Source organism: Pseudomonas sp. S09G 359 (assembly GCF_002843605.1).
Classification (GTDB): Bacteria; Pseudomonadota; Gammaproteobacteria; order Pseudomonadales; family Pseudomonadaceae; genus Aquipseudomonas.
In genome coordinates this window covers 983675-1445047 of the sequence record NZ_CP025263.1, presented here as the reverse complement: position 1 = coordinate 1445047, position 461373 = coordinate 983675, and the positions used below count along the sequence as shown (strand labels likewise).

Here is a 461373-nt window from a genome sequence, read left to right as displayed (position 1 = left end):
GTTCGCGCAACTGGGGCTTTCCCGCCAGCTATCACCGTCGCGCAGCAATGGCCTGAATGCCGTCCTGCAGCGCATGCAAGACCTATGTGGGAGGGGGCTTGCCCCCGATGGCGTTGGATCAGCAACAAATTAGCTGACTGATACACCGCTATCGGGGGCAAGCCCCCTTCCACATTTGGATCTATGTTCGGCAGTGAGATCTAGGTGGGCTTGACCCGCTCGGAAGGCCTGCGCACCCCGGCCACAATCTTGTCCACCGCCTTGGTCGCCGCGACCATGCCGAACGTCGCGGTCACCATCATCACCGCGCCAAACCCACCGGCGCAGTCCAGCTTCACGCCATCGCCGACAAAACTCTTCTGCAAACAGATGCTGCCGTCCGGCTTGGGATAGCGCAGCTGTTCGGTAGAAAACACGCACGGCACGCTGTAATGGCGGGTCACGGTGCGGGAGAAGCCGTAGTCACGGCGCAAGGTGGAGCGCACCTTCGAGGCCAGCGGGTCGTTGAAGGTGCGGTTCAGGTCGCAGACCTGGATCAGCGTCGGGTCAATCTGCCCGCCGGCGCCGCCGGTGGTGATGATCTGGATCTTGCGGCGCTTGCACCAGGCAATCAGCGCGGCCTTGGCGTTGACGGCGTCGATGCAGTCGATCACGCAGTCAATATCGGGCGTGATGTATTGCGCCATGGTGTCGCGGGTCACGAAATCGGCCACGGCATGCACCGTACACTCCGGGTTGATGCCGCGCAGGCGTTCAGCCATCACTTCGACCTTGGGCTTGCCCACCGTGCTGTCCAGGGCGTGCAGTTGGCGGTTACTGTTGCTGACGCAGACATCGTCCAGGTCAAACAGCGAAATCTCGCCCACCCCACAGCGGGCAATGGCTTCCGCCGCCCACGACCCTACGCCGCCGACGCCGACGATCGCCACATGGGCCGCTTTCAAGCGTTCCAGCCCCTCAATGCCATACAAGCGGGCGACGCCTGCAAACCGCGGATCTTCTGTGCTCATGACCATTACCCCAAAAACCGGCGCGCATTATGGACTACGCGACGACAAGTTCGAAGCTTCCAGCTACAAGTAAAGAACTTAGATGGTCTTTCGCTGACTAACGTCCGGTTTTTCTCTGTCTGCTATACGCTCAGGGAAGGGCCGGTGTAGGATGCGCGCCGTTCGGCGCAGGCCGACACCTCTGTTCGTTCCACACCCTTTGGAACCCGAAATAGCCATGTCATCGCGTAAATTTGGACTCAACCTGGTAGTGGTGCTGGCAATTGCCGCGCTGTTCACCGGCTTCTGGGCGCTGATCAACCGCCCGGTCACTACCCCTAACTGGCCTGAACAGATCTCCGGGTTCTCCTACTCGCCGTTCCAGCAAGGCCAGTTCCCACAGAAAGACCAGTACCCCTCGGACGAGCAGATGCGTCAGGACCTGGCGATCATGAGTAAGTTGACGGACAACATCCGTACCTACTCGGTCGACGGCACCTTGGGCGATATCCCCAAGCTGGCGGAAGAGTTCGGCCTGCGCGTGACCCTGGGGATCTGGATCAGCCCGGACCTGGAGCGCAACGAACGTGAAATCCAGCGCGCCATCGAGATTGCCAACAGCTCGCGCAGTGTCGTGCGGGTGGTGGTAGGCAACGAAGCGTTGTTCCGTGAAGAGATCACGCCAGAGGCACTGATCGTGCTGCTGGACCGGGTGCGCGCCGCTGTGAAAGTGCCAGTGACCACGTCCGAGCAATGGCACATCTGGGAAAAGAACCCGCAACTGGCCAAGCACGTCGACCTGATCGCCGCGCACATCCTGCCGTTCTGGGAATATATCCCGGTGGACAAGGCCGGCCAATACGTACTCGACCGTGCTCGGGACCTGAAGAAACTCTTCCCGAAAAAGCCCCTGCTGCTGTCGGAAGTGGGCTGGCCAAGTAACGGACGCATGCGTGGCGGTAACGAAACCTCGCCCGCCGACCAGGCCATTTACCTGCGCACGCTGGTCAACAAGCTCAACCGCCAGGGCTACAACTACTTCGTGATCGAGGCTTTCGATCAGCCGTGGAAAGTCAGCGACGAAGGCTCGGCCGGCGCCTATTGGGGCGTGTACAACGCTGCGCGTCAGCAGAAATTCAACTTCGAAGGCCCGGTCGTCGCGATCCCGCAATGGCGCGTGCTGGCGATTGGCTCGGTGGTGCTGGCACTGCTGTCCCTGACCCTGCTGATGATCGACGGTTCGGCCCTGCGCCAGCGTGGCCGTACCTTCCTGACCTTTATCGCGTTTCTCTGCGGCTCGGTATTGGTGTGGATCGGCTACGACTACAGCCAGCAATACAGCACCTGGTTCAGCGTAACCGTGGGTATCTTGCTGGCTCTCGGCGCCCTGGGCGTGTTTATCGTGTTGCTGACCGAGGCCCACGAACTGGCCGAAGCGGTCTGGACCCACAAGCGTCGGCGTGAATTCCTGCCGGTTGAGGGGGACTCGGACTACCGCCCGAAAGTGTCGATCCATGTGCCGTGCTACAACGAGCCGCCAGAGATGGTCAAACAGACCCTCGACGCCCTGGCCGCCCTCGATTATCCGGACTACGAAGTCCTGATCATCGACAACAACACCAAAGACCCTGCGGTGTGGGAGCCGGTGCGCGACTACTGCGAAACCCTCGGCCCGCGCTTCAAGTTCTTCCACGTGTCGCCCCTGGCCGGTTTCAAGGGCGGCGCGCTGAACTACCTGATCCCGCATACCGCCAAGGATGCCGAAGTGATCGCGGTGATCGACTCGGACTACTGCGTGTCGCCGAACTGGCTCAAGCACATGGTGCCGCACTTCGCCGACCCGAAAATCGCCGTGGTGCAGTCGCCGCAGGATTATCGCGACCAGAACGAAAGCACCTTCAAGAAGCTCTGCTACGCCGAATACAAAGGCTTCTTCCATATTGGCATGGTCACCCGCAACGACCGCGATGCGATCATCCAGCACGGCACCATGACCATGACCCGCCGTTCGGTGCTCGAGGAGCTGGGCTGGGCCGACTGGTGCATCTGTGAAGACGCAGAATTGGGCCTACGGGTATTCGAGAAAGGCCTGTCGGCCGCGTATTACCACGACAGCTACGGCAAGGGCTTGATGCCGGATACCTTTATCGACTTCAAGAAACAGCGCTTCCGCTGGGCCTACGGTGCCATCCAGATCATCAAGCGCCACACCGCCAGCCTGCTGCGCGGCAAGGACACCGAGCTGACCCGTGGCCAGCGCTACCACTTCCTCGCGGGCTGGTTGCCGTGGGTGGCGGACGGCATGAACATCTTCTTCACCGTCGGTGCGTTGTTGTGGTCGGCGGCGATGATCATCGTGCCGACGCGGGTCGACCCGCCGTTGCTGATCTTCGCGATCCCGCCGTTGGCACTGTTTGTGTTCAAGGTGGGCAAGATCATCTTCCTGTACCGTCGCGCGGTGGGCGTGAACCTCAAGGATGCGTTCTGCGCAGCCCTGGCTGGCCTGGCGTTGTCCCACACCATCGCCAAGGCGGTGCTGTATGGCTTCTTCACCACCAGTATTCCGTTCTTTCGTACACCGAAAAACGCGGATAACCACGGCTTCTGGGTAGCAATTTCCGAAGCCCGTGAAGAGATGTTCATCATGCTGCTGTTGTGGGGCGCAGCGCTGGGGATCTACCTGGTGCAGGGCCTGCCAAGCAATGACATGCGCTTCTGGGTGGTGATGCTGCTGGTGCAATCGCTGCCGTATGTGGCGGCGTTGATCATGGCGTTCCTGTCGTCGCTGCCCAAACCAGCGCCGGCGCCGGAACCCGCGCCAGTGGCGTAAATCTTGCGCAATGCACTAAACGGCGGCCTCTGGCCGCCGTTTTGCTATAAGATAACGGCCGTTTTACAAGACTTGTGGGAGCGGGCTTGCTCGCGAAAGCGGTGTGTCAGTCACCTAATAAGTTGACTGAACCACCGCTTTCGCGAGCAAGCCCGCTCCCACATAGAGCCATCTTCCACACTGAATCTGCGCCCATCACACGCTTTCCGGAGTTCACCCCATGACGGCCCATGCCGACCTCTCGCCCACCCTTCAACTTGCCATCGACCTGATCCGTCGCCCCTCGGTCACGCCGATCGACGCCGACTGCCAGAAGCTGATGATGCAGCGCCTGGGCGACGCCGGTTTTGCGCTGGAGCCGATGCGCATCGAAGACGTTGACAACTTCTGGGCCACCCACGGCAAGCACGATGGCCCGGTGCTGTGCTTCGCCGGCCACACCGACGTGGTGCCGACCGGCCCGGTACAGGCCTGGCAAAATGACCCGTTCGACGCCTTGATCGACGAACACGGCATGCTCTGCGGGCGTGGCGCGGCGGACATGAAAGGCAGCCTGGCCGCCATGTTGGTGGCCTCCGAGCGTTTCGTCGCTGACTACCCCGACCACAAGGGTTCGGTGGCCTTCCTGATCACCAGCGATGAAGAGGGCCCGGCGCACCACGGCACCAAGGCTGTGATCGAACGCCTGGCGGCGCGCAAGGAGCGCCTGGACTGGTGCATCGTCGGCGAGCCGTCGAGCACCACCCTGGTGGGCGACGTGGTCAAGAACGGCCGTCGCGGCTCCCTCGGCGCCACCCTGACCGTACGCGGCGTGCAGGGCCACGTCGCCTACCCGCACCTGGCAAAGAACCCGATCCACCTGGCCGCACCGGCGCTGGCCGAACTGGCCGCCGAGCATTGGGACGACGGCAACACCTTCTTCCCGCCGACCAGCTTCCAGATCTCCAACCTCAATTCCGGCACCGGCGCCACCAATGTGATCCCGGGCGACCTGACGGCGGTGTTCAACTTCCGCTTCTCCACCGAGTCCACCGTTGAAGGCCTGCAACAGCGGGTTGCAGCGATCCTGGATAAACATGGCCTGGACTGGCACGTGGAGTGGGCGCTGTCGGGCCTGCCGTTCCTCACCGAGCCGGGCGCACTGCTCGATGCGGTGTCCGCCAGCATCAAGGCGATCACCGGTCGCGAGACCAAGGCGTCCACCAGCGGCGGCACCTCCGACGGGCGTTTCATCGCGACCCTCGGTACCCAGGTCGTGGAGCTGGGCCCGGTCAACGCGACGATCCACCAGGTCAATGAGCGCATCCTGGCCAGTGACCTCGATGTGCTGACCGAAATCTATTACCAGACCCTGATCAAGTTGCTCGCCTGATGCTCGCCTGCCCCCTTTGCAGCGCCCCGCTCAACGCGGTGGACAATGGCGTGGCGTGCCCGGCCGGGCACCGTTTCGACCGCGCGCGCCAGGGTTACCTGAACCTGTTGCCGGTGCAGCACAAAAACAGCCGCGACCCTGGCGATAACCTCGCCATGGTCGAGGCGCGCCGTGACTTCCTCAATGCCGGGCACTACGCCCCAGTGGCCAAGCGCCTGGCCGAACTGGCCGCCGAGCGTGCGCCCCAACGCTGGGTGGACATCGGCTGTGGCGAGGGTTACTACACCGCGCAAATCGCCGACGCCCTGCCCCACGCCGACGGCTACGCCCTGGATATCTCCAAGGAGGCCGTCAAGCGTGCGTGCAAGCGCAACCCGGCCGTCACCTGGTTGATCGCCAGCATGGCTCGCGTGCCGCTGGCGTCAGGCAGCTGCCAGTTTCTCGCCAGCGTGTTCAGCCCCTTGGATTGGGAAGAAGCCAAGCGCCTGCTCAGCCCCGGCGGCGGCCTGATGAAGGTCGGTCCTACCAGTGGCCACCTGATGGAGTTGCGCGAGCGTTTGTATGATGAAGTGCGCGAGTACACCGACGACAAGCATTTGGCCCTGGTGCCGGACGGCATGAGCCTGGCGCATAGCGAAACCCTGGAATTCACCCTGAGCCTGGCCGCAGCCCAAGACCGCGCCAACCTGCTGGCCATGACGCCCCACGGCTGGCGCGCCAGTGCCGAGCGCCGCGCCGAAGTGATCGAGGCCGCCGCGCCGCTGCAGGTCACTGTGTCGATGCGCTACGATTATTTCGTGCTTCAATAACCGACTTTTTCCGCGAATGGATTTTCGAATCCCGCAACGAGGAACATCCATGCGCCAACCTGATATCGAGATCTACCTCAAGGACGCCGACGTCGACTACAAGGCCATCGCGGCCTGGCTGGGCGCCGCCCTGGGCCCGTGCACCGACTGGGTCCAGAAAGGCCAGACCTACAAGTGCAAGGCCGGCAACGTGCCCGTGACCTGGCTGCCCAAAGCCGTCGGCAAGTGGAACAGCCTGTTCCTGGAAAGCGACCAGACGCCGTGGGACGACGACATCGCCTGTGCCCGCGCTGCGTTTGCTGCGCTGAACGTTGAAGTGCGCTGCGCGCCGGGGACCTGGGTCGAGGAAGAAGGTGAAGAAAGCGCCGACACCTGGATTCGCATCAGCGCAGACGGTGAAGAGCAGATCACCTGGAAAACTGCATAACCCTTAGATTGTGAACCCAATCAAAATGTGGGAGCGGGCTTGCTCGCGAATGCGGTGGATCAGTCAACAGATGTATCAACTGACAGACCGTATTCGCGAGCAAGGCCGCTCCCACATGGGTTCAGCGGTGTAAGAAAACCCGCTTCAAAGACCCACCACATCCTCCGCCTGCAAGCCCTTCTCGCCGGTCACCACGGCGTATTCCACCTGCTGGCCCTCGGCCAACGAGCGGTGGCCGTCACCGCGAATGGCGCGGTAGTGCACAAACACATCCTTGCCGTCTTCACGCTGAATAAAGCCATAGCCTTTTGCATCGTTGAACCACTTCACATTGCCGGTTTCGCGCGTTGCCATCTGTTCACTCCCACATGCGTTTTATTAATACGTTTATTGTTAAGTCGTCGCAGTTGAACTGCCGAGTATAAGACAGGCTCAAAAACGATCAACTCAAGTTTACATCGCCGCTTTTTTGCCGATTTTCGGCGAATACGGCACACTACCCGCCCGAGCGCCTGCTCGGTTTTTTCCACTTGAAGCAGCTCGCCTATGACCCGCTCCCCGTTCCGCCGTCTGGTGTTTGGCACCTTGCGCCGACTGTTGTACCTCTGGGTTCGCTCGGAGACGATCAACCAGTCGTCCCTCACCCTTAACCTGGACCGCAGCCGGCCGGTGTTCTACGTCCTGCAATCGCCCTCCCTCAGCGAATTGGCCGTGGTCGATGCCGAGTGCACCAAGGCCGGCCTGCCGCGCCCGGTGCTACCGGTAGCGGTGGGCCCGCTGATGGAACCGGCGGCGTTCTTCTACCTCACGCCCGAGCCCGACTGGCTCGGCCGCCAGGACAAGCGCGGTGCGCCGCCGACCCTGACCCGCCTGGTCAACACCCTGACCGAACACGCCGAAGAGAATGCACAAATCATTCCGGTCAGCGTGTTCTGGGGGCAAACCCCGGCAAGCGAGTCCAGCCCATGGAAACTGCTGTTTGCTGACAGCTGGGCTGTCACCGGGCGTCTGCGCCGGTTGCTGAGCATCCTGATCCTGGGGCGCAAGACCCGCGTGCAATTCTCTGCGCCTATCAACCTGCGTGAATTGATCGAGCACAATAAAGGCCACGAACGCACCGTGCGCATGGCCCAACGCATTCTGCGTGTGCACTTTCGTAACCTGAAAACCGCCGTGATCGGCCCCGACCTCTCGCACCGGCGCAACCTGGTGAAGGGCCTGGTGAACATGCCGCTGGTGCGCCAGGCCATCCTCGACGAGGCCGAGCGCGAAAAAATCAGCCCGGAAAAAGCCAAGGCCCAGGCCCTGCGCTACGGCAACGAGATCGCCTCGGACTACACCTACACCGCGATCCGCTTCCTGGAAGTGGTGCTGAGCTGGTTCTGGAACAAGATCTACGACGGCATCAAGGTCAATAACATCGAAGGTGTGCAAAAGGTTGCCCAGGGTTACGAGGTGATCTACGTGCCCTGCCACCGTAGCCATATCGACTACCTGCTGCTGTCTTACCTGCTGTTCAAGAATGGCCTGACTCCGCCGCACATCGCCGCCGGCATCAACCTGAACATGCCGGTGATCGGCAGCCTGCTGCGCCGTGGCGGTGCGTTTTTCATGCGCCGCACCTTCAAGGGCAACCCGCTGTACACCTCGGTGTTCAACGAATACCTGCACACCCTGTTCACCAAAGGTTTCCCGGTGGAGTACTTCGTCGAAGGCGGGCGCTCGCGTACCGGGCGCATGCTGCAGCCGAAGACCGGGATGCTCGCGATTACCCTGCGCAGCTTCCTGCGCTCCTCGCGCATGCCGATCGTGTTCGTGCCGGTGTATATCGGCTATGAGCGTGTGCTCGAAGGCCGCACCTACCTCGGCGAATTGCGCGGCGCGAGCAAGAAGAAGGAGTCGATCTTCGACATTTTCAAAGTGGTCGGCGCGCTCAAGCAGCGTTTTGGCCAGGTCGCAGTCAACTTCGGCGAGCCGATCAAGCTGGCCGAATTCCTCGACAGCGAGCAACCCGACTGGCGCACCCAGGAGCTGGGGCCGAACTACAAACCGGCCTGGCTCAACGAAACCACCAACCGCCTCGGCGAGCAGGTGGCGCGCCATTTGAACGAAGCAGCGGCGGTAAACCCGGTGAACCTGGTGGCGCTGGCGTTGCTGTCGACCACCCGCCTGGCCCTGGACGAACAGGCCATGGCCCGCCAGCTGGACCTGTACCTGGCGCTGCTGCGCCGCGTGCCGTACTCGCCGCACACCACCTTGCCGGAAGGCGATGGCCTGGCGCTGATCAAGCACGTCAAGGACATGGACCTGCTCTCGGAGCAGAGTGATGCCCTGGGCAAGATTGTCTACCTGGACGAGCAGAACGCCGTCCTGATGACCTACTACCGCAACAACGTGCTGCACATCTTTGCCCTGCCGGCGCTGCTCGCGAGTTTCTTCCAGAGCAGTTCGCGCATGAGCCGCGAGCAGATCCTGCGCTACACCCAAGCGCTGTACCCGTACCTGCAATCGGAGCTGTTTATCCGCTGGTCGCTGGAGGAGCTGAACACGGTCATCGACCAGTGGCTGGAGGCCTTTGTCGAACAGGGCCTGCTACGTTTCGAGAACCATGTGTACCTGCGCCCGGCCCCGAGTTCGCGGCACTTTGTGCTGCTGACGCTGCTGTCCAAGAGCATCGCCCAGACCCTGCAACGCTTCTACATGGCGATCTCGCTGCTGCTCAACAGCGGCCAAAACAGCATCAGCGCCGAAGAGCTGGAAGACCTGTGCACGATCATGGCCCAGCGCCTGTCGATCCTGCATGGCCTCAACGCCCCGGAATTCTTCGACAAGAGCCTTTTCCGACATTTTATCCAGACATTGCTGGAGCAAGATGTGCTGCGCCGCGATGAAGCCGGCAAGTTGAGCTACCACGACCTGCTCGGCGAGTTGGCCGAAGGCGCGGCCAAACGTGTGTTGCCGGCGGATATTCGCCTGTCGATCCGCCAGGTGGCCCTGCACCGTGTGGATGGCGCGGCCGAAGCACCAGCCGCCCCAGAGCCGGTCAACACTGAAGAAAGCCGCTAGATTGAATAAGGCGCCGGGTGGTTTCCGGCGCCGTTTATAAGGAGCTGTAGCATGAAAAAGATCATCCTCCTGGGCCTGACCGCCCTGCTCGGAGCCTGCCAATCCATGAACCCCGCCCCCAAGGCCAGCCTCGACGGCGAAGTGTTCTACCTGCAACGTAGCGCCCTGCCGCCGACGGCCACCTTGAGTGTCAGCCTGCAGGACGTGTCGTTGATGGACGCCCCGGCGGTGACCCTCGCCGAACAGAAAGGCCCGGTCAAAGGCCAGGTACCGCTGCCGTTTCACCTGAGCTACGACCCGGCCCAGGTCAAGCCGGGCCATAGTTATTCGGTGAGTGCTCGCATCGAACTGGATGGCAAGCTACTGTTTATTACCACCGAACGGCACACTGTGCAGCTCAACGGCCAGGATCCACAGCCACTGCGTCTGCGCGTCGATGCTGTCGCACACTGATACTTTCTAGAACATAAGGAAGCGCCCATGCTCCGTAATTCCCTTCGCTTCACTGCCCTGTGTGCCGGCCTGCTGCTCGGTGCCAACGCCATGGCCCTGGACCTTGGCAGCCTGTCCCAGGGCGACGCCAGCGGCGGCCTCAAGGACGCCCTGACCCAAGGCGCGCAGATCGCCGTGAAACAACTGGGCGTACCCGGTGGTTTCAGCAACAACCCCGAGGTGAAGATCGGCCTGCCGGGCAAGCTGGGCAAAGTCGCCGACAAGCTGAAAATGTTCGGCATGGGCGATCAAGTCACCCAGCTCGAAACCAGCATGAACAAGGCGGCTGAAAGCGCGGTGACCCAGGCTCAGCCGATCCTGGTCAATGCGGTGAAGAACATGAGCGTGACTGACGCCAAGGGCATCCTCAGCGGTGGCCAGGACTCGGCGACGCAATACCTGAACAAAAGCAGCCGCGAAGAGATCCGCGCCAAATTCCTGCCTATCGTCAAGGCCGCCACCGACAAAGTCGGCGTCGCCCAGCAGTACAACGCCTTGGCCGGCAAGGCCGCAGCCTTTGGCGCGGTGGACGCCAAGAGCGCCAACGTCGAGAACTACGTGACCGAGCAAGCACTGGACGGTTTGTTCAAGATGATCGCGCAGCAGGAAGAGACCATTCGCAAGAACCCGGCGGCGGCAGCCACCAGCCTGGCGAAGAAGGTTTTCGGCGCCCTGTAGGCAACTGCTGGTCCACCTTTGCCAGACAAAAAAACGCCCCGGATATTCGGGGCGTTTGCGTGTAGGGCGTTTATCGAGGATCAGTATTTAATGCTCGCCTCGATGTGGATTGTCCTTCCACAAGGCTGAGCAGGCTCTGGTTTACAGGGTTTAGCCGGCTCGGGCTTGCAGGGTTTAGTCGGCTTTGGTTTGCAGTGATGACCGCCGTGGGAATTGCCCCCCTTCAAACCCAACCCAAACAGCGGTAAAGGCAGCAACAGAACAGGCATCAAGATCATGGTGAATTCCTCGCGTTTCGGTCATTCCCACTTCTGCTCCCAGCAGAAGCAGGTACCTGCCAATCAGGTAACGCTGAGTGGCAAGCACCGAAGAAAGGTTCCGTAGGCGGTGTTCTCAGTGCAGCAGCGAATCCGCCAGCCTTCCCATCATCAGCGTTGCAAAGCAGCAGATAGCCACGGAGGTCACCCGGTTGATCTTCAGGGGCGTCAGCCAGGACTTTTGAATCCCTTCGAATTGGCTGCCCAGCAGCACCCAGGCGGCTCCAACGGGGATGACCACCAATGCGAGCGTCGCCATAAACCCGGCGTAACCGGCTGAAGTGGTAAATGTGTTCACGGGCGCAATAAACGAGACGATCAATAATCCCTTGGGATTCATCACGGTCAGCCAGAAAAAATACACGCCGGAGAAACGGTCCTTGCCCGCGCCAATGGCGTCGCCCTTGCGCTGCCACAGCTGGTAGGACACGTACAGCAAGTAGCAGGCCGCCGCCAGTTGCGTGGCCTTCAAGGCCCACGGCGAATAGCTCGCCAGGTACACCAACGCCACGCCCCACGCCGAAACCTGCAGCAAGTAAGCCAGGCACTCGACAAACGCGAGCTTCCACGAAGCCCGGAACCCGAGCAACACCCCGGCGCGAAACAGCAGGGTGTTGGTCGGGCCAGGGGCAAGTAACAACAACATCAGGGCTGAAACGGTGGCCAACATGGTTACGCGACGTCCTTCCTCACTCGGAACCACGCAGCATACAGGGCCGGCAGGAACAATAGGGTCAATGCCGTCGCGACAATCAACCCGCCCATGATCGCCACCGCCATCGGCCCGAAGAACACGCTGCGTGACAGCGGGATCATCGCCAGTACCGCCGCAAGGGCTGTCAGCACAATCGGCCGGAAGCGCCGGACGGTGGCCTCGATGATCGCCTGCCACGGTGCCAGGCCGGCCTTGATATCCTGTTCGATCTGGTCCACCAGAATCACCGAGTTACGCATGATCATGCCCGACAAGGCGATGGTGCCCAGCATGGCCACAAAGCCAAAGGGCTGGCGGAATACCAGCAGGAACAGCGTCACACCGATCAGGCCCAGCGGGGCAGTCAGAAACACCATCGCCGTGCGTGAGAAACTGCGCAGTTGCAGCATCAGCAAAGTCAGCACCACCACGATAAACAGCGGCACGCCGGCCTTCACTGAGTTTTGCCCGCGGGCGGAGTCTTCGACGGTGCCGCCCACGTCCAGCAGGTAGCCATCCGGCAGTTCGGCGCGTACGCCTTCAAGCGTCGGCAGGATCTGCTGGACCAGGGTCGCCGGTTGTTCCTTGCCGTAGATGTCGGCGCGCACGGTCACCGTCGGCAGGCGGTTGCGGTGCCAGATGATGCCCTCTTCGAAACCGTATTCCAGGGTGGCGATCTGTGAAAGGGCCACGCTTTTGCCGTTGTCGGTCGGCACCGCCAGGCTTGGCAGCAGCGACAACTCGGTGCGTTCATGGACAGTGCCGCGCAGGAGGATTTCGATCAACTCATTGTCCTCCCGGTATTGGCTGACGCTGGAGCCGGTCAGGGAACTCTGCAGGAATTTCGACAGGTTGGCGGTGCTCACGCCCAGGGCGCGGGCGCGGTCCTGGTCGATGTTCAGGTACACGATTTTGCTCGGTTCCTCCCAGTCCAGGTGCACGTTGACCACGTGGGTATTTTCGCGAACCTTGGCCGCGACTTTGCGTGCCAGGGCGCGGACTTCTTCGATGTGCTCGCCGGTCACGCGGAACTGCACCGGGTAGCCCACGGGCGGGCCGTTTTCCAGGCGCGTGACCCGTGAACGCAGGTCGGGGAATTGTTCGTTGAGGGTTTCGATCAGCCAGGTGCGCAGGCTTTCGCGCTCCTCGATGGTTTTGGCCAGCACCACGAATTGCGCGAAGCTGGCGGCCGGCAATTGTTGGTCCAGCGGCAGGTAGAAGCGTGGCGAACCGGTGCCGACGTAGGCCACATAGTTGTCGATGCCGGCGTGTTCCTTGAGCAAGGCTTCCAGGCGCTTGACCTGATCGGCGGTGTTGCTCAGGGACGCGCCTTCGGCCAGCTTCAGGTCGACCATCAGCTCCAGGCGCCCGGAGGCCGGGAAGAATTGCTGCGGAACAAAGCGGAACAATGCCACCGAACCGATAAACAGCAGCAAGGTAAGCACAATCACGGTTTTACGCCGACGCACGCACCACTCCACCAAACGCCTTACACGTTGGTAGAACGGCGTGCCGTAAGGGTCAGGGCCATCAGTGCCGTGTTTGGCTGCATGAATCTTCGCCAGGTCAGGTAGGAGTTTTTCCCCCAGGTACGGCACAAACACCACCGCTGCGACCCAAGAAGCCAGCAACGCGATGGTCACCACCTGGAAGATCGAACGGGTGTATTCGCCAGTACTCGATTGCGCGGTAGCAATCGGCAGGAAGCCCGCGGCCGTGATCAACGTGCCGGTGAGCATCGGGAAGGCGGTGCTGGTCCAGGCGAAACTCGCAGCCTTGAGCCGGTCGTACCCCTGCTCCATTTTAATCGCCATCATTTCCACGGCGATGATCGCGTCATCCACCAACAGGCCCAGGGCCAATACCAGCGCGCCGAGGGAGATCTTGTGCAGGCCGATCCCGAGGTAATACATGGTGGCAAAGGTCATCGCCAGCACCAGCGGAATCGCCAGGGCGACCACCATGCCGGTGCGCACACCCAGGGAGAAGAAGCTCACCAGCAAGACGATGGCCAGTGCCTCTGCCAACACTTGGACGAATTCTCCGACGCTGGTTTTTACCGCTGCCGGTTGGTCCGACACCTTGCGCAGTTCCATGCCCGCCGGAAGGTTCTTCTGCAAGCGTGCGAATTCGCCCTCAAGCGCCTTGCCCAACACCAGGATATCGCCGCCGTCGCGCATGGCCACGGCCAGGCCGATGGCGTCGGCGCCCATATAACGCATGCGGGGTGCGGGTGGGTCGTTGAAGCCGCGGTGGATGTCGGCCACGTCGCCGATGCGGAAGGTGCGATCACCGACACGAATCGGGAAGTTGCGGATCTCTTCCACCGTCTGGAAGTTGCCCGACACGCGCAATTGCACGCGCTCACTCGGGGTTTCAAAGAAGCCCGCGGTAGACACCGCGTTCTGCTCCTGCAACGCCTGCTGCACGGCGGCCAAAGGCAGGCCGAGGGTGGCGAGCTTGAGGTTGGAGAGTTCGATCCAGATCTTTTCGTCTTGTAGGCCAAGCAACTCCACCTTGCCCACATCCGGCACCCGTTGCAGCTGGATCTGGATACGGTCGGCGTAGTCCTTGAGCACCGCATAGTCGAAGCCGTCGCCGGTCAGGGCGTAGATGTTGCCGAAGGTGGTGCCGAACTCATCGTTGAAAAACGGCCCTTGGATATCCGGCGGCAAGGTCTGGCGGATGTCGCTGATCTTCTTGCGCACCTGATACCACAGCTCGGGGATCTGCGCAGAGTGCATGGAATCGCGGGCTATAAAGGTGACCTGGGACTCACCCGGGCGCGAGAACGAGACAATGCGTTCGTACTCGCCGGTTTCCATGAGTTTTTTCTCGATGCGCTCGGTGACCTGCCGCGAGACTTCCTGGGCCGTGGCCCCAGGCCAGTTGGTCTTGATCACCATGGCCTTGAAGGTGAATGGCGGATCTTCGCTTTGCCCCAACTTGGTGTAGGACAAGGTGCCGACTACCGCCAGCAGGATCATCAGGAACAGTACGATCTGGCGATTACGCAACGCCCATTCGGAAAGATTGAAACCCATCGGGGACTACTCCTTGGCCGCCAGATTCACTACACGGTTGGAGCGATCCACCGGGCGCACTTGCTGGCCCTCATGGAGCACATGCACACCGGCGGCAATCACCCAATCGGTAGGGCTCAAGCCTTCCAGCACCGGTACGGTCTTTTCCCCGAAGGCGCCGATACGCACCGGCGTACGTTTGAGGGTGTTGTCCGGCTGTACGCGCCAGACGTAGGACGCGCCGTTCTCCGCGCTGAGGGCCGACAGCGGCACCGACAGCGGAATTACGCCGTCAGCCTGTATGAATACGCGGGCGCTCTGGCCAAGTTCGGCCGGGACCTTACCGCCGGTGAAGGCAACGCGGGCGGCAAAGGTGCGTGACTTGGGGTCGGCTGCCGGGGACAACTCACGAATGCGCCCGGCAAAGCGCTGGTCCGGTTGGCTCCACAACTCGACGGCGACCGGCTGGCCGATCTTGAAGCGGCCAAAGCCTTGCTCCGGCAGGCTGATCAGTACTTCGCGCTCGCCATCGGTGGCCAGGGTGAACACGGTTTGCCCGGCGGACACCACCTGCCCGACTTCCACCGCACGCTTGGCCACCACACCATCCTGCGGCGCGCGCAGCACGGCGTAGCCGGCCTGGTTGCTGGACACGTCGAACTCGGCCTTGATCTGCTTGAGGCGAGCTTCACCTGCTCGGTAGAGGTTTTCGGAATTGTCGTACTGGGAACGGCTGACCATCTGACGATCCATCAGGGTCTTGTAGCGATCACGCTCGGCGCGCACCAGGCTCAGGTTGGCCTCGGCGGCGGCTACTTGCGCACGGGTGGCCTCCAGTTGCAGGCGTACATCCTGGGGGTCCAGTTCGGCCAGTGGCTGGTTGGCCTTGACGCGCTCGCCCTCCTCCACCAGCCGCTTGCTGACTTTACCGCCGATGCGAAAAGCCAGGTCCGGCTCGTAACGCGCCCGCACTTCGCCAGGGAAACTGTCCATCGCCTGCGCCGAGGGTTGCGGCTGCACCACCATGGCCGGGCGGATGGTAGTCTGGGCAGCTTCTTCATGACCGCAAGCGGACAAGAGAAAGACCAGGCTGACAGGCAAAGCAAGGGGCAGGAACGAACTGCGCATGCTGTAGGACCTTTCGCAAATGTAGCTAGGAATAATTATACTGGCCAGTATGGTATTAATACCAAACTCGCCAGTCCAGTATTAAAGGTGAAAATGTCCGACAATCCTGTAAACACCAATAGCCCCGGGCGCCCCAAGGACATGGCAAAACGCCAGGCTATTCTTGAAGCAGCGAAAGTTCTGTTTTTGAGCAATGGCTACGCCAGTACCAGCATGGATGCCGTGGCGCTTGAGGCCGGCGTGTCGAAACTGACCGTCTACAGCCACTTCACTGACAAGGAAACCTTGTTCACGGCCGCCGTGGTGGCCACGTGTGAAGAGCAATTACCGGTGATGTACTTCGAGCTGCCCACGGGCATGCCCGTGGAGACTGTGTTGTTGAACATCGCGCGGGGGTTCCACCGCCTGATCAACAGCGAAGAATCGGTAAACCTGCATCGCCTGATGATGACCACCGGCAACCAGGACGTGAAACTTTCGCAGATCTTCTTCGAGGCTGGCCCGATGCGCATGCTGCAAGGCATGGAACGCCTGCTCGGCAAGATCGACCAGAGCGGCGCGCTGAGTATCGACAAGCCGTTCACGGCAGCGGAACACTTCTTCTGCCTGCTCAAAGGCACGGCGAATTTTTGCCTGTTGTATGGCTGCGGCGGGCAACTGAGCGAGGAAGCCGCCGAGGCCCATGTGCAGGAAGTCGTGGGGTTGTTTATGCGGGCCTATCGACCTTAGCGATAGAACTGCTGCGAGCAGCCTCACTTTAGCTAACAAGCTTACTGTGGCGATCGAGCTTACTGTGGCTAGCAAGCTTACTTGGGCTAGCAAGCTTACTGTGGCGAGCGGGCTTGCCCGCGTTGGGGCGCGCAGCGGCCCCAGTAAGTACACCGCGTTTACTCAGGCAGACCGGACCGTATGGTTTTGGGGCCGCTCCGCAGCCCAACGCGGGCAAGCCCGCTCGCCACAAGAGCCGCTCACCAAGCCAGCAATTCGCCCTTAAGGCTTGAAGTGGTTAGCCAGCTTACTTTAGCTGGCAAGCTTACTGTGGCTAGCAAGATTACTGTGGCTAGCAAGATTACTGTGGCGAGCGGGCTTGCCCGCGTTGGGGCGCGCAGCGGCCCCAGTAAGTACACCGCGTTTACTCAGGCAGACCGGGCCGTATGGTTTTGGGGCCGCTTCGCATCCCAACGCGGGCAAGCCCGCTCGCCACAACAGCCGCTCACCAAGCCAGCAATTCGCCCTTAAGGCTTGAAGTGGTTAGCCAGCTTACTTTGGCTAGCAAGCTTACTGTGGTGAGCGGGCTTGCCCGCGTTGGGCCGCGCAGCGGCCCCAATAAGAACACCGCGTTTACTCAGGTAGACCGGGCCGTATGGTTTTGGGGCCGCTTCGCAGCCCAACGCGGGCAAGCCCGCTCGCCACAACAGCCGCTCACCAAGCGAGCAATTCGCCCTTTAAGGTTTGAGGGCTTTTTTAGGGTAGATGTCATACCGGCTGGATTTGCCATCCAGCGCATGGCTAGGCTTGGGCCCATCAATGCAGGGCGCCTTGCGCGGGCGCTTCACCACGACCCGGTGGCTGGCCAGAGCCAGGGCTGCAGCGAGCAAGGCCGGTGCGTCCGGGTCATCGCCCACCAGGGGGCGGAACAGGCGCATTTCCTTCTTCACCAAGGCGGTTTTCTCACGATGGGGGAACATCGGGTCGAGGTAGATCACCTGGGGCGGCTCGCCTTCCCAATTGAGCATCACGTCGATGGAATTGCCCTTGAGCAGCTTCATGCGCGCCACGATCGGCGCCACTTCAAAATCCTCCGCCGCACGCGCCAGGCCGTCTTCCAACAAGGCACCGATCAGCGGCTGGCGCTCGACCAGGCTCATCTCGCAGCCCAGGCTGGCGAGTACGAACGCGTCCTTGCCCAGGCCGGCCGTGGCGTCGAGCACGCGCGGGCGCACGCCTTGGGCAATGCCCACAGCCTTGGCGATCATTTGCCCACTGCCACCGCCGTATAAACGCCGGTGCGCTGCGCCGCCTTCGACAAAATCAACCCGAACCGGCCCCGGTGCGTCAGGCCCAAGCTGTTGCAGCTGTAGGCCATGCTCGCCGACTTGCAGGGAAAAGTCCGCTTCCGCTAGCTGCAAAGGCAAGCCAAGCAGCGCCGCCCACTGCTCGGCGCGGGCCTTGAAACCGTCGGCCAAGGCCTCGACCTGGATGCGGCTGGCCGCTGGTTGTTCGCTCATCAATCACTACGCTCAAAAATATTAAGGATCGGCAAACAGCGGCCGATAAAAATAACAGTCAGGTATTTTGCCAGAGCTGAGCGTCGACCGAGAAAAATGTCAGACATTCTTCCCCTAACCATCGGTGTACTGCCGACCCACAACCACTACGGCCTGCGCAATACCCAAGCGCTGGCCGGGGTGAGCCATGTGTGGCAGGACTTCTTCGCCCGGGCGCTGGCCGAGCAGCTCGGCGAAACGCCGGACGCGCTCGCCGCCAAGGCGCCTGCGCCGGCAGACCCGACGGTAGAGCCGAGTGAAGGCGCTGACCTGTTGTCGCAGATCCTCACCCAGCGTGAATGCGACGTAACAGACACCGAGATCGCCCCGCCTGAGCCGCTGTTCCTGCCGATTGCCGAGTTTGAAACCGAGCTGCTGCCACCCGCCGCAACGCCGTTCCCGGTAGAAGAAATCATCGCCCAGCAGCGCCAGCAGAATTTCGAAAGCGGCTGGGTCCGCCCTATCGTGCTGACCGCCGGCCAGCCTGTGCCAGAGCCAGGCCCGGCGCCGGAACCACGCCCGCTGCACCTGCCGATTGCCGAGTTCGAACTGGACCTGCTGCCACCGGCCGCCACGCCGTACCCGACCGAAGAGCTGGTGGCGCAACAGAAGGCCCTGGATTTCGACTATTACTGGGCACGCCCGCTGATCGCCAACAACCTGCGCATCGCCGCCTAACGACACACCCACCAACGCCCCATGTCCAGATGAAAGTGGTTGCGATGCGCCGCGTTGTAGTCCGGGCTCAACACCACATTGAAATCATCGCAGGCGCCCTCGCGCACCCGACGCAGGAACCGCGCGCTATCGCCCTGCCCCGGCCAATCCTTGAGCACACTGATAGTGCGCCCGTCCGCCAGGCGAAAACCGGCGATGTCCAAGGCGTTCGCCGAGGCATGCTGGCTGAGTCGCCCCTCGGCACGGTTGTAGATATTGCGACAGGCAAAGCTGCCCAAGTGATCGACCCGCGTCACCGCCTGGCCAAACACCGCCTGGGCTGCAGGCTGCAGGCTATGGCGCTCGAACAGGGCAAACGCGACGGCCAGCGGGCAACTCGCAAGAAAGCTGCTGCTCAACCCCACCTGCGCGCCCTGCACGCGCAACACATTGCGCAACGGGCACGCCGCATCAGCCGCTGTATCGGCTTGATGGCTGACACGCAAACCAGCGGTTTCCAGCACCTGGTCGCACAGCGCCGGATCATCCTGTAAGCGCCCGAGCTTGAAACGCGTCAACAGGTTCGGGCTGGCGCGTACATCCAGCGGCGCCCAGGGGTTCCACTCGGCCGGCAACGGCACCCAACCGCGCCACCCCCCCACGGCGCAAGCGCCGCCGAGCAACAACAGCACACCGGTCACTTTGAAAAAACGCACTGTTTAGTCCTTGAAGAACTGGTTGGCCTGGCTGAACGGCATCTTGCGTTCAGTGAAGGTAAACGTACCCAGCTCATACACCTCCTGCGCCGCCCGGTAGAACTCGCCATACGCCGCCAACGCCATGGCCGAGCCGACGCTGATACGCCGCACGCCCATCGCGCTCAACTGCGCCACGCTGAGGTTCAAACCGCCGGACATCAACACATTCACCGGCTTGGGCGCGACGGCCTTGACCACCGCGAGTACTTCCTCGGCACTGCGCAACCCGGGCGCGTAGAGCACGTCGGCACCGGCTTCGGCGTAGGCCTGCAGGCGGCGGATGGTGTCGGGCAAATCCAGGCGGCCATGCAGGAGGTTTTCCGCGCGGGCTGTCAGCGTAAAGGCGAAAGGCAGGCTGCGGGCGGCAGCAACGGCGGCTTCCACGCGCGCAACCGACAGGTCAAAGGGATAGATCGGGTCGACCGCAATACCGCTGGCATCTTCGATGGAGCCACCGACGATACCGCAGGCAGCGGCGCGCAGGATGGTTTGCGCGCAGCCTTCGGGGGTATCGCTGAAACCGTTTTCCAAGTCGGCGGCCACCGGCAACGCGGTCGCCCGGACAATCGAACCGGCATTGGCCAACGTGTCTTCCAGCGACAGCGCCCCCTCGGCATCCGGCCGCCCCAGGCTGAACGCATAACCCGCACTGGTGGTCGCCAGGGCTTCAAAACCGAGGCTGGCGAGCATGATCGCCGAACCTGCATCCCACGGGTTGGGCATCACAAACGCGCGATCACGCTCGTGCAAGGCCCTGAAGGTTTCGGCGCGAAGGGTTTGGGCATCCATGACTGACTCCAGGCGGGCAAAGGAGCCTTAGAGTAACCCCAGTTGCTCCGCTGCGGGTTGCCGATGCAGGGTCGGCAAGGGCGGCAGGCCGGGCAGACGCGCCATCAGCTTGGCGTGGAAACGCAGGGCCAGTTGTGCGGCGAGGCGGTTGTCGGAGGTGTGCAGGAACACATACGGCGTACGTCCCTCTTCGATCCAGACAGCGATTTTTTCCACCCATGGGATCAGGAACGGGTCGTTGGCTTCCAGCTCCGGGTGGCCGATAAAACGCACCTGCGGAAACTGCGTCAATGCTGCGGGGCGCGTCGGCACTTTGGGCTTTTTCGATTGCGCATGCAGCACGGCAGCCGAGGTGGAGGTGCAACTGAACAGCGCGCGCGGGTCGAGGCAGATACGTTCGACGCCGCGGTCGCGCAGCAAACGGTTGAGCATGCGCTCGGCATCACCCTTGGCGAAGAATTCCGGGTGGCGCACCTCCACCGCCAGGGGCCGCTCCAGCCCATCGATAAAACCGGCCAGTTCGCCCAGGCGTTGCGGCGAAAAGCTCGCCGAGAGCTGCAGCCATAACGGCGAAACCCGCTCGCCGAGCGGGCTCATCAGCCCTACGAAACTTTCCGCTGCGGGCAGTTGCTCACGCAAGTCGCCGCCGTGGCTGATATCACCAGGGAATTTGGCCGTGAAGCGAAAATCCTCGGGCATGATTTCAGCCCAGCGCTGCACCGTGGCGGCCGAGGGTCGGGCATAGAACGTGGTGTTGCCTTCAACGGCGTTGAAGACTTGGGAATATAGGGCGAGGTAGTCGCTGGAACGCGCATCGGCGGGGTACAGGTACTCGCGCCAGGCGTTTTCACTCCAGGACGGGCAGCCGATGAAGTAAGGCAACCGCATCAGATGTGGATATCGAGGCCCAGCACTTCCATATCCCATTCGACAAAGCCGGCGGTGGTCAGGTAGCTGGCCAGGGCGGTGGCGACGCTTTTGCTCATGGAGCGCGGGAAGACCATGTCTTGCTGACGGGCGGGAACACCGCTGATGCGTGCTTGAGCGCTGGGTTGCGCATCGGCTTGGACTTCTATGAAGTCCGGCGAATCCTCGACGGAATCGTCCACCGTGGCGTTTGCCTTACGCGGCTTGCGCTTGATTGGGTAGGACTGTGAGGAAAAGCCATCAATACGCATAGGCGCGAACTCGCTATCAGTAATGGCATTTTAGTGGCGCAATCCGTAGCGCGCAAATGCTCTGGTGATAACTAGAACACATAATTTGAAAAAGGTTTAAAACCGGGGGCAAATTCTGACGATTGGCGTAGTTCGCGGCGTGTTTGATATCAATTGGCTTCTAGTCCTAGGGGGGCTGCTTCGCAGCCCAACGCGGGCAAGCCCGCTCGCCACAGCAAGCCCGCTCGCCACAGCAAGCCCGCTCGCCACAGTAAGCCTGCTCGGCACAACTAGCCTGCTTGCCACAGAAATCTCGCTCGCCGCGTTTAGAGGCCGCGTTCGGCTTTGGTTTGTGCGACTTTATCGCGCAGATACACCGGTGCAGCCTGGTCGGCAGGGATCGCCTCGCCGCGCTCGAACGCGAAGCGCGCCAGGGTCAGCAAATCTTCCGCATGGGGCAGCATTGCCGCGTCCTGGCCCACGGGTGACACGCCGATACGCTCGCCATAGCCCCACCCGGTGCCGGCGCCGAACCAGTCACCGCTGGCGCCTTCCGGCAACCCCGAGGCTTCTGGCGGCTGCACGGCTTCGACGCCAACCAGGCGCATTTCGCCGGCCGTTTCGCGGTAGCAACCCCAATAGACTTCATCCATGCGCGCATCAATCGCCGCCGCTACCTGTGTAGCTCCATGCTCACGCAACGCGCGCTGGGCCAGCACCGCCAGGTTGGAGACCGGCAATACCGGACGCTCCAACGCAAACGCCAGGCCCTGGACCACACCGATGGCGATACGCACACCGGTAAACGCACCCGGGCCACGGCCGAAGGCGATGGCATCGACGGCAGCCAGGGTGGTGCCGGCGTCTTCCAGGAGCTGCTTGATCATCGGCAACAGCTTCTGCGCATGCAGGCGCGGGATCACCTCGTAGTGGCTGGTTACCTTGCCATCGTGCAGCAAAGCAACGGAGCAAGCTTCAGTCGCGGTGTCCAGGGCCAGCAGGGTGCTCATCGGTGTGGGTGTCCAAGTCGGAAAAAAGTGCGCCAGTATAAACAACAACGGCCCGCAAGCGGGCCGTTAGCGTGAAGCAGAGGGCTGGATCAGCTCAGTGCTTGCAACACCTTCGCGGTGATGGCTTCTACAGAGCCAACGCCAGGGATGTGGCTGTACTTCGGCTTGCCCTGGGCAGCGGACAGCTTCTGGTAGAAATCCACCAGCGGCTTGGTCTGGGAATGGTAGACCGACAGGCGATGGCGCACGGTTTCTTCCGTGTCGTCCTTGCGCTGTACCAGTTCTTCACCGGTGATGTCGTCTTTGCCTTCAACCTTCGGCGGGTTGTAGACCACGTGGTACACGCGGCCCGAGCCTTCGTGAACGCGGCGGCCAGCAATACGCTGAACGATTTCTTCGTCTTCAACGGCGATTTCGACCACGGCGTCCAGCTCTACACCGGCAGTCACCAGGGCTTCAGCCTGGGGAATGGTGCGTGGGAAGCCGTCGAACAGGAAACCGTTGGCGCAGTCAGGCTGCGCGATACGGTCCTGGACCAGGGCGATGATCAGGTCATCGGACACCAGGCCACCGGCATCCATGATGCTTTTGGCTTGAACGCCCAGCTCGGTGCCTGCTTTTACCGCAGCGCGCAGCATGTCACCGGTGGAGATTTGTGGAATGCCGAACTTTTCAGTGATGAACTTTGCCTGAGTACCTTTACCGGCCCCGGGAGCTCCCAGCAGAATGACGCGCATCGATGTGCTCCTCAATTTTTTATAGAGATGACGCTCGGATTCGCCGCGTGGGGCCAATCTCGTAAAAATATGGCTTTTTGAATATGGATCAAGGCCGCACAAACGGCCAAAGGCTGATCAAGATACACAGCAGGCCCCCCGCACACAAGCCACCGAAAGTCGCAGGAACCCGCGCCGCGCATGCTCCATTGGTAGGGTGTGCCTGGGTGCAACCCGGCCGCACAAACGTCGGCCGCCCTGTGCGGGGCGGCCGCCGTGGTTTATCTGCAAGCCTTTGAGAACACGCAAAAAATCTTAGCCGGTGTTACGTAAACCGGCCGCAATACCGGCCACGGACACCAGCAACGCCTGCTCCAGAGGGCTGCCCTGTGCCGCGTCCTGCTGGCGTGAACGCGCCAGCAACTCGGCCTGCAACCGGTGCAAGGGGTCGAGGTAGGTGTTGCGCAGGCGGATGAACTCCAGGGTGTCCGGGCTGTGGGCCAGCAGTTGCGACTGGCCGGTCAGGCCAAGCACCACACTGCATGCCTGCGACAATAGGTCGCGTAAGTGCGCGCCCAATGGCAACAGGTCCGGCTGCACCAGGCGCTCGTCATAGAGCCGGGCGATATCGGCATCCGCCTTGGCCAGCACCATTTCCAGCATGTCGATGCGCGTACGGAAAAACGGCCACTGTTCGCGCATCTGCCCCAACAGTTCGCCTTCTCCGCGCTCCAGGGCCTTGCTCAGTGCCGCTTCCCAGCCGAGCCAGGCAGGCAGCATCAGGCGGGTCTGGGTCCAGCCGAAGATCCACGGGATGGCGCGCAAACTTTCAATCCCGCCCGCACGGCGCTTGGCCGGGCGACTGCCCAGGGGCAAGCGGCCGAGCTCCTGCTCCGGCGTGGATTGGCGGAAATATTCGACGAACTGCGGATTTTCCCGCACCACCGCGCGGTAAGCACTGACACCATCTGCCGCCAATTCATCCATCAAATGGCGCCAGGCCGGTTCCGGAGGGGGCGGCGGCAACAGCGTCGCCTCCAGCACGGCGGCCAGGTAGAGGTTGAGGTTCTGCTCGGCGATGTCCGGCAAGCCGAATTTGAAACGAATCATTTCGCCCTGCTCGGTGGTGCGGAACCGCCCCGCCACCGAACCCGGAGGCTGCGACAGGATCGCCGCGTGGGCCGGGCCGCCGCCACGCCCGACGGTGCCGCCGCGACCATGGAACAACAGCAGTTCCACCTGCTGCTCGCGGCAGATATCCACCAGCCGTTCCTGCGCGCGGTACTGCGCCCAGGCGGCGGCGGTGGTGCCGGCGTCCTTGGCCGAGTCCGAGTAGCCGATCATCACTTCCTGCGGGCCCTGCAAGCGAGTGCGGTAGCCCGGCAACAGCAGCAATTGTTCGATGACCGGGCCGGCGTTGTCCAGGTCGGCCAGGGTTTCGAACAACGGCACCACGCGCATCGGCCGTTGTACGCCCGACTCTTTAAGCAGCAGTTGCACCGCGAGCACATCCGACGCGGCGCCAGCCATCGAGATGACATACGAGCCAAGCGACGCAGCGGGCGCAGCAGCGACTTCCTTACAGGTGTTGAGTACTTCGGCGGTATCCGCCGATGGTTTGAAATAGCCGGGCAGCAAGGGGCGACGGTTGGCCAGTTCCTTCATCAGGAAGCTGATGCGCGTGTCTTCGTCCCAGTCCTCGTAACGACCCAGGCCCAGGTAGTCGGTGATTTCAGTCATGGCTGCGGAATGGCGACTGGAATCCTGGCGCACGTCCAGGCGCACCAGGAACAGGCCAAAAGTCACCGCGCGGCGCAGGCAATCGAGCAGCGGGCCATCGGCGATCACGCCCATGCCGCATTCGTGCAGCGACTGGTAGCACAGCTCCAGCGGGTCCAGCAGGTCGCGGTTGTTCTGCAGCACCGCCGCCGGCGCCGGGGTGCTGGCCGTCAACGAGGTGTGCGCCCATTGGCGCGTGGCACGCAGGCGCTCGCGCAGTTGCTTGAGCAACGCACGGTAGGGTTCAACGCTGTCACCCACTTGGGCCTGCAACGCCGCGCTGGCTTGCTGCATCGACAGTTCGGAGGCCAGGTGATCGATATCGCGCAGGTACAGGTCGGCCGCCATCCAGCGTGCCAGCAACAGCACCTCGCGGGTGACCGGCGCGGTGACGTTCGGATTGCCGTCGCGGTCGCCGCCCATCCACGAGGCAAAGCGAATCGGCGCCGCCTCCAGGGGCAGGCGCAGGCCGGTGGCAGCATGCAAGGCCTGGTCGGCCTTGCGCAGGTAATTGGGGATGGCGTGCCACAACGAATGTTCGATTACCGCAAAGCCCCATTTGGCCTCGTCCACCGGGGTGGGCCGGGTGCGGCGGATTTCTTCGGTGTGCCAGGCTTCTGCAATCAGCCGTTGCAGGCGCTGGCGGATCTGCTCGCGCTCGGCCGTGGTGAGGTCGCGGTGATCCTGCAGCGCCAGTTGCGCAGCAATCGCATCGTATTTCTGGATCAGGGTGCGGCGTGCCACTTCGGTGGGGTGCGCGGTGAGGACCAGCTCGATCTCCAGGCGCCCCAGCTGGCGGGCCAGGGATTCATTGCTGTGGCCTTCGCTTTGCAGGCGGGCGAGCAACTCCGGCAACACACGCGATTCGAACGGCGCCGGTTGCGATTCATCGCGCCGGTGAATCAACTGGTATTGCTCGGCGATATTGGCCAGGTTGAGGAACTGGTTGAAGGCCCGGGCCACGGGCAACAGTTCGTCTTCCTTCAGCTGGTTGAGGCTGGCGCTCAGCTCATCACCCACCGCTTTTTCCGAGTCGGCGCCGCGCCGGTCAGCCTTGGCGCCTTTGCGGATTTGCTCGATCTTGTCGAGGAAATCATCGCCGTACTGCTCTCGAATGGTGTTGCCCAACAGCTCACCCAGCAGGTGAACATCCTCACGCAAGCGTGCATCGATATCACTCATCAGCCACTCTCCAGCCAGAAATCCGGGACGCGCAGGTCTGCCAGAGTGCCGCCAGCATCGTTTTATGACAAGACTTTAAACCTTGTGAGTTGCAGCTAGTCTCAACCTTAGCCGCTGCGTTTATCCACGCAGGCGGCTGGTCACTCATCACCGCCCGCTACCGTGGGTTTTATTGAGGTTGCCATGAAAATTCGAGAACTGGCCCAGCATTGGGAAGAAAACGCCAAGGGTCGCCTGACCAAAACCGAATATGCGATCCATTTGGACGTAGAAGCCGCCGCAAGGCTGGCGGCCATCGCCGAAATGTACCCCAAGCGCCACGCCGAAGAGCTGCTCGGCGAGCTGATCGGCGCTGCCCTTGAAGAGCTGGAAGCCAGCTTTCCCTACATCAAGGGCAAGCAGGTAATCGCGACCGACGAAGAGGGCGACCCGCTCTACGAAGAAAGCGAGCACGCAATAGGAAAAACTCAATATCTCTTGAAAGCCGCGTAGAACATGGCTTAGCGATCATTTCAGAGAACCATGAGTGGTAAAGACAGTCTTAGATTTACGACATATGTAGCCACGCCGGAGACTCCCCATGGACACCTTCAAAACGATGCTCAGCAACTGGGAAAACAAAGCTCACGAAACCTCGAAGCTTGTTGAGATCACCCTGACCATTCGCCATCAAGACCTAGTGAAAATCAAGGCGTTTGCGGAAGCCTATGGACTGGATCAAAGCATCATCACGGAAGGTCTGATTCACTCTGCTATAAAAGAAGCGGAAACAGCCATGCCCTACGTCAAAGGGACTGAGGTGATCAGAGTGGAGGAAGGTGAAGAGATTTTTGCCGACGCTGGTAAGACACCCGCCTACGTCGAAGCTGAACAAGCAATTTCAAAGACCCTACGGGGATAGGGTCTTAGATACGAAACACTAGCCTCGCAAGGGGCTATTCAACCTTACCTTGGCGAGAGAGTATTTCCTTTTCAATCTGTGCGTAAAGCTTTTCGTAACCTTGAAATTTACTCATTCTGGCTTTATTGAGCGGAGAGCCTTCGCACATTTTCATTAGGCAACGGTACATCTTGAAAAAAATATCATGATAACCATCCTGAATATCATTATCAGGAGAACTAACCTGACCGCATTTCAAGCACATCCGCACAAGGTTTGTGAAATTATAATCATCTAAGCTTGAAAAATATTCTAAGAATTCAGCTTCTGTTTTTTTGGCAACGCTATTTCTAACATCAGTATTTTCAAAACCAGAAACGTTATAAGCGTAATTTATCAAATCAGGCAGACTCTTTTCTATTACCAGACCATCAAAAAACTCTTCAAGCTTCTGTTGAATATAGGGATTCGCAGGCCAGCGAAACACATCGCTTTTTTCACGTATATCACTTGGTGCAACAACCTCAATAAAATACTTATCTATGTCGCTGTTTATTTTATCGATCCGCCCGACATCGTAATAAATAGAAGCAACCGAATCTAAATCATTTATTGAAAAATTGACCAAAGACACATCTATAGCTAAATCGAATGCGGCAAAAACCTCATCATCATTTTTTGAAAAAGAAGCGTGGAAGACATTCCAAGCTTTCTGTAACAAAGCAATATCTTCATCATGCTTAATTTTGACTTCCAACGCGACGACTAAATCTCGCATTGACTGATCGTCAGCATAACCTTTTCTAACTAAATTTATGATCGCAACGTCGAATTCATCAGTGGAACTGAATCCATAATCTTGCAAATATTCAATCTTAAGGTCTATTTCTGCGAGTAATTTTATTTCTTCTGGGGATCGATCATCATCAGGCATACGATACCCAGATAAGCTACCTTGGTAAGTCAACAGGAAGTCGATATCTACGCCTGCCGAATTCCCGCCATAGATTGAAAGAACTGCAAGAGGCAACGTCCTATAAGCCTGCCGCTGCACAAGCTCATTACAACCATTCAGCCGCTCATGCAGAAGACCTGCGAAATAATCAATTTTCTTGAGCAAACGAACATTGTTTATTTTCAGCTTAATGGCGTTTTTCGAAACTATCTTACGTGCCTCACCGGATGGGCTAAAAACCAAAGAGGCTGATTCTTGCACCGAAGGACTAAAAACAATCTCATAATCAAAAACTTTTTCACTGTATGTGAAAAACTCATCATCCGGTTTGAGTGACCCTTCATTCAAAATTAAGATGACCGAGCAATTCTTTTTCTCGATCAAATTTGAAACCAATCCTAATACATCCCGTGCAGATAAAGAATTACCACGACGCTCAAAATCGTCAATGCAAATGATTGTTTCTGTAACAAGAGAGTATTGAATCGAATCAATAACTCCGCCAAAGCTTCCGACAAAGGGAATTTTTGCTTCCCGCCCATAGCCGAAAATCTTTCTTAAACCTACAACGCCATCACTGAAATCCAACTTCTTGATATTTTCAACAACAGAGTTTTTGGTAGTGACATCACCGGCACTTTTGCTGGAAACGGTATTCTCAAAAACTGAACGCTTTAAGTCAGCTAACGAATTTATTCCGAAAAGTGAAACGTAAGAATAGTTCACACGAGCAAAATTAGACCGATTCTTTGCAATTACAGAATTCCAGAGATAGGTTTTACCCGTGCCCCACTCCCCTTTCAAAACAATTGCAGAACCCATTCTCTTAACAGCGAAATCATGCAGTGCCTTTTCAACTTGAATGACAGACATCAGTTTATCCCTTTAGCTTTATCATCATCCTTTATGAAATCAGGATATTTTTGTGGTTGCAGAATAAAAATATATTTAACAAATTTGAGATTGAGAGCTTCGTCCAACGCCTTCTGAAAATTGGAAATGGAATGAAGGGGCGATTCATCAACAAGCAAAGATCGCCAATGTATATTATTTTCAGCATCAGACTTTTTCAGCTTCAACAAAGTCTCTATTGCTCTATGTGCGACATTGCCAACATCAGAACGCACAGTAAAACCTTGCCTGATAGTTTCATCATCAATCTCAGTATTTTCATCTAGCTCGCAGGTATTTAATATCGAGAGCGTCCTAGGCGAAAACGTGTAATTTTTATCTCCATTGTAATCCTGCAAATAGACATCTTCTATTTTAGTTTTCCAAGTCTCTGTATCATCACTTTCATGAATTTCATCTTTTCGCAATTTCAGGTGCAGCCCCACGCCATCACCTAATTGGTAATGCATATCACCGGCTAGCAAACTCATCAAACTATTCGACAAAGCTGAAAAGAAATTCACACGATAGTTTTTGTTAAATCTCTCAAATAGAGAAATATCGAAAAGGGTCCAAATGCTGTGACGTTTCCAAGCAAACAATATCGGGATACCCAACAACTCACTATACTTGATTAGCCTTTCCCGATCTTTCGCTCTAAGAGTAAGGTTTTCATCCTGCTTGGTTTTTACTTCGATCAAAACTCTGTATTGATTATTATCAGTGTTGAAAACGGCCAACAAATCAGGAACCTGAAAGGTTTCTTTAGAAGATTTCGGAATTTGTTGTTGATCCAATTTGTGGACAAGTGAACATTTACCGAGCCAGCTACAGATGACGGCAAATTCGTCTTCTGCGGGTAAACCGAGATCTAGACGCAGAACCCGCTGAACCACTTGATCAGCATTTTCCCAACCACACTGTTCAAGTGCCTCATGAAGAATTCGACTCCGATCCATCAGCATAAGCTCATCCATGTATTTCATCCTCATCACTGCAAATCAGCGGAATTTCATCGGGTGCAATGGAAATCACCGAATCACTAGAATGGTTTGCTCTTCCAATACACCATAGAGATTTCCAGTCTTCTTTTCTAATGCTCGAGAAGAAAACCAGATCGAAACACGATACTTTTTTTGACATTCTTGGCAATTTAATAACATTACCAAAAAAATCTATTATAGGAGATTTAGCAATCACAACCTCAGTTTGTTCTTCTGAACAGAAAACCTTGATTGCTCTGCTTTCTATTTCATCTATACGGGCAGTGAAAATACTTTCTCCATAATCAAGCTTGCGAATCACATCACCTTTGAATAGCTGGGCGTAGAGTTCTATGTATCGTTCATCCGGCAGCGTTAAGTCTAAAGTTTTCAATCTTAGCTGTTCAGGGATTTTCGAGGCGATGACTTTGGAGCACTCAGCAACCTCAACGATCTTTTTCAACCTATTGAAAAGCTCAGTGTAGTCACCATACGTTCCATCCCAAAGCCGCATAGGTTCACCATTCAGAACAATTTCGACTGAAATTCTGGACTTTGGATATTTTTTAACAAAGTCATAGGCTCGCTTGATACGGTGATAATGCCTAAAATTGTTGATGGGCTGACCCAACCATCCAGCAACGTCGAATGTATAAGTTGCATCTACCTTATATCGATCATGAATAAAATAACGAAAAGTAAAGAATCCGTTTAACGCAGAACCTGCAATATCGAACTGTTTAGACCCCTTACCCATGAATGATTCAGTTGAAGCCAGCTCAAATTCGGCTTCATCACTCACAAAGTAGATACTAGTTTCAAGTCGTCGTTTACCGGGCGTGAGGGTAAGGGTTCCACCTACAATGACATCATTAAGATGTTCGAATAGTTTTGAACCTACGAATTTGAAATCATTTGTAGGTATGTGAATCGGCTCCCCCACTTCAGTCATTTTTTGCCATGCCTGATCAGCAGAAGCATTGGCTTCGTCATCATTAAAAACTATCTGAATTTCTGGTGCAGGATCAGTGATCGGAATCAGCTCATGAAAGACAGAACCGCTTGTAGCAGTGACTACAACCTTAAAATTTGGATCAATGCTATTTATTGATTGTTCATAACCTTCAACGACCGCCGAGACGTCGAAATTTCCCGGACTACCTGCCTTCGTAATCAGGGATATGGTTGCTTCGATAATCCCCGCACGAATTTTGTTTTCAGCCTCAAATGGTGCCATCGGAATCACACCAACCAGCGAAGAAACGTAGGATTGATGAACGGCCTTCATCTCTTTCAAATGAGCGACAGTGTGAAACGTCTCTTCGTTGTCGATCAGCTTGGAGCACGAATAGCACATCCAAATACCGTTATCGAAATGTCGTCTTTGGGCTTTTGTCTGAGTTGGGTCATACCGTTTGGCACCCGGCCCGCTCGCAGCAGCACAAATATGTGCAGCGACACCGATACTATTTTTCCTGTCACCCGCATCCGTTGAGCCAATCGTGAAGACACGACAACGGGAACAGAGGTTCGCGGCCCTCACAAGCAACTGAATCTTTGTCGTTTCAGAAAAGTCGTCACGGGTGCTCACGCCGGCCCCTTCTTCAACAACCTTTGGTGCTTTGTTCTTCCGTGGTGCCATCGTGCGTAACTCGCCATCGTGTGAGCGGAATCCTGTACAGGCGTTTTAACATCGAACGCTTGGGCACACCAAGAAATGGTGCTGGGATCGACACCCGGAAACGACCACAACCCAAGACAGTATTGGGCTACGCTGAGCTGTGCTGGCTTACCTCGACCGCAAAATTTTCCTTCGTAGTCCCGCTTTCCGAAGACGTCGGCCCTACCCCGCGCTTCCTCACGCTGTCACGTCGTTATCTGCATGATTTGTCGGCGAGCGCCGACGAACCGAAGCATTGATAAACATTCAAAAACCCTAGCAATCCCTTTGTATTCCGGGCCTTTCAGGGGCCCGACGTACCGCTGTGCAACGCAAAAGTTCCAACCTTTAAACGCTGACCATTCAGTCAGATATTTTTTTAGGCAAATCGCCATCTTCTCTGAACTATTCAAAAAAGCCTCCGGTCACAGCCAGTAAGCCATCACTTGGAACGGTCGTTTGAACAGGTGCCACGCGCTGAACCGCCAGGCCCGACGCCGCTCACCCTGTGCGATGGATTTTGATGTTTTTCAGGAGTAATCCAATGGAGTTGAAGACGATGAAGACCAGCACTGCCAAATCCTCGTTTAACCACCTGCGCGGGCTTAAATTGGCCGCGCTGGCAATCGGCACCAGCTTCGTTTTGGCTGGCTGCGCCGGCAACCCTCCGACCGAGCAATATGCCGTGACCCAATCGGCAGTGAACAGCGCGGTCAGCGCCGGGGGCACCGAGTACGCCGCCGTGGAAATGAAGTCGGCCCAGGACAAGCTCAAGCAAGCCGAGATTGCCATGCACGACAAGAACTACGACGAAGCCCGTCGCCTGGCCGAACAAGCCGAGTGGGACGCTCGCGTCGCTGAGCGTAAATCCCAGGCTGCCAAGGCCGAACAGGCTGTGAAGGATTCCCAGAAGGCCGTTGACGAGCTGCGTCAGGAAGGCATGCGCCCGGCTGCTATCCAGCAGAAATAAGCCGCGCCCCTTGACTGAATCGCACTTGATATCGAATTGAAAGGACGACACGACTATGCGTAAACAATTGATGATCCCTGCCCTGCTGGCAATGAGCGTTGCGCTGGCAGCCTGCTCTACCCCGCCGAACGCGAACCTTGAAAATGCACGGACCAACTACTCGTCCCTGCAAACCAACCCGCAAGCCACCAAGCTGGCGGCGCTGGAAACCAAGGACGCCAGCGATTGGCTGGACAAGGCCGACAAAGCCTACCGTGACAAGGAAGACGAAAAGAAAGTCGATCAGTTGGCCTACCTGACCAACCAGCGCGTTGAAGTGGCCAAAGACACCATCGTGCTGCGCGAATCCGAAGCCAAGCTGAAAAACGCTGGCGACGAGCGCGCTCGTGCACTGCTGCAAGCGCGTGATGCGCAGATCAAGCAACTGCAAGACAGCCTGAATGCCAAGCAAACCGATCGCGGTACGCTGGTGACCTTCGGTGACGTGCTGTTCGCCACCAACAAGTCCGACCTGAAATCCAGCGGCCTGGTGAACATCACCAAGCTGGCGCAGTTCCTGCGTGACAACCCGGACCGTAAAGTGATCGTCGAAGGCTACACCGACAGCACCGGTTCCGACTCTTACAACCAGAGCCTGTCGGAGCGCCGTGCGGCTTCCGTACAGCGTGCACTGGCACAGCAAGGCGTGGATATCTCGCGCATCGTGACCCAGGGCTATGGCAAGGAATACCCGGTTGCCGATAACGGCAGCGTATCGGGCCGCGCCATGAACCGCCGCGTTGAAGTGACCATCTCCAACGACAACCAACCGGTCAAGCCGCGTTCTTCCGTTGCTAACTGATTGATTAAAGAATGAAAAAACCCACCTTACGGTGGGTTTTTTAATGATTAGACTTCAATCTTTCGCGTGTCCATTTTGGGCATCATGGCCTCCAGGCCCTCGCGGCCCGCTATTTTCTTTTCAAGCGTCTCTGCATCCATTTGGCCTTCGGAGCCGCCATCCGCCCCACCGTTACCCGCCGACAGCATGTCCATCAACAGTTTGAGTGGGTCGGCTTTCCCCTGCTTTCCTGCACCCTGTGCGCCTTCCTCACCTTGTGCCGCGCCTTGACCCAGCTTCGCAAAGCCTTGGGCCATCTCCATCATTTTCTCGAGCGCGCCTATTCCACCAGTTCCACCGATCATAATTACACTCCAGATTCGCACTACATAAGTTAGCTATCAGCAACGCTGACAACCCAGTCAGTGGCTTCTTACGGGATACGGTTCCAACTATTTCCTGAGTCCGACCGGTGGATGAGCGGGGAACTACTGCTGCAACTGCGGTGTTTCCTGGCCCAGGCAGCGCACCGCCTGCTTCTTGTTGTTCACCAATACACCGCTGAGGCCTTTCTGCTCGGTGTCGAACATCACCAGCACGCCATCCACGCATTGCGCGACTTGGGCGGCCGGAGTCAGGGAGATTTTGTAGTCCTCGCCGGGCACGGTCTTGAGCAGGGTGAAATCACTGAGCAGCAGCGCATCTTCGGGTTTGGCGAAGTGCAGGTAGCCGTAGTACCACAAGCAACCGACGGTACCGATGATGGTGCCGATCCCGGTGAGGATCAGCGGGATCATGTTGCGTTCTTCGCTCATTGCGGGCTCTCTGAATCAACTTTAGAAGTGGGGTAATTCGGGATTTCACCCAGGCGGCGCAGGCCGTTGAAGTGCTGGGGATCGTCCAGATAACGCAGCATCACGGTTTGCCAGGTCTTGTCGGCAAAGGTCTGCACATGCCCCCCGCGAGTCAACTGCAGCACCCGGGGCGGCGGCGCGGCCTGGTACAGGCGGATGCCGTTGGCCACGGGCACGATCGGGTCATCGAGGCTGTGGAACAGCAGCTTCGGCACACCGGTCAGCCGGGGCATGGCATTGATCGCACTGTCGGCATCCGGCACCAGCCAGGACAACGGCACCTGGAACGGCCATGTTAACCAAGAGGTGCTCAGCGCAAATTGTCCTACGTCACGGTAACTGGCGGGCACACCGTCCAATACCAGCGCCTTGAGCTGGGACTGCCGCTGCGGGTGGGCCGCCAGGTAATGCACCGCCAGCGCGCCGCCCAGGCTCTGGCCGAGCACGATCAACGGTTGGCCCTGGGTTTCGGCGGCCTTGTCGATCCAATTGAACGCCGCATCCACATCCTGATAGACCGCCGGTAACGACGGCTTGCCTTCAGACAGGCCATAACCGCGATAGTCCAGCAGCAGCACTTGATAACCTTGCTCCGGCAACCACCAACTGCCGCCCAGGTGCCACGCCAGGTTGCCGCCGTTACCGTGCAAGTGCAGCACAGTGCCTTTGAGCGGCACGCCTGCTTTTGCCGGCAGCCACCAGGCGTGAAGTTTTACCCCGTCGGCGGTGGTCAGGGTGACGTCGCGGTAGGCCAGGTGGGCTTTTTCAGGCGTGAACGGCAGGCCGGGTTCGGGGTAGAACAGCAAGGAGCTGCAGCCGTTCAACGTGAGTAGCAGGCAAAGAATGGCGAGGATTCTCATCCGTTGAAGCCTCATGAATGGTTTGGAAATCGATCTTACAGGCTAGTGGAGATCAAATGTGGGAGCGGGCTTGCTCGCGAATGCGGTGGGTCAGCGGACACATTGGTTACTGACACACCGCATTCGCGAGCAAGCCCGCTCCCACATTTTTGATCCGGTTCCGCCAGGACAATCCATTTAAAGGATATTCGAGTAATCCGCCTCGATCCGGTCCAGGCTCAGGTGGTTGAGGAAGTTGGAGAAACACATCCACGCCGCCAGTGCATTCATGTCGCGGAACTGCTCGGGCAGGTACTTGGGCGGTACCACCAGGCCTTCATCCACCAGTTGGCGCAAGGTGCGCATGTCTTCCAGGGTGGTCTTGCCGCAGAACAGCAGCGGCACCTGCTCCAGTTTGCCTTTGCGTACCGCCAGCTGGATGTAGTTGTAGACCATGATAAAGCCCTTGAGGTAGGACAGGTCCTTGGTGAAGGGCAGACCGTTCGGCACCGAGCCACGGAAAACGCGGCTGGCGTTGCCGTAGCTTTCGGCCACTTCAAAGCCTTGCTCACGGAAGAATTCGAACACCTGCAGGAAGTCGGCGCCCTCTTCCACCATATGGATGGCGCGGGTGCGATTGGTCAACTTGCGCAAGCGGCTCGGGTAGGAGGCGAAGGTGATGATCTCCATCAAGATCGCCAGGCCTTCCTGGGTCACGGTTGACGACGGTGGGCCCTTGGACAGGAAGGTGCAGATCGGCTGGTTCTGGCCATTGAGGGTGGTGCCGACGTGCACCAGGCCTTCATGCACTTCGAGGGCACGCACGTCGCGGTTGTTGAACATCGCATCGGCGCGGATCTTGATGTAGTCGGCGCCCGCCGCCGCGTCGGCGACAATGCCGTCGGACTCGAACACCCGGATGGTTTCTTCGGCCTCGCCAAACACTTTGTTCAGGCGGGTTTGCAGCAGGGCCACGGCGTCCTTGGCGGTGAGGGTCTTGGCTTCATCCTTGAGGTCGCCACGGCCGTCGATATTGTTCAGGTAGTCGGAGAGCATCAGGCCCAGGTCAGCCAGGGTCGGGTCGCCAGCGTGGAACGCATCCGAGGCGGCGCCGTACAGCTCCTGGGAGATCAGGCCGAAGTCCTCGGTGCCGCGCGCTTCAAGCATGCGCACCACCATGCGGTATTCCCGGCACATGCGGCGCATGATCTGCCCCACCGGGCTGAACTGGCCGAGGCGGCGAGTGATGTCGCGCTCGATGTTCTGGAATTCCAGCTTCACCGCGCTGGAGTCGAACGACAGCGGGCGGTTCAGGTAATAGTCGCGGTCCACCTTGGGCATTTCCTTGCCCTTGGCCTTGAGGAATCCCTGGCGAATGTTCTCGTCCCATTTCACGGCGTCGAGGACGCGAATCGGTGTTTGCGCCAGCACAATGCGATCAGACAAGGTGCGTATCGTCTGCTGGTAATCGTCCACCCGGTGCTTCCTCTTTAAACGTTATTTGCCCGCGCGCTGGTAGCGCACGGCTTCAACGAACACATCGGCATTGGCCGGGTCATCCAGGTAGGCAAACACCTGGCTCATGGGGCTGTCCACCAGTACGCCATCGCCCTCGACAGTGGCCACGGTATGGCCCTGCAATGCCTTCTGGCCAATGGCTTGATGGACCTGCTCCAGGTCGAGGTTGTAGACCACCAGTTCGTGCTTTTCATCAAACTCAAAACCGGCAAGGATGAAATGCCCGCCAAGCTTGGCCGGCAACGGTGCCGACAAATACCAGCGGCTGCCATGCCGCGACACCGTAAACAGGTACTCATCGCGCTGGCCCGGCTCTGCTGTAGGGTAGCTCACGGCTTTGTATTGGTGGGTGCCCGCCCGGGTAACCTGCAGGTTCAGCGGCTCGCCCCAGGCGTTCTTGCTGGCCCATTTGCCGAGCAATTCATCCGGCGCCACTTCGCGCGCCGGCAGCGGCTCCTTGAAAGTCACCAGGCAACCGCTCAGCAGCAGGAACGACAAGGCGATCAGCGCGACGCGCCAGGTTTTCATCGGACATCCCCCGGTGTCAGACCGAGGCCAACACCAAATGCATGTAACGCTTGAGGATTTCAAGCATTTCGTCAGCGGTCAGCGGCTCTGCGCCGCGCAACAGGCCCTGATATTCCATCCGACCGATTATCGCCGTCAACACTTTGGCATCCTGTTGTGGCTCGCGGGAGCCCAATACCTGGAAAAACTGCCCTGTGCCCTGCAACAGGATCTGCTGGTGGGAGCGCACCAGTTCGGCCAGGCGCGGGTTGAGCAAAGCCTCTTGGCGAAAGGCCTGTTCGGCCATCAGGTAGTCGCGACGGTTGGTCAGTTGGCGCTGCACGTAATCGGCGGTGAGGCGCGCAATATCATCCGCCAGTTGCGAGCGCGACGCCGCGCTGCCGTCGCCGTAGGCAACCATTTCGCGCAGCAGACCTTCGTTGCGTACCCACAGCTTGCCCATGAAGGCTGCGCTGCGCTCCACGTATTGGGCGAAGGTATCGGTGAGCAGGTCATCGATGTCCTTGAAATAGTAGGTGGTGGCCGACAACGGCACCCCTGCCTCCGCCGCCACCGCCCGATGCCGCACGGCACGCACGCCGTCACGCACCACAATGCGCATGGCGGCATCGAGAATGTCCTGCCTGCGTTGCTCGCTGCCCCGACGACTGGCCTTGCGGCCCTGGTACTGGACGCTTTCAGCCACGGCAGCAGCAATGCCGGCGGCGCCTTCTTGAGCCATTACGCGGTTCACCACACACATCCTTGAATAGATCAAAACCTGGCGCTATTTGCTTGACGCTTAAAAACGCCACATAAAAAAGCCGCCTTATAAAAGGCGGCTTCGGATTTCGCTACGCTTACGCTTGTGGCCGCATGTGCGGGAACAAGATCACATCGCGGATCGACGGCGAGTTAGTCAACAGCATCACCAGGCGGTCGATGCCGATACCTTCACCGGCAGTTGGCGGCATGCCGTATTCCAGGGCGCGTACGAAGTCGGCGTCGTAGTGCATGGCTTCGTCGTCGCCGGCGTCCTTGTCGGCCACCTGGGCCATGAAGCGCTCGGCCTGGTCTTCCGCGTCGTTAAGCTCGGAGTAGGCGTTGGCGATTTCGCGGCCACCGATGAACAGCTCGAAACGGTCGGTGACGTTCGGGTTGTCATCGTTGCGACGTGCCAGCGGCGACACTTCGAACGGGTACTGGGTAATGAAGTGCGGCTGCTCCAGCTTGTGCTCCACCAGCTCTTCGAAAATCATCACCTGCAGTTTGCCCAGGCCTTCGAAGCCCAGCACCTTGGCGCCGGCTTTCTTGGCGATCGCACGGGCCTTGTCGATGTCGTTGAGGTCGTCGGCGGTCAGCTCGGGGTTGTACTTGAGGATCGAGTCGAACACCGACAGGCGCACGAACGGCTCGCCGAAGTGGAACACTTTGTCGCCGTACGGCACGTCGGTGCTGCCCAGGACCAGCTGCGCCAATTCGCGGAACAGTTCTTCGGTGAGGTCCATGTTGTCTTCGTAGTCGGCGTAGGCCTGGTAGAACTCCAACATGGTGAATTCTGGGTTGTGACGGGTCGAGACGCCTTCGTTACGGAAGTTGCGGTTGATCTCGAACACCTTCTCAAAGCCACCCACTACCAGGCGCTTCAGATAAAGCTCTGGCGCGATACGCAGGAACATTTCCAGGTCCAGCGCGTTGTGGTGGGTTTCGAACGGCTTGGCTGCAGCACCACCGGGGATGGTTTGCAGCATCGGGGTTTCCACTTCGAGGAAATCACGCGCCATCAGGAAGCTACGGATGTGGGCGATAACCTGCGAACGCACGCGGAAGGTCTGGCGCACCTCTTCGTTGACGATCAGGTCAACGTAGCGCTGACGATAGCGCTGCTCGGTGTCGGTCAGGCCGTGGTGCTTGTCCGGCAGCGGGCGCAGCGACTTGGTCAGCAGGCGCACGTTTGTCATCTCGACGTACAGGTCGCCCTTGCCGGAACGGGCCAGGGTGCCTTCGGCGGCGATGATGTCGCCCATGTCCCAGGTTTTCACCGAGGCCAGGGTTTCTTCAGGCAGGGTTTTGCGGTTGACGTAGACCTGGATACGCCCGGTCATGTCCTGGATCACCATGAACGAGCCACGGTTGAGCATGATGCGACCTGCCACCTTGACCGGGATCGCAGCTTCTGCCAGCTCTTCCTTGGTCTTGTCCGCGTATTGCTTCTGCAGATCTTCGCAGTAGTTTTCGCGACGGAAGTCGTTGGGGAAGGCGTTGCCCTTGGCGCGCTCGGCAGCAAGCTTTTCCTTGCGCAGGGCGATCAGGGAGTTTTCTTCCTGTTGCAGGGCCTGGTCGAGTTGTTGGTCGCTCATGTCTTTAAATTTTCCATCAGGTTCGTTGTCCCCGGCTTAGGCCGGGGATCGCCTATCGTCTTTTTACAGGCCGGATTTCAGGCTGGCTTCCAGGTATTCGTCGATATCACCGTCGAGCACCTTGTCGCAGTCGCTGCGTTCGATGTTAGTGCGCAGATCCTTGATCCGCGAGGCATCGAGCACGTACGAGCGGATCTGGTGACCCCAGCCGATATCCGACTTGGTGTCTTCCAGCGCCTGGGACGCGGCGTTGCGTTTCTGCATTTCCTGCTCGTACAACTTGGCCCGCAGCATTTTCATGGCGGTGTCCTTGTTGGCGTGCTGGGAACGTTCGTTCTGGCAGCTGACCACGGTGTTGGTCGGTACGTGGGTGATACGTACGGCCGAGTCGGTGGTGTTTACGTGCTGACCACCGGCACCGGAAGAACGGTACGTGTCGATGCGCAGGTCAGCCGGGTTGATCTCGATTTCCACCTTGTCGTCGATCTCTGGCGAGACGAACACCGCCGAAAACGAGGTGTGGCGACGGTTGCCGGAGTCGAACGGGCTCTTGCGCACCAGGCGGTGTACGCCGATTTCGGTACGCAGCCAGCCAAAGGCGTATTCACCCTTGATGTGCACGGTCGCGCCTTTGATACCGGCGACTTCACCGGCCGACAGCTCCATGATGGTCGCGTCGAAACCGCGTTTGTCGGCCCAGCGCAGGTACATGCGCAGCAGGATGTTGGCCCAGTCCTGGGCTTCGGTACCGCCGGAGCCGGCCTGGATGTCCAGGTAGGCGTTGTTCGGGTCCATTTCGTGGCTGAACATGCGACGGAATTCGAGTTTGGCGAGGTTTTCCTCGAGACGGGCCAGCTCGGCGACGACATCGCCCACTGCGCCTTCGTCGTTTTCTTCGACGGCCATGTCCAGCAGGTCACGGCAATCGGCCAGACCGGTGTTCAATTCATCGAGGGTATCGACGATTTGTGCCAGCGCAGAGCGCTCGCGGCCCAACTCTTGGGCGTATTCAGGTTTGTTCCAGACAGCCGGATCTTCAAGCTCGCGATTGACTTCGGTCAGACGCTCATGCTTTTGATCGTAGTCAAAGATACCCCCGAATAGTTTCGGAGCGCTCGGACAGGTCCTTGATGGTGTTAAGGATCGGGTTGATTTCCATGGCGGGCAGCACTCGTTGGCGAACTTTTGAAAGCCGACGAGTATAACGGCAAATGGGGGGGAGCGGCAGCCCGCTTGGCGAAAAGCAGGGTGATACCTATCTGATATATGGAGATCAAATGTGGGAGGGCCCCTCCCACATTTGGACCTGCAGCGGCCTCAGGCTATTCGATACCGACCTGATTACGCCCATTATGCTTGGCCGTATACAAGCCCTTATCCGCCGCCAAAATCAACTGCCGACAATCCGTCCCCTGCTGCGGCGTCATGGTCGACAAGCCGATACTGATGGTCAGGCTGGCACCCTCAGCCGGCGCAATATGCGGGATTTTCAACGCGGCAACAGCCATGCGCAGCTTCTCGGCCACCAGCCGTGCACCGCCGGGCGACGTGTTGGGCAGCACCAAGGCAAATTCCTCTCCCCCATAGCGCGCCGGCAAATCCGAAGGCCGGCTGCTGGCATCGCGAATAGTGGCCGCCACCTTGCGCAACGCCTCATCCCCTTCAACATGCCCAAAGCTATCGTTGTAGGTCTTGAAAAAATCCACATCGATCATCAACAACGACAACTGCGTCTGGTCCCGCATGGCGCGACGCCATTCCAGCTCGAGGTACTCATCAAAGTGCCGGCGATTGGACAGCCCCGTCAAACCGTCGGAGTTCATCAAGCGCTGCAGCACCAGATTAGTGTCGAGCAATTGCTGCTGGCTGACCCGCAACGCACGATACGCCGCATCCCGCTGTAACAAGGTCATATACGAGCGCGAGTGGTAGCGAATACGTGCCACCAACTCGATATTGTCCGGCAGCTTGACCAGGTAATCGTTGGCCCCAGCCGAAAACGCCGCGCTCTTGATCAGCGGGTCTTCCTTGGTCGACAGCACAATGATCGGAATATTCGCCGTGGCCGGATGGTTGCGGTATTCACGCACCAACGTAAGCCCGTCGAGGCCGGGCATCACCAGATCCTGCAGGATCACCGTAGGCTTGATACGGATAGCCTGGGCAATGGCCTGGTGCGGGTCGGCGCAGAAATGGAAGTCGATGTTTTCTTCATGGGCCAGGCCGCGCCGCACGGCTTCGCCGATCATGGCCTGGTCGTCGACCAGCAACACCATGGCGGCATTTTCGTCGGTCTTGATGTCGTCGATCTGTAAATCATTCATCTGCAGTCACCTGAATTACTACCTGCAAGCCAGCACTGCCGAGGGCATCGATCATTTCGAGAATACCTCCAGCAACCGGGGCGCAATTCTATCCAGTGGGCGAATTTCAACAGCAGCATCAATCGCCGCCGCCGCTTTGGGCATGCCATACACCGCCGAGCTTTGCTGATCCTGGGCGATGGTCAAATAACCTTGTTCACGCAGCAACTTGAGGCCCTGGGCCCCGTCGCGCCCCATGCCGGTCAGCAATACGCCGACGGCATCGCCATTCCAGTGGCTGGCCACGCTTTCAAAAAACACGTCGATCGAAGGCCGGTAAATCTCGTTCACCGGCTCTGCGGTATAGGCTAGCGTGCCATCCTTCAATAGACGAATGTGGTGGTTGGTGCCGGCCAGCAGCACCACACCGCTTTGCGGCGGCTCGCCCTCGCGAGCCAGGCGCACCGGCAGGCCGGAGGCGCTGCTCAGCCATTCGGCCATGCCGGCGGCGAATACCTGGTCCACATGCTGCACCAGCACAATGGCGGCGGAAAAGTCCCGGGGCAAGCCCTTGAGCAGGATTTCCAGGGCAGCCGGGCCGCCCGCCGAGGAGCCGATAGCCACCAGGCTCTGGCGTTTGCCGGTGTTGCGCCCAGGCGCGGTTTCGGCGCGCACGCGGCTGCCGCGCTGACCGATCAGCCAGCCGATATTGAGGATCTTACGCAACAGCGGCGCCGCCGCGTCCTTGGGGTTGCCCACGCCCAGTGCCGGGGTGTCCACCACATCCAGCGCGCCATGGCCCATGGCTTCGAACACCCGGCTCATATTGGCCTGACGGTCGACGGTCACCAGCAGGATCGCGCACGGGGTCTCGGCCATGATCTGGCGAGTGGCCTCCACGCCGTCCATCACCGGCATGATCAGGTCCATCAGGATCAGGTCCGGGGTCAGTTCGGCGCAGCGCTGCACCGCTTCCAGGCCATTGCCGGCCACCCATACCACCTGGTGCGCGGGCTCCAGGCTCAAGGCGCGGCGCAAGGCCTCCACCGCCAGGGGCATGTCATTGACGATCGCAATCCTCATGCCCGTGCGCCTCCGATCAGCTCCATCACGGCGTCCAGCAGGGCGTCGTCATGGAAACTGGCTTTGGCTAAATAATAGTCGGCGCCGGCGTCCAGTCCACGACGTCGGTCTTCTTCGCGATCCTTGTAGGACACCACCATCACCGGCAACGATTGCAGGCGAGTATCACGGCGCAAGAGTGTGACCAATTCAATACCGTCCATGCGGGGCATATCAATATCTGTGATCAACAGGTCAAAGTCTTCGGAGCGCAAAGCGTTCCAACCGTCCATGCCATCGACCGCCACAGCCACTTCATAACCACGATTAAGTAACAATTTGCGCTGCAGCTCCCGCACGGTAAGCGAGTCGTCCACCACCAGCACCCGCTTGCGCGGCGCCTCGGTGGCTTGCTGGCTGCGCCGGGCGATGCGTTCCAGGCGGCCGGTGTTGAGCAGCTTGTCCACCGAACGCAGCATGTCTTCCACATCAACGATCAATACCACCGAGCCATCGTCGAGCAAGGCGCCGGCGGAAATATCCTGGACCTTGCCGAGGCGATCATCCAGCGGCAACACCACCAGCGTGCGTTCGCCGATAAAGCGCTCCACGGCGATCCCGTACACAGCATCGCGCTCGCGGATCACCACGACTTTCAAGGTTTCCTGGCTGCTCTGCCCCGCCGGGCGCTGCAACAGCTGGCTGGCGGCGACCAGGCCGACATGCCGGCCCTCGTGCCAGAAATGCTGGCGACCTTCCAGTTGCACGATGTCGTCGGGCGCCAGGTCGCACATGCGTTCGATATGCGCCAGCGGGAACGCATAGGCTTCCTCGCCGACTTCCACCACCAGGCTGCGTACCACCGACAGGGTGAGCGGCACTTCCAGGTGAAACCGGCTGCCCTGCCCCGCCGTCTGTTCCAGCACCACCGCGCCACGCAGTTGGCGGACCATATGCTGCACCGCATCCAGGCCGACGCCGCGCCCGGACACTTCGGTGACCTTGTCGCGCAGGCTGAAACCCGGCAGGAACAGGAACGTCAGCAGCTCTTCTTCGCTCAGGCGCAGGGCGGTGTCCAGCGGCGACAGGTGCCGGTCGACGATGGTGCCGCGCAGGCGCTCCAGGTCGACACCATTGCCGTCATCGCTCAATTCCAGTACCAGCAACCCGGCCTGGTGGGACGCGCGCAGGCGGATCAGGCCTTCTGCGGGTTTGCCCGCCAGCACGCGTTGCTCGGGCATTTCTATGCCGTGGTCGACGGCATTGCGGAGTAAATGGGTCAGCGGCGCTTCGAGTTTTTCCAGCACGTCGCGGTCGACCTGGGTCTTTTCGCCCTCGATCTCCAGGCGCACCTGCTTGCCGAGGCTGCGGCCGAGGTCGCGCACCATGCGCACCTGCCCGGCCAGCACGTCGGCAAACGGGCGCATGCGGCAGGCCAGCGCGGTGTCATAAAGCACCTGGGCCCGCTGCCCGGCCTGCCAGCCGAACTCATCCAGCTCGGCGTGTTTTTCCGCCAGCAGGGCCTGGGCTTCGGCCAGCAGGCGGCGCGTATCGGCCAGGGCTTCCTGGGCCTCGAGGTTCAGGTCCAGGGTCTTGAGTTGGCCGTCCAATGTGTCCAGGGCCCGCACGCTCTGGCTTTGAATGCGCTTGAGGCGTTGCAGGCTGGCCAGGTACGGCTTGAGCCGCTGGGTTTCCACCAGGGATTTGCTCGACAGGTCGAGCAGGCTGTTCAAGCGCTCGGCGGTCACCCGCAACACGCGTTCGCCGCCTTCGGTCATACGTTTGTTCTGGCGCGGTGGGTCGCTGGCCACCGGCGGCGCGGGCTCGGGTTCCGGCGGCAGTTCTTCGACGACCGGCGCCGGGGACGCTGCGGGCGGCGGCGGCGCGACTTTGGCGGTGAGCTGCGACGGGTCGAGCAGGCGCTCCATCAACGCCACATAGGCCTCGATATCCGCCGGCCCCACGTCATTGCCCGGCGTGGCGATGCGCATCAGCAGGTCGGTACCTTGCAGCAGCGCGTCGATATGCTCGGGTTGCAGGTACAGGCGGCCCTCCTGGGCGCTGACCAGGCAATCCTCCATCACATGGGACACGCTGACCCCGGCGTCCACGCCGACAATGCGCGCCGCGCCCTTGAGCGAGTGGGCCGCGCGCATGCAGGCCTCCAACTGGTCGGCCTGGGTCGGGTTGCGTTCCAGGGCCAGCAGGCCCGCGCTCAGCACCTGGGTCTGCGCATCGGCTTCCAGGCTGAACAGCTCCAGCAGCGAGGCATCGCGCATCTGGTCGGGGGTCATGTGAGGCTCCGGGTCACGGCGGACAACAATTGCGCCTCGTCCAGCCAACGCAGGCTGCGGCCTTTCCACTGCAATACGCCCTGGGTGTAGCGCGCGCTGGCCTGGGTGCCGGAGGCCGACGCGGCCTTGAGGGTGCGCTCATCGATGGCGTGGATGCCGTCCACTTCGTCCACCGGCACCACCACCGGGCCATCCTGCGCGGCGATAATCAGCATGCGCGGCATGATCCGCCCGCCCGTCGCGCCATTGTTGCTGGCGTCCAGGCCCAGCAGCTCCACCAGCGACAGGCACGCCACCAGTGCGCCGCGGACATTGGCCACGCCGAGCAAGGCCCGCGAGCGTTGGTGCGGCAGCGAGTGAATCGGCTGCAACGGCGCCACTTCCACCAGGCAACGGGTGGCGATGCCGAGCCATTCTTCGCCGAGGCGAAACATCAGCAAGGAGCGCGTGACCACGTCTTCGCTGATTTCGGCGGCGGCCTGCGGGCGACGCTCGTCCTGCTGCAGGGCGTAACGGTCCAGCAGGCGCGTGGCGGCGGCGGAATATACCGAGCAGTTGCGGCAGTGGATATGGTCTGCCAGCAGCGGGCAGGACTTGTCACCATGGATGCCGATGCGGTTCCAGCAATCGTCGATGGCTTGGGTGTCGGCCAGGGTCAGGTCCAGGCCGGTGGTGTCGAGCGCGTCGGGGCTACTCATCGTTTGTGCTCACTGTCAGCTCGCTCGCTACGCGCGGCCCGCGCCTGCAAGCGGCGCGCCCCCGCGCTGTCGCCCTGGGCCTCAAGCAATGCGGCCAGGTGCATCAAGGCCTGCGCATGCTGGGGTTCCAGGTACAAGGCTTTGCGGTAATAGCCCTGGGCTTCCAGGGCGCTGCCGGCCACATCGCTGAGCAGCCCCAGCCAGTAAAACACCTGGGCGGCCGGCGGGTGGTTGTTCAGATACTGCTCGCACGCGGCCCGGGCCTCGGCGCTCTTGCCTTCATTGGCCAGTGTCGCGATGCGGCTGAGCAAAGTCTCGGCATCGGACGCTGGCGCCTTGATCGGCACCACTTGCGCGCTGGCCGTGCTGAACGGCCGCGGCTTGAGCGCAATCGGCGCGGCGCTGCGCTGGGGCACCACCGGCATCGGCACGAACACCGGCTCCGGCGGCAGCGGCTCCGCATGCCGACTGAAGGCAAACGACTGCGGCACGCCAATCGAACGCATGCCATGACGCCCCAGCAGGCTGCCCTCGGCGGGGCCGATAAACAGCACGCCGTCCACGTGGGTCAGGCCCTTGAGTACGTCGAACACCTGCTTCTGGGTCGGCTGGTCGAAGTAGATCAGCAGGTTGCGGCAGAACACGAAATCGTAGGCCGCCTCATTGGCCAACAGGCGCGGATCGAGCAGGTTGCCGACTTGCAGGCGAACCTGCTCACGCACGCGTTCGGCGATGTGGAACCCGTCGCCGTACTCGACAAAGTGGCGATCACGAAAGGCCAGATCGCCGCCGCGAAACGAGTTTTTGCCATACACCCCGCGCCGCGCGCGCTCCACCGACAGCGGGCTGACGTCCATGCCCTGCACCTTGAACTGGTGCGGCGCGAGGCCAGCATCCAACAGTGCCATGGCAATCGAATACGGTTCTTCACCGGTAGAACACGGCAGGCTGAGGATGCGCAGCGCACGCATCTGTTTGATCTCGGCCAGGCGCGCAATGGCCAGGCGGGCCAGGGTCGCGAAGGATTCGGGGTAACGGAAAAACCAGGTTTCAGGCACGATCACCGCTTCGATCAGCGCCTGCTGCTCATCCTGGGAGCTTTGCAGGTGCTGCCAGTAAGCATCCGCCGTCGGCGCCTGGATGGCCTGGCTGCGCTGGCGCAATGCGCGCTCGATGATCGCTTCGCCGACCGAGGCAACGTCCAGGCCGATGCGTTCTTTTAAGAAAGCAAAAAAGCGCGGGTCGTTGCTCATAGGCTCAGCTCGGCAGAAAACAACAAGGCGCGCACGTCATCGGTGAGCAAGTCATTCACGCCGATCCACTGCATCAGGCCCAGGGCATCCTCACGCACCAGCCCCAGGTAGGGCGCCGCGCGGTTGTCGAGGCCATAGGGTTTGAACTCGCCCAGCTCACAGCGCAGGGTGTCGGTGGCCTGTTCCAGGATCAGCCCCAGCCAGCGCGCTTCGAGCCACGCCTGCGGTTGGTAATTGACCAGTACCAACCGCGTGCTGGTGCGGGCCTGGGCCGGTGTGCCGAAAGTCAGCGCACTCAAGTCGATGACCGGCACCAGCGCGCCGCGATGGGCGAAGATCCCCGCCACCCACAACGGCGCCTGGGCGATCGGTTTGAGCGGCAGGCGCGGCAGCACCTCGGCCACTTCCGTGGCCTTGAGGGCAAAGCGTTCCTGGCCAATATGAAACACCAGGAACAACGCCTTTTTCGCTGCCGGGACGGCGCCGCGTTTAGCCGCGAGGTCGCTCATCAGACTTTGAAACGCGACACGCCGCTGCGCAGACCGACCGCAACCTGGCTCAGTTCATCAATGGCAAAGCTGGCCTGGCGCAGGGACTCCACGGTCTGGCTGCTGGCGTCGCCCAGTTGCACCAACGCGTGGTTGATCTGCTCGGCCCCGGTGGCCTGGGCCTGCATGCCTTCGTTGACCATCAACACCCGTGGCGCCAGCGCCTGCACCTGATGGATGATCTGCGACAGTTGCTCGCCCACTTGCTGCACTTCGAACATGCCCCGGCGGACTTCCTCGGAGAACTTGTCCATGCCCATCACACCGGCTGACACCGCCGACTGGATCTCGCGCACCATCTGCTCGATGTCGTAGGTGGCCACGGCGGTCTGGTCGGCCAGGCGCCGCACTTCGGTGGCGACCACGGCAAAGCCGCGCCCGTATTCACCGGCCTTCTCAGCCTCGATGGCGGCGTTAAGGGACAGCAGGTTGGTCTGGTCGGCGACCTTGACGATGGTCACCACCACCTGGTTGATGTTGCCGGCCTTCTCATTAAGGATCGCCAACTTGGCGTTGACCAGATCGGCGGCGCCCATCACCGAATGCATGGTTTCTTCCATGCGCGCCAGGCCTTGCTGGCCGGAACCGGCGGCCACCGACGCCTGGTCGGCGGCGGTGGACACCTCGGTCATGGTGCGCACCAGGTCTTTGGAGGTGGCGGCGATTTCCCGCGAGGTGGCGCCGATCTCGGTGGTCGTCGCGGCGGTTTCAGTGGCGGTGGCCTGTTGTTGCTTGGAGGTGGCGGCAATCTCGGTGACCGACGTGGTCACCTGCACCGACGAACGCTGGGCCTGGGATACCAGGGCGGTGAGTTCGGTCATCATGTCGTTGAAGCCGGTTTCCACCGCGTTGAATTCGTCCTTGCGCTCCAGGTTCAGGCGCTTGCTGAGGTCGCCGGTGCGCATGGTTTCGAGGATCTCAACGATGCGCTGCATCGGCGCCATGATTGCGCGCATCAGCAGCAAGCCGCACAGGCCGGCCGCGAAGATGGCAACCGCCAGCGACACGAACATGCTGATTTTGGCGGCAGACACCGCGTCATCGATGGCGTTGGTTGCACGATCGGCGACGTTCTTGTTTTCGGTAATGATGTCGTTGAGTTTCATGCGGCCTGCGGTCCAGGACGGCGTCAACTGCGAGTCGAATTCTTTGCGCGCCCCTGCCAGGTCGCCGCGTTGCAGGCTATCCAGTACAGTCGTCAAACTCTTGTTGTAGGCCTGGTGCAGGGCTTCGAATTTGTCGAACTCGGCGCGATCATTACTGCCGGCGATGGTGGTTTCGTAGTTGGCCATCTGCTGCAGGATGCGCGCTTCGAAGGATTTGAACTCGGCCCGGTCGGCATCGCTGAGCTTCTTGTCTTCACGCAGGCCAAGCAATTCGAGGGTTTGCAGGTAACTGTCGACCCACGCGCTGCGGATCATCGAGCTGAGATATACCCCCGGCACCGCGTCATCACGTACGGCGACCTCGCTGGTTTCGATCTTCAGCAACCGTGAATAAGAGACCACAACCATTAACAGCATGATGGCGATAATGACCGCAAAGCTTGCCAAGATCCGTTGGCGCAAGGTCCAGTTCTTCACAGTAATTCCTCGAAGGGCCATTCAAATGGGGGGAGTATAGCTGAGCAGAAGCCCTCATTAATCAACGGGTTTTGATGTAGCGCTCACAGAATGCAAAATGTTCAATGTGGGAGGGGGCTTGCCCCCGATGGCGGTGTGTCAGCTTGAGGTAGGCTGACTGACACACCCTCATCGGGGGCAAACCCCCTCCCACATTTGGATTTGCATAAACCCCGTGATTACTGGTTCAGGCGCACTTGCTTTTCCAGCTCGGCTTTCAGGCCAGGCTCCAGCTTGAGCTGGCGCGCCAACTCGTCCAGATAGGCCTTCTCCATAAAATTCTCCTCATCCACCAGCATCACGCTGGCGATGTACATTTCGGCAGCCATTTCCGGCGTGGCCGCCGCGCGTGCCACGTCGGCCGGGTCCAGGGGTTTGTTGAGTTCGGCGTGCAGCCAGGTTTGCAACTCCCGGTCGTTATCCAGCTTGGTGAACTCACCCTCGATCAACGCGCGCTCGCGCTCATCCACATGCCCGTCAGCTTTGGCGGCGGCCACCAGAGCCTTGAGGATGCCTTGGCTATGCTGTTCGACCTGGGCCGGCGGCAGGCGGTCGATGGTCTGCGGCTCGCCTTGTGGCGCACCGGCCTGGTTGGCCTGCCAGTTGCCGTAGGCCTTGTAGGCGATGACGCCCAGGGCGGCCAGCCCGCCGTAGGTCAGGGCCTTGCCGCCGAATTTGCGCGCCTTTTTGTTACCCAGCAGCAAGCCCATGGCGCCGGCCGCCAGGGCGCCACCGCCCGCACCGCCGAGCAGGCTGCCCAGGCCGCCGCCGCCGAGCAGGCCGCCAAGGGCGCCCTTTTCCTCCGGTTTACGCTGGCCGCCAGCTTTGTTTTGCAGCATGTCCTGGCCAGATTTGAGCAATTGATCAAGCAATCCACGGGTATTCATTCGTAGCCTCCAGACCCTGGGTTCATAGGACCAATAGGCCCCCAGCGTAAAACTAAGTGCCAAAAAGCCCCGATCTAGAGTGCTTCCAGATGTAACTCCGCTGCCCTTCGCTTAAATCGATATACACTCGAACAAATCTATAAAAACACCCCACTGGTAATTCCAGAATGATGACCTTGCGTCAAATCCGGCATTTCATCGCCGTGGCCGAGACCGGCTCGATCTCCGCCGCCGCGCAGACCGCGTTCATTTCCCAGTCCACCCTGACCCTGGCGATCCAGCAACTGGAGCAGGAAATCGGCGTCAACCTGTTCAATCGCCACGCCAAGGGCATGACCCTGACCCACCAGGGCCACCAGTTCCTGCGCCAGGCGCACCTGATCCTCGCCACCGTCGACAACGCCAAGCGCAGCTTGCAACAGAGCACCGACCAGGTGGCCGGGCAGTTGATCATCGGCGTGACCAGCCTGGTGGCCGGCTATTACCTGGCGGATCTGCTCACCCGCTTCCAGCGCGCCTACCCCAATGTGGAAATCCGCGTAATGGAGGATGAGCGCCCGTATATCGAACACTTGCTGGTCAGCGGCGAGATCGATGTGGGCGTGCTGATCCTGTCCAACCTCGAAGACCGCCACGCCCTGCAAACCGAAGTGCTCACCCACTCGCCTCACCGCCTGTGGCTGCCGGCACAACACCCGCTGCTGGAGCACGACAGCATCAACCTGGCCGACGTGGCGCGCGAGCCGTTGATCCAGCTGAACGTCGACGAAATGGGCCACAACGCCCAGCGCATGTGGGCCGGCGCCGGGCTACAACCGCGCGTCACGTTACGTACAGCGTCGACGGAAGCCGTGCGTAGCCTGGTGGCGGCGGGCCTCGGCGTGTCGATCCAGCCGGACATGACCTACCGCCCCTGGTCCCTGGAGGGCGACATTATTGAAGCGCGGCCGATTGCCGACCTCAGCCAGACCCTCGACGTGGGCCTGGCCTGGCGCCGTGGCACCGCGCGCCCGGCGCTGGTCGACCCGTTCCTGACGGTGGCGCGGGAACAGCCGCATCCGCGCAAGCCATCTATTTAATCGAATGCTGCATTCAGTATTTAGTATTTGTTGACCTCGCGCCTGACCTCTAGTCTCTGTCTATCCATAAGAGAAGGTCGGGCGCCTTGTAAGAGAACGCCCATGGCCACACAAGAAAAGAGATCGCGAAAAATGTCCGGCGCGCCCACCCCGCTGCTCACTGCGTTGCTGATCGACGGCGAACTGGTCCAGGGCCAGGGGTTTGCCGAGCCGATCCTCAACCCAGCCACCGGTGAAGTGCTCACCCAGATCGCCGAAGCCAGCACCGAACAGGTCGAAAGCGCCATCCTCGCCGCCCACCGCGCGTTTGCCGGCTGGTCGCGCACCACCCCACAGCAACGCTCGAACATTCTGCTGGGCATCGCCGATGCCATCGAAAAGCAAGCCGACTACCTGGCCCGCCTGGAATCGCTGAACTGCGGCAAGCCGCTGCACCTGGCGCGCCAGGATGACTTGAGCGCCACCGTCGATGTGTTCCGCTTCTTCGCCGGGGCCGTGCGCTGCCAGACCGGGCAGCTCAGCGGTGAATACCTGCCGGGCTACACCAGCATGGTGCGCCGCGACCCAATAGGTGTGGTGGCCTCGATCGCACCCTGGAATTACCCGTTGATGATGGCCGCATGGAAGATCGCCCCCGCCCTGGCCGCCGGTAATACCCTGGTGTTCAAGCCGTCGGAACATACGCCGCTGTCGATCCTGGCCTTGGCCCCAGCGCTGAAAGACTTGTTACCGCGCGGGGTAATCAACATCCTGTGTGGCGGCGGCGAAGGCGTCGGTAGCCACTTGGTCAGCCATGCCAAGGTGCGCATGGTGTCGCTGACGGGCGATATCGTCACCGGGCAGAAAATCCTCCAGGCCGCCGCCAAAACCTTGAAACGCACGCACCTGGAACTGGGCGGCAAGGCGCCGGTGATCGTCTGCAACGACGCCGACCTGCAAGCCGTGGTCGACGGCGTGCGCGCCTATGGCTACTACAACGCTGGCCAGGATTGCACCGCCGCCTGCCGCATTTATGCCCAGGCCGGCATCCACGATAAATTGGTCGCCGAGCTGGGCGCGGCAGTCAGCAGCCTGCGCTTTGCCGGCAAGCGCGATGCCGATAACGAACTCGGCCCGCTCATCAGCACACGTCAGCGCGACCGTGTGGCCAGTTTTGTCGAACGCGCCCTCGGCCAGCCGCATATCGAAAGGGTCACCGGCGCCGCCGTGCATTCCGGTGCGGGCTTCTATTACCAGCCGACCCTGCTGGCCGGCTGTAAACAGAACGATGAAATCGTGCAGCGCGAGGTGTTTGGCCCGGTCGTCACGGTGACCCGCTTCGATGAGCTGGAACAGGCGGTGGACTGGGCCAACGACTCCGAATACGGCCTGGCCTCCTCCGTGTGGACGCAAAACCTGGACAAGGCCATGCAAGTGGCGGCGCGCCTGCAATACGGCTGCACCTGGATCAATAGCCATTTCATGCTGGTCAGCGAAATGCCCCACGGCGGCTTGAAACGCTCGGGGTATGGGAAAGATCTGTCCAGCGATTCACTACAAGACTACAGCGTGGTGCGACACATCATGGCGCGCCACGGCCAGCATCTTTAAAACAACAACTAAGCTCATGCGTCACGGCTTCACACACTGCCCCGACCATAATTAAAGAAGAGGGAACCCCCATGTCTGCGCACAAGACCGCATTGCTCAGTGCATTGACCACCGCGCTGCTGGCCAGCGTCAGTATCCAGGCCGCCGAACCGCTCAAGGCGGTGGGCGCTGGTGAAGGCCAGCTGGATATCGTCGCCTGGCCCGGTTATATCGAACGTGGCGAAAGCGATAAGGCCTACGACTGGGTCAGCGGTTTCGAGAAGGAAACCGGCTGCAAGGTCAATGTGAAAACCGCCGCCACTTCTGACGAAATGGTCAGCCTGATGGCCAAGGGCGGCTATGACCTGGTGACCGCCTCCGGCGATGCGTCGCTGCGGTTGATCGTCGGCAAGCGTGTGCAGCCGATCAACACGTCGTTGATCCCCAACTGGAAAAACATCGACCCGCGCCTGAAAGACGCGCCGTGGTATGTGGTCGGCCAGCAAACCTACGGCACCCCGTACCAATGGGGCCCGAACGTATTGATGTACAACACCAATGTGTTCAAGACCGCGCCCACCAGCTGGAACGTGCTGTTCGACGCGCAGAACCTGCCCGACGGCAAGCCGAACAAAGGCCGCGTGCAAGCCTATGACGGCCCGATCTACATCGCCGATGCGGCGCTGTACCTCAAGAGCACCAAGCCGGAACTGGGCATCCAGAGCCCGTACGAGCTGACCGAAACCCAATACAAGGCGGTGCTTGAACTGTTGCGCGCCCAGCAACCGTTGATCCACCGCTACTGGCACGACACCACCGTGCAAATGAGTGACTTCAAGAACGAAGGCGTGGTGGCGTCCAGCGCGTGGCCGTATCAGGTCAACGGCCTGGTCAACGAGAAGCAGCCGATTGCGTCGACAATCCCGAAAGAAGGTGCCACCGGCTGGGCCGACACCACCATGTTGCACAGCGAGGCCAAGCACCCCAACTGCGCCTACAAGTGGATGGACTGGTCGCTGCAGCCGAAAGTCCAGGGCGATGTCGCCGCCTGGTTCGGCTCGCTGCCGGCGGTGCCTGCGGCCTGTAAGGAAAGCGAACTGCTCGGCGCCGAAGGCTGCAAGACCAACGGGTTCGACCAGTTCGAGAAGATCGCCTTCTGGAAAACCCCGCAGGCTGAAGGCGGCAAGTTCGTGCCTTACAGCCGCTGGACCCAGGATTACATCGCGATCATGGGTGGCAGGTAAGTCTCTCAGACTATGTAGAACCCTGTGGGAGGGGGCTTGCCCCCGATAGCGGTACATCAGACACACATGCGTTGCCTGACACACCGTCATCGGGGGCAAGCCCCCTCCCACATTGACCGCATTCACAGATGTTTTGATTTTTCAGAAGTCCAGGCCGGGCCGCTGCGACGACCCGCGCCTTTTTGGAGCACCGCACCATGACGCTTGCAGTCCAATTCACCCACGTTTCCCGTCAGTTCGGCGAAGTGAAAGCCGTTGACCGGGTTTCCATCGATATCCAGGACGGCGAGTTCTTTTCCATGCTCGGCCCTTCCGGTTCGGGCAAAACCACCTGCCTGCGCCTGATCGCCGGGTTCGAGCAACCGAGCGCGGGCTCGATCCGTATTCATGGCGAGGAAGCCGCCGGCTTGCCGCCGTATCAGCGTGACGTGAACACCGTGTTCCAGGATTACGCGCTGTTCCCCCATATGAATGTGCGCGACAACGTGGCCTATGGCCTCAAGGTCAAGGGCGTGGCCAAGGCCGAACGCCTCAATCGCGCCGAAGAGGCATTGGCCATGGTCGCCCTCGGCGGTTACGGCGACCGTAAGCCGGTACAGCTCTCCGGCGGCCAGCGCCAACGCGTGGCCCTGGCCCGCGCGCTGGTGAACCGCCCACGCGTACTGCTGCTGGATGAGCCCCTCGGCGCCCTCGACCTCAAACTGCGCGAGCAGATGCAAAGCGAGCTGAAAAAGCTGCAACGCCAGCTCGGCATCACCTTTATCTTCGTGACCCACGACCAGACCGAAGCGCTGTCGATGTCCGACCGCGTGGCGGTGTTCAACAAGGGCCGCATCGAACAGGTGGACACACCCCGCAACCTGTACATGAAGCCCGCCACCGCGTTCGTCGCCGAATTCGTCGGCACCTCCAACGTGATTCGCGGCGAACTGGCCCAACGCCTCAGCGGCAGCGCGCAACCGTTCTCGATCCGCCCGGAACACGTGCGTTTCGCCGAAGGCCCACTGGGCGCCGATCAAGTCGAAGTGACCGGTGTGCTGCATGACATCCAGTACCAGGGCAGCGCCACCCGCTATGAACTCAAACTGGACAACGGCCAGGCGCTGAACATCAGCCAGGCCAACAACCAGTGGCTGGATATCAGCAGCGGCCACGCGGTGGGCCAGCCGATCACCGCACGCTGGGCGCGCGAGGCCATGACCGCCCTCACCGACAGCGCAGGCGAGGTGTGACATGAGCCTGGCCCTTTCCCAACCGCCGATGCGCAGGTTTTCCAACCTGCTGTACCGCAAGCCCAACCTGTACCTGGCGATGCTGCTGATACCGCCGCTGATCTGGTTCGGCGCGATCTACCTCGGTTCGTTGCTGACCCTGCTGTGGCAAGGTTTCTATACCTTTGACGACTTCACCATGGCGGTCACGCCGGACCTGACCCTGGCCAACTTCGCCGCGCTGTTCCAGCCGTCGAACTTCGACATCATCCTGCGCACCCTGAGCATGGCGATCGTGGTGTCGATCGCCAGTGCTGTGGTGGCCTTCCCCATCGCCTACTACATGGCGCGTTACACCACCGGCAAGACCAAGGCGTTTTTCTATATCGCGGTGATGATGCCGATGTGGGCCAGCTATATCGTCAAGGCCTACGCCTGGACCTTGCTGCTGGCCAAGGGCGGCGTGGCGCAGTGGTTCGTGCAGCACCTGGGCCTGGAGCCGGTGTTGCAGTTCGTGCTGGGCATTCCTGGCGTGGGTGGCAGCACCTTGAGCACCTCGCACCTGGGGCGCTTTATGGTCTTCGTTTACATCTGGCTGCCGTTCATGATCCTGCCGATCCAGGCATCGCTGGAGCGTTTGCCGCCGTCGTTGCTGCAAGCCTCCGCCGACCTGGGCGCCAAGCCGCACCAGACCTTCATGCAGGTGATTCTGCCGCTGTCGGTGCCGGGGATTGCCGCCGGTTCGATCTTCACTTTCTCGCTGACCCTGGGCGATTTCATCGTGCCGCAACTGGTGGGCCCGCCGGGCTACTTCGTCGGCGGCATGGTCTACGCGCAGCAAGGCGCCATCGGCAATATGCCCATGGCCGCGGCGTTCACCCTGGTGCCGATCGTGCTGATCGCGGTTTACCTGTCCATCGTCAAACGCCTGGGGGCCTTCGATGCACTCTGAAAAAGCCAGTTTGAGTTTGAAGATCGCAGCGTGGGGTGGACTGGTTTTTCTCCATTTCCCGATCCTGATCATCTTCCTTTACGCCTTCAACACCGAAGAAGCCGCGTTCAGCTTCCCGCCCCAGGGCTTTACCCTGAAGTGGTTCAGCGTGGCCTTCGCCCGGCCAGACGTACTGGAAGCGATCAAGCTGTCGCTGCAGATCGCCGCCATCGCCACCCTGATCGCCATGGTGCTCGGCACCTTGGCCTCGGCGGCCCTGTATCGCCGCGAGTTCTTTGGCAAGCAAGGCGTGTCGCTGATGTTGATCCTGCCGATTGCACTGCCGGGGATCATCACCGGTATCGCGCTGCTGGCGACCTTCAAGACCCTGGGCATCGAGCCGGGGATGTTCACCATCATCGTCGGCCACGCGACCTTCTGCGTGGTGATCGTCTACAACAACGTGATCGCGCGTTTGCGCCGCACTTCCCACAGCCTGATCGAAGCCTCGATGGACCTGGGCGCCGACGGCTGGCAGACCTTCCGCTACATCATCATGCCCAACCTCGGCTCGGCGCTGCTGGCCGGCGGCATGCTGGCGTTTGCGCTGTCGTTTGACGAAATCATCGTCACCACCTTCACCGCCGGCCACGAACGCACCTTGCCGCTGTGGCTGCTCAACCAACTCAGCCGCCCACGCGATGTGCCCGTGACCAACGTGGTGGCGATGCTGGTGATGCTGGTGACGATGTTCCCGATTCTCGGTGCCTATTACCTGACCCGCGGCGGTGAAAGCGTGGCCGGGAGTGGCGGTAAATAACTGACAACACATAGCCACTGTTGAAACACGGTCAATGTGGGAGCTGGCTTGCCTGCGATAGCGGTATCGACTGAACCACCGCTATCGCAGGCAAGCCAGCTCCCACAGTTGAGCCGGTTTCTCCAGAGATAGAACTGTCGTTTTGAGGAGGACTGAACCATGCAAACCAAACTCTTGATCAATGGCCAACTGGTCGAAGGCGAAGGCCCGGCCCAGGCCGTATTCAACCCGGCGCTCGGCCGCGTACTGGTGGAAATCAAGGAGGCCAGTGAGGCCCAGGTCGACGCCGCGGTGCGCGCCGCCGACGCGGCCTTTGAAAGCTGGTCGCAAACCGCGCCCAAGGATCGCTCGCTGTTGCTGCTGAAACTCGCTGATGTGATCGAGGCCCACGGCGAAGAGCTGGCCAAGCTGGAATCCGACAACTGCGGCAAGCCCTACAGCGCCGCGCTGAACGATGAGATCCCGGCGATTGCCGACGTGTTCCGCTTCTTCGCCGGCGCCAGCCGCTGCATGAGCGGTTCGGCCGGCGGTGAATACCTGCCCGGCCACACCTCGATGATCCGCCGCGATCCCGTCGGCGTGATCGCCTCCATCGCGCCGTGGAACTACCCGCTGATGATGGTCGCCTGGAAAATCGCCCCAGCCCTGGCCGCCGGTAATACCGTGGTGCTCAAGCCGTCGGAACAAACCCCGCTGACCGCCTTGCGCATGGTCGAACTGGCATCGGAGATTTTCCCAGCCGGCGTGCTTAACCTGGTCTTCGGCCGTGGGCCAACCGTGGGCAGCCCGTTGGTGAACCACCCGAAAGTGCGCATGGTGTCGCTGACCGGCTCCATCGCCACCGGTGCGAATATCATCGCCAGCACCGCCGACAGCGTGAAGCGCATGCACATGGAACTGGGCGGCAAGGCGCCGGTGATCATCTTCAACGACGCGGATATCGATGCCGCCGTCGAAGGCATTCGTACCTTCGGCTTCTATAACGCCGGTCAGGACTGCACCGCGGCCTGCCGTATCTACGCCCAGGCGGATATCTACGATGCGTTTGTCGAGAAGCTCGGTGCGGCGGTCGCCAGCATCAAGTACGGCCTGCAGGATGACCCGTCCACCGAGTTGGGCCCGCTGATCACCGCGCAACACCGCGACCGCGTGGCCGGGTTTGTCGAACGTGCCGTGGCACAGCCGCATATCCGCCTGGTGACGGGCGGCAAGGCAGTGGAAGGTAATGGTTTCTTCTTTGAGCCGACCGTATTGGCCGACGCGCAACAGGACGACGAAATCGTCCGCCGCGAGGTCTTCGGGCCGGTGGTGTCGGTGACCAAGTTCAACGACGAGGCACAAGTACTCGGCTGGGCCAATGATTCGGACTACGGCCTGGCGTCGTCCGTGTGGACTGCCGATGTAGGACGCGCCCATCGTCTGGCCGCACGCCTGCAGTACGGCTGCACTTGGGTGAACACGCACTTTATGCTCGTCAGCGAAATGCCCCACGGCGGTCAGAAACTGTCGGGCTATGGCAAGGATATGTCCATGTACGGGTTGGAGGACTACACCACCGTTCGGCATGTGATGTTCAAGCACTGACCCGTAACCCTTTGTGGGAGCGGGCTTGCTCCCACAAGGGATCTCCCTATAACAATAATTTCGTAGGTTCCCATGGACATCACCCGCCGCGACTTCCTCAACGGCGTCGCCATCACTATTGCCGCTGGCATGACCCCGCTGCAAATCCTCCAGGCCGCGCCCAACGGCCGCTACTACCCCCCCGCCCTCACCGGCCTGCGCGGCAGCCATGTCGGCTCGTTCGAAGTGGCGCACCAGATGGGGTGGGAGAAAAAGGTCTTCGACACCGAGAAACTGCCGATCAGCGAGGACTATGACCTGGTGGTGGTCGGCGGCGGCCTGAGCGGTTTGTCGGCGGCATGGTTCTACCGCGAGAAGCACCCGCAGGCGAAAATCCTGATCCTGGAAAACCACGACGACTTCGGCGGCCACGCCAAGCGCAATGAGTTCCAGGCCGGTGGCCGCATGATCATCGGCTATGGCGGCAGCGAGGCCTTCCAGTCACCAAACCATCTGTACAGCAAGGAAGTGAACGGCCTGCTGAAAAAACTCGGGGTCAATATCAAGCGCTTCGAAACGGCGTTCGACCGCCAGTTCTACCCAGGCCTGGGGCTGTCGCGCGGGGTGTTTTTCGACAAGGAAAACTTCGGCGAAGACAAACTGGTGACCGGTGACCCAACGCCGATGGTGGCCGACGACATCGCGCCAGACCAGTTACATGCGCGTTCCATCAGCGACTTTATCAATGACTTCCCGCTGCCACCGGCAGACCGCCAGGCCCTGATCGACCTGCACACCGCACCCAAGGACTACCTGCCGGGCAAGACCGCCGAAGAAAAGGCCGACTACCTGGCGGCCACCAGCTACCGCGATTTCCTGCTGAAAAACGTAGGTTTGTCGCAAGGTGCAGTGAAATACTTCCAGAGCCGTACCAACGACTTCATGGCCTTGAGCATTGATGCGGTGGCGTCGTCCGACGCCTATAGCGTGGGTTTCCCGGGCTTCGGCGGGATGAACCTGGCGCCGATCAGCGAAGAAGCTGCCGCGGAAATGGAAGAACCCTACATCTATCACTTTCCGGATGGCAACGCGTCACTCGCCCGCCTGCTGGTGCGCAGCCTGGTCCCGGGCGTGGCGCCAGGGCACAGCATGGACGATGTCGTGCTGGCGGCCTTCGACTACGCCAAGCTCGACCAGCCCAAGGCCCCGGTGCGGGTGCGCTTGAACAGCACGGCAGTCAGCGTGCGCAACGTGGGCGATGGCGTGCATATCGGCTACAGCCGGGGTGGGCAACTCGCACAGGTGCGTGGCAAACGCTGCATCCTGGCCTGCTACAACATGATGATCCCCTACCTGCTCAAAGACCTGCCGGCGCCCCAGGCCCATGCCTTGAGCCAGAATGTGAAGTTCCCGCTGGTGTACACCAAGGTGGTGATTCGCAACTGGCAGTCGTTCCAGAAGCTGGGGGTGCATGAGATTTATGCGGCCACCCAGCCTTACAGTCGCATCAAGCTGGACTACCCGGTGAGCATGGGCGGCTACGACCACCCGCGCGACCCGACGCAGCCGATTGGCCTGCATATGGTCTACGTCCCCACCAGCCCCAACAGCGGTATGAATGCCCGCGACCAGGCGCGCGCCGGGCGCGGCAAGTTGTATGGGCAGACCTTTGAGCAACTCGAGGCGCAGCTGCGTGATCAGCTGCAACGCATGCTCGGCCCGGGGGGGTTCAACCACCAGACCGACATCCTCGGGATCACGGTGAACCGCTGGTCCCATGGTTATGCGTATTTTTCCAACAGCCTGTTTGATGATGCCGATGAAAGCGAAGCGCTGATGAACCTGGCGCGCAAGCCGGTGGGGCATGTGAGTATCGCCAACTCGGATGCGGCGTGGAGTGCGTATGCGCATGCGGCTATTGATGAGGCGTATCGGGCAGTGGGTGAAGTAGCCTGAAATACGGTTTAACAGGCAATAAAAAACAAATGTGGGAGGGGCGGTGCGACGATTCGACTTGCCCCCGATGGCAGTGGGCCAGTCACTTAATGTGTTGGCTGACACACCGCTATCGGGGGCAAGTCGAATCGTCGCACCGCCCCTCCCACATTTTGATCTTCACAATATTTGAGTAGGGTGTTCATCCACAGAGCCGGAAACGTCTTGTTTCATATGCAACGCCATCACCCCGCTATCAATCATTTTTCCTACAGCATCGAACCGCTTAAGCTATCCGGCGTCTGTTTAATGTCCGTTGCGTTTGGCCGAAGGCATGTCCGAACCGTAATTTCTGATCCAGCACGTGCCAGGAACGGCGCGGGATTTGCTCACGACAGGTTGTCTCTATGCACCGCAGGAATTTGCTCAAAGCGTCCATGGCCATTGCGGCTTACACCGGTTTATCGGCCAGCGGCCTGCTCGCCGCGCAAGCCTGGGCCGGGAACCGTGCCGCCGATGGCAAGGCCGTGGCGTTCGATTTTGAAACGCTGAAGGCCCAGGCCAAGCAGCTCGCCGGCACCGCGTATAAAGACACCAAACAGGTGCTGCCACCGACGCTGGCTACCATGACCCCGCAGAATTTCAACGCCATCGGCTACGACGGCAAGCATTCGCTGTGGAAAGAATTGAACGGCCAGCTGGACGTGCAGTTCTTCCACGTCGGCATGGGTTTCAAGACGCCGGTGCGCATGCACAGCGTCGACCCACAGACCCGTGAAGCCCGCGAAGTGCATTTCCGCCCTTCACTGTTCAACTATGAAAAAACCACGGTCGACACCAAACAGTTGACCGGCGACCTGGGTTTCTCCGGCTTCAAGCTGTTCAAGGCGCCGGAACTGGACCGCCACGACGTGCTGTCGTTTCTCGGCGCCAGCTACTTCCGCGCGGTGGATTCCACCGGCCAGTACGGCCTTTCCGCACGTGGCCTGGCGATTGATACCTACGCCAAAAAGCGCGAGGAGTTCCCCGACTTTACGCAGTTCTGGTTCGAAACCCCGGACAAGAACGCTACCCGCTTTGTGGTCTACGCCCTGCTCGACTCGCCGAGCGCCACCGGTGCCTACCGCTTCGATATCGACTGCCAGGCCAACCAGGTGGTGATGGCCATCGACGCGCATATCAACGCGCGCACCACCATCGAGCAACTGGGCATCGCGCCGATGACCAGCATGTTCAGTTGCGGCACTCACGAGCGCCGCATGTGCGACACCATCCACCCGCAGATCCACGATTCGGACCGCCTGGCGATGTGGCGTGGTAACGGCGAGTGGATCTGCCGCCCGCTGAACAACCCGGCCAAGCTGCAGTTCAACGCATTTGCCGACACCGACCCGAAAGGCTTCGGCCTGGTGCAGACCGACCATGAGTTCGCCAGCTACCAGGACACCGTGGACTGGTACAGCAAACGCCCAAGCCTGTGGGTAGAACCGACCACCGCCTGGGGCGAAGGCTCGATCGACCTGCTGGAAATCCCCACCACCGGCGAAACCCTGGACAACATCGTGGCCTTCTGGACGCCGAAAAAACCTGTGGCCGCCGGCGACTCGCTCAACTATGGCTACAAGCTGTACTGGAGCGCCCTGCCACCGGTGAGCACGCCGTTGGCGCAGGTCGACGCGACCCGTTCCGGCATGGGTGGTTTTATCGAGGGCTGGGCACCGGGCGAGCATTACCCTGAGGTGTGGGCGCGCCGCTTTGCCGTGGACTTCAAAGGCGGCGGCCTGGATCGCCTGCCGGCCGGCACTGGGATCGAGCCGGTGGTGACCTGCTCCCACGGCGAAGTGAAAGACTTCAGTGTGCTGGTGCTCGACAACATCAAGGGCTACCGCATCCTGTTCGACTGGTACCCGACCAGCGACAGCGTGGAGCCGGTGGAACTGCGGCTGTTTATCCGCACCCAGGACCGCACCTTGAGTGAAACCTGGCTGTACCAGTACTTCCCGCCGGCGCCGGAGCTGCGTAAGTACACCTGATATCCTGACCCAAAGCAGGCTGTGTGGGAGTTGGCTTGCCTGCGATAGCATCACCTTGGTGTGACTGACACACCGAGGTGCCTGCATCGCGGGCAAGCCAGCTCCCACATTCTAAAACCGCGACACACTCTTCATCGCTCCAATCAGATAACGCATCGCCACCTGGTCACTCTCGGTCAGGGCGCGATACTGCGCGAGCAATTCGGCCTCGTCCGAACTCAACCGGCGGCCACGCAAGAACCCCCTGCGTGCCAGAAAAGACGCCACCACACCCGCAACGCAATCAGACTTGGCCATGGACTGCTTCTCCTGATTCAGATCAAAACTCCTGGCGCCCATCACCTGCATCCCGCGAAGGTCCTGACTCCCTGGGCCAGGAATCAGACTTACCCTAAGCGTAGAAACAATCTCACCACGCGTGGGATTTTTTAGAGTATTCACTTAAAAAACTGCTTGGGTAACAAATACCTACAGCCCTATCCCACAGCCTCAGACAAGAAAAAACCCACCGGATCAGGGTGGGTTTTGATAGGACGCGCGCGAGGTCAGTCCCGCAGGTCCGACTCATGAATCGGTTGATCGCGATGGGTCGCCCGTTGGTACTGCGCCGGCCAGGTGGCCTTGCGCCCGCCCAGGTCATCGTCGGCGTGCAGCGGCCAGTACGGGTCGCGCAACAGCTCACGCGCGAGGAAGATGATATCGGCCTGGCAGGTGCGCAGGATGTGCTCAGCCTGGGCCGGTTCGGTGATCATGCCTACAGTGCCGGTGGCAATGCCTGACTCCTTGCGCACCCGCTCAGCGAAGCGCGTCTGGTAGCCGGGGCCGGTGGGGATTTCGGCGTTGGCGGCAGTGCCACCCGAAGACACGTCGATCAGGTCCACGCCCAGGGCCTTGAGGCGGCGGGCCAGCTCCACGGTTTCATCGGGGTTCCAGCCATCTTCCACCCAGTCGGTGGCCGACACCCGCACAAACAGCGGCAGCTCCTGGGGCCAGACTTCACGCACCGCCTCGGTCACTTGCAACACCAGGCGGATGCGGTTTTCAAAGGAGCCGCCGTACCTGTCCTGGCGTTGATTGCTGATGGGCGAAAGGAATTGATGCAGCAGGTAACCGTGGGCCGCATGGATTTCCACCACTTCAAAACCGGCGGTCAACGCGCGCTTGGCAGCGGCAACGAAGTCGGCGACCACCTGCTGGATCTGCGCCTCGTCCAGCGGTTTGGGTTGGGTGTGCTGCGGGTCAAAGGCAATCGGCGACGGCCCTACCGGCACCCAGCCGCCATCTGCCGGCTTGACACTGCCGTGCTTGCCGATCCACGGCCGATGGGTGCTGGCCTTGCGCCCGGCGTGGGCCAGCTGGATGCCGGCCACTGCGCCCTGGGCGGCAATGAAGCGGGTGATGCGTTGCAGCGGTTCGATCTGAGCGTCGTTCCACAGGCCGAGGTCTTCGGCGGTGATGCGGCCGTCGGCCGTCACGGCCGTGGCTTCAGTAAAAATCAGACCGGCGCCGCCGACAGCGCGGCTGCCAAGGTGGACCAGATGCCAGTCATTGGCCAGGCCATCGACACTCGAGTATTGGCACATCGGCGACACGGCAATGCGGTTGAGCAGGGTCAATTGGCGCAGGGTATAGGGTTCGAGCAGCTGACTCATGGCGCACCTCTTCTGGGTTCTGTGGGCACTATTCAAACAGTGCTTAGAGCCTAGTCGACAACAGTGGATTGCACAGGGTTCAGACGCAAAGCGGGAGCCGATTGCCGGCTCCCGTGCTGCAAAGGCTTACATTTCGACCTGGGTGCCCAGCTCGATCACCCGGTTTACCGGGAGCTTGAAGAAGCGCAGGTTGCCGTTGGCGTTCTTCAACATGAACGCAAACAGCGCTTCGCGCCAACGCGCCATGCCCTTGATGCGCGAGGCAATCACGGTTTCGCGGCTGAGGAAGTAGGTGGTGCGCATCGGGCTGAAATCCAAGTCATCCAGATGGCACAGCTTCAAGGCTTCCGGCACATCCGGTTCATCGGTAAAGCCGAAGTGCAGGATCACGCGGAAGAACCCTTCACCGTAGGCATCCACCTCGAAGCGCCGTGCGGCGGGTACACGCGGGATGTCTTCATAGACCACCGTCAGCAGCACCACTTGCTCGTGCAATACCTGGTTATGCAGCAGGTTGTGCAACAGCGCATGCGGCACGGCGTCGGGCCGTGCGGTGAGGAACACCGCGGTGCCCTGCACTCGATGGGGCGGCTGCACACGGATACTGCCGATAAAGATCGGCAACGGCAGGCCGCCTTCGTCGAGGCGCTCCACCAGCAATTGCTTGCCGCGCTTCCAGGTGGTCATCAGCACAAACAGCACGATCCCGGCCAGCACCGGGAAGGCGCCGCCCTGGATGATCTTCGGTACGTTGGCGGCAAAGTACAGGCCGTCCACCAACAAGCAGCAGACCAACACCGGCACGGCCAGCACCGGTGGCCATTTCCACAGCAGCAACATTACCGCCGACACCAGGATGGTGGTCATCAGCATGGTGCCGGTCACTGCCACGCCGTAGGCCGAGGCCAATGCGTTGGAGGACTCGAAGCCCAATACCAGCAGGATCACGCCGACCATCAGCGACCAGTTCACCGCACCGATATAGATCTGGCCCTGCTCGGCGCTGGAAGTGTGCTGGATATGCATGCGCGGGATGTAGCCCAGCTGGATCGCCTGGCGCGTCAACGAGAACGCGCCGGAAATCACCGCCTGGGACGCAATCACCGTGGCCAGGGTGGACAACACCACCAGCGGGATCAGTGCCCAGCTCGGCGCCAGCAGGTAGAACGGGTTGCGCGCGGCTTCCGGGTCACCCAGGAGCATGGCGCCCTGGCCAAAATAGTTGAGCACCAGCGCTGGCAACACCAGGATGAACCAGGCGCGGGCGATGGGTTTGCGGCCGAAGTGGCCCATGTCGGCGTACAGTGCTTCGGCGCCGGTCAGTGCCAGCACCACCGCGCCGAGGATGGCCACGCCAATACCTGGGTGAGCTTCGAAGAAACGCACACCCCACATTGGATTCAACGCGTTGAGCACTTCAGGGTGCAGGGTGATGCCGTACACACCGAGACCGCCGAGTACCAGGAACCACGTCACCATCACCGGCCCGAACAACTTGCCGATGCGGTCGGTGCCGTGTTTCTGGATCAGGAACAGCGCCACCAGCACCACCAGCGCGATGGGCACCACCCATTTTTCCAGGCCGTCGAACGCCAGTTCCAGGCCTTCAATGGCCGACAAGACGGAAATCGCCGGGGTGATCATGCTGTCGCCGTAGAACAGCGCCGCGCCGCATAGGCCACAGACCACCAGGAAACTGCGCAACTTCTTGCGCTCCCCTGCCGCCCGTCGCGCCAATGCAGTGAGGGCCATGATGCCGCCTTCGCCCTGGTTGTCAGCGCGCAGCACGAACAACATGTACTTGATCGACACGACCCAGATCAGCGACCAGAAGATCAGCGCCAGAATCCCCAATACGCCGTCATGGTTGACCTGCACCCCATAACCGCCGTTGAACACCTCTTTAAGGGTGTAGAGCGGGCTGGTACCGATATCGCCATAAACCACCCCGACCGCCGCTACCAGCATGCCGATCGGCTTGGCGTTTGACTGTTCGGCACCTGCTGCCTGACTACTCGCGTGACCCATCAACCACTCCTGCCCTTTGACCTGCGGTCTTTTATAAACAACGCGTCTAAGCTGACCCTAGCATGCGCTGTTTTACTTCTCGTAACAGACGTTTTATTGACCCAGGAGTTTTACCTGTGTGCAACGGCGCGAAGCATAGCGCAGCACTCGTCGCATTTCGCTGCTGAAGTGATTTAGGCGTCGTTTTAGCAAGTGCGTAATAAATGAGACGGCATTTTGGAGCCTTTTTGCCTGCATTGATCGCATTACGGACAACCGTATATTTTGGCCCGGCTCAGTATCGCTACCTCAGAGGTGTAGGCGGGAACTCCGTGGCCGGCTTACCCGATCAATAAATCGTGCCCCCTCACGGCGCGAGCAGTCGATATAAAAACTCAATCATCGACCTGTCTCTTTTAAGGTACATTCCTCATGTACGAAGTGAAACACATGCTGTCTGCCAATGGCGTGGATATCTACCAAGCTTGGCTGGACACCGTGCAAGACACGCGCTCAAAAGCAAGAATCACAACCCGAGTGGACCGAGCGTCCCTGGGGCACTTTGGCCTCACCGAGCCGGTGGGTGAAGGGGTGCATGAGATGAAGCTCGATTTTGGGCCGGGGTTTCGCGTGTATTACGCAATTCAGGACCGAACAGTTGTTTTCCTGTTGGGCGGTGGCTCAAAGGCCAGACAACAGAACGACATCGATCAGGCCAAGGTTCTCTGGAAATCTTACAAGGTGCAGCAAAAATGACTATCCGTACTCGCTCTCATGAAGATAGCGTTCTTGAAATGCTCCGAGATGACGAAGCTTTCGCCCTCGAATACCTCTCTGTCGCGCTTGAAGAAATCGATGAAGCGGGTGGTGAGGACGCGTTTCTTGTCGCTGTCCGTCGAGTGGCGGAAGCGCGTGGCGGAATGCTCCGCTTGTCGCATAACACGGGGCTCAATAGAGCCAATCTCTACAGATCCATCGCCGTCGGCGGCGACCCAAAGCTCTCCACCCTCTTGAAAGTGCTTCAAGCGTTAGGCGTGGGCATGTCTAAAGTTGTATCGCACCGCGCAGAGCAAGACGTCCGGGCTTAAGAGCGTGGTAACGGTCGCGTGAATGACTCAATACAGCACTCGTCGCATTTCCCTGCATAAAGCTGGTCAAGTGCGCTGCCCGTCGCTAGAATTGCGCACTTTTTGATCAGAGGCACACCAAGTGCCCGTCCGCTGCCCTGTCGTGTCCGACTGGTGGCGTCATTCAATACCGAGGTTAGACATGTCCACCACCATCGCAAAGGCCAACCCCAAGGTTGGCTTTGTTTCCCTGGGTTGCCCGAAGGCTCTGGTCGACTCCGAGCGCATCCTCACGCAACTGCGTATGGAAGGCTATGACGTTGTGTCCACTTACCAGGACGCTGACGTGGTGGTGGTCAACACCTGCGGCTTCATCGACTCGGCCAAGGCGGAGTCGCTGGAAGTGATCGGCGAAGCCATCAAGGAAAACGGCAAGGTTATCGTGACCGGCTGCATGGGCGTGGAAGAAGGCAATATCCGCAACGTGCACCCAAGCGTGCTGGCCGTGACCGGCCCGCAGCAGTACGAGCAGGTGGTCAACGCCGTGCACGACGTGGTGCCGCCGCGTCAGGACCACAACCCGCTGATCGACCTGGTGCCGCCGCAAGGCATCAAGCTGACCCCGCGCCACTATGCGTACCTGAAGATTTCCGAAGGCTGCAACCACAGCTGCAGCTTCTGCATCATCCCGTCGATGCGTGGCAAGCTGGTCAGCCGCCCGGTCGGTGACGTGCTCGACGAGGCCCAGCGCCTGGTCAAATCCGGCGTGAAAGAGCTGTTGGTGATCTCCCAGGACACCAGCGCCTACGGCGTCGACGTGAAATACCGCACCGGTTTCTGGAACGGCGCGCCGGTAAAAACCCGCATGACCGAACTCTGCGAAGCCCTCAGCAGCCTGGGTGTGTGGGTGCGCCTGCACTACGTTTACCCGTACCCGCACGTGGACGAGCTGATCCCGTTGATGGCCGCCGGCAAGATCCTGCCGTACCTGGACATCCCGTTCCAGCACGCCAGCCCTAAAGTGCTCAAGGCCATGAAACGCCCGGCCTTCGAAGACAAGACCCTGGCGCGCATCAAGAACTGGCGCGAGATCTGCCCGGAGCTGATCATCCGCTCCACCTTCATCGTCGGCTTCCCTGGCGAAACCGAAGAAGACTTCCAGTACCTGCTGGACTGGCTGACCGAAGCGCAGCTGGATCGCGTGGGTTGCTTCCAGTACTCGCCAGTGGAAGGTGCGCCGGCCAACCTGCTGGACCTGGCCGTGGTGCCGGACGACGTCAAGCAGGACCGTTGGGAGCGTTTCATGGCGCACCAACAGGCCATCAGCTCGGCGCGCCTGCAACTGCGCATCGGCAAGGAAATCGAAGTGCTGATCGACGAAGTCGACGAGCAAGGCGCGGTTGGCCGCTGCTTCTTCGACGCGCCGGAAATCGACGGTAACGTGTTTATCGACGATGCCAGCGGTTTGAAGCCAGGCGACAAGGTCTGGTGCACCGTGACCGACGCCGACGAATACGACTTGTGGGCTGAAAAGCGCGACTGATCGGTGTAAATATTTGAAAAAGCCCCGCTTCTGGACAAGATGCGGGGCTTTTTTAGGTCTATCGTTTTGCTCATCGACGCCAATCATCGGCAAGGGGCAGCGGGCATGCGTCAGCATTCAGTCATCCACACACCTAAAACCAGCGACTACGCCGAACTGGCGCAAATCTGGGAGGCTTCGGTACGGGCCACGCATGATTTTCTACCGGACAGTTACATTGTGCTGCTGAAGAATCTGGTGCTGACCCGCTACCTGGATGCCGTGATGCTGATCTGCACCAAGGATGCGCGCCAACGCATCACCGGCTTTGCCGGGGTGGCGGCGGGCAAGGTCGAGATGCTGTTCATCGACCCGCACCACCGGGGCCAGGGCCTGGGCCGGCAGTTGCTACGGTATGCGATCGAACACATGAACGCCGACGCGCTGGACGTCAACGAACAGAATCCGCAGGCGCTGGGCTTTTATTTCAAGCAAGGCTTCGAGGTGATCGGGCGCACCGAGCATGATGGCCTGGGCCAGCCGTACCCGTTATTGCATCTGCGGGTGCGCCAACAGCATCTGCGCAGTGGCTGACACACACCGAACAAATGTGGCGCTTGCTCGCGAAGTCGGTGTGTCAGCCACCTGATGGGCTGCCTGGTCTATCGCTTTCGCGAGCAAGTCCGCTCCCACATTTTGAACCGTGTACCTACCGATAAAGCTACGGCACTGAAATGGAGCCGGGATTAACCGGCTCCAGGCAGGTACAATAGCGGCCCCCTTTTGTTACGGCCCTTGTCATGACTGACCCCATACGCCTCTCCAAACGCCTTATCGAACTGGTCGGTTGCTCCCGTCGGGAGGCTGAGCTGTTTATCGAAGGCGGCTGGGTCTCGGTGGACGGTGAAGTGATCGACGAGCCGCAGTTCAAGGTCACCAGCGAAAAAGTCGAACTGGACCCGGAAGCCAAGGCTACCGTGCCAGAGCCGGTGACCATCCTGCTGCATGCGCCAGTCGGCGTGGATGCCGAGACGGCCATGGCCTCGATCAGTGCCGAGACCCTGTCCGAAGAACACCGCTTCAGCAAGCGCCCGCTCAAAGGCCATTTCCTGCGCCTGACCGCCAGCGCCGACCTGCAAGCCAAGGCCAGCGGCCTGTTGGTGTTTACCCAGGACTGGAAAATCCTGCGCAAGTTGACCGCCGATGCCGCCAAGATCGAGCAGGAATACGTGGTGGAGGTTGAAGGCGACATGGTTGCCCACGGCCTGAACCGTCTGAACCACGGCCTGACCTACAAGGGCAAAGAGCTGCCGGCGGTAAAAGCCAGCTGGCAGAACGAAAACCGCCTGCGCTTTGCGATGAAAAACCCGCAGCCAGGCGTAATCGCACTGTTCTGCGAAGCCGTTGGCTTGAAAGTCATCGCCATCCGCCGCATCCGCATCGGCGGCGTGTCCATCGGCAAAGTGCCGGTTGGCCAGTGGCGTTACCTGTCCGGCAAAGAGAAGTTCTAAGCCGTTCCCCCTTTTCTCGACACCGCCTGATTGGCGGTGTCCTCAGTTGAATACCAGGATTGCCCACCATGATTCACAACGACGTACTGCGCAGCGTGCGCTACATGCTCGACATCAGCGACAACAAGATGGTCGAGATCATCAAGCTCGGCGGCATGGACGTCACCAAGGACGACCTGCTGACTTACCTCAAGAAAGACGAGGAAGAAGGCTTTGTGTTCTGCCCGGACGAGGTAATGGCGCACTTCCTCGACGGCCTGGTGATCTTCAAGCGCGGCAAGGATGAAAGCCGCCCGCCGCAGCCGATCGAAACCCCGGTGACCAACAACATCATCCTGAAAAAGCTGCGCGTGGCCTTCGAACTGAAAGAAGACGACATGCACGCCATCCTCAAGGCGGCCGAGTTCCCGGTGTCCAAGCCTGAGCTGAGCGCGCTGTTCCGCAAGTTCGGCCACACCAACTACCGCACCTGTGGCGACCAGTTGCTGCGCAACTTCCTCAAGGGCCTGACCCTGCGGGTTCGTGCGTAAGCCATGAGCTACAACGTCTCCCCCGTCGGCTTCGTGCGCTCCTGCTTCAAGGAGAAGTTCGCCATCCCACGCCAACCGCAACTGGCGCCTGCCGCCCGCGGCGTGCTGGAGTTGGTGGCACCGTTCGACGGGGGTGAGGCCGTGCAGGGCCTGGAGCAGGTCAGCCATGTGTGGTTGCTGTTTCTGTTCCACCAGGCCCTGGAAGACAAGCCGCGCCTCAAAGTGCGCCCGCCGCGCCTGGGCGGCAACACGTCCATGGGCGTGTTCGCCACCCGCGCCACCCATCGGCCCAACGGCATCGGCCAGTCAGTGGTGAAGCTGGACAAGGTCGAGCCGGGCCGTCTGTGGATATCCGGGATTGACCTGCTCGATGGCACGCCGGTGTTGGATATCAAGCCGTATGTGCCCTACGCCGACATTATCGACACGGCCACCAACAGCATCGCCAGTGGCGCGCCGCAGCTGATTCCGGTGCAGTGGCTGAAGACCGCGCTGCAACAGGCACAAGGCCATGCTCAGCGGCTTGGCGAGCCCCTGGTGGAGTTGATTGATCAGTGCCTGGCACAGGACCCACGGCCGGCGTATCAGACGCCGGGCCCGGAGCGGGAATATGGTGCGCAGTTCTGGGATGTGGATGTGCGTTGGCACTATCCCGAGGCTGGGGTGATTTGTGTGCTGGAAGTACTCCCAGCCAACTGAAGAAACCGGAAGCAAAATGTGGGAGGGGGCTTGCGCCCGATAGCGGTGTGTCAGTCAGGGATGTATCAACTGACACTCGCTCATCGGGGGCAAGCCCCCTCCCACATTTGGATCTTCTTTGTTGCTTGGTCAGCACATGGGCTGACCGGATTACTTCTCGACGAACGCGCGCTCGATCAAGTAATCACCCGGCTCACGCATACGTGGCGAAACTTTCAGGCCGAAGCTGTTCAACACTTCGCTGGTCTCGTCCAACATGCTTGGGCTGCCGCACAGCATGGCGCGGTCGTCCTCGGGGTTGATCGGTGGCAGGCCGATGTCACTGAACAGCTTGCCGCTGCGCATCAGGTCGGTCAGGCGGCCTTCGTTTTCGAACGGCTCGCGGGTCACGGTCGGGTAGTAGATCAACTTGTCACGCAGGGCCTCGCCGAAGAATTCGTTCTGCGGCAGGTGCTCGGTGATGAATTCGCGGTAGGCGACTTCGTTGACGTAACGCACGCCGTGGCACAGGATGACTTTTTCGAAACGCTCGTAGGTTTCCGGGTCCTGGATCACGCTCATAAACGGCGCCAGGCCAGTACCGGTGCTGAGCAGGTACAGGTGTTTGCCCGGCTTCAAATCGTCAAGCACCAGGGTGCCTGTCGGTTTTTTGCTGATGATGATCTCGTCGCCTTCCTTCAAGTGCTGCAACTGGGAAGTCAGCGGGCCATCGGGCACCTTGATGCTGAAGAACTCCAGATGCTCTTCCCAGTTCGGGCTGGCAATCGAGTAAGCGCGCATGAGCGGGCGGCCGTTAGGCTGTTGCAGGCCGATCATCACGAACTGACCGTTCTCGAAGCGCAGGCCCGGATCGCGGGTGCACTTGAAGCTGAACAGAGTGTCGTTCCAGTGATGAACACTGAGGACACGCTCGTGGTTCATGTTGCTCATGTACGGGGGACTCCTGGAAATGGGTCTGCGCCAAGATGAGATGCGCAATTGCACAGCATTCTAATGGCGGCGACAATATCTGTTAACTGGATTATTAAGATAAGGGTTATCGGTTATATAGATATGCGATTTACTCTACGTCAACTGCAAGTCTTCGTCGCCGTCGCCCAGCAGGAAAGCGTCTCACGCGCTGCTGGCCTTCTGGCCTTATCTCAATCCGCCGCCAGCACCTCGATCACCGAGCTGGAGCGTCAATCCAGCTGCCAATTATTCGATCGCGCCGGTAAACGCCTGAGTCTCAACGCTCTCGGTCACCAGCTGCTGCCACAGGCCGTAGCCTTGCTGGACCAGGCCAAGGAGATCGAAGACCTGCTGAACGGCAAGTCCGGCTTCGGCTCCCTGGCGGTCGGCGCCACGCTGACTATCGGCAATTACCTGGCCACCCTGCTGATCGGCAGCTTCATGCAGCAGCACCCCGAGAGCCAGGTAAAGCTGCACGTGCAGAACACGGCCAATATCGTGCACCAGGTTGCGCATTACGAAATTGACCTGGGTCTAATCGAAGGCGACTGCAGCCACCCGGACATCGAGGTGCAAACCTGGGTCGAGGACGAATTGGTGGTGTTCTGCGCGCCGCAGCATCATCTGGCCAAACGCGGCGTGGCGACGCTGGAAGAGCTGACCCACGAAGCGTGGATCCTGCGGGAACAAGGCTCGGGCACGCGCCTGACGTTTGACCAGGCCATGCGCCATCACCGCAGCACACTGAATATCCGCCTGGAGCTGGAACACACCGAGGCGATCAAGCGCGCGGTGGAGTCGGGGTTGGGTATTGGCTGCATCTCGCGGCTGGCGCTGCGCGACGCGTTCCGCCGTGGCAGCCTGGTACCGGTGGAAACCCCGGACCTGGACCTGGCCCGGCAGTTCTATTTCATCTGGCATAAACAGAAGTACCAGACCTCGGCCATGCGCGAGTTCCTGGAACTGTGCCGCGCCTTTACCGCCGGGGTTCAGCGCAGCGACGAGATCGTGCTGCCGAGCATCGCCTGAGGCTTAAACCAGGATGACGGCCCAAACCAGGGTAATCATGGTCAGTGCCACGAACTGCGCGGCGCTGCCCATGTCCTTGGCGTTTTTCGACAGGGGGTGGCGGTCCAGGGAGATGCGGTCGATGGCGGCTTCAACCGCCGAGTTGAGCAATTCAACGATCAGCGCCAACAGGCATACCGCGATCAGCAGCGCGCGCTCGACCCGGCTGACATTGAGGAAAAAGCTCAGCGGGATCAGGATAACGTTGAGCAACACCAGCTGACGGAAAGCCGCCTCACCCGTGAACGCCGCGCGCAGGCCATCCAGGGAGTAACCCCCTGCATTGAAAATACGTTTGATACCGGTTTGACCCTTGAAAGGCGACATAGACGTAGGCAACTGACCTGAAGGAGTGGGAAAACTAGTTCACGCAAAGTCAAAAAAGCGTGAATTGTTAACAACTTAATGCTGCGAAATTGACTCAAGTTGTTGCAAGAGCAGCGCCGCCTGGGTGCGTGTGCGCACGCCCAGCTTGCGAAAAATCGCAGTGACGTGGGCTTTGATGGTCGCTTCCGACACGCTTAGCTCATAGGCAATCTGCTTGTTCAACAAACCCTCGCACACCATGGTCAGCACCCGGAACTGCTGGGGCGTCAGGCTGGCCAGGCCATCACGGGCGGCCTTGGCTTCGTCGGACACGTTGATTTCTTCAAACGCCTGCGGTGGCCAGGACACGTCGCCATCGAGCACCGTGCGCACCGCCTTCTGGATATCTTCTATCGCGCTGGACTTGGGAATGAAGCCGCTTGCGCCAAACTCCTTGGAGCGCACCACCACATCGGCTTCTTCCTGGGCCGACACCATTACCACCGGGATCTGCGGGTATTGCCCGCGCAATAGCACTAGCCCCGAGAAACCATAGGCGCCGGGCATGTTCAGGTCGAGCAGCACCAGGTCCCAGTCGGATTTTTCGGTGAGGCGGGCTTCCAGCTCGGCAATGCTGGCCACTTCGACCAGGCGTACATCCGGACCGAGGCCCAGGGTCACGGCCTGATGCAGCGCGCTGCGAAACAGCGGGTGGTCATCGGCTATCAGGATTTCGTATGTGGCCATTGATTAAATGATCCTGTTTTTAGGGGGGCCCCTGATCGGCGCCCAGCATGCCCAGCGTAGCCTGGGGGGTCAAGCGCTACGCCCGTGGGCATTTTAGCGGGTTGCAGGTGTACGGTGCCATCATGCAAACGTCGTCTGGTTATACCCCTGGGATATAGGGCGCAAGCCGTGTATGGGCACTGTCCGCAGGGTCCAACGGCAACAGGAACTTGGCCGCCAGGTAATGGGTGCTGAAAACGTCGAGGTAGGCGTCCAGTACTTCACTGGCAATGCCATCGTCGGCCAGTTCCAGGCACAGCGCCGCCACTTCGGCGGTGCAGAAATGGTCATCACGCTTGGAGCGGCGCAGTTTGTAACGCGAGAGCTGCTCCGGAGCCAGGCTCAATACCGGCAGATGCTCCAGATACGGGCTTTTGCGGAACATCTTGCGCGCTTCGCTCCAGGTGCCGTCCAGCAGAATGAACAGCGGGCGCTTGCCCGCCTGCACCTTGACCTCACTGACCACCCGCTCAGGCGCCACGAATTCGCCGGGGAACACGATATAGGGCTGCCATTGTGGGTCAGCCAGCAAGGTGAGCAAATCCGGGTCGACCTCGGTGCGCGCCCAGGCGAATGCGCTGGTGTCGGCGACCACATCAGCGATCAGCCAGCCAGTGTTGCTGGGCTTCATGGGCTCAACGTCAGCCATCAGCAGGCACATGGCCGACTTGGTCTCGACCTTGGGGCGCCAGGCACACAGGCAGTACTCGGGGATGACCCGGCAACCGGGGCAACGTTCGGCGCGGGAACCTCGATTGACGAAAGGTTTTATGGCGCGCGCCAGACGCTGGGTACGCAGGCGGGAGACGGCGTGGCTCATCGGGTGCGCCGCAAGGCGGGGTAAATCGACACGGAAGAAACTCGTGGCAGGCTGAAGTAGCCGTAGTTTACCAGCGATACGCCTGGCTGTAGTGGCAAGCGCTCACCTATAATCGCGCGCCACTGAACGCACAGCCCAGTGGCTGGTCTATGCACCAGTAACCGAATCAGGAGAGTTTCATGTTGCGTTCCACGCTGCGTCTTGCCGCCCCATCCATCGCCCTTGCGCTGGTATTGCCCGTGGCCGCTCAGGCGGCGTCTCTGCTGGAGGCGCAAATGAACCGGAAGCTGCAAAGCGTCGCAGCGGAAAGCAACAAGGACCTGCCCCGGGAAATCGATGAAAAAACCCTGGAAGTGGCCTATACCGTTGAAGGCATGCAACTGATCGACCACCTGAGCGTCATGCCTGATCGCGCCGAACAGATGCGCGCCAACCCCAAGGCGGTGTATTTCCAGCTGGGGCAAAGCGTGTGCTTGAACAAGGGGTATCGCGAGTTGATGGCCAAAGGCGCGGTAATGCGCTACGAAATCACCGAGAACAAGACCAATCGCCCTGTAGCCTCGGTGAAATTCGTGGAAGCGGACTGCCCTGCACCGGCTGCGGCGAAGAAGAAAAAGTAAGCGCAGCTTGACCTTCGCGCGCTGCCGTCCGGTGGCGCGCACTCCCCCGCTTCAACTCCCCGCAGGCAGCTAAACTCCCCACTGAGTGACTAATAAGCGGTTGCCAGACAAGGGTTTTTCGGCCCATGATCAAGCCATCCCATCTGTCCACGCTCAGTAGTTTTCACTGCTGTTCTGTAACAATTTCAGGGCAAAAGAGGCATGCCCTCCTGCGGCATGCAACGACACATGCAGTGTCGTGGCCCCGACGATCTCTGTCGGCTACCCAGGCCCTGTGAAGAAGGAGAAGTTGAATGCCTGATGAATCGAATGACCTCCTGCTGCGTGATTTTCAAGAAAAAGGAATCGACCTCACGCAACAGGTCGAAGCTCAACTCCAACTGATCGCCCCCAGCAGCCCGAATATCCCCCTGTATCGCGACATGATTCTTACCGTGCTGCGCATGGCCCAGGACGACCGTGACCGCTGGAACGCGAAAATCACCCTGCGCGCCATCCGCGAACTGGACCACGCTTTCCGCGTGCTGGAACAGTTCAAGGGCCGACGCAAAGTCACGGTATTTGGCTCGGCACGCACGCCGGTGGAAAGCCCGCTGTATGCCTTGGCCCGCGAGGTCGGTGCACTATTGGCACAATCGGACCTGATGGTGATCACCGGCGGCGGCGGCGGCATCATGGCGGCTGCCCATGAAGGCGCAGGCCTGGAACACAGCTTGGGTTTCAACATCACCCTGCCATTTGAACAGCATGCCAACCCGACCATTGATGGCACCGAGAACCTGCTGTCCTTCCACTTCTTCTTCACCCGCAAGCTGTTCTTCGTCAAGGAAGCCGACGCGCTGGTGTTATGCCCCGGCGGTTTCGGTACCCTGGATGAAGCCCTGGAAGTATTAACCCTGATCCAGACCGGAAAGAGTCCGCTGGTACCGGTAGTGTTGCTCGACGCACCCGGCGGCGGTTTCTGGCAAGGCGCACTGGACTTTATCCGCAGCCAGCTGGAAGCCAACCGCTATATCCTGCCCACCGACCTCAAGCTGGTGCGGTTGGTGTACAGCGCTGAAGAGGCGGTGGAAGAGATCAATCAGTTTTATGCCAACTTCCATTCCACGCGCTGGCTGAAACGCGAGTTTGTGGTGCGCATGAACCACCCGCTCAGTGATCGTGCCCTGGCGCATTTGCAGCAAGAGTTCGCCAGCCTGCGATTGAGTGGGGAGTTCCAGCAACTTGCCTATACGGGTGAGGAGCATGATGAGCCAAGGTTCAGCCATTTGACGCGGTTGGTGTTCAACTTCAATGGGCGCGATCAGGGGCGACTGCGAGAATTGGTGGACTACATCAACTTGCCGGAGAACTGGGCCCAGGCTCAGGGGAAGGCGCAGCAGCGGGCGGCACCGGAGCCGGCGTGATTTTTTGAGGGCAAAAAAAAAGACCCACTATTTTCATAGTGGGTCTTTTTGGTGGGGGGCTGGTGGGAGTTTGGTGGGAGCCTGGTGGGAATTTGGGGCTGCTTCGCAGCCCAACGGGAGCAAGCTCCCTCGCCACAACAAGCTCTTTTGCCATAAGCTCTTTTGCCATAAGCTCTTTTGCCACAGCACGCTCTTTTGCCACAGCTGTCCCATGACGCCGTGTTGTTCTGCGATTCAGTCGTCCATATCTTTACCGCTCAATAGGCGGCTAATCATGTCCATCGAAAACCCGCGATAGCTCAAAAACCGACCTTGCTTCGCACGCTCCCGGGCATCAATTGGCAGATGGCCAGAGAACTTGCGTCGCCAGGTCTGTTCCAGCTGCGACTGCCAGCTGATACCGCACTCACGCAGGGCAAGGTCGATATCCGCACGTTGCAGGCCACGCTGACTCAGCTCTTCACGAATCCGCGCGGGTCCATATCCGGAACGGGCGCGGTAGGACACAAAACTTTCGAGGTAACGGGCTTCCGACAACAGCCCTTCTTCCGTCAAACGGTCAAGGGCAGTTTCGATCATCTCGGGCTCTGCGCCACGCTGACGCAGTTTACGCGTCAGCTCGACTCGACCATGCTCGCGGCGAGCGAGCAGGTCCATCGCAGTGCGCCGAACGGCGACGAGTGTATCGAGTACAACAGTCATCGTTTGCTTCAGATGTCAGTGTCGGCTTCTTCTACTTCTTCAACCGGCTCGCGGTTGGCGGCAGCTTTCACGTCTGGCGCTGCGGTCAGCAGCTTGTCGCGAATCTGCTTCTCAAGCGTGGCAGCGATATCCGGGTTGTCCGCCAGGAACTTGGCCGAGTTGGCCTTGCCTTGGCCGATCTTGCTGCCGTTGTAGGCATACCAGGCACCGGATTTCTCGACGAAGCCGTGCAGCACGCCCAGGTCGATCATCTCGCCGTTCAGGTAGATACCCTTGCCGTAGAGAATCTGGAACTCAGCCTGACGGAAAGGCGGGGCCACTTTGTTCTTAACGACTTTAACGCGGGTTTCGCTACCGACAACCTCGTCACCTTCCTTCACCGCACCGGTACGACGGATATCCAGACGGACCGAAGCGTAGAACTTGAGTGCGTTACCACCGGTGGTGGTTTCCGGGCTACCGAACATCACGCCGATCTTCATACGGATCTGGTTGATGAAGATCACCAGGCAGTTCGCATTCTTGATGTTACCGGTGATTTTACGCAGCGCCTGGGACATCAGACGGGCTTGCAGGCCCACGTGCATGTCACCCATTTCGCCTTCGATTTCAGCCTTTGGAACCAGGGCGGCCACGGAGTCGACCACGATCACGTCGATGGCGTTGGAGCGCACCAGCATGTCGGTGATTTCCAGGGCTTGCTCACCGGTGTCCGGCTGCGAAACCAGCAGGTCGTCAACGTTGACGCCCAGCTTGCCGGCGTACTCAGGGTCCAGGGCGTGCTCGGCGTCGACGAACGCGCAGGTGGCGCCCATTTTTTGTGCCTGGGCAATCACCGACAGGGTCAGGGTGGTTTTACCGGAAGATTCAGGACCGTAGATTTCAACGATACGGCCTTTAGGCAGGCCGCCAATGCCGAGTGCGATGTCCAGACCCAGAGAGCCAGTAGAAATAGCCGGGATCGCCTGACGGTCGTGATCGCCCATACGCATTACGGCACCCTTGCCGAATTGACGTTCGATCTGACCCAGGGCCGCAGCCAAGGCTTTCTTCTTGTTGTCGTCCATTAAAGTCCTCACGTAATCAATAAGGCCGGGGCGGCCAACACCTGTATAAGTAGACAGTATTGTTCCACAAAGATCGCAGATCGCCTACCCCTGATTTTCTATTTCTGCTGCAGCTCGTCGCAACAAGCCCTCTAGCGCGGCCTTTACCGTTTGTCGGCGGACCTCATCACGGTTGCCGGTGAAGTGCGCAAGCTCAGCCGTAACCTCGTCGCCCACCCCAAAGGCTAGCCACACAGTGCCCACCGGTTTGTCCGGCGAACCGCCATCAGGGCCCGCCACGCCACTGACCGCCACGGCAAAGCGCGCCAGGCTTTTTTCCTGCGCACCGCGCACCATGGCCTCGACCACTTCCTGGCTGACCGCGCCTACTTTTGGAAACAAGGTTTCCGGCACATTCAACTGGCGGGTCTTCTGGCGATTGGAATAAGTGACATACCCCGCCTCGAACCAGGCCGAGCTTCCCGGAATCCGCGTGATGGCTTCGGCAATACCGCCGCCGGTACAGGACTCGGCGGTGGTGACGTGGGCGTTGAGTACCTGTAAACGGCGGCCCAGATCAGCGGCAAGTTGAGTGATTTCCTTCACGGTCGTCTCCAGACGTGGGCAGGGGTTCGCCTACCCTACAGGAGCAAAACGCACACGCAAGCGCCAGACTGGATCAAGATGCTAACGGGCGACGGCGCGCACATAGGCCTGGCACGCACGCAGTGCGATCAGTCCGTCGTCGCCGGCATCGGTGATGCTGATAATTCGCTGAGCATGCGCCGGGTCAAGTCGGGCTCGCGGGGCTGCATGAACCACGCCGCCGGCGGCGGCGGCGGCAGGCATTGGGGCGGGGTCGGTGGCGTCGAGAAGGACTGACAACCGCACATCGGCAGTAGCCAGGCGGTCACGCAGAGCAGCCTGGTGACGTTGGGCATCGTTCAACTCCCGAGTGTGTTGTTGATCGCTGGCACTGAGCTGTTGCTCCAGGGCCAGCCGCTTGTCGTGTTCTAACTGATGTTGCCGCAGGGCCGCCTGGCTTTGCAGGCTCAGCGCCTGCGCCTGCACGGCCGATTGCCGCTCAAGCTGCGCACCATAGCGCCAGGCTTGCACCTGCCAGGTCACGGCCATGAGCAGGCAAACGCCGATCAGCTGGCACGCCCCTAAGAAACGCATAACGCCGCCTTCGCCCGCGCCCACAAGCGCAAGCGCTCTTCCAGCCCATAGAGCCCGCCGTTGATACGCCGCGTGATGGTGGTGAACTGGTCGTTGTCGGCCAGCTCATTGAGGCCATTGCTTTGCCAGAACCAGGCCGCGGATTCACAAGCCCACTGTGGCTGTTCCAGCAATCCCGGCTGTCGCAACAAACGCTCATCGCCAAACAAGGCTTGGCTGCATGCCAGGTAGTTGCGGCGGCCGGTAATCTGGATCAGCCCCCTGCCCCGGTACCGCTGGCCGTCGCCGTCCGCTTCGGGGGTGTTGCCCAGGCGCGCGGCCAGGGTACCGGTGTCGTATTTGCTCAGGTATTGATCGCTGCCGAGTTCGCGGACGTAGCGCAGCTCGCCGGATTCATGCGCGATTTGGGCAAGGCAGGCGGCGGCGCGCTTGGGGCTGTTGATCGCGTATTGAACAAAAGCCGCGTTGAGTGCGGGCAAAAAAATGCCCGCACTCAGGCGGGCTCCGGGCATCACGTGCAGCAGTTGGGGCAGCGTTATCACCATGGGTTTTACTCTTGAAACTATCTAAATCGACAGGCCTTGCGCAGTAATCGTGCTGCGATAGCCCGTCACCGGATCGCCGACATGCACCACCTGCGTCATCGACCATCGCCCCTGCATGTAGGACGGCCAGGTCTCATCGAGAAGCAGCAGCCCTTCGGCCGTCAGCAGCGGGTTGCCCGGACAGTCGATGTTCATTTTCATACCTTCACGCCCCACACGACGCAGCTCACTCTGCGCGACGGCTCGGGCCTCGGCTTCGTTCTGGTAGCGTTGGCGCAGGGCTTTGAAGGGGGCAACGCCGACCTGAACGACACGCTGCTTGCCAGCGGCGGCATCCCACCACGCGACGCGGCTGCCCATGTAGGTCGCGCGGGATTTTTCATCAAGGCTGGCGGTGATGAAAGCTTGCTCACCGGGACGGTTGTCCTGGGTCACGGATAACGTCACCTCCGGCAATAGTTTGCCGGACAGCGAGTGGGTCTTCCCCGCTTCGGCCAGCACATACAGCTCGTTATACGGCTTAGTGACCGCGTTGTAGCGCGCGGCAAGGCGGGTGATGAAGGCCATGTCGCTTTCGTTGGACTGGTCGATATGCGCGATCTCAATACCGTCCAGCGCCGGCGCCACACGTGGCGAGAAACCGTGACGACTGACCAGTTGGCGAAACAATGCCCCCAAGGTTGTAGGCCCATAGCTGTCGGATCGGCGCTGACGATAGCCGCTGGCGTCCACCGTGCTGAACGGCGCAGCAGTGGCCACAATCATCAAGCGCGAGGGAAACAGCACGGGGGTTCGCTGGCTGACGACAAACTCGCCCTTTTCGACTAACCCTGATTCCAGATATCCGACGCGCAAACCGATCTTGCCACTCAGGCTGGGCAAGCCCTCCAGCCCTTCGATATTGAGGGTCAGCTCCAGCCGGTCGGCTTGAATGCCCGCAGCATCGGTGTGGCTCCAGCGCAGCAGGCGTTGATTGAGCAGCGCCGCATTGGCCCCGTAAAACTCCACGATGGGCGTAAATCCCTGTGCCATGCCGCCTCCTTAATCCCAGGCCAAAACGGGTGTCACAGCACTAGGCCGCGATTGCATTTCGGGCACGACCACCCACACACCGGCCGGCAGCACCGGGCCATATTCGGCAAGCGTTGGGTTCAAGCGCCAAAGGGTTTCTTCCGCCACGTCATCGCAACGGCCCAACTCGCGGTAGAGCAGCAGGTTGACCGAATCACCAGCAATACTTCGCACTCTACGCATTAGTGAACTCCTCCAGTTCCAGGGTCCAGTTCATGACCATGGCAGTGCCGTCGTCGATCACGTTGCTTTGCGTTTCCACCACCGAGTTGATCCGCCACAGCCCCCAGTTGCGGCCGATTCCATCGACCAGCGGCAGCGGCGCGCGGGCATTTTGCAGCGCGCGCAATTGATCCAGTTGTTGCATGCCAGTGCCGTACATGGCCTTACCGGTGAACGTGAGTTTTTCCAGCTTCTGCCCGCTCTGCCGTGATTGCGGCTTGCTGGCGATAATCGTCAGGTCGCTCCAACCGCCGTCGCTGTTACGCACCAACGAGGAATAGGCAAACCCTCGGGACAAGCCAAAAATAAAGTCGCCCAAGACCATTTGTTGTCGCATCAATCACCTCCTGGAGGATCGGCCAGTGCCGCGTTACGTCGGGACCCCAGCACGTCGGTAACCATCGGCATGCACTGGAATTTCAGGGCCTGGATCACTTGGTTGACCACTTGTTGTGAGTCCGCTGGGTTGACGCCGCTGATCTGGATGCTTGGGGCCAGGGTGACCTGGACGCTGTCGGTGCGCGCTATTGAGCTCTTTGCCTACTGCGCCAGGCTCGGGCAGGCGATCACTTGAGCCGAACAGTTTGTCTCCCAGCCAGGCGCCAGCCTCGCTGCCCAGCAAGCCGCCGATTGCGCCACCGACAGCAGTGCCGACGCCGGGGAGCACCAGCGTGCCGATGGCGGCACCGGCATAGGCGCCTGCCCACGCACCGCCAGCGGTGCTCAGGCCGGAGCCGATGGCGTTGGCGTCGCCATTGCGCACGCCCTGAATGAGGTCCACGGCAGTGTCTGCATATTTCAACGGCCCGAGACGGCGTGCACCGGTTGACTCCAGCTTGGCCAGTGCTCCGTTCAATGCGCTGACTGGAACGCCCGGCAAGTTCGGTGCTGGCGCAAGGGACCTTGCACCAGCAAAGGATTGAACGCCTTGCGCAGGCGCTCCCGGACCACCCGCTGCGTTACCGGCGCTATCGGAACCAGGACCAGGCGGTGTACCTCCACTGCCGTTTTCTCTGTAAGTTTTAAACTTCTTGCCAACCCGGTCGAAGACCCAATCAACCGTTTTTTCTGCGAGCTTGCTCTTAAGCGCATCCAAGAGTTCGCCGACAACCGCCTTGGTCCCACTCATCAGAACGCCGTCAGCGGGCGTCTTAACTTCATCTTTCAGGACGCTTGTGGTGACATCCGCCGTCTTGGGCGAAAGAGAATCGCCGTTAATGAACAACGTGCTATTAAGCGTCTCCAGCGTCTCGCGCAGCCGCACTTGCTCCTGGGCCAAGGCGTTGATATCCACACTGAGCGTGAGCAACGCAGAGCGCAGCGCCAACTGCGGCTGCGGCTGCGATGCAGACTCCAGGCTTAGCGGTGCCGCCGCACTCGCGGAAAACGGCGCCAGCACATTGCCCAGGTCCGCCTCGCCGACCATCCAACGGTAGTCTTCCTGGACTTGCCTGATCCCATATTTAGTCTCTTGCATCCCGCTCTACTCCTGTTTAACGCCAAGGCGAGTGATCGCGATGTCGTAGCGGCGCAATGCTTTTGCGGCGTCCCAGTCGAGGATCTCCGCTTCATTTACCGAGTAAACCAGCGGCACCACATCGAGGATCACTTCGATGTCGCGTTGCGAAAGAAGGCCGCCGGTTGATTTAAAAAATCGTCGATACGCTCCTGCAGCGCGGTCCAGTCGGGCACGGTCAGGCCGGCGAGATCGGGGATCATCAGGCCGGTGCAATGGGCGGTGATGAACTCGGCGCGCTCTTTGTTGGTGGCGAGTTTTTTCATCACTTTGGTGGCGCGCAGGGCAGGCATTTCCAGGGGCAGTTCGGTGAAGGTACGGCCAGCAGCGTCGAGGGGCAGCAGCAGTTGCACAGGCTGGTCATGGGTGAGTGGCTGCGGTTCGCCGAGGAAGAACGAGGCAGGACGCGTCGACATCTCATGTACGTATTGGGCGATGGTTACGTAGTCCGGGCGCTTGAGTTGGTCGAGTTCTTTTTCCGACAGGCCGGTGGCGAGTTTCGCCAGTTCAAAGAACTGGTCGTCCTCGTCCTCACCGGCCCGGGCCAGCGCGTCTGTTTGCGCGGCGTAGTACAGCGGTTTGAGTTGCACCTGCTCGATTGCAACGCCGGTGTCGGCGCTGATCGGGGACAGCAGGCGGTGCAGGGGTGGCATCCAGGCCATGGGGCTATTCCTTGGTTAAACGTTGTTGAAAAATTCCCAGCAGCTCAGGGCGAGCACGATCAATGTGCCAGCCGGCTTACCCGCAACCTATGTGGCAGCTGGCTTACCCACAACCTATGTGGCAGCTGGCTTACCCACAACCTATGTGGCAGCTGGCTTACCCGCAACCTATGTGGCGAGCGGGCTTGCCCGCGTTGGGCTGCGAAGCAGCCCTGCAACTATCACCGCGGTTAAACCTGACACGCTGCCGTTGGCCTTACTTGGGGCTGCTGCGCAGCCCAACGCGGGCAAGCCCGCTCGCCACAACAGCACTATGCGCACTGTTGCAGGTACCGAGGCTTCGCTTAAGGCATCAGCACCGCGCGGCGGGCATCGCCGAGGATGTCGACGCCGTTGAGCACGAACTTCTGGGTGCGCACGTCGATGTCGATTACCGGGATGCCATTTTCCAGGCGGTTGTAGGTGCGGCAGGACAGTTCCAGGGTGGTGGTGGCCTTGTCGCCCATCTTCAGCTTGGCTTCCGCCAGGGATTTAAGCTTGCCGCCCACGGTGTGGTAGGTGAAGTAGGTTTTGCCGTCCTGATCCTGGCCGGCTTCGCGCACGTTGAGCAGGATGTCGTCGCCCAGGCGCACGCCCAGGGCCAGCATGATTTCCGGGCCGGCGCCTTGCAGCACCAGTGTGGCGCCGAGCACTTTGCCGCTCTTGGCCATTTCTTCGGCGATAAAGCGCCCGCCGGACATGGCTTCCATGTCGAACTCGATCTTCGGTGGCGTGAACTCCTCCACAGTGGCGGACAACGGCAGGCCTTGAAGGGTGGCCGCGATGGCCTGTCTGACTCGGTTGGTAAACATTAGAGAACGTCCTCCAGGAACTGCTCGATGATTTCGTCACGGGCGTTGAGTTGATAAATCATGTGTTCGTTTGGCGCGTAGCGGCCGTAGTCGATGACGATGAACCAGGTGCCGTTCTTGTACTTCTCGACACTGTTCAATTCCGGGTGCAGGTACACACTGCCGCCGGGGATGGTTTCGTCGGCCACCAGGGTTTGCAGCCAGTCGTTGATGCGCTTGACCTCCTGGTCCATGAAGGACTTGGTGAGGTTCTTGGCCATGGCTTTCTGGCCGGCCTTGACCAGCTTGCGGCTGATGGCATCTTCCAGGCCGACATAGCTGATGAACTTGCCGGTGATGGAACGGTTACCCAGCAGCGAAAAACCGCCAAGGATGGTGCGGGCGTAGTAGCTCACGCCATAGCGGTTGAGCAGGTCGCCTTCGGTGGAGGTGTCGAGGATGTTGTACTCGACCACGCGGGAAACGTCCTCGGCGAACGTCACCTGGTTACCCGGGCTTTCCCATTGCTTGACCTTGGCCAAGGCCGCGATAGCCAGCGACGAGGGCGCCAGGAACACGTTTTTCTTCGCCGCCTTGGAGTACACCGACGGCATGTTGTGTACCAGCAGGCAGCGGTCGAAGCCGAGGTCGGCACCGCCCAGTTCGCCGCTGTAGGTCACTTGATCGGCGACGGTTGCGTCTTTGCCATCCAGCACCACGCGGGCCTTGATGCGCTTGCCGAAGGAAGCAAACTCACCGGCCACCGCCTTGACGCCAGTGAAGCCCGGCGCGCCGATAATGGTCAGGTCTTCCGGCACACTGGCCAGTGCCGCCAGGCCCAGCTTGCGGCCGGTCACCGGCTCGTCGCCGCCGATCACATTGTTGAGCGTGTCAGCGGGAGTCGCGCCCTCCTCCACGATCACCACGTAGACGGGCACTTTCACCACTTTGAGGATCTGGTACACGGCCTGGAACAGCGTGCCGGTCTCGGCGCCGGTGGGGTCCAGCAGCGCCTGCGTGGTGAAGCTGTTGATGCGAAACGGCGCGTTTTTCGGAATCGACGCATGCGCATTCGGCGCAGTGCCGACCAGGCCGATCACATTGTCACCCAGGCCACCCATGGCCTCAGGGGATTCAGTGGCATTCACGGTGATGCCGTTGTGCTCGAAGTTCAAAACCTCAGCCATGGTTAGTCAGCCTTCTTGGTGGTGGCCTTTTTGGCCGGGGTGGAGTTGAGGACGCTGGTGAGTTCCAGGCGGCCAGCAGTGCGCAGGGCGGATGCTTCGACGTCCAGCAGCTCCAGTTGCTGGCCGGCGACAGACCAATGGCCGGCGCCGGTGGGGAATGGGATGAGGACGGTGTAGGTTTGGCGGTTTGCCATGTAGGTAATCTCCGGGCGAAAAAAAACCGCTCAAGGCGGCGGGTGTTCAGATCGAAAAAGACAACGCCCCGTCAGTGCGGGGCGCTTGTCGGGCGATGTTGGCTAACGCACAGAGTCAGGCGACTGGGGCCAATCGATGTTGGCTGGGAAGCCCGTTTGCTGCTCGATGCGATTGAGGTCGATGCGGTAATTTTTCCAGAGAGTCAAACGGGCAACTTCATCATCGGTAGCCCGATCAACGTCTACCGCGTCTTGCAGAGGGGCAATGCGCAAAGCGGCTGTCCCCAGCAAGCTATCGCGAGTGGAGTAAGCCATCACGGCCTGGTCCGGCATCCTTGGGGTAACGAAGTTCAGATAGCGCGCATCATCATCCGCAACCTCAGTCAGCCCCTGAACGCCTGTCTGAGGATCTTGAGCGCCGGCAAATGCAGAAACCACGATGTCGTCGATGATTTGTAGATATTTCATATTTTGTACCCTGAAATTGCGACCCGATAAGTGGCCGTGCCGCTACCAGCGATAGACGTGCTGACCGCAAATTGTCTGCTTGTGTTCAGCGACAACCCAGTAAAAGGGCAAGCAGCAGTGCCGGTGGGCACTACCCCGGCGGTCAGAATTGACAGACCCGCCAAGCCCGGCGCATCGCCCTCTGTCAGCAACAACCCCAACTGCGAGGCTGCTGTGCAAGTGGCTTCCAGGGTTCCGTTCATCGAGACGGCGTTAAAAGGAACCATCGCGCCTGCGCTCACCAGAATGTTCGTAACAATGGCGTTTGTCGTGTACACGTAAAAACTACCGACACGTACCTCTCTATCGCGCACCGTAACAGGACTGATTTGGGACGTTACGGTGGTTGGAACTACCGTCAACAGGCAGGAGGCCGTATACCCAGTGGGCATATGCACCCCGCCGTAAACTTCGCTGGCTTTGCCGCCGGTTGCGTTTACAGCGAGCAGGCCGGAGGCATTGGCCGTTGGGTTATAGATAGCGTAGATACCGACAAATCCGTTCACAGGCGCGGCGCCGGTATCCATGCCGCCAACACCGACAGTAGCGACGTTGATTGTCTTGTTGAAGTTGGACAGTTTGTAGCTTTTACCGCCAAGTGCCGTCATCAGGATCAATTCGTCGGCTGTATATGTCGAGGGCGTAGCTTGAGTACCGACAAACATCTTCCCATTCCGGGTAGTTCCGACAGCAGGGCCGTTGACCGAAAGCTCTTGAAGTTGTGTAGCCAGCGCTGATATATCAATGTTTCCCTGATTGACAGGGGCATTCCATGCCTTGATACACCACATGACTACTAGATTTCGAGGTCGATTCGATAATCCGTTAAGCGAAAATCGGAGGTCTACGTCCGAAGCGCTGCTGGCATCACCCGTATTGAGCCAAGCTGTCTGATTACCATCGCCCGGCACAGTTACATTAAAAGGTGCAATCGTTCCGCTGCTATTCGAAAGTCGCCCTTCAATACCCATGACTGTTCCGCCACCAGATTGATAAGTTCCGATTGCCCGGCCAGCATCAATCCCGCGTCCATGATCCCAACCTCGAAAAAACTCTCCTCGAGACTCCGGCAACCGCGTATACCCCGCCGCATCCCCCGCCAAATTGAATTTCTTCGCCAGATAAGCAGCCAAATCCGGATAAACATCATCCTTGAACAAACTGTTATCCACCTCCAAATATCCAGGCGGAACCGACCCCAACGGAAACGGCACCATCACTCCAACCGGCAACGCCGACGCCTTGGCAATCAACCCCTCAATCTCAGCCTTGGAATACGTCCCCTTCCCGAGGTAATCCATCACCCAAGCCCGCGTCGCCTTCACCACCGTGTCATCAATCAACAACGTCACAATCGCGGCATTACTCGTCTCAAAGATCGAACGGATATAAAACTCTTTCCCCGACCCCGACGTCGCCAACACCGGCTTATACGACTCCGGGTACTTAACAACGGCATACAAAATCCCGGTATCCGTCCACAGCCCGGCCTCGCGGACATACCATCCGCCCACCTCCGAGGGAATGGTGACTTCGGCCATCAGCCAGTTGGCGTTTTTCTCATCCTGAAACAGAGCATTCAACGGCCCGCGCCAGACTTCTCGTTTCAGCGCTTTTGCGCTGGCATCAGGGTTGTAGACGGCGCCATTGCCGTCGCCGACGGAAATCTGCGCCAGTTTGATCGGTACGCCGGCTGCCTTGCAGGCGGTTTCGTAGGCGATCCCCGCGTCGGTGAGCAGGGTGTAATAGTCAGCCATTTAGTGCTCCTGTGGATAAAGGGTGGTGGTTTCGACGGTGTAGAGCGCGGCGGCCATAAAGGCGCGGCCCGCAGCCTCGACACCCGCCAGCACGCGGGGGTAAATCGTGGTGAGTTCGCCGCACAACGTAGCGGCGCCAATGCTGTGACGGCCGGAAGCGCTCAGGCCTACGGAGATCGACAGGATGTCGCGCTCGCTTTTGGCGTCGGCCAGGCGCCGGTCGAGTCGGGCGTCGATGGTTTCGCTGTAGGGCAATTCGGTCCAGGCGCGTACGGCAAAGCTGTAGGGCACGCCCGGCGGTTTTTGCTCGTACCACGCGCGCACTTCGGGGCTCAGTTGCAGGCCCTTGGCCGCGTTTTCCAGGGCTTGTCGGGTGCCGGCCTGGCGGGCGGTGGGCCACGCGAGTTTGACGGTCAGGCGCTTCTCGCCCTCGGGGGCCGTGGTGCTCCATTCGTTCACCGCGCGGTCCGCTGCCAGGTAGGGCAAGAACGCCGCCGGCGTCAGATCCGGGTCCATCAGTTGAGGGAAAGGTGGCGTAACCCTTTCCAGCAAATAGCCAAAACCCAGGTCCAAGGCCTTTTCCAGGGGTGAGCTGTTGGCGGGTAACAGGCTCGCTTTGGGTTCACTCATAGCGTGCGCACCTCCACCTCGACGCCCGTACAATACGGGGCCTGGAACGCGCTGCTGATGATCGGCTCCAGCGGTTCGAGGATCTGCAGTTGCGCGGCGCCGGCGCTGTGGATCGCGTAGTCGATCCAGCTCGGGTCCACGCGCCCTTCCAGGCGATGGCAAGAGTCAGCGTAGGTTTGCAGCAGGTGTTGCGCCGCCACTTGGGTCAGGCCGGAGTCCGGGCCAGCATTGATCCTGGCCACCACGCGAATTTTGTAAGGCTGAATTTGCGCACCTTGGACGGTGACAAGATCCGTCTCCGGTCGTACATCGGGCCGTGCGAAATGTCGCCGCACGCCGTCAAGCAAGTCTGCGGACGCGCTGCCATCGCCGTCCCTGGACAGCACGGTCACCATCACCTCGCCGGGGGCGGTGCGCCGTCCGTTGCCGTCCTTGACCTGGGCCGCATAGCCGTCCGGGTCAAAGGTATAGCTGACGGTCACCACGCCCGCGGTGGCGCTTTGCACCTTGACCGCCGGCCGCTCGCCAAGGGTGAACACCTCGCGGCGATACTGCATGCGCGAGCCCGCCGCCGGCGCATGGGGCGCCAGGTAGTAACGCAGGCGCGCATCATCGTCACTCTCCAACACCGGCGGCACCGGCGGGAAGGCGGCCGGGTCGCCGGGGTCCAGCACCTGGCGCTCCAGGCCCATATCCGCCAGGCGTGCATCCAGGTTGCTGCCGGTGGCCCACCACGCCAGCATCTGCTTGATGCGCGCGTTGTATTTGCGCTCGTGGGTTTGCAGGCGCACGCAAAAGGCTTCCAGGGCCAGGGTCAGCAGCTCGCTTTCATTGTCGAGGCTGGCCTTGAGTTTTACCGCGTTTTGCGGCGCGCGGGTGGCGACGTAATCGACCACAAACGCCTTGAATTCGGCCAGCAACGGCTCGAACGCATCCACCGCGATAATCGCCGGCTCCGCCAGTTGGTTCTGGCCAGGGATCAGCATGCTCATGTCGAGACCTCGAAGGATTGTTGGCGGTTTTTCCAGGTGCCGGCAAAACGCAGCAACAAACCTGCGCCCTGACGGGTGGCGACGATGACCTCGGGCTGGAAGTCAGTGATGCCGTTCTGGGCGTTGTAGAACGCCTGGGCGGCGTGGCTTTGGGCGAGGATCAAGAGGTCGTCGCCAAGGTTCTGGCCGAGCAGTTGCGCGATCTTCGAGCCGTACAACGGGCGCTTCTGGCGAGTGCCCACGGGAGTGGTCAGCGCTCGGGTGGCGCGCTGTACGAATTGCAGCCAGTCATCCACGGCTGCCCCGCTGTTCCTATCGATTCCGATCATGGCAAATCCTTATGCGCTGCTGATCACGCGGCCCTGGTGATCCACCACCGGGCCGCTCAAATGCACACCGGCGGCATCCAGCGACAGGCCGGTGGCGCCGAGTTGCAGGGTGATGCTCTGGGCGCTCATCGTCAGGCTGGCGGCGCCAACCTTGACGGCGACCTGTTCACGCGAGGCGCTGACAGTGGTCGGGCCGTTGACCCAGTTGAAGAGGTGGCTGGCGTCGTCGTAGTCGCTCTGGGTGCCGTCCTGATGGCGACGTCGGGTCAGCGAAGCCTGGCTGGAAACCGCTGGAAAGAGACTACTGTTAAGACCGAACAAGGCCACAGACTGCGCGCCCCCTTCCCCACCGCCATAGTTAAGCAACAGGCATTGCTCGCCCACTGACGGAATGCGGGTTTCGGTTTGTGCACCGGCGCTGGGGTTGAAAAACCGAATGGCCGGGCTGAGCAAATCACCGTGGCTGACCTTGCAGGTATTGCTGGCAGCATCGACCTCCTGGCACACGCCAATCCGGCAGAAGCTTTCAGCGCGTCGATAAAGATCCTCGAGCTGGGCCTCCATTTCCGCCAGACGCTCAACGATCGGCCCCAGCTGCATGCGTAGCAATGCGTCGAACATGGACTACTCCTGCAGAGGGCGATATTGGCCTGGATCGTCGATGTTCGAGACTTCCCAGGTGCGGGCAAACAACGGTGTGCCTGTAGGATCTTCGAGCAGCAGCGGGCCGAGATACAGGTTTTGGCTGAAGGACACCGTCCAGGTGTCGTAGTCCGTTTCGGCGCTGGTGAGGGTTGAAGGCGCGGCGACGATGGACGTCGGCAGATCACACTGGTCGGGCGGCAGGCCCCAGCGGTTATCCAGGGCCAGGTCCATCAACTGGCTGGCCAGGTCACAGGCATCAAAGGGTGCTGACCCGCTGGCGACCATAGCCCGCAGTGACACCGACAACGCATGTGCCTTGCGCCCTTCAAGGGAGCGAGTACCGGGGCCGTTGCGCTCCACGCTGATCAGCACACCGGTTTTATCCCCGGCGCCGCTGAAATCCTGATGAGTGCCTACACGCAATTGTGGGAAGGCGCCCTTCAGCGCCTCCCCTATTGCCTTGGGCAGTTCGGAAGGTTTTTCGATAAGTGTCATTGAGTTGCGTCCTTGCAGCGATTACGGCTGATCCTGGCGAGAGGTCGGGGCCTCGTTGACCCCGATGCGCTTGGCCGCCCAACGTTCATAAAGGCCGATGGCCACATCCGCGCCGGCCATGGCGGTGAGGCAGCCGATGGCACCCGCGGTCCAAATCGACATCCCGGCGGCGTAGCACAGCATCAACGCCGAAACCCCGCAGACCATGCACGCTCCAGACCGCAAGGCCAGGCGCCGTACCAGCGACCAGCCACGCGCGCCCTCCTTGTCGGCGCGCCACATTTCGCCGGATACACCGCCGATCAAGGCCAGTGCGATCACCAGCCAGATAGGCATTTCCGCTAACGCTTGCTGCTCGTTTGTCATGTCACGCCTCCTGGCTGAGCATTACCGGCAACGTGCCGGTGTGTTAGATAAATCCATTCATCGGTTGGCATTCCAAAAAGCCCGGTTACCCAGGCTTTTCAGTAATGATTTCCTCGATCTTTCGGCGCTACTGGCGCGGTACGGATCTTTCCTAAGATGTTTTTCCGACCACGATCCCTGTCTGCCGGATAACTGCTTCTGGTGCTTTACGCTGCACACCCGGGTCAGTTGCCAACCCTCTGAACCGTTAAGGCCGGTTCATCGCTGCCTGTTCTTGCAACGCGTTAAAACTAAAGAGCGTCGGCTTCCTTGCCGGTGTTGCCTGGCATCCCTGCCATCGCTTCGATGGCGTCCTTGCCGGTGTTGCGTGCCTTCCTTGTCTTCCTTGGCAGCATCCTTGCCGCCTCCACCACCTTATTGGCTGGCTTGAGATGGAGAATATGCATGTATGCATATACAGTCAATGCATAAATGCATTTATTTTCACCGCCAGCATGCGCCAGTGCATTTCTCTCCTTATGGATCAGGGGTTTGGGGATTTTCTACGGGCGAAAAAAAGCCCGCGCATTGGCGGGCTTTTTCTTACGCAGGGAGGTTAACGGGCGTACATGCCCCACCAGAACACATGGCCCAGGATGCTGATCTGCTCATCCTGGATATCCTGGAAGCTGTAGTCTTCATCCGGGTGTTCATCACGATTGAAACTGCGCAGGCGAATCCCGGAAGGCAGGCGGTAGAGCTGTTTAACCCGCAGTTGGCCATTGTGATTGATGGCATACAAGTCACCATCCACGATGTCGCCAATCCCGCTCTTGCCGGCGTTGACCCCAACCGTCGCGCCATCACGCAGCACTGGCAACATACTGTTGCCGCGCACCGTCACACACTTGGCCTGGTCGAACTGCACACCGTTATGCCGCAAGCTGCGCTTGCCGAACCGAAGGCTGGCCTTCTCGCTTTCCTCGATGACGAATCTTCCTGATCCAGCAGCCAATTCAACCTCGCGCAGAAAGGGGATCGACACCTCGTCATCATTAACGGGCGTGTCGTCGTCCCACAGGCTTATGTCCTTGAGTTCCGAATGCATCGGGTCGCGCCCGTCATCGCGCGAAACGCCCACTGCCGCGCGCCCGCGCAGCTGGTCGGTGCTCACGCGAAAGTACTCGGCGATACGGGAAATGTGCTTGTCCGACGGATCGACAATCTTGCCGCTAAGGATCCGGGACAGCGTGGATTGAGGCACGCCGGTACGCCGGTGAAGCTCCGTGGGGGAGATCCGGTCGCGGTCCAGCAGTTCTCTTAAGACGGTTGAAACGTTGCGTTTTTGCATAACGGGAATAATGACTGGCGATTTTGGGCTTGGCAAATGCTGATTTGCATGTTTTATGCATAAACAATGATTTATTAGGTGAAGTTTCGGCTACTTCCGTAGTTTGCAGCGCGTGATAGCCTCTCAAACACCGCTGAAACCGATGGGGATGGTTGATGGAGCAGGCCGCATTTCTCGATTCAGGCAGGATGACACTTGCCGAGAATGACATTTCAGAAGAAGCACTGCGCTTCGCACGTTCAAATAAAAAGTCTATTGCCAGACGCCTGACAGACAGAGCTATCTATCCGCCGGAAGAGTCGCCAGTTTCCGTATTCATGGCAGGATCGCCTGGCGCAGGAAAAACAGAGGCTTCAATTGCCCTTGTGAATCTTTTCGCTGACGTTTCCATTCTGAGAATCGATCCTGATGAACTTCGCAATGAGTTTGCCGCCTATCAGGGGGCAAATTCGTGGCTGTTTCAACGAGGCGTATCGATTCTGGTCGAGAAAATAATCGACCACGCCTTGGACCAGCGACAGTCCTTTCTTCTCGATGGAACGCTTTCGAATCTCAAGGTCGCCAGTAGAAATATCGAGCGCTCACTGAAAAAGGGAAGATTCGTACAGATCTTGTACGTGTATCAAAACCCCATGCTTGCTTGGGATTTTGTGAAGGCCCGTGAGGAGGCCGAAGGCAGAAGAATTCGTAAAGAACATTTCATCGAGCAGTATTTTGCAGCACGTGACGTAGTCAACGCGCTTAAGCTAGAGTATGGGGGCGACGTTCACGTAGATTTACTGATCAAGCATATCGATAATTCTGGACGGCTTTACAAAGCGGGTGTCGATAAGATTGACTACCATATACCTGAGCAGCATACACGGGCCGATCTAGAGGCCAGGCTCGGGCCACCATCAGGAGCGCATTGATGATTTCGATCAAGCTGGGCTTGTCCAAAGGTGTAAAAAGCTCCTTCGCGGACTTTATTCGTGACGCAAAATCTGAGCAAAAAAAGCGCGTCTACAGCGAAGTTCTCACTGAGGCTACCAAGCAACAGAATCTCGTGATGATGAAGGCAGAGACGAAAAGAGCCTGACTCCCAGAAATTCATTAAAAGCCCGGCCTAGCGCCGGGCTTTTTACTGGCCAAATTTCCCTCCTCAAAAATAGCCTTTCGCCCGGCAACATTCAGCAAGCGGCGAAAGGAAAACGGGCGCGGCGCATAACTTCGATCATTTAAGAGAAAGAGCGAGCAACCACTAACCTGTGGCGAGGGAGCTTGCTCCCGTTGGGCTGCGAAGCGGCCCTGAAAATGGGACTGCTGCGCAGTCCAACGGGAGCAAGCTCCCTCGCCACAGGTGTAGTGCTCGTCCTTAGGAGTGGTGGGCGTTGGGCGCTGCGCCCTTTTCAGGTTTTACCTAGCCGTTTGTGACCTGCGAACCCCCGACCTCGCGTGTTAACCTTGCCGCCATCGCAAAAACTGCTGGGCCAAGCGCGCCCTTTGCCCCATCACTTTCAACGAATTTGCCTACTATCCAATGAGTAAAAACACGTCCGATCTGTCCTCCCACACGCCAATGATGCAGCAGTACTGGCGCCTGAAAAATCAGCATCCTGATCAGTTGATGTTCTATCGCATGGGCGACTTCTACGAGATCTTCTATGAAGATGCGAAGAAAGCCGCCAAGTTGCTGGATATCACCCTGACCGCGCGTGGGCAGTCGGCGGGGCAGTCGATTCCGATGTGTGGGATTCCTTACCATTCGTTGGAAGGCTACCTGGTCAAGCTGGTGAAACTGGGCGAGTCGGTGGTGATCTGCGAGCAGATCGGCGACCCGGCCACCAGCAAGGGGCCGGTGGAACGTCAGGTGGTGCGCATTATCACGCCGGGGACGGTGAGTGATGAGGCGCTGCTGGATGAGCGCCGCGATAACCTGATCGCTGCGGTGTTGGGTGATGAACGTTTGTTCGGGCTGTCGGTGCTGGATATCACCAGCGGCAATTTCAGCGTGTTGGAGATCAAGGGCTGGGAGAACCTGCTGGCCGAGCTTGAGCGCATCAACCCCGTGGAGTTGTTGATCCCGGATGATTGGCCAAAGGACTTGCCGGCAGAAAAGCGCCGTGGGACCAAGCGGCGTGCGCCGTGGGATTTCGAGCGCGACTCGGCGCTGAAAAGCCTGTGCCAACAATTCTCGGTGCAAGACCTCAAGGGCTTCGGCTGCGAAACCCTGACCCTGGCCATCGGTGCTGCCGGTTGTTTGCTCAGCTATGCCAAGGAAACCCAGCGCACCGCCCTGCCGCATTTGCGCAGCCTGCGCCATGAGCGCCTGGACGATACGGTGGTGCTCGATGGCGCCAGCCGTCGCAACCTGGAACTGGACACCAACCTGGCCGGCGGGCGTGACAACACCCTGCAATCGGTGGTCGACCGTTGCCAGACTGCGATGGGCAGCCGCTTGCTGACCCGTTGGCTGAACCGCCCGCTGCGTGACCTGAGCGTGCTGCAAGCGCGCCAGACGTCTATTACCTGCCTGCTGGACGCTTATCGCTTTGAAAAGCTGCAACCGCAGCTCAAGGAAATCGGCGATATCGAGCGCATCCTGGCGCGGATCGGCCTACGTAATGCCCGCCCCCGCGACCTGGCGCGCCTGCGCGATGCCCTCGGCGCCCTGCCGCAATTGCAAGTGGCGATGACCGAGCTGGACACGCCGCACCTGCAACAGCTTGCCAAAACAGCCGGCACCTACCCGGAACTGGCCGCGCTGCTGGAAAAAGCCATTATCGACAACCCGCCCGCGATCATCCGTGACGGCGGCGTGCTCAAGACCGGTTACGACAGTGAACTGGACGAGCTCCAGGCCCTGAGCGAAAACGCCGGGCAGTTCCTGATCGACCTGGAAGCGCGTGAAAAAGCCCGCACCGGCCTGGCCAACCTGAAAGTCGGCTACAACCGTGTGCACGGCTACTTTATCGAGTTGCCGAGCAAGCAAGCCGAGTCGGCGCCTATTGACTACCAGCGCCGTCAGACCCTTAAAGGTGCCGAGCGCTTCATCACCCCGGAGCTCAAAGAGTTCGAAGACAAGGCGCTGTCGGCCAAAAGCCGCGCCCTGGCGCGGGAAAAAATGCTCTATGAGGCCCTGCTCGAAGATTTGATCAGCCAACTGGCGCCGCTGCAGGACACCGCTGCCGCCCTGGCGGAGCTGGATGTACTGAGCAACCTCGCCGAACGCGCGCTGAACCTGGACCTGAACTGCCCGCGTTTTGTCAGCGAGCCGTGCATGCGTATCGTGCAAGGTCGCCACCCGGTGGTGGAGCAAGTGTTGACCACACCGTTTGTCGCCAATGACCTGTCGCTGGACGACGATACCCGCATGTTAGTGATCACCGGTCCGAACATGGGCGGTAAATCCACCTACATGCGCCAGACGGCGTTGATCGTACTGCTGGCGCACATCGGCAGCTTCGTACCGGCGGCCAGCTGCGAATTATCCTTGGTGGACCGCATTTTCACCCGGATCGGTTCCAGCGATGACCTGGCCGGCGGCCGTTCGACCTTTATGGTGGAAATGAGCGAAACCGCCAACATCCTGCACAACGCCACCGAGCGCAGCCTGGTGCTGATGGACGAAGTGGGTCGCGGTACCAGCACCTTCGACGGGCTGTCCCTGGCCTGGGCGGCGGCCGAGCGCCTGGCGCACTTGCGCGCCTATACGCTGTTTGCCACCCACTATTTCGAGCTCACCGTACTGCCGGAAAGCGAGCCGCTGGTGGCCAACGTGCACCTCAATGCCACGGAGCACAACGAGCGCATCGTATTCCTGCACCACGTGCTGCCCGGCCCGGCCAGCCAGAGTTACGGCCTGGCCGTGGCGCAATTGGCCGGTGTACCGAACGACGTGATCACCCGCGCCCGCGAACACCTCAGCCGCCTGGAAACCACGGCCCTGCCCCACGAAACCGTGGTCGCCAGCCCCGCCAAAGCGTCCAGCAAAGCGGCGGCGCCGCACCAGAGCGATATGTTCGCCAGCCTGCCCCATCCAGTGCTGGACGAGCTGGCAAAACTTGACCTGGACGGCTTGACCCCGCGTAAAGCGTTAGAAATGTTATATGCACTGCAAGTTCGGATATAACGCACAGGCGTGCAAGCTGGTAGACTCTCGCGCGGTTTGGGATGCTGCAGGCTCTTAGCCTGGCCTGCAGACTATCGCTCCCGAACCTCGCGAGCCCTGCCACAAAGGGTTTCGCTGCCGCCGCCTGAGGAGAGAATTAGAAATGACCTTCGTCGTTACCGACAACTGCATCAAGTGCAAGTACACCGACTGCGTCGAAGTGTGTCCGGTGGACTGCTTCTACGAAGGCCCGAACTTCCTGGTCATCCACCCGGACGAGTGCATTGACTGCGCCCTGTGTGAACCAGAATGCCCGGCCGTCGCTATTTTCTCCGAGGACGAAGTCCCGGCAGAGATGCAGGAATTTATTCAGTTGAACGTCGAGCTGGCGGAGATCTGGCCGAATATCACTGAACGCAAAGACCCGATGCCAGACGCTAAAGAGTGGGATGGTAAAAAGGGCAAGATCGCCGACCTGGAACGCTGACAGCCTCCGTCGTCCCTGAAAAGGCCCCTTGCGGGCCTTTTTGCGTTTCTGCGGCTTGGGTTTTACTTTTCTGCAGGCAAAAAAAAGGGGCGGTATGACCCGCCCACATTTTTTCCCTAGTCCCTGTATTCCTTTTCATCATCCTGATGAATCGCATCCTGCGACGTTCCTTCAAACCATCGATCCTTGATGGCTGTGCCAATCCGTGGACACAGGGCTGATGTTAAAGAGTTCCAAAGGAAGTTCAACGGGATCCAACCGGTGGGCTGACAGGCAGGAGCACTTGAACAAATATAAATAATTGTTATTTTTCAACAAGATAGAAAACTCTCTCGCAGATTCGAGACGTCCAAACCCGGCAAAAAAACCAAACACTTACGAAAAAGTAAGCGAATGCTTACACGCGCAATTGAGAAAAAGTGTCATTGCGAACCGTTGACCGATCTGCGCGCAAGAAAAAGCCCCGACAGTGTCGAGGCTTCTTTTCCTTCAGCGAGATCAGTCGTCGCTGACCGTAATCGTCGGCATCGCCGGCGCAGCCGCCTCCTGCAGGACGATCCGGGCGCCAACATGACGGGCCAATTCCTGATAGATCATGGCGATCTGGCCATCGGGCTCGGCCGCCACCGTGGGCTTGCCGCCATCCGCCTGCTCACGAATATCCATCGACAGCGGCAACGACGCCAGCACCTCGACGCCATACTGGGTTGCCAGCTTCGCGCCACCGCCTTCACCGAACAGATGCTCGGCATGGCCACAGTTGGTGCAGATATGCACCGCCATGTTTTCCACCACACCCAGCACCGGGATGTTGACCTTGCGGAACATTTCCACACCTTTCCTCGCATCCAGCAGCGCCAGGTCCTGGGGCGTGGTCACGATCACCGAACCGGCCACCGGGACTTTCTGTGCCAGGGTCAGCTGGATATCGCCGGTGCCCGGTGGCATATCGATCACCAGGTAATCCAAGTCGCCCCACGCGGTCTGGGTGACCAGTTGCAGCAAGGCGCCGGAAACCATCGGCCCACGCCAGACCATCGGCGTGTTGTCGTCGGTGAGGAAGGCCATCGACATCACTTCCACGCCCAGCGACTCGATGGGCACGAACCACTTCTGGTCCTTGACCTTCGGCCGCGTGCCTTCGGCAATGCCGAACATCACGCCTTGGCTGGGGCCGTAGATATCCGCGTCGAGAATACCCACCCGCGCACCTTCACGGGCCAGCGCCAGGGCCAAGTTGGCGGCGGTGGTGGATTTACCCACCCCGCCTTTGCCGGACGCCACGGCCACCACGTTCTTGACATTGGCCAGGCCGGGGATCTGTGCCTGGGCCTTGTGCGGCGCGATCACGCATTGAATGTCGACCTTGGCCGAACGCACGCCGTCGAGACCTTCGATGGCCATTTGCAGCATCTGCGCCCAACCGCTCTTGAACAAGCCGGCGGCATAGCCCAGTTGCATCTGGACCGAGACTTGGTCGCCCTGGACCTCGATGGCGCGTACACAGCCGGCACTGACCGGGTCCTGGTTCAAATAGGGGTCGGTGTACTGGCGAAGAACGGCTTCCACCGCTGCGCGATTGACGGCGCTCATGGGCTACTCCCGAAAAAAAGACTGACTGAAACAGGCGGCTATCCTAACCGTTCCGGCAGCGTTGCGGCATGCTTTCGCAGATTCGGAAAATGCTGAAACAGCTGCACGGGGTGAAATATATTTCCCGGCGCTTTATAGTGGCCGACCTCCGTTTCATCAAGTAGCCGAGCCCCATGTCCGAGCCACGCAAGATCCTCGTCACCAGCGCCCTGCCCTATGCCAATGGTTCTATCCATCTTGGCCATATGCTTGAGTACATCCAGACCGATATGTGGGTGCGCTTCCAGAAGCATCGCGGCAATCAATGCATTTATGTCTGCGCGGACGACGCCCACGGTTCGGCCATCATGCTGCGCGCCGAAAAGGAAGGCATCACCCCGGAACAACTGATCGCCAATGTGCAGGCTGAACACAGCGCCGACTTTGCCGAGTTCCTGGTGGATTTCGACAATTTCCACTCGACCCACTCCGAAGAAAACCGCGAGCTGTCGAGCCAGATCTACCTGCGGTTGAAGGATGCCGGGCACATCGACCAGCGTTCGATCACCCAGTATTTCGACCCGGAAAAGAAAATGTTCCTGGCCGACCGCTTCATCAAGGGCACTTGCCCGAAATGCGGCACCGAAGACCAGTACGGCGACAACTGCGAAAAATGCGGTGCAACCTATGCACCGACTGACTTGAAGGACCCGAAGTCGGCGATCTCCGGCGCCACCCCGGTGCTCAAGGACTCCCAGCACTTCTTCTTCAAGCTCCCGGATTTCCAGCAGATGCTGCAAACCTGGACCCGCAGCGGCACCCTGCAAGACGCCGTGGCCAACAAGATCGCCGAGTGGCTGGATGCCGGCTTGCAACAGTGGGATATCTCCCGCGACGCGCCGTACTTCGGCTTCGAGATCCCGGGCGAGCCGGGCAAGTACTTCTATGTATGGCTGGACGCGCCGATCGGCTACATGGCCAGCTTCAAGAACCTGTGTGACCGTACGCCGGAGCTGGACTTCGACGCGTTCTGGAACAAGGATTCCACCGCCGAGCTGTACCATTTCATCGGCAAGGACATCGTCAACTTCCACGCGCTGTTCTGGCCGGCGATGCTCGAAGGTTCGGGCTACCGCAAGCCGACCGGCATTGCTGTACACGGCTACCTGACCGTCAACGGCCAGAAGATGTCCAAGTCCCGTGGCACCTTTATCAAGGCGCGCACTTACCTTGACCACCTGTCGCCGGAATACCTGCGCTACTACTACGCCTCCAAACTGGGCCGTGGTGTCGATGACCTGGACCTGAACCTGGAAGACTTCGTACAGAAGGTCAACTCGGACCTCGTGGGCAAAGTCGTCAACATTGCCAGCCGTTGCGCTGGGTTCATCCACAAGGGCAACGCCGGCGTGCTGGTGGCCGAGAATGCCGCGCCGGAACTGACCGAGGCCTTCCTGGCCGCCGCGCCAAGCATTGCCGACGCCTATGAAGCGCGCGACTTCTCGCGCGCCATGCGCGAGATCATGGGCCTGGCCGACCGCGCCAACGCCTGGATCGCCGACAGGGCGCCGTGGTCGCTGAACAAACAGGAAGGCAAGCAGGCGGAAGTCCAGGCGATCTGCGCCACCGGCGTCAACCTGTTCCGCCAACTGGTGATCTTCCTCAAGCCGGTGCTGCCGTTGCTGGCCGCCGATGCCGAAGCGTTCCTCAACGTTGCGCCGCTGACCTGGAACGACCACGCCACCTTGCTCAGCAACCATCAGTTGAACGAGTTCAAGCCACTGATGACCCGTATCGATCCAGTCAAAGTCCAGGCCATGACCGACGCTTCGAAAGAAGACCTGGTCGCCAGCCAGACCGACACCGGCGAATCGGCACCGGCCGGCAACGGCGAGCTGGCCAAGGACCCGATCTCTGCGGAAATCGATTTCGACGCCTTTGCTGCCGTGGACCTGCGTGTTGCGCTGATCGTCAAGGCCGAAGCCGTTGAGGGCGCAGACAAGCTGCTGCGCCTGACCCTGGACCTCGGTGGCGAACAACGCAATGTGTTCTCCGGGATCAAGAGCGCGTATCCGGACCCGTCCAAGCTCGATGGTCGCCTGACCATGATGATTGCCAACCTCAAGCCGCGGAAAATGAAATTCGGTATTTCCGAAGGCATGGTCATGGCGGCCGGCCCTGGCGGCGAAGAAATCTACCTGTTGAGCCCTGACAGCGGCGCCAAGCCAGGCCAACGTATCAAGTAAGCGACAGGCCGGGGTGAACCGGCTGGTTATGCCAAGCGGGCCTGTTGTGGCGAATGGGCTTGTTGTGCCTAGCCAGTTTGTTTGTGACAAATGGGCTTGGTCTGCCTAGCCAATTTGTTTGTGGCAAATGGGCTTGGTGTGGCTAGCCAGTTTGTTTGTGGCAAATGGGCTTGGTCTGCCTAGCCAATTTGTTTTTGGCAAATGGGCTTGTTGTGCCTAGCCAATTTGTTTGTGACAAATGGGTTTGGTCTGCCTAGCCAATTTGTTTGTGGCAAATGAGCTTGGTCTGCCTAGCCAATTTTTTTGTGGCAAATGGGCTTGGTCTGCCTAGCCAGTTTGTTTGTGGCAAATTGGCTTGGTGTGGCTAGCCAGTTTGTTTGTGGTAAATGGGTTTGTTGTGGCGAGCGGGCTTGCCCGCGTTGGGGCGCGCAGCGCCCCCAAGCCAGACACCCCGCGCTAACTGTAAAAACTGCGGCGGGCCTTTGGGGCCGCTGCGCAGCCCAACGCGGGCAAGCCCGCTCGCCACACTAAGCTGGCAAAGCTGGCAAAGCTGGCAAAGCTGGCAACAAGCTGGAAAAAAGCTGGCAAATAGCTGGTAAAAAACCGGCAAAAAGCTGACTCATTACCGCAGACCGGGGCATTGCAAAAACCCCGCCCCTCACAAAATACTGTTCGCTTAGCCGGCATACCCATGACCGATATGCTCTTCACCCTCCTCAGCGCGGCCCTCATCAGCAACCTCGTGTTGCAGATGCCGCTGGCGGTCGAACCGATGTTGGCCCCGCTTGCGCGTCAACAGGTGCACGCCCTGGGGCTTGCCACCACGCTGCTGATGCTAGTGAGCGGGACGCTGGGCTATCTGCTGGACCACTATTTATTGCAACCGCTGGCGCTGACTGCCCTGCGGCTGTTCGTATTTCTACCGCTCACCGCCCTGCTGATCAGCCCTGTGCTTGGCCTGCTGGCCCGCCTGCGACCGGCCCAACATTGGGACGGCTTATGGCTCTTGCTGCTGGGCAACGCAGGGGTACTGGGCATGGTGCTGCTGGGTACCCAGGAGAATCAAAGTTTGACCCACATGGCCGCACTGAGCCTTGGCAGCGGCCTGGGCTTCTGGCTGGTATTGAGCCTATTCAACGACCTGCGCCAGCGCATCGCCGACAACGATATCCCCCTGCCCTTTCGGGGCATGCCGGTGGAACTGATCAGCGCCGGGTTGATGGCGGTGGCTTTCCTCGGTTTCAACGCAATGATCAAAGCATGAGCCTGATTCAACGTATCGACGCGCTGCTGCCGCAGACCCAATGCGGCAAGTGCGGGCACCCGGGCTGCAAGCCTTACGCCGAAGGCATTGCCCAAGGCGAGGCCATCAACAAATGCCCGCCGGGTGGGCAGGAAACCATCGCCGGGCTCGCGCACTTGTTGAACTTGCCGGTGCTGGCGCTGGACACCAGCCGGGGCGAGGCGCCGGCACAGGTTGCCTATATCCGCGAGGCCGAGTGCATCGGTTGCACCAAATGCATCCAGGCCTGCCCGGTGGATGCGATTGTCGGTGCCGCCAAGTTGATGCACACGGTGATCGTCGACGAATGCACCGGTTGCGACCTGTGCGTCGCGCCCTGCCCGGTCGATTGCATTGAGATGCGCCCATCGGCCACGGCTCTACCGATTGTCGGCGGCCTGGCGGCCAATGATGACCAGCGCCGTGAGCGTGGCCTCAAGCGCGACCACGCACGACGGCGCTTTGAACAACGCAACGCGCGCCTGCAACGGGAAGAAGCACACAAACTTGCCGAGCGCCTGGCGCGGGCCAAGCGCGCGCCCTCCGTAGAGGCAGCACCATTGGATAGCCATCAGGCGGCACTGGATGCGGCGATCAAGAAAGCCAAAATCGGTGTGGCGATGAGCCGCGCGCAGTTGCACAAATCCTTGAAGGCGTTCGGCCACCCACCGACCTTTGAGCAACAGTCGCAACTGATTGTCCTGCAACAACAGTTCGAGGCGGCGGAGCAAGCACTTGGCGCGTTGGAGCAGAACAACGCCGGCGCCGCCGCGCCGCCCGCAAGCACGCCCGCCGACCTCAAGCGCGCCAAGATTCAATTGGCCATGCGTCGCGCCGAACTGAAAAAAGCCCAGGATCAGCACGCCGACCCGCAACACATCGCCGAGGCGCAAGGCCGGCTTGAAGCAGCGCAGCGCCAGGTGGACGCCCATGCCGGCAGCTGATCCGCAACGGGCGTTGCGACGGGTATTGCTGGCAACGCTGCCGGGAATAGTGGCGATGCTGTGGTTTTACGGCTGGGGCGTGTTGATCAATCTACTGCTGGCCGGGGGCTGTGCATTCCTGGTAGACGCCGCAGTCCATCGCCTGCGCGGGCAGCGTGTGAGTGACCCGAGCAGCCTGGTCAGCGCAACATTGCTGGCTCTGGCACTGCCGCCCTATTGCCCATGGTGGCTGTGCGTGGCGGCGGTTGCCGGAGGACTGCTGCTGGGCAAGCATTTGTATGGTGGCAATCGCAACCCGTTCAACCCGGCAATGGTCGGCTACGCCTTGATGCTGGTGGCCTTTCCCCAGCCCATGAGCCACTGGCCTGCCGTCCATGGCCCGGACCTGCTGACTGGCGTGCAGCAGATATTCGGCCTGCACCACGACGCCCCCGACGCCTGGGCCCAGGCCACCGTGCTCGACGCCCTGCGCATGAATAAAAGCCTGACCACCGATGAGCTGTTTGCGCGCAGCGCCGCCTTTGGCGCCTGGGGTGGCAAGGGCAGCGAGTGGGTAAGCCTGGCGTATCTGGCAGGCGGGCTGGTGTTGCTGCAACAACGGGTGATCAGTTGGCATGCCCCGGTGGGCATGCTGGCGGGCGTTTTTATCAGCAGCCTGCTGTTCTGGAATGGCTCGGGCTCCGACTCCCATGGCTCGCCGCTGTTTCACCTATTGAGCGGCGCAACCCTGCTCGGCGCATTCTTTATCGTCACCGAGCCCGTGTCCGGCCCCAGCCGCCCAAGCGCGCGGCTGCTGTTTGGGGCGGGCGTGGGCGTGCTGACATATCTGATTCGTACGTGGGGCGGTTACCCGGACGGCGTAGCCTTTGCCGTGCTGCTGATGAATTTGGCGGTGCCCACCCTGGAGCGCCTGACCGCGCCGAAACCGCCGGCGGTGAGTGCATGAAGGCTGGTAAAGGCTGGGCACTGGTCGCGCTGATAGCCATCGCAGGCGTCACGTTGACCCTCGGCCTTCAACACCTCACCGTCGACTACGCCGCACGCCAGGCGCAGGCACAACAGCGCCTGGCCCTGCTCGACCTGCTACCCGGCGCCAGCTACGACAACTCGCCCCTGGACCAGCCCCTGGCAATTCGTACGCAGCCCCTGGCGAACAGCCAATTGCACGCTGGCTACCTCGCGACATTGTCCGGCCAACCCATTGCTGTACTGCTGCGAGTGCAAGCCAGCGGCTACGTCGGGCCAATCGAGCTGCTGATCGCCATCGACCGTAGCGGTAAGTTGCTGGGCGTCAAAACCCTGGAACAGTCGGAAACCCCGAGCCTGGGCGGCCGTATCGCCGAGCCCGGCAACCCCTGGATCGCCGCGCTCAAAGGGCGCTCAGGTGAATTCGATCACATGGCAGGCGCCACCATCACATCCCGCGCGGTGATCAACGCGGTTCAGGATGCATTGCGCTATTTCGATGAGCATCACTCGTCACTGCTGGAGCCCGCGCCCCATGAGTAGACCGTCTGGCCTGGCCAACTCGCTGATGCTCGTACCGCTGCTAGGGGTTACGGATACGCTGCCAGGGGCGTTGGGGTTCTTCTGCCTCTCTGCGTTGATCGTGGCGCTGTACGCAGCGGTGATGCTCACTGTGCGTGCGCGCCTGGGCGCCCCCGCGCGATTGACCGCCAGCCTGATACTGGCGGCTGCCTTGGTCAGCAGCGCGCAAGTGCTGCTGCAGGCGTTCGCCCTGCCTTTGTCTCTGCAATGGGGCGTCTACCTCGCGCTGATCAGCGTGCAGTGCGTGGTGCTGGAATATTCGGGCTTTTTCAATGCCGGCCAGGGCAAGGCCCAATTGCGCCTGTTCGGCCTGTTTGGCGCCTTGCTGATGATCATGGGGTTGTTACGCGCCACTACCGTCACCACATTGATGCCGGCCGGGTTTATCCTGCTTGGGCTATTGCTCACAGGGTTCCAAGCCTGGACCCATTATTCGAAATCACGCTGACCGCCTGCAAGGAACCCACCGCCCCATGAACGCCGCAAAACGCCTGGAAATTTTCCGCAGGCTTCACGAAGACAATCCGGAACCCAAGACCGAACTGGCCTACACCACGCCGTTCGAGTTGCTGATTGCGGTGATTCTCTCGGCCCAATCCACGGACGTTGGCGTCAACAAGGCCACCGCAAAGCTGTACCCCGTGGCGAACACGCCAGAGGCGATCTACGCGCTGGGTGTCGAAGGGTTGTCGGAGTACATAAAGACCATTGGGCTGTACAACAGCAAGGCCAAGAACGTCATTGAAACCTGCCGCCTGCTGGTCGAATTGCATGGCAGCGAAGTGCCGCAAACCCGCGAAGCCCTGGAAGCGCTGCCGGGGGTCGGTCGTAAAACTGCCAACGTGGTGCTCAACACCGCGTTCCGGCAACTGACCATGGCGGTAGATACGCATATTTTTCGCGTCAGCAACCGCACTGGCATTGCACGCGGAAAGAACGTGGTGGAGGTGGAAAAACAGCTGATGAAGTTTGTGCCCAAACCGTACCTGCTCGACTCCCACCACTGGCTGATCCTTCACGGACGCTACGTTTGCCAGGCCCGTAAGCCGCGCTGCGGCAGCTGTCGCATCGAGGACCTGTGCGAATACAAGGAAAAAACCTCTGACGATTGAGGGATCATTGGTTTTTTTGATCAGGCGATTGAAAAAATCTTTTTTACCCAACCATGGATTATCGTTATAAGGAGCGCCAACGGCAGTCTTAGCCCGGAGTTAACCTTATGAGCACTGGCAAAGAACAACTGGAAGTGGAAGACGACCTCGTTGAGTCGGATGAGGATGGGGCAGAAGCACCTGTGGCAGAGGTAGCCAAGACCAATTTGAGCAAACGCCGTACCATCGACAATCTTCTGGAAGAGCGACGCTTGCAAAAACAGCTGGCCGACTACGACTTCGACCTCTGATAACGCCTGTAACGGCCGGAAGCCTCCTTTACGGAGGCTTTTTTCTGCCGGTACAGGATCTACCCCCTGCCTCTAGACCAAGCCGTTGCGTTGGGCCAATTCAATCAGGTCCACCAGCGAACGCGCATTGAGCTTGAGCAGCAGGCGCGTCTTGTAGGTGCTGACGGTTTTGTTACTGAGGAACATGCCATCGGCGATCTCCTTGTTGGTTTTGCCACGCGCCAACTGTTGCAGCACCATCATCTCCCGACCCGAAAGGCGCTCGACCATATCGGACTCGCTGGCATTGCCCATGGTGGAGCGCACGGAGTTCAGGGCCTGGTTCGGAAAGTAGCTATAGCCGGAGAGCACCGCTTTTATGGCACTCAGCAACTCGGTCAGGTCCTGTTGCTTGCACACATAGCCCGCGGCGCCCGCCTGCATGCATCGCATGGAGAAATGGCCCGGTGCCTGTGACGTAAGCACCAGCACCTTGAAGGGCACTGGCAGCTTGACGGAGGACAGCCGGCAGATAACTTCCAGGCCATCGAGCTTGGGAATCCCAATATCCAGTATGACAATGTCCGGCATATGCTCCCGCGCAAGTTGCAACGCATCGACACCGTTATCGGTCTCGGCAACGACCTCATAACCATGGCGTTCCATTAGCATACGCACAGCAAGACGAATGACGGGATGATCATCCACGATCAGCACTTTATTCATGAGAAAGTCCAATTTCGCTGTTCGAATTATTCAGAGCAAACACAATAGCCTAGTCGTTTCCTAGTTGGCATAGCATTCCACCCCAAGTAACAGCAAGCAGAGACGCAACCCACAACCAGATAGGAATTAGCCTACAAAAAAACGCAAACTTAGATGTATCTAGTTTTATGCAGCCTTTCAGACCTTTCCGGGGTTGCACATATCTTGAGTGAAATATCCACTGGATAAGAGGGTGTGGGTTAACGTAGCGCACATAAGCTTCAGGAAATGTCCCTTGCTTTCGGTGTTCACGGGCACGGGGCAGCAACCGCGCCCGGACTATTTCAGTTCCATTCGACATGTGCGTTTACACTCCATATTTCCTACAGAAATTTCAACTTTTATATCCATTCAGCACTTCTTTGTGTGAATGTTCTGTAGGACATAGTTCCTGTTCGGGTGTAAATAATTCATTAGTCTTCGTAAACACCATAAGTTCGGCACAGCAAAGTTCTTGAATATCAGGCCGCCCCACCCTTTAAACATTTATAAACGCGAAGCCAGTCCTGCTTAATATGCCGGCAAAAAAAATGGCCCCTTGAACAAGGGGCCATTTTTTCACAGCAGCTGGAACACTCAGAACAACTTGCGGCCCTTGTTGGCTGCAATGCGCATGCGCAGTGCGTTCAACTTGATAAAGCCGGCTGCGTCCGCCTGGTTGTACGCGCCGCCATCTTCTTCGAAGGTGGCGATGTTGGCGTCGAACAACGACTCATCGGACTTGCGACCGGTCACGATCACGTTGCCCTTGTACAGTTTCAGACGTACAACGCCGTTCACGTGGACCTGGGAAGCGTCGATCATCTGTTGCAGCATCAGGCGCTCAGGGCTCCACCAGTAGCCGGTGTAGATCAGGCTGGCGTACTTGGGCATCAACTCGTCTTTGAGGTGAGCCACTTCGCGGTCCAGGGTGATGGACTCGATAGCACGGTGAGCGCGCAGCATGATGGTGCCGCCTGGGGTTTCGTAGCAGCCACGGGACTTCATGCCCACGTAACGGTTCTCAACGATGTCGAGACGGCCGATACCGTGTTCGCCGCCGATACGGTTCAGGGTCGCCAGCACGGTGGCCGGGGTCATTTCGACGCCGTCCAGTGCCACGATGTCGCCGTTGCGGTAAGTCAGTTCCAGGTACTGCGGTTTGTCTGGAGCGTTCTCCGGGGAGACGGTCCATTTCCACATGTCTTCTTCGTGCTCGGTCCAGGTGTCTTCCAGCACGCCGCCTTCATAAGAGATGTGCAGCAGGTTGGCGTCCATCGAGTACGGGGACTTCTTCTTGCCATGACGCTCGATCGGGATCGCGTGCTTTTCAGCGTAATCCATCAGCTTTTCACGGGACAGCAGGTCCCACTCACGCCAAGGAGCGATCACTTTCACGCCTGGCTTGAGGGCGTAGGCACCCAGTTCGAAACGTACCTGGTCGTTGCCTTTGCCGGTGGCGCCATGGGAAATGGCGTCAGCGCCGGTTTCGTTGGCGATTTCGATCAGGCGTTTTGCGATCAGCGGACGTGCGATGGAAGTACCCAGCAGGTACTCGCCTTCGTAGACGGTGTTGGCGCGAAACATCGGGAAAACGAAATCGCGGACGAACTCTTCGCGCAGGTCGTCAATGTAGATCTCTTTCACGCCCATGGCTTGCGCCTTGGCACGTGCAGGTTCGACCTCTTCGCCCTGACCCAGGTCAGCGGTGAAGGTCACCACTTCACAGTTATAAGTATCCTGCAGCCACTTGAGGATCACCGAAGTGTCCAGGCCGCCGGAATACGCGAGAACGACCTTGTTTACGTCGGCCATGCCATCACTCCACGGGGTTGTACGGAAAGCCGTCGATTCTACCGACCAAAACCGTGAATTTACAGGGGCGCGACAGCAAATGAAGATAAAGCGACAGATTATGTCGAGCGGGCGACCGATGGTCGCACCTTAGGACTGCACCTACGAGGTGTGCGCAGGGTTACTCGGCCCAGTCGCCTGAGGAGCCGGTTTCTCGGGAGCTGCCACGCGTTCAAGCTGAATGTTCACGCGACGGTTGCGGGCGCGATTGGCCGCATTGGTATTCTGCGCCAATGGATAGCTTTCACCATGAAACCGCATCGTGATCTGCGATTCCTGGATACCGTTGGCCTTGAAGTAGTCCATCACCGCCAGCGCACGGCGGCGCGAGACATCGCGGTTGGTCAGGCGGTTACCGCTGTTATCCGAATGGCCGTTCAACTCGACATGGTTAACCGTGGGGTCGGCTTTCATGAACGCGAGAATCACGTCCAGCTTCTTCTTGGCGGCCGCGTCCAGCTCGATGCCACCACCAGGGAAACCGACTTCAGTCTGTTTGACCTGGTCGTAATTCATCGGCAGCAGCTTGGTGGTGCACAGTTGATAGTCGTTATACGCCTTGTTGAATTTCACCGGCAGCAGGCGAATTTCCGAGTAGCCGCCTTCACGCCCGTAGTGCCGCACGGTGGGGCTACGCCCTTCCAGCAGGCCCGTGAACAAGCGCCCGGCCTGGGCCTGGGAGCTATTGAAGAGCACATCGCCACTGCCGGCACGCACGGCGCCGAGGTTGATATCACCTCGCCCCGGTTGCCATGGTGCAGCCGCCGCCAGCAAGGTGGCCGAGCCCGCGCCGAGCGAGCCGTTGTAGGCTTTCAGACGAAAAGTTGCCTGCTCACCGGCCCGGCGCACGAACTCACCCGAGCCGAAATCAGTGATCGGCTGGGTCAGGCGGCACTCGAACTGGTCGCCTTCCACCTTCCACTCAATATTCTCCAGACGTGTCTGGAACGTGAGGGCCATCGCAGGCAGGCTGGCGAACACACTGAGCAGGGCTAGATAATGCTGGCGCACGGGAGGCTCCACTGGTTTCTACAACACTTCAAAGCGTCATACATCGATAAGGCATACGAAAGGCTATCGGATGCGTCCGGCAAAACTTGATAGCGAGTGCCTGCAAGAGTCTTTTCCGGTAGCATTCCCACCAGATTGACCCGCCTGGAATCCCCAATGTCCGACCGCCTGACCCTGCTGCGTCCCGACGACTGGCATATTCATCTTCGCGATGGTGCTGCGTTACCCCAAACCGTGGCCGATGTAGCGCGCACGTTTGGCCGCGCCATTATCATGCCCAACCTGGTACCTCCGGTGCGTAATGCCGCTGAAGCCGACGCCTATCGCCAGCGCATCCTCGCTGCACGACCGGCCGGCAGCCGCTTCGAACCGTTGATGGTGCTCTACCTCACCGACCGCACCCAACCTGAAGAAATTCGTCAGGCCAAGGCCAGCGGCTTCGTGCACGCCGCCAAGCTGTACCCGGCGGGCGCGACCACCAACTCCGATTCCGGCGTGACCAGTATCGACAAGATCCTGCCGGCCATCGAAGCCATGGCTGAAGTCGGCATGCCCCTGCTGATCCACGGTGAAGTCACCCGTGGCGATGTGGACGTGTTCGATCGCGAGAAGATCTTCATCGACGAGCACATGCGCCGCGTGGTCGAGCTGTTCCCGACGCTCAAGGTGGTGTTCGAACACATCACCACGGCCGATGCCGTGCAGTTCGTCACCGAGGCCTCGGCCAACGTGGGCGCGACCATCACCGCGCACCACCTGCTCTACAACCGCAACCACATGCTGGTGGGCGGGATTCGGCCGCACTTCTATTGCCTGCCGATCCTCAAGCGCAACACCCACCAGGTGGCCTTGCTGGACGCCGCCACCAGTGGCAGCCCGAAGTTCTTCCTCGGTACCGACTCGGCGCCCCACGCCCAGCACGCCAAGGAAGCCGCATGTGGCTGTGCCGGTTGCTACACCGCGTATGCCGCCATCGAGCTGTACGCCGAAGCGTTCGAGCAGCGCAACGCCCTGGACAAACTAGAGGGCTTCGCCAGCCTCAATGGCCCGCGTTTCTACGGCCTGCCGGCGAATACCGACCGCATTACCCTGGTTCGTGAAGACTGGACCGCCCCCGCCAGCCTGCCGTTTGGCGAGCTGACTGTTATCCCGCTGCGCGCCGGTGAAACACTGCGCTGGCGCCTGCTGGAGGAAAGCAAGTGAGTGAAGACCATTACGACGACGACCAGGAACACGGCGGTGGTGGCGGTTCGCGCCATCCGATGGCCGAACGTTTCCGCGGCTACCTGCCTGTCGTTATCGACGTAGAAACCGGTGGTTTCAATTGCGCCACCGACGCACTGCTGGAAATTGCCGCGACGACTATCGGCATGGACGAACAGGGTTTTGTGTATCCAGAACACACCCACTTCTTCCGCGTCGAGCCATTCGAGGGCGCGAATATCGAAGCGGCAGCCCTGGAGTTCACCGGGATCAAGCTTGATCACCCTCTGCGCATGGCCGTGAGTGAAGAAGCCGCGCTGACCGATATCTTTCGTGGCGTGCGCAAGGCGTTGAAGGCCAATGGCTGCAAACGCGCGATCCTGGTGGGCCACAACAGCAGCTTCGACCTGGGCTTCCTCAATGCCGCCGTGACGCGGCTGGACATGAAGCGCAACCCGTTCCACCCGTTCTCCAGCTTCGACACCGCCACCCTCGCCGGCCTGGCTTATGGCCAGACCGTACTGGCGAAGGCGTGCCAGGCCGCCGGTATCGACTTTGACGGGCGTGAAGCCCACTCGGCGCGCTACGACACCGAGAAGACCGCCGAGCTGTTCTGCGGCATCGTCAACCGCTGGAAGCAGATGGGCGGCTGGGAAGACTTCAACGACTGATACTGGCCCGAACGAGCGGGCTTCTGTGGCTACAGCGGGCCTCTGTTGCCAGCGGGCTTGTTGTGGCGAGCGGGCCTCTGTGGCGAGCGGGTTTGCTGTGGCGAGCGGGCTTGCCCGCGTTGGGCTGCGCAGCGGCCCCAGCAAGATCGCCACGGTTTAACTGTTAATCCGCGGTGTCTGGTTTTGGGGCTGCTTCGCCGCCCAACGCGGGCAAGCCCGCTCGCCACAACAAGCCCGCTCGCCACAGAAGCGACCTCGCCACAGAGTCAAACGCAGCGCATAAAAAAACCGGCCCTCACAGGCCGGTTTTTTTTGTACCTGGAACTCGGCTTACAGCTTGCCGGCGTTCTCGGTCAGGTATGCAGCAACGCCTTCTGGCGAAGCGTTCATGCCTTTGTCGCCTTTTTTCCAGTTGGCAGGGCAGACTTCGCCGTGCTCTTCGTGGAATTGCAGAGCGTCGACCAGGCGGATCAGCTCTTCCATGTTACGGCCCAGCGGCAGGTCGTTGATGATCTGGGAGCGGACAACGCCCTTGTCGTCGATCAGGAACGCGCCACGGAAAGCCACGCCGCCTTCGGACTCAACGTCGTAGGCCTTGGCGATGTCGTGCTTCATGTCGGCAGCCATGGTGTATTTGACTTTGCCGATGCCGCCATCATTGATGGCAGTGTTGCGCCAGGCGTTGTGGGTGAAATGGGAGTCGATGGAAACGGCTACCACTTCAACGTTACGCGCCTTGAAGTCGTCCATGCGGTGGTCCAGAGCAATCAGCTCCGACGGGCAGACGAAGGTGAAGTCCAGCGGGTAGAAGAACACCAGGCCGTATTTGCCTTTGATGGCTTCAGACAGTTTGAAGCTGTCTACGATTTCGCCATTGCCAAGGACGGCAGGTACGTCGAAATCCGGGGCTTGTTTGCCGACGAGTACGCTCATTGGGTATCTCCTGATGTAAGGGTGACGATTGAAGTAAAAGGACCGGCCTCGAGTCTGCCGCGCTTAAGCGACAGCCCTGTGACGCAGTCACGCTTCGTGAAGACCGACCATCATACACTGAAAAAACCGTTCGTCAGTGGGAGGGCTACAGCTGCGAATACCCTACGAATCTACTTTGACAATCATTCTCGTTAACATTAAGATCCATCGCACTTAAGCCTTAAACCCGCGATGGTTCTCCCTTATGTATGTGTGCCTCTGTACTGGCGTCACCGACGGACAAATCCGCGAAGCAATCTATGAAGGTTGCTGCAGCTACAAGGAAGTGCGCGAAACCACCGGCGTTGCCAGCCAGTGTGGAAAATGTGCATGCCTCGCCAAGCAAGTGGTACGGGAAACCCTGACGCAGCTGCAGACAGCCCAGGCCGCGCTCCCCTATTCAGCAGAATTTACACACGCTTAAATAGCGTGTTTTAAAGAACCGGACTTAGTGTCCGGTTTTTTTATGCCCGTAATTCAATTAGTTAGCGCCAAGACGCGGAACACAAACATTCTTATTCCGATTAATTTTCATTTATTATTCAATAACTTAGGTTTGACACTAGGGAATTCGCCGCTCAAACTCTGCCTTATACACAGCTATTACAGGGCAGGACCCCAGTCATGAAAGGCGACATCTCAGTCATCCAGCAACTCAACAAAATCCTTGCCAATGAACTGGTCGCGATCAATCAGTACTTTCTGCATGCACGCATGTACGACGATTGGGGCCTGGAAAAGCTCGGCAAGCGTGAATACAAAGAATCCATCAAAGCCATGAAGGACGCCGACGCGCTGATCAAGCGCATTCTGTTCCTGGAAGGCCTGCCGAACGTACAGGACCTGGGCAAGCTGAACATCGGCGAGCACACCCAGGAAATGATCAGCAGCGACCTGGGCTTTGAACGCAAGAGCCACAGCGACCTCAAGGCCGCCATTGCCCACTGCGAAACCAAGGGCGACTTCGGCAGCCGTGAGCTGTTGGAAGACATCCTGGAAGATCAGGAAGAGCACATCGACTGGCTGGAAACCCAGCTGGGCCTGATCGACAAGGTCAGCCTGGAGAACTACCTGCAATCGCAAATGGGTGAATAACCCTTAGGCGCCAGGTACAAAAAAGCCCCGCTCTCGTAGAGAAGCGGGGCTTTTTATTGCAAGCGAATTACGCGTCAGTCTTGGCTGCCGCGTTTGCCGCTGCGTCTTTGATCAACGCCTGCAACGAGCCATCAGCGGCCATTTCAGTGATGATGTCGCTACCGCCGACCAGCTCACCGGCCACCCACAGTTGTGGGAAAGTAGGCCAGTTGGCGTACTTCGGCAGGTTGGCGCGGATTTCCGGGTTTTGCAGGATATCCACGTAAGCGAATTTCTCGCCGCACGCCATGATGGCCTGGGAAGCTTTCGCGGAGAAACCGCACTGAGGAGCGTTCGGGGCGCCCTTCATGTAAAGCAGAATGGTGTTGTTGGCAATCTGCTCTTTGATCGTTTCGATGATATCCATGGAACACCTCGGCTGGAACTTTGCGACTCACAGGTCGGCACGGTGGCGCATTGTAACGCAAAATTCCAGCGCGGTGCTCGGGGCTTATGCGGCAGCAACCTGCACCGGCACGCCATTGAGCGCGGCGTTTCCAGACAATTCGTCCAATTGCCGCTCGTCGGTCAAGTCATTCGCACTCGCCCCCGGCTGCCCGCTGGCAATCGTCATCTGTACACCCGGGCGACCATGGCCCCAACCATGGGGCAGGCTCACCACGCCGGGCATCATGTCCAGGCTGGCCAACACTTCCACCTCGATCATGCCGATGCGCGAACTCACCCGCACGCGCTGGCCATCACTCAACTGTCGGCGGGCCAGGTCGTCAGGATGCATCAGCAATTGGTGCCGGGGCTTGCCCTTTACCAGGCGGTGATAGTTATGCATCCAGGAATTATTGCTACGCACATGGCGACGACCGATCAGCAACAGTTCGTCGGCCACCGGCACCGGCTGCGCGGCAAACCGCGCCAGGTCCGCGAGAATTACTGCGGGCGCCGCCTGCACGTTGCCATCCGCGGTTTTCAAGCGCGCGGCCAGGTTGGGTTTGAGCGGCCCCAGGTCCACGCCATGCGGGTGATCCGCCAGCATCGCCACCGACAGCTTGTGCGTGGACGCCTCACCATAGGTGCCGGCGCGCAAGCCAAAATCGATCATCTGCGCAGGCGGCATGGTCGGCTTGAGCGTAGCGCCCGTCTGCACGGCAAAGGCCTTGGCCAAGCCCACGAAAATCTCCCAGTCATGCAGCGCGCCCGCAGGCTTGGGCAGGATTGCGCGGTTGAAGCGGGTCACGTTGCGCACCGCGAACATGTTGAACGTGGTGTCGTAGTGGTCGTTTTCCAACGCCGAGGTGGACGGCAGGATCAGGTCGGCGTAACGCGTGGTCTCGTTGATGTACAGGTCGATGCTGACCATGAACTCCAGCCCATCCAGCGCCTGTTCCAGCTGGCGACCATTGGGCGTCGACAATACCGGGTTGCCCGCCACTGTTACCAAGGCACGGATCTGCCCTTCGCCCTCGGTGAGCATTTCTTCGGCCAACGCCGACACCGGCAGCTCGCCACCGTACTCCGGCCGCCCGGAAACCCGGCTCTGCCAGCGATTGAAATGCCCGCCGCCGGTGGACGCTACCAAGTCCACCGCCGGTGTAGTGCACAACGCGCCACCGACGCGATCGAGGTTACCGGTGACCAGGTTGATCAGCTGCACCAGCCAGTGGCACAGCGTGCCGAACGCCTGGGTCGATACGCCCATGCGCCCATAACACACGGCCTTGTCGGCGGCGGCGAAGTCCCGCGCCAGTTGGCGGATCTGCTCGGCAGGCACTGCACACTGGCGGCTCATGGCCTCGGCAGTAAACCCGGAAATGGCGCGACGCACGTCCTCCAGGCCCACGACCGGCAAATGACTGTTGCGGGTCAGGTTCTCACTGAACAAGGTGTTGAGCAGCCCGAACAGCAGCGCCGCATCGCCGCCAGGCCTTACGAACAGATGCTGGTCAGCCATCGCCGCCGTCTCGCTGCGCCGTGGGTCGACCACCACCACGCGGCCACCCCGGGCCTGGATGGCCTTGAGGCGCTTCTCCACATCGGGCACGGTCATGATGCTGCCGTTGGACGCCAACGGGTTGCCGCCCAGGATCAGCATGAAGTCGGTGTGATCGATGTCCGGGATGGGCAGCAGCAGCCCGTGGCCGTACATCAGGTGGCTGGTGAGGTGATGGGGCAACTGGTCCACCGACGTCGCGGAAAACCGGTTGCGCGTCTTGAGCTGGCCGAGAAAGTAGTTGCTGTGGGTCATCAGCCCATAGTTGTGCACGCTGGGGTTGCCCTGATACACCGCCACCGCGTTTTGCCCGTGCCGCGCTTGAATGCCCGCCAGGCGTTCGGCTACCAGTGCAAAGGCTTCATCCCACGCGATCGGCTGCCACTCGCTGCCCACGCGCAGCATGGGCTGGTGCAGGCGGTCCGGATCATTCTGTATATCCTGCAACGCCACGGCCTTGGGGCAGATATGCCCGCGACTGAAGGTGTCCAACGCATCGCCCTTGATCGAGGTGATCGCCAGGCTGCCGTCGTCAGCTCGAGTGGTTTCCAGGGTCAGGCCGCAGATGGCTTCACACAGATGGCAGGCACGGTGGTGGAGAGTCTTGGTCATGGCCAGTCTCTTTATAGGGGCTTTGTTATAAGGGCTCAGTTAGCCTCACTATGGGCCGAGGCCACGGCGGGCACCAGCAACGTTCGTCCCGTGAATCGACGTGCATCAGGCCAGGCCATGGCCAAGCGTGAGCAAATGTTTCAGAAACCCCGCGCGCACCCGCTGAAACCGACACAGCCTGGCCTGGCCCCGCCGCCGCGCATTGCAAAAGGTTGCGACGCCAGTGTACAAATGGCCCGCTGCAGTCAGGAAATTGTCTTCAAAAGCGCTCTGGCGCCCTTCTTGAACACCCCTAAAAACGTAGCCCCTATTGGTAAGACGCGACATTTAATGTCAATATCGCGCCTTCCCCTATTTCGTCGCCCCGTGCGGCTTTCGCCGCAGGTCTCGCCCGTTGTCACAATAAACAAGGCTTTGAGTATCTGCGGTCTGTTGCAAAAAGGTAGTTAATGATGAGCGCAAGGCACTTTCTCTCCCTGATGGATTGCACGCCCGAAGAGCTGGTCAGCGTGATCCGTCGAGGCATTGAGCTTAAAGACCTGCGTAACCGCGGCGTACTGTTCGAGCCCTTGAAAAACCGCGTGCTCGGGATGATTTTCGAGAAGTCGTCGACCCGCACCCGCGTGTCCTTCGAAGCCGGCATGATCCAGTTGGGTGGCCAAGCCATCTTCCTGTCCTCGCGCGACACCCAACTGGGCCGTGGCGAGCCGATTGCCGACGCCGCCCGCGTGATGTCACGCATGCTCGATGCGGTGATGATCCGCACCTTCGCCCACAGCACGGTGACCGAATTTTCCGCCAACTCCCGGGTACCGGTGATCAACGGGCTGTCCGATGACCTGCACCCCTGCCAGCTGCTGGCCGACATGCAAACCTTCCTCGAACATCGTGGCTCGATCCAGGGCAAGACCGTGGCCTGGATCGGCGACGGCAACAACATGTGCAACAGCTATATAGAAGCGGCGATCCAGTTCGACTTCCAACTGCGCGTTGCCTGCCCTGAGGGCTATGAGCCTGACGCGCGTTTCCTCGAACAAGCCGGCGACCGCGTGACCCTGGTACGCGACCCGCGTGACGCTGTGATCGGCGCGCATCTGGTCAGCACCGACGTCTGGACCTCCATGGGCCAGGAAGACGAAACCGCCCAGCGCCTGGCCCTGTTCGCGCCTTACCAGGTCACGCGCGCCCTGCTCGACCTGGCCGCGCCGGACGTGTTGTTCATGCATTGCCTGCCGGCCCACCGCGGCGAAGAAATCAGCCTCGACCTGCTCGACGACGAGCGTTCGGTAGCCTGGGACCAGGCAGAGAACCGTCTGCACGCACAGAAAGCCCTGCTCGAGTTCCTTGTTCCGCCTTCGTACCACCACGCATGAGCCAGCCATTACTGCTGAACCTGCGCAACCTGGCATGCGGCTATCAAGACCAACGGGTGGTGCAGAACCTCAACCTGCACCTCAATGCGGGCGACATCGGTTGCCTGCTGGGCTCCTCGGGTTGCGGCAAAACCACCACCCTGCGGGCGATTGCCGGGTTCGAGCCGGTGCACGAAGGCGAGATCAGCCTGGCCGGTGAAGTCATCTCCAGCGCCGGGTTCACCCTGGCACCGGAGAAACGTCGCATCGGCATGGTGTTCCAGGACTACGCGCTGTTTCCCCACCTCAGCGTGGCCGACAACATCGCGTTTGGCATCCGCAAGCATCCGCACAAGGAACGTGTGGTTGCCGAGCTGCTGGAACTGGTCAACCTGAAGAACCTGGGCAAGCGCTTCCCCCACGAACTGTCCGGCGGCCAGCAACAGCGCGTCGCCCTGGCCCGCGCGCTGGCGCCGGAGCCCCAATTGCTGCTGCTGGATGAGCCGTTCTCCAACCTCGACGGCGAATTGCGCCGCAAGCTTAGCCATGAGGTGCGCGACATCCTCAAGGCCCGTGGCACCAGCGCGATTCTGGTCACCCATGACCAGGAAGAAGCATTCGCCGTGAGCGATCAGGTCGGTGTGTTCAAGGAAGGCCGGCTGGAGCAGTGGGACACGCCCTACAACCTCTACCACGAACCGCAGACGCCTTATGTGGCCAGCTTTATCGGCCAGGGCTATTTTATCCGCGGGCAATTGAGTTCGCCCGAATCGGTGAATACCGAGCTGGGCGACCTGCGCGGCAATCGTGCCTACACCTGGCCTACCGGTGGCGCGGTGGATGTGCTGCTGCGCCCGGATGACATCGTGTACGCGCCGGATAGCGCCCTGAAAGCGCGGATCGTCGGCAAGACCTTCCTCGGCGCCTCGACCCTGTACCGCCTGCAACTGCCCACCGGTGCACAGCTGGAGTCGATTTTCCCCAGCCATGCCGACCATCAGGTGGGCGCGGATGTGGGCATTCGTGTGGCCGCCGAGCACTTGGTGCTATTCCAGGCCTCCGGCAGCACCGCCGCGCAGATTCCTCAGGCCGAATCCGGTGTACGGCGTTACAGCCCGCCCAACTGAAGAAACTCGATCAACAATGTGGGAGGGGGCTTGCCCCCGATGAGGGAGCGTCAGTTAATAAATCTGTGACTGACCCACCGCTATCGGGGGCAAGCCCCCTCCCACATTAGGTCTCATGCACTCCAAAATCGAGGTCAGGCGCGGCCAATCGGTGTGCAGATTCATCAGGCCGAATCCGGCGTGCGGCGCTACGGCCCGGCAACTGAAGAAACCGGATCAAAAATGTGGGAGGGGGCTTGCCCCCGATAAGGGAGTGTCAGTTAATAAATCTGTGACTGACCCACCGCTATCGGGGGCAAGCCCCCTCCCACATTAGGTCTCATGCACTCCAAAATCGAGATCAGGCGCGGCCAATCGGTGCGAATTTGGCCTGGGTATGCTCCGCCAGCACCGCCGCCGGTAGTTCTACTTCCAGGCCCCTCCTCCCGGCACTGACAAAAATCGTCGCGAACGGCTGCGCCGTCACATCGATAAACGTGCGCAAACGCTTCTTCTGCCCCAGCGGGCTGATACCGCCCAGCAGATAACCCGTGGAACGCTGCGCCGCAGCCGGGTCGGCCATTTCGGTTTTTTTCACACCCGCCGCTTGAGCCAGCGCCTTCAAATCCAGACTTCCGACGACCGGCACCACCGCCACCAATAATTCGCCCTTTTCGCTGCAGGCCAGCAAGGTCTTGAACACCTGCGCCGGATTGAGGCCCAATTTTTCTGCGGCCTCCAGCCCATACGAGGCCGCCTTGGGGTCGTGTTCGTAACTGTGCACGCGATGTTCGGCACGAACTTTTTTCAACAAATCCAAAGCGGGGGTCATAACGTCTCCGGGCGTGGCAAACAGATGGCCAATTCTAGGCCAAGCCCATGCAAAACGCTCTAGTGCGCAGCATCCCGAGGTGCAGGTTTAGTGGAGTAAGCTTGATCATTCACCAGACCAATAGTTGCAAAGTGACTGACGGTTCACTTTCGACCTTTGACAGCCGTGATTCTTGTCTATATTTTTTCGTTTCCGAATACTGTGGGAATAGGACTACAGTGTTTGAGCAGTAAGCCGTTGCGGAGATGGGGATCCCCGTTACGGTGAAAATCGCGCATGGCCCGTTGAGGCCAATCGCCAGACAAGAACAACAATTGAGGTTTTCCATGACAACTGCTCTTCAACAGCCTTCACTTTCGAGCCAATGCATGGCCGAATTCCTGGGGACTGCGCTGCTGATCTTCTTTGGTACCGGATGTGTTGCTGCGCTCAAGGTCGCGGGTGCCAGCTTTGGCTTGTGGGAAATCAGCATCATCTGGGGCGTCGGCGTGAGCATGGCGATCTACCTGAGCGCCGGTATTTCCGGGGCCCACCTCAACCCGGCGGTGAGTATCGCCCTGTGCATCTTTGCCGACTTCGAAAAGCGCAAACTGCCCTTCTATATCCTCGCCCAGATCGCCGGCGCCTTCTGCTCGGCGGCCTTGGTGTACACGCTCTACAGCAATCTGTTTTTCGATTACGAACAAACCCACCATATGGTCCGCGGCTCCCAAGCCAGCCTGGAATTGGCGTCGGTGTTCTCCACCTACCCCCATGCGCTGCTGAGCACCGCCCAAGCATTCCTGGTGGAAATGGTCATCACCGCCATCCTGATGGGCGTGATCATGGCCCTCACCGATGACAACAATGGCCTGCCACGCGGCCCACTCGCCCCGTTGCTGATCGGCCTGTTGATTGCGGTGATCGGCAGCGCCATGGGCCCGCTGACAGGCTTCGCCATGAACCCGGCGCGGGATTTCGGCCCCAAGCTGATGACCTTTTTCGCTGGCTGGGGTGAAATGGCCTTTACTGGCGGTCGCGATATTCCCTACTTCCTGGTTCCGATTTTCGCGCCGATTGTCGGAGCATGCCTCGGCGCTGCGGCCTATCGCGGGCTGATTGCCCGCCATCTGCCAAGCGCTGCACCTGCCACCACGGATGAAACACCTGACACGGCTGTCAACGGTAAAACGCGTATTTCGTGATAGCGCCAGCCTGGTCCCTGCCCTTTACGGCCCAGGCTGATTTCTGACTTCCTTATTTCGTCCAAGGCAATCGACATGACCGACATTCAGAATAAGAACTACATCATTGCCCTTGATCAGGGCACCACCAGTTCCCGCGCGATCATCTTTGATCGTGACGCCAACGTGGTCTGCACCGCCCAGCGTGAATTCACTCAGCACTACCCGCAGGCGGGCTGGGTCGAACACGACCCGATGGAAATCTTCGCCACCCAGAGCGCGGTGATGGTCGAGGCCCTGGCGCAAGCCGGCCTGCACCATGACCAGGTCGCCGCCATTGGTATCACCAACCAGCGTGAAACCACCGTGGTATGGGATAAAGTCACCGGCCGCCCGATCTACAACGCGATCGTCTGGCAATGCCGCCGCAGCACCGAGATCTGCCAGCAGCTCAAGCGCGACGGCCATGAGCAATACATCAACGACGCCACTGGCCTGGTCACCGACCCATACTTCTCCGGCACCAAGCTCAAGTGGATCCTCGACAACGTCGAAGGCAGCCGCGAGCGTGCGCGCAACGGCGAGCTGCTGTTCGGCACCATCGACAGCTGGCTGATCTGGAAATTTACCGGCGGCAAGACCCACGTTACCGACTACACCAACGCCTCGCGCACCATGCTCTTCAACATCCACACCCTGGAGTGGGATGCGAAGATGCTGGAGATTCTCGACGTGCCGCGCGAAATGCTGCCGGAAGTGAAGTCGTCTTCGGAAATCTACGGCCGTACCAAAAGCGGCATCGCCATCGGCGGTATCGCCGGTGACCAGCAAGCGGCGCTGTTCGGCCAGATGTGCGTCGAAGCCGGCCAGGCCAAGAACACCTACGGCACCGGCTGCTTCCTGCTGATGAACACCGGCGACAAAGCGGTGAAATCCAAGCACGGCATGCTGACCACCATCGCCTGCGGCCCGCGTGGCGAAGTGGCCTACGCCCTGGAAGGCGCTGTGTTCAACGGCGGCTCCACCGTGCAGTGGCTGCGTGACGAGCTGAAAATCATCGCCGACGCCACCGACACCGAATACTTCGCCGGCAAGGTCAAGGACAGCAACGGTGTGTACCTGGTCCCCGCCTTCACCGGCCTGGGCGCGCCCTACTGGGACCCGTACGCCCGTGGCGCGCTGTTCGGTCTGACCCGTGGCGTACGCGTGGATCACATTATTCGTGCAGCCCTGGAGTCGATTGCCTACCAGACACGCGACGTGCTCGACGCCATGCAGCAGGATTCCGGCGAACGCCTCAAGGCCCTGCGTGTGGACGGCGGCGCGGTGGCGAACAACTTCCTGATGCAATTCCAGGCCGATATCCTCGGCACCCAGGTCGAGCGCCCGCAAATGCGCGAAACCACCGCACTCGGTGCGGCCTACCTGGCCGGCCTGGCCTGCGGGTTCTGGGGCAGCCTGGACGAATTGCGCGGCAAGGCGGTGATCGAGCGCGAATTCGAACCGCAACTGGATGAAGCCGCCAAAGAGAAGCTCTACGCCGGCTGGCAAAAAGCGGTCAGCCGCACCCGTGACTGGGAGCCCCACGAAGGCGCTGAATAAGCCAACCTCGGGTTGTAACTGGCAGGGAGTAGATTCCTGCGTCATCATGGGCCACTTTTGTATGGCAGCCCAAAGGACGCCCCATGAATCTGCCTCCCCGCCAGCAACAAATCCTCGAACTGGTCCGCGAACGCGGCTACGTCAGTATCGAGGAAATGGCGCAGCTATTCGTCGTTACCCCGCAAACCATCCGCCGCGATATCAACCAGCTGGCGGACGCCAATCTGCTGCGCCGCTACCACGGCGGCGCGGCCTATGATTCCAGTGTCGAAAACACTGAGTACGCCATGCGTGCCGACCAGATGCGCGACGAGAAACAGCGCATCGGCGAAGCCATCGCCGCACAAATCCCCGATCACGCCTCGCTGTTCATCAATATCGGTACCACCACCGAATCGATTGCGCGCGCGCTGCTCAACCACAACCATCTGAAAATCATCACCAACAACCTCAACGTGGCCACCATGCTCAGCGCCAAGGACGACTTCGACGTGCTGCTGACCGGCGGCAACGTGCGCCGTGACGGCGGGGTGGTGGGCCAGGCGAGTGTCGATTTCATCAACCAGTTCAAGGTCGACTTTGCGCTGGTAGGTATCAGCGGCATCGACGAAGACGGCAGCCTGCTCGACTTCGACTACCAGGAAGTGCGGGTTTCCCAGGCGATCATCGCCAATGCGCGCCAGGTGATCCTGGCGGCCGACTCGAGCAAATTCGGGCGCAACGCCATGATTCGTTTGGGGCCGATCAGTTTGGTGGATTGCTTGGTGACCGATCAGCAGCCGGTGCCGGCGTTGGTGCAGTTGTTGAATGAGCATAAGGTTCGGCTGGAAGTCGTGTAGCGCCAGTTCTGGCCCCATCGGGGGCAAGCCCCCTCCCACACTTGACTGCATTCCCATGCTGGAATTCGGTCGAATGTGGGAGGGGGCTTGCCCCCGATGGCGATCTGTCTGACACGCTCCCCCTCAACCCCATGTTCACAATTCTTCCTTTGCCCCCCCTTCGATGAGTATTTTCAATCGAAGTCGGCTGGCTGCGCGCGCATTTATCAGCTACCATTTTCGCAAATGAACATTAATGTTCGAATTCCAATACGAAAAAGATCGCGAGGCCAGCCGATGAACCCTTCTACCTTGCCTGCCCCACCGCTTGCCGAAGTCTATGACGTTGCCGTAATCGGTGGCGGGATCAATGGCGTCGGTATTGCAGCAGACGCAGCCGGGCGCGGTTTGTCGGTATTCCTTTGCGAAAAGGACGACCTGGCCAGCCACACCTCGTCCGCCAGCAGCAAACTGATCCACGGCGGCCTGCGATACCTCGAACATTACGAGTTCCGCCTGGTGCGTGAAGCCCTCGCCGAACGTGAAGTGCTGCTGGCCAAGGCCCCGCACATCGTCAAGCAAATGCGCTTTGTGTTGCCGCATCGCCCGCACCTGCGCCCGGCGTGGATGATTCGTGCCGGCCTGTTCCTGTATGACCACCTGGGCAAGCGCGAAAAGCTCGCCGGCTCGAAAAGCCTCAAGTTCGGCGCCGACAGCCCGCTGAAAAGCGAAATCACCAAAGGCTTCGAATACTCCGATTGCTGGGTAGACGACGCCCGCCTGGTAGTACTCAACGCCATGGCCGCGCGTGAAAAAGGCGCGCACATCCACACCCAGACCCGTTGCATCAGCGCGCACCGCAGTAACGGCATGTGGGAAATGAACATGGAACGCGCCGACGGCAGCCTGTTCTCGATCCGTGCTCGGGCCCTGGTCAACGCGGCCGGCCCGTGGGTCGCCAAGTTCATCAAGGACGACCTCAAGCTGACCTCGCCCTACGGCATCCGCCTGATCCAGGGCAGCCACTTGATCGTGCCAAGGCTGTACGAAGGCGCACACGCGCACATCCTGCAGAACGAAGACCAGCGCATCGTTTTCACTATTCCGTACCTGAATCACCTGACCATCATCGGTACCACCGACCGCGAATACACCGGCGATCCGGCTAAAGTTGCGATCACCGAAGGTGAAACCGACTACATGCTCAAGGTGGTCAACGCGCACTTCAAGAAGCAACTGAGCCGCGACGACATCGTGCACACCTACTCCGGTGTACGCCCGCTGTGCAACGACGAATCGGATAACCCGTCGGCGATCACCCGTGACTACACCTTGGCGCTGTCCGGCGCCAATGGTGAGGCACCGATACTGTCAGTGTTCGGCGGCAAGCTGACCACCTACCGCAAGCTGGCCGAGTCGGCGATGGCGCAGCTGGCGCCGTATTTCACACAGATGCGCCCGAGCTGGACCGCCACCGCCAGCCTGCCAGGCGGCGAAGACATGACCACGCCGGAAGCCCTGGCCGACGCCATTCGCAACAAATTCGACTGGGTGCCGAGCGAAATCGCGCGCCGCTGGTCCACCACCTACGGCAGCCGCACCTGGCGCCTGCTGGAAGGTGTGCAATCGCTGGCCGACCTGGGCGACCACTTGGGCGGTGGCCTGTACACCCGCGAGGTCGACTACCTGTGCGCCGAAGAATGGGCGACCCAAGCCCAGGACGTGCTGTGGCGCCGCACCAAGCTCGGCCTGTTCACCACCCCGGAAGAACAGGCCGGCGTGCAGCATTACCTGTCCAAGGTTGAGCAGAACCGCAGCAAGATCCAGGCGGCCTGACGCACCCGCTGTAAAAAAGCCCCTGCGCCGAAAGGTCCAGGGGCTTTTTCATGCCTGCCGGGCATTCGGTTTTCCGAACAGCACAACCCACACCATTCGGTTTGCCGGACCCAGGCGTTATATATTTATCGTCATACAAAGTTAATTTACATATAAATCAGCAGGTTAGACTTTTACTTCGAGCCTGGCACGACTCATGCTCTACACTCCTAGACGATTGCCTGGGACGCCTCAGGAGCCGTCACGGGCATTCGCTGTACAAGAGAGCCGTATAGCCGGCTTCATAAAAAAAACAAATGTCGAGGAAGTATTGATGCGCATCGTTCCCCATATTTTGGGCGCAGCTATCGCTGCTGCTCTGATCAGCACTCCAGTATTCGCCGCCGAACTCACCGGCACACTGAAGAAAATCAACGACTCCGGCACCATCACCCTCGGGCACCGCGACAGCTCCATTCCGTTTTCCTACATCGCGGATGGTTCGGGCAAACCAGTGGGCTACTCCCACGACATTCAAGTGGCCATCGTTGAAGCCCTGAAAAAAGACCTGAACAAACCCGATCTGCAGGCCAAGTACAACCTGGTCACCTCGCAGACCCGTATTCCATTGGTTCAGAACGGCACCGTCGACATCGAGTGCGGTTCCACCACCAACAACGCCGAACGCGCCCAGCAAGTTGACTTCACCATCAACATGTTCGAAATCGGCACCCGCCTGCTGGTCAAGAAAGACAAGGATGGCAAGCCGTCCTACAACGATTTCGCTGACCTGAAAGGCAAGAACGTCGTGACCACCGCCGGCACCACGTCCGAGCGCATCATTAAGGCGATGAACGCCGACAAGCAGATGGGCATGAACGTCATCTCCGCCAAAGACCACGGCGAATCCTTCCAGATGCTGGAAAGCGGCCGCGCTGTCGCGTTCATGATGGACGACGCCCTGCTGGCCGGTGAAGAAGCCAAGGCCAAGAAGCCGGATGACTGGGTCATTACCGGTACTCCACAGTCCTTCGAAGCCTACGCGTGCATGGTGCGTAAAGACGACCCGGCCTTCAAGAAAGCCGTGGATGACGCGATCGTCGGCCTGTACAAGTCCGGTGAGATCAACAAGATCTACGCCAAGTGGTTCGAAAGCCCGATCCCACCAAAAGGCCTGAACCTCAACTTCCCGATGAGCGAAAAGGTCAAGGAACTGATCAAGAACCCGACCGACAAGCCGGCTCCGGAAGTAAAGATCTAAATCCTGACTAACCTTATCTCCTGAGGGAGCCAACCCTCCCTCAGGCGTCTGTTACTACCTGCTGGCTTTACTTTGGAACACTCGACCTGGCGGTTTTCGAGCCGATCGTGTGTGCCTGGCGTTCACCGTCAGGCGGGAATGGATTTTCCCCAAGCGGGTGCTTGTACATCGATCGATCTCGAGGGGAGACCCTAATGAATTACAACTGGGACTGGGGCGTGTTCTTCAAGTCCACCGGCGTGGGCAGCGAGACTTATCTCGACTGGTACATCGCCGGCCTGGGCTGGACCATCGCCATCGCCGTCGTGGCATGGATCATCGCCTTGCTGCTGGGCTCCATACTGGGGGTCATGCGCACTGTGCCAAACCGTCTCGTAGCGGGCATCGCGACCTGCTACGTGGAACTGTTTCGTAACGTGCCGCTGCTGGTTCAGCTGTTCATCTGGTACTTCCTGATACCCGACCTGCTGCCGCAGAACCTGCAGGACTGGTACAAGCAGGACCTCAACCCGACCACCTCGGCCTACCTGAGCGTTGTCGTGTGCCTGGGCCTGTTCACTGCCGCCCGTGTGTGTGAGCAAGTGCGTACCGGTATCCAGGCGCTGCCACGTGGCCAAGAGGCTGCCGCGCGCGCCATGGGCTTCAAGCTGCCGCAGATCTACTGGAACGTGCTGCTGCCCCAGGCCTACCGCATCATCATTCCGCCGCTTACCTCGGAATTCCTCAACGTGTTCAAGAACTCCTCCGTGGCGTCCTTGATCGGCTTGATGGAACTGCTGGCGCAAACCAAGCAGACCGCCGAGTTCTCGGCCAACCTGTTTGAAGCCTTCACCCTGGCCACGCTGATCTACTTCACCCTGAACATGAGCCTGATGCTGCTGATGCGCGTGGTCGAGAAGAAAGTCGCAGTGCCCGGCCTGATCTCCGTGGGGGGTAAATAATGGAACTCGATTTCAGCGGCATCATCCCCGCTATCCCGGGCCTGTGGAACGGCATGATCATGACCTTGAAGCTGATGGTCATGGGCGTGGTCGGCGGTATCGCCCTGGGCACGGTCCTGGCGCTGATGCGCCTGTCGTCCAACAAACTGCTGTCGCGCCTGGCCGGCGCCTACGTGAACTACTTCCGCTCGATCCCGCTGCTGTTGGTGATCACCTGGTTCTACCTGGCGGTGCCGTTCGTGTTGCGCTGGATCACCGGCGAAGACACGCCGATCGGTGCGTTCACCTCCTGCGTCGTGGCCTTCATGATGTTCGAAGCCGCGTACTTCTGTGAGATCGTGCGGGCCGGCGTGCAGTCGATCCCCAAGGGCCAGATGGGTGCGGCACAGGCGATGGGCATGACCTATGGCCAGACCATGCGCCTGATCATCCTGCCCCAGGCGTTCCGCAAGATGACCCCGTTGCTGTTGCAACAGTCGATCATCCTGTTCCAGGACACCTCGTTGGTCTACACCGTGGGCCTGGTGGACTTCCTCAACTCCGCCCGCTCCAACGGCGACATCATCGGCCGCTCCAATGAGTTCCTGATTTTCGCCGGTGTCGTCTACTTCATCATCAGCTTTTCCGCCTCGCTGCTGGTCAAGCGTCTGCAAAAAAGGTTTGCCGTATGATCTCTATCAAGAACATCAACAAGTGGTATGGCGACTTCCAGGTGCTGACCGATTGCAGCACTGATGTCAAAAAGGGTGAAGTGATCGTGGTGTGCGGGCCGTCGGGCTCGGGCAAATCCACCTTGATCAAGTGCGTGAACGCGCTGGAACCGTTCCAGAAAGGCGACATCGTGGTCGACGGCACCTCCATCGCCGACCCGAAGACCAACCTGCCGAAACTGCGCTCGCGCGTGGGCATGGTGTTCCAGCACTTCGAACTGTTCCCGCACCTGACCATCACCGAAAACCTGACCATCGCGCAGATCAAGGTGCTCGGCCGCAGCAAGGAAGAAGCCACCAAAAAAGGCCTGCAGCTGCTTGAGCGCGTCGGCCTGTCGGCACACGCCCACAAGCACCCGGGCCAACTCTCCGGCGGCCAACAGCAACGTGTGGCGATTGCCCGCGCCCTGGCCATGGACCCGATCGTCATGCTGTTCGACGAACCGACTTCGGCCCTGGACCCGGAAATGGTCAACGAAGTACTCGACGTGATGGTGCAACTGGCCCACGAAGGCATGACCATGATGTGCGTGACCCACGAAATGGGCTTCGCACGCAAAGTCGCCGACCGTGTGATCTTCATGGACGCCGGCAAGATCATCGAAGACTGCCCGAAAGAAGAGTTCTTCGGCGACATCAGCGCCCGCTCCGAACGCGCGCAGCACTTCCTTGAGAAAATCCTGCAGCACTAAGCACTACACAGCTTCCACTGCTGCAACAGGCCCCATGTGGGAGCGGGCTTGCTCGCGAATGCGCCAGGTCAGTCGACCTATTCAGTGACTGACCCACCGCATTCGCGAGCAAGCCCGCTCCCACAATGGACCGAGCAGGCCGGCAAGCTCTGGTTGACCCAAGGCATCTGTGATGAAATGCGACCCCAACCAATTTCGCGCCGCACCGCCATCACTTGCCGTGAAACCTCGCCTGATTCGCCAACTGTTCCTGCCGCCGTTGATCATCGCCCTGATGATCGGCCTGGGTTATATCGGCTTCTGGGTCAGTGAGTACTATGGCATCCGCACCCTCAGCGACACTGGCGAGCGCCAGCTGGAGCTGCACGCGCGGACGGTCGAAAGTGAGCTGAGCAAATACACCTACCTGCCCAGCCTGCTAGAGCTGGAAACCAGCGTCTCGACGCTGCTGGCCGACCCCAGCCAGGAAACCCGCAAAGCCGTCAACGACTACCTCGAAGGCCTGAACCGACGCAGTCGCAGTCGGGCCATCTACGTGATGGACACCACCGGCCGCGTGCTGGCCACCAGTAACTGGCGCGATGCCGACAGTTACCAAGGTGAAGACCTGTCCTTTCGTGCCTATTTCCAGAATGCCGTACGCGGCCAGCCCGGGCGTTTCTACGGTATCGGCAGCACCAATGGCGAGCCCGGCTACTACCTGGCCCACGGCCTGGAGGAACACGGCAAGATCATCGGCGTGGCCGTGGTCAAGGTGCGCCTCGAAGCCTTGGAAGAACGCTGGCAGCGCGCGCGCCTCGAAGCTTTTGTGAGCGACGAGAACGGCATCATCATCTTGTCCAGCGACCCAGCCCGCCGCCTCAAGGCCGTGCGCCCACTGAGCGACGAGACCAAGGACCGCCTGGCCCACAGCCTGCAATATTACTGGGCGACGTTGAACGAGCTGGAGCCCCTGGCCCGCGAACGTCTCAACGAAGGCAGCGAGAAACTGACCTTCCCCGCCAACAGCGAAGTGGTCAACGACGAGCACGAGGTCAGCTACCTCGCGCAAACCCGGCCGCTCAATGACACACCGTGGAATTTCACCCTGCTCACGCCGCTCAACGACCTGCGCCGCGCGGCAATCAACCAGGGCATCCTGGTGGCCGTGGCGTTTGGCCTGGTGGCGTTCTTGCTGATTGCCTGGAACGAACGGCGCAAGGTCATCGCCACCCGCCTCGCCGCGCGCGAAGCCTTGCAGGAAGCCAACAGCCAGCTGGAGCGACGGATTGCCGAACGCACCGCCGACCTGCGCGCCAGCAATGAACGTCTCAAGGGTCAGATCCGCGAACGCCGCCAGGCCGAAGAAACCCTGCGCCGCGCCCAGGATGAACTGGTGCAGGCCGGCAAGCTGGCGGCCATCGGCCAGATGTCCACCAGCATCGCCCACGAATTGAACCAACCCCTGGCCGCGCTGCGTACGTTGTCGGGCAACACCGTGCGCTTCCTCGAGCGCGGTGCGCTGGATACGGCCAGCACCAACCTCAAGACCATCAACGAACTGATCGACCGCATGGGCCGCATCACCGCCAGCCTGCGCTCCTTTGCCCGGCGCGGCGATGACCAGGGCGAAGCCAGCCTCGGCAAGGCCGTGGATGCCGCGTTCCAGGTACTCGGCGCGCGCCTGGACGGCCTGCCGCTGAGCGTGCACCGCGAATTCAGCCCGGCGCAGTTGCAGATCGACCAGACGCGCCTGGAGCAGATCCTGGTCAACCTGATCGGCAACGCCCTCGACGCCATGCAGGCGCAACCGGCCCCGGAGCTGTGGCTGGAAGGCAGCGGCGTCGACGGCAAATATCGCCTGCTGGTACGCGACAACGGCCACGGCATCGACGCCGAGGCCCGCAAGCATTTATTCGAACCGTTCTTCACCACCAAACCCGGTGAGCAAGGCCTGGGCCTGGGCCTGACCCTGTCCGCCAGCCTCGCGGCGGCCACCGGCGGCAACCTCGCCGTGGAACACCCGGCCAGTGGTGGTACGGCCTTTGTCTTGAGCCTGCCGCTGGTTGGCACTCAAAAAGCTGAGTCGACATGATGAATACAGACCCTAACGACCTCACCGTGCTGATTGTCGAAGATGACCCCCATGTCCTGCTCGGCTGCCAGCAGGCCCTGGCGCTGGAAGACATCCCCAGCGTGGGCGTGGGCAGTGCCGAAGAAGCCTTGAAGCGTATCGGCGAAAATTTCGCCGGCATCGTCATCAGCGATATCCGCCTGCCGGGCATCGACGGCCTGGAACTGCTTACTCGTCTCAAGGCCCTGGATAAAAGCCTGCCGGTGGTGTTGATCACCGGGCACGGCGATATCTCCATGGCCGTCGGCGCGATGCGCAACGGCGCCTATGACTTCATGGAGAAACCCTTCTCCCCGGAGCGCCTGGTCGACGTCGCCCGCCGCGCCCTGGAGCAGCGCGGGCTGGCGCGGGAAGTCTGGTCGCTGCGCCGGCAACTGGCCGAGCGTGATTCGTTGGAAGGCCGCATCATCGGCCGCTCGCCGGCCATGCAGAACCTGCGCGAGCTGATCGCCAACGTCGCCGACACCTCGGCCAACGTGTTGATCGAAGGCGAAACCGGCACCGGCAAGGAATTGGTTGCGCGCTGCCTGCATGATTTCAGCCGGCGCCACTCCCACCAGTTTGTCGCGTTGAACTGTGGCGGCCTGCCGGAAAACCTCTTCGAAAGCGAGATTTTCGGCCACGAAGCCAACGCGTTCACCGGTGCCGGCAAGCGCCGCATCGGCAAGATCGAACACGCCCACGAAGGCACGCTGTTCCTCGACGAAGTGGAAAGCATGCCGATCAACCTGCAGATCAAGTTGCTGCGGGTGCTGCAGGAACGCACCCTGGAACGCCTGGGTTCGAACCAGAGCGTGGCCGTGGATTGCCGGGTGATCGCCGCCACCAAGTCCGACCTCGACGAACTGAGCCGCGCCAACCAGTTCCGCAGCGACCTGTACTACCGCCTCAACGTGGTGACCCTGGAACTGCCCCCCCTGCGCGAGCGCCGTGAAGACATCCTGCAACTGTTCGAACACTTCCTGCAGCAATCATCCCTGCGCTTTGACCGCACCGCGCCGGAGCTGGACAACCAGACCGTCTCCAGCCTGATGAGCCACGACTGGCCCGGCAATGTGCGCGAGCTGCGCAACGTCGCCGAACGCTTCGCCCTCGGCCTGCCGGCCTTCAAGAAAAGCGGCGCCAGCAGCGGCAGCCACGGCCTAGCCTTTACCGAGGCGGTGGAAGCCTTTGAACGCAACCTGCTGGTGGACGCGCTGCAACGCAGCGGCGGCAACCTGACCCAGGCCAGCCAGGAACTGGGGATGGCCAAGACCACCCTGTTCGACAAGGTCAAGAAATACGGGTTGAGCCACTGATGGATCTATTCTTGAAGGCCGCGCTCGGCGCGGCGGTGGTGTTGATCCTGGCCGCCCTGGCCAAAACCAGGAACTACTACATCGCCGGGCTGGTGCCGCTGTTTCCGACCTTTGCCCTGATCGCCCACTACATCGTCGGCAAGGGCCGCTCGGTGGACGATTTGAAGACCACTATCCTGTTCGGGATGTGGTCGATCATTCCGTACTTTGTGTACCTGGCAACCTTGTACGTGATGGTTGACCGCCTGCGCCTGGAAGCCTCGCTCGCCGTGGCGGCCGTGGCGTGGCTGATGGCGGCGACGGTATTGGTCAGCGTGTGGGTACGCGTTCACGCCTGACCCCTGGCCCGCCCCTTGCATTCACCCTGCAAAGCCCATTCGGCTGCGGTTCATGAGTGATGAACCGAGTATCTGAACGGGCGCTGCCATGGGTGAAACACTTCCTTGAACATTCTTGACCTCGACCACAGCCTCACCGGCCAGGCCCCGATTGCCAAGCGCCTGGCCAGCGGCCAGGCCACCCGCCTGGACCTGCTGGACCTGGGCCCCAAATTGCGCCTCTGGTCCACCGAAAAAACCTACAAACACTTTGCCGAACGCCTGGCCACGCGGCCCCGGCCCATCAGTGCGCGGCCGGAGATTTTCTTCGTTGGCTCCGGCGATTATCACCACCTGACGCCCGCGTTCCTCGCCGACCTGAAAGAGCCGATCAGCCTGATCCACTTCGACAACCACCCCGACTGGGTGCGCTTTGCGCCCAAACGCCACTGTGGTTCGTGGGTCAACCGGGCGTTGAAAATGCCGGCAATCAAACGCATCGTCACCCTCGGCCCCTGCAGCGATGACCTGCATAACCCGCAACTGCGCGGCGGCAACCTCGCGGCCCTCAAGCGCGGGCAATTGCAGTTGTTTCCGTGGCAGCATCCGCCGTCGAAAGTCTGGGGCCGGGTCGGTGACGGCGCCGGCCACCAGCAGCAGGAAAACCACTTGCACTGGCGCAACCTGGCGGACTTGGACTGGGTGGCCTTCCTTGAGCAGATGATCAACGGTCTGCCCACCGACGCGATCTGGATCACCATCGACAAAGACGTGCTGGCCAGCGAAGACGCCGCCACCAACTGGGACCAGGGCGGCATGCGCCTGACCCACTTGCTGCAAGCCCTACGCGCCCTGGCGGCGCGCAAGCGGATCATCGGGATCGACGTGTGTGGCGAGTTCGCCACGCCGGCCTTCAGCAATGCGTTCAAGCGCTGGGAGGCCAAGTCCGACCAGCCGCCACCCGAGCGTTGGAGCGCGACGGACTTGCAGCGCAACGCCGCCACCAATGAAGCCTTGATCAACCTGTTTGAGGAGCTGTTCCCGTGACCCTGACCGTGGTGTTGCTGGTGGCGTTTTCCATCCTGCTCGATGTGATCGGCCAACTGTGTTTCAAGCTCGGCCTCGACCGTTTACCGGAGCTGGAAGGCGGCTTTCGCCTGAATGCCTTCTGGGGCCAGGTGTTCAATGCGCCCTTGCTGTGGGCCGGGATCGGTGCCTACGTGATTGAGTTTTTCGTCTGGCTCGAAGCGCTGTCCCGCGCGCCGTTGAGCCTGTTGTTTCCGGCCGCCGCCCTGGCCTATTGCGGCGTGGTGCTGGCGGGCAAGGTGGTGCTGGGCGAAACCGTCAGCCGCCGCCGTTGGCTGGGCACGCTGGTGATTACGTTCGGCGTGATGTTGGTTGCAATCGCAGGGAGCCAGGCATGAGTACGCAAACGATGAATAGCGGTTGGTTGCATGGGCGCCTGGGCACTGTGGTGCTGTGGGCCTTGCTGATCTGCACCGAGAGCGCCGGGCAGTTGTTTACCAAGGTGGCCGGCGACCAGTTGGGGCAAATGGATTTCAATTGGTTGTGGCTGACCGAGGTGGCGCGTAACCCGGGGATTCTGGCGGCGATTGCCTGTTATATCGGCGCGTTTTTTGTGTGGATGCTGATCCTGCGGCGCAGCAGCCTGTCGCTGGCCTTTCCCTTGAGTTCGTTGGTGTTCGTGGTGGTGCTGCTGGGGTCGTGGCTGGGGCTGGGGGAACATATCAGCCCGCTGCACTGGGTGGGGGTGGCGGTGATTATTGGCGGGATTGCGCTGTTGGCCGAAGGCGAAGAAAACTGATATTGAGCATGAAATGCAGATCAAAGGTGGGAGGGGGCTTGCCCCCGATGGCGGTGGGTCAGTTAAGTATTTATCAACTGATACTCCCTCATCGGGGGCAAGCCCCCTCCCACCTTTGATCTCCACACATCATTTGATCTCGGCACATCATTTTGATCTGCACACATCATTTGATCTCCATGCATCAGGTCAATCAGTCAAAGGTGTAGCTGATCGCCGTCTGCACCTGGCCCTGGTTCACGTCGCCGGTCTGTTTGACGATGCTGCTGTCGGCCGCCGAACCCACCAGGTGCACCCAGCTGGCGCTGGTCAGCAGTGACCAGTTGGGCGCCAGGGGGAACTGGAAGCTCTGGCTCAGCGTGACGTTCTGGAACCCGCCGCTGGCGTTGTACGGCTTGAAGCCGGTGGCCGCCGCCTCGTTGTCGTCCACGCCGAAGTAGGTCTGGGTCTGGCGTGCATCGGCGAAATTAGCCGCCAGGCCACTGCTGCCGATAATGCCGCCACCCAGCGGATAACCGAGTTCGCCACCGACCTTGCCCAGCGCGCCACTTTGCGAGTGGCCGCCGCCCACGGCCTGGCCCAGCCGCGCGTAGACGCGCCAGAAGTCGGCCGGCGCGTATTGGATAAACCCGCCCACTTCAGCCATGTCCGAGACATTGCGCAGCCCTTGCAGCGAGCCGTTGGAGGTGCGCCCCTGCAAGTAATTGATATAGGGGCCGGCGGTAAAACCGTTGGTATTCAGCGCGCTCCAGGTCAGGCCGTCATCGGTGCTCAGGCTGACATTGCCCCAGTCCAGGTCCAGATACGGCACGGGGCGTGTCTCGTAGCGGCTGCCGGTCGGGTCATGGGGCTGGTAGCTGACGCCCGCGCCGACATCACCGGTGATCGGGCCTGCCAGGACGCTGCTGGAAAAGCCCCACAGCCCCAGTAAACAGGCGACTACAGCAGAAGTTGGCTTGAGCATGGAACGGTTTCCTTGTCTGGACATACGCGCATGAACGCGCGAAGGGCCCGGCAAGCGCAAGCACTCATCTTGTTTGTAGCAAGCTACAAAAATTGTAGCTCCTACGACACAAACCCAGGCGCGGCCCCAGCCCTGCTGGGCTTTGGCCAGTTGGCACAGTCCCTGCTCTACCCCACTTGCAAGCGCACAGAGCGCGCTCCTCTTAGGGTAAACGCAATGATCCACTGGCATATCGTGTGTGACTTCGACGGGACCATCACTCCCACCGATGTCATCGACAACGTCCTCCAACGCTTCGCCGGCCCCGAGTGGGAAACCATCGAACAGGAATGGCTGGATGGGCATATCGGTTCACGCGAATGCCTGAGCCGCCAACTGGCGCTGATCAAGGCGACGCCGAGCGAACTGCTGGCGTATTTCGACAGCGTCGAGATCGACCCGGACTTCCCCGACTTCGTCGATCACGTGATCGGCCTGGGCGCCTCCCTCGAAGTGGTCAGCGACGGCATCGAGCAAGGCATTGCGCGGATCCTCTCGCGTAACTACGTGACGCTGCTGCCGATCCTCGCCAACCGCCTGCGCCAGGTCGACCAGAACAGCTGGCGCATCGACTTCCCGTACTCCAGCGATGCCTGCCGTGCCGCGTCGGGCAACTGCAAATGCAAATCCACGCCGCGCAACAAGCGCGTGCTGGTGATCGGCGACGGCAAGTCCGACATGTGCGTGGCCTCCACCGCCGACTTCGTGTTCGCCAAAGGCAGCCTCGCCGAGTACTGCGTCGCCAACCACATTCCCCATGCGCGCTTCGACACGTTTGCCGAAGTGCCTGCGCTGCTGGCGCTGCTGCCCCAAGGCATCGCCGCCAACGCTACCGCCTTTACTGCTGCCGACAATCAGGAACTCTTCCATCATGTCTGATATCCGTATCGCTACCGCCGAAGACCAGATCCTTCTGGATAAAGAAGCCAAATACTGCTCCTACGGCGACACCGTTCACTACATTGAGCCGCCGCGTATTTTCAGCCGTTGCGAAGGTTCCTACGTGTGGGACACCGAAGACCAGGCCTACCTCGACCTGCAGATGTGGTACTCGGCCGTCAACTTCGGTTACGCCAACCCGCGCCTGAACAATGCGCTGAAACAACAGATCGACACCCTGCCGCAAATCGCCAGCCAGTACCTGCACAAAGGCAAGATCGAGCTGTCGGAAATGATCGCGGTCGATGCCAAGCAGAAGTTCGGCCTCGACGGCCGCGTGCACTTCAACGTCGGCGGTTCGCAGTCCATCGAAGACTCGCTGAAAGTGGTGCGTAACGCCACCAACGGCAAAAGCCTGATGTTCGCCTTCGAAGGCGGCTACCACGGGCGTACCCTCGGCGCCTCGTCGATCACCTCCAGCTACCGCTACCGCCGTCGCTACGGCCACTTCGGCGAGCGTGCGCAGTTCATCCCGTTCCCGTATCACTTCCGTGGCCCTAAAGGCATGACCAAAGAAGAATACGGCAGCCACTGCGTGCAGCAATTCGCGCGTTTGTTCGAGACTGAATACAACGGCGTGTGGGACCCGAAAGTCGGCCAGAGCGAATACGCCGCGTTCTACGTCGAGCCGATCCAGGGCACCGGCGGCTACGTGATCCCGCCGATGAACTTCTACCGCGAACTCAAGCACGTGCTGGACCAGCACGGCATTCTGATGGTCTCCGACGAGATCCAGATGGGCTTCTACCGCACCGGTAAACTCTGGTCGATCGAGCACTTCGACGTGCAACCGGACGTGATCGTGTTCGGCAAGGCACTGACCAACGGCCTCAACCCACTGGGCGGCATCTGGGCCCGTGAAGAGTTGATCAACCCGAAAATCTTCCCGCCAGGCTCCACCCACTCCACCTTCGCCTCCAACCCGTTGGGCACTGCGGTAGGCCTGGAAATGTTCAAGATGACCAACGAAGTCGACTACGGCGCGATGGTCATGGCCAAGGGCAAATACTTCCTCGAAGGCCTGCAAGACCTGCAAAAACGCTTCCCGATCATCGGCGACGTCGACGGCCTGGGCCTGGCCCTGCGCTGCGAAATCTGCGGCCCGGATGGCTTCACGCCAGACAAGGCGACGCTGGACTACATGGTCGAAGAAGGCATGAAGGGCGACATGGTGGTGGACGGCCAGAAACTCGGCTTGATCCTCGACGTGGGCGGTTACTACAAGAACGTGATCACCCTGGCGCCGTCCCTGGAAATCAGCTACCCGGAAATCGACCTGGGCTTGAAGCTGCTTGAGCAGTTGCTGGTTCGAGCGACTAAACGGTGAATGCCGCTGAGATCGACCTCGGTGAAGGTGCTGCCGGCTTCGTTCTCGGTGACGGTCCGGTCGGGGTCCTGTTGATCCACGGCCTGACCGGCACCCCGACGGAATTGCGCCAGGTCGCCAAGGGCCTGGCCAAGGCGGGCAACTGCACGGTGTACGTGCCGACCCTGGCCGGGCACTGCGGCGACAACAGCGACTTGCAGGCCACCGGCTGGCGCGACTGGTACGAAGGTGTGCGCAAAACCTTCGTGCAGGTGCGCCAGCGGCACGCCCAGGTGTTTGTCGGTGGTTTGTCCATGGGGGCGGTGATGTCGATGTACGTGGCCGCCGAACACCCCGGGCAAGTTGCCGGGCTGCTGATGTATTCCACCACCTTGAAGTACGACGGCTGGAGCATCAACAAACTCGCATTCCTCACGCCGTTGCTGATGAAAATCCCCTTCGGCGTGCACATTTGCAGCTTTGAAGAAAAACCGCCCTACGGCATCAAGAACGAACGCCTGCGGGCCATCGTCGAGCGGCAGATGAAGGAAGGTGAAAGCAGCCAGGCCGGTTTGCTGACCATGGAGGGCATCACCGTGCGCGAGTTGCACCGGCTGAACGCGGTGGTCAAGAAACGCATGCCCGAGGTCAAGGTGCCGGCGCTGGTGTTGCACTCCATCGAGGACGACATCACCAGCCGCTGGAACGCCGACTACGTGGAACGCCACCTCGGCGGGCCGGTGACCAAGATCCTGCTGGACAACTGCTACCACATGATCACGGTGGACCTGCAATACCGCCGGGTGATCGAGTTGAGTGCCGAGTTTGTGGAACTGAATACCCGACTCGCAAACGCCGCCTGATTTATTGGCGAACGGGCTTCTGTAGGAAGTGGGCTTGCGTGGCGAGCGGGCTTGCCCGCGTTGGGCTGCGAAGCGGCCCTAATAAGATCACTCCTAACTTTCAGATAGATAGGCGGTGAATGGTTTTAGGGCTGCTTCGCAGCCCAACGCGGGCAAGCCCGCTCGCCACACAAGCCCGGGTGCCACAAAAGCCCGCTTGCCACAAAAGCCCGGGGGCATATAAGCCCGGGGGCCACAACAAACCTGCTGCCAGTTAGATTTGCTCACGACTAAGGGAACTCTGTGATCACCACCCAAGCCTTCCCGACCATCCGGGGCATCCAGCGTAGCGCCTGGAACGACTGCTTTCCCGGTGCCCTGGAGGACTGGGATTATTACGTCGCCGTGGAAAACGCCGCTATCGAGGACTTCCAGTGGCGCTACCTGGCGGTTTACCAAGATGGAACGCTGGTAGCCGTGGCTGCCGCGTTCATCACTCATTATCGCCTCGACACCACGGTGTCGGGCGCCGGCAAGCGCTTGACCGAGCGTGTGGAGCGGCTGTGGCCGGGGCTTTTGCAACTGGGGTTGTATGCCCTCGGGTCCCCGGTGGCCGAACGCTGCGACGCCGGTTTCGCCAGTGGCGTGCCGCAGGTGAGCCGTGCGCTGTTGCTCAAGCACCTGCTACACGCCGCGCGCCAGGATGCCGATGACTTCGGCATCGGCCTGGTGGCGGTCAAGGATGCGCCGAGCAACGACCCGCATTGGCTCGAGAGTTGTCGGGCGGCGGGTTTCCAAAGCATGCCGAGCCTGCCCACGGGGGTGTTACCGCTGCCCTACGGTTCGGTGGACGCCTACCTGGGTTCGCTGGGCAAATCCACGCGTAAGGACCTGCGCCGCAAACTGCGCGCACCGGGGCCGCGGGTGGAGTGGCGGCGCAATATCGACGACGTGCTCGCGGACGTCATGCGTCTGTACGAGGCCACCCTCACGCGCGCCGAGTTGCAGTTCGAGCGGCTGCCCGCCGGCTACTTCACCGGGGTGCTCGAACGGCTTGATAAGCGCGCGGTCTGTGTTCTTTACTGGGTGGACGAGCAACTGGTGGCGTTCAACCTGGTCCTGGTGGATGAACACCGGTTGGTGGATAAATTCTTCGGGCATGACCTCGAATTCACCCGCGACTACAACCTGTATTTCCGCAGCTGGCTGACCAATGTCGACTACTGTATCCAGCACAATATTGCGCTGTACGAGTGCGGTCAGGCCGGGTATGCCAGTAAGCTGCGCCTGGGCTGCGAGTTCCGCGGTAACAGTGTGTTTTTCCGCCACCGCAACCGGCTGGTCAACGGCCTGCTCAAGCTTGTAAAACTGTTTATTCGACCGGATCGTTCCGACTCTGCCATGGCTGCTGCGATAAGCGAAACCTGATGATCACCAAGACCCGCCAGAAAGCCCGCCCGTTTGCCATTTCGCGCTGGAGCGTCCAGCGCAAGCTGGTGCTGGCGTTCTGGTTGGTCAGCGTGATTCCCACCATGATCGCCGCCGAGCTGGCCGCCACCACGCTGTCGCAGATCTTCGACAGCAACGTGCGCATCTGGCTGCAGGAGTCGACCAAGATCGTCAAGGACGAGATCGGCGACATCCTTCACGACAACGCGCGCATGGCCAAACTGTTCCTGCGCTACACCAGCCCGCCCTCGAACAAGCAAGCCGCCAGGCATGATCGGCTGACCGCCGACATTGCCGATGCCACCGATATCGACGTGGTAGCGCTGATCCGCGTGAGCGATCAAAAGGTGGTGTTCAGCACCGCCGCCGACGACATCGTCAAGCAGATCAGCCTGGCCAGCAACACCGTGCTGCAGACCGTGCAGGTAGCCGGGGTAAGTACCGGCATTGTCGTGTCCACCTTCGAAACCACCCAGGATGGCGTCGACTACCTGCTGCTGGTGGCGACCTACCTGGACAGCAGCTTCCTGACCAGCGTAGCCGACGTGCATTCCCTCGACCTGCGCCTGTACCTGGCCAACCCCGAAGGCTTCTCGGAAATCTTCTCGACCCAGCGCTTTGAGGATCACCCCTCGCGCATCCCCAAAAACGTCGAAACCGCGATGCGCAGCACCAAGCAGCCGAGCGAGCAGTTCACCAACAACTACAGCGGCTTGTACTGGCCGATCTTCAATGATGCCGGCGACCTGCAAGGCGTGATTTTCAGCGGCCTGCTGCGCCATACCAGCCTGGTGGGGCTGGTGAACCAGAGCAATCTGTTCGTGCTGATTTTCTTGCTCAGTTCGGCGCTGTCCCTGGCGGCGGGGGTCTTGGTGTCGCGGCGCCTGACCAAACCGCTGCGGGATCTGTCCCAAGGCGTGAACGCGGTGATTTCGGGCAACTACGAGCATCGCGTGCAGGTCACCGGCGGCGACGAACTGGCGCAACTGAGCAGCACCTTCAACCATATGACCGAGCGCCTGGGCGAGCTGCATCACCTCGAAGCCCAGTTGCGCCGGCGTGACCGCCTGCATGCCCTGGGCGAAGTCGCCATGGGCCTGGCCCACGAGATCCGCAACCCGCTCGGCATCATCAAGACGGCCACCCAACTGCTGCACCGCCGCGCCGACCTGCCGGAGGCCGACAAGCGCCACCTGGAATACGTGATCAGCGAAGTCAGCCGCATCAACGACCTGATCACCGAGTTCCTCGATTTCGCCAAGCCCAACCCGCCGTTGCGCGTGATGCAACCGGCGCGCCCACTGGTGGAGGAGATCCTGGGTTTCTGCGCACCGGAACTGGCCAGCCACAACATCGACGCGCAGATTGACGACCAGGCGCCCGGCGCGACCCTCTACGCCGATGCCAAGCAACTCAAGCAGGCGTGCCTCAACCTGATTCTCAACGCCATCGACGCCATGCCCGAAGGCGGCCGCCTGACCCTGGGCATTCGCAGCGAAGGTGGCACTACGGTTATCAGCATCGGCGACAGCGGCCAGGGCATCCCGGTGGAGATGATCGAGCGTATCTTCACGCCATTCGTCACCACCAAGGCTTCGGGCACAGGCCTGGGCCTGGCCAAAGTCTATTCGATCATGGAAAGTCACGACGGCAGCATCGAATGTGCCAGCGAGAAAGATGCCGGCGCCACTTTCAGCCTGTACATTCCGGCGATTGGCGAAGACGACGAGGACAGTCATGACGCATAATATTCTGGTAGTCGACGACGAACCCAAGCTCTGCGACCTGCTGGCATCGGCACTGGGCCAGAACGGCATCCAGGTCTTCATTGCCGGCAACGGCCTGCACGCGCTCAAGGTGCTGGAGCAGGAAGACATCGACCTGGTGATCAGCGACTGGCGCATGCCAGGCATGGACGGCCCCGCCCTGTTGGCCGAGATCAAGCTGCGCCACGCCCAGGTACCGGTGATTGTGATGACCGCCTACAGCACGGTGAAAAACGCCGTGCAGTCGATGCGCAACGGCGCCTATGACTACATCGCCAAGCCGTTCGATATCGACGAGCTGGACATCACCGTGGCCAAAGCCCTGCAATTTCGCGACATCATGCGCGACAACGCGCGCATGCGCGCCGAGCTGGCCGAACATGCGCAGTTCGACAGCCTGGTAGGCGACAGCCCGGCGTTTCGCAGCGTGCTGCAAGCTGTGGATTCGGTACGCGACAGCAGCGCCACCATCCTGCTCACCGGCGAAAGCGGCACCGGCAAGGAAATGGTCGCGCGCGCCATCCACAAGCACGGCAGCCGCGCGGATAAACCCTTTGTGGCGGTCAACTGCGCGGCCATCCCCGAAGGCCTGCTGGAAAGCGAAATGTTCGGCCATCGCAAGGGCGCCTTTACCGGCGCCGTCGCCGACCGCGTCGGGCGCTTTCAACAGGCCGACAAGGGCACGCTGTTTCTCGACGAAGTCGGCGATATGCCGTTGGCGCTGCAGGCCAAGATTCTGCGCGCACTGCAGGAACGGGTGATCGAACCGGTGGGCGACCCCCGCGGGCGCAAGGTGGATGTGCGGGTGATCGCCGCCACCAACAAGAACCTGCTGGAAGCGGTGGCCAACAAGGAGTTTCGCGAGGACCTGTATTACCGCCTCAACGTGTTCCCGATCCCGCTGCCGGCCCTGCGCGAGCGCGTGGAAGACATCGCGCCCCTGGCTCGGCATTTCGCCCAGACCCTCAGCGCCACCGCCGGCAAACGCATCACCGGCTTCAGCCCCGAGGCGTTGCAGGCCATGGCGGCGTACCACTGGCCGGGCAATATCCGTGAGCTGCAAAACTGTGTGGAGCGCGCGACTATCGTCGCGGCAAAACCGGTGATCGAGGACATCGACCTGCCGGCTTATCTGTTTGCCTCAAAGCCCAGCGAGGGCGGAGTGACGGCGATCCTCAACGACGGGCCGGGCATTCCCCAGGACCTCGACGCAGCGCTGGCGGAGGTGGAGAAAGCCTACATTCTGGCGGCATTGCACGAGAGCAACGGCGTGCAGGCAGCGGCCGCGCAGAAAATCGGGATTTCCGAGCGGAGCTTCTGGTATCGCTTGAAGAAGCTGGGGATTCAGGTGGACAAGATCGTCCGCTGAGCTACACAGCGGTTGTGGCAAACCCGCTTATGTGACAAGCAAGCTTTTGTGGCGAGCGGGCTTGCCCGCGTTGGGCTGCGCAGCAGCCCCAGAAGGATTAACCGCAGTGTGTCAGGATTAACCGCGGCGCAGGTTTTGGGGCGGCTTCGCCCCCCAACGCGGGCAAGCCCGCTTGCCACAACAAGCCCGCTCGCGGCAAGGGACTGCTTTTCACAAGGGCTGCTCAGCCCTTGCTCTCGCGGATAATCTGGCGAATCGCGCCCACAAACGCCTCGGCGGGCTGGCCGCCGCTGACCGCGTACTGGTCGTTGAACACGATGGTCGGCACCGAGGTCACCCCGCGGGAAATCCACAACTGCTCTTGCTCACGCACGTCAGCGGCGTATTCATCACTGGCGAGAATTTCGGCCGCGCGCTGGATATCCAGGCCGACGCTTTCGGCGATGATCGCCAGGGTGGCGTGGTCGGAAGGGTCCTGCGCATCGCTGAAATACGCCTTGAACAGCGCTTCCTTGAGGTTGTACTGCAAGCCTTCAAGCCCGGCCCAATGCAGCAGGCGGTGGGCGTCGAAGGTGTTGTAGATACGGCTCTGGCCATCGGTACGGAAGGCAAAACCCAAGTCCGCGCCCATGTCGCGGATGCGCGCACGGTTGGCCTGGGATTCTTCGGCCGTGGAGCCGTATTTTTCGGTGATGTGCTCGACGATGTTCTGCCCTTCGGCTGGCATGTTCGGGTTCAGCTCGAACGGCTGGAAGTGGATCTCGGCCTGTACCTCGGTGCCGAGCTGGTCGAGGGCTTCGGTCAGGCCGCGCAGGCCGATGATGCACCAGGGGCAGGACACGTCGCTGACGAAATCGATTTTCAGGGGAGTACTCATGGTAGGCAACCTCGCTGGCAGTGAATGCGCCACAAAGGTTGCACGATACACCAATGTCACAACACCTTCGAAGGCTCGCCCAGGTCAATCTGCGCCCAATGTGCAGCATCTTCACGATGGGCCTGCAGGTACGGCAACACCGCCGTCAGCAGCGGCGCCTTGAACGCTTCCTGGAAACGATGGGCCATGCCGGGGATCAGCTTGAGCTGGCTGCCTTGGATATGCGCGGCCAGGTGCACGCCGTGCATCACCGGCAACAACGGGTCGGCGGTGCCGTGCACCACCAGGGTCGGCACGCGCAACTGGTTGAGCAACGGCACACGGCTTGGCTCGGCGAGGATCGCCATGATCTGGCGTTTCACCCCGTCCGGGTTGAAGGCACGGTCGTAGGACAGCGCCGCCTGGTGCAGCAATGCGTCACGGTCATCCTTGACATTCGGGCTGCCCAACGCCGCCAGCAAATCGGCCTGTTGCTCCAGCGCCACTTCACGATTGGGCGCGCTGCGCCGCGACAACAATTGCACCAGCGCCGCACTCGGCGCCGGCAAGCCTTCGGCGCCGGAGCTGGTCATGATCAGCGTAAGGCTTTCTACCCGTTGCGGCGCCATGGCGGCCAGGTGCTGGGCGATCATGCCGCCCATGCTTGCGCCCAGCACGTGGAATTGCCGAATCTGCAACGCGTCCATCAAGCCCAGGGCGTCATCGGCCATATCCGTCAGGGTATAGGGGGCCGACACCGGCAAACCGAGCTTGTAGCGCAGCACTTCGAAAGTCAGGTTGGCGCTCGCCGGGGCCTGGCGCCAACTGGACAGGCCGACATCGCGGTTGTCATAGCGGATCACCCGGAAACCCTGCTGACACAAGGCGACCACCACCTCGTCGGGCCAATGGATCAACTGCCCGCCCAGGCCCATCACCAGCAGCAAGGCGGGGTCGGACGCACGGCCGATACTCTGGTAGGCGATGCTCACCTGAGCCAGGTCGACCGTTTGGGTCGGGACATTGACATCACATCGAGAAGCCGCAAAAGACGGCAGGCCGAACAGTAGAGCGGCCAGTAAAAGCAACACGCGCATGAAAAACACCGAAACGCAGAACCCCAGTAGAGCGCGAGTCTGATGAAGTTTGTGCAAGCGCGCTGCCACAGTTGCGTGACAGTTTGATGAAGAGTGCCCAGCGGTCACAGTCGACACGCACCACAACATGAGGCAAACTCACGTCATTAAGAATCATCACAAATTGTATTCATGGAGAGCCCGTGCTCGAAATCCGCCACCTCAAGACCCTGCACGCCCTGCGCGAAGCGGACAGCCTGGTCGAAGCCGCCGAGCGCCTGCACCTGACCCAATCGGCACTGTCCCACCAGTTCAAGGAGCTGGAGGAGCGCCTGGGCATGCCGCTGTTCGTGCGCAAGACCAAGCCGTTGCGCTTCACCAGCGCCGGGCTGCGCCTGCTGCAACTGGCGGACGCCACCCTGCCGCTGCTGCGTGGCGCCGAACGCGATATCGCGCGCCTGGCTGGCGGCACTGCCGGGCGGTTGCACATGGCGATCGAGTGCCACAGTTGCTTCCAGTGGCTGATGCCGACCATCGACCAGTTCCGCGACGCCTGGCCGGAAGTCGAGCTGGACCTGGCCTCCGGGTTTGCCTTCGCGCCGCTGCCGGCCCTGGCCCGTGGCGACCTGGACCTGGTGGTAACGTCCGACCCGCAGGAGTTGCCGGGCATCACTTATGTGCCGCTGTTCACCTACGAAGCCATGCTGGCCGTGGCCAACCAGCACGCGCTGGCGAACAAGTCCTACGTCGTGCCGGAAGACCTGCTGACGGAAACCCTGATCACCTACCCGGTGGAGCGTGACCGCCTGGACATCTTCACCCGCTTCCTCGAGCCGGCCGACGTAGAACCGGCCCAGGTGCGCACCTCAGAGCTGACGGTGATGATGATGCAACTGGTGGCCAGCGGCCGTGGCGTATGCGGCATGCCCCATTGGGCACTGCATGAATACAGCTCGCGCGGTTACGTGAAGGCCAAGCGCCTGGGCGAGAAAGGCCTGTTTGCGACGCTGTATGCGGGCATTCGCGCCGACATGCTGGATGCGCCGTACATGCGCGACTTTTTGCTGACGGCCAAGGACACCTCGTTTTCGACGCTGGATGGGGTCAGTGCAGTGCGTTAAGCGCCGCAGGTGAACATGTGGGAGGGGCGGTGCGACGGTTCGACTTGCCCCCGATGGCGGTGGTTCAGTCAGCACCTGCGTTGACTGACACAACGCCTTCGCGAGCAAGCCCGCTCCCACATGGGACATCACACGACTCTCAGTTCGCGCCACATGTGGATCTTGTCGAAGTAGTCTTCGCCCACCCGCACCGCCAGCGGCTCCAGGCCGTACTGGATGAACCCGCAGCGCTGGTACAGCGCAAGGGCGGCGGCGTTGCCGGCGGTGACGGTCAGCTGGATCACCTTGAGGCGCGGGTGCCGGCGCGCTTCGTCGAGGGCTGCCTCGACCAGTTGCCGGCCCAGGCCCTGCTGCTGATGGGCGCCGCTCACGTACATGCCAAACAGGGTCACCTTGTGCCGCGCCTTCTCGCGCGGCTCGAACGCCAGGCCGACAATGCCGGCCAGTTCCGCGTCGACATAGACGCCGAGCAAGCAATCCAACGCGCTTTCCAGGCGCTTTTCCCACCAGCTCATCGGCATCGCCGCACGCTCCGCCACGCTGGAGGTAAACGCCTGGGGATAGGCGCCGTAAGCCTCCAGCATCAATGCCCGATACGCCTCGGCATCAGCGGCGCCCAGCCTGCGAATGCTCATGCGCTGCGGCGCTGTTCGAGCATCAGGCGTACCGCCAGGGCGGCGAGTACACAGCCCATGAAATAACGCTGCACCGACAGCCAGGTCGGGTTGTGCATGAACCAGGCGGCGATGGAGGCGGCGAACAACGAGATCAGCATATTCACCAGGAAGCTCACGCTGATCTGGGTGAAGCCGAGCATCAAGCTCTGGGTAAATACCGAGCCGTGTTCAGGGGTGATGAACTGCGGGAACACCGAGAGATAGAACACGGCGATTTTCGGATTCAGCGCGCTGGTCAGGAAGCCCATGGTCACCAGCTTGCGCGTGGAGTCCGGCGGCAGTTGCTGGGCTTCGAACGGCGAGCGCGCACCGGGCTTTACCGCCTGCCAGGCCAGCCACAGCAGGTACAGCGCGCCGGCCCATTTCAGCACTTCGTAGGCCATCGGCACCGCCAGGAACACTGCCGTCAGGCCGACCGCCGCCGCGAACAGGTGCACAAAGAACCCCGCAACCACGCCGAGCAACGACACCATACCGGCCTTGCGCCCCTGGCAGATCGAACGCGAGATCAGGTAGATCATGTTCGGGCCGGGGGTGAGTACCATCAGCAGCGACGCGGCGGCAAAAATCAGCAATTCGTTGAGCGGGATCACGGTTCAGTCCTTCGTACCTGCGTCAGGCCGGAGTGGCCTGGGAAGAGCGATAAAACGGCAGGATCAGGTCACGTGTCAAGGGCGCCAACAGCAAGCCGCCATCACCGGCCGGGTCGATCCAGCGCACTTCTTCAATCTCGGCGGCGGGGGTGACCGCTACATCGATCTGTACCTGAAACAGCTCGGCTTCCACGGTGAAACCCGGCTCGTTCACGGCGGGTGCGGAAAACTTGCCAAGGTAGACCGCCTCGTTCGGCTCGATACGCAGGTTCAACTCCTCGAACAGCTCACGGGCCAGGGCCTGCACAGGCTGTTCGCCGGCGTCGATCTTGCCGCCGGGTTGCATGAACGCCTGGGTGCCGCGCTTGCGCACCAACAGGGTCTGGCCGTCATTGCCGATCAGGAGGGCGGCGGCGATGCGGATGGTCAAAGTCATGAACAGATCTTCCTTGAAGGCAAAGACGCAAGGATCACAGAAAGCACCTTAATCGCAAAGCACTGCCTCATCAGGTTCTTTGATAAACACCGAATACTTGGCCCCTTCCATCGCCTCGAACGCAATCAACTTATCCACCAGCGGCAGGTTCAAGACCTTGCCGGCGTTGAGCAGCAGCATGCCGTTATCCGCATTGAGATTACGTGCCAGCACCATGCCCTCGGTCAGTTCGCGGGTAGTCAACACCTTCACGCTCGGGTCACCCAACGTCACGTCACTGAGGAACGCCGCGCACGCCTGCACAAAATCTTCAACCATATCCGGGTCGTAGAGCCTGCCGGCGTATTTGCGGATGTAGAGCAGCGCTTCATCGCTGTTCATCTGGCGCTCAAGGATCAAACCCTTTTGCAGCTCGATGAAGTCCACGGCCAGCTTCAATAAGCGGGCCCCCGAGGGGATCAAATCGCCCTTGAGGTGATCCGGAAAGCCACTGCCGTCCCAGCGCTCCTGGTGATGGCGGATCAGGCGTGCGGCGTCCTTCATCGGCTCCAGGGTCATCAGCAACGATTCGCTCTGGGTCGGGTAATCCCGATAGCGCTCGCGGTCAGTGCTGTGCAGCAGGTCCGAGGGCGCAGCCATCATGCTGTCGCTCCAGCTCAACTTGCCGATGTTATACAGCGCGGCGGCCATGGTCAGGTCGCGGGCGCTGGCTTCGTCCATCACCTGAGCCTTGCAATACACGCGTATCAGCTCAATCAACTGGCGGTTGGTCTGCTTTTGCTTGGGCAACCGCAAGTTGGCCAGCAGCGAAAACACTTCGGTGCCGGTCACGTAGCTGCGCTTAAGTTCATCGTAGGCCAGGTCGAGCATATCGGCGGTTTGCTGCAGCTCGCTGGTGCGGGCAATCACGCGTTTTTCCAGGGTGGCGTTGAGGGCCTTCAACTGGTCGTTCTGCGCGTGGGTCAACTGCTCAAGGCGCAGCCGTTCGCGCTCGGAATGCTGGTGCTCCAGTGACTGACGCAACGTCAGGAGCATTTCTTCATCGTTCCAGGGTTTGCTGATGTAGCGGTGAATCTGACCTTCGTTGATCGCCTTGATCATCATGCCCATGTCGGCATAGCCGGTCAGCAGGATGCGGGTGGTGGCCGGATACAGGCGGTGGGTCTCGGCGAGCAGCATCGCGCCGTCCATCGTCGGCATGCGCGCGTCGGTCATCACCAGGTCAATGGGTTGGGCCGCCATGATTTCCAGGGCCTGGGCCCCACTGCCGGCCAGCAGCACTGCATAGGGTTGGCCACGCAGCAGGCGGCGCAGGCTGTTGAGGATCGATTCTTCGTCGTCGACCAGCAAAATCGTAGGGGTGTAGGCGGACGTCGTAGCACTTTGTTCATCCATGGCAACACCTCCTGGCAATGACACACAATTGCTTCATTGCGACCCGGTGCAATCCATCGCTGTACTTGCTACAGCATTGAGCGCTAGATGAACACCGGGGTAACTGGCGTTGATTTGACGCCAACTGGCCGACTTATTCAAGGGAGCCGACTATGCTTGTGGCATTAAGCTGGTGACCGCTCCTGTTTATCGAAGCATTCAAGGTAAGGAAGCCGTATGCGCCAGAAATCGCCGTTGCGCACCCCGCAGAATCAGCTATGACGCCGCGCTCGGAGCGGGCCAATCGACGCATTCTGATCGTCGATGACACGGCCTCGATCCACGCAGATTTTCGCAAGATACTGTGCGCCGACGCCAACGGCGGCCAGTCCCTGGACAGCATCGAAGAAACCCTGTTCGGCAGCGCCCCGGCAGTGCGTCAGACCTTCGTGCTCGACTCCGCCTATCAGGGCGAGGAAGCCCTGGAACTGGTGACCAAAGCCCTGGCCGACGACGCCCCGTATGCCCTGGTATTCATCGACATGCGCATGCCGCCGGGCTGGGACGGCCTGGAGACTATCGAGCATCTGTGGAAGGTCGACCCGCACCTGCAAATCGCCCTCTGCACCGCCTATTCTGACTACTCCTTCGAAGCCATCGAAGCGCGCCTGCAATACGACGACCAACTGCTGATCCTGAAGAAGCCGTTCGACGACCTGGAAATCCGCCAGATGGCCACCGCCCTGACCTGGAAATGGCAATTGGCACAGGACGCGGCGCGCAAATTGATCGGGCTGGAGCGCACGATTGAGGAACGCGTGCAGGAGCTGCTCAAGGTCTCGCACCTGCTGCAATATGACGCCCTGACCGAACTGCCCAACAGCACACTGCTGGGCGACCGCCTGACGCAAGCCATTGCCGTCTGCCGGCGCCATGGCACCCAGTTGGCCGTGATGTTTATCGGCCTGGACCGCTTCAAGCGCATCAACAACGCCTTGGGCCACCCGGTCGGCGATGAAATGCTCAAGCAGGTCAGCCAGAGCCTGGTGGCCACGGTGCGCGAGTCAGACGCCGTGTTTCGCTACGGCTCCGATGAGTTCGTGCTGATCCTCAACGACATCAAGCACCCGCAGCAAACCCAGTACCTTGCCGAAAAGCTCCTCGCCGCCGTGAGTACCACCCGCTATGTGGCCGGCCACGACCTGAGCGTTACCGCCAGCCTGGGCATCAGTGTCTACCCCAATGACAGCAACAGTGCTGTGGAGCTGATCAAAAAAGCCGAAACCGCCATGCGTACCATCAAAGACCATGGCCCCAACGATTTCAGTTTTTTCATCGACGAAATGAACCTGCGCGCGCAACAACAGCAAAGCCTGGAAAGCGCCATCCGACTGGCCCTGCAGCGCAATGAATTTATCCTGCACTACCAACCCAAGCTGGACCTGAACAGCGGGCAGATCGTCGGCGCCGAAGCGTTGATTCGCTGGCATCAGCCCGATCATGGCTGGATCTACCCGTCGGCCTTCATTCCCGTGGCAGAAGACAGCGGCCTGATTGTGCCGTTGAGCCAATGGGTGTTGCGCCAGGCCTGCACGCAAGCACGCGCCTGGCAGGCCGCCGGCCTGCCCCCCATCTGCATCTCGGTGAATATCTCGGCGCTGGATTTTCGCCAGCGTGACTTTGTCGCCAACCTGGCAGTGACCCTTGAGCACACGGGCCTGGCGCCGCGCTTGCTGGAGCTGGAAATCACCGAGAGCGTGCTGATGCAAAACGTCGAAGACACGCTGACCACCCTGCGCGGCATCAAGACTCTGGGCGTGCGGCTGTCCATCGATGATTTCGGCACGGGCTATTCCAGCCTCAGCTACTTGCGACGCTTCCCGATTGATGTGCTGAAGATCGATCAGTCGTTCATTCGCAGCTTGAGCAACAACACCCAGGACGCCCAGTTGATCAGCGCAATCATCAGCCTGGGTAAAAGCCTGGAGTTGAACATTATCGCCGAAGGCGTGGAGACGCTTGAACAGTTGGCGTTCCTCAAGGCCCACCAGTGTGAGGAGGGCCAGGGTTTCCTGTTCAGCAAAGCCGTTGCGGCCGATGATTTCGCCCGGTTGCTGCAAGCCGGGCAACCCAGCCTGATGCCCACCCCCTGACCCTTTTGCCCCAAGGAGCGACCGCTTGAGCAGCACGACGCCACGTTCTCCTAACCTGTCGCCTCGGGCATTGGGCATGGCCGTCGCCCTGGGGTACGGCGCCTGCCTGCCCACTGCGGCCGCGCCGCTGGATGAGCCGCTCAAGCCGCTGCCGCCAGTGCCGACGCTGGATGCGGCCACCGTGGAGCTGGGGCGCCAGTTGTTCAACGAGACACGACTTTCAGTCAATAACACCAAGTCCTGTGCCAGTTGCCATCAGCTGGAAACGGGCGGTGCGGATAAGCGGCCGTTTTCCCTGGGTTTCGATGGCACCCCCGTCGGGCTCAACACGCCGACGGTGTTCAATGCCAGCCTGAACTTCAAACAATTCTGGAACGCCCGGGTCGACACCCTGCAAGCGCAGGTTGAGCAGGTGGTCACCGGCCCGATGGAAATGGGCAATACCTGGCAGGCCGTGACCCAGACCTTGCAGGCACTGCCCAACTACCAGGCTGCGTTCCAGCAGATCTATGCCGACGGCGTGACGGCGGCCAACGTGCAAAACGCCCTCGCCACTTATGAGCGCACCCTGCTCACCCCCAATTCGCGCTTCGACCAGTACCTGCAAGGCAACACCGGCATCCTCACCACCCAAGAGAAATATGGCTACCAGCGGTTCAAGGACTATGGCTGCATCGCCTGCCATCAGGGCGCCAATATCGGCGGCAACATGTACCAGAAATTCGGCGTGATGGGCGACTACTTCAAGGCCCGTGGCAACCCTACCGAAGCCGACCTGGGCCGCTACCTGCTGACCCAGGACGAAGAAGACCGCAACGTGTTCAAGGTGCCGAGCCTGCGCAATGTTGCGGTGACCGCCCCGTACTTTCACGATGCCTCGGCCAACACCCTCGAGGAGGCTGTCGACGTCATGTTCAAGTACCAGCTGGGGCGAATCCCTTCGGCTGAGGACAAGACACTGATCATCCAATTCCTCAAGACGCTGACCGGTGAATGGGCGGGCAAGCCGCTATGAAATCCTCCCGCCTCGCCAGCCTGCTTACGCTTAGTGGCATCGCCCTGGTACTGGCCTCGGTGCTGGTGTTCCTGTACCTCAAGTCGCTCGGCGACCAGTCCACCACCTACACCGAGTCCCGCGACCTGATCCGCCAGATCAAGCAACTCAATTCCCAATGGGACGTCGAAGTGCTCAAGGCCAGGATCGCCCTCACCCACAACTATGACCCCCTGGTGGCCCCGCTCGAACAGATGCACGCGCTATGGACCACGCTGGAAAGCCGCGAAGGGCTACACCGCCACGATCACCCGGCCGATTGGCAGGCCACGCAGGAGGCTTATCGCCAGTCGATCCAGGAAAAAGCGCGGCTGGTGGAGCGGTTCAAGTCCCACAATGCGGTGCTGCGCAACTCCCTGGCCTTTTTGCCGACCGCCGAGGACGACATACAGGCGCATTTCCTGCGCCTGGAAGACACCGACAAACTGCAACTGCAAGACATCGCCACCGACACGTACGACTTGCTGCTCAGCGCTCTGGAGTTTGCTCAGGTGACGAGCGACGACAAGGCCGCGGACATCCTCGTGGGCCTGAACAAGCTGGCGATCAACAAGGAAAGCCTGCCTGAGGCGTTTCAGGTACCGGTGGAGATTCTCAGCAATCACATTTCGCTGATTCTGCGCGAACAACCGCTGGTCAACGACCTGCTGGATCGTATCGCCGCGATCCCCTTGTCCGATCAGCTGGACGCCATGACCACCCAGCTCAACCAGGACCAGACCGCTGCCGACCTGGTCGATCAGAAGTACCACCGCTACCTGCTGGTGTTTTCCACACTGTTGGTGGTGCTGCTGATGTACCTGGCGGTACGCCTGTTGCGCAGTTTTGCCGAGATCAACCGGGTCAACCGCGCCTTGCAAGGGGTGAATGAGAGCCTGGAACAGCGCGTCGAAGCGCGCACACAGGAACTCAAGGATGCCCAGAGCGAACTGCTCGACAGCGCCCGCCAGGCCGGCATGGCGGAGATCGCCACCAACGTGCTGCACAATGTCGGCAACGTACTCAACAGCGTGAACATCTCCGCCGAACTGGTGGCACGCAAGCTGCGCTCCAGCAAGGCGCTGGGGCTGGGCAAGGCGATGCAATTGATCAACGAGCACCCTGACGACCTGGGGGCTTACCTGCGCGAAGACGAAAAAGGCAAACTGCTGCCGGGCTACCTCAACCAACTGGTGAGCGCGATTGCCACCGAGCAACAGGGCCTGACCGAAGAACTGGCACAGTTGAGCAAAAGCGTGGACCACATCAAAGACATCGTCTCTACCCAGCAATCCTACGCCGGCGTTTCCAGCCTGTTGGAGCCCGTGCAGATCAGTGCCTTGATGGAGGATGCCCTGCGCATGAACTCCGGGGCGCTTAATCGCCACCATGTGACGGTGGTCAAGGAGTACGCCCAGGTACCGCAGCTGATGGCGGACAAACACCGGTTGTTGCTGATCATGGTCAACCTGATCAGCAACGCCAAGTACGCCATGTCGAACCTGAGCGACCGCCCGCGGCAGATCACCTTGTCGATCAAGACCGTAGAGGGCAGCCTCCTGCAAATCAGCGTCAAGGACGAAGGCGAAGGCATACCCGCTGAAAACATGACGCGAATCTTCACCCACGGCTTCACCACCCGCAAGGAAGGCCATGGTTTCGGCCTGCACAGCTGTGCCCTGGCCGCGATTGAAATGAATGGCCGTCTCACCGCCCATAGTGATGGGCCGGGCAAGGGCGCCGTGTTCACCTTGCAAATACCCCTCAACGATGCAGCAGGCCCAGCATGAACCAACCTTCGAACCGGCGCGTGCTGCTGATCGACGATACGCCGTCGATCCACGAAGACTTCCGCAAAATCCTCACGCCGCCCCTGGAGCAGAACCAGGCCCTGGACGAGATGGAGGCAGCGCTGTTCGGTACCCGCGACACGCCACAGGGGCAGGCGTTCGAACTGGACTCGGCTTACGGCGGCCAGGAGGGGCTGAAGTTGCTCGAGGTGGCCATGGCCGAACACCGACCGTATGCCTTGGCCTTCGTCGACATGCGCATGCCCCAGGGCTGGGACGGCGCCCAGACCATCGAAGAACTCTGGAAGGTCGACCCGAACCTGCAAGTGGTGGTGTGTACGGCGTACTCGGATTATTCCTGGGAGGAGCTGCTGTTTCGCCTGCATGCCCATGATCGACTGCTGATCCTGAAAAAGCCGTTCGACAATATTGAAGTGCAGCAGATGGCCAATACCCTGGCCGCCAAATGGGATATGGCGCGGCGTGCGTCGTTGCAAACCAGCCACCTGGAACACTTGGTGGAACAGCGCACCCTGGCACTCACCCAGGCCGGCCAGGCGCTGCAGCTGGAAATCGACGAACGCAAACAACTGGAAAGCCAGCTGGTGCAATCAGAAAAACTCGCCTCCCTGGGCCAACTGGCGGCCGGCGTAGCCCACGAAATCAATAACCCGGTGGGGTTTATTTCTTCGAACCTTGGCACGCTGGGCGGCTACTTCAACCAGTTGCAGGAAATGCTCGACGCCTATCGGCAAGCAGAAACCGCACTGGGCGGTGATCATTTCGAAGCCTTGCGGCAGCGCCTGGACCTGGATTTCCTCAAGGAAGATATCCCCACGTTGCTGCGTGAATCCAGGGATGGCATTGGCCGCGTAGCGCAGATCGTCAAGGATCTGAAAGACTTTTCCCGGGTGGATAACGACCAGACCTGGCAATGGGCAAACCTGCAGCAGGGCATCGACTCGACCTTGAACATCGTCGCCAGTGAACTCAAGTACAAGGCCGATGTGATCAAGCACTACACGCCGCTGCCGGACATCGAATGCCTGGCATCGCAGCTCAATCAAGTGGTGATGAACCTGGTGATCAACGCCGCGCAAGCCATGGGGCCGGAACGCGGCACCATCACGATCAGCAACGGGGTAGAAGGCGAGAACATTTGGCTGGAAGTCACAGACAACGGCTGCGGGATTGCCCCGGACAGCGTGCAGAAAATCTTCGATCCATTCTTCACCACCAAGCCGGTGGGTGAAGGGACGGGGTTGGGGTTGTCCCTCTCCTACGGCATCGTCAAAAAACACCGTGGCGCGATCACCGTCGGCAGCGAATTGGGCAAAGGCACCACGTTCAGAGTGGTGCTGCCCATTCGCCAAACACTGTAGCCGTCCTCACGCCTCGGCTTTTTTCGGGCTCGAGCCAAACGCTGCAAACCGTTTGTTGAACCCGGCGATACGGCCTTCGGCCTGGGTCTTGCGCTGTTGCCCGGTGTAGATCGGGTGTGAGGCGCTGGACACGTCCAGGGGAATGTAAGGGTAGGTGTTGCCGTCGCTGTGTTTATGGGTGCGGTCGCTGTCGGCGGTGGAGCCGATCAGGAAGAACACGTCGGCGGCGGTGTCGTGGAACAGCACGGTGCGGTAGTCGGGATGGATACCAGCTTTCATAAGGCCTCCGGGGCGTATGGGTGCATTTCAAGTGTTATACAGTAACACAAATCATGCGCCCAAACGAGAACCGATTGCAATAAGAATAGGCCCGTAGCTTCTATGCAGCTTCCTGGAAGTCCATTTCCGGCGGTTGTTGCGAGAAGCCGCGCGTGAGGAACCCGAGGTAAACCAGGCCGATCGCCAGCCACACCAGGCCGAGGTAGATGGCCAGGTGATCGAGGCTGACCATCAGCCACAAATCCGCCGCCAGGCCGATGGCCGGGAAGACCAGGAACAGGATCAACTCACGCACGCCACGCTGCTTGGCGCCGATCCAGTAGTGAAAGATCACCGACAGGTTCACCAGGCTGAACGCCAGGAACGCGCCGAAGTTGATGAACGAGGTGGAGGTGGTCACGTCCAGCTTCAACGCCAGCAAGGCCACCGCCGCACACAGCAGGATGCTGTTGACCGGCGTACCAAAGCGCGCATGCAAGGTGCCGAAAAACGACTTGGGCAACACCCCGTCGCGGCCCATCGCAAACAGCAGCCGCGAGCCGCTGGCCTGGGCCGACAGCCCCGAGGCGAACTGGCCGACGATCAGGCCGATCAGGAAGATCGACACAAACAGGTCACCGCCGATATTGCGCGCAATTTCATACGCCGCGGAATCCACATTGGCGAACTCGAACGACGGGTGGGCGATCTGCACAAAGTAGGACACGCCGACAAAGATCAACCCGCCGATCAAGGTGATCAACATGATCGCCCGTGGGATGGTACGGCGTGGGTCGCGGGTTTCTTCGGTCAGGGTGCTGACGGCGTCAAAGCCGAGGAACGAATAGCAGGCGATGGCGGCGCCGCTCATGATCAGCGGCATGTGCATCTGGCCGTTGAAGAAGGGGGCAATGGTCCACAGCGGCTTGCTCGCGTCGCCGCCTATGTAGTGGATACACAGCACCACAAACGCGATCAACACCAGCGCTTGCACCAGCATCAACAGCGCGTTGATGCCGTTGGCCAGCTTGAGGCCGACGATATTGATCGCGCTGGTGACGCCGATAAACGCCAGCACCCAGACCCACTGCGGCACCGCAGGGAATGCCGAGTTGAGGTACGCCGCGCCGATCAGCCAGATGGCCATGGGCAGGAACAGGTAGTCGAGCAACACCGCCCAACCGGCAATAAACCCCAGCTTGGGGCTGATGGCCTTGCGCACATAGCTGTAGGCCGAGCCCGCAACGGGGAAAGCCGAGGCCATGCGCCCGTAGCTCATGGCGGTAAAGAACATCGCCACCAGGGCCGCCAGGTAAGCGGCGGGGACCATGCCGGCGGTGGATTGCGCCAGGATGCCGAAGGTGCCGAGCACAATGATCGGCGTCATATAGGCGATGCCAAACAGCACCACCGACCCTAATGACAGGGTGCGTTGCAAACGAGCCATGAGCGATTCTCCGCGCAATTATTAGATTTATGGCAGAACTGAAGTCGGTGCAGCAGATGTCGTTTTTCTTATGTTCAAAACACTTCTGTGGCTTGAAATGCTTCTGTGGTCGGTGGGCTTCTGTGGCGAGCGGGCTTGCTGTGGCGAGCGGGCTTGCCCGCGTTGGGCTGCGAAGCAGCCCCAATCAATACAGTCACCGCGTTTCTCCAGACAAAACGGGGTGGCAGGTTTCAGGGCCGCTTCGCGCCCCAACGCGGGCAAGCCCGCTCGCCACAACAAGCCTCATCACCACAACAAACTTGCTAGCCACAACAAGCCTCATCACCACAACAAACTGCTGGCCACAACAAGCCTCCTGGCCGCAAAGCGTCAGTTTCAAGCTTTGGGGATCAGCAGCTCGCGCGTCCCGTCGCTGTGCTCAATCACCTCGCCCGGCAATTTCAAACGCTGGTCGTCCAGGTAGCGGTAGTCCTTGCGGGCCGCTGCCAACTGGTCGAGATCCAGCTCGACCGTGTATTGCCCTGCGTCGCGCCCGGCTTCGAACAGCAACGTGCCGAACGGGTCCACCAAGGCGCTGCCGCCGGCAAACAGCAGGCCGCCATCGCCCTCTTCCACGCGGTTGACCATCAGCGCAAACGCCTGGTTTTCCTGGGCCCGGGCCATGATCGCGGTGCGGTGTGTGGGGCCGTAGGGGTCCATGTTGCCGTTGGTGACGATCAGTAGTTCAGTGCCCAATTGCGCCAAAGCGCGGGCGGTTTCCGGGAACTCGATGTCGTAGCAGATCAACAGGCCCACGCGCACGCCGTTCCACACGCAGGTGGCGTAGCGATCGCCCGGGGTGAACACGCCACGATCCGAGGCCCACAAGTGGGTCTTGCGATAACGCAGGGCGATGCCTTCGGGGGTGATCAGCAAGGTGGTGTTGTAGAAGCGGCCGCCATCGTTCTCGGCCATGCCGATCACCACTGCGATATTGCGCGCACGCGCGGCCTGGATAACGGCCTGCACGGTCGGGCCGTCCAGCGGCTCGGCGATGTCAGCGACTGTCTCGGCCGACGGGAAGCCCATCAGATGGGTTTCCGGGAATACGATCAACTGCGTGTCGGCCGCCGTTGCAGCAATCGCCGCCAACGCCCGCTCAAGGTTGTAAGCTGTGCCGTTATCGCGGCCTGCCAACTGGGCAAATTCGACCTTCATGGGACATCCTGTGGTTTTATCTGTGGCGCAGTATGCGCAGCCGCACCCGCCGGGGAAATCACGCCGCCGGGGTAACCCTATGGGGGTAGACGAATGACCGTTTCGCTGCAAGATATCGCCTGGCACCGTTCGGTGGGGCAAATGATAGACGCCCTCGACCAGGCCAACTTCTGGACCCAACTGGTGCGGCTATTGGACCAATACGTGGCGTTCGACAGTTGGGTGGTGTTGCTCTTCAGCAGCGCACACCGCCCGCTGGTGTTCGCCGAATGCCCCGGCGCCGACGGCACGCCGGACCAACTGTTCCAGGACTACCTCAACGGCCTCTACCTGCTCGACCCCTTCTACATCGCCAGCCGCGAGCACTCGCGCACCGGCCTGTTGCGCCTGGCGGACGTCGCGCCAGAGCATTTTGAACTCACCGAGTACTACCAGCGTTACTTCCGCCTGAACGTGGTGGCAGATGAAATCCAATTTAATTGCCATCTGCCGGATGGGCGTACGCTATGCCTGTCCCTGGGCTCGAAGCAGCGTTTTGACCCGCAGCAGATCGCCCTGCTGTCGCTGATCCAGCCCTGGGTATTGAGCTTGCTACGCCAGCGCCTGCCCCATGAACTGAACCAGGTCAGCGCCCCGCAACCGCCGATCCAGAATGACGACTGGGGCGCACACCTCACCGCCCGCGAGTTGGATGTGGGCCGCTTGATGCTCAGCGGTTGCTCCAGCAAGGAAATCGCTCGTAAGCTGGAAATCTCTGTTGAAACCGTGAAAGTCCATAAAAAACACATGTACAGCAAACTAGGGATCAAATCCCAGTCGGAGCTGTTCTCGATCTTTCTTCAGGCGCAAAACGCCTAGCCGATGAGTCCGAACCAAGGAAAACCGTATGAGCCTGTCGTTACTAAGCCGTTACGCCTTCTTTGCCGTGTGCGTCATTTTCACCCTCGCCAGCCTGCCGTTTATCCAACATGAATGGCTGTGGCCGATCACCCTGGTCACCGGCGTATTAAGCCTGATCGGCCTGTTCGACCTGCTGCAAAGCCCCCACGCGGTACGCCGCAACTACCCGATCCTGGGCAATATCCGCTACCTGGTGGAGGCCATCCGCCCGGAAATCCGCCAGTATTTGCTTGAATCCGACAGCGACGCCCTGCCCTTTTCCCGTTCGCAGCGTTCCCTGGTGTATTCACGCGCCAAGAATGAAACCGCCGACAAACCCTTCGGCACGCTGATCGACGTGTACCAGTCGGGCTTCGAATTTATCGGCCACTCCATGCGCCCCGCGCCGCTCAGCGACCCCAGCGCGTTTCGCGTGATGGTCGGCGGCCCACAGTGCACGCAGCCGTATTCGGCCTCGGTGTTCAATATCTCGGCGATGAGCTTTGGCTCGCTGAGTGCCAATGCGATCCGCGCCCTTAACCAGGGCGCCAAGCTCGGCAACTTTGCCCACGACACCGGCGAAGGCAGCATCAGCCCCTACCACCGCGAAAACGGCGGCGACCTGACCTGGGAACTGGGCAGTGGCTACTTTGGCTGCCGCACCAGCGACGGCCGGTTCGACCCGGAACGCTTCGCCGTGCAGGCGCAGAACCCGCAAGTGCGCATGATCGAAATCAAGATGAGCCAGGGCGCCAAGCCGGGCCATGGCGGCATCCTGCCCAAACACAAAGTGACGAAGGAGATCGCCGAAACCCGCGGTATTTTGATGGGCGAAGACTGCGTCTCGCCGTCACGCCACAGTGCGTTTTCCACCCCCATCGAATTGATGCAGTTCATCGCGCAACTGCGGGAGCTGTCCGGCGGCAAACCGGTGGGTTTCAAGTTCTGCCTGGGCCACCCGTGGGAGTTCATGGGCATCGCCAAGGCCATGCTCGAAACCGGCATCCTCCCGGACTTTATCGTGGTCGACGGCAAGGAAGGCGGCACCGGCGCCGCGCCCGTTGAGTTCACCGACCATATCGGTGTGCCGTTGCGCGAAGGCCTGCTGTTTGTGCACAACACCCTGGTGGGCCTGAACCTGCGCGACAAGATCAAACTCGGCGCCAGCGGCAAGATCGTCAGCGCCTTCGATATCGCCAGTGTCCTGGCCATCGGCGCCGATTGGGCCAACTCGGCGCGGGGTTTTATGTTTGCCATCGGCTGCATCCAGTCGCAAAGCTGCCATACCAATAAATGCCCCACCGGCGTCGCCACCCAGGACCCACTACGCCAGCGCGCCCTGGTGGTCCCGGACAAAGCCCAACGGGTGTTCAACTTTCACCGCAACACCCTCAAGGCCCTGGCCGAGATGCTCGCGGCGGCGGGCCTGGATCACCCCTCGCAGCTGTCGGCCAAGCATTTGGTACGGCGCATGTCGGCGACCGAAATCAAATTGTTCTCGCAGTTGCATGTGTTCCTGAAGCCTGGGGAGTTGCTCACCGGCGAGGTCAATGGCGAGTTCTATTCGCGCATGTGGCAGATGGCACGCGCGGACAGCTTTGAGCCACATGAAACCGCAGCCGCCTAAAAGGACCCGTTCATGCTGAAAGTCATCGCCGAAGACTTTATCCAACCCGAGCACCTGGAAACCGTGCGCCCCTGGTACGCCGAACTGGTGGAAAAAACCCGCCTGGAACCGCTGTGTATCGCCTACGATCTGTTTGTCGATCAAAAGGACCCGGGGCACTTCATTTTTATCGAGCAATGGCCCGATCAGGCCGCGCTGGATGCACACTGCCAGACGGAACACTTCACCCGGCTGGTGCCGCAGATCAACGCATACCAGGCCAAACCTTGCCGGGTGCTGTTGATGGATGCGTTCTGAAAATACCCACACCGCGCTGAACCGGACCACCGACGGCATTGATCAAACAAGGAGATTCACATGCCGTTACTGGACTTCGCCGACATCGCAGCGCAACTGCCCGCCACTTGGAAATCCACCTGCCTGGGCCAGGTCGGCCCGGCGCGGGTCAAGGTGCTGCGTATGGATGAGCAGGCGTACGCAGAAGAAACCCATGACTACAACGAAGGGCTGCTGGTGATCAGCGGATGCTTGCGCCTGAGCATCGGCGGCAGTGAAATCCGCGTGGAGGCGGGCCAGATGTACCTTGTGCAAGCCGGCGTCGCACACGCTGTGCTCGCCGGCAGCCAGGGTACGCTGGTGATCATTGACGTCTAGAGACATTCAGTAATACCCAACCTTTGCAATTGCCCACAAATACCGCCAACCTGCGCCCGCCCGACGTGCGGCGTACGACTACTTGCCCGTGCGCCTGTCATTACTAAACCTTTTGTTCAAGAGCCCGCTGCCATGCTGAACGGACGCGACCCGCGCATCGATTTTTTTCGGGGCCTGGCGTTGATCTTCATTTTCTGGGATCACGTCCCCCACAACCCCCTAGGCCAGATCACCCTGCGCAACATCGGTTTCAGCGATGCGGCGGAGGTGTTTGTGTTCCTCGCCGGCTACGCTGCGGTGCTGGCCTACGGCAAGATTTTGCAACGCGACGGCTACTGGATTGCCTCGCTGAAGATCCTGCGGCGTGCCTGGGTGTTGTACGTGGTGCATATCTTCCTGCTGGCGCTGTTGATGGGCATCGTGTTCTTCGCCAACAGCCATGTGGAAACCCGCGACCTGGTTGAAGAGATGGGCCTGACGCACTTCGTCACCCACCCGCAACAGGCTCTCACAGATGAACTGCTGCTGCGCTTCAAACCCAACCTGATGGACCCGTTGCCGCTGTATATCGTGCTGCTCGCGGGCTTGCCGCTGGTGCTGCCGCTGATACTGCGCAAGACCTGGGCAGTGGTGGCCATGTCGGCCACGGTATATTTTCTGGCGCCGTGGATGGGCTGGAACCTGCGGGCGATTGCCGATGGCGTGTGGTACTTCAACCCGGTGACCTGGCAGTTCCTGTTTGTACTCGGTGGTGCGGCGGCGATTCATGCCGGGCGCGCCCGCCCCGCCGAACAGCGGCCGCTGGTGCGCCAGCCGTTGTTCATGACGGCGGCGGTGTACACGCTACTGGCGGGCGTGCTGACGATCTCATGGCGCTGGCCCGAGGTGCATGACGCACTGATGCCGGCGTGGCTCAGCGAGCTGCTCTACCCTATCAGCAAGACCGACCTGTCGCCGCTGCGCCTGCTGCACTTCCTCGCCCTCGCCTATGTCACCGCCAAGCTGTTGCCTGGACGTGGCTGGACCGAAAATTGGCTGGCACAGCACACCTGCCGCATGGGCCGTTATTCATTGGAAGTGTTTTGCCTGGGCGTGGTACTCGCGCCCTTGGCTGACATGGTCAACGCGATGGCCGGCGATGCCCTGCTGATGCAACTGCTGACCGCCATGGTCGGCGCTGCGTTGATGGTGATGCTGGCGGTGTGGCTGGAATTCAACAAACGCCTGGATCAGTCCCTCAAGCTGGCCGCGCAGGCCCGCTGAGGTGGATGGCCCGCTGCATGCGGCGGGCCATCCCAGGCATCAGGCGGACTGCGCCGGTACCCGGTTGACATCATTGGGTTGCAGCTTGAAGGCGTAGAACAACACCGTCAGCAGCACCAGAAATACCGGGCCTACATACAGCGCGATGCGGGTGTCGGGAAAGTACGCCATCAGGCCCACCACCAGCACCAGGAACGCCAGCGCCAGGTAAGAGCTGACCGGGTACAGCCACATGCGGTACTTGAGGGCTTTCTGCTCGGTCGGGCTCAGGCTCTTACGGAACTTGAGCTGGGCCAGCAGGATCATCAGCCAGGTCCAGATAGCGCCGAAAGTGGCGATCGACGTCACCCAGACGAAGACTTTTTCCGGCACCAGATAGTTGAGTAGCACGCCCAGCAGCAGCGCGAAGATCGACAGCAACAGCGCCTTGCGTGGCACGCCATTGCTTGACGTGGTGCCAAAGGTCGCCGGGGCCTGGCCGTTCTGTGCCAGGCTGTAGAGCATGCGTCCGGTGCTGAAAATACCGCCGTTGCACGACGACAACGCCGCCGTGATCACCACAAAGTTGATGATGCCAGCGGCAGTCTTGATGCCCAGGCGCTCGAACGTCATCACGAAAGGGCTGCCCTGGGTGCCGATTTCATTCCACGGGTAAATCGACAGAATCACGAACAACGCGCCCACGTAGAACAACAGAATGCGCCAGAACACCGAGCCGATGGCACTCGGGATGGTCTTCTGTGGGTTCATCGCTTCACCGGCGGTGAGGCCGATCATCTCCACCCCCAGGTAGGCGAACATCACCATCTGCAGGGACATCAACACGCCCTGCACGCCATTGGGCATAAAGCCGCCGTGGACCCACAGGTTGGAAATCCCCAACGCCACGCCGTCATTGCCGAAGCCGAACGCGATGATGCCGACGCCGCCGATCACCATGGCAATGATGGTGACGATCTTGATCAGCGCGAACCAGAATTCGAATTCACCGAACGCCTTGACCGCGATCAGGTTGATGGTGCCCATGCTGATCAGTGCCGCCAGGGCCCAGATCCAGCGCGGCGTATCGGGGAACCACACGCCCATGTACACCGCCACGGCGGTGATTTCCGCCACGCAGGTCACCAGCCACAGGAACCAATAATTCCAGCCGGTGAGAAAGCCCGCCAACGGGCCGAGGTAATCCTGGGCATAGCGGCTGAACGAGCCGGCGACCGGGTTGTGCACGGCCATTTCGCCGAGGGCGCGCATGATTACCAGGATCGCCAGGCCGCCGATAATGTACGCCAGCATGATCGCCGGGCCGGCCATTTCAATAGCCTTGGCCGAGCCTAAGAACAGGCCGACACCGATACAGGCACCAAGGGCCATCAAGCGAATATGCCGTTCGCCGAGTTCGCGTTTCAGCGGGCCGCCTTGTGCGGTTTCGCCATGGGGCAGGTGATTGCCAGAGGGCATAGGGATACAACTCCATCTTGTTATTGGGTATGAGCCACCGAGCGAGCCTGGCCCGAACCGATAGGTGCAGGCCGCTTCAAAACCGCGCCGGTTTCGTGGACCGACGCGTCCGGCAAGGCAAGCCTGCAGGATCAGCGGGCGGGGAGTATTGCACGGTAATGGTGCATCGTCACAGATGGACGATAGGCGTAGGTGGCGAGCAGGCTTGTTGTGGTTTGCCGGCTTGTTGTGGTGAGCCGGCTTGTTGTGGCGAGCGGGCTTGTTGTGGCGAGCGGGCTTGCCCGCGTTGGGGCGCGAAGCGGCCCCAGAAAGGTTTACTCAGTGTGTCAGGCAAAACCGGTGGCAATTAAAGAGGGGGCCGCTACGCAGCCCAACGCGGGCAAGCCCGCTCGCCACAACAAGCCGGCTCTCCACAACAAGCCTGCTCACCCCACCAGCCGGCTGGCCAGAACAAGCCTGCTCACCACATGAGCCCGCTCGCCACAATCAGCAGATAAACCCTCGTGCAGTTACATCCGGATATTGATCTGCAGCGCACAGCCCCCGCCCGCTGCTAGCGTGAGTCTGTCACGCCACCCATTCCAACAGGAGCAACGGATTGCCTCCCCAACCCAACTCTCATCTTCTACGCTGCGGCAGGTTCTCTGCTGTGGGCCACGCTTACCTCGTTACGGCGGTCGTTCACCAACGGAAACCACTCTTTGCAGACTTCCACATCGGCAGGCTGCTGGTCGCGGAATTCAAGCGAACTCATGACCTGGGATGGGTCAACTCGCTGGCATGGGTGGTGATGCCCGACCATTTCCACTGGCTGTTTGAACTGCACAACGGGACCCTGCCCGAGGTCATGGGGCGAACAAAATCACGCAGCACCCTGACCATCAATAGAGCCCTGCGAACCAGCGGCGCTTTCTGGCAAAGGGGTTACCACGACCGGGCCGTTCGAGCCGAAGAAGACCTGCGCAAGATCGCCCGCTACATCATCGCCAACCCCTTGCGGGCCGGTTTGGTGGAACACATCGGCGATTACCCGCTATGGGATGCCGCCTGGGTCCGGGACGACTGCGTGCTTTGAGACGAGCTTGCGTGCCAAATGAGCTCCCGTGGCGAGCAGGCTTGTTGTGGCGAGCGGGCTTGCCCGCGTTGGGGCGCGAAGCGGCCCCAGAAAGGTTTACTCGGTGTGTCAGGCAAAACCGGTGGCAATAACGAGGGGGCCGCTGCGCAGCCCAACGCGGGCAAGCCCGCTCGCCACAACAAGCCCGCTTGGCAAACAAGCCCGCTCACCACTCAAACCCACGCTTTCAATAAACTCTCCCTGACCGCCTGCCACCGTCTAAGCTTCAACCAAGTCCGATCAATCTACGTAAATGGATCAATCGACTATGGGCGCGTTATGGCAAACCGGTTCAACCCAGGCTGCAGTCCCGACTGGCAGCCCGGATGAGCCGCCGTTGCCACAACGCCCACGCCCGCGACGACTGGGGTGGCGGCTGTTCTGGCTGGTACTGCTGGTCGCGCTGGTCGCCCTGGGGTTTGCCGTCGTGCGCGAAACCCACACCTCCCGATGGCAGGCGCGAACCTTTTCCGGGCTGGCCGCCAGCCTTACGTACCAGATGCAACCGGGCCCCAGCGATGCGCGGGTCTACCCCGGTGCCGGGCCGTTCGACAAGCGCCTGGGCTACAGCGCGCTGGGCGAGTTGCTGCCACGCTTGATCAAGCGCGATTACCTGATCCAGGCACAAGCGCGCTTCTCCCCCGACCTGATGGCGTATGCCGAGCGTGGCCTGTTTGTGCCCTACGCGGAAAAAATCCAGGCGGGTCTGAGCATCACCGACTGCCGCGCCACGCCGCTGTACCAGTTCACCTACCCCCAGCAGTTCTACCCAAGCTTCGCGGCGATCCCGCCGCTGGTGGTCAATAGCCTGCTGTTTATCGAAGACCGCGACCTGCTTGACCCCAAGCAACCGCAACTCAACCCGGCGGTGGATTGGCCACGGTTTACCAAGGCCGCATGGTCGCAGGTGGCCAAGCTGTTGCACCTGCCCGGCCAGAGCGCGGGCGGCAGCACACTTGCCACGCAGTTGGAAAAATACCGCCACTCGCCCGATGGCCTGACCGTGTCCGGTGGCGAAAAAGTCCGCCAGATGATTTCCGCCAGCGTGCGCGCCTACCAGGACGGCCCGCAAACCCTCGCCGCCCGCCAGGACATCGTGCGCGATTACCTCAACAGCGTGCCCCTGTCGGCAGTGCCCGGCCACGGTGAAGTGCACGGCATGGCCGAGGGGTTGCGCGTGTGGTACGGCGCCGACTTCGACCACACCAACGCGCTGCTCGCCGGCACCGACCCTGCGCAGTTGCCGCAGCGAGGCCTGGCCCTGCGCGAGGTGTTGTCGCTGATGATCGCCCAACGCCGGCCCTCGCACTATTTGTCCAAAGGGCACGCCGAACTGGCCAGCCTGACCGACAGCCACATCCGCCTGCTCGCGCAAAACGGCGTGATCGACCCGCCCCTGGCCGCCGCCGCCCTCGCCAGCCGGGTCACCTACCGCGACTGGCAGCAGCAACCCACGGTCCAGCCAATCGAAACAAACAAGGGCATCAGCGTTGCCCGCAGCCGCCTCGCCGCCTTGCTCAACCGGCCGCTGTACGACCTCGACCGCCTCGACCTGTCGGCCACCAGCACCTTGCAAAGCGACCTGCAGGCCCAAGCCTCCGCCTACCTCAAACACCTGGCCGACCCCGCCTTTGCCGGGCAAATCGGCCTGCTCGGCGAACGCCTGTTGACCCCAGCCAGCACGGCGCAAGTGCGCTACAGCTTCACCCTCTACGAAATGACCGCCGACGGCGCCCGCGTGCGCGTGCAAACCGACAGCACCGACCAGCCCTTCGACATTAACGAAGGCAGCAAGCTGGAACTGGGCTCCACCGCCAAGCTGCGGGTGCTCACCACCTACCTGCAGATCATCAGCGAACTGCACGACCGCTACGGCGCCCAAACCACCCCCGAGTTGAAAAAAGTCCAGGTCGACGACCAGGACCGCCTGACCCGCTGGGCCTTGGATTACCTGATGCAAAACAGCGACCGCAGCCTGCCGTCCATGCTCGACGCGGCCCTCAACCGGCAATACTCCGCCAGCCCCGGCGAGAGCTTCTTTACCGGTGGCGGCCTGCACCACTTCCATAACTTTCGCAACGAAGACAACGGCCGCAACCCGACCCTACGCGAGGCCCTGCGCGAATCGATCAACCTGCCGTTCATTCGCCTGATGCGCGACCTGGTGCGCTACAGCACTTACCAGGCACCGAACAACAGCGCGCAATTGCTCAAGGACGACAGCGACCCGCGCCGCCAGGAATACCTGGCCAAGTTCGCCGACCGCGAAGGCACCACCTTCCTGCTCAAGTTCTGGAAAAAATACCGCAACAAAGACACTCAAGCGCGGCTCGACACCTTCCTCGACAGCATGCACCCCACCGCCCAACGCCTGGCAGCCGTGCATCGCTACCTGTTGCCCAACGCCAATCAGGCCAGTTTCAACAGCTTCGTGCGCGCCCACTTGAGCAGCGTAAAAAGCCGCGAAAAACTCACCGACGAGCGCCTGGCCAAGCTCTACCAGAACTACGGCCCCGGCGCGTATGACTTGCCCGACCAAGGCTATATCGCCAAGGTGCACCCGCTGGACCTGTGGCTGATGGGTTACCTGCTGAACACCCCCAATGCGACGTTTACCCAGGCCACCGCCGCCAGCGAACACGAGCGCCAGGAGGTCTACAGCTGGCTGTTCAAGAGCCGCCATCAAAGCGCCCGCGACAGCCGCATCCGCACCATGCTGGAGATCGAAGCGTTCCTGGATATCCACCAGCGCTGGAAGAAAGTCGGCTACCCCTTCGACCACCTGGTACCGTCCCTGGCCACGGCCATCGGCAGCTCAGGCGACCGCCCTGCCGCCCTGGCCGAGCTGGTGGGGATCATCCTCAACGATGGCGTGCGCCAGCCCACGCTGCGCATCGACAGCCTGCGCTTTGCTGTCGACACGCCGTATGAAACCCGGTTGATCAACGACCCCAATCGCGGCAAACGGGTGATGCCTTCCGAAGTGGCGACCGCCCTGCGCGAAGCCCTGTCGCAGGTGGTGGACGCCGGCACCGCACGCCGCGTGTCCGGCAGTTTCAAACTGGCCGACGGCACGCCGTTGGCCATGGGCGGCAAGACCGGCACCGGCGACAACCGTATCGAAGCCATCGGCGCCGGTGGGCGGGTTCTCAGCTCCAAGGCGATCAACCGCACGGCGACCTTTGTGTTCTATATCGGCGAACATCATTTCGGCACGCTGACCGCGTTTGTGCCGGGGGCTTCGGCCCAGGGTTTCAAGTTCACCTCGGCCTTGCCGGTACAGGTGCTCAAGGGCATGGCGCCGATTCTTACGCCGTATTTGCAACCGGGCAACAGCACCCTGTGCCAGGCACTTCCCACCAGCGCCGCACGCTGAAAACAGGGTGTTAGCTATGCGCTTTATAGGCGCATTTTTCTGCTGTTTCAGTGCGGGTTTCCAGCCATTATTCGAACTTATCCAAAGCCTCGTCCCTGAATAGACTGAGTGGCAACTCTTGTTTTATTCAGGTTCTCCCATGCCAGATCCTCTTCCCCCGACGCCCGCCGATGACTTCAAAGGCGTGCATTATCAACACCTCAACAGTACGCTGCCGCGGTGGATAAAAAATGCATCCGTGGACCGCGTGCAAGCACTTAAAGACACTCCGCGCCGGACCGCTCGTCCTTATCCACAGGCCCCGAACCACCCGCAGCTCAAGGCCGCCGTCGCCGCCCAATGGCACAGCCAGAACAGCCTCGACCAGAAATTTCGCGACCTCAACGACGTCCAGGCCTTTGCCGAACCCTTACTCAAAAGCGCGCTGGTCAACTATGGCGACATCGACCTGAGGTCGACCTTCATCCGCCTGTACACCACGGCCGACCTGGCCTGGTGGGTACGTGACAGCACCGGGGGCGTGACCAGCCGCACGGTGTCCCTGCTGGATGCAGCCCTGCACAACTTTGCCGCCGCCGACAGCTTCGTCGACCATGCCTTCCTGTCGGCCGAAGACCCGCGTGGGCAACGCGACACCCTGACCCTGCGCCACCGCAGCACGGGGGCCGTGCTGACCGCCGAGCACTTCAAGGCTATCTGCCGCGCACTGGACATCGGCGCCCGCTACCAGGTACAGCTCAAAGAAGCATTGGGTTTCAACAACCGCGCCTCGGCGCGCACCCTGCGCCACGAAGTGATTACCAGCCAGAAAACCGCCCTCAGCGTCGCCGCGCACCTGGGCTTGGCCAAGGGTGATATCCAGCCAGACGCCCACACCGCGATGTTGCAACTGATCGCAGACCAAGCCGCGCACCTCGATGGTCGCCGCATCAAACCCTACACCCTGAGCCTGATGGACATTGCCTTGACCGGAATCGTGGTGTTCTGCCCCTCGCCCGACTCGCCCACCCCTCTTGGCCGCCTGTTGGCCTATGTGCCCGAAGACCCGGAGCACCCGCTCAAGGAATATCGGTCGCCTGCCGCGTTCATGCAGGAACTCACCCGCCAGTTACGGAACACCCAGGGCTATCAGCGGTTTTTCAGCCAGTTTGTGGCGCAGGCGGACCGCGGTTATTTCTTTGCCGGCCTGAAGGCCCGCCTCAGCCAGGTGCGCTGGCACCAGAAAGCCGCCACAGACCCGGGACCGACCTGGAAAGACACCCCGGTGGACACGCCCAACCTGCAGTTTCGCCTGCAAGACATCGACGACGACTACCAGAACCGCTCCAGCGTCAGCAGCGAAAACGACCTGTGGAACTACCAGTACCGGCGCAAGCTGAACAAGGTACTCAATGATGCCCAGGAGCTTGCGGTCTCCACCGCCCTGGCCGACCGGCATGCGCGCTGGGCGTGGTGGGACAACCTGGAAAAAATCCTCTCGGACATCCTCAATGCAGCGCTGCTGGTGGCCACGCCGTTTGTGCCGGTGCTGGGCGAACTGGTGCTCGTCTACAGCGCTTACCAGTTGGCCGATGATGTGTTTGAAGGCCTTGTCGACTGGTCCGAGGGCCAAGCGCTGGAGGCCACGGAGCACCTGCTCGGCGTGGTGGATAACGTGCTGCAATTGGCCCTGTTCGGCGCCGGCAGTGCTTTGGGTGCGGTTGCGCAACTCAAACTTTCAGCCTTTGTCGAAGGGCTCAAGCCGGTGCACATGCCCAACGGCACAACACGCCTGTGGAACCCGGACCTGGCGCCCTATGCGCAGAAAAACCTCACATTGCCCCGGCAGGCAACTATCGATACTCGCGGGCTGCATCACCATGAGGGCAAAGCGATTCTGGCGCTGGACAACCGCCATTACGAAGTGAAGACAGTGGACGACGACAGCCACAGGATCCCACATCCAGATCGCCCGGATGCCTACGCGCCCAAGGTGGTTTTCAACGGCCATGGCGCGTTCGTCCACGAGGCGGAACAACCGCGCAGTTGGGACAGCACCACGCTGATGCGCCGCCTGGGCCCGCGCACCCAGGCCTTCAGCGATATCGAGTTGCAACAGATGCGCCGCATCAGCGCCACCGACGACGACCAGTTGCGCGGCGTGTATGTGTATAACCAACCGCCCCCGCTGTTGTTTGAAGCCACCCTCAAGCGCTACGAGGCCCGGCAGGCGGCAACCACCGCAGTCGACACGCTGCGCAGCGGTGTGCCGCTGCCGACGGACCCGTCATCGGCCTGGTTCGAACAGACCGTCACCGAGCTGCCGGGCTGGCCCGAACATTGCGCCCTGCAAGTGTTCACCCGCGCCGACTTGAGCGGCGATTCACGCACCTACAGCAAGCCCGGCGCCACGCCGACCGCGACCCTGAAAGTCAGCCTCGGCGAGGTAATGTCCGGCCAGTTGCCGGCGCGGGTGCTGGGCTTTCTCGACGACAACGCCGTGGGTACATTGCTCGGCCGCAACCTCCCCGAAACCGAACGGCTGCAAGCAGTGCGCGACCTGCTCGCCGAGTATGTGAAGACCCAAACCGAGGACATCGGCGAGTACATTCATCAGATCAAGAACCAATCCAGCGACCCGTCTGTACGCCGGCTTCACCAACAATTGCCCGGCCTCGACGCAGGCCTCGCCCACGCCGTGATCAAGACGGCCAACCGGCTCGAAAATCAAGCCATAGGCGACAATCAACTGCCGCTACGGCTGCTCAACCAGGCACAGGAGCTGAATTTCGTGGACGATGCCAACCAGGCTTATGCGGGGTTTTATGCCGCCTGGCCAGTCACCGCCGGCACCGAACGCCTGGTGCTCAATACGCTGAAACTGCACAGCGATGCCTTCGCCGATTTGCACCTGGAAATCCGCGATCAGACATTGGACGGCCCATTGCGCGGTGAAGTCGGCCCGGCGGCTGCGTCGCGGCGACGGATTCTGGTACGCAAAAATTCCCAGGGCTATGAAGTGTTCGATCAAACCCAACAGCGCCTCAACGGGCTCAATGACCTGTATGAATCGCTGTTGCACGCGGTGCCAGTGCCGGGCCAGAAGCCCGGCCAGGGCGCCGAGCTGAAACGCTGGCTGATGGAAAAACTGGAATCCCTGGCCGAGCGCCGCCGGGTCCTTGCGCAACGGCCAATTCGCACCACGGCCGACACCCAGACCAGCCAATTGCTGCAAGGACCAGGCGCCAGCAGGCCGGCATTCTTGCCACCGACCCCGGAAGCGGCACATCACCGACAGGTGCTGGAACTGCTGTTTCCGTCAATGGACGAGGAGCGTTTGAATCACTTCGTCGAGAACATTGGCGCCGGGCAGATGCGTACTGTGGTGAACCGGCTGAGGATCGAGAAGCAACAGTTGCAGAAAACCCTCGAAAGTTGGAAGCGCACAGCCAACGGCCACCCCAAAGGCAGCCCGGCTTATCGCCAGGAGAGCGCCAGCCGGCATCATGTCGCGGATGTGCTCTATCGCTGCTGGGAAGACCGCATGACCACGCACCGCGACCCGTGGGGCCATGTCCAAGGCGGTGCGGAACTGGACCTCAGGGGTATTCTGCTACCCAATACCCTGCCTGAACTGACTGCAGGCTTTGAGCACGTCACCAGCCTGACCATGGCCGATAACCGGTTTGGTGCGGTGCACGAGCACTTTCTCAAGGCGTTCCCTTCCCTGCGCTCCCTCGACCTGGGCTACAACGACCTGCCATGGGTGCCCGAGGCCGTTGGCGAAATGCGCAGGCTGCGTTACCTCAACCTGCGCGATAACCATATACAGTTGGGCGGCCAAAGCCTTCAGCGCCTGGCCAAACTGCATCGCCTGGAAAACCTGCAACTGCAAAGCAACCCACTGGGGGCCACGCCGGATATCTCGCGCATGCCCAACTTGCGCGACCTGCTGCTGAACCAGACACAGACCACCACGTGGCCAAACGGTCTGTTTTCGCACCCGCGCAACCGCAGCTTTGTGCTCGACCTGCGTGGCAATCCGATCACCCAAGTGCCCGAGCTTACGCCCGGCACCCCTCAGGCCGAAATCATCGCCCGTGCGCGCCTGGACCGCAACGCCTTGAGCCTCGACCAGCGCGAGCGTTACGAAGCTTACCGTGTAGCAGCCGGGCTGGACCCCAACCGTACCTATGAGCCCAAGGGCGACAGCGACTATTGGCTCGACGCGATGGACCCGCAACTGCGTGAACAGCGCAAGACTTTGTGGAATGCCGTGGAGCAGGAGCATGGCTCACAGGGGTTGTTCGAGGTGCTCAAGTCGCTGGAGCGCGAGGAGTCGGTGCAAACCGAAGAAGACCGCCAGCGCCTGGCGGCCAATCGCCCCGAACTGGCCAAGCGCGTGTGGCAACTGATCCTCGCCGCCAGTGTCGACAACACCTTGCGCGAAACCCTGTTCAGGATGTCGAGCTTCCCAGGCCTGTGTGCCGATGGTGGTGCGCAGATTTTCAATGACATGGGCATTGAAGTGCTCGCCACCGAAGCACAGCGGTACTCACTGACTGACGAAGAACGGGCCGGCAAACTTGTGACCTTGGCCAAGGGTCGTGCGCACATGAAGCTCTTGGCCGAAGTGATTCAAGAAGACGTGGCCCGGCGACTCAGGCCGGTTGCCGAGGGTGGGCTGGGCCAGCGCCTGCGTTCCGATGTACGGGCGGGGGTGCCGGGGGAAGTCGACGAAGTGGAAATCTACCTGGCCTATCAGACATCCCTGGCAGAGAAATTGGATTTGCCGTGGTTGTCCGACCATATGCTTTACCGCCTGACCGCAGACGTACCTCAACCCCGCATCGATGAGGCTTACGTGAACGTGCTGGAAATGGCCGAAGGCGACGGCCTGGTCAATCAGATGCTGCTCGAACACTACTGGGAACAGTACCTGCGCGACAGCCACGACCGCGAGTATCGCGACAACGAGCTGCACTTCAGCGAGCAGCTGTTAAAGGTCGACCAACTGCAGGAAACGCAGGCCAAGTGGGCCCGCTCACAAGGTCTGGAGCCGGAGCAAAAAGAAGCGCTGAGGCACTCGCTCAAAGGCCTCGCCGATGCACTGGAGGTGCCTGAAAGTGTGGTGTTCTCCGGCAACGAAATGAGCGACGACGGCTACAACCGGCTGCTCAATGACCTCGGCTACAGCGAGAAACAATGGATGCGCCGTTTAACCCGCGAAGCCCTGGCCAACGCGGCCGGGCTGAGTAACCGCAGGGTCATCGAGTCCACCCACCTCTAATGCCATAAACAACGCCCTGTGTGGCGAGCGGGCTTGCCCGCGTTGGGGCGCGAAGCGGCCCCGGAATCCGGATGCGCTGGGTCAGGCAGAACCGGTACGCAAGCAGAGGGGCTGCTGCGCAGCCCAACGCGGGCAAGCCCGCTCGCCACGGATGTTCCGCCCACCACAAATCGCCGAATACTGAGCAACCCCTTTGTGGTGGACACCACAAATCGCCAAACACTGAGCAACGCTTTTGTGGCGAGCGGGCTTGCCCGCGTTGGGGCGCGAAGCGGCCCCGGAAAGTTGGATGCGCTGGGTCAGGCAGAACCGGCACGCAAGCAGAGGGGCTGCTGCGCAGCCCAACGCGGGCAAGCCCGCTCGCCACGGATGTTCCGGCCACCACAAATCGCTAAATACTGAGCAACCCCTTTGTGGTGGACACCACAAATCGCCAAACACTGAGCAACGCTTTTGTGGCGAGCGGGCTTGCCCGCGTTGGGGCGCGAAGCGGCCCCGAAAAGTTGGATGCGCTGGGTCAGGCAGAACCAGTACGCAAGCAGAGGGGCTGCTGCGCAGCCCAACGCGGGCAAGCCCGCTCGCCACGGATGTTCCGCCACCACAAATCGCTAAATACTGAGGAACGGCTTTGTGGTGAGCGGGCTTGCCACGGTTACAGTGGTGTCAGGGCACGCCCATCACTAGCACACCACTGCCGCTGATGGGGCCGGCGACAGGCAGGGACCCTGCCCGCCGCACCAGCGCAAACGTCACATCATCGCCCCCCGAGTTGTTGATGATCTGGGATAGGAACGAGCCGTTTACCCGCACCGCAGTGCCCCCACGGACGAGTGCTGTTCCTACATCCGGATTGCTCATCGTCAGCAAGTTCGAGTTGAACGACGAGGGCGTGCCCTGGTAGGTAATGGTCACCGGCGAGGTCACACTCCCCGGGCCCGGGCATGAGTAGTTCAGCCTGCGGTTGCTGCGCACGGTGGTGGTCAGTGGGTCGGCGCCGATGGCCCGCTGATGCACGTCGCCGAAGTTGATTTCGAGCGGGTTGTTATTGTTGATGGTGCAGGTTGAGGGGGAAATGGTGAAGTTGTTGTTGGCGATGTAAACGAGGCTGAGGCTCGTCGAGAGGGAATCATAATTGTTTGTCTGATCGAGGCGTAAGGTGCCAAGGGTATCGCCGGTTCGAATATCAATCGGCGTCACCGGGTTGTTGCGCTGTAAAATATAAGGTGTTACTTCGATCGGCATAGGGGCGAAGCCACTATCCGTCATGGTCGCAATCCGAATACCCGAAGGGATCGGAATATCCCGATACGTCCCATTGATTCGCAAGCCAGCGCTTTGGTTGGTGAATTTTGGGCCCGGTGTCCAGGCCGGGCCGACCCTTGTTCCGGTTGCCCAATAATCTTGCCGCCCATACCCGGGGTAGCCATCAGGCTCGAATCGGCAACTCAGCCTCACGCCTTCAAGGAGGATACGCGGCGTATTCACTTCCGGTCGGACATTCACCGGGACCTGCAGGTTTAACGTCGTGCCAGCGCCTATCCTTTGCCACGGCCCGCCGTTGACACTGCAATCCGCTGCTCTGGCGGTCGTTGTCATGCCTATCAGGACGAGAAGCCCAATGGCCAGATTTAGTCGTTTCATTTTGTTCTCTCATTGCTCCTCTACCCAGACACTGTCCAGCAGAGATTTGGAGTAGGTATGAGGCGATGTTTAGCCTCATAAATGACGGCTTACGGCTACGGATAATCCAGCGTAAAAATCGAGGTCACTCTATAAGCACCCTCTTCGATGGTCTGATCCCGAATGGCATTCGGCTCCCCCTGCACAAAGGCTTTGAGCTCGATCACGTTGTTGCCAGGGGTCAAACGCTGTTCGTCGCTGGCAATGTTCACGGGCACCAGCTTGCTACTCGGCGTCTCTATACCGAGCCCGATACCGCTGGCACCACTGCCGCCGTCCAGTGCGAACAAACCGGGTAACGCGCTGTTTTCCCTACCGGCGAAGGTGATGGAAACCGACTCGCTGATCGTGGTGTTGCAGTCGTCCAGGTGCAGCCTGAACCCCTTACCCACGGTGCGCGTGTTGATGTAGAGGTGCTTGCTGGTAACGTCCCAGAGTTCCACCGTAAGGGCCTCATCGCCGGGGCGGATGCTGCAGGCCTGTTCGACCAGGTTGCCCATGAACCGCAGGTTGTCCGCCGCCTGCGCGGTAGGCGCCAGGCCAACGCTCAGCAGCATTGCCAGCCCGGCACATGACCAGCCCTTATGAACCTTTTCATGTCGCATACACTGACTCCTACTGGTATTCGGCCAACAGCGTGGCCACCGCGGTAAACCGTGCCGGGGCCAGAACCGCGCCTGGCCGTTTGACGGGGACGACTTCCAATGTCGGGGGTGCAGTGATGGTGATATCCAATGGCGTATTGAGTAGAAACGGCACGTTGTTTTGCAGCAGTTGAATCCCTAAGTCCGGCGCGCTGGTCTGCAGCGCCGCGCCATCAAACGTGGTGGCGGTGCCGTTGATGCTCAACTTGAGCAACCACGGCAGTGGAGATGTGCCGCAGTTGATGGTGTAGCCCACCGCCCTGCGGTATTTCACGCCATCGACGCGCTTGGTGCCGACATCGCCAAAATCGACTTCAATGTTGCGTCCAGAATCAATCGTGCAGGGTGGCGGCTCGTTCAGGGTTCCGCTGAACGTCAGGTTGGCCGACGCCCCGCTGCACAAGCCGATTGAACACAAGGCGAGCAGGGCTCGCTGCGGCCAGAAATTCATTGATCATTCCTCATCATTGGTACTCGATCACAAGGGTCGCGGAGGCATCGAATGTCCCGCCCGTCAGCGTGCTGCCCGCGCGCTTGACCGGCACTGCCTGCACGGCTGGAAAATTGGGATGAGTGAACCTGACGGGCGTATTCAGCGGCCAGTCAGCGCCATTGACGAACAGCTTTACCCCAAGGTCGGTCTTGCGGGTGGAGAGCACGCCGCTGTCGAACGAAGCCCCTGTGCCCTGCAACTCCAAGGTCATCGCATTGCTGTAGACGGGGGGGCTGCAGCTGACCGTATAGGGCACATCGCGGCGATAGGTGACGCCGTCGATGCGCGTGGTATGCAGGTTATTGCCGAACGGTACATTGAGCGTGCTGCCGCCGTTGATCACACAGGGTGGCGGCGCAATGATGACTGCGCGGATCGTCAGGTTCACATTGGCCTGCGCGCCCTGGCTGACCGCCCATAGCAGCCCACCAACGATTAAAATGGCCCGTGAGCCGGTTAACTTAGCCATTGCTGTGCCCTTACTCATAATTGAGCCTGAAATCCACCACGGCCCGAAATGCCCCGCTGGTCAATGGCGCGGAGGTACGCGTGGGCTGGACATTCCAGGTTTGCGTGTTGCTACCCAAGGGCAGAAACAACGGCTCGCCCCGTGAGCCCAGCTGTACATCCCGCCCCTCGGGATCGGTCAATCGCAGGCCCATCCCGGTGATGCCCTGCACTTTGACCAGGCGTGGATCATCGGCATCGGCGGGTGCGACAAACGTCACCGACAGCACCGGCTGATGGGCACTCCAAGTCAGGTTCCCGGTACGTTCACTGGTGATCTTGCCGGCGGTGCGCTGGCAATCCTGAAAGCGCAGTTGAATCGGCCTGGAGGTGGCTTGATCACCTGGCCGTTGCAGCTGGCCGGCCGAAATGGCCCCCAGGTCAATGGTTTGGTTGGCCGATGTCATCTCCAGGCCGCACGGCATTTCATGCATGGCTCCGCGTATATTCAGCATCCCCATCATGCCCTCGACATCCTGGGCGTGCGCGCGCCCCATCAGGGCCAATAACAGGCAGCCCAGGATCTTCACGTTGTCTAACTTCATGACGTTCTCCGGCCGCAGGCCCTACGGGTTTGGCATTGAGGCTTGCACATTCACCTTGCAGGTCTCGCCACTGCAGGTGAAGGCCAGCAGCGGGCGGCCGCCGTAATCATTGACGTAGGCCAGGTAGGGGGTGGTACCGAGCACCTTGGCCGTCAGCCCCAAGGCCTGTGAGCCTTTGGGCGCAACCATGAGGGGCTCGAAGCCTTCCAGGGTCTTGCCGTCCTTGCTGCTGCGCGCATCCACCAAGGTCACGTAGTACGGCGTCGGGTTATTGACCTGGTAACTGTCGCCTTGCCGGGTCAATGTCAGCTTTTCCTGCCAGGGGGTGGACAGGTCTTGCTGGGTCGGCGTAATGGCTTGCGGCCGATAGAACAATTTGATTCGGGTTTGCAGCGCGATCTGCAAGGTGTTGGCCTTGTCGCTGCGCGGCGGAATTTCCCGCAGGTTGAAGTAGAAGACCGTTTCCCGGTCCTGCGGCAACGCCTTGGCCGCCGGCAGTGCCTGCACTTTCACCTGGCTTTGCTTGCCAGGCTCCAAGCGTTGAACCGGCGGCAGCACGATCAAGGGCGAGGTGATTTTCTTGCCCGCTTCGTCCTCGATCCAACCCTGGGCCAAATAGGGCAACTGGGTGTTGTTATTGGTGATGTTCACGCTGGTGGCATCTTTGCTGCCATCAAAAATCACACGGGTTCGGTCCAGCGCCACTGCGGCGTTGACGCTCTGGCTCAGCAAGCCGAGGATCAGCAATGCGAAGACCTGGGGGGTGAGGCGTATGTTCAGCATCATGAGGATGTGTTCTCCATATCGTTACGCTGCCCGGTCAGCCCTGCTGGCTCGGGTAAAGATTGATCGGTGGCAACCATTGGCTGGCAGCGCAGTTGCAGGGCGTCGGTCAAGCCGTCAGCAGGCAATACGGCAGGCAGCGTGAGAACGCAGCGCTCGGTTCCGCCCCAGCTGACGACCATCTGGTCGCCGGGCTGAATGCCGCTCAGGTAGACATCCCCGCCATCGTTCACTACCCCGGTGTCCTGCTGCTTCAGGTTCTTCACCGTCGCGCCGAAAGGAGGCGAGCTGCCGTCGGGCAGGCGCAGTACCGCCATGGCTTTCTTGCCGGAAATTACTTCCAGCGAGCGATAGCCGATGGCGCCTTCGGTAAGCGTCAGTTGGGTTACGGACTGGGTGGCTTCGACATCACTTGGCAGACGCTCCAGGTCCACACTCGCCGCCGTACGCTGATAACTGCCGATGTCGGAGATGACCGCTTTGCCAAAGGCGTTACTGCGAGTCGGCGTGCCATACCCGCGCACCGGCACATCGGGCACTCCGCCGGTATCGACCATCAACCGCGTCCCGCCTGTACTGGTGGTACGGTGCAGCGCCGCACCATAGGGCGTGAGCGTGCCGCCGCCGCGCACAGTCGCACCCAAGGTCCGGTTGTTGCCTTCCTGGGCGCTGGCGCTGAGGTCAATATCAACCTGGTCACCGATATGGCTCAGGTAGCCACTGGCAGAGGTGTTGCTGGCACTCAGCTGGTAGCTGTTGTGTGCGTCGATTCGATCATTGAAGCGCGTTGAAAAGATGTTTTTGCCGGCGGTTCTACTGGCATCCATCGACAGGGTGCCGGAGGGGCCCAACGGCAAACTGACCGTCAGCGCCATGCCGTTATCCTTATAGTGGTACTCCTGGGTGCGGTAGACATTCAGGGACATATTCAGGTTTTTGACGGTGCCGATATTGAAGTAGCGTGAGGCCGACACGTTCCAGCGCTGGGTCTCTGGCCGGTTCCAATAGGTCTGCTTGTTGTAACTGGCGTAGACAGTGGCGCCGAGGTCACGAAACTGCTTGTTCACCGTTACCGTATAGAGCGCCTTGTTGCCGCCGATGGGGTTCCAGTGTGCGACGTACTCCCCGTTCGGGTCGTACACGCCGGGGCCCCCAAGTTCACCATTCAGCCCGTAGTGCTTGGCATCCAGGTACTGGCTCATGCTCAGGAAGTTTTTCTCGGAGAAGCGGTAGCCGGCGAACGTGACCTGGCTGTCGTATTGTTCAAAGTTCTTGGAATACTGAACGCGATAGGATTTACCCGAGAGCGTCTCGTTCCAGAGGTTCACATGGGACTGGGTAACGTCCAGCGAGATAGCACCGAACGCCAACAGATCCCGCCCTGCACCCACAGACAATGCACGGTAGTTGTTATCCGTAATCGCGCCGCCCAACAGCGACCAACCGTTACTGATCCCCCAGGAAAACTCGCCGGTTGCAAAAACGGCACCGTCAGAGTCGTACTGCAGATTCGACGGCCGCCCGGCAGACAGCTTGTAGCGAACCTGACCAGGACGCGTCAGGTAAGGAACGCCTGCGGTGTAGATCTGGAATTTGTGTTCCGTACCGTCCTGTTCTTCTACCCGCACATCCAGCATGCCGGACACGGCGTCGTTCAGGTCCTGGATACGAAACGGCCCTGCCGCCACCAGCGTTTCATACAGCACACGCCCCTGTTGGCTGATGATGACTTTGGCATTGGTCCTGGCCACGCCGACCACTTCCGGCGCATACCCACGCAAGTTGGGAGGCAGCTGGCTTTCGTCCGACTTGAGCGCGGCACCGGTAAAACGGAAGCTGTCGAACAGGTCCGAATACAGGTAGTCCTCACCCACCACCAGGCGTGCTTTCAGCTCAGGAATGGCGCGATACGCGTAGTAACGACTCCACTCCAGTTTTTGCCGGTTGTTGGTCGACTCGCGGTTTTTATCCACACGCCCCTGCCAATCCGCCCGCAGGCGCCAGGCACCGGCATTGGCCCCCAACGTGCCGTTGCCGGAAAGGTCGTTGCGGGTCCCGTCATCCTTGCGGTAGCTGGACTGGGCCGTCATGTTGTAGTCAACCAACAGCCCCGGCACCCCTTCATCCCAGCGCGAAGGTGGGTCCCAGTTAATGGCGCTGTATTCCAGGTAGGCCTGGGGAAGACTGATGCTCAACGTGGAAGTGGCCAGATCGGCATTCACCTCCATGCCGGGCAAGGCTTGAGGGTCCAGGCACTGCCCGCCTTTCCACCATTGCAGTTTTTCAGTGCTGGCTTTTTTCAGACCCAACTGGTCCACAAGTTCCGGGGTTAAACAGGCCTGACTGCCCTTGGGGTCATTATCGGGAGCATAGAACGCCACTGACTGTTCAGAGATTGCCTGAGTGTTAATCTGCACCACCATTGAGTAGTTGCCAGGCAAGATAAACCCACTGCGTGCAAACCGAGACAAATCAATATTGGAGCGATCAACCAGATCGAGAACGTCGGTATTGAATTCAATATCCTCGGCTCCCAGTGCCGTTCCTGCCAGTGATATAAACCCGACAAACAGGCTTGGGCGAAGCGTATTTATGACTTTCGACGCATTCCACATGCAAGCAACCCATCATTCTTCAAAAGTATTCCAACTTGAACCGCACTGCGGCAGTGTGATCACCGGCCAACAGCGGCACTCCGTTGCCCACTAAGCGAATCGTGTAGTTGAGCGTCATATCCCCCTCAACCAACGGGTACAGGCCCATTGGCTTTCCAGGCGCACACTCTTCTCCGGCGGCATCCTCGATATGGAAGGCGACCCCCTGTGAGCCACCAAAGGCGGCAAATGAGTGCCCGTCTCTATCGGTAGCGCCGTCGAACGTCACGCGCACATGCTCCCAATCAGGCAGGCTTGCACCGGGGCGCAATGGGTCAGGACGGCTCAGCGAGCAATTGACCAGGCGCAACTGGAAAGGCTGTATCTGCCCCTCCCCGTCCCGCAAAAGCCGGCCGATGGGTTCTGAAGCCATTTCGATGGTTTGATCGACAGAGGTCGATTCCAGCCCACAGGCCGAATCAATGACCGTGCCTCCCAGCGTGACGACCCCATCACCTTGAGGCTCCGCCTGCGCGAATGCCCAAGGGCTGATGAACATCGTCAATGAAGAGGCGACAGCGAGACTTATGCATGTTTTCACCTGAACCTCCCGCCAGTTTCCCCCCCGCCACTCACGTCGCGGGGGGAAAAACTTACTGATAAGCCAAGGTGAAGTTGGTGACGGCGCTGAACTCACCAGGAACGATTTCGCCGGTCGCCTGGCCTTGCACGTAAGCACCAAACTCCAGGGTGTTGTTACCGGTGGCAATAACCTGAGGTGCAGTAGGTGTACCCAGTACGACGGGGCGGCCGCCGTGGGTCATCATGACGCCCACGCCACCAGCGCCACCGACGGTGCCGATTGCACCCGGAACGGAGCCCGACGGCGCGCCGGTGAAGGTCGTGGTCACGGTGTTATCAGTGAGGCCGGACAAGTCGCAGCCTTCAAGTTCGATACGTACCGGGCGGGATTCAGAGCGGCCGCCGGTTTCCAGTTGGTGCTTGGCAATTGCGCCAAGGTGAACCGACTGGTCTACGGATTCAGGCTTGATGGAGCAAGCACCCGAGTGGACCGACCCCAAAAACGTAACCGTTCCATCTGCCGCATTGGCAACAGAGATCGAACCCGCCAGCAGGCCGATAGTTAACAGCGCAGTTTTCACTTTAGATTTCATTAGCAGACGCTCACATATTATTAAAATCACAACGGACTCCTGAACGCAGGTATGCGCAGGACTTGTTAAGCGTCTAAACGGGTTCCGAGAACATTGAAGTGTTGAAGCTTTTCCAACTACTTGCATTGCAATGTGCGGTTTCGTTCGACGCCGGGCAATTATCCGTGGCGATTCCTAATAAGAAAGCCGGCCAATTCGCTTAGTTGCGTAGCTCTGTTACACCACGACACATAGGAAAATTATGGCACTTTGCCAAAACTTTAAAATTAACTGTAAGAAAAGTACTACATGGCAATTAATGAGAATTGTTTATTGCCGGAGAGGTCCGTAAGAATAAGATTACATACTCTAAAAAACAACCGTAATTACTGAACCCTATCAACTAACAAGTTGAAGAATGTGTCGAGGAGGTTTGCGCCGTTTTGTGGCCCGCGTCACGAAACCCAACGGATGACCGTTCGTCTGGTGAGATTGCATCACTCCTAAGATATATCTTAAGTTGTATCTAAACCAAACGAGAGCACAGAGAAATGAGAGACCATCATTCCCACCGTAACCCCGGTGATGACCGCGACGGCTTCGAAAAACGCCCTGGCCGCGAGCGCGGTGGCCGAGGCCCGCGGGTCTTCGCCCCGGGTGACCTGAAACTGCTGCTGCCGGCGCTGATCGCCGAGCAGCCCTGCCACGGCTACGACCTGATCCGCCAGATCGAAGCCCTGTTCGACGGTGCCTACAGCCCCAGCCCTGGGGTGATCTACCCGACCCTGACCTTCCTCGAAGAGAGCGACTTGATCAGCGGCGACGCCGAAGGCGGCAAAAAACGCTACACAATCACCGACGCCGGTCGTCTCTTCTTAAGCGAACAGGCAGTGGCCCTCGAAGGCATTCGCCTGCGCATGGATGTGAGCAAGCGTTCGTTACGCGGCCATGATCGTCCTGCGGAAATCCACGAGGCGGTGCACAACCTGCGCCACGCCTTGCATTCGCATCACGGGCGCTGGAGCCCGGAAGAAATCACACGTGTCGCCGCGCTGCTGAACGGCACCGCCCAAGCCATTGCCGACGGGAAAACTCAATGAATACTCAAGCCATCCACCGCGTTACCCACGAAATCAAACGCCGCCGCCTGGAAGTGTTGCGCGTGGTCGACATCACCCCGCGCATGCGCCGCATCACCGTGGGCGGCCCTGAGCTGGCAGGGTTTGTCAGCCTGGGCAGCGACGATCACATCAAGTTGCTGTTCCCGCAGAACGCTGCCGAAGTGGCCGCGCTGGAGAGCCCGACGTTCAATATCAAGGACGCCGAGAAGCTCGCCATGCGCGACTACACCCCACGTCGCTTCGACCTGGCGGTTGGCGAACTGGACATCGACTTCGTGCTGCACGGCGACGGCCCTGCGTCCACCTGGGCCGATCAGGTTCAAGTCGGCCAGCGCCTGTATATCGGCGGGCCACGGGGCTCGTTGATCGTGCCGGATATCTTCGACAGCTACCTGCTGATCGGCGATGAAACCGCGCTGCCCGCCATTGGCCGCCGCCTGGAAGAATTGCCGGCCGGGCGCAAGGTATTGGCGGTAATTGAAATTGCGAATGCGGCGGAACAACAGACGCTGGAAAGTGCCGCCGATGTCGAAGTGATCTGGGTCGTGCGCGGCCAGGATGACCTGCTGGAAACAGTGCGCAACCTGACCCTGCCGGGCGGTTCGCTGTACAGCTTTGTGGCGACCGAAGCCAAGCTGTCACGCCAGGTGCGGCGAGTGCTGCTGGACACACACCAGATCAATGAAGATACCCTCAAGGCCGTGGGCTACTGGCGCGCCGAAGGCAGCGAAGAAAGCTAGGCGCGAGCAAGCTTGTGGGGCAAGCGGGCTTGTGGGCAAGCAGGCTTGTGTGGCAAGCAGGCTTGTGGGCAAGCAGGCTTGTGTGGCAAGCAGGCTTGTGGGCAAGCAGGCTTGTGTGGCAAGCAGGCTTGTGGGCAAGCAGGCTTGTGGGCAAGCAGGCTTGTGTGGCAAGCAGGCTTGTGGGCAAGCAGGCTTGTGTGGCGAGCGGGCTTGTGGGCAAGCAGGCTTGAGTGGCAAGCAGGCTTGTGTGGCGAGCGGGCTTGCCCGCGTTGGGCGGCGCAGCCGCCCCAAAACCGGACACCCCGGTGTACCTGAAACACCGCGGTGATTTGACTGGGGCCGCTTCGCGCCCCAACGCGGGCAAGCCCGCTCGCCACAACCACACCACCACACCACCACCACCAAAACCCGTCAACGTTGCGTTGAAAATAGTTTATCCAGCCCCACCACCGCCAACGCCACCAGCACAAACCCCACCAGAATCCCCCCGGCATTCATAAACACCTGTGGATAACCCAAGGTACCAACGTCGATGAACGGGTACTGGTACTGCCCAAGCAAATCCCCGCGCAGCAGCGCATAGGCGAAGTACACAAGCGGGTAAATTACCCACACGCCAATGTGTTTAAGCCGTAAATCGCCCTTAGGCACGCAACGCCACCAATACACCACGAACAGCAGCGGCATCACGTCGTGCAGCAGTTCGTCGGCAATAAACTGGAAACCCTCGGGCTGCCATAAATGCCGCAGCAACAAGTTGTAGGCAAGGCCCACCACCACGATGCTCACCGCGATACCACTGCTGACACCCGGCGTGAGAAAAAACCGCTTCGCTGCCGAATCGCGCTTCACCCACGCATAGCTCAACACCACGGCCGCCAGGGTGTTGGTCAACACGGTGAAGAAACTGAAAAAGTTGATCAGCCCGCCCAGCAGGCTGGCACCGGTTTCCCAGCGCGAATGGAAAATCAGGTATTGCTGAATCGCCAACCCCACCCAACCGGCCAGCGCCGCTGCCGCTACAAACCGCTTCATCAGCTCAATCCAGCGGGCGTTTAGTGCGCATCAGTTTCACGTACAGCCCTTCGACTTTCTCCCGCGCCCACGGCGTTTTACGCAGGAACGTAAGGCTCGACTTGATGCTCGGGTCGCTCTTGAAGCAGCGCAAATCAATACGCTCAGCCAGGCCGGCCCATTCGTAATGTTCCACCAGGGTGGTGAGCACGTGCTGCAGGGTCACGCCGTGGAGTGGGTCGTTACTTGTCGCGGTCATGCCGGGCCTTTTGCAATCAGAGGAATACAGCCGCGCACCTTAGCCGACGGGGCCTGACGGTGGAAGCGCCGCATTCAATATAGCCCCTGTAAGAAAGTTCCCCTTCCCGGCGAAAAAAGAGATGTTATATTATAACTATAACGTTTTCAGCCTTCTCTCTTTTGTCGTTTGCCAAGGAATGTCCGATGTCCCTTTCCCCTCTGTGGCGCCTGACCCCGCTTGCCGCCGCCGTGTTGATCAGCTCCCAGGCCCACGCCCTGGAACTGCAGCCCCAAGTCATCACCGGTAACCCGCTGGGCAGCGAGCAACTCGCCTCGCCGACCACCGTGTTGGAAGGCGATGAGCTGACCCTGCAACAAAAAGGCAGCCTCGGCGAAACCCTGAACAAGCAGCCAGGTGTGTCGTCGTCGTACTTTGGCCCGGGCGCCAGCCGGCCGATCATCCGTGGCCAGGACGGCGACCGCATTCGCATCCTGCGCAATGGCGTAGGCGCCCTGGACGCGTCGTCGCTGTCCTACGACCACGCGGTGCCGTTGGACCCGGTCAACGTCGAGCGCATTGAAATCGTACGCGGCCCGGCCGCCCTGCTGTACGGCGGCAGTGCCATCGGTGGCGTGGTCAACACCTTCGACAACCGCATCCCCACCGAAGCCATCGAAGGCATCCACGGTGCCGGTGAGTTGCGCTACGGCGGTGCCGACACCACCCGCAGCAGCGCGGGCAAACTGGAAGCCGGCAATGGCACTTTCGCCCTGCACCTGGATGCCAACGCCCGGGAGTTCAATGACCTGAAAATCCCCGGCCAGGCCCGCAGCCGCCACGCGCCGGAAACCGATGACGCACCCGGCAAAAATGGCCGCCTGGGCAACAGCGACGGGCGCCAGGACGGTGGCGCAGTGGGCGGTTCCTACACCTGGGATGACGGTTATGCCGGCCTGTCCTACAGCAGCTACGACGCCAACTACGGTTCGCCTGCCGAGCAGGATGTGCGCATCCGCATGAAGCAGGATCACTACGCGTTCGCGTCCGAAATCCGCAACCTGCAAGGCCCGTTTACCTCGGTGAAACTCGACGCGGGCTACACCGACTACGAGCACCGCGAAATCGAAGGCGGCGAAACCGGCACCATTTTCAAGAACAAAGGCTACGAGGCCCGTGTTGAGGCGCGCCACCAGCCCATCGGCCCGTTCGATGGCGTAGTCGGCGCACAAGTGACGCGCAACGAGTTCTCGGCGCTGGGCGAAGAAGCCTTCGTGCCGCAAACCGACACCAACGCCGGCGCGCTGTTTATCCTCGAAGAAATGCAGGCCACCGAGCGCCTCAAGCTCAGCCTCGGTGGGCGCCTGGAACACACCAGCGTGGACCCCGACGCCAAGGGCAACGAACGCTTTGCCGGTGCCGACAAGAGCAATGACTTCACCGCCGGCAGCCTGTCGTCGGGCGCGGTGTACACCCTTACGCCAATCTGGTCGGTGGCCGCGACGCTCGGCTACACCGAACGCGCACCCACGTTCTACGAGCTGTACGCCAACGGTGCCCACGTGGCCACCGGTACCTACGAGCTGGGCGATGCCAACCTGAAGAAAGAAAAAGCCGTGTCCAGCGACCTGGCCCTGCGCTTTGACAATGACACCCACAAGGGCAGCTTCGGCGTGTTCTACAGCCACTTCTCCAACTACATCGGCTTGTTGGGCACCGGTCGTACGTTGAACGACGAAGGCGAAGAAGACGCCGCGGGCATTCCCGAGTACGAATATTCGGGCGTGCGTGCACGTTTCGCCGGCTTTGAGGCCCAGGATCACATCAAACTTGGCGAAAGCGCCTACGGCAAGTTTGCGCTGGAACTGTCGGGCGACTACACCCGCGCCACCAACCTGGACACCGGCGAAGCCTTGCCGCGCATTGCGCCGCTGCGCCTGAACAGCGGCTTGCTGTGGGAACTCGACCGCTGGCAGGCGCGCATCGACGTCGAACACGCCGCCGGCCAGGGCCGTGTACCGGATAACGAGAGCGGCACCGATGGCTACACCACGTTGGGGGCAAGCGCGGGGTACCACTTCAACATGGGCGGCAGCCAGTGGCTGGCGTTCGTGAACGGCGAAAACCTGACTAACCAGACCGTGCGTTATGCCAGCTCGATCCTGCGCGACATCGCGCCGGCACCGGGCAGAAGCGTGCAAGTAGGCCTGCGCACCACCTTCTAAAAAATACCGCAATTCCCCCCGTGGAGAAGGGCTTGGAGAGGGGTTTGGAGAGGGGCTTGGAGAAGGACTTGGAGAAGAGCTTGGAGAAGGGCTTATTGTGGCGAGCGGGCTTGCCCGCGTTGGGCGGCGAAGCCGCCCCAAAACCTGCCACCGCGGTGTACCTGAAACACCGCGGTGATTTGAGTGGGGCCGCTTCGCGCCCCAACGCGGGCAAGCCCGCTCGCCACAACAAGCTCCACTTTCCACAACCAGCCCACTTCCTACAGCAAGCTCACTTACCACAACACGCTCACTTCCTACAGGAAGCTCACGCCCTACAAAAACTGGGCTGCGACCGCTTTTTGGCAGCGACACTTCGTCACTGTTACCAAATCTGAAATGATGCATCTTGCGTTTTAGGCTTTCTCTCAGCCGCCACTCGCTTTATCCTTCGCAACAACCTGAAACGCTTCACTCCCCGGTCGACCCCATCTTGCTGATGACTCCCACCTGCAAAGACAGCGCTGTCTTACGCCCGGCCGTGTAAAAACCGAATTAACGCTGAACCAAGCCCGCGCCGAATCGTCATCTACAGTGAAGCACGGGGTTACAAAATTCCTACGTCACGGAGAAACACACTATGAGCACTGATGGTGCTTCGAGCCCAAGCCGCCTGCTGCCCAGGCTGCTAGGCGTCTTGCTGCTGATCATGGGCCTGGCCTTGCTGGCCGGCGGCATCAAGCTGAGCCTGCTCGGCGGGTCGCTGTACTACCTGCTGGCCGGTATCGGCATCACCTTGACCGGCCTGCTGCTGCTGGCCACCCGCCGCGCCGCGCTGGGCCTGTACGCACTGGTGCTGTTCGCCAGTACTGTGTGGGCTCTTTGGGAAGTCGGCCTGGACTGGTGGCAGTTGGTGCCGCGCCTGGCGCTGCTGTTCGCCTTGGGCATCGTCATGCTGCTCCCGTGGTTTCGCCGTCCGTTGCTGCGTGGCCAACCTGCCCCGCTGGGCACCGGCGCGCTGAGCATCGCCGTGGTATTGGCCGGCGCCGCTGCCGTTGCCAGCCAATTCACCAACCCGGGTGAGATCAAAGGCCAACTGGACCGCGACGCGGTGCCAGGCATGGCCAGTGCCGCGCCGGCCCAGGCCGATGGCGACTGGAATTCCTACGGCCGTTCGGCCTATGGCGATCGCTATTCGCCACTGGCGCAGATCACCCCGGAAAACGCCCACAAGCTGGTTCCGGCGTGGACCTACCGTACCGGCGACATCCCTGGCCCGAACGATCCAGGTGAGACCACCGCAGAAAACACCCCGCTGAAAGTCAACGGCATGCTCTACGTGTGCACGCCGCACAGCCAGGTGATTGCGCTGGACCCGGACACCGGCAAGGAAATCTGGCGCTTCGATCCGAAGATCAGCAGCCAGGGCGCGCAGAACTTCAAGGGTTGGGCGCACATGACCTGCCGTGGCGTGTCGTATCACGATGACGCCGCCTACGCTTCCGAGCAGAGCCCTACCGGCAGCGCCAGCCCGGCTGCCGCGCCGACTGCCTGCCCGAAACGCATCTTCGTACCCACCGCCGACACCCGTCTGATCGCCCTCAACGCCGACACCGGCAAGATGTGCGAAGATTTCGGTGACAAAGGCCAGGTCGACCTGCGTGCCAATATCGGCAGCTTCGCCCCAGGCGGTTACTACTCCACCTCGCCACCTGCCGTGACCAAGAACCTGGTCGTGATCGGCGGCCACGTCACCGACAACGTTTCCACCGACGAGCCTAGCGGCGTGATCCGCGCGTTCGACGTGCACACCGGCAAGCTGGTGTGGAACTGGGACAGCGGCAACCCGGACGACACCACCCCGTTGGCCGAAGGCAAGACCTACACCCGCAACTCGCCGAACATGTGGTCCATGTTCGCCGTGGATGAAAAACTCGGCATGCTCTACCTGCCGATGGGCAACCAGATGCCCGACCAATACGGCGGCGACCGTACCGAAGATTCGGAAAAATACAGCGCCGGCCTGACTGCCCTGGACATCGACAGCGGCCACGTAAAGTGGACCTTCCAGTTCACTCACCATGACCTGTGGGACATGGACGTGGGCGGCCAGCCTTCGCTGATCGACATCAAGACCGAAGCCGGCGTTAAGCAGGCAGTAATGGCGTCGACCAAGCAAGGCAGCATCTATGTGCTCGACCGCGCTACCGGCCAACCGGTGGTGCCGATCCACGAAGTGGCGGTACCGCAAGGCGCCGTTGCCGGTGACCACACCGCGCCGACTCAACCGAAGTCCGACCTGAACTTCATGCCGCCGCCGCTCAAAGAGCGTGACATGTGGGGCGTGACTCCGTTCGACCAACTGCTGTGCCGCATCGATTTCAAATCCATGCGCTACGACGGCGCGTTCACCCCGCCATCGCTGCAAGGTTCGATCGTTTACCCAGGTAACTTCGGCGTGTTCGACTGGGGTGGTATTTCTGTCGACCCGGTCCGCCAGATCGCTTTCGTGAACCCGAGCTACATGGCGTTCAAATCCAAGCTGATCCCGGCTGCCGACATCGCCAAGCAAGGCCCACGTGTCAGCGAAACCGAAGGCGTGCAGCCGAACAAAGGCGCGCCGTACGGCGTGATCCTCGAAGCCATGCTGTCGCCAATGGGCCTGCCGTGCCAGGCACCGGCGTGGGGTTATGTGGCCGCGGTCGACCTGACCACCCACAAAACCATCTGGATGCACAAGAACGGCACCGTGCGTGACAGCTCGCCGGTTCCGATCCCTCTGAGCATGGGCGTACCTAGCCTGGGCGGCACCTTCACCACCGCCGGTGGCGTGTCCTTCCTCAGCGGTACCCTCGACCAGTACCTGCGTGCCTACGACGTGAAAAACGGCAAGCAGTTGTGGGAAGGCCGCCTGCCTGCAGGCGCGCAAACCACACCGATGACCTACACCGGCAAGGACGGCAAGCAATATGTGCTGGTCATGGCGGGTGGTCATGGTTCCCTGGGTACCAAGCAGGGTGACTATGTGATGGCGTTTAAACTGCCGGATTAAGCAACACCGGCGGTAAGAAAAAGGCGGCTACCTGCTGAAGGTAGCCGCCTTTTTTATATCCAAATGGAGATCAAATTGTGGGAGGGGGCTTGCCCCCGATGAGGGAGTGTCAGTAAGTGCATCTGCAGCTGACCCACTGCTATCGGGGGCAAGCCCCCTCCCACATTTGAACTTCAGTGTTCGTGAGGTCAGTGTTCGATCACTTCACCGCGCATCACCGCCAGCCTGGCAATCAACCGATTTTGCACCGGCACTGCAATCCCTTCGCTGTCCATCGACTTGATCAAATCCTCCACCAACGCATTAAAATCACTGCGGCTCACATTCTGGCCTTTGTGGCTCTCGGCCATGCTGTCGCCGGTGTAGGTGCACGGCCCGCCCGCTTCCACGCAGAACTGTTCGATCAGCTTATTGCGCAGGCGCTGGATGTCGATGCGTCGGAAGCGTTCGACAATGCGTTCATCCCGCGCAATGTTAAGCAACATGCCTTCGACAATCCGTGTAATGCCGGGCATGGCGCCAAGGTCGCGATACAGGCTGTCGTCCTTGGGCGGTTGCTGGGCGCAGGCACTCAGCAGCAGGGCAAACGCCAGTGGTAAAAAGCGCATCAGAAACTCCCCTGCACAGACAGGTAGGTGCCGTTCTGGTTATCCAGCGTGGCGATTTCGCCTAGGCGTGCGTAGGCCAACACAAACGACACATGCTTGTTGGGAAAGTAGCCGACAAACACATCGGCCCAATCGCTTTCGCCAGCAAAGGACAGGTTGTCGGGCTTCTCGCGGTACTCCACGCCCACGGCCCAGCGCGGGTTGAACAGCACCGCCACCGAGCCTTCCTTGAGCAGGCTGCGGCTATCACGGCGGTCGCCGCCAAAGCCGAGCAAGCCGGTTTCGTTGGCGCGGCTGTAGCGCAGGCTGCCGTTGACCAGCACGTTGTAGCCAAACGCGGCGCCCATGAACAAACGGCTGGCGGCCAAGTAGCCTTCGACGTCGCTGTCGCGCTTGGCGCCGACCAGCTTGGGGATGTCGAAGTTGGTCTGGTGCTTGTACTCCAGGCCCAATGACACCTGGGGCAAGCGGTCGTAGATCACATCACCAAACAGCCGCACCTTGAGGCCCAGTACGTCCTGGCCGAGGTTGTCCTCAGGCAGGTTGAGCTTGTGCACCAGCGTGCCGAGGTCGAAGCGTTGGCGAGCGAAAGACAGCTCGACCCGGTTGTCATAGGCCAGCGCCAGCCCGGCCACATCGAGGCGGTAGTCCGGCAGGTTGACCGTGGTGGCGAACGCCGTGGCACCCCACTCGTGTTGCTCACCATACCCGGCCAGCACCGCCCACGGCGTGATGCCGCCGCCCGCCGTGCCCTCGATGCTGCTGGCGCCGCCGGTGGCGATCAGGCGACCGTTATCGGCCAGACTCGTTTGCACAGTCAGGGCGGCCAGGCAGCCGATCAATAAATGACGCACGTCTAACACTCAATGAACCAAAGAAGTTTGCGCACTGAGGGGCAACGCCACCCAGGCTTCGAAAGCCTCGGCCCCCAGGGGCCGGCTGATCAGGTACCCCTGGGCCGTGTCGCACTGCCAGCGCTCCAGCAAGCGCAGGCTGTGGGCGTATTCGACGCCCTCGGCGACCACCTTGAGGCCCAGGTTGTGGCTCATCTCGATGGTGGAACGCACGATCACTGCGTCCTCACTGGTTTCATCGAGGTTGCGCACGAAGGATTGGTCGATCTTCAATTCCTGCACCGGCAAGCGCTTGAGGTGGGCCAGCGACGAATAGCCCGTGCCGAAGTCATCCACCGACAGGCTGATGCCACAGTCGCGCAGCAGGTGCAGGACCTTGAGGGCTTTTTCCGGTTCGCGCATCACCGCGCTCTCGGTGATCTCGAATACCAATTGCTCCGCCGGCAAGCCATAGCGACGCAACAGCGCCGAGACCCGATGGGCGAGCTCATCGCCGAGCAAATCGTCGGCCGAGATGTTCAGCGACAGTTGCAGGCACAGGCCGCGCCCGTTCCATTCGCACAACTGGCGAATGCCCTCCTCGATCACCCATTGGGTCAGCAACTGGATGCTGCCGCTGCGCTCGGCCAGGGGGATGAATTCCGCCGGCGAGACCATGCCGAACTGCGGGTGCTGCCAGCGCAACAAGGCTTCGGCCTGGCGCACGTGCCCCTGGCGAATATCCAGTTTGGGCTGGTAGTGCAGCAGCAGTTGACCCTGGCCGGGCGCGTGGCGCAGGTCGCGGATCAAGGTGATTTGCCGGCGGTGCGCGAGGTCACGGCCCTGCTCGTAGATGTGCAGGCGGCCGGGCATTTGCGCGGCGTCCTTCATCGCAATCGCCGCGCGCTCCAGCAGGGTGTGGGGGCTTTCGCCATCGGCCGGGTAAGCGGCGATGCCCAGGCGGCAGTCCAGCGCAAAGTCATGGCCGTTGATGCGCTGGGGGCGCAGCAACAGCTGCTGCAGTTTGTCGGCCAGGCCCACGGCCTCTTGACTGCCCGCGCCTTCGAGCAACAGCAGGAACTCATCGGCAATCAGGTGCGCCAGGGTATCGCCGGGGCGCAGGATGGCTTGCAGGCGCTGGCTGACGGTCAACAATAACTGGTCCGCGGCGTCCGGCCCGGCCGTCTCGCTGGCGGCGCGCAGGTTATCAATGCCCAGGTAAATCAACGCCATCGGCCGTTGCAGCGCAATCGAGCTGCCCAGGCGCTCCATGGCCAGCGCGCGGTTCGGCAGGCCGGTGAGGCGATCGTGCAGCGCGTTGTGTGCCAATTGGTGTTCACGCTCGGCGATCCCGCTTTGCATCGAGTTGACCGCATGGGCCAGGCGCCCCAGTTCATCGCTGCGCTTGAGCACCACCGGGGTCTGGTAGTCGCCCTGGCCGATGCGCTCGGCCGCCAGCGCCAGCGCCTGCACCGGTCGCGACACGGTACGCGCCAGCAGCAACGCGCCGATCAACGAAGCAACCAGCGCGATCAAAGCGATGCCGAGGATCTTTTCATCCAGCGGCACAAAAGCCTGCATCGCCGCATCCAGCGGGCTTTGCAGCAACGCCAGGACTTTGCCGTTCTCATCGCTGGCCAGCACCAGCGACTGGCTGAGGAAACTGTGTTCAAGGTGATCGGTGGTGGACACGCCACGGCGCGTCGAGTCGCCCTGCATCAGTTCGATGATGCTGTCGCGCAGCAGCGGTGGCTGGGTGCTGACCAACTCGCCGGGCTGGCCGTGATCTATCGCCAGGAAGGACACTTCCAGGTTACTCAACGAGCGCAATTCATCGGCAAACGCGCCGTCCATGCTGAAGCCCATCACCACCCGCGCAATCGGCAACGGCGCCAGCACCGAGGTCTCCACCAGCAAGTGCGGCTTGCCCTGCATGGGCACGATCAGCGTGGCCTGCCGATTGCGCCGCGCCTCGCGCAGCGCCTGGTCGTAGCGGAACGTCGAGCCTTCGGGCACTTCGTCGAGGGTGCTGGCCAAGACTTTGCCGTCCATGCCCAACAGGATCATGTCGCTGGCATTGATGCGCTTGCCGTGGTTGAGCAGCACCGAGCGCATCGTCGCCGAATCGCCACTGGCCACGGCATCGCGAAAGCCGAAGTCAGCGGCCAGCAGCTGAACGCCATCGGCCAGGCGCCGGCCACGCACTTCGAGCAGGCGTTCGAATACCCGCGTGCCGACCGCCAACTGCGCATGGGCCTGGCCCTGCACCGCCGATTGGGTCGCGACCTTGACGCTGAAATACAGTGCGCCGATCACCACCAGCGACAGCAGGATCAGAACGCAGGCGACCCGCGCCTGGAAGCTACTGCGCAGTTTCACGGGCAGCTCGGTTGAAGGCATCGCCAAACGCGCTTGGCGTAGGCGGCAGGTCTGCGGGGGCCGGCTCCAGGCTCAGCGTGACGCGGTGGGCAAGGCCCGCCGCCGGGACGTGCAAGGTGCCGCCATCCAACGGCTGCATATCCGCCAATTGCGGGTGCCACAGGGTGGCGTGGTAATCACCGGGCGGCAGCTGTTCCAGGCGCACCCGGCCCTGGGCGTCGCTGACGCCGAAATGAGCGTCATCGGTAACGTAGATATAGCCGAGCATCCAGTCATGGATATTGCAGCCCAGCACCACTACGCCGGGTTTGTCGAACAACAGCGGGGCGGCGGGTGTGCCTTCATACAGGCGCAATTCGAAGCGTTTGGCACTGGAAAAGGAATACACCTGATGGCGGATGTTGTCGCTGTTGGGGAAGCGCACTTGCGTGCCGGTATGCACGACCAGCACATGGGGAGCGAAGCGTTGGCCGCGCTGGTCCATCTCAGCCTTGAGCACACCTGCTGGCGCGCCGGCCGGGCCTTGCAGGGTCACGACCGCATCCGCCACCGGGCTGCCATCGGCCTGCTGCAGCAAGACCTCAAGCGTGGCCGCCGAGACAGGCCCGGCCACCATCAGCAACAACACCACACGCGAAACAAGATGAATAATCGGGGCCATGGAAGATCCGCAAAAAATAAAAAAGAGCGGCCAGCCTTGGCGCAACGATAGCGGTCATGATGCCGCAAGCAAGGCAATATGCCATCACAGAATACGCAGAGATTTGTGACCGTTGGTCGGTAAAAACCTATGCAATCGGTCAAGCTCTGTAGAGGTTATCGACCACATGGAGAGAATCTGTAGGCCATCGGAGGGGGGTTTTAGACAGGCATGGGTTCGCGGCGCATCCACATTTCAAACGCCATGGCGTTCAACGGCCGGCTAATCAGGTAGCCCTGGGCGGTGTCGCAATTCCACTGCTTGAGCAACTTGAGGCTGGGCTCGAACTCGACCCCTTCGGCCACAACCTTGAGCCCAAGGTTGTGGCTCATCTCGATGGTGGAACGCACGATCACCGCGTCGCCGCTGGTGCTGTTGAGGTTACGCACGAAGGACTGGTCGATCTTCAACTCCTGTACCGGCAGGCGCTGCAATTGCGCCAGCGAAGAATAGCCAGTGCCGAAATCATCCACCGACAGGCTGATACCGCAACCGCGCAGTTGCTCCAGCACGCTGAGGGCCTGCTGCGGGTTATGCATGATCGCGCTTTCGGTGATCTCGAAAATCAGCTGCTGGGCCTGCACGCCATACTGCGTGAGCAAGGTGGTGACGCGAATCGCCAGGTCGTCATCGGCCAGGTCGTCCACCGAGATATTCACCGACAACTGAATATGCATGCCACGTTGCCCCCACTCGCCGATCTGGCGGATGGCTTCTTCTATCACCCAGAGTGTCAGCCCGCCCATGCTGCCGGTGCGCTCGGCCAAGGGGATAAATTCGGCGGGCGACACCAGCCCGAGCGTGGGGTGTTGCCAGCGCAACAGGGCTTCGGCCTGGAGCACATGGCCGTGCTTGAGGTCGAGCTTGGGCTGGTAACACAGGTACAACTCGCCTTCTGCAGCGGCCCGGCGCAAGTCGCGGATCAGGGTGATCTGGCGCTGGTGGGCGAGGTCGCGGTCCTGCTGGTAGATCTGCAGATGGCCGGGAAGCGACGCCGCATCATGCCGGGCGATGGCCGCGCGGCTGATCAACTCTTCCACCTGCTGGCCGTCGGCGGGATACGCGGCGATGCCGATGCTCACTTCGTGGCGCAGTTCGTCGTTGCCGATGCGCTGGGGTTCAGTGAGCAGTGCATAGAGGCGGTCGGCGCGTGCCACTGCGCGGTCAATCTCGGTATTTTCCAGCAACAGCAGGAACTCGCTGCCGGTGATGCGGGCTGCGGTGTCGCTGGCCAGCAGGCTCATGGACAGGCAGCGGCTGGCTTCGCGCATCATCTCCTCGACGCCCTCGGGGCCGAAACCTTCGTTGATCGCCCGGTAGTTCTCGATCCCCAGGTACAGCAACACCACCGGCCGTCGCGCACTGATCGCGCTGCCCAGGCGCTCCATGGCCAAGGCGCGGTTGGGCAGGCCGGTGAGCGGATCATGCAAGGCGTTATGCGCCAATTGCCGCTCGCGCACCGCGATGCCGCTTTGCATGGCGTTGAAGGCGCGGGCCAGCAAGCCGAACTCGTCGTGGCTGCGCACCCGCACCGGCGTGCGGTAATCACCAGCGCCGATACGCCCGGCGGCCTCCACCAGCGCATTCAACGGCCGCGATACGCGACGCGCCAGGAACAGCGCGCCGCCCAACGACACCACCAGCACGGCCAGGGCAATCCCGAGGAACTGCCGGTCCAGTGGCGCAAAGGATTCCAGGGCGTGGTCCAGCGGGCTCTGCAGCAACACCCGCACTTCATCGCCATCGCCGGTGTTGGCCAGTGATAGCACCTGGCTGAGCACGCGTTCACCGTAAAACTGGTCGATCTGTGGCTCGGGGTTGCGGTGCCCCTCGCGCAGCAAGCTGAGGGTAGCGGCCTGATAGGCATCAGGCTGGGTGCTGGACAACGGACCGGGCGTGCCGTTTTGCACGCTGAGGAACGACACCTCCAGGTTGCTCATGGAGCGCAGTTCATTGGCGAACAGCTTGTCCATGGGAAAGCCCATCACCACCCGCGCGATGGGCAATGGGTCGAGCACTTCGTCCTGCACCAGCAGGTAGGGGCGACCGTCCATGGCCACGATCAGCATCTGCAAACCGCTGCGCCGCGCGTGGCGCAGGGCGTCGTCATATGGGAAGGACTGGCCGCGAGTGAGGATGGGCAAGGTGCTGACCATGACCTTGCCATCCAGGCCCAGCACAAACACTTCACTGGCGCGGATGCCGGTGCCATGTCGGCGCAGGGCGGCCAGAATGGGCACGGTCTGGCCGTTGGCCACGGCCTGTTTGAATGGGCCGTCGACAGTCAGCCAGTCGAGGCCGTATTGCAGGCGGCGGCCACGCAGGTCGAGCAGGCGTTCGAACACTTGGCTACCGGTTTTGAGTTGGACTTGGGCCTGGTTTTCCACAGCACGGGAGGTGGCGGCCTTGACGGCAAAATAAGTCGCGGCGACGACCACCAGCAGTAATAGCGCTAAGACCCCGGCAATGCGGGTTTGAAACGTGTGGCGCCAGCTCATTGCAGTGCCCTCTGGCAGCGTTCGCCTTTCTCTGCCACTACGTCCCTTTGTCATATGCTTTCCTGGCAACTGCTGACTTTGTGTCAAAAAAATATCCATTTTAATGGAGTATTTGAGTTAAGCAGATTAGCTGGGAGTTGGGGGGAGCGCACCCAAGAAATACGGGGATTTTGGTGACGGTTTATTGGCGACAGAGGCTTGGCTTGGCTTTTTTTTTGGGGGGGGGGTGGTGTACATATCCGTTATTTGGATAACGGCGGGTTATGGTTCCGCTCTTACAGCGGCTCACTTTTGAAGAGCGCAAAAGTAAGCAAAACGCTCTTGCCCCACCACTCGGCACCTCGCCTAGGCTCGGTGTGCCCGAAAACAGGTACTACTCCGCGGGCCGCCGCGACGGGGCGTCCCTGCCCCGTCGCGGCTAAACCGGCGTCCTGCCGGTTTACCCGCTCCGTACTACCTGTTTTCGGCCAGCGTGGTTAACGGGGCGCCTGAGGTCAAGATCACAAGCCAGAGCAAAAGCAAGATCAAAAGCAGGCTGATATCTACCTGATGTATGAAGATCAAATGTGGGAGGGGGCTTGCCCCCGATGAGGGTGGGTCAGTTACAGATGCACTCACTGACACACCCTCATCGGGGGCAAGCCCCCTCCCACATTTTTGACCCAGCACGACACAAAAATCGGGTCGGATCTAAGGCCGCCGCGCATTGCTTTGGATTTTGAATAAGCCGCCGTTATCGCAGCAACGGCTATGTACTCAATCAAACACACCGAGCCCGCATAAAATCCCCCCACCTACGCACCAGGTAGTTGTGCTCATCCATCACCGAATTCCACACGGCAATGTGCCCCATGCGCTGTTCGTAGGAACCGCCATCGCGCACCTCGCCCACATCGATCAGCGGCAGCCCATCACTGCCCAACAACTCCTCCCGAGCAGGCTTCCCGGCATACCAGTAATCCCACTCCGCGCTGCTGAGGTGATCGCGACTACGCGCCGGGTTCCCGATGTAGTAACCCTGGCGTGCCATGACCGCGCCAGGCCAACCCGACAGCCACCAATTGAGATAGGCATACGCCGCATCCAACACCGGCCCCTGAGCATGGCGCGACAAGGACAACCCACCAAACCAGGCACGATAGCCTTCGCGAGGCACCGCCAGACGATACTTCACCCCAGCCCGATGCAAGCGCATCAAGGTCGGCGACCACAAACTCTGGATATCAATGCTCGGGCTAAGCATCAGTTGCGCCGCTTCTTCGTCATCCGACCAGAACGCCGCAAAATGCCCTTCCTTCTGTTTGCGCACCAGGATATCGGCCAGCACATCGATCTCCTCGATGCTCATATTGCCGATGTCCTTGAAGCTCGCCAGCCCTGCCCCCTGCACGGCCAGCGCGGCATCCAGGGCGCCGATGGCGGCGTCGCTCTGCAGCGCCGTGCGCGCACGCCAGGCCGGGTCGAGTAACCAGCCCCAGCTTTCATTGCCGTGGCAAAAACCCTCGGGCAAGCGCTCAGGCCGGTAGGCGAAGCTGTCAGCGTTGTGGGTCAGGGGCAACATGCTGATGCGCTCGGTGACCGTGCTGCCCAGGCTGCCATCGTGCTGCACGAACAGCCGCTCGCTGGGCACGCTGCCGCTGCCCAGGCGGTCATCGGGCGACAGGCGCCCGCGCTTGGGCAGGTCATTGATCTCGTGCCACAGCGCAATGCGCCGCGTGTCGATGGGCTGGATCGCCCGCGCCGGCCACACGAAGTCGACGTTGTGAAACCACTGGTCGTACAGGTCGTAGCTGTCGGGCTGCATCACCGCGATGCGCTGGGCCTGTTCGACGTCATGCACCTGGTACACCAGGCGAATGCCCAGTTCCTGCTCGGCGCGCACGCGCAGGCATTCCAGCAAGGTCACCGAGGTGCCGAGGACGCGTAAGGTGATCATGCCGCGAACCGCCGGGAGAACACGTGAAAGGAGCGGCGCAGTTGCTCGGCGTCGAGACCACGCAGGATAAACACCAGGCGCGATTGGCGGTCGGTGCCTGGCCAAGCAGGCAAGTGCACCGGGGCATGCAGGCAATGCTGCACACCATGAATGACGATGGGGGCGTTACTGGCGTTCACGTTGAGCAGCCCTTTGACACGAAGGATTCGTTCGCCGTGGCATCTTAACAGCATCGACAACCACACCCCGAAACCCACCCAGTCCAGCGGCTGGTCGAACGTCAGGCTGCACACCTGCGCGGCGCCATGGGTGACGCTGGTGGCTTGATGCAGTTGCCAGCGGCTGACTTCCACCGCCGGTTCGGCGCTGCGCAGGCCTTCGCCGAGCAGCAGCTGGTCGCCGCTGTGGATATCTTGAGTGGCGAAAATGGGCGTACCGGCGTTCAGCCCGTGCAGGTGCGCGCGTAACTCAGTGCAATCGCCCTCAATATCAGTCTTGCTCAGCAGCAGGCGATCCGCAGCGGCCACCTGCGCCAGCCATTCCGGGTGCAGGCGTTCCTGCTGGGCGGCGTGGCTGGCGTCGACCAGGGTGATCACCAGGCCGATATGGAAACGCCCACGCAGTTGTACGTCGTTGTTCAAGGTCGCAAGGATCGGCGCCGGGTCGGCCAGGCCGGTGGTCTCCAGGATCACCCGCTTGAACGCGGGGATTTCACCACGCTCGCGGCGTTGCAGCAGGCCGAGCAGCGCGTCTTTCAGCTCGCCACGGATCGAGCAACAGATGCAGCCGCTGGGCAGCAACACAGTGTTCGGCCCCACTTCTTCGACCAGCAGATGGTCGATGCCGACATCCCCGAATTCGTTGATCAGCAACGCCGTGTCGCCGAGGCTTTCGCCTTGCAGCAGGCGCTTGAGCAAGGTGGTTTTGCCACTGCCGAGGAAGCCGGTGATGACATTAAGGGCGATGCTCATGGGGCTGACTCCAAGTGATCCAACAGATGCGGATCGAGAGGGTCCAACGGCCGACCCAACATGCTTTCAGCCGCCTGCCAGAGTTGATCCAGGCCGCTCGCCAGCTCTTGCTTGCCGGTAGCACCCAGGAGCAAATACGACGCGCCCTGGAAGTCTTCGACCTTGAGCCGGAACACCGCCAGCACCTGGTTGATGGCGGCGATACGGCGCAGGCGCTCGCGGCGCCGGGGCAGTTCATCGCCCAGGGGGTCGCTCCAGTGCAGGTCTTCGCCGAGCAATCCACAGAGTCCGCACATGGCTACACCTCACTCATGGCATGACATCGCCGGAGTTCGGGCCCAGGGTCTGGCCAACAAACAGATTGCCGCCCGGCTCACTGGCCAGCAGCACGGCGGTGGGCGCCACTTCATCCGCCAGGCCGAAGCGGCCCAGGGGCAGCTCCTTGGCCTTGGCGCGCTTCCAGTCGTCGCTGATGCCACCCACCAGCGGCGTCTCGATCGGCCCCGGCGCAATGGCGTTGACCAGCACATTGTCCTTGGCCACTTCCAGTGCGAGGGACTTGGTAAAGCCGATCACCCCGGCCTTGGCGGCGGCGTAGTGAGTGAGTTCCGCGCCGCCCTTGATACCCAGTTGCGAGGCGACGTTGATGATCCGCCCCCAACGTTGCGCCAGCATGTGCGGCAAGGCACGCTGGCTGGCGACGAATACGCTGGTGAGGTCGACGCGCAGCATGTCGTTCCACATCTCGATGCTCAGGTCGACGCAACGCGCCTGGGTGAGCATGCCGGCGTTGTTGACCAGGATGTCTATGCCGCCGAAGTGTTCGACGCAACGGTCGACACTGGCCTGGGCGCCTTCGACGGTGCCGACATCGGCCAGGCACTCGACCACCTCGGCACCGAGGTTGCGGCAGGTGATCGCGGTTTCGGCAAGGCTCGCAGCGTTGCGGTCGGCCAGCACCAGGCGAGCGCCTTCGGCAGCGTAGGCCCGGGCGATGGCGGCACCGATGCCGCTGCCGGCACCGGTGATGACGGCGCGGCGGTTGGTGAGTTGAGGCATAGTAAACTCCTTAAATAAGCAAACTGCGGATGCAGTCCAATGTGGGAGCGGGCTTGCTCGCGAATGCGTCGTGTCAGTCGGCGCATATGGAACTGATCCACCGCATTCGCGAGCAAGCCCGCTCCCACATTTGGGCAGAGTTCGGCTTAAAGCTGACGTTAATCCGGCCAGCGCACAGTCAGGCCGCCATCGATGATGATGCTTTGGCCGGTCAGATAACTCGACGCCTCACTGGTCAAGAACTGCACCAGCGACGCCACTTCATCCGCGCGCCCTACCCGCCCCAGCGGAATCGCGCGCGCGGCTTTCGCCAAGCCCTCCGGCCCCAGCGAGTTCTTTGCATCCAACGACTGTGGCGTCTCGATCAGCCCGGGGATCACCGCATTGCAGCGAATGCCCTTGGCCGCCAGCTCCACCGCCAGCGACCGGCACAAGCCCGGCACACCGGCCTTGGCCGCCGCGTAATGGCTGTGTTCCTGCCAGCCATACACGCCGCCGGCAATCGACGAAATCGCCACCAGCGCGCCGCCCTCGCCCATGTGCCTGGCCGCCGCACGGAAGGTGCGCATCACCCCCGTCAGGTCGACATTGAGCATCTCGTCCCACAGCGCATCGGTCATTTCCAGCAAAGGCGCACGACGCAGCAGGCCGGCGTTGGCCACGGCGTAGTCCAAGCGGCCGAAATGCGCCACGCCAGCGTCCGCCAGTGCGTCCACCGACGCCGTATCGCCCACATCCAAAGGCAGCATCAGGCATTCGCCGCCGGCTTCTTCCACCAGTGCAACGGTGGTGTGCGGGTCATGGGGATCGGCCGGGTAATACCCGCCGACCACCGCCACGCCGACGCGCGCGTATGCCACGGCGAGGGCTTGGCCGATGCCGCTGGCGGCACCGGTAATCAAGGCAACTTTACGGCTCATCAAACACTCCTTACTGAACGGTTTCCGGGCGCACGTGGCGGGCGGCAAACATCAGCACGCCGGACAAAAAGCACGGCACGGCGCCAAACCACAGTGCGGCGGTCTGCCAGTCGCTGCCGGCGGACAACACCTGGGTGGCGCCAAAACCTGCGACCACCGCACCAATCGGGCCCATGGCATGGATGATCGCGCCACCGGTGGCGCGGATGCTGGTAGGAAAACTTTCACTGATAAAGAACAGCGCCGCCGAGTACGGCCCGATCAGGAAGAACAGGCCCAGGCTGTACAGCCCGACCACCATCGCCATATTGCTCGGGCCAAACAGCATCCCGGCAAACGCCAGCCCGCCGAGCATCCAGCCCAGGCCGATGACATTGCGGCGGCCGATCTTGTCGCCCATCCAGCCGTGGCTGAGGTAGCCGCAGTAGCCCACCAGGTTCGACAGCACGAGGATGATCAGCGAGTTTTCGAACGAGATGTGGTGCACGCTGACGATCACCGAAGTGCCCAACACACTGAACACCTGGATCGCCGCCCAGTTGAGCAACAGCGCGGCGCCGATCACCAGCGTGGCGCGGCGGGCCGGGCCACGGAAGGCAGCTTTGAGGCCGGCCTTGCTGTGTTCGTCGTAATCCACGCCGTAGGTCACGGCGACGTTTTGCGCCTCTTTCACCGCGCCGCTTTTACGCAGCTCGCTGATACGCTGGTGGATCTGGAACTGCGGGCTCTCCTTGAGCTTGCGCGCCATGATCGCGATCACCACCGCCGGGATCGCGGCGAAGATAAAGCAGCCCTGCCAGCCAATGACCGGCAGCAGCAACGCAGTCAACCCGGCGGCGATCAACGCGCCGACCGGCCAGCCGCCCTGCACCAGGCTGTAGATAAAGCCGCGACGCTTGGTCAGCCGCGGGTCTTCCGACGCACCATAGAGCTCGGTCAAGTAGGTAGCATTGACCGTTTCTTCGGCATACCCGAGGCCGCCCAACGAACGGATCAGAATCAGCGGCGACTTGCCCCACGCCCCGCCAATCGCGGTCAGTGCCGAGCACAGCGCGGAACCGGCCACGGTGAAAATAATCCCTTTGCGACGCCCCAGTTTGTCGACGATCGGGCCGATGGCCAAGGCGACGACGGCGGTACCTACCGCCACCCAGGTCGCGATTTCAGCTTGCTCCACTTCACCCCAGCCAAAGTGCCGGCCGATCTCCGGCAACAGGGTGCCGAACAGGATGAAGTCATACACCGCAAACACCCAGGCGAAAAACGCGATCCAGGTGGCAAAGCGCACCTCTTGGGACGTCAGTTGCCGGGGTTTCCAGCCAGTCAGGTCAAGCTTGTTGTAGATGGACATAAATCGCGCCTCGGGGGTGGGTGAGTGTCAGGTACGCGGTTGGCGGCGGATAAAGTCGTCGGCGATTTCGTCGAAGGTGACGAAGCGCACGCCGGCATGGCTCTGGATGTGTTCGATCAGGCGTTCCAGCATCAGCAGCACTTGCGGGCGGCCGGAGACGTCGGGGTGGATGGTCATGGTGAACACCGCGTGTTCGTGTTCGCGGTAGACCCAGTCGAACTGGTCGCGCCACATTTCTTCAAGGTGACGCGGGTTGACGAAGCCGTGGCTGTTGGGCGCCTTTTTGATGAACATCATCGGCGGCAGGTCGTCGAGGTACCAGTTGGCCGGGATCTCCACCAGATCGGTTTCTTCGCCGCGCACCAGGGGTTTCATCCAGGTGTCGGGGTGCTGGCTGTAGTCGATCTTGGTCCAGCTGTCGCCCTTGCGTACGTAGTAGGGGTGGAAGTCGTTGTGCATCAGGCTGTGGTCGTACTTGATGCCTTTTTTCAGCAGCAGCTCGTTGGTGACCTTGCTGAATTCCCACCATGGCGCGACGTAACCGGTTGGGCGTTTGCCGGTGACCTGGGTGATCAGCTCGATGGATTTATCCAGGACGATTTCTTCCTGCTCCGCCGTCATCGCAATCGGGTTTTCATGGCTGTAGCCATGCACGCCGATTTCGTGGCCGGCGTCGGCTACGGCCTTCATTTGCTCGGGGAAGGTTTCCATCGAGTGGCCGGGGATAAACCAGGTGGTGCGCAGGCCGTAGCGTTCGAACAATTTGAGCAGGCGCGGCGCGCCGATTTCACCGGCGAACAGGCCACGGGAAATGTCATCGGGCGAGTCTTCGCCGCCGTAGGAACCGAGCCAGCCGGCGACGGCGTCAACGTCGACGCCAAATGCACAGAGGATGTCTTTAGCCATGGTGTGTCTCCTTAAATGTGAAGTACGGATTCGACGGACAGGGCCGCGCGCAACAGGCGTGCGTCTTCGCCCGTCGGGGCGCTGAGCAGCAGCCCGGTCGGCAGGCCCAGGGCGTCACGGCCGCTGGGCAGGCTGACGCCGGGCATGTCGAGCAAGCTGCCAGGCATGGTCAGTCGCAGGGTGGCGAGGTTGGTGCTGGCAAAGAGGTCGGCGTCGGCTTCCAGCGCGGCCAGCGCCGGGGCGACGTGGGCGACCGTCGGGGTGATCAGGAGGGCGCCGTCGAGGTCGTCGATCAGTTGTTGCTGCAAGCGACGGCGCGCGTCGGTGAGGTACAGCAATTGGCTGGCCGGCAGATTGCGCGCGGCTTCCAGGCGACGGCGTACGCGCGGGTCGAGCTGCTGCGCGTCAGGGCTGTCGAGCAAGGCTTGGTGCAGGGCAAAGGCTTCGAATGAGCCGAGCCAGCCGTGATGCTTGATCAGGTCCAGGGTGGCCTGGAAGGTCGCGCAGGGGCGCAGTTCGACCAATGCACCGGCGGCCTTCAGTTGGTCCACCGCGCGCAGCAGGTTATTGCGCACGGCGGGTTCGAGGTCTTCCAGCGCGCCTTGCTCCAGCACCAAACGCTGGCCCTTGAGGCTGCGGGCGATATGGCTTTGGCGACGGCCGTGGAGCAGGTCGTCGATGGCCAGCGTATCGCGCACGCTGTGGGTCAGCGGGCCGAGGCTGTCGAGGCTGTGCGCCAGCGGGAACACACCGTCGCGGCTGTAGCGTCGGCTGCTGCTGCGATAACCCACCAGGCCGTTGAGGGCGGCGGGAATGCGAATGGAGCCGGCGGTGTCGGTGCCCATGGCAATCGGCACAATGCCAGCGGCGACGGCCACGGCCGAACCGGACGACGACCCTCCGGGGATACGCGGTTGATCAGTGCCGTGAGGGTTGTGCGGCGTGCCGAAATGCGGGTTCAGGCCCAGCCCGGAATACGCCAGCTCGCTGAGGTTGGTCTTGCCAACGCTGACCATCCCGGCGCGGCACAGCAGGCCCACACTCGGTGCGTCCAGCAAGGCGGCGGGCGCGTTGCGACGGTAGGCGGCGCCGGCGGTGGTGATGCTGCCGGCCACGTCGTACAGGTCTTTCCACGCCAGCGGCACACCGTCGAATACGCTCAACGGTTGCTCGGCACGCCAGCGCCCGGCGCTCGCTTCGGCTTCGCGACGGGCGCGCTCGGCCGTCAAGGAGATAAATACGCTGGCCGAACGGCTCGCCTGCTCGAGTGCGTGTTCGAGGGCTTGCACCGGGTCGCTGCGGCCGCTGGCGAAAGCCTCGGCCATTGAGGTGGCGTCTGAGGTGGCGTCTGACATCGGATCAAACCTCTAAAACGTACATATTAATAAAATGTACATTTTACAAAGGCAGATTTCGTGCCAGTCTCTGTCTGTGGTTTTTAAGCTAACCCGGGTTTATCCCCCATAGCTGCGGGATAGATGGTTTTGCACAGGGCCAAAAAAACCGGCGACACACTGGGAATGGACCGCCAATGAAATAATGTATCTTTTATTAATAAGTACATTTTGGTGCAGAAAAGTAACATTCCCACACCCACGGCCCCAAAAAAGTGCCACCGACGTGGCGCAGAGTGACAGGTGCATCTATGAGAGAATCCCCGGCCACCGACCTCTTGACCTCAGAGAACGCAATGAAAGCAGTGTCCGCCTCGGCCTCCCGTTACGCGATGATTCATCAGGTATTGCGTGATGCGATCGTCAACGGCACCGCCCGTCATGGGCTGGTGTTGCTTGAGGCACCGCTGGCCGAATTGTTCGGTACCAGCCGCGTGCCGGTGCGCAAGGCGCTGGACCTGCTGCATGCAGAAGGCTTGATCTGCCGCTTCAATGGCCGTGGTTACCTGATCAACCCCGAAGGCCTGGCCATGGAGCCACTGCGCCTGCCCCTGAGCCATGCACACCTGGGCCTCAACGGTGACGACGAGCTGGTGGACACGCGGCCGCTGGGAGAGCGGATCGTCGAGGAAATCGGCGCGGCGCTGTCCACCTGCATTGCCTTCGGCCATTACCGTCTGGACGAGCAAACCGCCGCCGACCACTACGGCGTCAGCCGCGCGGTGGTACGTGAAGCACTGATGCGCCTGCGCGACCGTGGCCTGGTGGAAAAAGAGCCCTACTCCCAGTGGCTGGCCGGGCCCCTGACCGCGCGCGAAGTGACCGAAGACTACGAACTGCGCGCCTGCCTGGAACCCGAAGCCCTGCGCCAAAGCGCACCCGCCCTCGACCGCGAGCAACTCGAAGCCATGTTGCAGCGCGTGCTGGACGCCCAGGACAACCCCCAGTGCAGCCTGGAAGCCATCGAACAGATCGAAGAAGACTTGCACCAGCACTGCCTGGCCGGCCTGCAAAACCGCAAGATTGCCGCGCTGATCCGCCAGGGCCAGAGCCCGATGATCATCAGCCGGATCTTTCATCGTTTACTGGGGATCGGCGCCGATCCCGCCATGCTCGCCGAACATCGCCTGATCCTGGAATTGTTGCTGCACGGTGCCTTTGATGCCGCTGCGCTGAACCTGCGGGAGCATTTGCAGCGGGCGCGGCAGCGGATGTTGCAGCGCCTCAAGGTGCTCTCCGTACTGCCAGAACAGCCCTTACCCGCCTACCTCCACAAAATCAGCTGACCTCATGCGGTGAAATATGTGGGAGCGGGCTTGCTCGCGAATGCGGTGGGTCAGTCAGCGATGTATTGGCTGACCCATCGCATTCGCGAGCAAGCCCGCTCCCACACTGATAATTTTATGCAATATGTTGCTAACTGCATGCCGCCATTGAAACCACCGCTGCCCCGCCCCATCTAACCTCCATACTTCCTTATGCAGGTGCCCCATGAGCGACCAGCAAGAATTCCCTGATTACGACCTCAACGACTACGCCGACCCCGAAAACGCTGAAACCCCGTCGTCCAACACCGGCCTGGCCCTGCCTGGGCAAAACCTGCCGGACAAGGTCTACATCATTCCAATCCACAATCGGCCGTTCTTCCCGGCGCAAGTGCTGCCGGTGATCGTCAATGAAGAACCGTGGGCCGAAACCCTGGAGCTGGTGAGCAAATCCGACCACCACTCCCTGGCCCTGTTCTTCATGGACACCCCGCCAGAAGACCCACGGCATTTCGACACCTCCAGCCTGCCGCTGTACGGCACCCTGGTGAAGGTGCACCACGCCAGCCGCGAGAACGGCAAACTGCAATTCGTCGCCCAGGGCCTGACCCGCGTACGCATCAAGACCTGGCTCAAGCACCATCGCCCGCCGTACCTGGTGGAAGTCGAATACCCGCACCAGCCGACCCAGCCGACCGACGAGGTCAAGGCCTACGGCATGGCGCTGATCAATGCGATCAAGGAACTGCTGCCGCTCAACCCGCTGTACAGCGAAGAGTTGAAGAACTATCTCAACCGTTTCAGCCCCAACGACCCGTCGCCGCTCACCGACTTCGCCGCTGCACTGACTTCGGCCACCGGTAACGAGTTGCAGGAAGTGCTGGACTGCGTGCCCATGCTCAAGCGCATGGAAAAAGTGCTGCCGATGCTGCGCAAAGAGGTCGAAGTAGCGCGGCTGCAAAAAGAACTCTCCGCCGAGGTGAACCGCAAGATCGGCGAGCACCAGCGTGAGTTCTTCCTCAAGGAACAGCTCAAGGTCATCCAGCAAGAGCTGGGCCTGACCAAGGACGACCGCAGCGCCGACGTCGAGCAATTCGAGCAGCGCCTGCAGGGCAAAGTGCTGCCGGCCCAGGCGAAAAAACGCATTGATGAAGAACTGAACAAACTGTCGATCCTGGAAACCGGCTCGCCGGAATATGCGGTCACACGCAACTACTTGGATTGGGCGACCTCGGTGCCGTGGGGCGTGTTTGGAGAAGACAAACTCGACCTGAAACACGCGCGCAAGGTGCTGGACAAGCACCATGCGGGCCTGGACGACATCAAGAGCCGTATCCTCGAATTCCTCGCCGTAGGCGCCTATAAAGGCGAAGTCGCCGGCTCCATCGTGCTGCTGGTGGGCCCACCGGGCGTGGGCAAGACCAGCGTCGGTAAATCCATCGCCGAATCCCTGGGCCGGCCGTTCTACCGTTTCAGCGTCGGCGGCATGCGCGACGAGGCCGAGATCAAGGGCCATCGCCGCACCTACATCGGCGCCCTGCCGGGCAAGCTGGTACAGGCGCTTAAAGATGTAGAAGTGATGAACCCGGTGATCATGCTCGACGAGATCGACAAGATGGGCCAGAGCTTCCAGGGCGACCCGGCGTCGGCCTTGCTCGAAACCCTCGACCCGGAGCAGAACGTCGAATTCCTCGACCACTACCTGGACCTGCGCCTGGACCTGTCCAAGGTGCTGTTCGTGTGCACCGCCAACACCTTGGACTCCATCCCCGGCCCGTTGCTGGACCGTATGGAAGTGATTCGCCTGTCGGGCTACATCACCGAAGAAAAAGTCGCCATCGCCAAGCGCCACCTGTGGCCAAAACAGCTGGAAAAAGCCGGCGTGGCGAAAACCAGCCTGACCATCAGCGACGGCGCCCTGCGCGCACTGATCGACGGTTACGCGCGGGAAGCCGGGGTGCGCCAGTTGGAGAAACAGCTGGGCAAGCTGGTGCGCAAGGCGGTGGTCAAGCTGCTGGATGAGCCGGACTCGGTGATCAAGCTCGGCACCAAAGACCTGGAAAGCTCCCTGGGCATGCCGGTGTTCCGCAACGAACAAGTGCTGTCCGGCACCGGTGTGATCACCGGCCTGGCCTGGACCAGCATGGGCGGCGCCACCTTGCCGATCGAGGCGACGCGCATCCACACGCTTAACCGCGGGTTCAAGCTCACCGGGCAGTTGGGTGAAGTGATGAAGGAATCCGCCGAAATTGCCTACAGCTACATCAGCTCCAACCTGAAGTCGTTTGGCGGTGACCCGAAGTTCTTCGACGAAGCCTTCGTGCACTTGCACGTGCCGGAAGGTGCCACGCCGAAAGACGGCCCGAGCGCCGGCGTGACCATGGCCAGTGCGTTGCTGTCGCTGGCCCGCAACCAGCCGCCGAAAAAAGGCGTGGCGATGACCGGCGAGCTGACGCTGACCGGGCATGTGCTGCCGATTGGCGGCGTGCGCGAGAAGGTGATTGCGGCGCGGCGTCAGAAGATTCATGAGTTGATCTTGCCGGAGCCGAACCGTGGCAGCTTTGAAGAGTTGCCGGATTACCTCAAGGAAGGCATGACGGTGCACTTTGCCAAGCGGTTTGCGGATGTGGCGAAGGTGTTGTTCTGACAGTTGTGTAGTGCCTGAGCTGGCCTCATCGGGGGCAAGTCGAATCGTCGCACCGCCCCTCCCACACTTGAAAGTATTCACAGTTCAAAATGTGGGAGGGGGCTTGCCCCCGATGAGGCCAGACCTGCCAACACAAACCCCCGCCTTGTCACACCTTGTCTCATCTTCGGTTATGCTCGCCCTTCGTCGCCAAACAACGGAGCCCCCATGACCGCTGCCCGCCTGCTTCTCCCCTTGAGCCTTGCCCTACTGGCCGCCTGCGCCAGTGCACCGAAGCAAAACATCAGCGTGGAAGACCAGAGCAGCTGCCCGCTCCAGCTTAAATCCGGGCAAAACCTGATCCTCACCCTGCCCAGCAACCCCACCACCGGTTACCGCTGGGCCATTCAGGATTCCGCCGGCGGCGTGCTACGCGCGCTGAGCCCCGAGGTCTACAGCAGCTCCGAATCCGGTGTCATCGGTGGCGGTGGCCAATCCACTTGGCGCTTCCAGGCCTTCGCGGCCGGCCAGGGTCGCTTGCGCCTGACCTCCCAGCAACCTTGGGAGCCGGAAGCCGAACCCGCCGAAACCTTCGACTGCGCCATTACGGTGAACTGATATGCCATGGCTGATTCTCGCGTTGATGGGCGCCGGCACCTTTATCTACGGGCTGACCACCCACGCCACCTTGTTGTGCCTGCTGGTCAAGCCCCTGCCGGTACTGGCGCTGCTGGGCTGGCTGCATGACGCGCCGCCCACCGACTATCGACGCTGGATCAGCCTGGGGCTGATTTTTTCCCTGGTCGGCGACGTGTTGCTCGCGTGGCCCGGCGACCTGTTTATCTTTGGCCTCGGCGCCTTTCTGTTGGCGCACCTGGCCTACCTCAAGGCGTATTTCAGTGACTGCCGGCGTTTCGCGCTGCTGCCATTGTTACTGGCCCTGGGCGTGGGCGCGGTGCTGCTGAGCATCCTGATCGCCCACGGCCTCGGCGACCTGCTGATTCCGGTGGTGGTTTACGCCCTGGTGATCAGCGCCATGCTCTGGCGCGCCCTGGCCCGCCTGGGCAGCGACGTGCCGACACGCTCGGCATGGCTGGCGGCGGCAGGCGCGGCGTCGTTTGTAGTGTCTGACACGCTGATCGGGATCAATCGATTTGTGCTGGCGTTCGATGCCGCGCCGTATGTGTTGATCGTCACTTACTGGCTGGGGCAGTGGGGCATCACCGCATCAGCATTCAGTCAGACAACCCGCGCACCCGAGGGCCAATTTGGCTAAAATACCGGCCTTTCCCCCCTCGTCGCCGGAACAACCGTGAGCAAAGAACCCGATCGCCTATTCGCCCAGCCCCTGCCCCAGGTGCCGGACTTCGCCTTTAACGAGGACGTGGTGCGGGTTTTCCCGGACATGATCAAGCGCTCGGTGCCGGGCTACCCGACCATCGTCGAAAACCTCGGCGTGCTGGCAGCCCAATTTGCCCAACCGAACAGCGTGCTATACGACCTGGGCTCGTCCCTTGGCGCCGTGACCCAGGCCTTGCGCCGCCATGTACGCACCGACGGCTGCAACGTCATCGCGGTGGACAACTCGGCAGCCATGGTCGAGCGTTGCCGCGAATACCTCAACGGCCAGGACTCGATGTTCCAGGAGTTGCTGCCGGTCGAGGTGATCGAGGGCGATATCCTCGCGCTGCAGTTCCAGCCGGCCTCGGTGGTGGCGCTGAATTTCACCCTGCAATTCATCGCCCCTGAGGAGCGCCTGGCGTTGCTCGCGCGCATCCGTCAGGCGCTGTTGCCGGGCGGGGCGTTGATCCTCTCGGAAAAGCTGCGCTTCAATGACCTTGAAGAACACGCGCTGCTCACCGACCTGCATATCGCGTTCAAACGCGCCAACGGCTACAGCGAACTGGAAATCGCCCAGAAGCGCAGCGCCATCGAAAACGTCATGAAGCCCGACAGCCTCGAAGAACACCGCGAACGCCTGCTGGCGGCCGGGTTCTCGAAAGTCGTGCCGTGGTTCCAGTGTCTTAACTTTGCCTCGTTGATTGCCTTGCCATGATTGATCTGTCCCCCCTCGCCCGCCACTTGGTCGGCACTCCCCTGGCTGTGTGGGCCCAAGGCCTGCAAGCGCAACTCGACAGCAAGATGGAAAAGGGTCATGGCGACCTGGAGCGTTGGCAGGGCGCGCTGGATGCGCTGCCGAAGATCCAGCCCAGCGCAGTCGATTTGCTCAATGGCTTGACCCTCGACACCGATTGCGACGACGCCACGCGCGCGCACATGCACACCGCGCTGATGGGCCTGAGCCCATGGCGCAAAGGCCCGTTCCACCTGTTCGGCGTGCACGTGGACACCGAATGGCGCTCGGACTGGAAGTGGTCGCGGGTGGCACCGCACCTGGATCTCAAAGGCAAACGCATCCTCGATGTCGGTTGCGGCAACGGCTATTACATGTGGCGCATGCTCGGCGCCGGGGCTGACAGCGTGATTGGCGTGGACCCGAACTGGCTGTTCTTCTGCCAGTTCCAGGCGGTGCAGCGTTACCTGTCTGAGCCTAAGGCCTGGCACCTGCCGTTCCCGTTCGAAGACCTGCCGGCCAACCTGGAAGGTTTCGACACGGTATTTTCCATGGGCGTGTTCTACCACCGCCGCTCCCCCATCGAGCACCTGCTGGCACTCAAAGACACACTGGTCAAAGGCGGCGAGTTGGTCCTGGAAACCCTGGTGGTAGAAGGCGACCAGCAGCAAGTACTGGTGCCGGAAGACCGCTACGCGCAGATGCGCAACGTATGGTTCCTGCCGTCGGTGCCGGCGCTGATGCTATGGCTGCGGCGTGCCGGGTTCAGTGATGTGCGGTGTGTGGATGTGAGCGTGACCACGGTCGAGGAACAGCGCGGGACGGAGTGGATGAAGTACCAGTCGCTGAGTGATTTCCTCGACCCGGATGATCACAGCAAGACCATTGAAGGGCTGCCGGCGCCGATGCGGGCGGTCATCATCGCCAAGAAGTAGTAACCCCTGATCCCCTTGAATAAATGGAGATCAAAAATGTGGGAGCGGGCTTGCTCGCGAAAGCGGTGTATCAGTCACATATGTGTCAACTGACCCACCGTATTCGCGAGCAAGCCCGCTCCCACATTGGTTTCTCGGTGTTGGTCAGATTGTAGGCTTGGCCCGACGCGCCTTGAAGAACTCACTCAGAACAGCCCCACACTCCTCCGCCAGCACCCCGCCTTCAAACAACACCCGATGGTTCAGAAACCCTTGGGTAAAAAACTGCCCCTGGCTCTGCACAATCCCGGCCTTGGGTTCCAGCGCGCCATACACCACCCGCGCCACCCGTGAGTGCACGATCAGGCCGGCGCACATGCTGCACGGTTCCAGGGTCACGTACAGGGTGCTGCCCACCAGGCGGTAGTTGCTGATGGCTTGCGCAGCGGCGCGGATGGCGACCATTTCGGCATGGGCGCTGGGGTCGTTGCCGCTGATGGGGCAGTTGAAGCCGCGGCCGATGATTTCACCGTTTTGCACCAGCACCGCGCCCACCGGCACTTCGCCGAGTGCCGCGCCCTGGGCGGCGAGGGCCAGGGCTTCGCGCATGAAGTCCTGGTCGCGGCTGCGGTCGATAATCGCCACGGGGCGAACCTGGCGCATCACGCCACCTCGATTGCGGCCATCAGGCCGGTTTCCATATGGTCGATCACGTGGCAGTGGAACATCCACACCCCCGGGTTATCCGCCACCAGGGCCACGCGGGCGCGTTCGTTCTTGCCCAGCAGGTAGGTGTCGGTGAAATACGGGATCACCTTGTGGCGGTTCGAGGCGATCACCTTGAAGCTCATGCCGTGCAAGTGGATCGGGTGCTGGTACTGGGTCATGTTCTTCAATTCGAAAATGTAGCTCTTGCCCTTTTCCAGCTTGGCAATCGGGCGGTCGGCGCAGGTCTTGTCGGTGATGTCCCACGCCTTGCCGTTGATTTGCCACAGGCTCGGCGGCTTGCCGTCATCCACCGACACGGTACCGACCCACTCGAAATTGAAGTTGAGTTTCTCGGCATTGGCCAGGTCCGGCTCGGCAATCGGGTTGGCCGGCAGCGCGGGCGGCCACGCGGTCGGCGCGTCAGTATTGGCGACTGAACGGAAGGTGCCCAGGCGCACCGGGCCGTTGCGGATCGACAGCTCTTCGCCGGCCGGCGGTGCCTTGATCGCCAGGCAGATGCGCATCCCCGGGCCCAACCAGTATTCCTTGCCCAACGGGCGCGGCTCGATGGGGTTGCCATCCAGCGCGTAGATCTGCGCCTCGACGTCAGGGATGTTGAGGCGATAAGTCAGGGTGTTGTCGAGGTTGAGCAGGCGCACGCGGGTGATTTGCCCGGCCGGCAGGTCGATCACCGCCTGGGACACGCCATTGATCGTCGACAGGCGCCCGGCCGTGCCGCCCCGCGCGGCCTCGCGCGGGATGCTGAAGGCAACGAATGCGCCCTCTTCGTCCACGTGCCAGCTTTTCAGGCTCAAGGTGCGCTCGTGCTTGAAACCGGTGGGCTCGCGCTCTTCGATGATCAGCGGGCCGACCAGGCCACGGCCGAGCTCCTCGCTGCTGTTCACATGGGGGTGATACCAGTAGCTGCCAGCGTCCGGCACGCGGAATTTATAGTCGAAGTATTCACCGGGCAACACCGGCAATTGCGAGACGTAGGGCACACCGTCCATTTCCAGCGGTAGGCGAATGCCGTGCCAGTGGATGGTGGTGGCGACCGGCAGGTGGTTGATAAAACGCACCCGCAGCCATTCGCCCTGGCGCACGCGCAATTCGGTGCCCGGCGCCGAAGGGCCGAACGCCCACGCCTCGGTCTTGTGGCCGGGCACCAGTTCCACGTCGAGCGGCGCGGCGATCAGTTCGTAATCGTGCCCCGCCTCGGCCTCGGCGACTTTCCCCAGCCAGTAGCGATAGCCGCCACCGGCACCGACGCCCACTACGGCCAGGCCTGCGAGGCCACCCAGGATTTGTCGACGGGAAAAGGATCGGGACACAACAACCTCACGTATCTGCCGCAGGCCAAGGCCCGCAAAGGGCAGATACGATACACCTGCATCGGCTAAACAGTAAGGCTTCGCATTGCCGCATGGCTAAAACGCGGGTGAATACACCACAGATCAAAAGATGGAAATAGACCTGTGTGGGAGCGGGCTTGCTCGCGAATGCAGTGGGCCAGCAATACATGAGTCGACTGACACACCGTATTCGCGAGCAAGCCCGCTCCCACACAAGCCCGCTCCCACAGCGGTTCTGCAGTGTTATGTCAGTGCTTGGCAGCTGCCAGGATCAGGGCCTTCATTTCGGCCACGGCGCCTTTGAAACCGACGAACAGTGCATGGGCCACCAGTGCGTGGCCGATGTTCAGCTCGTTGATGCCCTTGATCGCGGCCACGGCTTCGACGTTGTGGTAGTGCAGGCCATGGCCGGCGTTGACGATTAGACCTTCATTCAGGCCGCACTTTACGCCCTCGACGATGCGCTGCAGTTCGTCAGCCACTTCGGTCGGCGTGGTGGCGTCGGCGTAACGACCGGTGTGCAGTTCGATGGCCGGCGCACCGACACGGCGCGAGGCTTCGATCTGGCGCTCGTCGGCGTCGATGAACAGCGACACTTCGCTGCCGATCTTCGACAGGCGCTCCACGGCAGCCTTGATCCGCGCTTCCTGGCCGGCCACGTCGAGGCCGCCTTCGGTGGTCAGTTCCTGGCGGGTTTCCGGCACCAGGCAGATATGCGCCGGGCGGATGCGCTCGGCGAACGCCATCATTTCCTCGGTGACGCCCATCTCGAAGTTCATGCGGGTTTGCAGCACGTCCTTGAGCAGCAGCACATCGCGCTCCTGGATGTGCCGACGGTCTTCGCGCAGGTGCACGGTGATGCCGTCGGCGCCCGCTTCTTCGGCGTCCAGCGCGGCCTTGACCGGGTCAGGGTAACGGGTGCCCCGGGCCTGGCGCAGGGTGGCGACGTGGTCGATGTTGACGCCAAGAAGAATGCGATTGCTGGTGGTCACGAAAGCGCTCCTGAAAAGGGAAAGAATCGGTGCACAGCATACACGGGGATGTCAGGGCTTTCGAAACAACTCGCGACTGACCAATGGCCTTCCGCCCAAGTGCACGGCCAGCGCCTGGCGCATCAAACGCTTGGCGGCGGACAAGGCGCCGGGGGCGGTCCAATCCGCTTCACTCATGGCCAGCAGCTCGGTGCCCTGGAACAGACCCGGTTGCAGCAGGTACACCCGCTCCAGGCCGGCGTCGACTTGCAGGCGGTACATGCCGTCGGCGGCGATGGGCTCGCCGTGCAGGTCGTTGCTCAATTCGAAGCCGTAGCCCAGGTCGTCCAGCAGGCGCCATTCGAACGCGCGCAACAACGGCTCCAGAGGGCGACCTTCGGCCAGGGCCAACAGGGTCGCGGCATAGTGATCGAATACCGCTGGGTGCGGGTCTTCGGCGGGCAACAGGCGAATCAGCAGTTCATTGAGGTAAAGACCGCTGAACAGCGCCTCGCCATTGAGCCAGGCCGAAGTGCCGACGCTTTCCAGGCGGCCGACGTTTTTCAGCTCGCCCTTGCCCCGAAACTCCACGTCCAAGGCCACGAACGGCCGCGCCAACGTGCCCGCCTTGCCCCGCGCACTGCGCAACACCGCGCGCAGGCGGCCTTGGGGCGTGAGGAAGTCCACCAGCGCGCTGGTCTCGCGGTAGGCGCGGCTGTGCAGGACGTAGGCGAGTTGGCTGGGGGGTTGGGATTGGGACATGGGGTTCTCGCTGACGGAACACGGTCTTGAAAACTTCGACTATCCAATGTGGGAGCGGGCTTGCTCGCGAATGCGGTGTGTCAGCCAACACATCGGGTGACTGATCCACTGCATTCGCGAGCAAGCCCGCTCCCACATTTTGTCCTGTGGTGTTACTGAAAACCGATTACAGGTCGCCGTAACCGAGGGAGCGCAACGCACGCTCATCATCGGACCAGCCACCCTTCACCTTCACCCACAGGTTGAGCATGATCTTGGAGTCGAACAGCAACTCCATGTCCTTGCGCGCTTCGGTGCCGATGCGCTTGATGCGCTCGCCCTTGTCGCCAATGATGATTTTTTTCTGGCCGTCACGTTCGACGAGGATCAGCGCGTGAATATGCAGGGTCTTGCCCTGTTGCTTGAACTCTTCGATTTCGACGGTGATCTGGTACGGCAGCTCGGCGCCCATCTGGCGCATGATTTTCTCGCGCACCAGTTCGGCGGCAAGGAAACGGCTGCTGCGGTCGGTGATCTGGTCTTCCGGGAAGAAGTGCTCGTTCTCCGGCAGGTGCTCGGCGATCACGCGCTCCAGGGCATCGAGGTTGTGGCCGTGCTGCGCCGAGATCGGGATGATCTGGGCGTTCGGCAGTTGTTCCTGCAGCCAGCTCAGGTGCGGCATCAATTCGGCTTTGTCTTCGATGCGGTCGGTCTTGTTCAACGCGACGATCAGCGGGCCGGTGACGTACTGCACACGCTCCAGGACCATCTGGTCTTCGTCGGTCCACTTGGTGCGGTCGACCACGAAGATCACCACGTCGACGTCTTTCAACGCCGCCGAAGCGGTCTTGTTCATGTAGCGGTTAAGGGCTTTCTCGCCGCCTTTGTGCATGCCCGGGGTGTCAACGTAGACCGCTTGCACGCTGCCTTCGGTCTTGATACCCAGCATGTTGTGGCGGGTGGTCTGCGGCTTACGCGAGGTGATCGCGAGTTTCTGCCCGAGGATGTGGTTGAGCAGCGTGGACTTGCCCACGTTCGGGCGGCCAACGATGGCAACATAGCCACAGCGTGTTGCGGTTGAATCAGTCATGGCCATTCTCCACGCCCAGGGCAATCAGTGCTGCAGCGGCCGCTACCTGTTCGGCAATACGACGGCTCACACCCTGACCTCGGCTTTTTTCATTCAGTAAGGTGATTTCACATTCCACGAAGAATACGCGGCAATGCGGCTCACCCTGGATATCCACCACTTCGTAGCGTGGCAGTTCGCACCCGCGCGACTGCAGGTATTCCTGCAGGCGGGTCTTGGGATCTTTATTGGTGTCGACCAGCGTGAGGCTTTCGATCTCCGAAGCCAGCCAGGCGACCACGCGCTCCTTGGCCGTCTCCATACCCGCGTCGAGGTAGATCGCACCGATCAGCGCCTCAAGGGCATCGGCGAGGATCGACTCGCGACGGAAACCGCCGCTTTTCAATTCACCGGAACCCAGGCGCAGGTACTCGCCCAGGCCGAAACCACGGGCCAGCACAGCCAGGGTCTCGCCTTTCACCAGGCGTGCACGCAGGCGCGACAGCTGGCCTTCGCGCGCTTGCGGGAAGCGCTCGAACAACGCCTCACCGGCGGCGAAATTGAGAATGGCATCACCGAGGAATTCCAGGCGCTCGTTGTTACGCCCTGCAAAGCTGCGGTGTGTGAGGGCAAGGACCATCAATTCCTGATCCTTGAAGGTGTAGCCGAGCTGGCGCTCTAAACGACTTAGCGAAACGGTCACGGTTTATCCATACCTAGTTGCTGCATATCTAGTGGGTGGCACCGGCGGCCATCGACGATTGACGCAGTGTTCAAATTCAAATCCTGATGATTACAGCCTGGCGCCGGAATTGTCCGAGCCCCAGAAAAGCATTCGGCGCTGTGTGAACAGCGCCGCTTGTATTACTTGATCAGCCCGACCCGCGAGAAGTTCGGCAGGTGGCTGAGTTTGGGTTCCGGCCAGCTCATCCAGACCGCAAAGGCCTTGCCGACGATATTCTGGTCGGGAACCATGCCCAGCAACTCCTTGGGAATAGTGGGGTCATCCCAGTAGCGGCTGTCATTGGAGTTGTCGCGGTTGTCGCCCATCATGAAGTAGTGCCCGGCCGGCACTTTCCATTCGCCGTCAGGCTGGGCACGGTAGCGGCTCATTTCCTTGCGGATTTCGTGCTCTACCGCGCCGAGTTTTTCCTGATACAGCTCAGCGCTGCCGAGGCTGTTCGGTTCGGAACCGATCAGTTTCTCGGCCACCGACTCACCGTTGATGAACAGGCGCTTGTCGCTGGTGTAGCGGATCACGTCGCCCGGCAGGCCAACCACACGCTTGATGTAGTTGACGTTCGGGTCGCTCGGGTAGCGGAACACCATCACGTCGCCACGCTGCGGGTCACCGACCTCGATAACCTTCTTGTCGATCACCGGCAGGCGGATCCCGTAGGAAAACTTGTTCACCAGGATGAAGTCGCCCACATCCAGGGTAGGCTTCATCGACCCGGAAGGAATCTGAAACGGTTCCACCAGGAACGAACGCAGCACCAGCACGATGAACAACACCGGGAAGAACGACTTGCCGTATTCAACCAGCAAAGGCTCTTTGTTCAGCTTCTCGATCACCACACCGTCGGGCTGGCTGACGCTGCCCTGATAGGACGCGATAGCCGCCCGCCGACGCGGGGCGAAGAACACCAGATCGAGCAACGCCAGGAGACCGCAAACGGCAACGGCGATGACCAGCAACAGCGGGAAATTTAGCGACATAGGACCTAACTATCCAACCTGAGCACCGCAAGGAAGGCTTCTTGTGGAATTTCCACGTTACCCACTTGCTTCATGCGTTTTTTACCGGCCTTTTGCTTCTCAAGCAGTTTGCGCTTACGGCTTACGTCGCCGCCGTAGCATTTGGCCAGTACGTTCTTTCTGAGAGCCTTGACGGAGGTCCGCGCAATGATCTGCCCGCCAATGGCGGCCTGGATCGCGACGTCGAACATCTGGCGCGGAATCAGTTCTTTCATCTTCTCGGTCAACTGGCGACCTTTGTAGTGCGCGTTGTCCTTGTGCACGATGAGTGCCAGGGCATCGACCTTGTCGCCGTTGATCAGCACATCCAGTTTCACCAGATTAGCCGATTGGTAACGATCGAAATGGTAATCCAGCGAAGCATAGCCGCGGCTGGTGGATTTGAGACGGTCGAAGAAGTCCAGGACCACTTCGTTCATCGGCAAATCGTAGGTCACTTGCACTTGGGTACCGAGGAACAGCATGTCGTGCTGGACGCCACGCTTTTCGATACACAGGGTAATGACATTGCCCAGGTGTTCCTGCGGTACCAGGATATTGGCCCGCACGATCGGCTCGCGCATGTCTTCGATGGAGGACAGGTCTGGAAGCTTGGACGGGTTGTCGACGTAAATCGTTTCACCGGTTTTCAGCGCCAGCTCAAAAATAACCGTCGGCGCGGTGGTGATCAGGTCCAGGTCGTATTCGCGCTCGAGGCGCTCCTGGATGATCTCCATGTGCAGCATGCCCAGGAACCCGCAACGGAAGCCGAAGCCCAGGGCGTCGGAGCTTTCCGGGGTGTACTGCAACGACGAGTCGTTGAGGGTCAGCTTCTGCAGCGCTTCGCGGAAGTCTTCGAAGTCGTCGGAGCTGACCGGGAACAGGCCGGCGTACACCTGCGGCTGGATGCGTTTGAAGCCGGGCAGCACGTCGACATCAGGGGTCGAACTCAAGGTCAGGGTGTCACCCACCGGCGCCCCGTGAATATCCTTGATGCCGGCGATGATGAAGCCCACTTCACCGGCCTTGAGGTCGGTGGTGGCGGTGTGTTTCGGGTTGAATACACCGACGCTGTCCACCAGGTGGATCTTGCCGGTGGATTTGACCAGGATCTTGTCGCCCTTCTTCACCCGGCCGTGGCGCACACGTACCAGGGACACAACGCCCAGGTAGTTGTCGAACCAGGAGTCGATGATCAACGCTTGCAGCGGATCTTCGTAGTTGCCGGTCGGCGCAGGAATGGTCTTGACCAGGCGCTCGAGCACTTCGTCGACGCCCAGGCCGGTCTTGGCGCTGCACTCGACGGCGTCGGTGGCGTCAATGCCGATGATTTTTTCGATTTCTTCTTTAACGCGGTCTGGGTCGGCCTGCGGCAGGTCGATCTTGTTCAATACCGGCATGACCTCAAGGCCCTGCTCGATCGCGGTGTAGCAGTTGGCCACGGATTGGGCTTCGACGCCCTGGCCCGCATCAACCACCAGCAAGGCGCCTTCACAGGCCGCCAACGACCGGCTGACTTCGTAGGTGAAGTCGACGTGCCCGGGGGTGTCAATGAAGTTCAGCTGGTACTTGATACCGTCTTTGGCGGTGTAATACAGAGTAACGCTGTGGGCCTTGATGGTGATCCCGCGCTCGCGTTCGAGGTCCATGGAATCCAGTACCTGGGCTTCCATTTCACGCTCGGCAAGGCCGCCGCACATCTGGATGAATCGATCGGCCAGCGTCGACTTACCATGGTCAATGTGGGCGATGATGGAGAAATTGCGGATATGACTCAAATCACTCACGGATCAACACTCAAAAAGGCTGCAGGCAGATTGCCCGCTGAAAAATAGCCGGGAATTGTACCTGATGCTCAGGCCAGACGTCATCTTTGCTGACCAGAACAAAAATGCCCCACTCATCTGAGCGGGGCATTTTTTGTGCATAAGCGCGGTATCAACCGGCTCGGCGCAACAGCCAGAACCCGGCCAGGGCGCAGATAGCGGTCGGCACCAGCACCGCAAACAGCGGCGAGAACCCGAACACCAGGCTCGACGGGCCGAGCAGGTCCTGGGCGATACGGAAGGTAAAGCCCACCAGCACGCCAGTAAACACACGCTGGCCAAGGGTAACGGAGCGCAACGGGCCGAAGATGAACGAAATTGCCATCAACACCAGCGCGGCGGTGACGACCGGCTGCAACACCTTGACCCAAAACGCCAGCCAGTAGCGGCCGTTATTCAGGCCCTGGTCCTTGAGGTAGTGGATATAGCCCCACAACCCGGAGATCGGCAGGCTTTCCGGGATCATCACCACCGTATTGAGCAATTGCGGCTTGAGGGCGATATCCCACTCTTCGCTCGGCACATTGATCACTTCGGTGCTGGCCTTGGTGCCTTGGCCGATGTTGCGGAAGTACGTCGTGGTGATGTCGCTCAGTTGCCATTTTTCGCCGCTGTACTGCGCGCGTTTGGCGAAACTGGACGACAGCAAGTGACGTTCCTTGTCGAACGTATAGCGCGTCACACCAATCAGCAGGCCGCCCGGTTGCACGGCGTTGATGTGGATGAATTCATCCCCCTGGCGGTGCCACAGGCCGTGCTTGGAGCTTTGCGCATCGCCCGAGCCCTGGGCCAGGGCGCGATTGGCCTGGGCCGTGGTTTCAGCCGGCGGGGCGACGTACTCGCCGATCAGCACGCTGCACAGCATCAGCAGCAACATCGGCTTCATCACCGCCCAGACGATACGACCGATGGACACGCCGGCGGCGCGCATGATGGTCAGCTCGCTGTTGCTGGCCAGGCTGCCCAGGCCGATCAGACAGCCGATCAATGCGGCCATCGGCATCATGTCGTAGAGGCGACGCGGCGCGGTGAGGGCCACGTAGCTGAGCACGTCCCACACGGTGTAGGTGTCGCTGACGTTGCCGACTTCATCGATGAAGGCGAACAACGACGCCAGGCCGAGGATGATGCCCAATACCGCCAGAATGGCGATCAGTACGCTGCTACCAATGTAGCGATCGAGCTTAGCCACGAGCCAACTCCTTCTGGCCACGACGGCTCATCATTTTCAAGCGTATAGGTTCCCAATACAGCAGCCCGAGGCCAATCACCAGGAAGATCCCGTGCACCCACCACAGGCCCAGGGTCGGCGACAGCTTGCCTTTCTCCAGCGAGCCACGGGCGGAAATCAGGATGGTCAGGTAAGCCATGTACAGCAGGATCGCCGGCAACAGCTTGAGGAAACGGCCCTGGCGCGGGTTGACGCGCGACAGTGGCACCGCCATCAAGGTCACGATGAACACCAGCAACGGCAGGGAAATACGCCATTGCAGCTCGGCAATCGAACGCAGCTCCTTGCTGCCGAACAAGTCGGTGGTCGGGATCGCATCGCGGTCGGTGACTTCGTCGCTGATGTCCGGGCGAGCCAGCATCACGCCATAGGTGTCGTACTTAATCGCACGGTAATCGGCCATGCCTGGGCTGCCGTCGTAGCGATAGCCGTTTTCCAGGATCAGGTAGCGGCTGCCGTCGGGGCGCACTTCCTGGCGACCCGAGTCGGCCACCAGCACCGAAATGCCACGGTCTTTCTTGTCCTGCCCCAAGCGTTTCTCGGAGATGAACACTCCGCCCAGGTTGGCGCGGTCGTCGGTCAGGGTTTCAGTGTAAGTCACCCGCGAACCGTCATTGAGCGCCTGGAAGCGGCCGGGTTCGAGGGTGTCGAACTCAGTCATGGCGTCCTGCTTGTTCAGCACCAGCTGGAACTGCATGGCGCCCTGCGGGGCCAGGCTCAAGCTCAGCCAGGCCACGATCAGCGCGATGCCGGCGGCCGGGATCATGGTCATGCCCAGCAGACGCTGCTGGCTCATGCCGGTGGCCGAGAGCACGGTCATTTCGCTTTCGAGGTACAGGCGGCCGTAGGCCAGCAGGATGCCGAGGAACAGGCCCAGCGGCAGGATCAGCTGCAGGAAGCCCGGCAGGCGAAAGCCCATGATCAGGAACAGCGAGCCTGGGTCGAGGGCGCCCGAGGCAGCCTGGGCCAGGTATTTGACGAAACGACCACTCATGATGATGACCAACAGCACCGCACTTACGGCACTCAGGGTCAACAGAACTTCGCGGGATAGATAACGGAAGACAATCAAACCAGACACTCCAGGGTTGTCAGGCTAAGGCGGCCAAACAAGCAAGCATACCGAGTCAGCCCGTTTGCAGCGGGCCGGCTAAAAAGATGGCGCATTATCCTGTGATTGACCGCGCCTGTCACGGAGCACGCTCATGCGCGTGCACAAAGCTGGCGGCAAGGGTTGTCAGGCTCCGCCGGCGAGGTTCAAACTGCGGGCTTTGTCGCGGGCGGTTTACACAGCTGCCCAGCTTTAAAGCCTGCGTACAGACGCCAGGCTCTCTGACCTTTATAAGGGACCCGAAAATGGAATTGGTTGTAAAAAGCGTTAGCCCCGAAACGTTGAAAACCGCCACCCTCGTGGTCGCCATCGGCGAAGGCCGCAAGCTCGGCGTCGCCGCCAAGCAGCTCGATGAACTCAGCGGCGGCGCCATCAGCGCCGTACTCAAGCGCGGCGACCTGGCCGGCAAAGTCGGCCAGAGCCTGCTGCTGCAAAGCCTGCCCAACCTCAAGGCCGACCGCGTATTGCTGGTGGGCGTGGGCAAGGACGCCGAGCTCGGCGACCGCCCATTCCGCAAAATCATCAGCGCCATCCTCACCACCCTCAAGGGCCTGGGCGGCAGCGATGCGGCACTGGCACTCGACGAAATCGTGGTTAAAGGCCGTGACAGCTACGGCAAGACCCGTCTGCTGGCTGAAACCCTGGTAGACGGCGGCTATATCTTCGACCAGTTCAAGAGCCAGAAAGCCGAACCGCGCGCCCTGAAGAAAATCACCCTGCTGACCATCAAGGCCGCCCAGGCTGAAGTCCAGCGCGCCGCGACCCACGCCCAGGCCATCGCCAACGGCATGTCGTTCACCCGCGACCTGGGCAACCTGCCGCCGAACATCTGCCACCCAACCTACCTGGGCGAACAGGCCAAGGCGCTGGGCAAAGAGTTCAAGGGTTTGAAAGTCGAAGTCCTCGACGAGAAGAAGATCAAGGAACTGGGCATGGGCTCGTTCTATGCCGTGGGCCAGGGCAGCGACCAGCCGCCACGCCTGATCGTGATGCAATACAACGGCGGCAAAAAAACCGAAAAACCTTACGCCCTGGTGGGCAAAGGCATCACCTTCGACACCGGCGGTATCAGCCTCAAGCCGGGCGCGGGCATGGATGAGATGAAGTACGACATGGGCGGCGCCGCCAGCGTATTCGGCACCCTGCGTGCCGTGCTGGAGCTGAAACTGCCAATCAACCTGGTGTGCATCCTGGCCTGCGCCGAGAACATGCCGAGCGGCGGCGCAACCCGTCCGGGCGATATCGTCACCACCCTGAGCGGCCAGACCGTCGAAATTCTCAACACCGACGCCGAAGGCCGCCTGGTGCTGTGCGACGCACTGACCTACGCCGAGCGCTTCAAGCCGCAAGCCGTGATCGACATCGCCACCCTCACCGGTGCCTGCATCGTGGCCCTGGGTTCCCACACGTCGGGCCTGCTGGGCAACAGCGACGAGCTGATCGAGCAACTGCTCAGCGCCGGCAAGGCGGCCGACGACCGCGCCTGGCAATTGCCGCTGTTCGATGAGTACCAAGAGCAGCTGGACAGCCCGTTCGCCGACATCGCCAACATCGGCGGGCCAAAAGCCGGCACCATTACCGCTGCCTGCTTCCTGTCGCGCTTCGCCAAGAACTTCAACTGGGCGCACCTGGACATCGCCGGCACGGCCTGGACCAGCGGCGGCAAGGACAAGGGCGCCACTGGCCGTCCGGTGCCTCTGCTGACCCAGTACCTGCTGGATCGCGCCAAAGCCTGAAACTGAAGATGCCGGGGCGGTGATGAACGCGCCGCCCCGGCCTCAGGAACCGCAATGACCCAAGTCGACTTCTATATATTGCCCAGCGCCGATCCTTCGGCACGCCTGGACTTTGCCTGCAAACTCAGCGAAAAAGCCTGGCGCATGGGCCACCGCATCTACCTGCATTGCAGCGACGCGGCCCAACGCGACGAGCTTGATGCACGCCTGTGGCGCTTCAAGGGCGAAAGCTTCGTGCCCCACGGCCCCGCCGAATCCGAACCCGACGGCCTGGTGGTGCTGGGTTTGGGCGACAGCTGCGGCGATCACCATGACCTGCTGGTCAACCTGGACCTGAAAGTACCGCCCTTCGCCAAGGCATTTGCCCGTGTGGCGGAGGTGGTGGTGGAAGACCCGGCTATTCGTCAGGCCGCGCGGGAGAGTTTCCGCTTCTACCGCGAACAGGGCTATCCTTTGCAAGATCACCGGCTACAACGACTTTGAGTACATGATGGACACTCCCAACCCTATAAAAAAAGACGACCACCTGCTGGATGACCTCGAGTCGATCCGTCAGCTGCTGGGTGATGATGACTTGCAACCGCCGCTGCTGACCGAATCCGTGGAGGATGACGTACAGATCCCCATGCTGTTCGACGCGGTGGACAACAAGCCTGCTGCCAAAGCGCCGGCCGCCCCGGCGCCCGTCGCCGAAAAAACCCAGGACGCCCTGCTGCTGCACCTGGACAACGAACTGCGCGCCGCTGCGCAATTGATCATGCAAGACGTGATCGACGACTTCGCCCCGCATATCGAAACCGAGATCAAGCGTCGGCTGGATGCGCGGATGGAGCGGTTGCTCAGCCAATACCAATCCTGAGCCACACACAGATCCCCTGTGGGAGCGGGCTTGCTCGCGAATGCGGTGGTTCAGTCAATCCATCCGGTGACTGTTACACTGCATTCGCGAGCAAGCCCGCTCCCACATTTGCTCAACGCCAACCTTAAGCCCGTCTTCAACTCGCCCTCCACGCCCTCCCCCGTTATACTTGCCGGCTTTCCTGAATAAATGCCAACTAGGGTCCCGCCGCGCATGGATAAGACCTACCAGCCGCACGCTATTGAAACTTCCTGGTACAACACCTGGGAGTCCGAGAACTATTTCGCTCCGCAAGGTGCGGGCGAGTCCTACACCATCATGATTCCGCCACCGAACGTCACTGGCAGCCTGCACATGGGCCATGGCTTCAACAATGCGATCATGGATGCGTTGATCCGTTTCCGCCGCATGCAGGGCCGTAACACCCTGTGGCAACCGGGTACCGACCACGCCGGTATCGCCACGCAGATGCTGGTGGAACGCCAGTTGGAAGCCACCGGCCAGAACCGTCACGACCTGGGCCGCGAAAAATTCCTGGAAAAGATCTGGGAATGGAAAGACCAGTCCGGCGGCAATATCAGCCGTCAGATCCGTCGCCTGGGCTCGTCCGTAGACTGGAGCCGCGAGCGCTTCACCATGGACGACGGCCTGTCGGAATCGGTGAAAGAAGCCTTCGTACGCCTGCACGAAGACGGCCTGATCTACCGCGGCAAGCGCCTGGTCAACTGGGACACCAAGTTGCACACGGCAATTTCCGACCTCGAAGTGGAAAACCACGACGAGAAAGGCTTCCTGTGGAACCTCAAGTACCCGCTGGCCGACGGCGCCAAGACCGCCGAAGGTAACGACTACCTGATCGTCGCCACCACTCGTCCGGAAACCATGCTCGGCGACGCCGCCGTGGCCGTTAACCCGAACGATGAACGCTACCAGGCGCTGATCGGCAAGTTTGTCGAGCTGCCACTGGTTGGCCGCCGCATCCCGATCATTGCGGACGACTACTGCGACCCTGAATTCGGCACCGGCTGCGTGAAGATCACCCCGGCCCACGATTTCAACGACTATGAAGTCGGCAAGCGCCACAACCTGCCGCTGCTGAACATCTTCGACAAAAACGCTGCCGTGCTGCCGGCCTGCCAGGTGTTCAACCTGGACGGCACGCTGAACGAGAGCATCGACGGCAAGATCCCGGCCGAATACGCCGGCCTCGACCGTTTCGAAGCACGCAAGCAGATCGTGGCTGCCTTCGACGCCGCCGGCCTGCTGGTGAGCGTCGACGACCACGGTCTCAAAGTACCGAAAGGCGACCGCTCCGGCACCATCATCGAGCCGTGGCTGACCGACCAGTGGTACGTCTCCACCAAGCCGCTGGCTGAACCGGCGATTGCTGCCGTAGAAGACGGCCGCATCCAGTTCGTGCCCAAGCAGTACGAAAACATGTACTTCTCGTGGATGCGCGACATCCAGGATTGGTGCATCAGCCGTCAACTGTGGTGGGGCCACCGCATTCCGGCCTGGTACGACGAGTCGGGCAAGGTCTACGTGGGCCGCGACGAAGCCGAAGTACGCGCCAAGCACAACCTGGGCGCGGACATCGCGCTGCAGCAAGACAACGACGTACTCGACACCTGGTTCAGTTCGGGCCTGTGGACCTTCTCTACCCTGGGGTGGCCGCAGCAGACCGAGTTCCTGAAGAAATTCCACTCCACCGACGTGCTGGTCACCGGCTTCGATATCATTTTCTTCTGGGTTGCCCGGATGATCATGCTCACCATGCACTTGGTGAAAAACGAAGACGGCACCCCGCAGGTACCGTTCAAGACCGTGTACGTGCATGGCCTGGTGCGTGATGGCCAGGGCCAGAAGATGTCCAAGTCCAAGGGCAACGTCCTCGACCCGCTGGACATCATCGACGGCATCGACCTGGAAACCCTGGTGCAGAAACGCACCTCGGGCCTGATGCAGCCGAAACTGGCGAAGAAGATCGAGAAGCAGACCCGCGACGAGTTCGCCGACGGTATCGCCAGCTATGGCACCGACGCCCTGCGTTTCACCTTCTGCTCGCTGGCGTCCACCGGTCGCGACATCAAGTTCGACATGGGCCGCGTCGAAGGCTATCGCAACTTCTGCAACAAGATCTGGAACGCCGCGCGCTACGTGCTGGATAAAGGCGAAGATTGTGGCCAGAACGGCGAAGCCGTCGAACTGAGCCTGGCGGATCGCTGGATCATCTCGCAGCTGCAACGTACCGAAGCCGAAGTGACCCGCCAACTCGACCAGTTCCGCTTCGACCTGGCCGCCCAGGCCTTGTACGAGTTCATCTGGAACCAGTATTGCGACTGGTACCTGGAACTCTCCAAGCCTGTGCTGTGGGACGAAAACTCGCCGATCGAACGCCAGCGCGGCACCCGTCGCACCCTGGTGCGCGTGCTCGAAGTGGCGCTGCGCCTGGCGCACCCGTTCATGCCGTTCATCACCGAAGAAATCTGGCAGCGCATCGCGCCGCTGGCCGGTATCGAAGGCAAGACCATCATGCTGCAGCCTTGGCCGGTGGCCAATGAAGCGCGCATCGATGAGGCCGCTGAAAGCGATATCGAATGGCTCAAGACCCTGATGATGGGCACACGTAACATCCGTGCCGAAATGAACATCGGGCCGGGCAAGCCACTGGCGGTGTTCGTGAAAAACGCCAGCGCCGAAGACCAGCGCCGTCTCACCGAGAATGATGCGCTGCTCAAGAAGCTGGCGAAGCTGGAGTCGATCACGGTATTGGCGGCTGACGCCGAAGCACCGCTGTCCGCCACCGCTCTGGTTGGCGAGATGGAAGTGCTGGTGCCCATGGCCGGCCTGATCGACAAGGGCGCGGAACTGGCCCGTCTCGACAAGGAAATCGCACGCCTGCAAGGCGAAGTGCAGCGGGTGGGCGGCAAGCTGTCCAACGCGGCGTTCGTCGACAAGGCGCCTGCGGAAGTGATCGAGAAAGAACGCGCCAAGTTGGCCGAGGCTGAACAGGCCTTGGGCAAGCTGGCGGAGCAACATGCGCGGATTTCCAGCCTGTAAGGTGGATTCCAGTGTAGGAAAGAGGCCTTAGGGCCTCTTTTTTTTGGACTTGAAAACCCAATCAATGTGGGAGCGGGCTTGCTCGCGAATACGGTGCATCAGAAACACATTCAGTGACTGACGCAGCGCATTCGCGAGCAAGCCCGCTCCCACATTTAACCGAGGTGAACTTCGGAATGTGTGACAATACCCGCCACTTTTGAAACAACCCCAGAATCGACGCAGCCTATGACAGCCCCCAGCACGCCAAAACCGCCACGCAAGAAGCCTAAAACCGCAACCACGGCCAAACCCGTGGTACCGCGCAAAGAGGCCACCCTGCATCCGCGCAACCGCCACACAGGCCGTTACGACTTCCCGGCGCTGATCAAGACCACGCCGGAACTGGCGCAATTCGTGATCATCAACCCGTACGGCAAGGAAAGCATCGACTTCGCCAGCCCGGATGCGGTGCGGGTGTTCAACCGGGCGTTGCTCAAATCCTTCTATGGCATACAGCACTGGGACATCCCGCAGGATTACCTGTGCCCGCCGGTGCCGGGGCGTGCCGACTACGTGCACTTCCTCGCCGACCTGCTGGCCAGCGTCAACGACGGCAAGATCCCGCGCGGGTCGATCGTCAAGGTGCTGGACATCGGCATGGGCGCCAACTGCGTCTACCCGCTGATTGGCTACATGGAGTATCGCTGGAACTTCCTCGGTTCCGAGGTCGACCCTATCGCCGTGGCCGCCGCCAAGGCCATCGTGCAGTCCAATGACCTGAGCAAGGTCATCCAGTTGCGCCAGCAGCCAAACCCCAAGCACATCCTGCTGGGCCTGCTGGAGCCGGGCGAGCGCTTTGACCTGACCATGTGCAACCCGCCGTTCCACGCGTCCATGGACGAAGCCACCAAGGGCAGCGAGCGCAAGTGGCGCGCCCTCGGCAAGGCCGACCCCAAGCGCAAGCTGCCGGTGCTGAACTTCGGTGGCCAATCGGCCGAGCTGTGGTGTGAAGGCGGTGAAGCGCGGTTTGTGACGCAGCTGATTGCAGAAAGCGCGAACTTTGCCCACAAGGTGTTGTGGTTCAGCACCCTGGTGTCAAAAGCGTCGAACTTGCCCGCGATCGAGACAGCCCTGAAAAAAGCCGGCGTGCTGGAAAGCCAGGTGGTGGAAATGTCCCAGGGCCAGAAGCAAAGCCGTTTCGTCGCCTGGACCTTCCAGACCAAGAACGAACAGCAGATCTGGCGCCAGCGCTGGGTGCGCGACTAACCCTGTGGCAAGGGAGCTTGCTCCCTTGCCACACAAAGCCCTGCACAAATCGCAGGCAACAAAAAACCGTGCCCGGATCGCTCCGGAGCACGGTTTTTTTTGCTGCGTCTTACTTGTTAACAGCGTCGGTCAGGCCTTTGGCCACAACCAGCTTGATAACTTTCTTGGCAGCGATTTCGATGGCAGCGCCAGTCGAAGGGTTACGGCCAGTACGGGCAGGACGCTCGGTCACTTTCAGTTTGCCAACGCCTGGCAGAGTGATTTCGCCGCCGTTTTCCAGCTGGTCAGCAACAACTTGGCTCAGTTGGTCCAGCAGAGCGCGCACGGTAGTTTTCGGTGCGTCTACTGCTTCAGCCAGGTCAGCGATCAGTTGGTCTTTAGTAATAGCCATTGTGGTGTTCCTTCCCTATCAAATTCATATGGATTGCAGAGTGCAGTGTCAGCCGTCGAGCCCGACCATCATGGCCTGGCACCCCCGGCTATAACCACGGAGATCGGGGTTATAGATGCTTGAAACGGGGATTGGTTCGACCTGACAGATGCTGAATGCACGCTTAACGCCGAGACTTGGCGTAAGACGGGGCAAAACTAGCACAGAGACGGGGAAATATCCGCTTCTACCTACCCATTTGGTCAGCTTTATCGCTCTAAACCGTGAAAAAAAGGAATATGCCCCGTCGGAGAGCGCCCAAAATGACCTTCGGCGCGTGTCTTGGCCAATGGGTGCGGTACACTGGGCGACTTTTTGGGGAGGCCAACCGCTCCCCTTCAACCAGCCGAGAAGCCTATGCCGATCCGTCATTGCATCGTCCACCTGATCGACAAAAAACCCGACGGCACACCCGCAGTTCTGCATGCGCGCGACACCGAGCTTGCCGAGTCGGCCGCCATCGAGAACATGCTTGCCGACCTCAACGAGAGCTACAACGCCAAACAAGGCAAGGCCTGGGGTTTCTTCCATGCCGAGTCCGGCGCGCACCCGTTCAGCGGCTGGTTGAAGGACTATTTCGACGGCGGCCAGGATTTCACCAGCTTCAGCCGCACGGCGGTCGAACACCTGCAGAAGCTGATGGAAGAGTCCAACCTCTCCACCGGCGGCCACGTGCTGTTCGCCCACTACCAGCAAGGCATGACCGACTACCTGGCCATCGCCCTGCTGCACCACAGTGAAGGCGTGGCGGTGACCGATGATCTGGACGTGACCCCCTCGCGTCACCTGGACCTGGGCCAACTGCACCTGGCGGCACGCATCAACGTGTCCGAGTGGCAGAACAACAAGCAGTCCAAGCAGTACATCTCGTTCATCAAGGGCAAGAACGGCAAGAAGGTTTCGGAGTACTTCCGCGACTTTATCGGCTGCCAGGAAGGCGTCGACGGCCCGGGCGAAACCCGCACCCTGCTCAAGGCCTTCAGTGACTTCGTTGAAAGCGAAGACCTGCCGGACGAATCCGCGCGCGAAAAAACCAAGACCCTGGTCGACTACGCCAGCAGCCAGGCCAAGCTCGGCGAGCCCATGGGCCTGGAAGAACTGTCGGGGCTGATCGATGAAGAGCGGCCAAAAGCTTTCTACGACCACATCCGCAACAAGGACTACGGCCTGTCGCCGGAAATCCCGGCGGATAAGCGCACCCTCAACCAGTTCCGCCGCTTCACCGGGCGCGCCGAGGGCCTGTCCATCAGCTTTGAAGCGCACCTGCTGGGCGACAAGATCGAGTACGACGAAGCCGCCGGCACGTTGATCATCAAGGGCCTGCCCACCCAATTGACCGACCAGCTCAAGCGCCGTAACTGATGCTCGGCGGGGTCCTCAAGAAAGTCCTGCTGGTACTGCTGGTGGTGGTGGTCATCCAGAACTGGGGCAAGATCGAGCGAGTGTTCAACCCGTCCCAGGTGGCGCCGATAGAAGTGCGCGCGGCGGCGCGGGTGGTGCTGTATTCCACCGAATGGTGCGGCTACTGCAAGCAGATCCGGCGTTTTCTTGATCAGAAAGCCATCCCCTACCAGGCGTTTGATATCGAGAAGGACGCCCAGGCGCGCAAGGCGTACGAAGCGTTGGGTGGCGGCGGGATTCCGTTTGTGGACGTGAATGGCACGTTGATTCGCGACTACAACCCCGAGCAGATCATGGCAGCGCTGACGAAGTAATCAGCGCACCACGATCACCCGCCCCAGCACGCTGTGCTGTTCAAACCCCAGCACCGCCTGCAAGGCATTCAGCACGGCCTGCGGGTCTTTGCTCGGAAAGCTGCCGCTGACACGCCGGGCACCCATCGTTTCATTGAGCAACAGGATGCGGCCCGGGTAGTAACGGCGCAGGTCCTCGACCACCTCCGCCAGCGGCGCCTTGTAGTAGTTGAGCCAGCCGTCGCGCCAGGCCAGGCGCGATTCGCTGTCGACGGCGTGCATCGGGTCAGCCACACCGTCGGCGTAGGCCACTTCCTGGCCCGCTGTAAGAATTTGCTGTGTGCCCTGCCTGGACGGCGTAACGCCGACCCGCCCCGACAACACCGTCACCTGGGCCCCTGCCGGTTGCAGGCGTACTTCAAACTGGGTGCCCAGCACCCGTGCTTCGCCACTGCCCGCTTCCACCACGAAGGACTCGCCGGTGTGGGTCACGCTGAAAAAGCCTGCACCACGGCGCAGCTGGATGTGCCGCTCGCCATGACTGAAATCCACCGCGATGGCGCTGTCGGCATCCAGAGTGACCCGAGACTGATCGGCCAGCGTCACGGTTTTCACCTCGCCCGGCGCGGTCACGTAGTCTGCACCGAGGTCGTCGACCCAGCGCGAGGGCTGCCAGCCGGCGCCCATGGAGACCATCAACAGCAGGCACGCGGCCATGGCCAAGGCGCCGGACCAGCGCAAGGTCCTCGAGCGCTTCGTGGTGTTCATCGCATTCATGTAACCCTGCAAGGCCAGGGCGTCTTCGTCGGCCAGCGTGCGCGCCGGAACCTCGCTCAACTCCCACAGCACCTGGGCCTGGGCATAGGCCTCGACGTGCGCAGGGTCGGCGCGCAGCCAGTGGCTGAAGGTCGCTTGGTCGCCGCTGCTGGGCTGGTCGTGCAGCAGGCTCAGCCAGGCCAGTGCTGCTTGTTCCTGGTCGGGCGTGGGGGTGAGGTTCACGGTGCTTTCCCTGGCGTGCGTGGGGGCGATGGTTCACGAAGGCTGGCTTTGCAGGCTTCGAGGGCACGCATCATATGTTTTTCCACGGCACTTTGGGACAGCCCCATGGCCTTGGCGATTTGCGCGTACTTGCGCCCGTGGATGCGGTTGAGCAGGAAAATCTGCCGGGTACGCTCGGGCAAGCTGCGCAGAGCCGCCTCGACATGGCGCAGGTCATTGCCCGCTTCGAGCGCCGCCTGGGGTTCGGAGCCCTGGTGATCGTGCTGCTCGGGCAACCAGCCTTCACTGCTGCGCACCCGTGCGCCTTCGCTGCGCAGGTGGTCGATGGCGATATTGCCGGCGCAGCGCAACAGGTAGGTACTGAGTTCTTCGACCTGCACCAGCGGCCGGCGCCAAAAGCGCAGGAACAGGTCCTGCACCAGGTCGGCCGCTGTGGCCCGGCAGCCTACGCGTCGGCTGACCAGGGCTTCCATCTGCGAACGCTGGGACAAAAACACTTGCAGAAAATGCGCGCGCCCGCCCGCTGCTTCAGCCTGCGGGCTGTCGTCGGTGTCTGGCGGGGTGCTGATCATCATGTCAGGGGCTCAGAGAGTGGCGAAGGCCGCAACGGGGCTGGCCAGCAGGCCGACGCCCGCCAGGATCAAGGCCAGCCTTGGCCGATACGGCAACAACAGCACCAACAGCAGTGCACTGAGCATCAACACCGCGCACCATTCGACCAAGCCCTGGGCCCAACCGGCAATGCTCACGGCGGGCCAGATCGACACGCTCAGCAGTAACCAACCCAGCACGCGCAGCCCCAAGCGCCGACGCGGCGAGGGTTTGCTGTGCAGCAGTTCGCCGTGGTGGCGGTCGGTGGACAGGCACAAGGCAGTGAACCCGGCGTAACACATCAGCAGCGCGAGGAGCATTCAGTGCGCCTCCGACTTGAGCGTCAGGCTACGCGCGCGCTCGGCCTTGGGTTGCGGCGCAGCGCGGTGGTGCATCTTCCAGGCCGCCCAGCCGAGGAACACGCCACTGGCCAGGCAAGTCAGGTCGAAACCGGCCATGGCCCAGTCGCCGGTGACCAGTGAGACGCCCAAGTGGCTGGAGGTGGTCAGCGCGTTGAGCAGTGGGATCGCAGCAAACAACAGCGCGCCAACGCTCAGTTGCTCGACCCAACCCTGGCGACCACGCCGCAACATCGCGTGCAGCAGGCTGAGGCCCCAGGCAATAAAGAAGGTTTGCACTTCCCAATCGGAGCGCTCGGCGAAGCTCACCGGCAATAAGCGATTGGCCCAGAAGAACCCTGCAATCGCGATCATCAGCCCGGACATGCTGGCGACGTTGAGCACTTCCACCAGTCGCAGCTCAAACGGCATCACCCCTGTTTTCGCGTGCTTGAGCTGACGCTTGCCGAGCCAGATCACCAGCCCGGTGCCGATCATCGCGGTGCCCGCCAGGCCACAGATAAAGTACAGCCAGCGCAGCACCGGGCCAGCAAAATGGCCCATGTGCAAACCATAGAAACTGCCGCCGATAACCGCTGGCAGCGACTGCTCGGCACTCACGCGCAGCAATTCACCAGTGCTGCCGTTGAACGACACGGTGCTGCCGAAATCATGCACAACCCTGTCGGAACCGGCGCGGAACACATTCACCGACGCGTTCACATCGCTCGGATTATTCACCGCCACCCGCCCCACATGCCCCCCCGCCCAGTGCGCGCGAGCCTGCTCGTACATCGGCACCAGCGGCAGCAGCTTGCCTGGCTGCCCCACTGCCGGCGCGTTGTTGGTCGCCGGGAACACATCATTGAAGAACGCGCGGGTGTCGTTGCCATAGGAGGCCAGGATCGGCGCCGGCATGACCATTGTCATGAAAATCACCAGGCTGCTGTAGGTGATCATCAAGTGGAAAGGCAGTACCAGCACGCCGACCGCGTTATGCCCATCGAGCCAGGAACGCTGGCCCTTGCGCGGGCGGAAGGTGAAGAAGTCTTTGAAGATTTTCTTGTGGGTGATGATGCCGGTGATCAACGCCACGAACATCACCATGGCGGCGAGGGTGCTCAGCCAGCGTCCCCACGGGTAAGGCATTTGCAACTGGTAGTGGAAGCGATAGAAAAATTCGCCGCCCATGCTTTCGCGGGCCTGCACCGCCTGGCCGCTGACCGGGTCGACGGTTTTCTGGATGAAGTTGCCGCGCTTGCCCGGGTCGAGCTTGTCTTGCCACATCACCGACAAGCCTGGGTCACGGCTGTCTGGCAGGGTGATGAACCAGCGCGCGGCCGTCGGCGCCACTTGCTGCAGGTAGGTTTGCGCAATCGTCAGGCTGCGCGCGTCGTCCAAGGGCCGGGCCTGCACCTCAGGCTGCATCCAGTGGCTGATTTCATCCTTGAAATACGCCAAGGTGCCCGTCAGGAAAATCGCAAACAGCAGCCAGCCAAAGATCAACCCCGCCCAGGTATGCAACCAGGCCATGGCCTGACGAAAGCCCTCTTTCATGTGCGTACCATCCAGAAACCCACACCCGCCAGGGTGGCAAACGCGGCACTGGGCAACATCACACCAAACCAGGCGCGCCATGCCGTTCGGCAGGCAAAGCACCAGATCACGGCCAGCAGGTAGAACACAAATGAACTCATCATGCCGGTGATCACCGCATCGGCGCGGGACGTGGGCATCCATAGGGCCAGGCACACGGCGGCGAGGGACGCCATCAGATAACCACCGACCACAGCCGCCAATACGCGCGAAGTCACGGCGAGGCGATAGGAGGCAGGCAGTGAGGTTTTGCTTTTCATGCGGGAAGCGCCAGGGTCGTCAGCGCGCAATATTAATGATAAATATTCTCATAAGCAAAACAGAACGGATGAATCACCTGCCCTGCCTCATTGCCGAAGCCCTTCACGCGCCCTACAATGCGAACAATTCTTGTTCTCTAAAGCGCATCGAAGCTTGCGGAGTGTCTGCGTTGAGCCCGTCCAACACCGTCGAAGTTCTGTACAACGACCATCACCTCTGGCTCACCGGCTGGTTGCGACGCAAGCTCGGCTGCCCGGACAGCGCCGCCGACCTGGCACAGGACACCTTTATCCGCGTGCTCACCGCGCGGGAAGCACCGACGCTGATCGAACCTCGCGCCTTCCTCACCACCGTGGCCAAGCGCGTGCTGTTCAACTTCTACCGCCGCCAGGACCTGGAGCGCGCCTACCTCGACGCGTTGGCGCAAATGCCCGAACACGTGGCGCCCTCGGAAGAAGACCGCGCAATCATCCTGCAAACCCTGACGGAGCTGGACCAACTGCTCGACGGCCTGCCCGTGCAGGTCAAGCGCGCCTTCCTGCTGGCCCAGCTCGACGGCCTGACCTACGCACAAATCGGCGCCGAACTGGGCATCTCCATCGCCACCGTCAAACGCCACCTGAATAAAGCCGCCCTGCGCTGCTACTTTGCCCTATGAATTTCTCCACCCAAGTCGCCGAACAAGCCGTGCATTGGCTGATGGAAATGCAGCAAGGCGCGCTCAACCCGCGCCAACAGGCGGCCTGGCAGCACTGGCTGAATGCCCACAGTGAGCATCAGCGCGCGTGGGACCATATCCAGCGCGTCAACCAGCGCCTGCGTGGCATGCCCTCGCCCCTGGCACACGCGGCATTGAATGCGCCGACCTCCAGCAGCCGGCGCCAGGCGCTCAAGCTGCTGTTGATCCTCGGCGCCGGTTCGGCCGCTGCGTGGAGCCTGCGCCAGCAACATATCCTGCCGCCATTGAGCGCCGACTACCGCAGCCCGGTCGGCCAGCGGCGCAAGGTGCAATTGGCCGACGGCAGCCAGTTGCACCTCAATACCGGCAGCGCGGTGGATGTGCATTTCGACGGGCAGCAACGCCTGATCCGCCTGCTCGAAGGCGAAATCCTGCTGACCGGCATCGCCAGCACTACGCCGCTGCGGGTGCTGACCAGCCAAGGCCTGCTCACCAGCCAGGCCGCGCGTATGAATGTGCGCCAGTTCAACGACCACACCCAACTGGCGGTGTTCGACGGGCACGTCGACGTGATGCCCAACACCTACAGCGGCCTGCCGTTGACGGTTGAAGCCGCACGCCAGGTGAATGTCACCCGTAAGGGTTGGGACACCCCGCGCCCTACCGACGCCAACAGCGGCGCCTGGGCCGACGGCATGCTGGTGGCCGCGCATATGCGCCTGGAGGACTTCCTTGCCGAGGTCGGCCGCTATCGTCGTGGCCAGGTCAACTGCGACCCGCAAGTGGCCAACCTGCTGATTTCCGGCAGCTACCCGCTGGACGACAGCGAGCGCATTCTCGACCTGCTGGAAGTCAGTTTGCCGGTCAAGGTGCGGCGCTTCACGCGCTACTGGGTGACGGTCCAGGCCCGCGTCTGAATTTTTTCAAAATAATGTGAGCCGTTTTCCACACCTCGCGTGACAGAGAAGGAAAGCCACCTTGATCCTTCCTTCTCAGGACCGCTCTTCATGCCCCAGCAACCGACCCTAATCGCTCGCACCTTGCGCCAACTGCTCCTGGGCGCCAGCCTCAGTTTCACGCTGTTGCCTGCGGTGATGGCGGCCGACGCCAAGCCGTACCACATCGCCCCAAGTTCACTGGAAGCGGCCCTGAACCAGTTCGGCCGTGAAGCCGGCGTGCTGATCTCCTTCGGCTCCGAAGTAACGGCGGGCATGCAGAGCCGTGGTTTGTCGGGCAATTACAGCGCCGCCGAAGGCCTGCAAAAGCTGCTGGAAGGCACCGGCCTGCAAGCCCGCGCCGAAGGTGACAACGCCTTCAGCCTGCAACCGGCGAATGCACCGGCGAGCGTCGAGCTGGCGACGTCCAGCGTGGTCGGCGACTGGCTCGGCGATGCGGCCCAGGCCAATGTGTTCGAACACCCCGGCGCGCGTGACGTGATCCGCCGCGAAGAGTTCGAACGCCAGGGCGCGACCCAGGCCAAGGACGTGCTCAACCGCATCCCCGGCGTCAACGCCCCGGACAACAACGGTACCGGCAGCCACGACATGGCGCTGAACTTCGGCATCCGCGGCCTCAACCCGCGCCTGGCGTCGCGCTCCACCGTATTGATGGACGGCATCCCGGTGCCCTTCGCCCCCTATGGCCAGCCGCAACTGTCTTTCGCGCCGATCAGCATGGGCAACATGGACGCGGTAGACGTGGTGCGCGGCGGCGGCGCCGTGCGCTATGGCCCGCAAAACGTCGGCGGCGTGGTCAACTTCGTGACCCGCGCGATCCCGGATGCGCCCACCGTCAAAGGCGGCTTGCAGACCGAAACCAGCCCGTCCTCCAGCCATGACGGGTTCAAGACCACCGGCAACCTGCTGGCCGGCGGCACCGCCGACAACGGCCTGGGCGGCGCGATTTTGTACTCCGGCACCCGTGGCGGCGACTGGCGCGAAAACAGCAACACGCGCATCGACGACCTGATTCTCAAAGGCAAATACCAGCTCGACGACGCCAACAGCTTCAACGCCATGGCGCAGTACTACGAAGGCCAGGCGGATATGCCCGGCGGCCTGAACGTCAAGGACTACAAGGCCGACCCGTACCAGTCCACCCGCCCCTACGACAAGTTCTGGGGCCGCCGCACCATGTTCAACGTCGGCTATCGCTACGAGCAGGACCGCCGCGAATTCACCGTCAACAGCTTCTTCACCAAGACCCTGCGCAGCGGCTACCTGGACCAGGGCACCTTCCTCTCGCTGTCGCCGCGCGAGTATTGGGTGCGCGGCCTCGAAACCCGTTTCGCCCAAGGCTTTGACCTTGGCCCGACCAGCCATGAAGTGGGCGTTGGCTACCGCTATATCAACGAAGCCGGGCATGAGCTGCGCTACCGCACGCCGATTTCGGCCAACAACCAGCAGATCCCCAACACCGACAGCCGCAACGACCGCGACACCCGCGGTGGCACCGAAGCCAATGCGTTCTTCATCGATGACCGGATTGATATCGGCAAGTGGACCATTACCCCCGGCGTGCGCTACGAGATGGTCAAGTCGCAGCAGACCGACCACGTCAACAATCTCAACTACAAAGGCGACTACAACACCGCCCTGCCGGCGCTGAACGTGCTGTATCACCTCACCGACAGCTGGAACCTCTACGCCAACACCGAAGGTTCGTTCGGCAGCGTGCAGTACAGCCAGATGGCCAAGCGCGTGCCCAAGGGCGAAGTGCAACCGGAAAAGGCCCGTACCTGGGAACTGGGCACCCGCTACGACGACGGCACCTTGCGTGCAGAGATCGGCGCGTTCCTGATCAACTTCGACAACCAGTATGAAAGCAACCAGACCGACGACTCGGTGATCGCCCGCGGCGAAACCCGCCACCAGGGGATCGAGACCAGCGTCAACTATGCCCTCGACGGCTTGAGCCCGGCATTGGCCGGCTTCGATGTTTACGCCACCTACGCCTATGTGGACGCCACCATCCGCGAGGACGGCCCGAACAAAGGCAACCGTGTGCCCTTCTCGTCCAAGCACAAAGGCACCCTGGGCGTTGGTTACACCGAAGGCCGCTGGAAACTCAACCTGGACAGCAGCTTCCAGAGCAGCCAGTTCGCCGACAACGCCAACACCGAGGCCGAGACTGCCAACGGTGCCAACGGGCGCATCCCCGGCTACATGTTATTCAGCAGCCGCGCAGGCTACGACTTCGGCCCGCAGCTGTCGGACCTGAATGTGGCGGTGGGCGTGAAGAACATTTTCAACACCCAGTACTTCACCCGCTCGTTCGATGACAACAACAAAGGCAAATATGTCGGCGAGCCGCGCACGGTCTACGTGCAAACCTCCATCGCGTTCTAACTGCCCGCCAGGCAACTGGGGGTAGCCGCCACCAGCGCGTCGATGGCGCAGCGGGTCTTGGCCGGCATGTGCGGCGCCGTCGGCCAGATCACATGGATCGGCGCAGGTTGCTCGCGATACCCGGGCAACACCGCCTCCAGTTGGCCGCGCAGCACATAGTGGGCAATCAACCAACTCGGCAACCAGGCCAGGCCGACGCCCGCGATAGCGGCGTCGGCCACGGCCTGGAGGTCGTCCATCCACAACGGTGAGGCCACGCGGGCACGGTGCGGGGTGTTGCTGCGGTAGGCAATGCCACGCTGACCGGCGAGGTCTTCGATGGACTCAATCCGGCCCACACGTTGCAAATACGCCGGAGCTGCCGCCAACCCCACAGACTGCTCGCCCAGGCGTCGTGCGCTCAGGCGGTCAGTGTCGGGCAGCGGGCCGATCCGTACGGCCACATCGAAACCTTCCTGGGCCAGGTCGACCAGGCGATCGCAGAACGAAATCTCGATCTCCAGTTCTGCATATCGATCCATCAGCCCCCACAGCGCGGGCGCCGCATAGTGGTGACCAAACGCCAGTGGCAGGCTGACCTTCAACCGCCCGCGCGGCTGCTGCCGGCCGCTTTCCAATACCGATTCGGCGGCCTCCAGTTCTGCCAGCGCACGCAGGCAATGCTCGTAATACGCCTGCCCGTCTGCGGTCAGCCGCTGGCGCCGCGTGGAGCGTTGCAACAGGCAGGTGCCGAGCCGCGCCTCCAACCGCGCCAGGCCCTTGCCCACGGCGGAACGCGTGAGGTTCAGGCGTTCAGCGGCCTCGGTCAGGCTGCCGCTTTCCACGATTTGTAAAAACAGTTCAACGCCATCAAAACGCGGAGTGGCCATGGCTCGATTGTCGCCCTTGATTCCCGGATAGGCAGAAAACTTATCACGAATAAAGAACCAGATTCCCCTGAAAATACACCGATACCCATCGACAGGAGAATCCCATGCCACCCGCCGCCACCTTATCGGCCGCCAACCCTGCACGCCCCGCCAGAAATGGCCTGGCCCTCACCGCCGTGTGCCTCGTGGCGCTGATGTTCGGCCTGGAAATTTCCAGCGTACCGATCATCCTGCCCACCCTTGAACAGCAACTGGGCACAGGCTTTTCGGACGCCCAATGGATCATGAACGCCTACACCCTGGCCTGCACCAGTGTGCTGATGGCAGCGGGCACCTTGGCGGACCGCTTTGGTCGCCGGCGCATGCTGGTGGTGTGCTTGTGGGTATTTGGCCTGGCCTCGCTGGCCTGTGGCTTGGCCGACTCGGCCTGGGCGCTGATCGCGGCGCGGTTTGTCCAGGGCATCGGCGGCGGGGCGATGATGATTTGCCAGTTCGCGATTCTGTCGCACCTGTTCCGCGAACCGGCCGCACGGGCGCGGGCATTTGCCATATGGGGCGTGATTGCGGGCGTGGGCCTGGGTTTCGGACCGATGGTTGGCGCGCTGATCCTGGCCGTTGCCGACTGGCGCTGGGTGTTTCTTGTGCATGTACCGCTGACCCTGTTCACCCTGGTGCTGCTGCGCGTCAGCGTGCAGGAATCCCGCGACCCGGCGGCGCATCGTCTGGATATCGCCGGCATGCTGACGTTGACGCTGTCGGTGTTTGCGCTGGTCTACTTCATCACCCAGGGCACCGAGAACGGCTTTGCGCCGGGCTGGGCGGGCCTGGCGCTGGCCGCGTTGCTGGTGTTCATCTTTATTGAGCGGCGCAGTGCCCAGCCGATGTTCGATTTTTCGGTGTTTCGCATCAGGCGCTTCAACGGCGCGCTGATGGGCTCGATCGGCATGAACTTCAGCTTCTGGCCGTTCATGATCTACCTGCCACTGTATTTCCAGGCTGGCCTGGGCTACGACACCCTCACTACCGGCAGCGCCCTGCTCGCCTATACCTTGCCGACGTTGTTGGTGCCGCCACTGGCCGAACGCCTGGCCCTGCGTTATGGCGCCGAGCGCATCATCCCCCTCGGGCTGGGGCTGATGGGCGCGGGCTTTTTGCTGATGGCCGTCGCCAATCAGGCCACGCAGCCGATGATTGCGCTGGTACTGGCCAGTTGCGTGATCGCCGGCACAGGCCTGGCGCTGACCAATTCGCCCACCACCAACACCACCACGGGTGCCGTGTCAGCCGACCGCGCGGGCATGGCCTCGGGTATTGACCTGAGTGCACGGCTGATCACCCTGGCCGTCAACATTGCCCTGATGGGCCTGGTGCTGTTGCTGGGCATCAACCATCAACTGGCCGCCATGTTACCCGCGAGCACGGCGCTGGATTGGCCGGCCATCAGCCAGGACATTGCCGCCGGCAAGCTGGATTCGCCGGTGCTGGCCTTCAACGATGCCCAGGCGGCACTGCGTCATGGCGCCGGTTGGGCGATGCTCTTTGCAGGGTTGGGAGCGGGTGGGCTGGCGGTGTTGAGCGGGTATTTTTTCCGACGCCGCTAAACGAAAACGGGCCTGCATATGCAGGCCCGTTTGTAGGGGGTTAAAAAACGCTTAGCCGTTGATGACAGCGTTTTCGTTTTCCAGGAATTCCTCTTCCAGCGCGTCTTCATTCACTTTGTTGATTGGCTGGTTTTTCGCGGCAGCGCGGGGCTTGCCTTGCAGTCGGCCAAACAGATGTTCCAGCGCATGGTCCAGCTTGGTGGCTGCACCGTCGATCGCCTGTTCCAGGGTATCGCCCTTGGCGGATACCGACAGCGGTTGATGGCCTTTTGGCCGCGCTTCCAGGCGGCAACTCAAATCATGCGGGCCGGGCTTGTCGCCGTTCTCGTCCCGCAGGTAGACCTCAACACGGGTCAGGTCTTCTTCATAACGTTCGAGCGTGCTCTCAATGGTAGTACGTACCCACTCCTCCAGTCGGATGCTGCTTTCAATATGGTTATCGCTATTGACTTGGATTTGCATAGTTCTTCCCTTATTTCAGCTAGCTCGCGAGAGGTCACAACTGCGACACCAGGGTGGTGAAACCATGACCTCTTGATTACACAATTGAGCAGCTGGAGGAACATTTCAACCCCTTTGCAAAGATAAATCCCACATTACAAATTAACCCTGACTACAAGCAAAAACGCTGGTAGGGTGGGGAGTTAGTTACATCTTCTTAAGCCCAGCAAACCTCACAATTGCCCCTCTCCCAACGGGTGCAATCCGCGAAAAATCTCTGCTTCCTCCACCAGCCAGTCATGCACCGCCCGCACGCCCGGATGGCTCAGCGCGCCTGGCGCATACAGCAGCACGTAGCGTTTGTGGTTGGGCACAGCGAGGCCGAACGGCACGATCAAGGTGCCGCGCTCGAGCTCATCGTTAAGCAAGGTGCGCCGCGCAATGGCCACGCCCATACCGGCGATGGCGGCTTCGATGGTCAGGTGGTTGCGATTGAAGGTATGGCCGCGCCGCACGTCGGCGTCGTGGTAGCCGATGGCATTCAGGTAAAACTCCCACTCCGCGTACTCATAACTCCCACGCCACGCGGTGATGTCGTGCAGCAGCGGAAAGTGCACCAGGTCGGCCGGGCCATGCAACGGCGGCCGGCCACGCAACAGGCTAGGGGCGCACACCGGGAAAATCTGCTCGTCCAACAAGGCTGTGGATAACAGGCCAGGGTAGCTGCCGTCGTTCAAGTCGATGGCCAAATCGAAATCCCCCTCGTGCAGGGCGATGCTGCTGTCCTCCGCCACCATGCGCAGTTGGATATCCGGAAAGCGTTGCTGCAACCGCGGTAAACGTGGGGTCAGCCACTTGCCGAGGAAGGACGGAATCGAGCGCAGGCGCAAGGTGCCGCTGATCATTCCCGCATCCAGGCGCTGCAACTCCGCATCGATACTGCCGTAGGCCTCCCCCACCGTGGTCGCCAGCCGTTGGCCCTCAGCGCTGAGTTCAACGCCGCGCGCCCGGCGATGGAACAGCCGGAAGCCCAGGCGCTCCTCCAATTGGCGAATCTGCTGGCTCACCGCCCCCGGCGTGATGTGCAGTTCTTCGGCGCAACGGGTAAACGACAAATGCCGCGCCGCGCAGAAGAAAACGTGCAACCAGACGTAGGTCTGGCCATGGAGGTGCCGGCTCATAGGGTTTAGTCCTGCTAAAGGGTGTCTTAGGATAATTCGTTGGTCAGTGCCGATCCAGAGGCTCAGTATCGCGCCAATTGCGCTCGTCCTACAAAACATGGCAGCGATTTATCTTCCATTGCTTGTAAGGCTTTAGCATGGCTATCAGTGTTTTCGATCTATTCAAGGTGGGCATCGGCCCGTCCAGCTCCCATACCGTCGGCCCCATGCGGGCAGCGGCGACCTTTGCCCAGGCCCTGACCGAGCAACAATTGCTCAGCGACACCCGCCGCGTCGAAGTGCGCTTGTACGGCTCGCTGTCCGCTACCGGCGTGGGCCACGCCACCGACCGTGCCACCGTCATGGGCCTGATGGGCGAATGGCCGGACACGGTTGACCCCACCTCGATCAACCCCCGCATCCAGCAACTGCGCGAGAGCGGCCGGCTGTTACTGGCCGGCAAACAGGAGATTGCTTTCAACTGGCACACCGACCTCCTGCTGCTTGACGAGAGCCTGCCCTACCACCCCAACGCCATGTCCCTGCATGCCTATGGCGACAACGGCCTGCTCAGCGAACAGACGTACTACTCGGTGGGCGGCGGTTTCATCATCGAAGCGGCTGAGGCCGCCTCGGGTGTTGCGCCTGCCAGCGATGTTGAATTGCCCTACGACTTTTCCAGCGCCGTCGAACTGCTGGCCCTGTGCAAAAAGCACGGCCTGCGGGTTTCGGAACTGATGATGGCCAACGAACGCGCATGGCGCAGCGACGAGCAGATCCGCAGCGGCCTGCTGCATATCTGGTCGGTGATGCGCGAATGCGTCGAGCAAGGCCTGCGCGATGAAGGCATCTTGCCTGGCGGCCTGGATGTGCCGCGCCGCGCAGCGAAACTGCACCGCAGCCTGCTGGAAATCGGCAAACCGAATGTCATCACCTCAACCTTGTCGGCGATGGAATGGGTCAACCTGTTCGCCCTCGCCGTCAACGAAGAAAACGCCGCCGGCGGGCGCATGGTCACCGCGCCCACCAACGGCGCGGCAGGAATCATCCCGGCGGTGCTGCATTACTACATGAAGTTCAACGCCGACGCGTCCGACGACGATGTAGTCAATTTCTTCTTGGCCGCCGCTGCCGTCGGCATTCTGTGTAAGAAAAACGCCTCGATCTCCGGTGCCGAGGTCGGCTGCCAGGGCGAAGTCGGTTCGGCCTGCGCCATGGCCGCCGCCGGCCTGGCCGATATCCTCGGCGCCACGCCCGAACAACTGGAAAACGCCGCCGAAATCGGCCTGGAGCACAACCTCGGCCTGACCTGCGACCCCGTCGGCGGCCTGGTGCAGGTGCCATGTATCGAGCGCAACGCCATCGCGGCGGTCAAGGCAATCAACGCCACGCAAATGGCCCTGCGCGGTGACGGCAAACACTTCATCTCCCTCGACCGGGTGATCCGCACCATGCGCGATACCGGCGCCGACATGCATGACAAATACAAAGAAACTTCACGGGGCGGCCTGGCCGTGAGCTGGGTGGAGTGCTGAGGAGCATTCCCTGACCGTCCCAACGTGAGCCCGCGCAAAAATAATAACGAGGCAATAACGATGACCGATGTACGTACACCTGCTGCCGACAATCCTGCTGTAGCAACAACCGTGACCACCGGCTGGACCAAACACGACACCACCTGGATGTTGGGCCTTTACGGCACCGCCATCGGTGCCGGCACCCTGTTCCTGCCGATCAATGCCGGCGTCGGCGGCTTCTGGCCGCTGATCGTGCTGGCACTGCTGGCCTTGCCGATGACCTTCTTTGCACACCGTGGGCTGACGCGTTTTGTGCTGTCAGGCAAATCCGGCGATATCACTGAAGTGGTCGAAGAGCACTTCGGTATCGGCGCGGGCAAGCTGATCACCCTGCTGTATTTTTTCGCGATCTTCCCGATCCTGCTGGTGTACAGCGTCGCGCTGACCAACACCCTGGGCAGCTTCATGGAACACCAACTGCACATCGCGCCACCGCCCCGGGCGATTCTGTCGCTGGTGCTGATCCTCGGCCTGATGGCCATCGTGCGTTGCGGCCAGGGCGTTATCGTCAAGGCCATGAGCATGCTGGTGTACCCGTTCGTCGCCGCCCTGTTGTTGCTGGCCTTGAGCCTGATCCCCAACTGGAACGGCGCGTTCTTCGCCTCGGCCAGTGAGGGCATGCCGTTGCCGGTGTTCTTCAAGACCTTGTGGCTGGCGATCCCGGTGATGGTGTTCTCGTTCAACCATTCGCCGATCATCTCCGCGTTTGCCGTCGACCAGAAACGCGTGTACGGCCCGCTGGCCGAGCGCAAAAGCAGCGGCATCCTCGCCACTGCCCACGCCATGATGGTGCTGACGGTGATGTTCTTCTGCTTCAGCTGCGTACTGGCCTTGTCGCCCGCTGACCTGGCAGCCGCCAAGGCACAGAACATTTCGATCCTGTCGTACCTGGCCAACCACTTCCAGACCCCGGTAATAGCCTACGCGGCACCGTTGATCGCACTGGTGGCGATTACCAAATCCTTCCTCGGCCACTACATCGGTGCCAGCGAAGGTTTCCAGGGCCTGATCGTCAAATCCCTGCGCGGGCGCAACCGCTCTATGTCAGCCAAATGGCTGGAGCGCAGCACCGCAGTGTTCATGATCCTCACCTGCTGGGCGGTGGCCACGTTCAATCCGAGCATCCTGGGCATGATCGAAACCATGGGCGGGCCGATCATCGCGTGCCTGCTGTTCCTGATGCCGATGTACGCGATCCGTCGCGTGCCATCTTTGCGCCAGTATTCGGGCCAGGTGTCGAACGTGTTTGTGGTGGTGATCGGCTTGATTGCGCTGTCTGCGATCGTTTTCTCGGTATTGCCCTGAAATAGCTCACCGCCCCAAGCACACCCTGGAACAAATGTGGGAGGGGGCTTGCCCCCGATGGCGGTGTATCAGCTGAACATTCATTGGCTGATACACCGCTATCGGGGGCAAGCCCCCTCCCACATTGGATAGTCACTGCCAGAGGGATGGCTGTACGGCACGGCCCTTGCTGTACAGCCCTTGAGGAGAACGGATTTTGTGAAACCTCAGCGACGGAGTGGCCGGTGGTCAGGCAACGCGAACTAATCCCGATACCGGTCGTCAATGACTGCATGTTCTTATCAGGCGGTAACGCACCATGGACAATCCTTTTCAGATCATCACCGACACTTTCACCCCCAAATATCGGGTCAACCTGAGTATCCAACGGCTGGACGGCAGCATCATGCTCACCCTCTCCGATGAGGCGGGCGTGGTGGCCAAACGTATGATCAGCGCCGAACAACGCAATGACCCGCAGCGCCTGAAACGCCTGGTGCAAAGCATCCAGTTTGGCATTGCCATCGAGCAGGGCCACAGCGCCATGGAGATCCTGGCGGTGATGACGGACGGGGACAGTCACAAACTATTGCAGCGACCGCCCACCCGCACCCTGCCCTTCAGCGTCGGGCTTTAAAGCTCGCCCTTCTCGGTTTCCAGGCTCGCCTCGCCTTTGCGACGCGGGCCTTCGACCTTCACCGACGGGAACGCCGACGACGCGTAGCGCACCACCAGAATCGCAAAGGCCAACAGCAGAATCCCACCGCACAGGTAGATGATTCCCACGTCTGGCGGGTTATGGTGTGACACGTTGGAGATCAACAGGCGCGTCAGCGCGGTGATCGCCACGTAGATCAGGAAGCGCACCGGCATGTGGTTGGTCTTGAAATAAATCCCGACCATGGCACCCAATTCCAGGTAGATGAACAGCAGCAAGATGTCATCGATCTTGATATGCCCGTTCTCCAGCATCCCCAGAAATTCCATCACCGCAGCCCACGCGGTTACCGCACCAATGGCGAACAGCGCCAGGTAGTGAAACGACTCGACAAACAGATTGCCCAGCGACTCGGCCAGCCCGTGGACTTGCTGGCGCAGCTTTTCGGCCCAGTTGATTTTCATGCGGGTATTTCCTTAGGTCGACTCGACCGGATAATGCGGGTTGGACGTGACGGTTGTTCTGCATGCAGAAAAAAGGCCAGAGGCTGGGGAGTGAGATGGTGGCCGGGTGACATGAGACACAGATTGGCTGTTGTGGCGAGCGAGCTTGGATGATTTGTGTTGTAGCAACCCCCCATTTTCCAACTACATTAAAAACCTGCTATCCAAACCCTCGCGTTTGGCATATGCTTTTAGCTGTATATCGATACAGTAGTAGCAAAAGACAACTATCGTGAAGGCATGTGAGGTGGTGAATGGCCGTCGAAGTGGTATACCGCAGCAGCCGAGATCTGGAGCGTTTGTTCATGGATAAAGCCGAAGCTGACCGTCATGACAAGATGCTTGAACTCGCTGAGTTGCTGGCAGAAGTGTTGCAAAAAGCCGTGCCGTCCCTGAGCGAGCAGCAGGTGGAGGAAGCCGGGATCTACATGGCGAAGAACCGCGATGTGTTTGCCAAGGCGTTCAAGAGCCAGCCGGACGCGTTGTCCGAGTTGCTCAACGCAGCGGCGGAATAAAGCCCGAATTGAACAGGCCCTGAATCATTGGTTCAGGGCCTTTTTAATGCCTGGGTCATTTGTACAGCAGGCGCTCGGCCAGCTCGTCTGCCACCCGTGCAGGGGAGCGTTTTTCGGCTTGGGCGTGGGCAAAGATTTCGGTGAGGCGCGTGCCGATGTTCGACAGGTGCGCGGTGATGGTCGGCAGCTCGGCACCGGCGTGCTTGAGGGCCACGTAGATCAGGCCACCGGAGTTGATCACGTAGTCCGGGGCGTAGAGGATGCCGCGCCCTTCCAGTTGGTCGGCCACTTGCAGGTTGGTCAATTGCGCGCTGGCGGAACCGGCGACGGCGGCGCAGCGCAGTTGGCCGACGCTCTGGCGATTGAATACGGAGCCGACCCCGCACGGCGCGAGGATATCGCACGGGGTGCTGAGCAGGGCGTCGTTGGCGATGGGGTGCGCGCCGAGTTGCTCCATGGCCAGTTGCACCTTGCCGTGGTCGATATCGCTCACCAACAGTTCGGCGCCGGCGGCGTGCAGTTGTTCGGCCAGGGCGTAGCCGACGTTGCCCAGGCCCTGCACGGCCACACGCAAGCCTTCGAGATTGTCACTGCCCAGCCGCGCCATCGCGGTGGTGCGGATGCCGGCGAATACACCCATGGCCGCGTGCGGCGAGGGGTCGCCAGCGGCCGTGGTACTGGTGACGAAACGGGTGTGCTGGGCGATGCAATCCATGTCGGCCACCGAGGTGCCGCTGTCGGTGGCGGTGATGTAGCGGCCATCCAATTGCTCGATGCAGCGGCCGAAGGCTTCAAACAACGCCGCACGGTTTTCCACATGGGCGGGGCGCAGGATCACCGCCGTGCCGCCGCCCACCGGCAGCCCGGCCAGCGCCGCCTTGTAGCTCATGCCTTGGGCCAGGCGCGCGGCATCAGCCACGGCACTTTCGTCGTCGGGGTAGGCGAGGTAGCGACAACCACCCAAGGCGGGGCCAAGGCGGCTGTTGTGGATGGCTATGACCGCCTTCAACCCGGTCACCGGGTCGATGCTCAGGTGCAGGGATTCAAGGCGGTGGCTGTGCATGAGAGCAAACATCGTCGAGCTCCCGGATCACTTCTTGTAGTCGCCAAGTATAGGCGTGCGGCAGAAAACTGCCGGACTGCGCTGGAATAAGCCGTACGGTTTGCCAGGCTCTACGACATAAGCGGATGGGATATTTCTAATGCCACTGGACGAAAATTCCCAGCAAGGCTAAAACGGGGGCATATGCCGGAGAACGCAATGAACCCCCGCAAAGCCTTTTTCGCCTGCCTGGAACGTTCCCCCCCTGCGCTGTTTGAAGCCGCGCTATGGATTGCTGCCGAGCATGACCCGGCGGTGCAGCCGCAGTTGATCCTGCAGGAGCTGACGTTACTGCAACAGCAAGTGAGCCTGGGCATGCCCATGCTCCCGGCGGATGAGCTGGGCCAGCCGCTGCTGCGGCGCATGAACGACTTGGGCTTTGCCCAGGATGACTTCACCCCCCTGCGCCCCGCCGCCGCCTTGCTCGACAAGGTCTTGCAACGCAAGCGCGGGCAACCCCTGGCCATGGGGCTGATTGCCATGGAGCTGGCGCGACGCCTGAATATCCCGATGGTCGGCGTCAACTTCCCGGGCCACTTCCTGCTGCGGGTGCCCGGCGCCGATCACCTGTTGGACCCCTGCGGCGGTCGACGCCTGTACCCCAACGACTGCCGCGAACTGCTGCAACGCCAATACGGCCCCAACCTCAAGTTGCAGGCCGAACACCTGCACAGCGCCGAACCCCGCGCGATCTTGCAGCGCCTGTCGCGCAACCTGCGCCAGTTGCACCTGGCCAATGACAACCCGCTGGCCGCCCTGATCGACGCCGAGCGCGTGCTAGAACTGGGCAATGCGAATGCCGCCGACTACCTCGCCCGCGCCAGCCTGTACCAACGCCTCGACTGCCCGAACGCCGAGCGCTTCGACCTCGAACACGCGCTGCTGCTCAGCGAAGACCCGATCCAGCGCCTGCGCCTGACCGAACGGCTGGGGCACCTGCCGCCCAATTCAGTGGTGCACTGAAGCCTGCTCCCCCCTGAAGCGAGCAGGCTTATTGTGGCGAGCGGGCTTGTTGTGGCGAGCGGGCTTGCCCGCGTTGGGCTGCGCAGCAGCCCCCATAAAAGCACCGCGTTTTTTCCTGCAAGAACGCAATGTCAGGTTTTAGGGCCGCTTCGCAGCCCAACGCGGGCAAGCCCGCTCGCCACGGGAAGCCTTCGCTGCACAAAGACGTAATGTGGGAGGGGCGGTGATCTAGGGTGTGTCAGGGGTATCCGGTTGGTTGGCGGGGTGCGCCTGGATGAACGCCGGGTGCTGCGCGGCCAACGCCGCTACCCGTCCGATGCGCGGGTAGGTCGCCAATGGCACTTTGAACCGCTCGGCCGCATACAGCTGTGGAATCAGAAACGCATCCGCCAACCCCGGCTGTTCGCCAAAGCAAAACCCCGTATCGCCAATCAACTGCTCCACAGCGCCCAGCCCCTGGGTGACCCAATGCCCGATCCACTCCAGCAACTGCGCCTCGTCATGCCCCCATTGGCGCAGCAGGTTCTGGGTACTGGAGTTGTGCAGCGGGTGAATATCGCAGCCGATGATCGACGCCACTGCACGCTCATGGGCGCGGGTCGCCAGGTCTTTGGAGAGCAGCGGCGCCTGTGGATAACATTCCTCCAGGTACTCGATGATCGCCGGCGACTGAATCAACAGCTCGCCGTCATCGGTGCGCAAGGCCGGCACGCGGCCTTGGGGGTTGATCGCCAGGTACGCCGGCTGGCGGTTGGCACCGCCCGTCGGCACCAGCAGGTTCACCGGCACCGCCGTAAAATCCAGGCCCTTGAGGGCCAGGGCGATACGCACCCGGTACGACGAAGTGGAACGGTAGTAGGTATAGAGCTCCATCACCCTGCCCTCTTAACGTGCCGCGACCACAGTACCGCGGCATTCGCCGAAGCCGATGGAGGCAAAACCTTCACGGTTGCAACGGGCGCGCAGGATGATTTCGTCGCCGTCTTCAAGGAATCTACGCACCTCGCCGGAAGGCAGTTCGACCACCTTTTTACCGCCTTCAGTCATCTCCAGCAGGCTGCCCAATTGCCCGGCTTCAGGCCCGGACAAGGTGCCGGAACCAAACAGATCGCCGGCCTGCAGCTGGCAACCGTTGACGCTGTGATGCGCCACCAACTGCGCGACGGTCCAGTACATATGCAGGCTGTTGCTCAGGGCCAGGCGATGGGCCGGCAGGTTCTGTTCACGCATGGCGGCAGTGGTCAGCAGCACTTCGAGTTCAATATCCAGGGCACCGGCGGCCTGGTCACGTTTATCCAGCAGGTACGGCAGCGGTTGCGGGTCGCCTTCAGGGCGTGCCGGCTGCGCCTTGCGGAAGGGTTCCAGGGCTTCGGCCGTGACCACCCAAGGGGAAATGGTAGTGATGAAACTCTTCGACAAAAACGGCCCCAATGGCTGGTATTCCCAGGCCTGGATATCCCGCGCCGACCAGTCGTTGAGCAGGCAGAAACCGGCGATATGCTCGGCCGCATCGCCAATCGCGATCGAGTCGCCCATGGCGTTGCCCTGGCCGATCCAGATGCCCAGCTCCAGCTCGTAGTCCAGTCGCGCGCACGGGCCGAAGCTTGGCTCGGCCTGGCCGGCCGGCAGGGTCTGGCCTTTGGGGCGACGCACATCGGTACCGGAGGGGCGAATGGTCGACGCGCGGCCGTGATAGCCGATGGGTACGTATTTGTAGTTGGGCAGCAACGGCGCATCGGGGCGGAACAGTTTGCCGACGTTCTGCGCGTGTTCGATGCCGACGTAGAAGTCGGTGTAGTCATTGATTCTGGCCGGCACGTGCATCTGGCAATCGGCGGCGTGGTGCAGCACTTCGGCCTCACGGGCCTGCAGTGGGCTGCCTTCGCCGAGCAATTCCAGCAGGCGTTCACGCAGGGCCACGCGCGGGCCACGGCCCAGTTCGAAGAAGGCGTTCAACTGGCCGCCAGCGGTGGCATCGACAGCACGGCGCGCCTCGCCGTCAAAGGCATCCAGGGCGGCGTGCAGATCAAGGATGCAGTCGCCAATCGCCACGCCACTGCGCGGGGCCGAGCCATTGATGCTGAACACCCCCAACGGCAGGTTTTGCAGCGGGAAATCCGCGTGACCGTTGGCGGAGGCCACCCAGCTGCGAGTAGAAGTTGGCTGCGTCATGGGTTATCTCCGGTTCGGGTTGAAGGTGTTGGGCAGCGAGGCCCAGCACGCGTCGTAAGTGGGTTGCAGTTGCGGGCAGTCCAGGGCGAACTGGGTCGGGCGCAGCACTTGGCTGGTCTCGAACATGAAGGCCATGGTGTTATCGATCTTGTGCGGCGCCAGTTCCGCATTGATGGCCTTGGTGCAGGTTTCACCGTCCGGGCCGTGGGCACTCATGCAGCTGTGCAGCGACGCGCCGCCGGGCAGGAAGCCCTCGGCCTTGGCGTCGTAGGCGCCCTGGATCAGGCCCATGTATTCGTTCATCAGGTTGCGGTGGAACCACGGCGGACGGAAGGTGTTCTCGGCCACCATCCAGCGTGGCGGAAAGATCACGAAGTCGAGGTTGGCCAGGCCGTGCACGCTGGTGGGCGAGGTCAATACGGTGAAGATCGACGGGTCGGGGTGATCGAAACTCACCGTGCCGATGGTGTTGAAGCGGCGCAGGTCGTATTTGTACGGCACGTTATTGCCGTGCCAGGCCACTACGTTCAGCGGCGAGTGGTCCAGCTCGCAGGCCCAGAGTTCGCCAAGGAACTTCTGCACCAGGGTTGTAGGCGTTTTCAAGTCTTCGTAGTGGGCAACCGGAGTGAGGAAGTCACGCGGGTTGGCCAGGCCATTGCTGCCGATAGGCCCCAGATCCGGCAGGCGCAGCGGCGCGCCGTGGTTTTCGGCGATGTAGCCACGCGCTTGGCCATCCAAGAGTTCGACGCGGAATTTAAGGCCACGCGGCAGTACGGCGATTTCCAGCGGTTCGACCTCCAGCACGCCCAATTCAGTGGCGATGCGCAGCCGGCCCTGTTCGGGGACGATCAACAGTTCGCCGTCAGCATTGAAGAACACTCGCTCCATGGAGCGGTTGGCGCGGTAGGTATGGATGCTGATGCCCGAGGGCTTTTCCGAGCCAGAGTTGGCGACCATTCCTACAAGCCCGTCGACAAAATCGGTCGGCTCGCTGGGAATATCCAACGGGTTCCAGCGCAGGCGATTCGGCGTCACCGCGCCCAGGGGCCCACCGGCCAGTTGCCGTTCCAACTTGACGAACGCAGGGTGGTTGGCCGACGGCTGAATCCGGTACAGCCAGGTGCGGCGGGCTTCGCTGCGCGCCATGGTAAAGGCCGTGCCGGAGAACAGTTCGGTGTACAGCCCATAGGGCGCTTTTTGCGGGGCGTTCTGGCCGACGGGCAGTGCGCCGGGCAAAGCTTCGCTGGCGAATTCATTGCCGAAGCCCGACAGGTATTCGAGGTTCATGGATCATCCTCTACGCGGAAGTTGTTTTTATCGTAATCCAGTTACGCATAACGTAATTTGATCACCAGCCACCGTCAAGCTATAAAGACGCCCATTCATCTCTCGGATTCTCGCCCCTCCATGGAAAAGCCCCGCGACACCGGTAAACAGAAAGTCCGCTCGGCCGAAGTGGGCACCGACATCCTCAAGGCCCTGGCCGAACTGTCGCCGGCCACCTCGCTCTCGCGTCTGGCCGAGCATGTGCAGATGCCGGCAAGCAAGGTGCACCGCTACCTGCAAGCATTGATCGCCTCGGGGTTTGCCGAACAGAACACCGCCACCAACCATTACGGCCTGGGCCGCGAGGCTTTGCGCGTGGGCTTGGCCGCGCTGGGCAGCATCGACGTGCTGAAAGTCGGCGCCCTGCCCCTGGCGGAACTGCGCGACGAGTTGAATGAAACCTGCTTCCTGGCGGTATGGGGCAACCAGGGCGCGACGGTGGTGCAGATCGAGCCGGCAGTGCGCGCCGTCACTGTGGTGACGCAACTGGGCTCGGTCCTGCCGCTGCTCAGCTCGTCCACCGGGCTGGTGTTCAGCGCGTTCCTGCCGTCACGGGAAACCGTGGAACTGCGCGAGCGCGAAATCCAGGCGGGTACTGCCCACGCCCTGGCCGACGACCAGGCCTACGCCAGCACCTGCGCGCAGATCCGCCAGCGCGGCCTGCACTTTGTGCATGGCCTGCTGATGCCGGGAGTGGATGCGTTGTCGGCGCCGGTGTTCAATGCGGTCGGGCAAGTAGCAGCGGTGATGACCGTGGTCGGCCCTACCTCATTATTCCACGCCGACGAAGATGGCCCGGCGGCCCAGCGCTTGCTGGCGGCGACCCGGGCCGTTAGCTGGCGCATGGGCTATCAGCCCTGAGCTAGTCGCGCCATTGGCTCAGGGCCAGCGCCACGCGGTTTTCCAACGCGCGGATCGGCGTAGCATCGCTGACGTAGTTATTGCTGATCATCGAGAACACCAGGCGCCGTCCCTCGGCGTCGGTGATGTAGCCGCTCAATGACGACACGCCGGCCATGGAGCCGGTCTTGGCATGCAGGTTATTTTCCGCAGCAGTCCCACGCAGACGATAGCGCAGGCTGCCCCCGGTCATGCGGTCCGGGTTGCCGGCAATCGGCAAGGCGCTGTACCAGGCATCGAACCAGGGTTGTTTCGCGGTCGCCAGCAGCAGGTCGGTGAGGTTCTGCGACGACACCAGGTTACGCCGCGACAACCCCGAACCGTCCACCTGGCTGAGCGTCGTCGGGTCCAGCCCCTGGCGTTGCATAAAGCCCGCCACCGCCGCCACACCCGCTGCCGCCGTACCGGCATTCGCCGTCTTGCGTCCCATGGCCTTGAGCAAGGCTTCGGACATGTTGTTGTTCGAGAGCTTGAGCAGCGGCGTGATCAACTCCTGCAACGGCGCCGATTGATGTTGCGCCACGACCGTGGCACCGGCCGGGCTTGCAGCGCCGATCACCCGCCGCCCCAGCACCCGGATGCCCTGCTGCGCCAGCGCCTGCTCGAACAGATTGGCGACCAGTTGCGTCGGCTCCCAAACACTCACCCATTGCCGGCTTTGCTTGCCCGGTGCCAGCGCGCCGGTAAGTAGCAGCAGGTTGGTGCCGTGCTGGCGGGTGATCGCGTAGCTGTTGCCGGGGCCGCTGACCGCGCGGTTGCTCAGTTGCACGTAGTCGGTGGGCGGGCTCACCAGCACCGTCACCGGCTGGCCGACTGCGGTGGGGGCCTTGGCGGTGACCAGTAAAGTGCCGGCATCAAAATCGGTATTGGGTGACACCGTCAGCGCCGAAATCTGCGCGCCGTAGTAGGTACTTTCGTCGTCCTGTGCCCAGTCCACGCCCAGCCGCTCGGCGTCGAACCAGCTGTCGTCGAATACCAGATCGCCCTGCACCTGGCGCACGCCCTGGCTCGCCAGCTGAGCGGCCAAGGCCTGATAATCGGCGAACTGCGTGGTCGGGTCGCCCAGGCCGCGCAGGTACAGGTTGCCGGTTAGACGCTCGCCCTGACGGGTGCCATTGCTCAGCAGCTGGGTAGAAAACCGGTACTGCGGCCCTAGCACATCCATGGCTGCCGCCGTGGTCAGCAGCTTGAGGTTGGAGGCCGGAATCAGCCGGGTGCGGGGGTTATGTTGGTACAGAGTGCTGCCACTGCGGGCGTCGCGCACCATCAGGGAGACGGTGGCGCCGTTGAGGGCCGGGTCGGCCAGGAGGTGGTCCAGGGTGGCCGGGGTGGACGTCGACGAAACACTCGCGCATCCCCCCAGCAAAAAGCTCCAGCACAGCAGGTGTAACCATCGTCCAAAGTGCATCAGCATCGTGATCCGCAAAGCCATCAATGCCGGCAACTCTAACCGCTCACTCTAATTGTGGCGAGCGGGCTTGCTGTGGCGAGCGGGCTTGCCCGCGTTGGAGTGCGAAGCACTCCCAATCCAGGCACCTCGGTGTACCTGCAAAAATCTGGCTGGCAGGTTTTGGGGCCGCTTCGCAGCCCAACGCGGGCAAGCCCGCTCGCCACAAGAGCCGTGTTCGCCAGGGATTCTTTAAGTGATATTAGAACTCCAGGGTGCTCGACACCGACACCTGCCGTGCATTGCCGATGGATACGAACAACCGGCTGGCCGCTGAGGTGTGCATCGTGACCTGCAATGCCATCAATACCGGCAACGCTAATAGCTCACTCTACATGTGGCGAGCGGGCTTGCCCGCGTTGGAGTGCGAAGCACTCCCAATCCAGGCACCTCGGTGTACCTGAAAAATCTGGCTGGCAGGTTTTGGGGCCGCTTCGCAGCCCAACGCGGGCAAGCCCGCTCGCCACAAGAGCCGTGTTCGCCAGGGGTTCTTGCAGTGATATTAGAACTCCAGGGTGCCCGACACCGACACCTGCCGTGCATCGCCGATGGACACAAACAACCGGCTGGCCGCTGAGGTGTGCATCGTGATCCGCAATGCCATCAATACCGGCAACGCTAATAGCTCACTCTACATGTGGCGAGCGGGCTTGCTGTGGCGAGCGGGCTTGCCCGCGCTGGAGTGCGAAGCACTCCCAATCCAGGCACCTCGGTGCACCTGAAAAATCTGGCTGGCAGGTTTTGGGGCCGCTTCGCAGCCCAACGCGGGCAAGCCCGCTCGCCACAAGAGCCGTGTTCACCAGGGGTTCTTGCAGTGATATTAGAACTCCAGGGTGCTCGATACCGACACCTGACGTGCATCGCCGATGGATACGAACAACCGGCTGGCCGCTGAGGTGTAGTAGGTGCGGTCGAACATGTTCTTCACATTGACCTGGAACTTGACCTTCTGCCCGTCGATCTTGGTGTCGTAGGTAGCGAACGCGTCCGCCACGGTGTAGCCCGGCAAGGTGAAATCGTTGGCAGCGTCGCCGGCACGTTCGCCGACATAGCGCGCGCCGGTGCCCACGCGCAGTTGGTCACCACCGAAAATGCTGCCGAAGTCGTAGGCCACCGACAGCGAGCCGGTGTGCTTGGCCACGTTCTGCAAGCGGTTGCCTTCCAGCGTCGGGTCTTGGTCTTTCACGTCTTCGGCGTCGGTGTAGGCGTAGCTGCCGATCAGGCTCCATTGGTCGGTCAACTGGCCAGTAGCGTCCAATTCCAGGCCACGGGAGCGGACTTGGCCGGCCAGACTATAGATGGTGCTTCCAGCCACTTCCGACGACACCAATACATTGCGCTTGTCGATATTGAACAGCGCCGCACTAGCAGTAATGCGCCCAGGAATATCGAGTTTGGCACCCAGTTCCCAGGACTTGGACCTCTCGGGCGTGAGGTCGCCGGTCAAGGTGCTGCCATCGGCCAGGGCGGCGATGGTGGAGTTGGGTTTGAACGACTCGGTGTAGCTGCCGTAGAACGACAGCTCATCGGTGTAGCGATACACCAGGCCGGCACGCGGCACCCAGGCCTGGCCATTGCCGTCGGTATTGGCCTTGAACGGCACGCCCTTGCCGGCGTATTGGTCGTACATCTGGTAGCGCGCGCCCGCCACGAAAATCCACTGGTCGGTCAGGTGGATCGCGTCCTGGAAGAACAGCGAGTCGCTGCGCAGCAGGTCGGTCTGGGCACTGTCGGCGGCGCTGACGGTAGTGCCTGCCACTTCGTTGCCGTAGACCGGGTTGTTGTAGTTGAAAGTGCTGCGTGAATTCTGGCGAATCAGGTCGGCGCGGTAGATCTTGCGGTATTCGTCATCCACGCCAAACACCAGATCGTTCTGCAGGCCGAACACGTTGACCTTGCCTTCAAGGCTCGCAGTGGTGAAACGGTCGGTGGTGATCGCGCCTTTGGTGCCGTCCATGCGCCGGGTCAGGGTGCCATTGGCGTTTACGGCGCTGACGCGCACCTGGCTGGCGTCGTAGGTTTCGCGGTTCCAGCTGTAGCCGAAATGGACTTTCCAGTCGTCGTTCAAATCATGGTCGGCTTCAAAGCGATACAGGTCCGAGCGACCTTCCATATTGTTGAACGGCTCATCCAGCCGTCGCGTCGCCGGGATATCCAAGGGGTGGTTAGTCTTGGGGTCGATGGCGGTGCCACGGTCGAACGGCGAGAGAAATTCGCGGTGTTCGTAGGCAAACAGCAACTTGGTGGTGTCGCCATACCAGGCCAGGGACGGCGCCACCAGCGTCTCGCGGTGGGTACCGAAGTTGCGCCAGTAGTCTTCATCTTCATGGTCGACGATCAGGCGATAGGCCAAGCCCGAGTCACCAATCGGGCCGGTGGTGTCGAGGCTGCCGCCGCTGCCGTTCTTGCCGTCGCCAAAGGTGGAGCCGCGTACCGTCAGGGCGGTGGATTGCACCAGTTCAGGCTTTTTGCTGACGATATTGACCACACCGCCCGGGTCCTGGATGCCGTAGAGCAGCGACGACGGGCCCTTGAGCACTTCGACCCGCTCGGCCGTGGCGTTCAACGCCCGGCCCTGCACCACCGGCATGCCGTCGCGCATGATCGAACCGTTACGGTTGTCGCCAAAACCGCGCAGCATCACCGCGTCCTGGGTACTGGCCAGGGTGTTGGCCTGGGTGATGCCGCTGATATTGCCGAGGGCATCATCCAGGTTGCGCGGGAGCTGGTCGCGCAGCACTTGGGCGGGCACCACATTGACGGTTTGCGGGGTTTCCAGCAGCAGGCCGTGGGAACGCATCACCGAACTGGTGGGCGGTGGCTGGTAGCTGGTGGTGTCCTGGGTCTGGCCCACGCCGCTGATGGTGGTGGCGCCGAGGTTGACCGCGCCGTCGGTGGGCACGGGCTCCAGGGCCAGGGTGCGGGCATCGATCTGGCGGAAGGTGAAGCCCGACTTGCTCAGCAGGCGTTGCAGGGCCTGGGTCGCGCTCATTTGCCCGCTGACCGCCGGGGCACTCAGGCCGTAGGGCGCTTCATCGGTGTAGATCACGCTGATACCGGTGACCCGGCTGAAATCGCTCAAGGCCTGGGGCAGCGGTTTGGCTGCCAGGGCAAAGGTGAACTGGGCGCTTTGCTGCTCCTGCGCCTGCGCCACGGCCAGGGGCAGCAATGCCAGCCCTGAAACCGCCAATACCGAGGCTCCCAACCACTGTTTAACCAAACCGCCCGCCGTCGACTTCATGCTGTGAGAACCCGTGTAGAAAACGCTGTTAATGCGAATAGATCGCAGTTTCAAGCACTACACGGATGGGCGGGGGATTTACCTCACATTTGTTTGCAAATATTTTTATTTATTGCGCCTGAATGCGAAAACCCATGCGTGGGAAATGCACGTGCACGGTGCCAGCACGTTCGTCGGTACGGCGTAGGATCAGTTCTTCGCGGCCAGCGAACAGCAGTTCGCCGGCTACTGGGTCAGTACCGTAGTCCGTCGCCGAAATCGTCACCTGCTGGCCTGCCTTGAAGCCATTCAAGTCCTCGAATACTTCCTCCGGCAACGCCGCCGGCGCCGCGTTACGCGCCACCTCCAGGGCCTGCTCGGCGCTCATTTGGGTGGAGGTGCCGTGGCCGAAACTCAATACCCGGTCCAGCCAAGCGGCGACGGCAGGGTAGCCATCCACCAATGGCGACGTCACGCTGGAGCCTTTGAGGAACCACAGCGGATGGGCCAGGGCAAAGTCGGCAATCGAAGGCTCGCCGAACAGAAAATCCCCCGCCTGGTGGCGTAATTGCTGATCGATGCGGCTGACGATCGCCGGCCATTGGTGCTTGGCCTGGTCCAACTGCACCCGGGCCGCCGTGCCGCCGCTGAACAATTTGCTGCGGTCGGCCACCAGCACCTCAAGCATTTGCGGCGGCACCTTGGCAAATTTCACGGCCAGGGATTCGGGCTGAAACACCAGCGCCACGGCATGGGAAAACACCAGCGAATCCGCCCAGGCGGCAAAACCCTGGGTCACCAGTTCCAGGCCTTGGGGGAACAGCGCCGGTGCGGATTTTTCCTGCTCCAGGCGCCGCGCGATCAACGCGGTGTCGCAGTAGATATCCGCGCCCACTTGCAGCACTGGGGTTTTGCGATAGCCGCCGGTCAGGGCCGTCAGATCGGGCTTGGGCATCACTGGCGAGATATGCACCGAGTGCCAGGACAAGCCCTTGAAGCCCAGTAACAGGCGGGCTTTTTCAGCGAATGGGGACTGCGGGTAGTGGTGCAGGATCAACTCGGACATGCCAGGCTCCGCTGGAGAAGTGAGCCGCCAGCTTAGCCTGCAATAACGCAAATGGGGTCGATGGGAACCCATCAGTCAAATCAATGAGCCACTCGCCGCCAGACATTCCTTGGCGCTTTTTTTCAGCTTTTTGATCAAGCGCTCCTGGCGCAGCGCCTCGCCTTTGCTCGCGCACTGCTCGGTGTACACCAGCGCCACGGCCGGGCTGGACAGGAAAAACCGCGCGCCCTTGCCGCTCTGGTGCGAGGCAAAACGGCGCACCGGGTCATTGCTGATGCCGCAATACAGCGCGCCGTTGGCGGCACGCACCAGGTAGACGAACCAGGGTTTGGGTTCAGTGGGAGTCGTCACGGATCAATTCGGCAAACCAGAAGAACGCCAAGTTTATCAACGACTGGCCTGGAATGCCTTCAAGCCTTTGAGTGCCTGGGCACGCACGGCGTTTTTCAAGGCCGGCGACCAGCCCAGCAGCAGGCCCTTGAGGCCCAGGGCCTGGCGCGACCAGCGCCACAGGTCGAAATGATCGTGGTGCTCGCAGATCTTGCCGTCGCGAAACACAAACCGCGCGCCGATATCGTTGACCACGGTGTTGCCGGTCGCGCTGAACAGGTACGTGGCCACCCAATGTGCGCTGCCGGTGGTGTCATCACTGCGCACATGGTCGAAGGTCAGCGAGAAGTCCTTGGCCCGGGTAGTCAGCATGCGCCACATGTCCCCGGCATCGCGCCCACGCAATTCACCGAACGCCGGGTCGCTGAACAGCACATCCTCGGTGTAGCAGGCCGCCATGGCTTCGGCATCCAGGCGCTGGAAAGCACTGTAGAACTCGGTGATCAAGGCGTTATGGGCGTCGCTCATGGGCAGTTTCCGCAAAAGAGTGGAGAGGCTGGATACGATAATCCTCAAGTGCCGAGAAGACTATCGGCATTAATGACAGGAATATCCATGCAAGCCTGCGGCTATGGCACCATCCCACAACTTCGCGCATAGGCGAACAGATCCACATCCGTGGAAATGCACAGGCGGTTCATCGCGGTGCTTTTCTGCTTGCTGATGGTGGAAACACTGCGATTGACCTGGGCGGCGATCTCGCTGACGGTCATACCGCTGGCGAGCAGGCGCACCACCTCACGCTCGCGGCTGGACAACTGGGGTTGTTGGGATTGATCACGGGTCCCGGCCTCGACCATCTGCGCACGCAGCCCCTCGCTGACGAACGTCTTGCCTTGGGTGACAGCCCTGATCGCCAACGGCAACTCCTTGGATGAGGCGCTCTTGGCGATGATCGCCCGCGCGCCTTGGGCAAAGGAGGCGCGTAAGGTGACGATATTGGCGAACATCGTCACCAGAATCACCGGTAAATCCGGGTATTGGCGTCGCAGCAACCCCAACAGCACATAACCGTCGGCCTGCTGCCCGCCCGGCATGGTGAAGTCGGTCACCAGTAGATCGCACGGCGTGTTACCCAACAGCACGAGCAACTCATCGGGCCCCTCGGCCTCACCCACCACCTTGCACGTACCGCCCGCCTCGATCACCACCCGCTGGCCAATGCGCACAATGGGGTGATCGTCAGCAATAATTACGCGAAACATAAAAAACCACGAATGATGGCAAATTGATCAAGAAAAATAGCGCTGTCCACCGTCGCCAACAACCGCCCAAACAAGAGCGTTTTTCACTTGGCCCCGCACCCGTTAGCGCTTGAGTTTTCGCCTACAAAATAAAAGGACATGACCTACATATTAAAGCTACGCACAGCGTGGACATGACCTACAAAACCGGCCAAATCCTTCATAAATCTGTCAAATACCGCAGATACACCGTCAGCCCTTGCTCGAATTTCTGCAGTGCCCGCTCGTTGCGCACAATGCCGTGCTGACGCACGTCCTCGATCAAAAGCGCCGCGCTCGGGTCCGGCTCGGTGCCGGCAAGAAACGCCAGGCTGCCCAGCAAGCGATGCAAACACTCAACGGTGGCTTGTTGATCCAGGGTGTTACAGGCATGCAGCAGGCCGGCATAGTCCACATTGGCCTCATGCAAGAGGCTGCGCAGCAGGCGGTTTACCACCTGCTCATCGCCAAAGGTTTCGATCAGTTCGGCACGGGTTGGCCAGCGTGCCGGCACCACGGCCACAAACGGGCTGGCGGCGTAGCCTGACGGCCCCGGTAGCCAGTGCTCCAGGACTTCACGCAGGCGCTGGGCCGACAACGGTTTGAGCAGCCAGGCGTCCATGCCGGCCTCAAGGCCGCGCTGCAGATCGTCGGGCGTCAGGTGGGCGGTCAAGGCAATGATCGGGACTCGCTGGCGGCCTTCGACGCGCTCGCGAAGGCGCATCTGCCGAGCCATGTCGTAGCCATCCAGCACCGGCATCCGACAATCGCTGATCACCAGGTCGAAACGTCGGAGCCCACTGGCCAATAAGGCTTTATGCCCGTCAGCGACCACTTCGTGGCCAAGCCCGAACTTTTGCAGGAACCAGCCCATCAATGCGCCGTAGGTGGCGTGGTCGTCAGCGACCAGTACGCTCAGGTTGCACCAGTGCGCAGGAGGGCTGCCCCAGGGTGATGGTTGAGCAGGACCCCTTGGCCTCATGGCCACCTCGATATCTATTCAGGCGATGAAGTTCTTTTTGGTGGCCATTTCGACACACTCAAAAACAACGCAATATCGACATTAGATATCCACATAAGTGGTGTTGTTACGATACAACAACTACGAAAACGCAGGTTTTCCTACACTGTAAAAAACCAATTCCGACACCAGCGGAATGTCGTATTTGTTGTATTTCCCCTCCCCTGCCCCGGCGCTAAATTGCGCCCCAGCCCAAAAGGGCAACCCGCCAATTCAGCTGGCGGCCAACTATCCGAACTGACCCTATGCCCAACCGCACCTGTTAACGCGCTGCGGCGACGCGCACCCGTCAGTTGACCCAACACCGAGACTACACATCATGAACAAGCACCTTATCGCCGTTGCCAGCGCCCTGCTGATCACGGGCACCGCGCCGGCGTTCGCCGCCAGCACCGTGGACCTGACCGTCAAGGGCATCATCACCCCGAATGCCTGCACCCCTGGCCTGTCCAGCGGCGGGGTCATCGACCACGGCAAGATGTCGGCCAAGGACCTCAACACCGACAGGGTTACGCCATTGCCGGCCGTCAGCCTGCAAATGACCGTGACCTGCGATGCGCCCGTGCTGTTCGCCATCAAGGCAACGGATAACCGTCTGGGCTCGGGGTCAGGCAGCCGCTTCGGCCTGGGGTTGATCAATGGCACGCAGAAATTGGGTTTCTACAGTTTGAGCATGGGCTCATCTGCCAACCCTCCGTTGGCCGACGGCGAAGTCGTGCAGTCCGTCGCCTCATTCGACAACGGCACCACCTGGGAGAAATACGACTCCTTCGAGCACGGCCTCATGCTCTCCGTGGCCACCCTGGCAGACGTCAGCACACCTCGCCCCACCCAAGAGCTGGTCACCGAGGTCAATTACAACGGCTACATCAACCGCACCGACGGCCTCGACCTGAGCAACGAAGTCAATATCGACGGCTCGGCCACCCTTGAAGTGCTGTACCTGTAACCCTCTCATACGCCATCGACTCTGCAACCAAAGGTGCCGCTTGCCTATGAATTTTTCACCCGCTGTTTTTCTCGCCGCTGTACTGCTGGCCCCCACCGCGCTGGCCGCCAGCAACACCGACTTCGCCGTCATCGGCATCATCACGCCCAATGCCTGTGATCCCAAGCTCTCCGGCGGTGGTGTAGTGGATTACGGAAAGATGACGGCCAAGGAGCTCAGTGCAGACCTGCCGACCTCTCTGACGCCGCAAACCATGCAATTGGAAATCCTCTGTGACGCGCCGACGTTCCTCGCGATGAGCACCTTCGATAACCGCGCGGGTACTTCGGCGATCAACCAGAACTGGCATGGCCTGGGCATGACAGCCAATAACGAAAAACTCGGCAGCGCAGGTTTCGGGCTGTTCAACCCGGTCGCCGACGGCGTCGCCGCGAAGATCATCGTATCGAGCGATGGCGGCGCCACTTGGAGGCCGTCGGTTTCCCTCGGCCCGCACCTGCAAACCGCCATCGCCGTCGGTACCGGCCTCACGCCGATTGCCGTGACGCGCTTCACCGCCGAGTTGCGCCTGTTCACCATGATTGATGGCACCGACCGCCTGACCGTGCTGGACGAAGTGCCACTGGACGGCAACGCCACCGTACAACTCAAGTACCTGTAACCCCTTTTTCATCAGCCCCACTCGAAAGGAAACGTGTGCCCCATGAAACTCACGCTCAATGCCCTGGCCACCGCGCTACTGATCAGCACCAGCGCCTCTGCCCTGGCGGCGTCAACCGTCGACCTGACCGTCAAAGGCATCATCACCCCGAATGCCTGCACCCCTAGCCTGTCCGGCGCCGGGATGGTCGACTACGGCAAGATTTCTGCCAAGGATTTGAACCTCACCACTGTTACGCCTCTGCCGACCGCGACGCTGCAATTAAGCATCAGTTGCGAGGGGAGCACGCTGTTCGCGCTCAAAGGCAGTGATAACCGCGCGGGGTCTAACACTTCAGGCTCCTACGGTCTGGGGCTGATCAACGGCACGCAAAAACTCGGCAGCTATGACGTGGTCCTGATGAACGCAGTCGCCGACTCCGTAGCTGTCACCGTGTTGGAGTCGATGGACAACGGCACGACCTGGTTCGAGTCGGGCGATGCGGTACTGACGCCCAGCTCGCTGGGGGCATTCGGCAATCAATCTGCCGGTATCTGGTCGCCGGTACCCATCCAGCAAATGACCACCGACATGCTGGTCTACGGGCGTATCGCCCGCGCCGACAGCCTCGACCTGAGCGATGAACACCCCATCGACGGCTCGGCCACGTTCGAAGTGAAGTACCTGTAAACCCGTCGCCTCGCCGTGCGCGGCGAGGCGCCTTATTTGTACCGAACACATTGAAGACCGAATGATGAACAGAACCCTACGCCTGTGCGCGGCGCTGTTATTGCTCAACACCGGCTCTAGCGTGTTTGCCCGCAGCGCGACTGAAATGACCCTTTCTGGCCTGGTCACCCCCAGCTCCTGCACCATCGCGCTGTCCGGCAGCGGGGTGATCGACCACGGCACCATCCCCGTTCATACATTGAACCAGGAAGCGCCCACCCCCTTGCCCAGCCAGTGGCTGGAGGTGGAGATCATCTGCAGCGGCCCCATGCTGTTTGCCCTGATCGGCCTGGACAGCCGCGAGGATTCGTCCACCGCACCGGAGACCACCTACGGCCTGGGCACAAACCCCAACGTGCCCACCGAACATTTGGGCTCCGTGGGCCTGGCGTTCGAAACCGCGCAAGGGGACGGCCAAATCATGCAGTCCCTTGCGTCCAAACCCCAAAGCGGCGGCTGGTCTCCTCAACCGGCCATCCACCCCAGGACCCTGATGGGCTTCGCCCGCCCCGGCCGGCCGTTTCCCGAGCCCATCGTCATGTTGAACACCCGTATCCGTGCGCAAACCACCATCAACCCGGCGAACCGCCTGACCCTCAGGCAAGACGTTCCCCTCGACGGTTCATTGGTGCTGGACCTGCGTTACCTCTAAGCCCGTGATCATTTCAGGAAGTGCATCATGAAGACCTTTCCAACCTTGCTGGCCCTGGGCTGGCTACTGAGCAGCCACGTGTTCGCCGACGGCATGGTGCCCGACACCTCGGTGGTGATCGTCAACGAGGCCGATGGCGAAGCCTCGGTGTCGGTCACCAACACTGACGGCAAGCTGGCGCTGCTGCACGTCACCCTCGAAAACATCCCGGAAGACACCGAGTCACTGCTGTTTGTCACTCCGCCCCTGTCCCGGGTGGAAGCGGACAAAAGCCAGCTGGTGCGCTTCATTCTGCAGAACCGCACGCCGCTGCAAACCCAGCGCCTGAAACGCGTGATCTTCGAAGGCATGCCCAAGGACCGCGACGCCCAGCAGGCCGGGCATGCGCGCGTCGGCGTGACCGTGCGGCAAAACCTGCCAGTGATCATTCACCCCAAGGGCCTGGCGCCAAACCGCACGCCCTGGACCGGGCTCACCTGGGCGCTCAAAGACGGCCACCTGAACATCGCCAACCCCACGCCTTACGTGGTGCGTCTGGCGCAAGAGCTGCAACTGCTGCCCGGCAAACAAGGCCTGGTGCTACCACGAACCTACGTACTACCCGGTGAAACCTTGCGGCTCAGCGCGCCCCACGCCGCCACGGCCGTACGCCTGCAACCGGCCACCGTGTACGGCTTTGCCGTCGCCGCCTATGAAGCACCGATAACCGCAGCTAACGCTGAATAACGAAGTGACAGCCCTGTGACTGTCACCGGGAAGCCCGCCAACCGTTGCGGTCTTCCATAACTTGAGTGCCTTACGTGAACACAGTAACCACTGACCCGGCCGGCGAAGCCGTGCCCGACTGTCCTTTGCGCCCCGCCCTGTTCAGGGCCGCGCTGCCACTGACCATGGCCCTGCTGTCGGCCGAGGCATTGGCCGACACCTTTGACTCGAAAACCCTGCACCAGCGCGGCATCGACCCGGAGCTGGCCTACCTGCTGCTGGACGCACCGCGCTATACCAGCGGGCACCACGCCGTGAGCCTGACGGTGAACGGCCAGCGCCGTGGCCGCCTCGATGCACGCTTCGACGGCCAGGGCGCGCTGTGCTTTGACCGGCCGCTACTGGACGCCGCCGACCTGGTGGTACCCGCGCCACTGGGCGACAGCGGCTGCCATGACTTCCTCGGCGAGTACCCGCAAACCGTGGTGGAGCAAGACCCCGCCAGCCTGAGCGTGAGCCTGATCGTGCCCACCGAAGCCCTGCGCCCACGTCAACGCGAGCTGTCCGGTTATGAAACCGGTGGCTTCGCCGGCCTGCTCAACTACGACCTCACCGGTTTGTACAACCGCTATGGCGACGACGCCAGCCGCTTCGGCTCGGCCAATACCGAGGTGGGCTTCAACGCCGGCGACTGGATCGTGCGCAGCCGCCAGGTGCAGACCTGGCAGGATTCCCGCTCGCGCACCACACACCTGGAAGCCTATGCCCAGCGTACGTTCGCCGAGCAGCAAGCGGTGTTGCAGGCCGGGCAGATCAGCCTCTACAACCCGGTGCTGTCCTCGGCACAGATCACCGGTATGCAGGTGTTCACCGAACAGGCGCTGCAGGACCAGGAACAAGGCTCGACCATCAACGGCATCGCCAACAGCCCGGCCCAGGTTGAAGTGCGCCAGAACGGCGCGCTGATTCACTCCACGGTGGTGCCGGCCGGGCCGTTCTCGCTGACCGATGTACGGCGCCTGAACACGCGTGCCGACGTTGAAGTCACCGTCAAGGAAAGCAGCGGCGAAGAACGGCGTTTCACCGTGCCGGCGGCCATGCTCGGCATTGGCCTGCCGGCCGCGGGTTACTCGGTGGGGGCCGGGCGGGTGCGCAATATCGGCAATACCCAGGGCGACGATCCGTGGGTTGTAAGTGCCGGTTGGAGTGGTGCGCTGAACCCGCGACTGAGCGTGGGCGCCGGCGGGCTGGTCGCTGAGGATTACCGCGCGACCGGCGCCAGCCTGGGCCTGTTGCCATGGCCCGACGGGCAGGTGCAGCTGTCGACCCAAATTGCCGATGCCCAACGCCAACACGAGCGCGGGGTGCAAACCGACCTCACGCTGTCGCAACGCCTGGGCCAGCAGTGGTCGATCACCGCCGGCGCGTCCCACCGCACCATGGGCTACCGGGAACTGGAGGACACCACCTACTACGATTCGCGCGACGACGAAGGCCGGCGTACCCGCTATCGCGACCAGCAGAGCCTGTCACTGGGCTGGGCCCATCCATGGCTGGGCGCGGTCAACGCCGGGGTGTCGCGCACCACTACTTTCAACGGCGAAAACAGCAGCCGCGCCCTCGCGTCATGGGGCACCAGCGTGCGTGGCGTCTCGCTCTCGGCCAGCGCCGAGTGGCAGGTCAGCGGCCGCCAGAATGACGAGAACGCGGTGTACCTGAACCTCAGCGTGCCCCTCGGCGAAAACCGCCGTGGCCGCGCCTGGGTGCGTAATTCCGGTGGCGAGCACCGTATCGGCCTGGGGGTGAACGAGCAGATCAACGATCAACTCAGTTACCGGGTCAGCGCCGAGCATGACAGCCGCGACCAGCAAGTGGAGTCCACCCTGGGCGTGTCCTACTTGCCGCGTTACGCGCAACTGGACCTCAACTACAGCCGCTCCGACGCCGAACGCTCCAGCTACCAGGGCGGCGCGCGCGGCGCGGTGGTGGCCCACAGCGGTGGGGTGACGTTCTCGCCGTACCCGGTGCGCGACACCTTCGCGCTGGTGTCGGTGGGCGATATGGCCGGGGTCAAGCTCACCACGCCAAGCGGCCCGGTGTGGACCGACGCCCTCGGCCAGGCGGTGGTGCCGCAGGTGTCTGCCTACGGGCGCAGTGCCGTGGAAGTGCAAACCCAGTCGCTGCCACGCAATGCCGATATCAGCAACGGCCTCGCCGTGATCACCGCCGGGCGCGGCGCGGTGGACCGCGTGGAATTCGGCGTGGCCCTGACCCGTCGCGCCTTGCTCACCGTCACCACCGACCATGGCGCGCCGCTGCCCCGCGGCGCCACTGTTAGCACCGCCGACGGCGAGTTCGTGACCCTGGTGCAGGAAGGCAGCCAGGTGTTCCTGCCGAACGTGATGGACCCGCGCCGCTTGTGGGTCAAGGCCGAGGGCATGCGCCGTTGTGAACTGCAGGTCGACCTTGCGCAGGACGCCGACCCGCAAGTGTATTTCGAAACCGCCCCGGCGCGCTGTGTGACGCCATGAGGAACACTCTGATGAAGCGATTTTTACTGCTGGGCGTGGCCCTGGCCGCCGTCGTCCAGGGCCAGGCGCACGCCGATGACTGCCAGCTCAACCTGAGCCAGGCGCGCCTGGATTTCGGCGTGATGAACCGCGCAGTGCAGCGCAACCCCAGCGCTGAAATCCTGCTGGGCGAGCGCCGCCTGAGCCTCAACCTCAACTGCCCGACGCCCACCGACCTGCACGTGTTTTACCGGGCCTTGGCGGCCACCGCCGAACGTTACCGCTTTAACGAGCGCGGCAGCTACCGGGTGCAGATCAGCGATGCGGTGCTCGACGGCCAGGCCGTGGAATTGGGCCTGGTCACCGGGCAAGGCCAGGCGCCCACTGCCCGCGGCCAGGCACTCGACTGGCGGCCCGAGCATGCCATCGTGCCGTTGCGCGATGGCCTGCCCACCACTGGCAGCAGCTTTTCCGCACAGTTGCAGGTGAGCGCCTGGGCCCAGGCCGACGCCACGCAAGTGCGCGACGCCGTGACCTGGGAAGCCACCGGGTTGATCGACGCCGTGAACACGGGCCGCGCCCGGGAGTTGTCACTGCAAGCCGGCTTCGCTCCGGCGGCCTGCGAGGCCAGCCTGTCCAACGGCGGCATCGTCGATTTTGGTCGGATGTGGGCCAAGAGCCTGAGCGCCGACAAGGAAACCGGGCTGGCCTCGCGCAACCTGATGCTGAGCATCGGCTGCGACGGCCCCACCCGTTTTGCCTTGCGCATGCAAGACAACCGCAAAGGCTCGGCCACCGGCGGCACCGACGAAACCGCCTACGGCCTGGGGGTGGACGACGGCCGCAATAAAATCGGTCGCTATTACCTTTATTTCGACCCCTTCGACCTGCGCGCCGATGCCCTGCCCCATGTGTATCGCACCGACTCCACCACCGGCGGCGTGGCCTGGAGCAGTTCCAGCGGCTACCCGATTCCCATCGGCAGTAACAGCTTGTTGGGCTTCACCGAAACACCCGGCAGCCATGCCGGCCCCATCGCAATCCAGAACCTCAGCGGGCAGATCAGCGTGCGCGCCATTCTGTCGCCCATGAACAGCCTGGATCTGCGCACAGACGTCGTGCTCGATGGGTCGGGCACGATTGAAATTATCTACCTCTGAACAAGGAGTATGGTCATGAACCTGCGCCAGCTTTCCCTCGCAACGCTTGCCCTATTGGGCCTCAGCGCCGGCGCCATGGCGGCGTCCAGCACCGACCTCGCTATCACCGGACTGCTCACCCCCACAGCCTGCACGCCTGCGCTGTCGAGCAGCGGGTTGGTCGACTACGGCAAGATTTCCCAACAGGACTTGAACGCCGATCGCGGCACACGCCTGCCGGTGCGCAACCTCAGCATAACCATCAACTGCGAGGCCCCGAGCCGTTACGCGCTGCGCATGGCCGATAACCGCGACGGCACCGCGCACGTCAACAGCGAGATCTATTACGGGCTAGGGCTGGACCGCGCAGGCAACAAGCTCGGTGTGTATTCGCTGAGCTTTGACCCCAAACAGACCGTGGCCGATGCCTTGCCGGTGACCTATGGCACCGAGTCAACCACCGGCGGCGTCGCCTGGCGCATCTCCAACACCAACGCCATCGACATCGGTTCCAGGAGTTTTCTGGGCTTCACCGACGTAGCGGGCAGCACTGCCGGGCCTTCGGCCATCCAGAACTTGACCAGCACCCTCACGCTGCAAACCGTGATCAACGCCAAGCAGAACCTGGACCTGACGGTGGACACCCCCATCGACGGCTCGGCCACGCTTGAAGTGCTTTACCTATAACCCTTCAACAAATGAGCCAGCCATGAGTAAGTTTACAACCCCCCTGTTCGCCGCCCTGATACTGGTCGGCGCGAGCCAGGCTATCGCGGCGTCCAGCGTCGACCTGAACATCACCGGCGTGATTACTCCCAGTGCCTGCGAGCCCAACCTGTCCAATGGCGGCGTGTACGACCTGGGCAAGATTGCCGCCAAGGACCTGAACGTCGACCAGCCAACCCGGTTGCCGACACATCGCCTGCAACTGACGATCACCTGTGCTGCCCCGACCTTGCTGGCCCTTGCGCCCAGTGATAACCGTGCAGGTTCCGCCTACACCGGGAATTCAGTTCGCTTCGGTCTGGGGCTTATCGACGGTGGCACACAGCTCGGTTATATGAGCCTGAGACTTGAGTCGATTCTGGACAATGGCACACGCGTGTATCCCATCGGTTCAGACACCTCAGCGACCTGGGCCCCGACGGATTTGCTGTCGCATATGTTCCTCACGTCGTTCGCCGCCACCCCAAAAATACTGACCCCGACACCGATCCAACAGGTGATCGCAGACCTGAGCATCACCCCCAACATCGCCCCGGCCAATACGTTGCCATTGACCCAAGAGGTGCCTATCGATGGCTCCATGACCCTGACAATGAGGTACTTGTAGCGCTAGACCTTTTCACTGCTGACGTCCACATACAGCGCGCGCCCTGCGCCCAACCCCGCGATGATCGCGCCCAGGCCGATCACCGCGAAGATCCAGCCCACCGCGCCCCAGCCGCCGGTCCAGTCATGCACCAGGCCCACCGCGAACGGGCCCATGGACGCCAGGGTGTAGCCGATGCCTTGGGCCATGCTCGACAGGTTGGCCGCCACATGGGAATCGCGCGAGCGCAGCACGATCAAGGTCAGTGCCAGGCTGAACGTACCGCCCTGGCCCAGGCCGAGCAGGATCGCCCACCCCCACAGCCCGTCCAACGGTGCGTAAAGGCAACCGAACAGGCCGCCGAGGGTCAGCAGCATCACCACCACAATCGCCAGGCGCTGGTCCTTGCCCCGAGTGGCCAGCCAGGGCGCGGCCAGGGAACTGGCCAACTGCACGATGATCGAGCCAGACAGCGCCAACCCGGCTTCGGTGGCGCTCAGGCCACGGCCGATCAGGATCGACGGCAGCCAGCCAAACACGATGTACGCCAAGGACGATTGCAGGCCCATGTACAAGGTCACTTGCCAGGCCAGCGGGTCACGCAGCAGGCCCTTAACCCGGTAAGCGACCTGGTGGGCCCCGTGTTTCTGGCCGACCTGCGGCAGCCAGAACAACGCCGCGACCAGTGCCGGCAGCACCCAGAAGCCCAGGCCGACGGGCCAACTGTCAGCAAAGTAATGACTCAACGGCACCGAGGCCCCCGCCGCCAACGCCGCGCCCAGGCACAGGGCCATGGTGTACACGCCGGTCATGGTGCCGGCCTGTTTGGCGAAATCACGCTTGACGATACCCGGCAGCAACACGCCGATGATGCCGATACTCGCACCGGCGATCAGGCTGCCGGCGAACAATCCCACTTCACCAAAAGAGCTGCGCAGAATGATGCCGGCGGCCAGCGTCAGCAAAATCCCCAACACCACCCGCTCGGCGCCAAAACGCCGGGCCAGGATGGGCGCCATGGGCGCAAACAGGCCCAGGCACAGCACCGGTAAGGTGGTCAGCAGGCCGGCCTTGGCCGCCGACAACCCGAGGCTGCTGGAGACGTCTGCCAGCAACGGCGCCATGCTCGACAGCGCCGGGCGCAGGTTCAACGCCACCAGGATCAGGCCCAGCAGCAACAGCCACGGGCGCTTCACCGCCGGGTGGCTATGTTGCACCACGTCGTCGTCGGCTTCGGCGTCGATCAGCAGTTCTTCGAGTTCGGGTGTGCGCTTGGCTTCAAGGTTCATTGATCAACTGCCGGCAGAGGGATTTGGCGCGTTCCGGGTCCTGGTGTTCCACGGCTTCGAGCAGGGCGACATGCAGGTCGAATACGGCCTGGCGACGCGGTGAGATGCTCAGGGTCTGGCGCAACTGGGCGGCGACGATGGCGGAGAAATAGTGGTACAGCTCGCTCAACGCCGGATTGCGTGCGGCATCCACCAGCCGTTTGTGGAACACCAGGTCGGCGCTGATATAGGCCTCCAGGTCACCGTGGTAGAGCTCGGCGCTGGCCTTGAGGGCTTGGCGCAGCCCGTTGAGGTCTTCCTCGGTACGACGCAGCGCGGCCAGGCCGATGGCCTCCACTTCCAGAATCTGCCGGGTTTCCTGCGCCTGCTCCAGTGAGCAATGCGACAACGCCCGCATCGCGCCCAGCGGGTCGGTCATTGAGCGCAGGTAACTGCCGTCACCCTGGCGGATTTCGATCAACCCCGAGAATGCCAACACCCGCATGGCCTCGCGCACGGTATTGCGGCTGATGCCCAGCTCGGCGCACAACTCGGGCTCGGTGGGCAGGCGTTCGCCAACCGCCCATTTGCCTTCGGTAATACGCCAGCGCAACTGCTCCAGGGCCTGGTCGACCAGCGAGCGTTTGATCAGGGGGGCGATGTCTGTCATGGATTTTTCACTTTCGTCCAATCATAGGATGAATTTTCCCACAGCCTATTCGGAGTTGCCTACAAGGGCAAGGCACTAGGGTTCTTAGGCAGGGAAAGGAGCAGTATTTTCGATTGGTAAAATTACCCTTAGAGGGTAATTATTGGACTCAGGTGTCTTATGGAAAAGTACACACCTCATTACGATTTGGCGGTGATAAAGGCGGATGTGAGACGGCTTGGTGCCAAGGCTTTCACACGTGCGGCAAAGAAAACCGCAGAGGCTCTCGACCTTGATCTCGCTGAGATGCAAGCGGTCGTTTTCGAATTGCAAAACAGGATGTTGTACAAGTCGATGACCACCTATGCCGATCACCGGGTCTGGCATGACGTCTACCACACCCATTCACACGGTCTGGAGATTTACATCAAGGTCACTTACTGCTCAGGTAGTAACCCACCGGTGATCTCCTTCAAAGGGATGAACCCATGAAAACGCAACAGTGCTGTATCTGTGGCGCCCCCGACGCCATGACACGCTTTGAAGGCCGCAGCGAAACCATGTGCATAAAAGGCATGGAGCGGCGCATTGATGATCTATCGGGCTGGGAATGCCAGGTCTGTGAAGACGGCATGTATGACCCCGACAGCTGCGACCGCCATGCCAAGGCAAGTGATGATCTGCTCCACGCCGCCCGAGGGATGATGGGCGCCGAACTCAAGCGTATCCGCCGCATGCTGCACCTCACGCAAAAAGAAACCGTGCAATTGCTCTCCGGTGGCGGGCACAACGCATTCTCACGCTACGAACGCGGCGAAATAACACCGCCCAAACCGGTGATGGTGTTGCTGCGTCTGCTGGATCGTTACCCCCACTTGCTCACCGACGTCAAAGAACTGGCCGAAGGTGCAGACCTGCGGAACGCCTTCAGCTACACCACCAACAACGAAACGCAAAAAGCCCTGAAAGCCTCCTAGACAGGCAAAAATAAACCCGGCACCAGGCCGGGTTTATTGTTTCAAACATCGATCAGTGCAGAATCTGGCTCAAGAACAACTTGGTCCGATCATTTTGCGGGTTGTCGAAGAAGTCATTCGGCGCCGCCTGCTCAACGATCTCGCCCTTGTCCATGAAGATCACACGGTTGGCCACGGTGCGCGCAAAGCCCATTTCGTGGGTCACGCACAACATGGTCATGCCGTCTTCGGCCAGGCCGATCATGGTGTCGAGTACTTCCTTGACCATTTCCGGGTCCAGCGCCGAGGTCGGTTCGTCGAACAGCATGATTTTCGGCTTCATGCACAGCGCGCGGGCAATCGCCACACGCTGTTGCTGGCCGCCGGACAGTTGCCCCGGAAACTTGTGGGCCTGTTCCGGAATACGCACGCGCTCCAGGTAGTGCATGGCGATTTCTTCGGCCTTGCGCTTGGGCATCTTGCGTACCCACATCGGCGCCAACGTGCAGTTCTGCAGGATGGTCAGGTGCGGGAACAGGTTGAAGTGCTGGAACACCATGCCGACTTCACGGCGGATCGCTTCGATCTGCTTGAGGTCGTTGGTCAGTTCCACGCCATCGACCACGATGCGGCCTTGCTGGTGCTCTTCCAGACGGTTGAGGCAGCGGATGGTGGTGGACTTGCCTGAACCCGACGGGCCGCACAGCACGATACGCTCGCCCTGCTTGACGTTGAGGTTGATGTCTTTCAACACGTGGAACTGGCCGTACCACTTGTTGACGCCCTGCATCTGGATAATGCCTTCAGGGCTCACAGGCTGTTTGATCGCTTCGCTCATAACATCAACTCCTAACGCTTGTGGCCTGTGTCGAGCTTGTGTTCCAAATGAATGGAATAGCGCGACATACCAAAACAGAAAATCCAGAACACCAGGGCCGCGAATACATAGCCTTCAGTGGCCATGCCCAGCCATTTGGGGTCGGCGGCAGCTTGCTTGACGCTGTTGAGCAGGTCGAACAGGCCGATGATGATCACCAGGCTGGTGTCCTTGAACAGCGCAATAAACGTATTGACGATGCCCGGGATCACCAGCTTCAGGGCTTGCGGCAGAATCACCAGGCCCATGCTGCGCCAGTAACCCAGGCCCATCGCTGCGGCCGCTTCGTACTGGCCCTTGGGAATTGCCTGCAAGCCACCGCGCACCACTTCCGCCACATAGGCCGACTGGAACAGGATCACGCCGATCAACGCCCGCAGCAACTTGTCGATGCCCATGCCTTCCGGCAGGAACAACGGCAGCATCACCGAAGACATGAACAGCACGGTGATCAACGGCACGCCGCGCCAGAATTCGATGAAGGTCACGCAGACCACACGAATCGCCGGCATGTTCGAACGCCGCCCCAGCGCCAGCAGGATGCCCAGCGGCAAGGCGCCGGCGATGCCGACGGTGGCGATCACCAGGGTCAGCATCAGGCCGCCCCATTGGCTGGTGGCCACGTTGGCCAGGCCGAACACCCCGCCATGCAGCAGGCAGAAGGCGATGATCGGGTACAGCACCAGGAAGCTCAGGCCGTAGATCGCCTTGCGCTTGAAGCGCGAGATGAACAACGGCGCCACGCCAACGATGGCCAGCCATACGGTCAGGTCCACGCGCCAGCGCAAGTCGGCGGGGTAGTAGCCGTACATGAACTGCCCGAAGCGCTGTTGGATAAACACCCAGCAGGCGCCCTCTTTGGTGCAATCGGCGCGGGTGGTCCCGACCCAGTTGGCGTCGAGGATGGCCCAGTGCAGGATCGGCGGCACCACCAGATAAACCAGGTAGAACGCCAGCAACGTCAACAGGGTATTGAGCCAACTGGAAAACAGGTTGGCGCGCATCCATGCCACCGGGCCGAAGACTTTGCTCGGCGGCGGCATATCAGGTTTGAAAGTATGCGAACTCATGTGCGTTTCCTCACCGCTCGATCAGCGCAATGCGCTTGTTGTACCAGTTCATCAGCAGGGAAATGCTGATGCTGATCGCCAGGTACACGCTCATGGTGATGGCAATGACTTCGATGGCCTGGCCGGTCTGGTTGAGCACCGTGCCGGCAAACAGCGAAACCATTTCCGGGTAACCGATACCGGCGGCCAACGACGAGTTCTTCGCCAGGTTCAGGTATTGGCTGGTCAGCGGCGGAATGATCACTCGCAGGGCCTGCGGGATGATGACCTTGCGCAGCGTCGGCCCAGGGCGCAGGCCCAGGGAGCGTGCAGCTTCGGTCTGGCCGTGGCTGACGGACTTGATGCCCGAACGCACGATCTCGGCGATAAACGCTGCCGTGTACACGGTAAGCGCCAGCGTCAACGCCAGCAGTTCAGGGATCAATACCCAGCCGCCGACAAAGTTGAAGCCTTGCAGCTTGGGCATTTCCCAGTGCAGCGGCGCGCCGAAAACCAGGGCACACAGCGTCGGGATCACGATGAACAGCGCCAGGCCCGCCCAGAACTTATGGAACGGTACGCCGGTGGCTTCAAAGCGCTTGTTGGCCCAACGTGCCATCAGCACGATGGCCACGATGGCGACGACGATGCTGACCACAAACGGCCAGAACCCATCAGCCGCCAGCGCGGCCGGCATGTTCAGGCCCCGGCTGCTGACAAAGAAGGTATCGCCGAAGTTATGGCTGTTACGCGGCCCCGGCATGGTCAGGAACACCGCGAAATACCAGAACAGGATCTGCAACAGCGGCGGAATGTTGCGGAACACTTCCACATACACGGTCGCCAGCTTGTTGATCATCCAGTTCGGCGACAGCCGCGCCACGCCGATGACAAACCCGAGCAGCGTCGCGAGGATCACGCCGATAAAGGTCACCAGCAAGGTGTTGAGCAAACCGATGACAAAGACCCGGGCATAGCTGTCCGATTCGGTGTAGTCGATCAAATGCTGCGCGATGCCGAAGCCGGCACTGCGTTCAAGAAAGTCGAAACCCGAGGTAATGCCCCGGTGTTGAAGGTTGGTCTGGGTATTGTTGAAGAGGTACCAGCCCAGCGAGACCACCGCCACAATCGTGATGATCTGGAAGAGCCACGCACGCACTTTGGGATCGCTGAAGCTGAGCTTCTGCTTTGGTGCGCCGATTTGATTTTGCATGAAGTGCCCCGGTAGTAATGGAACAGAACATCACCCGGCGGTTGGCCCACCGGGTGATTGAACCATCAGCGATCAGCGCACAGGTGGTGCGTATTGAATGCCGCCGGCGTTCCACAGCGCGTTCAGGCCACGGTCGATTTCCAGTGGGGTGCTCTTGCCCAGGTTGCGCTCGAACACTTCACCGTAGTTACCGACTTGCTTGACGATCTGTACAACCCAGTCTTTCTTAACTTTCAGGTCTTTGCCGTATTCGCCATCAGCACCCAACAGACGGGCTACGTCAGGGTTCTTGGTGGACTTGGCTTCAGCTTCCACGTTTTTGGAGGTGATGCCGGCTTCTTCAGCGTTGAGCATGGCGTAGCCAACCCAGCGCACGATGGCCAGCCACTCGTCGTCGCCGTTACGCACGACCGGGCCCAGCGGCTCCTTGGAAATGGTTTCCGGCAGAACCACGTAGTCTTTCGGCGCGGCCAACTTGCTGCGCTGGGCGAACAGTTGGGACTTGTCGGAAGTCAGCACGTCGCAACGACCGGATTCCAGCGACTTGGCGCTTTCATCGGAGGTGTCGAAGGTGATCGGGGTGTATTTCAGGCCGTTGCCGCGGAAGTAGTCGGAAACGTTCAGCTCGGTGGTGGTACCGGCCTGGATGCAGATGGTTGCACCGTCCAGTTCCTTGGCACTTTTAACGCCCAGCTTGTTGTTTACCAGGAAGCCGATGCCGTCGTAGTAAGTGATGAAGCCCGGGAATTTCAGGCCCATGCCGGCGTCGCGGGAGCTGGTCATGGTGGTGTTACGGGACAGGATGTCGACTTCGCCCGATTGCAGCGCGGTGAAACGCTCCTTGGCGTTCAACTGGCTGAATTTGACCTTGGTTGCATCACCGAACACAGCAGCAGCTACAGCGCGGCAAACGTCAGCGTCGATCCCCAGGATCTTGCCGCTGGCATCCGGTACCGAGAAACCCGGCAGACCGTCACTCACGCCGCATTGCACAAAGCCTTTCTTCTGTACAGCGTCCAGGGTGGCGCCGGCTTGGGCGAAACCGCTGACACCCAGTACAGCCGCCGCGCAAACGATGGCCAGGGTGGATTTCAATACCTTCATTCAAACCTCCAGTTTTGCTCTTGTTGTGTCGGAGCTCGAACCCCACCGCACCCTTTTGAGGCGACCTTGACCCGTGTTGGCTTTTTTTGGGGTCAAACGGTTCGGGGCTGTCGCTATAAGTCCAGTTGCTATCCCACAAGCGGCAGTCACTGATAGTGTTACCGCCGTAAGAGAGACCTGACATCGCTGAATGCATAGCAAGCGCCGTACCAGAGTCACGGCTGAGTCGTTTCAGCCCATGGTCAAGCGCAAAAGATTCAACCTTGCGACATCTACTTAACAGATCCACTCGTTACGCACCGTTCCGACGCACCCATTCGGAGCGCACGCACATATATGGAGCAGACATGACCGAACCCTTGATTCTTCAGCCCGCCAAGCCCGCAGACGCCTGCGTAATCTGGTTGCATGGCCTGGGTGCCGATCGCTACGACTTCCTGCCCGTGGCCGAAGCCCTGCAGGAAAACTTGTTGACCACCCGTTTCGTTTTGCCCCAGGCGCCGACCCGCCCGGTGACCATCAACGGTGGTTACGAGATGCCAAGCTGGTACGACATCAAGGCCATGAGCCCGGCCCGCTCGATCAGCCTGCAAGAGCTGGAAGAATCGTCAGCAATGGTCACCGATCTGATCGAAACGCAAAAAAGGACCGGAATAGACGCCTCGCGGATTTTCCTTGCAGGCTTTTCCCAGGGCGGCGCCGTGGTCTTCCACACCGCGTTCCTGAACTGGCAGGGCCCATTGGGTGGCGTGATTGCCCTCTCGACCTACGCGCCGACCTTCAGTGACGAGCTGGAACTGTCGGCCAGCCAGCAACGCATTCCCACCCTCTGCCTGCATGGCCAGTACGACGATGTGGTGCAAAACGCCATGGGCCGTAGCGCCTACGAGCATTTGAAGAGCCGTGGTGTCACCGTGACATGGCAGGAATACCCAATGGGCCACGAAGTGTTACCCGAGGAGATACGTGATATCGGCGCCTGGTTGACCGCTCGCCTGGGCTGAAAACCAGCGTTTATGTAGCCGTATGACAGACGCACTACGCCGCGCCCGATTCTTGCATTACACTGGCCGGCGTATATTCCTTAACCAATTAATGAGATCACCGTGCTCAAAGCACTTAAGAAGATGTTCGGCAAAAGCGAGGCTGAGCCGCTCGCGCCTGTTCCCAGTGCTCCTGTCCCCACGCCCGGCAGCCGCAACGACGGTAAACAGCCCGGCCGGACCGCACCTGTCACCCCGGCGCAGACGCCAACGGTGACCCGCCCCGAGCCGGTGAACGCCGAAGAGGCTGCACCCGCACCGGCCCCCAAGCCTCGCCGCGAACGCGCACCAAAGCCGCCGGTGATCCCATGGAAACTCGAAGACTTCGTCGTCGAGCCCCAGGAAGGCAAAACCCGCTTCCACGATTTCAAACTGGCCCCGGAACTGATGCACGCCATCCAGGACCTGGGTTTCCCGTATTGCACGCCGATCCAGGCGCAGGTGCTGGGTTTCACCCTTGCCGGCAAAGACGCCATCGGCCGCGCCCAGACCGGCACCGGCAAGACCGCCGCGTTCCTGATCTCGATCATTACCCAGCTGCTGCAGACGCCGCCGCCCAAAGAGCGCTACATGGGTGAACCACGCGCACTGATCATCGCCCCGACCCGGGAGCTGGTGGTACAGATCGCCAAGGACGCCGCCGACCTGACCAAGTACACCGGCCTCAACGTCATGACGTTCGTGGGCGGCATGGACTTCGACAAGCAGCTCAAGCACCTCGAAGCCCGTCATTGCGACATCCTGGTGGCCACCCCTGGCCGCCTGCTGGACTTCAACCAGCGCGGCGACGTGCACCTGGACATGGTCGAAGTGATGGTGCTGGACGAAGCCGACCGCATGCTCGACATGGGTTTCATCCCACAAGTGCGTCAGATCATTCGCCAGACCCCGCCGAAAGCCGAGCGCCAGACCCTGCTGTTCTCCGCGACCTTCACCGAAGACGTGATGAACCTCGCCAAGCAGTGGACCACTGACCCGTCCATCGTCGAGATCGAAGCGCTCAACGTCGCCAGCGAAAACGTCGAGCAACACATCTACGCCGTGGCCGGTGCCGACAAGTACAAGCTGCTCTACAACCTGGTCAACGACAACGGTTGGGAGCGCGTGATGGTGTTCGCCAACCGCAAGGACGAAGTGCGCCGGATCGAGGAGCGCCTGGTGCGCGATGGCGTGAATGCCGCGCAACTGTCGGGCGATGTGCCACAGCACAAACGCATCAAGACCCTGGAAGGCTTCCGCGAAGGCAAGATCCGCGTGCTGGTGGCCACCGACGTGGCCGGGCGTGGGATTCACATCGACGGTATCAGCCACGTGATCAACTTCACCTTGCCGGAAGTGCCGGACGACTACGTGCACCGCATTGGCCGTACTGGCCGTGCAGGGGCCGCCGGTGTGTCGATCAGTTTTGCGGGCGAGGATGACTCGTATCAGTTGCCGTCGATCGAGACGCTGCTGGGGCGCAAGATCAGTTGCGAAACCCCGCCGACGCATCTATTGCGGGCTGTAGAACGCAAACGCCCTCAAGCCTGAAACGCGGTTAAAAATGTGGGAGGGGGCTTGCCCCCGATGGCGGTGGCACATTCAACATCTCTGTTGACTGATCCACAGCTATCAGGGGCAAGCCCCCTCCCACATTTGCTTCTGTGTTTAGCGTGCTACTTCCAGCGATCCGCAGCGGCGTGGTCGCTATCCCGCCCCTCCACCCAGCGCGCGCCTTGCGATGTGTTTTCCTTCTTCCAGAACGGCGCGCGGGTTTTCAGGTAGTCCATCACAAACGCACAGGCATCGAACGCGGCCTGGCGATGGGCGCTGGCTACCGCAACGAAGACGATCGGCTCGCCCGGCTCCAGCGCGCCGACACGGTGCAGCACTTCCAGCTTGAGCAATGGCCAGCGTTGCTCGGCCTCGACGGCGATCTTGCCGAGGGCCTTTTCAGTCATGCCGGGGTAGTGTTCCAGGAACATCCCCGACACGTCGCGGCCGTCATTGAAGTCGCGCACGTAGCCGACAAAACTCACCACCGCGCCCACGCCCACATTGGCCGCGTGCATGGCGTTCAGCTCCGCGCCCGGATCAAACGCCTCGGCCTGCACCCGAATGGCCATGCTCAGCCTCCGGTCACAGGCGGGAAAAACGCCACTTCATCACCGGCCTGCACAGGCTCGTCCAGCGAGCACAGCTCTTCGTTGCGCGCACACATCAGGCTGGCTTCGTTGAGCACTGCAAACTCCGGGTCACCGGCCAGCGCCAGGCGCACCGCATCGACGGTAGCGAAATCGCCTTCCATCTCCAGCGAATCGAAACCCACCGCTTCGGCGTAGCGTGCAAAAAACAGTACGTTGATGCTCATTGTTCATCCGCCTTGAAATGCCCGCTTTTGCCGCCGAGCTTTTCCAGCAGGCGAATACGTTCGATGGTCATGCCGCGATCCACGGCCTTGCACATATCGTAAAGGGTCAGCGCAGCGACACTGGCCGCGGTCAGCGCTTCCATCTCCACGCCGGTCTGGCCGCTGAGTTTGCAGCGCGCCACGATGTGCACGGCGTCCACGCCGTCGGCGCTCAGTTCAACCTTGACGCCAGTGAGCATCAGCGGGTGGCACAGCGGAATCAAATCACTGGTTTTCTTGGCCGCCTGGATCCCGGCAATGCGGGCCACGGCAAACACGTCGCCCTTGGGGTGGGCGCCGTCGACAATCATTTGCAGGGTCTCGGGCAGCATGCGCACGCGCGCTTCGGCCACCGCCTCACGGAACGTCACGGACTTGTCGGTGACGTCGACCATATGGGCGCGACCTTGGGAATCGAGATGAGTCAGCACAGGGATACTCCTGATCAGGAGCCCCGATTGTAAACCATGTGGGAGGGGGCGAGCCCCTCCCACATCAACCGCGTTTACAGGTGGGATTCGGCGTATTCGGCCAGAATCGAACGAGGTACCCCTTGCAGCGCAATGTGCACGCCGTTCGGGAAGTCTTTGAAGCGTTCCGTCAGGTACGTCAGCCCGGAGCTGGTCGCGGACAGGTAAGGGGTGTCGATCTGTGCCAGGTTGCCCAGGCACACCACTTTGGAGCCGGCGCCGGCACGCGTGATGATGGTTTTCATCTGGTGCGGCGTAAGGTTCTGGCACTCATCGATCAAAATCAGGCTCTGCTGGAAGCTGCGACCTCGGATGTAGTTGAGGGATTTGAACTGCAACGGCACTTTGCTGAGGATGTAGTCGACGCTGCCATGGGTGTTTTCGTCATCCATGTGCAAGGCTTCGAGGTTGTCGGTGATCGCCCCCAGCCACGGCTCCATTTTTTCCGCCTCGGTGCCGGGCAGGAAACCGATTTCCTGGTCCAGGCCCTGCACGCTGCGGGTGGCGATGATGCGGCGATAGCGTTTGGTCACCATGGTCTGCTCGATGGCGGCAGCCAGGGCGAGAATGGTTTTACCCGAACCTGCGGCGCCGGTCAGGTTGACCAGGTGGATGTCCGGGTCGAGCAGCGCATACAGCGCCAGGCTCTGGTAGATATCACGCGGTTTCAGGCCCCAGGCTTCCTGGTGCAACAGGGGTTCCTGATGCAGGTCGAGGATCAGCAGCTTGTCGACCTGGATCTCTTTGATCCAGCCCACAAAACCCTGTTCGTCGACGATGAATTCATTGATATGCACGGCCGGCAGGTTGTCGATCAGCTGTACCTGGTGCCAGGTGCGGCCGTGGTCCTGACGGGTTTCGACCTTGCTGACGCGGTCCCAGAACGAGCCGGTCATCATGTGATAACCACGGGACAGCATCGACACGTCGTCGACCAGTTGGTCGGTACTGTAGTCCTCGGCAGCGATCCCACACGCTCGGGCCTTGAGGCGCATATTGATGTCTTTGGTCACCAGCACCACACGCAGGTCCTTGTCGCGGGCGTGCAGGTCGATCAGTTGGTTGATGATTTTGTTGTCGTTGAGGTTTTCCGGCAGCAGGCTGTTGGGCTCCCTGCGCTTGCTCATCAGAATCGACAGCAAGCCCTTGGGCCCGCTTTTGCCACGCTGGATCGGTACGCCGACTTCGACATCCTCGGGCGAGGCTTCACCCAGGGTCTTGTCGATCAGGCGGATGGCCTGGCGGCATTCGGCGGCAACGCTGTGGTGGCCGCTTTTGAGTTTGTCGAGCTCCTCAAGCACGATCATCGGGATGGCGACGTGGTGTTCTTCGAAGTTAAGCAGCGCGTTTGGATCGTGGATCAGTACGTTGGTATCAAGCACATAAAGGATTGGCTGGTCGGAAGAAGGGTTACGTCCATGATCATCCATACTCGGTCACCTTTGTGGGAGCCAGTCGACGCAATACCTGGGCGGTGCTGCGCCTCGATTCGACCACCGACTGCACCTGAGTGACGTCAAGCGCAGTGCCCACATGAGGAGTCTTGGAAGACGCCACCTGTGTTGCAGGTTTCGGCGATCTGACTTCGTAATACCGCAAAACCCATGACAGGAAAAAGCACTTTGACGCTTTTTTGAAGTTTATTTTTCAGGATGACGAATAGCACTAGCCGAGTGCCAGGTACCCCGTTAAAGTCGGAAGTCCGCCTGCATCGAAATGTCGCAAAAAATCACCCCGATTTTGCCTTGAACCCAACAGGGCCGGGCACTTCAGCGAAACGCCTCGCGGCAGTCCTGCCAACCCAAGCCACTCTGCGCCGTTGCCTGCAATAACATCGGCAGTGCTACCCGCGCTTTGTCCTGGGTGTCGTGAAACACAATCACCCCTTTGCGCCACAACAGCATCAGCGTCAGCACCCGTTGCGCCGACTCATCGGCCTTGAGCTTGCCCGGTTCGTCCTGGGAGTCGATGTCCCACAACGCCACCTGCAAGCCTTGCGCTTGGAAAAAGCCTTGGCTGTCGGCACGACGTTGGCCGTAAGGGGGACGAAACAGCGGCACATAGTTTTCCGGCATCAGGTTCTGCGCCAGCGATGCGCTGCGGGTGATGGAGCTTTGCCAATCCACCCAATGGCTGTGGGAGCGGTACTGCCAGCCCTGGGTGCCCACGCACTGATCCTGGTACAGCGCCTGCACATCGGCGACCGAGCTGCGCTCCACGCGGGTTTGCAGGCTGCTGCCGAGGGCAAAGAACGTCGCGTTCATCTTCTGCTTGCGCAGGTAGTCGGTGAGCCAGTCGGTGTTGCCGCTGACCGGCGCCGGGCCGCCGTCGAAGGTCAACAGGAACAGCCGGTCGTTGAATTCATCGCCATTGCGCTCGTGGTCGCCAAAGCGTGCGACTTCGCTGCTGATCTGCGGGAACAACGCGGCCTTGCGCAGCAACTCATCCAGGTAGCGTTCATGGAATTGATGGCTGGGGGCGGCCCAGCCTATATAGAAGGAGTCTTCGCTGACCTGGAACTTGCCGGCCTGCTCGCGCAAATCGTCCATGTTTTCCACCAGGTAGCAGAATGAGGCATCGACCTCACAGCTCTGCTGGGCGAAGGTGTAGTTTTCCAGCAGGCGCTGCCAGAGCTGGCGGCGCAAGTCGTCGATGGCGGCCAGGTTGATGATTTTCAAGCCCAGGCGCTGCTTGAGCGCGGCCTCGTCCTGACTCTCAGTGGCCAGGAGGCTGTGGGCGAACATCAGGATTTCGGCGCGGGAGGCCACGTCGAACAGCGCCGGGCTGCCGAGCTTTTCGGGCCAGGTGGTGCGGTCCAGGCTGGCGACGTCCACCGGGGCGGCCTGGGTGGTCAGGCATAGCAGGCAGGCTGATAATAAAAGCGCTATACGCACGCAGGGGCTTCCTTTGCAGAGTTGGCGGGCACTATAGCCGATGATCGGGTGTATATCCGTTGCTGCGGTAACGGCGGCTTATGGTTCCGCCCTTACGGCGGGTCACTTTTGGAAAAGAGCCCCAAAAGTAACCAAAAGGGCTCTTGCCCCAACACTCGGCACCTCGCTTAGGCTCGGTGTGCCCTCACTCCGGCTTGAATCCGTGGGCCGCCGCCATGGGCCATCCTTGGCCCATCGCGGCTAACCCGGCGTCCTGCCGGGTTACCCACGGATTCAAGCCTGCGTTCGGCCAGCGTGTTTAACGGGGCGCCTAAGATCAAGATCAAGATCACGATCAAAAGCGCAGATCAAAAGACCGCTGACTTCGTCAGCGCAAAGGATGTAAGGGCCACAGCAAAAACAAAGCAAAGCAAAAACGCTTTTGATCTAACCACTCAGGTCGGCTACTAGGCCGCCGTGCCCTGCTTTTGATCTGCTTTGGCTTTTGATTTTGATCTGAAATCGCCCCGTCAACCACGCTGGCCGGAATTCGACAGTGATTTGGGGGGTAAACCGGCAGGGATGCCGGTTTAGCCGCCCCGCGCCATGGATGGCGCGTGGCGGCGGCCCCCCAAATCACTGTCGGATTACGGGCACACCGAGCCTAAGCGAGGTGCCGAGTGGTGGGGCGAGGACCTTTTGGTTACTTTTGGGTCCTTCCAAAAGTGACCCGCTGTAAGAGCGGAACCATAAGCAGCCGTTACCGCAGAAACGGATATGTACTCCACCCCCTATCACCACCATAGGTGGAGTCAAACGCCCCAACCCCCTAGAATCCCCCCCACGATTCCAGGAGCCAACCTCATGCTGATGGTGATTTCCCCCGCCAAAACCCTCGATTTCGAGTCAAAACCGGCAACCCCGCGCTTCACCCAGCCGCAATACCTCGACCACTCCCAGGAGCTGATCGAACAATTACGCGAACTGACCCCAGCGCAAATCAGCGAGTTGATGCACGTCTCCGATAAAATCGGCGGCCTTAACGCCGCGCGCTTCGGCAGCTGGACCCCCGACTTCACCCCCGCCAACGCCAAGCCGGCACTGCTGGCGTTCAAGGGTGACGTCTACACCGGCCTCAACGCCGAAACCTTCAGCGACGCCGACTTCAGCTACGCCCAGGACCACCTGCGCATGCTCTCAGGCCTGTACGGCCTGCTGCGCCCCCTGGACCTGATGATGCCGTATCGCCTGGAGATGGGCACCAAACTGGCCAACGCCCGTGGCAAGGACCTGTACGCGTTCTGGGGCACCCGCATCAGCGAGTGGCTCAACGAGGCCCTGGCCGAGCAAGGCGACGACGTGCTGCTCAACCTCGCCTCCAACGAATATTTCTCGGCGGTCAAACGCCCAGCCCTGAACGCACGGATCATCAACACCGAGTTCAAGGACCTGAAGAACGGCCAGTACAAAATCATCAGCTTCTACGCGAAAAAGGCCCGAGGCATGATGAGCCGCTTCGTGATCGAAGAACGCATCAACGACCCGGCCAAGCTCAAGCAGTTCGATGTGCAGGGTTATCGCTTCAATGCAGAGCAGTCCAAACCCGACAACCTGGTGTTTCTGCGCGATCACGCACCGGAATAAGGCCCTGCTCCGCTCTCACAGACACTAGAGATCAAATGCGGGAGGGGGCAAGCCCCTCCCACATTTTCATCTGCATTTCACACCAACAATCGTCATTATTTTGGCGTCAAAAAACATCCTTACACCTATCTAACATTTCTTTCACTCGACATTCGTCGTTTTTTTTCGTAGTGGCACCACTTTTTTTAATCAGTAGTGGCACAAAACTATCCCTGCGCGCCAACTCCCTGCAACTACTGGCCCAAATAGCAAGTGCTATCAATATAGTACTAGTGCCATCTTGCCTAATATTTCAAGAAATTTCCAAGAACAGGATGAGCGGCCAGGAACTTCACCTGAAAGCGCCGCTCATACCACCGGTAACGAAATTCTCTGTTCCTGTAAGAGATGACTTACATAACGACCCAAGGAAGTAGCGAAGTTGCCCCATCAACTTTGACTCATGGGTCACATCATCAACTGATATGAGTTGAGGGCGGCGATAAGGACTAATTGCTATCCCCTATAGGCCAAGGCAGCGCTTACCCAAATGTGTCGGTGCTAACGCTCAAGATATTGATAAATAAGGGCTCACAGCCTTTATCAAGACTCTACGGCGCCGGCGTCAGGCCCTTCCCCCAGGAAGGCTGGCTGCATTTGAGGGCAAGCCCCAATAACAAGGCCACGTTGCGCACAACTTGAGTGCAATAGTTAGTCACTCACTATTTAACATGCCAATACGCGGTAAGTCGGCGTCTATTCGCCTAACTTCCGTGGCATTTGTGACGCTTGCAAACATGAACTCCAGCCATCTAATGGCGTGATTTTAATATCGTCTTCAGTGACAAAGAGGTAAATGCGATGCGCATCAGCATATTTGGTTTGGGTTACGTTGGCGCAGTCTGTGCCGGTTGCCTGTCTGCCCGTGGCCACGAAGTGGTCGGCGTAGACATTTCCAAGGATAAGATCGACCTGATCAATGCAGGCAAATCGCCAATCGTTGAACCGGGTCTGGGCGAGCTGTTGAGCCAGGGTATCGAAACCGGCCGGCTGCGTGGCACCACCAACTTCGCCGACGCCATCCGCGATACCGACCTGTCGATGATCTGCGTCGGCACGCCGAGCAAGAAAAACGGCGACCTGGAACTCGATTACATTGAAGCCGTGTGCCGCGAGATCGGTTTTGTGCTGCGTGACAAAACCACCCGCCACACCGTCGTCGTTCGCAGCACCGTGTTGCCGGGTACCGTGGCCAACGTGGTGATCCCGATCCTCGAAGACTGCTCCGGCAAGAAAGCCGGCGTCGACTTCGGCGTCGCGGTCAACCCGGAATTCCTGCGTGAATCCACCGCCATCGCTGACTACGACCTGCCACCGATGACCGTCATCGGCGAGTTCGACAAAGCCTCCGGCGACGTCCTGCAATCCCTGTACGAAGAACTCGACGCACCGATCATCCGCAAGGACATCGCCGTTGCCGAAATGATCAAGTACACCTGCAACGTGTGGCACGCCACCAAGGTCACTTTCGCCAATGAGATCGGCAACATCGCCAAGGCCGTCGGCGTCGATGGTCGTGAAGTGATGGAAGTGGTCTGCCAGGACAAGACCCTCAACCTGTCCCAGTACTACATGCGCCCAGGCTTCGCGTTCGGCGGCTCGTGCCTGCCTAAAGACGTGCGCGCCCTGACCTACCGCGCCAGTTCCCTGGACGTGGAAGCGCCGCTGCTCAACTCGCTGATGCGCAGCAACGAATCCCAAGTGCAAAACGCCTTCGACATCGTTTCCAGCCACGACAAACGCAAAGTCGCCCTGCTGGGCCTGAGCTTCAAGGCCGGTACCGACGACCTGCGCGAAAGCCCGCTGGTGGAGCTGGCGGAAATGCTGATCGGCAAGGGCTTCGACCTGAGCATCTACGACAGCAACGTCGAGTACGCCCGTGTCCACGGCGCGAACAAGGACTACATCGAGGGGAAAATCCCGCACGTGTCGTCCCTGCTCAACTCCGATTTCGACGCAGTGATCAACAACTCCGACGTGATCATCCTGGGCAACCGCGATGAGAAATTCCGTGCCCTGGCGCAGAACGCACCGCACGGCAAGCAAGTCATCGACCTGGTGGGCTTCATGTCCAAGGCCACCTGTGCGACTGGCCGTACCGAAGGCATTTGCTGGTAACAGCAACGGCAAGTTTCGCGCTGCACGTGTCCTGATCCCCAGCACGTGCAGCGCGGAGCCTTCTTCACCTTCGGATGACGCTTATGTCCAAGTTAAAACACGTACTACTGCAATCCGCCGGTTGGCTGTTCTTCCTCAGCCTGCTGATGGGTCTCGCCCTGCTGTTGCCGGCGAGTACGTTCGACTCCGAGTCGAAGAATTTTATTTTCCTGATTGGCGCCGTCGGTATCTGGCGCTACTCGATGGGTGCTACGCATTTCTTTCGCGGCATGCTGTTCCTGTACGTGGTCTACCCGCACCTGCGCCGCAAAGTGCGCAAGCTGGGCAAGGCCGCCGACCCGTCCCATGTGTTCCTGATGGTCACCAGTTTTCGTATCGACGCGCTGACCACCGCGCAGGTCTACAGCTCGGTGATCCGTGAAGCGATCGAATGTGGTTTCCCGACCACGGTGGTCTGCTCGCTGGTGGAAATGTCCGATGAGCTGCTGGTGAAGAGCCTGTGGGAACGCATGAACCCGCCGGAGCACGTGAAGCTCGACTTCGTGCGCATCGCCGGTACCGGCAAACGTGACGGCCTGGCCTTTGGCTTTCGCGCCATCTCCCGCCACCTGCCGGATGACCGTGCGGTAGTGGCGGTGATCGACGGCGACACCGTGCTCGCCGAAGGCGTCGTGCGCAAGACCGTGCCGTGGTTCCAACTGTTCGGCAATGTCGGCGGCCTGACCACCAACGAGTTCTGCGAAGTGCGCGGCGGCTACATCATGAGCGAATGGCACAAGCTGCGCTTCGCCCAACGCCACATCAACATGTGCTCCATGGCCCTGTCCAAGCGCGTGCTGACCATGACCGGTCGCATGTCGGTGTTCCGTGCCAGCGTCGTCACCGACCCGGGCTTTATCGCCGACGTGGAAAGCGACTCGCTGCAACACTGGCGCCTGGGCCGCTTCAAGTTCCTGACCGGCGATGACAAGTCCAGCTGGTTCAGCCTGATGCGCCTGGGCTACGACACCTTCTACGTGCCGGACGCCGCGATCAACACCGTGGAACACCCGCCGGAAAAGAGCTTTATCAAGGCCAGCCGCAAGCTGATGTTCCGCTGGTACGGCAACAACCTGCGCCAGAACTCCCGCGCCCTCGGGCTGGGCGTACGCCGCCTGGGCCTGTTCACCAGCGTGGTGCTGTTCGACCAGCGTGTGTCGATGTGGACCTCCCTGCTCGGCCTGACCGTGGCGATCATCGCCACCTTCAAGTACGGCGGCGCATTCATCCTCGCGTACCTGCTGTGGATCGGCATCACCCGCCTGATTCTCACCCTGCTGCTGTCGTGCTCCGGCCACAAGATCGGCCCGGCGTACCCGGTGATTCTCTATTACAACCAGATCATGGGCGCACTGGTGAAGATCTACGTGTTCTTCCGCCTTGATCAACAGTCCTGGACCCGCCAGGACACCAAACTGACCCGCGATTTGGCCAGCTTTCAACGTTGGTTCAACACCTGGTCGTCTCGGACCATGACCTTCTCCGCCGGCAGCATCTTCGTTGCCGTGTTGCTGATGATGGTCTGACCCTGCCAAGCCTGAATTAACTTAAGGAATTGCCCTGATGAACAGCCAAGTAAACGCCAATGTTGTCCACGAATCCGAAGCCCAGCGCCAACATGCCCGGGTCAAAATCCCGGCCAAGCTGCGCTTCTTCAACACCGACCGCACCCAGACCGAAGCACGGGTGATCGACCTGTCCGCCGGCGGCCTGGCGTTCACCGCCACCCAGCCGCTGACCGTGGGTGAAGTGCACAAGGGCCGCCTGCAATTCGTCATCGATAACCTCGGCCTGGCGATGGACGTTGAGCTGCAGATCCGCTCCTACGACCGCCAGAGCGGCCGCACCGGTTGCCAGTTCCAGAACCTGGAACAACAGGATATTTCCACCCTGCGCCACCTGATCACCTCGCACTTGTCCGGTGACATCGTGACCATGGGCGACGTACTCGCCACCCTGCAACGCGACAACTTCACCAAGGCGCGCAAGGTCAAGGACGGCGGCAGCGGCATGACCGCGTTCGGTCGCATGCGCGCCGTGGTGTTCAGCGCAGGGATCTTCATCGTCGGCCTCGCCGCGTTCGGTTTTGTCTTCAAGTCGGTGTATGGCATGTACTTCGTCAGCCACGCCCAGGCGGGCCTGGTCAGCGTACCCGGCATGAACGTGACCATGCCGCGCGACGGCACCGTGCAAAGCCTGCTCAAAGGTGATGCGGTGGCCGCCAAAGGCGCGCCATTGGCCACCTTCAGCACCAGCATGCTGGATGTACTCAAGGGCCACCTGGACGAAGACCAGTTGCAACCGGCCAAGGTTGAAGAACTGTTCGGCAAGCAAATGACCGGCACCCTGACTTCCCCATGCGATTGCGTGGTGGCGCAACAGATGGTTGCCGACGGCCAATACGCCAGCAAAGGCGATGTGATTTTCCAACTGGTGCCACGTGGCAGCCAGGCCAATGTGGAAGCACGCTTCACCTATCGCCAGTTCGCCGACGTGCGCCCAGGTACCCCGGTGAGCTTCCAGGTGGCCGACGAAGAACAACTGCGCACCGGCACCATCGTCAGCAGCACCAGCCTGAACAGCGCCGACCTGTCTTCCGACATCCGCGTCCAGATCAAGCCGGATGCACCGCTGGACAGCGCCTTCGCCGGCCGCCCGGTGGAAGTCACCAGCGACCGTGGCCCGTCCCTGAACTGGCTGATCGATAAAGCCATGGCTCACGGTCTGTAAGCGAGGACATGCCTGTGATGACTCCTACTCCAAATACACCGCTATCCCTGTGGGAGCGGGCTTGCTCGCGAAAGCAGTGTGTCAGCCAACACATGCAGCAACTGGTACGCCCTCTTCGCGAGCAAGCCCGCTCCCACATGGGTCCTGTAGCGCTGCTGGCTGTTGCTGTCAGCCTCGCCGGTTGCGCTGGCCTGCCCGACCAGCGCCTGGCCAACGAAGCCCTCAAGCGCGGCGACACCGTGACCGCCCAGCAGAATTACCAGCAGCTGGCAGACCTGGGCTACAGCGAGGCCCAAGTGGGCCTGGCCGATATCCAGGTGGGTACCCGTGACCCCGAGCAAATCAAGCAGGCCGAAGCCACTTACCGCGCGGCCGCCGACACCTCGCCGCGCGCCCAGGCGCGCCTGGGTCGCCTGCTGGTGGCCAAGCCAGGCAGCACCGAAGCCGAGCACCATGAAGCCGAAGGCCTGCTGAAAAAAGCCTTTGCCAATGGCGAAGGCAACACCCTGATCCCGCTGGCAATGCTGTACCTGCAATACCCGCACAGCTTCCCGAACGTGAACGCCCAGCAGCAGATCAGCAAATGGCAGGCCGCCGGTTACCCGGAAGCCGGCCTGGCCCAGGTGCTGCTGTATCGCACCCAGGACACCTACGACCAACATCTGGATGACGTGGAGCGCATCTGCAAGGCCGCGCTGAATACCACCGACATCTGCTACGTCGAATTGGCCACGGTCTACCAGAAACAAGCCGCGCCGGAAAAACAGGCCGAGCTGCTCAAGCAGATGGAAGCCGGCTACAGCCGTGGCACCGTCACCGCCCAGCGCGTCGACAGTGTGGCGCGTGTGCTCGGCGATGCCAGCCTCGGTACGCCGGACGAAAAAACCGCCCAGGCCCTGCTGGAAAAAATCGCCCCGGCCTACCCTGCTTCCTGGGTCAGCCTGGCGCAACTGCTCTACGACTTCCCGGAACTGGGCGACGTCGACCAGATGATGAAGTACCTGGACAACGGCCGCGCTGCCGACCAGCCGCGCGCTGAATTGCTGCTGGGCAAGCTCTACTACGAAGGCAAGTGGGTGCCGGCGGATGCCAAGGCGGCCGAAGCGCACTTCGAAAAAGCCGTGGGCAAGGAAGTCGCCGCCGATTACTACCTCGGCCAGATCTACCGCCGTGGCTACCTGGGCAAGGTCTACCCGCAAAAGGCCCTTGACCACCTGCTGACCGCTGCGCGCAACGGCCAGAACAGCGCCGACTTCGCCATCGCCCAATTGTTTTCCCAAGGCAAGGGCACCAAGCCCGACCCATTGAACGCTTACGTCTTCAGCCAGTTGGCCAAAGCCCAGGACACGCCGGAGGCCACTGACCTGGCCACCCAGCTCGAAGCGCCCTTGACGCCAGAGCAACGCGCCCAAGGCCAACGCCTGGTGCAACAGGAACTGGCCGCACGCGGCACCCTGGCCCAGAGCACGTTGCAACTGCACGCCCTGGATGAAGAAGACGAAGGTGAGGAATCCCTATGAAGCTCAACCCATTCGTCAAGGCCGGTATCGGCCTGACCTTCGCCCTGCTGTGGTCGTGCCCGACCCTGGCCGCGCTGACCGAAGCCAAGAACTTCGGCCTGGAAGTCAAAGCCACCGCCCAGTCCGAAGATGACCGCGACCTCGGCACGCAAAAAGGCGGCGACGTCAACGGTATCGGCCTCGACCTGCGCCCGTGGATCTACGGCGAAAGCGGCGCGTGGAGCGCCTACGCCATGGGCCAGGCGGTGGTGTCCAGCGACATTATCGAGACCGACACCCTGCAACAGTCGGCCGATGACGAAAACCAGCAGACCACCAACAATGATCGCAAGGCCAAGAAAAACTACCTGGCCATGCGTGAGTTCTGGGTCGGCTACAGCGGCTTTACGCCCTACCCTGGCGAGATCCTCAAGCTCGGCCGCCAACGCCTGCGCAATTACGACGGCCAATGGCGCGACACCAATATCGAAGCGCTGAACTGGACCTTCGACACCACCCTGCTCAAGGCCAATGTCGGCGTTGCCGAGCGTTTCAGCGAATACCGCACCGACCTCAAGGAACTGTCGCCCAAGGATAAGGACCGCCAGCACCTCTACGCCGACGCCGCCTACCAGTGGACGCCCGGCCAGTGGATCGGCCTGCGTGCGCACCACACCCATGACGACGGCAAGCTCGACTACCCTGAACCGGGCGTCGCCACCGATTCGCTGGACAAGCGTGAGAACGGCGACCTGACCTGGCTCGGCATCGAAGCCAACAGCGACGCCTACAACTGGCGCAACACCAACACCGTCAACTATTGGGCAAGCATCACCGGCATGCAGGGCGACCGTGACACGGTCAACGCCCTGACCGCCGACGGCAGCCGCCCTGCCCAGGCCAAACGCAGCGATGACGTGAATGGCTGGGCCACCGACCTGGGTATCCGCCTGCGCCTTGACCCGCAGTGGCAAGTGGGCGCGGCCTACTCCCGCGCCAGCGCCGAGTACGAACAGAACGGCCTGCAAAGCAACCGTTCGAACTGGACCGGCACCCAATCCCGCGTGCACCGCTTCGGCGAAGCCTTTCGTGGCGAGATGAACAATATGCAGTCCATGAGCCTGTTCGGTTCCTGGCAGCTGCGCGAGGACTACGACGCTAGCCTCGTGTACCACAAGTTCTGGCGCGTCGACGGCAACAAGCCGGTGGGCAGCAACGGTATCGATGCCGTGCAGAACAACACCGACGACGTGACCGGCGCAATCCTGTCGAGCACCTCCCTGCCCCTTGAAGACGGTAAGAAGGACCTCGGTCAGGAGATGGACCTGGTGGTCACCAAGTACTTCAAGAAAGGCCTGCTGCCGGCCGCGCTGAGCCAGTCGATCGACGAACCGTCGGCCCTGGTGCGCTTCCGTGCCGGCGTATTCAAGCCGGGTGATGCCTATGGCAGCCAGGTCGACTCATACATGCATCGCGCCTTTGTCGACGTGATCTGGAAGTTCTGATGGGAGCCTGCGCAATGAATCCTCAAGCCCTCAAAGGCTCGGCCATGCTGGCGGCAGCGATACTGCTGGCCAGCGGCGCTGCCATGGCCGATGTCGCGCCGCAGGCTAAAGCGCCGACCATCGCCAAAGAACTGCAACAGGCCAAGACCTACACCATTTCCAGCCCGCCTACCGCGCCGCTGGAAATGGCCAAGCCTGCCCTGCCGGACCTGTCGGGCTACACCGCCGCAGCCATGGAAAAGAAAATCGTCAGAACCAAGCCGGGCAAAATCAGCATTCGCCGCATGATGCAGGAAGACGCCCTCAAGGACTTTATCGGCGGCGACAACAAGATGGCCGAATGGGTGGTGCGCCAACATGGCATTCCCCAGGCGATCTTCGTCGACGACGGCTACATGAACCTCAAGGACCTGCTCGGCAAAGTGCCCAAGCAGTACCTCAGCGAAACCTCGCCGGGCGTGTTCCTGGCCAAGTTGCCGATCGTGGTCGGGCGCAAGGGCATCCTCGAAATCGACAAGAAGACCCAGGAGCTGCGCCTGTCCCAGCAAGCCGGTTCGTTCCTGATCAACGACGGCCAGCTGTTTGTGCACGACACCAAAATTACCGGCTGGGATGAGAAGGCCAACGGCCCGGCGCTGTTCAAGTCGCCCAAGGAGTTCCGCCCGTTCCTGCTGGCCTGGGGCGGCACCGAAACCTACATTTCCAACAGCAAGATGGCCAGCTTCGGCTACGCCAACAGTAAGTCGTACGGGGTGAGTATTTCCCAGTACACGCCGAACATGGCCAAGGTCCTCAAACGCCCTGAGCCGACCGGCTGGATCATCGATTCCGAGTTCTCGGACATGTGGTACGGCTTCTACTGCTACGAAACCACGGGCTTCGTGATCAAGGGCAATACCTACAAAGACAACATCGTCTACGGCATTGACCCCCATGACCGTTCCCACGGCCTGATCATCGCGGACAACACCGTATACGGCACCAAGAAGAAGCACGGCATCATCATTTCCCGCGAAGTGAACGACAGCTTCATCTTCAACAACCGCAGCTACGACAACAAGCTCTCGGGCCTGGTGATCGACCGTAACAGCGTGAACAACCTGATCGCCGACAACGAGATCTACCGCAACCACACCGACGGCATCACCCTCTATGAGAGCGGCGACAACCTGCTGTGGGGCAACAAGGTGATCAGCAACCGTCGCCACGGCATCCGTGTGCGCAACAGCGTGAACATCAAGCTGTACGAAAACACCTCGATGGCCAACGGCCTGACCGGCGTGTACGGCCACATCAAGGATCTGACCGACACCGACCGCGACATCGCCCTCGATCCGTTTGACGCCAAGGTCTCGCTGATCGTGGTCGGCGGTGAGCTGGCGGGTAACGGCAGCGGGCCGCTGTCCATCGACTCGCCGCTGAGCATCGAGCTGTACCGCGTGTCGATGCTGGCGCCGACCAAATCCAGTGGCATCAGCTTCTCCGGCGTTCTTGGTGATCGCCAGGAAGAGATTCTCGACCTGCTGGTGCGCCAGCAGAAAGCCGTGCTGATCGACCCTGTCGAACGCCAGACCGAAATGCAGGACTGAGGATGACCCTTATGCACCCACACATGATCAAACTGCTGAGCCTCTCGGGTCTGACCCTCGGCCTGCTCGCGGCCAGCCAGGGCGTACGTGCCGATGAAATCAAGGCACCAAGCTTCACCGCCGAACCGTGCTGCAGCCTGTGCCCCGCCGCCCATGACGCGAAGAACTACACCACGCGCTACCAGCAGAACTTCACCACCCTGGTGCAAGCCCAGGGCGACTGGCTGTTCCGTACCCAGGAAGACCTGCGCACCGAATTCGACACCAGCCCCGCCGGCTACAAACGCATGCAACAGCTGCACGATGCGTTCAAGGCCAAAGGCGTGGAATTGGTCGTGGTCTACCAGCCAACCCGTGGCCTGGTGAACCGCAACAAGCTCAACCCAGCGGAAAAAGCCTCGTTCGATTTCGACAAGGCGCTGGGCAACTACAAGACCATGCTCGGCCGCTTTGCCAAGATGGGCTATGTGGTGCCGGACCTGTCGCCGCTGACCAATGAGCAACTGCCGGATGAATTGCCGGCCCACGACTTCTACTTCCGCGGCGACCAGCACTGGACCCCGTACGGCGCCCAGCGCACGGCGAAAATCGTCGGTGCCAAAGTGCGGGCGATGCCCGAGTTTGCCGGCATCCCCCAGCGTGAGTTCGAGACCAAACGCTCCGGGCGCATGGGCAAGACCGGCACCCTGCACAACATGGCCGGGCAACTCTGCGGCACCAGCTACGCGATCCAGTACATGGACCAGTTCACCACCGAGCCTAAGGGCGAAGCCGGTGACGGCGACCTGTTCGGCGATTCGGGCAACCCGCAGATCACCCTGGTGGGCACCAGCCACAGCGGCAAGAACTACAACTTCGCCGGCTTCCTGGAACAGGAAATCGGTGCCGACATCCTCAACGTCGCCTTCCCCGGCGGTGGCCTGGAAGGCTCGATGATCCAGTACCTGGGCAGCGACGAATTCCAGAAAACCCCGCCGAAAATCCTCATCTGGGAATTCTCGCCGCTGTACCGCCTCGACCAGGAGACCATCTACCGCCAGATGATGTCGCTGCTCGACAACGGCTGCGAAGGCAAGACCGCGCAGATGACCGCGAGCACTACATTGAAGCCCGGCAAGAACGAATTGCTGGTTAACAGTTCGAACAAAGACCTGCGCAACGCCAACCACCAGGTTGATATCCGCTTCGCCGACCCGTCGGTGAAAACCCTGCAAGCCACCCTCTGGTACATGAACGGGCGCCACGAGGACATCAAGATCGAGAAACCCGAAACATCCGATACAGACGGGCGTTTCGCCTTTGAACTGCGCACCGATGAAGACTGGGCCTCGCAAAACTTGCTGGCCGTGGAAGTGCAGGGCCCCGAAGCGGGCGCTGCCGCGCAGAAAGTCGAAGCGAAAATTTGCACACGCAACGTATTCCCTGCCGGCGGTCAACAGACTGCTTCAACGGGGCAATGAGGTTACTTATGCAGAAGTTATTGATTCCATCGTTGCTGGGCCTGGCGATCTTCGCCGGTGCAGCCAACGCCGCCGCGCCACTGCGTCCGCCCCAGGGCTACTTTGCCCCGATCGAAGCGTTCAAGACCGGCGACTTCAAGAATGACTGCGACGCCATGCCGGCGCCGTACACCGGCTCGCTGCAATTTCGCAGCAAGTACGAAGGTTCGGACAAAGCCCGTTCGACGCTGAATGTGCAATCCGAAAAAGCCTTCCGCGACAGCACCGCCGATATCACCAAGCTGGAAAAAGACACCAGCAAGCGCGTGATGCAGTTCATGCGCGACGGTCGTCCGGAGCAATTGGAATGCACGCTCAACTGGCTCGCTACATGGGCTAGGGCAAATGCGTTGATGTCCAAGGACTTCAACCACACCGGCAAGTCCATGCGCAAATGGGCGCTGGGCAGCATGGCGTCGGCCTATGTGCGCCTGAAGTTCTCCGATTCGCACCCGCTGGCCAACCACCAGCAGGAATCGCAACTGATCGAAGCCTGGTTCAACAAACTGGCCGACCAGGTGGTAAGCGACTGGGACAACCTGCCGCTGGAAAAAACCAACAACCACTCGTACTGGGCCGCCTGGTCGGTGATGGCTACCTCCGTCGCCACCAACCGTCGCGACCTGTTTGATTGGGCCGTGAAGGAATACAAGGTCGGCGCGAATCAAGTCGACGACCAGGGCTTCCTGCCGAACGAATTGAAGCGCCAGCAACGCGCGTTGTCGTACCACAACTACGCCCTGCCGCCGCTGTCGATGATCGCCAGTTTTGCCCTGGTCAACGGTGTCGACCTGCGCCAGGAAAACAACGGCGCGCTCAAACGCCTGGGCGACAAAGTGCTGGCCGGCGTGAAAGACCCGGAAATCTTCGAACAGAAGAACGGCAAGGAACAGGACATGAAGGACTTGAAGCAGGACATGAAATTCGCCTGGCTCGAACCCTTCTGCACCCTCTACACCTGCGCCCCGGATGTGATCGAGCGCAAGCACGGGATGCAGCCGTTCAAGACCTTCCGGCTGGGCGGGGACCTGACCAAGGTCTACGACCCGACGCATGAAAAAGGCAACAAAGGTTCCTGAAAAACGACTGACGAAACAGGGTCCCAATGTGGGAGCGGGCTAGCTCGCGAAGGCGGTGTGTCAGTCAACACATCCGTTACAGAACTACCGCTTTCGGGAGCAAGCCCCCTCCCACATTTTGAGCCGGTTTCAGCAGTAGAAATGTTGTACCGCCCTCCTCCGAAATCGTGGGGGGGTTTGGGGGGGCTCTGGCCCTTGACTGTCTGTTAAACATGGAGAGATCGGGATGGTTTTCTCGTCCAATGTGTTCCTGTTTCTGTTCTTGCCGATCTTTCTCGGCTTGTACTACTTAAGCGGGCAACGCTATCGCAATCTGCTGCTGCTGATTGCCAGCTACGTGTTCTACGCCTGGTGGCGAGTGGACTTCCTGGCGCTGTTCGCCGCGGTCACGCTGTGGAACTACTGGATCGGCCTCAAGGTCGGTGCAGCCGGCGTGCGTACCAAGCCGGCCCAACGCTGGCTGCTATTGGGCGTGGCGGTCGACCTGTGCATCCTCGGCTACTTCAAGTACGCCAACTTCGGCGTCGACAGCATCAACGTGATGATGAAGTCCGCGGGCCTGGAGCCGTTCATCCTCACCCACGTGCTGCTGCCGATCGGGATCTCGTTCTACATCTTCGAGTCCATCAGCTACATCATCGACGTGTATCGCGGTGATACCCCTGCGACCCGCAACCTGATCGACTTTGCGGCGTTCGTGGCGATCTTCCCGCACCTGATTGCCGGCCCGGTGTTGCGTTTTCGTGACCTGGCCGACCAGTTCAACAACCGCACCCACACCCTGGATAAATTCTCCGAGGGCTGCACGCGGTTCATGCAGGGTTTCATCAAGAAGGTGTTTATCGCCGACACCCTCGCGGTGGTGGCCGACCATTGCTTCGCTCTGCAAAACCCGACCACCGGCGATGCTTGGCTCGGCGCATTGGCCTACACCGCGCAGTTGTATTTCGACTTCTCCGGCTACAGCGACATGGCCATCGGCCTGGGCTTGATGATGGGTTTCCGCTTCATGGAAAACTTCAAGCAGCCGTACATCAGCCAGTCGATCACCGAGTTCTGGCGGCGCTGGCACATCAGCCTGTCCACCTGGCTGCGTGACTACCTGTACATCACCCTGGGCGGCAACCGTAAAGGCACGCTGACCACCTACCGCAACCTGTTCCTGACCATGCTGCTCGGTGGCCTGTGGCACGGCGCGAACATCACCTACATCGTCTGGGGTGCCTGGCACGGCATGTGGCTGGCGATCGAGAAAGCCATCGGCCTCAACACCTCGCCGCGCAGCTTCAACCCGGTGCGTTGGGCCTTCACCTTCCTGCTGGTGGTGATGGGCTGGGTGATCTTCCGTGCCGAAAACCTGCACGTCGCCGGCCGTATGTACGGCGCCATGTTCAGCTTTGGCGAGTGGTCGCTGTCGGAACTCAACCGCGCCAACCTCACCGGCCTGCAAGTGGCGACCCTGGTGGTGGCGTACGCAACCCTGGCGTTCTTTGGCCTGCGCGACTTCTACACCAACCGCCCTGCGGAAAAAACCAAGGCGACCGACCCGAGCCTGATCAAGGCCGTACCGGGCGACAACCCCGGCAGCATCCACCAGCCAGGCTTCACGGTTGGCCAGGACGCGGCCGTGCAACCGGCCTACTGGACCGCTGACTGGCCACGCTACGCCATGCGCGCTGCGGTGCTGCTGCTGTTCGTGGCGTCGATTCTGAAACTGTCGGCGCAGAGTTTCTCGCCGTTCCTTTACTTCCAATTCTGAGGGAGCCGACCATGACCCGTTCATTACGCGTGCTCTATATCAGCCTGTTCATGGTGGTGCTGCTGGCCCTGGGCGCCTGGTCGCTGCGCAGCTTCATGGGCTTCAGCACCAATGCCGATGCCACCGTGCTGAATGGCCGCTGGACCAAAGCCGTCGAGACCCATTACGACGACGAGTTCCCGATCAAGCGCCTGGGCACCAACCTGTGGGCGGCGCTGGATTACAAGCTGTTCAATGAAGGCCGCCCTGGCGTAGTGCTGGGCCGCGATCACTGGTTGTACAGCGACGAGGAGTTCAACCCCGCCGTCAACGAAGACCAGAACCTGCAAGGCAACTACGCGCTGGTCGAAGGCGTGCGCCAGAAGCTCAAGGCCCAAGGCATCCAGTTGGTGATGGCGATCGTGCCGGCCAAGGTGCGCCTGTACCCGGAACACCTGGGTGAAGTGAAACCAGCGAGCATCCACGCCAACCTGTACCAGGACTTCCACGCTCGTGTGGCGGCCGACAAGATCATTGCCCCGGACCTGCTTGGCCCGCTGCAACAGGCCAAGTTGGGCGGCAAGCAAGTGTTCCTGCGCACCGACACCCACTGGACCCCGGATGGCGCCGAAGTTGCGGCCAAGCAGTTGGCCAACACCATTGCCGCCAAGACGCCGCTCCACGGCGAGCCACAGCGCTTTATTACCGAGGCCGAAAAAACCGAGCCGCATAAAGGCGACCTGCGTTTGTTCCTGCCGCTGGACCCGCTGTTTGAAAACCTGATGCCGCCTAAAGAGCCGTTGGAAAAACGCGTTACGCACCTGGCCGAAGCCGGTGGTGACGACGCGCTGTTCACCGACAGCGAAACCCCAGTGGCCCTGGTCGGCACCAGCTACAGCGCCAACCCCAACTGGAACTTCGTCGGCGCCCTCAAACAAGCCCTGGGCAGCGACGTCATCAACTACTCCGAGGATGGTCACGGCCCGATCCTGCCGATGCTCAGCTACCTGAAAAGTGATGACTTCAAGAATAGCCCGCCACAGGTGCTGATCTGGGAGTTTCCTGAACGTTATCTGCCCGTAAACAACGAAATCGGTGACGCCGACCCGCAGTGGGTTGCGCAGCTTAAACAAGCCGGTTCGCGCCAACAAAACATGGCAATCAACACCCCAGTTAAAAATCAAAAATCCGAGACGCCCGACCGGGCGCAAAACTGAAAGAGAGGTAACTCACATGACTTTCACTACAACTCCTCGTCGTCTCGCTAAAACCCTGGCCATCGCTGCCGGCCTTAGCATCGTATCGATGTCCGCCTTCGCCGGTGGCGACGCCGCGCTCTACGGCCCAACCGCGCCAAAAGGCTCCAGCTTCGTGCGTGTCTACAACGCCAGCAACCAGGAAGTCAGCGCCACCGTCGGTGCCACCAACCTCAGCGACGTTGCGCCACTGGCCAGCAGTGACTTCAGCTTCATGCCAGGCGGTGATTACAGCGCCAAGATTGGCAGCCAGACCGTACCGGTCAAGCTTGCCGCCGACCACTACTACACCCTGGTCAACAACAGCAGCGGCCAACCGCAGTTGATCGAAGAGCCGCCGTTCAAGAACAAGCAGAAATCCCTGGTACGCGTGCAGAACCTCAGCGACAAGGCCCTGACCCTGAAAACCGCCGACGGCAAGACCGACGTGGTCAAGTCGGTGGCCGCCAAAGGCCGTGGCGAGCGTGAAATCAACCCGGTGAAGGTGAGCCTGGCGTTGTATGACGGTGACAAGAAAGTCGGCGATGTGAAGCCGGTTGCGTTGGAACGTGGTGAAGCGGCGGTGCTGTATGTCACCGGCTCGGGTTCGAGCTTGTCGCCAGTCTGGGTGAAACGCCCGGTGTCGACCCGCTGATTAGCTTTTGAAATTGACGCTCCCCCTGTAGGAGCCGGGCTTGCCCGCGATGCTAACGACTCGGTCTGTCAGCTACACCGAGGTGATGCCTTCGCGAGCAAGCCCGCTCCCACAGGCTCTGACCCAAATTGATTCAAGGAGAAACACATGATCCCAGTAATCCTTTCCGGTGGTAGCGGCTCACGTCTTTGGCCGCTTTCCCGTAAACAGTTCCCGAAACAATTCCTGGCCCTGACCGGCGAGCACACGCTGTTCCAGCAAACCCTGGAGCGCCTGGTGTTCGAAGGCATGGACACCCCGATCGTGGTCTGCAACAAGGAACACCGCTTCATCGTCAACGAGCAACTGAGCGCGCGTAAGCTCGAATGCCAGCGCGTCCTGATGGAACCGTTCGGCCGCAACACCGCGCCGGCCGTGGCCCTGACCGCGATGATGCTGGTCAACGAAGGCCGTGATGAGTTGATGCTGGTGCTGCCCGCCGACCACGTGATCGACGACCAGAAAGCCCTGCAACGCGCCCTGGCCCTGGCCACCGTGGCCGCCGAGCGTGGCGAGATGGTGCTGTTCGGCGTACCGGCAACCCGCCCGGAAACCGGCTACGGCTACATCAAGTCCACCAACGATTCGCTGCTGCCGGAAGGCGTGAGCCGCGTTGAGCAGTTCGTGGAAAAACCCAACGAAAAACGCGCCGTCGAGTTCGTCAAAAGCGGCGGTTATTTCTGGAACAGCGGCATGTTCCTGTTCCGCGCCAGCCGCTTCCTCGAAGAGCTGAAAAAACACGATCCGGACATCTACGACACTTGCCTGCTGACCCTGGAACGCAGCGAGCAGGACGCCGACACCGTGACCTTCGACGAAGCCACCTTTGCCTGCTGCCCGGACAACTCCATCGACTACGCGGTGATGGAAAAAACCCAACGCGCCTGCGTGGTGCCGCTGAGTGCCGGCTGGAGCGACGTGGGTTGCTGGGCGTCGCTGTGGGCGGTCAACGATAAAGACGTCAACGGTAACGTCAGCAAAGGCGACGTGGTGATCCAGGACAGCCGCAACTGCATGATCCACGGCAACGGCAAGCTGGTCTCGGTGATCGGCCTGGACAACATCGTGGTGGTGGAAACCAAGGACGCGATGATGATTGCCCACAAGGACAAGGTCCAGGGCGTCAAGCAGATGGTCAACACCCTCAACGACCAGGGCCGCAGCGAAACCCAGAACCACTGCGAAGTCTATCGCCCGTGGGGCTCGTACGACTCGGTGGACATGGGTGGGCGCTTCCAGGTCAAGCACATCTCGGTCAAGCCGGGCGCGTGCCTGTCGCTGCAGATGCACCACCACCGCGCGGAGCATTGGATCGTGGTCAGCGGCACCGCCGAAGTCACCTGTGACGAAAACGTGTTCCTGCTCTGCGAGAACCAGTCCACCTACATCCCGATCGCCTCGGTGCACCGCCTGCGTAACCCGGGCAAGATCCCGTTGGAGATCATCGAAGTGCAATCGGGCAGCTACCTGGGCGAAGACGATATCGAGCGGTTCGAAGATATCTACGGTCGCTCGACGCCGGTTGAACGTGGCGTGTCGGTGAAAACTATCGCGCAGTAAAACAGTCGTACAAGAAGCCCTCATCCAGCCCATTGTGTCCCCTATCCGCAGTGGGTTGGGTGGGGGCTTTTTGTTGGGGCCTATGGTGACTGTGAAGGCCTCATCGGGAGCAAGCCCCCTCCCACACTGGAGTTGTGAACACACTCAAATGTGGGAGGGGGCTTTTTCTTGGGGCCTATGGTGACTGTGAAGGCCTCATCGGGGGCAAGCCCCCTCCCACACAGGAGTTGTGAACACACTCAAATGTGGGAGGGGGCTTTTTCTTGGGGCCTGTGGTGGCTGTGAAGGCCTCATCGGGGGCAAGCCCCCTCCCACATTTTGATTTGTGAACACAGTCAAAGGTGGGAGGGGGCTTGCCCCCGATGAGGCCCGCCCGGCCACCACAGCACTCAAGCTACCCAATCCCACCTACGCTTACGTTAGGATACTCGTTCCCTACTCGAGGCGGTCTCCATGTTCTTCGGCGTTCTACTGATCATCACCTGGCTGATCCTGCTGCTGCGCTACCCCGCCAAAGCCCTGCCGGTTTCGCTGGCCGCCGCCGTGGGCCTTGGTTTTGTGGCCGTTTGGGTAGTCTGGCTGGACAATCGCGAAGCCTCACAACTGGCCCGCCTGGAATTGCGCATCAGCTACGCACCGCAGGAGTGCCCGGCCGACCGCCCGCTGAAACTGACCCTGAACAACGGCAACGACGTGCCCCTCACCGAGCTGCGCTGGCGCGTCGCCGCCTACGCGCCGGGCGACACGGTCAACCTGGCCGACAACGTCTACGCCGCCCCGCGCTATCGCGGCCCCGGCGAACTGCAGGCCGCCGCTACCTGGGAAGATTGCCTGCCGACCCCGCCCCTGCGCCCCGGGTACCGCCCGCAGACCCTGGAATTTCGCGCCGAGCACCTGCAAGGCAGTTTCTCGGACTGACAAAGGACTGATCCATGCCCAACGTACTGATCACCGGTTGCTCCAGCGGCATCGGCCGCGCCTTGGCCGACGCCTTCAAAGCGGCCGGTTATGAGGTATGGGCCAGCGCCCGGGGGGAAGCCGACGTGGCCGCCCTCACTGCCGCTGGCTTCAACGCGGTACAGCTTGATGTGAACGATGGCGCCGCCTTGCAACACCTGGCCGAACAATGGGGCGAGCTGGATGTGCTGATCAACAATGCCGGCTACGGCGCCATGGGCCCGTTGCTCGACGGCGGCACCGAGGCCATGCAGCGCCAATTCGAAACCAATGTGTTCTCGATTGTCGGCGTCACCCAGGCGCTGTTTCCGGCCCTGCGCCGTGGTAAAGGGCTGGTGGTGAACATCGGCAGCGTTTCCGGGGTATTGGTCACGCCGTTTGCCGGCGCCTACTGCGCCTCCAAAGCTGCCGTGCATGCCTTGAGCGATGCCCTGCGCATGGAGCTGGCGCCGTTTGGCGTGCGGGTGATGGAAGTGCAACCGGGAGCTATCGATACCAGCTTCGCAAAAAACGCCGGGGCCCAGGCCGAATTGCTGATCAACGAAAAATCGCCGTGGTGGCCGCTGCGCGAGGCCATCCGCGCGCGCAGCCAAGCCTCCCAGGACAAGCCGACACCGGCCAGGCAATTTGCCGCCCAGGTGCTGCACGCCGCACAGCAACCGACACCGCCGCGGTTATTGCGCGCCGGCAATGGCAGTCGAGCGCTGCCGTTAATGGCGGCCTTGCTGCCCAAAGGCTTATTGGAAAAAGTGTTGAAGAAACGCTTTGGTTTGCACGGGAGTTTATAAATGATCGACTACAGCGACTTCTTCGACGAAGTCATCCAGACCCATGTCGAGATTGAACAGTGGTTTGCCGGCGTTGCCCCCGAGGGCACACTGCAAAACCTGCTCGCGCGCTTCTCCCCCGAGTTCAGCATGGTCGCCCCTGCCACCGGCACGCGGGTCAATGCGGCCGGGGTCAATGCGCTGTTTACCCGCCTGGGCGGCATGCGCCCGGGGTTGAAGATCACCCTGAGTGAAATGGCCGGAATCGATCGACATGCGCGAGGGGCTACGGTGACCTACCGTGAGCATCAGATCGATGACAGCGGCACGCGGACCGATCGCCGCGCCACGGTGGTGTTCGAGAAGCAGGCCAGCGGCGCGCTGTTGTGGCGCCACTTGCATGAAACCTTCATCAAGGCTTAACACGGTCAAAATGTGGGAGGGGGCTTGCCCCCGATAGCGGTGGGTCAGTGACTGATGCAGTCGCTGACACTCCCTCATCGGGGGCAAGCCCCCTGCCCCATTTCAGTTCAGTGTTGGGTTGACGATCACCGTGCAGGTGATCCCCGCTGCCAGCAGCACGCCCTCCGGTACTTCATCAATGTGAATCCGCACCGGCACGCGCTGGGCCAGGCGTACCCAGTTGAAGGTCGGGTTCACATCGGCGATCAACTCGCGGCTCTCCGGGTTGTCGCGGTCGTAGATGCCGCGCGAGATGCTTTCCACGTGGCCTTTGAGGGTCTCGCCGCTCATGAGCTGCATATCGGCTGTGTCGCCGACTTTCACGTGGGGCAACTTGGTTTCTTCGAAGAAGCCATAGACCCAGAATGAATGCATATCCACCACGGCCATCTTGGCTTCGCCGATGCGCGCGTAGTCGCCACGGTGCACGTTGAGGTTGGTGACGTAGCCGTCCACCGCCGCCAGCACTTGGGTGCGTTTCAGGTTGAGTTCAGCCGCTTCCAGTTGCGCCTGTGCGTGCTGGTAGTCGGCCAGGGCCGAATCGGCGATGTTGCTCGCGTCGTCGCGGTTTTCCTTGGAGATCACCAGGGCATCGAGGTCGGCACGGCGGTGGGCGTTGACCTTACGCATCTCCCAAGTGGCTTTGCGCGACGCAACCAGAGACTGCGCTTGCTTGACCGCGATGCGGTAGTGCTCGGGGTCGATCTGCATCAGCAGGTCGCCCTTCTTCACCAATTGGTTGTCGCGCACCGGCACGTCGACGACTTCACCGGTCACGTCGGCGGCCACGTTGATGATATCGGCGCGCACCCGACCGTCGCGGGTCCATGGGGTTTCCATGTAGTGCACCCACAACGTGCGGCCGATCCAGATGGCCAACGCCAGTACCAGCAAGGTCGCGAGCAGGCTGAAAAACTTTTTCATCGGGGCATTCTCAACGGTAGACGGTCAGCGCCAGGGCGCCGAACAGGCAAACGAACAGGCTCAGGCGCAGCAACGCCGGGTGCCAGAAAAAACGGTACAGGTCGAACCCGGCCAGAAAGCGATCCAGCGCCCAGGCCAGCCCCGCAGCGATCAAAAACATCAGGGTCATGGTTGGCATATAAATGCCGTGGAACGCGATTTCACGAGGCATGCGGGGCTCCTTTGAGGGCCGCCAGTGGCGATTGCGGGTCCAGCAACGAGGTGCGGATAAAGTGCAGGTAGCTCTTCACCCGGCGCAGCGCCGAGGTGTCGAAGTGCGGGGCGAAGGGTTCGTCGGTGGCCTGCACGCGGCTGATCGCGTGGTCGACGGCGATCAAGCCACGCTCCAGGTTGCTCGCGCTGGGTTGCAGGAACAGCCGCACCAGCGAACGCCCCATCACGCGGATCGCCTGGCGCCACGGCTGGGACTCGGCATACGCCGGGTGCACCGGCAAAATCGCCTGTTCCTTACGCAGCTCGATGATCGCGTGGCCGACTTCCAGCACCACAAACATCCAGCGCAGCAAGTCGCGTTGCACCTGCGGCTGGCCAACCGCAAGGCCGTAGGCCTGGTGCAGCAGGTCGCGGGTGCGGCTTTCGAAACTCGACGCCAGGCCCTTGAGCTTGCCGCTGATCGCATACACCACTTGCTCGCGCAGGTCCTGCTCCAGGCGGCGCCACAACCAGCGGCTGTTGGGCGGCAGGATGATCGCCCCCGCCGCCGCGCACACCAGCATGCCGATAACCATGGCGATGTAGTCGTTAATAAATGTGTAGGGGTTGTAGACCGTGAGGTTGTCCGGCACCGAGCCGGTGCTGAAAAAGATCAGCAAGCCCAGGCCCACTCCGGCGTATTGCGGGCGTGAAGCGAGGAACGCGCCGAGCACGATCACCGGCGCGAGCATCACGCAGAGCAGTGGGAAACCGTCGATCCACGGGAAGATGAAAAACATTTCCACGAAGCCCACCAACGCGCCGATCAAAGTGCCGCAAGCCATCTGGAACGCCATACGCTTGGGGTTGGGCGTGGCGGCGGACAGGCCGACCGTCGCGGCGGCGATCAGGGTCATGGTGGCGCCGCTGGGCCAGGCGGTGGCCACCCAGTAACTGCCCAGCGCAATCAGGATGAACGACGCGCGAATGCCCGAGGCGGCGCAGGCCAGCCAGTTGGTCTTGGGGATAAAGGTTTCGTCCCACTGTTCGCGTGCATGGCTGTGGTCGGCCAGAGAGGCGTGGGTCTGCGCGTAGTTGTGCAGGTCGTCGACAAAGCGGTAAAGCAACTCGTAGGCCGTGTGGAAATCCAGCTGCTCGGCTTCGCTTGGGTTGCCCTCCTGGAAGCTCGCGCGCAGGCTGCGCACCTTGGCGGGCAGGGCGTCCTTGTAGGCACTCAATTGGTTGACCAGGCGCGCGGCGTCGGGGCTGGTAAGGGCGCGGCCAGAGAAACCATCCAGCACTTCAGCGAGGTCTTGCAGGCCGGGCTTGATGGCGACCACCACATGGTCAGCCGCATCGGTGCGCAAGCGTTCGAGCAACTGGTGCAAGGCGTTGAAGCGCGTGGTGACGCTCATGAACTCGCTGTTGAGGCGACTGAGCCGGCCGTTGCGCCGGCGCATATGCGGGTCTTCGAACACGGTGACGCTGCGCAGCCCTTCCAGGCCCACGGCTTCGGCGATAAAGCGCACGTTGCTGGCTTCAAACCCCTCACGCTGGCTGCGCCCACGCAGGCCATCGGTGACGAACAGCGCGAACACGCCAAACCGCTGGTACAGCGCATTGCGCATCGCGGCGCTGCTGGTTTGCGGCAGGATCGCGGCGCTGACCAGGGTGGAACACAAAATCCCCAGGGAGATTTCCAGTACTCGCCACACCGCCGCCATAAACGCGCCGTCCGGGTGGGCCAGCGCCGGCAGGCCGACCATCGCCGCCGTGTAGCCGGCCAGCACAAACCCATAGGCGCGAAAGTTGCGATTGCGCGTGGCGCCGGCAGTGCAGATGCCGACCCAAATCGCCAGCGCGCCAAGGAACAACTCGGTGTTCTGCGCAAACAACGCGATCAGCAACACCATTACCGCCGACCCCGCCAGGGTGCCGAGGAAGCGATAGAAGCTCTTGGCGAACACTTGGCCGCTCTGCGGTTGCATCACGATAAACACAGTGATCATCGCCGTGCGCGGTTGCGGCAACTCCAGGCGCATCGCCAGCCAAAGGGTAAGGAATGCGGCGATCAGCACTTTGAAGATATACACCCAGGTCACGCCATCGCTGCGTGCCCAGTCGAAAAAACCACGGCGCCACTCAAGGGAATGCAGCCAGCGCAGCGGTGCAGGCAAGGGAGTCATCGAATCCTACTCAGTGATCGAACACGGCCAGCGCCGCCGGGGTCTTGCTCGGGAGGGTCTTGGCGTGTTGCGGTGCGTCTTTGCCGGCGTCGAGGCCGCCGCCCAGGGCGGTGACCAGTTCGGCATGGGCACTCAGGCGTGCGGCCTGTACCTGTTGCTCGACTTGTTGCTGGCGGAACAGCAAGGTCTGGGCGTTCAGCACGTTGAGGTAATCGGTGAGGCCGCGCTGGTAGGCGATCATCGCGATGTCATAGGTTTTCCGCGCCGAGGCCACCGACTGCGCGGCAAAACCCGCTTGCTTGTCCATGGACTCGCGGCGGATCAACTGGTCGCTGATGCCCTTGAGCGCGTTGACCAGGGTCTGGTTGTACTTGGCCACGGCGATGTCATAGTCGGCGCTGGCCTCACCCAGCTCGGCGCGCAAGCGTCCGCCGTCGAAGATCGGCAAGGTGATCGCCGGGCCGACGTTGTAGTTGAATTTCTTGCCGGCGAGAAACTCCAGCATGCCGCCGCCGGTGGCCATATAGCCAAGGCTGCCGACCAGGTCGACGTTGGGATAGAACCCGGCATGGGCCACATCGATGCCACGGGCCTGGGCCGCCACTTGCCAGCGGCTGGCAACCACGTCCGGGCGCTGGCCGAGCAATTGCGCGGGCAGGCTGGACGGCAGTTTCAGCGGCGCGGCCAGGGATAATGTCGGGCGTTGCAATTGCGCGCCCGCCCCAGGGCCTTTGCCCGCTAAAGCAGCAAGCTGGTTGCGGCTCAGGGCGATTTCTTCGTCCAGGGCATCCAGTTGGCGATGGGTTTCCGGCAGCGGGGTCTCGGCCTGGCTCACGTCGAAGTGCGTACCGATCCCGGCGTTCAGGCGCTTGTTGGCCAGGTCGAGAATCTGCTGTTGCTGGGCCAGGGTCGCCGCGACGATATCGCGGTTGGCGTACTGCAACGACAGCTGGATATAGGCGCGCACCACGTTGTTCTGCAGCTCAAGCTGGGCCTGTCGCGCTTCGGCAGCGCTCATGTGCGCCAGGTCGACGGCCCGCTCGCTGGCATTACTTTCGCGGCCCCACAGGTCGAGGGCATAGCTCAGGCCCAGGGACGAGTTGTTGTCCCAGGTGGTGGCACCGCTCAATTCGCCCGGGCCGTAGAACTGATCCTTGGGCCAGTTGTGGCGTTTGAGGGTGGTGTCGCTGTTGATCTGCAACGACTCCGCCGACTCGGCAATCCCGGCCATCGCGCGGGCTTCACGCACTCGCGCGGCGGCGATGGCCATGCTCGGGCTGCTTTGGGTGGCGAGGTCGACCCAACGGTTGAGCTGCGGGTCGCCATAGGCCTGCCACCATTGCGCGGTGGGCCAGTGGGCGTCCTGGGTGGCGCTCTGGATCGCTTCGTCGGTGGCCAGGGTATTGGCGTTGAGGGCCTGGCCTTGGGGGGCGATTCCTCCGGTTCCGATGCAGCCGCTGATTGCTAACGTTAAAGCGCAGACACTGAGAGCCTTCAGCTCTCGGTTGATGAGAGTTTTCAGCTCTCTGCTGATGCGACGCGGCACTGCTGCGAATTCCTGAGATGGTGATGCACGGTAGGTGGCGCAATTCTAGGCGGCGGCATGAATGGCGATAAGCTGGCATTCCTGTGAATCTTTGTTACCGTTCAAGCGATAATCCGTTGGTAGGGATCACTGGACGGCGTAACTTTCTGTCACAATTTGTTATCTCCCCTGAGAACACTCCATGGACACTTTGCAAAACATGCGCGCCTTCAGTTGCGTGGCCGAAGCTGGCAGCTTCACCGCCGCCGCCGTGCAACTGGACACCACCACTGCCAACGTCTCGCGCGCGGTCTCCAACCTGGAGGCCCATCTGCAAACCCGTTTGCTCAACCGCACCACCCGACGCATTGCCCTCACCGAGGCGGGTAAACGCTACCTGCTGCGCTGTGAGCAGATCCTGGCTTACGTCGAAGAGGCCGAGGCCGAAGCCAGTGACGCCCACGCGCGCCCCGCCGGGCAGTTGAAAGTGCACACCATGACCGGCATCGGCCAGCATTTCGTCATCGACGCCATCGCCCGCTACCGCCGCACCCATCCAGACGTCACCTTCGACCTGACCCTGGCCAACCGCGTGCCGGACCTGCTCGACGAGGGCTACGACGTGTCCATCGTGCTGGCCAGTGAACTGCCGGACTCGGGGTTTGTGTCGCAGCGGCTGGGCATCACTTACAGCATTGCGTGTGCATCGCCGGATTACGTGAAAGCCAAGGGGTGTGCGCAACGGCCGCATGACTTGCTCAACCATGCGTGTTTGCGCCTGGTGAGCCCGGTGATCCAGTTGGACAAGTGGACGTTCAATGGGCCGGAAGGCCAGGAAAGTGTGGCGATTAATACGTCGCCGTTCCTGGTGAATTCGGCGGATGCGATGAAGACCGCGATCACCAGTGGCATGGGCGTCGGCTTGCTGCCGGTGTACGCTGCCATCGAAGGCCTGCGCAACGGCACCCTGGTGCGGGTGATGCCCAACTACCGTTCCCAGGAGCTGAACCTGTACGCCATCTACCCATCGCGCCAGTATCTGGATGCGAAGATCAAGACCTGGGTGGAATATTTGCGCGGCTCGTTGCCGGAGATTCTGGCGGCGCATCAGGCGGAACTGGTGGCGTATGAGTTGAGTGGCAGCCTCAGTGGGGCTCGCCTGGCGAACTGATTTCCAACAGGCAATATGGATCAAATGTGGGAGGGGGCTTGCCCCCGATAGCGGTGTGTCAGTCGCCAGAGGTACTGGCTGATCCACTGCCATCGGGGGCAAGCCCCCTCCCACATTGGTTCAGCGGTGCCCTGACAATTGCCGGCAGGAATGTTAGCGTGCTTACCATTCTCCCGTCGTCGCCGAGCCCGCCTGCCATGAAAAAGACCGTCCTCGCCTTCAGCCGCGTCACCCCGGCAATGATCGAACGCCTGCAACAGGATTTCGACGTGATCGCGCCCAACCCCAAGCTGGGCGACATCAACGCGCAGTTCAATGAAGCCCTGCCCCACGCCCACGGCCTCATCGGCGTAGGCCGCAAGCTTGGCCGCGAACAGTTGCAAGGTGCGAGCAAGCTGGAGGTGGTCTCCAGCGTCTCAGTGGGCTACGACAACTACGACGTAGCGTACTTCAACGAGCGCGGCATCATGCTCACCAATACCCCCGACGTCCTCACCGAAAGCACCGCCGACCTGGCCTTCGCCCTGCTGATGAGCAGCGCGCGCCGCGTGGCGGAGCTGGACGCCTGGACCAAGGCCGGCCAGTGGAAAGCCAGCGTCGGCGCGCCGTTGTTCGGTTGCGATGTGCATCGCAAAACCCTGGGTATCGTCGGCATGGGCAATATCGGCGCGGCCGTGGCCCGGCGTGGGCGCCTGGGGTTCAACATGCCAATTCTCTACAGCGGCAACAGCCGCAAGGTTGAACTTGAGCAAGAGCTGGGGGCACAGTTCCGCAGCTTGGACCAACTGCTGGCCGAGGCGGATTTCGTGTGTCTGGTAGTACCGCTCAGCGACAAGACCCGCCACCTGATCAGCACGCGCGAACTGGGGCTGATGAAGTCCAGCGCAATCCTGATCAATATTTCCCGGGGCCCGGTGGTCGATGAGCCAGCCCTGATCGAAGCCCTGCAAACCCAGAAAATCCGTGGTGCCGGGCTGGATGTGTATGAGCAGGAGCCGCTGGCCGAGTCGCCGCTGTTCCAACTGAGCAATGCCGTGACCCTGCCGCATATCGGCTCGGCGACGCATGAAACCCGTGAAGCCATGGCCAACCGTGCCCTGGAGAACCTGCGCAGTGCCTTGCTCGGCCAGCGTCCACAGGACCTGGTAAACCCGCAGGTGTGGAAAGGCTGATCATCATCCCCTGTGGGAGAGGGCTTGCGCTCTCCCACATTGACTCAGCTCGATACAAAATCAGTTAAAGCCTGGACCCGCCAAGTCGATAACCTTCCATAGATCGTCATCCCTGATTCACAGAAGGTTTTTATGTCCACCACCAAAGCCCGCGCAGACTCACTCTCGCTTCTGCTCTTTACCTTGCGTAGCGGCAAGCTGATGGCGATCAACCTGCTGAAAGTCAGCGAAATCATCCCCTGCCCGCCGCTGACCAAGCTGCCGGAGTCCCACCCCCACGTCAAAGGCATCGCCACCCTGCGCGGTAATTCGCTGGCGGTGATCGACCTGAGCCGTGCCCTGGGCGAAATGCCCTTGGCCGACCCGGACGGCGGCTGCCTGATCGTCACCGACGTGAGCCGCTCCAAGCAAGGCCTGCACGTGCAGGCGGTGAGCAAGATCGTGCATTGCCTGACCACCGATATTCGCCCACCGCCTTACGGCTCCGGCGGCAACCGCGCCTTCATCACCGGGGTTACCCAGGTGGAAGGTGGCCTGGTGCAGGTGCTGGATATCGAAAAAGTCATCCACGGCATCGCGCCGGCGCCGATTGAAGCCGCGCCCACCGACCTGACCATGGAAGAGGCCGAGGTGCTGGGCAATGCGCGGATTCTGGTGGTAGACGACAGCCAGGTGGCCCTGCAGCAGTCGGTGCACACCCTGCGTAACCTCGGCCTGACCTGCCACACCGCGCGCAGTGCCAAGGAAGCCATTGATGTGCTGCTGGAGCTGCAAGGCACGGTGGAGCAGATCAACGTGGTGGTGTCCGACATCGAAATGTCGGAAATGGACGGCTATGCCCTCACCCGCACCCTGCGTGAAACCCCAGATTTCCAGCAGCTTTACGTGTTGTTGCACACCTCGCTGGACAGTGCGATGAACAGCGAAAAAGCCCGCCTGGCGGGCGCCGACGCGGTGCTGACCAAGTTCTCATCCCCAGAGCTGACCAAGTGCCTGGTGGTGGCCGCCCAGACCGTCGCGCAAAAGGGTCTGTAATTGGTGACAGAGTATTACCAACTGCTGCGTCGCAACCTCACGGGCAGCCTGCCCGCCCCGCAATGGCCGGCGGGAACGGTGTTGGATCATTACCGTGACGACCTCGCCCCGGCGGTTCACGCGATATTGCGCATGACCCAGGACCAGGGCGGGGGCCGCGTCCCCGCCCTGGACACCTGGCAGCAGCAGTTCATCACCGATGCCGAATTCGACCCCACGCTGTGCCTGGTGGCCAGCAACGCCGAGGGTATTCTCGGCGTGGCCCAATGCTGGACCAGCGCTTTTATCAAGAACCTCTCCATCCACCCCTGCGCCCAGGGCCAGGGGCTGGGCCGAGCGCTGTTACTGCATACCTTTCATGTGTTCAAGCAGCGCGGCGAGCCCTATGTCGACCTGAAGGTGCGCGAAAGCAACCTGCGCGCCCGGCAACTGTATGAAAGTGCCGGCATGGCCTTTGTGCTGCGCGATGTAGTCCCGCAGGGCTGACAGGCGCTGGCGCATAACTTGCTTCCAGAGAGCCTGAACGGTGGAAAGAGGTAAAAACCCGTCACCGTTCTTGCGTGCCCTCTGACCTTGCCTGGTGACAGATCCGCCATGAACACCCATTTTTCCTGCGTCGGCTGCGGCAAATGCTGCACCGATCATCACGTGCCCCTGACCCTCGCCGAAGCCCGTATGTGGGCGGCGGACGGCGGTAACGTCATCGTGCTGATCGAAGGTTTCCTTGGCAATGGCCTGGGCCTGCCCCAACAGCAACGTGAACATGCCGAACGGCGTTCGGTGGTGGTGCCCAGCGGCAACACCGAGGCATTCGTGGCCATCACCTTTGCCGCCTACAACGTCGGGCGCTGCCGGAATCTTGACGAAGACAACCTGTGCCGCATCTATGAACGCCGCCCGTTGGTGTGCCGGATTTATCCGATGGAGATCAACCCGCATATCCCCCTGAACCCTGCGGCCAAGGATTGCCCGCCGGAATCCTGGGAACAGGGGCCGGCGCTGATCGTCGGTGGCGAGTTGGCAGACCCGGAGCTGGCGGCGTTGATCCAGCGTTCGCGCCAGGCCGACCGTGACGACGTGCAGACCAAAGAGGCGGTGTGCGCCTTGCTTGGCATTCGCACCACAGCACTCAAGGGCGATGGGTTTACCGCGTACTTGCCGGACATGGCGGCGTTTGCCCAGGCCATCGAGCGGGCGGTGGACCGACCCGCCGTGGCCAATGAATGGGTGTTCCACGTGTCCGGCCTGGACATCGCCGCACAGCTGCTGGACGCCGGGGCGCAGATTGCCACCGAGGTGCCGGCCAACTATGCGTTCATCTCCTTGCGCGCCGCTTAGGCGCGCAGGCGCTGACGGCTGCCACGTTGGCTCAGAGGCTGGCCATGCACTCGACTTCGATCCGTGCATCGGCTAACAGCTTGGCGCCAATGGTGGTACGGGTGGGCAGGCGGTCCGCCGGGAACGCACTGGCATAGACTTGGTTCATTGCCGCAAAGTCCTTGAGGTCGGCAAGAATCACCGTGCATTTGGCGACCCGGTCCATCCCGATAGCGTTTGCCTTGAGAATGCCGCGCAGGGTCTCGACGATCTGCGCGGTTTCGGCGCGAATGCCTCCGGGCACCAGCTCACCGTTTGCATCCAGGCCCAACAAACCGGAGATGTAGAGGGTTTGGCCGACTTGCACGGTTTCCGAAAATGGCAAACCCGCCGCGGCTGCTGGCGTATGGACCATCTTCACCGGCTCAGACGGAGCGGCGCCCAGATAAGGCTCGGTAATGGCCGCGTACTTGCCGTTGTCTTTCAAGCGTTGCAAGGCCTCGTTCAGCGCGGCGGTCAAGTCAGGGTTGGTCTTGCGCGTCGCAATGGCGACGCCACCGCCCAACATCTCATCGACAATCGCGGGCCCGGCAAACGTAAATGCCACGCCCTCAGGCGTGCTCAATAAGGCTTCACTGATCTCGAGGGTGTTTTGCAAGGTCGCATCAATTTCCCCAGCCTGAAAACTGCGGATCAACTCGGTATTCAGGCCGAAGCTACGCACCGTCACCCCCTCGGGAGCCCAGCGTGCCTTGGCAAAGGCTTCCCGGCTGGTGCCTGCAAGCACGCCCACGCGCTCGCCTTTAAGCGATTGTGGGTTGGGCAGTAAATTCACGCCCCTGGGCACGACCAGTTGGCTTTGCAGGGCATAGAGGTCTTGGGTGAAATCAACGGTTTCGCGCCGCGCCGGTGTGGCGGTCATTGGCATGATTGCGTCGAAACTTCCGGCCTGGAGCGCAGCAATATTGGTCGCATAGGGTTGTTCGACCCACACGCAACGCGCGTGCAGCTCGGCACACAGGGCGTTACCCAACTCGATATCCAGGCCTACAAGTTCGCCTTGCGCATTGCGGTATTCAAAGGGCGGGACATCCGCCTCCACCCCGAAGCGAATCTCACCCCACGATTCCTCGGGCGCGGGCGCAATAGCACAGCCCGTTCCTGTGAATAAAATCGAAGAAAACGTTGCCAGCGCCAACAGTCGTCTTGTGGTAGCCATAAACCCGTCCTGTGCCAAAGTAGTGTGGAACATGCGGGCTGCATCATTTACGGCCCGAACGCGCCAAACGTTCTAACAAGCACTCACCGGTCCTCAACTACGACTCGCCTGTTTGTATCGTAGGATTAGTCCCAAAATTAGCGTGGACGGTTTTCTGCCCCTACCGCCGCCCCCAGAATGCCTGCGCCAACTGACGTAGATCCTCGGCCAATGCCGCCACACTCCCAGAGCTGCGCTGGCTAATGGAGATGCGCACCGATAGAGCCAATACCGATCCAGCTCATGTTTCGCGCAATTAATTAGCCATCACGGTGTGTCCAGGTGGTAGGGCGCCAGGATCCGTTGGTATTCACCGTTTTGCATCAGTTCTTCAAGGGCACGGTTGAGGTCTTTGCGTAGCGCCGTGTCGGATTTTCGCAACGCAATCGCCGTACCATCGCCCAGCAACTCGGCCGAAACGGCGGGGCCCAGGAAGTCGAAATCCTGGCCATGCTCGGTGTCGAGCAGCGCCCGGCGAATTTCCAGGGTGCCCTGCAGGGTCGCATCGATATCGCCGGCCACCAGGCTGCGCACCAGCTCGTCGTTGAGCCAGAAACTCTTGATGATCACGCCTTTGGGCGCCCACATGGAGCGGGCAAACGCTTCGCGATTGCTGCCCAGCAACACCCCCACCCGCTTGCCTTTCAGCGAGCCCATGATCGGCATCAGGCCGGAGGATCTACGCGCGACCAAGCGTGTGGTGAACGGGTAAAGGTGATCGGTGAAGTTCACCCGTCGTCGCCGCTCGGAGGTCGGGGCCATGCCCATGATAGCGTCGAATTGCCAGGCTTCAAGGGCGGGGAAGTTTTCCACCAGCACCTGATCGACCCAGGTACACCGTACATTCAGCTGTTGGCACAGGGCGTTTCCCAGCTCGATATGCAAGCCGACCAACTGCCCTTGCGGGTTGCGGCTCTGGAAGGGGGGGAATTGCGCGGCAACGGCGAAGCGGATTTCGCGTCGCGGTAGATCGGCGGCTGCCACGGCATCCGCTGAAAGCAGCAGGGCAAGCGCTACACAGAGGTGTATCAGGGCCACGGGAAGCGTCCTTTTCCGGAAAGACCAGCCTCACTAAACCCAGCCTCGGTAAAAACCATCGAGGTTGGGCAGAGGGAGTGCAAGCTTTCAAGAAAGGGCCGTAGGCCTTCAATCAGAAAGATAAACAGGTCGTGTAGGAAAAAGCCAACACGACTCGCAACTCTTTACTCTTAGCGTTTACCCATGGAGCGACGGGTGCCCGGTGGGGCCATGCCCGGGGACTTGGTGTGACCGTTCTTGGCGCCGTTCTTGTACCAAGGCTGCGCGGCGTTCTTGGCCCCGGCCAGCTCACCCGGTTTGAAGGGAAACTTGAACGCCGGGATCTCGGCTTTTTCAACGCCTTCGGCGCCGGCCGGATCGACGAGGTCGGCCGCGTCAACAGGGGGTTGTGTCGGGGAAGTCATGGAAGCTCCGGAACGTGCAGAAAATGACGCGGGGCCGGCTTGCGGGCCACGCTGGTGCGCAGTATACCTGCCCGCCTCGGATCTTTAACCACCGCTTGTACGAATGGTCGACCTTTGCTGACAGCGCTGTCAGTTAGCAGTCACCTTGCTGACCGGGTTGGCAGGCTATAAAGACCCCACACTCCTCCAACCTTTGCCCTGGCGCCTCACCCATGCACATTCAACGCAAAACCGCCCTGATCGTGGGCGTCCTCGTGGTGCTGGCCGTTGCAGCCTGGGCCTTGACGCGCCCGGCCAAGACCAAACTGGCGGCGCCCAGCGCGATTCCGGTACGGGTGGTGAGCGTGGCACAGCAGGACATTCCACGGTTTGTCAGCGGGATCGGCTCGGTGTTGTCGTTGCACAGTGTGGTGATTCGCCCGCAAGTCGACGGCATTCTCACCAAGTTGCTGGTCAAGGAAGGTCAACTGGTCAAGGCCGGCGACCTGCTGGCCACCATCGATGACCGCTCGATCCGCGCCAGCCTCGACCAGGCCAAGGCCCAACTGGGCGAGAGCCAGGCGCAGCTGCAGGTAGCGTTGGTCAACCTCAAGCGCTACAAGGAGCTGAGCATCGACGATGGTGTGTCCAAGCAAACCTATGACCAGCAACAAGCCCTGGTCAACCAGCTCAAGGCCACCGCCCAAGGTAACCAAGCGGCCATCGATTCGGCACAAGTGCAGCTTTCCTACACCCAAATTCGCTCCCCGGTGAGCGGCCGCGTCGGTATTCGCACCGTAGATGAAGGCAACTTCCTGCGCACCGCCGACACCCAGGGCCTGTTCTCCGTGACCCAGATCGACCCGATTGCCGTCGAGTTTTCCCTGCCGCAACAGATGCTGCCCACCCTGCAAGGCCTGATCGCAGCACCGACCCAGGCCAGCGTCGACGCCTATATGGGCGCCGACACCGACGGCCAGACCGGCGACTTGCTCGGCGAAGGCCACCTGAGCCTGATCGACAACCAGATCAGCTCCACCACCGGTACCCTGCGCGCCAAGGCCGAGTTCAATAACGCCTCGCAGCGCCTGTGGCCGGGGCAACTGGTGACCATCAAGATCCAGACCGCCCTCGATAAAAATGCCCTGGTGGTGCCGCCGACCGTGGTGCAACGCGGCCTGGACTCGCACTTCGTGTACCGGGTCAACGGTGACAAGGTCGACGTGGTACCGGTGCAAGTGACTTACCAGGACAGCGACCTGAACATTATCAAAGGCGTGCAGGCCGGCGACGTGCTGGTCAGTGACGGCCAGTCGCGGCTCAAGGCCGGCTCCCAGGTAGAGGTGCTCAAGGAGCCGCCGCAAGTGATCCAGACCGTCGATGCCAAGGTGCAGCCATGAGCCGTTCGCCATCGGCCTGGTGCGTCGACCACCCGGTCGCAACCCTGCTGCTGACGTTTGCCCTGGTACTGCTCGGGATGATTGCCTTCCCGCGCCTGGCCATCGCCCCACTGCCGGAAGCCGAATTTCCGACCATCCAGGTGACCGCTACCCTGCCCGGCGCCAGCCCGGACACCATGGCCTCATCCGTGGCCACGCCGCTGGAGGTGCAATTCAGTGCCATCCCCGGCATGACCCAGATGACCTCCAGCAGTGCCTTGGGCTCCAGCCTGTTGACCCTGCAATTCACCCTCAACAAGAGCATCGACACTGCCGCGCAAGAAGTGCAGGCCGCGATCAACACCGCCTCCGGCAAGTTGCCCAGCGATATGCCGAGCCTGCCGACCTGGAAAAAGGTCAACCCGGCGGATAGCCCGGTGCTGATCCTCAGCGTCAGTTCCAACAGCATGCCCAGCACCGAGCTGAGTGACTATGTGGAAACCCTGCTGGCCCGGCAGATCAGCCAGATCGACGGCGTTGGCCAAATCAACATCACCGGCCAGCAACGCCCGGCGATCCGCGTGCAGGCCTCGCCGGACAAACTCGCGGCAATTGGCCTGACCCTGGCCGACATCCGCCTGGCCATCCAGCAATCAAGCCTGAACCTGGCCAAGGGTGCGATCTACGGCGAGAACAGCGTGTCGACCTTGTCGACCAACGACCAACTGTTTCATCCCGAGGACTACGCGCAGTTGATCGTGTCCTACAAGGACGGTGCGCCAGTTCAACTGCGGGATATCGCCAAAGTTATCAATGGTTCGGAAAACGCCTACGTGCAGGCCTGGTCTGGCGACACGCCTGGGGTCAACCTGGTGATTTCGCGCCAGCCCGGCGCAAATATCGTCGAGACAGTAGACCGCATTCAAGCCGAGCTACCGCGCCTGCAAGCCATGCTGCCGGCCTCGGTGCAGGTCAGCGTGCTGACCGACCGCACCAAGACCATCCGCGCCTCGCTGCATGAAGTGGAAGTGACCCTGCTGATCGCCATCCTGTTGGTGGTGGCGGTAATGGCGCTGTTCCTGCGCCAGCTGTCGGCGACGCTGATTGTGTCCAGCGTGCTCGGCGTATCGCTGGTGGCCAGTTTTGCGCTGATGTACCTGATGGGCTTCAGCCTGAACAACCTGACCCTGGTGGCCATCGTGATCGCCGTGGGCTTTGTGGTGGACGATGCGATCGTGGTGGTGGAAAACATCCATCGCCATCTTGAAGCCGGGTTGGACAAACGCGAAGCGGCGATCAAGGGCGCCGGCGAGATTGGCTTTACCGTGGTGTCCATCAGCTTTTCCCTGGTGGCGGCGTTTATCCCGCTGCTGTTCATGGGCGGCGTGGTCGGGCGGTTGTTCAAGGAGTTTGCCCTGACGGCGACCTCGACCATTCTGATTTCGGTGGTGGTTTCCCTCACGCTGGCACCGACCCTGGCCGCGCTGTTCATGCGCGCGCCCACCCACGCGGCCCACGACAAACCCGGTTTCAGCGAACGCCTGCTGGCCGGTTATGCGCGCAACCTGCGCCGTGCCCTGGCCCATCAACGCACGATGGCCGCGATCTTTATCGTGACGTTGGCCCTGGCTGTGGTCGGCTACGTGTTTATCCCCAAGGGCTTCTTTCCGGTGCAGGACACCGGTTTTGTCCTCGGCACCAGCGAGGCGGCGGCGGATGTGTCGTACCCGGACATGGTGGCCAAGCACAAGGCCCTGGCCGAAATCGTCAAGGATGACCCGGCGGTGCAGGCGTTTTCCCACTCGGTGGGCGTGACGGGCAGCAACCAGACCATCGCCAACGGCCGCTTCTGGATCGCCCTGAAAGACCGCGGTGACCGCGATGTGTCCGCCAGCCAGTTCATCGACCGCATCCGTCCGAAACTGGCGAAAGTGCCGGGCATCGTGCTGTACCTGCGCGCAGGGCAGGACATCAACTTAAGCTCCGGCCCCAGCCGCGCCCAGTACCAATATGTGCTCAAGAGCAACGACGGCCCGACGCTCAATACCTGGACCCAACGCCTCACCGAAAAACTGCGCGCCAACCCGGCGTTCCGTGACCTGTCCAACGACCTGCAACTGGGCGGCAGCATTACCCACATCAGCATCGACCGCCAGGCCGCCGCGCGCTTCGGCCTGACCGCCACCGATGTCGACCAGGCGCTGTACGACGCCTTCGGCCAGCGCCAGATCAACGAGTTCCAGACCGAGATCAACCAGTACCAGGTGGTCCTGGAGCTGGACACCCAGCAACGCGGCAAGGCCGAGAGCCTGAACTACTTCTACCTGCGCTCGCCGCTGACCAACGAGATGGTGCCGTTGTCGGCGCTGGCCAAGGTCGACCCGCCCACCGTGGGGCCGTTGTCCATCAGCCATGACGGCATGTTCCCGGCTGCCAACCTGTCGTTCAACCTGGCGCCCGGCGTGGCGCTGGGTGATGCGGTGATCATGCTCAACCAGGCCAAGAATGAAATCGGCATGCCGACCACCATCATCGGCAACTTCCAGGGTGCGGCGCAGGCGTTCCAGAGTTCGCTGGCCAGCCAGCCGTGGCTGATCCTCGCGGCGCTGGTGGCGGTCTACATCATCCTCGGTGTGCTGTATGAGAGTTTCGTGCACCCGCTGACGATTATTTCCACCTTGCCCTCGGCGGGGTTGGGCGCGCTGATCATGCTGTCGCTGATGGGCCAGGATTTTTCCATCATGGCGCTGATCGGGCTGGTGCTGCTGATCGGTATTGTGAAGAAAAACGGCATCCTGATGATCGACTTCGCCCTGGAGGCGCAGCGCGTCAGGGGCATGTCGCCCGAGGATGCGATTTACGAGGCCTGCGTCACGCGGTTCCGGCCGATCATCATGACCACCCTCGCCGCCTTGCTCGGCGCTGTACCGCTGATGCTCGGTGCCGGCCCCGGCGCCGAAATGCGCCAGCCGCTGGGCATTGCGGTGGTCGGCGGGCTGCTGGTGAGCCAGGCGCTGACGCTGTTCACCACGCCGGTCATATACTTGTACCTTGAGCGATTTTTCCACCGGCCCAAACCAGCTGCCGAGCTGGCCAACACACACTGAGGCCCGCCCTTGGAGCAAAAAGGCTCATGCGCGTACTGATTATCGAAGATGAAGAAAAAACCGCGGACTACCTGCACCGCGGTCTGACGGAACAAGGCTACACCGTCGACGTGGCCCGCGAAGGTGTCGAGGGTTTGCACCTGGCGCTGGAGAACGATTACGCAGTAATCGTGCTCGACGTGATGCTGCCCGGCCTCGACGGTTTTGGCGTGTTGCGTGCCCTGCGTGCGCGCAAGCAGACGCCGGTGATCATGCTCACCGCCCGCGAGCGCGTGGAAGACCGCATCCGTGGCCTGCGCGAAGGCGCCGACGATTACCTGGGCAAACCGTTTTCGTTCCTCGAACTGGTGGCGCGCCTGCAGGCATTGACCCGTCGCAGCGGCGGCCATGAGCCGGTGCAAGTGACCGTGGCTGACCTGTGGATCGACCTGATCAGCCGCAAGGCCAGCCGCAACGGCCTGCGCCTGGACCTGACCGCCAAGGAGTTCTCGCTGCTCAGCGTGTTGGCACGGCGCCAGGGTGAAATCCTGTCCAAGACTGCCATTGCGGAAATGGTCTGGGACATCAATTTCGACAGCGACGCCAACGTGGTCGAAGTCGCGATCAAGCGCCTGCGCGCCAAGCTCGACGGGCCGTTCGAGCAAAAGCTGCTGCACACCATTCGCGGCATGGGCTACGTGCTGGAAAACCGCCAGCAGGAGAACACCCGTGGTGGCTAACTCCATCGCCCTGCGCCTGAGCGGCATGTTCACCCTGGTCGCGCTGCTGATCTTTTTGTTGATCGGCGGCGCGCTGTACCAGCAGGTGGACCGTGGCCTGGGCCTGTTGCCGGGGGCCGAGCTGGATGCGCGCTACAGCGTGCTCGAATCTTCGGTGAATCGCTTTGGTACGCCGGACCACTGGGTGAAGATCCAGGCCAAGCTCAAGCTGCTGGGCGAGGAAGACAAACGCATCCGCTTTTGGGTGGTGAGCAGCGATCCTACCTATGAGTACGGCAACCCCGACCCACAGATCCGTGAGTTTGCCGCCGGGCCCACGGGCAAGCGCGACCTGCACCTGGCAGGCCACGATCACCCGTTCAAGGCGCTGGTGAGCCAGTTTGCGGCCAAGGATCAACGCCCGCCGCTGCGCTTCATCATCGCCATCGACACCGAGAATTTCTACGCGACCCAGCACCAACTGCTGATGGCCCTGATCGGCCTGGCGTTTGTCGGCGTGGTACTGGCGGCGCTGTTGGGGTTCTGGGTCTCACGTATCGGCCTGAAACCCCTGATCACACTTTCGGACGAGGCGCAGAAGCTCGCACCGCCCAAGCTTTCCGGGCGCCTGCAACTGTCGCCATTGCCGCCGGAGCTGAGCCAGTTCGTCAACTCCTTCAACTCCACCCTCGACCGTGTCGAGCAGGCCTACTCGCGCCTGGAGTCGTTCAATGCGGATGTGGCCCATGAGTTGCGTTCGCCACTGACCAACCTGATCGGCCAGACCCAAGTGGCCCTCACGCGCGGGCGATCGGCCGAGCATTACCTGGAGGTGTTGGAGTCAAATCTGGAAGAGCTGGAGCGTTTGCGTTCGATCATCAATGACATGCTGTTTCTTGCCAGTGCCGACCAGGGGAGCAAGGCCACCAAGCTGATCGAAAGCTCCCTGGCCGACGAAGTGGCGACCACCCTCGACTACCTCGACTTCATTCTCGAAGACGCCCAGGTCAAGGTGCGAGTGCGTGGGGATGCCCAGGTGCAGATCGAGAAAGCGCACCTGCGCCGTGCGCTGATCAACTTGCTGAGTAATGCGGTGCAGCACACTGCGCCAGGGCAGGTGATCGAGGTGAACATTGATATGCTGGAACATCAGGTGGCCATTGGGGTGACCAACCCGGGTGATGAGATCGCCAGCGAGCATCTGCCACGGCTGTTTGAGCGGTTTTATCGGGTGGATGCTTCGCGCAGTAACAGCGGGGCGAATCATGGGTTGGGGTTGGCGATCGTCAAGGCGATTGCGTTGATGCATGGGGGGGATGTGTTTGTGCGCAGTGACAAGGGGGGGAATACGTTTGGTATCACTCTGCCGGTTTAAGGGGGGATTGGGTACATATCCGTTGTTTTGGTGATGGCTGAAATGGGTTCCGCTCTTACAGCGGGTCACTTTTGGAAAAGAGCCCCAAAAGTAACCAAAAGGGCTCTTGCCCCAACACTCGGCACCTCGCCTAGGCTCGGTGTGCCCTCACTCCGGCTTGAATCCGTGGGCCGCCGCCATGGGCCATCCTTGGCCCATCGCGGCTAACCCGGCGTCCTGCCGGGTTACCCACGGATTCAAGCCTGCGTTCGGCCAGCGTGTTTAACGGGGCGCCTAAGATCAAGATCACGATCAAAAGCGCAGATCAAAAGACCGCTGACTTCGTCAGCGCAAAGGATGTAAGGGCCACAGCAAAAACAAAGCAAAGCAACAGCGCTTTTGATCTAACCACTCAGGTCGGCTACTAGGCCGCCGTGCTCTGCTCTTGATCTGCTTTTGATTTTGATCTGAAATCGCCCCGTCAACCACGCTGGCCGGAATTCGACAGTGATTTGGGGGGTAAACCGGCAGGGATGCCGGTTTAGCCGCCCCGCGCCATGGATGGCGCGTGGCGGCGGCCCCCCACATCACTGTCGGATTACGGGCATGCCGAGCCTAGGCGAGGCACCGAGTGGTGGGGCGAGGACCTTTTGGTTACTTTTGGGTCCTTCCAAAAGTGACCCGCTGTAAGAGCGGAACCATAAGCAGCCGTTACCGCAGCAACGGATATGCCCCCAATCCCCCCACCCCGACTATTGCGATTTGGGCAACAGTCATTATCTTGTTACACTCTGTACCCCACCGCTCACCTGCGTTAATTTGACGCATCGATGAGCGCGACGGCAAAGACAGCCTCCCGCTTACCCGAATTTCCCTCGACTTATTTCCAGGGCTCTACACTGGGAATCTGTCTTAAAGCCGCTGACTTCAGCGGCTTTTTTTTGCCGTAAAAAAGGCCAGGCACACCCCCACGACACTGGCCGTTTCGATTGACCAAAGGAGCTTTACCGGTGAAGAACTCGCTGACGCTGACCCCGTTATTCCTCGCGATTGCAGCAACGATCGTCCCCCTTGCCCACGCGGCAGACACCACCCCCGCCGACGGTTTCGTCGAAGGCGCCCACTTCAATATCAACACCCGCAACTACTACATGAACCGCGACCGTCGCGACATCCACACCGATGACAGCAAGGAATGGGGCCAGGGTTTCCTCGGTACCTTCGAATCCGGCTACACCCAGGGTACCGTCGGTTTCGGCCTGGACGCCCACGCCATGCTCGGCCTCAAGCTCGACGGCGGTGGCGGTACCGACGGTTCCAGCATCCTGCCCTACGGCAGCAGTGATGGCAGCGGCAAGGCCCCCGGTTCGTTCTCCACCGCCGGCGGCACCTTGAAAATGCGCGCGTTCGACACCGAGCTGAAGGCCGGCGATCTGTTCCTCAACAACCCGGTGATCGCCGGCGGCATGACCCGCATGCTGCCGCAGACCTTCCGCGGCGTCAGCCTCACCAACCACAGCTTCGACGGCTGGATGTTCGAGGGCGGCCAGGCCAGCTTCACCAAGCTCTACAACCAGAGCGGCCACCGGCGCATCGGCACCAGCTACGGCGCGCTGCCGACCAACACAGACAGCCAGCACATGAACTGGGCCGGTGTGTCGTTCAGCGGCATCGAAGGCGTGACCAGCAACCTCTACGCCTCCGAGCTCAAGGATGTGTGGCATCAGTACTACTACGACCTGGACTACACCTACGCGCTAAATGATCTGGTCAGCCTCAACCCGGGCCTGCACTACTACCACACCCAGGACACCGGCCAGTCGCTGCTTGGCGATATCGACAACAACACCTACAGCCTGCATTTCACCGTGGGCGTGGGCAACCACAGCGTCACCGCCGCGTACCAGCGGGTCAATGGCAACACACCGTTTGACTACATCGCCCAAGGCGACAGCGTGTACCTGGACAACTCCCAGCAATATTCTGACTTCAACGGCCCCAACGAGCGCTCGTGGAAGCTCAAGTACGCCTACGACTTCGCCGGCCTCGGCATGCCTGGCCTGACCTCGGCGGTGTCCTACATCATCGGTAAGACCGACCTCACCAAGGTCGACCCGCAAAGCCGTGGCTACAGCGCCTGGTACAGCGCCGACGGTAAGGACGCCAAGCATTGGGAACGGGATATCGATCTGAAATACGTGGTGCAGGGCGGCAAGGCCAAGGACCTGGCTGTACGCCTGCAATGGGCCACCAACCGTGGCAGCAACGGCTACTCGGCGGTGGACCGGGACGTGGATGAATACCGCGTTATCGTCGACTACCCGATCAACGTGTTCTGACACTCGAATCTTTCTTTTGAACCAGTGATTTAATTTTCATCGCGTAGAACTAAACTGCCAGCATCTTCCCTGTTGAAGTCTGCGCGATGAATCAACGCCGTGTTCGTACCCCACCTGCACACCCGGAGCGCTTGCTGATTCTCGGCAGCGGCCTGACTGTCACCCTGATAGTGATCATCGTCGCGGCACTGCTGATCCGCGAACACAGCAGCACCCTGCAAGCGGCCACGCGCTCAACCACCAATATTGCCCAACTGATCAACGCCGACGTGCTGCGCAACGTCGAGCTATATGATCTGGCCCTCAAAGGGCTGATTGCGGCCACGCAACGCGAAGACCTGTCGCGGGTTACTGCGAATATCCAGCATCTGGTGCAGTTCGACTTATCCACAGCCGCGCCGTTCAAGGGCGAAGTGCTGTTGCTGGATGCCGAGGGCAATGTCATTGCAGACTCATCGACCTTGCAGCCCACGCCACGCAATTTTGCCAACCGCGATTACTTCCAGGCACACGTAAAGGACGCCCAGGCCGGTTTGTTTATCAGCCGTCCCTTCAGGATCCACTGCGACTGCGACCAGGTGTGGCGGATGGCATTCAGCCGTCGCGTGTCGGGCCCCAATGGTGAATTCGCCGGGGTGGCGGTGGCGACGATGCGCCTGGCGTATTTCGACCAGCTGTTCAATACCCTGACCATCGGCAACGGCAGCAGCGTCAACCTGCTCAACAACAGGGGCATCCTGCTGGCCCAGCAGCCGCTGCTGGAACGCGACATGATCGACAAGGACCTGAGCGAACGGCCGAACTTCAAGCGCATGCTGCGTGAAGGCAGTGGTAGCTTCCAGGCGATCTCGGCGATCAGTGGCCAGGAGCGTCTGTATACCTTTACCAATGTCGGCGAACTGCCGCTGATTGTGGTGGTGGCGCTGTCCAGCCAGGATGTATTCGCCCCCTGGAAGCGCGCCGCGTTGTTGACCGGCGGCGCTACCGGCATTCTGTGTATCGGTTTGTTGTGGCTGACCTGGATGCTGCGCCGGGAATTGCGGCGTCGTTATCGCGCCGAACGGGTGCTGTCAGAACTGGCAGCCACCGACGCCCTGACCGGCCTGGCCAATCGGCGCGTGCTGGATGAACGCCTGCGCCTGGAATGGGACCGCGCTCAGCGTTCCACCGAACCCCTGACGGTGTTGATGATCGACGTGGACCACTTCAAGGCCTTCAACGACCGCCATGGCCATCAAGGCGGTGATGAGGCGCTGCGGATGGTGGCCCAGGTAATCGGCACCAACATCCGCCGCCCTGCCGACCTGGCCGCACGCTACGGCGGTGAAGAGTTTGCGGTGGTGTTGCCAGTGACCGATGCCAAAGGCGCGATGGTCATCGCCGAGCATATCCGCAGCAGCGTCGAACACTTGCCTCGGTTCGCCGGGAGCGAGCGGCCGATCACGGTGAGTATTGGCATGAGTACCTGGGATAAACGCAGCCGCATATCCCTGGAAGCGTTGCTGCTGAGTGCAGATCAGGCGCTGTATGAGGCCAAGCACAGCGGGCGCAATCGCATTGTGGATGCTGCCACCCTCTGATGTTGAATCAGATCCAACTGTGGGAGGGGGTTTGCCCCCGATGACGGTGTGCCAGCCAGCACATGTGTAACTGACACACCGCTATCGGGGGCAAGCCCCCTCCCACAGTTGATTTCCAGTGTTCTGTAGGTTTTTTACATAAAAAAAGGCCACCCGAGGGTGGCCTTTTAAAACTAAAGAAAGAGAGTTGTTACTTACACCGCCGCAACGGGACGCATGTAAGAGATCGGTGCGGTGCTGGCATCTTCGAAGGTCACGACTTCCCAAGCGTCTGTCTGCTCAATCAACTTGCGCAGCAGCTGGTTGTTAAGGGCGTGGCCCGACTTGAAGCCTTTGAACTCGCCTATCAGGCTATTGCCCAGCAGGTAGAGGTCACCGATTGCATCGAGGATCTTGTGCTTCACGAATTCGTCTTCATAGCGAAGGCCGTCTTCGTTCAGTACACCATCCGCGTCGACCACAATGGCGTTTTCAACGCTGCCGCCGAGTGCGAGGTTGTGCTTGCGCAGGTACTCGATGTCACTCATGAAACCAAAGGTACGGGCGCGGCTGACTTCTTTTACGAACGAAGTGCTGGAAAAATCCACGCTTGCACTTTGGGTGCGGTCACGGAATACCGGGTGATCGAAATCGATCTCAAAGCTCACTTTAAAGCCTTCGAACGGGACGAAGGTGGCGCGCTTGTCGCCGTCTTCTACTGTCACTTCCCGCAGAATGCGAATGAACTTCTTGGCTGCGTCCTGTTCTTCCAGGCCGGCAGATTGAATCAAGAATACGAAGGGTCCAGCGCTGCCATCCATGATGGGGACTTCGGACGCGGAGAGCTCGACGTAGGCGTTATCGATGCCCAGGCCAGCCATGGCCGAGAGCAAGTGCTCCACCGTGTCCACTTTGACGTCACCGTTGACCAATGTGGTCGACATAGTGGTTTCGCCAACGTTTTCCGCGCGAGCAGGAATCTGCACCACAGGGTCCAGGTCGGCACGCACAAACACGATGCCGGTGTCGACAGGTGCAGGCTTGAGGGTCAGGTATACCTTCTCCCCGGAGTGCAGACCTACACCTGTGGCACGAATAATATTCTTCAGGGTGCGTTGTTTAATCATGGCTTGGACCGCTTCAGCGCAAATTGCGAACTGGTATCAACAAAGGCTGGCGATGATAGCAGACCAGACCTTTGCTGAACACCAATCACCTTCATAGCCCTGATACATTCCATTAATCGGCCTGACGACGCAGGAATGCCGGGATGTCCAGGTAGTCCAGGTCATCTTGCGGATTCGGGCTACGCGACGCTGCAGCACCGGCCTGAGCCTGGTTGCGCATCACGGTCGGACGGTCCAGGTCACGGTAGTTCACCGACGGCAGTTCCTGGCGCGAAGGCGCTGGAGCGGCAGCCGATTGGCTGGCGTGGCTGGTATGTACGGTGTTGTCGATAACCTTCACAGGCTTCTCGATTTTCGCGCCCAGGCCGGTAGCAACCACGGTCACGTGCAGTTCGTCGCGCATGTCCGGGTCGATAACGGTACCGACTTTGACCATGGCGTGCTCGGAAGCGAAGGCTTCGATGATGCTACCCACGTCGGAGTACTCACCCAGGGACAGGTCAGGACCGGCGGTGATGTTCACCAGGATGCCGCGTGCACCTTGCAGGTTCACGTCTTCCAGCAACGGGTTGCGGATGGCCGCTTCAGTGGCTTCACGTGCACGGTTCGGACCGCTGGCGCAGCCAGTGCCCATCATCGCCATGCCCATTTCGCTCATCACGGTACGTACGTCGGCAAAGTCGACGTTGATCATGCCTGGGCGCTTGATGATGTCGGAGATACCGCGAACGGCACCGGCCAGTACATCGTCAGCCTTGGCGAACGCGGACAGCAGGCTTGCGTCCTTGCCCAGGATGGTCAGCAGCTTCTCGTTAGGGATGGTGATCAACGAGTCGACGCTTTCAGACAGCAGACGGATGCCTTCGTCGGCGATCTGCATGCGCTTGCGGCCTTCGAACGGGAACGGACGCGTCACGACCGCAACGGTCAGGATCCCCATTTCCTTGGCCACTTCGGCAATGATCGGGGCTGCACCGGTACCGGTACCGCCGCCCATGCCGGTGGTGATGAACACCATGTTGGTGCCTTGCAGCACTTCGGCAATACGCTCGCGGTCTTCCAGGGCGGCTTGACGGCCGACTTCCGGGTTGGCGCCAGCGCCGAGGCCCTTGGTCACGGCTGTGCCCAATTGCAGGATGGTCCGCGCGCCAATGCTTTTCAGCGCCTGGGCATCAGTGTTGGCGCAGATGAACTCAACGCCTTCAATGTTGCTCTTGACCATATGGTTGACAGCGTTGCCGCCGCCACCGCCGACACCGATCACTTTGATGACCGGGCTGGCGGGGATGTTGTCTACGAGTTCGAACATGTTCCCTCTCCTTTCGTTATCTCTAGTTTTTTCGCCTACTACTTGAAACGGTGTTGCGGTAAATCTTTAGAAATTGCCTTTTACCCAAGCCTGCAAGCGCTCGAACAACGGCGCTTTCGCTTCGTCGTCGCTGCGGTAGCTGTCACGGTTGCTCGGGCCCGACAGGGAAATGCCGTCGGTCTGCTTTTGCAGCCCGTATAACAGCAAGCCCACACCGGTGGAATAAATCGGGTTGCGCACCACGTCGCCCAGGCCTTTGACGCCATGGGGAACACCCAGGCGTACCGGCATGTGGAAGATTTCCTCGGCCAGTTCGACCGCGCCTTCCATCTTCGAGGTGCCACCGGTCAGCACGATGCCGGCCGGGATCAAATCTTCGTAGCCGCTGCGACGCAGTTCAGCCTGGATCAGGGTGAACAGCTCGTCGTAGCGCGGCTCGACCACTTCGGCCAAGGCCTGGCGCGACAGCTCGCGCGGTGGACGGTCGCCGACGCTCGGCACCTTGATGGTTTCACCGGCACCGGCCAGCTTGGCCAGGGCGCAGGCGTAGCGGATCTTGATTTCTTCGGCGTACTGGGTCGGTGTACGCAGCGCCATGGCGATGTCGTTGGTGACCTGGTCGCCGGCAATCGGGATCACGGCGGTGTGACGGATCGCACCCTCGGTGAAGATCGCGATGTCGGTGGTGCCGCCGCCGATGTCCACCAGGCACACGCCCAGCTCTTTTTCGTCGTCGGTCAGCACCGAATACGCAGACGCCAGTTGCTCAAGAATGATGTCGTCGATTTCCAGGCCGCAGCGGCGCACGCATTTTTCAATGTTCTGTGCGGCGTTGACGGCGCAGGTCACCACGTGGACCTTGGCTTCCAGGCGCACGCCCGACATGCCCAGGGGCTCACGCACGCCTTCCTGGTTATCGATCACGTAGTCCTGCGGCAGGGTATGCAGCACGCGCTGGTCAGCCGGGATCGCCACGGCCTGGGCGGCGTCGAGTACGCGCTCAAGGTCGGCCGAGCTGACTTCACGGTCGCGGATCGCCACGATGCCGTGGGAGTTCAGGCTGCGGATATGGTTGCCCGCGACGCCAACGAACGCCGAGTGGATCCGGCAACCGGCCATCAGCTGCGCTTCTTCGATGGCGCGCTGGATCGATTGCACGGTGGACTCGATGTTCACCACCACGCCCTTCTTCAGGCCCCGGGACGGATGCGTGCCAATACCGACGATCTCGATTACGCCGTCTTCCCCGACCTCACCCACCAGCGCCACCACCTTGGAGGTGCCGATATCGAGACCGACGATCATTTTGCCGCTTTGCACGTTTGCCATGGGTCCTGCCTCTTCTTAATTCTTCGCGACAGCGGGTTGCGCTGCCGTGGGCGCAGCCGGTTCACGCCAGCCGACGGCAAGGCCGTTGGCGTAACGCAGGTCGACGCTCGCAATGTTCGTAATCTGTTCTTTCAAGGTCTTGTCATAGATGGCGATGAAGCGGCGCATCTTTTCCACCAAGCGGTCGCGTCCCAGCAACAACTGGATGCCCGGGCCGGAACTGCCTGCCCCGGTGGTCAAAAACCAGCTGCCCCGTTCACGCAATTCCAGGCGCGCAATGGAGAAACCCAGTGGCCGCAGCATCTGGCTCAAGGCCTGGTACTGCTGCATCACTTGCTGTTGCGCCCGCTGCGGCCCGAACAGCTGCGGCAGGTGCTCGTAGTTGGCCAGCTCACGCGGGGTGAACGCCTGGCCCTGGTTGTTCAACAGCGCTTCATCGCCCCAACGGGCCACGGGCAGTTGTTCTTCCAGGCGGATCGTCACCTGGTCCGGCCATACGCGGCGGACTTCGGCGTGGGCGATCCACGGCATTTGTTCCAGCTCCGAGCGCATGCCGGCCAGGTCGATGGTGAAGAAGCTCGCCGCCAGGTACGGGCCGATGCGCTGCTGCACTGCTTGCTGGCTGATGTAGCTCAAGTCGCCCTGCACGCTGATCTTGGTGATCGGCCGATCGGCATACGGCAACAGACGCTGTGCGCCCTCGTAGGTTCCGAAGCCCAGCACCACCAGCAACACCGGCCAGAACAGCGCCTTCAAGAAACCAAAATTGGCTTTCGGCAGGCGCGCCGACATCGGCTCTTTAGCCACCATGCGGCTGGCACCCCGTGGCACCGGCTTGCGGCCGGGTGCTGGGGGTTGCTGATGACGAAGCGATGCGCCGTTCATGTGCTTAGCCTCTTGGCTCAATGCTTGCCGCAAGAATCGCCAGCACCAACTGCTGGAAATCCAAACCGGCGGCACGGGCTGCCATAGGTACCAGGCTGTGGTCGGTCATCCCCGGTGCGGTGTTGACTTCCAGGAACCAGAAATTCCCTTGGTCATCCTGCATCACGTCTGCCCGCGCCCAGCCGGCGATACCCAGCGCCTCACAGGCTTTCGCCGTGAGGTCCATCAATTCGTGTTCCTTGGTTGCGTCGAGGCCGCACGGGATCCGGTACTGGGTATCGGAAGCCACGTACTTGGCGTCGTAGTCGTAAAAGGTGTGGGGCGTGCCCAATGCGATAGGCGGCAATACCTGGCCACGCAGGGTGGCGATGGTGTACTCAGGGCCTTGAATCCACTGTTCCACCAACACTTGCGAATCGTAGGTACTTGCCGCTTTCCATGCGTCGATCAATTCGGCGGCCGAGTTCACTTTGGCCATGCCGATACTGGAGCCTTCATGGGCAGGTTTGACGATCAAAGGCAGGCCCAGTTCCTTGGCTGCAGAAATACAATCGTCTTCGCTGCACAGAACACTGTGACGCGGGGTTGGAATGCCCAGGCTGTGCCACACCTGCTTGGTGCGCAGCTTGTCCATCGCCAATGCGGAAGCCAGGATGCCGCTGCCGGTGTAAGGGATGCCGGCGCACTCCAGCAGGCCTTGCATGCTGCCGTCTTCACCGCCACGGCCGTGGAGAATGATGAAGGCGCGGTCGATCTTCTCGGCCTGCAGGCGGGCGAGGAAGTCATCGCCCACGTCGATACCGAATGCATTCACACCGGCGCTTTGCAGGGCTTCGAGCACGGCATTGCCGGACTTGAGCGACACTTCGCGCTCAGCACTCTTACCGCCGAACAGCACCGCCACGCGGCCGAAGTCGGCTGGCGTGATTGTCGAAAACAGGGAGGCGTAGTCAGTGATCATTTCGACTTCCCCTTGGCGGCAGCAAAGAGCGGGCTCGCCAGCAACTTAGGCGCAAGGCCACCGATATCACCGGCCCCCTGGCACAGCAGGATGTCACCGGCGCGCAGCAGCGGCTTGACGATCGGCGCCAGGTCCACACCGCGCTCGATGTAGATAGGGTCCAACTGGCCGCGCTGGCGGATGCTGTTGCACAGCTTGCGGCTGTCGGCGCCCGGGATCGGTTCTTCACCGGCGGGGTAGACCTCCATCAGCAGCAGCACGTTGGCATCGGCCAATACATTGACGAAATCGTCGTACAAATCGCGGGTGCGGCTGTAGCGGTGCGGCTGGTAGACCATCACCAGGCGGCGCTCCGGCCAACCACCGCGCACGGCTTTAATTACGGCGGCAACTTCGGTCGGGTGGTGGCCGTAGTCGTCCACCAGCATCACGTCACCGCCTTCCACCGGCAGTTGCCCGTAGACCTGGAAGCGACGGCCCACACCGGCAAAGCGCGACAGGCCTTCAACGATGGCTTCATCGCTGACGCCCTCGTCGGAGGCAATGCAGATGGTCGCCAGGGAATTCAAGACGTTGTGGTTGCCCGGCATGTTCACCGACACATCCAGCGGCTCGCGGTCAGGGCGCAGCACGGTGAAGAAGGTTTGCATGCCTTCCTGGCGCACATTGATCGCGCGCACGTCGGCGTCTTCGCTGAAGCCGTAGGTAACGGTCGGGCGTTTGACCAGCGGCAGGATTTCGCGCACCACCGGATCGTCCAGGCACACCACGGCCAGACCGTAGAACGGCAGGTTGTGCAGGAATTCGACGAAGGTTTTCTTCAACTTGTTGAAGTCACCGTCGTAGGTGGCCATGTGGTCTTCGTCGATGTTGGTGACCACCGCGACCAGCGGTTGCAGGTGCAGGAAGCTGGCGTCACTTTCATCGGCTTCGGCGATCAGGTAACGGCTGGTGCCGAGCTGGGCATTGGTGCCCGCTGCATTCAGGCGGCCACCGATCACGAATGTCGGGTCCAGGCCACCGGCCGCGAACACCGAGGCGATCAGGCTGGTGGTGGTGGTTTTGCCATGGGTACCGGCAACGGCGATGCCATGGCGATAGCGCATCAGCTCGGCCAGCATCTCGGCACGTGGCACTACTGGGATGCGGCGCTCAAGGGCGGTGGCCACTTCCGGGTTGGAGGTGTTCACGGCACTGGAAACCACCAGCACGTCGGCCTCGGCGGCGTTCTCGGCACGGTGGCCGATAAAGATCTGCGCGCCAAAGGACTTCAGGCGCTCGGTGACCGGCGACTCTTTCAAGTCCGAACCGGACACCTGGTAGCCCAGGTTCAGCAACACTTCGGCAATGCCGCACATGCCCACACCGCCGATACCGACGAAGTGGATACGGCGGATGCGGCGCATCTCGGGTTGTGGCATGGCTTTCTGATTCTCAACCATGGGCCACCTCCAGGCAGATATCGACCACGGTGCGGGTTGCGTCAGGTTTGGCCAGGCGGCTTGCGGTGCTCGCCATGCTGTTGAGTCGTTCCGGTTGCATCAAAACCTCGGTCAGGCGTGCGGCCAAATCGGCGGCGCCAGTCGTTCTTTGCGGCAGCAGGAAGGCAGCGCCCTCCCCGGCCAAATATTCGGCGTTGCGGGTCTGGTGATCGTCAATCGCATGGGGCAAAGGCACCAGCAAGGACGGCAGACCGGCGGCGGCCAGTTCACTGACGGTCAGCGCACCAGCGCGGCAGACCACCAGGTCGGCCCAGCCATAGGCATGGGCCATGTCTTTGATGAAGGGCTGCACATTGGCTGCCACACCCGCCTCGCGGTAGCGCGCGGCGGTGACTTCATCGTGGTTCTTGCCGGCCTGGTGGAAGATCTCCGGGCGCAATTCCTCAGGAAGTTGCGCCACCGCTTCCGGCAGCAATTTGTTCAACGGCTCCGCGCCCAGGCTTCCGCCCAGGATCAGCAGGTGCGCCTTGCGCCCGGCCAGGGCCTGGCGGGCGATGTCCATAAACAGCTCGGTGCGCACCGGGTTGCCGGTGGTGCGGCGCTTGTCCGAGGCACTGAAGGTGTTCGGGAACGCTTCACACACCCGCGCGGCCAACGGCACCAGCAGGCGGTTGGCGGTACCGGCGACGGCATTCTGTTCGTGCACGATCACCGGCACGCCGGCCAGCTTGGCTGCGACGCCACCGGGGCCGGTCACATAACCGCCAAAGCCGAGCACGCACACCGGTTGCAATTCACGGATGACCTTGCGCGCCTGCCACACCGCCTTGAGCAACACGAACGGCGCCTTGAGCAAGGACAACTTGCCCTTGCCACGCAGGCCGGTGACGTTGATCAGATGCAGCGGCAAGCCGGCATTCGGTACCAATTCGTTTTCGATGCCGCGCGGCGTGCCCAGCCAGTGCACGGTGTAGCCACGGTTCTGGAACTCCCGCGCGCACGCCAGGGCCGGGAACACATGGCCCCCGGTGCCGCCCGCCATGATCAGCACGTTAGCGCCCATGGGTCGGCTCCTCGGCGAAGTCGCTTTCGCTGAACTCCATCTCTTCGCTGCCCAGGTGGGTTCGACTCTCCCACTCGATGCGCAGCAACAAGCCCAGGCACGCGCAGCAGATCACCAACGAACTGCCGCCGTAACTGAGGAACGGCAAGGTCAGGCCCTTGGTCGGCAGCAGGCCGACGTTCACGCCGATGTTGATCAGGAACTGGCCGATCCACAGGAACGACAAGCCGTACGCCACATACGCGGCGAAATACTGTTTGGCCTTCTCGGCCCACAAGCCGATGTACATGCCGCGCACGCACACGAATACGAACAGTGCGACGGTGCACAACGAACCCACCACACCCAGCTCTTCGGCAAGTACCGAGAACACGAAGTCGGTGTGCGCTTCGGGCAGGTAGAACTGTTTCTGCACGCTGTTGCCCAGGCCCACGCCCAGCCACTCGCCGCGACCGAAGGCGATCAACGCCTGGGTCAGCTGGTAGCCGGAGCCGAACTGATCGGACCAGGGGTCGGTAAAGGTAATCAGACGAGCCATCCGGTAGGGTTGCGCCTGCACCAGGATGGTCACGGCCGCGACCGCCAGCACCACCATCAAGGTGAAGCGGAACAGCCCAACGCCGCCGAGGAACAACATCGCCGCCGCCGCCCCCATCATCACGACGGTGGCACCGAAGTCGGGCTCCATCAGCAACAAGCCGGCCATAGGCAGCAGCACGATGAACGGCTTGAAGAAGCCCATCCAGCTTTCGCGCACTTCTTTCTGGCGCCGCACCAGGTAGCCCGCGAGGTAGATCACCACGAACACCTTGGCGATTTCCGACGGCTGCACGTTGAACGCGCCGAAGCCGATCCAGCGCATCGAACCGTTCACCTCCCGGCCGATGCCGGGCAGGATCACCATGATCAGCAAGCCAAATGCACCGATCAGCATCAGCCAACCCAGGCGTTGCCAAGTGGCGATGGGGATCATCATGGTCACGATGCAGGCACCGAGGCCGATCACCAGGTACACCAGGTGGCGGATCATCATGTACAGGGTGTTGCCCGACTGCACGGCGGCCACTTCGGACGAGGCCGAGGTGATCATCACCAGGCCCAGGCCCAGCAGGGCGAGGCAACCGGCGAGCATCGGGAAATCCAGGTCGATACCGCGCCCGGTAATAATCGGCGACGGGTACGGCTTGATGATGTTTCGGAAGTTGATGTTCATGCCAAGCCCTCCACGGCGCGGGCGAACAGCTGGCCGCGCTCCTCGTAGTTCTTGAACATGTCGAAGCTGGCACAGGCCGGCGACAGCAGCACGGCATCGCCCGGTTGGGCCAGGGCTTTGCAGTGGGCAATCGCGTCGTCCAGGGACGTTGCGCGCACTTGCGGCACGGCGTCGCCGAGGGCGGCGGCGATCAGGTCAGAGTCGCGCCCCATCAGCACCACGGCACGGCAATGGGCCGCCACCGGAGCTTTAAGGTCTTTGAAGTCGGCACCCTTGCCGTCGCCACCGGCGATCAGCACCAGTTTGCCTTCGATATCGGCGCCCAGGCCTTCGATGGCGGCCAATGCGGCACCGACGTTGGTGGCCTTGGAATCGTTGTAATAGCTGACACCATCGAGGTCGCGTACCCATTGGCAGCGATGTTCAAGCCCGCCGAAGGTGCGCAGGCTCGACAACATGGCGTCGAATGGCAGGCCCACGGCATGCCCGAGGGCCAAGGCAGCCAAGGCATTGGACTGGTTGTGGGCGCCACGGATTTTCAGCTCGCGCACCGGCATCAGGTTCTGGAATTCGAAGGCCAGGTATTTCTCGCCGTTCTCTTCGCGAATACCGAAGGCCTTGAAGTCGGGTTTGCCCAGGCCGAAGGTCCAGCAAGGCATGCCTTCGCCCATCAGTGGACGGCTCAGGGCATCCTGACGGTTGACCACAAATTGCTTGGCGCCACGGAAGATCCGGTGCTTGGCCAGGTGGTACGCCGGCAGGCCGCTGTAGCGGTCCATGTGGTCTTCACTCACGTTCAACACGGTGGCCACTTCAGCCCCCAGGTCGTGGGTGGTTTCCAGCTGGAAGCTCGACAGCTCCATCACGTACAACTCAACGTCATCGCTGAGCAAATCCAGGGCCGGCGTGCCGAGGTTTCCGCCCACGGCCACGCGTTTGCCGGCCGCAGCCGCCATCTCGCCGACCAGGGTGGTCACGGTGCTTTTGGCGTTGGAACCACTGATCGCCACGATCGGCGCCTTGGCGTTACGCGCGAACAGGTCGATGTCTCCGGACAGCTTCACGCCACGCGCCGCCGCAGCCTGCAGGGCCGGTGTCGCCAGGGCCAGGCCCGGGCTCACGTAGAGCTCATCGGCGCGGCACAGAAACTCGACATCCAGCTCGCCACAACGCACTTCCACGTGCGGGTAGTCACGGCGCAGCGTGACCAGCTCCGGTGGATTTTCCCGCGTATCGGCCACAGCAAACGGCTTGCCCCGGTTCGCCAGGAAGCGAACCAGGGACATGCCGCTCTTGCCGAGGCCGACAACGATGCGGAAGTGGTCTGAAGCGATCAGGGACACTCGTTTCTACCTCAGTTTCAGGGTGGCAAGGCCGACCAGTACCAGAATCACGGTGATGATCCAGAAACGGACGATCACACGCGGCTCAGGCCAGCCCTTGAGTTCAAAGTGGTGGTGGATCGGCGCCATGCGGAACACGCGGCGCCCGGTCAATTTGAAGGAAGCCACCTGGATGACCACCGACAGGGTTTCCATCACGAACACACCGCCCATGATGAACAACACGATTTCCTGGCGAACGATCACCGCGATGGTGCCCAGGGCCGCGCCCAGCGCCAGTGCGCCGACGTCACCCATGAAGACTTGCGCCGGGTAGGTGTTGAACCACAGGAAGCCCAGGCCCGCACCAATCAAAGCGCCACAGAACACGATCAGCTCACCCGCGCCCGGTACATAGGGGATCAGCAGGTATTCAGCGAATTTCACGTTACCCGACAGGTAGCAGAAGATGCCGAGCGCGCCGCCCACCATCACTGTCGGCATGATCGCCAGGCCGTCGAGGCCGTCTGTGAGGTTCACCGCGTTGCTGGAGCCGACGATCACGAAGTAGGTCAGCACCACGAAACCAACGCCCAGTGGAATGCTGGCGTCCTTGAGCATCGGGATGATCAGCGTGGTTTCCACCGCACTTGGCGCGGTCATGAACAGGAAAATCGCTGCGCCCAAACCAAACACCGACTGCCAGAAATACTTCCAGCGGCTTGGCAGCCCCTTGGAGTTTTTCTCGATCACTTTGCGGTAGTCATCGACCCAGCCGATGGCGCCGAACAACAGGGTCACCAGCAGCACGGTCCACACGTAGCGGTTGTGCAGGTCGGCCCAAAGCAAGGTGCTGATGCCGATGGACGACAGGATCAGCGCGCCGCCCATGGTCGGGGTGCCGGACTTGGACAGGTGCGACTGCGGGCCGTCGTTACGGACCGATTGACCAATTTGCAGGTTCTGCAGGGTGCGGATCATCCACGGCCCCAAAAACAGCGACAGAGACAGCGCGGTCAGCACACCCAGGATCCCGCGCAGGGTCAGGTACTGAAAGACCGCGAAGCCTTTGTGGAACTGTTGCAGATACTCAGCCAGCAGCAGCAGCATTAATGTTTCTCCGTACTTGAGCCACACAAGGCCGCGACGACGTTTTCCATCACCGCGCTGCGCGATCCCTTGATCAAAATGGTTGTGTGTTTGTCGTGTTCAGCCGCGGTCAGCGCCTGGATCAGTTCGGCCTGGGTCGCGAAGTGCTGCGCACCTGGGCCGAAAGCAGCGACGGCGTGAGCCATGTTGGTTCCAACGGCGTAAAGCGCGTCGACCTTGCCGGCTGCGTAGGCGCCGACTTCACGATGGCCTGCCTCAGCCCAGTCGCCCAACTCGCCGATATCGCCCAGCACCAGCACTGTGCGCCCGGCAAAGCCTTTGAGCAGGTCAACGGCGGCGTTGATGGAAGACGGGTTGGCGTTGTAGGTGTCGTCGATCACGCGCATGCCGTTGGTCGCCAGTTGCGCGACCGTGCGGCCCTTGACCGGCTGCACTGCGCCCAGCCCGGTCGCGATACCGAACAGCGACACGCCCAAGGCGTAAGCGGCGGCGGCGGCGGCCAAGGCGTTGGCGACGTTATGGTTGCCCAGCAGGTTCAACTGCACGTGCTCGCTGCCTTGCGGTGTATGCAAGGTAAAGGACGGGCAACCACGGGCATCCACACTGATGTCGGCGGCGTGAAAATCCGCCGCCGCATTCAGCACGGCAAACGTCAGCACCTTGCGACCGGCCGCGCGTACACGCCAGGTTTCGAAGGCTTTGTCGTCCAGGTTCAGTACCGCCGTGCCCGAGGCATCGAGGCCTTCAAGGATTTCGCCCTTGGCTTCGACGATTTTTTCCGGGCCACCGAACTCGCCGACATGGGCGGTACCGGCGTTGTTGATGATTGCTACGTGGGGCTTGGTCAGCGCCACGGTGTAGGCGATTTCGCCGATGCGCGATGCCCCCAGTTCGATCACGGCCGCCGTGTGTTCCGGGGCCAGTTCGAGCAGGGTCAGCGGAGCGCCGAAATCATTGTTCAGGTTGCCACGGGTAGCCAGCACCGGCCCGCGCGTGCGCAGGACACCGGCGAGCAGTTCCTTGACCGTGGTCTTGCCGCTGGAGCCGGTGACGGCCGCAACCGGCTTATCAAAGGCGGCACGGTTCAGCGCACCCAACTGGCCGAGGGCCAGGCGGGTATCGGCGACCAGCAGTTGCGGCAGGCTGGAGTCCGCCACTTCACGCTGCACCAAGGCACCTGCAGCACCTTTGGCGGCGACGTCATTCAGGTAGTCGTGGCCGTCGAAACGTGGCCCAGCCAACGCCACGAACAGTTGCCCCGGCTTGATGTTGCGGCTGTCGATACTGACGCCATCGAAGCTGCAATCGGCTGACAGTACACGGGCCGACAGGGCCTGGGTCAGTTGGCTGAATTTCATCGCTTTAAGCATGGGCAACCTCCCAGGCAGTCAGGGCGTGATCGGCCTCGACCAGATCGGAGAAGGCATGCCGCTCGCCATTGATTTCCTGATAGTCCTCGTGGCCTTTACCGGCCAACACCACCACGTCGTCGGCACTGGCGCTGGCGATCAGTTGGGCAATGGCCGCACCGCGACCCGCCACGAAGGTGGCCTTGGACGCGTCTTTGAAGCCTGCCCGGATGTCGTCGAAAATCTGGCTCGGGTCTTCGCTGCGTGGGTTGTCGTCGGTGACAAGCACGCCATCGGCCAGGCGCTCGACAATCTCGGCCATCAGCGGGCGCTTGCCGCGATCGCGATCACCGCCACAGCCGAACAGGCACAGCAACTTGCCCTTGGCGTGAGGGCGCAAGGCTTCGAGGACTTTTTCCAAGGCATCCGGCGTGTGGGCATAGTCGACCACCACCAGCGGCTGAGTGCCGCCACCCAGGCGCTGCATGCGCCCGGCCGGGCCTTCGAGCTTGGGCAGCACACGCAGGATTTCATCAAGGGCGTAATCCAGGCCGAGCAAGGCGCCGATGGCAGCCAGCACGTTGCTCAGGTTGAAACGACCGAGCAAGGTGCTGCGCAAATGGTGTTCGCCCTGAGGCGTGACCAGCGTGGCGCGCACGCCTTCGTCATTGAACCGGGCTTCGCGGCAATACAGGTACGCGCTGGCATCTTTAAGGCTGTAGCTGATCAGGCGCGCTTCGCTGTCCTCGGCAGCCAACTGGCGGCCGAACTCATCGTCCAGGTTAACCACCCGGCACTTCAGGTCATTCCAGGCAAACAGCTTGGCCTTGGCGGCGGCGTACGCCTCCATGGTGCCGTGGTAATCAAGATGATCGCGGGACAGGTTGGTCATCACCGCCACATCAAACGCCAGCGCGGTCACGCGGCCTTGGTCCAGGCCGTGGGACGACACTTCCATGGCAACCGCCTTGGCCCCGGCCTTCTTCAGGTCGGCCAGGGTCGCTTGCACGGCGATCGGGTTCGGCGTGGTGTGCAGGCCGCTTTGCAGCGCGCCGTAGAAACCGGTGCCCAGGGTGCCGACAATGCCGCAATGCTGGCCCAGCAGGTCCAGCGCTTGCGCGACAAGCTGGGTCACGCTGGTCTTGCCGTTGGTGCCGGTGACGCCCACCAGGTTGAGGTGGCGGCTCGGGTCGCCATAAAAGCGCCCGGCGATGTCCGACAGTTGCTTGGCCAGGCCCTTGACCGGAATCAACGGCACGTCAGTGATCGGCAGCACAGTGGCGCCTTCCACTTCATACGCCACGGCTGCGGCACCGCGTTGCAGGGCGTCGGCGATATGTGCACGACCGTCGTACTTGCCGCCCGGCACCGCGAGGAACAGGTCACCCGCGCGTACATTGCGGCTGTCCAGGCTCAACTCGCGAATCAGCAGATCACGGCCAGCGTGGGCAAAAATCTTGTTCAGGCTAAGAGACATCAGCCGCGCCCTCCATTGGCTTTAACAGCAGCGGCCGGTGGTCCGGCATTCGCTTGTTGGGTCGGCGGCAGGTTGTCCGGCGTGATGTTCATCAGGCGCAGGGTGCCGGACATCACTTTGCTGAACACCGGCGCCGATACCAGGCCACCGAAGTAACCGGCTTTGCTTGGCTCGTCGATCACCACGACGATGGCATAGCGTGGGTCGCTCATCGGGCCGAAGCCTGCGAACAGCGAACGGTAGGAGTTTTCGGCATAGCCCTTGGTGCCCACCGAGGTTTTACGGGCCGTACCGGATTTGCCCGCCACGTGATACGCCGGCACCTGGGCACGGAATACACCGCGCGGTGCTTCGATCACTTGTTGCAACATGCCTTGCATGGTCTTGGCGACGTTTTCCGGGATCACCTGGGTGGCTTTCGGCGCTTCGTCGACGTGGATCAGGCTGAGCGGAACCATGCGACCGTTATTGGCCAATACAGAGAAAGCGTGAGCCAGCTGGATGGCGGTCACCGACAGGCCGTAGCCGTAGGAAAGCGTGGCCGTCTCGGCTTTTTTCCAGTCGCGGTAGTTGGGCAAATTGCCCACGCGCTCGCCCGGAAAATCGAGGCCGGTGGGCTGGCCCAGGCCGATTTTTTGCGCGAGGTGGTAGATGGTTTCGCCGCCGATATCGAAGGCAACCTTACTCATGCCAACGTTACTGGAGTTGATCAGGATACCTGTCAGATCCAGCACAGGGCCTTCGGTGCGGGATACGTCACGAATGGTGTATTTGCCCAACTGCAAGGTGCCCGGGTAGACCTCGACCTTGTCGCTGGGTTTCCAGCGTCCGGTTTCCAGGGCGGCACTCATGGAGATGGCTTTCATGGTCGAACCCGGCTCGAACACGTCGATCATCGCGCGGTTGCGCATCATCGCCGGTTGCAGGTTGCGACGGTTGTTCGGGTTGTAGGTGGGCTGGTTGACCATGGCGAGGATCTCGCCGGTCTTCACGTCCATGATCACCAGGCTGCCGGCCTTGGCGCCGTTTTCGATGATCGCGTTACGCAGCTCGCGGTTGGCCAGGTATTGCAGGCGCAGGTCAATCGACAACGCCAAGGGCTTACCGGCCTTGGCGTTTTTGGTGACTTGGACATCCTTGATCAGCCTGCCGCGCCGATCCTTGATGACTTGTCGTTTGCCGGGAACCCCGGCCAGCCATTCATCGTAGGCCAGTTCCACACCTTCGCGGCCGTGATCATCGATGTCGGTAAACCCGACCATATGCGCGGTGGTTTCACCGGCCGGGTAGAAACGCCGGAATTCCTCGATGCCATAGACACCCGGGACTTTAAGGTCGAGCACCTGCTGGCCTTGCTCGGGCGTGAGGCCGCGAACCAGGTAGATGAATTCTTTATTGGCCTGGGCTTCCAGGCGTTCGGACAAGGCTTTCGGGTCCTGGCCAAGTGCAGCCGCGAGTGCCGGCCACTTGTCCTTGGCAACCTGCAGCTCCTTGGCGTTGGCCCACAGCGTCGTCACCGGGGTGCTGACGGCCAAAGGCTCGCCATTACGGTCGGTGATCAGGCCACGGTGCGCGGGAATAGGAATATGCCGCAGGCTACGGGCATTGCCTTCGCCGATCAGGAAGTCGCGGTCGACCACTTGCAGGTCGACAATCCGCCAGGCAATCGCCCCCACCATCAATGCCAGCAAGCCGAGCATCAGGCGGAAACGCCATGGATAGAGTGCGCCTTCGAGTTTCATCATGGCGCCACCATGCGAACGTCGGCCGCGCCCGGGATGTGCATTTTCAGCTGTTCGGTGGCCAGCACTTCGATGCGGCTATGCGCCGTCCAGGTGCTTTGTTCCAGGATCAGCCGGCCCCACTCCGCCTGCGCCTTGTCTCGCACGCTCAATTCCCCGTACAGGGTATTGAGCAGTTGGCGGTTGTAGTGCGCGCTGTAGGACACCGCAATCGCGGAAATCAGTACGCCCACAAACAGCAGCAACATAAAGAAGCTGCCGCCCGGGAGGGGCTTGGCGAAAAGCTTGCTCACCGCAACTTCTCCGCGACGCGCATGACGGCGCTGCGGGAGCGTGGGTTGGCCTTGAGTTCGGCTTCGGAAGCGAACTGCGCTTTGCCATGGATTTTGATTTTCGGCACAAAGGCTTCGAAACGTACCGGCAGGTTGCGCGGCAGGTTGTCGGACTCACCCTTGACCAGGCGACGCATGAACAGTTTGACGATACGGTCTTCCAGGGAGTGGAAGCTGATCACCACCAGACGACCGCCCACTTCCAGCGCCTCGAGGGCGGCCTCGAGGCCAGCCTCCAGGTCGCCCAATTCGTTGTTGACGTGAATACGCAGGCCCTGGAATGCACGGGTGGCCGGGTTCTTGCCTTTTTCCCACGCAGGGTTGGCGACCTTCAGCACTTCGGCGAGGTCGGCGGTGCGTTCGAACGGCTGGATTTCGCGACGCTCGACCACGGCACGGGCCATGCGGCCGGCGAAGCGCTCTTCGCCGTACTCTTTGAAGACACGGGCGATTTCTTCTACCGGAGCGGTGGCGATGAACTGCGCGGCACTGACCCCACGGGTCGGGTCCATGCGCATATCGAGCGGGCCGTCGTTCATGAAACTGAAGCCGCGCTCGGGGTCGTCAAGCTGCGGCGAAGACACGCCGAGGTCGAGCAAAACCCCGGCCACCTTGCCTGCCATGCCGCGTTCGGCCACTTCGGCACCCAGCTCGGCAAAGCTACGCTGCACAACGACAAAGCGGCCGTCTTCGGCCGCTAGCGCTTGCCCGGTGGCAATCGCTTGGGGGTCTTTGTCGAACCCGAGGAGCTTACCGTCGGACCCGAGCTGGCTGAGTATCAACCGGCTGTGCCCGCCCCTGCCAAAGGTGCCATCCAAATAGCAGCCATCCGCGCGTACGGCGAGAGCCTCAACGGCTTCGTCAAGCAGTACGGTGATGTGGTTAAAGCCGCTATCAATAGTCACAGGATCAAATCACGCAGTTCATCAGGCATAGCGCCCGGTTGTTGAATAGCAGCCAGGTCCGCTGCAGAAACAGCATCCCAGGCATCTTCGTCCCACAATTGGAACTTGTTCAGTTGGCCGACCAGCATTGCGCGCTTATCGAGCTTGGCGTACTCGCGCAGACGCGGGGGCACCAGGAAACGACCACTGCCATCGAGCTCGAGGTCGACGGCATTACCAATCAGCAAACGCTGGAGGCGGCGGTTCTCTTCACGCAATGAAGGCAGCGCGCGCAACTTGGTTTCAATCAACTCCCACTCATCGAGGGGGTAAACACACAAACAAGGATCAACGGCATCAATGGTGATGATTAACTGTCCGGAACTTCGCGAAATCAGCTCGTCACGATACCGGCTCGGCATGGCGAGACGGCCTTTTGCATCGAGACTGATAGCGTTAGCTCCGCGAAACACAGATGCGTTTCTCCAAATTTTAGCGTTTTACGTTCAAAAAACCCACTTTGTGCCACTTTCCGCCACTTGCGCACACTATAGGAATGCGCCCACCACACCGTCAAGGCGCGGATTCAAGGAAAAGCCTTACAGAACGGAGATTTAGGAGCGTAAACGGAGGAGAAACCAGAGTTCGGCGATGTTTTTGGCCCGGCAAGCGCAAATAGCTCAAAGAGCTACGGCTTAAAGTTAAAGTAATTTATTAAGAGTAAGATTTTTTTGGTATTACGAAGATGCATCTGCCAATGATTCGGCAGGGAGGGATTCTTGCGTTACTACCGGGTTTTTGCCCGAGATTCGGACAAAAGGAAAAAGGTGGAGAGTCGATCTGTAAGCCGGGTTCTGTCTTGAACAGTCATTCGTCTACGATGGCCATCACTGGACATCTTTAGCAACCTACCCGGTCCCAGCGCGGGCCACGCCTTGGGACCCTATTTGGTCTTGCTCCAAGTGGGGTTTACCTAGCCACGAACTGTTGCCAGTCGTGCGGTGCGCTCTTACCGCACCTTTTCACCCTTACCGGCACCGAAGTGCTTAGGCGGTTATTTTCTGTGGCACTTTCCGTAGGCTCACGCCTCCCAGGCATTACCTGGCACTTCGCCCTATGGAGCCCGGACTTTCCTCCCCCCCCTAATTTTCATAGAGGGCAGCGACTGTCCAATCGACTCTCCGCCGCGCAGGTTAACGGCACGGCGGCCTCAGGACAAGTATTAAAAGTACAGCATTGCCATCACGTTCAGACGGAATACCGGTTTAACCCCGGAACTATTCGGCTTTCTGTTTATCCAGCGCGACTTGATACAGCACGTTCTTGCGCACCCCGGTAATTTCCGCCGCCAGAGCGGCGGCACGCTTGAGGGGCATTTCCTTGAGCAGCAGGTCGAGCACGCGCATGGCTTCGCTGCCCACCGCATCTTCACTCTCCGGCGCCGTCCAGCCCGCCACCAGCACCACACATTCGCCGCGCTGCTGGTTGCTGTCGCCTTCGACAAACGCGCGCAGCTCTTCCAGGGGCAGGCCCTTGAGGGTTTCGAAGGTTTTGGTCAGTTCACGGGCCAACAACGCCAGGCGCTCGCCGCCAAAGACCAGCTCCATGTCCTGCAGGCATTCAAGGATGCGATGCGGGGCCTCATAAAAGATCAGCGTGCGCGGCTCTTCCTTTACCGCCTGAAGACGCGCACGCCGCCCCACGGCCTTGGCCGGCAGGAAACCTTCGAAAATAAACCGGTCCGACGGCAGGCCTGCTGCCGACAACGCGGCGATCAGCGCGCACGCTCCCGGAACAGGCACTACATTGATACCAGCGGCCCGCGCCTGACGGACCAGGTGATACCCAGGATCGGAGATCAACGGCGTGCCCGCATCGGAGATCAGCGCTACGTCGTCGCCCGCCAGCAAACGCTGGATAAAACGGCTGCCTTCTTCGCGCTCGTTGTGCTCGTGGCAAGCCGCCAATGGCGTACTGATGCCAAAATGCTGCATCAACCGCTGGGAGTGCCGCGTATCTTCGGCCGCGATCAATTTAACCTCGCGCAACACTTTCAGCGCCCGGGCACTGATGTCGTCCAGGTTGCCAATGGGCGTCGCCACGACAAAAAGCGAGCCTGCAGTGGAATTCAAAGGACCTGGAGCAGTCAAAACGCACACCTCGATGATTGGCAAAGGGCACATTGTAGCGCGTAGGCGCCGTGAAAATATGCCATCACGGCCGATGCCTTTTAAGCCATTGATGGCTCACAGCAACATTTGCACGACCTAAATCGACGGTTTCACGCCAGTAACATCGCGCCTGGGCCAGTGCTTGGGTACAATTCCACGCTAATTTGATCGGTATCAGGAACACTTACATGATCGCTTGCCTGCGGCTGCTCTCCGCCCTCTGCCTCGCTGCCCTGTTGGCCGCGTGTGCCAGCTCGCCCTCGTCCAGCCTTGGCGACCTTCCACGGACCCCGGACGCCAGTATCGAGCAACTGCTCGAACAGGCCACTACCGCCAAGACGCCAGAACAGGCGGCACTGCTGCGCCTGAGCGCAGCTGACATGGCCTACAAACAGAACAACCCTGGACGCTCGGCGCAGATTCTGGCGCAAGTGCCTCTGGACGTGCTCAAACCCGCTCCGCAAGTGTTTGCCAGCACCCTGGCCGCCGAACTGGCCATGGCGCGCAACCAGCCCAAGGCCGCACTGACCGCCTTGAACCATCCAAGCCTGCAAAACCTGAAGGACCTGCCGGCTGAACAGCAGGTTCGCACCGGCAGCGTGCATGCCCGCGCGTACGAAGCCGATGGCCAGACCCTGGCCGCCGCGCGTGAACGTGTGGCCATGGCGCCGTTGCTCAGTGGCGACGCCGCCAAAAGCAACCATGAAGCCATCTGGACGCTGATTGCCGCCCTGCCGGCCGAACAGCTGCAAGCCAGCGGCAACCCGGTACTCGACGGCTGGATCAGCCTGGCCCAGGCGGTCAAGGGCGCCGGTACGCTTGAGCAACAGCAAGCGGCGATCGACACCTGGCGCGCACAGAACCCGGGCCACCCGGCGGCGGTGAACCTGCCGACGCCGCTGACCAAGCTCAAGGAACTGGCCAGCCAGCCCCTGAGCAAGATCGCCCTGCTGCTGCCGCAGGATGGCCCGTTGGCCTCCGTCGGCAAAGCGCTGCGCGAAGGCTTCATGGCTGCCCACTACCAGGCTGAACAAGCCGGGCAGAAGCCGCCGGTCATCGAGTTCTATGACAGCTCGCGCCTGACCTCCCTCGACGACTTCTACGCCAAGGCCCAGGCTGCCGGCGTGCAACTGGTCGTCGGCCCGCTGGAGAAACCGCTGGTCAAACAGCTCAGCGCGCGCCCTCAGTTGCCGATCACCACCCTGGCCCTGAACTACAGCGAAACCGACCAGGGCCCGGCGCAACTGTTCCAGTTTGGCCTGGCGGCTGAAGATGAAGCGCGCGAAGTCTCGCGCCGCGCCCGTGCCGACGGCCTGCACCGCGCAGCCGCCATGGTGCCCCGTGGCGAATGGGGTGAGCGCGTCTACAAAGCCTTCCGCCAGGATTGGGAAGCCAACGGCGGTACTGTCGTGGGTGTCGAGTACGTCGACCAGCCCGTCGCCCTGGCCCAGCAAATTGCCGACCTGTTCCAGCTGCGTAAAAGCGAAGGGCGCGCCAAGAGCCTGCAAAGCACCGTGGGCACTGACGTAGCGGCACAACCGTCGCGTCGCCAGGACATCGAGTTCATCTTCCTGGCCGTCACCCCGCAACTGGCCCAGCAGATCAAGCCGACCCTGAACTTCCAATATGCCGGTGATGTACCGGTGTACGCCACGTCCCACGTGTTCAGCGCCAGCGGTGACAAAAACCAGTACCTGGACATGACCAACGTGATGTTCTGCGAAACCCCTTGGCTGCTGAACACCACCGACCCGCTGCGCAACCAGGTGGCCGCACAATGGCCGCAAGCCAACGGCAGCCTCGGCCGCCTGTACGCGATGGGTGTAGACGCCTACCGCCTGGCGCCGCGCCTGGGCCAGCTCAAGGCACTCCCGGATACACGGGTTGACGGCCTCTCGGGCAACCTGGGCATCAGCACCAACCAGCGGGTTGACCGCCAGATGCCATGGGCCAAGTTCGTCGGTGGCGAAGTCCAGCGCCTGCCGGACACCCCGCGCTGATGCCCGAGCGGTCCAGCGCACAAAGCGGCAAGGATGCCGAACTTCAAGCTCTGAAATACCTGCAACAACAGGGTCTGCGCCTTCTGGCGCAGAACTGGTTGTGTAAACGCGGCGAGCTTGATCTGGTCATGCTTGACGGCGATACAGTAGTATTCGTCGAAGTCCGCTACCGGAAACACGCACAATGGGGTGGCGCGCTCGCCAGTATCGACGGGCGCAAGCGTCAGAAGCTGATACTCGCCGCGCAGTTTTACCTGCAAAAAGAGCATCGCTGGGCCGACTCCCCCTGCCGTTTCGATGTGGTTGCCATAGAAAGCACACCGTCTGGCAAGGCTGATCTGAACTGGCTCAAAAGTGCCTTCGACAGCTGATTCGCCGGGCATCTTCACCACACACTTTTGCTCTTTGCTTTGCGGGCTGCACATTCCTGTGCCAAACAGCCGCGCTACTTAAGGTCACACAGATGGACATGCAATCCCGAATTCGCCAGCTTTTCCAGGCCAGCATCGACACCAAGCAACAGGCGATGGACGTACTTGCACCGCACATCGAGCAAGCCAGTCAGGTCATGGTCAACGCCTTGCTCAACGAAGGCAAAATGCTTTCGTGCGGTAATGGCGGTTCGGCCGGTGATGCCCAGCATTTCTCGTCCGAGCTGCTCAACCGCTTCGAGCGCGAGCGCCCGAGCCTGCCGGCCATCGCGCTGACCACCGATTCGTCGACGATCACCTCGATCGCCAACGACTACAGCTACAACGAAATCTTCTCCAAGCAGATCCGCGCCCTGGGCCAACCGGGCGATGTGTTGCTGGCGATTTCCACCAGCGGCAACTCGGCGAACATTATTCAGGCGATCCAGGCCGCACATGATCGCGAAATGATTGTCGTAGCATTGACCGGCCGCGACGGCGGCGGCATGGCTTCGCTGCTGCTGCCCGAGGACGTGGAGATTCGCGTCCCGGCCAATGTCACTGCACGTATTCAGGAAGTCCACCTGCTGGCGATCCACTGCCTGTGCGATCTGATCGACAGCCAACTGTTCGGGAGTGAAGAATGACCGTTAAAAGTCTCAGCCTATTGGCTATCGCGCTGTGCCTCGGCATCAGCGGTTGCAGCACGGCCATTACCGCGACACGTGACACCCCCATCCAGGACGACAAGGGTACCCGCACCTTCGGCAGCAAGATTGATGACTCGCTGATCGAAACCAAAGTAGAGGTGAACGTCGCCAAGGCCGCCACCGACCTGGGCAACGGTGCCTCGCGCATCGTCGTAACCAGCTTCAACGGCGTGGTGCTGCTCGCCGGCCAAACGCCGCGCGCCGACCTGAAAGCACAGGCTGAGCAAGCCGCCGCGGCCGTGCAGCGAGTGAAGAAAGTACACAACGAATTGCAGGTCATGGACCCGATCACCTTGCTGGCCATCAGCAACGACGCCCTGCTGACCACCAAGATCAAGGCGCAGATGCTGACCGATAACGCGATCCCAGGTTCGCGCATCAAAGTCGTCACCGACAACGGTATCGTTTACCTGATGGGCCTGCTGACCCAGGCGGAAGCGACCCGGGCAGCCAACCTGGTACAGGGTGTGTCGGGCGTGCAGAAGATTGTAAAAGTGTTTGAATACATCGACTGATGTAGCCCAGTACGAAAAAGCCCCCTGCGCCATTGGCGTCAGGGGGCTTTTTTATTGCGCGGCGGATCAGACTTCGCTCACCAGAACATCGGCAATGCGAATACTCAAGGCTGCGCCCGTCAACGTCGGGTTCACGCAGGACGACGACGGCATCACGCTGGTACCTGCGATGAACAGGTTCGCATGGTCATGGCTGCGGCAATCGCGGTCGACCACCGAGTCCTTGGGATCATCCCCCATGATGGTCGTGCCCATGATGTGCTGACGGTTCTGGAAGCCGACGTCCGTGCTGAGAATATCGGCGTTCAGCAACGTGGCGAACTGCTTGAAGTCCTCCAGGGCTTTCTCTTTACCGGCATGCCAGTAGTCAGGAACGCTGTAGTAGATCTCGGGCACCGGCAGGCCGATGGCGTCGAACTTGGTCTTGCTCGGCGTTACGCGGTTTTCCGGCAGCGGCAGGGTTTCGAAGTCCACCGCCCAGTTCAGCGAACGCGCCGACTGCAAGCGAATCTGCTCATCCAGCTTGGAACCCAGCACGCCCTTGGCAATCAGGTTGGAGGTAATCTGCGAGGTGGGAACCGTGTTGCGCACCTTGATCTTGTAGCCCGGGTAATCCTTGCGGAACGCACCGTCGCGGCTGTTCAGGTACACCAGCAACTGGGTAGGACCTTCACCCGGCCACATGTCTTCCTTGGTCATCACGTTCATGCTGATGCCGGTGTGGTCCATCAGGTTGCGACCCACCTGGTCGGACGAGTTGGCAATGCCGTTGGGGTATTTGTCAGAGGTCGACATCAGCAGCAGCTTGGGCGATTCGATGCCATAGGCAGCCAACACAAAATAGCGTGCGGTCAGCTTGTGGGTCGACTTGTCGGGGCGCATGTACCAGATGGCGGTGATTTTGCCGTCATCGCCGGCCTCGATTTTGTACACCACCGAGTTTTCCAGGACCTTGGCGCCATGGCGCTCGGCCTCGTCGATATGCATCGAGCCATCGTACTTGGCGGCAATCGGGCACACCGGGTTGCAGTTGTTATTGCCCGCACACGGCGGCCGCTTGCCATAGGGGCGAGTAGCGCGACCATTGGGCTCCAGGATCGGGTTGTAGCCGCCCTTGCCAAGCATCTCCGCGAGCCGGGTGAACATGTAGCTGGGCTTGAGCCCTTCCATCGGGTACGGAATCGAGCGCGGCGGGAACGCATCGCCGCCCTGCCCGCTTTCATCCTGGCCATCGACGCCGGACACGCCCAGCTCGGTTTCGGCACGCGCATAGAACGGCTCAAGCTCGTCGTAGCTGATCGGCCAGTCACGGCCGCGACCATACAACGACTTCAAGCGAAAATCGTTGGGCAACATACGCCACAGCGATGAACCAAAGTGCCAGGTAGTGCCGCCCACCACCCGCAAATACGAGGTGTTGTATTTGACCGGACCGACCTGCTGCAAGTAATCGCCATAGGTCGACGGCGCGTGCGGCAGGCTTGGGTACGGTGAGCCCGCGCCCTGCAATTTGGCGTTGGCCAGGGACAGCTTGACCGGGGCATTGCGGAAGGTTTCAACCACATCACGGCGATTGACCCGAGGACCGGCCTCAAGAACGATCACCGACTTGTTCGCCTTGGCCAGGCCGGTCGCAATCAACCCGCCCATGACACCGGAGCCGATGATGACTACGTCAGCGTCGAATTCAGTGTTGCTCATAGTGTGGAATCCTGTGGGGCTTTAGGTTTGGGGCCCCATGAATCCGGGCCGCCACCGTAGGTAGGGATGATGAGGGTGCCGTGGGTAGGGCGGTACATCAGCGCTTCGCTGTAGCTGATCAGCTCGGCGTCCGCCGGCTCACCGACAATACCCAGGTACCAGGCGGCAATGATGCTGGTGGCCGTCGCCTTCAACGACGGATCGGCATCGGCCAGCGCCAGGTAGTCATCGACGTGCTTGAGGCCGCGCTCGGCCACCAGTTGCTTGAGGGCGATCACGTTGGTGGCAAAGTTTGGCGCACGCTTATCCAGGGCCGCGTAATAACGCGCTGCCAGCACGGCATTCACCGGGCGACTGACCAGGAACTGCGACAGGGCCGCGAAGTCCGCGTCCGACTGGGCGCTGGCCATGGCCGATTGCCAGGGCATCACGCCGCTGATCAGCGCCGCCAACCCCAACGTGACCGAGCCGCGCAGCAGACTGCGGCGCGACAGTGCATTCAGTGATGAGTGCATGATTCAAACCTCCCGACGTCGGCGACGAACAATGACGATCACCGCCAAGGCAATCAGGCTGCAGGCCAGAATAATGGCCGGAATGCTGAACTTGGCCATCAGCGCCAACGGTGCCTGGGGGCCACCCGCACGCACCTGGGCCACATCGGCGGCGGTGACCTTCAACGCGTCATTGCCGTAGCGGGAAAGCACGTAGTTGCTCACGTCGGCAATCTGCTGATCGTTGAGGCGGTCGGTGAACAGCGCATCCGGGCCAAATGCCGGCATGTCGATAGCCACGCCGTCCACTTCGCGGTGCACGCCGTAGACAATCGCCGCGATCAGGTTGTCGCTGCGGCTGGTGGCGGTGTTGTGGAACAGCGAAGGGTATTCCCGCGTGCCCTGGCCGTTAGGCTGATGGCAATTGGCGCAGGTGCCGCTGAAGATATGCCAGCCCGGGTTGTCTTCGGGCTTGCCGCCCCGCAGGGTCAGCTCATCGCTGGAAGCCTGGCCGAACGCATGACGGGGCTTGGCCTCGCCGGTGTTGATCGGCTGGGTTTGCAGCAGGTAGGCGGCAATGGCCTTGAGGTCGACAGCGTCCAGATGTTGCAGGCTGTGTTCAACGGCTTCGGCCATCGGCCCGGCGGCTTGTGCCTTGCCCTCGACATGGCCGGTGCGCAGGTACGCCACCAATTCATCGCTGGACCAGGCGCCAATGCCACTGGTTTTGTCCGCGGTGATATTGGGCGCATACCAACTGCCCAGCGCGCCGCCGGCGAGTGGCTGGCTATTGTCAGCCGCCATCAGCACATTGCGCGGGGTGTGGCAGGTGTCGCAGTGAGCCAGGGCATTCACCAGGTAGTCACCACGGTTCACTTCGGCGGATTTGCCCGGGTCTGGCGTGAAGCGTTTCTGGCTGTGGAACAATGCGTTCCAGCCGAGCATGGATGCGCGGAGGTTGAACGGGAAGTCGAGGTCGGTCTTCGGCGTCGGCGCATCGACGGGCTGCACTTCGTGCATGAAGTACTGGTAGAGGTCCGCCACGTCGGTGTCGGTCATCTTCGCGTAGGAGGTGTACGGCATGGCCGGATAAAGGTGCGTGCCATCGGGCGTCACTCCATCCCTGACCGCACGGGCGAATTGTTCGGCGGTATAGCCACCGATACCGGCTGATTTGGACGGCGTGATGTTGGTCGAATAAATCACCCCCATCGGCGAGCTGAGCGGATAGCCGCCAGCAAAGGGCTGCCCACCGGGCGCGGTGTGGCAGGCCACACAATCCGCGGCAACCGCCAGGCGTTTGCCCGGTGATGCCGTGGCATCCAGTGCCTGGCCGTACGCACTGCCAGCCCCCCAAACCACAAGCGTCAGCACGCCTGCCAAGGCATGTTTGATGCCTTTTTCCCTAACCGTTTTACGCGGCATCTCTTTTACCCTACGAAACTGCACTCATGGCTTTCACGGATTCGTAAGCTCTATCGGCTTATCGAATAATTCATACTGTCATATGACGTCCTATGACAAGAAGGGGCGAATATTTCACGCTGGGCAATATTTGGCAACATATTAAAAGGCCATTTGCCATCTATCTATGATCTGACGTGAAGCGTCTAGATAGGGCTTTTGCGCGCGAAATGCCTAAGAACGCTGGCAACACTAATGAGTTTTTTAGAGTAAATGGGTGGATTTCTATCAATTTTCGCCATGCTTGCACGTATGTGCTGTCATCGCCGATTTTCGGCGACAATTCAAAAGCCATCGAAAACAAGATAACAAATTGATAAATAACAATTTTTATAGAATTTATCTTATGCGGGATCTCAAAGGCCTTCAGAGGATCTCAGCGGGATTCAGGTCGAAAAACACCCAAAAACCCTGTCGAAAACCGCGTTTTAGAGCGGCTTAACCCTGAGAAATATTCAGTAACCCTTCAGTCCTGGACGAAGTTGTCGATAGTAGTACGACAACTGCCGCTACCCACTCCGGTACCGGCCCTCAATTCGTTGATGAATCAATCAGCATCTTTCCAGGACGAACCGATGAGCTGGCTTAACGACGCAAAACTCTCGACCAAACTGATCACATCCTTCTCACTGTGCGCCCTGATCACCTTGGGCGTGGGTGTGCTCGGCAGCCGGGGGGTATCTGCACTGTCGGAAAGCCTGAGGCTGGTGTTCACCAACAACCTGGTGTCTGTCTCGAACACCGCCCAGACCAAAACCAAAGCGGTTGGCCAGAGCCGCGACCTCTATCGGCTGTACACCGCTTATGCCAGTGACGCACCGCAAAGCGTCAAGGACGAGTTCATCGCCTCGATGAATGCCAACCGCCTGGCCAGTGAGCAGGCATTTGCGCTCTACCGCCAGACACCGCTGGCCGACGACGAGCGCGCGGCGGGCGACAAGATGGATCGCGACTGGCCGGTGTATCAGGCCATGCTCCAGCAGTACGTAACCCTGCTGCAGGCCCATGACCTGGAAAAAGCCCGCGCGCTGTTATTCGGTGACCTGCAAAAAAGCTACCGCACGGTGATGGACGAGCTGACGATCATGGTCGACTCCAATGACCGCCAGGTGGCCGAAGGCGCGAGGGACGCCACGGCACAGGAGGCGTCTGCCAAGAACACCCTGTACTCAGGCATCGTGCTGGCATTTATTGCGGCGATTCTGCTCGGCCTATTTGTCAGCCGCCTGATCAGTCGCCCGATTGCCACCGCCATGAACAGCGCACGTCGCATCGCCGATGGCGACCTGACCCAGAGCATCGTCAGCACCGGCCGTGACGAAACCGGCCAACTGCTGAGCGCCCTGAGCGATATGCAGTCGAGCTTGAAACAAACGATCCAGCAGATTGCCAGTGCCTCGGATCAACTCGCTTCCGCAGCAGAAGAGCTGACGGCCGTCACCGATAACGGCAGCCGCGGCCTGGTGCGCCAGAACGATGAGATTCAGCAGGCGGCAACGGCCGTTACCGAGATGACCTCGGCGGTTGAAGAAGTGGCGCGCAATGCGGTGTCCACCTCCGAGGCGTCCCATACCACCAGCGAGCAGGCCACCAATGGCCGCGACCAGGCGCGCAAGGCGGTCACGGCAATCAACCTGGCCACCACTGAAATCGACTCATCGACCAGCAGGGTCAAGGACCTGGCCGGCCAGGTGCGCGACATCGGCAAAGTACTCGACGTGATCCGTGGCATCGCCGAGCAGACCAACTTGCTGGCCCTTAATGCCGCCATCGAGGCCGCCAGGGCCGGTGAGCAGGGCCGTGGCTTTGCCGTGGTCGCCGACGAAGTGCGCGCCCTCGCCGCCCGCACCCAGGCGTCGACCGGGGAAATCGAAGGCATGATCAATAGCGTGCAAGCCAGCGCCGACCAGGCCGTGGGCGCGATGAGCAAAAGCCAGGCGCTGGTCAACGACACTCAAGCCCTCGCCCAGGCCACGGGTGAAGCGCTGGAACTGATTGCTGAGGGCATTTCCCAGATCAACGAGCGCAACCTGGTGATCGCCACCGCGTCCGAAGAACAGGCCCATGTGGCGCGCGAGGTCGACCGCAATCTGGTCAACATCCAGGACCTGTCGACGCAGACGGCAGCCGGTGCGCATCAAACCAATGCATCGACTCAGGAACTGTCGAACCTGGCGACCTCGTTCAACACCTTGGTGAGCCGCTTCCGCCTGTAAAACCTCGGGCCACAAAAAAGGGCGCCGTGCATTGACTGCACGGCGCCCTTTTTAGTGACGAGCAGTTACTGGTACTGCGAGTACGGGTTGCCCTGGAACTGGTTGTTCTGTTGTGGCGCCTGTTGCTGGGCGCTTGGCTGGCCATACTGCTGGCCAGGGATCGGGCCAAGGTTGACTTCAACACGGCGGTTCTGGGCACGGCCATTGACGTCGGCGTTGCTGGCAATCGGGTTATCCGGGCCGGCACCGCGAGCGCTGAGGTTGGCAGCGCTGACGCCCTGGGAGGTCAGGTAGTTGGCCACGCTCTGCGCGCGACGTTGGGACAGGTCCATGTTCAGCTGGCGGCTGCCGGTGCTGTCGGTGTAGCCAACGATCTGGATGGTGTTCTGGCTGAACTGCTTGAGGGAGTTGGCCAGGTTGTTCAGCGGCGTGTAGAAGCTGCTGGAGATTGCATCAGAGTTGGTCGCGAAGGTGATGTTGCCCGGCATGATCAGCTTGATCTGGTCGCCCTGACGCTGAACTTCAACGCCGGTATTGGCCATGCTTTCGCGCAGTTTCTTTTCCTGCTGGTCGGCGTAGTAGCCATAACCCGCTGCGCCTGCACCGGCAACCACGGCACCGATCAACGCGCCCTTGCCACGGTTGTTGTGGTCGATGGCGGCACCCGCCAACGCACCCGCCAGGGCACCCAGGCCGCCGTACTTGGCGGTCTTGCTCATGCCGCCGGACTCATTACTCGCCTGCCCCTGGCCGCCGCCGCTGTAAGGATTAGGTGAAGCGCAGCCAGACAACAGGGCTACGACCGTAGCAACAACAAGCAGACGACGGGAAGTGAACATGAAGGAAGCTCCTACTTTTGCATTCTGTGGTGCAAAGGACATTGGCAATGGATCTGTGCCGGGTTTGGAACGCGACAAACGGTAAAAATTCCGTGGCCGCGCCCTGAGCTGTAACAAAACCTTTAGCAGCATCGCCGCTACAGAAACCGTAGCAGACAGATCCTGAATGCAGCCTGTGTTTTTGCTACAACACGTCTCCTGTAGAACAGCTGCCCAGTCGTCTTATTCCCCCGCACCGTCATGCGCGAACAAACGGGTTCTCGCGCATTTCATCCCCTAGACGCGTATCCGGGCCGTGACCGGTCACCACCGTCGCACCTTCGTCCAGGGTGTACAGCCGCTGCTTGATCGAACGCACAATGGTCGCCTGGTCGCCGCCCCACAAATCCGTACGCCCTACGCCGCGCCGAAACAGTGTGTCACCGGCAATCAGCAGCTTGGCGTCGGCGAACCAGAAACTCATCGAGCCCGGCGTATGTCCTGGCGTGTGCAGGGCCACGCCGCAGCCGCAGGCCAGCTCCTCATCGTCTTCCAGCCAACGATCCGGCGCTGGCACCGGCGTGTAGGGCACACGAAACATCTGGCATTGCATCTCCAGGTTGTCCCAGAGGAATTGATCCTCTTTGTGCAGGTGCAAGGTGGCGCCGGTTTTTTCTTTCAACTGGCCGGACGCCAGGAAATGGTCGAGGTGAGCGTGGGTATGGATGATGCTCACCACTTTCAGGCCGAGTGCTTCCAGGCGCGCCAGGATCAGTTCATGGTTGCCGCCTGGGTCGACGACGATGGCCTTTTTGGTGATGGGGTCGCCGATGATGGTGCAGTTGCACTGCAAGGGGCCGACGGGGAAGGTTTCGCGGATGAGCGTCGGCGGGGCGGTGGTCATGGGGGTGCCTCGGGTGCAGATCAGAAAGTTGCGCTATTAAAACAGATTGGGGCTGCTTCGCAGCCCCACGCGAGCAAGCTCGCTCGCCACAACAAGCTTGCTCGCCACGGGGAGTCAGTGCTAGCCGATCAACTTCAATTCCTGCGCGCGCGCCACGGCCTGGGTACGCCGCTCTACGCCGAGTTTGCTGTTGATATGGCTCGCGTGCGTCTTCACCGTGTGGAGGGAGATGAACAGCCGGTTGCTGATTTCCTGGTTCGAGCAGCCTTGCGCGATCAACTGCAGCACTGCCAGCTCCCGGGCGCTCAGGGTTTCATGGTTAGGTGAAGGTTCGACAACGGCGACGGCGGGCAGAAACGTCAGCAGGCTCTGGTTAAGCAGCCCATGGGGGTCTTTGCCAAGTTGCTCGCGCATCCAGTCCGGGTGCTTGTCCAATAGCCGCTCAAAAGGTTGCAGCGCGCCACCTGCGCCCGCCTCCAGGGCCTGGGCCAACACCGGCCGCGCCTTGGCTTCATGGCCGCTTTCCAATAACAACTGCGCCTGTTGGGTCAGGGCCATCAGGGCAATCATCTGACGCCCACTGTTGTGGGCCTGTTGTGCCAGCTCTGTCAGGCGTTGCTGCGCGGCATCGGGTTGATGGCGAATCGCATCCAGTGCCGCCTGTTGCAGCCCGATATGTTGCGGCAGGTGTGGATGAAACTCCGGCGCCGCGGCGGCGTGCTCGCCGTTGTAGGTCTGCCCCAGGCGGGTTAGCCAGGCGTCGGCCAGGTCGGTGCGGCCCTGGGCCAACCACAGTTCGCATTTGATCAGGGTGATCATCGCCAGGTAGTAGATCGGCGGCACATCCCAGATGTGCATCAGGCGTTCGGCTTCGGCGAGTTCGGCGAAGGCGTTGGGAAAGTCACCGCGCCGCCCTTCGAAGCTGGCGATCACGCAGTGCCCGATCAACACACTGATATCGCGGCACGCGCGGGCTTCGGCAAGGCCGGCACGCAAACGGGCAAGGCCGGCTTCGGGCTGGAAACGCACCAGCAGCAAGTAACCTTCGTACAGCGATAACCGCGCACGCACGGCGTACAGTCGCTGGGGCGCCAGGCCCTGCAGGCGTTGCAGGCCTTGGCGGACTTCATCCAGGGACCGCAGGATTTCGCCACGCGCCTGCAATACCCGCGCGCGGTCGTAATGGGCCAGGGCCTCGAACAACGGATTGCCGACGCGCTGCGCCAGCTCAAGGGATTCGCGGTTCAAGCCACGCGCGCGCCACAAGTCGGCATCGACGATGGCCAAATTGGACAGCGCCGACAGGCACATCAAGCGTTGCCCGTAACGCCGTTGCGGCAGGCTTTCCAGGGCTTCGCTGCAATAGCGCTGGGTCAGCTCGCGGTCACCACGCCCGCGCGCGATGATCCCGCTCAGCGCCAGCCATTGAGCCAACATCGATTTTTGCGCAGTGGCCGACGGCGCCGGCAGGAAGCGGCTGAGGTAACTGGACAACTCCTCCGCCGCATCCAACTGGCAGGCCAGGCCCAAGGCCCAGCTGTACAGCACGATCAAGCGCGGCGTGCTGATCAGCAGGCTGTCGGGCAGGTCCATTTTCCAGCGCAGCAACATGCCCACATTCTGCTCGGCCAGCAGTTGTTCTTCGGACAGGTTCTGCACTAGGTTGGCGGCCACATCCAGGTGGCCGGCGCGCAACGCCTGCTCCACCGCTTCATCGATCAAACCCTGGGCGTTGAACCAGCGACACGCGCGCAGGTGCAGGCTGGCCGCCGGCAACACATTGCTGCTGGCGCGCCGGCTGCGCAGCAGGTCGGAGAACAAATGGTGGTAGCGGAACCAATGACCCTGCTCGTCCAACGGCACCAGGAACACCTGGTGGGATTGCAGGTAACGCAGGATTTCAGCACTGTCGTGGGCTTCGCGCACGGCGTCGCACAGCTCGCTGCAAAAGCGCTCCTGGGGCGCGGTGTCGAACAGGAACGCCTGCACTTCGGCCGGCAAGCAGTCGATCACCTCTTCGAGCAGGTAATCACGGATCAACCCTTCGCCACCGTGCAGGCTTTGCGGCAAGGCACCTTCGCTGCCGGCTTCGGAAGCGGCCAGCAACCAGAAACGCAGGCCGGCCACCCAGCCTTCGCTGCGACGGATCAGGTTGTCGAGCGCCTCGCCACGCAGGGAGTTGCTGTGACGGTCGAGCACGGCAAGGGATTCGGCATGGGTCAGGCGTAGGTCTTGCTCATGCAACTCCAGCAAATGCCGTGACAGACGCAACCGCGCCAGGTGCCAATCCGGGCGCTGTCGGCTGGTCACCAGCACCACCAGCCCATCGGGCAAGTGGTTGAGGAAAAATTGCAGGCAGCGATCCAGCACCGGGCCCTGGGCCAGATGGTAATCATCCAGCACCAGTAACAGCGGTGCACGGGTGGACAGGTGCACGGTCAGCTCATCGAGCAACCCATCGAGCCACTCTTCGAAGGCGAAGGGTTGGTGACGCTGACGCATTTTCAGCAGGCCCAGGGACTGGCTGCCGAGTTGCGGGAAGTATTGCTGCAGGCCTTCGAGCAGACGCTCAAGAAAACGCCCCGGGTCATTGTCGCGCGGGCTCAGCCCCAGCCACAGGCTTTGCCAGTGGGCCGGCAGGCTTTGGCAGAACTCCACCGCCAACGAACTCTTGCCGAACCCCGCCGGTGCGCTGACCAGTAACAGCCGCCCTTCCAGCCCGGCAGCCAGCCGTTCGCACAGGCGCGGTCGCAGCACATAGCCGTCAGGCAGCGGTGGCCTGTAGAAGCGACCTTCCAGGGACGGAATTACCGCGCTGGCAGGCCCTTGAATTCGGGACAGATCAGTCATCGCCGGGCTCTTGTAGAAGGCTGTTGTCGGCATTGCAGATGTCCGCAGACTAGCGGTAAAAGCGGCGAAATTGTAGATCTTTGCAACATTTGCCTGAAAAAGAACTGCGACAAAAAATGTGGAAGGGGGCTTACTCCCGATGGCGGCGGATCAGTCGAGGCATCTTTTGACTGTCAGACCGCTATCGGGGGTAAGCCCCCTCCCACATTTGGCTACCGCTATGGCTTAGCGAACACCGTCCTGGCGCAGCGCGGCTGGGGTGAAGTCGCTGGTGGTGGCGGTGAAGCCGAAGTCATAGGCCTGTTTCTCTTCGTTCTTCATGCCCAGGGCCAGGTAGCGGCCGGACTGCAGGTCGTAAAGGGTTTCCAGGGCGTACCACGGCACTTGCTTGTCGTAGTAGTTCTCGGCATGGGCTTCGGCGACGCGCCACAGTTGGCCACGACCGTCGTAGTGGTCGATGACCGCTGCTTGCCAGGTGTCTTCGTCGATGAAGAAGTCACGCTTGGCGTAGATGTGGCGCTGGCCTTCCTTCAGGGTCGCGACCACGTGCCAGACGCGGCGCAGCTCATAGCGAGCCAGGTCCTGGTTGATGTGGCCGGCCTTGATGATGTCGGCGTACTTGAGCTTCGGATCGTCGATCTTGTAGCTGTTGGAGGCGATGTAGATTTCCTTCTTGCCTTCCAGTTTCCAGTCGTAGCGGTCCGGCGCACCGTTGTACATGTCGAGGTTGTCGGAGGTACGCAGGCCGTCGGCAGCGGTACCCGGACCGTCATAAGACACTTGCGGCGCACGACGCACACGGCGCTGGCCGGCGTTGTAGACCCACGCCGAGCGCGGCTCCTTCACCTGGTCCAGGGTTTCGTGCACCAGCAGCACACCACCGGCCAGACGTGCCGGCGCGGTCACTTGCTGCTTGAAGTAGAACAGCACGTTGCCCGGGTTTTTCGGGTCGAAGTCCTTCATCTTGTCGCGGAACACAAACTGGTCTTTGAAGTACACCAGACTGTAGGAACCGTTGGTTTGCGGCGTAGCCTGGGTGACCAGGCGCGTCACGCTGCCGCCGCGATAACGGGTGATGTGGTTCCAGATCACTTCAACGCCGGTTTTCGGAATCGGGAACGGCACGGCGGTTTCGAAGTTTTCCAGGCCGTTGCCGCCGGACACCAGGTTGGTCGTGGTGGCGTTCTTCTTGATGGCGGCGAACACATCAGCCGGCACCGTGGCGCCGCGATGGGTCGGGTAGACCGGCATCTTGAAGGTTTCCGGGTAACGCTTGAACATCGCGTATTGTCCCGGCGCCAGCTTGTCCTTGTACTGCTCGACGTTCTGCGCAGTGATGGTGAATTGCGGTTGTTCACTGGCATAAGGGTTGGCCAGGAAACCACGCGCATCCACGGCGCCGGCATTGGTGGGCAGTGGCGTCCATTTCGGGATAGTGCCGGCAGCGTTACCGGCCATTTCAGCGCCCATCGGAGTCAGGGTGGTGCCCAGCTTGGACGCTTCGTCCGCCGACACTGCCGCCATGACGTTGCTCGCCAGGATCGACAGCCCAAGCACACCTACGTGCAACAGACTTTTAGTTATTTTCATGTTCTGGTTCTTCCTGAAAATACATGCAGCTGAAAAAGTGTGCTTAGAAGTTCACGCCGAGGCTGAGCGCAACAAAATCGCGGTCATTCACCGTAGTGAAATCGCCACCGAAGAAGTTGGTGTAGTTCAGGCTAGCGGTGTAGGTGTTCTGGTATTCGGCATCCAGGCCAAGGCTGACGGCCTTACGGCCCTCTTCAAAGTTGGCGCCTGGACCTGGGGAGTAACCCTTGACGTCATGGGACCACGCCACGTTCGGCTTGAGGTTCACACCGGCGAAGACGTCCGGGTATTCCCAAATGGCCCGACCGCGATAGCCCCAGGAAGTCGCTGTGGTGAAACCGTCATTGTTGCAGTTGGTATTCAGGCCGTTGGCGTTCGACAGACCCGCACCTTGTGCAGTTGATGTGTTCAAGTTCGCACAAGCGTTGTTCGGCAGCGATCCAGGGCCGAAGACCGGGTCACGACCGTAGCGCACGTCCGATTTGCTTTCCAGGCCGCCTACGTGAGTCACGCCGACTTCACCCACCAGGGTCAAGCGGCTCGCGCCCATGACTTGATCGAAGAAGTGGGTAAAGGTGGTTTGGAACTGGCTGATTTCTTTACGACGGTAGCCATGCAAGTCCTGACCTGGAGCCCCGGTGAGCAACGACGCATTGCCCAGCACGGGACCACCAAGCGGCTTCACGCCAGCGAACAAAATGTCGGTGGTGCTCAGTTGAACGGGGGCGTTAGGACGGTAACTCAGCTCGCCACTCCACGCGGTACCGGTAGGCAAGGTAGTGGAAAAGCTCAAGCCGTAAAGACGAATGTCCTCAGGGTATTCCATGAAGTAATTGGAGTTACCCGCGACCACCAGTGGGCGCAGTGCACCCGGTACTCCCGGCGTTGCTCCAGTGTAGGCGGCTTGCGGTGCACCTTGGGCACTGAAGATTGGCGCACGGCTGTGGTAGTTCATGAAGTAAGCCCCGAACTCCGTGTCCAGCGGCTCGAAGTTATAGCGCAGTGCAGCACCGAATTGGCCGCTGTCACGCGCATCACGGTCGGGACCGCGGCGAACGAGAACACCCTCGTTATTGATGTCTACACCATTGTTCGCCAGGCCGGGCAGAAAGGCCCCTGCACCGGGCAGGAATTGACGGCTGTTCAACACGCGCAGGTTATTGCTGCAACCATCTGAAACGACGTCAGGCTGAGAGAAGAACGTGCCGCAGTTATCGGTAACGGTCTGATCCCATTCCAACTGATAAAACGCTTCTGCCGACAGGTTGTCGGTGAGCGATTGGGACACATAGAACATGTTGACCGGAATCAAGCCTTCCTTGATTTCGGCACCCGGACGACGGAAAGCAGACACGTCGATGGGGTTGATGGCGTTGATACCGCCGCCGATGAAGGTACTTTCACCCCAGCTCACTACCTGTTTACCAAACCGCACGGAGCCTGGCGCGTCGGCAATCGAGTAGTTGTGGTACACGAACGCATCGAGAATCTGCCCGCCCGAGGACTTGGCGCCCTCTTTGCGGTTGCTGTCGCTGATGTCCTTGAACTCGCGGCTTTCATCCTTGAGTTCAAAGTCATACCAGTACTTGCCACGCACAAACACACCGGTATCGCCGTACTTCAGTTCCAGGTCATGAATGCCCTTGAAGATCTTCGAGAACGTTTCGCCGCGTTTGAAATTCAAGTGGCCGTCATCGGAGGTCTGCGACAAACCGTTGCCGCCGTTGTTGGCACCAATCAGATCCTGGTTGGGCTTAGCTGTCGACCAACTGGCACCCACAGAAAGCGACGAGTCAAAACTCCCTTCGATTTCACCGATATTGAAACTGACGCCGAATGCGGGCCCGGCGAGCGTAGAGGCGAGACTGACGGCCAGGGGCAGTCTTGCCCGGCGCCAGAACTGGTTTACTGAGGTCATCGACGCTACTCCATGTGCATTATTGTTATGGCAGTGAGTTCTTTCTGTGATGCATGTAACGGCCGGAATACAACGATTCCAATGCCGCTCGGCAGCCGAGCCCCCATGGCCCGAAGCGGAACATCCGTGAAAAACTCTGGAAGGGACTATAGCCAGCAGGGGGTAGTGCTTGATCCCTCTAAAGTGTGATTTGCATCACCGACCCGTCTGCCACAACCCTTTCGCCATGTCAGCGAAGGCCGACGCGGCAAGGATGGCTGAAAATTGGCAAATCACAAGTAAAGGTGCGAGATAGAGCATTGCCGTGCCCGAACGGGCACGGCAAGGGCCGTCAGAGGGTGGACAGGAACGTGCTGTTGTTGGCCTGCCATTCAATGATGTCAATGCGGATACGTTTTTTGTCGAGTTTGCCCACGCTGGTCTTGGGAATTTCCGTAACAACGGCGATCTGGCTGGGGATCGCCCACTTGCTCAAGTGGCCCAATTCAACAAACGGCTTGAGGTGTTCCTTGAGCTCACGGGCCCCTATCACATGGCCATCACGCACTACCAGCAAGGCAAACGGGCGCTCGCCCCACTGCGGGTCGGCGATGCCCACCACCGCTACTTCGCGTACCGCCGGGTGACGGCTGACCAGGTCTTCGAGGGCCAGGGACGAGACCCACTCGCCGCCGGTCTTGATTACGTCCTTGATGCGGTCGCGGATGTCGATCACGCCAAACGCATCCAGGGTGGCCACGTCGCCGGTGTGCATCCAGCCGCCGGCCCACAGCTCGGCGCCCTTCTGCGGCTCATTGAAATAGCCTTCGCTGAGCCACGGCGCGCGCAGTACCAGCTCGCCCTGGGACTCGCCATCGGCGGGCAGGAAATTGCCTTCGCTGTCGACGATGGCGGCTTCCACCAACGGCCCCGGCACACCGGCCTTGATGCGATAAGTGGTGCGTTCGTCCTCGGTGCCGGCCATCAACTCTTCGTTGAGGTGGGCACAGGACACCAGCGGCCCGGTTTCGGACATGCCGTACGCAGCGGTCAGTTGAATCCCACGCGCCTTGGAGGCTTCATACAGTGAACGATTGAGCGCGCTGCCGCCGATGACAATTTTCCAGCCGCCAAAATCCACCCCTTGAGCAGCCTTGGCGTTGAGCAGCATCTGCAGGATGGTCGGCACGCAATGAGAGAAGGTGACCTTCTCCTTGCGCCACAACTCCACCAGGTATTCCGGGTCGTAGCGGCCGGGGTAGACCTGCTTCAACCCGAGCATGGTCGCCACATACGGCAGGCCCCAGGCGTGCACATGGAACATCGGCGTGATCGGCATATACACGTCGTTGGTGCCGAGCAGGCGCACGCTGTCGATGCTGCCCATGATCGTCGCCACGCCGATGGTGTGCAGCACCAACTGGCGGTGGGTGAAGTACACGCCCTTGGGGTTACCGGTGGTGCCGGTGGTGTAGAAGGTGGTGGCGACGGAGTTTTCGTCGAAATCCTGGAAATCGTACTGAGTGCTGGCAGCCGCCAGCAGGGTTTCGTACTCGCCGACCAGGTTGGGCAGCTCGGCGGTCTTCGATTCGCCATCGGTGAGCAGCAGGGTCTTGTCGACAGTGGTGAGCTGCCCGGCAATGGCCTGGTAGAGCCCCACGAACTCACTGTTGACCAGCACGAAGCGGTCCTCGGCGTGGTTCATGGTGTACAGGATCTGTTCCGGCGACAGGCGCACGTTGATGGTGTGGATCACCGCGCCGATCATCGGGATGGCGAACATGCACTCCAGGTAACGGTGGCTGTCCCAGTCCATCACGGCGACGGTGTCACCAGCCTTGACCCCGGCCTCGGTGAGCACATTGGCCAGGCGCGCGACGCGCTCGATCAGCGTCGGGTAGGTGTAGCGCAGCTTGTCGCGGTAGACGATTTCCCGAGTTTTCTCGTAGCGCGCCCCGGACATCAACAGGCGTTTGATCAACAACGGGTACTGGTAAGCGCCTTCGGCGGGCGGGATGACACGAGTCTGCAACATACGAATCCCTTTTATGACTGCACGGTCTTGGCTGAACGTTCTGCACTGTAGAGCGCAAATGTTTCAGCCAAATCAGCCAAAGGAATGATTTGTTGAGGCCAGTGATTGCTGGCTTTGCGCCAGTATTTGCCCTGTTCAGCCCACCAGTTGATCAGGAAGCACCCTTCTCTAAAAAGCGAACCGTCTGACATTTGTCACCGATAGCAACTCTTTATTCTCAGGGCATTAACAAATCTCAGGGATCAAGAGGCATGTTCTTCAGTACATCAGCGCACCCATCCTTCAAGCCGCACAGAGCGGAACGCATGAATAGCAAAACCAACGAAGGCAGAAAATGAATCCCATGCCTATCCGTGCGAGTACCAAGTATCAACTCCCCGTGCTCCTCGGTTTGGCCTACGCCTTGTCCGTACCGAGCATCCATGCGAGCACCATCGAAGGTATCAACCATACGCATTGGGCCATCAACCACTTCAGTGTCGATGGGCGTTCAGGTATCGACATTATTGGACCCTATCAGGGAGGGGGTGGCGGTTGCTGTTACGTAGCGCCTTCGAAGTGGGAGCCAGGGATGACGGTGCGGGTTGATTGGGAGACAGGAGCTAGTGGGATGAGTAGCCTGGCTGATGAGTTTCCTGGTTTCGCTAACGAGGAGAAATACCTGGGCTGGAGAGACAAAGTCCGAGCCCGAAAACGCCAACATTCCAAACCAGTCCCAGTCCCCGACTACACAGGCCAAAAAGTCTGCGGTCTCACCGTCCACTTCCTGCCCTGCGACGAACTTCAGGTCACCACGTCCTGCTATGCCTACGGCAGTCCTGAATACCCCATCAAAACGCCACTGCACTTGCCGGAGCCTCAGTCATGCCCGAAGTGAATCAAGCCTCTTTCTGTTACCCGCCGCAGTTTCCGGAACAGGGGCGCCTACCCTTTCGAGCGGGCCAGGTTCATAACAATCTTCGGCGCCAGTCTCAACTCGAGCGCGATTACCATGACGCGCTGTGTTTGGCTGCCGGTCGCCGCGTAACACCGCCATGCTGCCGAACTTTGCATATCAGCCTGTTCTTCGACGGCACGGGTAATAACCTCAACAACGATTTGTATTTATCCGACCCCAAGCACCCGACGAATATCGCCCGATTGTTTCGCGCAAGTATTGGCGAAGGTCATGCTGGCGGTACTGTCCATAGCAGCCAGGCCAGCAGATTGACCGACGCGGCGGGCACGGGCAGCGGCCAGTACTTCAAGTACTACATGCCCGGTGTGGGCACGCCGTTTCCTGAAGTCGGCGACCTGAATTACAGCGAGATCGGCTTGGCTATGGCCGCTTTCGGTGAAGAGCGGATCAACTGGGGCCTGATGATGATCATCGACGCCTTGCGCCAGGCGCTGGCATTGCCCCGGCTGGATAACGCAAGTTTGCAGGCAGCGGTCGAGGCGATGGGCGCTCCAGCAAGTTTTGAAGGCTCAATCGGCTCTAACTTCCGGCGCTATCAGTTCGGCAAACAGTTGGGAGCATTGACCAGGCCCTTAACTATCGCCTTGACCCAACCGTCGCCTGGTTCGTCGAAACTGTTGGGAATCAAGCTCTATGTGTATGGGTTTTCCCGCGGGGCAGCAGCGGCACGGGCGTTTGTCAGTTGGTTGAATGAGCTGTCATCGCCCACCGAGTCGCAACCGGCGCTGCAAACCGGCGACTTGAAGCTTCCGATCAGCGTGGAGTACCTGGGGTTGCTGGACACCGTGGCCTCGGTGGGCCTTGCTCATGCTGTGCCGGGGGCAGATGGGCACATGGGCTGGGCGGATGGCACCCAAGAGTTGCCCACCAGCAGCCTGGTCAAGCGATGTTTGCATATTGTTGCCAGTCATGAACAACGTTTGTGCTTTCCGCTGGACTCGATTCGGCGGGAGGGTGGGGGGTACCCGGTCAATAGTAGTGAAGTGCTGTATCCAGGGATGCATTCGGATCAGGGAGGGGGGTATCCGCCGGGAGATCAGGGGAAGGCGTATAGAGAAGGCGGAGACGAGGGGGATGGATTATTGCTATCCCAGATAGCACTGCACGACATATATGCTGATGCCTACGCCAATGGCGCACCTTTAAAAGTGCCAAAAGATGCTTTGCCAAAAGAACTACGCCATGAGTTCTGGCGTGCATTGCCACCTGAAGCCGTTTTGGAGTTCATCGTGGCGCCGATGCTAGTCAACCGTTTCAACGCTTGGCGCCAGATCAGCTTGGATCTAGCTCCGGCTGGAAGGCCGCTATCCCCCGAACAAATCGAACATTACCGACCCATCCCAACCACCGACTCCCTGGAAAACGCGCTAACCAGCCAAATGGCCTGGATCACCGCCTGGCGCATCGACCGATATGCCTTCGCCACGCTGAAACAGACTAACTTCTACCGACACGCCAGCGATACCGAGGCCGATAACAACGCCCGAAAACTGGCGCGGGCCAACCGTAACAAAAAACAGGCCGCCGTCGAACAGCGCCGCAAAGAGCAAAAAGCCCGCGAACACTTTAGCGTCAAACCCAAGCAACCGCTTGAGCCAGGCATCAAGGACTTCGACGCCGACATGGCACAAACCCAGTTACGCGAGGCGGCTGAAGAATTCGGGCGAGGCTTTTCCAGCCCACACATCGTTGACTCTATCCCCATACGCGTAGCCCTCATGGCCATTGTTCCCGGCGCGCATGTCCACGAGATAGAGCTAGCCGAGCGCAAGCAGATGAAGGCCAGTGCCTTGGCGAAGGTCAGCCTGCTGTTTCCACCGCCCCGGAACGAGCGCAACTACGTCGACGAGCACACGCGTTTTAACGTCGATGAAAGCCGCAACGCCAGCAAGCCTGAAGGGCTGTTACGCGCGCTGTTCGATGATCATGTCCACGACTCCCGTGCCTGGTTTCTTTACGCAGCGGGACGCGAGCCATTCGGCAGTTACTTCAAGTTGCGCATGGTGTTTTTCGGCGATGCCGGCAGAAGGGATGTAGCGCTGTATCGCCAGGAAGACGGGGCAATGGTTGCGGGCGCAGAGACGCCGCTGTTCGTTGACCCCGCCCTTGCAACACCATCTCCCTTGATGACCGCCGAACGCCTTGCCGAGGTTCAAAAAGCGATTAATGAGATTTGGCGGGCTTATGAAACCAACGTCAGGGAGCTCAAAGATGCTCAGGTCTGAGCCAGATTTTCAACTGCTTGCACCCGACGCGATATTCGCACGCCGCTTTTATGCGTGGCATTCACAGGTCAGGGCCATTTGTGTGCTGGCGGGGTTGATGCTTACACAGAATGCACAGGCCAGTACGCTTGAGGCGGTCAACCATACGCATTGGGCCATCAACCACTTCAGTGTCGATGGGCGTTCAGGTATCGACATTATTGGACCCTATCAGGGAGGGGGTGAAGGTTGCTGTTACGTAGCGCCTTCGAAGTGGAAGCCAGGGATGACGGTGCGGGTTGATTGGGAGACAGGAGCAGGCAGCTCAGAAGGCTTTTCCGGTTATGGCGATTGGCCCAAGTTTTTGGCGTGGAAGAAGCAAATAGACTCCCAAAAGCGCCAACACTCCAAACTAGTCCCAGTCCCCGACTACACAAACCAAAAAGTCTGCGGTCTCACCGTCCACTTCCTACCCTGCGATGAACTTCAGGTCACTACCTCCTGTTACGCCTACGGCAGTCCTGAATACCCGATCAAAACCCCGCTGCACTTGCCGGAGCCTCAGTCATGCCCAAAATAAAATACGCCTGAGGGCTTATTTCATACTGGTAAACGCCAACTTCACCCCAATCGCAATCAACACCGCGCCCATCGTCCGATCAAACCAATGCCCCATCCGCGCAAATCCTGCACGCACACGCTGTTGGCTGAACAGCATGGCCACCAGGCAGAACCACAGCGCCGTCGCCACCGCCAAATACACCCCGTAACCCGCCTGAATCGCCAACGGCGTGTGCGGGTTGATCACCACGGTGAACAACGAGAGGAAGAACAGCGTGGCCTTGGGGTTCAAGCCATTGGTCACGAAACCGGCGGTAAACGCGCCGCGCGGGGTGCGCTCGCCCGCTTCGCGGTGCAACTCGCCCTCGGCGACAGGCTTGGCCGGCTGTGCGCGCAGGGCCTTGAAGCCGATGTACAGCAGGTAGGCGGCGGCCGCCCATTTGAGCGCGTTGAACAGCACGATGGATTGGGACACGATCAAGCCGATACCGAGCAGCGAGTAGCCCACGTGCAGGAAAATCGCCGAACCCACCCCCAGCGCGGTCCAGGTGCCGGCGCGGCGGCCGTGGGTAACACTTTCGCGCACCACCACGGCGAAATCCGGGCCGGGGCTGGCCACTGCCAGCAGGTGAATCAGGGCTACGGTCAAAAACTCGGCGGCGTACATGCTCACTCCAATTACGTAACGGATTATTTCATCTGATAGGCTCGGCAGATTACGCCTTCGAACCCTTGCACAAAAGGTACAGTTGATGACGAACAATCGCCGCGCGGTCTTCCTTGATCACCCTTCCCTGGACCTGGGGGACCTCGACCTCAGCGAACTGCGCAACAGCTTCGGCGACCTGCAGTTGTTCAGCGACACCACCCCGCAGAATGTGGTCGATCGTTTGCAAGGCGTGCATGTCGCGATCAGCAACAAAATCGCCCTCAACACCGAAACCTTGGCCGCCTGCCCGGACCTCAAGCTGATCCTGGTGTCGGCCACCGGCACCAACAACGTCGACCTCGAAGCAGCCCGCGCCCACGGCATCACCGTAAGCAACTGCCAGGGCTATGGCACGCCGTCGGTGGCGCAGCATACGATCATGCTGCTGCTCAACCTGGCGACGCGCCTGAAGGATTATCAGCGGGATGTGGCCGCCGGCAAATGGCAGGAGGCCAAGCAGTTCTGCCTGCTGGACCACCCCATCGTCGAACTGGAAGGCAAGACCCTCGGCCTGCTCGGCCATGGGGAGCTGGGCAGCGCCGTGGCACGCCTGGCCGAAGCCTTCGGCATGCGCGTGCTGCTCGGCGCGATTCCCGGGCGCCCTGCCCGCGCCGACCGCGTACCGTTGGCTGAACTGCTCAGCCAGGTCGACGCACTCACCCTGCACTGCCCGCTCAACGAGCACACCCGCGACTTTATCGGCGCCCGGGAACTGGCGCTGCTCAAGCCGGGCGCGTTTGTGGTCAACACCGCGCGCGGTGGCTTGATCAACGAACAGGCCTTGGCCGATGCCCTGCGCAGTGGCCACCTGGGCGGCGCGGCGACCGACGTGCTCAGTGTGGAGCCGCCGGTAAACGGCAACCCGCTGCTGGCTGGCGATATCCCTCGGCTGATCGTCACACCCCATAACGCCTGGGGCAGTCGTGAAGCGCGGCAGCGCATCGTCGGCCAACTGGCCGAAAACGCCCGGGGCTTTTTCGACGGCGCCCCGCTGCGGGTTGTGAGTTGATAAACTGCGCCCCTTTTCAAGGAGCAGACCATGGATCCGCGCAGTGAAGTACTGCTTCGTCAGGCCGAACTTTTTCAAGGCAACCTGCTGCTGGTAGGGTTGCCTGCCGACGACTTGCTCGGTCGCCTGCCCAACGCCCACGGCTGGTGCTGGCATGCCGGCGACCAGGCGGCGCTCGATACCCGCTTCCCCGAGCGCAGCCAGTTCGGCGTGAATGTGCCCGAGCGTGGGTTTGATGCGGCGGTGATCTTCCTGCCCAAATCCAAGGACCTCACCGACTACCTGCTCAACGCCGTGGCCGCACGCCTGCCCGGCGCCGAGCTGTTTCTGGTGGGGGAGAAAAAAGCCGGCATCGAAAGCGCCGCCAAACAGATGATCCCGCTCGGCAAACCGCGCAAGCTCGACAGCGCGCGACATTGCCAGTTGTGGCAAATCACCGTGGCCAACGCCCCGCAAGCGGTGGAGCTGGAAAGCCTGGCACAAGTCTTCGAGGTGCCGCTGGCCGAAGGGCCGCTCAAAGTGGTGAGCCTGCCGGGGGTGTTCAGCCACGGTCGCCTGGACCGCGGCACCGAGTTGTTGCTGGAGCATCTGGACAAGTTGCCCAGCGGCCACTTGCTGGACTTCGGTTGCGGCGCCGGCGTGCTCGGGGCTGCGGTAAAACGTCGCTACCCGCACAACACGGTAACCCTGTTGGATGTGGACGCCTTCGCCGCCGCCAGCAGCCGCTTGACCCTGACCGCCAACGGGCTGGAAGCCGAGGTGCTGACCGGTGATGGCATCGACGCCGCGCCGATGGGTTTGAACGCGATTTTGAGCAACCCGCCGTTCCATGTCGGGGTGCACACAGATTATTTCGCCACCGAGAATCTGCTGCGAAAAGCGGCAAAACACCTGGCAAAAGGTGGCGAACTTCGCTTGGTAGCCAACAGCTTCCTCAAATACCAACCGCTGATCGAAGAGCATTTGGGCGTGTGTGCGATCAAGGCCGAAGGCAATGGTTTTCGTATCTACCGTGCCAAGCGCGGCTGACGGGCGTTTGAAAAAGAAGGCTTGCCGAATGGATTTTGCCTAGGCAGAATCCGCTCCGTCCTAGGGGAGTAGTCTCCCACGAGCACCACGCTCGTCCGGCATACGTCAACATACTTGGTCAACAGACCATGGCGTATGCGACCCAGGAGTCCGCACAGACGGACCGGGGTTTGACAAGACCTATGACACGAACACCTTACCCGGGGCGGGAAGGCTGTACGTGTCATAGCCGTGTCGACCCGCCCCTGGAAACTTACCTGATGCTGGATTCACTACTCGTTCCTACCGCAATCGTTGCCTTGGCCGAAATCGGCGACAAGACGCAGCTGCTCGCGCTCATTCTCGCTGCTCGCTTTCGCAAGCCCTGGCCGATCATTGCCGGTATCGTCGCCGCGACCCTGGCCAACCATGCGGCCGCCGGTGCCGTGGGCGCCTGGTTCGGCAGCTTCTTCTCGGATGCGGTGTTGCACTGGATACTCGCGGCGAGCTTCTGCGCCACGGCGTTGTGGACCCTGGTACCGGACAAACTCGACGATGACGAAGCCAGCACTACGCGCAAGTTCGGGCCGTTCCTGACCACGCTGATCGCGTTCTTCCTCGCCGAAATCGGTGACAAGACGCAGATCGCTACGGTGATGCTGGCGGCGCAGTACCCGGAGCTGTGGCTGGTGATTATTGGCACCACCCTGGGCATGTTGATTGCCAACGTACCGGTGGTTCTGGCGGGGAATTTTGCCGCGGAGAAGCTGCCGTTGACGTTGATTCGGAGACTGGCGGCCACGGCGTTTTTCATCCTGGCGGTTGTGGCGGTGTACAAGGCGATGCAGAGCAGCGGTTGGATCTAGACCTGTAAACCCAAATCAACTGTGGAAGGGGGCTTGCCCCCTCCCACATTTGGAGCTTCACAAGGGTTTGGATATCAGGACTTTTTGGCCTGTTGGTAAAGCGGCATCACCTTCGGAATCGCCGCCTGCAACGAGGCGATACGGCTGTCAGACGCCGGGTGCGTGCTCATGAACTCCGGCGGCGCGCCTTCCGAGGCCTTGGCCATCTTGTTCCACAGTGTGATCGCCGCGTTCGGGTTGTAACCGGCGCGGGCCGACAATTCCAGGCCGATCAGGTCCGCTTCGTTTTCATTGCTGCGACTGTTGGGCAAGGTCATGCCGTAGTTGGCCACGGTGTCTGCCAGCGCCAGGCTGTCCTGGCCCAGGCCGAACAACGCACCCGCGCCCTGCTTCGCCATCTCGATGCCGTAGGCCTTGGACATGGCTTCACGACCGTGCTCGCGCAAGGCGTGAGCGATTTCATGGCCCATCACGGCAGCCAGTTCGTCATCGGTGAGCTTGAGGTTATCGATCAACGCGCTGTACACGAAGATCTTGCCGCCAGGCCCGCAGTTGGCGTTCATCTCGTCGCTCTTGATCAGGTTCACTTCCCACTTCCACTGCGCCGCATCGGGGCGGAAGGTCGGTGCCTGGGCGATCAAACGGTTGGCAATCGCCTGCACGCGCTTGGCGTTGGCGCTGGTCTTGTCCACCAGGCCTTTGCCACTGGCTTCGCCAAGGGTCTGCTGGTAGGACTGGGCGTACATCTGGTCGACTTCCTGGCTCGACAGCATGCTGAACATGTACTGCTTGCGCTCTACCCCCACCGCGCCGCCGCTGGTGGTGTTGACCGACTGACACCCGGCCAGCAGCACTGCTGCAGCCAATGCACTTATCGCCAATGCTTTCTTCATCAACTCTCTCCCTGTAAGACGTCCTGAAAAAACGCCCTGAAAACCTGGCGCGTATCGTAGGCGCTCATTTGTATCGACGCCAGATACAACAGACGTGTAGCCGCTGTTTTTCAGATACATCCTACAGCGCGCCCAAAGCTCAACCTGGAGTCAGACACTCCGGCCCATTGAGCTTGGGGTCATTGATCATATTAGCCAGCACCCGCTCACGCAGCGGCGCAGGCTCACCGGCCAACAAGCCTTGCAACACATGCAAGGGGGTCTCGGGATCGAGCCAGGCGGCCTGCCCGGCCGCATCCAGAATCAACGGTCGGCGCTGGCTCTGCGCGGCCTGGGTCACCACTGCCGTGCTCAGCCACACTTGTTCCTGCACCGGGTAGGCTTCCCAGATCGCGGCAAAAAACACGCTGGAGCCCTCCCCCGGCGTCAGCCAGTAGGGGCGCTTGCGTTGGGTGCCGCGCCATTCGTAGAAACCGTTGGCGGGCAGCAGGCAGCGGCGCTGGCGAAACGCTTCGCGAAACATCGGTTGCTCGGCCAACGTTTCGGCGCGGGCATGGGCGGGGGTACGCGAAAGATCAGTCAACCAGGGCGGTGTAAGGCCCCAGCGCGCGCGGGCCAGGCTGCGCTGGCCGTCACTCAGGCGCTGGATCAGCACCGAGTCGTTCGGGGAGATGTTCCACTGGGGCTGCTGGTCGGCCGGAAAGCCGGGCAAGGCAGCAAAGGCGGGATTCCAGCGAAACAGGGCATAACGTCCACACATGGGGCAACACGACTCTTGGGGTAAACCGACCGACAGCCTAACAGACCAGCACGTCGGGAAAGCTGTCGGGTTCGTCGCCAGGCAACGGTTGCGCGCCGATATAGGCGGTAATCAGCTCGCGGGCGTCAATCGCCCGGTCGTTGTCCACCTCCAGCCCCAGCAGGCCGAATATCGGCAATTCGCCGGTCCCACCGAGCAAATGGCGCCCCACCAGGTGCGCCTCGATGCCCTCGCTGGCGAGCATCTGTTGCAGCAACTCGCCTTCCATCAGGTTTTCGGGTTCGTAGATTCGCTGCATAGGCGTACCTGTTTAATCACTTTCGCTGCGCATCATTCATTTTCGCTGCGCACATTCAGCATCCATTCGCCACCGTGCACTTGCAGCTCGAACGTAATCGGCCGGCAACATACCGGGCAGTCCTCTATATATTCCTGATCGCCCCCGGACAGGTCCAGCAATGCCGTGACCACCTCCCCACAATAAGGACATTCGTACGATTGCTCTTCCATCGCGGTCTCCCAGGTGACTTGTGCGTATAATCGCCGGTCTATTTACAGGGCTATTTTCGGTCGGGCCCATTACCCGCACCGCACCCTGGTATTTCCTTTACTTACCCTAGCCGTTTCTAACAAGAGAGCATGATGGGCGAATTCGATACCATCCGACCTTACAACGACAGCGAAGTCCCGGCAGTGCTGGACCGACTGTTCAGTGACAAGGCCTTTCTGGACATCCTGACCCACTTCCGCTTCCCGCGCTTTGCCGGCGCCCTGGGCTGGCTGCTCAAGCCGATGATCGCCCGCAAATTGCGCCGTGAATTCGCCGGCGTCACCACCGTGGCCACGCTGCAGGACAAAGTCGAGTACTACGTCGACCACACCATCGACCGCGCGACCGACGGCGTGACCTACACCGGCGTCGAGCAGCTCAAGTCCGGCACCGCCTACCTGTTCCTGGCCAACCACCGCGATATCGTGATGGACCCGGCCTTCGTCAACTACGCCGTATACCACGCCGGGCTGCCGACGCCACGCATCGCCATCGGCGACAACCTGCTGCAAAAGCCGTTCGTCAGCGACCTGATGCGTCTGAACAAGAGCTTCATCGTGCACCGCTCGATCACCGGGCGAAAGGAGAAGATGGCGGCGTTCAACCTGCTGTCGGCCTACATCAACCATTCGATCCGCAACGATTGCCAGTCGATCTGGATCGCTCAGGCTGAAGGGCGCGCCAAGGATGGGGATGATCGCACCGAGTCGGCGATCCTCAAGATGTTCCACGTCAGCCGCAAGGACGAGCCGTTCGCCGAGGTAATCCAGTCGCTGAACCTCACGCCCGTGTCGATCAGCTACGAGTACGACCCGTGCGACGCGGCCAAGGCGCGCGAGCTGTATATCCGCGCCACCACCGGCACCTACACCAAGGCGCCGGGCGAAGATGACGTGAGCATTGCCCTGGGTATCACCGGCTATAAAGGCCGCGTGCATATCAACTTCGCGCCGCCCATCACTGAGCGTTTCGAAGACACCAAAGTGCTGGCCGTGGAAATGGATCGGCAGATTCTCGGCGGCTACCGCTTGTTCCCGGTGCACTACCTGGCCTATGCCCAGTGGAGCGACGCCGACCCGCAATTGCAGGTGCCGACTGCCGCCGAAGTATTCCCGGCGGACGAACTGGCCAAGGCCAAGGTGGAATGGGAGCGGCGCTTGAACGAATGCCCGGCCGAGCACCGGCCGTTCCTGGTGGTGCAATATGCAACGCCGGTGCGTAATCAGTACCGCGTAAAAGCCGGAATCCCCCTGTAAAACACTGAACTAAAAATGTGGGAGGGGGCTTGCCCCCGATTACGGTGTGTCAGCCAAATATTCATTAGCTGATCCACCGCTATCGGGGGCAAGCCCCCTCCCACATTTGTTTCGACGTGTTTTTAGAGGTGGGTGCTGATCCAAGAGATCAGCAGCCCCAGCCCAAGGCAGGCGAACCCGATGCGGTACGCCAGGCGATGCGCCCGCTCGGTGCGCACATCCAGAAACAGCATCGGCTGGTCGATCGCGCGGTCTTCGCTTTGCGCGGTCAGTTCGGCCATCGCGCGCTGTTCGTGCAGGCGGGTGATGAACAGCAGCGCCGCACCCGGGCAGGCCACCAGTAAAGCCACAACATTAATCAACAGTGCGGGCAGCGCCATCGCAAACCTCGGTAACACAGTGTCTTGGTATCAATTCAGATACAAACCTGAACGATAGTGGCCTCCAGCGCCGTAAATGCTCCCTCCCCCATGGACGGTTAATGTATCCAGTAATTTACGCCGTCACCTGAACGTCACCTTAACAGGCCACTCTGTTGCCCTTCGAACGTTCGGGAGCTAGTCATGCTGCACGCGCACAACCAGGATCGGCTGTATCTGATTGCCCCAAGCGATGAGCAAGAGGCGCTGGTCGGCGGCCTGGCGTTCAACGTCCAGGACCGCCACTGGCTGGTGTATTGCGCCCTTGGCGGGCACCAGCATGCGGACTTGCCGGAGGCCGATCTGTTGACGGGGGTGAGCCTGCTGGACTTCTGTATCGACACGGCGGCGTAAAACTCAAGGCGAAAAAAAACCGGGCTCTGCACAGAGCCCGGTTTTTTTGAAAGCGGTTATTGCGAGCTGAGCAATGAACCGATGCTTGGGTCCTTGAACAGGCGGGTCAAGGCGTCACTCAGGACGTCGCTGACCAGCTTGGTGTTGGTTTCCTGGTTCGGCGACATGCCGAAACGCTGGTTCAGGGACGCACCGTAGCGGCCGCTGTAGCGACGGGTACCGGCGCTGACGTCGGACTTGAAGGTCGCGCCGATAGACGCTTCGGTCACGTACAGGCCGTCTTTAGGCGACTGATATTTCAGTTCTGCCAGGGTGATGGTCAGCTGCGGAGCGCCCGGCGCGTTGGGGCTCGGGGTGAAACCCAGCAGGCGCACAGCGGCTTCAGCCTGGGCTTGCAGCTTGGGCAGTACGTCTTGAGCGTTCACCGAGACCAGGGCGGTTTCCGGGTACAGGCCACCGCGCGAGCCGAGGGTCGGCGATGGGCGACCATCCACCACCCGCACCGACACCGCCTGGCCGTGGCCCACTGGGGCCAACTGCGTGGTGAGTTTCGGTTCCGGGGTCAGTTGTTGCGGGCTGTTGGCGCAGCCAACCAGGGTCAAACTGGTCACAGTGATCAAACCGAACAACAGGCGTTGCAACATGCTCTTCTCTCCAGAAATCAGGTACCGACAGGCCGGCAGTATAGCGGGGCGCCACTGCGGGGAACTAGCGGCAGTTACAACCTGTGACCCATGGCCCGCGTCGCGGTTCGATGTCACCGAGATGTAACAGCCATTACATCGGCCCGTCATCCCGGGCTGGCATGCTTGGCCTCAATCTCAGGAGGTTGATCGCCATGCATTTTCTCTGGTCGCTGTTTGCCCGCAAGCCCGCCCTTCGCCAGTTCGCGCTGCTGGATGCGCAAGGCCGCTGCCAGGCCTTCAAGGAATGCTGCCAACCTCCGGTGGGTGAAGGCTGGGTGGAAATCGAAGAAATTCGCCTGAGCTGGATGCATCGCCCGTTGCCGGCCAAGGCCCGGGTCAGCCCACGTCCAGCGCAGCCGCTGCGGCACCAACCGTTGGCCGCCTGACCGAACAGCTAATAAAAGTCATAAAACACGCCCATTTCCTTGGCGTTCTTCGCTACAATCTCCCCCCGATTATAAGGACGTCTCCTGATCGGGCCTCGCAGCATCGTTAATGCCTCGGCGTTAACTCCCCAATCGCCCACAGAGAGCCGCCCACACAGATCGAGTGAAGCTGGCGCGCTTGCTGTTTTCCCTGCAAACCACCCGCCTTTACCCGAATCTGCCAGAGCTGCCATTGCGCTCGGCCACTTGAGTTTTTGCCCGTTTTGCCGCGTGTCGGCAAGGTATCCGGGCCAGGTGCCAGGCTGGGGCAGCCCTTTTTTGAGGTTCACGTCTTCAAAAGAGCGTGAAAAAACGGGTTTTCACAACTTCACAAGAGTGTGGCGAGCAAATGAATAGTTTGGCGTTTGTACAAGCACCATCAGCGTCTGGAACAGCCCAACCACACAGGACCGAGCACGCCTCAAAAACCGGAGCTTGAGCCTGTCCGCTACGGATTGGTTGCACGAATCGCACGCTTTGACCATAAGTCGAATTGCCACAGGCGCCCATGAATGCGTTCATAGGCAGATAGGCCCGGCAGGAAGCGTGCGCTGAAGTTGCAAAGAATTGCGAATCGGACATGGCGATCCTGGCCATGGGTAATCTGGGGCAACACGTGAATAGCCCCGTCACTCCTGGCAGCCATGCCGTCAATTTGGTGCTGCAGATTTTGGAGACGCGTTAAATGGCGCATAACGAAGCAGTCGACGTAGTACTGGTAGGGGCCGGCATCATGAGTGCCACCCTGGCCGTGCTGCTCAAAGAGCTCGACCCCGGCCTCAAGCTGGAAGTCGTTGAGCTGATGGATTCGGGTGCCGCGGAAAGTTCCAACCCGTGGAACAACGCCGGTACCGGCCATGCCGGGCTGTGTGAGCTGAACTACACCCCGCAGGCCGCCGATGGCTCCATCGACATCAAGAAAGCGGTGCACATCAACACCCAGTTCGAGGTGTCGAAGCAGTTCTGGGCGTACCTGACCAAAAAAGGCACCTTTGGCTCGTCCAAGTCCTTTATCAGCCCGGTGCCGCACCTGAGCTTCGTGCAGGGCGAAAAAGGCGTGTCCTTCCTCAAGAAACGCTTTGAATCCCTCAGCCAGCACCACGCGTTCGCGGATATGCACTACACCGAAGACCGTAGCGAAATGGCCGAGTGGATGCCATTGATGATGCCGGGCCGCCCGCTCGACGAAAAGATCGCCGCCACCCGCGTTATGAACGGCACCGACGTCAACTTCGGCGCGCTGACCAACCAACTGCTCGGCCACCTGACCAGCTCCCCGGATGCCCAGGTCAAGTACAGCAAGCGCGTCACCGGCCTCAAGCGCAACGGCGCCGGCTGGACCGTGAGCATCAAGGACGTCAACAGCGGTAATAGCCGCGAAGTCGACGCCAAGTTCGTCTTCCTCGGCGCCGGTGGCGCAGCCCTGCCGCTGCTGCAGGCCTCGGGCATCGAAGAAAGCAAAGGCTTTGGCGGCTTCCCGGTCAGCGGCCAGTGGCTGCGTTGCGACAACCCCGAAGTGGTCAAGCACCACCAGGCCAAGGTCTACAGCCAGGCTGCCGTGGGTTCGCCACCGATGTCGGTGCCGCACCTGGACACCCGTGTGGTGGACGGCAAGAAATCCCTGCTGTTCGGGCCTTACGCCGGCTTCACCACCAAGTTCCTCAAGCACGGCTCGTTCCTGGACCTGCCGCTGTCGATTCGCGCCGGCAACATCGGCCCGATGCTGGCCGTGGCCCGCGACAACATGGACCTGACCAAGTACCTGGTCAGCGAAGTACGCCAGTCCATGGAACAGCGCCTGGAATCCCTGCGCCGCTTCTACCCTGAAGCAAAAGCCGAAGACTGGCGCCTGGAAGTGGCCGGCCAACGGGTGCAGATCATCAAGAAAGACCCGAAAAAAGGTGGCGTGCTGCAATTCGGCACCGAGCTGGTCGCGGCCAAAGACGGCTCGCTGGCGGCGCTGCTGGGCGCCTCCCCAGGCGCTTCGGTAACTGTTTCGATCATGCTCGAACTGATCGAGCGTTGCTTCCCCGCGAAGGCTGCAGGCGAGTGGGCGACCAAGCTGCACGAGATTTTCCCGGCACGGGAAAAGGTTCTGGAGACGGACGCCGAGCTGTATCGCAAGATCAACGCGCAGAACAACATCAGCCTGGAGCTGGTTGAACCTGCCGCCGAGACCGAGAGCTACGCTTGAAGTCGTGACGCAATAAAAAACGCCCCGCTCTCGTGATGAGAACGGGGCGTTTTTTTGTGAGCAGGATAATCAGCCGCGGGCTTTTTCGATCAGCTCGATGTACTCGTCCGCATTGCGCTGGTCCTTGATCAGATCGACGAAGGTCTGGCCATGCTCATCCTTGCCATCCAGGTCCAGGCCGGCTTCCTTGAAAAAACCCAGGAACCGCTCGAAGTCGTCGATACGCAGGCCACGGTAAGCCTTGATCAGCTTGTGCAGGGACGGCGAAGTCGCGTCAACGGGCTCGAAGTCCAGGAACAACTTGATCTGATCGTCGCCGATCTCATCACCAATCACCTGTTTCTTATCTTTACGCATTACCGACTCCAGCCTGCAGACATTTACACGGGGTTTGAAGTCTACCTGCGGCGTGCAAGCTTCGAAAGCACCGCAGATCCAATGTGGGAGGGGGCTTGCCCCCGATTTCGGTGTATCAGCCAGCTAATGTATTGCTGACATACCGCTATCGGGGGCAAGCCCCCTCCCACATTTTGATCTTCGATGTTGTGGCTATTTTGTACGCACAGCGCCGGTGTGCAGGTCTGCCCAGATATGCCCATTGGCATAACTGAGGAACTGCACGTACACCGTGTCGTTGCGCAGCAGGTCGACGATCACGCGGTACTGCGTCATCGGGTAGGACAAGGTCAGGGTTTTGCTGCTGTCGTCGAATACCGGCTTTTTCAGGCTTTTGCTTTCGGCATCGAAATTGAGCACCACTTGGGCAATGCTTGCGCCCTTGTTCAAGGGCTTGCCCTTGAGGCGGATCATCAACGGCGAGGTGACCGGGATCGGCTGCTGGCTGGATTGGCGCTGGTTGCCCACCACCACGGCGTACTCGGTGACTTGCAGCAATTGCTGCTGGTCGGGGGTTTCGGCGCGCAGGGTCAGGTCATCCGGCGGCAGGAACTGGCTGTGCAAGGGGGCGGCTGCCAGCGGCAGGCTGAGGGTCAGCACCAGGGCGGCGCACGTACGAATCAACAGGCTCATGGACAGCTCCAGACGCAGGGGCCAAGCACGATAGCATGACAACCCTGCGCCGGGCCCGGATCACATGCCTTTGACGGCGAAGATCCCATTGGCGTTGCGCCAGTAGCCTTTGTAGTCCATGCCGTAACCAAAGATGTAACGGTCAACGCATGGCAGGCCAACGTAATCGGCTTTGAGGTCCGGGCGGGCCTTGCGGTCGTGGTCTTTGTCGATCAGCACGGCGGTGTGCACTTTGCGCGCGCCGGCGTGTTTGCAGAAGTCGATGATCGCGCCCAGGGTGTGACCTTCGTCGAGGATGTCGTCGATGATCAGCACATCACGGTCGATGAACGAGACTTCCGGCTTGGCCTTCCAGAACAGGTCGCCGCCGGTGGTTTCGTTACGATAGCGGGTGGCGTGCAGGTAGGACGCTTCCAGCGGGAATTGCAGATGAGTCAGCAATTTGCCAGCGAAGATCAGGCCACCGTTCATCACACAGAAAACCACCGGGTTGGTGTCGGCCATTTCGCGGGTGATGTGTGCGCCAACCTTGGCGATCGCTTCTTCGACTTGCGCTTCGGTGTACAGGCAGTCAGCCTCGCGCATGATTTGACGGATATGCTCGAGATCAGCGGACATGGCGCTCTCCAAGGGGGTGCTGTGGCAAGAAAAGCGGGCGAAGGTACGCTTCTCATGCGCTCCGAGCAAGCCTTAATGGACTAACGTACTAGATGTCTATAGGACAACACCCTCGGATAGATTAATCTAGGCCGGTTTTTTTGCCCGCCGCCGGAGCCTTTCCCATGCCCACTCGCGAGATCCGCCACCCGCTGATCCAGCACAAGCTCGGCCTTATGCGCCGCGCCGACATTAGCACGAAGAATTTCCGTGAGCTTGCTCAGGAAGTCGGAGCGTTGCTCACTTACGAAGCCACTAAAGATCTGCCCCTGGAAACCTACGAGATTCCGGGTTGGGCCGGTCCCGTCCAGGTCGAGAAAATCGCCGGTAAGAAAATTACCGTGGTGCCGATCCTGCGCGCCGGTATCGGCATGCTCGAAGGCGTCCTCAGCCTGATCCCGGGCGCCAAGGTCAGCGCCGTGGGCGTGGCCCGCAATGAAGAAACCTTGCAGGCGCACACCTACCTGGAAAAACTCGTCCCGGAAATCGACGAGCGCCTGGCCATGATCATCGACCCGATGCTCGCCACCGGCAGTTCCATGGTCGCCACCATCGACCTGCTGAAGAAAGCCGGCTGCAAGGACATCCGCGCCATGGTGCTGGTAGCCGCGCCCGAAGGCATCGCCGCCGTCGAGAAAGCCCACCCGGACGTGCAGATCTACACCGCGTCCATTGATGAGCGCCTCAACGAACACGGCTACATCATCCCAGGCCTGGGCGATGCCGGTGACAAGATCTTCGGCACCAAGCAGAAGGACGCGTAAGCATGCAGGATGAATTCAACGACCCGCTTTGGCGCCAGATCCTGTCTGGCGCACAAATGCTCTTCGTGGCATTTGGCGCGCTGGTGTTGATGCCGCTGATCACAGGTCTTGATCCAAACGTCGCCCTGTTCACCGCAGGCCTGGGCACATTGTTGTTCCAGGTGGTGACGGGGCGGCAAGTGCCGGTCTTCCTGGCGTCGAGCTTTGCCTTCATCACCCCGATCATTCTCGCCAAGGGCCAGTTCGGCCTCGCGGCGACCATGGGCGGGGTGATGGCAGCCGGTTTCGTTTATACCTTCCTTGGCCTGGCCGTAAAGATCAAAGGCACCGGGTTTATCGACCGACTGCTGCCGCCGGTGGTGATCGGGCCGGTGATCATTTCCATCGGCCTGGCCATGGCGCCGATTGCCGCGAATATGGCGATGGGCAAGTCCGGCGATGGCGCCGAGCTGATCCATTACCAGACGGCGATGCTGATCTCGATGCCGGCGCTGCTCACCACGCTGATCGTGGCGGTGTTCGGCAAGGGCATCTTCCGCCTGGTGCCGATCATCTCCGGCGTGCTGGTGGGCTTTGCCATGTCGTTCTACTTCGGCGTGGTCGACACGGCGAAGATCGCCGCTGCACCGTGGTTCGCCCTGCCCCACTTCACCGCGCCGGAGTTCAACTGGCAGGCGATCCTGTTTATCGTCCCGGTGGCCCTGGCCCCGGCGATCGAACATATCGGTGGTGTAATTGCGGTGGGCAGCGTGACCGGTCGCGACTACCTGAAGAAGCCTGGCCTGCACCGCACCCTGCTGGGTGACGGTATTGCCACCACGGCTGCCGGCCTGTTTGGCGGCCCGCCGAACACCACCTACGCCGAAGTGACGGGCGCGGTGATGCTGACCAAGAACTACAACCCGAAAATCATGACCTGGGCGGCGGTGTTTGCCATCAGCCTGGCGTTTATCGGCAAGTTCGGCGCACTGCTGCAGAGCATTCCGGTGCCGGTGATGGGCGGGATTCTGTGCCTGCTGTTCGGCTCGATTGCGGCCGTGGGCATGAACACGCTGATTCGCCACAAGATCGACCTGGGCGAAGCGCGCAATCTGGTGATTGTGTCGGTGACCCTGGTGTTCGGGATTGGCGGTGTACTGGTGGGTACCGGCACCGGCCCGGACGATTTCGGCCTCAAGGGCATCGCCCTGTGTGCGGTGGTAGCAATTGGCTTGAACCTGCTGCTGCCGGGCAATGATGGCTGGAAGAACAAGAAGCCGGATGAGCCACTACTGTAATTAACGCCGCAAAACCAATGTGGGAGCGGGCTTGCTCGCGAAGGCATAGTGTCAGTCGATAACTCTGTGACTGATACACCGCCTTCGCGAGCAAGCCCGCTCCCACAGTTGATTTCAGTGGATGTTAAAGCTCGCCGAGCCCATCGATCAGCGCCTGGTTCTGCTCCGGCGTGCCAATGCTGATCCGCAGGAATTGGGCAATCCGCTCCTGCTTGAAGTGCCGCACGATCACGCCCTGCTCACGTAGCTTCGCAGCCAAACCCGCCGCGTCATGCCGTGGGTGACGCGCAAAGATGAAGTTGGCCGCCGACGGCAACACTTCAAAGCCCTTCCCTTCAAGCTGCGCGACCACCTTGTTGCGGCTGTCGATGACCCGTTGGCAGGTTTTCTCGAAGTATTCACGGTCGTCAAACGCCGCTGCCGCGCCGACAATCGCCAGGCGGTCCAGCGGGTACGAGTTGAAGCTGTTCTTGACTCGCTCCAGCGCCTCGATCAGGTCCGGGTGGCCCACGGCCAGGCCCACGCGCAAACCGGCCAGTGAGCGCGATTTGGACAGGGTCTGGGTCACCAGCAGGTTCGGGTAGCGATCCACCAGGCTGATGGCCGTTTCGCCGCCGAAGTCGATATAGGCTTCATCAACCACCACCACCGAGTCCGGGCTGGCCTTGAGGATCTGCTCCACCGCGTCCAGCGCCAGCACGCAGCCAGTCGGTGCGTTCGGGTTGGGGAAGATGATCCCACCGTTGGGCTTGGCGTAGTCGGCCACGCGGATCTGGAACTGCTCGTCCAGCGGCACCGGGTCGGACTTGATGCCATAGAGGCCGCAGTAAACCGGATAGAAGCTGTAGCTGATATCCGGGAACAGCAGCGGCAGCTCGTGCTGGAACAGGCCGTGGAAGATGTGCGCCAGCACTTCGTCGGAACCGTTGCCGAGGAACACCTTGCCGGCGTCGATCCCGTAATACTTGGCCACGGCCTGCTTGAGCAGGTCACTGTTGGGGTCCGGGTACAGGCGCAGGTTGTCGTTCAACTCGGTCTGCATCGCAGCCAGCGCCTTGGGCGACGGGCCGTAAGGGTTTTCATTGGTGTTGAGCTTGACCAGTTTGGTCAGCTTCGGCTGCTCGCCGGGTACGTAAGGCACGAGGTCCTTGACGAAAGGGCTCCAGAATTTGCTCATGTCTTACTCTCCCTTAACGATTCGGTATTCGGCGCTGCGCGCGTGGGCGCTCAGCGACTCACCACGGGCCAGCACCGAGGCGGTCTTGCCCAACTCGGAAGCGCCTTGTGGCGAGCAGAAAATGATCGACGAACGCTTCTGGAAGTCATACACCCCCAGCGGCGACGAGAAACGTGCGGTGCCGGAGGTCGGCAGCACGTGGTTCGGGCCGGCACAGTAGTCGCCCAGGGCTTCGCTGGTGTGGCGGCCCATGAAGATCGCACCGGCGTGGCGAATCGACGGCAGCCAGGCCTGTGGGTCGGCCACGGACAACTCCAGGTGCTCCGGCGCGATACGGTTGGCCACCTCGATGGCCTGCTCCATGTCGCTGACCAGGATCAACGCACCACGGCCATTGATCGACTTCTCGATGATTTCGGCGCGCTCCATGGTCGGCAGCAGCTTATCGATGCTGGCGGCCACCTTGTCGAGGAACTCGGCGTCGGGGCTGACCAGGATCGCCTGGGCATCTTCGTCGTGTTCGGCCTGGGAGAACAGGTCCATGGCGATCCAGTCCGGGTCGGTCTGGCCGTCGCACACCACGAGGATTTCCGAAGGGCCGGCGATCATGTCGATACCGACCTGGCCAAATACATGGCGCTTGGCGGTGGCGACGTAGATGTTGCCAGGGCCGACCACCTTGTCGACCTTCGGTACGCTTTCGGTGCCATAGGCCAGGGCGGCAACCGCCTGGGCGCCGCCGATGGTGAACACGCGGTCGACACCGGCGATGCACGCGGCCGCCAGTACCAGCTCGTTGATTTCACCGCGCGGGGTCGGTACCACCATGACCACTTCGGTCACGCCCGCCACTTTGGCCGGGATCGCGTTCATCAACACCGAAGACGGGTACGAGGCCTTACCGCCGGGCACGTACAGCCCGGCGCGGTCCAGCGGCGTGACCTTCTGGCCCAGCACGGTGCCGTCGGCCTCGGTGTAGCTCCAGGAGTCCTGTTTCTGTTTTTCGTGGTAGCTGCGCACGCGCGCTGCCGCCACTTCCAGTGCCTCGCGCTGCGGCGCGGTGATGCGCGTCAGGGCCAGCTCCAGGCGTTCGCGCGGCAGGATCAGGTCTGACATCGACGCTACGTCGAGGCCGTCGAACTGGCGGGTGAAGTCCACCAGCGCCGCGTCGCCGCGCTCACGCACAGCCTTGATAATGTCGAGCACCCGCTGGTTGACCGAATCGTCGGACACGCTTTCCCAGCTCAGCAGATGATCCAGATGATGGGCGAAATCCGGGTCGGCAGCGTTGAGTCGGGCAATTGCAGTGGACGTGGTCATAGCGAGGGCCTCAATAGAATTGGCAAAAACTCAGGCGCCCTAAACTAGCAGTCGTTTCCGCTTGGGCACCTGAGAATTCTGGCTATGAGGCGGATAGACGGGCGTAGCTTTTCAGCTACGCAGGTAGGTCAACCGCGGTGTCGCGACTCCACTGCCTTGCGCAGGGTGTCGATCAACGCCTGGATACGAGCGTGCTGCATTTTCATCGATGCTTTATTGACGATCAGACGGGAGCTGATATCGGCAATGAAATCCTGCGGCTCCAAACCGTTGGCACGCAGGGTGTTGCCGGTGTCGACCACGTCGATGATCTTGTCGGCCAGGCCGATCAGCGGTGCCAGTTCCATCGAGCCGTAGAGCTTGATGATATCGACCTGGCGGCCTTGCTCGGCGTAGTAGCGCTTGGCGACATTGACGAACTTGGTGGCCACGCGCAGGCGGCCCTTGGGCTCGACATCACCGACACGGCCGGCGGTCATCAGCTTGCACAGGGCAATACGCAGGTCCAGCGGCTCGTACAGGCCCTGGCCACCGTATTCCATCAGCACGTCTTTACCGGCGACACCCAGGTCGGCCGCGCCATGTTCAACATAGGTCGGCACGTCGGTAGCCCGCACGATCAGCAGGCGAACGTCGTCCTGGGTCGTGGGGATGATCAGCTTGCGGCTCTTGTCCGGATTCTCGGTCGGCACGATGCCCGCTTCAGCCAGAAGCGGCAAAGTGTCGTCAAGGATGCGGCCCTTGGACAGTGCGATGGTCAACATGGGAAACGTCAGTCCTTCATCAGGCTATTGCGGTCCGGTCGCAAGCGGCGCCAGACACAGATCGAGGCCATTACAGCCTCGATTTGAAACAAATTCAGCTAACAGCAAACACCCTCTTCTTGTGGCGAGCGGGCTTGCCCGCGTTGGACTGCGCAGCAGTCCCATTGCTGGGGTTGCTACGCAATCCAACGCGGCGGTGCGACGACTCGACAAGCCCGCTCGCCACAGTGAAGGTGTTTGCAGTACTAGCCCGGTACGCGGCGGATTTTTGCGCCGAGCATCTGCAGTTTTTCTTCGATGCACTCGTAACCACGGTCGATGTGGTAGATGCGGTCGATCAGCGTGTCGCCTTCGGCACACAGCGCCGAGATCACCAGGCTGGCAGAAGCACGCAGGTCGGTTGCCATCACTGGCGCACCCTTGAGCTTTTCGATACCGGTCACGATGGCAGTGTTGCCTTCGACCTGGATCTTGGCACCCATGCGGTGCAGTTCATACACGTGCATGAAGCGGTTTTCAAAGATGGTCTCGATTACCGCGCCGGTGCCTTCGGCAATCGCGTTCAAGGAAATGAACTGCGCCTGCATGTCGGTCGGGAACGCCGGGTAAGGAGCGGTACGCACGTTAACGGCTTTTGGCCGCTTGCCGTGCATGTTCAGCTCGATCCAGTCTTCACCGGTAGTAATTTCGGCACCGGCTTCGCGGAGCTTTTCCAGGACCGCTTCCAGGATGGTCGGATCGGTGTCCTTGACCTTGACGCGACCACCGGTAACGGCAGCGGCAACCAGGTAAGTGCCGGTCTCGATGCGGTCCGGCATCACCTTGTAGGTGGCCGGGTGCAGGCGCTTAACACCGTCGATGGTGATGGTGTCGGTGCCGGCGCCGGTGATGTTGGCACCCATGGCGATCAGGAAGTTGGCCAGGTCGACCACTTCAGGCTCGCGCGCAGCGTTTTGCAGGACGCTGCGGCCGTTGGCCAGGGCTGCGGCCATCATGATGTTCTCGGTACCGGTCACGCTGACGGTATCAAAGAAGAAGTTGGCACCACGCAAGCCGCCTTCCGGCGCCTTGGCCTTGATGTAGCCGCCTTCGACGTCGATGGTTGCGCCCATGGCTTCAAGACCACGGATGTGCAGGTCCACCGGACGCGAGCCAATGGCGCAACCGCCAGGCAGGGCCACTTCGGCTTCGCCGAAACGGGCAACCATCGGACCCAGCACCAGGATCGACGCACGCATGGTTTTCACCAGTTCGTACGGGGCGATCAGGGTCTTGATCGTGCGCGGGTCGATTTCCACGGCCAGCTTCTCGTCGATCACCGGCTCGATGCCCATACGACCGAACAGCTCGATCATGGTGGTGATGTCGTGCAGGTGCGGCAGGTTGGCCACGGTCACCGGGCCATCGCACAGCAGGGTCGCCGCCAGGATCGGCAGAGCGGAGTTTTTCGCACCGGAAATGCGGATCTCGCCATCAAGGCGGCCACCGCCGGTAATAATCAATTTATCCATAAGAATCTCGACGCCTTGGGGGCTCAGGTGCGCTCGGCCCAGGCCGCGCGGCTGAAAAATTTCATAGTGACCGCATGGATGCTGCCATCGGTGATCCACGGGTTCAAATGGGCATAGATCTGCTGTTGACGCTTGACCGGGCTCAATGCCGCCAGTTCATCGCTAATCACGTTCAGCTGGAAATTGCAGCCTTCGCCTTCAACTTCTACGGTCGTTTCCGGCAGCTTTCCTTCAAGGAAGCTCTTAACTTCTAGGGCCTGCATGCTCAACCTCTATCGGCGCCCAGTGCGCGCGGGTCGCACATCATACAAAAAAGCCCCGCGCCTGCGAACCCCGCATAGCAGGACTCTGACGGGGGGCTTCTCATAAATGTGTATTAAGGATGCGCCAACAGCTCGGTCAAACCAGAAACCTCGGCGATTTCGCGCATGTCTTCGGGCATTGCACGGATACTCACCGGCTTTCTAGCAGCCTGGGCATCGCGCATGAAGCACAGCAACAACGACAAGCCGACGCTGCTGGACTTGGTCACCGCCGAACAATCCAGCACCAGCGCAGGCGCGGTGCTGGTCTTGATCAGTGCCTGGCCCTGCTTGCGCAGGTCAGGCCCGGTGCGGTAATCCAGCACGCCGCTGATCAGCAGCTCGCCGGCATCGCCGAGACGAACAGCCGACTCGGTCATTGCGCGGGCTTCCCGGCAGCTTTATCGGTTTCTTCCTTGGCCTTGGCCACTTCACCGGCCCAACCATTGATGGTTTTGTCGAGGTCGTTGCCATTGCGCTGCATGGCGTCGGCGAACTGGTCACGGAATAGCTTGCCGATGTTGATACCATTGATGATCACGTTGCGCAGCTTCCACTCGCCGTTAACCTTCTCGAGCGTGTACTGCACAGGGTAGACGGCGCCATTGTTGCCCTTGACGCTCATGTTGACGCTGGTGCGATCACCCGACTCATCCCCGGCGGGAGCGACGGTAATACCCTGGTTGTTGTACTCGAGCAGGGCGTTGCCATAAAACTGGAACAGGCCCTTCTTGAAGTTTTCCTGGAACGTTTGCATCTGCGCTGGCGTCGCCTTGCGCGAATACTTGACCGTCATGATGCTTCTGGAGATGCCTTCAGCATCCACCACGGGACCGACAATGGTGTTGAGCGCGTCGTAAAACTTACTCGGGTCCTGCTTGTACTGCTCTTTATTGGCAGTCAGGTCAGCCAACATCTTGTCGGTCGTGCCCTTTACCAAATCGTGCGCAGAGCCTGCCGCGTTGGCCATCAGCGGAAGCGCTGCAAGCAGTATTAACAGGCCACGTCGCAAGGTAGAGATCATGAACAGATTCCTCATTTGGCGTCTTTATTGACCGTATTGAGCAGGAATTTACCGATCAGGTCTTCAAGTACCAACGACGACTGTGTGTCGTGGATTGTCGAACCATCCTTGAGCAGGGCTGTTTCCCCACCCACGCTGACACCGATGTACTTCTCGCCCAGCAGACCCGCAGTGAGGATAGATGCAGTGGAGTCGGTCGGCAGATTATCTACCTTCTTGTCCAGTTGCATGGTCACTCGCCCGGTGAAGCTGTCGCGATCCAGATCGATTGCCGTGACCTTGCCGATAGTCACACCGGCCATGGTCACTTTAGCTCTGACAGTCAAACCGGCGATATTGTCGAAGTACGCGTAAAGTTTATAAGTATCGGCGGTGGGGCTGGCCGACAGGCCACTGACTCGCAGGGCCAGCAACAGTAAAGCCAGGATGCCAGCCAGCAAGAAAAGGCCGACACCGATTTCCACAGTGCGGTTTTGCATCAGAAATCTCCAAACATCAAGGCGGTCAAAATGAAGTCAAGGCCCAGTACCGCCAGTGAGGCGTACACAACGGTCTTGGTGGTGGCGCGACTGATCCCTTCTGAGGTGGGCTCACAGTCGTAGCCTTGGAATACGGCGATCCAGGTCACTACAAAGGCAAAGACGATGCTCTTTATGATGCCGTTGAGCACGTCACCGCTGAAGGTCACGCTGTTTTGCATGTTGGCCCAGTAGGAGCCGTCGTAGACGCCCAGCCAGTCCACCGCCACCCACGAACCGCCCCAGATACCCACCACGCTGAAGATCATCGCCAGCAATGGCAGGGAAATGAAGCCGGCCCACAGGCGCGGGGCAACAATGTACTTGAGCGGGTCCACGCCGATCATTTCCAGGCTGGACAGCTGCTCGGTGGACTTCATGTTGCCGATTTCGGCGGTCAGCGCGGAACCCGCACGCCCGGCGAACAACAACGCCGTGACCACGGGCCCCAGCTCACGCAGCAATGTCAGGGCAACCATCTGCCCCACCGCCTGCTCCGAGCCGTAGCTGGACAGAATATTGAACCCCTGCAGCGCCAGCACCATGCCAATGAATACCCCGGAGACCACGATGATCACCAGGGACATCACGCCCACCGAGTGCAGCTGCTTGATCAGCAAGCCAAAGCCACCGCCAATGCCGCCGCGCCCAAGCAGGGCGTGGAACAGGAAAATCGTCGAGCGGCCCAGCACTTCGACGATGTCGATGCCGGAGCGACCGAAAAGGCGGACCTTTTCGATAAGAGATGTCTTGCGCATCAGCGCTTCCCCAGAAGATCTGAGCGGTAATCCGCTGCCGGAAAGTGAAAAGGCACAGGGCCATCGGGATCGCCGGTCATGAATTGGCGAATGCGGGGGTTGTCGGCGTTCATCAGTTCTTCAGGCGTGCCCTGCCCCAGCACCTGGCCGTCGCCTACTACATAGAGGTAGTCGGCAATGCTCGCGGTTTCTGCGAGGTCATGGGAGACCACGATACTGGTGATGCCCAGCGCATCGTTGAGCAGGCGGATCAGGCGGACCAGCACACCCATGGCGATGGGGTCCTGGCCAACGAAGGGCTCGTCGTACATGAGGATCTGCGGGTCGAGGGCAATCGCCCGCGCCAGGGCGACCCGGCGCTTCATGCCGCCGGACAGCTCATCGGGCATCAGGTCGATGGCGCCGCGAAGGCCCACGGCCTGAAGTTTCAGTAACACAATGTCACGAATCATTTCATCGGACAGCTGGGTATGCACCCGCAGCGGGAACGCCACGTTCTCGAACACATCCAGGTCGGTGAACAGCGCGCCGCTCTGGAACAGCACTCCCATGTGCTTGCGTGCGTCGAACAGATCACTGCGCGACAACGTCGGCAGGTTCTGGCCGTTGACCCACACTTCGCCAGCGGTGGGGCGCAATTGCATGCCCATAAGGCGCAACAAGGTGGTCTTGCCGCAACCGGAAGGCCCCATGATGCCCGTGACCTTACCGCGGGGAATGCGAATATCGACGTTATTGAAGATGCTGCGCGTCCCGCGCTTGAAGGTCAGTCCCTTCAGCTCGACCGCGTAGGCGTTATCGGCACTCATCTAAACTCCTTGGGATGCAGCCTCTCACTCAGACACCACGCTTGCGACAAACGTTTGCAACGGTTGCGCAATATAGCCATATGGGCTGGGCGGACCGGACTGGCGGCGAACTATATCACTGCTGGTACAACGCGCCCAAGGCCGGAACAGCGCTTGTTAAGATCCGGGACAGGGAAAAAACGTTGCTGGCTGTGTTAATGAGAATGGAATCTCACCTACAGAGTGAATAAAGCCTGACGAACTTGCGTGAGGGAATCGATCATTACCGCTATAATCGCCGACTTTTCGTCAGGCTATACGATTTCAGACATGAGCCAATCCAGCGACCTTATTCAATCCGCACAACGCACCATCCGCCTAGAGCTTGAAGCCGTAGAAGGCTTGCTGGCCCATATCGACGCGGATTTCGTACGCGCCTGCGAGATGATTCTGGCCAGCAAAGGCCGCGTTGTCGTGGTCGGCATGGGCAAGTCGGGCCACGTCGGCAACAAGATCGCCGCCACCCTGGCAAGCACCGGGACCACCGCATTTTTCGTGCATCCGGCCGAAGCCAGCCACGGTGACATGGGCATGATCACCAAGGATGACATCATCCTGGCGCTGTCCAACTCCGGCACCACCAACGAAATCGTGACCCTGCTGCCGCTGATCAAGCGCCTGGGCATCAAGATGATCAGCGTCACCGGCAACCCGGAATCGACGCTGGCCAAGGCCGCCGAAGTGAACCTGAACGTTCACGTGGCCCACGAGGCCTGCCCGCTGAACCTGGCACCCACCTCCTCCACCACCGCGGCCCTGGTCATGGGCGACGCCCTGGCCGTGGCACTGCTGGAAGCCCGCGGCTTTACCGCCGAAGATTTCGCGTTTTCCCACCCGGGTGGCGCACTGGGTCGCCGCCTGCTGCTTAAAGTGGAAAACGTCATGCACTCGGGCGATGAATTGCCCCACGTCCAGCGCGGCACCCTGCTTAAGGACGCGCTGATGGAAATGACCCGCAAGGGCCTGGGCATGACCGTGATCCTGGAAGCCGACGGGCGCCTGGCCGGAGTCTTCACCGACGGCGACTTGCGCCGCACCCTGGACCGCACCATTGATATCCACACCGCTACCATCGATGCGGTAATGACACCCCATGGCAAGACCGCACGCCCGGAAATGCTGGCGGCCGAAGCCTTGAAGATCATGGAAGACCACAAGATTGGCGCGCTGGTGGTGGTCGATGGCAACGACTACCCGATTGGCGCCCTGAACATGCACGACTTGCTGCGTGCGGGAGTGATGTAAATGACCAGCGACCTGATGCAACGCGGCAAAAACATCAAGCTGGCGATTTTCGACGTTGACGGCGTGCTGACCGACGGCCGCCTGTATTTCCTCGAGGATGGCAGCGAGTTCAAGACGTTCAACACCCTCGACGGCCAGGGCATCAAGATGCTGATGGCGGCGGGCGTGCAAACAGCGATTATCAGCGGCAGAAAAACCCCCGTTGTGGAACGCCGCGCACAAAACCTGGGGATTCCTCACCTGTATCAGGGCCGTGAGGATAAACTGGTGGTTCTTGACGAGCTTCTTGGCCAACTCAACCTAAGCTATGAGCAGGTTGCTTATTTGGGCGACGACCTGCCCGACCTGCCGGTCATTCGCCGAGTCGGCCTGGGCATGGCCGTCGCCAATGCTGCAGCGTTTGTTCGCGAGCACGCCCATGGCATCACCACTGCACGCGGTGGCGAAGGCGCCGCCCGCGAGTTCTGCGAGCTGATTCTGCGTGCCCAGGGCAGCCTTGAAGCGGCCCACGCCGCCTACTTATAGAGCGTTTTATGCTGAGCAAAAAGATTCGCAACTTCCTGCTATTCGGGGTCATCGCCGCGCTGTTTCTCGCGGTGGGCTACTGGAATATCAGCCCTGAGCGCTTCCTCGACCAGCCTGCTGCGCAGGTTGACGAAGGGGCTATCGACTACTACGCGATCAACGCCAAGAGCGTGCAGTTCCTGCCCGACGGCAAGGTGCAGTACGAGATGACATCGGACAAGGTCGAGCATTTGAAGGCCACCGAGGTCACCCTGCTGACCAACCCGGACATAAACATCTACCGCGGCACCGAGTTCCCATGGCACGTCACCAGCAAACGTGGCGAGGTCAACCCGGACGGCACCGAGGTGGAGCTGATCGATTCGGTACGCGTTGCGCGCACTGATGCAAAAAACCGCGACACGGTGATTACCAGCAGTCGCATGACCGTATTCCCGCAGAAGCAATATGCGCAGACCGAGCAAGACGTTAGAATCGACGGCGCTGGCGGTGTATCGACTGGCAAGGGAATGAAAGCGTATTTGAAAGAAAGCAGGATACACCTGCTATCGAACGTAAGAGGACAGTATGAGGCTCGTTAAAACTCTCCCTATTTTGCTCGGTCTGGGCGCAGCACTGGGAAGCGTGAGCGCCTGGGCTCTGCCGAACGATAGCCAGCAACCGATCCACATCTCGGCTGACGATGCGCAGCTGGATGACAAGCAAGGTGTTGCCACCTACACCGGCGGCGTGATCATCACCCAAGGGTCGATGAAGATCACCGGTAATACCGTGACACTGACGCGCACCCAAAACGGTGACATCGACGTCGTGACCTCGGTAGGCAACCTGGCTTACTTCGAACAGAAGCAGTCCGCTGCCGATACCGGCCCGATGAAGGGCTACGGCAAGACTATCCAGTACCACGCCCAGCAGAACCGCATCGTGCTGATCGACCAGGCCAAGGTACTGAGCCCCGACGGCAACTCCACGGAAGGTGAAAAAATCACCTATGACACCGTGAAACAGATCGCTAACGCCGGTCGCGCCAATGGCTCCAAGGTCACCGCGCCACGTCCACGCATCGACATGGTTATCCAGCCGAAGAAGAAGGCCGAGTAATGGCAACCCTGAAAGCCCAGCATCTGGCCAAGGCCTATAAAAGCCGTCAGGTCGTGCGCGACGTCAGCCTGTCGATCGACAGCGGCCAGATCGTCGGCTTGCTCGGCCCCAACGGCGCCGGCAAGACCACTTGCTTCTACATGATCGTCGGCCTGGTCCAGGCGGACCAGGGTCGCGTCCTGATCGACGACCTGGACGTCAGCCACCAGCCCATGCACGGCCGCGCCCGTGCCGGTATCGGCTATCTTCCGCAAGAAGCGTCGATCTTCCGCAAACTGTCGGTAGCCGACAACATCATGGCGATTCTCGAGACCCGCAAGGAACTCGACCGCGATGGCCGCCGCAAGGAGCTGGAAAGCCTGTTGCAGGAATTCCATATCAACCACATTCGCGACAACCTGGGCATGAGCCTGTCCGGTGGTGAACGTCGCCGTGTGGAGATCGCCCGAGCCCTGGCCACTGCACCCAAGTTCATCCTGCTGGATGAACCGTTTGCCGGCGTCGACCCGATCTCGGTCGGCGACATCAAGCAGATCATCCATCACCTCAAGGCCAAGGGTATCGGTGTACTGATCACCGACCACAACGTGCGCGAGACTCTCGATATCTGCGAAACCGCGTATATCGTCAACGATGGCCAGCTGATCGCCGAAGGCGATTCCGCCACTATCCTGGCCAACGAACTGGTCAAGGAAGTGTACCTGGGTCACGAGTTCCGCCTGTAAACCTGCCTGTAGAAACTGGCGGTGGCAGGTCGTTTGCCCGAAGCGCGGGAGTCAATGAAAACCTCCGGATTTTTATTGTTACCGCGCTCTAGGCAAAGCCCCCGATATCAGGCATATAATTTGCTTATGTTTGGCGCTCACGCGCCCTGTCGTGGATGGCGCATTGCGCCGGCGAATAAGGTGTTAAGCCCCTGCCATGAAACCATCGCTAGTCCTGAGAATGGGCCAGCAGCTGACGATGACACCGCAGCTGCAACAGGCCATCCGCCTGCTCCAATTGTCGACCCTGGACCTGCAACAGGAAATCCAGGAGGCCCTGGAGTCCAATCCGATGCTCGAACGCCAGGAAGAAGGCGACGACTTCGATAATGCAGACCCGCTGGCCGACAACATCGAGCAAAAACCCAACCCCGACGTGCAGGAACCGTCCTACCAGGAAACCGCCCCCACGGTGGATAACCTCGAGGAAGGCGACTGGAACGAACGCATTCCCAACGAACTCCCGGTGGACACCGCCTGGGAAGACGTCTACCAGACCAGCGCCAGCAGCCTGCCGAGCAATGATGACGACGAGTGGGACTTCACCACCCGTACCTCCGCCGGCGAAAGCCTGCAGAGCCATTTGCTGTGGCAACTGAACCTGGCGCCGATGTCGGATACCGATCGCCTGATCGCCGTCACCCTGATCGACTGCATCAACAACCAGGGTTATCTGGACGAGACGCTCGAAGAGATCCTTGAAGCCTTCGATCCGGAACTCGACATCGAGCTGGACGAGATCGAAGCCGTCCTGCACCGCATCCAGCAGTTCGAGCCTGCCGGCATCGGCGCCCGCTCCCTCAGCGAATGCCTGCTGCTGCAACTGCGCCAGCTGCCCGCCAAGACCCCTTGGCTGGCCGAGGCCCAGCGCCTGGTCACCGACTACATCGATTTGCTCGGCAGCCGCGACTACAGCCAGCTGATGCGCCGCATGAAGCTCAAGGAAGACGACCTGCGCCAGGTCATCGAGCTGGTGCAAAGCCTCAATCCACGCCCAGGTTCGCAGATCGAGTCCAGCGAAGCCGAATACGTCGTCCCCGACGTCATCGTGCGCAAGGACAACGAGCGCTGGTTGGTGGAGCTGAATCAGGAATCGGTGCCACGCCTGCGGGTCAACCCGCAATATGCCGGTTTCGTACGCCGCGCCGACACCAGCGCCGACAACACCTTCATGCGCAACCAGTTGCAGGAAGCACGCTGGTTCATCAAGAGCCTGCAAAGCCGCAACGAAACCCTGATGAAAGTCGCCACCCAGATCGTCGAGCATCAGCGCGGCTTCCTGGAATACGGCGACGAAGCGATGAAACCGCTGGTTCTGCACGATATTGCCGAGGCGGTAGGCATGCACGAATCGACGATTTCCCGGGTGACCACGCAGAAATTCATGCATACCCCACGGGGTATTTATGAACTGAAATACTTTTTCTCCAGCCATGTAAGCACCTCCGAAGGCGGTGAATGCTCGTCCACGGCGATCCGCGCGATCATCAAAAAACTGGTTGCCGCGGAAAATCAGAAAAAGCCGTTGAGTGACAGCAAGATCGCTGGTTTACTGGAGGCACAAGGCATTCAGGTCGCCCGTCGAACCGTCGCCAAGTACCGCGAGTCCCTCGGGATCGCGCCTTCCAGCGAGCGTAAGCGTTTGATGTGACGGGCGGGCCACAGCGTTCCAGTGGTGGGTATTCCTGCCCACCGCTTTATGCACTGGCAACGAAGGAGAAGCTGTATGCAAGTCAACATCAGTGGACACCAGCTGGAAGTCACCAAACCCCTGCGTGAGTACACCGAGAGCAAGCTGAACAAGCTTGCGGGGCATTTTGACAAGATCACCAATGTGCAGGTCATCATGGAGGTCGATAAGCTCAAGCAAAAAATCGAGGCCACCCTGCACGTACCGAATGCCAAGCTCGTCGCCAATGCGGAACATGAAGACATGTACGCGGCGATTGACTCGCTCTACGACAAGCTGGACCGCCAACTCATAAAGCATAAGGAAAAGAATCTGCACCTGATGCAAGGTACAGGTCGCTAACTCTCCCCCCATGATCCGACTTGAAACCATCCTGACCCCCGGCCGTTCCCTCGTGAACGCGCCGGGCGGCAGCAAGAAGAAAGCCCTCGAGCAAATTGCCAACCTGATCAGCCGCGAAGTGCCTGAGCTGGAGATGCAAGATGTCTACGAGGCTCTGATTGCCCGTGAAAAACTCGGCTCCACGGGTTTTGGCAACGGCATCGCCATTCCTCACTGCCGCCTCAAAGGCTGCGAGACACCGGTCAGCGCCCTGCTGCACCTGGACGCTCCCATCGATTTCGACGCCATCGACGGTGCCCCGGTCGACCTGCTGTTTGTACTGCTGGTCCCACAGGCTGCCACCGATGCGCACCTGGAACTGCTCCGGCAGATCGCCAGCATGCTCGACCGCAAGGAAGTACGCGACAAACTGCGCAGTGCCAGCAGCAATGAGGCGTTGTATCAGGTTGTCCTGGATGAACAAAACGGGCAGTAATCATGCGTTTGATCATCGTCAGCGGCCGCTCCGGCTCGGGTAAAAGCACCGCCCTCAATGTTCTCGAGGACAACGGTTTCTATTGCATCGACAACCTGCCTGCCGGCCTGCTGCCGGAATTGGCGGAACGCGCGTTGATCCACACCGAACTGGCGCAACCATTGGTCGCCGTTTCGATTGATGCCCGCAACCTGCCCAGCCACCTGGAGCGATTCCCGCAATTGCTCGAGGAAGTGCGGGCCAAGCACATTCATTGCGACGTGCTGTACCTGGACGCCGACGAAGAGACGCTGCTCAAGCGCTTCTCCGAAACCCGGCGCCGTCACCCCCTCAGCAGCCCTCACCGCTCCCTCGCCGAAGCGATCGAAGACGAAACCAAGCTGTTGGGGCCGATCATTGACCTCGCCGACCTCAAGATCAACACCACGGGCCTCAACCTGTATCAGCTACGCGATGCCATCAAGCTGCGCCTGCTGAACCAGCCGGAGCCCGGCACGGCGTTTCTGGTGGAGTCGTTTGGCTTCAAGCGCGGCATGCCGGTGGACGCCGACCTGGTGTTCGATGTGCGCTGCCTGCCCAACCCCTATTGGAAGCCGGAGCTGCGCGATCAATCCGGGCTGGATCAGCCGGTGGCCGAGTACCTGGCCGCGCAACCGGATGTAGAAGAGATGTTCCAGGACATCTCCAGCTACCTGCTCAAATGGTTGCCGCGCTTTGCCGCAAGCAACCGGGCCTATGTCACCATTGCCATCGGCTGCACCGGCGGGCACCACCGCTCGGTCTACCTGACCGAACGCCTGGGCCAGGTGCTGCAACAAACCCTCAAGAACGTCCAGGTTCGCCACCGCGACCTTAGCTGAAAGGAACACCCCCGCGATGCCCGCTCTGGAAATTGAAATCATCAACAAGCTGGGCCTGCATGCCCGCGCCTCGGCCAAGTTCGTCGGCGTTGCCGGGCAGTTTCCTTGCCAGATCCGCGCTGGGCGCACCCCTGAATCCATGGTTGATGGCAAGAGCATCATGGCCATGATGATGCTGGCCGCCGGCAAGGGCACCAAGATCCACCTGAAGACGGAAGGCGAGAAAGAAGAGGAAGCGATGGCCGCGCTGGTGGCGTTGATCAACAACTATTTTGATGAGGGTGAGTAAACCCACCCGTTAATACAGGCGTGAGGCTGCAACGGCCTCACCCCAACGCCGTATCCATCACCATCATCAAACAAAACCCGATGCACAGCCCCAGGCTCGCGAGCTTTTCGTGACCGTTTCGGCGCGACTCCGGGATCACTTCGTGGGTCACCACCAACAGCATCGCACCGGCCGCCAATGCCAGCCCCAAGGGCAACAGCACCTCGGCGAGGCTCACCAGCCAGGCACAGAGCACGGCGAATACCGGCTCTACCAAGCCTGATGCCGCCCCGATCAGAAACGCCTTGACCCGCGACATTCCCGCCCCGGCCAATACCAGCGCAATCACCAGGCCTTCGGGTACGTCCTGCAAGGCAATGCCCATCGCTAGGCTGTCGGCGTCCGGCATGCCGCCGCCGGCGGAAACGCCTACGGCCATGCCTTCGGGTATGTTGTGGGCGATGATGGCGAACACAAACAGCCAGATACGCGGCGGGATTACCGGTTTGTCCGGCGTGCCTACGAGCATTTCCGGGCTGGCGCCGGAGACCTTGCGGTCAACCAGATACAGCCCGAATGCACCCAGCATGATGCCAAAGCTGATCAAGCCACTGGCACCCCAAGGCGACAACCCCAGGCCTTCAGCGGCGGCGATGCCTGGCACAATCAGCGAAAACGCCGTCGCCGCCAGCATCACCCCGGCACCAAAACCCAACAAGGTATCGCTCAGCGCCACCGGCATGCGCCGGATCACCAATACCGGCACCGCACCCAGCGCCGTGCCAAGCGCGCAGATCGCGCCGCCTTGCAAGGCGCGCAGGATTCGCGGCTCCAAGTCCAGCCAGGCCAGCCCGTGGGCCACCAGCAATGCAGTACCTGCCAACAGCAGCAGCGAGCCAAACGCATAACGAAACATTCGCCCGCTGCTGATCGCCAGTGTTTCAGTGCCCATAATCGGCCTTAGATCTTGTTATGTGAGTTGAATGTCAGGCCAAAGCAGCCTGATAGCGTGCGGCGACTTCGGGCCAGTTAATAACACTGTAGAAGGCGTTGATGTATTCCGGGCGACGGTTCTGGTACAGCAGGTAGTAAGCATGTTCCCAGACGTCCAGACCGAGGATCGGGGTGTTGCCGTTCATCAGTGGGCTGTCCTGGTTGCCACTGCTTTCCACCACCAGCGTCTTTTGCGGGGTCACGCTGAGCCACGCCCAGCCGCTGCCGAAACGAGTCAAGGCGGCCTTGGTGAACGCCTCCTTGAAGCTGTCGAAACCGCCCAGTTGCTCGTCGATGGCTTTACCCAGCGCGCCTTCCGGCTTACCGCCGCCTTTTGGCGACATCACTGCCCAGAACAACGAATGGTTGGCGTGGCCGCCGCCCTGGTTGATCACGGCTGCGCGCAGTTTTTCCGGCAGTTGCTGCACGCTGGACACCAACTTCTCTACCGGCCAGCCGGCGAACTCGGTGCCCTCGACTGCCGCATTGAGGTTGTTGATGTAGGTCTGGTGGTGCTTGGTGTAGTGAATTTCCATGGTTTGCGCATCGATATGCGGTTCAAGGGCATCGTAGGCGTAAGGCAATGCAGGCAAGGTGTAGGTCATATCAATGTGCTCCGTATTGAGACGTGGTCGGTTGCGCCGCAGTACCGCCCAATAAACGATGGGTGCGCGGGTACTCGCCGTGATCGCTGATGAAATTCAGCAATTCAACGTAGGTCTTGCTGCTCTGACGCAGGGCCGCTTCACGCAACTGCGGGCTGAGGCGTGGGTCCTGCATGGTCTGCAGCAAACGCTGGTGGATCGCGCAGAGGTACTCCGCGCTTTCCTCCGGCTGGTTCAGGCGCAAGTGCAGATCCGCCAGGTTGTGATGGGAAATGACGCAAGCCGCCACTGCTTCGTCGGCATCCGCCCAGCGTTCGAACAACACTTGGGCCAGGGCCAGCGCTTGCAAGTACGCCTCGCGAGCGTCTACCAGCTCGCCCGCCATAAAGCAGCGATTGGCCCGTTCGATCGTGCGTTTCCAGTGCTCCATGGTGAGCCTCCAAAGCAGGGTCGGTGATTACACGCCGCCGGCCGTGAGCTTTTCCGGGTCCAGCAGGATCTCCAGTTGGCTACGGGGCAAGTCGGTGTGCTCAAGTGCCACATCAATCACCGGACGGCCTTGCTGATAGGCTTTCTTGGCGATTTCAGCGGCCTTTTGGTAACCAATGATCGGGTTGAGTGCGGTCACCAGGATCGGGTTGCGCGACAACGCCTCCTTAAGCTTGGCTTCGTTGACCTTGAAGCTGGCAATCGCCTTGTCCGCCAGCAGGCGGCTGGAATTGGCCAACAGTTCAAGGCTGCTGAGCAGGTTCTGGGCGATGATCGGCAGCATCACGTTCAACTCGAAGTTGCCCGACTGGCCGGCCACGGTGATCACCGTGTCATTGCCGATCACCTGCGCGGCAACCATGGCGGTTGCCTCAGGGATTACCGGGTTGACCTTGCCCGGCATGATCGACGAGCCAGGCTGCAGGCCTTCGAGTTCGATTTCACCCAGGCCGGCCAGTGGACCGGAGTTCATCCAGCGCAGGTCGTTGGCGATTTTCATCAGCGACACGGCGGTAGCTTTCAGCTGACCAGAGACGGCGACGGCCGTGTCCTGGGAGCCGATCAGCGCGAACAGGTTCTTGCCCGGGGTGAATTTCACGCCGGTGAGGCTGCTCAGTTGCTGACTGAAACGCGCGGCGAACTCAGGGTGGGCGTTGATCCCGGTACCTACCGCCGTGCCGCCCTGGGCCAGGGCTTGCAGGCTTGGCAGCAAGTCTTGCAGGTGGCCAATGTTGGCCTTGAGCTGCTGGGCCCAACCGTTGAGCACCTGGCTCATGCGCACCGGCATGGCATCCATCAGGTGGGTGCGACCGGTCTTGATGAACGGGTGCACCTCTTCGGCCTTCTGCTCGATCACCTGCACCAGGTGCAGCAGCGCCGGCAATGTTTGCTCATGCAGTACCAGCGCAGCGCTGACATGGATGGTGGTCGGGATGATGTCGTTGCTGCTTTGGCCGCAGTTCACATGGTCGTTGGGGTTGACCGCCTCGCCCAGCAAGCGGCTGGCGAGGGTCGCGATCACTTCGTTGGCGTTCATGTTGGAGCTGGTGCCGGAACCGGTCTGGAAGATATCCACCGGGAAATGCTGCATGAAGTCGCCTTCCAGCAAGCCTTGGGCGGCATCGACAATGGCCTTGCCCTGCCCTTCGCTGATTTGCTTGAGGTCGACATTGACCTTGGCGGCGGCGGCCTTGGCCAGGATCAGGGCACGAATGAATTGTGCCGGCATGCGTTGGTGGCTGATCGGGAAGTTGTTCACCGCGCGCTGGGTTTGCGCACCGTACAAAGCCTCGGCAGGTACTTGCAGTTCGCCCATGCTGTCACGTTCGATACGGGTGTTACTCATCGTTAGATCCTTGCACCAAGTCAGAAACGGAAATCGAAGGGAGCAATTCGCAGGTCGCCAATTGCCAGGCAAAGGTCTGCCAGCGCTTGAGGCGGCAGGCACAGTGGGAGAGTTTTTCCAGGTCGCGCAGGGGGCGCCAGGCCTGATCCAGGCAGGTGGATCGCCAATGCCAGGGCAAGGCGATATCACTGGCGGTATCGATCAGCAGGCGGAATGACGTTTCGGCGATCGTCCACGGGTGGGTAGCCGTGCAACACGCCAGGTATCGCCCCTCATTGAGGTAATGTTCGATCAGGCGAGGTTCATTCGGATCGAGGCCACAGCGAATCTGACGACTCATCCAGCGCCAGCTCTCCAGGTAGGGATCCTCATGCAGGACAGAACTCATGATCCACACTCATTCGGTAATGATATTTATTATTAAATGATATTGAGAATCAACGCAATGGCGGCAATGTGATCAAGCTGAAATGCAGGCACAAAAAAAGCGCGCTATCCGTGGGATAGCGCGCTTTTTTAAGGTTACGGACGGATCAACTGCCGGCGACGGTCATCCGTTCAATCAACACCGAACCCGTGCGAATGTTGCTGCGCAGTTCCAAGTCGTTCCCGACGGCGACGATCTGCTTGAACATATCGCGCATATTGCCAGCGATGGTCACTTCCTGGACCGCGAACTGAATCTCGCCGTTTTCCACCCAGAAACCCGCCGCGCCACGCGAATAATCCCCAGTAACCATATTCAGGCCGTGGCCCATCAACTCGGTTACCAACAGGCCACGGCCCATGCGCCGCAGCAGTGCCGCCTGGTCTTCATCACCATGGGTCACGAACAGGTTATGCACACCACCGGAGTTGGCGGTGCTCGGCAGGCCAAGCTTGCGGCCGGAGTAAGTACCCAGGACGTAGGACACCAACTCACCCTTTTCGACGAACGGCTTGGCATAAGTCGCCAGGCCATCACCGTCGAACGCCGAGCTGCCCATGGCCCGCATCAAGTGCGGACGCTCATCGATGGTCAGCCATTCCGGGAACAGCTTCTGACCAATCGCCCCTTCCAGGAACGACGACTTACGGTACAGGTTGCCGCCAGAAATCGCCCCCAGGAAACTGCCGAACAAACCGCCGGCCAGTTCGGCGGAAAACAGCACCGGCACTTCACAGGTCGGCACCGGGCGCGCGCCCAGACGGCTCGCGGCGCGTTGCGCAGCGCGCTGGCCGATGCTGGCCGGGTCTGCCAGCAAGTCGCCCTGACGGTTCACGTCGTACCAGTAGTCACGCTGCATCTGGCCATTGGCCTCGGCAATCATCACGCAGCTCAAGCTATGGCGGGTGGATGCATAACCGCCGATAAAACCATGGCTGTTGCCGTATACACGACAACCTTGATGGGTACTCAACGTGGTGCCATCGGCGTTCTTGATGCGGGCATCGGCGTCGAACGCAGCGGCTTCGCAAATCAGCGCCTGTTCGATGGCCTGCTCTGGGGTGATGTCCCAGGCGTGGAACAGGTCAAAATCCTTGAGGTCCTTGGCCATCAGCGCTTTGTCGGCCAGGCCCGAGCTTTCATCCTCAGAGGTGTGCTTGGCAATCGCCAGCGCCGCGGCGACCGTTTCGCGAATGGCTTCCGGGCCGCTGGCCGAGGTACTGGCCGAGCCTTTGCGCTGCCCTACATACAAGGTGATGCCAAACCCCTGGTCGCGGTTGAATTCGACGGTTTCGACTTCCCGCTGACGCACCGATGTCGACAGCCCCTGCTCAAGAGAAACCGCGACTTCACAGGCACTGGCCCCCTGGCGCTTGGCCTCGGCAAGGATCTGCTCGACTTGTTCCTGCAGGGCCGGTAACGCTTGCGGACCGACGCTTTGGGCTGCACTCATGGTTTTCTCCACTCAAATTCTGCTTTCGGTTAAGGCCATCGAGCGACCGGGCCGGACAAGCGGCCCCCGACTGGTTATCATGGCGGCGTTTCTTTGCGGACTGCCACCATGGTTGATTCTTACGACGACTCCCTCGATGGGGAGAAAAGCAAAACCCAGGTCAAACGCGAGCTGCATGCGCTGGTTGACCTCGGCGAGCGCCTTACAACGCTCAAGAAAGACTTGATTGCAAAACTGCCACTGACCGACGAAATGCGCCGGGCGCTTGCGGATGCTCCCAAGCACACCGCGAATATCGCGCGTAAACGGCACATCATGTTCATCGGCAAGCTGATGCGCGATCAGGACACTGACGCCATTCTGGCCTTGCTTGATCAAACCGATGCCTCCACTCGCCAGTACAACGAACGCTTCCATAACCTGGAACGTTGGCGTGACCGCCTGATCTCGGGCGATGACGCCGTGCTGGAGAAATTCGTGTTGGACTACCCGGATGCGGACCGCCAGCAACTGCGCTCCCTGATCCGTCAGGCCCAGCACGAGCAGGCGCATAACAAGGCGCCGGCCACCAGCCGTAAAATCTTCAAGTACATCCGTGAGCTGGACGAGACTCAACGCGGCCTGCGTTGATGCCCTTCCCCGGGTGGCGATCTTCGCCACCCGAAGCTCCACCGCTTACGACCCCGTGCCACCCACGGTGATCGCATCGATTTTCAGCGTTGGCTGGCCGACACCCACCGGCACCGACTGCCCATCTTTCCCGCAGGTGCCTACGCCGCTGTCCAGCGACAGGTCGTTACCGACCATCGACACCTTGCTCATGGCTTCCGGCCCGTTACCAATCAACGTCGCCCCTTTGACCGGCGCGGTAATCTTGCCGTCTTCGATCAAGTAGGCCTCGCTGGTGGAGAACACGAACTTGCCGCTGGTGATATCCACCTGGCCGCCGCCGAGGTTGGCGCAGTAGATACCGCGTTTCACCGAGGCGATGATTTCTGCCGGATCGCTTTCGCCACCGAGCATGTAAGTGTTGGTCATGCGCGGCATCGGCAGGTGCGCGTAGGATTCGCGGCGGCCGTTACCGGTGCGCGCCACGCCCATCAGACGGGCGTTGAGCTTGTCTTGCATGTAGCCTTTGAGCACGCCGTTTTCGATCAGGGTGGTGCACTCGGTCGGGGTGCCTTCGTCGTCGACGCTCAGCGAGCCACGGCGGCCGGCCAGGGTGCCGTCATCGACAATGGTGCAGAGCTTGGACGCAACCATCTCGCCCATGCGCCCGCTGTAGGCGGAACTGCCCTTGCGGTTGAAGTCGCCTTCCAGGCCGTGGCCCACCGCTTCGTGGAGCAACACGCCAGACCACCCCGAACCGAGCACCACCGGCAGTGTACCGGCCGGCGCCGGGATGGCTTCCAGGTTGACCAGCGCCTGGCGCAATGCCTCACGGGCATAACCCATGGCGCGGTCTTCCGCGAGGAAATAACGGTAGTCGGTACGCCCGCCGCCGCCATGGCCGCCGCGTTCGCGACGGCCGTTCTGCTCGACGATCACACTCACATTGAAACGCACCAACGGCCGCACATCCGCCGCCAGCCCGCCGTCGGTGGACGCCACGAGGATGCGCTCCCACACGCCGGCCATGCTCACGGTGACCTGCTGGATACGCGGGTCCAGGGCACGGGTGGCGGCGTCGATGCGCTTGAGCAGGTCGACTTTTTCCGCACGGCTGATCACTTCCAGGGGGTTATCCGGGGCGTACAACTGGGCGACGTCCTGGGTGCTGAATGCCTGCACGGTGCCATTTTGGCCGGCACGCGAGATCGAGCGCGCCGCACGTGCCGCCAGGCCCAAGGCTTCCAGAGTGATGGCGTTGCTGTAGGCAAAGCCGGTTTTCTCACCGGATTGCGCGCGCACGCCCACGCCCTGATCAAGGTTGAAGCTGCCTTCCTTGACGATGCCGTCTTCGAGGGCCCAGGACTCGGAAATCTGCCCCTGGAAATACAGGTCGGCCGCGTCGATGCCAGGCCCGGCCAGATCGCCGAGCACGGTTTGCAGACTTTCGATGGTCACGCCACCGGGTGCCAGGAGGTGTTCACTGACTGAGGACAACAACTCGCTCATAGGTTTGGCCTTAAATTCATCGTTCTGAAGCAGGCCGCTGCGCGCCCTGCGAGAAAAAGCGCCGATGGTTGACCACCGGCATGCGCGCCCGTATCGACGCCTGTTCACTGCTATCGCGTTCGGCCAGCAACACCGCTTCGCCTTGATCCTGTTGTGTCAGTACACGCCCCCACGGGTCGACAATCGCCGCATGGCCATAGGTTTCCCGTGGCCCTGAATGCACACCACCCTGGGCGGCCGCCAGCACGTAGCACTGGGTCTCGATGGCCCGCGCGCGGATCAGCACGTCCCAGTGCGCGGCACCGGTCACGGCGGTAAAGGCCGAGGGCGCGGTAATCAATTCAGCCCCCGCCGCGCGCAACTCGCTGTACAGCTCCGGGAAGCGCAAGTCGTAACACACCGTCAGGCCCAGCCGCCCTACCGGCGTATCCGCCACCACCACGTTGCCACCGAAAGCATAGTCATCGGACTCCCGATAGCGACCTCGTGTATCTGCGACATCCACATCAAACAGGTGCAGCTTGTCGTACCGGGCGACCACTTCGCCGCGATCATCCACCAGCAGCGAGCAGGCATTCGGCTTGGCGTTCGGCTGGTCCTTGGGCGGCAGCGGTATCGTGCCGGCCACTATCCATAAGGTGAGGTCGCGGGCGGTCTGTTTCAACCATGGCAGGATCGGGCCTTCACCCAACGCCTCGGCGCGACCGATATCGGCCGCATCGCGGCGACCCATGGCGGCAAAGTTTTCCGGCAGTACTGCCAGCTTCGCGCCAGCCGTTGCGGCCTGCTCCAGCAAGCGCCGGGCCTGGGCCAGGTTGGCCAGCACGTCACTCTGGCTGACCATTTGAATTACCGCAAAGGACATAGGCCGACACTCCGTAATAGGCATGCGGCCATGCTACTCCACAGGCTCTCAGTTTGGTTTTTCAAATGGCTTGTCGAAGGTGATTTTCGGGTCCTTCCACGGGCCCTCTACTTTGTATTGCACGCTGGCAAAGCGCGAAACGCGGTCGCCGATCAGCTTGTCGATCAGGAACAGCGCACCGCCAATGGCTGGCGCACCAACGATCAACGCAGCGATAGGCAGGTTGTTGGTCACCGGCAACGTCACCAACAGCTTGGCGTCGACACGGTCCGCCACCAGGTCCAGGGTGCCGTTCAGCTCCAGGTTGCTCGACGGCCCGGTCAGGGTGATCGGCTCGCGGGTCACGAACACACCATTGCTGGCAGCCAGCAGCCCCTTGACCCGGTCATAACTCAAGCCCTTGCCGAGCAAGTCCGAGAAGTCCAGGCGCAAACGGCGGCCGATGGAGTTGAAGTTAAGCAGGCCGAACACCCGCAGCGCCTGGGCGCCTCCTTCCACCTCAACGAACTGGCCCTTACGGAACGCGGCGTCCAGGCTGCCGGAAAACCGCTTGGGCCCGACCCATGCCGGCGAACCTGGCCAGCGCCCGTCCACGTCCACGTGGAATTCTTCACTGGTCACACTTGGCGCAAAGCCCCAGCCCTTGAGCACATCGCCGATGTTCTTGCCGTCCAGACGGCCCTTGTACCAACTGCTGCTATCGCCAGCGGCACCTTCCCAGCCACCGGCGCCCTTGAGCTGCATGCCCTTGAGGCCCAGGTCCAGGTCGTTGAACACCATGCCCTTGGCGGTTGGGCGGATTTTCAGCGACCAGGCCCCCACCAGGTCCGGCCCCTGGAATAGCTGGTCAACAGCGATATCCAGCGCGGGGATGTCCTTGGGATCAATGCTCGCCAGCGGGTCCGGGGCGTTTTCGTCAGCCTGCACCGTCGGGTCCACCGCCGGCAACTTCACGTATTGCAGGTTGATCGCAATCGGCGCGCCCTTGGCGTCCGGCAGGTTCACAGTGCCCTTGGCCTGCTGGCTGTCGAGTTTCAAGCCCCAGGCAGCGGGTTTGCGCTCCAGTTGCAGGTTGACCTGATCGAACTGGGTGCCCAGGCCCGTGAGCTTGCCAATCTTGAAGTCGGCACTGCTCAGCAGTTGCTTGGCACTGCCCCCCGGGTCATTGCCAGCGTATTGGTTTACCAGCTTGCGCCAGGGGTCGATGTCCAGTTCCGAGAGCACGCCACGAATGCGCAAGCCCTTGGCAGCCGGCAGCACAGCATCGCCATTCCCGAGGAACAGCTCGCCGCGGCCATCGTTGAATTTGTCCGGTGGCGCCGCAAAGGTGAAGTTCGCCAGCTCGCCATAGTCGAACCAGTAACGACGCTCGGCGCCCTGCAAGGTCATGCGGAACGTACTGTCGCGCCCCTGGCTGGCTGGCATGCCGAACGGTGCCGGCAGGTCCACTGCCACGCCCTTGAGGTTGGAATTGACCATCAACTGGCTGTCGGCGCCATCCAGGGTGACCTGCAGTTGGTACGGGATATCCCCGGACACCGGCAGTGGCTGGCTGATTTTTAACCAGTCGGTCAAGCGTTTGACGGTAACCTGGCCCTTGGCCGTGATGCGTGTGCTGATATTGCCCGGCTTGCCATCGGCAACAATCTGCGCGCTGATCGGCCGGTCGAACGCCTGGGCCGTGATGTTCTGCCCACTCAGACCCTTGGCACTGTCAAAACGAAATTCGCCCTTGAGCTGGCTCAGGTCCAGGGTCGGCTCGGCCAATTGCAAGCGCGCCTTGTCGGTCTGGAAGTCCACGACGATCTTCGGCTCGGTGCCCTTGGCCAGCGGTACGTCGAGGTCCAGCTTGCCTTGCAGGTCGCCTTCGCCTTTCCAGCCGGCAAAGGTCGAGGCCGTGCCGATGGGCGCCTCCTGGAGGATTTTCAGGCCATCGCCCAGGCCACCGGCAAACCCGCCGGTGAGTAGCAGGTGGCTGTCCTTGCCCGCTGGCGCATGGGGAATATTGACGTAGATGTCCTTGACCTTGGTGTCGAGCAACTGGCCCTTGCTGGCCAGGATGCGCACGCCACTCTCCTCGACAAACACTTCGCCATTGACCTTGCTTACATGCGGCCAACCCGGCTGGAAGGCCAGCTCGGCGTCATGCACCTTGAAGAACAGGCTGATATTGCGCGAAGCCGGCAGCGCGTCGTGGTTCAACGAACCCTGGTACTGGAAGAAACCTTGGTCCACCGCGCCCTTGAGAATCGCGGTGCGCAGCCATTCGTCCAGGGCCGGGCTCAGCACCGCAGGCAGGTATTTGGGGGTGAAGCGCCCATCGCCATCGACCATGCCGACGCGCAGGTCCATGTAGTCTTCCCTGTTGTCGTCGAAACTCAGGCGGATCAGGAAGTCGGCCGCGATCTTGCCTTCTTCACCCAGCACCTTGATATACGGGGCGATCAGGGTGAAGCCTTGTTTATCCAGCTTCCAGGTCAGGCGCGCGTTGGCCTGGAGGTACTGCCAGGGCTTGGCGAAGATCGGGTCGAGGTGCAGGGAAAAGTCCTTGCTGTCCATGCGCAACTCGCCATGGCCGAGGTCGCCACTGATGCTGCCGGAGACATTTCGCGCAGCCGGCGCGCCGAAATACGCATCAAAACCCACGCGCTCAAGGTTGGCGGCAAAGCTGACTTTTTGGTCGGTGCTGTCCTGGGGGCGGAAATCCACCAGCACATTGCGCAGCAGGCCAGTGGCCTTGAGGTGTTCGACGGTTTTGGCGAAGCCTTCCGGCAACGGCGCCAGCGCATTCAGCAGCGGCGTGATGGGCGTGAGGTCCAGGCGGTCAGCCTGCAGCTTCCAGACTTCCTGGGCCGTGTCCGTTGCCAGTGTCTGCTGCAATTGCAGACGCGATTCCCAGCGGGTCTCGCCCAGGTTCATCGCCAACGAATCGAACAGCACCTTAAGCCCGGTTTCACTGCGTTGCAGGTAGGCGGTGAGCGCGAGGTTTTCAATATGCACAGGCTTGCGGTCGGCGTAGCTGCCCTTTACCTGTGGCGAATTGAGGCGTACCACGGCGCTTTGCACGGTGCCCTTGGCCCAGGTCAGCCAGAATTCGCCGCCGGCCTTGAACTGTGTGAGTTTCCATTGCTGGGTCAGCTTGGCCGGAACCCACTTGGCCCAGTCACTCTGGGGCAGGCTCAGGTAGGCCTCGACTTCGCCATCCTTCCATTGGCTCGCGCGAATACGGCTACGCAGGCTCAAGGCCAGAGGCTGGCCGTCGGGCAGCGTTACGCGGGCGTCCAGGCGTTGACGGCTGAGGCCGGTGTGCAGGCTCAAGCCCACGTAGGTCAGGGTTCGCGGCGGCTGGTCGAAGGGTTGCAAGGTGACCTGGCTGTCGAGCAGCGACACGCGCTTGACCACCTGCATGCGCTTGAGCAACTGCTCCGGGTCCAGCGGCTGATCGTCCTGCACCGGCAAGCCTTGCAGCGCCCAGTGACCGTCCTGGTCTTCCTTGACGCTCAGTTGCAGGCCGCTGACCTGCAGGTGCGCGATGCGAACTTCACGCGCCATCAGGCTGGCCCACAGGTCCGGCACCACTTCGACCTGGTCCAGGCGCAGGGCACTGCTGCCCTCGCCCACCATCACGTCGTGGGCCAGCAACACCGGGGCGAAACCGCTCCAGCGCCCTTCCAGGCTGCCGATGTGCAGCGGCATGTCCACCGCGGCCTGGGCCTTGGCTTCGATTTCGGCGCGGTATTCGGCCACCAGCGGGGTCAATTCACGACCCAGGCTCACATACACCGCCGCCAACACCAGCAGCAAGGCGCACAGGCCCAGGCCCCAGCGGGTCAAAGCGGCAAAAAAGCGTATCAGACGCTCCATGTCATGCGACCCTCAAGGCAGTAGACAAACGGCTGATCAAGGTCTGCCGGGATCAAAAAAACACAGCGAATGGGGATCAGAGCAGCACCACGTCGTATTGTTCCTGGGAATACATGGTTTCGACCTGGAAGCGAATCGTGCGCCCGATAAAGCCCTCCAGCTCAGCAACGTTACCGGACTCTTCGTCCAGCAGTCGGTCGACCACTTTCTGGTTTGCTAGCACTCTATAACCTTCGGCCTGGTAGGCTCGCGCCTCTCGTAAGATTTCCCGAAAAATCTCGTAGCAAACCGTTTCCGGGGTCTTCAACTTGCCGCGCCCCTGGCAGCTGCTGCACGGCTCGCAGAGCACTTGTTCCAGGCTTTCGCGGGTGCGCTTGCGGGTCATCTGCACCAGGCCGAGTTCGGTGATACCAATGATGTTGGTCTTGGCGTGATCGCGCTCCAGCTGTTTTTCCAGGGTGCGCAACACTTGGCGCTGGTGCTCTTCGTCTTCCATGTCGATGAAGTCGATGATGATGATGCCGCCCAGGTTGCGCAGGCGCAGCTGACGGGCAATCGCGGTGGCCGCTTCGAGGTTGGTCTTGAAGATGGTTTCTTCAAGGTTGCGATGCCCCACGAACGCCCCGGTATTGACGTCGATGGTGGTCATTGCCTCTGCCGGGTCCACCACCAGATAGCCGCCGGACTTCAGCGGCACTTTGCGCTCCAGGGCTTTCTGGATTTCGTCTTCGACGCCATACAGGTCGAAGATCGGCCGCTCGCCCGGGTAGTGTTCCAGGCGGTCGGCAATTTCCGGCATCAGCTCGGCAACAAACTGCGTGGTGCGTTGGAAGGTTTCCCGCGAGTCGATGCGAATTTTCTCGATCTTGGGGCTGACCAGGTCGCGCAAGGTGCGCAGGGCCAGGCCCAGGTCTTCATAGATCACGCTCGGCGCGCCGATGGTCTTGATCTGCGCGCCAATCTGGTCCCAGAGGCGGCGCAGGTAGCGGATGTCCATCAGGATTTCATCGGCGCCGGCGCCTTCTGCGGCGGTGCGCAGGATAAAACCACCGGCCTCCTTGATACCTTCGGCGGCCACGCAGTCGCTGACCACCTTTTTCAGGCGTTCGCGCTCGGCTTCGTCTTCGATCTTGAGGGAAATACCCACATGCGCGGTACGCGGCATGTACACCAGGTAGCGCGACGGAATCGACAGCTGGGTAGTCAGGCGCGCGCCCTTGGAGCCGATCGGGTCCTTGGTGACTTGCACCACCAGGCTCTGCCCTTCGTGCACCAGGGCGCTGATGCTTTCTACCGCTGGGCCTTCACGCAGGGAAATTTCCGAAGCATGGATAAATGCGGCACGGTCCAGGCCGATGTCGACAAATGCCGCCTGCATGCCCGGCAATACGCGTACAACCTTGCCTTTATAGATATTGCCGACGATCCCGCGCTTCTGGGTGCGCTCAACGTGCACTTCTTGCAGAACACCGTTCTCTACCACCGCCACGCGCGATTCCATCGGCGTGATATTGATCAGAATCTCTTCACTCATGGCTGGGTCTCGTTCAGGCGTTTTCACAATAGTGACCGGTCGCTTAAGGCTGGGCGCTGGAGTAACGCGTTCAGCGCGCGGTAAGGTTTTGCCAACAGGGTATGCCGAATTGATCGAGCAGTTGCGCGGTTTCGCACACTGGCAGGCCTACCACGGCGGAATAACTGCCATTGAGACCCGCGACAAACACCGAACCCAGGCCTTGGATAGCATAGCCGCCCGCCTTGTCCTGGGGTTCGCCACTGTGCCAGTAGGTTGTAGCCTCCTCGACAGAAACGCCGCGGAAACGTACACGACTGCTTACACATCGAGTCTCGCAGCGCTGGCCGTCGGTGACGGCGATGGCGGTCAGGACTTCGTGTTCACGCCCCGCCAAGGCCATCAGCATCGCCAGCGCATCGGCCTGATCCACCGGTTTACCGAGGATCTTCCCATCAACGATCACGGCGGTGTCAGCCCCCAATACACAGGCGCCATGGGTTCGTTCAAGCACAGCGAAACCCGCCGCGGCCTTATCCCGAGCCAAGCGCTCGACGTAGGAAACGGGGTTTTCGTTTGTAAGAGGGGTTTCATCAATAGCGGCGCTGACCACGGTGAACGGCACACCGATCTGCGTCAGCAACTCACGCCGCCTCGGAGAGCCCGAGGCCAGATAAAGCGAATTCATTGCAGACTCTCCCTGTAGAGTTCGATAACCAGGCAGAGCCTCGCAATCCATTCAATTGATTTTATAACGACGACGTAACCCACGCAGGCCGAAACTGATCCACGGCCACAACAAGGCACTGACCAGCGCCGGCAGCACCAGCGCCAGGGTTGGCTGGCGGTTGCCGGTCAAGGCGCTGAGCCAGAGTTGCACCAGCTGCGCCAGGCCGAAAATCACCAGGATCACCAGGCACTGCTGCCACATCGGAAACATGCGCAGACGCTGCTGCAACGACAGCACCAGGAAAGTGATCAAGGTCAGGATCAACGCGTTCTGGCCTAGCAAGGTGCCATACAGCACATCTTCCGCCAAGCCCAGGAACATGGCCGTGACCATGCCGACTTTATGCGGCAGGTTCAGCGCCCAGAAAGCCAGCAACAATGCCAGCCAGAGCGGGCGCAGGATCTCCATGAATTGCGGAAGTGGCGACACACTGAGCAGCAAGCCGATGGCAAAGGTCAGCCAAACGATCCAACCGTTGCGTGAATGAGTACCGGCCATTTATTCCTCCCTCTGCCGCGTGGTGGCCGGTGCGGCAGCCGCAGGCCTCACAACGGGCGCCGTGGTAGCGGGCGTGGTGGCCGGCGGCGTGGTAGCCGCTGGCTTCGCTGGGCGTGCGCTATGCGCGGCGGGTTTTACCGGGGCCGCGACCGCCGCAGCCGGGGTAGCCGCAGGTGCCGGCGGCCCCACGAAGGCAGGCTTCGGCACCGTACTAGGGACGACTGGCGCAGTGCCGTTTTTTTTGTCTTCCGCTTCCTGGGCTTGCGCAGCGTCATTGGCGCGCTCTTCCGGGGTGCGGTTGTCGCTGAATACCAGCAGCAGGTAACGGCTGCGGTTCAAGGCGGCAGTGGGCACGGCGCGCACAATGGCGAAGGGCTGGCCGGAATCGTGGATCACTTCCTTGACCGTCGCCACCGGGTAGCCCGCCGGGAACCGCTGACCCAGGCCGGAACTGACCAGCAGGTCGCCTTCCTTGATGTCGGCGGTGTCGGCCACGTGGCGCAACTCCAGGCGCTCGGGGTTACCGGTACCACTGGCAATCGCGCGCAGGCCGTTGCGGTTTACCTGCACCGGAATGCTGTGGGTGGTGTCTGTCAGCAGCAATACCCGTGACGTGTAGGGCATCAACTCGACCACCTGGCCCATCAGACCACGGGCATCCAGCACTGGCTGGCCAAGCACCACGCCGTCGCGCTCACCCTTGTTGATGATGATGCGATGGGTAAAGGGATTCGGGTCCATGCCGATCAACTCGGCCACTTCGACCTTTTCATTGACCAGCGCGGAGGAATTGAGCAACTCGCGCAGCCGAACGTTCTGCTCGGTGAGGGCCGCAAGCTTTTGCATGCGCCCCTGCAGCAGCAGGTTTTCGGTCTTGAGTTTTTCGTTCTCGGCGACAAGCTCAGTGCGGCTGCCAAATTGGCTGGCCACGCCCTGGTAGAGACGTTGCGGCAGGTCGGTGATCCAGTAAGTCTGCATCAACACCAGCGACATCTGACTACGCACAGGCTTGAGCAGTGCAAAGCGGGCATCGACCACCATCAGTGCGACCGAAAGCACGACCAGCACCAATAAGCGCACGCCCAATGAGGGGCCTTTGGCGAAAAGCGGTTTAATAAGCCGCTCCTCCCAGGCAAATGTTCTCTTTATTCATACGGCATCTAACCGGCCTGGATGCAGATTGAAGAAGATAAACGCCAACAGGCAGCACTGCAAAGTGCTGCCTGCGGGCGAAACATGGGCTAACAAGCAAATACTTATTCGCTGGAGAGCAGGTCCATGGTGTGTTTATCCATCATTTCCAGTGCACGGCCACCGCCACGGGCGACGCAGGTCAGCGGGTCTTCGGCAACGATCACCGGCAAGCCGGTTTCCTGGGCCAGCAGCTTGTCGAGGTCGCGCAACAGGGCGCCACCACCGGTCAGCACCAGGCCACGCTCGGCGATGTCGGAAGCCAGTTCCGGCGGCGATTGCTCCAGGGCGCTTTTCACCGCCTGAACAATGGTGGCCAGGGACTCTTGCAGAGCTTCCAGCACTTCATTGGAGTTCAGGGTGAACGCACGTGGAACGCCTTCAGCCAGGTTGCGACCGCGAACGTCAACTTCGCGCACTTCGCCGCCCGGGTAAGCGGTGCCGATTTCCTGCTTGATGCGCTCGGCGGTGGATTCACCGATCAGGCTGCCGTAGTTACGACGCACATAAGTGATGATCGCTTCGTCGAAGCGGTCGCCGCCTACACGCACGGATTCGGCATACACCACACCGTTCAGGGAAATCAGGGCGATTTCAGTGGTACCGCCACCGATATCCACCACCATCGAACCGCGGGCTTCTTCAACCGGCAGGCCGGCACCGATCGCGGCAGCCATTGGCTCTTCGATCAGGAACACTTCGCGGGCACCGGCACCAAGGGCCGATTCACGGATGGCACGACGCTCCACCTGGGTGGATTTGCATGGAACGCAGATCAGCACACGAGGGCTGGGCTGCAGGAAACTGTTTTCGTGAACCTTGTTGATGAAGTACTGCAGCATCTTCTCGCAGACACTGAAGTCGGCGATCACGCCGTCTTTCATCGGACGAATGGCAGCAATATTGCCTGGTGTACGGCCGAGCATACGCTTGGCCTCGGTGCCGACGGCAACGACACTTTTCTGATTACCATGGGTCCGAATGGCCACAACCGATGGCTCATTCAGGACGATACCGCGCTCGCGCACGTAAATAAGGGTGTTGGCAGTGCCCAGGTCAATGGAAAGATCGCTGGAAAACATGCCACGCAGTTTCTTGAACATGGGAAAGGGACCCTAGGCAACGCGTGGGTAAAAAAGTGCGGCAAACTCTAACAACGACAGGGATTTTGGGCAAGGCGCCAATGTGCTAAATTGGCCGACTTTCTGTGCACCTAACCCCACAATCGCGGCCGTAAGACCGTAGAAATGCGGTAGTGTTCCGACAATCTAACACACGGACAGCCTCCGTTCTGTTTTCCACTGGAGATTCCCATGGCGCTTGAACGCTCCGACGTGGAAAAAATCGCTCATTTGGCCTCGCTTGGCCTTAATGAAGCCGATCTTCCACAGACCACCGCAGCCCTGAACAGCATTCTCGGGCTGGTTGACCAAATGCAGGCCGTGAATACCGACGGCATCGAGCCCCTGGCTCACCCACTGGAAGCCAGCCAGCGCCTGCGCGCAGACGTCGTGACCGAGCGCAATAACCGCGAGGCCTACCAGTCCATCGCGCCAGCGGTCGAAAACGGCCTGTACCTGGTTCCGAAAGTCATCGACTAAAGGGAAAGAGCCTTTCATGCATCACATGACTCTGGCCGAGATCGCCCGCGGTCTCGCCGACAAAAAGTTTTCTTCCGAAGAGCTGACCAAGACCCTGCTGGCGCGCATCGCCGAGCTGGACCCCAAGGTCAACAGCTTCATCAGCCTCACCGAAGAGCTGGCCCTGAGCCAGGCCAAGGCCGCCGACGTGCGTCGCGCCAACGGTGAGAATGGCGCGCTGCTGGGCGCGCCAATCGCCCACAAAGACCTGTTCTGCACCCAGGGCATTCGCACCAGCTGCGGCTCGAAGATGCTCGACAACTTTAAAGCACCCTACGACGCCACCGTGGTGTCCAAGCTGGCTGCCGCCGGGGCCGTGACCCTGGGCAAGACCAACATGGACGAATTCGCCATGGGTTCGGCCAACGAATCGAGCTACTACGGCGCGGTGAAAAACCCGTGGAACCTGGAGCACGTGCCCGGCGGTTCGTCCGGTGGCTCGGCTGCCGCGGTTGCCGCGCGCTTCCTGCCCGCCGCCACGGCCACCGACACCGGCGGCTCGATCCGCCAGCCGGCGGCTTTCACCAACCTCACCGGTTTGAAGCCGACCTACGGTCGCGTTTCCCGCTGGGGCATGATCGCCTACGCCTCCAGCCTCGATCAGGGCGGCCCGCTGGCACGCACTGCCGAAGACTGCGCGATTTTGTTACAAGGCATGGCAGGCTTCGATGCGCAGGACTCCACCAGCATCGATGAGCCGGTGCCGGACTACAGCGCCAGCCTGAATACCTCGCTCAAGGGCCTGCGCATCGGCGTGCCGAAGGAATACTTCGGCGCCGGCCTCGACCCGCGTATCGCCGAGCTGGTGCACAACAGCGTCAAGACGCTGGAAGGCCTCGGCGCGGTGATCAAGGAAATCAGCCTGCCGAACAACCAGCACGCGATTCCTGCCTATTACGTGATCGCCCCGGCAGAAGCTTCCTCGAACCTGTCGCGTTTCGACGGCGTGCGTTTCGGCTACCGCTGCGAAAACCCGAAAGACCTCACCGACCTGTACAAGCGCTCCCGTGGCGAAGGCTTCGGTGCCGAAGTACAACGTCGCATCATGGTCGGTGCCTACGCCCTGTCGGCCGGCTACTACGACGCGTACTACCTCAAGGCGCAAAAAATCCGTCGCCTGGTGAAGAACGACTTCATGGCTGCCTTTAATGAAGTCGACGTGATCCTCGGCCCAACCACGCCGAACCCGGCCTGGAAACTCGGCGCCAAGAACGGCGACCCGGTGGCTGCGTACCTCGAAGACCTCTACACCATCACCGCCAACCTCGCGGGCCTGCCGGGCTTGTCCATGCCTGCCGGTTTCGTCGATGGCCTGCCGGTGGGCGTGCAATTGCTCGCCCCGTATTTCCAGGAAGGCCGCCTGCTCAATGTGGCGCACCAGTACCAGTTGAACACCGACTGGCACACCCGCACCCCTACCGGCTTCTGAGGAGAACACTATGCAATGGGAAGTTGTGATCGGGCTGGAGATTCATACCCAGCTCGCCACCCAATCGAAGATTTTCTCCGGTAGCGCCACCACGTTCGGCTCCGAGCCCAACACCCAGGCCAGCCTGGTAGACCTGGGCATGCCTGGCGTACTGCCGGTGCTGAACCAGGAAGCGGTGCGCATGGCGGTGATGTTCGGCCTGGCGATTGACGCTGAGATCGGCCAGCACAACGTGTTCGCGCGCAAGAACTACTTCTACCCGGACCTGCCCAAGGGCTACCAGATCAGCCAGATGGAATTGCCGATCGTCGGCAAGGGTTACCTGGATATCCCGCTGGAAGACGGCACCATCAAACGTGTCGGCGTAACCCGTGCGCACCTGGAAGAAGATGCCGGCAAGAGCCTGCACGAAGAATTCCCGGGCGCTACCGGCATTGACCTGAACCGCGCCGGCACACCGTTGCTGGAGATCGTGTCCGAGCCGGACATGCGCAGCGCCAAGGAAGCCGTGGCCTACGTCAAGACCATCCACGCGCTGGTGCGCTACCTGGGTATCTGCGACGGCAACATGGCCGAAGGCTCGCTGCGTTGCGACTGCAACGTGTCGATCCGTCCCAAGGGCCAGGTTGAATTCGGCACCCGCTGCGAGATCAAGAACGTCAACTCGTTCCGCTTCATCGAGAAGGCGATCAACAGCGAAGTGCGTCGCCAGATCGAGCTGATCGAAGACGGCGGCAAGGTCATCCAGCAAACCCGCCTGTACGACCCGAACAAAGACGAAACCCGCGCCATGCGCAGCAAAGAGGAAGCCAACGACTACCGTTACTTCCCCGACCCGGACCTGTTGCCGGTGGTCATCGAGGACTCGTTCCTCAATGACGTGCGCGCCACCCTGCCGGAATTGCCGCAGCAGAAACGCGAGCGCTTCCAGGCGCAGTTCGGCCTGTCGGTCTACGATGCCAGCGTGCTGGCCTCCAGCCGTGAACAAGCCAACTACTTCGAAAAAGTCCTGAGCATTGCCGGTGACGCCAAGCTGGCGGCCAACTGGGTGATGGTTGAGCTGGGCAGCCTGCTGAACAAGCAAGGCCTGGAAATCGACGAAGCGCCGGTCAGCGCCGAGCAATTGGGCGGCATGCTGCTGCGCATCAAGGACAACACCATCTCCGGCAAAATCGCCAAGACCGTGTTCGAAGCGATGGCGGCAGGCGAAGGCAGCGCGGATGAAATCATCGAGAAGCGCGGCCTCAAGCAAGTCACCGACAGCGGCGCCATCTCGGCCGTACTCGATGAGATGCTCGCGGCCAACGCCGAGCAGGTCGAGCAATACCGTGCGGCCGACGAAGCCAAGCGCGGCAAGATGTTCGGCTTCTTTGTCGGCCAGGCCATGAAAGCCTCCAAGGGCAAAGCCAACCCGCAACAGGTGAACGAACTGCTGAAAAGCAAGCTCGAAGGCTGATTGCAATGAATGGTCCGGGTGAGAATTCACGCTTAACTCGGACCCCCTGTGGGAGGGGGCTTGCCCCCGATAGCGGAGTGTCAGTCACTACTGTTTTGACTGAATCACCGCTATCGGGGGCAAGCCCCCTCCCACATTTGTGATGGGGGCACCTTGATAATGAAGCGTCTATTAGGCCTTTTGGCCCTGTTCTCTCTACTGGCCGGCTGCGCCAGCGGCCTCATCAACCCCAACGGCTACGACGAAACCGGCACCGCCTCCTATTACGGCGCCAAGCACCATGGCAACAAGACCGCCAGCGGTGAACCCTTCAACCAGAACGCCCTGACCGCCGCCCACCGGCAACTGCCGTTCGGCACCCAGGTCAAGGTCACCAATCTCGACAACGATAAATCCGTCGTAGTCCGCATCAATGATCGCGGCCCGCATACCCGTGGGCGCTTGATCGATCTTTCACGCAAGGCCGCCGAGCAGTTGGGTATGCTCAGCAGCGGTACGGCACGGGTTCGCGTGCAAGCCTTGAGCAATTAAGGAGCCCTGGCCATTTTCGGATTAACCGCCCTTTCGCCCTGGAGCCTGCTGGAACTGGTCAGCGGCCTGCTGCTGCTGATTGTCGGCGCCGAAATCCTGGTGCGCGCCGCCGTACGCCTGGCCGCCAGCCTCAAGGTGCGGCCGCTGATCATCGGCTTGACCATCGTCGCCTTCGGCAGCAGCGCGCCGCAGATGACCGTGAGCCTGCAGGCCACCCTGGCCGGCAACACCGATATCGCCGTGGGCAGCGTAATCGGCAGCAGTATTTTCAACATCCTGGTGACGCTGGGCCTGTCGGCGCTGATCATCCCGCTGCGGGTTTCGCGCCAGTTGGTGCGCCTGGATATCCCGGTGATGATCCTGGCCGGGCTGCTGGTGTTTACCCTGGCGGCGAATGAGGAACTCACGCCGGTCGACGGCCTGGTGTTGCTGGTTGCCCTGATCGCCTACCTGGGGGTGCTGCACTACCAGACCCGCCACTCGCGCCGCCCGCGCCCCCTGGACACCGTGGCCCGCGCGCCCTGGCTGAGCAGTGTGCTGCTGATGCTGGGTGGGCTGTTGATCCTGGTGCTGGCCGGCCACCTGTTGTTAGGCGCGGCGGTGGATGTGGCGGCGGACCTGGGCCTGTCGGAGCGCATCATCGGCCTCACGCTGATCGGCGTCGGCACCTCGCTGCCGTGCCTGGCGACTTCACTGATTGCCGCCCTGCGCGGCGAGCGGGAAATTGCCGTGGGCAACGTGATCGGCAGCAACCTGTTCAACCTGCTGGGGGTGCTGGGCTTTACTGCGCTGGTGGCGCCGTCGCCGCTGTCGGTATCGCCCAACGCCCTGGACTTCGACCTGCCGGTGATGCTCGGCGTGGTGGTGCTGTGCCTGCCGGTGTTTTACACCGGCTACCGCGTCACCCGCGCCGAGGGCCTGGTGCTGCTGGGCCTGTACCTGGCGTATGGGTTGCACGTAATGTCGTTCACCACCGGCATGCCGCTGGCCAACAAGCTTGAACAACTGATGCTGTATTACGTCCTGCCAGTGCTGGTGGCTTTTCTGTTGTTCAGCACGCTGCGAGCCTGGCGCCGCCAACACAAGAGGGAATCGCAATGACCGATCAGAAAAAGCCCGGGGTTGAGATGCGTCGCCAGGTCATGGGCGATGTGTTCGTCGACCGCGCCCTGGGCAACGCCACCGAGTTCACCCAGCCGCTGCAGGACTTCGTCAACGATCACGCCTGGGGCAGTGTGTGGAACCGCGAAGGGTTGCCGCTGAAGACGCGCAGCCTGATCACCCTCGCCGCCCTCACCGCGCTCAAGTGCCCGCAGGAACTCAAGGGCCATGTACGTGGCGCGCTGAACAATGGCTGTACTGTAGAAGAGATCCGCGAGGCGCTGCTGCATTGCGCGGTGTATGCCGGTGTGCCGGCGGCGATCGATGCGTTTCGTGCGGCGCAGGAAGTGATTGAGGCGTATCAGGCAGATCAGCAGTGACGGTTAGATAGCTTTCGCGAGCAAGCCCGCTCCCACATTTCGATTTGTGAATACATTCAACTGTGGGAGCGGGCTTGCTCGCGAATGGCCCTCAAACACAGCGAAAGTCTCAGATCCACCCCCCCGCCTGCAGCACGAAAATCCCGATATTCGTGGTCACCGCCGCCATCAAGGTGGTGATCACGATAATCGCCGCCGCCAGCTCATGATTGCCCTCGGCCGCCCTGGCCATGACAAAGCTGGCCGCTGCGGTCGGTGCGCCGAAGTACAGGAACAGAATCCCCAGCTCCGGCCCCCGGAACCCCAGCAGCCAGGCGCCCAGCGTGGCCACCAACGGCAACCCGACCATCTTCACCAGGCTGGCGCTCAGCGCCATGCTCCCGCTTTTGCGCAGCGCCGCCAGCGACAACGTGCCGCCGATGCAGATCAGCGCCAGCGGCAACGTCATATCCGCCAGGTACTGCCCGGACGACGCCAGCCAGCCCGGCAGGCCGATCTTGAAAATCGCGAACGGCGCGGCGGCAATCACGCTGATGATCAGCGGGTTGGCCACCACACTTTTGCAGATGCTCCACGGGTCGGATTTGATCACCGGGCTGTACACCGCCAGCACGATGGTCGACAGCGTGTTGTAGAACAGGATCACCAGCGCCGCGAGGATCGCCCCGAGGGAGATGCCGTAGTCGCCGTACATGCTGGCCGCCAGTGCCAGGCCGATGACCCCGTTATTGCCGCGAAACGCGCCCTGGGTGTAGATGCCGCGGTCTTCGCGCGGGCAGCGAAAGATCGCCCAGCCCCAGGCCAAGGCAAAGCTCAGCAGGGTGGCGACGGCAAAGTAGATCAGCAAACCCGGCTTGAGCGCCGAGTGCAGGTCGGCATGCAGGATGCCCAGGAACAGCAACGCCGGCATGGTGACGTTGAACACCAGGGACGACGCCGTGTGGATAAAGTTGTCGTTGATCCAGTTGACGCGCTTGAGCAGCACACCGAGGAACAGCATGGCAAACACCGGCGCAGTGATGGTGAGGGTGGTGAGGAAAATTGCCAGCATGCCGGGGAGAACCTTGGTGAGCGTCGTTAGGTGGCTAATGATAAGCCATACAGCTCAGTGGTGCCTGGTCGACCGCAATCGGGGGCGAGCCCCCTCCCACATTTTGATTTGTGAACACAGTCAAAGGTGGGAGGGGGCTTGCCCCCGATTGCAGGCGACGCGGTCTCAGGTAATCGGCGCCGGGTTGAACAAGGTGATGTCGTTATGCAGCTTGTGATGCTCCGCCCATGTCTGCTTCTTGCCGCTGGCCACATCCAGATAGAAGTGAAACAACTCCCAGCCCAACTCCTCGATGCTCGCGCGCCCGGTGGCGATGCGCCCGGCGTCGATATCGATGAGGTCCGGCCAGCGCTGCGCCAGTTCCGTACGGGTCGACACCTTCACCACCGGCGCCATGGCCAGCCCATAAGGCGTGCCACGCCCGGTGGTGAACACGTGCAGGTTCATCCCCGCCGCCAGTTGCAAGGTGCCGCAGACAAAGTCGCTGGCCGGCGTGGCGCAAAAAATCAGGCCTTTGCTTTTGAACCGCTCGCCCGGGCCCAGCACGCCGTTGATCGCGCTGCTGCCGGACTTGACGATGGAGCCCAAGGACTTCTCGACAATATTCGACAACCCGCCTTTCTTGTTGCCCGGTGTGGTGTTGGCGCTGCGATCCGCTTCGCCCTTGGCCAGGTAACGGTCGTACCAGTCCATTTCCCGGACCAGTTCCTCGGCCACTTCCTTCGTTTCGGCGCGAGAAGTCAGCAGGTAAATGGCATCGCGTACTTCAGTGACTTCGGAAAACATCACCGTCGCCCCCGCCCGCAACAGCAGATCCGAGGCATAACCCAGCGCCGGGTTGGCGGTGATGCCGGAAAACGCATCACTGCCGCCGCACTGCATGCCCAGGATCAACTCGGACGCCGGCACGGTTTCGCGGCGGCGCTGGTCGAGTTTCTTCAGGCGGACTTCGGCCAGTTCCATGATCTGTTCGATCATTTCGGTAAAGCCGTGGCTGGAATCCTGCAATTTGTACAACCACGGCTCGCTCAGGTCGACGGAGCTGTCGTTGTCGTGCATCACCTGCCCGGCCTGCAATTTCTCGCAGCCCAGGCTGATCACCAAGGCTTCGCCGCCCAGGTTCGGGTTGCGCGCCAGGTTGCGCACGGTGCGGATCGGGATGTAGGCATCCGTCGCCGTGATCGCCACCCCACAGCCGTAGCTGTGGGTCAGCGCCACCACGTCATCGACGTGGGGGTACTTGGGCAACAACTCATCCTTGATGCGCTTGACCGCATGGTCCAGCACTCCCGTAACGCATTGCACCGTGGTGGTAATGCCGAGGATGTTGCGCGTACCGACGGTACCGTCGGCATTGCGATAGCCCTCAAAGGTAAAACCCTCCAGCGGCGCCTGGGTTTCCGGCACTTCGGTGGACAGCGGCAAGCTGTCCAGCGGTGGCGCGGTAGGCATGCGCAGTTGATCTTCCTGGACCCAACTGCCGCGCGGAATCGGCGCCAGGGCGTAACCAATGGTCTGGCCGTAGCGAATAATCTGACCGCCTTCGGGGATATCTTCCAGGGTCACCTTGTGGCTCTGGGGGATGAAATCCACGGTCACCAGGCCGTCCGGGAACTCGGTCCCGGCCGGTACGCCCTGGTCGTTCACCACGACCACCACGTTGTCGCGCTCATGCAAACGAATGGAGCGCGGCGAGTCGGCATGTTCAATCAACTGCATCACGGGGCCTCTCAGGAATGCGCTTCGGTTAGGTTGGTCAACTCTGGCCCCTTGCTTGGCGGCTCTTTGAGTACTACACGTTTGATCGGGCCGACAATGACCAGGTAGCTGAACACCGCCACCAGCGCGTTGGCGCCGACGAACACCAGGGCCCATTTGAACGAACCGGTGGTGCTGATGATGTAGCCGATCACGATAGGCGTGGTGATCGATGCCAGGTTACCGAAGGTGTTGAACAAGCCGCCACTGAGGCCGGCGATTTGTTTTGGCGAGGTGTCGGATACCACCGCCCAACCCAGTGCGCCAACGCCTTTACCGAAGAAGGCCAGGGCCATGAAGCCCACTACCATCCACTCGATGTCCACGTAGTTGCACGCCACGATGCTGCTGGAAATCAGCAGGCCACCAATGATCGGTGCCTTGCGGGCGAAGGTCAGGGAATGGCCTTTGCGCAGCAGGTAGTCGGAAATCACCCCGCCCAGCACGCCACCGATAAAGCCGCAGATTGCTGGCAACGAGGCAATGAAACCGGCCTTGAGGATGGTCATGCCACGGTCTTGCACCAGGTACACCGGGAACCAGGTCAGGAAGAAGTAGGTGATGCCGTTGATGCAGTACTGGCCCAGGTAGACGCCGAGCATCATGCGGTTGGTCAGCAACTGACGGATGTAATCCCACTTCGGACCGTCGGTTTTCTTACCCTTGCCCTTGTCCTGGTCCATATCGACCATCGCGCCGTTGGCAGCGATGTGGTTGAACTCGGCTTCGTTGATCATCGGGTGTTGACGCGGGCTGTGGATAACTTTCAGCCAGATCAACGAGAAGACAATGCCGATCACGCCCATCACGATAAACACGTGCTGCCAGCCGAAGCTGTAGACGATCCAGCCCATCAGCGGTGCAAACAACACGGTGGCGAAGTACTGCGCCGAGTTGAAGATCGCCGAAGCCGTACCGCGCTCGGCCGTAGGGAACCAGGCCGCCACGATCCGTGCGTTACCGGGGAAGGATGGCGCTTCGGCCAGGCCCACCATGAAGCGCAGCATAAACAGCGCGACGACAGCAGTGGAAACACCGAACTCACCCACATAGCCTTGCAGCACGGTGAACAGTGACCAGGTGAAGATGCTCAGGGCGTAGACTTTTTTCGAGCCGAAACGGTCCAGCAGCCAGCCACCGGGAATTTGCCCGGCCACGTAGGCCCAACCGAATGCGGAGAAGATGTAACCGAGGGTGACCGCGTCGATGCCGAGGTCTTTTTGCAGGCTGGAGCCTGCGATGGCGATGGTGGCCCGGTCGGCGTAGTTGATCGTGGTCACCAGGAACAGCATGAGCAGGATCAAATAGCGGACGTGGGTCGGCTTGGTCGCTTGCATGTAGAAGTACTCCCACTAATTATTTTTTTTGCGGGTAATTGTTTTCTATTTTTGTTGTGGGAGCCGGCAGGCATCCGGCCCCCACAAGGTACTGCGTCTTACGAACCGATGTAGCTGGTTTTTACAACTGTGTAGAACTCTTGCGCATAGCGACCTTGCTCACGCGAACCATAGGACGAGCCCTTACGGCCACCGAATGGAACGTGATAGTCGACGCCGGCAGTCGGCAGGTTGACCATCACCATCCCGGCTTGGGAATGGCGCTTGAAGTGGTTGGCGTACTTCAGCGAGGTGGTGGCAATGCCCGCCGACAGGCCGAACTCGGTGTCGTTGGCCATGGCCAGCGCGGCCTCGTAGTCCGCCACGCGCACCACGTTGGCCACCGGGCCGAAGATCTCTTCACGGCTGATACGCATGGCGGCTTCGCTGTCGGCAAACAGCGTCGGTGCCAGGTAGTAGCCTTCGGTGTCGCAGGTCACCAGGCCGCCACCGCTGACCAGCCGCGCACCTTCGCTTTGGCCGATGTCGATGTACTTCATGTCCTGGTCCAACTGGGCCTGGGAGACCACCGGGCCGATGTCGGTGCCGCTTTTGAGGGCGTGGCCGACTTTGATCGACTTCATGCGCTCAGCCATGGCCGCGACGAACTGGTCGTGGATACCGGCGGTCACGATCAGGCGGCTGGACGCCGTGCAACGCTGGCCGGTGGAGTAGAACGCGCTCTGTACCGACAGCTCGACGGCCTGCTTGAGGTCGGCGTCGTCGAGGATGATCTGCGGATTCTTGCCGCCCATCTCCAATTGCACTTTGGCCTGGCGCGATACACAGCTGACGGCGATCTGGCGGCCGACACCGACGGAGCCGGTGAAGCTGATGCCGTCGACTTTCGGGCTGTTGACCAGCACGTCGCCGACCACACGGCCGCTGCCCATCACCAGGTTGAACACACCGGCAGGGAAGCCGGCGCGGGAGATGATTTCGGCCAGGGCCCAGGCGCAGCCCGGTACCAGCTCGGCGGGCTTGATCACCACGCAGTTGCCGTAGGCCAGGGCCGGGGCGATTTTCCACGCGGGGATCGCAATCGGGAAATTCCACGGGGTGATCAGGCCGACCACACCGAGGGCTTCGCGGGTGACTTCAACGTTGACGCCCGGGCGTACCGACGGCACGTAGTCGCCGGACAGGCGCAGGCATTCACCGGCAAAGAACTTGAAGATGTTACCGGCGCGGGTCACTTCGCCAATGGCTTCGGGCAGGGTCTTGCCCTCTTCCCGGGCCAGCAGGGTGCCGAGTTCTTCGCGGCGCGCGAGGATTTCGCTGCCGACTTTATCCAGGGCGTCATGACGCGCCTGGATACCCGACGTCGACCAGGCCGGGAAAGCCGCGCGCGCAGCGTCGATGGCAGCGTTGACTTGGGCTACGTCAGCCTTGGCGTATTCGCCAATGACATCAGACAACTCCGACGGGTTGATATTGGTGCAGTAGTCGGCGCCGGTTACCCACTCGCCATTGATGTAGTTTTCAAAACGCTTTGTTTGGGACACAAATCTTCTCCTGACGCAAAAGGCCGCTGATTACTCAGCGGCCTTATTGATGTGTTATTGCGGACCTTGCTTGTCGATCAGCGCAGCCAGGGCTTCGTATTCTTCCGGCAGCAGGTCGGTCAGCGGCGTGCGCACCGGGCCTGCGTCGTAGCCGGCGATTTTTGCACCGGCCTTGACGATGCTCACCGCGTAACCGGCTTTACGGTTACGGATGTCCAGGTACGGCAGGAAGAAGTTGTCGATGATCTTGGCAACGGTGGCGTGATCGTCCTGGGCAATCGCGTGGTAGAAGTCCATCGCGGTTTTCGGGATGAAGTTGAACACCGCCGAGGAGTACACCGGCACGCCCAGGGCCTTGTAGGCCGCGGCGTAAACTTCTGCAGTCGGCAGGCCGCCGAGGTAGCTGAAACGATCACCGAGGCGGCGACGAATCGACACCATCAACTCGATGTCGCCCAGGCCGTCTTTGTAGCCGATCAGGTTCGGGCAGCGTTCGGCCAGACGTTCCAGCAGCGGAGCGGTCAGGCGGCAAACGTTGCGGTTGTACACCACCACGCCGATTTTTACCGATTTGCACACAGCTTCAACGTGGGCGGCAACGCCGTCCTGGCTGGCTTCGGTGAGGTAGTGCGGCAGCAGCAGCAAGCCTTTGGCGCCAAGGCGCTCGGCTTCCTGGGCATATTCGATGGCCTGGCGGGTCGAACCGCCGACACCGGCGAGGATCGGCACGCTGGTGGCGCAGGTATCAACGGCGGTTTTCACCACCTGAGAATATTCGCTGGCAGCGAGGGAGAAAAACTCACCGGTACCGCCGGCAGCGAACAAGGCAGTGGCGCCGTAAGGGGCCAGCCATTCCAGACGCTTGATGTAGCCCGCCTGGTGGAAGTCACCCTGGGCATTGAAATCGGTCACCGGAAAAGACAGCAGACCGTGGGAGAGGATGGACTTCAGTTCTTGTGGATTCATTATTCGAACACCCTGGGCGAAAACTTTCCGTGGAAAGGTTGTTGTTGGTTTTGTTGATGTCGTACGTCATCGTACAACTATAAATAATTTCGTCAACTGTAATTCATCGGGGATTTGGTGCGAGCGCATCTGCCACGCCACGCACAAAAATGTGGGAGGGGGTTGCTTGCGAAGGTGGTGGGTCAGTTAGGGAGGTCGTCACTGGCACATCGCCTTCGCGAGCAAGCCCGCTCCCACAGGGGGGGGTGCGGTGTGTGTGGGGTTATTCGGTGAGTTTCTTGACGTAGGAAATTATTCCTCTATGATCGATTTAACTGTATGTATATACAGTTATTACGGAAAATTCCTACGACATAGCAAGGAGCTAACATGTCAGGTCTTGAACTCGCAGCACCCGAAAAAACCCCACCAACCCTGCGCTTCGAAGGCGGTGAGCACACCGCCATCGGCGATGACACCCTGCTGCGCTTCGCCAAGGACGCGCCGGCGATTCCCGCACGACAAGTCGAACTGCACCTGCCCAACGGACTGGCACTCACCTATGGCCAAGTGATCGCCCTGGGCGGTGATTTTTATGGCATCCCGGGCCAGCCCATCAGTGACGGCACCTCGCCTGCCGAGCGCGTGCAACGCTTCGGTGCGGCCTTCAACTCGCTGGCGGTACTCCCCGCCTCGCGGGAGGAAGCGCAGAAGATCCTCGCGGTGATGCAAAAGGAGATCAACGCGGTCAACCAGGTGATCAAGGAGGGGAAGCAGGCCCATGAAGCCTACGACGCCTTGGGCGATAGCCTATCCGAGGAGTGGAACCGTATTACCGGCGGCGGCAGCGCGGTTTCGGCGCTGATTCCGCTGGGGCGCTACTTGAAGCTGGCGGCGGACAACGCCGACCACTTCGGCGAGTGGGCTCTGTCGGCCTACCTGGCAGGCCATACGGCGGCGCTGCAACAGGCGGTTGTGGCGCACCAGACCGGCACCGACCAGGCCCTGGAACTGGCGTATGCGATGAACAGTTTCGCTGATCACTTTTTGACCGACCTGTTTTCCGCCGGGCACCTGCGCGTCCCGCGCAAACAGTTGGCGGCGGTGGTGACTCCAGGTGAGTTGGGTTCGCTGATCAGCCGCTTCATGCACGATGAAGACAGCAAGTTCGGGCTCAAGGTGCGCAATGCCATGGGTGACCAGTGGCACGCGTATGGGGATAAACGCTACTTCGACGCCATCGACGCGGACAATCGGGTGCAGGTCAAACGCGCGGTACAGGCCTCGGCTGATGAGATCTTCGAAACCTTTATCAGCGGCGTAGCGCCCTCCCCGGCCGGCTTCAAGGCCCCGCTGTATGTGCCGGACCTGAATGCCGCACAGAACCCGGCGAATAACTTCTCGCCGCTGTTCAAGGTGGAGGGTGACAAGGTACTGCGCCGCAAGGATGTGAATGACCTGAACGACAAGCACTGGACCAATGATTGGTGGGGTTGGAGTACTTATCTGCTGCTCAAGGACTACAAGCCGAACACGCCTGCCAACTAAATCGACACGCAATTCCAAATAATGGAGATCAACTGTGGCGAGCGGGCTTGCCCGCGCTGGGCTGCGCAGCAGCCCCAAAGTCAGGCACTGAGTTCTTTTCAGGAAAAACTCAGTGCCTTTAATGGGGCTGCTGCGCAGCCCAACGCGGGCAAGCCCGCTCGCCACAAGGGAATGTATCTGTTTTATTTCACGATTAGTTGCGCTGCGCCTCTGCCTCTTCATGGGCATGGCGCAGCCGCTCACGGCTGTTGGTCAAATGCAGGCGCATGGCCGCTCGCGCCGCGTCCGAATCCTTGCGGGCAATCGCCTCATAAATCTCTTCGTGTTCGCGGCTCAGGCGGTCCATGTAGTGCTGGTGGTCGTCATGGGCCAGGCGCGCTGAATTCAGGCGGGTACGCGGGATGATGCTGGTACCCAGGTGGGTCATGATGTCGGTGAAGTAGCGGTTGCCGGTGGACAGCGCGATTTCCAGGTGGAAGGCGAAGTCCGAAGCGACCGCGTCGCCGGCGTGCGCCGCGCTTTCATTCAGCGCATCGAGTGCCGCGCGCATGGCCGCCAGTTGTTCATCGCTGCGACGCAATGCAGCAAGGCCGGCGGACTCCACTTCCAGGCTGATACGCAGTTCCAGGATCGCCAGCACGTCACGCAAGGTCACCACCGTGGCCGGGTCGATGCGGAAGCCGCTGGGGCTTGGCGTGTCCAACACAAAGGTGCCGATGCCGTGGCGGGTTTCAACCTGCCCGGCCGCTTGCAGGCGCGAGATAGCCTCACGCACCACGGTACGGCTGACCCCATGGGCATCCATGATCGCCGACTCGGTGGGCAGCTTGTCGCCACGCTTGAGTTGGCCGTCGCGGATTTGCTCGGACAACACCGTGACCAGTTCCTGGGCAAGGCTGCGGCGCTTGCGGGGAAGACGAGGGGCGGTGTTGGCGTTTTCCATAATGGATCATCTTTCTCGGCGAACTTGAGGATGCATGATAGCCCATGGCGGTTGTACGATCACCGTTCTATCACGACTTTCATTTATATCCTGCGCGCAAAAAAATGCCCCGGCACAGGCCGAGGCATCTTTATGGCTTACCCGAAGGTTAAAGCCACTTACTTCACCACTTTCAGGCTCGGCCGACCGCTTGGGCGCGGTGGCTCGGCATCCGGTGGCGGCAGATCATCACCGTCTTCGCTTTCGATCGCTTCGTCATCCTCGAAAGGCGACTCCAGATCAAACACCATGCCTTGGCCATTTTCCCGGGCATAGATCCCGAGAATGGCACCGATCGGCACGAACAGCGTATGCGGCACACCGCCGAAACGCCCTTCGAAGCTCACGGCTTCATTGTCCATGTGCAGGTGGCGCACGGCGCTGGGTGATACGTTCAGCACGATCTGCCCGTCACTGGCGAAACCCTGCGGCACATCCACCTTGGGGAATTCAGAATTGACCAGCATGTGCGGGGTGCAATCGTTGTCCACAATCCACTCGTAGAGCGCGCGGACCAAATAAGGTCGACTGGAGTTCATCAGCGGCTCCTTAAGCCTTAGCGCATATCGCGTTCGACACCAGACAGACTCGCCTGGAAAGCCTCACGCGCAAACTGGCGCTCCATGTAATCAAGCAACGGCTTGGCAGGCCGTGGCAGTTCAATACCGAGAATCGGCAAACGCCAGAGTATCGGTAATAGGCAGCAATCGACCAAACTTTGTTCCTCACTGAGGAAAAAAGGTTTATCGGCGAACAATGGAGAAACGCCGGTCAGGCTTTCACGCAATTCCTTACGTGCCTGCACCCGAGCAGCTTCTTTACTGCGTGAATCCAGAATCACATCCACCAACCCGCACCAGTCACGCTGGATCCGATGGATCAGCAGGCGGCTGTTGGCACGAGCCACCGGATACACCGGCAGCAAAGGCGGATGAGGGTAACGCTCATCCAGGTATTCCATCACCACGGTTGACTCCCACAACGCCAGGTCACGATCGACCAGGGTGGGCAAGCTGCCGTAAGGGTTCACTTCGATCAGTTTCGGCGGATGACGGCCCGCCTCCACACTGATGATCTCGGCGCTGACACCCTTCTCTGCGAGCACGATGCGTACTCGGTGGGAATAGTGGTCGGCGGGGTCGGAGTAACAGGCCAACCGATTGGTCACGCCCATGGCGGTCCTCCTCGCTTGTTGAAATTATCGAAAGCTCAAAAACGAGCGCGCCCAGAGAGCATCCCTGTAGTGCCTGGTTGAACCAGACCGCTACGTATTCAGAGATGCCGCTGGGCGCGCAAGATTAACAGCAATTGCTTACGGTTGGATCAATGCACATCCTTCCAGTATTCGCGTTTGAGCAGATAGGCGAATACGAAGAAGAAAGCCAGGTACAGCAAGACGTACGTACCGATGCGCTGATGCTGCAATTTGACCGGGTTGGCCGAGTAGGCCAGGAAGGTCACCAGGTTCTTGACCTTCTCGTCGAACTGCTCTTCATTCAGCGTACCGGTCTTGGGCACGATGGTCAGTTGATCACACGCTTCATGAGTGAGGGGCGTGCCGGTCAACGGATCATATTGCTTCTTGCCGTCTTCAACGACCTGAACCTGCTTGCATCCTACCACTTGGCGACCCTGCAGGCCGACCAGAACGTTAGGCATGCCGACGTTCGGGAAGACTTTGTTGTTCACGCCATACGGGCGCGCCGGGTCTTCGTAGAAGGACTTAAGGTAACCGTAGAGCCAATCGGTACCGCGTACACGGGCCACCAGGGTCAGATCGGGCGGCGCAGCGCCGAACCAGGTCTTGGCGTCGGCGGGCTGCATGCCGATGCTCATGTGGTCACCGATTTTCGCACCGGTGAACACCGAGTGGCTGAGCATCACGTCATGGGGGATACCCAAGTCGTCGGCCACACGCTCGTAACGCTGGAACTTAGCGCTGTGGCAGCCCATGCAGTAGTTGGTGAAGGTACGCAGACCGTCCTGCATCGCGGCCTTGTCAGACACGTCGATATCGACTTTTTCCAGCTCCGGGCCGCCGTGCTCGGCAGCGAAGGACAGTAGCGGCAGCGCCGCAAGCATCAAAGCAACGAATAACTTTTTCATCAGCCAGTCACCCTTTCCGGAACCGGTTTGGTCTTCTCGAGCCGGGTGTAGAACGGCATCAGAATGAAGTAGGCGAAGTACAGGAAGGTGCAGACCTGCGACAGCAACGTACGCTCAGGGGTCGGCGCCAAAACGCCGAGTACGCCCAGGATCACAAATGCAATGCAGAACACCCACAGCCAGATCTTGCTCAGCCAGCCCTTGTAGCGCATGGACTTGACCGGACTGCGGTCGAGCCAAGGCAACACGAACAGCACCGCGATGGCCGCGCCCATGGCGATTACGCCCATGAGCTTGTCGGGGATCGCCCGCAAGATCGCGTAGAACGGCGTGAAGTACCACACGGGCGCAATGTGCTCAGGTGTCTTGAAGGCGTTGGCCTGTTCGAAGTTGGGTTTTTCGAGGAAATAACCGCCCATCTCCGGGAAAAAGAACACGATCGAGCAGAACACGAACAGGAACACCACCACACCGACAATGTCTTTCACGGTGTAGTACGGGTGGAAGGGAATGCCATCCAGCGGGATGCCGTTCTCGTCCTTATGCTTCTTGATGTCGACGCCATCCGGGTTGTTCGAACCCACTTCGTGCAGCGCCAGGATGTGCAGCACCACCAGCCCGAGGATCACGATGGGCAGCGCGACGACGTGCAGGGCGAAGAAGCGGTTCAGGGTGATGCCGGAAATCAGGTAGTCACCACGGATCCACTGCGTCAGGTCGTTGCCGATCACCGGGATCGCACCGAACAGCGAGATAATCACCTGGGCGCCCCAGTACGACATCTGGCCCCACGGCAGCAGGTAGCCCATGAAGGCCTCGGCCATCAGCGCCAGGTAGATCAGCATGCCGAACACCCACACCAGCTCACGCGGCTTCTGGTACGAGCCATACAGCAGGCCACGGAACATGTGCATGTAGACCACGATGAAGAACGCCGACGCGCCGGTGGAGTGCAGCAGACGCAGGATCGAGCCGTACTCGACGTCACGCATGATGTACTCGACGGAGGCGAACGCCTCTTCCGCCGATGGCGTATAGCTCATCGTCAGCCAGACGCCGGTGACGATCTGGTTGACCAGCACCAGCAGTGCCAGGGAGCCGAAGAAGTAGAAGAAGTTGAAGTTTTTTGGCGCGTAATACTTGCTGAGATGGTCTTCCCACATTTTGGTGGCGGGGAAGCGCGCATCCACCCAATCCATGAACTTGCTCATCAGGCTTTCTCCCCCTGGTCGACACCGATAATCACGATACTGTCAGTCTCGTATTGATGCGGCGGAACCGGCAGGTTCAAGGGTGCGGGCTGAGACTTGTAGACGCGGCCGGCCAGGTCGTAGTGCGAACCGTGGCAAGGGCAGAAGTAGCCACCCACCCAGTCCTTGCCAAGGTCGGCAGGAGCAACTTCCGGGCGGAAGGTAGGCGAGCAACCCAGGTGGGTGCAGATACCGATCAGCAGCAGAATCTCTGGCTTGATCGAGCGAACTTCCTTATCGACGTAGGCGGGTTGGTCGGAGTTCTTTGAGTCGGGGTCAGACAGTTGACCTTCGATTTTCTTCAGATTCCCCAGGATTTCCTCGGTACGGCGAACGATGAAAACCGGCTGGCCGCGCCACTCAGCAATCATCTGCTGGCCTGGCTCAATCTTGCTGATATTCACCTTCACCGGTGCACCTGCGGCTTTCGCCTTGGCACTGGGAAACCATGACCCCACGAACGGGACCGCAGCCCCCACCGCTCCTGCAGCACCCACCACGGATGTGGCTGCTACCAAGAAGCGACGCCGGCCTGCATTCACGCCGTCATTGCTCATTCAGTCCTCTCCCATCAGCTTTTTGGCCTGTTAAATCAGGCGTCTACTAAGTGTTGAATCTTTTACTTATAAAAATTTTGTCGGATGGTAATGAAAAGCCCCACGTATGACAAGGGAATTGCCCGGACCTGCGCCTCCAGGCCTTGTAGTATAGGGGGTCTACGGATGTGGCAAGTTGTCACGGCGTTTTTTTGCATAAATCGTAGGCAATAAAAAACGCCCAGCTCCGTGAGGAGGCTGGGCGTTTTTGTGGAACGTAAAGCGAATTAACGCTTCGAGTACTGCGGACGCTTACGCGCTTTACGCAGACCGACTTTCTTACGTTCAACTTCACGAGCATCGCGAGTAACGAAGCCAGCTTTGCGCAGAGCGCCACGCAGGGTTTCGTCGTACTGCATCAGAGCGCGAGTGATACCGTGGCGGATTGCGCCAGCTTGACCACTTACACCGCCACCGATAACGGTGACGTAGATGTCGAACTTTTCAACTGTCTCGGTCAGTTCCAGCGGCTGACGAACTACCATGCGGGCAGTTTCGCGACCGAAGAAGTTGTCCAGAGTGCGGTTGTTGATCGAGATGTTACCAGTGCCCGGACGCAGGAAAACGCGTGCGGTTGCGGTTTTGCGACGGCCAGTGCCGTAATTTTGAGTCGCCGACATAATGAACTATTCCGTTAAAACTTCAGTTCTTGGGGCTGCTGAGCAGCATGAGGGTGTACAGCGCCCGCATAGACTTTCAGCTTGCGAAACATATCGCGACCCAGTGGGCCCTTAGGCAGCATACCTTTGACCGCGATTTCGATCGGGGCTTCAGGCTTCTTGGAGATCAGACCTTCGAAGTTCGAAGACTTGATACCGCCTGGGAAACCGGAGTGACGGTAGTACATTTTGTCTTGCGCTTTGTTGCCGGTAACACGTACCTGCTCAGCGTTGATGATCACGATGTAGTCACCGGTGTCAACGTGAGGGGTGTACTCAGGCTTGTGCTTGCCACGCAGACGGCTGGCGACTTCAGTGGCCAGACGACCCAGGGTCTGACCAGCGGCGTCGACGACAAACCAGTCGCGCTGAACTGTTTCCGGTTTTGCAGTAAAAGTTGTCATTCTTTAATAGCCTCAGGGGCCGCCCTGTAAATTAGACGGCGGATCTTACTGAATAGTGCGTACTTTGACAAGTCAAAGGCAGCCGGATACAGACGCTATCGGGGGCTCGGGTCGGCGCGTCCGTTCAACGGCAAGATTCTTCGGCAGGCGGCGCATCACTTCCACTGCAGAAAGAGGTGGGCAATTATGCAGATTGCGAAAAAAAATTCAACCTGCTTTTATGATTGTTTTCCCCGAAGGAGTACCCGATGGATTATCGACAGCTGGGCCGCACCGATCTGAACGTGAGCGCCATCGCCTTGGGCACCATGACCTGGGGCGAGCAGAACAGCGAGGCAGAGGCCTTCGCGCAGATCGAGCGGGCCAAGGCCGCGGGGATCAACTTCCTCGACACGGCCGAAATGTACCCGGTGCCGCCCAAGGCCGACACCTATGCCACCACCGAACGCTATATCGGCAATTACTTCAAAAGCCGTGGCGATCGTGCCGACTGGGTCCTCGCCAGCAAGATCGCCGGCCCCGGCAACACCATCGACTATATCCGCGACGGCCACCTGCGCCACAACCGCAAGCACATCGTCGAGGCCCTGGATGCCAGCCTCAAGCGCCTGCAAACCGACTGGATCGACCTCTACCAGTTGCACTGGCCGGAACGCAGCACCAATTTCTTCGGCCAACTGAGCTACAAGCACAAGGACGAAGACGACCTCACCCCGCTGGAGGAAACCCTCGAAGCGCTGGACGAACAGGTGAAGGCCGGTAAGATCCGCCACATCGGCCTGTCCAACGAAACCCCGTGGGGCACCATGAAATTCCTGGCCCTGGCCGAAGCCCGGGGCTGGACCCGCGCGGTGTCGATCCAGAACCCCTACAACCTGCTCAACCGCAGCTTTGAAGTGGGTTTGGCGGAAGTCGCCATCCGCGAACAATGCGGCTTGCTGGCCTACTCGCCGCTGGCGTTCGGCATGCTCAGCGGCAAATACGAAAACGGCGCACGCCCGGCCAAGGCACGCCTGACCGAATACAGCCGCTTCAGCCGCTACTTCAACCCGCAGTCGGAAGCGGCGTGCAGCCGTTATGTGGCGCTGGCGCGGGAACATGGCTTGGACCCGGCACAGATGGCGTTGGCGTTCGTGACACAGCAGCCGTTTGTGACCAGCAATATCATTGGCGCCACCTCGCTTGAGCAGTTGGATAGCAACATTGCCAGTGCTGATCTGAAGCTGTCGAAGGAAGTGCTGGAAGGGATTGAGGCGATTCAGAAGGATCATCCGAACCCGGCGCCTTGATTGATCCTTAGGCCGCCATCGGGGGCAAGCCCCCTCCCACACTTGACCGAGTACATCCATTTGGAATGCGATCGAATGTGGGAGGGGGCTTGCCCCCGATAAGGCCCTCAGTAGCACCACAAAATCAAAGCGCCCGCGCAATAATCTCCTTCATGATCTCGTTCGTCCCCGCATAAATCCGCTGCACCCGCGCATCCGCCCAGGCCCGGGCGATCGGGTATTCCCACATGAAGCCGTAACCGCCGTGCAACTGCACGCACTCGTCGAGCACCTTGCATTGCAGGTCGGTAGCCCAGTACTTGGCCATCGCAGCCGTAGGCACGTCCAGCTTGCCTTCCAGGTGCAAGGCCATGCATTGGTCGACAAACACGCGGCCGATCTGAATCTCGGTGGCCATCTCCGCCAGCTTGAACCGGGTGTTCTGGAAATCGGCAATCGCCTTGCCGAACGCCTTGCGCTCGCGGGTGTACTCCAGGGTCCATTGCAACGCCGCCTCGGCTGAGGACAACGCACCAATCGCCACGGTCAGGCGCTCCTGGGGCAACTCCTGCATCAAGTACGCGAAGCCCATGCCCGCCTGGCCCAGCAGGTTTTCCTTGGGTACGCGCACATCCTGGAAGAACAGCTCCGAGGTGTCCTGGGCCTTCATGCCGACCTTCTCCAGGCGCTTGCCCTTGGCGAAGCCCGGCGTGTCCGCTTGCACCAGGAACAGGCTGGTGCCCTTGGCGCCGGCCTTGGGGTCGGTCTTGGCGACCACGATCACCAGCTCGGCGAGAAAGCCGTTGGTGATAAACGTCTTGGAGCCGTTGATCACGTATTCATCGCCGTCGAGCACGGCGGTGGTCTTGACCCCTTGCAAGTCCGACCCGGCCCCCGGCTCGGTCATGGCGATGGCCGTGACCATCTCGCCGGAGATCAGCTTGGGCAGGTATTTGTGCTTCAGCGCCTCACTGCCGTAATGCAGGATATACGGCGCAACAATATCCGAATGCAGGGAAAAACCGATGCCGGTCAGGCCCAACCGGCTGATCTCTTCAATCACCACCGCGCTGTACAGAAAGTCCGCACCCAGGCCGCCGTATTCTTCCGGCAGGTGGGAGCAGAGCATCCCCGCCTCCCCCGCCTTGCTCCACAGGCCACGGTCGATATAGCCCTGCTCTCCCATTGCGCGTGGAACGGCGCGGCGTCTTTTTCGAGAAAGGTGCGCACGCTGTCACGGAAGAGTTCGTGCTCGGGGCTGAACAAGGTTCTGGGGATCATGGCTCACCTGCGTGGATTGTCGGACAAAAACAAGCCCACAGAGCCTATGCCGCGAAGACGTCACGGGACACTGGACACATGCGACAAAAAATAAGACGATCCAGCCGTCTGGTGACCACTTTCCCCTATAAGAATAAATGAAATTATGTCTAACCAAATCTCCACGCCGTTACGGCGCGTCAGCATTTTGGCCATTGATCGGGTATTCGCTTCAACCCTCATGCAAGCCAAGGATTTCTTCCACCTCGCCAGCCTGCGTTACGGCAAACAGCTAGGCCTGGGCCTGACCCCGGCGTTCGAATCGCGCGTGGTCAGCCCCGACGGGCAATCGGTGCGCAGCTTCAGTGATGTGATCATGCCGGTGGACGGCGGCCTCGAAGACGCCGACATCATCGTGCTACCGGCCTTCTGGGATGACTTCGACGCCCTGTGCACGCGCTACCCGCAAGTGCTGCCCTGGCTGCGCGAACAACACGCACGCGGCGCCGTACTCTGCGGCGAGGCCACCGGGGTGTTCTGGCTCGCCGAAGCCGGCCTGCTCGATGGCAAGGAGGCGACCACCTACTGGCGCTTCTTCAATGCCTTCAGCGAACGCTTCCCCAACGTTCAGCTCAACCAGGACAAGCACCTCACCGATGCCGACAACCTGTATTGCGCCGGCGGCACCACCTCGGCGTGCGACCTGTATATCTACCTGATCGAACGTTTCTGCGGCGCCAACATTGCCCAGGCCGTGGCCCGTGACATTCTGTATGAAGTGCAGCGCAGCTATTCACCTGGGCGCATCGGGTTTGGTGGGCAGAAGCTGCACCAGGACGTGATCATCCTGCAGATCCAGCACTGGCTCGAAGAACATTTCGCCGACAAGTTCCGCTTTGAAGATGTCGCTCGGGAACACGGCATGAGCATCCGCAACTTCATGCGCCGCTTCCAGACCGCCACCGGCGACAAGCCGCTGCACTACCTGCAACGCCTGCGGATTGAAACCGCCAAGGGCCTGCTCTCGGGCAGCCGCAAGAGCATCAAGACCATCAGTTACGAGGTGGGTTACGACGATGCGAGTTTCTTTGCGCGGCTGTTCAGGCAGCACACCGAGTTGTCGCCGAACCAATACCGCCAGCAATTCCAGCAGGCCGCGTAAGCCAGGTCAAACACTGTAAAAGATGTGGGAGGGGGCTTGCCCCCGATGGCAGAGTGTCAGTCACTGTAGATATTGACTGATGCACCGCTATCGGGGGCAAGCCCCCTCCCACATTGGATCTCTAATGTTCTGGAGAACGATTAAGGTTTGTGGCCGCGCGACAGGAACTCGTGGGACTGCATCTCGAGCAGACGGCTCAAGGTGCGCTGGAACTCGAAGTTCAAGCGCCCGCCGGTGTAGAGATCCTTCAGCTCGACTTCCGCCGAGATGATCAGCTTCACGTTACGGTCGTAGAACTCATCGACCATGTTGATGAAACGGCGCGCGATGTCGTCGGTGGTGACGCCCATCTGCTCCACGCCGCTGAGGATCACCGCGTGGAAGATCTTGCCCAGTTCGATGTAGTCGTTCTGGCTGCGCGGGCCGTCGCAGAGCGCGCGGAAATCGAACCAGGCCACGTCATCGCAGGTACGCAGCGCGATGATTTCGCGGTTTTCGATCATCAACTTGTCGTTTTCCACCGCCTGGGTGCATTCCGGCGTGAGGGCGCGGAAGCTTTTGCGCAGGCTTTCGTGCGCCGCTTCGTTCAGCGGGAAGTGGAACAGCTCCGCTTGTTCAAGGTGACGCAGGCGGTAGTCGACGCCGCTGTCGACGTTGACGATCTCGGTGTTCTGCTTGATCAGCGCAATCGCCGGCAGGAAGCGCGCGCGCTGCAGGCCGTCCTTGTACAGGCCGTCGGGCACGATGTTCGAGGTGGCAACCAGGGTCACGCCGTTCTTGAACAGTTCTTCCATCAGGGTGCCGAGGATCATGGCGTCGGTGATGTCGGAGACGAAAAACTCATCGAAACAGATCACCCGCGCCTCATCGGAGAAACGCTTGGCGATGATGGTCAGCGGGTTTTTCTCGCCCGGCAGGGTTTTCATCTCTTCGTGCACGCGCTTCATGAAGCGGTGGAAGTGAGTACGGACCTTTTCCTTGAACGGCAGCGCTTCGAAGAAGGTGTCTACCAGGTAAGTCTTGCCCCGGCCGACGCCGCCCCAGAAGTACAGGCCCTTGACCGGCGTGTGGTCTTTCTTGCCAAACAGCTTGCTGAACATCCCCGGCTTGCTCTGCGAGGCCGCGACCAGGTCGTCGTACAGGCGCTGCAAATGACGCACCGCCGTTTCCTGGGCCGCGTCATGGAAGAATTCAGGGCGTTTCAGATCAGCTTGATATCGTTCTAGGGGCGTCATAATTTCGTTAGCAAGGCAACAAAAACGGGCCGTCACTGTAACGACGGCCCCGGATAATGGCAATCAACCCTTGGTCGGGTTAATCCTCGGTTGGGGTCAACGCGATGCGCAGCGCGGCAATGGCCGCATCACGGGAGGCCGCGTCGGCGAACTCGGTGCTGTCGGCCACTGCCGCGTCGTCCAGCCATACGCTGAAGCCCAGGGCCTCGGGGCGCACGTCGAGCATCACGCCGCTTTGCAACTGCTTGGTCACCGCGCCGGCCGCTTTGCCGTCAGCAAAGTTGCGCGACAGCAGCAGTTGCTCGCCATCCGCCGCCAGCAGGCGGAAGCGGAAGCTGCCATCGTCTTCACGGAAGCTCACGAAACGCGCGGCTTTCGCGGTTTTCTTCTTGGTCGCGACTGGCGCCGCCGCCTGGTTGACGAACGAACGCAGGCCCACCGCTTCGCGCAGTTCAGCCAGGAACGGTGCCGCCACGGCACGGGCCTTCTTGGCGCCGACCAGCAGCAGGTCTTCCATGTCCGACGGGCGCGACATCAGTTGGTGATAACGCTCGCGCGCTTCCCCAAGCTGGCCGTCCAGCAGTTGGAACAGACGGCTCTTCGCCTCGCCCCAGCCCAGGCCTTGCAGCAGTTCTGCGTGGAATTCTTGTTCCTGGGCCTTGGTGGCAAACGCCTGGTACAGAGTGAACAGGTGCGAGTTGTCCGGGTCCTTGGCTTCGCCGGGCGCGCGCGAGTCGGTGACGATCCGCGAGATCGCCTCTTTCATGTCCTTGGCGCTGGTGAACAACGGGATGGTGTTGTCGTAGCTCTTGGACATCTTGCGGCCGTCCAGGCCCGGCAAGGTGGCGACGCTTTCTTCGATCAGCGCCTCGGGCATGGTGAAGAATTCTTTGCCGTTGCCGAACAGGTGGTTGAAACGCTGGCCGATGTCACGGGCCATTTCCACGTGCTGGATCTGGTCACGCCCTACCGGCACCTTGTGCGCGTTGAACATCAGGATATCCGCCGCCATCAGCACCGGGTAGCTGTACAGGCCCATGGTGATGCCCGCATCCGGGTCTTCGCCGGCTTCCACGTTCTTGTCCACCGACGCCTTGTAGGCGTGGGCGCGGTTGAGCAGGCCCTTGGCCGCCACGCAAGTCAGCAGCCAGGTCAGCTCGGGGATTTCCGGGATGTCGGACTGGCGGTAGAACGTCACCCGGTTCACATCCAGGCCACCGGCCAGCCAGGTCGCGGCGATTTCCATGCGCGAGCGCTGGATGCGCTGCGGGTCATCGCATTTGATCAGGGCGTGGTAGTCGGCCAGGAAGTAGAAGGAGTCGGCATTGGCATCCTGGCTGGCGAGGATCGCCGGGCGGATCGCACCGGCGTAGTTGCCCAGGTGCGGCGTGCCGGTGGTGGTGATGCCGGTGAGGATACGGGTACGAGTCGTCATGGGTAATCGCTTATCAGACTGCTATCAATTCGAGAGACGCGGCAGCACCAGATCCTTGAGATCGGTGAGCTTGCCGTGAAAAAAGTGTCCGCATTCTGCCACTTTCAGCAGCTCATGGGGGCGTTTGAGGGCGGCGGACCAGTCGTAGACGATTTGCGGCTCGACCACTTCGTCGGTTTCCGGCTGGATCAGGGTCAGCGGGCAACCTTGTGGCAGCACATCGGTTTCGCGCAGGCGCATCACCGCAGCGGCGACCATGAACAGGTGCGCGAGCTTTTCACCCTTGGCTTCCAGGCGGCCGCCGAGACTTGCCGCAACATAACCGCCAAACGAAAACCCAAGCAAGGTGATCGGCAGGTCGGGGTGTTTTTCCCGCAGCCAGGTGGCGGCCGCTTCGGCATCGTCCACTTCACCGGTGGCCATGTCGTGGGTACCGGCACTCGCGCCGACGCCCCGGTAATTAAAACGCAAAGTAATCAAACCGGCATCGCGGGCGGTGCGTTGCAGGGTCGAAACGACTTTATTGAGCATGGTCCCGCCCTGCACCGGGTTAGGGTGGCAGATCAGCGCCAGGCCACGTGGCTCGGGGTGATCCAGGTACAAGGCTTCCAATTGGCCCACCGGGCCATCGATCAAAACGGGGGTTTCACGCATGAGCAAGGAATGAACTCCGTGACCTCTCAAAGGGTCGACTCGTCTAGCTAAAAGTCTGTGCATGGCATCATTGCGAGCTTAATCGCGGTATACAGCGCAGGTCCGAGCCGTTAACGTAAAGCAAAGCCGTTTATAGAGGAAGGACTCGTGGAACACTCGCTCTTAGTTTGGTTGTTGCCGACTCTTGCCCTGGTTGCCGGTGTCGCCATTGGTTTCCTGGTTGCTCGCTTGCTGCCGAATGCCGCGCCTAACCGCACGCAGCGTCAGTTGGATGACATTCAGGAACGTTTTGACAGTTATCAGAACGAGGTTGTTACCCACTTCAACAGCACCGCGACCCTGGTCAAGAAGCTCACCCAGAGCTACCAGGAAGTACAGGATCACCTCGCCGATGGCGCCAACCGCCTGGCCCTCGACGACATCACCCGTCAGCGTCTGCTGGCCGCGCTGCATTCCGATGCACCGCAAGCTCCACGCGAGCGCCTGACCCCACCCCGGGAAAACCAGGAGCCGCCACGGGACTACGCGCCAAAAACGCCGAACGCCCCAGGCATGCTGGATGAGCATTACGGCTTGAAGAAGTAAGCCCTCTTCAAGCACTGAAAAAGCCCGGCTGATCGATGATCAGCCGGGCTTTTTTGTGCTTGCTCACTCGCCGGAACAATGAGGTCAAATGTGGGAGGGGGCTTGCCCCCGATAGCAGTGGGTCAGTCAACCTATCTTTAACTGACACACCGTTATCGGGGGCAAGTCGAATCGTCGCACCGCCCCTCCCACATTGACCGAGTCAGGCTTTAAGCCACGGGTTGTTCCTGCAACAACCCACCCTCGATCCGCACATGCCGCCCATGGAAGCGCTTGAGGCTGCTGCGGTGCCCGACACTCACAATGCTCAAGCCCGGCAGCTCATCGATCAACGCCTGATACAGCGTCGCCTCGTCCTCTTCATCCATCGCCGAGGTGGCCTCGTCCATGTACAGCCATTGCGGCGCGAACAACAAAGCGCGGGCAAACGCCAGCCGTTGCTGCTCACCCGGCGAGAGCATGCGCTGCCAGTGGTTGGCCTCGTCCAGGCGCGCGACCAGATGTGGCAGGCGGCAGGTTTCCAGGACCTGTGCATAACGTTCTGCCGAGTAAACGCTGTCGTCCTGTGGATAACTCAACACGGCTTTGAGAGTGCCAATCGGCAGGTAGGGCTTCTGTGGCAGGAACAGGTAACGCGCCGCCGGCAGGCGAATGCTGCCATGGCCCGCCGGCCACAGATGGCCCATCGCACGCAGCAAGGTGGACTTGCCGCTGCCGGAGCGGCCGCTGAGCATCAGGCGCTGCCCCGGCTCTACGCTCATGTCAGCATCGGTGAGCAAGTGGCGGCCGTCCGCGAGGTCCATGCCCAGGTTCTGCACGACCAGGCGTTCGCCTTCGGCGCGCACATCAATCGCCGGTGGGCGCTGTTCGTTGTCACTCATCGCCTGGTGGAAGCTCAGCAGACGGTCGCTGGTAGCGCGCCACGCCGCCAGCTCGGAGTACGCGTCGATAAACCAGCTGAAATTCTCCTGCACGTTGCCGAACGCCGAGTTGATTTGCATCAGCTCGCCCAGCTCGATCTTGCCGGTGAAGTAACGCGGCGCGGCGACGATAAACGGGAAGATGATTGCTATCTGGCTGTAGCCGGCGGTAAAAAAGGTCAGGCGCTTGGACACTTGCATGATGTCCCAGAAGTTGTGCCAGACCTTGCCGAAGCGTGCGCTGAGGCGCTGGTTCTCATTCGGCTCGCCGTTGTACAGGGCGATGCTCTCAGCGTTCTCGCGCACGCGCACCATGGAGAAACGCAAGTCCGCTTCGAAGCGTTGTTGTCTATTGCTGAGGCCGATCAGGCGACGGCCGATCAGGTGCGTCAACCAACTGCCCACGGCGGCGTAGAGCAACGCGCACCAGAACATGTAGCCGGGGATGGTGATGCCGAACACTTCGATGCTACCCGACACGCCCCACAGGATGATCGAGAACGACACCAGGCTGACCACGTTGCGCAGCAGCCCCAGGCCGAGGCTCAAGGTACTGGAGGTGAAGTTGTTGAGGTCTTCGGAAATGCGCTGGTCCGGGTTATCGGTGTAGCCGCCCTGCTCCAGCTGATAGTAGTTCTTGTGCGCGAGCCAGCGCGCGAAGTGCTTTTCGGTGAGCCAGGCACGCCAGCGAATGGTCAGCATCTGGGTCAGGTACAGGCGGTACACCGCGCCCAGAATCGCCACGGCAGCGATCCCGCCGAAATAGCCGATCAGTTGCCAGAAGGCGGCGGTGTCCTTCTTCTCCAGGGCGTTGTAGAAGTCTTTGTACCAGTGGTTGATCCACACCGAAATCGCCACGCTGAACAGCGACAGCGCGATCACCGCCGCCAGCAGCAACCAGGCCTTGCCCTTCTCTTCACTGCGCCAATAAGGCGTGATCATCGCCCAGGTTCGGCGAAAGAATTGCCCACGCACTGCGTCGTTGACCGCGGAATACTCAGCGTTCTGATTCATCGTTCAGGCTCGGTAAGGAAAAGTGACAGGCGTTTGAACCGATCATAGACGATCGGTTCAGCGCTCCGTGCGGCCTGAGGCAGGTTGTTCAGTCGCCGTTCAGCACCGTAGCGGGCGCCCTTCCCACCGGTGTTTTAGAAACTACTCACGCACGAACCGGAACTCATCCTATGTACGCGCCCACATAAACGGACGATCACATTCGATTTTTCCACTGTACGTACCGAGTTCTCACTTTTATGCAAATCGGCCCGAGCGTTTTAACGCCCCACCAGTACACAGCTGCTGATCAGCCAGATGAATCGATCCCGAGCCAGCGGCGCAGGCGTGCAATCAACGAGAAGGCGCCAGACGAACAACAATTAGTACTGGCCATCAAACCCAATGCGCTCTCACAGGGCGGGGGCTATAAACAAACCAGCGTCGATCCCGATCCCGGCAAGAGCGTCGCAAATAGTCAGAAAACACCGACCGCCACCGACCTTGGCCTCAACATCAACGTAGACCCCGCGACTAAAGAAATCTCCAAGGCGTTCAAAAGTATCGAGCAGGAAGCCTCTGACTTTCTCAAAGAAAAATTCGCGGAAATGAAAGCCCAGGAACCCGACCCAGCCAAAAAACAAAAATGGGATATTGATCCCGATAACACTTACCTGGTTACTTACGATTACAACCGCGAGGAAAAAGAGCCTTACCCAGCGAAGATCACCCAGAGGATCTCATTGACTCAGGCGCTCATAACAAATGCGCAACATACCCCTGAAGGAAAAGGCTATAGCGTTCCCTTCTTTGAAGGAGGGCCGAATGTTAAAGCTCAGGACTCTGTGACAACGCACACACCAAAATTTTATGACCTCAACAGCCGCGTTCATCCCCACAGCCAAGAGGCCGACATTACCCATAGCTACCAAGGCATTTACACCGTGTCGCCGGAGGCATCCTCATCGGCATACAACGCGTCAAACCAGAGCTCAATCCCCCCGGCAGAGTTTAAAAAGCTCATCTGGAAAGCTGACTTCCAAAAGCCCTACACGGAATTTCTGGATCAGTTCTGGAATAGCCATAAAGAAAAATACCCGGTGCTGGCCAAGGCTGCCTTCGTAAAGTCTGCGATGGCCCAGCATCAAGAGGGAAGTCTGACCGCAGAGGGCCGGGCATTGGTCATGCGGGCAGCCGGGCTGCCCGGCAATCAGGACTCGTGGCCTGATATCAACTATGAAGCACTGGAAAAAAATCCCGCGAAGGACCCCAACCTTGAAGTTGGCCTGCTCAAAATAGGCGCCTACACCTCCACAGACCTTATGTACATTACCGATAAAAAGGTAACGTTCGACACCAATGGCAATAAGATTGCGCCGCTCACATTACTGTATATACCGGGCAACTCTTCGCCCCTTCATAGCTTCAATAGCCCAGCCGAAATGAGGACATGGTTGGCCGCACAAATGGCTGACCCGCTCAAGCGCAATGCGCTGGCCTCACACTTCCCTCTTAAAGACAAACCTGACGGCTGGCAACGCGCCGGTATAGACGAGACGCTTGCAGGGCTTGGAGCCTGGCCGGAAAAACGTGAAACCCCAGGCGGACTGCTTTCCTATAACCATCGCGCGTTCAGCGGCAAATGGGACCCTCAGGAATTCATTACAACCGAACCGACTAATCTGCCCTTCGAAGAAATCACCAAACGCCAAAAAGATCGGTCCTATGCGGATGCCGATATCAAGATAACCAGTGATGCAGACATCACCAAAAACAAGATTCTGTCGGGCTTTGAAAAGGCGACAAAAGCCGCACTGTTCCTAACCCCGCTGGCATTGATGATGCCGGAAGTGGCGTTGGCGCTGGATGCCTTCTATTTTGCGAACGCTGCCGCTACCGTGGGTATTGGTATTGACGACGAAGTACAGGGCAAACCGAAAGGCACTGAGCGAATTGTGTTTGGTACTTTCAATGCAGCGTTGGTGGTGGCCCCTCATATCGCAGAAGCCGTGAAAGGTGGTGAGGGCGGAGTGAACAAAATCACCTCCAATACACTGATGAGCCCCGAACCCGAAGAGTCGCTGAGTTCGAACTTAGCCGCCGACGCCGCCAGCCCTCCTCCGCCGTTGCCTGACTACAGCGCTCACGCACTGCCGGATAACTTTCTCGACGGGCGTACGATAAGGGGCGACGGTACCTATCAAGTCGCAGACGAGTTCTATATCAGATTCACCGACGGCACCGGCGAGAGCAAAGTATTTCAGGTCGAACGGTTCTATAAGGGCGGTGGCAACCCCATTCGGGTGGTTGACCCTGTCACCAGGAATCAGGTGATGATCCTTGTGCCGACAAATAATGGCGAATGGCGATTGGCCAACAATCTCGGCGGTGGGCGTAAACAACTAAATTCAATCAACCAAACACGACCTAAACCGCAAGAGCGTACGATCGCAAAAGACAGCGTTGCTCTACGCGATTCAACCAATCAGCAATTGGCCAATCATCAAGATTGGCAATCGATAACCGATTCGGGGATGCACAATGGGCAACCCGTTTATATTCACTACACCGACAAAGCCGGAGCAGAAGCGATTGCCCGGGAACACGCTATTACTGATTCAGCGCGCGGTGAAACACGCGCGGGTTCAAAAGGCGGCGTGTACGTTAACCCCCCCGGCCAGCAATTCAACGCAGCGAATGTCGAAAACTTGCTGTTCCTGGGCAATGAACGCTATGTGGGCAGGGGTGACTACATGGTGATATTCAGCACTGACCAAGTTCCACAGGACTTGGGGGCGGTGACCGCCGGCAGCCCGTTTGTTGAGCTTAAGATGCCCAAGGAAATCAAACTGACACCGTCAAACTTTGTGTATTCAGGGCCGAACAGGTTTCCCGACTATTTCGGTTGAGGGCGCCTGCGGGGAATGATCGCGGCGCCTGTGCAATGGCCGGACAGTTTCCGGCTCAGGTGCACAACCTCTCCTGAATGCTCAGCGGCGTACCGGGCGCTTTTGCAGTTTGCGCTGCAAAGTACGGCGGTGCATGCCGAGGGCGCGGGCGGTGGCGGAGATGTTGCCTTCGTGCTCGGTGAGTACGCGCTGGATGTGCTCCCACTGCAGACGGTCCACCGACATCGGGTTTTCCGGCACCAGGGTGTCGAGGTCGGCGTGCTCGGAGAGCAAGGCAGCCAGCACGTCGTCGGCGTCCGCCGGCTTGCACAGGTAGTTGCAGGCGCCGCGCTTGATGGCCTCGACGGCGGTGGCGATGCTGGAGTAACCGGTGAGGATCACCACGCGCATTTCCGGGTCGAGTTCCAACAGCTTGGGCAGCAGCACCAGGCCAGAGTCGCCGTCCATTTTCAGGTCGAGCGCGGCGTAGTCCGGCAGGTCGGCCTGGGCGATGGTCAGGCCCTCTTCGGCGGAGCCTGCGGTACTCACGCGGAAACCGCGACGGCTCATGGCGCGCGCCATCACGCGGGTAAACGTGGCGTCGTCATCTACCAGCAGCAGGTGCGGCAGTTCTTCGCCTTCGACTTGGATCTCGTCACTCATCGATATCTCCTCGTGCGACACGGGGCAGGCGCAGCTCGGTGAGCGTGCCGCCTTCCTCATGACTATAGAGCTTCACTGAGCCGCCCGCGCGGGTCACGCTGGCCTTGCTCAAAAACAGGCCGAGGCCGAAGCCTTTGCCCTTGGTGGTAAAGAATGGTTTGCCGATCTGCTCGGCAATGGCCAACGGCACGCCCGCGCCGTGGTCACGAATGCTGATGGTCACGTCTTCCGCGTCCCAGTCCAGCTGCACGCCCAAGCCTTCGGGGCAGGCGTCAGCGGCGTTGTTCAACAGGTTGAGCAGCGCTTGGGTCAGGTCCGGCGGTGGCGCCATGCGCGGCACACTGCCCTGGCCCAACAGGTGGAAGCGGTAACTGGCTTCGGGACGCATCAGGTGCCAGCGGTTGAGGGCTTCGTCGAGCCACTGGGTCACGTCTTGCATCTCCACCGCCAGGCGGCGATTGGCTTCGGCAGCGCGCACCAATTGCTGCAAGGTCTGCTTGCACTGTTTGACCTGTTCGCGCAGCACGCCGAGGTCTTCCTGCAACGCCGGGTCGTGATGGTCCTGGGTCATTTCGTTGAGCAGCACGCTCATGGTTGCCAGCGGTGTACCCAGCTCGTGGGCGGCCCCGGCAGCCTGGGTGGCGACCGCCAGCAGTTGCTGGTCGCGCAGGCCTTCTTCACGACGAATGGCGCGCAGTTCTTCCTGGCGGCGCAGCTCTTCAGCCATACGTGCGGCAAAGAAGGTGATGACGGCGGCAGACAGCGCAAAACTCAGCCACATCCCGTAGATCTGCAGGTTTTCCCGGGCGATCGGGAAGGTTTGCAACGGATAGAACCGCGCCAGCAACAAGGTGTACAGGGTCAGCGCGATGCCCGACAACACCACCGAGTAGCGCCACGGCAAGGTCACTGCGGCGATGGTCAGCGGCACCAGGTAATAAGAAACGAACGGGTTGGTGGAACCACCGGAGAAATAAAGCAACACACTGTGGATAAACAGGTCGCAGGCCAGTTGCAGGGCGTATTCCAACTCGGTCACCGGCCACGTGGTGCGCAACCGGATAGCGGTGAACACACACAGCACGATGGAAAAACCGAGGGTCACGCCCAGTTGCAGCCAAGGCAGCGGCAGCAGGTCGAACCAATACGCGAGCCCGACAGAGCCAGCCTGTGCGGCCAGTACCAGGGTACGGATAAACGTCAGTCGCCAAAGGTTCTGGCGGGTGGCGGAAGTCAGTTTTACGGCGGCGAGCATGAGCTCTCCCGGTGAGCGCTGCAGGCGGATCGGCAGGAGTATAAACGAAGCCGACCCGTCGGCACGGCGCGTGTGGCTCTTTGCCGCAGGCCGGGCAGGCTACCGTTCGTCGGCGCCGCGACAACTTGTTGTGAATGTGTAAACCCGAAGAACCCGATCCTCCCGTCTACAGTCATACCGATACGAACACCCTAAGGAGCTTCCATGTCTCGTTTCACTCGCAGTGCAGCCGTTCTCACCCTCAGCGCCAGCGCCCTGGCCAGCCTTCCGGCCATGGCCGCCGATGAGCTGCATTACAACCAGATCTCCCTGCGCGCCGAGGCCAGCCAGGAGGTGGCCCGCGACAAGATGATCGTCACGCTCTACACCGAGTCGCAAGATGCCGACCCGGCCAAGCTCGCGGCCGAAATCACCACCACGATGAACAAGGCTTTGGGCCAGGCCCGTGAAGTCAAGGCCGTGACCCTGCGCCAGGGCAGCCGTAACAGCTACCCGATCTACGACAACAAGAACCAGAAGATCACCGGCTGGCGTGAGCGCGCCGAACTGCGCCTGGAAAGCTCCGACTTCCCGGCGCTGTCCAAGCTCACCGGCGAGCTGCTGAACACGCTGAAAATGCAAAACATGGACTTCGCCATCGCCGACGCCACCCGCAAGGCCAGCGAAGACGCGCTGCTCAAGGACGCGGTCGCCGCGTTCAAAGCACGTGCGCAACTGGCCACCGATGCGTTGGGCGGCAAGGGTTACAAGATCGTCAACCTGAACTTCAACACCAATGGTTATCCACCCGCCTATGCCCGCGGCGGGATGATGATGAAAGCCTCCATGATGGATTCGGCGCCCACGCCGGAAGTGGAAGCGGGTACCAGCCAGGTCACGATGTCGGCAGATGGCGTGATCGAAGTTACTCAGTGATACGTTTTCTTCAGGCATAGACACGGCGCGGCCTCAGGCACGCGCCGTTTTACTTTGCGCGCCGCTGGCAATAATTGGTTATCTGTTTCCCGCGCCCAACGTGGAATCGACAGCACGGTTTTAACTACACATGTAACACCCCAGCCTGACAAGGAGAGCTCTGCGGGTTTGTGTTCAAACCACTGACGAGTAGCATCTCCATGACAAAATTACTGTCCCCAGCATTACTGAGTTTGCGCAACACAACATCTGCACAGAAAAATCCAATCGCAGACCAGCAACCCACCACCGCCCGCCCCAGCAACACAGCCCCCCACCAAACACTGCCACCCCCTCAGCCGGCGCCCGGTGACTCAGCCCTGGTCTCGTCGTACATCGCGGCGGTACAGCGCAAAGTAGAAGGTGATGCTCCTGGCTCTGTCACGGTGCCGTCCCAGACCGTGCTGGGCCAATGGCTCGAACTGTATCGCGCGCAATTACGAAACCCAGTGGTCATCGACTGGCTTCGTGAACAGCATATTGATCCGACCACCCTGAAGGTGACGCCCGCCACCGGGGCCATGTCTGCCACCGTTGACGGCGTGAAAAAACAGTTTTCCCTCACGGACGGTTCAGGCTGGGGCCAGGTTTCAGGCCCTCTCCTCGCGGTCGCCAAAGTCATCGTCCCCTCGGCCACGGGGAGCTTGAAGGCGCAATGGAGCGGTGATTCCTTCTCTGTATCGCCAAACGTAGTGGCCGGGTTTTATGGTGAAATACTGCCGGCTAACGTGAGCCAGGCTCGAACGCAAATCAGGCGCCTGGAACATGACCATACCTTCGCGGCGATTGCCCCCGATGACCACCTGCGCTCGGCGCAAGCCATGGAAATACAGCGCAGCAATGCCGAACGGGCGAATAGCGCCGCCCCGCAAAAAATGGCCTTTACTCGCCTGGCGGGGGCCGTAGCCAACGCTTATCCGAACGTTCGCGAACAAGCCAAGCAATGGGCCGGGGATTTGCTCAAGCAATTGACCGGCAAGGAAATTGACCCCGACACCCTGTACCTGAATCGTTTTCATAGCGGCCAATCCGGCCCGGACGTCAATACAGTGACTGGCTATGAACACATGAATGAGGAGCCGCTAAGTTCACAACGCCTGCCGGAGGCGTTGTTGAGCAATTTCTCCGAACACGACCAGGACCCTGGCACCCTGGATTCGATTTCCGGTATCTACACCGTCGGCGCAGGGCAAAAGGATAGCGGCGGATACGGTGCGCACAACGAGTTCAAGCTCGCGCCGTCGGCGCTGATGCATGCCAGTTGGAAAACCGACTTCCAGGAAGAAATGACGCAAAAGATCGACAAGTTCTGGAGTACCCGCGGCGATGATTACCGCACCACGCTAAAAGGCGAATTTGCCCATCAGGCACGCCAACAGCTAAAAGTGTTTGACGCCAAAACGCCCCTTGAACAACGCCTGATGCCCGCCGAACAGCAATTTTCCCGAGCTGACTATGAACTGGTAATGAAGGCTGCCTCCAACCTGCCGGTCGACGAGAACACCCCCGTGAGCGTTGCCCAGTTGCAGGCCGAAGCGCCGGCGAAGGACCAGGTACGCGCCTATCCCCTGGATATAAACGGCTGGAACTCGAGCGACATCATTCGGTTCAGCGCCGTGGACGACCACCAGTACAATTACGAAAACAACCGCCGGGATGGCACACAGATTCTTTATATCCCGGGGGCCAAGCCCGCGTTTGTTAGGTTCGACTCGCTGAAAAAGATGGACGAGTGGATTCTGGACCAAGCCAAAGACCCTAAAAAGCGCGAAGCCCTGGCTTCACATTTCTCGCTCTACAACCGTCAGGACGGTGGCCTCTTGGGCAAGTCCGGCGTCGACTCATCACTCGCTCATCTGGCAGACGGCACATGGCCAGAGTTTGAAGGCCACACCATCGACCGCAACTACGCGCGCATCCAAGGCGATGTATTCAGCCACATGAAAGACCAGGCCAAGGAACGTATGACCAGCGATGCAGACAGCGCTATCAAGTCCGACAGCGAAGTCACGCGAGATACCTGGCTCAACGACATTACGGTAGCCGCCGGGATCTTCGGCAAGCTGGCGCCGCTGGCGTGGCCCGCCGGGATAGCGGCGGCCGGTACCGGACTGGCCGAGCTGGCATTGGGTGCGGAAAAATCCGTGTCGGGCGACACCCAGGCAGAGCGCAGCGACGGCGCCTGGAAAGCCTTCGACGGCACGCTCAACACCTTGTTCTCCGCCAATGCCAGCGGGAAAGTCGAGGACCCATTTACGGCGCCACGAGAGAACGTAACAACGCTACCCACGCGACTCTCTACCGACAGCCGCGCAGGTCGTGCAGTGCCCAATCGCCTGCAACCGTCACAGGCCGGCAGTATCAGCAACTATGCCGTATCGGACGGCGAGCAGTTAATTGCAAACAGAACGCCCAACGCCAAGGGTATTTATCAGGTCAAGGACGCCAATGGCCAAGACCAATGGCTTATCCGCCACACCGATAGCACGGGCGTGGGCAAAGTGTATGAGATCCGCAGTGATTTCAAACTAAGTGACAACTATGTACAAATCATTGACCCCCAAACCAGGCTGCCGGTGATGAGTGTGCACGCTTCCGGCAACGGTGAATGGGTCAGCGCTCCAGCCAATGGCGGCGTGAAGTGGCCTTGGCAGAGCCCTCCCTCGCCGACATTCAGTAACGAAGCCCAGACGTCTCGCAGGCTGTCTGACGGGTTCGATATGCTGGGTGATCCAAAAACCAGCGGGGCCGAAAAGTTTGATGAGATCTTCAAATACAATAGCAACACGGCCTACGAGCAATCGGCGAGAAACATTGACGAAGGGGGTGTCGTTAAAAGAAAACTCACAACCTCCTGGACTGTCGAGGAAAACAACTTCGAAGTGCTTCCAAGCGAAATAGCGCAGCCGCAAGAACATAGCTCAACGGCCTACTCGCAAAATTTCATCAAGGATTTAAATCGCGATCGCTATACCGTCCGGATAAAACAACCCGACGGTTTCACCACTGTGGAGCTGAATGCCACCGGCACCGCCAACGGCGAAACCCTGAGCAAACGCCTGGAACAGTTCGAGAGCGCTATCCCCGACCCCAACCTGCGTTCGCGCATATCCGAGGTCGCTCACCAAGGCAGCGTCGCCCCCACTTCGGTGGAGCTACAAGCCAACCAACTCCAGGACCATGTGGGCTTCAGGGGCAAGGACACGCACTATGTCATTACCTATGATCCGGCGACCAACACGGCTCAGGTTTCCTTCGAGGCGCAAATGACGTTGCTCGACCTGGATCAAGATGCTGCCGTCATTCCCAATACAGAGGTAACCGCGCGCAGAACGTTCCAGATCAGAGAAAGCAATCAATTGGAGAACGAGTCGAACCCGTACACCATCGACAAAAGCGCCCCATTCACCCTGAGCACTTCGGTTATTACCGACGCGAACTAACGACGCGGCTACCCCACAAACCAGAACGGCGGTAACCTCGGTGACCGCCGTTTTTTCGTTTGGGCAGCGCGTCTATGCCTGCCACTTCAGGGGTCTCCATGGAAAGAATTGCCTTAAAACCGCTGCTCCTCGCCGCCGGCCTGCTGGCCTTTATGCCGATGGCCCAGGCCGCCAGCACCCTGGTCTACTGCTCCGAAGCCAGCCCGGCCGGCTTCGACCCGAGCCAGTACACCAGCGGTACCGATTTTGATGCCTCCGCCGAAACCGTGTTCAACCGCCTGACCCAGTTCAAGCGTGGCGGCACCGAGGTGGAACCGGGCCTGGCGACGCGCTGGGAAGTATCCACAGACGGCCTGGCCTACACCTTCCACCTGCGGGATGGCGTCAAGTTCCACACCACCGACTACTTCACCCCTACCCGCGACTTCAACGCGGATGACGTGCTGTTCACCTTCAACCGCCTGCTGGATGCCGACAGCCCGTTCCGCAAGGCTTACCCGTCCGAGTCGCCCTACTTCACCGACATGGGCTTGAACAGCACCATCAAGAGTGTCGACAAACTCGACGAGCACACCGTGCGTTTCACCCTCAACAACGTCGATGCCTCGTTCGTGCAGAACCTGGCCATGAGCTTCGCTTCGGTGCAGTCCGCCGAATATGCCGCGCAGTTGCTCAAGCAAGGCACTGCCGCCGACATCAACCAAAAGCCCGTCGGCACCGGCCCGTTTGTATTCAAGCGTTACCAGAAAGACTCGCAGATCCGCTACGTCGCCAATAAACAGTATTGGAAACCCGAAGATGTGAAGCTCGATAACCTGGTGTTCGCCATCACCCCGGATGCCGCGTCGCGCCTGCAGAAACTCAAGGCCGGCGAATGCCAGGTCAGCGGCTACCCGCGTCCCGCCGACATTGACGTGATGAAACAAGACCCCAACCTGCGCGTGCTGCAGCAAGCGGGTTTCAACCTGGGCTTCCTGGCCTACAACGTGACGCACCCGCCGCTGGACCAGCTCAAGGTTCGCCAGGCCCTGGACATGGCCATCGACAAGCCGGCAATTATCAAGGCTGTGTACCAGAGCGCCGGGC

Annotated in this window: 427 protein-coding genes, 1 other RNA gene, 3 pseudogenes and 1 riboswitch (2 of these 432 only partly in view); of the genes and pseudogenes, 194 read left to right on the top strand and 237 right to left on the bottom strand. The window is 60.9% G+C overall.

Features of this window, described 5'->3' with window-relative positions:
* Positions 1-133, top strand: the 3' end of a protein-coding gene (locus tag CXQ82_RS06530; protein WP_101267235.1) for a SufE family protein. The gene continues 311 nt to the left of window position 1, outside the view; only the last 133 of its 444 coding nucleotides appear in the window; the start codon falls outside the window, past its left edge; it ends in the stop codon at positions 131-133.
* A gap of 67 nt (positions 134-200) precedes the next feature.
* Here the strand turns inward: CXQ82_RS06530 and tcdA are convergent, their stop codons facing one another.
* The gene (gene tcdA, locus CXQ82_RS06525; RefSeq protein WP_371917338.1) at positions 201-1010 is read right to left on the bottom strand and encodes a tRNA cyclic N6-threonylcarbamoyladenosine(37) synthase TcdA; all 810 of its coding nucleotides are present in this window, start codon (positions 1008-1010) and stop codon (positions 201-203) included.
* A 217-nt stretch (positions 1011-1227) separates the two neighbouring features.
* Between tcdA and CXQ82_RS06520 the strand changes: the two genes are divergently transcribed.
* The 4 genes from CXQ82_RS06520 to CXQ82_RS06500 all read left to right on the top strand — a co-directional run bounded on the left by CXQ82_RS06520 (position 1228) and on the right by CXQ82_RS06500 (position 6427).
* A complete protein-coding gene (locus CXQ82_RS06520; RefSeq protein ID WP_101267231.1) occupies positions 1228-3819 on the top strand; it encodes a glycosyltransferase in 2592 nt (863 codons plus the stop codon).
* A 220-nt stretch (positions 3820-4039) separates the two neighbouring features.
* Positions 4040-5191, top strand: a complete 1152-nt coding sequence (dapE, locus tag CXQ82_RS06510; RefSeq protein WP_101267228.1) for a succinyl-diaminopimelate desuccinylase — start codon at positions 4040-4042, stop codon at positions 5189-5191.
* Positions 5191-6000, top strand: a complete 810-nt coding sequence (locus CXQ82_RS06505; RefSeq protein ID WP_101267225.1) for a putative RNA methyltransferase — start codon at positions 5191-5193, stop codon at positions 5998-6000. Before dapE ends, CXQ82_RS06505 begins: the two co-directional genes overlap by 1 nt.
* 49 nt (positions 6001-6049) lie before the next feature.
* Positions 6050-6427, top strand: coding sequence for a hypothetical protein (locus CXQ82_RS06500; protein ID WP_101267223.1), 378 nt, complete (start codon positions 6050-6052; stop codon positions 6425-6427).
* 144 nt (positions 6428-6571) lie between these two features.
* Here the strand turns inward: CXQ82_RS06500 and CXQ82_RS06495 are convergent, their stop codons facing one another.
* Entirely contained in the window at positions 6572-6781 is a 210-nt protein-coding gene (locus CXQ82_RS06495) for a cold-shock protein (RefSeq protein ID WP_032891681.1), read from the bottom strand.
* 192 nt (positions 6782-6973) lie between these two features.
* Here CXQ82_RS06495 and plsB point away from each other — a divergent pair, with 192 nt between their 5' ends.
* Genes plsB through CXQ82_RS06480 form a run of 3 tightly spaced genes read left to right on the top strand, consistent with a single transcriptional unit; the run spans position 6974 to position 10663 of the window.
* The gene (gene plsB, locus CXQ82_RS06490; RefSeq protein ID WP_101267221.1) at positions 6974-9493 is read left to right on the top strand and encodes a glycerol-3-phosphate 1-O-acyltransferase PlsB; all 2520 of its coding nucleotides are present in this window, start codon (positions 6974-6976) and stop codon (positions 9491-9493) included.
* A gap of 51 nt (positions 9494-9544) precedes the next feature.
* A complete protein-coding gene (locus CXQ82_RS06485) occupies positions 9545-9946 on the top strand; it encodes a YbaY family lipoprotein (protein WP_101267219.1) in 402 nt (133 codons plus the stop codon).
* 27 nt (positions 9947-9973) lie between these two features.
* Complete coding sequence (locus CXQ82_RS06480; RefSeq protein WP_101267217.1) at positions 9974-10663, top strand: DUF4197 domain-containing protein; 690 nt, start codon at positions 9974-9976, stop codon at positions 10661-10663.
* A 393-nt stretch (positions 10664-11056) separates the two neighbouring features.
* On the opposite strand, the gene CXQ82_RS06475 is transcribed toward CXQ82_RS06480, so the two are convergent.
* Genes CXQ82_RS06475 through CXQ82_RS06465 form a run of 3 tightly spaced genes read right to left on the bottom strand, consistent with a single transcriptional unit; the run spans position 11057 to position 15825 of the window.
* Positions 11057-11650, bottom strand: coding sequence for a LysE family translocator (locus tag CXQ82_RS06475; RefSeq protein WP_101267215.1), 594 nt, complete (start codon positions 11648-11650; stop codon positions 11057-11059).
* A 2-nt stretch (positions 11651-11652) separates the two neighbouring features.
* A complete protein-coding gene (locus CXQ82_RS06470; RefSeq protein ID WP_101267213.1) occupies positions 11653-14718 on the bottom strand; it encodes an efflux RND transporter permease subunit in 3066 nt (1021 codons plus the stop codon).
* A gap of 6 nt (positions 14719-14724) precedes the next feature.
* Positions 14725-15825, bottom strand: coding sequence for an efflux RND transporter periplasmic adaptor subunit (locus CXQ82_RS06465; RefSeq protein ID WP_101267210.1), 1101 nt, complete (start codon positions 15823-15825; stop codon positions 14725-14727).
* 93 nt (positions 15826-15918) lie between these two features.
* Between CXQ82_RS06465 and CXQ82_RS06460 the strand changes: the two genes are divergently transcribed.
* Positions 15919-16554: a TetR/AcrR family transcriptional regulator gene (locus tag CXQ82_RS06460; protein WP_101267207.1), complete on the top strand. Its 636-nt coding sequence runs from the start codon at positions 15919-15921 to the stop codon at positions 16552-16554.
* Positions 16555-17270: 716 nt separating this feature from the next.
* Here CXQ82_RS06460 and CXQ82_RS06455 read toward each other — a convergent pair.
* Complete coding sequence (locus CXQ82_RS06455) at positions 17271-18053, bottom strand: class I SAM-dependent methyltransferase (RefSeq protein ID WP_101267204.1); 783 nt, start codon at positions 18051-18053, stop codon at positions 17271-17273.
* 96 nt (positions 18054-18149) lie between these two features.
* Here CXQ82_RS06455 and CXQ82_RS06450 point away from each other — a divergent pair, with 96 nt between their 5' ends.
* The gene (locus tag CXQ82_RS06450; protein WP_101267202.1) at positions 18150-18770 is read left to right on the top strand and encodes an energy transducer TonB; all 621 of its coding nucleotides are present in this window, start codon (positions 18150-18152) and stop codon (positions 18768-18770) included.
* On the opposite strand, the gene CXQ82_RS06445 is transcribed toward CXQ82_RS06450, so the two are convergent.
* The 7 genes from CXQ82_RS06445 to ppc all read right to left on the bottom strand — a co-directional run bounded on the left by CXQ82_RS06445 (position 18767) and on the right by ppc (position 26140).
* The gene (locus CXQ82_RS06445; RefSeq protein WP_101267199.1) at positions 18767-19465 is read right to left on the bottom strand and encodes an extensin family protein; all 699 of its coding nucleotides are present in this window, start codon (positions 19463-19465) and stop codon (positions 18767-18769) included. The two genes, CXQ82_RS06450 and CXQ82_RS06445, sit on opposite strands and share 4 nt — an antisense overlap.
* Positions 19466-19468: 3 nt before the next feature.
* A complete protein-coding gene (locus CXQ82_RS06440) occupies positions 19469-20296 on the bottom strand; it encodes an isocitrate lyase/phosphoenolpyruvate mutase family protein (RefSeq protein ID WP_101267197.1) in 828 nt (275 codons plus the stop codon).
* A gap of 27 nt (positions 20297-20323) precedes the next feature.
* A complete protein-coding gene (locus CXQ82_RS06435; protein WP_101267195.1) occupies positions 20324-21184 on the bottom strand; it encodes a DUF72 domain-containing protein in 861 nt (286 codons plus the stop codon).
* Positions 21184-21474, bottom strand: coding sequence for a hypothetical protein (locus CXQ82_RS06430; RefSeq protein WP_101267193.1), 291 nt, complete (start codon positions 21472-21474; stop codon positions 21184-21186). Before CXQ82_RS06430 ends, CXQ82_RS06435 begins: the two co-directional genes overlap by 1 nt.
* Before the next feature lie 305 nt (positions 21475-21779).
* The gene (gene tsaB, locus CXQ82_RS06425) at positions 21780-22463 is read right to left on the bottom strand and encodes a tRNA (adenosine(37)-N6)-threonylcarbamoyltransferase complex dimerization subunit type 1 TsaB (RefSeq protein ID WP_101267190.1); all 684 of its coding nucleotides are present in this window, start codon (positions 22461-22463) and stop codon (positions 21780-21782) included.
* An 89-nt stretch (positions 22464-22552) separates the two neighbouring features.
* Positions 22553-23200, bottom strand: coding sequence for an adenylate kinase (gene adk / locus CXQ82_RS06420; protein WP_101267187.1), 648 nt, complete (start codon positions 23198-23200; stop codon positions 22553-22555).
* A gap of 294 nt (positions 23201-23494) precedes the next feature.
* Positions 23495-26140 carry a phosphoenolpyruvate carboxylase gene (gene ppc, locus CXQ82_RS06415; protein ID WP_101267184.1) on the bottom strand — a complete coding sequence of 882 codons (2646 nt, stop codon included), beginning with the start codon at positions 26138-26140 and terminating at the stop codon, positions 23495-23497.
* Positions 26141-26323: 183 nt separating this feature from the next.
* On the opposite strand from ppc, the gene CXQ82_RS06410 reads away from it, so the two are divergent.
* Positions 26324-26632 (top strand): hypothetical protein, encoded by a 309-nt coding sequence (locus CXQ82_RS06410; RefSeq protein WP_101267182.1) that lies wholly within the window; start codon positions 26324-26326, stop codon positions 26630-26632.
* Between the two features lie 88 nt (positions 26633-26720).
* Positions 26721-27041, top strand: coding sequence for a hypothetical protein (locus tag CXQ82_RS06405; protein WP_101267180.1), 321 nt, complete (start codon positions 26721-26723; stop codon positions 27039-27041).
* 34 nt (positions 27042-27075) lie between these two features.
* Here CXQ82_RS06405 and CXQ82_RS06400 read toward each other — a convergent pair whose 3' ends face one another.
* The 3 genes from CXQ82_RS06400 to CXQ82_RS06390 are packed head-to-tail and all read right to left on the bottom strand — an operon-like array spanning position 27076 to position 31440.
* Entirely contained in the window at positions 27076-28848 is a 1773-nt protein-coding gene (locus CXQ82_RS06400; RefSeq protein ID WP_157832146.1) for a P-loop NTPase fold protein, read from the bottom strand.
* A complete protein-coding gene (locus CXQ82_RS06395) occupies positions 28848-29843 on the bottom strand; it encodes a hypothetical protein (RefSeq protein ID WP_256581883.1) in 996 nt (331 codons plus the stop codon). The genes CXQ82_RS06400 and CXQ82_RS06395 overlap by 1 nt, the downstream gene beginning before the upstream one ends.
* On the bottom strand, positions 29836-31440 hold the full coding sequence (locus CXQ82_RS06390; protein ID WP_256581882.1) for a hypothetical protein: 1605 nt from the start codon (positions 31438-31440) through the stop codon (positions 29836-29838). Before CXQ82_RS06390 ends, CXQ82_RS06395 begins: the two co-directional genes overlap by 8 nt.
* Before the next feature lie 230 nt (positions 31441-31670).
* On the opposite strand from CXQ82_RS06390, the pseudogene CXQ82_RS06385 reads away from it, so the two are divergent.
* The 3 genes and pseudogenes from CXQ82_RS06385 to CXQ82_RS06375 form a co-directional block, all read left to right on the top strand.
* Positions 31671-31769, top strand: a pseudogene (locus CXQ82_RS06385) (pilin assembly protein); the annotation flags it as partial.
* A gap of 284 nt (positions 31770-32053) precedes the next feature.
* Positions 32054-32479 (top strand): DUF4398 domain-containing protein, encoded by a 426-nt coding sequence (locus CXQ82_RS06380; protein ID WP_101267176.1) that lies wholly within the window; start codon positions 32054-32056, stop codon positions 32477-32479.
* 55 nt (positions 32480-32534) lie between these two features.
* Positions 32535-33320, top strand: a complete 786-nt coding sequence (locus tag CXQ82_RS06375; RefSeq protein ID WP_101267174.1) for an OmpA family protein — start codon at positions 32535-32537, stop codon at positions 33318-33320.
* 47 nt (positions 33321-33367) lie between these two features.
* On the opposite strand, the gene CXQ82_RS06370 is transcribed toward CXQ82_RS06375, so the two are convergent.
* The 16 genes from CXQ82_RS06370 to CXQ82_RS06295 all read right to left on the bottom strand — a co-directional run bounded on the left by CXQ82_RS06370 (position 33368) and on the right by CXQ82_RS06295 (position 50044).
* Complete coding sequence (locus CXQ82_RS06370) at positions 33368-33664, bottom strand: hypothetical protein (protein WP_101267172.1); 297 nt, start codon at positions 33662-33664, stop codon at positions 33368-33370.
* A gap of 123 nt (positions 33665-33787) precedes the next feature.
* The gene (locus CXQ82_RS06365) at positions 33788-34114 is read right to left on the bottom strand and encodes a hypothetical protein (protein ID WP_064054946.1); all 327 of its coding nucleotides are present in this window, start codon (positions 34112-34114) and stop codon (positions 33788-33790) included.
* Positions 34111-35013 carry an alpha/beta hydrolase gene (locus tag CXQ82_RS06360; protein WP_101267170.1) on the bottom strand — a complete coding sequence of 301 codons (903 nt, stop codon included), beginning with the start codon at positions 35011-35013 and terminating at the stop codon, positions 34111-34113. Before CXQ82_RS06360 ends, CXQ82_RS06365 begins: the two co-directional genes overlap by 4 nt.
* A gap of 177 nt (positions 35014-35190) precedes the next feature.
* On the bottom strand, positions 35191-36468 hold the full coding sequence (locus CXQ82_RS06355; protein WP_101267167.1) for a flavohemoglobin expression-modulating QEGLA motif protein: 1278 nt from the start codon (positions 36466-36468) through the stop codon (positions 35191-35193).
* Positions 36469-36489: 21 nt separating this feature from the next.
* Positions 36490-37038 (bottom strand): hypothetical protein, encoded by a 549-nt coding sequence (locus tag CXQ82_RS06350; RefSeq protein ID WP_101267165.1) that lies wholly within the window; start codon positions 37036-37038, stop codon positions 36490-36492.
* A gap of 16 nt (positions 37039-37054) precedes the next feature.
* Positions 37055-37771 (bottom strand): TetR/AcrR family transcriptional regulator, encoded by a 717-nt coding sequence (locus CXQ82_RS06345; protein ID WP_101267163.1) that lies wholly within the window; start codon positions 37769-37771, stop codon positions 37055-37057.
* A gap of 106 nt (positions 37772-37877) precedes the next feature.
* Complete coding sequence (gene lysS, locus CXQ82_RS06340) at positions 37878-39377, bottom strand: lysine--tRNA ligase (RefSeq protein WP_101267161.1); 1500 nt, start codon at positions 39375-39377, stop codon at positions 37878-37880.
* Positions 39378-39440: 63 nt separating this feature from the next.
* A protein-coding gene (prfB, locus tag CXQ82_RS06335) for a peptide chain release factor 2 (RefSeq protein WP_101267159.1) occupies positions 39441-40536 on the bottom strand; the annotation gives its coding sequence in 2 pieces (ribosomal slippage) (positions 39441-40463 and positions 40465-40536; 1095 coding nt in all).
* A 163-nt stretch (positions 40537-40699) separates the two neighbouring features.
* Complete coding sequence (locus CXQ82_RS06330) at positions 40700-41701, bottom strand: diguanylate cyclase (RefSeq protein WP_101267157.1); 1002 nt, start codon at positions 41699-41701, stop codon at positions 40700-40702.
* Positions 41702-41752: 51 nt separating this feature from the next.
* On the bottom strand, positions 41753-42763 hold the full coding sequence (locus CXQ82_RS06325; RefSeq protein WP_101267155.1) for a chemotaxis response regulator protein-glutamate methylesterase: 1011 nt from the start codon (positions 42761-42763) through the stop codon (positions 41753-41755).
* Complete coding sequence (locus tag CXQ82_RS06320) at positions 42760-45036, bottom strand: hybrid sensor histidine kinase/response regulator (RefSeq protein ID WP_101267153.1); 2277 nt, start codon at positions 45034-45036, stop codon at positions 42760-42762. The genes CXQ82_RS06325 and CXQ82_RS06320 overlap by 4 nt, the downstream gene beginning before the upstream one ends.
* Complete coding sequence (locus CXQ82_RS06315; RefSeq protein ID WP_101267151.1) at positions 45033-45734, bottom strand: chemotaxis protein CheW; 702 nt, start codon at positions 45732-45734, stop codon at positions 45033-45035. Before CXQ82_RS06315 ends, CXQ82_RS06320 begins: the two co-directional genes overlap by 4 nt.
* Positions 45731-46987 carry a protein-glutamate O-methyltransferase CheR gene (locus CXQ82_RS06310; RefSeq protein WP_101267149.1) on the bottom strand — a complete coding sequence of 419 codons (1257 nt, stop codon included), beginning with the start codon at positions 46985-46987 and terminating at the stop codon, positions 45731-45733. The genes CXQ82_RS06315 and CXQ82_RS06310 overlap by 4 nt, the downstream gene beginning before the upstream one ends.
* On the bottom strand, positions 46984-47496 hold the full coding sequence (locus CXQ82_RS06305; RefSeq protein ID WP_101267147.1) for a chemotaxis protein CheW: 513 nt from the start codon (positions 47494-47496) through the stop codon (positions 46984-46986). The genes CXQ82_RS06310 and CXQ82_RS06305 overlap by 4 nt, the downstream gene beginning before the upstream one ends.
* Entirely contained in the window at positions 47496-49118 is a 1623-nt protein-coding gene (locus CXQ82_RS06300) for a methyl-accepting chemotaxis protein (RefSeq protein ID WP_101267144.1), read from the bottom strand. The genes CXQ82_RS06305 and CXQ82_RS06300 overlap by 1 nt, the downstream gene beginning before the upstream one ends.
* A 218-nt stretch (positions 49119-49336) precedes the next feature.
* On the bottom strand, positions 49337-50044 hold the full coding sequence (locus tag CXQ82_RS06295; RefSeq protein WP_101267141.1) for a tellurite resistance TerB family protein: 708 nt from the start codon (positions 50042-50044) through the stop codon (positions 49337-49339).
* 167 nt (positions 50045-50211) lie between these two features.
* Here CXQ82_RS06295 and CXQ82_RS06290 point away from each other — a divergent pair, with 167 nt between their 5' ends.
* From CXQ82_RS06290 to CXQ82_RS06245, 9 genes are all read left to right on the top strand, one after another.
* Positions 50212-51123, top strand: coding sequence for a LysR family transcriptional regulator (locus CXQ82_RS06290; RefSeq protein ID WP_101267138.1), 912 nt, complete (start codon positions 50212-50214; stop codon positions 51121-51123).
* Between the two features lie 132 nt (positions 51124-51255).
* Complete coding sequence (locus CXQ82_RS06285) at positions 51256-52713, top strand: gamma-aminobutyraldehyde dehydrogenase (protein WP_177409886.1); 1458 nt, start codon at positions 51256-51258, stop codon at positions 52711-52713.
* A 71-nt stretch (positions 52714-52784) separates the two neighbouring features.
* A complete protein-coding gene (gene ydcS / locus CXQ82_RS06280) occupies positions 52785-53936 on the top strand; it encodes a putative ABC transporter substrate-binding protein YdcS (protein ID WP_101267133.1) in 1152 nt (383 codons plus the stop codon).
* 197 nt (positions 53937-54133) lie between these two features.
* Positions 54134-55168 (top strand): ABC transporter ATP-binding protein, encoded by a 1035-nt coding sequence (locus CXQ82_RS06275; RefSeq protein ID WP_101267131.1) that lies wholly within the window; start codon positions 54134-54136, stop codon positions 55166-55168.
* Position 55169: 1 nt separating this feature from the next.
* Complete coding sequence (locus CXQ82_RS06270; protein WP_101267129.1) at positions 55170-56099, top strand: ABC transporter permease; 930 nt, start codon at positions 55170-55172, stop codon at positions 56097-56099.
* Positions 56089-56898, top strand: a complete 810-nt coding sequence (locus CXQ82_RS06265; RefSeq protein WP_101267127.1) for an ABC transporter permease — start codon at positions 56089-56091, stop codon at positions 56896-56898. The genes CXQ82_RS06270 and CXQ82_RS06265 overlap by 11 nt, the downstream gene beginning before the upstream one ends.
* 159 nt (positions 56899-57057) lie before the next feature.
* Positions 57058-58482 (top strand): gamma-aminobutyraldehyde dehydrogenase, encoded by a 1425-nt coding sequence (locus CXQ82_RS06255; RefSeq protein WP_101267122.1) that lies wholly within the window; start codon positions 57058-57060, stop codon positions 58480-58482.
* Between the two features lie 72 nt (positions 58483-58554).
* Positions 58555-60417 carry an NAD(P)/FAD-dependent oxidoreductase gene (locus CXQ82_RS06250; protein ID WP_101267121.1) on the top strand — a complete coding sequence of 621 codons (1863 nt, stop codon included), beginning with the start codon at positions 58555-58557 and terminating at the stop codon, positions 60415-60417.
* Positions 60418-60803: 386 nt separating this feature from the next.
* The gene (locus CXQ82_RS06245) at positions 60804-62429 is read left to right on the top strand and encodes a glucan biosynthesis protein D (protein WP_101267119.1); all 1626 of its coding nucleotides are present in this window, start codon (positions 60804-60806) and stop codon (positions 62427-62429) included.
* A gap of 111 nt (positions 62430-62540) precedes the next feature.
* Here CXQ82_RS06245 and CXQ82_RS06240 read toward each other — a convergent pair whose 3' ends face one another.
* The 3 genes from CXQ82_RS06240 to CXQ82_RS06230 form a co-directional block, all read right to left on the bottom strand.
* Complete coding sequence (locus tag CXQ82_RS06240) at positions 62541-62726, bottom strand: hypothetical protein (RefSeq protein WP_101273728.1); 186 nt, start codon at positions 62724-62726, stop codon at positions 62541-62543.
* A gap of 248 nt (positions 62727-62974) precedes the next feature.
* A complete protein-coding gene (locus tag CXQ82_RS06235; protein ID WP_101267117.1) occupies positions 62975-64081 on the bottom strand; it encodes an NADH:flavin oxidoreductase/NADH oxidase in 1107 nt (368 codons plus the stop codon).
* 126 nt (positions 64082-64207) lie between these two features.
* Positions 64208-66109, bottom strand: coding sequence for a potassium transporter Kup (locus tag CXQ82_RS06230; RefSeq protein WP_101267114.1), 1902 nt, complete (start codon positions 66107-66109; stop codon positions 64208-64210).
* A 411-nt stretch (positions 66110-66520) separates the two neighbouring features.
* On the opposite strand from CXQ82_RS06230, the gene CXQ82_RS06225 reads away from it, so the two are divergent.
* From CXQ82_RS06225 to tsaA, 7 genes are all read left to right on the top strand, one after another.
* Positions 66521-66844: a type II toxin-antitoxin system RelE/ParE family toxin gene (locus tag CXQ82_RS06225; protein ID WP_101267112.1), complete on the top strand. Its 324-nt coding sequence runs from the start codon at positions 66521-66523 to the stop codon at positions 66842-66844.
* Positions 66841-67176 (top strand): addiction module antidote protein, encoded by a 336-nt coding sequence (locus tag CXQ82_RS06220; RefSeq protein WP_101267110.1) that lies wholly within the window; start codon positions 66841-66843, stop codon positions 67174-67176. Before CXQ82_RS06225 ends, CXQ82_RS06220 begins: the two co-directional genes overlap by 4 nt.
* Before the next feature lie 181 nt (positions 67177-67357).
* Positions 67358-68698 carry a 30S ribosomal protein S12 methylthiotransferase RimO gene (rimO, locus tag CXQ82_RS06215; protein WP_005785474.1) on the top strand — a complete coding sequence of 447 codons (1341 nt, stop codon included), beginning with the start codon at positions 67358-67360 and terminating at the stop codon, positions 68696-68698.
* A 105-nt stretch (positions 68699-68803) separates the two neighbouring features.
* Positions 68804-69271 (top strand): GNAT family N-acetyltransferase, encoded by a 468-nt coding sequence (locus CXQ82_RS06210; protein ID WP_101267108.1) that lies wholly within the window; start codon positions 68804-68806, stop codon positions 69269-69271.
* Positions 69272-69477: 206 nt separating this feature from the next.
* Complete coding sequence (locus tag CXQ82_RS06205) at positions 69478-70188, top strand: rRNA pseudouridine synthase (RefSeq protein WP_101267105.1); 711 nt, start codon at positions 69478-69480, stop codon at positions 70186-70188.
* 68 nt (positions 70189-70256) lie between these two features.
* On the top strand, positions 70257-70718 hold the full coding sequence (locus CXQ82_RS06200; RefSeq protein WP_032893248.1) for a DUF1456 family protein: 462 nt from the start codon (positions 70257-70259) through the stop codon (positions 70716-70718).
* Between the two features lie 3 nt (positions 70719-70721).
* Entirely contained in the window at positions 70722-71417 is a 696-nt protein-coding gene (gene tsaA, locus CXQ82_RS06195) for a tRNA (N6-threonylcarbamoyladenosine(37)-N6)-methyltransferase TrmO (RefSeq protein WP_101267103.1), read from the top strand.
* A gap of 150 nt (positions 71418-71567) precedes the next feature.
* Here tsaA and fpr read toward each other — a convergent pair whose 3' ends face one another.
* On the bottom strand, positions 71568-72347 hold the full coding sequence (gene fpr / locus CXQ82_RS06190; protein WP_003189055.1) for a ferredoxin-NADP reductase: 780 nt from the start codon (positions 72345-72347) through the stop codon (positions 71568-71570).
* A 123-nt stretch (positions 72348-72470) separates the two neighbouring features.
* On the opposite strand from fpr, the gene CXQ82_RS06185 reads away from it, so the two are divergent.
* Positions 72471-73397 (top strand): LysR family transcriptional regulator, encoded by a 927-nt coding sequence (locus CXQ82_RS06185; protein ID WP_177409885.1) that lies wholly within the window; start codon positions 72471-72473, stop codon positions 73395-73397.
* Positions 73398-73400: 3 nt separating this feature from the next.
* On the opposite strand, the gene CXQ82_RS06180 is transcribed toward CXQ82_RS06185, so the two are convergent.
* From CXQ82_RS06180 to CXQ82_RS06170, 3 genes are all read right to left on the bottom strand, one after another.
* A complete protein-coding gene (locus tag CXQ82_RS06180; RefSeq protein WP_065877192.1) occupies positions 73401-73763 on the bottom strand; it encodes a diacylglycerol kinase in 363 nt (120 codons plus the stop codon).
* Between the two features lie 75 nt (positions 73764-73838).
* Entirely contained in the window at positions 73839-74489 is a 651-nt protein-coding gene (gene erdR, locus CXQ82_RS06175) for a response regulator transcription factor ErdR (RefSeq protein ID WP_101267099.1), read from the bottom strand.
* Positions 74490-74628: 139 nt separating this feature from the next.
* Entirely contained in the window at positions 74629-75348 is a 720-nt protein-coding gene (locus tag CXQ82_RS06170) for a tRNA-uridine aminocarboxypropyltransferase (protein ID WP_101267097.1), read from the bottom strand.
* Between the two features lie 179 nt (positions 75349-75527).
* On the opposite strand from CXQ82_RS06170, the gene CXQ82_RS06165 reads away from it, so the two are divergent.
* Positions 75528-75968 carry a PA3611 family quorum-sensing-regulated virulence factor gene (locus tag CXQ82_RS06165; RefSeq protein ID WP_101267095.1) on the top strand — a complete coding sequence of 147 codons (441 nt, stop codon included), beginning with the start codon at positions 75528-75530 and terminating at the stop codon, positions 75966-75968.
* 293 nt (positions 75969-76261) lie between these two features.
* The gene (locus CXQ82_RS06160; RefSeq protein ID WP_101267092.1) at positions 76262-77374 is read left to right on the top strand and encodes a TIGR00730 family Rossman fold protein; all 1113 of its coding nucleotides are present in this window, start codon (positions 76262-76264) and stop codon (positions 77372-77374) included.
* A gap of 234 nt (positions 77375-77608) precedes the next feature.
* On the opposite strand, the gene recX is transcribed toward CXQ82_RS06160, so the two are convergent.
* The 24 genes from recX to CXQ82_RS06050 all read right to left on the bottom strand — a co-directional run bounded on the left by recX (position 77609) and on the right by CXQ82_RS06050 (position 93579).
* Entirely contained in the window at positions 77609-78076 is a 468-nt protein-coding gene (gene recX / locus CXQ82_RS06155) for a recombination regulator RecX (protein ID WP_101267090.1), read from the bottom strand.
* Positions 78077-78084: 8 nt separating this feature from the next.
* The gene (gene recA, locus CXQ82_RS06150; protein WP_003189042.1) at positions 78085-79143 is read right to left on the bottom strand and encodes a recombinase RecA; all 1059 of its coding nucleotides are present in this window, start codon (positions 79141-79143) and stop codon (positions 78085-78087) included.
* 84 nt (positions 79144-79227) lie between these two features.
* Entirely contained in the window at positions 79228-79728 is a 501-nt protein-coding gene (locus CXQ82_RS06145) for a CinA family protein (protein WP_101267088.1), read from the bottom strand.
* A gap of 81 nt (positions 79729-79809) precedes the next feature.
* Positions 79810-80301 (bottom strand): lysis system i-spanin subunit Rz, encoded by a 492-nt coding sequence (locus tag CXQ82_RS06140; protein ID WP_101267086.1) that lies wholly within the window; start codon positions 80299-80301, stop codon positions 79810-79812.
* Positions 80289-80846: a glycoside hydrolase family 19 protein gene (locus tag CXQ82_RS06135; RefSeq protein WP_101267084.1), complete on the bottom strand. Its 558-nt coding sequence runs from the start codon at positions 80844-80846 to the stop codon at positions 80289-80291. Before CXQ82_RS06135 ends, CXQ82_RS06140 begins: the two co-directional genes overlap by 13 nt.
* 21 nt (positions 80847-80867) lie before the next feature.
* Positions 80868-81878, bottom strand: a complete 1011-nt coding sequence (locus CXQ82_RS06130) for a contractile injection system protein, VgrG/Pvc8 family (RefSeq protein ID WP_101267081.1) — start codon at positions 81876-81878, stop codon at positions 80868-80870.
* Positions 81879-81887: 9 nt separating this feature from the next.
* Positions 81888-82100: a tail protein X gene (locus CXQ82_RS06125; RefSeq protein WP_101267079.1), complete on the bottom strand. Its 213-nt coding sequence runs from the start codon at positions 82098-82100 to the stop codon at positions 81888-81890.
* Complete coding sequence (locus CXQ82_RS06120) at positions 82093-82476, bottom strand: phage tail protein (RefSeq protein ID WP_101267077.1); 384 nt, start codon at positions 82474-82476, stop codon at positions 82093-82095. Before CXQ82_RS06120 ends, CXQ82_RS06125 begins: the two co-directional genes overlap by 8 nt.
* Before the next feature lie 33 nt (positions 82477-82509).
* Positions 82510-83616, bottom strand: a complete 1107-nt coding sequence (locus CXQ82_RS06115; protein ID WP_256581881.1) for a hypothetical protein — start codon at positions 83614-83616, stop codon at positions 82510-82512.
* Positions 83617-83622: 6 nt separating this feature from the next.
* Complete coding sequence (locus CXQ82_RS31550; protein WP_010212704.1) at positions 83623-83748, bottom strand: hypothetical protein; 126 nt, start codon at positions 83746-83748, stop codon at positions 83623-83625.
* Positions 83745-84317, bottom strand: coding sequence for a phage tail assembly protein (locus CXQ82_RS06110; protein ID WP_101267075.1), 573 nt, complete (start codon positions 84315-84317; stop codon positions 83745-83747). The genes CXQ82_RS31550 and CXQ82_RS06110 overlap by 4 nt, the downstream gene beginning before the upstream one ends.
* A gap of 344 nt (positions 84318-84661) precedes the next feature.
* Positions 84662-85168 (bottom strand): phage major tail tube protein, encoded by a 507-nt coding sequence (locus CXQ82_RS06105; RefSeq protein WP_101267073.1) that lies wholly within the window; start codon positions 85166-85168, stop codon positions 84662-84664.
* Complete coding sequence (locus CXQ82_RS06100; RefSeq protein WP_101267070.1) at positions 85168-86334, bottom strand: phage tail protein; 1167 nt, start codon at positions 86332-86334, stop codon at positions 85168-85170. Before CXQ82_RS06100 ends, CXQ82_RS06105 begins: the two co-directional genes overlap by 1 nt.
* Before the next feature lie 2 nt (positions 86335-86336).
* The gene (locus tag CXQ82_RS06095; protein WP_101267067.1) at positions 86337-86528 is read right to left on the bottom strand and encodes a hypothetical protein; all 192 of its coding nucleotides are present in this window, start codon (positions 86526-86528) and stop codon (positions 86337-86339) included.
* A gap of 102 nt (positions 86529-86630) precedes the next feature.
* Positions 86631-86996, bottom strand: a complete 366-nt coding sequence (locus CXQ82_RS31545; RefSeq protein ID WP_256581880.1) for a tail fiber assembly protein — start codon at positions 86994-86996, stop codon at positions 86631-86633.
* On the bottom strand, positions 86993-88792 hold the full coding sequence (locus CXQ82_RS31540) for a phage tail protein (RefSeq protein ID WP_256581879.1): 1800 nt from the start codon (positions 88790-88792) through the stop codon (positions 86993-86995). Before CXQ82_RS31540 ends, CXQ82_RS31545 begins: the two co-directional genes overlap by 4 nt.
* Complete coding sequence (locus tag CXQ82_RS06080; protein WP_101267064.1) at positions 88793-89422, bottom strand: phage tail protein I; 630 nt, start codon at positions 89420-89422, stop codon at positions 88793-88795.
* Entirely contained in the window at positions 89419-90414 is a 996-nt protein-coding gene (locus CXQ82_RS06075; protein ID WP_101267062.1) for a baseplate J/gp47 family protein, read from the bottom strand. The genes CXQ82_RS06080 and CXQ82_RS06075 overlap by 4 nt, the downstream gene beginning before the upstream one ends.
* Positions 90411-90743: a phage baseplate protein gene (locus CXQ82_RS06070; RefSeq protein WP_101267060.1), complete on the bottom strand. Its 333-nt coding sequence runs from the start codon at positions 90741-90743 to the stop codon at positions 90411-90413. Before CXQ82_RS06070 ends, CXQ82_RS06075 begins: the two co-directional genes overlap by 4 nt.
* Positions 90744-90752: 9 nt before the next feature.
* A complete protein-coding gene (locus CXQ82_RS06065) occupies positions 90753-91364 on the bottom strand; it encodes a phage baseplate assembly protein V (RefSeq protein ID WP_101267058.1) in 612 nt (203 codons plus the stop codon).
* 3 nt (positions 91365-91367) lie between these two features.
* Positions 91368-91883 (bottom strand): hypothetical protein, encoded by a 516-nt coding sequence (locus CXQ82_RS06060; RefSeq protein ID WP_101267056.1) that lies wholly within the window; start codon positions 91881-91883, stop codon positions 91368-91370.
* 21 nt (positions 91884-91904) lie between these two features.
* A complete protein-coding gene (locus tag CXQ82_RS06055) occupies positions 91905-92249 on the bottom strand; it encodes a phage holin family protein (protein WP_101267054.1) in 345 nt (114 codons plus the stop codon).
* A gap of 290 nt (positions 92250-92539) precedes the next feature.
* A complete protein-coding gene (locus CXQ82_RS31230; RefSeq protein ID WP_157832145.1) occupies positions 92540-92695 on the bottom strand; it encodes a hypothetical protein in 156 nt (51 codons plus the stop codon).
* Between the two features lie 149 nt (positions 92696-92844).
* Positions 92845-93579: an XRE family transcriptional regulator gene (locus CXQ82_RS06050; protein ID WP_101267052.1), complete on the bottom strand. Its 735-nt coding sequence runs from the start codon at positions 93577-93579 to the stop codon at positions 92845-92847.
* Between the two features lie 188 nt (positions 93580-93767).
* Here CXQ82_RS06050 and CXQ82_RS06045 point away from each other — a divergent pair, with 188 nt between their 5' ends.
* From CXQ82_RS06045 to fdxA, 4 genes are all read left to right on the top strand, one after another.
* On the top strand, positions 93768-94490 hold the full coding sequence (locus CXQ82_RS06045) for a zeta toxin family protein (protein ID WP_101273726.1): 723 nt from the start codon (positions 93768-93770) through the stop codon (positions 94488-94490).
* On the top strand, positions 94490-94657 hold the full coding sequence (locus CXQ82_RS31375; protein ID WP_164445031.1) for a hypothetical protein: 168 nt from the start codon (positions 94490-94492) through the stop codon (positions 94655-94657). Before CXQ82_RS06045 ends, CXQ82_RS31375 begins: the two co-directional genes overlap by 1 nt.
* A gap of 441 nt (positions 94658-95098) precedes the next feature.
* Entirely contained in the window at positions 95099-97690 is a 2592-nt protein-coding gene (gene mutS, locus CXQ82_RS06040; RefSeq protein WP_101267049.1) for a DNA mismatch repair protein MutS, read from the top strand.
* A gap of 142 nt (positions 97691-97832) precedes the next feature.
* Positions 97833-98156 carry a ferredoxin FdxA gene (gene fdxA, locus CXQ82_RS06035; RefSeq protein WP_101267047.1) on the top strand — a complete coding sequence of 108 codons (324 nt, stop codon included), beginning with the start codon at positions 97833-97835 and terminating at the stop codon, positions 98154-98156.
* Positions 98157-98654: 498 nt separating this feature from the next.
* Here fdxA and apbC read toward each other — a convergent pair whose 3' ends face one another.
* Positions 98655-99749 carry an iron-sulfur cluster carrier protein ApbC gene (gene apbC, locus CXQ82_RS06025; RefSeq protein WP_101267041.1) on the bottom strand — a complete coding sequence of 365 codons (1095 nt, stop codon included), beginning with the start codon at positions 99747-99749 and terminating at the stop codon, positions 98655-98657.
* Positions 99750-99922: 173 nt separating this feature from the next.
* Between apbC and metG the strand changes: the two genes are divergently transcribed.
* From metG to CXQ82_RS05985, 8 genes and pseudogenes are all read left to right on the top strand, one after another.
* A complete protein-coding gene (metG, locus tag CXQ82_RS06020; protein WP_101267039.1) occupies positions 99923-101974 on the top strand; it encodes a methionine--tRNA ligase in 2052 nt (683 codons plus the stop codon).
* Positions 101975-102665: 691 nt separating this feature from the next.
* Positions 102666-103238 carry an Rnf-Nqr domain containing protein gene (locus CXQ82_RS06015; RefSeq protein ID WP_101267038.1) on the top strand — a complete coding sequence of 191 codons (573 nt, stop codon included), beginning with the start codon at positions 102666-102668 and terminating at the stop codon, positions 103236-103238.
* Between the two features lie 17 nt (positions 103239-103255).
* Positions 103256-103621, top strand: a pseudogene (rsxB, locus tag CXQ82_RS31840) (electron transport complex subunit RsxB); the annotation flags it as partial.
* Positions 103622-104186: 565 nt separating this feature from the next.
* On the top strand, positions 104187-105146 hold the full coding sequence (locus tag CXQ82_RS06005; RefSeq protein WP_101267034.1) for an RnfABCDGE type electron transport complex subunit D: 960 nt from the start codon (positions 104187-104189) through the stop codon (positions 105144-105146).
* Positions 105143-105709 (top strand): RnfABCDGE type electron transport complex subunit G, encoded by a 567-nt coding sequence (locus tag CXQ82_RS06000; RefSeq protein ID WP_101267032.1) that lies wholly within the window; start codon positions 105143-105145, stop codon positions 105707-105709. The genes CXQ82_RS06005 and CXQ82_RS06000 overlap by 4 nt, the downstream gene beginning before the upstream one ends.
* Positions 105702-106196 (top strand): Rnf-Nqr domain containing protein, encoded by a 495-nt coding sequence (locus tag CXQ82_RS05995; protein WP_101267030.1) that lies wholly within the window; start codon positions 105702-105704, stop codon positions 106194-106196. Before CXQ82_RS06000 ends, CXQ82_RS05995 begins: the two co-directional genes overlap by 8 nt.
* 25 nt (positions 106197-106221) lie before the next feature.
* Entirely contained in the window at positions 106222-106860 is a 639-nt protein-coding gene (nth, locus tag CXQ82_RS05990) for an endonuclease III (protein ID WP_065906761.1), read from the top strand.
* Between the two features lie 107 nt (positions 106861-106967).
* The gene (locus CXQ82_RS05985) at positions 106968-107150 is read left to right on the top strand and encodes a PA3496 family putative envelope integrity protein (RefSeq protein WP_101267028.1); all 183 of its coding nucleotides are present in this window, start codon (positions 106968-106970) and stop codon (positions 107148-107150) included.
* A gap of 72 nt (positions 107151-107222) precedes the next feature.
* Here CXQ82_RS05985 and CXQ82_RS05980 read toward each other — a convergent pair whose 3' ends face one another.
* From CXQ82_RS05980 to CXQ82_RS05970, 3 genes are all read right to left on the bottom strand, one after another.
* A complete protein-coding gene (locus tag CXQ82_RS05980; RefSeq protein ID WP_101267026.1) occupies positions 107223-107855 on the bottom strand; it encodes a response regulator transcription factor in 633 nt (210 codons plus the stop codon).
* A gap of 615 nt (positions 107856-108470) precedes the next feature.
* The gene (locus tag CXQ82_RS05975; RefSeq protein WP_029295244.1) at positions 108471-109688 is read right to left on the bottom strand and encodes an argininosuccinate synthase; all 1218 of its coding nucleotides are present in this window, start codon (positions 109686-109688) and stop codon (positions 108471-108473) included.
* A 141-nt stretch (positions 109689-109829) separates the two neighbouring features.
* Positions 109830-110738, bottom strand: a complete 909-nt coding sequence (locus tag CXQ82_RS05970) for an OmpA family protein (RefSeq protein WP_101267024.1) — start codon at positions 110736-110738, stop codon at positions 109830-109832.
* Between the two features lie 156 nt (positions 110739-110894).
* On the opposite strand from CXQ82_RS05970, the gene pyrC reads away from it, so the two are divergent.
* Positions 110895-111941 carry a dihydroorotase gene (pyrC, locus tag CXQ82_RS05965; protein ID WP_101267022.1) on the top strand — a complete coding sequence of 349 codons (1047 nt, stop codon included), beginning with the start codon at positions 110895-110897 and terminating at the stop codon, positions 111939-111941.
* Positions 111938-112612 (top strand): ribonuclease T, encoded by a 675-nt coding sequence (rnt, locus tag CXQ82_RS05960; protein WP_101267020.1) that lies wholly within the window; start codon positions 111938-111940, stop codon positions 112610-112612. The genes pyrC and rnt overlap by 4 nt, the downstream gene beginning before the upstream one ends.
* 330 nt (positions 112613-112942) lie before the next feature.
* Here rnt and CXQ82_RS05955 read toward each other — a convergent pair whose 3' ends face one another.
* On the bottom strand, positions 112943-113545 hold the full coding sequence (locus CXQ82_RS05955; RefSeq protein ID WP_003172097.1) for a peroxiredoxin: 603 nt from the start codon (positions 113543-113545) through the stop codon (positions 112943-112945).
* A gap of 244 nt (positions 113546-113789) precedes the next feature.
* Here CXQ82_RS05955 and CXQ82_RS05950 point away from each other — a divergent pair, with 244 nt between their 5' ends.
* The gene (locus CXQ82_RS05950; protein ID WP_010564137.1) at positions 113790-114008 is read left to right on the top strand and encodes a bacterioferritin-associated ferredoxin; all 219 of its coding nucleotides are present in this window, start codon (positions 113790-113792) and stop codon (positions 114006-114008) included.
* A gap of 200 nt (positions 114009-114208) precedes the next feature.
* A complete protein-coding gene (gene bfr, locus CXQ82_RS05945) occupies positions 114209-114679 on the top strand; it encodes a bacterioferritin (RefSeq protein ID WP_012722487.1) in 471 nt (156 codons plus the stop codon).
* Positions 114680-114746: 67 nt separating this feature from the next.
* Here bfr and grxD read toward each other — a convergent pair whose 3' ends face one another.
* On the bottom strand, positions 114747-115085 hold the full coding sequence (grxD, locus tag CXQ82_RS05940; RefSeq protein WP_010212745.1) for a Grx4 family monothiol glutaredoxin: 339 nt from the start codon (positions 115083-115085) through the stop codon (positions 114747-114749).
* An 84-nt stretch (positions 115086-115169) separates the two neighbouring features.
* Positions 115170-117278, bottom strand: coding sequence for a molybdopterin oxidoreductase family protein (locus CXQ82_RS05935; protein WP_101267018.1), 2109 nt, complete (start codon positions 117276-117278; stop codon positions 115170-115172).
* A gap of 452 nt (positions 117279-117730) precedes the next feature.
* Between CXQ82_RS05935 and argF the strand changes: the two genes are divergently transcribed.
* Both argF and CXQ82_RS05920 read left to right on the top strand, forming a co-directional pair.
* Positions 117731-118651, top strand: coding sequence for an ornithine carbamoyltransferase (gene argF / locus CXQ82_RS05925; protein ID WP_101267015.1), 921 nt, complete (start codon positions 117731-117733; stop codon positions 118649-118651).
* Entirely contained in the window at positions 118648-119757 is a 1110-nt protein-coding gene (locus tag CXQ82_RS05920) for an ABC transporter ATP-binding protein (RefSeq protein ID WP_101267012.1), read from the top strand. Before argF ends, CXQ82_RS05920 begins: the two co-directional genes overlap by 4 nt.
* A 340-nt stretch (positions 119758-120097) precedes the next feature.
* On the opposite strand, the gene ybaK is transcribed toward CXQ82_RS05920, so the two are convergent.
* Complete coding sequence (gene ybaK / locus CXQ82_RS05915; RefSeq protein WP_101267010.1) at positions 120098-120568, bottom strand: Cys-tRNA(Pro) deacylase; 471 nt, start codon at positions 120566-120568, stop codon at positions 120098-120100.
* Positions 120569-120894: 326 nt separating this feature from the next.
* On the opposite strand from ybaK, the gene CXQ82_RS05910 reads away from it, so the two are divergent.
* From CXQ82_RS05910 to CXQ82_RS05840, 14 genes are all read left to right on the top strand, one after another.
* Positions 120895-121752, top strand: a complete 858-nt coding sequence (locus CXQ82_RS05910; RefSeq protein WP_101267008.1) for an MIP/aquaporin family protein — start codon at positions 120895-120897, stop codon at positions 121750-121752.
* A gap of 75 nt (positions 121753-121827) precedes the next feature.
* Positions 121828-123333, top strand: a complete 1506-nt coding sequence (glpK, locus tag CXQ82_RS05905) for a glycerol kinase GlpK (RefSeq protein ID WP_101267006.1) — start codon at positions 121828-121830, stop codon at positions 123331-123333.
* Between the two features lie 83 nt (positions 123334-123416).
* Positions 123417-124172 carry a DeoR/GlpR family transcriptional regulator gene (locus CXQ82_RS05900; protein ID WP_101267004.1) on the top strand — a complete coding sequence of 252 codons (756 nt, stop codon included), beginning with the start codon at positions 123417-123419 and terminating at the stop codon, positions 124170-124172.
* Positions 124173-124448: 276 nt separating this feature from the next.
* Positions 124449-125987, top strand: a complete 1539-nt coding sequence (gene glpD, locus CXQ82_RS05895; RefSeq protein ID WP_101267002.1) for a glycerol-3-phosphate dehydrogenase — start codon at positions 124449-124451, stop codon at positions 125985-125987.
* Positions 125988-126300: 313 nt separating this feature from the next.
* On the top strand, positions 126301-127227 hold the full coding sequence (locus CXQ82_RS05890) for a glutamate/aspartate ABC transporter substrate-binding protein (RefSeq protein WP_101267000.1): 927 nt from the start codon (positions 126301-126303) through the stop codon (positions 127225-127227).
* A 194-nt stretch (positions 127228-127421) separates the two neighbouring features.
* Positions 127422-128168, top strand: a complete 747-nt coding sequence (locus tag CXQ82_RS05885; protein WP_101266998.1) for an amino acid ABC transporter permease — start codon at positions 127422-127424, stop codon at positions 128166-128168.
* Positions 128168-128839: an amino acid ABC transporter permease gene (locus tag CXQ82_RS05880; protein ID WP_101266996.1), complete on the top strand. Its 672-nt coding sequence runs from the start codon at positions 128168-128170 to the stop codon at positions 128837-128839. The genes CXQ82_RS05885 and CXQ82_RS05880 overlap by 1 nt, the downstream gene beginning before the upstream one ends.
* Positions 128836-129570 carry an amino acid ABC transporter ATP-binding protein gene (locus CXQ82_RS05875; RefSeq protein ID WP_049709764.1) on the top strand — a complete coding sequence of 245 codons (735 nt, stop codon included), beginning with the start codon at positions 128836-128838 and terminating at the stop codon, positions 129568-129570. The genes CXQ82_RS05880 and CXQ82_RS05875 overlap by 4 nt, the downstream gene beginning before the upstream one ends.
* 172 nt (positions 129571-129742) lie before the next feature.
* On the top strand, positions 129743-131644 hold the full coding sequence (locus CXQ82_RS05865) for a sensor histidine kinase (protein ID WP_101266994.1): 1902 nt from the start codon (positions 129743-129745) through the stop codon (positions 131642-131644).
* On the top strand, positions 131644-132981 hold the full coding sequence (locus CXQ82_RS05860) for a sigma-54 dependent transcriptional regulator (protein WP_101266992.1): 1338 nt from the start codon (positions 131644-131646) through the stop codon (positions 132979-132981). Before CXQ82_RS05865 ends, CXQ82_RS05860 begins: the two co-directional genes overlap by 1 nt.
* Complete coding sequence (locus CXQ82_RS05855; protein ID WP_101266990.1) at positions 132981-133319, top strand: GlpM family protein; 339 nt, start codon at positions 132981-132983, stop codon at positions 133317-133319. The genes CXQ82_RS05860 and CXQ82_RS05855 overlap by 1 nt, the downstream gene beginning before the upstream one ends.
* Before the next feature lie 105 nt (positions 133320-133424).
* Positions 133425-134345: an arginase gene (locus CXQ82_RS05850; RefSeq protein ID WP_101266988.1), complete on the top strand. Its 921-nt coding sequence runs from the start codon at positions 133425-133427 to the stop codon at positions 134343-134345.
* Complete coding sequence (locus CXQ82_RS05845) at positions 134342-134722, top strand: transporter (RefSeq protein ID WP_101266986.1); 381 nt, start codon at positions 134342-134344, stop codon at positions 134720-134722. The genes CXQ82_RS05850 and CXQ82_RS05845 overlap by 4 nt, the downstream gene beginning before the upstream one ends.
* Complete coding sequence (locus CXQ82_RS05840; RefSeq protein ID WP_101266984.1) at positions 134719-135123, top strand: EamA family transporter; 405 nt, start codon at positions 134719-134721, stop codon at positions 135121-135123. Before CXQ82_RS05845 ends, CXQ82_RS05840 begins: the two co-directional genes overlap by 4 nt.
* A gap of 193 nt (positions 135124-135316) precedes the next feature.
* Here the strand turns inward: CXQ82_RS05840 and CXQ82_RS05835 are convergent, their stop codons facing one another.
* Positions 135317-136087, bottom strand: a complete 771-nt coding sequence (locus tag CXQ82_RS05835; protein WP_101266982.1) for a MipA/OmpV family protein — start codon at positions 136085-136087, stop codon at positions 135317-135319.
* Between the two features lie 216 nt (positions 136088-136303).
* Here CXQ82_RS05835 and CXQ82_RS05830 point away from each other — a divergent pair, with 216 nt between their 5' ends.
* The 6 genes from CXQ82_RS05830 (at position 136304) to CXQ82_RS05805 (ending at position 143797) form a co-directional block, all read left to right on the top strand.
* On the top strand, positions 136304-137005 hold the full coding sequence (locus CXQ82_RS05830; RefSeq protein WP_101266980.1) for an MtnX-like HAD-IB family phosphatase: 702 nt from the start codon (positions 136304-136306) through the stop codon (positions 137003-137005).
* Entirely contained in the window at positions 136998-138392 is a 1395-nt protein-coding gene (locus CXQ82_RS05825) for an aspartate aminotransferase family protein (RefSeq protein ID WP_101266978.1), read from the top strand. The genes CXQ82_RS05830 and CXQ82_RS05825 overlap by 8 nt, the downstream gene beginning before the upstream one ends.
* Positions 138389-139234 (top strand): carboxylesterase, encoded by an 846-nt coding sequence (locus CXQ82_RS05820; protein ID WP_101266976.1) that lies wholly within the window; start codon positions 138389-138391, stop codon positions 139232-139234. Before CXQ82_RS05825 ends, CXQ82_RS05820 begins: the two co-directional genes overlap by 4 nt.
* A gap of 282 nt (positions 139235-139516) precedes the next feature.
* Positions 139517-140641: a GNAT family N-acetyltransferase gene (locus CXQ82_RS05815; RefSeq protein WP_101266974.1), complete on the top strand. Its 1125-nt coding sequence runs from the start codon at positions 139517-139519 to the stop codon at positions 140639-140641.
* A complete protein-coding gene (locus tag CXQ82_RS05810; RefSeq protein ID WP_101266972.1) occupies positions 140641-142410 on the top strand; it encodes a HAMP domain-containing sensor histidine kinase in 1770 nt (589 codons plus the stop codon). Before CXQ82_RS05815 ends, CXQ82_RS05810 begins: the two co-directional genes overlap by 1 nt.
* Entirely contained in the window at positions 142400-143797 is a 1398-nt protein-coding gene (locus tag CXQ82_RS05805; protein WP_101266970.1) for a sigma-54 dependent transcriptional regulator, read from the top strand. Before CXQ82_RS05810 ends, CXQ82_RS05805 begins: the two co-directional genes overlap by 11 nt.
* A gap of 223 nt (positions 143798-144020) precedes the next feature.
* On the opposite strand, the gene CXQ82_RS05800 is transcribed toward CXQ82_RS05805, so the two are convergent.
* Positions 144021-144674: a DsbA family oxidoreductase gene (locus tag CXQ82_RS05800; protein ID WP_101266968.1), complete on the bottom strand. Its 654-nt coding sequence runs from the start codon at positions 144672-144674 to the stop codon at positions 144021-144023.
* Positions 144675-144730: 56 nt separating this feature from the next.
* Positions 144731-145750, bottom strand: a complete 1020-nt coding sequence (locus CXQ82_RS05795; RefSeq protein WP_101266966.1) for an alpha/beta fold hydrolase — start codon at positions 145748-145750, stop codon at positions 144731-144733.
* A 182-nt stretch (positions 145751-145932) separates the two neighbouring features.
* Here CXQ82_RS05795 and metR point away from each other — a divergent pair, with 182 nt between their 5' ends.
* Positions 145933-146850 (top strand): transcriptional regulator MetR, encoded by a 918-nt coding sequence (gene metR, locus CXQ82_RS05790; protein WP_101266964.1) that lies wholly within the window; start codon positions 145933-145935, stop codon positions 146848-146850.
* Positions 146851-146978: 128 nt separating this feature from the next.
* Here metR and CXQ82_RS05785 read toward each other — a convergent pair whose 3' ends face one another.
* Genes CXQ82_RS05785 through CXQ82_RS05770 form a run of 4 tightly spaced genes read right to left on the bottom strand, consistent with a single transcriptional unit; the run spans position 146979 to position 149951 of the window.
* Positions 146979-147485 (bottom strand): GNAT family N-acetyltransferase, encoded by a 507-nt coding sequence (locus CXQ82_RS05785; protein WP_101266962.1) that lies wholly within the window; start codon positions 147483-147485, stop codon positions 146979-146981.
* The gene (locus CXQ82_RS05780) at positions 147482-148120 is read right to left on the bottom strand and encodes a LysE family translocator (RefSeq protein WP_101266960.1); all 639 of its coding nucleotides are present in this window, start codon (positions 148118-148120) and stop codon (positions 147482-147484) included. Before CXQ82_RS05780 ends, CXQ82_RS05785 begins: the two co-directional genes overlap by 4 nt.
* 22 nt (positions 148121-148142) lie before the next feature.
* Complete coding sequence (locus tag CXQ82_RS05775) at positions 148143-148556, bottom strand: NUDIX domain-containing protein (RefSeq protein WP_101266958.1); 414 nt, start codon at positions 148554-148556, stop codon at positions 148143-148145.
* 48 nt (positions 148557-148604) lie between these two features.
* Positions 148605-149951 carry an HD domain-containing phosphohydrolase gene (locus tag CXQ82_RS05770; RefSeq protein WP_101266956.1) on the bottom strand — a complete coding sequence of 449 codons (1347 nt, stop codon included), beginning with the start codon at positions 149949-149951 and terminating at the stop codon, positions 148605-148607.
* A gap of 257 nt (positions 149952-150208) precedes the next feature.
* Here CXQ82_RS05770 and CXQ82_RS05765 point away from each other — a divergent pair, with 257 nt between their 5' ends.
* The 4 genes from CXQ82_RS05765 (at position 150209) to CXQ82_RS05750 (ending at position 156288) form a co-directional block, all read left to right on the top strand.
* Entirely contained in the window at positions 150209-152083 is a 1875-nt protein-coding gene (locus CXQ82_RS05765; protein WP_101266954.1) for a bifunctional diguanylate cyclase/phosphodiesterase, read from the top strand.
* Between the two features lie 76 nt (positions 152084-152159).
* Positions 152160-153098 carry a cytochrome-c peroxidase gene (locus CXQ82_RS05760; RefSeq protein WP_101266952.1) on the top strand — a complete coding sequence of 313 codons (939 nt, stop codon included), beginning with the start codon at positions 152160-152162 and terminating at the stop codon, positions 153096-153098.
* The gene (locus CXQ82_RS05755) at positions 153095-154906 is read left to right on the top strand and encodes a DAHL domain-containing protein (RefSeq protein WP_101273725.1); all 1812 of its coding nucleotides are present in this window, start codon (positions 153095-153097) and stop codon (positions 154904-154906) included. The genes CXQ82_RS05760 and CXQ82_RS05755 overlap by 4 nt, the downstream gene beginning before the upstream one ends.
* A complete protein-coding gene (locus CXQ82_RS05750; RefSeq protein WP_101266950.1) occupies positions 154903-156288 on the top strand; it encodes an ATP-binding protein in 1386 nt (461 codons plus the stop codon). Before CXQ82_RS05755 ends, CXQ82_RS05750 begins: the two co-directional genes overlap by 4 nt.
* A 6-nt stretch (positions 156289-156294) precedes the next feature.
* On the opposite strand, the gene CXQ82_RS05745 is transcribed toward CXQ82_RS05750, so the two are convergent.
* The 3 genes from CXQ82_RS05745 to CXQ82_RS05735 form a co-directional block, all read right to left on the bottom strand.
* Positions 156295-156567 (bottom strand): type B 50S ribosomal protein L31, encoded by a 273-nt coding sequence (locus CXQ82_RS05745; protein ID WP_101266948.1) that lies wholly within the window; start codon positions 156565-156567, stop codon positions 156295-156297.
* A 100-nt stretch (positions 156568-156667) separates the two neighbouring features.
* Positions 156668-157993 carry an APC family permease gene (locus CXQ82_RS05740; RefSeq protein WP_101266947.1) on the bottom strand — a complete coding sequence of 442 codons (1326 nt, stop codon included), beginning with the start codon at positions 157991-157993 and terminating at the stop codon, positions 156668-156670.
* Positions 157994-158368: 375 nt separating this feature from the next.
* Positions 158369-159190: a carbon-nitrogen hydrolase family protein gene (locus tag CXQ82_RS05735; RefSeq protein ID WP_101266945.1), complete on the bottom strand. Its 822-nt coding sequence runs from the start codon at positions 159188-159190 to the stop codon at positions 158369-158371.
* A gap of 93 nt (positions 159191-159283) precedes the next feature.
* Between CXQ82_RS05735 and CXQ82_RS05730 the strand changes: the two genes are divergently transcribed.
* From CXQ82_RS05730 to CXQ82_RS05710, 5 genes are all read left to right on the top strand, one after another.
* Entirely contained in the window at positions 159284-160048 is a 765-nt protein-coding gene (locus CXQ82_RS05730) for a LuxR C-terminal-related transcriptional regulator (protein ID WP_101266943.1), read from the top strand.
* 28 nt (positions 160049-160076) lie between these two features.
* Positions 160077-161696: an FMN-binding glutamate synthase family protein gene (locus CXQ82_RS05725; protein WP_101266942.1), complete on the top strand. Its 1620-nt coding sequence runs from the start codon at positions 160077-160079 to the stop codon at positions 161694-161696.
* Positions 161697-161708: 12 nt separating this feature from the next.
* Positions 161709-161993 carry a putative quinol monooxygenase gene (locus CXQ82_RS05720; protein WP_101266940.1) on the top strand — a complete coding sequence of 95 codons (285 nt, stop codon included), beginning with the start codon at positions 161709-161711 and terminating at the stop codon, positions 161991-161993.
* A gap of 60 nt (positions 161994-162053) precedes the next feature.
* Positions 162054-162350: a cupin domain-containing protein gene (locus CXQ82_RS05715; protein ID WP_101266938.1), complete on the top strand. Its 297-nt coding sequence runs from the start codon at positions 162054-162056 to the stop codon at positions 162348-162350.
* Positions 162351-162482: 132 nt separating this feature from the next.
* Entirely contained in the window at positions 162483-163613 is a 1131-nt protein-coding gene (locus CXQ82_RS05710) for an OpgC family protein (RefSeq protein ID WP_101266936.1), read from the top strand.
* Positions 163614-163652: 39 nt separating this feature from the next.
* Here CXQ82_RS05710 and CXQ82_RS05705 read toward each other — a convergent pair whose 3' ends face one another.
* Complete coding sequence (locus tag CXQ82_RS05705; RefSeq protein WP_101266933.1) at positions 163653-165071, bottom strand: amino acid permease; 1419 nt, start codon at positions 165069-165071, stop codon at positions 163653-163655.
* Between the two features lie 598 nt (positions 165072-165669).
* On the opposite strand from CXQ82_RS05705, the gene CXQ82_RS05700 reads away from it, so the two are divergent.
* From CXQ82_RS05700 to CXQ82_RS05690, 3 genes are all read left to right on the top strand, one after another.
* Positions 165670-166146: a transposase gene (locus CXQ82_RS05700; RefSeq protein ID WP_101266931.1), complete on the top strand. Its 477-nt coding sequence runs from the start codon at positions 165670-165672 to the stop codon at positions 166144-166146.
* Between the two features lie 307 nt (positions 166147-166453).
* Positions 166454-169561 (top strand): transglycosylase domain-containing protein, encoded by a 3108-nt coding sequence (locus tag CXQ82_RS05695; RefSeq protein ID WP_101266929.1) that lies wholly within the window; start codon positions 166454-166456, stop codon positions 169559-169561.
* Between the two features lie 139 nt (positions 169562-169700).
* A complete protein-coding gene (locus CXQ82_RS05690; protein ID WP_101266926.1) occupies positions 169701-174830 on the top strand; it encodes a dermonecrotic toxin domain-containing protein in 5130 nt (1709 codons plus the stop codon).
* A gap of 663 nt (positions 174831-175493) precedes the next feature.
* On the opposite strand, the gene CXQ82_RS05685 is transcribed toward CXQ82_RS05690, so the two are convergent.
* From CXQ82_RS05685 to CXQ82_RS05645, 9 genes are all read right to left on the bottom strand, one after another.
* A complete protein-coding gene (locus CXQ82_RS05685) occupies positions 175494-176471 on the bottom strand; it encodes a fimbrial protein (RefSeq protein ID WP_101266924.1) in 978 nt (325 codons plus the stop codon).
* Positions 176472-176566: 95 nt separating this feature from the next.
* Positions 176567-177115, bottom strand: a complete 549-nt coding sequence (locus CXQ82_RS05680; protein ID WP_101266922.1) for a fimbrial protein — start codon at positions 177113-177115, stop codon at positions 176567-176569.
* A gap of 10 nt (positions 177116-177125) precedes the next feature.
* Positions 177126-177605 carry a fimbrial protein gene (locus CXQ82_RS05675; protein WP_101266920.1) on the bottom strand — a complete coding sequence of 160 codons (480 nt, stop codon included), beginning with the start codon at positions 177603-177605 and terminating at the stop codon, positions 177126-177128.
* 13 nt (positions 177606-177618) lie between these two features.
* Entirely contained in the window at positions 177619-178116 is a 498-nt protein-coding gene (locus CXQ82_RS05670; protein ID WP_101266918.1) for a fimbrial protein, read from the bottom strand.
* 10 nt (positions 178117-178126) lie between these two features.
* Positions 178127-178699 (bottom strand): fimbrial protein, encoded by a 573-nt coding sequence (locus CXQ82_RS05665; protein WP_101266916.1) that lies wholly within the window; start codon positions 178697-178699, stop codon positions 178127-178129.
* Positions 178700-178720: 21 nt separating this feature from the next.
* On the bottom strand, positions 178721-179485 hold the full coding sequence (locus CXQ82_RS05660) for a fimbria/pilus periplasmic chaperone (protein ID WP_101266914.1): 765 nt from the start codon (positions 179483-179485) through the stop codon (positions 178721-178723).
* Positions 179482-182097 (bottom strand): outer membrane usher protein, encoded by a 2616-nt coding sequence (locus CXQ82_RS05655; protein ID WP_157832144.1) that lies wholly within the window; start codon positions 182095-182097, stop codon positions 179482-179484. Before CXQ82_RS05655 ends, CXQ82_RS05660 begins: the two co-directional genes overlap by 4 nt.
* A gap of 19 nt (positions 182098-182116) precedes the next feature.
* A complete protein-coding gene (locus CXQ82_RS05650; RefSeq protein WP_101266912.1) occupies positions 182117-182677 on the bottom strand; it encodes a fimbrial protein in 561 nt (186 codons plus the stop codon).
* 52 nt (positions 182678-182729) lie between these two features.
* Positions 182730-183251 carry a fimbrial protein gene (locus CXQ82_RS05645; RefSeq protein WP_101266910.1) on the bottom strand — a complete coding sequence of 174 codons (522 nt, stop codon included), beginning with the start codon at positions 183249-183251 and terminating at the stop codon, positions 182730-182732.
* A gap of 530 nt (positions 183252-183781) precedes the next feature.
* On the opposite strand from CXQ82_RS05645, the gene CXQ82_RS05640 reads away from it, so the two are divergent.
* Together CXQ82_RS05640 and CXQ82_RS05635 are read left to right on the top strand one after the other, a co-directional pair.
* Entirely contained in the window at positions 183782-184330 is a 549-nt protein-coding gene (locus CXQ82_RS05640; protein WP_101266908.1) for a PadR family transcriptional regulator, read from the top strand.
* Positions 184327-185091: a siderophore-interacting protein gene (locus tag CXQ82_RS05635; RefSeq protein WP_101266906.1), complete on the top strand. Its 765-nt coding sequence runs from the start codon at positions 184327-184329 to the stop codon at positions 185089-185091. Before CXQ82_RS05640 ends, CXQ82_RS05635 begins: the two co-directional genes overlap by 4 nt.
* 411 nt (positions 185092-185502) lie before the next feature.
* Here CXQ82_RS05635 and CXQ82_RS05630 read toward each other — a convergent pair whose 3' ends face one another.
* Positions 185503-186126 (bottom strand): Pr6Pr family membrane protein, encoded by a 624-nt coding sequence (locus tag CXQ82_RS05630; RefSeq protein ID WP_101266904.1) that lies wholly within the window; start codon positions 186124-186126, stop codon positions 185503-185505.
* Between the two features lie 4 nt (positions 186127-186130).
* The gene (locus CXQ82_RS05625; protein ID WP_101266902.1) at positions 186131-186364 is read right to left on the bottom strand and encodes a VF530 family DNA-binding protein; all 234 of its coding nucleotides are present in this window, start codon (positions 186362-186364) and stop codon (positions 186131-186133) included.
* 185 nt (positions 186365-186549) lie between these two features.
* Here CXQ82_RS05625 and CXQ82_RS05620 point away from each other — a divergent pair, with 185 nt between their 5' ends.
* Positions 186550-188568 carry a TonB-dependent receptor gene (locus CXQ82_RS05620; RefSeq protein ID WP_101266900.1) on the top strand — a complete coding sequence of 673 codons (2019 nt, stop codon included), beginning with the start codon at positions 186550-186552 and terminating at the stop codon, positions 188566-188568.
* Positions 188569-189187: 619 nt separating this feature from the next.
* On the top strand, positions 189188-191599 hold the full coding sequence (locus tag CXQ82_RS05610) for a glucose/quinate/shikimate family membrane-bound PQQ-dependent dehydrogenase (protein WP_101266896.1): 2412 nt from the start codon (positions 189188-189190) through the stop codon (positions 191597-191599).
* Positions 191600-191787: 188 nt separating this feature from the next.
* On the opposite strand, the gene CXQ82_RS05605 is transcribed toward CXQ82_RS05610, so the two are convergent.
* The 13 genes from CXQ82_RS05605 to CXQ82_RS05545 form a co-directional block, all read right to left on the bottom strand.
* Positions 191788-192207, bottom strand: coding sequence for a group 1 truncated hemoglobin (locus CXQ82_RS05605; RefSeq protein WP_101266894.1), 420 nt, complete (start codon positions 192205-192207; stop codon positions 191788-191790).
* On the bottom strand, positions 192207-193070 hold the full coding sequence (locus CXQ82_RS05600; RefSeq protein ID WP_371917337.1) for a DUF3034 family protein: 864 nt from the start codon (positions 193068-193070) through the stop codon (positions 192207-192209). The genes CXQ82_RS05605 and CXQ82_RS05600 overlap by 1 nt, the downstream gene beginning before the upstream one ends.
* A complete protein-coding gene (locus tag CXQ82_RS05595) occupies positions 193071-195419 on the bottom strand; it encodes a bifunctional diguanylate cyclase/phosphodiesterase (RefSeq protein ID WP_101266890.1) in 2349 nt (782 codons plus the stop codon). It abuts the gene before it with no gap.
* Positions 195403-196080 carry a methylamine utilization protein gene (locus CXQ82_RS05590; protein WP_101266888.1) on the bottom strand — a complete coding sequence of 226 codons (678 nt, stop codon included), beginning with the start codon at positions 196078-196080 and terminating at the stop codon, positions 195403-195405. The genes CXQ82_RS05595 and CXQ82_RS05590 overlap by 17 nt, the downstream gene beginning before the upstream one ends.
* A gap of 200 nt (positions 196081-196280) precedes the next feature.
* Positions 196281-198617, bottom strand: coding sequence for a bifunctional diguanylate cyclase/phosphodiesterase (locus tag CXQ82_RS05585; protein WP_101266886.1), 2337 nt, complete (start codon positions 198615-198617; stop codon positions 196281-196283).
* A gap of 760 nt (positions 198618-199377) precedes the next feature.
* A complete protein-coding gene (locus CXQ82_RS05580; protein WP_101266884.1) occupies positions 199378-200553 on the bottom strand; it encodes a PotD/PotF family extracellular solute-binding protein in 1176 nt (391 codons plus the stop codon).
* The gene (locus CXQ82_RS05575) at positions 200550-201524 is read right to left on the bottom strand and encodes a GTP-binding protein (RefSeq protein WP_101266882.1); all 975 of its coding nucleotides are present in this window, start codon (positions 201522-201524) and stop codon (positions 200550-200552) included. Before CXQ82_RS05575 ends, CXQ82_RS05580 begins: the two co-directional genes overlap by 4 nt.
* The gene (locus CXQ82_RS05570) at positions 201521-201820 is read right to left on the bottom strand and encodes a hypothetical protein (protein ID WP_101266880.1); all 300 of its coding nucleotides are present in this window, start codon (positions 201818-201820) and stop codon (positions 201521-201523) included. Before CXQ82_RS05570 ends, CXQ82_RS05575 begins: the two co-directional genes overlap by 4 nt.
* A 13-nt stretch (positions 201821-201833) precedes the next feature.
* Entirely contained in the window at positions 201834-202583 is a 750-nt protein-coding gene (locus CXQ82_RS05565; protein WP_101266878.1) for an SDR family NAD(P)-dependent oxidoreductase, read from the bottom strand.
* Between the two features lie 158 nt (positions 202584-202741).
* Positions 202742-203503: an SDR family NAD(P)-dependent oxidoreductase gene (locus CXQ82_RS05560; protein ID WP_101266876.1), complete on the bottom strand. Its 762-nt coding sequence runs from the start codon at positions 203501-203503 to the stop codon at positions 202742-202744.
* A 10-nt stretch (positions 203504-203513) separates the two neighbouring features.
* The gene (locus CXQ82_RS05555) at positions 203514-204854 is read right to left on the bottom strand and encodes an MFS transporter (RefSeq protein ID WP_101266874.1); all 1341 of its coding nucleotides are present in this window, start codon (positions 204852-204854) and stop codon (positions 203514-203516) included.
* Between the two features lie 27 nt (positions 204855-204881).
* On the bottom strand, positions 204882-205760 hold the full coding sequence (locus tag CXQ82_RS05550) for a polysaccharide deacetylase (protein ID WP_003234086.1): 879 nt from the start codon (positions 205758-205760) through the stop codon (positions 204882-204884).
* Positions 205761-205771: 11 nt separating this feature from the next.
* A complete protein-coding gene (locus CXQ82_RS05545) occupies positions 205772-207115 on the bottom strand; it encodes an amidase (RefSeq protein ID WP_101266872.1) in 1344 nt (447 codons plus the stop codon).
* 335 nt (positions 207116-207450) lie between these two features.
* Between CXQ82_RS05545 and CXQ82_RS05540 the strand changes: the two genes are divergently transcribed.
* The 6 genes from CXQ82_RS05540 (at position 207451) to cmoB (ending at position 214054) form a co-directional block, all read left to right on the top strand.
* A complete protein-coding gene (locus tag CXQ82_RS05540; RefSeq protein WP_101266870.1) occupies positions 207451-208440 on the top strand; it encodes a GntR family transcriptional regulator in 990 nt (329 codons plus the stop codon).
* Between the two features lie 205 nt (positions 208441-208645).
* Positions 208646-211066, top strand: coding sequence for an endopeptidase La (gene lon / locus CXQ82_RS05535; protein ID WP_101266868.1), 2421 nt, complete (start codon positions 208646-208648; stop codon positions 211064-211066).
* Between the two features lie 207 nt (positions 211067-211273).
* Positions 211274-211663 (top strand): protease inhibitor I42 family protein, encoded by a 390-nt coding sequence (locus tag CXQ82_RS05530; RefSeq protein ID WP_101266866.1) that lies wholly within the window; start codon positions 211274-211276, stop codon positions 211661-211663.
* Between the two features lies 1 nt (position 211664).
* Entirely contained in the window at positions 211665-212321 is a 657-nt protein-coding gene (locus tag CXQ82_RS05525) for a lysoplasmalogenase (protein ID WP_101266864.1), read from the top strand.
* A 36-nt stretch (positions 212322-212357) separates the two neighbouring features.
* On the top strand, positions 212358-213101 hold the full coding sequence (cmoA, locus tag CXQ82_RS05520) for a carboxy-S-adenosyl-L-methionine synthase CmoA (RefSeq protein WP_101266862.1): 744 nt from the start codon (positions 212358-212360) through the stop codon (positions 213099-213101).
* Positions 213098-214054 (top strand): tRNA 5-methoxyuridine(34)/uridine 5-oxyacetic acid(34) synthase CmoB, encoded by a 957-nt coding sequence (gene cmoB, locus CXQ82_RS05515; protein ID WP_101266859.1) that lies wholly within the window; start codon positions 213098-213100, stop codon positions 214052-214054. The genes cmoA and cmoB overlap by 4 nt, the downstream gene beginning before the upstream one ends.
* Positions 214055-214198: 144 nt before the next feature.
* On the opposite strand, the gene tadA is transcribed toward cmoB, so the two are convergent.
* From tadA to lptF, 10 genes are all read right to left on the bottom strand, one after another.
* On the bottom strand, positions 214199-214696 hold the full coding sequence (gene tadA, locus CXQ82_RS05510) for a tRNA adenosine(34) deaminase TadA (RefSeq protein ID WP_101266857.1): 498 nt from the start codon (positions 214694-214696) through the stop codon (positions 214199-214201).
* Positions 214696-216072 carry a multicopper oxidase family protein gene (locus CXQ82_RS05505; protein WP_101266855.1) on the bottom strand — a complete coding sequence of 459 codons (1377 nt, stop codon included), beginning with the start codon at positions 216070-216072 and terminating at the stop codon, positions 214696-214698. The genes tadA and CXQ82_RS05505 overlap by 1 nt, the downstream gene beginning before the upstream one ends.
* A gap of 269 nt (positions 216073-216341) precedes the next feature.
* Positions 216342-217085 carry a pyridoxine 5'-phosphate synthase gene (gene pdxJ / locus CXQ82_RS05500; RefSeq protein ID WP_101266852.1) on the bottom strand — a complete coding sequence of 248 codons (744 nt, stop codon included), beginning with the start codon at positions 217083-217085 and terminating at the stop codon, positions 216342-216344.
* A gap of 51 nt (positions 217086-217136) precedes the next feature.
* Positions 217137-217826: a DNA repair protein RecO gene (gene recO, locus CXQ82_RS05495; protein WP_101266850.1), complete on the bottom strand. Its 690-nt coding sequence runs from the start codon at positions 217824-217826 to the stop codon at positions 217137-217139.
* Positions 217827-217992: 166 nt separating this feature from the next.
* Complete coding sequence (gene era, locus CXQ82_RS05490) at positions 217993-218895, bottom strand: GTPase Era (RefSeq protein WP_101266848.1); 903 nt, start codon at positions 218893-218895, stop codon at positions 217993-217995.
* Positions 218888-219577, bottom strand: a complete 690-nt coding sequence (gene rnc / locus CXQ82_RS05485; protein WP_003188856.1) for a ribonuclease III — start codon at positions 219575-219577, stop codon at positions 218888-218890. The genes era and rnc overlap by 8 nt, the downstream gene beginning before the upstream one ends.
* A gap of 161 nt (positions 219578-219738) precedes the next feature.
* Positions 219739-220593, bottom strand: a complete 855-nt coding sequence (gene lepB / locus CXQ82_RS05480) for a signal peptidase I (protein ID WP_101266846.1) — start codon at positions 220591-220593, stop codon at positions 219739-219741.
* A gap of 5 nt (positions 220594-220598) precedes the next feature.
* Entirely contained in the window at positions 220599-222398 is a 1800-nt protein-coding gene (lepA, locus tag CXQ82_RS05475; RefSeq protein WP_003210439.1) for a translation elongation factor 4, read from the bottom strand.
* Between the two features lie 151 nt (positions 222399-222549).
* On the bottom strand, positions 222550-223629 hold the full coding sequence (gene lptG / locus CXQ82_RS05470) for an LPS export ABC transporter permease LptG (protein ID WP_101266843.1): 1080 nt from the start codon (positions 223627-223629) through the stop codon (positions 222550-222552).
* Positions 223622-224740, bottom strand: coding sequence for an LPS export ABC transporter permease LptF (lptF, locus tag CXQ82_RS05465; protein WP_101266841.1), 1119 nt, complete (start codon positions 224738-224740; stop codon positions 223622-223624). The genes lptG and lptF overlap by 8 nt, the downstream gene beginning before the upstream one ends.
* Positions 224741-225024: 284 nt before the next feature.
* On the opposite strand from lptF, the gene CXQ82_RS05460 reads away from it, so the two are divergent.
* From CXQ82_RS05460 to rlmF, 5 genes are all read left to right on the top strand, one after another.
* Positions 225025-226515: a leucyl aminopeptidase gene (locus CXQ82_RS05460; protein ID WP_101266839.1), complete on the top strand. Its 1491-nt coding sequence runs from the start codon at positions 225025-225027 to the stop codon at positions 226513-226515.
* Between the two features lie 54 nt (positions 226516-226569).
* Positions 226570-226998 (top strand): DNA polymerase III subunit chi, encoded by a 429-nt coding sequence (locus tag CXQ82_RS05455; RefSeq protein ID WP_101266837.1) that lies wholly within the window; start codon positions 226570-226572, stop codon positions 226996-226998.
* A gap of 7 nt (positions 226999-227005) precedes the next feature.
* Positions 227006-227374 carry a DNA polymerase III subunit chi gene (locus CXQ82_RS05450; RefSeq protein WP_101266835.1) on the top strand — a complete coding sequence of 123 codons (369 nt, stop codon included), beginning with the start codon at positions 227006-227008 and terminating at the stop codon, positions 227372-227374.
* A gap of 213 nt (positions 227375-227587) precedes the next feature.
* Entirely contained in the window at positions 227588-230434 is a 2847-nt protein-coding gene (locus CXQ82_RS05445; RefSeq protein WP_101266833.1) for a valine--tRNA ligase, read from the top strand.
* Between the two features lie 228 nt (positions 230435-230662).
* Positions 230663-231682 (top strand): 23S rRNA (adenine(1618)-N(6))-methyltransferase RlmF, encoded by a 1020-nt coding sequence (gene rlmF, locus CXQ82_RS05440; protein ID WP_101266831.1) that lies wholly within the window; start codon positions 230663-230665, stop codon positions 231680-231682.
* 109 nt (positions 231683-231791) lie between these two features.
* On the opposite strand, the gene CXQ82_RS05435 is transcribed toward rlmF, so the two are convergent.
* Positions 231792-232073, bottom strand: a complete 282-nt coding sequence (locus CXQ82_RS05435; protein ID WP_003188840.1) for an HU family DNA-binding protein — start codon at positions 232071-232073, stop codon at positions 231792-231794.
* 396 nt (positions 232074-232469) lie between these two features.
* On the opposite strand from CXQ82_RS05435, the gene yejK reads away from it, so the two are divergent.
* Positions 232470-233474: a nucleoid-associated protein YejK gene (gene yejK, locus CXQ82_RS05430; protein WP_101266829.1), complete on the top strand. Its 1005-nt coding sequence runs from the start codon at positions 232470-232472 to the stop codon at positions 233472-233474.
* Complete coding sequence (locus tag CXQ82_RS05425; RefSeq protein ID WP_101266827.1) at positions 233474-233827, top strand: glutaredoxin family protein; 354 nt, start codon at positions 233474-233476, stop codon at positions 233825-233827. Before yejK ends, CXQ82_RS05425 begins: the two co-directional genes overlap by 1 nt.
* Here the strand turns inward: CXQ82_RS05425 and CXQ82_RS05420 are convergent, their stop codons facing one another.
* From CXQ82_RS05420 to CXQ82_RS05400, 5 genes are read right to left on the bottom strand one after another with little or no spacing between them, the layout of a single operon-like run.
* Positions 233828-234805 (bottom strand): FecR family protein, encoded by a 978-nt coding sequence (locus CXQ82_RS05420; RefSeq protein WP_101266825.1) that lies wholly within the window; start codon positions 234803-234805, stop codon positions 233828-233830.
* Positions 234802-235380, bottom strand: coding sequence for an RNA polymerase sigma factor (locus tag CXQ82_RS05415; RefSeq protein WP_101266823.1), 579 nt, complete (start codon positions 235378-235380; stop codon positions 234802-234804). Before CXQ82_RS05415 ends, CXQ82_RS05420 begins: the two co-directional genes overlap by 4 nt.
* Before the next feature lie 9 nt (positions 235381-235389).
* A complete protein-coding gene (locus CXQ82_RS05410) occupies positions 235390-235716 on the bottom strand; it encodes a DUF3325 domain-containing protein (protein ID WP_101266821.1) in 327 nt (108 codons plus the stop codon).
* Positions 235717-237291 (bottom strand): PepSY domain-containing protein, encoded by a 1575-nt coding sequence (locus CXQ82_RS05405; RefSeq protein WP_101266819.1) that lies wholly within the window; start codon positions 237289-237291, stop codon positions 235717-235719.
* Positions 237288-237590, bottom strand: a complete 303-nt coding sequence (locus CXQ82_RS05400; protein ID WP_101266816.1) for a DUF3649 domain-containing protein — start codon at positions 237588-237590, stop codon at positions 237288-237290. Before CXQ82_RS05400 ends, CXQ82_RS05405 begins: the two co-directional genes overlap by 4 nt.
* Before the next feature lie 170 nt (positions 237591-237760).
* Between CXQ82_RS05400 and CXQ82_RS05395 the strand changes: the two genes are divergently transcribed.
* From CXQ82_RS05395 to fecA, 3 genes are all read left to right on the top strand, one after another.
* Complete coding sequence (locus CXQ82_RS05395) at positions 237761-238249, top strand: sigma-70 family RNA polymerase sigma factor (RefSeq protein ID WP_101266814.1); 489 nt, start codon at positions 237761-237763, stop codon at positions 238247-238249.
* Entirely contained in the window at positions 238246-239187 is a 942-nt protein-coding gene (locus CXQ82_RS05390; RefSeq protein ID WP_101266812.1) for a FecR domain-containing protein, read from the top strand. The genes CXQ82_RS05395 and CXQ82_RS05390 overlap by 4 nt, the downstream gene beginning before the upstream one ends.
* Positions 239188-239277: 90 nt before the next feature.
* Complete coding sequence (fecA, locus tag CXQ82_RS05385) at positions 239278-241617, top strand: TonB-dependent Fe(3+) dicitrate receptor FecA (protein WP_101266810.1); 2340 nt, start codon at positions 239278-239280, stop codon at positions 241615-241617.
* Here fecA and CXQ82_RS05380 read toward each other — a convergent pair.
* Entirely contained in the window at positions 241614-242486 is an 873-nt protein-coding gene (locus CXQ82_RS05380) for a LysR family transcriptional regulator (protein WP_101266808.1), read from the bottom strand. The genes fecA and CXQ82_RS05380 overlap by 4 nt on opposite strands.
* Before the next feature lie 104 nt (positions 242487-242590).
* Between CXQ82_RS05380 and CXQ82_RS05375 the strand changes: the two genes are divergently transcribed.
* The gene (locus CXQ82_RS05375) at positions 242591-244087 is read left to right on the top strand and encodes an MFS transporter (RefSeq protein WP_101266806.1); all 1497 of its coding nucleotides are present in this window, start codon (positions 242591-242593) and stop codon (positions 244085-244087) included.
* A gap of 51 nt (positions 244088-244138) precedes the next feature.
* Here the strand turns inward: CXQ82_RS05375 and CXQ82_RS05370 are convergent, their stop codons facing one another.
* Together CXQ82_RS05370 and CXQ82_RS05365 are read right to left on the bottom strand one after the other, a co-directional pair.
* Positions 244139-244549, bottom strand: a complete 411-nt coding sequence (locus CXQ82_RS05370; RefSeq protein WP_101266804.1) for an HPF/RaiA family ribosome-associated protein — start codon at positions 244547-244549, stop codon at positions 244139-244141.
* A gap of 212 nt (positions 244550-244761) precedes the next feature.
* A complete protein-coding gene (locus CXQ82_RS05365) occupies positions 244762-245709 on the bottom strand; it encodes a LysR substrate-binding domain-containing protein (RefSeq protein ID WP_101266802.1) in 948 nt (315 codons plus the stop codon).
* A 137-nt stretch (positions 245710-245846) separates the two neighbouring features.
* Here CXQ82_RS05365 and CXQ82_RS05360 point away from each other — a divergent pair, with 137 nt between their 5' ends.
* The 3 genes from CXQ82_RS05360 (at position 245847) to CXQ82_RS05350 (ending at position 249186) form a co-directional block, all read left to right on the top strand.
* A complete protein-coding gene (locus CXQ82_RS05360; protein ID WP_101266800.1) occupies positions 245847-247223 on the top strand; it encodes an L-serine ammonia-lyase in 1377 nt (458 codons plus the stop codon).
* 60 nt (positions 247224-247283) lie between these two features.
* Positions 247284-248570, top strand: a complete 1287-nt coding sequence (locus CXQ82_RS05355; RefSeq protein ID WP_101266798.1) for a serine/threonine transporter — start codon at positions 247284-247286, stop codon at positions 248568-248570.
* 298 nt (positions 248571-248868) lie between these two features.
* Positions 248869-249186, top strand: coding sequence for a DUF3509 domain-containing protein (locus tag CXQ82_RS05350; protein ID WP_101266796.1), 318 nt, complete (start codon positions 248869-248871; stop codon positions 249184-249186).
* Here the strand turns inward: CXQ82_RS05350 and CXQ82_RS05345 are convergent.
* Positions 249183-249671: a phosphate-starvation-inducible protein PsiE gene (locus CXQ82_RS05345; protein ID WP_057724703.1), complete on the bottom strand. Its 489-nt coding sequence runs from the start codon at positions 249669-249671 to the stop codon at positions 249183-249185. The genes CXQ82_RS05350 and CXQ82_RS05345 overlap by 4 nt on opposite strands.
* 293 nt (positions 249672-249964) lie before the next feature.
* Between CXQ82_RS05345 and CXQ82_RS05340 the strand changes: the two genes are divergently transcribed.
* The gene (locus tag CXQ82_RS05340; RefSeq protein WP_003171979.1) at positions 249965-250225 is read left to right on the top strand and encodes a YebG family protein; all 261 of its coding nucleotides are present in this window, start codon (positions 249965-249967) and stop codon (positions 250223-250225) included.
* 55 nt (positions 250226-250280) lie between these two features.
* Here CXQ82_RS05340 and CXQ82_RS05335 read toward each other — a convergent pair whose 3' ends face one another.
* Positions 250281-251300, bottom strand: a complete 1020-nt coding sequence (locus tag CXQ82_RS05335) for a Glu/Leu/Phe/Val dehydrogenase dimerization domain-containing protein (protein WP_101266794.1) — start codon at positions 251298-251300, stop codon at positions 250281-250283.
* A gap of 186 nt (positions 251301-251486) precedes the next feature.
* Here CXQ82_RS05335 and CXQ82_RS05330 point away from each other — a divergent pair, with 186 nt between their 5' ends.
* Positions 251487-252290: a SirB1 family protein gene (locus CXQ82_RS05330; RefSeq protein ID WP_101266792.1), complete on the top strand. Its 804-nt coding sequence runs from the start codon at positions 251487-251489 to the stop codon at positions 252288-252290.
* 228 nt (positions 252291-252518) lie between these two features.
* Here the strand turns inward: CXQ82_RS05330 and maiA are convergent, their stop codons facing one another.
* Genes maiA through hmgA form a run of 3 tightly spaced genes read right to left on the bottom strand, consistent with a single transcriptional unit; the run spans position 252519 to position 255749 of the window.
* Entirely contained in the window at positions 252519-253163 is a 645-nt protein-coding gene (gene maiA, locus CXQ82_RS05325) for a maleylacetoacetate isomerase (RefSeq protein ID WP_101266790.1), read from the bottom strand.
* A gap of 12 nt (positions 253164-253175) precedes the next feature.
* A complete protein-coding gene (gene fahA / locus CXQ82_RS05320) occupies positions 253176-254462 on the bottom strand; it encodes a fumarylacetoacetase (protein ID WP_101266788.1) in 1287 nt (428 codons plus the stop codon).
* A 3-nt stretch (positions 254463-254465) separates the two neighbouring features.
* Positions 254466-255749: a homogentisate 1,2-dioxygenase gene (gene hmgA, locus CXQ82_RS05315; RefSeq protein WP_101266786.1), complete on the bottom strand. Its 1284-nt coding sequence runs from the start codon at positions 255747-255749 to the stop codon at positions 254466-254468.
* A gap of 120 nt (positions 255750-255869) precedes the next feature.
* Here hmgA and CXQ82_RS05310 point away from each other — a divergent pair, with 120 nt between their 5' ends.
* On the top strand, positions 255870-256649 hold the full coding sequence (locus CXQ82_RS05310) for an IclR family transcriptional regulator (RefSeq protein ID WP_101266784.1): 780 nt from the start codon (positions 255870-255872) through the stop codon (positions 256647-256649).
* 1 nt (position 256650) lies between these two features.
* On the opposite strand, the gene dacB is transcribed toward CXQ82_RS05310, so the two are convergent.
* The 7 genes from dacB to CXQ82_RS05275 form a co-directional block, all read right to left on the bottom strand.
* A complete protein-coding gene (dacB, locus tag CXQ82_RS05305; RefSeq protein WP_101273723.1) occupies positions 256651-258096 on the bottom strand; it encodes a D-alanyl-D-alanine carboxypeptidase/D-alanyl-D-alanine-endopeptidase in 1446 nt (481 codons plus the stop codon).
* An 859-nt stretch (positions 258097-258955) separates the two neighbouring features.
* Positions 258956-261376 carry a TonB-dependent receptor gene (locus tag CXQ82_RS05300; RefSeq protein WP_101266782.1) on the bottom strand — a complete coding sequence of 807 codons (2421 nt, stop codon included), beginning with the start codon at positions 261374-261376 and terminating at the stop codon, positions 258956-258958.
* A 109-nt stretch (positions 261377-261485) separates the two neighbouring features.
* A complete protein-coding gene (locus CXQ82_RS05295; protein ID WP_101266780.1) occupies positions 261486-262421 on the bottom strand; it encodes a glutathione S-transferase family protein in 936 nt (311 codons plus the stop codon).
* Positions 262422-262496: 75 nt separating this feature from the next.
* Positions 262497-262772 (bottom strand): GIY-YIG nuclease family protein, encoded by a 276-nt coding sequence (locus CXQ82_RS05290; protein WP_101266778.1) that lies wholly within the window; start codon positions 262770-262772, stop codon positions 262497-262499.
* 36 nt (positions 262773-262808) lie between these two features.
* The gene (locus CXQ82_RS05285) at positions 262809-263279 is read right to left on the bottom strand and encodes a nuclear transport factor 2 family protein (protein ID WP_101266776.1); all 471 of its coding nucleotides are present in this window, start codon (positions 263277-263279) and stop codon (positions 262809-262811) included.
* Positions 263280-263380: 101 nt separating this feature from the next.
* Complete coding sequence (locus CXQ82_RS05280; RefSeq protein ID WP_101266774.1) at positions 263381-264016, bottom strand: response regulator transcription factor; 636 nt, start codon at positions 264014-264016, stop codon at positions 263381-263383.
* Between the two features lie 199 nt (positions 264017-264215).
* On the bottom strand, positions 264216-265016 hold the full coding sequence (locus CXQ82_RS05275; RefSeq protein WP_101266772.1) for a response regulator: 801 nt from the start codon (positions 265014-265016) through the stop codon (positions 264216-264218).
* Positions 265017-265374: 358 nt separating this feature from the next.
* Between CXQ82_RS05275 and CXQ82_RS05270 the strand changes: the two genes are divergently transcribed.
* From CXQ82_RS05270 to CXQ82_RS05230, 9 genes are all read left to right on the top strand, one after another.
* Positions 265375-266004 carry a DUF1120 domain-containing protein gene (locus CXQ82_RS05270; protein ID WP_101266770.1) on the top strand — a complete coding sequence of 210 codons (630 nt, stop codon included), beginning with the start codon at positions 265375-265377 and terminating at the stop codon, positions 266002-266004.
* A 46-nt stretch (positions 266005-266050) separates the two neighbouring features.
* On the top strand, positions 266051-266665 hold the full coding sequence (locus CXQ82_RS05265; protein WP_101266768.1) for a DUF1120 domain-containing protein: 615 nt from the start codon (positions 266051-266053) through the stop codon (positions 266663-266665).
* A gap of 42 nt (positions 266666-266707) precedes the next feature.
* Complete coding sequence (locus CXQ82_RS05260) at positions 266708-267334, top strand: DUF1120 domain-containing protein (RefSeq protein WP_101266766.1); 627 nt, start codon at positions 266708-266710, stop codon at positions 267332-267334.
* Between the two features lie 64 nt (positions 267335-267398).
* Complete coding sequence (locus CXQ82_RS05255) at positions 267399-268025, top strand: DUF1120 domain-containing protein (protein ID WP_256581877.1); 627 nt, start codon at positions 267399-267401, stop codon at positions 268023-268025.
* Between the two features lie 27 nt (positions 268026-268052).
* Positions 268053-268751: a fimbria/pilus chaperone family protein gene (locus CXQ82_RS05250; RefSeq protein ID WP_101266763.1), complete on the top strand. Its 699-nt coding sequence runs from the start codon at positions 268053-268055 to the stop codon at positions 268749-268751.
* A 74-nt stretch (positions 268752-268825) separates the two neighbouring features.
* Complete coding sequence (locus CXQ82_RS05245; RefSeq protein ID WP_177409884.1) at positions 268826-271261, top strand: fimbria/pilus outer membrane usher protein; 2436 nt, start codon at positions 268826-268828, stop codon at positions 271259-271261.
* Positions 271262-271272: 11 nt separating this feature from the next.
* Entirely contained in the window at positions 271273-272400 is a 1128-nt protein-coding gene (locus CXQ82_RS05240) for a DUF1120 domain-containing protein (protein ID WP_101266761.1), read from the top strand.
* A gap of 15 nt (positions 272401-272415) precedes the next feature.
* On the top strand, positions 272416-273066 hold the full coding sequence (locus tag CXQ82_RS05235) for a DUF1120 domain-containing protein (RefSeq protein ID WP_101266760.1): 651 nt from the start codon (positions 272416-272418) through the stop codon (positions 273064-273066).
* Positions 273067-273088: 22 nt separating this feature from the next.
* On the top strand, positions 273089-273712 hold the full coding sequence (locus tag CXQ82_RS05230) for a DUF1120 domain-containing protein (protein ID WP_101266758.1): 624 nt from the start codon (positions 273089-273091) through the stop codon (positions 273710-273712).
* Positions 273713-273714: 2 nt separating this feature from the next.
* Here CXQ82_RS05230 and CXQ82_RS05225 read toward each other — a convergent pair whose 3' ends face one another.
* Together CXQ82_RS05225 and CXQ82_RS05220 are read right to left on the bottom strand one after the other, a co-directional pair.
* Entirely contained in the window at positions 273715-274980 is a 1266-nt protein-coding gene (locus CXQ82_RS05225) for a CynX/NimT family MFS transporter (RefSeq protein ID WP_101266756.1), read from the bottom strand.
* Positions 274970-275629, bottom strand: coding sequence for a FadR/GntR family transcriptional regulator (locus tag CXQ82_RS05220; protein ID WP_101266754.1), 660 nt, complete (start codon positions 275627-275629; stop codon positions 274970-274972). The genes CXQ82_RS05225 and CXQ82_RS05220 overlap by 11 nt, the downstream gene beginning before the upstream one ends.
* A 159-nt stretch (positions 275630-275788) precedes the next feature.
* On the opposite strand from CXQ82_RS05220, the gene CXQ82_RS05215 reads away from it, so the two are divergent.
* Both CXQ82_RS05215 and CXQ82_RS05210 read left to right on the top strand, forming a co-directional pair.
* Positions 275789-276100 carry a type II toxin-antitoxin system MqsR family toxin gene (locus tag CXQ82_RS05215; protein ID WP_101266752.1) on the top strand — a complete coding sequence of 104 codons (312 nt, stop codon included), beginning with the start codon at positions 275789-275791 and terminating at the stop codon, positions 276098-276100.
* Positions 276097-276585 (top strand): type II toxin-antitoxin system MqsA family antitoxin, encoded by a 489-nt coding sequence (locus CXQ82_RS05210; protein WP_101266750.1) that lies wholly within the window; start codon positions 276097-276099, stop codon positions 276583-276585. The genes CXQ82_RS05215 and CXQ82_RS05210 overlap by 4 nt, the downstream gene beginning before the upstream one ends.
* Positions 276586-276637: 52 nt before the next feature.
* Here the strand turns inward: CXQ82_RS05210 and CXQ82_RS05205 are convergent, their stop codons facing one another.
* The 4 genes from CXQ82_RS05205 to CXQ82_RS05190 all read right to left on the bottom strand — a co-directional run bounded on the left by CXQ82_RS05205 (position 276638) and on the right by CXQ82_RS05190 (position 280807).
* Entirely contained in the window at positions 276638-277402 is a 765-nt protein-coding gene (locus CXQ82_RS05205; protein ID WP_003171943.1) for an amino acid ABC transporter ATP-binding protein, read from the bottom strand.
* A gap of 11 nt (positions 277403-277413) precedes the next feature.
* Positions 277414-278511, bottom strand: coding sequence for an amino acid ABC transporter permease (locus CXQ82_RS05200; protein ID WP_101266747.1), 1098 nt, complete (start codon positions 278509-278511; stop codon positions 277414-277416).
* A gap of 10 nt (positions 278512-278521) precedes the next feature.
* Positions 278522-279703, bottom strand: coding sequence for an amino acid ABC transporter permease (locus CXQ82_RS05195; RefSeq protein ID WP_101266745.1), 1182 nt, complete (start codon positions 279701-279703; stop codon positions 278522-278524).
* Between the two features lie 72 nt (positions 279704-279775).
* Entirely contained in the window at positions 279776-280807 is a 1032-nt protein-coding gene (locus CXQ82_RS05190) for an amino acid ABC transporter substrate-binding protein (protein ID WP_101266743.1), read from the bottom strand.
* A gap of 347 nt (positions 280808-281154) precedes the next feature.
* Between CXQ82_RS05190 and CXQ82_RS05185 the strand changes: the two genes are divergently transcribed.
* Positions 281155-281811 carry an alpha/beta hydrolase gene (locus CXQ82_RS05185; protein ID WP_101266741.1) on the top strand — a complete coding sequence of 219 codons (657 nt, stop codon included), beginning with the start codon at positions 281155-281157 and terminating at the stop codon, positions 281809-281811.
* A 102-nt stretch (positions 281812-281913) separates the two neighbouring features.
* Positions 281914-283380 carry an ATP-dependent RNA helicase RhlB gene (gene rhlB, locus CXQ82_RS05180; protein WP_371917336.1) on the top strand — a complete coding sequence of 489 codons (1467 nt, stop codon included), beginning with the start codon at positions 281914-281916 and terminating at the stop codon, positions 283378-283380.
* A gap of 125 nt (positions 283381-283505) precedes the next feature.
* Here the strand turns inward: rhlB and moaE are convergent, their stop codons facing one another.
* The 5 genes from moaE to CXQ82_RS05155 form a co-directional block, all read right to left on the bottom strand.
* Positions 283506-283955, bottom strand: coding sequence for a molybdopterin synthase catalytic subunit MoaE (gene moaE / locus CXQ82_RS05175; protein WP_101266739.1), 450 nt, complete (start codon positions 283953-283955; stop codon positions 283506-283508).
* A 2-nt stretch (positions 283956-283957) separates the two neighbouring features.
* Positions 283958-284200 carry a molybdopterin converting factor subunit 1 gene (gene moaD / locus CXQ82_RS05170; protein WP_101266736.1) on the bottom strand — a complete coding sequence of 81 codons (243 nt, stop codon included), beginning with the start codon at positions 284198-284200 and terminating at the stop codon, positions 283958-283960.
* A complete protein-coding gene (gene moaC, locus CXQ82_RS05165; RefSeq protein WP_101266733.1) occupies positions 284197-284670 on the bottom strand; it encodes a cyclic pyranopterin monophosphate synthase MoaC in 474 nt (157 codons plus the stop codon). Before moaC ends, moaD begins: the two co-directional genes overlap by 4 nt.
* Before the next feature lie 74 nt (positions 284671-284744).
* A complete protein-coding gene (locus tag CXQ82_RS05160; RefSeq protein WP_101266731.1) occupies positions 284745-286139 on the bottom strand; it encodes a PhoH family protein in 1395 nt (464 codons plus the stop codon).
* Positions 286140-286478: 339 nt separating this feature from the next.
* On the bottom strand, positions 286479-287603 hold the full coding sequence (locus CXQ82_RS05155) for a polysaccharide deacetylase family protein (protein WP_101266730.1): 1125 nt from the start codon (positions 287601-287603) through the stop codon (positions 286479-286481).
* A gap of 843 nt (positions 287604-288446) precedes the next feature.
* Here CXQ82_RS05155 and yaaA point away from each other — a divergent pair.
* The 16 genes from yaaA (at position 288447) to CXQ82_RS05060 (ending at position 308697) form a co-directional block, all read left to right on the top strand.
* The gene (gene yaaA, locus CXQ82_RS05145) at positions 288447-289226 is read left to right on the top strand and encodes a peroxide stress protein YaaA (RefSeq protein ID WP_101266728.1); all 780 of its coding nucleotides are present in this window, start codon (positions 288447-288449) and stop codon (positions 289224-289226) included.
* Positions 289227-290066: 840 nt separating this feature from the next.
* Complete coding sequence (locus CXQ82_RS05140; protein WP_101266726.1) at positions 290067-291383, top strand: nucleotide sugar dehydrogenase; 1317 nt, start codon at positions 290067-290069, stop codon at positions 291381-291383.
* 83 nt (positions 291384-291466) lie between these two features.
* Positions 291467-292948 (top strand): mannuronan synthase, encoded by a 1482-nt coding sequence (gene alg8, locus CXQ82_RS05135; RefSeq protein WP_164445076.1) that lies wholly within the window; start codon positions 291467-291469, stop codon positions 292946-292948.
* A gap of 37 nt (positions 292949-292985) precedes the next feature.
* Positions 292986-294152 carry an alginate biosynthesis protein Alg44 gene (locus CXQ82_RS05125; RefSeq protein ID WP_101266721.1) on the top strand — a complete coding sequence of 389 codons (1167 nt, stop codon included), beginning with the start codon at positions 292986-292988 and terminating at the stop codon, positions 294150-294152.
* A 137-nt stretch (positions 294153-294289) separates the two neighbouring features.
* The gene (algK, locus tag CXQ82_RS05115; RefSeq protein ID WP_101266717.1) at positions 294290-295672 is read left to right on the top strand and encodes an alginate biosynthesis TPR repeat lipoprotein AlgK; all 1383 of its coding nucleotides are present in this window, start codon (positions 294290-294292) and stop codon (positions 295670-295672) included.
* Positions 295669-297156, top strand: a complete 1488-nt coding sequence (locus CXQ82_RS05110) for an alginate export family protein (protein WP_101266715.1) — start codon at positions 295669-295671, stop codon at positions 297154-297156. The genes algK and CXQ82_RS05110 overlap by 4 nt, the downstream gene beginning before the upstream one ends.
* Positions 297156-298745: a mannuronan 5-epimerase AlgG gene (gene algG / locus CXQ82_RS05105; RefSeq protein ID WP_101266713.1), complete on the top strand. Its 1590-nt coding sequence runs from the start codon at positions 297156-297158 to the stop codon at positions 298743-298745. The genes CXQ82_RS05110 and algG overlap by 1 nt, the downstream gene beginning before the upstream one ends.
* A gap of 11 nt (positions 298746-298756) precedes the next feature.
* The gene (locus tag CXQ82_RS05100; protein WP_101273721.1) at positions 298757-300205 is read left to right on the top strand and encodes an alginate O-acetyltransferase; all 1449 of its coding nucleotides are present in this window, start codon (positions 298757-298759) and stop codon (positions 300203-300205) included.
* Between the two features lie 8 nt (positions 300206-300213).
* The gene (locus CXQ82_RS05095) at positions 300214-301323 is read left to right on the top strand and encodes a mannuronate-specific alginate lyase (protein WP_101266711.1); all 1110 of its coding nucleotides are present in this window, start codon (positions 300214-300216) and stop codon (positions 301321-301323) included.
* Positions 301324-301549: 226 nt separating this feature from the next.
* A complete protein-coding gene (locus CXQ82_RS05090; protein ID WP_101266709.1) occupies positions 301550-303082 on the top strand; it encodes an MBOAT family protein in 1533 nt (510 codons plus the stop codon).
* A gap of 11 nt (positions 303083-303093) precedes the next feature.
* On the top strand, positions 303094-304278 hold the full coding sequence (locus CXQ82_RS05085) for an alginate O-acetyltransferase (RefSeq protein ID WP_101266707.1): 1185 nt from the start codon (positions 303094-303096) through the stop codon (positions 304276-304278).
* Positions 304279-304294: 16 nt separating this feature from the next.
* Positions 304295-304951, top strand: a complete 657-nt coding sequence (locus tag CXQ82_RS05080) for an alginate O-acetyltransferase AlgF (protein WP_101266705.1) — start codon at positions 304295-304297, stop codon at positions 304949-304951.
* A 147-nt stretch (positions 304952-305098) separates the two neighbouring features.
* Complete coding sequence (locus CXQ82_RS05075; protein WP_101266703.1) at positions 305099-306550, top strand: mannose-1-phosphate guanylyltransferase/mannose-6-phosphate isomerase; 1452 nt, start codon at positions 305099-305101, stop codon at positions 306548-306550.
* Between the two features lie 453 nt (positions 306551-307003).
* On the top strand, positions 307004-307468 hold the full coding sequence (locus CXQ82_RS05070) for a multidrug transporter (RefSeq protein WP_101266701.1): 465 nt from the start codon (positions 307004-307006) through the stop codon (positions 307466-307468).
* Between the two features lie 14 nt (positions 307469-307482).
* Positions 307483-308295, top strand: coding sequence for an SDR family oxidoreductase (locus CXQ82_RS05065; RefSeq protein ID WP_101266700.1), 813 nt, complete (start codon positions 307483-307485; stop codon positions 308293-308295).
* Positions 308296-308697, top strand: a complete 402-nt coding sequence (locus tag CXQ82_RS05060) for a DUF4440 domain-containing protein (RefSeq protein WP_101266698.1) — start codon at positions 308296-308298, stop codon at positions 308695-308697.
* A 102-nt stretch (positions 308698-308799) separates the two neighbouring features.
* On the opposite strand, the gene CXQ82_RS05055 is transcribed toward CXQ82_RS05060, so the two are convergent.
* Genes CXQ82_RS05055 through CXQ82_RS05040 form a run of 4 tightly spaced genes read right to left on the bottom strand, consistent with a single transcriptional unit; the run spans position 308800 to position 313584 of the window.
* Positions 308800-309660: an HlyD family secretion protein gene (locus tag CXQ82_RS05055; RefSeq protein ID WP_101266696.1), complete on the bottom strand. Its 861-nt coding sequence runs from the start codon at positions 309658-309660 to the stop codon at positions 308800-308802.
* A gap of 10 nt (positions 309661-309670) precedes the next feature.
* Complete coding sequence (locus CXQ82_RS05050) at positions 309671-309871, bottom strand: DUF1656 domain-containing protein (RefSeq protein ID WP_071486049.1); 201 nt, start codon at positions 309869-309871, stop codon at positions 309671-309673.
* Positions 309861-312038: an FUSC family protein gene (locus CXQ82_RS05045; protein ID WP_101266694.1), complete on the bottom strand. Its 2178-nt coding sequence runs from the start codon at positions 312036-312038 to the stop codon at positions 309861-309863. The genes CXQ82_RS05050 and CXQ82_RS05045 overlap by 11 nt, the downstream gene beginning before the upstream one ends.
* A gap of 10 nt (positions 312039-312048) precedes the next feature.
* The gene (locus tag CXQ82_RS05040; RefSeq protein ID WP_101266692.1) at positions 312049-313584 is read right to left on the bottom strand and encodes an efflux transporter outer membrane subunit; all 1536 of its coding nucleotides are present in this window, start codon (positions 313582-313584) and stop codon (positions 312049-312051) included.
* A gap of 181 nt (positions 313585-313765) precedes the next feature.
* Between CXQ82_RS05040 and CXQ82_RS05035 the strand changes: the two genes are divergently transcribed.
* The 5 genes from CXQ82_RS05035 (at position 313766) to CXQ82_RS05015 (ending at position 318279) form a co-directional block, all read left to right on the top strand.
* The gene (locus tag CXQ82_RS05035; RefSeq protein ID WP_101266690.1) at positions 313766-314734 is read left to right on the top strand and encodes a LysR family transcriptional regulator; all 969 of its coding nucleotides are present in this window, start codon (positions 313766-313768) and stop codon (positions 314732-314734) included.
* A gap of 197 nt (positions 314735-314931) precedes the next feature.
* Positions 314932-315906, top strand: a complete 975-nt coding sequence (locus CXQ82_RS05030; RefSeq protein ID WP_101273720.1) for a D-glycerate dehydrogenase — start codon at positions 314932-314934, stop codon at positions 315904-315906.
* Positions 315907-316038: 132 nt separating this feature from the next.
* The gene (locus tag CXQ82_RS05025; protein WP_101266687.1) at positions 316039-316941 is read left to right on the top strand and encodes a chemotaxis protein CheV; all 903 of its coding nucleotides are present in this window, start codon (positions 316039-316041) and stop codon (positions 316939-316941) included.
* 3 nt (positions 316942-316944) lie between these two features.
* Positions 316945-317427 (top strand): N-acetyltransferase, encoded by a 483-nt coding sequence (locus CXQ82_RS05020; RefSeq protein WP_101273719.1) that lies wholly within the window; start codon positions 316945-316947, stop codon positions 317425-317427.
* 108 nt (positions 317428-317535) lie between these two features.
* The gene (locus CXQ82_RS05015; RefSeq protein WP_101266685.1) at positions 317536-318279 is read left to right on the top strand and encodes a YkgJ family cysteine cluster protein; all 744 of its coding nucleotides are present in this window, start codon (positions 317536-317538) and stop codon (positions 318277-318279) included.
* A 31-nt stretch (positions 318280-318310) separates the two neighbouring features.
* On the opposite strand, the gene CXQ82_RS05010 is transcribed toward CXQ82_RS05015, so the two are convergent.
* The 3 genes from CXQ82_RS05010 to CXQ82_RS05000 all read right to left on the bottom strand — a co-directional run bounded on the left by CXQ82_RS05010 (position 318311) and on the right by CXQ82_RS05000 (position 320958).
* Positions 318311-319477 carry a transporter substrate-binding domain-containing protein gene (locus CXQ82_RS05010; RefSeq protein ID WP_101266683.1) on the bottom strand — a complete coding sequence of 389 codons (1167 nt, stop codon included), beginning with the start codon at positions 319475-319477 and terminating at the stop codon, positions 318311-318313.
* A gap of 306 nt (positions 319478-319783) precedes the next feature.
* A complete protein-coding gene (locus CXQ82_RS05005) occupies positions 319784-320554 on the bottom strand; it encodes a transporter substrate-binding domain-containing protein (protein ID WP_101266681.1) in 771 nt (256 codons plus the stop codon).
* A 170-nt stretch (positions 320555-320724) separates the two neighbouring features.
* Complete coding sequence (locus tag CXQ82_RS05000) at positions 320725-320958, bottom strand: hypothetical protein (RefSeq protein ID WP_101266679.1); 234 nt, start codon at positions 320956-320958, stop codon at positions 320725-320727.
* Positions 320959-321170: 212 nt separating this feature from the next.
* Here CXQ82_RS05000 and CXQ82_RS04995 point away from each other — a divergent pair, with 212 nt between their 5' ends.
* From CXQ82_RS04995 to CXQ82_RS04960, 6 genes are all read left to right on the top strand, one after another.
* A complete protein-coding gene (locus tag CXQ82_RS04995; protein ID WP_101266677.1) occupies positions 321171-322337 on the top strand; it encodes an efflux RND transporter periplasmic adaptor subunit in 1167 nt (388 codons plus the stop codon).
* On the top strand, positions 322334-325423 hold the full coding sequence (locus CXQ82_RS04990; protein WP_101266675.1) for a multidrug efflux RND transporter permease subunit: 3090 nt from the start codon (positions 322334-322336) through the stop codon (positions 325421-325423). Before CXQ82_RS04995 ends, CXQ82_RS04990 begins: the two co-directional genes overlap by 4 nt.
* 26 nt (positions 325424-325449) lie before the next feature.
* Positions 325450-326142, top strand: a complete 693-nt coding sequence (locus CXQ82_RS04985; RefSeq protein WP_101266673.1) for a heavy metal response regulator transcription factor — start codon at positions 325450-325452, stop codon at positions 326140-326142.
* Positions 326132-327496: a heavy metal sensor histidine kinase gene (locus CXQ82_RS04980; RefSeq protein WP_101266671.1), complete on the top strand. Its 1365-nt coding sequence runs from the start codon at positions 326132-326134 to the stop codon at positions 327494-327496. The genes CXQ82_RS04985 and CXQ82_RS04980 overlap by 11 nt, the downstream gene beginning before the upstream one ends.
* A gap of 989 nt (positions 327497-328485) precedes the next feature.
* Positions 328486-329814 (top strand): OprD family porin, encoded by a 1329-nt coding sequence (locus tag CXQ82_RS04965; RefSeq protein ID WP_101266667.1) that lies wholly within the window; start codon positions 328486-328488, stop codon positions 329812-329814.
* Positions 329815-329900: 86 nt separating this feature from the next.
* Complete coding sequence (locus CXQ82_RS04960) at positions 329901-331394, top strand: sensor domain-containing diguanylate cyclase (protein WP_101266665.1); 1494 nt, start codon at positions 329901-329903, stop codon at positions 331392-331394.
* Positions 331395-331588: 194 nt separating this feature from the next.
* Here CXQ82_RS04960 and lpxC read toward each other — a convergent pair whose 3' ends face one another.
* The 18 genes from lpxC to rsmI form a co-directional block, all read right to left on the bottom strand.
* The gene (lpxC, locus tag CXQ82_RS04955; RefSeq protein WP_003171886.1) at positions 331589-332500 is read right to left on the bottom strand and encodes a UDP-3-O-acyl-N-acetylglucosamine deacetylase; all 912 of its coding nucleotides are present in this window, start codon (positions 332498-332500) and stop codon (positions 331589-331591) included.
* A gap of 112 nt (positions 332501-332612) precedes the next feature.
* The gene (gene ftsZ, locus CXQ82_RS04950; RefSeq protein WP_024073523.1) at positions 332613-333809 is read right to left on the bottom strand and encodes a cell division protein FtsZ; all 1197 of its coding nucleotides are present in this window, start codon (positions 333807-333809) and stop codon (positions 332613-332615) included.
* Positions 333810-333875: 66 nt separating this feature from the next.
* Positions 333876-335138 carry a cell division protein FtsA gene (gene ftsA / locus CXQ82_RS04945; protein ID WP_010213031.1) on the bottom strand — a complete coding sequence of 421 codons (1263 nt, stop codon included), beginning with the start codon at positions 335136-335138 and terminating at the stop codon, positions 333876-333878.
* A gap of 15 nt (positions 335139-335153) precedes the next feature.
* Positions 335154-336023, bottom strand: a complete 870-nt coding sequence (locus CXQ82_RS04940; protein WP_101266663.1) for a cell division protein FtsQ/DivIB — start codon at positions 336021-336023, stop codon at positions 335154-335156.
* A gap of 4 nt (positions 336024-336027) precedes the next feature.
* The gene (locus CXQ82_RS04935; protein WP_101266661.1) at positions 336028-336984 is read right to left on the bottom strand and encodes a D-alanine--D-alanine ligase; all 957 of its coding nucleotides are present in this window, start codon (positions 336982-336984) and stop codon (positions 336028-336030) included.
* Positions 336981-338426 (bottom strand): UDP-N-acetylmuramate--L-alanine ligase, encoded by a 1446-nt coding sequence (murC, locus tag CXQ82_RS04930; RefSeq protein ID WP_101266659.1) that lies wholly within the window; start codon positions 338424-338426, stop codon positions 336981-336983. The genes CXQ82_RS04935 and murC overlap by 4 nt, the downstream gene beginning before the upstream one ends.
* Positions 338419-339489 (bottom strand): undecaprenyldiphospho-muramoylpentapeptide beta-N-acetylglucosaminyltransferase, encoded by a 1071-nt coding sequence (murG, locus tag CXQ82_RS04925; RefSeq protein ID WP_101266656.1) that lies wholly within the window; start codon positions 339487-339489, stop codon positions 338419-338421. Before murG ends, murC begins: the two co-directional genes overlap by 8 nt.
* Positions 339479-340702 (bottom strand): putative lipid II flippase FtsW, encoded by a 1224-nt coding sequence (ftsW, locus tag CXQ82_RS04920; RefSeq protein WP_101266654.1) that lies wholly within the window; start codon positions 340700-340702, stop codon positions 339479-339481. Before ftsW ends, murG begins: the two co-directional genes overlap by 11 nt.
* Positions 340699-342045, bottom strand: coding sequence for a UDP-N-acetylmuramoyl-L-alanine--D-glutamate ligase (gene murD / locus CXQ82_RS04915; protein WP_101266652.1), 1347 nt, complete (start codon positions 342043-342045; stop codon positions 340699-340701). Before murD ends, ftsW begins: the two co-directional genes overlap by 4 nt.
* Before the next feature lie 6 nt (positions 342046-342051).
* Positions 342052-343134 carry a phospho-N-acetylmuramoyl-pentapeptide-transferase gene (gene mraY / locus CXQ82_RS04910; protein WP_017738698.1) on the bottom strand — a complete coding sequence of 361 codons (1083 nt, stop codon included), beginning with the start codon at positions 343132-343134 and terminating at the stop codon, positions 342052-342054.
* Entirely contained in the window at positions 343134-344504 is a 1371-nt protein-coding gene (murF, locus tag CXQ82_RS04905) for a UDP-N-acetylmuramoyl-tripeptide--D-alanyl-D-alanine ligase (RefSeq protein ID WP_101266649.1), read from the bottom strand. Before murF ends, mraY begins: the two co-directional genes overlap by 1 nt.
* Positions 344497-345960: a UDP-N-acetylmuramoyl-L-alanyl-D-glutamate--2,6-diaminopimelate ligase gene (murE, locus tag CXQ82_RS04900; protein ID WP_101266647.1), complete on the bottom strand. Its 1464-nt coding sequence runs from the start codon at positions 345958-345960 to the stop codon at positions 344497-344499. Before murE ends, murF begins: the two co-directional genes overlap by 8 nt.
* Positions 345960-347702 carry a penicillin-binding protein 2 gene (locus CXQ82_RS04895; RefSeq protein ID WP_163034644.1) on the bottom strand — a complete coding sequence of 581 codons (1743 nt, stop codon included), beginning with the start codon at positions 347700-347702 and terminating at the stop codon, positions 345960-345962. The genes murE and CXQ82_RS04895 overlap by 1 nt, the downstream gene beginning before the upstream one ends.
* A complete protein-coding gene (gene ftsL / locus CXQ82_RS04890) occupies positions 347702-347995 on the bottom strand; it encodes a cell division protein FtsL (protein WP_101266643.1) in 294 nt (97 codons plus the stop codon). Before ftsL ends, CXQ82_RS04895 begins: the two co-directional genes overlap by 1 nt.
* On the bottom strand, positions 347992-348939 hold the full coding sequence (rsmH, locus tag CXQ82_RS04885) for a 16S rRNA (cytosine(1402)-N(4))-methyltransferase RsmH (RefSeq protein WP_012722289.1): 948 nt from the start codon (positions 348937-348939) through the stop codon (positions 347992-347994). Before rsmH ends, ftsL begins: the two co-directional genes overlap by 4 nt.
* On the bottom strand, positions 348936-349391 hold the full coding sequence (gene mraZ, locus CXQ82_RS04880) for a division/cell wall cluster transcriptional repressor MraZ (RefSeq protein WP_003171868.1): 456 nt from the start codon (positions 349389-349391) through the stop codon (positions 348936-348938). Before mraZ ends, rsmH begins: the two co-directional genes overlap by 4 nt.
* 354 nt (positions 349392-349745) lie before the next feature.
* An RNA gene (gene rnpB, locus CXQ82_RS04875) (RNase P RNA component class A) lies at positions 349746-350099 on the bottom strand.
* Between the two features lie 96 nt (positions 350100-350195).
* Positions 350196-351101 (bottom strand): 16S rRNA (cytidine(1402)-2'-O)-methyltransferase, encoded by a 906-nt coding sequence (gene rsmI, locus CXQ82_RS04870; protein ID WP_101266641.1) that lies wholly within the window; start codon positions 351099-351101, stop codon positions 350196-350198.
* Between the two features lie 176 nt (positions 351102-351277).
* Between rsmI and CXQ82_RS04865 the strand changes: the two genes are divergently transcribed.
* The 4 genes from CXQ82_RS04865 (at position 351278) to CXQ82_RS04850 (ending at position 354724) form a co-directional block, all read left to right on the top strand.
* Positions 351278-353089 (top strand): penicillin-binding protein activator, encoded by a 1812-nt coding sequence (locus CXQ82_RS04865; protein WP_101266639.1) that lies wholly within the window; start codon positions 351278-351280, stop codon positions 353087-353089.
* Positions 353089-353460: a YraN family protein gene (locus tag CXQ82_RS04860; protein ID WP_101266637.1), complete on the top strand. Its 372-nt coding sequence runs from the start codon at positions 353089-353091 to the stop codon at positions 353458-353460. The genes CXQ82_RS04865 and CXQ82_RS04860 overlap by 1 nt, the downstream gene beginning before the upstream one ends.
* Positions 353461-353552: 92 nt before the next feature.
* Entirely contained in the window at positions 353553-354146 is a 594-nt protein-coding gene (locus CXQ82_RS04855; protein WP_007904374.1) for a phosphoheptose isomerase, read from the top strand.
* The gene (locus tag CXQ82_RS04850) at positions 354143-354724 is read left to right on the top strand and encodes a BON domain-containing protein (RefSeq protein WP_101266635.1); all 582 of its coding nucleotides are present in this window, start codon (positions 354143-354145) and stop codon (positions 354722-354724) included. Before CXQ82_RS04855 ends, CXQ82_RS04850 begins: the two co-directional genes overlap by 4 nt.
* A 66-nt stretch (positions 354725-354790) precedes the next feature.
* Here CXQ82_RS04850 and CXQ82_RS04845 read toward each other — a convergent pair whose 3' ends face one another.
* From CXQ82_RS04845 to CXQ82_RS04835, 3 genes are read right to left on the bottom strand one after another with little or no spacing between them, the layout of a single operon-like run.
* A complete protein-coding gene (locus tag CXQ82_RS04845; protein ID WP_101266633.1) occupies positions 354791-356425 on the bottom strand; it encodes a GMC family oxidoreductase in 1635 nt (544 codons plus the stop codon).
* The gene (locus CXQ82_RS04840; RefSeq protein ID WP_101266631.1) at positions 356422-356940 is read right to left on the bottom strand and encodes a sugar dehydrogenase complex small subunit; all 519 of its coding nucleotides are present in this window, start codon (positions 356938-356940) and stop codon (positions 356422-356424) included. The genes CXQ82_RS04845 and CXQ82_RS04840 overlap by 4 nt, the downstream gene beginning before the upstream one ends.
* Before the next feature lie 3 nt (positions 356941-356943).
* Entirely contained in the window at positions 356944-358344 is a 1401-nt protein-coding gene (locus tag CXQ82_RS04835; RefSeq protein ID WP_101266629.1) for a cytochrome c, read from the bottom strand.
* Positions 358345-358958: 614 nt separating this feature from the next.
* Between CXQ82_RS04835 and CXQ82_RS04830 the strand changes: the two genes are divergently transcribed.
* Complete coding sequence (locus tag CXQ82_RS04830; RefSeq protein ID WP_101266627.1) at positions 358959-360599, top strand: methyl-accepting chemotaxis protein; 1641 nt, start codon at positions 358959-358961, stop codon at positions 360597-360599.
* 65 nt (positions 360600-360664) lie between these two features.
* Here CXQ82_RS04830 and CXQ82_RS04825 read toward each other — a convergent pair whose 3' ends face one another.
* The 6 genes from CXQ82_RS04825 to CXQ82_RS04800 form a co-directional block, all read right to left on the bottom strand.
* On the bottom strand, positions 360665-361438 hold the full coding sequence (locus tag CXQ82_RS04825) for an OmpA family protein (RefSeq protein WP_101266625.1): 774 nt from the start codon (positions 361436-361438) through the stop codon (positions 360665-360667).
* 238 nt (positions 361439-361676) lie between these two features.
* Positions 361677-362321, bottom strand: a complete 645-nt coding sequence (locus CXQ82_RS04820) for an MBL fold metallo-hydrolase (protein ID WP_101266623.1) — start codon at positions 362319-362321, stop codon at positions 361677-361679.
* A 120-nt stretch (positions 362322-362441) separates the two neighbouring features.
* Entirely contained in the window at positions 362442-365171 is a 2730-nt protein-coding gene (locus tag CXQ82_RS04815) for a LuxR C-terminal-related transcriptional regulator (RefSeq protein WP_101266621.1), read from the bottom strand.
* A gap of 225 nt (positions 365172-365396) precedes the next feature.
* Positions 365397-366761 carry a DUF1329 domain-containing protein gene (locus tag CXQ82_RS04810; RefSeq protein ID WP_101266619.1) on the bottom strand — a complete coding sequence of 455 codons (1365 nt, stop codon included), beginning with the start codon at positions 366759-366761 and terminating at the stop codon, positions 365397-365399.
* A 43-nt stretch (positions 366762-366804) separates the two neighbouring features.
* On the bottom strand, positions 366805-368679 hold the full coding sequence (locus CXQ82_RS04805; RefSeq protein WP_101266617.1) for a DUF1302 domain-containing protein: 1875 nt from the start codon (positions 368677-368679) through the stop codon (positions 366805-366807).
* A gap of 331 nt (positions 368680-369010) precedes the next feature.
* Positions 369011-370693 (bottom strand): fatty acid--CoA ligase, encoded by a 1683-nt coding sequence (locus tag CXQ82_RS04800; RefSeq protein ID WP_101266615.1) that lies wholly within the window; start codon positions 370691-370693, stop codon positions 369011-369013.
* 334 nt (positions 370694-371027) lie between these two features.
* Here CXQ82_RS04800 and CXQ82_RS04795 point away from each other — a divergent pair, with 334 nt between their 5' ends.
* From CXQ82_RS04795 to CXQ82_RS04785, 3 genes are all read left to right on the top strand, one after another.
* A complete protein-coding gene (locus tag CXQ82_RS04795; RefSeq protein ID WP_101266613.1) occupies positions 371028-371570 on the top strand; it encodes a DUF3304 domain-containing protein in 543 nt (180 codons plus the stop codon).
* Complete coding sequence (locus tag CXQ82_RS04790) at positions 371558-373876, top strand: DUF2235 domain-containing protein (protein ID WP_101266611.1); 2319 nt, start codon at positions 371558-371560, stop codon at positions 373874-373876. The genes CXQ82_RS04795 and CXQ82_RS04790 overlap by 13 nt, the downstream gene beginning before the upstream one ends.
* A gap of 97 nt (positions 373877-373973) precedes the next feature.
* On the top strand, positions 373974-374435 hold the full coding sequence (locus CXQ82_RS04785; RefSeq protein ID WP_256581932.1) for a DUF3304 domain-containing protein: 462 nt from the start codon (positions 373974-373976) through the stop codon (positions 374433-374435).
* Positions 374436-374450: 15 nt separating this feature from the next.
* On the opposite strand, the gene CXQ82_RS04780 is transcribed toward CXQ82_RS04785, so the two are convergent.
* Positions 374451-375083, bottom strand: a complete 633-nt coding sequence (locus tag CXQ82_RS04780) for a LysE family translocator (RefSeq protein WP_016978297.1) — start codon at positions 375081-375083, stop codon at positions 374451-374453.
* A gap of 85 nt (positions 375084-375168) precedes the next feature.
* On the opposite strand from CXQ82_RS04780, the gene CXQ82_RS04775 reads away from it, so the two are divergent.
* The 3 genes from CXQ82_RS04775 (at position 375169) to CXQ82_RS04765 (ending at position 378008) form a co-directional block, all read left to right on the top strand.
* On the top strand, positions 375169-376134 hold the full coding sequence (locus CXQ82_RS04775; RefSeq protein WP_101266607.1) for a 2-hydroxyacid dehydrogenase: 966 nt from the start codon (positions 375169-375171) through the stop codon (positions 376132-376134).
* Positions 376135-376164: 30 nt separating this feature from the next.
* Positions 376165-377163 (top strand): class I SAM-dependent methyltransferase, encoded by a 999-nt coding sequence (locus tag CXQ82_RS04770; protein ID WP_101266605.1) that lies wholly within the window; start codon positions 376165-376167, stop codon positions 377161-377163.
* A gap of 51 nt (positions 377164-377214) precedes the next feature.
* Positions 377215-377334: riboswitch (yybP-ykoY riboswitch) on the top strand.
* Positions 377335-377423: 89 nt separating this feature from the next.
* Positions 377424-378008, top strand: a complete 585-nt coding sequence (locus tag CXQ82_RS04765) for a TMEM165/GDT1 family protein (protein WP_101266603.1) — start codon at positions 377424-377426, stop codon at positions 378006-378008.
* 74 nt (positions 378009-378082) lie between these two features.
* Here CXQ82_RS04765 and CXQ82_RS04760 read toward each other — a convergent pair whose 3' ends face one another.
* From CXQ82_RS04760 to CXQ82_RS04745, 4 genes are all read right to left on the bottom strand, one after another.
* Complete coding sequence (locus CXQ82_RS04760) at positions 378083-378901, bottom strand: M48 family metallopeptidase (protein WP_101266601.1); 819 nt, start codon at positions 378899-378901, stop codon at positions 378083-378085.
* Between the two features lie 139 nt (positions 378902-379040).
* Positions 379041-379661: an SOS response-associated peptidase gene (locus CXQ82_RS04755; protein WP_101266599.1), complete on the bottom strand. Its 621-nt coding sequence runs from the start codon at positions 379659-379661 to the stop codon at positions 379041-379043.
* Positions 379662-379698: 37 nt separating this feature from the next.
* Positions 379699-379959 carry a putative signal transducing protein gene (locus tag CXQ82_RS04750; RefSeq protein ID WP_101266597.1) on the bottom strand — a complete coding sequence of 87 codons (261 nt, stop codon included), beginning with the start codon at positions 379957-379959 and terminating at the stop codon, positions 379699-379701.
* Between the two features lie 32 nt (positions 379960-379991).
* Positions 379992-380171 carry a CPXCG motif-containing cysteine-rich protein gene (locus CXQ82_RS04745; protein WP_101266595.1) on the bottom strand — a complete coding sequence of 60 codons (180 nt, stop codon included), beginning with the start codon at positions 380169-380171 and terminating at the stop codon, positions 379992-379994.
* 132 nt (positions 380172-380303) lie between these two features.
* Between CXQ82_RS04745 and CXQ82_RS04740 the strand changes: the two genes are divergently transcribed.
* A complete protein-coding gene (locus tag CXQ82_RS04740) occupies positions 380304-381467 on the top strand; it encodes a 1-acyl-sn-glycerol-3-phosphate acyltransferase (RefSeq protein WP_177409883.1) in 1164 nt (387 codons plus the stop codon).
* A 122-nt stretch (positions 381468-381589) separates the two neighbouring features.
* Here the strand turns inward: CXQ82_RS04740 and CXQ82_RS04735 are convergent, their stop codons facing one another.
* Entirely contained in the window at positions 381590-381847 is a 258-nt protein-coding gene (locus tag CXQ82_RS04735) for a hypothetical protein (RefSeq protein WP_101266591.1), read from the bottom strand.
* A 183-nt stretch (positions 381848-382030) separates the two neighbouring features.
* Here CXQ82_RS04735 and CXQ82_RS04730 point away from each other — a divergent pair, with 183 nt between their 5' ends.
* Positions 382031-382240, top strand: coding sequence for a hypothetical protein (locus CXQ82_RS04730; RefSeq protein WP_017738736.1), 210 nt, complete (start codon positions 382031-382033; stop codon positions 382238-382240).
* A gap of 56 nt (positions 382241-382296) precedes the next feature.
* Here the strand turns inward: CXQ82_RS04730 and CXQ82_RS04725 are convergent, their stop codons facing one another.
* A complete protein-coding gene (locus CXQ82_RS04725; protein WP_101266588.1) occupies positions 382297-382884 on the bottom strand; it encodes a YajG family lipoprotein in 588 nt (195 codons plus the stop codon).
* Between the two features lie 194 nt (positions 382885-383078).
* Between CXQ82_RS04725 and CXQ82_RS04720 the strand changes: the two genes are divergently transcribed.
* Positions 383079-383312, top strand: a complete 234-nt coding sequence (locus CXQ82_RS04720) for a hypothetical protein (RefSeq protein ID WP_101266587.1) — start codon at positions 383079-383081, stop codon at positions 383310-383312.
* 724 nt (positions 383313-384036) lie between these two features.
* Positions 384037-385545, top strand: a complete 1509-nt coding sequence (gene mqo, locus CXQ82_RS04715; protein WP_101266585.1) for a malate dehydrogenase (quinone) — start codon at positions 384037-384039, stop codon at positions 385543-385545.
* A 69-nt stretch (positions 385546-385614) separates the two neighbouring features.
* Here mqo and CXQ82_RS04710 read toward each other — a convergent pair whose 3' ends face one another.
* The 3 genes from CXQ82_RS04710 to CXQ82_RS04700 form a co-directional block, all read right to left on the bottom strand.
* Positions 385615-385902 carry a PA4642 family protein gene (locus CXQ82_RS04710; protein ID WP_017738740.1) on the bottom strand — a complete coding sequence of 96 codons (288 nt, stop codon included), beginning with the start codon at positions 385900-385902 and terminating at the stop codon, positions 385615-385617.
* A gap of 192 nt (positions 385903-386094) precedes the next feature.
* Complete coding sequence (locus tag CXQ82_RS04705) at positions 386095-386574, bottom strand: hypothetical protein (RefSeq protein ID WP_101266583.1); 480 nt, start codon at positions 386572-386574, stop codon at positions 386095-386097.
* Positions 386575-386634: 60 nt separating this feature from the next.
* Entirely contained in the window at positions 386635-387192 is a 558-nt protein-coding gene (locus tag CXQ82_RS04700) for a hypoxanthine-guanine phosphoribosyltransferase (protein ID WP_101266581.1), read from the bottom strand.
* Between the two features lie 164 nt (positions 387193-387356).
* Between CXQ82_RS04700 and upp the strand changes: the two genes are divergently transcribed.
* Complete coding sequence (gene upp / locus CXQ82_RS04695; RefSeq protein ID WP_004372055.1) at positions 387357-387995, top strand: uracil phosphoribosyltransferase; 639 nt, start codon at positions 387357-387359, stop codon at positions 387993-387995.
* 2 nt (positions 387996-387997) lie between these two features.
* Positions 387998-389272, top strand: coding sequence for a uracil-xanthine permease family protein (locus CXQ82_RS04690; protein WP_101266579.1), 1275 nt, complete (start codon positions 387998-388000; stop codon positions 389270-389272).
* 124 nt (positions 389273-389396) lie between these two features.
* Here CXQ82_RS04690 and hisC read toward each other — a convergent pair whose 3' ends face one another.
* The 10 genes from hisC to CXQ82_RS04640 all read right to left on the bottom strand — a co-directional run bounded on the left by hisC (position 389397) and on the right by CXQ82_RS04640 (position 397455).
* Positions 389397-390449, bottom strand: a complete 1053-nt coding sequence (hisC, locus tag CXQ82_RS04685) for a histidinol-phosphate transaminase (protein ID WP_101266577.1) — start codon at positions 390447-390449, stop codon at positions 389397-389399.
* A 3-nt stretch (positions 390450-390452) separates the two neighbouring features.
* A complete protein-coding gene (gene hisD / locus CXQ82_RS04680) occupies positions 390453-391769 on the bottom strand; it encodes a histidinol dehydrogenase (RefSeq protein ID WP_101266575.1) in 1317 nt (438 codons plus the stop codon).
* A gap of 128 nt (positions 391770-391897) precedes the next feature.
* A complete protein-coding gene (gene hisG / locus CXQ82_RS04675) occupies positions 391898-392533 on the bottom strand; it encodes an ATP phosphoribosyltransferase (protein ID WP_003188599.1) in 636 nt (211 codons plus the stop codon).
* Positions 392534-392778: 245 nt separating this feature from the next.
* Positions 392779-394044: a UDP-N-acetylglucosamine 1-carboxyvinyltransferase gene (murA, locus tag CXQ82_RS04670; protein ID WP_101266573.1), complete on the bottom strand. Its 1266-nt coding sequence runs from the start codon at positions 394042-394044 to the stop codon at positions 392779-392781.
* A gap of 23 nt (positions 394045-394067) precedes the next feature.
* Positions 394068-394307: a BolA family protein gene (locus CXQ82_RS04665; RefSeq protein WP_003188597.1), complete on the bottom strand. Its 240-nt coding sequence runs from the start codon at positions 394305-394307 to the stop codon at positions 394068-394070.
* Between the two features lie 113 nt (positions 394308-394420).
* A complete protein-coding gene (locus tag CXQ82_RS04660; RefSeq protein ID WP_101266571.1) occupies positions 394421-394726 on the bottom strand; it encodes a lipid asymmetry maintenance protein MlaB in 306 nt (101 codons plus the stop codon).
* The gene (locus CXQ82_RS04655) at positions 394723-395370 is read right to left on the bottom strand and encodes a phospholipid-binding protein MlaC (RefSeq protein WP_101266569.1); all 648 of its coding nucleotides are present in this window, start codon (positions 395368-395370) and stop codon (positions 394723-394725) included. Before CXQ82_RS04655 ends, CXQ82_RS04660 begins: the two co-directional genes overlap by 4 nt.
* An 11-nt stretch (positions 395371-395381) precedes the next feature.
* Positions 395382-395849, bottom strand: a complete 468-nt coding sequence (gene mlaD / locus CXQ82_RS04650) for an outer membrane lipid asymmetry maintenance protein MlaD (RefSeq protein ID WP_003171814.1) — start codon at positions 395847-395849, stop codon at positions 395382-395384.
* Positions 395849-396646, bottom strand: coding sequence for a lipid asymmetry maintenance ABC transporter permease subunit MlaE (mlaE, locus tag CXQ82_RS04645; RefSeq protein ID WP_010213107.1), 798 nt, complete (start codon positions 396644-396646; stop codon positions 395849-395851). Before mlaE ends, mlaD begins: the two co-directional genes overlap by 1 nt.
* The gene (locus CXQ82_RS04640) at positions 396646-397455 is read right to left on the bottom strand and encodes an ATP-binding cassette domain-containing protein (protein WP_017738751.1); all 810 of its coding nucleotides are present in this window, start codon (positions 397453-397455) and stop codon (positions 396646-396648) included. Before CXQ82_RS04640 ends, mlaE begins: the two co-directional genes overlap by 1 nt.
* A 309-nt stretch (positions 397456-397764) precedes the next feature.
* Here CXQ82_RS04640 and CXQ82_RS04635 point away from each other — a divergent pair, with 309 nt between their 5' ends.
* The 10 genes from CXQ82_RS04635 to CXQ82_RS04590 all read left to right on the top strand — a co-directional run bounded on the left by CXQ82_RS04635 (position 397765) and on the right by CXQ82_RS04590 (position 404785).
* The gene (locus CXQ82_RS04635; RefSeq protein WP_101266567.1) at positions 397765-398739 is read left to right on the top strand and encodes a KpsF/GutQ family sugar-phosphate isomerase; all 975 of its coding nucleotides are present in this window, start codon (positions 397765-397767) and stop codon (positions 398737-398739) included.
* A complete protein-coding gene (locus tag CXQ82_RS04630) occupies positions 398740-399264 on the top strand; it encodes an HAD family hydrolase (RefSeq protein WP_003188588.1) in 525 nt (174 codons plus the stop codon).
* Positions 399265-399272: 8 nt separating this feature from the next.
* Entirely contained in the window at positions 399273-399845 is a 573-nt protein-coding gene (lptC, locus tag CXQ82_RS04625) for an LPS export ABC transporter periplasmic protein LptC (protein ID WP_101266565.1), read from the top strand.
* Positions 399832-400365: a lipopolysaccharide transport periplasmic protein LptA gene (gene lptA / locus CXQ82_RS04620; protein ID WP_101266563.1), complete on the top strand. Its 534-nt coding sequence runs from the start codon at positions 399832-399834 to the stop codon at positions 400363-400365. Before lptC ends, lptA begins: the two co-directional genes overlap by 14 nt.
* The gene (gene lptB, locus CXQ82_RS04615) at positions 400365-401090 is read left to right on the top strand and encodes an LPS export ABC transporter ATP-binding protein (RefSeq protein ID WP_003171806.1); all 726 of its coding nucleotides are present in this window, start codon (positions 400365-400367) and stop codon (positions 401088-401090) included. The genes lptA and lptB overlap by 1 nt, the downstream gene beginning before the upstream one ends.
* A 196-nt stretch (positions 401091-401286) precedes the next feature.
* On the top strand, positions 401287-402780 hold the full coding sequence (locus tag CXQ82_RS04610; protein ID WP_101266561.1) for an RNA polymerase factor sigma-54: 1494 nt from the start codon (positions 401287-401289) through the stop codon (positions 402778-402780).
* Between the two features lie 75 nt (positions 402781-402855).
* Positions 402856-403161, top strand: a complete 306-nt coding sequence (gene hpf / locus CXQ82_RS04605; RefSeq protein ID WP_003171804.1) for a ribosome hibernation-promoting factor, HPF/YfiA family — start codon at positions 402856-402858, stop codon at positions 403159-403161.
* Positions 403162-403171: 10 nt separating this feature from the next.
* Positions 403172-403636, top strand: a complete 465-nt coding sequence (gene ptsN / locus CXQ82_RS04600; RefSeq protein WP_101266559.1) for a PTS IIA-like nitrogen regulatory protein PtsN — start codon at positions 403172-403174, stop codon at positions 403634-403636.
* 2 nt (positions 403637-403638) lie between these two features.
* The gene (gene rapZ / locus CXQ82_RS04595) at positions 403639-404496 is read left to right on the top strand and encodes an RNase adapter RapZ (protein WP_101266556.1); all 858 of its coding nucleotides are present in this window, start codon (positions 403639-403641) and stop codon (positions 404494-404496) included.
* Between the two features lie 16 nt (positions 404497-404512).
* Positions 404513-404785: an HPr family phosphocarrier protein gene (locus tag CXQ82_RS04590; RefSeq protein WP_101266554.1), complete on the top strand. Its 273-nt coding sequence runs from the start codon at positions 404513-404515 to the stop codon at positions 404783-404785.
* Between the two features lie 37 nt (positions 404786-404822).
* Here CXQ82_RS04590 and CXQ82_RS04585 read toward each other — a convergent pair whose 3' ends face one another.
* The 6 genes from CXQ82_RS04585 to pmbA form a co-directional block, all read right to left on the bottom strand.
* Positions 404823-405716: a ZIP family metal transporter gene (locus CXQ82_RS04585; RefSeq protein WP_101266552.1), complete on the bottom strand. Its 894-nt coding sequence runs from the start codon at positions 405714-405716 to the stop codon at positions 404823-404825.
* A 34-nt stretch (positions 405717-405750) separates the two neighbouring features.
* Positions 405751-406362: a superoxide dismutase gene (locus CXQ82_RS04580; protein WP_101266549.1), complete on the bottom strand. Its 612-nt coding sequence runs from the start codon at positions 406360-406362 to the stop codon at positions 405751-405753.
* A gap of 1 nt (position 406363) precedes the next feature.
* On the bottom strand, positions 406364-406792 hold the full coding sequence (locus CXQ82_RS04575) for a hypothetical protein (protein WP_034102189.1): 429 nt from the start codon (positions 406790-406792) through the stop codon (positions 406364-406366).
* A gap of 27 nt (positions 406793-406819) precedes the next feature.
* Positions 406820-408196: an aspartate ammonia-lyase gene (locus tag CXQ82_RS04570; RefSeq protein ID WP_101266547.1), complete on the bottom strand. Its 1377-nt coding sequence runs from the start codon at positions 408194-408196 to the stop codon at positions 406820-406822.
* Positions 408189-408584, bottom strand: coding sequence for a FagA protein (locus tag CXQ82_RS04565; RefSeq protein ID WP_101266545.1), 396 nt, complete (start codon positions 408582-408584; stop codon positions 408189-408191). Before CXQ82_RS04565 ends, CXQ82_RS04570 begins: the two co-directional genes overlap by 8 nt.
* Before the next feature lie 145 nt (positions 408585-408729).
* Complete coding sequence (pmbA, locus tag CXQ82_RS04560; protein WP_101266542.1) at positions 408730-410076, bottom strand: metalloprotease PmbA; 1347 nt, start codon at positions 410074-410076, stop codon at positions 408730-408732.
* A gap of 108 nt (positions 410077-410184) precedes the next feature.
* On the opposite strand from pmbA, the gene yjgA reads away from it, so the two are divergent.
* The gene (gene yjgA / locus CXQ82_RS04555; RefSeq protein WP_017138246.1) at positions 410185-410706 is read left to right on the top strand and encodes a ribosome biogenesis factor YjgA; all 522 of its coding nucleotides are present in this window, start codon (positions 410185-410187) and stop codon (positions 410704-410706) included.
* A gap of 45 nt (positions 410707-410751) precedes the next feature.
* Here the strand turns inward: yjgA and tldD are convergent, their stop codons facing one another.
* From tldD to mreB, 8 genes are all read right to left on the bottom strand, one after another.
* On the bottom strand, positions 410752-412194 hold the full coding sequence (gene tldD, locus CXQ82_RS04550; protein ID WP_064450712.1) for a metalloprotease TldD: 1443 nt from the start codon (positions 412192-412194) through the stop codon (positions 410752-410754).
* Positions 412195-412210: 16 nt separating this feature from the next.
* On the bottom strand, positions 412211-413059 hold the full coding sequence (locus tag CXQ82_RS04545; protein ID WP_101266540.1) for a carbon-nitrogen hydrolase family protein: 849 nt from the start codon (positions 413057-413059) through the stop codon (positions 412211-412213).
* 48 nt (positions 413060-413107) lie between these two features.
* Entirely contained in the window at positions 413108-416923 is a 3816-nt protein-coding gene (locus tag CXQ82_RS04540; RefSeq protein WP_101266538.1) for a YhdP family protein, read from the bottom strand.
* A 76-nt stretch (positions 416924-416999) separates the two neighbouring features.
* On the bottom strand, positions 417000-418457 hold the full coding sequence (rng, locus tag CXQ82_RS04535) for a ribonuclease G (protein ID WP_010213134.1): 1458 nt from the start codon (positions 418455-418457) through the stop codon (positions 417000-417002).
* 70 nt (positions 418458-418527) lie between these two features.
* Positions 418528-419124: a nucleoside triphosphate pyrophosphatase gene (locus tag CXQ82_RS04530; RefSeq protein WP_101266535.1), complete on the bottom strand. Its 597-nt coding sequence runs from the start codon at positions 419122-419124 to the stop codon at positions 418528-418530.
* Between the two features lie 51 nt (positions 419125-419175).
* On the bottom strand, positions 419176-419664 hold the full coding sequence (mreD, locus tag CXQ82_RS04525; RefSeq protein WP_058423006.1) for a rod shape-determining protein MreD: 489 nt from the start codon (positions 419662-419664) through the stop codon (positions 419176-419178).
* Entirely contained in the window at positions 419665-420780 is a 1116-nt protein-coding gene (gene mreC, locus CXQ82_RS04520) for a rod shape-determining protein MreC (protein WP_101266533.1), read from the bottom strand.
* 140 nt (positions 420781-420920) lie between these two features.
* On the bottom strand, positions 420921-421958 hold the full coding sequence (gene mreB, locus CXQ82_RS04515; RefSeq protein WP_002555108.1) for a rod shape-determining protein MreB: 1038 nt from the start codon (positions 421956-421958) through the stop codon (positions 420921-420923).
* 210 nt (positions 421959-422168) lie between these two features.
* Here mreB and gatC point away from each other — a divergent pair, with 210 nt between their 5' ends.
* From gatC to CXQ82_RS04485, 6 genes are all read left to right on the top strand, one after another.
* Entirely contained in the window at positions 422169-422456 is a 288-nt protein-coding gene (gene gatC, locus CXQ82_RS04510; RefSeq protein ID WP_003171764.1) for an Asp-tRNA(Asn)/Glu-tRNA(Gln) amidotransferase subunit GatC, read from the top strand.
* Positions 422457-422472: 16 nt separating this feature from the next.
* On the top strand, positions 422473-423924 hold the full coding sequence (gene gatA, locus CXQ82_RS04505) for an Asp-tRNA(Asn)/Glu-tRNA(Gln) amidotransferase subunit GatA (RefSeq protein ID WP_101266531.1): 1452 nt from the start codon (positions 422473-422475) through the stop codon (positions 423922-423924).
* 10 nt (positions 423925-423934) lie between these two features.
* Positions 423935-425380, top strand: coding sequence for an Asp-tRNA(Asn)/Glu-tRNA(Gln) amidotransferase subunit GatB (gene gatB / locus CXQ82_RS04500; protein ID WP_101266529.1), 1446 nt, complete (start codon positions 423935-423937; stop codon positions 425378-425380).
* 159 nt (positions 425381-425539) lie between these two features.
* The gene (locus CXQ82_RS04495; RefSeq protein ID WP_101266527.1) at positions 425540-425911 is read left to right on the top strand and encodes a septal ring lytic transglycosylase RlpA family protein; all 372 of its coding nucleotides are present in this window, start codon (positions 425540-425542) and stop codon (positions 425909-425911) included.
* A gap of 54 nt (positions 425912-425965) precedes the next feature.
* On the top strand, positions 425966-427012 hold the full coding sequence (locus CXQ82_RS04490) for a calcium/sodium antiporter (protein WP_101266525.1): 1047 nt from the start codon (positions 425966-425968) through the stop codon (positions 427010-427012).
* Entirely contained in the window at positions 427009-427392 is a 384-nt protein-coding gene (locus CXQ82_RS04485; protein ID WP_101266523.1) for a carboxymuconolactone decarboxylase family protein, read from the top strand. Before CXQ82_RS04490 ends, CXQ82_RS04485 begins: the two co-directional genes overlap by 4 nt.
* A gap of 109 nt (positions 427393-427501) precedes the next feature.
* On the opposite strand, the gene CXQ82_RS04480 is transcribed toward CXQ82_RS04485, so the two are convergent.
* The 5 genes from CXQ82_RS04480 to kdgD form a co-directional block, all read right to left on the bottom strand.
* On the bottom strand, positions 427502-428443 hold the full coding sequence (locus tag CXQ82_RS04480) for an AEC family transporter (protein ID WP_101266521.1): 942 nt from the start codon (positions 428441-428443) through the stop codon (positions 427502-427504).
* A 165-nt stretch (positions 428444-428608) separates the two neighbouring features.
* Positions 428609-430162, bottom strand: coding sequence for a galactarate dehydratase (gene garD, locus CXQ82_RS04475; protein ID WP_101266519.1), 1554 nt, complete (start codon positions 430160-430162; stop codon positions 428609-428611).
* An 11-nt stretch (positions 430163-430173) separates the two neighbouring features.
* Complete coding sequence (locus CXQ82_RS04470) at positions 430174-431538, bottom strand: MFS transporter (protein ID WP_101266517.1); 1365 nt, start codon at positions 431536-431538, stop codon at positions 430174-430176.
* Positions 431539-431636: 98 nt separating this feature from the next.
* Entirely contained in the window at positions 431637-433082 is a 1446-nt protein-coding gene (locus tag CXQ82_RS04465; protein ID WP_101266515.1) for an aldehyde dehydrogenase family protein, read from the bottom strand.
* A gap of 54 nt (positions 433083-433136) precedes the next feature.
* Positions 433137-434048, bottom strand: a complete 912-nt coding sequence (gene kdgD, locus CXQ82_RS04460) for a 5-dehydro-4-deoxyglucarate dehydratase (protein ID WP_017138261.1) — start codon at positions 434046-434048, stop codon at positions 433137-433139.
* Between the two features lie 369 nt (positions 434049-434417).
* Here kdgD and CXQ82_RS04455 point away from each other — a divergent pair, with 369 nt between their 5' ends.
* Entirely contained in the window at positions 434418-435575 is a 1158-nt protein-coding gene (locus CXQ82_RS04455) for a phospholipase (RefSeq protein ID WP_101266512.1), read from the top strand.
* 193 nt (positions 435576-435768) lie between these two features.
* On the opposite strand, the gene CXQ82_RS04450 is transcribed toward CXQ82_RS04455, so the two are convergent.
* The 8 genes from CXQ82_RS04450 to rplM form a co-directional block, all read right to left on the bottom strand.
* Positions 435769-436518, bottom strand: coding sequence for a FadR/GntR family transcriptional regulator (locus tag CXQ82_RS04450; protein ID WP_101266510.1), 750 nt, complete (start codon positions 436516-436518; stop codon positions 435769-435771).
* Positions 436519-436676: 158 nt separating this feature from the next.
* Positions 436677-437096 carry a ClpXP protease specificity-enhancing factor gene (locus tag CXQ82_RS04445; protein ID WP_101266507.1) on the bottom strand — a complete coding sequence of 140 codons (420 nt, stop codon included), beginning with the start codon at positions 437094-437096 and terminating at the stop codon, positions 436677-436679.
* A 17-nt stretch (positions 437097-437113) separates the two neighbouring features.
* The gene (locus CXQ82_RS04440) at positions 437114-437731 is read right to left on the bottom strand and encodes a glutathione S-transferase N-terminal domain-containing protein (protein ID WP_005784778.1); all 618 of its coding nucleotides are present in this window, start codon (positions 437729-437731) and stop codon (positions 437114-437116) included.
* A 149-nt stretch (positions 437732-437880) separates the two neighbouring features.
* Positions 437881-438663, bottom strand: coding sequence for a cytochrome c1 (locus CXQ82_RS04435; RefSeq protein ID WP_101266504.1), 783 nt, complete (start codon positions 438661-438663; stop codon positions 437881-437883).
* On the bottom strand, positions 438663-439874 hold the full coding sequence (locus tag CXQ82_RS04430; protein ID WP_017734511.1) for a cytochrome bc complex cytochrome b subunit: 1212 nt from the start codon (positions 439872-439874) through the stop codon (positions 438663-438665). Before CXQ82_RS04430 ends, CXQ82_RS04435 begins: the two co-directional genes overlap by 1 nt.
* Complete coding sequence (gene petA / locus CXQ82_RS04425) at positions 439874-440470, bottom strand: ubiquinol-cytochrome c reductase iron-sulfur subunit (protein WP_101266502.1); 597 nt, start codon at positions 440468-440470, stop codon at positions 439874-439876. The genes CXQ82_RS04430 and petA overlap by 1 nt, the downstream gene beginning before the upstream one ends.
* Positions 440471-440736: 266 nt before the next feature.
* On the bottom strand, positions 440737-441129 hold the full coding sequence (rpsI, locus tag CXQ82_RS04420) for a 30S ribosomal protein S9 (RefSeq protein ID WP_003171743.1): 393 nt from the start codon (positions 441127-441129) through the stop codon (positions 440737-440739).
* Between the two features lie 14 nt (positions 441130-441143).
* On the bottom strand, positions 441144-441572 hold the full coding sequence (rplM, locus tag CXQ82_RS04415; RefSeq protein WP_003171742.1) for a 50S ribosomal protein L13: 429 nt from the start codon (positions 441570-441572) through the stop codon (positions 441144-441146).
* 248 nt (positions 441573-441820) lie between these two features.
* Between rplM and CXQ82_RS04410 the strand changes: the two genes are divergently transcribed.
* On the top strand, positions 441821-442861 hold the full coding sequence (locus CXQ82_RS04410; protein WP_101266500.1) for an NADP(H)-dependent aldo-keto reductase: 1041 nt from the start codon (positions 441821-441823) through the stop codon (positions 442859-442861).
* A gap of 124 nt (positions 442862-442985) precedes the next feature.
* Here the strand turns inward: CXQ82_RS04410 and CXQ82_RS31835 are convergent, their stop codons facing one another.
* Both CXQ82_RS31835 and CXQ82_RS31830 read right to left on the bottom strand, forming a co-directional pair.
* Positions 442986-443510 carry an acyl-CoA dehydrogenase family protein gene (locus CXQ82_RS31835; RefSeq protein ID WP_371917351.1) on the bottom strand — a complete coding sequence of 175 codons (525 nt, stop codon included), beginning with the start codon at positions 443508-443510 and terminating at the stop codon, positions 442986-442988.
* 18 nt (positions 443511-443528) lie between these two features.
* Positions 443529-444121: pseudogene (locus tag CXQ82_RS31830) on the bottom strand (acyl-CoA dehydrogenase family protein); the annotation flags it as partial.
* A 220-nt stretch (positions 444122-444341) separates the two neighbouring features.
* Here CXQ82_RS31830 and CXQ82_RS04400 point away from each other — a divergent pair.
* Complete coding sequence (locus CXQ82_RS04400) at positions 444342-445262, top strand: GlxA family transcriptional regulator (RefSeq protein WP_177409942.1); 921 nt, start codon at positions 444342-444344, stop codon at positions 445260-445262.
* Between the two features lie 140 nt (positions 445263-445402).
* Here the strand turns inward: CXQ82_RS04400 and zapE are convergent, their stop codons facing one another.
* The 3 genes from zapE to CXQ82_RS04385 form a co-directional block, all read right to left on the bottom strand.
* Positions 445403-446497 (bottom strand): cell division protein ZapE, encoded by a 1095-nt coding sequence (gene zapE, locus CXQ82_RS04395; RefSeq protein WP_101266496.1) that lies wholly within the window; start codon positions 446495-446497, stop codon positions 445403-445405.
* A 79-nt stretch (positions 446498-446576) separates the two neighbouring features.
* Positions 446577-447932 carry a tryptophan--tRNA ligase gene (locus CXQ82_RS04390; RefSeq protein ID WP_101266493.1) on the bottom strand — a complete coding sequence of 452 codons (1356 nt, stop codon included), beginning with the start codon at positions 447930-447932 and terminating at the stop codon, positions 446577-446579.
* A gap of 24 nt (positions 447933-447956) precedes the next feature.
* Positions 447957-448586, bottom strand: coding sequence for an alpha/beta hydrolase (locus CXQ82_RS04385; protein WP_101266490.1), 630 nt, complete (start codon positions 448584-448586; stop codon positions 447957-447959).
* 147 nt (positions 448587-448733) lie between these two features.
* On the opposite strand from CXQ82_RS04385, the gene CXQ82_RS04380 reads away from it, so the two are divergent.
* Entirely contained in the window at positions 448734-449171 is a 438-nt protein-coding gene (locus CXQ82_RS04380) for a YhcB family protein (protein ID WP_017138275.1), read from the top strand.
* A gap of 209 nt (positions 449172-449380) precedes the next feature.
* Here the strand turns inward: CXQ82_RS04380 and CXQ82_RS04375 are convergent, their stop codons facing one another.
* On the bottom strand, positions 449381-451105 hold the full coding sequence (locus tag CXQ82_RS04375) for an ABC transporter ATP-binding protein/permease (RefSeq protein WP_101266487.1): 1725 nt from the start codon (positions 451103-451105) through the stop codon (positions 449381-449383).
* Positions 451106-451344: 239 nt separating this feature from the next.
* On the opposite strand from CXQ82_RS04375, the gene CXQ82_RS04370 reads away from it, so the two are divergent.
* A complete protein-coding gene (locus CXQ82_RS04370) occupies positions 451345-453993 on the top strand; it encodes a dermonecrotic toxin domain-containing protein (RefSeq protein ID WP_256581876.1) in 2649 nt (882 codons plus the stop codon).
* A gap of 81 nt (positions 453994-454074) precedes the next feature.
* Here the strand turns inward: CXQ82_RS04370 and CXQ82_RS04365 are convergent, their stop codons facing one another.
* Both CXQ82_RS04365 and CXQ82_RS04360 read right to left on the bottom strand, forming a co-directional pair.
* Positions 454075-454635: a response regulator transcription factor gene (locus tag CXQ82_RS04365; RefSeq protein ID WP_003171731.1), complete on the bottom strand. Its 561-nt coding sequence runs from the start codon at positions 454633-454635 to the stop codon at positions 454075-454077.
* Complete coding sequence (locus CXQ82_RS04360; protein WP_101266485.1) at positions 454628-455890, bottom strand: ATP-binding protein; 1263 nt, start codon at positions 455888-455890, stop codon at positions 454628-454630. Before CXQ82_RS04360 ends, CXQ82_RS04365 begins: the two co-directional genes overlap by 8 nt.
* Positions 455891-456094: 204 nt before the next feature.
* Here CXQ82_RS04360 and CXQ82_RS04355 point away from each other — a divergent pair, with 204 nt between their 5' ends.
* The 3 genes from CXQ82_RS04355 to CXQ82_RS04345 form a co-directional block, all read left to right on the top strand.
* Positions 456095-456805, top strand: a complete 711-nt coding sequence (locus CXQ82_RS04355; protein ID WP_101266482.1) for an SIMPL domain-containing protein — start codon at positions 456095-456097, stop codon at positions 456803-456805.
* A 200-nt stretch (positions 456806-457005) separates the two neighbouring features.
* Entirely contained in the window at positions 457006-460287 is a 3282-nt protein-coding gene (locus CXQ82_RS31370) for a dermonecrotic toxin domain-containing protein (protein WP_177409882.1), read from the top strand.
* A 98-nt stretch (positions 460288-460385) separates the two neighbouring features.
* Positions 460386-461373 carry the 5' portion of an ABC transporter substrate-binding protein gene (locus CXQ82_RS04345; protein WP_101266480.1) on the top strand. It continues 614 nt past the right edge of the window, so the window shows 988 of its 1602 coding nt (coding positions 1-988); its start codon is at positions 460386-460388; its stop codon lies beyond the right edge, outside the window.

Excerpts from the sequence above, each read along its gene's own strand:
- CXQ82_RS05275 (WP_101266772.1), bottom strand. The coding sequence starts at position 265,016 with ATGAGGCCAAGGGGTCCTGCTCAACCATCACCCTGGGGCAGCCCTCCT.
- CXQ82_RS04365 (WP_003171731.1), bottom strand. The coding sequence starts at position 454,635 with ATGAGTGACGAGATCCAAGTCGAAGGCGAAGAACTGCCGCACCTGCTG.
- CXQ82_RS04750 (WP_101266597.1), bottom strand. The coding sequence starts at position 379,959 with ATGCAGCGAATCTACGAACCCGAAAACCTGATGGAAGGCGAGTTGCTG.
- CXQ82_RS05405 (WP_101266819.1), bottom strand. The coding sequence starts at position 237,291 with ATGAAAGAGGGCTTTCGTCAGGCCATGGCCTGGTTGCATACCTGGGCG.
- recA (WP_003189042.1), bottom strand. The coding sequence starts at position 79,143 with ATGGACGACAACAAGAAGAAAGCCTTGGCTGCGGCCCTGGGTCAGATC.
- CXQ82_RS05200 (WP_101266747.1), bottom strand. The coding sequence starts at position 278,511 with ATGAGTTCGCATACTTTCAAACCTGATATGCCGCCGCCGAGCAAAGTC.
- CXQ82_RS06240 (WP_101273728.1), bottom strand. The coding sequence starts at position 62,726 with ATGGCCAAGTCTGATTGCGTTGCGGGTGTGGTGGCGTCTTTTCTGGCA.
- CXQ82_RS06305 (WP_101267147.1), bottom strand. The coding sequence starts at position 47,496 with ATGAGCGACCTCGCGGCTAAACGCGGCGCCGTCCCGGCAGCGAAAAAG.
- garD (WP_101266519.1), bottom strand. The coding sequence starts at position 430,162 with ATGCAGTTGATTGAACATGCCGACTCGCCGCGCTCCATTCGTTTGCAT.
- CXQ82_RS06205 (WP_101267105.1), top strand. The coding sequence starts at position 69,478 with ATGACTGACCCCATACGCCTCTCCAAACGCCTTATCGAACTGGTCGGT.
- CXQ82_RS05695 (WP_101266929.1), top strand. The coding sequence starts at position 166,454 with ATGGGCGCGTTATGGCAAACCGGTTCAACCCAGGCTGCAGTCCCGACT.
- mutS (WP_101267049.1), top strand. The coding sequence starts at position 95,099 with ATGAGTAAAAACACGTCCGATCTGTCCTCCCACACGCCAATGATGCAG.
- CXQ82_RS06005 (WP_101267034.1), top strand. The coding sequence starts at position 104,187 with ATGCCGGCAGCTGATCCGCAACGGGCGTTGCGACGGGTATTGCTGGCA.
- upp (WP_004372055.1), top strand. The coding sequence starts at position 387,357 with ATGCCCACTCGCGAGATCCGCCACCCGCTGATCCAGCACAAGCTCGGC.
- CXQ82_RS04895 (WP_163034644.1), bottom strand. The coding sequence starts at position 347,702 with ATGAAACTCGAAGGCGCACTCTATCCATGGCGTTTCCGCCTGATGCTC.
- CXQ82_RS06055 (WP_101267054.1), bottom strand. The coding sequence starts at position 92,249 with ATGACAAACGAGCAGCAAGCGTTAGCGGAAATGCCTATCTGGCTGGTG.
- CXQ82_RS05710 (WP_101266936.1), top strand. The coding sequence starts at position 162,483 with ATGCTGAACGGACGCGACCCGCGCATCGATTTTTTTCGGGGCCTGGCG.
- tsaB (WP_101267190.1), bottom strand. The coding sequence starts at position 22,463 with ATGAGCACCCTGCTGGCCCTGGACACCGCGACTGAAGCTTGCTCCGTT.
- mqo (WP_101266585.1), top strand. The coding sequence starts at position 384,037 with ATGGCGCATAACGAAGCAGTCGACGTAGTACTGGTAGGGGCCGGCATC.
- CXQ82_RS04585 (WP_101266552.1), bottom strand. The coding sequence starts at position 405,716 with ATGGGCACTGAAACACTGGCGATCAGCAGCGGGCGAATGTTTCGTTAT.
- CXQ82_RS05060 (WP_101266698.1), top strand. The coding sequence starts at position 308,296 with ATGATCGACTACAGCGACTTCTTCGACGAAGTCATCCAGACCCATGTC.
- CXQ82_RS05865 (WP_101266994.1), top strand. The coding sequence starts at position 129,743 with ATGAAATGCGACCCCAACCAATTTCGCGCCGCACCGCCATCACTTGCC.
- CXQ82_RS05770 (WP_101266956.1), bottom strand. The coding sequence starts at position 149,951 with ATGGATGAACAAAGTGCTACGACGTCCGCCTACACCCCTACGATTTTG.
- CXQ82_RS06050 (WP_101267052.1), bottom strand. The coding sequence starts at position 93,579 with ATGCAAAAACGCAACGTTTCAACCGTCTTAAGAGAACTGCTGGACCGC.
- murG (WP_101266656.1), bottom strand. The coding sequence starts at position 339,489 with ATGGGCGCTAACGTGCTGATCATGGCGGGCGGCACCGGGGGCCATGTG.
- CXQ82_RS31835 (WP_371917351.1), bottom strand. The coding sequence starts at position 443,510 with ATGAAGGCCCAGGACACCTCGGAGCTGTTCTTCCAGGATGTGCGCGTA.
- CXQ82_RS06235 (WP_101267117.1), bottom strand. The coding sequence starts at position 64,081 with ATGAGTCAGCTGCTCGAACCCTATACCCTGCGCCAATTGACCCTGCTC.
- CXQ82_RS05100 (WP_101273721.1), top strand. The coding sequence starts at position 298,757 with ATGCACCCACACATGATCAAACTGCTGAGCCTCTCGGGTCTGACCCTC.
- CXQ82_RS05065 (WP_101266700.1), top strand. The coding sequence starts at position 307,483 with ATGCCCAACGTACTGATCACCGGTTGCTCCAGCGGCATCGGCCGCGCC.
- CXQ82_RS05805 (WP_101266970.1), top strand. The coding sequence starts at position 142,400 with ATGACGCATAATATTCTGGTAGTCGACGACGAACCCAAGCTCTGCGAC.
- CXQ82_RS06325 (WP_101267155.1), bottom strand. The coding sequence starts at position 42,763 with ATGAGGATTGCGATCGTCAATGACATGCCCCTGGCGGTGGAGGCCTTG.
- CXQ82_RS05975 (WP_029295244.1), bottom strand. The coding sequence starts at position 109,688 with ATGGCCGACGTAAACAAGGTCGTTCTCGCGTATTCCGGCGGCCTGGAC.
- CXQ82_RS05185 (WP_101266741.1), top strand. The coding sequence starts at position 281,155 with ATGACCGAACCCTTGATTCTTCAGCCCGCCAAGCCCGCAGACGCCTGC.
- CXQ82_RS05050 (WP_071486049.1), bottom strand. The coding sequence starts at position 309,871 with ATGCCTCGTGAAATCGCGTTCCACGGCATTTATATGCCAACCATGACC.
- CXQ82_RS06065 (WP_101267058.1), bottom strand. The coding sequence starts at position 91,364 with ATGTTCGACGCATTGCTACGCATGCAGCTGGGGCCGATCGTTGAGCGT.
- rlmF (WP_101266831.1), top strand. The coding sequence starts at position 230,663 with ATGACAGCCCCCAGCACGCCAAAACCGCCACGCAAGAAGCCTAAAACC.
- CXQ82_RS05240 (WP_101266761.1), top strand. The coding sequence starts at position 271,273 with ATGAAGCGATTTTTACTGCTGGGCGTGGCCCTGGCCGCCGTCGTCCAG.
- moaD (WP_101266736.1), bottom strand. The coding sequence starts at position 284,200 with ATGAGCATCAACGTACTGTTTTTTGCACGCTACGCCGAAGCGGTGGGT.
- CXQ82_RS06255 (WP_101267122.1), top strand. The coding sequence starts at position 57,058 with ATGCAAACCAAACTCTTGATCAATGGCCAACTGGTCGAAGGCGAAGGC.
- CXQ82_RS04730 (WP_017738736.1), top strand. The coding sequence starts at position 382,031 with ATGCTGCACGCGCACAACCAGGATCGGCTGTATCTGATTGCCCCAAGC.
- CXQ82_RS04480 (WP_101266521.1), bottom strand. The coding sequence starts at position 428,443 with ATGCTGGCAATTTTCCTCACCACCCTCACCATCACTGCGCCGGTGTTT.
- CXQ82_RS04735 (WP_101266591.1), bottom strand. The coding sequence starts at position 381,847 with ATGGCGCTGCCCGCACTGTTGATTAATGTTGTGGCTTTACTGGTGGCC.
- lysS (WP_101267161.1), bottom strand. The coding sequence starts at position 39,377 with ATGAGCGACCAACAACTCGACCAGGCCCTGCAACAGGAAGAAAACTCC.
- CXQ82_RS04785 (WP_256581932.1), top strand. The coding sequence starts at position 373,974 with ATGCTTACACAGAATGCACAGGCCAGTACGCTTGAGGCGGTCAACCAT.
- CXQ82_RS05210 (WP_101266750.1), top strand. The coding sequence starts at position 276,097 with ATGAAAACGCAACAGTGCTGTATCTGTGGCGCCCCCGACGCCATGACA.
- CXQ82_RS04805 (WP_101266617.1), bottom strand. The coding sequence starts at position 368,679 with ATGACCTCAGTAAACCAGTTCTGGCGCCGGGCAAGACTGCCCCTGGCC.
- lptA (WP_101266563.1), top strand. The coding sequence starts at position 399,832 with ATGAGGCTCGTTAAAACTCTCCCTATTTTGCTCGGTCTGGGCGCAGCA.
- CXQ82_RS05340 (WP_003171979.1), top strand. The coding sequence starts at position 249,965 with ATGGCCGTCGAAGTGGTATACCGCAGCAGCCGAGATCTGGAGCGTTTG.
- CXQ82_RS05025 (WP_101266687.1), top strand. The coding sequence starts at position 316,039 with ATGTCCACCACCAAAGCCCGCGCAGACTCACTCTCGCTTCTGCTCTTT.
- CXQ82_RS04445 (WP_101266507.1), bottom strand. The coding sequence starts at position 437,096 with ATGAACTCCAGTCGACCTTATTTGGTCCGCGCGCTCTACGAGTGGATT.
- CXQ82_RS04410 (WP_101266500.1), top strand. The coding sequence starts at position 441,821 with ATGGATTATCGACAGCTGGGCCGCACCGATCTGAACGTGAGCGCCATC.
- CXQ82_RS31540 (WP_256581879.1), bottom strand. The coding sequence starts at position 88,792 with ATGGCTGACTATTACACCCTGCTCACCGACGCGGGGATCGCCTACGAA.
- moaE (WP_101266739.1), bottom strand. The coding sequence starts at position 283,955 with ATGGCCATTCGGGTGCAGGCCGAGGCGTTTGATCCGGGCGCGGAGCTG.
- CXQ82_RS05090 (WP_101266709.1), top strand. The coding sequence starts at position 301,550 with ATGGTTTTCTCGTCCAATGTGTTCCTGTTTCTGTTCTTGCCGATCTTT.
- CXQ82_RS06470 (WP_101267213.1), bottom strand. The coding sequence starts at position 14,718 with ATGGGTTTCAATCTTTCCGAATGGGCGTTGCGTAATCGCCAGATCGTA.
- CXQ82_RS06310 (WP_101267149.1), bottom strand. The coding sequence starts at position 46,987 with ATGAGCAACGACCCGCGCTTTTTTGCTTTCTTAAAAGAACGCATCGGC.
- CXQ82_RS05980 (WP_101267026.1), bottom strand. The coding sequence starts at position 107,855 with ATGAATAAAGTGCTGATCGTGGATGATCATCCCGTCATTCGTCTTGCT.
- CXQ82_RS05080 (WP_101266705.1), top strand. The coding sequence starts at position 304,295 with ATGACTTTCACTACAACTCCTCGTCGTCTCGCTAAAACCCTGGCCATC.
- zapE (WP_101266496.1), bottom strand. The coding sequence starts at position 446,497 with ATGACGCCCCTAGAACGATATCAAGCTGATCTGAAACGCCCTGAATTC.
- murA (WP_101266573.1), bottom strand. The coding sequence starts at position 394,044 with ATGGATAAATTGATTATTACCGGCGGTGGCCGCCTTGATGGCGAGATC.
- rsmI (WP_101266641.1), bottom strand. The coding sequence starts at position 351,101 with ATGTGCCCTTTGCCAATCATCGAGGTGTGCGTTTTGACTGCTCCAGGT.
- CXQ82_RS06045 (WP_101273726.1), top strand. The coding sequence starts at position 93,768 with ATGACACTTGCCGAGAATGACATTTCAGAAGAAGCACTGCGCTTCGCA.
- CXQ82_RS05685 (WP_101266924.1), bottom strand. The coding sequence starts at position 176,471 with ATGAAACGACTAAATCTGGCCATTGGGCTTCTCGTCCTGATAGGCATG.
- CXQ82_RS05670 (WP_101266918.1), bottom strand. The coding sequence starts at position 178,116 with ATGGCTAAGTTAACCGGCTCACGGGCCATTTTAATCGTTGGTGGGCTG.
- CXQ82_RS05855 (WP_101266990.1), top strand. The coding sequence starts at position 132,981 with ATGGATCTATTCTTGAAGGCCGCGCTCGGCGCGGCGGTGGTGTTGATC.
- rng (WP_010213134.1), bottom strand. The coding sequence starts at position 418,457 with ATGAGTGAAGAGATTCTGATCAATATCACGCCGATGGAATCGCGCGTG.
- CXQ82_RS05330 (WP_101266792.1), top strand. The coding sequence starts at position 251,487 with ATGAACCCCCGCAAAGCCTTTTTCGCCTGCCTGGAACGTTCCCCCCCT.
- CXQ82_RS05365 (WP_101266802.1), bottom strand. The coding sequence starts at position 245,709 with ATGAGCCGGCACCTCCATGGCCAGACCTACGTCTGGTTGCACGTTTTC.
- CXQ82_RS05705 (WP_101266933.1), bottom strand. The coding sequence starts at position 165,071 with ATGCCCTCTGGCAATCACCTGCCCCATGGCGAAACCGCACAAGGCGGC.
- CXQ82_RS06505 (WP_101267225.1), top strand. The coding sequence starts at position 5,191 with ATGCTCGCCTGCCCCCTTTGCAGCGCCCCGCTCAACGCGGTGGACAAT.
- CXQ82_RS05660 (WP_101266914.1), bottom strand. The coding sequence starts at position 179,485 with ATGATGCTGAACATACGCCTCACCCCCCAGGTCTTCGCATTGCTGATC.
- CXQ82_RS05955 (WP_003172097.1), bottom strand. The coding sequence starts at position 113,545 with ATGAGCGTACTCGTCGGCAAACAAGCCCCGGATTTCGACGTACCTGCC.
- murC (WP_101266659.1), bottom strand. The coding sequence starts at position 338,426 with ATGGTTGAGAATCAGAAAGCCATGCCACAACCCGAGATGCGCCGCATC.
- CXQ82_RS05425 (WP_101266827.1), top strand. The coding sequence starts at position 233,474 with ATGCTCGGCGGGGTCCTCAAGAAAGTCCTGCTGGTACTGCTGGTGGTG.
- CXQ82_RS05380 (WP_101266808.1), bottom strand. The coding sequence starts at position 242,486 with ATGGCCACTCCGCGTTTTGATGGCGTTGAACTGTTTTTACAAATCGTG.
- CXQ82_RS05370 (WP_101266804.1), bottom strand. The coding sequence starts at position 244,549 with ATGCAAATCCAAGTCAATAGCGATAACCATATTGAAAGCAGCATCCGA.
- CXQ82_RS06060 (WP_101267056.1), bottom strand. The coding sequence starts at position 91,883 with ATGACACTTATCGAAAAACCTTCCGAACTGCCCAAGGCAATAGGGGAG.
- CXQ82_RS06000 (WP_101267032.1), top strand. The coding sequence starts at position 105,143 with ATGAAGGCTGGTAAAGGCTGGGCACTGGTCGCGCTGATAGCCATCGCA.
- CXQ82_RS04740 (WP_177409883.1), top strand. The coding sequence starts at position 380,304 with ATGGGCGAATTCGATACCATCCGACCTTACAACGACAGCGAAGTCCCG.
- CXQ82_RS04630 (WP_003188588.1), top strand. The coding sequence starts at position 398,740 with ATGACCAGCGACCTGATGCAACGCGGCAAAAACATCAAGCTGGCGATT.
- hmgA (WP_101266786.1), bottom strand. The coding sequence starts at position 255,749 with ATGAACCTCGAATACCTGTCGGGCTTCGGCAATGAATTCGCCAGCGAA.
- CXQ82_RS05625 (WP_101266902.1), bottom strand. The coding sequence starts at position 186,364 with ATGACCGCGACAAGTAACGACCCACTCCACGGCGTGACCCTGCAGCAC.
- CXQ82_RS04375 (WP_101266487.1), bottom strand. The coding sequence starts at position 451,105 with ATGAATCAGAACGCTGAGTATTCCGCGGTCAACGACGCAGTGCGTGGG.
- CXQ82_RS05835 (WP_101266982.1), bottom strand. The coding sequence starts at position 136,087 with ATGCTCAAGCCAACTTCTGCTGTAGTCGCCTGTTTACTGGGGCTGTGG.
- CXQ82_RS05730 (WP_101266943.1), top strand. The coding sequence starts at position 159,284 with ATGACCGTTTCGCTGCAAGATATCGCCTGGCACCGTTCGGTGGGGCAA.
- CXQ82_RS04840 (WP_101266631.1), bottom strand. The coding sequence starts at position 356,940 with ATGCACTCATCACTGAATGCACTGTCGCGCCGCAGTCTGCTGCGCGGC.
- CXQ82_RS05680 (WP_101266922.1), bottom strand. The coding sequence starts at position 177,115 with ATGCGACATGAAAAGGTTCATAAGGGCTGGTCATGTGCCGGGCTGGCA.
- CXQ82_RS04985 (WP_101266673.1), top strand. The coding sequence starts at position 325,450 with ATGCGCGTACTGATTATCGAAGATGAAGAAAAAACCGCGGACTACCTG.
- CXQ82_RS04495 (WP_101266527.1), top strand. The coding sequence starts at position 425,540 with ATGAAGCGTCTATTAGGCCTTTTGGCCCTGTTCTCTCTACTGGCCGGC.
- rimO (WP_005785474.1), top strand. The coding sequence starts at position 67,358 with ATGTCCACCACCATCGCAAAGGCCAACCCCAAGGTTGGCTTTGTTTCC.
- CXQ82_RS05910 (WP_101267008.1), top strand. The coding sequence starts at position 120,895 with ATGACAACTGCTCTTCAACAGCCTTCACTTTCGAGCCAATGCATGGCC.
- CXQ82_RS04940 (WP_101266663.1), bottom strand. The coding sequence starts at position 336,023 with ATGAACGGCGCATCGCTTCGTCATCAGCAACCCCCAGCACCCGGCCGC.
- CXQ82_RS05635 (WP_101266906.1), top strand. The coding sequence starts at position 184,327 with ATGAATACTCAAGCCATCCACCGCGTTACCCACGAAATCAAACGCCGC.
- CXQ82_RS05875 (WP_049709764.1), top strand. The coding sequence starts at position 128,836 with ATGATCTCTATCAAGAACATCAACAAGTGGTATGGCGACTTCCAGGTG.
- CXQ82_RS06015 (WP_101267038.1), top strand. The coding sequence starts at position 102,666 with ATGACCGATATGCTCTTCACCCTCCTCAGCGCGGCCCTCATCAGCAAC.
- algK (WP_101266717.1), top strand. The coding sequence starts at position 294,290 with ATGGGTCCTGTAGCGCTGCTGGCTGTTGCTGTCAGCCTCGCCGGTTGC.
- gatC (WP_003171764.1), top strand. The coding sequence starts at position 422,169 with ATGGCGCTTGAACGCTCCGACGTGGAAAAAATCGCTCATTTGGCCTCG.
- CXQ82_RS04795 (WP_101266613.1), top strand. The coding sequence starts at position 371,028 with ATGAATCCCATGCCTATCCGTGCGAGTACCAAGTATCAACTCCCCGTG.
- CXQ82_RS06480 (WP_101267217.1), top strand. The coding sequence starts at position 9,974 with ATGCTCCGTAATTCCCTTCGCTTCACTGCCCTGTGTGCCGGCCTGCTG.
- CXQ82_RS06140 (WP_101267086.1), bottom strand. The coding sequence starts at position 80,301 with ATGCGTTTCTTAGGGGCGTGCCAGCTGATCGGCGTTTGCCTGCTCATG.
- CXQ82_RS04825 (WP_101266625.1), bottom strand. The coding sequence starts at position 361,438 with ATGTTCACTTCCCGTCGTCTGCTTGTTGTTGCTACGGTCGTAGCCCTG.
- CXQ82_RS06430 (WP_101267193.1), bottom strand. The coding sequence starts at position 21,474 with ATGCGTATTGATGGCTTTTCCTCACAGTCCTACCCAATCAAGCGCAAG.
- CXQ82_RS05610 (WP_101266896.1), top strand. The coding sequence starts at position 189,188 with ATGAGCACTGATGGTGCTTCGAGCCCAAGCCGCCTGCTGCCCAGGCTG.
- CXQ82_RS05220 (WP_101266754.1), bottom strand. The coding sequence starts at position 275,629 with ATGACAGACATCGCCCCCCTGATCAAACGCTCGCTGGTCGACCAGGCC.
- CXQ82_RS05655 (WP_157832144.1), bottom strand. The coding sequence starts at position 182,097 with ATGTGGAATGCGTCGAAAGTCATAAATACGCTTCGCCCAAGCCTGTTT.
- CXQ82_RS06105 (WP_101267073.1), bottom strand. The coding sequence starts at position 85,168 with ATGTTTACCAACCGAGTCAGACAGGCCATCGCGGCCACCCTTCAAGGC.
- kdgD (WP_017138261.1), bottom strand. The coding sequence starts at position 434,048 with ATGAATCCACAAGAACTGAAGTCCATCCTCTCCCACGGTCTGCTGTCT.
- CXQ82_RS06440 (WP_101267197.1), bottom strand. The coding sequence starts at position 20,296 with ATGGATGCCCAAACCCTTCGCGCCGAAACCTTCAGGGCCTTGCACGAG.
- CXQ82_RS06315 (WP_101267151.1), bottom strand. The coding sequence starts at position 45,734 with ATGAGTAGCCCCGACGCGCTCGACACCACCGGCCTGGACCTGACCCTG.
- CXQ82_RS05810 (WP_101266972.1), top strand. The coding sequence starts at position 140,641 with ATGATCACCAAGACCCGCCAGAAAGCCCGCCCGTTTGCCATTTCGCGC.
- lptB (WP_003171806.1), top strand. The coding sequence starts at position 400,365 with ATGGCAACCCTGAAAGCCCAGCATCTGGCCAAGGCCTATAAAAGCCGT.
- CXQ82_RS06290 (WP_101267138.1), top strand. The coding sequence starts at position 50,212 with ATGATGACCTTGCGTCAAATCCGGCATTTCATCGCCGTGGCCGAGACC.
- nth (WP_065906761.1), top strand. The coding sequence starts at position 106,222 with ATGAACGCCGCAAAACGCCTGGAAATTTTCCGCAGGCTTCACGAAGAC.
- CXQ82_RS05350 (WP_101266796.1), top strand. The coding sequence starts at position 248,869 with ATGGACAATCCTTTTCAGATCATCACCGACACTTTCACCCCCAAATAT.
- yjgA (WP_017138246.1), top strand. The coding sequence starts at position 410,185 with ATGGTTGATTCTTACGACGACTCCCTCGATGGGGAGAAAAGCAAAACC.
- CXQ82_RS06330 (WP_101267157.1), bottom strand. The coding sequence starts at position 41,701 with ATGAATGATTTACAGATCGACGACATCAAGACCGACGAAAATGCCGCC.
- CXQ82_RS05190 (WP_101266743.1), bottom strand. The coding sequence starts at position 280,807 with ATGAAGGTATTGAAATCCACCCTGGCCATCGTTTGCGCGGCGGCTGTA.
- grxD (WP_010212745.1), bottom strand. The coding sequence starts at position 115,085 with ATGGATATCATCGAAACGATCAAAGAGCAGATTGCCAACAACACCATT.
- CXQ82_RS05800 (WP_101266968.1), bottom strand. The coding sequence starts at position 144,674 with ATGAGTACTCCCCTGAAAATCGATTTCGTCAGCGACGTGTCCTGCCCC.
- CXQ82_RS05720 (WP_101266940.1), top strand. The coding sequence starts at position 161,709 with ATGCTGAAAGTCATCGCCGAAGACTTTATCCAACCCGAGCACCTGGAA.
- CXQ82_RS05255 (WP_256581877.1), top strand. The coding sequence starts at position 267,399 with ATGAACAGAACCCTACGCCTGTGCGCGGCGCTGTTATTGCTCAACACC.
- CXQ82_RS05840 (WP_101266984.1), top strand. The coding sequence starts at position 134,719 with ATGAGTACGCAAACGATGAATAGCGGTTGGTTGCATGGGCGCCTGGGC.
- CXQ82_RS06110 (WP_101267075.1), bottom strand. The coding sequence starts at position 84,317 with ATGGCCTGGATGCCACCCCTGCACCGCCTGCTGTCCCCGATCAGCGCC.
- CXQ82_RS06165 (WP_101267095.1), top strand. The coding sequence starts at position 75,528 with ATGTTGCGTTCCACGCTGCGTCTTGCCGCCCCATCCATCGCCCTTGCG.
- fdxA (WP_101267047.1), top strand. The coding sequence starts at position 97,833 with ATGACCTTCGTCGTTACCGACAACTGCATCAAGTGCAAGTACACCGAC.
- CXQ82_RS06160 (WP_101267092.1), top strand. The coding sequence starts at position 76,262 with ATGCCTGATGAATCGAATGACCTCCTGCTGCGTGATTTTCAAGAAAAA.
- CXQ82_RS06120 (WP_101267077.1), bottom strand. The coding sequence starts at position 82,476 with ATGCGACAACAAATGGTCTTGGGCGACTTTATTTTTGGCTTGTCCCGA.
- CXQ82_RS05765 (WP_101266954.1), top strand. The coding sequence starts at position 150,209 with ATGACGCCGCGCTCGGAGCGGGCCAATCGACGCATTCTGATCGTCGAT.
- CXQ82_RS05645 (WP_101266910.1), bottom strand. The coding sequence starts at position 183,251 with ATGAAATCTAAAGTGAAAACTGCGCTGTTAACTATCGGCCTGCTGGCG.
- dapE (WP_101267228.1), top strand. The coding sequence starts at position 4,040 with ATGACGGCCCATGCCGACCTCTCGCCCACCCTTCAACTTGCCATCGAC.
- CXQ82_RS04545 (WP_101266540.1), bottom strand. The coding sequence starts at position 413,059 with ATGTCCTTTGCGGTAATTCAAATGGTCAGCCAGAGTGACGTGCTGGCC.
- CXQ82_RS05345 (WP_057724703.1), bottom strand. The coding sequence starts at position 249,671 with ATGAAAATCAACTGGGCCGAAAAGCTGCGCCAGCAAGTCCACGGGCTG.
- CXQ82_RS04990 (WP_101266675.1), top strand. The coding sequence starts at position 322,334 with ATGAGCCGTTCGCCATCGGCCTGGTGCGTCGACCACCCGGTCGCAACC.
- CXQ82_RS05415 (WP_101266823.1), bottom strand. The coding sequence starts at position 235,380 with ATGATGATCAGCACCCCGCCAGACACCGACGACAGCCCGCAGGCTGAA.
- CXQ82_RS06475 (WP_101267215.1), bottom strand. The coding sequence starts at position 11,650 with ATGTTGGCCACCGTTTCAGCCCTGATGTTGTTGTTACTTGCCCCTGGC.
- CXQ82_RS05580 (WP_101266884.1), bottom strand. The coding sequence starts at position 200,553 with ATGATCACCTTACGCGTCCTCGGCACCTCGGTGACCTTGCTGGAATGC.
- lon (WP_101266868.1), top strand. The coding sequence starts at position 208,646 with ATGAGCGACCAGCAAGAATTCCCTGATTACGACCTCAACGACTACGCC.
- CXQ82_RS06520 (WP_101267231.1), top strand. The coding sequence starts at position 1,228 with ATGTCATCGCGTAAATTTGGACTCAACCTGGTAGTGGTGCTGGCAATT.
- hpf (WP_003171804.1), top strand. The coding sequence starts at position 402,856 with ATGCAAGTCAACATCAGTGGACACCAGCTGGAAGTCACCAAACCCCTG.
- CXQ82_RS04780 (WP_016978297.1), bottom strand. The coding sequence starts at position 375,083 with ATGTACGCCGCCGAGTTTTTGACCGTAGCCCTGATTCACCTGCTGGCA.
- CXQ82_RS05375 (WP_101266806.1), top strand. The coding sequence starts at position 242,591 with ATGCCACCCGCCGCCACCTTATCGGCCGCCAACCCTGCACGCCCCGCC.
- CXQ82_RS05265 (WP_101266768.1), top strand. The coding sequence starts at position 266,051 with ATGAATTTTTCACCCGCTGTTTTTCTCGCCGCTGTACTGCTGGCCCCC.
- CXQ82_RS05140 (WP_101266726.1), top strand. The coding sequence starts at position 290,067 with ATGCGCATCAGCATATTTGGTTTGGGTTACGTTGGCGCAGTCTGTGCC.
- CXQ82_RS05590 (WP_101266888.1), bottom strand. The coding sequence starts at position 196,080 with ATGGCCCCGATTATTCATCTTGTTTCGCGTGTGGTGTTGTTGCTGATG.
- CXQ82_RS05205 (WP_003171943.1), bottom strand. The coding sequence starts at position 277,402 with ATGAGCGAAGCGATCAAACAGCCTGTGAGCCCTGAAGGCATTATCCAG.
- CXQ82_RS05890 (WP_101267000.1), top strand. The coding sequence starts at position 126,301 with ATGCGCATCGTTCCCCATATTTTGGGCGCAGCTATCGCTGCTGCTCTG.
- CXQ82_RS31545 (WP_256581880.1), bottom strand. The coding sequence starts at position 86,996 with ATGAAATATCTACAAATCATCGACGACATCGTGGTTTCTGCATTTGCC.
- ptsN (WP_101266559.1), top strand. The coding sequence starts at position 403,172 with ATGATCCGACTTGAAACCATCCTGACCCCCGGCCGTTCCCTCGTGAAC.
- recO (WP_101266850.1), bottom strand. The coding sequence starts at position 217,826 with ATGTCCCAATCCCAACCCCCCAGCCAACTCGCCTACGTCCTGCACAGC.
- CXQ82_RS05690 (WP_101266926.1), top strand. The coding sequence starts at position 169,701 with ATGCCAGATCCTCTTCCCCCGACGCCCGCCGATGACTTCAAAGGCGTG.
- CXQ82_RS05160 (WP_101266731.1), bottom strand. The coding sequence starts at position 286,139 with ATGGATGATCATGGACGTAACCCTTCTTCCGACCAGCCAATCCTTTAT.
- CXQ82_RS05085 (WP_101266707.1), top strand. The coding sequence starts at position 303,094 with ATGACCCGTTCATTACGCGTGCTCTATATCAGCCTGTTCATGGTGGTG.
- CXQ82_RS04830 (WP_101266627.1), top strand. The coding sequence starts at position 358,959 with ATGAGCTGGCTTAACGACGCAAAACTCTCGACCAAACTGATCACATCC.
- CXQ82_RS06245 (WP_101267119.1), top strand. The coding sequence starts at position 60,804 with ATGCACCGCAGGAATTTGCTCAAAGCGTCCATGGCCATTGCGGCTTAC.
- CXQ82_RS05620 (WP_101266900.1), top strand. The coding sequence starts at position 186,550 with ATGTCCCTTTCCCCTCTGTGGCGCCTGACCCCGCTTGCCGCCGCCGTG.
- CXQ82_RS04435 (WP_101266504.1), bottom strand. The coding sequence starts at position 438,663 with ATGAAAAAGTTATTCGTTGCTTTGATGCTTGCGGCGCTGCCGCTACTG.
- CXQ82_RS04800 (WP_101266615.1), bottom strand. The coding sequence starts at position 370,693 with ATGTTGCAGACTCGTGTCATCCCGCCCGCCGAAGGCGCTTACCAGTAC.
- maiA (WP_101266790.1), bottom strand. The coding sequence starts at position 253,163 with ATGGAGCTCTATACCTACTACCGTTCCACTTCGTCGTACCGGGTGCGT.
- CXQ82_RS05825 (WP_101266978.1), top strand. The coding sequence starts at position 136,998 with ATGTCTGATATCCGTATCGCTACCGCCGAAGACCAGATCCTTCTGGAT.
- CXQ82_RS05225 (WP_101266756.1), bottom strand. The coding sequence starts at position 274,980 with ATGAACCTTGAAGCCAAGCGCACACCCGAACTCGAAGAACTGCTGATC.
- tsaA (WP_101267103.1), top strand. The coding sequence starts at position 70,722 with ATGAGCTACAACGTCTCCCCCGTCGGCTTCGTGCGCTCCTGCTTCAAG.
- CXQ82_RS06250 (WP_101267121.1), top strand. The coding sequence starts at position 58,555 with ATGGACATCACCCGCCGCGACTTCCTCAACGGCGTCGCCATCACTATT.
- CXQ82_RS06080 (WP_101267064.1), bottom strand. The coding sequence starts at position 89,422 with ATGAGTGAACCCAAAGCGAGCCTGTTACCCGCCAACAGCTCACCCCTG.
- CXQ82_RS05715 (WP_101266938.1), top strand. The coding sequence starts at position 162,054 with ATGCCGTTACTGGACTTCGCCGACATCGCAGCGCAACTGCCCGCCACT.
- CXQ82_RS06200 (WP_032893248.1), top strand. The coding sequence starts at position 70,257 with ATGATTCACAACGACGTACTGCGCAGCGTGCGCTACATGCTCGACATC.
- petA (WP_101266502.1), bottom strand. The coding sequence starts at position 440,470 with ATGAGCAATGACGGCGTGAATGCAGGCCGGCGTCGCTTCTTGGTAGCA.
- CXQ82_RS04655 (WP_101266569.1), bottom strand. The coding sequence starts at position 395,370 with ATGATCTCTACCTTGCGACGTGGCCTGTTAATACTGCTTGCAGCGCTT.
- CXQ82_RS06135 (WP_101267084.1), bottom strand. The coding sequence starts at position 80,846 with ATGGTGATAACGCTGCCCCAACTGCTGCACGTGATGCCCGGAGCCCGC.
- CXQ82_RS04860 (WP_101266637.1), top strand. The coding sequence starts at position 353,089 with ATGCCCGAGCGGTCCAGCGCACAAAGCGGCAAGGATGCCGAACTTCAA.
- CXQ82_RS05070 (WP_101266701.1), top strand. The coding sequence starts at position 307,004 with ATGTTCTTCGGCGTTCTACTGATCATCACCTGGCTGATCCTGCTGCTG.
- CXQ82_RS06275 (WP_101267131.1), top strand. The coding sequence starts at position 54,134 with ATGACGCTTGCAGTCCAATTCACCCACGTTTCCCGTCAGTTCGGCGAA.
- CXQ82_RS05740 (WP_101266947.1), bottom strand. The coding sequence starts at position 157,993 with ATGGCTCGTTTGCAACGCACCCTGTCATTAGGGTCGGTGGTGCTGTTT.
- CXQ82_RS04470 (WP_101266517.1), bottom strand. The coding sequence starts at position 431,538 with ATGCAAGCGACCAAGCCGACCCACGTCCGCTATTTGATCCTGCTCATG.
- CXQ82_RS06270 (WP_101267129.1), top strand. The coding sequence starts at position 55,170 with ATGAGCCTGGCCCTTTCCCAACCGCCGATGCGCAGGTTTTCCAACCTG.
- CXQ82_RS05455 (WP_101266837.1), top strand. The coding sequence starts at position 226,570 with ATGACCCAAGTCGACTTCTATATATTGCCCAGCGCCGATCCTTCGGCA.
- CXQ82_RS04745 (WP_101266595.1), bottom strand. The coding sequence starts at position 380,171 with ATGGAAGAGCAATCGTACGAATGTCCTTATTGTGGGGAGGTGGTCACG.
- CXQ82_RS05055 (WP_101266696.1), bottom strand. The coding sequence starts at position 309,660 with ATGAAAAAGTTTTTCAGCCTGCTCGCGACCTTGCTGGTACTGGCGTTG.
- CXQ82_RS05360 (WP_101266800.1), top strand. The coding sequence starts at position 245,847 with ATGGCTATCAGTGTTTTCGATCTATTCAAGGTGGGCATCGGCCCGTCC.
- CXQ82_RS06075 (WP_101267062.1), bottom strand. The coding sequence starts at position 90,414 with ATGAGCATGCTGATCCCTGGCCAGAACCAACTGGCGGAGCCGGCGATT.
- CXQ82_RS05630 (WP_101266904.1), bottom strand. The coding sequence starts at position 186,126 with ATGAAGCGGTTTGTAGCGGCAGCGGCGCTGGCCGGTTGGGTGGGGTTG.
- CXQ82_RS04700 (WP_101266581.1), bottom strand. The coding sequence starts at position 387,192 with ATGTCCGCTGATCTCGAGCATATCCGTCAAATCATGCGCGAGGCTGAC.
- gatB (WP_101266529.1), top strand. The coding sequence starts at position 423,935 with ATGCAATGGGAAGTTGTGATCGGGCTGGAGATTCATACCCAGCTCGCC.
- CXQ82_RS06125 (WP_101267079.1), bottom strand. The coding sequence starts at position 82,100 with ATGCGTAGAGTGCGAAGTATTGCTGGTGATTCGGTCAACCTGCTGCTC.
- CXQ82_RS05775 (WP_101266958.1), bottom strand. The coding sequence starts at position 148,556 with ATGACTTTGACCATCCGCATCGCCGCCGCCCTCCTGATCGGCAATGAC.
- CXQ82_RS05460 (WP_101266839.1), top strand. The coding sequence starts at position 225,025 with ATGGAATTGGTTGTAAAAAGCGTTAGCCCCGAAACGTTGAAAACCGCC.
- CXQ82_RS05675 (WP_101266920.1), bottom strand. The coding sequence starts at position 177,605 with ATGAATTTCTGGCCGCAGCGAGCCCTGCTCGCCTTGTGTTCAATCGGC.
- CXQ82_RS06070 (WP_101267060.1), bottom strand. The coding sequence starts at position 90,743 with ATGATCGGAATCGATAGGAACAGCGGGGCAGCCGTGGATGACTGGCTG.
- CXQ82_RS05450 (WP_101266835.1), top strand. The coding sequence starts at position 227,006 with ATGGACACTCCCAACCCTATAAAAAAAGACGACCACCTGCTGGATGAC.
- CXQ82_RS05250 (WP_101266763.1), top strand. The coding sequence starts at position 268,053 with ATGAAGACCTTTCCAACCTTGCTGGCCCTGGGCTGGCTACTGAGCAGC.
- CXQ82_RS04710 (WP_017738740.1), bottom strand. The coding sequence starts at position 385,902 with ATGCGTAAAGATAAGAAACAGGTGATTGGTGATGAGATCGGCGACGAT.
- CXQ82_RS04770 (WP_101266605.1), top strand. The coding sequence starts at position 376,165 with ATGGATCCGCGCAGTGAAGTACTGCTTCGTCAGGCCGAACTTTTTCAA.
- CXQ82_RS06410 (WP_101267182.1), top strand. The coding sequence starts at position 26,324 with ATGAAAATTCGAGAACTGGCCCAGCATTGGGAAGAAAACGCCAAGGGT.
- CXQ82_RS05530 (WP_101266866.1), top strand. The coding sequence starts at position 211,274 with ATGACCGCTGCCCGCCTGCTTCTCCCCTTGAGCCTTGCCCTACTGGCC.
- CXQ82_RS06485 (WP_101267219.1), top strand. The coding sequence starts at position 9,545 with ATGAAAAAGATCATCCTCCTGGGCCTGACCGCCCTGCTCGGAGCCTGC.
- CXQ82_RS05560 (WP_101266876.1), bottom strand. The coding sequence starts at position 203,503 with ATGAGCCGTAAAGTTGCCTTGATTACCGGTGCCGCCAGCGGCATCGGC.
- CXQ82_RS05725 (WP_101266942.1), top strand. The coding sequence starts at position 160,077 with ATGAGCCTGTCGTTACTAAGCCGTTACGCCTTCTTTGCCGTGTGCGTC.
- CXQ82_RS05045 (WP_101266694.1), bottom strand. The coding sequence starts at position 312,038 with ATGACTCCCTTGCCTGCACCGCTGCGCTGGCTGCATTCCCTTGAGTGG.
- CXQ82_RS05750 (WP_101266950.1), top strand. The coding sequence starts at position 154,903 with ATGAACCAACCTTCGAACCGGCGCGTGCTGCTGATCGACGATACGCCG.
- CXQ82_RS04440 (WP_005784778.1), bottom strand. The coding sequence starts at position 437,731 with ATGGGCGTGACCAATCGGTTGGCCTGTTACTCCGACCCCGCCGACCAC.
- CXQ82_RS05095 (WP_101266711.1), top strand. The coding sequence starts at position 300,214 with ATGCAGAAGTTATTGATTCCATCGTTGCTGGGCCTGGCGATCTTCGCC.
- CXQ82_RS04570 (WP_101266547.1), bottom strand. The coding sequence starts at position 408,196 with ATGAGTAACACCCGTATCGAACGTGACAGCATGGGCGAACTGCAAGTA.
- CXQ82_RS04385 (WP_101266490.1), bottom strand. The coding sequence starts at position 448,586 with ATGCGTGAAACCCCCGTTTTGATCGATGGCCCGGTGGGCCAATTGGAA.
- murF (WP_101266649.1), bottom strand. The coding sequence starts at position 344,504 with ATGCTTAAAGCGATGAAATTCAGCCAACTGACCCAGGCCCTGTCGGCC.
- CXQ82_RS05755 (WP_101273725.1), top strand. The coding sequence starts at position 153,095 with ATGAAATCCTCCCGCCTCGCCAGCCTGCTTACGCTTAGTGGCATCGCC.
- glpD (WP_101267002.1), top strand. The coding sequence starts at position 124,449 with ATGAACCCTTCTACCTTGCCTGCCCCACCGCTTGCCGAAGTCTATGAC.
- CXQ82_RS04610 (WP_101266561.1), top strand. The coding sequence starts at position 401,287 with ATGAAACCATCGCTAGTCCTGAGAATGGGCCAGCAGCTGACGATGACA.
- metG (WP_101267039.1), top strand. The coding sequence starts at position 99,923 with ATGTCCGAGCCACGCAAGATCCTCGTCACCAGCGCCCTGCCCTATGCC.
- alg8 (WP_164445076.1), top strand. The coding sequence starts at position 291,467 with ATGTCCAAGTTAAAACACGTACTACTGCAATCCGCCGGTTGGCTGTTC.
- CXQ82_RS04815 (WP_101266621.1), bottom strand. The coding sequence starts at position 365,171 with ATGACTGATCTGTCCCGAATTCAAGGGCCTGCCAGCGCGGTAATTCCG.
- CXQ82_RS06230 (WP_101267114.1), bottom strand. The coding sequence starts at position 66,109 with ATGGGTCACGCGAGTAGTCAGGCAGCAGGTGCCGAACAGTCAAACGCC.
- lpxC (WP_003171886.1), bottom strand. The coding sequence starts at position 332,500 with ATGATTAAACAACGCACCCTGAAGAATATTATTCGTGCCACAGGTGTA.
- CXQ82_RS06100 (WP_101267070.1), bottom strand. The coding sequence starts at position 86,334 with ATGGCTGAGGTTTTGAACTTCGAGCACAACGGCATCACCGTGAATGCC.
- CXQ82_RS06500 (WP_101267223.1), top strand. The coding sequence starts at position 6,050 with ATGCGCCAACCTGATATCGAGATCTACCTCAAGGACGCCGACGTCGAC.
- CXQ82_RS06265 (WP_101267127.1), top strand. The coding sequence starts at position 56,089 with ATGCACTCTGAAAAAGCCAGTTTGAGTTTGAAGATCGCAGCGTGGGGT.
- pmbA (WP_101266542.1), bottom strand. The coding sequence starts at position 410,076 with ATGAGTGCAGCCCAAAGCGTCGGTCCGCAAGCGTTACCGGCCCTGCAG.
- CXQ82_RS04450 (WP_101266510.1), bottom strand. The coding sequence starts at position 436,518 with ATGGAAAACGCCAACACCGCCCCTCGTCTTCCCCGCAAGCGCCGCAGC.
- CXQ82_RS06095 (WP_101267067.1), bottom strand. The coding sequence starts at position 86,528 with ATGGCAAACCGCCAAACCTACACCGTCCTCATCCCATTCCCCACCGGC.
- algG (WP_101266713.1), top strand. The coding sequence starts at position 297,156 with ATGGGAGCCTGCGCAATGAATCCTCAAGCCCTCAAAGGCTCGGCCATG.
- hisD (WP_101266575.1), bottom strand. The coding sequence starts at position 391,769 with ATGACCACGTCCACTGCAATTGCCCGACTCAACGCTGCCGACCCGGAT.
- CXQ82_RS05900 (WP_101267004.1), top strand. The coding sequence starts at position 123,417 with ATGAATCTGCCTCCCCGCCAGCAACAAATCCTCGAACTGGTCCGCGAA.
- fpr (WP_003189055.1), bottom strand. The coding sequence starts at position 72,347 with ATGAGCAACATGAACCACGAGCGTGTCCTCAGTGTTCATCACTGGAAC.
- ydcS (WP_101267133.1), top strand. The coding sequence starts at position 52,785 with ATGTCTGCGCACAAGACCGCATTGCTCAGTGCATTGACCACCGCGCTG.
- CXQ82_RS04820 (WP_101266623.1), bottom strand. The coding sequence starts at position 362,321 with ATGACCACCGCCCCGCCGACGCTCATCCGCGAAACCTTCCCCGTCGGC.
- CXQ82_RS06450 (WP_101267202.1), top strand. The coding sequence starts at position 18,150 with ATGTCAGACATTCTTCCCCTAACCATCGGTGTACTGCCGACCCACAAC.
- ftsA (WP_010213031.1), bottom strand. The coding sequence starts at position 335,138 with ATGGCAAACGTGCAAAGCGGCAAAATGATCGTCGGTCTCGATATCGGC.
- CXQ82_RS04400 (WP_177409942.1), top strand. The coding sequence starts at position 444,342 with ATGCAAGCCAAGGATTTCTTCCACCTCGCCAGCCTGCGTTACGGCAAA.
- CXQ82_RS04485 (WP_101266523.1), top strand. The coding sequence starts at position 427,009 with ATGACCGATCAGAAAAAGCCCGGGGTTGAGATGCGTCGCCAGGTCATG.
- yejK (WP_101266829.1), top strand. The coding sequence starts at position 232,470 with ATGCCGATCCGTCATTGCATCGTCCACCTGATCGACAAAAAACCCGAC.
- CXQ82_RS04370 (WP_256581876.1), top strand. The coding sequence starts at position 451,345 with ATGCAAATCGGCCCGAGCGTTTTAACGCCCCACCAGTACACAGCTGCT.
- CXQ82_RS05575 (WP_101266882.1), bottom strand. The coding sequence starts at position 201,524 with ATGAGCATCGCCCTTAATGTCATCACCGGCTTCCTCGGCAGTGGCAAA.
- CXQ82_RS05830 (WP_101266980.1), top strand. The coding sequence starts at position 136,304 with ATGATCCACTGGCATATCGTGTGTGACTTCGACGGGACCATCACTCCC.
- CXQ82_RS04935 (WP_101266661.1), bottom strand. The coding sequence starts at position 336,984 with ATGATCACTGACTACGCCTCCCTGTTTTCGACAATCACGCCAGCCGAC.
- CXQ82_RS06460 (WP_101267207.1), top strand. The coding sequence starts at position 15,919 with ATGTCCGACAATCCTGTAAACACCAATAGCCCCGGGCGCCCCAAGGAC.
- rpsI (WP_003171743.1), bottom strand. The coding sequence starts at position 441,129 with ATGTCGGCGACTCAAAATTACGGCACTGGCCGTCGCAAAACCGCAACC.
- yaaA (WP_101266728.1), top strand. The coding sequence starts at position 288,447 with ATGCTGATGGTGATTTCCCCCGCCAAAACCCTCGATTTCGAGTCAAAA.
- CXQ82_RS05785 (WP_101266962.1), bottom strand. The coding sequence starts at position 147,485 with ATGAGCATTCGCAGGCTGGGCGCCGCTGATGCCGAGGCGTATCGGGCA.
- CXQ82_RS05665 (WP_101266916.1), bottom strand. The coding sequence starts at position 178,699 with ATGAAGTTAGACAACGTGAAGATCCTGGGCTGCCTGTTATTGGCCCTG.
- CXQ82_RS06375 (WP_101267174.1), top strand. The coding sequence starts at position 32,535 with ATGCGTAAACAATTGATGATCCCTGCCCTGCTGGCAATGAGCGTTGCG.
- tadA (WP_101266857.1), bottom strand. The coding sequence starts at position 214,696 with ATGCGCCAGGTTCGCCCCGTGGCGATTATCGACCGCAGCCGCGACCAG.
- CXQ82_RS04390 (WP_101266493.1), bottom strand. The coding sequence starts at position 447,932 with ATGACGACTCGTACCCGTATCCTCACCGGCATCACCACCACCGGCACG.
- CXQ82_RS05195 (WP_101266745.1), bottom strand. The coding sequence starts at position 279,703 with ATGCAAAATCAAATCGGCGCACCAAAGCAGAAGCTCAGCTTCAGCGAT.
- CXQ82_RS04765 (WP_101266603.1), top strand. The coding sequence starts at position 377,424 with ATGCTGGATTCACTACTCGTTCCTACCGCAATCGTTGCCTTGGCCGAA.
- CXQ82_RS04590 (WP_101266554.1), top strand. The coding sequence starts at position 404,513 with ATGCCCGCTCTGGAAATTGAAATCATCAACAAGCTGGGCCTGCATGCC.
- CXQ82_RS04455 (WP_101266512.1), top strand. The coding sequence starts at position 434,418 with ATGTCAGGTCTTGAACTCGCAGCACCCGAAAAAACCCCACCAACCCTG.
- mlaD (WP_003171814.1), bottom strand. The coding sequence starts at position 395,849 with ATGCAAAACCGCACTGTGGAAATCGGTGTCGGCCTTTTCTTGCTGGCT.
- CXQ82_RS05860 (WP_101266992.1), top strand. The coding sequence starts at position 131,644 with ATGAATACAGACCCTAACGACCTCACCGTGCTGATTGTCGAAGATGAC.
- CXQ82_RS04865 (WP_101266639.1), top strand. The coding sequence starts at position 351,278 with ATGATCGCTTGCCTGCGGCTGCTCTCCGCCCTCTGCCTCGCTGCCCTG.
- rplM (WP_003171742.1), bottom strand. The coding sequence starts at position 441,572 with ATGACAACTTTTACTGCAAAACCGGAAACAGTTCAGCGCGACTGGTTT.
- CXQ82_RS04960 (WP_101266665.1), top strand. The coding sequence starts at position 329,901 with ATGAATCAACGCCGTGTTCGTACCCCACCTGCACACCCGGAGCGCTTG.
- CXQ82_RS06285 (WP_177409886.1), top strand. The coding sequence starts at position 51,256 with ATGTCCGGCGCGCCCACCCCGCTGCTCACTGCGTTGCTGATCGACGGC.
- CXQ82_RS04355 (WP_101266482.1), top strand. The coding sequence starts at position 456,095 with ATGTCTCGTTTCACTCGCAGTGCAGCCGTTCTCACCCTCAGCGCCAGC.
- CXQ82_RS05605 (WP_101266894.1), bottom strand. The coding sequence starts at position 192,207 with ATGCGCTTTTTACCACTGGCGTTTGCCCTGCTGCTGAGTGCCTGCGCC.
- mraY (WP_017738698.1), bottom strand. The coding sequence starts at position 343,134 with ATGCTGCTGCTGCTGGCTGAGTATCTGCAACAGTTCCACAAAGGCTTC.
- CXQ82_RS04660 (WP_101266571.1), bottom strand. The coding sequence starts at position 394,726 with ATGACCGAGTCGGCTGTTCGTCTCGGCGATGCCGGCGAGCTGCTGATC.
- CXQ82_RS06380 (WP_101267176.1), top strand. The coding sequence starts at position 32,054 with ATGGAGTTGAAGACGATGAAGACCAGCACTGCCAAATCCTCGTTTAAC.
- CXQ82_RS05985 (WP_101267028.1), top strand. The coding sequence starts at position 106,968 with ATGAGCACTGGCAAAGAACAACTGGAAGTGGAAGACGACCTCGTTGAG.
- CXQ82_RS05270 (WP_101266770.1), top strand. The coding sequence starts at position 265,375 with ATGAACAAGCACCTTATCGCCGTTGCCAGCGCCCTGCTGATCACGGGC.
- CXQ82_RS04705 (WP_101266583.1), bottom strand. The coding sequence starts at position 386,574 with ATGAGCCTGTTGATTCGTACGTGCGCCGCCCTGGTGCTGACCCTCAGC.
- lptC (WP_101266565.1), top strand. The coding sequence starts at position 399,273 with ATGCTGAGCAAAAAGATTCGCAACTTCCTGCTATTCGGGGTCATCGCC.
- cmoB (WP_101266859.1), top strand. The coding sequence starts at position 213,098 with ATGATTGATCTGTCCCCCCTCGCCCGCCACTTGGTCGGCACTCCCCTG.
- CXQ82_RS05355 (WP_101266798.1), top strand. The coding sequence starts at position 247,284 with ATGACCGATGTACGTACACCTGCTGCCGACAATCCTGCTGTAGCAACA.
- CXQ82_RS05445 (WP_101266833.1), top strand. The coding sequence starts at position 227,588 with ATGGATAAGACCTACCAGCCGCACGCTATTGAAACTTCCTGGTACAAC.
- CXQ82_RS06350 (WP_101267165.1), bottom strand. The coding sequence starts at position 37,038 with ATGAAAACCTGGCGCGTCGCGCTGATCGCCTTGTCGTTCCTGCTGCTG.
- CXQ82_RS06170 (WP_101267097.1), bottom strand. The coding sequence starts at position 75,348 with ATGAGCCACGCCGTCTCCCGCCTGCGTACCCAGCGTCTGGCGCGCGCC.
- CXQ82_RS04850 (WP_101266635.1), top strand. The coding sequence starts at position 354,143 with ATGACCGTTAAAAGTCTCAGCCTATTGGCTATCGCGCTGTGCCTCGGC.
- CXQ82_RS05950 (WP_010564137.1), top strand. The coding sequence starts at position 113,790 with ATGTATGTGTGCCTCTGTACTGGCGTCACCGACGGACAAATCCGCGAA.
- CXQ82_RS06225 (WP_101267112.1), top strand. The coding sequence starts at position 66,521 with ATGTACGAAGTGAAACACATGCTGTCTGCCAATGGCGTGGATATCTAC.
- adk (WP_101267187.1), bottom strand. The coding sequence starts at position 23,200 with ATGCGCGTCATTCTGCTGGGAGCTCCCGGGGCCGGTAAAGGTACTCAG.
- CXQ82_RS04360 (WP_101266485.1), bottom strand. The coding sequence starts at position 455,890 with ATGCTCGCCGCCGTAAAACTGACTTCCGCCACCCGCCAGAACCTTTGG.
- CXQ82_RS05300 (WP_101266782.1), bottom strand. The coding sequence starts at position 261,376 with ATGAAGTCGACGGCGGGCGGTTTGGTTAAACAGTGGTTGGGAGCCTCG.
- CXQ82_RS05235 (WP_101266760.1), top strand. The coding sequence starts at position 272,416 with ATGAACCTGCGCCAGCTTTCCCTCGCAACGCTTGCCCTATTGGGCCTC.
- mreD (WP_058423006.1), bottom strand. The coding sequence starts at position 419,664 with ATGGCCGGTACTCATTCACGCAACGGTTGGATCGTTTGGCTGACCTTT.
- CXQ82_RS04720 (WP_101266587.1), top strand. The coding sequence starts at position 383,079 with ATGCATTTTCTCTGGTCGCTGTTTGCCCGCAAGCCCGCCCTTCGCCAG.
- ybaK (WP_101267010.1), bottom strand. The coding sequence starts at position 120,568 with ATGACCCCCGCTTTGGATTTGTTGAAAAAAGTTCGTGCCGAACATCGC.
- CXQ82_RS04640 (WP_017738751.1), bottom strand. The coding sequence starts at position 397,455 with ATGAGTGCCGATAACGCCTACGCGGTCGAGCTGAAGGGACTGACCTTC.
- CXQ82_RS05295 (WP_101266780.1), bottom strand. The coding sequence starts at position 262,421 with ATGTCCGAGTTGATCCTGCACCACTACCCGCAGTCCCCATTCGCTGAA.
- tcdA (WP_371917338.1), bottom strand. The coding sequence starts at position 1,010 with ATGAGCACAGAAGATCCGCGGTTTGCAGGCGTCGCCCGCTTGTATGGC.
- era (WP_101266848.1), bottom strand. The coding sequence starts at position 218,895 with ATGACTGATTCAACCGCAACACGCTGTGGCTATGTTGCCATCGTTGGC.
- dacB (WP_101273723.1), bottom strand. The coding sequence starts at position 258,096 with ATGCACTTTGGACGATGGTTACACCTGCTGTGCTGGAGCTTTTTGCTG.
- CXQ82_RS05215 (WP_101266752.1), top strand. The coding sequence starts at position 275,789 with ATGGAAAAGTACACACCTCATTACGATTTGGCGGTGATAAAGGCGGAT.
- CXQ82_RS05035 (WP_101266690.1), top strand. The coding sequence starts at position 313,766 with ATGGACACTTTGCAAAACATGCGCGCCTTCAGTTGCGTGGCCGAAGCT.
- CXQ82_RS05545 (WP_101266872.1), bottom strand. The coding sequence starts at position 207,115 with ATGTCAGACGCCACCTCAGACGCCACCTCAATGGCCGAGGCTTTCGCC.
- CXQ82_RS04855 (WP_007904374.1), top strand. The coding sequence starts at position 353,553 with ATGGACATGCAATCCCGAATTCGCCAGCTTTTCCAGGCCAGCATCGAC.
- CXQ82_RS05640 (WP_101266908.1), top strand. The coding sequence starts at position 183,782 with ATGAGAGACCATCATTCCCACCGTAACCCCGGTGATGACCGCGACGGC.
- argF (WP_101267015.1), top strand. The coding sequence starts at position 117,731 with ATGAGCGCAAGGCACTTTCTCTCCCTGATGGATTGCACGCCCGAAGAG.
- CXQ82_RS05935 (WP_101267018.1), bottom strand. The coding sequence starts at position 117,278 with ATGACCAAGACTCTCCACCACCGTGCCTGCCATCTGTGTGAAGCCATC.
- CXQ82_RS05010 (WP_101266683.1), bottom strand. The coding sequence starts at position 319,477 with ATGGCTACCACAAGACGACTGTTGGCGCTGGCAACGTTTTCTTCGATT.
- CXQ82_RS04565 (WP_101266545.1), bottom strand. The coding sequence starts at position 408,584 with ATGAGTTCTGTCCTGCATGAGGATCCCTACCTGGAGAGCTGGCGCTGG.
- CXQ82_RS05125 (WP_101266721.1), top strand. The coding sequence starts at position 292,986 with ATGAACAGCCAAGTAAACGCCAATGTTGTCCACGAATCCGAAGCCCAG.
- CXQ82_RS05550 (WP_003234086.1), bottom strand. The coding sequence starts at position 205,760 with ATGGCTAAAGACATCCTCTGTGCATTTGGCGTCGACGTTGACGCCGTC.
- CXQ82_RS05230 (WP_101266758.1), top strand. The coding sequence starts at position 273,089 with ATGAGTAAGTTTACAACCCCCCTGTTCGCCGCCCTGATACTGGTCGGC.
- CXQ82_RS05585 (WP_101266886.1), bottom strand. The coding sequence starts at position 198,617 with ATGAGCTGGCGCCACACGTTTCAAACCCGCATTGCCGGGGTCTTAGCG.
- CXQ82_RS06495 (WP_032891681.1), bottom strand. The coding sequence starts at position 6,781 with ATGGCAACGCGCGAAACCGGCAATGTGAAGTGGTTCAACGATGCAAAA.
- CXQ82_RS06295 (WP_101267141.1), bottom strand. The coding sequence starts at position 50,044 with ATGAATACCCGTGGATTGCTTGATCAATTGCTCAAATCTGGCCAGGAC.
- CXQ82_RS04760 (WP_101266601.1), bottom strand. The coding sequence starts at position 378,901 with ATGAAGAAAGCATTGGCGATAAGTGCATTGGCTGCAGCAGTGCTGCTG.
- CXQ82_RS06395 (WP_256581883.1), bottom strand. The coding sequence starts at position 29,843 with ATGGATGAGCTTATGCTGATGGATCGGAGTCGAATTCTTCATGAGGCA.
- CXQ82_RS31370 (WP_177409882.1), top strand. The coding sequence starts at position 457,006 with ATGACAAAATTACTGTCCCCAGCATTACTGAGTTTGCGCAACACAACA.
- CXQ82_RS04635 (WP_101266567.1), top strand. The coding sequence starts at position 397,765 with ATGAGCCAATCCAGCGACCTTATTCAATCCGCACAACGCACCATCCGC.
- CXQ82_RS05995 (WP_101267030.1), top strand. The coding sequence starts at position 105,702 with ATGAGTAGACCGTCTGGCCTGGCCAACTCGCTGATGCTCGTACCGCTG.
- CXQ82_RS04690 (WP_101266579.1), top strand. The coding sequence starts at position 387,998 with ATGCAGGATGAATTCAACGACCCGCTTTGGCGCCAGATCCTGTCTGGC.
- CXQ82_RS05075 (WP_101266703.1), top strand. The coding sequence starts at position 305,099 with ATGATCCCAGTAATCCTTTCCGGTGGTAGCGGCTCACGTCTTTGGCCG.
- CXQ82_RS05260 (WP_101266766.1), top strand. The coding sequence starts at position 266,708 with ATGAAACTCACGCTCAATGCCCTGGCCACCGCGCTACTGATCAGCACC.
- CXQ82_RS04430 (WP_017734511.1), bottom strand. The coding sequence starts at position 439,874 with ATGAGCAAGTTCATGGATTGGGTGGATGCGCGCTTCCCCGCCACCAAA.
- CXQ82_RS06405 (WP_101267180.1), top strand. The coding sequence starts at position 26,721 with ATGGACACCTTCAAAACGATGCTCAGCAACTGGGAAAACAAAGCTCAC.
- CXQ82_RS05000 (WP_101266679.1), bottom strand. The coding sequence starts at position 320,958 with ATGACTTCCCCGACACAACCCCCTGTTGACGCGGCCGACCTCGTCGAT.
- glpK (WP_101267006.1), top strand. The coding sequence starts at position 121,828 with ATGACCGACATTCAGAATAAGAACTACATCATTGCCCTTGATCAGGGC.
- recX (WP_101267090.1), bottom strand. The coding sequence starts at position 78,076 with ATGACTGTTGTACTCGATACACTCGTCGCCGTTCGGCGCACTGCGATG.
- rapZ (WP_101266556.1), top strand. The coding sequence starts at position 403,639 with ATGCGTTTGATCATCGTCAGCGGCCGCTCCGGCTCGGGTAAAAGCACC.
- CXQ82_RS04530 (WP_101266535.1), bottom strand. The coding sequence starts at position 419,124 with ATGAATTCGCTTTATCTGGCCTCGGGCTCTCCGAGGCGGCGTGAGTTG.
- CXQ82_RS06180 (WP_065877192.1), bottom strand. The coding sequence starts at position 73,763 with ATGTCGCCTTTCAAGGGTCAAACCGGTATCAAACGTATTTTCAATGCA.
- CXQ82_RS06365 (WP_064054946.1), bottom strand. The coding sequence starts at position 34,114 with ATGAGCGAAGAACGCAACATGATCCCGCTGATCCTCACCGGGATCGGC.
- mreB (WP_002555108.1), bottom strand. The coding sequence starts at position 421,958 with ATGTTCAAGAAACTGCGTGGCATGTTTTCCAGCGATCTTTCCATTGAC.
- CXQ82_RS05555 (WP_101266874.1), bottom strand. The coding sequence starts at position 204,854 with ATGTCCATCTACAACAAGCTTGACCTGACTGGCTGGAAACCCCGGCAA.
- CXQ82_RS05410 (WP_101266821.1), bottom strand. The coding sequence starts at position 235,716 with ATGCTCCTCGCGCTGCTGATGTGTTACGCCGGGTTCACTGCCTTGTGC.
- plsB (WP_101267221.1), top strand. The coding sequence starts at position 6,974 with ATGACCCGCTCCCCGTTCCGCCGTCTGGTGTTTGGCACCTTGCGCCGA.
- CXQ82_RS05540 (WP_101266870.1), top strand. The coding sequence starts at position 207,451 with ATGAAAGCAGTGTCCGCCTCGGCCTCCCGTTACGCGATGATTCATCAG.
- CXQ82_RS05920 (WP_101267012.1), top strand. The coding sequence starts at position 118,648 with ATGAGCCAGCCATTACTGCTGAACCTGCGCAACCTGGCATGCGGCTAT.
- CXQ82_RS06115 (WP_256581881.1), bottom strand. The coding sequence starts at position 83,616 with ATGCAAGAGACTAAATATGGGATCAGGCAAGTCCAGGAAGACTACCGT.
- fecA (WP_101266810.1), top strand. The coding sequence starts at position 239,278 with ATGCCCCAGCAACCGACCCTAATCGCTCGCACCTTGCGCCAACTGCTC.
- CXQ82_RS06320 (WP_101267153.1), bottom strand. The coding sequence starts at position 45,036 with ATGACCCCCGACCAGATGCGCGATGCCTCGCTGCTGGAGCTGTTCAGC.
- CXQ82_RS06220 (WP_101267110.1), top strand. The coding sequence starts at position 66,841 with ATGACTATCCGTACTCGCTCTCATGAAGATAGCGTTCTTGAAATGCTC.
- CXQ82_RS05110 (WP_101266715.1), top strand. The coding sequence starts at position 295,669 with ATGAAGCTCAACCCATTCGTCAAGGCCGGTATCGGCCTGACCTTCGCC.
- CXQ82_RS04995 (WP_101266677.1), top strand. The coding sequence starts at position 321,171 with ATGCACATTCAACGCAAAACCGCCCTGATCGTGGGCGTCCTCGTGGTG.
- CXQ82_RS04790 (WP_101266611.1), top strand. The coding sequence starts at position 371,558 with ATGCCCGAAGTGAATCAAGCCTCTTTCTGTTACCCGCCGCAGTTTCCG.
- CXQ82_RS04725 (WP_101266588.1), bottom strand. The coding sequence starts at position 382,884 with ATGTTGCAACGCCTGTTGTTCGGTTTGATCACTGTGACCAGTTTGACC.
- CXQ82_RS05310 (WP_101266784.1), top strand. The coding sequence starts at position 255,870 with ATGGAAAAGCCCCGCGACACCGGTAAACAGAAAGTCCGCTCGGCCGAA.
- CXQ82_RS06210 (WP_101267108.1), top strand. The coding sequence starts at position 68,804 with ATGCGTCAGCATTCAGTCATCCACACACCTAAAACCAGCGACTACGCC.
- CXQ82_RS05285 (WP_101266776.1), bottom strand. The coding sequence starts at position 263,279 with ATGAGCGACGCCCATAACGCCTTGATCACCGAGTTCTACAGTGCTTTC.
- apbC (WP_101267041.1), bottom strand. The coding sequence starts at position 99,749 with ATGAGCGCCGTCAATCGCGCAGCGGTGGAAGCCGTTCTTCGCCAGTAC.
- CXQ82_RS06465 (WP_101267210.1), bottom strand. The coding sequence starts at position 15,825 with ATGCGCAGTTCGTTCCTGCCCCTTGCTTTGCCTGTCAGCCTGGTCTTT.
- hisC (WP_101266577.1), bottom strand. The coding sequence starts at position 390,449 with ATGAGCAAATTCTGGAGCCCTTTCGTCAAGGACCTCGTGCCTTACGTA.
- CXQ82_RS06130 (WP_101267081.1), bottom strand. The coding sequence starts at position 81,878 with ATGGCACAGGGATTTACGCCCATCGTGGAGTTTTACGGGGCCAATGCG.
- CXQ82_RS05745 (WP_101266948.1), bottom strand. The coding sequence starts at position 156,567 with ATGAAAGCTGGTATCCATCCCGACTACCGCACCGTGCTGTTCCACGAC.
- erdR (WP_101267099.1), bottom strand. The coding sequence starts at position 74,489 with ATGGCCACATACGAAATCCTGATAGCCGATGACCACCCGCTGTTTCGC.
- gatA (WP_101266531.1), top strand. The coding sequence starts at position 422,473 with ATGCATCACATGACTCTGGCCGAGATCGCCCGCGGTCTCGCCGACAAA.
- CXQ82_RS05570 (WP_101266880.1), bottom strand. The coding sequence starts at position 201,820 with ATGTGCGGACTCTGTGGATTGCTCGGCGAAGACCTGCACTGGAGCGAC.
- CXQ82_RS05280 (WP_101266774.1), bottom strand. The coding sequence starts at position 264,016 with ATGTTTCGCGTAATTATTGCTGACGATCACCCCATTGTGCGCATTGGC.
- murE (WP_101266647.1), bottom strand. The coding sequence starts at position 345,960 with ATGTCTCTTAGCCTGAACAAGATTTTTGCCCACGCTGGCCGTGATCTG.
- CXQ82_RS05525 (WP_101266864.1), top strand. The coding sequence starts at position 211,665 with ATGCCATGGCTGATTCTCGCGTTGATGGGCGCCGGCACCTTTATCTAC.
- CXQ82_RS06435 (WP_101267195.1), bottom strand. The coding sequence starts at position 21,184 with ATGCGGTTGCCTTACTTCATCGGCTGCCCGTCCTGGAGTGAAAACGCC.
- CXQ82_RS06455 (WP_101267204.1), bottom strand. The coding sequence starts at position 18,053 with ATGAGCGAACAACCAGCGGCCAGCCGCATCCAGGTCGAGGCCTTGGCC.
- CXQ82_RS04835 (WP_101266629.1), bottom strand. The coding sequence starts at position 358,344 with ATGCCGCGTAAAACGGTTAGGGAAAAAGGCATCAAACATGCCTTGGCA.
- CXQ82_RS05400 (WP_101266816.1), bottom strand. The coding sequence starts at position 237,590 with ATGAAAAGCAAAACCTCACTGCCTGCCTCCTATCGCCTCGCCGTGACT.
- ppc (WP_101267184.1), bottom strand. The coding sequence starts at position 26,140 with ATGAGTGATATCGATGCACGCTTGCGTGAGGATGTTCACCTGCTGGGT.
- fahA (WP_101266788.1), bottom strand. The coding sequence starts at position 254,462 with ATGACGCAGCCAACTTCTACTCGCAGCTGGGTGGCCTCCGCCAACGGT.
- lepB (WP_101266846.1), bottom strand. The coding sequence starts at position 220,593 with ATGTCGCTAAATTTCCCGCTGTTGCTGGTCATCGCCGTTGCCGTTTGC.
- CXQ82_RS06185 (WP_177409885.1), top strand. The coding sequence starts at position 72,471 with ATGCGATTTACTCTACGTCAACTGCAAGTCTTCGTCGCCGTCGCCCAG.
- bfr (WP_012722487.1), top strand. The coding sequence starts at position 114,209 with ATGAAAGGCGACATCTCAGTCATCCAGCAACTCAACAAAATCCTTGCC.
- CXQ82_RS05565 (WP_101266878.1), bottom strand. The coding sequence starts at position 202,583 with ATGCCTCAACTCACCAACCGCCGCGCCGTCATCACCGGTGCCGGCAGC.
- CXQ82_RS04665 (WP_003188597.1), bottom strand. The coding sequence starts at position 394,307 with ATGCAGGCCCTAGAAGTTAAGAGCTTCCTTGAAGGAAAGCTGCCGGAA.
- CXQ82_RS04845 (WP_101266633.1), bottom strand. The coding sequence starts at position 356,425 with ATGAGCAACACTGAATTCGACGCTGACGTAGTCATCATCGGCTCCGGT.
- CXQ82_RS05335 (WP_101266794.1), bottom strand. The coding sequence starts at position 251,300 with ATGTTTGCTCTCATGCACAGCCACCGCCTTGAATCCCTGCACCTGAGC.
- CXQ82_RS04580 (WP_101266549.1), bottom strand. The coding sequence starts at position 406,362 with ATGACCTACACCTTGCCTGCATTGCCTTACGCCTACGATGCCCTTGAA.
- CXQ82_RS05735 (WP_101266945.1), bottom strand. The coding sequence starts at position 159,190 with ATGAAGGTCGAATTTGCCCAGTTGGCAGGCCGCGATAACGGCACAGCT.
- CXQ82_RS05880 (WP_101266996.1), top strand. The coding sequence starts at position 128,168 with ATGGAACTCGATTTCAGCGGCATCATCCCCGCTATCCCGGGCCTGTGG.
- CXQ82_RS04575 (WP_034102189.1), bottom strand. The coding sequence starts at position 406,792 with ATGGAGCACTGGAAACGCACGATCGAACGGGCCAATCGCTGCTTTATG.
- CXQ82_RS05015 (WP_101266685.1), top strand. The coding sequence starts at position 317,536 with ATGAACACCCATTTTTCCTGCGTCGGCTGCGGCAAATGCTGCACCGAT.
- ftsZ (WP_024073523.1), bottom strand. The coding sequence starts at position 333,809 with ATGTTCGAACTCGTAGACAACATCCCCGCCAGCCCGGTCATCAAAGTG.
- CXQ82_RS05435 (WP_003188840.1), bottom strand. The coding sequence starts at position 232,073 with ATGGCTATTACTAAAGACCAACTGATCGCTGACCTGGCTGAAGCAGTA.
- pyrC (WP_101267022.1), top strand. The coding sequence starts at position 110,895 with ATGTCCGACCGCCTGACCCTGCTGCGTCCCGACGACTGGCATATTCAT.
- CXQ82_RS06360 (WP_101267170.1), bottom strand. The coding sequence starts at position 35,013 with ATGAGAATCCTCGCCATTCTTTGCCTGCTACTCACGTTGAACGGCTGC.
- CXQ82_RS05760 (WP_101266952.1), top strand. The coding sequence starts at position 152,160 with ATGGCCGTCGCCCTGGGGTACGGCGCCTGCCTGCCCACTGCGGCCGCG.
- hisG (WP_003188599.1), bottom strand. The coding sequence starts at position 392,533 with ATGTTGACCATCGCACTGTCCAAGGGCCGCATCCTTGACGACACTTTG.
- CXQ82_RS04540 (WP_101266538.1), bottom strand. The coding sequence starts at position 416,923 with ATGGAGCGTCTGATACGCTTTTTTGCCGCTTTGACCCGCTGGGGCCTG.
- CXQ82_RS04755 (WP_101266599.1), bottom strand. The coding sequence starts at position 379,661 with ATGTGTGGACGTTATGCCCTGTTTCGCTGGAATCCCGCCTTTGCTGCC.
- CXQ82_RS05390 (WP_101266812.1), top strand. The coding sequence starts at position 238,246 with ATGAATTTCTCCACCCAAGTCGCCGAACAAGCCGTGCATTGGCTGATG.
- ftsW (WP_101266654.1), bottom strand. The coding sequence starts at position 340,702 with ATGAACATCAACTTCCGAAACATCATCAAGCCGTACCCGTCGCCGATT.
- CXQ82_RS04775 (WP_101266607.1), top strand. The coding sequence starts at position 375,169 with ATGACGAACAATCGCCGCGCGGTCTTCCTTGATCACCCTTCCCTGGAC.
- CXQ82_RS06370 (WP_101267172.1), bottom strand. The coding sequence starts at position 33,664 with ATGATCGGTGGAACTGGTGGAATAGGCGCGCTCGAGAAAATGATGGAG.
- CXQ82_RS05795 (WP_101266966.1), bottom strand. The coding sequence starts at position 145,750 with ATGCGCGTGTTGCTTTTACTGGCCGCTCTACTGTTCGGCCTGCCGTCT.
- CXQ82_RS04810 (WP_101266619.1), bottom strand. The coding sequence starts at position 366,761 with ATGAAAATAACTAAAAGTCTGTTGCACGTAGGTGTGCTTGGGCTGTCG.
- CXQ82_RS06400 (WP_157832146.1), bottom strand. The coding sequence starts at position 28,848 with ATGTCTGTCATTCAAGTTGAAAAGGCACTGCATGATTTCGCTGTTAAG.
- CXQ82_RS05030 (WP_101273720.1), top strand. The coding sequence starts at position 314,932 with ATGAAAAAGACCGTCCTCGCCTTCAGCCGCGTCACCCCGGCAATGATC.
- mlaE (WP_010213107.1), bottom strand. The coding sequence starts at position 396,646 with ATGCGCAAGACATCTCTTATCGAAAAGGTCCGCCTTTTCGGTCGCTCC.
- tldD (WP_064450712.1), bottom strand. The coding sequence starts at position 412,194 with ATGAGCGAGTTGTTGTCCTCAGTCAGTGAACACCTCCTGGCACCCGGT.
- CXQ82_RS31375 (WP_164445031.1), top strand. The coding sequence starts at position 94,490 with ATGATTTCGATCAAGCTGGGCTTGTCCAAAGGTGTAAAAAGCTCCTTC.
- CXQ82_RS31230 (WP_157832145.1), bottom strand. The coding sequence starts at position 92,695 with ATGCATATTCTCCATCTCAAGCCAGCCAATAAGGTGGTGGAGGCGGCA.
- CXQ82_RS05885 (WP_101266998.1), top strand. The coding sequence starts at position 127,422 with ATGAATTACAACTGGGACTGGGGCGTGTTCTTCAAGTCCACCGGCGTG.